The organism is Sediminicoccus sp. BL-A-41-H5 (assembly GCF_050632405.1).
Classification (GTDB): Bacteria; Pseudomonadota; Alphaproteobacteria; order Acetobacterales; family Acetobacteraceae; genus Roseococcus.
Genome location: NZ_CP192601.1, coordinates 1,212,823 through 1,654,334, shown reverse-complemented (window position 1 = coordinate 1,654,334; position 441,512 = coordinate 1,212,823). Strand labels below are relative to the sequence as shown.

Here is a 441,512-nt window from a genome sequence, read left to right as displayed (position 1 = left end):
CTGCGTCTTCGACCGCACCGGCGTCGCACTCCGCCTCGTGAAATTCGCCACCGCGCTGGTCGGCGCCGGGCGTGGCGCGCTGGCATCCGTGGCCGTGCTGGTGGCGATGATCATCGGCGGCATCTCGGGCTCCGGCCCTGCGACGTCCGCGGCCGTGGGCCAGGTGGTCACGCGCGGCATGGTGAAGGATGGCTATCCGCGGCCCTTCATCGCCTCCACCGTGGGTGCCGCCGCCGCGACGGACATCCTGATCCCGCCCTCCATCGCCTTCATCGTCTATGCGGTGATGGTGCCGGGCGTCTCGGTGCCGGCCATCTTCATGGCGGGGATGTTCCCGGGAATTCTGGCCGGTATCGCCATCATCGTGCCCATCCTCATCATCTCCTGGCTGAAGGATTTCGGGGGCAAGAATCCGGAGCGCGACGAGAACTCCGTCTGGCAGAGCTTCAAGGAGGCGATCTGGGGCCTGATGGCGCCCGTCGTGATCCTGGGCGGCATGCGCCTCGGCGCCTTCACGCCGACGGAAGCGGCGGTGATGGCGGTGTTCTACGGCCTCTTCGTGGGCTTCTTCATCTACCGCAGCATGACCATGCGCGACCTCTACGAAATGCTGGTGGAGGCGGGCGAAATCTCGGCCGTCATCCTCATCATCATCGCGCTCGCCAGCGTCTTCGCCTGGTCCACCTCCACGCTCGGCATCGTGCAGCCCATCGCGGGCTGGATCGTGGGCCTGGGGCTCGGTGAGTATGGGACCATCGCGCTCCTGATGGTGGCGCTGGTCTTCATCGGGATGTTCCTGGACGGCGTGTCCACCTTCCTCATCCTGCTGCCGGTGCTGATCCCCATCGCCCGCGCCTTCGAATGGGACCTGACCTGGTTCGGCGTGATCCTCACCATGAAGATCGCAATCGGGCAATTCACACCGCCCATGGCGGTGAACCTGATGGTCTCCTGCCGCATCGCGGGTGTGACGATGGAAAGCACCATCCCCTGGGTGGTCTGGATGATCCTGGCGATGTTCGTGGCCTTGGCCCTCGTCGTCGTCTTCCCGGGCATAGCGCTCTGGCTGCCGCGTGTGACCGGGATGATGTGAACGAAGCGGAGCGGGGGCTTGCCGAAACGCCCCGCCTGCTTCCGAATGCTGCGCAAGAACATCACAGGGAGCGAAGAACCGATGTCCAGCGTGGAAGCCCTGCGCGACCCCAAGAGCCTCACCCGCCTGCTGGCGCCGCGCAGCTTCGCCGTGGTGGGCGTCTCGGCCGAGCCCACGGGCTTCGGCGCGCGCACCGTGCAGAACATGCGGGACTTCGACGGCCCGGTCTGGTGCGTGAACCCGAAATACGCCGGCCAGGAACTGCATGGCCGCCCCTGCTTCGCCTCGGTGGCGGATCTGCCGGGCGCCCCGGATTCCACCGTCATCGCGCTGCCGCGCACGGGCGTCAGTGACGCGGTGCGGGCGCTCGCCAAGAAGGGCGGCGGCGGTGCGGTGATCTATGCCTCCGGCTATGGCGAGACGGACCTGCCCGAGCGCGCGGTGGAGGAGCAGGAGCTGCGCGAGATGGCGCGGCGCATGGGCTTCCCGCTGCTCGGCGCCAATTGCCTGGGCTTTGTGGACCATCGCCAGCGCGTCGGTGCCACCTTCATGCCGGACTACGTGAAGATGACCGCACCTGCCGGTGGTGTGGGCGTCGTCAGCCAGTCCGGCGCGCTCGGCTATGCGCTGATGCAGGCCGCCGAGCGCGGCTTCGCCATGTGCCACATGACCACGGCGGGGAATGCCACGGATCTCGATGTCTGCGACCTCGCGGCCTTCCAGCTCACCATCCCCGAATGCCGCAGCATCGCGCTCGCGGTCGAGGGGCTGCGCGATGCGCGGCGTCTCTTCCTGCTGGGCGAGATGGCGGCGAGCCTGGGCAAGACCATCGTCGTGCTCAAGCTCGGCCGTGGCGAGGTCGGCGCCAAGGCGGCTGCCTCGCACACCGGATCGCTCGCGGGCAGCAGTGCCGCCTGGTCGGCCGGCTTCAAGCGCGCGGGCATGCTCGAGGTGGGCGATTTCGACGCGCTGCTGGAAACGGCGGGCTTCTTCGCCAAGGCCGGGCCGCCCAAGGCCCGCGGCGTGGGCATCGTGACGCCCTCTGGCGGCGCGGGCATCATGGCGGCGGACCACGCGGAATTCGCGGGCCTGCCGCTGCCCCAGCCGGCACCCGAGACGGAGCGCGTGCTGCGCTCGGCGATCCCGGATTTCGGCAGCCCGCGCAACCCCTGCGACCTTACGGCGCAGGTCGCGACCAATCCGAAATCCTTCGAGGACTGCATGCTCGCGATGCTCAATGACGAGCAATACGCGACCGTCGTCTTTCCCGTCGTCTATCACAACCCGGCCCCGGCCGCGACGCCGACCCGCATGAAGACGCTGGAGCCGATGGCGGCGGCCACGGGCAAACCCATCTGCATCGCCTGGATTCCCGAGAGCCTGGAGGGCCCGGGGGCCGAGGCCGTGGATGTCAGCGCCAACCTCGTCCTCTTCCGCAGCATGCGGCGGATGATGAAGGCGCTCAGCCTCTGGTTCGAGCGCTACGACGCGAAGCCCTTGCCGGGCCAGGTGGATGCGCGCGCCAAGGCCGCGGCCGCCGCCATCCCGGCGGGTGCGGCCACGCTGATGGAGGCGGCCGCGAAATCCGCCTTCGCCACGGCCGGCTTGCCGGTGGTGGCCGAGCATCGCACGAAGGACGCCGCCGGCGCTGTCGCCGCCGCCGAGCAACTGGGTTTCCCGGTCGTGCTCAAGCTCGACAGCCCCGATGTCGCGCACAAGACCGAGGTGGGCGGTGTTGAGCTGAACCTTGGAGACGCGGCCGCCGTCACCGCCGCCTTCGGGCGCATCATGGCGGGTGCCGCAAAGCACGCGCCCCAGGCCCGGGTGGATGGCGTGCTGGTTCAGCGCATGGAGGCGCGGGGCGTGGAGCTCATCCTCGGCGCGCGACGCGATCCGCAATTCGGCGTCATGGTCCTGGTGGGGCTGGGCGGTGTGCAGGCCGAGCTCTGGAAGGATGTGGCGCTGGACGTGGCGCCCGTCTCGCCAGAGGGCGCCATGGCCATGCTCCGCAGCCTCAAGGCCTTCCCGCTGCTGGATGGCTTCCGTGGCAGCCCGAAGCTGCCGGTGGAGCAGATCGCCGTCACCATCGCGCAATTCTCGGGCTTTGCCGCCGCGATGGGCGACCGGCTGGAGGAGGCGGAGATCAACCCGCTGGTCTGCCGCCCGGATGGCTGCGTCGCGGTCGATGGTCTGATGATGCTCTCGGCCTGACAGGAAACGTTACCAAGAGCGCGATTCCAGGCGGTTGCATTCTGGTCTATGTTGCGGCGCATGAACCTCCGTCGCCGCCTCGCCTGGCTCCCGCTCGCCGCCTTCCTCGCCGGCTTCCTCCCCGCCGCCCCGAGCCTGGCCGCCGAGCCGGGCTCGGAGCATATGCTCGCGCACCGCGCCGCCTATCGCCTCAAGCTCGACAGCGTGCGGGACAATGCAAGCATCGAGCAGGCGGAGGGCATCATGCTGTTCGAGGTGATCGACGCCTGTGATGCCTGGGCCTCACGCCAGCGCTTCACGCTTCTGGTGGGCGACCGGGACGGCAATATCGTCGAGACCACCTCCGACTACGCGACATTGGAGGCGAAGGATGGCTCCTCGCTCCGCTTCTCGCTGACGCAGATGACCGGCGGCGCCGTGACCTCCCGCGTGGCGGGCGAGGCGACCATCACGGCCAATGGTGGGCGCATCCGCTACCAGGAGCCGGCCGCGACGGAGGAGGAGCTGCCGGCCGGCACCATCCTGCCGATGATTCACACCATTCGCAGCCTGGCGGCGGCGCGCGCCGGGCAGCGCATCTTCGTGGCCCCGCTGTTTGACGGCACCTCGGCCGATGGCGCACAGGACACGACGACCATCATCTCGGGCGGCTGGCTCGCGCCTCAGCCCAATGCCAATTTCCCGCTGCTGGCCACACTCTCCAGCGCACGCATGCGCATCGCCTTCTTCGATCGCAACACCACGGGCCAGGGCGGGGGCGCGGCCACGCCGGATTACGAGGTCAGCATGCGCTACTATGAGAATGGCGTGGCGGATGAGCTGAAGATGGATTTCGGCGAGTTTGTGGTGGATGGGCGGCTCGGCGAGCTGCAGCCCATCCCGTCTCCCTGCTGACTAATCCAGGCTGAAGGCGTCCTTCGGCGGCGGCGTGGGGCGGGAATAATCCATCACGCAGAAGGCGCCGCCCTGGTGGCGGCGGCCCACCGCATCAGGGTGCAGCACGCCCTCGAGCTCCGCCCGATATGCTTCGGCGCTGTCCTGCGGCGCCCAGCCGATGCGATCGCGATGATCCTTGGCCCACCAACTCGCCGGATTGGCCGAGGCGCCCCAGATCACCGCATGGCCAGTGCGTGGCGCGGCCAGGCAGGCCTGCACCAGCCGCGCGAGGTCCGGGTAGGAGAGCCAGGTCGAAAGCGCGCGCGCGTCGCGCGGTTCGGGCAGGCAGGTGCCGATGCGGAGGTTCACGTTCTCCACGCCGTGCTTGTCCCAGTAGAGGCGGCCCATCAGCTCGCCATAGGCTTTCGACAGGCCGTAGAAGCCGTCGGGCCGGAACTGGCAGTCGAGGTCGAGCCGCTCGCCCTGCTCGTGGAAGCCGATGGTGTGGTTGGAACTGGCGAAGACCACGCGCGCCTTCTCGCGCCGCGCCGCCTCGTAGATGTGGTACAGGCCGCGCAGATTGGGGCCGAGGATCTCCTCGAAGGGCTGCTCCACGCTGATGCCGCCGAAATGCAGGATCGCGCCGCAGCCCTCTGCCAGGCGGGCGATGGTCAGTCCGTCATTCAGGTCCGCGCGGGTGAAGCTGCACCCAGCCGGCACCGCGTCCGGAAAGGGTGCGATATCGGTGAGGCGCAGCGTCATCCCGGCGCTGGGCAGTTCGCGCGCCAGCATGCGGCCGAGAGCGCCTGACGCGCCGGTCAGGAGGATGGGTTTCATCATGCGCGTTGTCCTTCCATAGTCAGCCTGTCGCAAATCCAGCAGGACGGCCAGATGCCACGCCACGCCCACCCCACCATCGCCCATGCCGCGATCGCCCTTGAGAGCGGCCGCACCAGCGCGACCGCGCTCGTCGAGGAGGCGCTGGCGCGCGCGGCGGAAGGGGAGGGGCCGCGCGTCTTCACCGCGCTGCACGCCAAGGCCGCGCGGGAACAAGCCCGGGCGATGGATGCGCTGCGCCAGGCGGGTCGCGCGCCGAGCCGCTTCGCCGGCATTCCCATCACCGTGAAGGACCTCTTCGACGAGGCAGGGCAGGTGACGCGCGCGGGCTCCGTCGCGCGGGATGGCGCGAAGCCCGCCCCCGCCCCCGCGCCGGTGATCGAGCGGCTGAATCGCCAGGGCTTCATCGTCATCGGCCGCACCAACATGACCGAGTTCGCCTTCTCGGGCCTTGGCGTGAACCCGCATTACGGCACGCCCTCCAGCCCCTGGGACCGCGCGACAGGCCGTCTGCCGGGCGGCTCCTCCTCCGGTGCGGGTGTCGCCGCCGCTGACGGCATGGGCTTCGGCGGCCTGGGCACGGATACGGGTGGTTCCTGTCGCATCCCGGCCGCGCTGAACGGCGTGGTGGGCTTCAAGCCGACGGCGCGGCGCGTGCCCATCACGGGCGTGCTGCCGCTCTCGCCCTCGCTCGATTCCGTGGGGCCGCTCGCGCGTTCCGTCGGCTGCTGCCAGGTGCTGGATGCGATCATCGCCGGCGCCGAGACGCCGCCCGCGCTGGCGGAGGTGAACCTCTCCGGCCTGCGCTTCGGCGTGCTGAACAACATCGTGGAGGAGGGCATGCAGGGCGAGGTGGCGCGCGCCTATGCCCGCACCCTGGCCCGGCTGGAGGCGGCGGGCGTGAAGCTCGAGGATGTGACGCTGCCCGAGCTGGACCGCATGCCGACGATCAACGCCAAGGGCGGCCTGACGGCGTCCGAGGCCTATGCCTGGCATCGCCACCTCATCGCCAGCGACGGCCCGCGCTATGATCCGCGGATCCTGAAGCGCATCGCGCGCGGCGAGCATATGAGTGCCGCCGATTACCTCGATGTGGTGCAGGCGCGTGCCGAGGTGATCGCCGCCGTGGCGCCGCGCACCGCGCCCTATGACGCGCTGATCTGCCCGACCGTGCCGCTCATTCCGCCCGCCATCGCCGAGGTGGAGGAGGAGAGCGAGTACAACCGCATCAACCTGCTGCTGCTGCGCAACACAACCATTGCCAATTTCCTCGACCGCTGCGCCATCAGCCTGCCCTGCCATGTCCCGGGCGAGGCGCCGGTCGGCCTCATGCTGATGGGCGAGGCGATGGGCGATGCGCGCCTGCTCGCCATCAGCGCCGCCGTCGAGGCGTTGCTGGAGCAATGAGCAAGCTCGAATTCGGCTGGTACCTGCCCAGCAGCGGCGATACGACCAGCTATGCCGACGGCCCGAACGTGGTGCCCGCCGGCACCGAGATGTTCGACCGCGTGGTGCAGGCGGCCGAGGCGGCGGGCTTCGAATACCTGCTGGTCCCCGTCGCCATCCCCTGCTGGGAGGCCTGGGTGACCACGGCCTTCATGGCCGGTCGCTCCAGTTCCATCCGCATGCTGGTCGCCGCGCGGCCCGGCTACATCAACCCCGTGATGCTGGCGAAGATGGTGACGACCTTCGACCAGCTCACCGGCGGGCGCATCGCGGTGAACCTCATCGCCGGGCAATCCGAATCCGAGAATGCGGCGGATGGCATTCGCTACGGCAAGGAAGACCGCTACGCGCTGATGGCGGAGGAGGTCGCCATCATGAAGGCGCTCTGGACGGCCAAGGCGCCGCTGGATTGGGAAGGGCGCTTCCACACGCTCCGCGGCGCGCGCGTGATCCCGCCGCCGCTGCAGCAGCCGCATCCGCGCTTCTATCTCGGCGGTGGCTCACGCCAGGCCTGGGAGATCTCCGCCGCGCATGCCGATGTGCATCTCTTCTGGGGTGACCGGCCGGAGACCGTGGCCGAGCAGATGACCGAGATCCGCGCCATGGCGGCGGAACAGGGCAGGGGGCAGGCGATCGGCTTCGGCATGCGGCTGCAGATCATCTGCCGCGAGACGGAGGAGGAGGCCTGGGCCGCCGCGCATGAACTGGTGCGCGACGTGAGCGAGGAACGGAGTGCCGCGGTGCGCGCCAACATCGCCAATTCCGTCGCCAATCAGCGCGTGCAGGCGCTGCTGGCCGAGACGGGCGGGCTGATCGCGCCCAATCTCTGGGCGGGGCTGGCCCGCGCGCGGCAGGGCGCGGGTGTCGCGATCGTCGGCAACCCCGTGCAATGCGCCGATGTCATCCAGCGCTTCATCGAGATCGGCTGCCACAGCTTCTGCCTCTCTGGCTATCTGCATGACGAGGAGGCCGAGCGCTTCGGCCGCCTGGTGCGGCCGATCCTGGTGGAGCGCAACCCGGGACGCCTGCTGCCGCTCTGAGTGGAAGATCCAAGAAACTCAGTTTCTTGGTGGGAGAGCGCGAGAGGGCAAAGCCCTCTCGCAGGCCTCCTCCTAATCCAGCCGCACATTGTTCTCGCGGATGGCGTTGCCCCACTTCACGCCCTCGCTGCGGATGAAGGTGGCGAATTGCTCCGGCGTGCTGGTCAGAACCTGCGCGCCGAGGCCGCCGAGGCGTTCGCGCATCGCGGGCTGGGCCAGGATGCGATGGATCTCCTGGTTGATGCGCAGGATGATGGGCGCAGGCGTGCCGGCGGGCGCCACCAGGCCGAGCCAGGCCGCCGCATCGAAGCCCGGCATGCCACTCTGGCCCAGCGTCGGCAGATCGGGCTGGCGGTCGGAGCGGTTGGCGGTGGTCAGCGCCAGGGCGCGCACCCGGCCGGACTGGATGTGCGGCAGCGAAAAGACCTCCGTCTCGAACATGAAGTCGAGGCGGCCGGCGAGCAGGTCCGTCAGCACCTGCGGCCCGCCGCGATAGGGCACATGCGTCATGTCGAGCCCGCCGGCGGCGCGGGAGAACATCATGGTGATGAGATGCGCCGTGGTGCCGTTGCCCGGCGTGCCGAAGGTGACCTGGCCGGGGCGCGCGCGGGCCATGGCGATGAGTTCGGCCGGGCTGCGCGCGGGCGAATTGGCGTTCACCAGCAGCACGAAGGGCAGGTTCGCCACCAGCGTGATCGGCGCGAAGTCCCGCACCGGATCGTAGCCGATATTGGAATAGAGGTTGGGGTTGGTGGCGAGCGGCGCGGTGGCCGAGAGCAGCAGCGTATAGCCATCGGGTGCCGCCTGCGCCGCCGCGGCGGCGGCGAGGCTGCCGCCCTGGCCAGGCCGGTTCTCGATTACCATGGACCAGCCGGGATTTTCGCCGAGCTTCTCGGCGAGCAGGCGCGCGATGGTGTCCGTCGCCTGGCCCGGCGGAAAGCCCACCAGGATGCGGATGGGCCGCGCGGGCCAGGCCTGGGCCTGTGCCCGGCCCGCCAGCGCCAGCATGGGGGCGGCCAGCAGTGCCCGCCGGATTTGTCCGTAGCTTTCCATGAGTTTCCCCCAGATGCGGCCCTTGCCTTGAGCCATTTTCTCTCGGCAGAGTATGGGAGGGCTGGATTTGTCCTGGCAACTACGAAGTGGCCATGGACCCCCAGGGAGGACAACGCCATGATCTACGCCACCTCGGCCGCGGCCGCTTCCCCCACGCGTTTCTCGCGCGTGGCACCCGAGGGCGGGCTGCTCTGGCGGACGGATTACTTCGGCCCGCCGCCCTCGCCCAAGGGCTCGAACTCGGTGGACCCGAAGGCCATGGGCGCGCTGGACTATGTCCCGCCAGCGCCGGGCGAGACGCGGCCGCCCCAGGCCTTCCTGGTGGAGCAGGAGGTGAATGCGGTGGTGCACCCGCATTTCCACTTCGTGGACCAGTTCCAGGTGGTCGTGGAGGGCGGCGGCGCCATCGGCCGGCATGCGGTGCAGCCCATCATGGCGCATTTCGCCGGTGCCAGCACCGGCTATGGCCCGATCACACCGGGCGAGGGCGGCCTGAAATACTTCACGCTGCGCGCCAGCGCGGATGGCACGGGCGCGCAATTCCTCCCCGCGTCCAAGGCGCGCATGTCACGTGGCCCGAAGCGCTATGTCCTCGCGGACCCGGTGTTGCCCAGCACGCCGGAGGCGCTGGCCGCGCGGCGCGAGGCGGTGACGGAGATGGTGCTGGGCGAGCCGGATGGCCTCGCCATCCTCATGCTCCGCATCCCGCCGCATGGGCGGCTTGCGGCACCCGATCCGGCGCGCGGCGCGGGGCAGAGCCTCTTGGTGACGACGGGCTCGATCACGCATCGGGGAGAAGTGCTGGGCCGTCTCAGCGCGCTCTTCGTCACGCCCGACGAGGCGGCTTTCGCGGCCGAGGCCGGGCCGGAGGGGGCGGAAATCCTGCTGCTGCAATATCCGCGCGCGGCCGCCTGACGTTCAGACGGTGAACTGCTCCGCGATGATCCGCTCCGAGAGGCTGCGGTCGGGGTCGAAGAGCATGGTCATGGTGATGCTGCGGTCCTCGCGCACCTCGACGCGACGGACGTCTCGCACCTCGGTGTAGTCGGCCGTCGCCGAGACGGGGCGCTTGTCGGGCTCCAGCACTTCGAACACCACCCGCGCATTGGAGGGCAGCAGCGCGCCGCGCCAGCGCCGCGGCCGGAAGGCGGAGATCGGCGTCAGCGGCAGCAGCCGCGCATCCAGCGGCACGATCGGCCCATGCGCCGAGAGGTTGTAGGCGGTGCTGCCGGCGGGCGTGGAGATCAGGACGCCGTCGCAGATCAGCTCCGGCAGGCGTTCCTTGCCATCCACCAGGATGCGCAGCTTGGCCGCCTGGCGCTGCTCGCGCAGCAAGGAGACCTCGTTGATGGCGAGTGCCGCGTGCGTGCCGCTCGCCGAATGCGCGCGCATGCGCAAGGGGTGCAGGTGGGCCGCCTGGGCGGCGCCGATGCGCGCGGGCAGATCCTCCGCGCGGTAGGAGTTCATGAGGAAGCCGACGCTGCCGCGATTCATGCCGTAGATCGGCGGGTTGCGGCCGAGGAAGCGATGCTGCGTCTCCAGCATCAGCCCGTCGCCGCCCAGAGCCACGATCACGTCGGCTTCCTGCGGCGGGTGGTCGCCATAGAGCGCGACAAGGCGCGCGCGCGCCTCCTGCGCGGCGTCCGTGGTGGAGGACAGGAAGGAGATCTTCATGGTCTGCGCCACCGATTCACGCTTCGCGCCTCCAGCGCTCCGCGATCGGGGTGCGTGCTGCGCCACCGATTCACGCTTCGCGCCTCCAGCGTTCCGCGATCGGGGGCGGTCACGCGAGCCGCCGGTGTTCGAGCACCGGCATGTCGCGCCGCACCTTGGCCGTCACCGCCGGGTCAATCCGCGCCGTGGTCCAGCCGATGCCGTCGCTCGCCTTGGCCACCACATGGCCCCAGGGGTCGGCGACCAGCGAATGGCCATAGACCTGGCGCGTGGCGCCACGCTCCTCATAGGCGCCCCAGGAGGCGGCGGCGATGATCCAGCATTGCGTCTCGATGGCGCGCGCGCGCAGCAGCACCTCCCAATGGTCCTTGCCGGTCATCAGCGTGAAGTTGGATGGCACCAGGATCGCCTCCGCCCCCGCGCGCCTGAGCGCCAGGTATTGCTCGGGGAAGCGCATGTCGTAGCAGATGGTGCAGCCGAACTTCACGCCCCCTGCGTCGAAGGTGACGAGCGCATCGCCCGCGCCATAGAGCGCGCTTTCGCGATAGCCGGTGCCGTCGGGGCCGGTGATGTCGAAGAGATGGATCTTGCGGTAGCGCGCGATCTCGCGCCCCTCGGGGTCGAAGACCAGGGTGGTGTTGAAGAATTTCTCCGCCCCCTGCTCGATGATCGAGCCGCCATGGACGTGGATGCCAGCGTTCTTCGCGATGCCGCGCAGGAATTCATAGGCGGCGCCGCCCGTGCCGCCGGGCTCGGGCAGCACTTCCGCCGCCGCCGCCCGCGCCTCGCGCCCGCCGCCCAGGTTGGTCCAGGTCTCGGGGAGTGTGACCATGTCCGGCCTGTCCGCCGCCAGCGCGCTCTCGATCAGGCGGCGCGCCTGGTCGAGATTCGCGGCCTTGTCGCTGGTCTGGTTCATCTGGATGGCGGAGATTCGCATGGCGGGGCCTATCTTGCGGCGGGCGGGACGCGCCGTTCGTCGAGCGGGACGCCGCGGCCGACGCCCCAGCGCAGGAGTTGCGGTTCGAGCATCTCGCTCCGCTCGCCCATCGGGCGTTGGGAGACGAAGCGCACGCGGCCGGCGGTGAGGATCGCGACCTCCATGATCCCATCACGCGGACGGATGGAGAGGAAGGCCTCCTGCTCGCCCACCCCCTCCTGCCGGGCGCCGCGCAGCACCAGCGCCGTGCCGTCGAAGGCGATGGGCGCGACCAGCTGCAGGTTGCTGTTGAGCAGGCGCAGCCCGGGCTCGCCCAGCAGGGCGGCCAGCACGCGGCGCACCGCCGGATCGTTCACCACCTGCGGGGTGTTTGTGGTGCCGATCTGCGCCGAGAGATGGCCGAGCACGCCCTGCTTGTGATCCACCGGCTGGGCCAGCGCCGGAAAAGGCAGAAGCAGCGCCAGGACGCCGGCGCGACGGCCGAGCCTCAAGACTGGCGCGGCCAGGAGATGCGCGGCTCGGCCCGGCCCGTGGGCGCGGGGGGCGCATAGGGCTCGGGGATGGTCGGCGTGGCGTCCCAGGTGTCACGCCGGGGTTCGGACTGGCGCGCGAGCATCACGCGCAGTTCCGCGCGCAGGTCATCGAGCTGCGCCTCGATGGAATCCAGGCGCCCCTTCACCCCGAAGACCGAGAAGGGCATGACCAGCAGGCAGACGGCCAGCAGCAGCAGGATGAGCAGCGCCACCAGCCCGGTCCATTCCGGCAGGCCCGGCAGGGTCAGGCGGGTGACGAGGTCGTTCAGCATCAGCCGCCCGTCACACTCATGTGCCGCGCGACCGCGGGGGCGGAGCGACGGCGGTCGATCACAAAATCATGACCCTTGGGCTTGCGCGCGATGGCGTCGGCGATGGCGGCTCTGAGGCCCTCTTCGCCCAGCGCGGGGTCGCGCAGCGGGGCGCGCAGATCGGCCGCATCCTCCTGGCCCAGGCACATGTAGAGCGTGCCGGTGCAGGTCAGCCGCACGCGGTTGCAGCTCTCGCAGAAGTTATGCGTCATCGGCGTGATGAAGCCGAGGCGCGTGCCGGTCTCCGCCACGTCATAGTAGCGCGCGGGGCCGCCCGTCGTGTGGCTGCTCTCGGTCAGCGTCCAGTTCTGCTTGAGCCGGGCGCGGACGAGGGAAAGCGGCAGGAACTGGTCCGTCCGGTCCTCGCTGATCTCGCCGAGCGGCATGGTCTCGATCAGGCACAGGTCGAAGCCATGCTCGCCGCACCAGGCGAGCATGCGGTCGAACTCGTGCTCGTTCAGGCCCTTCAGCGCCACCGCGTTGATCTTCACATGCAGCCCGGCGGCCTTGGCGGCGAAGACGCCATCGAGAACCTTGTCCAGCTCGCCCCAGCGGGTCGCGGCCTTGAAGGCCGCGGCGTCCAGCGTGTCGATCGAGACGTTGATGCGGCGCACGCCGGCGGCGGCCAGCTCATCCGCGTATTTCGTGAGCTGCGTGCCATTGGTGGTCAGCGTCAGCTCATCCAGGCCGGACCCGATGCGCGAACCCAGGCCCCGCACCAGCGACATGACGTTCTTGCGCACCAGCGGCTCGCCGCCGGTCAGGCGCAGCTTGCGCACGCCGAGATCGATGAAGGTGCCGCAGAGGCGCTCTAGCTCCTCCAGCGTCAGCACCTCGGATTTGGGGAGGAAGGTCATGTCCTCCGCCATGCAATAGACGCAGCGCAGGTCGCAGCGATCCGTCACGGAGACGCGGAGGTAGCTGATATGTCGCCCGAAGGGGTCGATCATGACGGCGTGGAGTCCCGGGATGTTGGCGATTTCACCCCATTTGGGGCGGATCAACCCGCTGTTGCAAGGGTCCCCCGCGAGCCGGGGGCCTTGGCCATCCAGTTCAGCACGCTGGCCGAGAGGCCGACCAGGATCATGACCGGCCAGAAGGCGGCGTAGCTGCCGGTCCAGGCCATGAGCACCGCGCCGGAGCCGGCCCCCAGGAAGCCGCCGATCTGGTGGCTGAAGAAGCAGACGCCGTAGAGCGCGCCGAGGTCCCCCACGCCGAAGCGCCGGGCGATGGCGGCCGAGGTCAGCGGCACCGTGCCCAGCCAGACGAAGCCCATGACCGCGGCGAAGAGCATGGTGCCCCATTCGCTGGGCGGGGCCACCGCGAAGCCCGCGATGGCGAGCGTGCGGACCAGGTAGATCCAGCCCAGGCCATTCTCCGGCTTGATCCGGCTGGAGAGCCAGCCGCAGAACCAGGAGCCCGGGATGTTGAAGAGCCCGATCATCGTCATCGCCACCATGCCGAGCGCGGCGGGCTGGCCGCAGAGCGCGATGTGCGAGGGCAGGTGCGTGGTCAGGAAGGCGAGCTGGAAGCCGCAGGCGAAGAAGCCGCCGGTCAGCAGCGCGAAGTCCCGGTCGGCCAGCGAGCGTCGGGCGAGCGCTGGCAGGCCGGCGAGGCCGGCGGCCGGCGGGCCCTTGCGGGGCGCGGGCCGCCATTCGATGTTGCGCGCGAGCGGGATGATCAGCACGGCCGAGGCCGCCAGCATCATCAGCGCGCCCGCGGCGCCGAAGCCGCCGATGGCCGAGAAGGTGAGCGGCACCATGGCCGCCTGACCCAGGCTGCCGCCGGCACTGGCGATGCCGATGTACTCGCCCCGCTTCTCGGGCGGCGCGAGGCGACCGATGGCGGCCAGCGCCAGGCCCGTGCCGGCGCAGGCCACGCCGAAACCGGAGAAGACGCCGATGCCGATCATCACAGTGGCGTTGGAGGGGAACAGCGCGGGCAGGCCGCAGCCGATCAGATAGAAGACGCCGCCCATGGCCATGACGCGGCCCGAGCCGTGCTTGTCGGCCATCGCCCCGGAGACCGGCTGGCCCAGGCCCCAGGTCAGGTTGTGCAGGGCGACGGCGAGGCCGAAGGCCCAGGGCGCCACGCCGTTCTCGGCCGCCAGCGGCAGCAGCAGCAGCCCGAAGGTCTGGCGGATGCCCATGGCGAGGCTGGAAGTGGCCGCCGCCGCGATGATCGCGACCCAGAGAATGCGCTTGGCGGAATGAACGGCGTCTTGGGACATGTCCGGATGTGACCGAAGCCGCAGCCCTGCCGCAAGCACGGTTGTCGCCGGGGCCGGCATGCACGCGGCGCGGGGGTATGGCGCGGGCGTGTTGCCGCCGGCGGGCCGCTGGCGCAGTCTCTCGCGGTGAATCGAGGAAGGCCCGGCGCCGGCTGGGGAGGGAGAGACAAGATGACAACGCGATGGACCGGGGCCGCTCTGGCCGCGGCATTGGCCCTGGGGAGCGCGCCCGCGCTGGCGCAGGTGACGCCGGATAACTTCGTCGGGGGCAAGACCTCTGACCTCGCCACCCTTTGCGCGGCCGGTCCCTCTGACCCCAACGTGGTCTCCGCGGTGAATTTCTGCCACGGCTACCTGCTGGCGGTGGGCCAGTTCCATGGCGAGCTGACGCAGCGCGGCAGCAGGGTCGGCCCCTTCTTCTGCCTGCCGGATCCGCGGCCGACGGTGGCCAGCATCACGGGCGCCTTCGTCACCTGGGCGGCGGCCAATCCGCAATATGCCGGCAGTTCGGCGGCCGAGGGCGTGGTGCGCTTCGCCACCGCCACCTATCCCTGCCCGCGCCGCCCGGCGCGCCGCGCCTCCTGACGCGAAGGATGAGACAGATGCGAAAGATCCTGATCGTTCCCGTCCTCGCGCTCGCGCTGGGTGGCTGTGAGAACATGTCCGAGACGGGCCGGCTGACGGCGGGTGGCGCGGGCCTCGGTGCGGCGACGGGCGCCATCGTCGGCTCCTTCTCGGGCAATGCGGGCTGGGGCGCGCTGGCCGGTGCGGGCATCGGCGCCGCCGGCGGCTATCTGGCGGGCCGCGTCCGCGAGGCGGAGCAGCAGTCCTGGCAGCGGGGCTATCAGGCGGGCCGCGCTTCGCAATAGCGCATGAAAAAGGGCGGCGGAGCGAAGCCCCGCCGCCCTTTTGCAGGCGTGATCACCCGGCCGATCAGGCGGCGTGGCGGGCCTCCGCCGTGTCGTTGGCCGGCAGCGGGGTCGCGGTGATCGCGGCCGCCGGGATGCCGGCGCGCGTGAGGCCGATGTCAGCGAGTTCGCGGTCGTTCAGGGCGCGCAACTGCTCGATCGTCTCGCGCCGGGTCCGGATGGCGGTCAGGACGGCGCGCAGGCCGTGGAAGAAGCCGGTGATGCGCTGGGCCATGCCGCGGTCGCGCGCCTGACGGGCCTCGGCGATGATGGCGGCGATGCGCTCCGCCTCCGGATTGCGGGCCGCCCCATGGAGGGAGCTGTGGGGCATCAGCAGCGCGGCTTCGGCTGAGGTGATGCGGGTCATGATCTTCTGGTCCTGTTGTGAAGGGCGGCTTGGCCGCCCGGGTGGGGTTGATTTAGGAGATTATTGTGGACGCAGGTTACGCGAAGCTTAAGCTCCAGACATGCTCTGGAAGCATGTCATATTGTGGACACATGTCTTAAAAGCAGGGCTCCAGATGTTAACCAAACCCGATCGCCTCGCCGCCCTTCGCGCCGCACTCGCCGCCCAGGGCGTGGACGGGTTCCTGGTTCCGCGCTCCGATGAGCATCTGGGCGAATATGTGCCCCCCTCGGGCGAGCGGCTCGCCTGGCTCACCGGCTTCACCGGCAGTGCGGGCCTCGCCATCGTGCTGCCCGAACGCGCCGCGGTCTTCACCGATGGCCGCTACACCACCCAGGTCGCCGCAGAGACGGACCCCGCGCTGTGGGAGCGCCGCCACCTGATCGAGGAGCCGCCCGAGGCCTGGCTGCGCGAACATGCGGCCGACCTCAGGCTCGGCTACGACCCCTGGCTGCACAGCGAGGGCTTCCTCAAGCGGCTCGCGGGCCTGAAGCTTGTGCCGCTCACGCCCAATCCGCTGGATGCCATCTGGCACGACCGTCCCGCGCCGCCAGCCGCCGTCGTGCTGCCGCATGGGCCGGACCTGGCTGGCGAGAGCGCGGAGGCCAAGCGCGAGGCGCTGGCCGCCCGGCTGCGCGAGGCAGGCGAGCAGGCGGCGTTGCTGGCGGACGCGCACTCCGTCGCCTGGCTGCTCAACCTGCGCGGTGCCGACCTCGCCCATACGCCCATGCCGCTCGCCTTCGCGCTGGTGCAGGATGATGCCTCGGTCAGGATGTTCCTGCATGCGCCAGAGCGCGTGCCGGAGGCGACGCGCGCGCATCTGGGCAACCGCGTCGCCATTGAGCCGCGCGCCAATCTGCCGCGCGCGCTGGGTGAGTTCGCGGGCCGCGCCGTGCGACTGGATACGGATGCGACGCCCGCCTGGTTCGCCGCGACGCTGCGCGAGGCCGGCGCGCGCGTCATCGCGGGCGAGGACCCGACGCGCCTGCCGCGCGCCACCAAGAACGCGACGGAGCAGCAGGGCGCGCGCCGCGCGCATCGGCGCGACGCGGTCGCCGTCGCCAATTTCCTCGCCTGGTTCGCGGCCGAGGCGCCGCGCGGCCAGCTCACCGAGATCTCCGCCGCCCAGCATCTGCTCAACGAGCGCCGCCGCCAGCCGGGCTTCGTGGCGGAGAGCTTCCCCGCCATCTCCGGCGCGGGCGAGAACGGCGCCATCGTGCATTACCGTGTGACGGAGGCCACCAACCGCCGCATCAACGCCGATGAATGCTACCTGATCGACAGCGGCGGTCAGTATCCGGACGGCACGACCGACATCACCCGCACGCTCTGGAGCGGGCCCGGCCCCGCGCCCGCCGCGCTGCGCGCGCGCTACACCGCCGTGCTGCGCGGGCACATCGCGCTCGCCACGGTGCGCTTTCCCTCCGGCGTCGCGGGACCGCATCTCGATGCCATCGCGCGCCGCCCGCTCTGGGATGCGGGGCTCGACTACGACCATGGCACCGGCCATGGCGTGGGCAGCTTCCTCTCGGTGCATGAGGGGCCGGTCGCCTTCAGCCGGGCCGCGCGCGTGGTGCCGATCCGCCCGGGCATGATCCTGTCGGACGAGCCGGGCTATTACCTGCCGGGGCATTACGGCATCCGCATCGAGAACCTGCTGCTGGCGCGCGACGCGGCGCCGCAGCCGGACCAGACCAAGCCTTTCCTGGAGTTCGAGACGCTGACGCTGGCGCCCTATTGCCGCGCGCTGATGGATGCCGCCTTGCTGACGTCGGCCGAGCGCGACTGGGTGGATGCCTATCACGCCCGCGTGCTGGCCGAGGTCGGCCCCGCGCTGGAGCCGGCCGTCCATGAATGGCTCGCGCGGGAATGCGCGCCGCTGTGACCGCTCAGCGGTAAGGGACGGTCGCGACGGCGTTGTAGGGCGAGCCATCCACCAGCCGCGTGCTCCAGGCGAGATAGACGAGGATGCGCTGCCCCTCGTCCACGAAGCGGTGCACGCGGGTCTCCTTGAAGAAGAGGCTGGTCGAGGCCTCCCAGACGCGCTCGCCACGCTCGCCGCGCCGGACGGCGGCGGTCAGCGCGATCGGGGCGGTCGCCGTGCAGGCGAGGGCGAAGCGCGCCGGGTCTTCCGCGACACCCACCATGCCCGCGATGCCGCCGGTGCGCGCCTGGCTGACATAGCAGACCACACCCGGCACCTCGGGGTCGGTAAAGCGTTCGACGACGACGCGATGGCTGCGCGTGAGGCCGAGATTGGTCAGCGCCGTGTTTACATGGCCGATCTCGGTCGTGCCGTCGGCCCAGGCGGGGCCGGCGAGGAGAAGCAGGAGCAGGGCAGCACGCATGGGGCGGGAACGCCCGCGGGTGGCGCCCGGTTGCCTTACGAGAGTCCCGCCATCTCCCGGAACTCCGCCTCGCTCAGCACGCGCAGGCCGAGCTCGGCTGCCTTGGTGGCCTTGGAGCCGGCATCGGCACCGACCACCACGAAATCCGTCTTCTTCGAGACCGACTTGGTGACCTTGGCCCCCAATGCCTCGGCCCGCGCTTCCGCCTCCTGACGAGAGAGGGTTTCGAGCGTGCCGGTGAAGACCAGCGCCTTGCCGGCGAAGGGATTGTCGCCCGCCTCGGCCGCCCAGCTCTCCTCAGGCGCCACTTCGGCCAGCAGCGCGTCGAAGGCTTCCAAATTTTGCGGCTCCGCGAAGAACTCGACCAGCTCGGTGGCGATGGCGGGGCCGATGCCCTGGATGCTGCCCAGCTCCTCCCGCGCTTCGCTGCCGATGATGCGCGCCGCGATCATCCGTTCGCGCAGCGCGCCGATGGAGTGGTAGTGCCGCGCCAGCAGCTTCGCGTTCTGCTCGCCGATGCGGCGGATGCCGAGCGCGAAGAGGAAGCGCTCCAGCGGCGGCGCGCGCCTGGCTTCGATGGCGTCGAAGAGCTTGCGGGTGGAGAGCTTGCCCCAGCCTTCCAGCGCTTCCAGCTTCTCCGCATGGGTGTGCAGGCGGAAAAGGTCGGCCGGGCCGCGCAGCAGGCCCATGGCGTGCAGCGTGTCGATGCGTTCCTCGCCCAGCCCCTCGATGTCGAGGCAGCGGCGGGAGACGAAGTGCTTCAGCCGCTCGACCGTCTGCGCCGGGCAGATCAGGCCGCCGGTGCAGCGGCGCACCACGTCGTCATTCTCGCGCACCGCATGGCTGCCGCAGGCGGGGCAGGTGGTGGGGAAGGCGTAGGGCGCGGCGCGGCCCGGGCGGTCCGGATCCACCACGGCGACCACCTGTGGGATGACGTCGCCCGCGCGCTGCAGGGTAATGGTGTCGCCCTCGCGGATGTCCTTCCGCGCGATCTCATCCTCGTTGTGCAGCGTCGCATGGGTGACGGTGACGCCGCCGACGAAGACCGGCTCCATCACGGCGCGCGGCGTCAGCGCGCCGGTGCGGCCGACCTGGATCTCGATGCGCAGCAGCCGGGTTTGCGCCTGCTCGGCCGGGAATTTCCAGGCGATGGCCCAGCGCGGCGCGCGGCCGACGAAGCCGAGCCGCGCCTGCCAGTCCAGCCGGTCCAGCTTGTAGACGACGCCATCAATCTCATAGGCCAGCGCCGCGCGCTCGCGCGCCATGCGGGCCTGGAAGGCGGTGGGCGTTTCGGTCAGCAGGTCGGCCGCGCGCTCGGCCACGGGGGTGGAGAGTGGGTTCACCCGGAAACCCCAGCGCTCCAGCGTCTTGAGCCAACCGTGATGGGTGGTGGCCGGCGCCTCGCTGGCTTCGCCCATCGCATAGGCGAAGAGCTTCAAAGGCCGTTGCGCGGTGATGGCGGCGTCCAACTGCCGCAGGGAGCCGGCGGCGGCGTTGCGCGGATTGACCGGGATGGTGACGGCGGGACCGAGCTTTTCTCCGCGCGCCTTGCGCGCCTCGCGTTCGGCCAGCGCGGCTTCCTGCGTGGCGCGGAAGGCCAGGAAATCCGATCGGTCCATGAAGACCTCGCCGCGGATCTCGATCAGCCCCGGGCAGGGGGCAGGGAGTGCGCGTGGAAGGTCGGAGAGGGTGAGGAGGTTGGCCGTGATGTCTTCGCCCTCCGCGCCGTCGCCGCGCGTGGCGCCCTTCACGAAGCGGCCGTCCTCGTAGAGCAGGTTCACGCTCAGGCCGTCGATCTTCGGCTCGGCGATGAAGTTCAGGGCAGCGTCTTCGGGCAGACTCAGAAAGCGCCGGATGCGGGCCGCGAACTCTGAAAAATCCTCGGGCGCGAAGGCGTTGTCGAGGCTGAGCATGGGCGCGAGGTGGCGCGATTTCGCGAAACCCTCGACGGCGCGGCCCGACACCTTCTGGGTCGGGCTCTCGGCCTGCACCAGGGCGGGGTTCTCGGCCTCCAGCGCGCGCAGGCGGCGCATGAGGGCGTCGTAGTCGGCGTCGCTGATGCGCGGCGCATCCTGCTCGTAATAGAGCCGGTCATGCTCTGTGATCTCGGCGATCAGCCGTGCGATCTCGGCTTCGGCGCTCTCGCTCATGCGACCTCCGTCAGGGCCGCGAAGGCCGCGCCCTCCAGGATGAAGCTGTGGGTGCGCGCCTCTGTGGCGCCGATGCCGCGATGGAAGGCCAGCGCCAGCGCATCGCCCTCATCCGCGTCCCACCAGAGGAATTCGCCGCCCTCCGCGGCCGTTGCCTCTGCCAGCGCGGCCACCAGCCCGCGGCCCAGGCCCGAGCGGCGCGCCTCCGGGGCCACGTAGAGGTCGTTCATGATGGCGCCCCAGCGGCTTGCCCCGCTGTCGTAATAGGGGTGGGCGGAGGCGAAGCCCTGGAGCAGGCCATCCTCCTCCGCCACCAGCAGCGTGACCCGCGCATCGGCGATGAGGTCGCGCGCGACGCGCGTGGCGGTGATGCGCTCGGGGTGCAGACCCGGTTCGGTGTTCAGCGCGCGAAGCAGCGCGGCAAGCGGGGCGGCGTCACGCCCTTCGGCGCGGCGGATCAAGCGACACCGTCGAGCAGGCTGGCGGCCGCGGCGCGCGCCGCCTCGGTCACCGTCTCGCCGGCCAGCATGCGGGCGATCTCCTCGCGCCGCGCCGGCACGTCGAGCGGTGTCACGCGCGTCTCGGCCTTGCTGCCGCGCACGGCCTTGGCCACCTGCAGGTGATGCGCGCCGCGGGCGGCGACCTGCGGCGAATGCGTCACCACCAGAACCTGGAGCCGCTCCGCCACGCGGGCGAGCCGCTCACCCACGGCGGCCGCCGTCGCACCGCCGATGCCGGCATCCACCTCGTCGAAGACCAGCGTGGGCACGGGCGAACCGCGCGCCAGCACCACCTTCAGCGCGAGCATGAGGCGCGAGAGCTCGCCGCCCGAGGCGATCTTGATCAGCGCCCCGGGCGTCTGGCCAGGGTTGGTCGAGACCAGCAGCGTCACGCGGTCCATGCCATCGGCGCCCCAGGCCGTTTCCTCGCGCGGCGCGACCTCGATCACCACACGGGCGCGGTCCAGCTTCAGCGGCGGCAATTCGGCGGCGAGCGCCTTTTCCAGCTTGGTCGCGGAGGCGCGGCGGGCGGCGGTCAGAGCCTCCCCCGCCTTGGCGTAGTCGGCGCGGGCGGCGCGGCGCGCGGCCTCCAGCGCGGCGACACGGCCTGTGCCGGCATCCAGCGCGGAAAGCCGCTCGCGCAGGGCTTCCAGATGCGCAGGCAGTTCCACCACGGCCACGCCGTGCTTCCGCGCGGCCGAGCGCAGGCCGTAGAGCCGGTCCTCCAGAGCCTCCAGCCGGCGCGGATCGGGCAGGGCGTCCATGGCGAGGCGCTCGAGCAATGTCTCCGCTTCGGCCAGCGCGTCCTGGGCGGCGGTCAGCGCCGCCAGCGCTGGCTGGGCGGCCTCGTTCGGCGGCGGCAGGCGTTCCAGGGCGCGCACGGCGTTGCGGAGCGCATGGCCGGGATGGGCGGAGCGGCGGTCGCGCGGCTGGATCTCGGCCAGCGCGCTGGCGATGGCCTCGTTGCGGCGCTCGGCCTGTTGCAGCCCCTGGCGCTCCTGCGCGAGGCGCTCCTCCTCGCCCTCCTCGGGGGCGAGGGCGGTGAGTTCCTCCACCGCGTGGCGCAGCCATTCCTCGTCGCGCAGTGCCGCGGCGACGGCGGCCTCCGCCTCGGCGAGGGCCTGTTCCGTCGCCCGCCAGGACCGGTAGGCGGTGGCGACGCGGCCGCGCGCGACCTCATGCGCGCCGAAGGCGTCGAGCAGGGCGGCATGGGTGGCCGGGTCGGCCAGGCCCACCTGGTCGTGCTGGCCCTGCACCTCGACCAGTGTGGCGGCAAGCCGCTTGAGCAGGGCGACACCCACCGGCTGGTCGTTCACGAAAGCGCGGGAGCGGCCATCGGCCTGGAGCACCCGGCGCAGCACCAGGGTCTCCTCCGCCTCCATCCCCTGCTCCGCCAGCAGGGCGAAGGCGGGGTGTCCCTCAGGCGGCTGGAAGACGGCGGCGACGCTGGCCTGGGGCTGGCCCGCGCGCACCAGCCCGGCCTCGGCCCGCATGCCAAGCGCGAGGCCCAGCGAATCGAGCAGGATGGACTTGCCGGCGCCGGTCTCGCCGGTCAGCACGGAGAGGCCCGGCCCGAAATTCAGGTCGAGCCGCTCGATCAGCACAACGTCGCGGATGGAGAGGGAGGCGAGCATGCGCCCGCCCGCTAGAACACGCTGTTCCAGGCCCGCCGGAAGAGGCCGGGACGGTCCCCCGGCGCCATCTGGGCGCCTGGCGTCAGCATGGCGTAGCTGTCCTGGTACCAGGCATTGCCCGGGAAGTTATGGCCCAGCACCGAGGCCGAGCGCGCGGCTTCGTCGCGCAAGCCCAGCGCCAGATACATCTCGGTCAGCCGGTGCAGCGCCTCCGGCACGTGGTTGGTGGTCTGGTAGTCCTCGACCACGCGGCGGAAACGGCCGATGGCGGCGCTGTAGAGACCCTGGCGCATGTAGAATCGGCCGATGTTCATCTCACGGCCGGCCAGGTGGTCACGCGCCAGGTCCATCTTGAGGCGGGCGTCACGCGCATAGGCGGTGTTGGGGAAGCGGTTGGCCACGTCCTGCAGGGCCGTCAGTGCCGTCTCCGTGCCACGCTGGTCGCGCTGGCTGTCGGCGATCTGCTCGTAATAGGCGAGACTGCGGAGGTAATAGGCGTAGGCGATGTCCCGATGGGCCGGGTGCAGCTGGATGAAGCGGTCGAGCGTGCCGATGGCCTCGGTGTAGCGGTTGCGCATGTAGTCGCCATAGGCCGCCATGATCTTCGCGTTGGTGGCCCAGGTGGAATAGGGGTGCTCACGCTCCAGCGTCTCGAAGATATCGACAGCCTGCTGGTAGCGCTGCGCCTGCAGGGCCTCGATGCCGGCCGCGTAGAGCGATTCCGGCGAGCGATCCACCAGACCGGTACCGGCGGGCGGCGTGCGGAACAGGCCGGCGGCCGAGCCATCCCACTGGGTGACGCCACAGCCGGAGAGCGGCAGCGCGAAGGCAAGGAACAGGGCGGCACGAGAGAGTGGGCGCATGTGCGATGAAGGCTCCGATCGGCGGGCTCTATACCATGGGAGCCGCCGATGCGCACAAGTGGGCGGTCAGCGCCGCAAGGACCTCAGGCGGCGACGAGCTTCTCGCGCTCCGCCTCGGCCAGGGTCTGACCGCCGGTGGAACGCCAGTTGCGGCTATCCGCCAGCAGCGCGAGCAGGAGCTGGTTGTTCAGCGCGTGGCCCGAGCGATGGCCGGTGAAGCGGGCGAGCAGCGGGGCGCCGGCGAGCGCCAGATCCCCCACCACATCGAGCAGCTTGTGGCGCACGAACTCGTCCGGGCGGCGCAGGCCGCCGGGGTTGAGGATCATCGGGCCATCCACCACCACGGCATTGGCGAGGCTGCCGCCCTGGGCGAGGCCGGCGGCGCGCAGGCGGGCCACATCCTCGGCGAGGGTGAAGGTGCGGGCATCGGCCAGTTCGCGGCGGAAGCTCTCCACCGAGATGCGCATGGAAAGGGCTTGCCGGCCGATCGCGGTCTCGCCGAAGTCGATGCTGAGCGTGGCGTCGAAGGCGGGCTCGGGGTTCGGCGAGAGTTCGGCCCAGCCGCCCTGGCTATCCTCGACGCGGACGCGGCGCAGCACCTCGATGGCCGCGCGGGGGGCATAATGCTCCACCGTGCCGGCGCAATCGATCAGGAAGAGGAAAGGAGCGGCGGAGCCGTCCAGGATGGGCACCTCGGGGCCGTCCAGCTCGACGCGGGCGTCATCGATGCCGGCGGCGGCGAGTGCGGCCATCACATGCTCGATGGTGCCGACGCGCGCCTCGCGGTTGCCGGGCAGGCCGATCTGCGTGCAGAGGCGGGTCTCCACCACCAGGTCATGCCGGGCGGGGATATCCAGGCCGAGATCGGTGCGATGGAAGACGATGCCGGTGCCGAGCGGGGCGGGCTTCAGCGTCAGCGCGATCATCCGGCCCGTGTGAAGGCCGATACCGCGGCAGCCGATGCTGCTCGCCAGCCGGCGCCGGGTCAGGCCATAGGGGGCCGCGCCGAAACCTTGAGGGCCGTAGCCATGCGTCAATGGAGCGAAACCATCCATGTGTTGAAAGCCCCCGTTTGACCGGACCACGTTTGACCGCAGTGGTGCATCCCCCGCACCTCGTCCGGAGCCAGAATGTGACAGCCGCGATGACATGCCGCCAGTCAAGGGTTGTTTCTCAATATTTCGCCATAACATACTGAAAACATGTCATTTTGATGGTGAGTTTTACGCCCGAATTTCGCCATTTTCGTGCGGGTCCGTATCATCTCGCCGCAAAGCAGCATGCCAGGGCAGGCCCTCGCCGCCGGGCGCGCCCCATATGAAGCATCGTCACGAGGCCTTTCTTTGGCCGGCGTCCGGGACCACAAGAGGCGCATGAACCGACGCCCGCTTCTGGCCCTCCCCAGCCTCCTCCTGGCCGCGCCCGCCGCGGCGCAAGCGCCCGCGCGGCCCTTGCCCGCCCTGACCGAGGCCGACCGTGCCGCACTCGGCCGGATCGAGGCCTATTTCAACGGCATGACCACACTGCGCGCCCGCTTCCTGCAGATCGCACAGGGCGGGGCAGCGGCCGAGGGCACGGCCTGGATCTGGCGCCCGGGCCGCATGCGCTTCGAATACGACCCGCCCGAGCCGACGCTGCTGATCGCCGCCGATGGCCAGTTCTTCCATTACGACCGGCAACTCAAGCAGCCCACGATCGTGCCGCTTTCCTCCACCCCGCTCAGCCTCTTGCTGCGCAACCCACTGCGTCTCTCGGGCGACCTCACCGTCGCGGGCTTCGAGCGGGCGGGCGGGCTGCTGCGCGTGACCGTGCACCGCACCAACCAGGCGGCCGAGGGGCAGATCCAGCTCATCCTGGAGGAGCAGCCCATGGCGTTGCGCCAGTGGGTCGTGCTGGACCCGCAGGGGCGCAGCACGCGCGTCACGCTGACTCAGGTACAGATGGGCGAGCGCTTCGATCCCTTCCTCTTTGCCTTCAACGATCCGCGATTCCGCGAGGAACTTGAGCAACAGCGATGAAATTTCGACGCACCAGGCGTCCAAATGCCTTGAATCCGCCGCATCCGCTTGGTTTGTTGCCATGATGCGACCGATCATTGGCATCTCCTGCTGCGTGAAGGCCTTCGGGATCTTCAACACGCCCAACCACGCCGCCTCCGACAGCTATGTGCGCGTGGTGCTGGGCCCTGTGGGCGGGGTGCCCGTGCTGCTGCCGGCGGCGGGCGAGAGCCTCGCGCCGCAGATCCTACCGCGACTCGACGGCCTGATCCTCACCGGCAGCCGCAGCAATGTCTGGCCCGGGCATTATGACGGCCCCGACCATGCCGAGGGCACGCCCGAGGACCAGCAGCGCGATGCCACCACGCTGCCGCTGATCCGCGCCGCCATCGCCGAGGGCGTGCCGCTTCTGGCCATCTGCCGCGGCATGCAGGAGCTGAACGTGGCCCTTGGCGGCTCGCTCGACCAGCGCATCCAGGACCTGCCGGGCCGGATGGACCATTCCACCCCCTCCGACCAGCCGATCCCGCTGGTGCGCACCGGCAAGGCGCATGCGGTTCGGCTCGCGCCCGAAGGGTTGTTGCACGAACTCGCAGGCGCCACGGAGATGCCGGTCAACTCCCTGCACAATCAGGGCGTGCAGCGCCTCGCGCCGCGGCTCGAGGCCATGGGCTGGGCGCCGGACGGGACGGTAGAGGCGGTGCGCGTCCGCCAGGCGCCGGGCTTCGCCTGGGGCGTGCAATGGCACCCGGAGTATGACTGGGAGAAGGACGCCTTCAGCCGCCGCATCTTCGAGGCCTTCGGCGAGGCCTGCGCGCGCCGCGCCGCTCGCCCGCCGGCGCGCGTGGCGACGCTGCAGGAGGCCGCCGAATAAGGCAAAATTCCGCCCGGATCACGCTTCATTGGAGTCGATTGGGCTTGGCTTCCAACCTATGTCGCGGTATGACTCACACGCCGGCGGTGGTTCATCCGCTGGTGGACGTCCCGATTCCCCCAATCGGCTCGCCCGACCTTTCCGATCGGAAGTATGAACAGTATGGGCGCCCGACCACCCCCCTGGTCGGGCGCTTTCTGTTTGCCCCCATGGTGGAGCCCGGTTCTTTGATTCCGACCAAAACACCCTGGCATCCGCGCCGAAGCCGGGTCAAGGCGACCCGTGCCGCCCGCCGGCAGGTTTCCCACCCGGCAAAGCTGGTCTAGACCTTCCGCGCTGAGGTGACATCACCGAGGCGGTGATTCACCCATCCCGAACTTGGCCTGGCTCCGGTTTCCCGCGGCCGGGCCGCCCGGCCTTTCCGGAAGGAGCGCCCATGCCCGAATATGTCGTCCCGCCCCCCGCCATTTCCGCCGTGCCGATCAAGGGCAGCAGCGCCATGTTCCCGGTGCGCCGCATCTTCTGCGTCGGCCGCAACTACGCCGAGCATGCGATCGAGATGGGCTCGGACCCGACGCGCGAGCCGCCCTTCTATTTCACCAAGCCGGCTGACGCCCTGGTGATCAACGGCGCGGACATGCCCTATCCGAGCGTCACCAAATCCCTGCATCACGAGATGGAACTGGTGGTCGCCATCGGCACGGGCGGCAAGAACATCGCCGTGGCTGACGCGCTGAAGCATGTCTGGGGCTATTGCGCCGGTCTCGACATGACCCGCCGCGACATCCAGAACGAGGCGAAGAAGACCGGCCGCCCATGGGACATGGGCAAGGGCTTCGATCTCTCGGCCCCCATGGGCGCCCTGATCCCCGCCGCCGGCTTCGACCCCTCCCGCGGCAAGATCGAGCTGAAGGTGAACGGCAAGGTCACCCAGACCTCCGACCTCTCCAAGCTCATCTGGTCGGTGCCCGAGGTGATCGCGAACCTCTCCGAACTGGTCGAACTCGCTCCGGGTGACCTCATCATGACCGGCACGCCCGAGGGCGTGGCCGCCGTGGTGCGCGGCGACGTGCTGGAAGGCTTCGTCGAGGGCGTGGGCGAGATCAGGACGAAGATCGTCTGAGACCCGCCGGGCGGTGCGGGTCAGCCCGTGCCGCCCAGCAGCCGGGCCAGCGGGCCCGGCTCCAGCGCGGCCAGAACCGGGTGCGGGCCGAAGCTCTCCCCCGCGGCCGTTTCCAGCACATGGAGCGCGGCGGCCGTGAGCGGGACCGCCGTCTGGCTGGCCCGCGCCATGGCCTCCAGGAAGGCGAGGCCGCCGCCCGTCTCGCCGAGCGGCGGCCGTTGCGCCGGCAGCCCGCCCTGCTCGGTGACGAGCGCTGCGATGCCGGGCAGGCCGCTGCGGCCGGTCGCAGCACCCACCGCGTCGCGCTCCGCCGCCAGGCCGAGCAGCAGCCGGCCCACCGCATGCGGCACGCCCGCCGGCGCCAGAATCCGCGCCGCCTCGATCAAGGCGCCGGGCTCGGCGAGGCTCGCCGCCAGGATGTCCCTCAGCGGTTCGACCGGCAGGCCGAAGAGCCGCTCGGCGAGGATCGCCAGATCCGCCGTCGCTTCGCACGGCAGCCCGCCGAGCCAGAGGCGCGGCCGCAGCGCCGTCACCTCCACCACGCCGTTCGCCCCGCGCGCGGCCAATGCCGGCGGGACGGCGAGCGCGCCCAGGCGCGGCACGAAGCCGCGCGCCGAGGCAAGCTGATGCAACAGGGCCGGGGCCAGGCCCGAAGCGGGCACGAAGAGGATGTCAGGCTCGCCCACCAGCGCGCTGGCCAGGCGTTGCAGGATGGCGGGCTGCGCCACGGGAGGCAGGGCGATGAGGATCGCCTCCGCGGCTTCCGTCGCGCGCCAGAGGTCGGCCGCGACGCGGATGCGCCAGTTCCCCTCCAGCACGCCGCTCGTGGCGAGCTGGTTCCCCAAATGCCGCGTGCCGCCACCCCGCGGCGACCATAGCGTCACATCATGCCCGCGCCAGGCCATCAGCGCCGCCATGGCGCTCCCCGATGGCCCAGCGCCGAGCATGGCGACCCTCATGGCCTCGCTTCATCCTCCATCCGAGGGCGGCACGTTGCGCCGCCGTCCGGCCGCGCCGCAACATCTGTCACGCAGGATTCGCCATCTCGTCATTGCTCTGTGCGCCGACGCGCGATAGCGAGCGCGGCATGAGCACGGACGCGCAGATTCTGCCTAGCCCCGCCAATCCCAGCATGGTCGCCGAGGCCAAGCCGCAGGCGCGCCGCATGAAGCGCGGCCGCCCCCTGCGCTTTCAGCCCCGCCTGCCTGGCCCGCTCTGGAACGATGTGCTGGGCGAGCGGCCGGTGGGCGGGCGCCTGCGCGCGATCCGCCGGATCTCGACCGCGATCCTCTTCACCCTCTTTTGCATCCCCATCCAGGCGGTGCTGCTGAAACTGCCCGGGACGGCCAAGAACCGATTCCCGCGCTTCTATCACCGCACCCTCTGCTGGCTGATCGGCCTGAAACTGCGCGTGATCGGCACGCCCTGCCAGCGGCCGCGCACGCTCTACATCTCCAACCACTCCTCCTGGCTCGACATCCTGGTGCTGGGCGCGACGCTGGATGCGCGCTTCGTCTCCAAGGCGGAGGTGGCGGAATGGCCGCTGATCGGCTGGGTCTCCAAGCTCGGCCGCTCGGTCTTCGTCAGCCGCAACCGCGGCCGCACGGGCAGCGAGGCGCAGGAGCTGCGTTCGCGGCTGGAGGCGGGGGACAGCATCATCCTCTTCCCCGAGGGGACGACGAGCGACGGCGCCCGCGTGCTGCCCTTCCGCTCCTCCTTCTTCTCGGTGGCCGATGCGGCGGAGCGGATCCAGCCGCTCACTGTGGTCTATGACCGGCTGGGCGGGCTGCCGGTGGGGCGCAAGGACCGCCCGCTTTTCGCCTGGTATGGCGACATGGAGACGGGCAGCCATGCCTGGACCCTGCTGCGCCGCACCGGCGCGCGGGTGACGGTGGTGCTGGACGAACCCTTCGCCCCCGATGCGGCGCCCGACCGCAAGGCGCTGGCGGCCCGCCTCGGCCGCTCCATCACCGAGACGGCGGCCGTGCTGCGGCAGAACCGGGAGGTGGTGAAGGCTTGAATCCGCTTGACCAATACGGCGGCGATTTGACAGCTTCGAACCCATGAATGGTCTGCCCCCCTTGCCGGATCGGGGCCGCTCTTCTTGACCGCGCGGCTCAGGCTCCGCATCTGCTCCCGCTGGATCGCTCCAGGGTCTCACCTGTGGGCGGACAGCGAGGACCCCGTATGACCGACATTCTCCCCCCGCCTTCGGGCAAGAAGCGCCTTTTCCTGCGCTCCTGGGGTTGTCAGATGAACGTCTATGACAGCGCCCGCATGGCGGATGTGCTGGCGCCGCTCGGCTATGCGCCGGTGGATGCGCCCGAGGGCGCGGACATGATCATCCTCAACACCTGCCACATCCGCGAGAAGGCGACGGAGAAGCTGTTTTCCGAGCTCGGCCGCCTGCGCCAGTTGAAGCAGGCGCGCGAGGCGGAGGGCGGCGAGATGGTGCTGGCCGTCGCCGGCTGCGTCGCCCAGGCGGAGGGCGCCGAGATCACGGCCCGCGCGCCCTATGTGGACATCGTGCTGGGCCCGCAGAGCTACCACAAGCTGCCCGAGATGGTGGCCCGCGCCGCCCGCACCGGCCGCGCCGTGGTGGAGACGGAGTTCCCCGTCGAGGAGAAGTTCGACTTCCTGCCGGAGGTCAGCGCGCCGCAAGGCGTGACCGCCTTCCTGACCATCCAGGAGGGCTGCGACAAGTTCTGTTCCTTCTGCGTCGTCCCCTACACCCGCGGCGCCGAATACAGCCGCCCCGTCGCCGCCGTTCTGGCCGAGGCGCGCAAGCTGGTGGGGCAGGGCGCGCGGGAGATCACGCTGCTCGGCCAGAATGTGAACGCCTATCACGGCGCGGCGGAGGAGGGGGGCGAGTGGGGCCTGGCGCAGCTGCTGCGCGCGCTCGCCGAGATCCCGGGCCTCGATCGTCTGCGCTACACCACCTCCCACCCGCGGGACATGGATGATGCGCTGATCGCGGCGCACCGTGACATTCCGGCCGTCATGCCCTTCCTCCACCTGCCGGTCCAGTCGGGCAGCGACCGCGTGCTGGCGGCGATGAATCGCGGCCACACGGCGGAGGAATATCTGGCGCTGGTGGACCGGCTGCGCGAAGCCCGGCCCGATCTGGCACTCAGCACCGACATCATCGTGGGCCATCCGGGCGAGACCGAGGCGGATCATGAGGCGACCATGGCGCTGATCCGCCGGGTCAAGTTCGCCCAGGCTTTCTCCTTCAAGTATTCGCCGCGCCCGGGCACTCCGGCCGCCGGCGCGCCGCACCGGGTGGATGAGCCCACGAAGGATCGCCGCCTGCAGGAAGTGCAGGCCCTGCTGCGCGACCAGCAGGCGGAGTTCAATGCGAGCCTGACCGGCCAGACCGTGCCCGTGCTCTTCACCGGGCCGGGCCGCCAGGCGGGGCAATTGTCGGGGCGCACGCCCTGGCTGCAACCCGTGCATGTGCCGGGACCTTTATCGCTCGTCGGTGCCACCGCCCCGGTGTTCATTCGCGCCGGCAACCCCAATTCCCTCGCTGGGGAATTGGCCCAACAGGAGAAGACAGCCGCTTGAGCAACGCCCTCGCCCTGCGCAATCGCCCAGCCTCCCCGCCATCTTCCGAGAGCCGCAGCGTCACGCTGCAATTCGAGGACAACGCGCTGCTCCCCCTTCTCTATGGCGAGCATGACCGGCACCTGGCGCGGATCGAGCAGCGATGCGGGGTCCGATTGGCAAGCCGCGGCAACCGGCTGACCATCACTGGAAGTTCCGAGCGGACGGGCATGGCCGAGCAGGTGCTGCGCGGCCTCTGGCGCGGGATCGAGCGCGGCCAGGCGCCCGGCGCCTCCGAGGTCGAGGCCGCCATCCGCATGGCGGAGGGCGAGTTGGAACAGGACCCGCGCCTGCCGCTGCAGGATGTGCCGCAGATCCGCACCCGGCGCGGCGCCATCGCGCCCCGGACGCCGGCGCAATCGGCCTATATGGAAACGCTCGCCAAGCACGAGATGGTCTTCGGCATCGGCCCGGCCGGCACGGGCAAGACCTATCTGGCCGTGGCGCAGGGTGTGGCCCTGCTCCAGGCGGGCCGGGTGGACCGGATCGTGCTGAGCCGCCCTGCCGTCGAGGCCGGCGAGCGGCTGGGCTTCCTGCCGGGCGACATGAAGGAGAAGGTGGACCCCTATCTCCGCCCCCTCTACGACGCGCTGCATGACATGCTGCCGGCCGAGCAGGTGACGCGGCGCCTCGCGGCGGGCGAGATCGAGATCGCCCCGCTCGCCTTCATGCGGGGCCGGACGCTGGCCCATTGCTTCGCCATCCTGGACGAGGCGCAGAACACCACCCCGGCCCAGATGAAGATGTTCCTGACCCGCATGGGCGAGGGCACGCGCATGGCGATCACGGGCGATCCCTCCCAGGTGGACCTGCCCTATGGGCAGAAATCCGGCCTCGTCGAGGCGATTTCCATCTTGCGGGATGTCCCGGGAATTGGTTTCACCCATTTCGATGAGCGGGATGTGGTAAGGCATCCGCTCGTGGGCCGGATCGTCTCGGCCTATGGGAAGATGGAGGGCGCGCGGCCCGCTTCATCCGAAGCGCGCGGTCGTGTCGCCGGGAAGGAGTTGAATGTCACCGGGAAGTAGTCCGCCCGGCGGGGAGAGTTCCACCGCCGGGCTTGCCGAGGTCGAGGTCATTTTCGCGGCACCCGGCTGGCGTGGCGCCGTCCCCGCAGTGGAGGCCCTGGCCCGCCGCGCGGTCGAGGCAACGCTGGCCGATCAACGCGAATGCGGGCACCTCACCCTCCTCCTGACCGATGACGCCGAGATCCGCCGCCTCAATGGTGGGTTCCGCGGCAAGGAGAAGGCGACGAACGTCCTCTCCTTTCCCGCGCCCTTCGGCAGCATGACGCTGGGTGACCTCGCCGTCTCGCTCGGCGTGCTGCGGCGCGAGGCTTTGGCCGAAGGACGGACCTTGCCGGCACATTTCGCCCATCTCGTGGTCCATGGCACGCTGCACCTGCTGGGCCATGACCACCTGGCCGCGGGCGAGGCGATGCTGATGGAGCGCACCGAGGCGCGCATCCTGCACCGGCTGGGCTTCCCCAACCCCTGGCGCACGCGGTGGGCCGCCTGATGCCTTCCGATCACCAACCCCCCGCCCGCCCGCCCATGATACGCCGCCTGCGCGGCCTCTTCGCCAAGCGCGAGGAAAGCCTGCGCGATCGCGTGGAGGAACTGATCGAGGCGCCAGACGCGTTGGCCCCCGATGGCCGCACGCTCGACCCGCATGAGCGCTCGCTGCTCTCCAACGTGCTGAAGCTGCGGGGGGCCACCGCCTATGACGTGATGCTGCCGCGCGCCGACATCATCGCGCTGCCCGCCGACCTCACGCTCGACCAGGCGGTTGCGGCGATCCAGCGTGAGGGCCACAGCCGCTATCCGGTCTATGAGAACCAGCTCGATGACGTGCTGGGCATGGTCCACATCAAGGACATCATCGCGGCCGTGGGCCGCCAGGCTCCCTTCAGCCTGCGCGCCATCCTCCGCAAGCCGCTTCTGGTGGTGCCAAGCGTGCCGGTGCTGGACCTGCTGCTGCGCATGCGCGAGGCGCGGATGCACATGGCGCTCGTTGTGGATGAATATGGCGGCATTGACGGCCTGATCACCATCGAGGACCTGGTCGAGACCATCGTGGGCGACATCGCCGACGAGCATGACGAGATCGACGCGCCGCAGATCACCGAGCGGGGCGAGGGCGTGCTGGAGCTCGACGCCCGCACCGAAATCGAGAAATTCGAGGCGAAGATCGGCCCGGTCCTGACCGAGGAGGAGCGGAATGCCGACATCGACACGGTGGGCGGCCTGGTGCTGACCATGGCCGGCCGCGTGCCGGCGCGGGGCGAGATCTTCTCGCACCCGTCGGGGCTCGAATTCCGCGTGCTGGATGCCGATGCGCGGCGCATCCGGCGGCTGCGCGTCCGCCGCCCGATCGAGGGTGGGAAGGCGGCCGCCGAATAGCGGGGCTTGCCCGGCGCGGGCGGATGGCCTCCTTCTGCGCCGCATGCCCGCTTTCCTGTCGAACCGTCCCTGGCTGCTGGCCTTCCTGCTCGGCGCATTTTCCGTCCTGGCGCTGCCGCCAGTGCATGCGGTGCCCGTGCTGCTTGCGACGATTCCGGGCTTCCTCTGGCTGATCGGGCGCGCGCCGGGCTGGCGACGGGCGGCCTGGTGGGGCTTCGGCTTCGGCTTCGGGTTCCACCTGGCGGGGCTCTACTGGGTTACGCATTCGCTCTTCACCGATATCGGCCGCTGGTGGTGGCTGGTGCCGGTGGCGGCCCCCGGCATCGCGCTGCCCATGGCGCTGTTCGGCGTGATCCCGGCGTTGGCTGGCTTTCTCCTCCCCACGGGCTGGCGGCGCTGGCTCGGCTTCGGCGCGGCGTGGGTGGCCGCCGAATTGCTGCGCGGCGTGCTCTTCACCGGCTTCCCCTGGAACCTGCTGGGCACCGTCTGGGCCTTCCACCCGCTGCCGCTGCAACCGGCCGCCGTGATCGGCGTGCATGGCCTTTCGCTGCTGACGGTGCTGCTGGCGGGACTGCCCGTTCTGCGCCACCGCGCGGCCTGGGCGGGCGGCCTGGCCGTGCTGCTGCTCTGGATGGGCTTTGGCGCTTGGCGTCTCGCTGGCGATGCCCCGCGGGACCACGCGGTGCGGCTGGTGCTGGTGCAGGGCAATGTGGCGCAGGACACGAAATGGGACCCCGCGCGGCGCATGCCGATCTTCCAGCGCTACCTGGATCTCTCGGGGGAGGGGGCGCGTGCGGCGGTGGCGGCGCATCCGGGCGAGCCGGTGCTGGTCATCTGGCCGGAGACGGCGAGCCCCTTCCTGCTGGCGCAGGATGCCGAGGCGATGCGCCTCGCCGGCGCCACCCTGCCGCCCCAGGCGCTGCTGCTGGCGGGGACGGTGCGGGCCGAATGGGGCGCCGACGGCAGGCTCCAGGCCCTGTTCAACAGCCTCGTCGCCCTCGACCCCACGGGCCGGGCGGTGGGCCTCTTCGACAAGGCGCATCTCGTGCCCTTCGGCGAGTACATGCCGCTTGGCGGCATCCTGCCCATCCGCATGGTGACGGGCGGCGTGGATTTTTCGGCCGGGCCGGGGCCGGAGGTTCTGCGCCTGCCGCACGGCCTGCCCTCGCCCGGGCCGCTCATCTGCTACGAGGTGATCTTCCCCGGCCGGGTGGTGGGGGAGGAGCGGCCCGCCTGGCTGCTGAATGTGACCAATGACGCCTGGTTCGGCGTCTCGGCCGGCCCTTATCAGCATCTCGCCGCGGCCCGGCTGCGCGCCGTGGAGGAGGGGCTGCCCATGGTGCGGGTGGCGCAGACGGGTGTCACCGCCATCTTCGATGCAACCGGACGCGAGCGAGTCCGGTTGGGCTTGGGGGATTCGGGCGTGGTGACAGCCGCCCTGCCGGCGGCGCTGGCGCCGACGGTCTTCGCGCGCGGCGGGCTCTGGATTCCGCTGGCGCTCATGGCGATTTGCTTTTTGTTTTCCGGAGCTTGGCGCCGCTTATCTAACGGTGAGAATAGACGACTTTTTTAGCGCATGATTTTAATTATTGAGAATTCCCAAAAATATTGACGCTTTCTTGGCCGGGAGGTAAACACAACCCTAAGGCTGGGTTGTCGAGGGCGTTGCAATCGCACGTCCGGATCGCTGCATGTGCAAGGATTGCAGGAAAGCTCGGGCCGCCGTGCCGAGAAAGCGACAAAAGTCAGGCGGTAGCGCAACGAGGACCGAGCAGAGGCGCGTTTTGAGATGAGAGAAGCAATGTCGAGCGGCGATACGACCGAGAAGGTTGAGAAGGAACACCGGCCCAGCCCGATTGACGTGCATGTGGGCTCACGTGTGCGCCTGCGCCGCACCCTGCTCGGCATGAGCCAGGAGCGCCTGGGCGAGGCGCTCGGCCTGACCTTCCAGCAGGTCCAGAAATATGAGCGTGGCGTGAACCGCATCGGCGCGTCCCGCCTGTTTGACCTCTCGCGCGTCCTCGACGTGCCGATCAGCTTCTTCTTCGACGACCTGCCCGGCTCGGTCGGCGGCAGCCAGGGCTTCGCCAACCGCGTGGCCGGCTTCGCCGAGACGCAGGAGGGGTTCGGCGACGACACGCTGCACCGGCGCGAGACGCTGGAGCTGGTGCGCGCCTATTACCGCATCTCGGACCCCTCGGTCCGCAAGCGGGTCTTTGACCTCATCAAGGCGATGACGCCCGTCGAGTGAGCGGGCGGGGCTGCGGCCCCGTTGCCGCTTTGCTGGGCGAACGCGCGCGGCTTGCGCAACCCTCGGCGCGCGCCCCGGCTTCCGGGGAACAAACTCACCTTGGTCGGCGGCGCCGCCGGCCCTAGCCTGCCGGCGTTGCCATGGAGCGCGCCCTGATGATCAACCGCCGCCACGCCCTGCTCGCCCCCCTTGTGCTGGCCACACCGGCGCTGGCCCAGCAGGATTGGCCGGCGCGGCCGATCCGCGTGGTGCTGCCCTTCGCCGCCGGCGGCTCCTCCGACATCGCGGCCCGGCTGATCGCGCCTCGCCTCGGCGCGGTGCTGGGGCAGCAGATCCTGATCGAGAACCGCGGCGGCGGTGGCGGCAACATCGCGGCCGAGGCGGTGGCCCGTGCCGCTCCCGACGGCTACACCATCTTCCAGGGCAATATCGGCGTGCTGGCGGTGAACCCCACGCTGTATCGCAGCCTGCCCTTCGACGTGGAGCAGAGCTTCCAGCCCATCGCCCACATCAATTCGGTCGCGAACATCCTCTGCTCGCCCGCCGATCGCCCCTGGCGCAGCGTGGCCGAGTTGCGCGCCGCGATGCTGGCGGCACCCGAACGCATCCGCGCCGGCAATTCCGGCCCCGGCTCGATCGGGCATCTGGCGGTGGTGCAGTTCGATCACCTGGCCGGAACGCGCTCGGTCCATGTGCCCTATCGGGGCGGCGGGCCCATGTCCACGGACCTGATCGCGGGCCATCTGGACTACGCCTTTGCTACCGCACCCACCGTGCTCTCCGCGCTGGAATCGGGCCGGTTGCGCGCCTTGGCCATCGGCACGGCCACGCGCAGCGCGCTCCTGCCGAACCTGCCGACCGTGGCTGAGGCCGGGGTCGCCGGCTTCGAGGTCTCCAACTGGGATGCCTGGCTCTTCCCGCGCGGGGTCGCCCCTGGCATCACGGAACGGATGGCGGCGGCGCTGCGGGCGCTGCTGGCCGATCCTGAGCTGCGCACGGAATTCGCGCGGCGCGGCATGGAGACCATGCCGGCGAGCGGGCCGACGGAGCTTGCCGCCAGCATCCGCGCCGAGACGCTGCGCTGGGCGCCGATGGTGCGCGCTAGCGGTGCGACACCGGATGGCTGATCGCCTCAGTTGCGGCTGAAGCCGATCAGCACCAGGCGGTCCTCGCCGAGATCGAGCCAGGCGGTGTAGCTCCCGACACTGGTCTGGCCCGGCCCGCGGGTCACGACGCCGGTCGCGCGCAAGGGGCGGATCTCGAGCTGGTAGGTGGGGGAGAGCGCCTCGCCGGGCGCGAGCCGCGCCTGCGCCTCGGCGCGCCAGGCGCGCGCGTCGAGATGCACCCAGTTCCGCAGCGGTTCCCGCCGCAGCCAGACTTCATCCAGCGGCGTCACGCTGCCCGTCACGGGCGCGACAGGGAGGCGTATCAGCAGGCCGCGCGGCGTGGGCATCTGCTCGGGCCGCTGCGGCTCGCCATAGCCCGGCTCGGTCCAGGCGACCACCTCGCCGCGCTGCTTCACCACCATCATGCGGAAGTGCATATCGCCCGAGCCGGCGCGGGGGGCGTAATACACGCGGCCCTGGATCTCCCAGCTCAGGCCATCCGGCATGTCGCCGCGGCGCAGCACGGCGCAGCTTCGCATCGGCGTGGGGTCCCGGTAGCCGGGCGTGGGGGTGCAGCCAGCGGGCTGGGCCAGCGCTGGCGCCAGAAACGCAAAAATTAAACTCGCAGCAATGTAAATCACGAGTTGTATCGTCCGGCGAGACGCGGCGCGAAGCAAGATGTTTGGCGCGCCCTTTCGCCCGGCGGTCCAACCGCGCTATGGCTCCTGACAGGAGAGCCCCCGTGAACGCCATCACCGACGCCACCGCGCAACTTCTCGACACCGCCGCCCGCGCCGCCCGCCTGGCCGCGGGGGAATTGGCCCGCGCCGGCACCGCGCCGAAGAACGCCGCCCTGCGCGAGGCCGCCGCCGCCATCCGCGCCCAGGCGCCGGCCCTCCAGGCCGCGAACGAGACCGACCTCGCCGCCGCACCCAACCTCTCCGCCAGCTTTCGCGATCGCCTGACCCTCACCCCCGCCCGCATCGAGGCGATGGCCAAGGGCCTGGAGGAGGTGGCGGACCTGCCCGACCCCGTGGGCCGCGTCCTGGCCGAGTGGACGCGCCCCAACGGGTTGCGATTCCAGCGCGTGGCGCAGCCGCTCGGCGTCATCGGCATGATCTTCGAGAGCCGCCCCAATGTGACGGCGGATGCGGGCGCGCTCTGCCTGAAGGCGGGCTCGGCCGTGCTGCTGCGCGGCGGCAGCGAGAGCGCGCATTCCGCCCGCGCCATCGCGGATTGCCTGCGCCAGGGCCTCCGCGCCGCCGGCCTGCCCGAAGCCGCGATCCAGCTTGCCCCCACGCAGGACCGCGCCTTCGTGGGTGCGATGCTGCGCGCGGCGGGGCTGATCGACCTCATCATCCCGCGCGGCGGGAAGGGCCTCGTCACCCGCGTGATGGAGGAGGCGCGCGTACCCGTGCTCGCCCATGCCGAGGGGCTCTGCCACACCTATGTGCATGCGGCGGCCGACCCTGCGATGGCGCGCGCCGTTCTTCTCGATGCCAAGCTGCGCCGCACCGGCGTCTGCGGTTCGACCGAGACGCTGCTGATCGACGCCGCCGTCGCGCCCACGCTGCTGCCCCTGCTGGTCGGCGACCTTGCCGCCAAGGGCTGCCGCTTTCACGCCGACGCGCGCGCGCGCGCGGTCTGCCCGGAGCTGGACGCCGCGACCGACGAACACTTCGCCACCGAATGGCTCGACGCGGTGCTGAACATCGCCGTGGTGGACGGCGTCGAGGCTGCGCTCACGCATATCCGCCGCTTCGGCAGTGAGCACACCGAGGCGATCATCACCGAGGATGCGGCTGCCGCCGAGGCTTTTCTCGCCGGCATCGACTCCTCCGTCGGCCTCTGGAATGCCTCCACGCAGTTCTGCGATGGCGGCGAGTTCGGCTTCGGGGCCGAGATCGGCATCGCGACCGGCCGCATGCATGCGCGCGGCCCGGTCGGCCTCGAACAGCTCTGCACCTTCCGCTACCGGGTGACAGGTACGGGGCAGGTGCGGGGGTAAGCTTCCGCTTCCCTCGCGCGCTGGAACGGCGGGACCGTGGTCCGCGCTCGCTGGATCACGGTCCCGCCTTGTTGAGAGGATGATTCACCGCTTCGGTGATTCCACCTCAGCGGATCATGCTCTAGTCTCCCGAAAACCCCGGGAGAGACCCAGATGCGCCACCTTCTCCTCGCCGCCGCCGCGAGCCTTGCCATCGCCGGCCCCGCACTCGCCGCCTGCCCGAGCGACGAGGCGGTGGAGGCGCTGTCCCGCGCGCTGCTGACCAATACGCCCGCGCAACCGCTCACCGGCATGACGAGCCTCGCCGATGGGCAATGCGCGCAGGACAAGCTGGTCGCCATCATGGTGCGGCACTGGGGGCGCCCGATCGGCTACAAGGTGGGCCTGACCAACCCCGCCGCCCAGCAGCGCTTCGGCGTCTCCCATCCTGTGACGGGCACGATCTATGAAAGCACCGTCCGCCTGCAATCCGGCGCCGAGGTGCCGGCCCGCTTCGGTTCGGTGCCGACGGTGGAGGCCGACCTCATGGTCCGCGTGCGCGACGAAGCGATCAACCAGGCACGCACCCACATGGACGTGCTGCGCGCCATTGACGTGATCATCCCCTTCATCGAGTTGCCGGACCTCGTGCTCGCTTCGGGCATGGATGGGCCGAACCTGCTCGGCATCAACGTCGGCGCGCGGCTGGGCGTGGTGGGCGAGGCGATCCCGGTGCAGGTGAGCGAGGAATTCGCGGCGCGGCTGGCCAGCATGACCGTGGTCCTCGCCAGTGACCAGCGCGAGTTGGCGCGCGCGCCGGGCACCGCGCTGCTGGGCCACCCGCTGAACGTCATCCCCTGGCTGGCGCAGGACCTCGCCTCGCGCGGGGAGCGGCTGCGCGTGGGCGAGATGATCTCGCTCGGCGGCTTCTCGCCCGCGCTGCCGACCGAGGCGGGGCGGACCTACACCGTCACCTATGACGGGCTGCTGGCCGCGCCGGTCTCGGTGAACGTGCGGACGCGTTGAGGGAGCTTCCGGGCCGCTTCGGCGATGGCAGGCGCCAGCGGATCGGCCTGCTGGGCGGGAGCTTCAACCCTGCCCATGCCGGCCATGCCCATGTGGCGCTGGCCGCCCTGCGCGCGCTCAAGCTCGACCGGGTGTGGCTGATGGTCTCGCCGGGCAATCCGCTGAAGCCGGTGCGCGGCATGGCGCCCTTCGCGGAGCGGCTGGCGAGTGCGCGCGGCGTGGCGCGGGATCAGCGCATCCTCGCCACCGACATCGAGCGGCGGCTCGGCACGCGCTACACTCATCGCACGCTGGCGCTGCTGCGGCGCCGCTTTCCGCGCTCGCGCTTCACGCTGATCCTGGGTGCCGACAACCTCGCGCAGCTGCCGCGCTGGCGGCGCTGGCGGGAGATCGCGCGCGACACGCCCCTGGCGGTGCTGCCGCGGCCGGGCTACAGCCGGCCAGCGTTGCGCGGCCAGGCGGCCTCGGTGCTGCGGCACCGGCGGCGGCGCGCGGCGGCCCTGCACGCTTCGCGCTGGACGGCGGGCGCCCCCTGGTGCTTTGTGCCCGCGGCGGAGCGGGCGATTTCGGCGACCGCCATCCGGGCGGCCTCGGCAGGGGCCGGGCCGCCCAAAGAACCGACGAAGTGAGAGACCGAGCGCATGGCGCGGACACCTGACGAGACCAAGAAGCCGGCCCGCAAGCCCGCTGCTGCCCCGCGCGCTGCCAAGCCCGCGACTGCCAAGCCGAAGGCCGCGCCTGCCCGCGTCAAGGCGGCCGAGGCGCCCGCCCGCAAGCCGGCGGCCAAGGCCGGCGCTGCGCCTGCGCCCAAGCCCGCTGCCGCGCCGGCACGGAAGACCAGTGCCGCGCCTGCGCGCAAGCCAGCCGCTGCGCCCTCGCGCAGGCCTGCCGCTACGCCGTCACGCAAGCCGGCCGCTGCGCCATCGCGCAAATCTCCCGCTGCGCCGTCGCGCAAGGCCAGCGCCAAGCCCGCCACCCCGGCCAAGTCGCCGGCCAGCCGCGCCAAGGGCGCCGAGGCACCCGCCCCCGCCAAGGCCAAGCCCCGCGCCACCACCGCGACCGTGCGTGCCGCCCCCAAGGCCAAGCCCGCCGCAGCCCCCAAGCGCGCAGCCCCCAAGCGCGCCCGCGCGCCCAAGGTCGATCCCAACCGGCTGGAGCGCCTGGTCGAGGCCGCGCGGAAGAGCCTGGACGACGACAAGGCGGTGGACATCGTCGTGCTCGACGTCACCAACCGCGCCAGCTACGCCGACCGCCTGATCATCGCGACCGGCCTGGTCGGCCGGCAGATCGAGGCGATGGCCACGCATGTGGATGACGCCCTGGCCAAGGAGGGCATGCATCTGCGCCGCAGCGCCTTCAGCAAGAGCGAGGAATGGGTGCTGATCGACGCGGGCGACCTTGTCATCCATCTCTTCACGCCCGAGGCGCGGCTGAAGTTCGACCTCGAGAAGATGTGGGGCCCCGACAGCCCGATGGGCGAGGCCGCGCCCGGCGAGCAATCGCCGATCTGACGGGTGAAGGCCCGGCTGGTTACCATCGGCCGCTTCAAGTCGGGCGCCGAGGGCGCGCTTTTCGCGCAATACAACGCCCGGCTGCGCCCGCCGCTGGAGCTGACCGAAATCCCGGAAGCGACAGGCAGCCCGGCCGAGGCGCGGCGGCGGGAGGGCGCGGCGATCCTCGCCGCACTTCCCGCGAACTCCCTGCTGGTGGCGCTCGACCTGGGTGGGGCCGCGCCCAGCAGCGAGGCGCTGGCGCAGCTGACCGGGCGCTGGGAGGCGGCGGCGCGGCCGCTCTGCTTCGCCATTGGCGGCGCCGAGGGGCTGGACCCGGCGGTGACGCAGCGGGCGGAGCACCGGCTCTCGCTCGGGCCGCTCACCTGGCCGCATCTGCTGGTCCGCGCGCTGCTGGCCGAGCAATTGTTTCGCGCGCAATGCATCCGGGCCAATCACCCCTACCACCGCGCCTGGCGGCCGTGAGATAGATCGCGGTCGCATGGCCCTCCCGCCCAACTTCCTCGATGAGCTTCGCGCCCGCACGCCCATGCCGTCGCTGGTCGGGCGGCGCGTGCGGCTGACCAAGTCGGGGCGGAACTGGAAGGGCCTCTGCCCCTTCCACAACGAGAAGTCCCCCTCCTTCTACGTGTATGACGACAGCTTCCACTGCTTCGGCTGCGGCGCGCATGGCGATGCCTTCGCCTTCATCATGCGCGCCGAGGGCGGCGGCTTCATGGAGGCGGTCGAACGGCTCGCGGGCGAGGCGGGCCTGGAAGTCCCCAAGGCCAGCCCCGAGGCCGCCGCGCGCGAGCGCCGCGCCAAGGACCTTTATGGCGTCCTCCAGGCCGCCGAGGCCGCCTATGCCCGGCGCCTGCGCAGCCCCGAGGGGGCGGAGGGCCTGGCCTACCTCAAGCGCCGCGGGCTGACGGAGGAGACCATCGCCCGCTTCGGCCTCGGCTGGTCCGGCGCCGGGCGGGGCGCGCTGCTGGCCGAACTGCGCGAGGAGGGGATCGAACAGCGCCAGCTCATCGAGGCCGGGCTGATGCAGGAGCGGGATGAGGGAAAGGTGGTGGACCTCTTCTTCAACCGCGTCATGTTCCCGATCCGCGACCGGCGTGGCCGCACCATCAGCTTCGGCGGCCGCATCCTGGGCGATGGCCAGCCCAAATATGTCAACGGGCCGGAGACGGTGCTGTTTTCCAAGCGCCGCAACCTCTACGGCCTGGACCTGGCGCGGGAGGGGGTGTTCCGCGGCGCGCGGCTGATCGTGGCCGAGGGCTACATGGATGTGATCGCGCTGCATCAGGCGGGCTTCACCGGCGCGGTGGCGCCGCTCGGCACCGCGCTGACGGAGGAGCAGTTCCAGGCGCTCTGGCAGGTGAGCCCCGAGCCGGTGCTGTGCCTGGATGGTGATGCGGCCGGACAGCGCGCCGCCGCCCGCGCCGCCGAGGTGGCCATGCCCCTGCTGACGCCCGACCACACGCTGCGCTTCGTCACCTTGCCGACGGGTGAAGATCCCGACACGCTGATCCGTCAGAAGGGCGCGCGCGGCTTCCAGACCCTGCTGGACGCGGCACAACCCCTCTCGGAGGCGGTCTTCGGCCTGATCGTGGGCGGCAAGCTGCCCGAGGCGCCCGAGGCGCGTGCCGCGCTGCGCAACCGCCTCACCGGCATCGCCGGCAGCATCCCGGACAAGGCGCTGGCCAGCGAGTTCCGTGGCGATTTCCTCAATCGTTTCTTTGCTTTGTCTCGCGCGCCCGGTAAGCGGGCCGCCCCCCGCCACCCTCGTCCCGTGGCCGATCCGGAGGCCATCCGGGCCGAGCGGGCGCGGATCATCCTGGCGATCTGCATCCACCAGCCGGAGATCTTGCGCGATGCGGAAGAGCCTCTCGCCCTGCTTGAACTGCCCGACGGCCCCGCCCGGCAGGTGAGAGATGCGCTTTTGGCGTGGATCGGCGCCGCCGAACGCCTTGACTCGGCGGAGTTGATCGCCCACCTCGGCCAGAGCGGAATTGCAACAGCCAGTCAATGGGTGCTTCGCGCTGCCGGTCTGCCTCCCGAGGCCCGCCCCGGCGCGCAACCCAGAGAGGCGCTGGACGCTTTCTGGCAGATCTATGGTTTCCTCCGAGGGGAGGCGGAGCTGGCTGAGGACGCTCGGGCAGCTCAAAGGGCGTTCGCCGCGACCAACGACATGGCCGCGCAGAATCGCCTGATCCGCCTGACCGAGGCGCTGGACGCGCTCCGGCGCGGCGAGGCCGAGGAAGCCGACGCGGTATAGGGTAGGGGGATATTTTTCTCCCGCGATGCAAACGGAGTGACGCATGGCGACCAAGACGGCGAGTGGCAGCGATACGGCCGAGGCGCGTGAGGAAGCCGTTGACGGGGTGGTGCTCGACATCACCTCCGCCGCCGTCAAGAAGCTCATCGTGCGCGGCAAGGAGCGCGGCTACGTCACCTATGACGAGGTGAACGCCGCCATGCCGCAGGAGCAGGTGAGCAGCGAGTTCATCGAGGACACCCTCTCCTCCCTCTCGGAAGCCGGCATCAATGTCGTCGAGGCCGAGGAGTCCGAGGAGGGCGAGACCAAGGCCGCCAAGTCCGAGGATGGCGAGGAGAAGGAGGACGAGGAGGGCGGCGGCAATGTGGACGAGGAAAGCCTCGGCCGCACCGATGACCCCGTCCGGATGTACCTGCGCGAGATGGGCAGCGTCGAGCTGCTCTCGCGCGAGGGCGAGATCGCCATCGCCAAGCGCATCGAGGCCGGCCGTGACATGATGATCACGGGCCTCTGCGAGAGCCCGCTGACCTTCAAGGCCATCATCGCCTGGTATGAGGCGCTCAAGGCCGAGCCGCCGCGCATGCTGCTGCGCGACGTGATCGACCTGGAGGCCACCAACGCCGCCGACACGCCCGAGGGCGCGCCGCCCGAGCCCGAGGAGTTCGAGGAAGGCGAGGAGGGCGAGGGCATGGGCCTCTCCCTCTCCGCGCTCGAGGAAAAGCTGAAGCCCGACGTGATCGCCAATTTCGAGGCGATCCAGACCATCTTCACCAAGCTGAACAAGCTCTCCTCCAAGCGGATGGACGCCTATACCTCGGGCGAGGAGCTGGCCGGCCGGGGCGAGAAGAACTACGAGAAGCTGCGCCAGGAGCTCGTGCAGCTCGTCGAGAAGGTGCACCTCCACAACAACCGCATCGAGGAGCTGGTCGAGCAGCTCAAGGGCCTGAACCGCAAGCTGAACACGCTGGACGGCCAGGTGCTGCGCCTCGCGCTCGCGCAGAAGGTGAAGCGCGAGGAGTTCCTGGAGCATTGGATCGGCGCCGAGCTGGACCCGGGCTTCCTGGACCGCGTCTCCAAGCTCAAGGGCAAGGCCTGGCCGACCTTCGCGCTCAAGGCGCGGGACGAGCTGGAGGCCGTGCGCGTCGAGATCGGCGCGATCGCCTCCGCCACGGGCCTGCCGGTGGCCGAGTTCCGCCGCGTCTACAAGACCGTCTCCGCCGGCGAGCGGGACATGAACCAGGCGAAGAAGGAGATGATCGAGGCGAACCTGCGCCTCGTGATCTCCATCGCCAAGAAATACACCAACCGCGGCCTGCAGTTCCTGGACCTGATCCAGGAGGGCAACATCGGCCTGATGAAGGCCGTGGACAAGTTTGAATACCGCCGCGGCTACAAGTTCTCGACCTACGCGACCTGGTGGATCCGGCAGGCCATCACGCGCAGCATCGCCGATCAGGCGCGGACCATCCGCATCCCCGTCCATATGATCGAGACGATCAACAAGCTGGTCCGCACCAGCCGCCAGATGCTGCACGAGATCGGCCGCGAGCCGCAGCCCGAGGAGCTGGCCGAGAAGCTCGGCATGCCGCTCGAGAAGGTGCGCAAGGTGCTGAAGATCGCGAAGGAGCCGATCTCCCTCGAGACGCCGATCGGCGACGAGGAGGACAGCCACCTGGGCGACTTCATCGAGGACAAGAACGCGATCATCCCGCTGGATGCCGCGATCCAGTCCAACCTGCGCGAGGCCACCACGCGCGTGCTGGGTTCGCTCACCCCGCGCGAGGAGCGCGTGCTGCGCATGCGCTTCGGCATCGGCATGAACACCGACCACACGCTGGAAGAGGTCGGCCAGCAGTTCAACGTGACGCGCGAGCGCATCCGCCAGATCGAGGCCAAGGCGCTGCGCAAGCTCAAGCACCCCAGCCGCTCCCGCAAGCTGCGCAGCTTCCTGGAGACCTGAGCGGGCCATGGGGATGAGGCTGGTGGAGCCGACCACCCGCATCGCGGTGGATGTGACCTTCCTGCGCATGGACCGGCGCCCGCCCGGCCCCTTCGCCCATCTGCCCTATGGCCTGAAGGTCGAGACCTGCCTGCCGCGCTGCAGCGTGGCGCATTACCGCGAGCTCTATGCCACGGTCGGCCATGACTATGTCTGGTGGCTGCGGCGCACGCTCTCCGACGCCGAGCTGAATGCGGTGCTGGAGGATCGTGCCATCAGCATCCATGTGCTGCGCGACGCGGAAGGCGACCTGGGCTTCTACGAGCTGGACCGGCGCGGCTGGCCGGTGATCAACCTCGCCTATTTCGGCCTCTATCCGCGCGCGGTGGGGCTTGGCATCGGCATGGCCTTCCTGCAGCACGCGATCCGCGCGGCCTGGGAGGAAGCGCCCGTTGCCCTGACGGTGAACACCTGCACGGCGGACCATCCGCGGGCGCTGCCCAATTACATCAAGGCGGGCTTCACGAAGCTGCGGACGGTGCGCGAGGAATGGCCGGTGCCGGACCGCCTCGGCCTGCCCATCCCGGATCGCTTGCGCATCTGAGGCATCCCGATGCGCCCGGCAGGACTTGAACCCGCAACCAAGCCGTTATGAGCGGCCCGCTCTGACCAATTGAGCTACGGGCGCATGGGACCCTGCTTCTGCGGCGATTCACCACCCGGGATCAACCCCGATGGGTCTCCCCCGATGGATCAACCCTGGGTCCAGCGCCGCGCCTCCCAGAGCGCACGCAGTTCCGCGTCCATCGCCAGCGCCATGGCGCGGTAATCGGCGCCGAGCACCGGGCGTAGCGGCATGGCGAGGCGCTCCGCCTCGCGCAGGAAGGCCGGGTCGGCCAGCATCGCGGTGAAGGCCGCCAGCAGCCGTTCGGTGATTTCGGGCGGCAGGCCGGCGGGGCCCACGAAGCCGCGACTGGCGCTGCCCAGCACATCCACCCCCTGCTCGCGATAGGTGGGCAGGTCCGGCAGGCCCGGCCAGCGGGTCGCGGCGGCCTGGCCGAGGCCGCGCAGCCGGCCTTCCCGTACGAAGGGCAGCGCCTCGCTGACATTCATGGCAGCGAGGTCCACCTGGCCGGAGAAGACCTGCGGCAGCATCTGGCCGATGCCAGGGAAGGGCACATGCGTCAGCCGGGCCCCCGTCGCCGCCTCGAAGCGGAACATGGTCAGGTGGTCGTCCGAGCCGATGCCGGTCAGGCCATAGGTCACCACCTCCGGCCGGGCGCGCCCGGCGGCGATCACGTCGGCCAGCGTGCGATAGGGGCTCTCCGGCCGCACGAAGAGGGCGCAGGGGTCGTCCACCACATTGGCGAGATAGGTGAGGTCCGCGACCCGGTAGCGCACCGGCCGCTCGATGGGGTGGGAGACGAGGCCGGGCATGGTGGTGGCGCCCAGCGCATAGCCATCGGGCGGGGCGTTGGCCGCCGCCTCATGACCCAACTGCCCGCCGGCGCCCGGCCGGTTCACGATGACGAAGCGCGAGCCGGGCAGGAGGTTGGCGAGGAAGGGCGCAACCGCGCGCGCCATGACATCCACGCCGCCGCCGGCCGAGAAGCCCACATGGATTTCGATGGGCCGCGCCGCGGGCCATCCGGACTGGGCCATGGAGGGCCACAGGGGGGCGGAGGCGAGGGCGAGGGCGGCGCGGCGGGTGGGCATGGGGCGGTCCTTCGGGAAGGTGACGCCCCAGCCATGCAAAATTCATGCGAGGTCCGGTAAACGACCCCGCAGAGCGGTCTTACTTGGCGGCCTTGGCGCGCTCCACCGCTTCCAGGATCAGCTTGTGCGCTTCGGCCGCGTTGCCCCAGCCGATGATCTTCACCCACTTGCCGGGCTCCAGGTCCTTGTAGTGCTCGAAGAAGTGGCGGATCTGGTCGAGCGTGATCTGCGGCAGGTCGGTCACCTCGTGCACGTTCACGTAGCGCTTGGTGAGCTTGGGCGAGGGGACGGCGATGATCTTCTCGTCATGCCCGCCATCATCCTCCATCTTCAGCACGCCGACGGGGCGCACGTTGATGACCGCGCCCGGCGCGATGGGGCGGGTATTGGCCACCAGCACGTCGATCGGGTCGCCATCATCCGACAGGGTGTGGGGCACGAAGCCGTAATTGCCGGGATAGCGCATCGGCGTGTGCAGGAAGCGGTCCACGAAGAGCGTGCCGGCCTCCTTGTTCATCTCGTATTTGATGGGCTCGCCGCCGATGCCAACCTCGATGATCACGTTCAGGTCATGCGGCGGATTCTTGCCGATGGGGATCGCGTCGAGGTTCATCAGGGGCTCCAGAGGCCAGGGATTGGGAACAAGCCGCCCTCAAACCACAAAAACCGGCCGGAAGCGAGGGGTGCATCGGTTGCATACCTGATCCGACGCGGCCTAGGCTCCATTCCAATGGTGGCCGTCAAGTAGCCGCCGGAACGGGAAGAGAGGGACAAGATACGTGATCACAGTGACGTTGCTGCTGGTCATCCTGCTTGGGGGCGCCTCGCTCGCCTATGGCTGGATCACGACCAAGGAAATCATGGCCAAGCCCGCCGGCAATGCGCGCATGCAGGAAATCGCGCAGGCCATCCAGGAGGGCGCCTCGGCCTACCTCAAGCGCCAGTACATCACCATCGGCGCGGTGGGCGCCCTGCTCTTCGCCCTGGTCTGGGTGTTCCTGGGGGCCACGGTGGCGGTCGGCTTCCTGCTGGGCGCCGTGCTCTCGGGCCTGGCCGGCTTCATCGGCATGAACGTCTCGGTCCGCGCCAATGTGCGCACGGCCGAGGCGAGCCGCCAGGGCCTGGCGGCCGGCCTCGACCTCGCCTTCAAGTCGGGCGCCATCACCGGGATGCTGGTGGCGGGCCTCGCGCTGCTGGGTGTGGCCGTCTACTTCTTCATCCTCGTCATCATCATGGGCCACGCGATCAACTCGCGCATCGTGATCGACAGCCTGGTGGCGCTGGGCTTCGGCGCCTCGCTCATCTCGATCTTCGCGCGTCTCGGCGGTGGCATCTTCACCAAGGGCGCGGATGTGGGCGGCGACATGGTGGGCAAGGTGGAAGCCGGCATCCCTGAGGATGACCCCCGCAACCCCGCCACCATCGCCGACAATGTGGGCGACAACGTGGGCGACTGCGCCGGCATGGCGGCCGACCTCTTCGAGACCTATGCGGTGACCGCGGTCGCCACCATGGTGCTGGCCGCCATCAGCTTCGGCGATGTGGGCCGCACGGCGGGGATGCTCTTCCCGCTGGCGATCGGCGCGGTCTGCGTCATCACCTCCATCGTCGGCACCTATTACGTGAAGCTGCCGGCCAATCAGTCCATCATGGGGGCGATGTATCGCGGCCTGATGATGACGGGCGCGCTCAGCCTCGCCGTGCTGCTGCCGCTCTCCTTCATCTTCTTCGGCTTCGGCACCACCACCGCCGGCGGCCATACGTTCGGCGCCTTCAGCCTCTGGCTCTGCGGCGCGGTCGGCCTGGGTGTGACGGCGCTGATCGTGATGATCACCGAATACTACACCGGCACCGACTTCCGGCCGGTGAAGTCCATCGCCGAGGCCTCGCAGACCGGCCATGGCACCAACGTGATCCGCGGCCTCGCCGTCTCCATGGAGAGCACGGCGATCCCGGCGATCATCATCATCGCGGGCGTGATCTGCGCGCATGGCCTGGCGGGCCTCTACGGCATCGCCATCGCCACCACGACGATGCTGGCCTTGGCCGGCATGATCGTGGCGCTGGATGCCTTCGGCCCGGTGACGGACAATGCCGGCGGCATCGCGGAAATGGCGGGCCTGCCGCCGGAAACCCGCGTGACGACGGATGCGCTGGACGCGGTGGGCAACACCACGAAGGCGGTCACCAAGGGCTATGCGATCGGCTCGGCCGGCCTCGGCGCGCTGGTGCTCTTCGCCGCCTATACGCAGGACCTCAACTACTTCATCGCGAACCCGGCCGAGTTCCCGTATTTCGCGGGGCTGGGGACGATCGACTTCTCGCTGGCCAATCCCTACGTCGTGGTCGGGCTGCTCTTCGGCGGCCTGCTGCCCTACCTCTTCGGCGGCATGAGCATGACGGCGGTGGGCCGCGCGGCGCAGTCGGTCGTGGAAGAGGTCCGGCGGCAGTTCAAGGAGAAGCCGGGCATCATGGCGGGCACCGAGAAGCCCGACTATGCCCGCGCCGTGGACATGCTGACCAAGGCCGCGATCAAGGAGATGATCATCCCCTCGCTGCTGCCGGTGCTGAGCCCGATCCTCTGGTTCTTCCTGATCGCGGCCATCGCGGGCAAGGGCGCGGCCTTCGCGGCGCTGGGCGCCATGCTGCTCGGCGTGATCGTGACGGGCTTCTTCGTCGCCGTCTCCATGACCACCGGTGGTGGCGCCTGGGACAATGCGAAGAAGTACATCGAGGAAGGCCATTACGGCGGCAAGGGCAGCGATGCCCATAAGGCCGCCGTGACCGGCGACACCGTGGGCGACCCGTACAAGGACACCTCCGGCCCCGCGGTGAACCCGATGATCAAGATCACCAACATCGTGGCGCTGCTGCTGCTGGCGATCCTGGCGCACTAGCGTGCTCCCTGGGAAAACGCCGAAGAGGCGTTTTCCCAGGGGCCCCGGTTTGGCTCCCTTGCTTGGGAGTTTGGTTCATCCTCCGGTGGCGAAGCCAGCGGAGGGCTCCTGGGGGCGGAAGGGCCGGGGAGGGCACAAATGAAGCGGCCGGCGGGGTGATCCGCCGGCCGCTTTTTTGTGCTGGTCCTGTCGGGGCGGCTCTTCCCTCGGTGGCGGAGGCGGCCAGCGCGCACGAAAACGGCCGGCGGATCGCTCCACCGGCCGTCACGATCTGCCTCTCCAATGATCAGCCCCCCGCGGCCCTCCGGTGGCTTCGCCACCGGAGGAGGAACTCAGCGCCCATGACGAAGCGCCAAGCCGGGGCCCCCGCGAAAGCGCCGAAGGCGATTTCGCGGGGAAGGAAGCCGGGGCCCCCGCGAAGACGCCGAAGGCGGGTTCGTGGGGAGTTAGCGGAGGATGATCTCCACCCGGCGGTTCTGAGGCTCGCGGACGCCCATGGCGGTGGGCACCAGCGGGCGTTCGAAGCCGAAGCCCTGCACCGAGATCTCGTTGCGCGAGATCCCGCGCCGGACCAGCTCGCCCGCCACCGCCTCGGCACGACGCACCGAGAGACGCTGGTTGTAGGCGGCCGAGCCGGTGCGGTCGGCGTGGCCCGAGACCTCGATGCGCGTCGAGGACACCGTCCGCGCATTGGTCGCCGCGTCGCCGATGATCTGTCGCGCGCGCTCGGTCAGGTCGGCCCGATCCCAGTCGAAGAAGACCAGGTAGGTCCGGGCCGGGGCCGGCGCCGGGGCGGCGACGGGCTGCGGCGCGGGGGCCGGGCGCGGCTGGTTGAAGGCATAGCGCAGGCCGACCATCACCGAGTGGTTCGCATCGCTCGCGCGCAGCTGGCCACCGGCGAGGCCGAGGCCCGTGGGGCCGATCACCCGCGTGTTGAAGTCGCTCGGCTGGGTCGCGAAGTAGCGATACTCGGCCGTGACCGCGAGGCCGGGGACGGAGGGGATGACGAAGGCCGCGCCGCCGATCGCCTGATAGGCGAACTGGCCCTCGATGGCGCGGGAGCGGAGGGTCGCGCCGCCGGTGGTGGAGGCGCTCACCCCGTCCCATTCGCGCCAGGCATAGCCCGCGCCGCCGCCGATATAGGGGATGAACCAGGGCACGCCCGGAATGCGGAAGTCGTAGAGCAGGTTGCCCATCACGCCATAGGTGCTCTGCGTGCCCGAGGCGGTGTTGCGCAGGCTGGCGCCGGGGAAGCCGCCGATCTTGTCGAGGTCGTTCTGGCGGTAGTTGCCTTCCACCTCGACGCGGAAGCCGTTGCTGAAGCCCCAGCCGATGGAGCCCACGCCGACGAAGCCCGGCTCGAAGATGGCGCGCCCCCGGCCGCCCGCGCCCACGGCGGCGAGGCCGGCGGCGAGGCTGCTGTCGCTGCGCAGCAGGCTGTTCTCCGAGAAGTTCACGCCGGCGCCCGCTCCGATATAGAGGCCGGTCATCACCTGCTGCTGCGGCAGGCGCCAATCGTCGAAGAAGCCGCGGGACTGCGCCGCCGCCTGGGGTGTGGCGAGGAGGGGGGTGCAGGCAAGGGCTGCCCCGCTCAACAGGAGGGTCTTCAGGCGGGTCATGTCATTCTCCAGACAGGGTTGCGTCTGGAAGGGCCAACGCGGGAAGGTCGCGCCGGTTCCGGCCCCGGGCCTTGGGGACGGCGTGCGTGACATAAATGCCACATCCGCGCGCAACCCCGTCATGCACCGAAAGGCTTGCGGCGGCGCACGGGATGCCCCTTCTATCCGGCATGCTACGCGCGCTGCTTCTCCTGTTGGCCCTGGTGCTGGTCCCACTGGCGGGGCGGGCGCAGCAATCGGCGCCCGTGGCCTCGCCGCGGGCTGTGGTGACGCTGCTGGCCGATCGCAGCGCCATCGCGCCCGGCGAGCCGTTCCGGCTGATGCTGCATCAGCGCCTCGCGCCGGGCTGGCACACCTATTGGCAGAACCCGGGCGATGCCGGCGCACCGCCGGAGATCACCTTCGACTGGGCGCGGCCGGGATGGCAGGCGGGCGACCTCCAATTCCCCGCGCCGAGCCGCAAGCCGTTCGGCCCCTTGATGAATTTCGGCTATTCGGGCGAGGTCGGCTTCCTGATCGAGGTGACGCCGCCCGCTGACCTCAGGCCCGGCGACCATGCGACCATCACGGCGGATGCGACCTGGCTGGTCTGCGCCGATGTCTGCATTCCGGAGGAAGGGCGCTTCACCATCGGCCTCGATGTCGCGGCCGCAGCGGTGCCGGCGGAGATGGCGCGCTTCCGCGAGGCCGAGGCGGCGCTGCCCCGTGCCGCGCCCTTCGCCGCGCGCTTCGCCTTCGCGGGCCCGCGTGGCGCGCTGACCATCCAGGGCGCCGGCTTTTCGGCGGCTGCGATCCGCGAGGCGACCTTTTTTCCGGATGCCTCTGGCGTGATCGAGAATGCGCCCGAGCAGCGCCTGACCCGGCGCGAGGGCGAGATCACGCTGGACCTCGTGCGCGGCCCGGCCGAGCCGCCCGCGCGGCTTTCGGGCGTGCTGACGCTGACCGATGCGGCCGGGGTCCGCGGCGCCTACCTGATTGATGCCGCGCCCGGCGGACCCTTGCCGGCGAGCCCGCTGCCGCTCTGGCAGGTGCTGGCCTTCGCCGCGCTGGGCGGGTTGATCCTGAACCTCATGCCCTGCGTTTTCCCCGTGCTGGCGATGAAGGCCATGGCCATGGCGCAACTGGGCGGGGCCGCGCGCGGCGCGATCCGGCTGGAGGCGGCCGCCTATACGGCCGGTGTGGTGCTGGCCTTCCTCGCGGTGGGCGGGGCGATGCTGGGGCTGCGCGCTGCGGGCGGTGGGGCGGGCTGGGGCTTCCAGTTCACCTATCCGGCCTTCGTCGCCGGCATGGCCTGGCTGATGCTGGCCGTGGGCCTGAACCTTTCCGGCGTCTTCCAGATCGGCGGTGCGGTGGGTGCCGGGCAGGGGTTGGCCGGCCGCGGCGGGGCGACGGGCAGCTTCTTCACCGGCGTGCTGGCCGTGGTGGTCGCCACGCCCTGCACGGCCCCCTTCATGGCGACGGCGATCGGCGCCGCGCTGGTGCTGCCGGCCACCGCCACGCTCGGCGTGTTTGGCGCCATGGGCCTTGGCCTTGCCGCCCCCTATGCCCTCCTCGGTGTGTTCCCCGGTGCTGGCCGGTTCCTGCCCCGGCCGGGCGCCTGGATGGAGCGCCTCAGGCAATTCCTGGCCTTCCCCATGTATGGCGCGGCGGCCTGGCTGGTCTGGGTTCTGGCGCAGCAATCCGGGCCGGATGGCGTGCTGGCGGCGCTGGTGGGCGCGGTGCTGATCGCACTCGCCGCCTGGGCCTGGGGGGTGGCGCAGCAATCCGGCCGCACGCCGCGGCGGGTGGGCGAGGCCGTCGCCCTCGCCGCCATCCTGGGTGCGCTCGCTTTGCTGCCCCTGCTCGGCACCGCGCCGCCGGCCGCTGCGGCCGCGACGCGGGGCGAGGCCTGGTCCGCGCCGCGCCTCGCCGAGCTGCGCGCCGAGGGCAAGCCGGTCTTCGTGAACCTCACCGCCGCGTGGTGCATCTCCTGCAAGGTGAATGAGCGAGTCGCGATCCACACCGACGCCGTGCAGCGCGCCTTCGAGGCCGCGGGCGTGGTGCAGCTGACGGGCGACTGGACGCGGGGCGACGCCGCCATCACCGCGCTGCTGCGGGAACATGGCCGGGATGGCGTGCCGCTCTACCTGCTCTATCCGGCGGGGGGTGGCGCGCCGGTCATCCTGCCGCAGATCCTGACCGAGGGCATCCTGCTCGGCGCGCTGCGCGGCTGAGGCTGCCGCTGGCCGCGCAGCGCATTCCGTGGGACATGTTGCGGATGCGGCGGATCGGCTCCTGGCTCTGGCGATGGACAAGGCGGCTGGCCTATGCGCTTGTCGCCGTGGTGTTCATCATCATCGCGGTGCGCGTGGTGGACAGCCAGATGGGCCCGCCGCTCGAGCTCTGGCACACGGTGATCCCGGACGAGCCGCGGGCCGCGCAGATCCAGCACATGGACTGGGGCGCCTATCTGGCCGCCGAGCGGCGCGTCTTCGCCCAGGTGGACCGCGAGGTGACGGCCCGCCTGCCGCCCGAGGCGCGGACGCCGGAAAACCGCTTCCACGCCGGCAGCCCGATCCATGCGCCGCGCTTCGCCCATGATTGGAACCGCTCCTTCGTGCTGGAGCCCGAGGGCACCCCGCGCGGGGCGGTGGTGCTGATCCATGGCCTGACGGACGCGCCCTACAGCCTGCGCCACGTGGCGGAGCTCTACCGCGCCGAAGGCTTCGTGGCGCTGGGCCTGCGCGTGCCGGGCCACGGAACCGTGCCGGCCGGGCTGACCGAGGCGGTCTGGGAGGACTGGACCGCCGCCACCCGCATGGCGATGCGCGAGGCGCGGCGCCGTGCGGGGCCGAGCGGCACCGTCCATATGGTCGGCTATTCCAATGGCGGCGCCCTCTCGCTGAAGCACGCCATGGATGCGGTGGAGGACCCGGCCCTGGTCCGGCCGGACCGCGTCATCGTCGTCTCGCCCATGGTCGGCGTCTCCCCCTTCGCGCGTTTCGCGGGCCTCGCCGGCCTGCCCGCCATGCTGCCACGCTTCGCCAAGGCGGCCTGGCTTTCGGTCCTGCCCGAGTTCAATCCCTTCAAATACAATTCCTTTCCCGTGAACGCGGCGGTGCAGTCCTTCCGCCTGACGCAGGAGGTGCAGGGCCAGGTGCGGCGCCTCTCCCGCGCCGGGCGGCTGGACGGGCTGGCGCCGATCCTGGCCTTCCAGTCGCTGATGGACTTCACCGTCAGCACCCGCGCGCTGGTGGATGATTTCTTCGCCCTCCTTCCCGCGAACGGGAGCGAGTTGGTGATCTTCGACCGCAACCGCGGCACCAAGCTGAGCTTCCTGCTGCGCCCCGTCTTCGACCCGGAGGTGGAGCGCATGATGCCCGACCCGCCGCGCAACTTCCGCCTCACCATCCTCACCAACCGCGACGAGAACAGCCTGGAGATGGTGGCGCGCGTGACGCCGGCGGGCGCCATGGAGGAGGAGGTGATCCCGCTGCCGGGGCTCGTCTATCCGCGGGACGTCTATTCGCTCTCGCATGTTGCGCTGCCCTTCCCGGTGGACGATTCGCTCTATGGGTTGCGGCCCGAGCGGGAGGCCGAGTTCGGCATCAGCCTCGGCGCCACGGCCATCCGGGGCGAGACGGGCGTGCTGGTGATGGCGCTGGATTCGCTGGTGCGGATTTCCTGGAACCCCTTCTTCGGCCATATGGCCGGCCGCATCCGCGAGGCGCTGCCGCCGCGCTGATCCCTCCCTTTGGGACGGGCGGCGCAGGGCTGGGATGGGTGGCCGTTCCCCGGCGCACCGCGGAGTGAGAGATTTTCGCGCCCGCGCGACGGATCGTGTTTCAATCGGTCCGCGCGCGCCCAGCCGGGTCGAACCAGACAGAGGATGCCCATGCCATTGCCCCCGCCCCTCGGCCACGCCCTGCGCGCCTTGCCGTTCGCGCTGCTGGTCCTGGCCGGCTGCGATGACGCGGCCCCGCCGCCGGCGCCGGAGATCCGCCCGGTGCGGGTCATCGCCGCCGAGCGCAGCGCGGGCGGCGACGTGGTGAGCCTGACCGGCACGGTGCAGGCCGAGACCGAGGTGAACCTCGCCTTCCGCATCGATGGCCGCATGACCGAGCGCCTGGTGAATGTGGGCGACCGGGTGCGCCCCGGGCAGGTCGTGGCCCGGCTCAATCGCGACAATGAGGAGAACGGCCTGCGCGCCGCCCGCGCCAACCTGACGGCCACGCGCGGCCAGCTGCGCGAAGCCGAGAACAACTACTGGCGCCAGGGGCAATTGCTGCGCGAGGGCTTCACCACGCGCGTGCGCTACGACCAGGCGGCGCAGCAGCTCCAGACCATCCGCGCCGCCGTGGATGCGGCCGAGGCGCAGGTCAGCATCGCCGAGACGCGCCTGGGCTACACCGAGCTCGTCTCCGACGTGGCGGGCAATGTGACGCAGCGCGGCGCCGAGCCGGGCGAGGTGGTGCAGCCGGGCCGCATGATCCTGCGCATCGCCCGCAGCGAAGGGCGCGATGCGGTCTTCGACGTGCCGGCCCAGGTGAAGGATCAGGCGCCGGCCAATCCGCTGATCGAGGTGAACATCACCGGGCAGCCGCAGATCCGCGCGCAGGGCCGCGTGCGCGAGGTCTCGCCCCAGGCGGATGCGGTGACCGGCACCTTCCAGGTGCGCGTGGGCCTGGCCGAGCCGCCGCCCGAGATGCGCCTGGGCTCGACCGTGACCGGCCATCTGCGCCTGGGCAACACGCCCGGCATCGCCATCCCCGCCTCGGCGCTGACGCGGGCCGATCGCGGCCCTGCCGTCTGGGTGGTGGACCCGGCGAGCGAGACCGTCTCGCTGCGCAGCGTGGAACTGGTGCGGCATGACCCGGCGCATGTGGTGGTGGGGCAGGGGCTGCAGCCTGGGGATCTGGTAGTGACGGCGGGCGTGCAGACGCTGCGCCCGGGCCAGAAAGTGCGGCTGCTGCGATGATCGGCCCCAACCTCTCCGAATGGGCGATCAACAAGCGGTCGCTCGTCATCTACTTCATGATCGTGGCGCTGATCGCGGGCGGCTTCGCCTTCTTCAAGCTCGGCCGCAACGAGGACCCCGCCTTCACCTTCCGCACCATGATCGTCTCCGCGATCTGGCCCGGCGCCTCGATGGAGGAGACGCTGCTGCAGGTGACGGAGCGGCTGGAGCGCACGCTGCAGGAGACGCCGAACCTCGACCGGCTGCGCAGCTACAGCGTGCCCGGCCAGACGGTGATCTTCGTGGACCTGAAGGGAAGCACGCCGGCCGCCATCGTGCCCGACATGTGGTACCAGGTGCGACGGCGCATCGCCGACATCCGCCACACCTTGCCGCAGGGCGTGGCCGGTCCCTTCTTCAACGACGACTTCGGCGACACCTTCGGCATCATCTATGGCTTCACCGCCGATGGCTTCACCCAGCGCGAGCTGCGTGACTATGTGGAGGCCGCGCGTTCCCGCCTGCTGCTGGTGCCGGACGTCTCCAAGATCGAGCTGCTGGGCGCGCAGGATGAGCGGGTCTTCCTCGAATTCTCGACGGAGCGCCTCGCCGGCCTCGGGCTGAACTACGGCGCCATCCTCCAGGCCTTGCAGGCGCAGAACCTGGTCCGCCCCTCGGGCCTCATCGAGACGGGGCAGGAGCGGCTGGCGGTGCGCGTCTCCGGCTCCTTCGAGAGCGAGCAGGATCTGCTGGCGGTGAACTTCGTGATCGGCGAGCGTGTGTTCCGCCTGACCGACATCGCGACCATCCGCCGCGGCTTCGCCGACCCGCCGCAGCCCATGTTCCGCGTGAACGGCACGCCCGCCATCGGCCTTGCCATCGCCATGCGGGAGGCGGGGGACATCCTGGCGCTCGGGCAGAACATCCAGGCCGCCATCGCGGAAATCCGCGCGGGCCTGCCCATCGGCATCGAGGCGACGCTGGTGGCCGACCAGGCGGTGACGGTGGACGAGGCCATCGGCGACTTCATGGAGAGCCTCTGGCAGGCCATTGTCATCATCATGGTGGCGAGCTTCCTGGCGCTGGGCGTCCGCGCCGGGTCGGTGGTGGCGCTCTCCATCCCGCTCACGCTCGCCATCGTCTTTCCGGTGATGCTGCTGTTCGGCATTGATCTCCAGCGCATCTCGCTGGGTGCGCTCATCATCGCGCTCACCCTGCTGGTGGATGACGCGATGACGACCATTGATGCCATGATCCGGCGCCTCGCGGCGGGGGACAGCAAGCGCGATGCGGCGACCTTCGCCTACAAGGCGCTGGCTGCCCCCATGCTCATCGGCACGCTGGTGACCATCGCGGGCTTCCTGCCGATCGGCTTCGCGAAATCCTCGGCCGGCGAATACACCTTCACCATCTTCGCGGTGGTGGGGATCGCGCTCATCGTCTCCTGGTTCGTGGCGGTGCTCTTCGCGCCGCTCTTGGGCATGGCGATCCTGAAGAAGCCGGCCGCTGCGGTGGCGGCCGAGCCCGAGAAGAAGGGCGCCGTGCTGCGGGCCTATACGGCGCTGCTGACAATGGCGTTGCGCGCGCGCTGGATCACCATCGCGATCACGATGGGCGTCTTCGCCGTCTCGGTCTTCGCGATGCAGTTCGTGCCGCGGCAATTCTTCCCCTCGTCCGACCGGACGGAATTGCTGGTGGACATCACGCTCCCGCAGAACGCCTCGATCTTCGCGAGCGAGGCGGCGGCGACGCGGCTCGATGCCGCGCTGGCCAATGACCCCGATGTGGAGCGCTGGAGCACCTATATCGGTCGCGGCGCCATCCGCTTCTATTTGCCGCTCAACGTGCAGCTGGCGCTTCCCTTCTTCTCCCAGGCCGTGGTGGTGGCGAAGGACCTGCCGGCGCGGGAGCGGCTGCACCTGAAGCTCGAACGCCTGATGGCGGAGCAGTTCCCCGATGCGGTCGCGCGCGTCTATCCGCTGGAGCTCGGCCCGCCCGTGGGCTGGCCGCTGCAATACCGGGTGAGCGGCCCGGATGTGGAGAAGGTGCGCGAGATCGCGCAGGAGGTGGCGCGCATCATGGCCGAGGCGCGCGGGTCCCGCCTCACGCATTTCGACTGGATGGAGCCGGCGCGGCAATTGCGCGTGCGGGTGGACCAGGATGAGGCGCGGCGGTTGGGCCTGAGCTCGGCGCAGGTCGCCGCGGTGCTGAATGCGGCGCTGACCGGCACGACGCTGACGCAACTCCGTGACGACATCTACCTGATCAACGTCGTGGCGCGCGCGACGGCGGAGGAGCGGTTGTCGCTCACGACGCTGCGGTCCATCCAGATGCCGCTGGCAGGCGGGCGCACCGTGCCGCTCAGCCAGCTCGCCACCTTCGACTATGAGCAGGAATACCCGCTGATCTGGCGGCGGGACCGCGTACCGACGCTCACGGTGCGCGCGGATGTCACGGCCGGGACGCTGCCGGATTCCGTGGTCGCGATCATGCAGCCGAAGATCGACGCGCTGAACGCCACGCTGCCGCGCAATTACCGCGTGGATCTCGGCGGCATCGCGGAGGAGAGCGCGCTCTCCCAGGCCTCGGTGCTGGCGGTGGTGCCGGTGATGCTGGTGGTGATGCTGACGCTGCTGATGTTCCAGCTCGTCTCCTTCCGGCGGCTCTTCATGGTGCTGGCCCTGCTGCCGCTCGGCATCATCGGCGTGGTGCTGATGCTGCTGGCCTCGGGGCGGCCGCTCGGCTTCGTCGCCATCCTTGGCATCCTTGCCTTGCTGGGCATGATCGCGAAGAACGCCGTCATCCTCATCATCTCCATCGAGGATGAACGCAAGGCCGGCGCCGAGGTCTGGGATGCGGTGGTGCGCGCGGCGTCCTCGCGCCTCAGGCCCATGATGCTGACGGCCATCTCCACCGTGTTCGGCCTGATCCCGATCGCGCCCACCGTGTTCTGGGGGCCGATGGCCTTTGCCATCATGGGCGGGCTGATGGTGGCGACCTTGCTGACGCTGGTCTTCCTGCCGACGCTCTATGTCACGATCTTCGGCGGGCGCCCGCCCGCGCGGCGCTGAGCATGGAGCGTGCCGCCCGCTTCGCGCTGTTTCTCGGCCTCTGGCTGGTGCTGGCGGGCGGGTTTGCGGGGCTGGGCTTCGGGCTGCTGGCGGCGGGCCTGGCCACCTGGGCCAGCGCGATTCTGATGCCGGGGCGGATGCGGCTGGGCGATCCCCTGGCCGCGCTGCGACTGCTGGGCCGCACCGCCGCGCAGACCTTGCTCGCGGGCACCGATATCGCGCGCCGTGCCTTCGACCCGCGTTTGCCTTTGCGGCCTGGGCTGGTGACGCATGCGACAGCGCTGCCGGAAGGCACACCGCGCGACGGCTTCACCGCGCTGGCGAGCCTCGCGCCCGGCGCACTTCCGGCCGGGGTGGAGGGCGATGTGGTGATGGTGCATGCGCTCGACACGCGCCTGCCCGTGGCGCGCGATCTCGCCGCCACCGAGGCGCTCTATGCGCGGGCCGGCCATGGCTGAGGCGCTGCTGCTGGCCGCCGGGCTGATCCTCCTGGCCGTGCTGGCCGGGCTCTGGCGCGCGCTGCGTGGCCCCGGCGCCGCGGACCGCATGATGGCAGCGCAGCTGCTCTGCTCGGGCGGGATCGGTGCCTTGCTGCTGGTGGCCGCCGCCACCGACCTTGCCGGTGTGGTGGATGTGGCGCTGGTACTCGCCCTGCTTGGCGCCTTCGCCTCCGTCGCCTTCGTGCTGGCGGCGCGCGGGCTCGGCCGATGAGCACGCTGCTGACCCTTTTCAGCGGCCTTGCCATCGCGGCGGGCGTCGTCTTCTTCATCGCGGGCAGCGTGGCGCTGCTGCGCTTCCCCGACCCGCTCAGCCGCCTGCATGCGCTGACCAAGGCGGATAGCCTGGGCCTCGGCCTCATCGTGCTGGGGCTGCTGCCCTGGGCGGGGGGGTGGCTGCCTGCGCTGAAGCTCATCCTGGTCTGGGTGCTCGTGCTGCTGGCCGGCGCGACGGCGACGCAGCTCATCGCCGAGCGCCTGCGCCGCGAAGGCCCGCCGCGGTGAGCCTGATGCTGGACCTGATGCTGGCCCTCGCCGTGGTCGGCGTCGCGATCTGGACGTTGGCGGTGCGCGGGAACTTCCCGGCCGTGATCGGCTTCGTCGCCTATGGGCTGCTGCTGGCCCTCGTCTGGGTGCGCCTGGGTGCGGTGGATGTGGCGTTGACCGAGGCGGCGCTGGGGGCTGGGGCCACCGGCGTCATCCTGCTCTTCGCCGTCGTGCGGCTGCGCGGCGGGCGGGCGGAGATTGATGCGGCCACACCCGGCCCGCGCCAGCGCCTGGCCGCCGCCATCCTGTGCGGCGCGGTCGGCCTCGCGCTGGCGGTCGCCGTGCTCGGCCTGCCCGACCCCGCGCCGAGCCAGGCGGCGGCGGTCGCGCGGCATCTGCCGGAGTTGGGCGTCGCCAATCCCATCACCGGCGTGCTCATGGCGTATCGCGGGCTGGACACGCTGCTGGAGGCGGTGGTGCTGGTCTTCGCGGTGCTCGCCATCTGGAGCATGGCGCCGGACCGGCGTTGGGGCACAACACCGGGCCCCCTGTTTCCGGTCCAGTCCAGTGGACCGGTATCCTTGCTGGCGCGGGTGCTGCCGCCCATCGGCATCGTCATCGGCATCTACGTCGCCTGGGTCGGCGCCGATGCACCGGGCGGCAAGTTCCAGGGCGGCACCATCCTGGCGGCCATGGGCATCCTCGCCTGGGTGGCGGGGCTCTGGCGGCTGCCGCCGGTCGCCTCGCGCGGCCTGCGCTGGGTGGTGGTCGCCGGGCCGCTCGCCTTCATCGGCGTGGGGCTGCTGGGCTTCGTGATCGCCGATGGATTCCTCTCCTACCCGCCCACCATCGCCAAGCCGCTGATCCTGCTGATCGAGGCGGCGATGACGCTCTCCGTCGCGGCCGCGCTGGTGCTGATGGTCGCCGGCCCGCCCGAGGGGCGGCGCGCATGACCTACGGCCTCGCCGCCTCGGCGCTGGTGGCGCTCGGCCTCTACGGCCTGGTCACGCAGCCCGCGCTGCTGCGCAAGGTGCTGGCCTTCAACCTGCTGGGCGGCGGCGTCTTCCTGCTGTTCGGCGTGGTGGCGGCGCGCGGCGGCGATCCGGTGCCGCAGGCGCTGGTCATCACGGGCCTCGTCGTCGCCTTCGCGGCGACCGCGCTGGCGCTGGTGCTGGTGCTCCGCCTGTTTCAGATCACGGGTGCCGCCACCATCGCCGAAGACGAGACCAAGCCCTGATGGAGGCGACGCCCGGCGGATTTCTTCTGGTGCTGATGCTCGTGGCCCCCGTCACCGGCCTGCTCATCGGCTTCGCGCAGGGGGGGCGCGCGCCGGAGCGGATCACGCTCTGCCTCGCGCCGCTCGGCGTCACCATGGCGGCGGTGCTGCTGGCGGGCGTGCTGCACGCCCGGGCGCCCGTCGTGGCTTTCGTGGGGGGCTGGGCGCCGCCGCTCGGCCTTGCCCTGCGCGCCGATGGCCTCGCGGCCGCGATGCTGATGACGACGGCGCTGATCATCGCCGCCATCACCCTCTTCGCCCGCGCCGACTACGCGACGGCGCCGGGTGGCACGGAGGCGCGCGCGCCGCTCGCCTTCTGGTGCTTCCTTCTGGCGCTCTGGGCCGCGCTGAACGCGGCCTTCCTGGGCGGCGACCTGTTCAATCTCTTCGTGGCGCTCGAGATGCTGACCTTCGGCGCGCTGGCGCTCGCCTGCCTCGACGGCCGCGCCACGCAGTTCAAGGCGGAACTGCGCTACCTGCTCTTCGCGCTGATCGGCTCGGTGCTCTATCTGCTCGGCACGGCGCTGCTCTACGGCGCCTATGGCACGCTGGACATCCTGCTGCTCTCGCGCGCGGCGCGGGCCGATGCGCCCACCATCGTGGCGGCTTCGCTGATGACGGTGGGCCTGCTCGGCAAGATGGCGCTCTTCCCGCTGCATCTCTGGCTGCCGGCCGCGCATGCGGGCGCGCCGCCGGCGGCCAGCGCGCTGCTCTCGGGCCTGGTCGTGAAGGCCTCCTACGTCCTGCTGCTGCGGCTGTGGTTCTGGGTGATGCCGGCGGCCCTCCTGCTGGCCGTCGCACCCATCCTCGCGCTGCTGGGCGCGGCCGCGATCCTGTTCGGCAGCCTCGTGGCCCTTCGTCAGGCGCGGCTGAAGCTACTGGTGGCGTATTCGACCGTCGCGCAGATCGGCTACCTCTTCCTCATGTTCCCGCTGGTGGCGGGCAGCGCGGCCGAAGTGGCGGAGCGCGCCTGGACCGGCGGCGCGCTGCAGGCCATCAGCCACGCCTTCGCCAAGGCGGCGATGTTCCTGGCGGCCGGCGTCATCGCGCGCGGCATGGGGCATGACCGCATCGCCGAACTGCACGGCGCGGCCCGCGTCGCGCCGCTTTCGGTGCTGGCTTTCGGCCTGGCCGGCCTCTCGCTCATGGGCATCCCGCCGAGCGGCGGCTTCACCGCGAAGTGGCTGCTGCTGCAGGCGGCGCTTTATGCCGGCCAATGGTGGTGGGCGCTGGTCATCGTGGCGGGCGGGCTTCTGACCGGCGGCTATGTCTTCCGTGTGCTGAGCGCCGCCATGCGCGCACCCGCCGCCGGTTTCGCGCCGGCCGCGCCGGTGGATCCGATGCAGGAGCGCGTGGCGCTCGGCCTCGCCATCCTCTCCGTGCTGCTGGGCCTGCTGCCACTCGGCGCCTTCGGGCTGGTGCTGATCGGCCGATGACGAGCCTCGCCCATCTCCTGCTGCTGGCGACCATCCTCACGCCGCTGGCCCTGCTGGCGACGGCCGTCACCGAGCGCGGGCGCGCGCGTCTGCCGGGGCTGCTGGCTTACGCGCCGCTGCCCGGGCTGTGCGCCGCGGTGATCGCCGGCGATGCACCACCGCTGGTGATCTACGCGGATTGGCTGCGTCTCTCGCTCGGCCTCGACGCACCTGGCGCCCTGCTGCTCGGCGTGGCCGCGCTGCTCTGGTCCGCGGCCGGCGCCTATGCCAGCGCCTGCCTGCCGGGGGCCAAGCGCTTCGCCGGCTGGTGGCTGCTGACGCTGGCGGGCAGCCTTGGCGTCTTCGTCGCGGGCGACCTCGTCACCTTCTACTTCGCCTTCGCGCTGGTCAGCCTCGCCGCCTATGGCCTCGTGGTCCATGACGCGACGGCGCGCGCGCGCCGGGCGGGCGCGATCTACCTGGCGCTGGCCGTGCTGGGCGAAGTGTTTCTGCTCTTCGCCTTCGCGCTCTTGGCGGTGAGCATTCCGGGCGAGAGCCTCGCCATCGCCGATGCGGTGGCGGCGCTGCCCAACGCGCCGCTGCGCGACGTGACGATCCTGCTGCTGCTCCTGGGCTTCGGGCTGAAGGCGGGCCTCGTGCCGCTGCATGTCTGGCTGCCCCTCGCGCATCCGGCGGCACCCATGCCGGCTTCGGCGGTGCTGAGCGGCGCCATCATCAAGGCCGGCATCATCGGGCTGATCCGCTTCCTGCCCTTCGAGGGCGGCATCGCGGGCTGGGGCACGGCGCTCGGCGCGCTCGGCCTGCTCACGGCCTTCTATGGCGTGGCGCTCGGCGTCACGCAGCGCAACCCCAAGACGATCCTCGCCTATTCCAGCGTCAGCCAGATGGGCGTGGTGATGGCGGCCTTGGGCTTCGGGCTGGCGGCGGGCGATGCGGGCACGCCGCTCGATGCCGCGCGCTATGCTTCGCACCATGTGCTGGCCAAGGGCGCGCTCTTCCTCGGCGTGGGCGTGGCGCTCGCCACCGGGGCGCGGCGCGCGGCCTGGGTGATGGCGCCCGTGCTGCTGCTGGCGCTGAGCTTCGGCGGGCTGCCCTTCTCGGGCGGGGCGCTGGCAAAGGAGGCGACGAAGGCGCAACTTGGTGCGGGGGTGCTGGGCTGGCTCTCGGCGCTCTCCGCCGCGGGGACCACCATGTTGATGCTGCATTTCGCCGCCCGGCTGCGCGCGGGCTTCGCCGAGTCCAGCGAAGCGCGCGCCGGGCTCGGCCTGATCCTGCCCTTCGCCGTCATGACGGCGGCGGCGCTGCTGCTTCCCTGGTGGCTCTATGCCGCGCCGGTGAACCTATGGCCGGCGCTCTGGCCCGTGCTGCTGGGCGCGTTGGGCTTCCTCGCGCTGCGGGCCTTCGAGGCGCGCCTGCCCCGTCCGCCGGAGGGCGACCTGCTTGTCTTCGCCGAAGCCGCCGCCAGCCGGATCGCCCCCCCGCTGGCCGCCCGCGCCGCGCGGATCGAATCCCGGCTGCGCGCCTGGCCCAGCGCCGGCCTCGCGCTGCTCGGGCTCTTGCTGGCGCTGATCCTCGCCATGGCGCTCGCGGCATGAGGCGCTGGTGGCTCTGGGGCCTGGCCGGCCTGCTGCTGGCCCTGCTGGCAAGCCCCTTCGCGCTGCGCGCCGCCCTGCAGGGCGGTGCCTTCACCGCCTCGCTCGACGCCGCGCTGGAGCGCGCCACCGGGCGCGCGGTCACGCTCGGCCCCATAGCCCTGCGCCTCAGCCTGCCGCCGCAGGTCACGGTGCGGGATGTGCGCGTCGCCAATCTCCCGGGCCTCCAGGCGCCGGATTTCGCCCGCATCGACCAGTTGGCGGTCACGCTCGCCCTGCGCGCGCTGCTGGATGGCCGAGCCGAGATCCTGGACCTACGCCTCGTCGGGGCGGAGCTCTGGCTGGAGCGTGACGCCTCGGGCGCGGCCAATTGGCGCTTCGGCGGTGAGGGCGGTGGCGGCGGCACCATGCCGCCCCTGGTGCGCATCGAATCCTCCCGGCTGCATCCGCCCGATGGTCTGCCTGGGCCGCTCGGCGTGGAGAGCCTCACCATTCGTCGTCCCGCGGCCGGCGTCATCGCGTTGCAGGGGCGCGTGCGTCTGCGCGAGGAGGCGATGCAGGTGGAGGCGAGCCTGGAGGCCGACGCCACCGCCCGCGCCACGCTGGCGGGCGAGGGCTTCAGCCTGGCGGGCCAGGGCCGGGTGGCCGCGAGCTTGGCCGACCCCGCCTGGAACCTCACGCTGACGGCCGAGGTCGCCTCGCCTGCGCGGCTCATGGCGTTGCTCGGCAGTGATGCCGTGCTGCCCGCGCTTGGCCCGCTCAAGGGTTCGGCGCGGCTGGGTCCCGCGGGCAAGCTCTCCGACCTGCGCGTCGAGGCTGGCGCCTCCGAGCCATGGGCCGGCCTCAAGATCGCGCAGGCGGCGCTGACGGCGCCCAGGCTGGACCAGGCGATGACGCTCACGCTCCAGGCTGAGCGCGGCCGCGCGCCCTTGGCGGCGGAGTTCACGCTGCCACCACCGCGCATCGCCTTCACCACCAGCGCGCCCATGCCGGTGACGGCGCGCCTCAGCTTGGGCGCGGCGCGCCTCACTGCACGCGGCGCCTTCACCTGGAGCGACCCGCTGGGCGCGGCCCCCTTCGACGTGACGTTGAACGCGCCGCATCTGGCGCCGCTCGGCCCGCTGCTGGGCGCCGAGCTTCCGGCGCTGCGGCAGGTCGAGGCGCAGGGGCGGCTCTCCCGCGCGGGCCCCGCCGCGCTGCGCTGGGAGGGCGCTCGGTTGAGCGCGACCGGCCTTCAGGCGACGGGCGCCGTCACCATCGGCTGGGGTGCGCGGCCCAGCCTGCAAGGGGCTGTGCAGTTCATCACATTGGATCCGGGCGCGGCCTTTCCCGCCGGCTCGGCGCGGCCGCAGACGCCCGGCCGGGTCATCCCCGACATCGCGCTGCCGGTCGCGGCGCTGCGCGGCTTCGACGCCACGCTCGACCTCACGGCCGAGCGCGTGCAGGCGGCGGGCCTCACCTGGCGGGGCCTGCGCAGCCGCGTGACCCTCGCGGCCGGGAGACTGGAACTGGCGGATTTCGCCGTCACCTCACCGGGCGGGGCGCTGGGTGGGCGGATCGGCTGGGATGTCGCGAGCACGCCGCCGCGCGCCACTCTCGCGCTCCGTTCCGCCGGCCATGGCATCGACTTCGCCGCCATCCGGCGCGAGCTGGGAGCGGGCATCGGCGTGCAGGGCCCGGTGGAGGTGGCGCTCGACCTGCGGGGCGAGGGGATCAGCACGCGAGCCCTGGCGGCGAGCGTGAGCGGTGCGGCCGGCCTGGCCATGGTGGAGGGGCGGCTCTCGCGCGCCGGCATGTTCCAGATCGGGCCGGATCTCACGCGCATCCTGCTGATGGGCCGCGCGCCGCCCGAGGGCGTGGAGATCCGCTGCTTCGCGCTCAGCTTCGCGGCCGAGGCGGGGCTGTTGCGGAGCGAGGCGCTGCTGCTGGAAAGCTCGGCCGGGCGCATCACGGGCAGCCTCGCGGTCAATCTCCGCAACGAGACCCTGGCGGCGCAGCTCCGGCCCGATCTGCGCGTGCTGGGGGCGACCATGCGCGCGCCGGTCGGCATTGGCGGCACGCTGGGGGCACCCCGTGTGGGCGTGGAGCCGGGGCAGGCGCTGGCGCAGCTCGCGGGCGACACGATCGCCAACCGACTGTGGCGCAACAGCACGCTGGAATGGCTGCGTGGCGATTCCGGCGAGCCCGATTGCAACGCGCAGCTGCGCCAGGCGCGGCTCGGCCATGCGGGGCGTGAGGCGGCACCCGCGCCGGCCGTGATCCCCCTCGTGCCGCGCGAATTGCAGGCCCCTGTGCAGGAGGTGTTCCGCGGGCTGGGCGGCCTGCTAGGCGGGCGGCGCTGACGACGCCACCGGCCGCGACGCGAAGAGGTTGAGGCCGAGCCCCTCGGAGAGGAACTTCGTCGCCAATTGCCCGCGCACGCTGTTGCCGGCGGCGTCGAGCGGCGGCGAGAAGACGCCGAGGCCCCCCTTGCCCGGCGCGATGGTGACGATGCCCCCCGCGACGCCGCTCTTGCCCGGCAGCCCCACCGCATATAGCCAGTCGCCCGAATGCTCATAAAGACCGGCCGTCGCCATCACGGCGAGCACGCGCTGGCAGCGATCGGCATCCACCACGCGCTCGCGCGTCACGGGGTTCACGCCGCCATCGGCCAGCGTGGCACCCATCACCGCCATGTCCCGCGCCGTGACGTTCAGCGCGCATTGCCGGGTGTAGAGTTCGGTCGCCTCGTCCGGGTCGGCATAGAGGCGGCCATAGCCGTGCAGCAGCCGCGCGATGCCCTGGTTGCGCTGGTTGGTCGCGGCCTCCGAGGCGTAGACCGCCGCGTCCAGCACGAGGTCGCGCCCGGCGAAGCGTGAGAGACCGTCGCGGATGAAGGCCCATTTCGCCTCGATGCCGGTGCCCGGCACCAGGCTCGTCGTCGCGATGGCGCCGGCATTCACCATGGGGTTCATGGTGCGTTCGGCGTTCAGCTCGATCGCCATGACGGAGTTGAAGGGCAGGCCCGTGGCGTTCACGCCGACGCGCTCGCGCGCGATGCCGCCACCCAGCGCCTCGCAGACCAGCGCGAAGACGAAGGGCTTGGACATGCTCTGGATGGAGAAGGCGTGATCCGCGTCGCCGACGGCGAAGCTGCGGCCATCCACGCCCGCGATGCACAGGCCGAAGAGATTCGGGTCGGCCTGCGCCAGGGCGGGGATATAGTCGGCCAACTGGCCCTCGCGGATGGGGGCGAAGCGCTCCCATGCCTCGCGCACCAGGGCGCGGATCGTCTCGGGCGGCGGCAGGCTGCCGGTTGAGACGGGCATGGCACCCTCCGGCTCCATGCTGTGCAGGCGATGGTCCATGCGTTCCTCCTCTTGGCATGAAAGGCGGATTTCGCGGCGCGTGCCACTGTCGCCCGCGCAAGGAGGGCGCGGCCTGGGACGCAGCGCACGCCCACGGCACGAAATTCCTATTGTTGCGCCCGGGCGCCGCCCTTAGCGTCGATCACGCAAGAATTGCGCGTGATCCGGATCGCGCGCCAGGGACGGAAGGAGGAGACTGCGCCATGCCGGATGCGAAATCTTGGTGGGGAGGCCTCGCGCTGCTGGTCCTGGCCGGCAGTCCTGGCCTGGCGCAGGCGCCCGATCCGCTGCCGCAACTCAGCACCGGCGTGCTTGCGGCGCTGTGCGGCGCGAGCGGCACCGATGCGGATTCGATGACCGCGCAGGGTTACTGCCGCGGCTTCATCGTGGGCGTCGGGCAGTACCACATCGAGATCACGCGGCCGGGCGGCATCATGCCCGCCTTCTGCCTGCCGCAGCCGGCGCCGACGCTGGACTTCGTGCAGAGCTCCTTCGTCGCCTGGGTGGCCGCCAATCCCGACCAGGCGGAGACCAAGGCGGTGGATGGCCTGATGCGCTGGGCCGCCAACACCTATCCCTGCGCGGCGCCCGCCCGGCGCCGTGGCGCGCGCTGACGCGAAAGGACACGCCATGAAGACCCGTCTCCTCGCCCCCGGCCTCCTGCTCCTCGGCCTCGCCGCCTGCGACAGCACGGGGCAGATGACGCCCACCACGCAGCGCGTGGGCGGCGGCGCGGCCGTGGGCGCGCTGACCGGCCTGGCCATCGGCTCCATTTCCGGCAATGCCGGCACGGGCGCCTTGATCGGCGCCGCGGCCGGCGGCGCAGGCGGCTTCGCCTGGGACCAGCACCAGCGTGCGCAGCAGCGTGCCTTCAATCAGGGCGTCGCTGCCGGGCGCGCCTCCTCGCAATGACTTGCGCTGTCGCCCGGCCCCTGGGCGGGGCGACCATCGTGCTCCTGGCGGCGGCCCTTGGCGCGCCGCCGGCGGCGAAGGCCCAAGGGACGGCATCGGGGGCCGACGCCGCCACCATCGCGGAACTCCGCCAGCAGTTGAACGAGATGCGCCGGCGCGACGAGGAGATGCGCCGCCGGATGGAGCAGCTGGAGGCGCTGGTCGCCCGGCAGGCCCGCGCCGCCGCGCCGCCCGCGCGCGCCGCCCGCGCACCGGCCACGCCGCCCGCCGCCACCCAGGCCGATGTCCAGGCCGCGCAGGCCGCCGCGCGGGATGCGCGCGCCGCGGCCGACCAGGCGCAGACCATCCAGCAGAACCTCGCCCGCGCCGCCTTGCCGCCCGCCGGCGGCACGGCGCCCAGCGAGCGCGACGTGCCCGGCCTGCTGCCGCCCGAACCCATGGGCGACCAGACCTCGACCGGCGATGCGCTGCGTTCCGACCTGCCCGGCATCGCCTTCCGCGTCCCCGGCACCGAGACTCAAGTGCGGCTCTACGGCTTCGCCAAGCTCTCCGCCTGGACAGATGCCAATGGCCGCAACCAGACCGACGCGCCATTGCCCGGCGGCATCCCGCTGACCGGCAGCGCCGCCTCCCAGCAGGGCGGCGATTTCGGCATGACGGCGCGGTTCAGCCGCTTCGGCGTGGACACCCGCAGCCTGACCGGCTGGGGCACGCTGGAGACCCGGCTCGAGGGTGACTTCGGCGGCGGCGCGCCGACCTCCTCCAACGCCGTCTTCCGCCTGCGCCAGGCCTGGGGCGAACTGGGCGATGAGCGTTTCCGCGTGCTGGTGGGCCAGGCGAACAGCCTGTGGAACGAGGGCCTCTACGAGACGCTGATCGACGCCACCAACCTCAATCAGTCCTTCATCCGCCAGGCGCAGCTGCGCCTGACGGCGCGCCTCGCCGATGGCCTGACCGGGCAGGTCTCGCTGGAGGCGCCGGACACGCAATACACCTCGGCCGCCGGCGTCTTCACGCCCGGCAGCACGCTGGATGGTGGCGCGAGCCCGGCCTTCAACAACGCGCCCGACGTGCTGGCCCGGCTGAACTACCGCAAGGATGGCCTCGAATTCGGCCTGCGCGGCATGCTGCGGCAATTGCAGATCCGCCCCGCGGGCACCGCCGCCGCGCAGCCCTTCAGCGGGACGACGAGTGCCACGGGTGTCGGCGCCGCGGCGCATGTGCGATTCCCCATGCGCTGGATCTCCGAATCCTTCGGGCCGGATGAACTGCTCGCCCAGGCCTATGTCGGCGAAGGGATGGGGCGCTACTTCGCGGGCAGCACCAATGGGCAGGACGCGCTCTCCAACATCGGCATGCCGGGGCTGACCGGGCGCGTGAGCCTCGACCCCGTGCCGGCCTGGGGGGTGACGGCAGGCTACCGGCGCTTCTGGACGCCGCAGATCCGCAGCAACGTCACATACTCCTTCTCGCGCCAGGATTTCGCGAGCTACGCGCTGGCCTTCGCGCCGGGCTCGGCGGCGGCGACCAGCCTGAACCGTGACATCCAGCAACTCTTCGCCAACATCATCTGGAGCCCCTTCGGCCAGGTGCGGAACGGCGTCTTCGGCTCGGGCTGGCTGGATATTGGCTTCGAGTATCTCTACACCCGGCGCGACCTCTATGGCGGCGCGGCGGCGGCCGGGGCGGGGCAGGCGGGGCATGGCATCGCCAACCGCTTCCTTTTCGCGACGGTCGCCCGCTTCTGAAGTATCCCTCCAGGCGGGTGCGAAGCGTGATGGTTCAGAACTTGCGGTTCCGACCGCTGCGCCGTGCGGCGACGATCCTTCTGGCGGCGTTGCTGATGACCGGCTGCGCGAGCTACCTCCGCCTGGACCCCCCGCCCGCCGCCGAGACCGAGGACATCCCCGTCCTCGGCATCCCCAATGCGCGCTTCTGGTTCGACGCCGACCCGGCGCCGCTGATGCGCGAGGGGCGGATGATGGCCGAGCGCGAGCGGGCCGCCGCGCAGGGCCTGCCGCTCGGCCCGCAGAATTTCCTCGCCCTCTCGGGTGGCGGCGACAACGGCGCCTTCGGAGCGGGCATGATGCTGGGCTGGACGGCCGCCGGCACGCGGCCCCGGTTCAACCTGGTCACGGGCATCTCGGCCGGGGCGCTGATCGCCCCCTTCGCCTTCCTCGGCCCGGATTATGACGAAGCGCTGCGCGATGTCTTCACCGGACAGCGCCCACAGGACATCCTGCTGCTGCCGCACCAGGCCCGGGCGGCCTTCGCCCTCTTCTTCGGCGAGGCCATCGCCGACACCTCGCCGCTCAGCCGCCTCATCGCCCGCCATGCCAATGAGGCGATGCTGGCCGCGATCGCCGCCGAATACGCCAAGGGGCGGCTGCTGCTGATCGGCACCACCAATCTCGACGTGCAGCGCCCGGTGGTCTGGAACATCGGGGCCATCGCGGCGAGCGGGCATCCGGATGCGCTGAGCCTCTTCCGCCGCATCCTGCTCGCTTCCGCCTCCATTCCCGGGGCCTTCCCGCCGGTGCTGGTCGAGGTGCAGCACGAGGGCCGCGTCTTCCAGGAGATGCACGTGGATGGCGGCGCGAGCATGCAGGTCTTCCTCTACCCGCCCTCGGTGAATCCGAGCGGCCAGCGGAGCCAGCGCCCGCGCACCGCCCATGTGATCCGCAACGGGCGGGTGGATGTGGAGGCGAGCCGCACGCCGCGCGGCGTGCTCAGCATCACCCGCCGTTCCGCCGCGACGCTGCTGCACTACAGCGGCCTGGGTGACATCAGCCGCATCCACCTGACCACGCTGCGCGACGGCATCGCCTTTCGCGTGGCCTATATCGGCCGCGAGTTCGACCACCCCCGGCGCGAGCCCTTCGACCCGGCCTATATGCAAGCCCTCTTCGCCTATGGCTTCGAGCGCGGGCGGAGCGGCGACGGCTGGCGGAGCGAGCCCTCCACCGTCGGGATCATGGACACGCCCTGAGGGCTGGGACGCGCGGCCCATGGCCGGGACGCCACGCGCATCCGGCGCTGGCGCCGGCGGGGTAAACTCGGGCAGCATGCATGCGCAAGAACTCGCCCCGGGAGGCCAGATGTCCGAGCTCAACGCCGTCCTCGCCCATATTGATGCCAACATGGATGCCGCGCTGGAGCGCCTCTTCGCCGTCATCCGCATCAAGTCCATCTCGACCGACCCGGCCTACAAGGCCGAGTGCCAGGCCAACGCCGAATGGCATGTGGCGGACCTCAAGGCGATCGGCTTCGACGCCGCCGTCCGCCCCACGCCCGGCCACCCCATGGTGGTGGCGCATGACCGCAGCACGCCGGGCAAGTCCGCGCTGTTCTACGGCCATTACGACGTGCAGCCGGTGGACCCGCTGGAGCTCTGGGACCGCGACCCCTTCGAGCCGACGATCCAGACGCTGCCCTGCGGCACCAAGGTCATCACCGGCCGCGGCTCGGCCGATGACAAGGGGCAGCTCATGACCTTCATCGAGGCCTGCCGGGCCTGGAAGGCCGTCACCGGCAAGCTGCCCATCCCCGTCTCCATCCTGCTGGAGGGCGAGGAGGAATCGGGTGGCGTGAATCTGCCGGGCTTCCTGCAGGCCAATGCGGATGAGCTGCGCGCCGATATCGGCCTGATCTGCGACACCAACATGTGGGATGCCGAGACGCCGGCCATCACCACCATGCTGCGCGGCCTCTGCGGCGAGGAGGTGATCATCCACGCCGCCGACCGCGACCTGCATTCAGGCTTCTACGGCTCGGCCGCGGCCAATCCGAACCGCGTGCTGGCCCGCATCCTGGCCGACCTGCATGACGAGAACGGCCGTGTGACGCTCAAGGGCTTCTATGACGGCGTGCCGGAGCTGGACCCCGCTCTGCGCGCGCAATGGGACACGCTGGGCTTCACCGCCGAGGCCTTCCTGGGCGCGGTCGGCCTCGGCATCCCCGCCGGCGAGAAGGGCTACAGCGCCCTGGAACAGACCTGGTCCCGCCCGACCGCCGAGATCAACGGCATGGGCGGCGGCTACCAGGGCGAGGGCTTCAAGACGGTGATCCCGGCCAAGGCCTCCGCGAAGGTCTCCTTCCGCCTCGTCTTCGACCAGGACCCGCACAAGGTGCGCGCCGCCTTCCGCCAGCATGTGATGGACCGCCTGCCCGCCGACTGCCGCGCCGAGTTCATCGAGCATGGCTCGGGCCAGGCGATCCGCTTCCCGACGGATGACCCGGCCTTCCTCAAGGCGCGCGAGGCGCTGAGCGACGAATGGCCGAAGCCCGCCGTCTTCATCGGCGGCGGCGGTTCCATCCCCGTCACCCACCAGCTCAAGCAGTCGCTCGGCATGGATGTGATCCTGGCCGGCTTCGGACTGGAGGATGACCGCATCCACAGCCCGAACGAGAAATACAATCTGGTGAGCTTCCAGAAGGGCATCCACTCCTGGGCGCGGATTCTCGACGCGCTCTCCCGCTAGCTCCAGGAAGGACCGAGGCCGATGAGCGACGCGACCGCCCCCAAGAGCCGCATGCAGAAGATGCTCGACACGGTCGAGCGGGTCGGCAACCAGGTGCCGCATCCGGTGATGATCTTCATCTACCTGATCGGCATCGTGATCGCGCTCTCCACGCTGCTCGCCCTCTTCGGCGCGGAGGTCAGCTATCAGGCCTACAACCCCGCGACGGGCAATATCGAGCCCGCGACGACCGCGGCGCGGAGCCTTCTTACCATCGAGGGCATCCGCTTCATGTATACCGGCGTGGTGGGCAACTTCATGGGCTTCACCGCCGTCGGCGTCATCATCATCGCGATGGTGGGCGTGGGTGTCGCGGAGGAGGCGGGCCTGGTGAAGGTGCTGATCCGCAAGCTCGTCATCATTTCGCCACGCTGGGCGCTGACCTGGATCCTCACCTTCGTGGGCATCCTCTCCTCGGTCGCCGCCGATGCGGGGTATCTGGTGCTGATCCCGCTGGCGGCGGCGGCCTTCCTCTCGGTCGGGCGGCATCCGCTGGCGGGCCTTGCCGTCGGTTTCGCCTCGGTGGCGGCGGCGTTTCTCGTGAACATCCTGATCGTGCCGGTGGATGGCATCCTGACCGAGATCACCAATGATGCGATCCGGCTGGTGAATCCGAGCCAGACGATCGACCTCGCCTCCAACCTCTGGTTTTCCATCGGATCGGTGGCCATGCTGACGGTGCTGATCGTGCTCATCACCGAGCGCGTGATCGAACCGCGCCTCGGCGCCTATACCGGCGACTACACGGTGCCCGGCGAGAACGTGCTGAGCGACGCTGAGTACCGCGGCCTGCGTTACGCCGGCATCGCGCTGCTGTGCGTGCTGGGCTTCATCGGCCTCTTGCTCCTGCCGCCGGGCGCGCCGCTGCGCAACCCGGTCACGGGCGCGATGATCGAGGGCTCGCCCTTCATGAACAGCCTGATCGTGACGATCGCGCTGATCTTCCTCGTCACCGGCGCCGCCTATGGCAAGGGGGCGGGGACGATGAAGGGCTCGGCCGAGATCATCGCGGCGATCCAGAAGGCGATCGGCGGGCTGTCGGGGCTGATCCTCCTGCTGTTGGTGATCAGCCAGTTCATCGCCTTCTTCAACTATACGAACATGGCCACGCTGGCCGCCGTCTCCGCCGCGAAATTCCTGGAATGGCTGAGCCTGCCCTCCATCGCGCTCATCATCGGCTTCGTCATAGCGGTGATGGGCATCGACCTCATCATCACGGCGGCCATCGCCAAATGGGCGATCTTCGCGCCGGTCTTCGTGCCGCTGCTGATGCAACTCGGCGTGGAGCCGGAGGTGGTGCTGGCCGCCTATCGCGTGGGCGACAGCCCACTGAACGCCATCACGCCGCTCAACGCCTATTTCGCGATGATCGTGACCTTCGCGATCAAGTACCAGAAGGATGCCGGCATCGGCACCGTGATCGCGCTGATGCTGCCCTATGTGATCTGGATCTCAGTGATATGGACCGCCTTCCTCGCGGGCTGGTACCTGCTCGGCATCCCCTGGGGTCTGTGATGCCGTGGGCCGCGTGACGCGCGATGAGCGACATCGCCATCACCTTCGCCATCATCGGCGGCATGGTCGTGCTGTTCGTCTCGAACCGCGTGCCTGTCGCCGTGGTGGCCTTGTGCGCGGCGCTGCTGCTCTACGCCACCGGCATTCTTGACCTGCCCGAGGCGCTGGCCGGGTTCGGCGACACCACCATCCTCTTCATCGCCTCGCTCTTCGTGGTGAGTGCCAGCCTCGATGCCTCGGGCGTCACCGCCTGGGTGGGGCAGGTGCTGGTGCGCCAGGCGGGCGCCAGCCGTGAGCGGTTGCTGCTGCTGACCATGCTTCTGGCCGCTCTGCTCACGGCGATGATCGGCTCCAGCGGTGCGGCGGCGGCCTTGCTGCCGGTGCTCGTGCTGGTGGCGGTGCGGCTGCGCCAGCCGCCGGCGCAGCTGATGATGCCGCTGGCCTTCGCCTCCTATTCCGGTTCCATGCTGGTGCTGACCGGCAGCCTGGTGAACGTGCTGATCTCGGATGCGGCGGTGGAGCAGGGGATGCCCGCCTTCGGCTTCTTCGAGATGAGCCTGGTCGGCGTCGCGCTTCTGCTGGGCCACATGACCATCGTGCTGCTCTTCGGCGCCAGGCTGCTGCCCAGCCGCATGAGCCGCAGCATGCCGGAGGATCTGAGCCGCCACTCGGGCAGGCTCTCCGAGCAATACGGGCTCTTCGAGGATCTTCACCAGCTGGAGGTGGCGGCGGGCTCACCCTTCATCGGCACGCCGCGCGCGGAACTCGAATTGCGGCTGGAGGGGCGGAACCACCCCGGCCTCGGCCTCATCGCCATCCGCGGGCCGGATCGCGAGGGCCTCGCGCGCCACCGGCCGATCGCCGCAGGAGATCTTCTCATCATGCGGGGCGAAGCCGAGGTGGTGCGCGCCTTTGCGCGTGACAGCGGTCTCGCCGCGCGCCGGGCGGGACGGCCGCAACTGAACCAGGCCTTGTTCAACCACGCCACCGGCTTCATGGAGGTGGTGCTGCCGCCGCGCTCGGGCCTGATCGGCGAGACGGTGTTCCCGGGCATGATCACGCCGGGCGGGGATCTCGTCATCCTCGGCATCCAGCGGCGCGGCGAGCGGCTGGGGCCGGGCGCCGTGGCGCTCGCGGCCGGCGACACGCTGCTGCTGCAGGGAGCCTGGGAGGCGCTGGAGGAGCAGGCCGGCGACCCCAATGTGCTGGTGGTGACGGCGCCCTCCACCCTGCGCGGGCAGGCCATCCCGCTGGGCGCCGGCTCGCGCCGGGCCATCGCCATCCTGCTGCTGATGGTGGGGCTCCTGGCCACCGGCGCGGTGCCGAGCGTGGTGGCCGCGCTGATCGCGGCCTGCGCCGCGATCCTGCTCGGCGTGCTCAAGACCGAGCGCGCCTATCGCGCGATCAACTGGAACATCCTGATCATGATCGCCTCGCTGATCCCGCTCTCGACGGCGATGTACAAGACGGGGGCCGCTTATCTGATCGCGGACACGCTCGTCGCGGTGGTCGGCGAGGCCAGCCCCTATGCGCTGCTGGCGGGGCTTTTCCTGCTCACCGCCTGTCTTTGCCAGCTCATCTCCAGCACGGCGACGGCCCTGATCGTCATCCCCGTCGCCATCGCGGCCGCGGGGGCCATGCAGGTTTCGCCGCGCACGGCGCTGGTGACGGTGGCGGTGGCCGCGGCCGCCTCCTTCCTCACCCCCATCGCCTCCTCCGCCAGCCTGATGGTGCAGGGGCCGGGCGGCTATCGCTTCGGCGACTACTGGCGGCTCGGCCTCCCGCTGCTGGGCTGGTCCTTCCTGGTGGCCGTCTTCCTCGTGCCCTTCCTCTGGCCTTTCGGACGCGCCGCATGAACACCGAGCTCGCCCTGGTCCTGCTGCTGCTGGCCGCCGCCATCGTCATGTTCGTGACCAACCGTCCCCGCATGGATGCGGTGGCGCTGCTGATGATCGTCCTGATGCCCTTCACCGGCGTCCTCACCATCAACGAGGCGCTGGCCGGCTTCAGCGACCCTTCCATCATCCTCATCGCCGGCCTCTTCGTGATCGGCGAGGGGCTGGTGCGGACCGGCGTCGCGCGCCGCCTGGGCGATTGGCTGAACGCGACCGCCGGCCAGAGCGAGACGCGCATGCTGGTGCTGCTGATGCTCTGCGTCTCGGGCCTCGGCGCCTTCATGAGTTCGACGGCGGTGGTTGCGATCTTCATCCCCGTGGTGCTGCGCATCTGTCAGAACACCGGCACGGTGCCCTCGCAGCTGATGATGCCGCTGAGCGTGGCCGCGCTGGTGAGCGGCATGCTGACGCTCGTCGCCACCACGCCGAACCTCGTCGTGAACGCGGAACTGGTGCGGCAGGGGGCGGAGGGCTTCGGCTTCTTCACCTTCACGCCCTTCGGCCTCGCCTTCCTCGTGCTGGCTGTCCTCTACATGCTGTTCGCGCGCCGATTGCTGCCCGCCCAGGCCGCGCCGGAGAGCGAGCAGCGCGCCCCCAACCTGCGCGACTGGGTGCGCGAATACGGGCTGGCGGGCCGCGCCTTCCAGCTCCGCATCCGCCCTGGCTCGCCGCTGGCGGGCCAACGGCTGGAGGATCTCAGCTCCAGCATTCCGGGCATCAACCTGCTGGCCATCGAGCAGCCCGCCCGCTTCACCACGGAGGTGATCCGGCCCACGCCGCGGACCGAGCTCGCGGTGGGGCAGGTGCTGCTGCTCGATGTGGTCGCGCCCGGGGTAGACATCGTGCAGGTCGCGACAGAATACGGGCTGGAGGCGCTGCCGCTTGGCGAATGCGGATACTTCACCGACCGTTCCCAGGAATTGGGCATGGTGGAGGCGCTGGTCGCCCCGGAATCCCCCCTGATCGGACAGACGGTCCTGCAGGCGCGCATGCGCAGCGAGACGGGGCTGACTGTGCTCGGCCTCCGGCGCGGGCGCAAGGTGCTGACCGAGGGGCTGCTGGAGGAACGGCTGAGGGGCGGCGACACACTGCTGCTGACCGGCTTCTGGTCGGACATCCGCAAGCTGCGCGGCGATTTCCACGACCTCGTCCTGCTGCGTCTGCCCGTGGAGGAGCGCGAGGTGCTGCCGGCTGCCAGCCGCGCGCCGCAATCCGTCGCGGTGCTGGCGCTGACGGTGGGCATGATGGTGAGCGGCATCGTGCCCAATGTGCACGCGGTGCTGATCGGCTGCCTGCTGATGGGGCTGCTGCGCTGCGTGGATTTCAACAGCGCCTATGCCTCGATCTCCTGGAAGAGCCTCGTTCTCATCGTCGGCATGCTGCCCTTCTCGCTCGCCTTGCAGCGCACGGGCGGGGTGGACCTCGCCGCCGGCGCGGTGACCGCCTTCGCGGGCGATGCCGCGCCGCATGTCGTCCTCGGGCTGCTCTTCGTCATCACGGCCGCCCTTGGCCTCTTCATCTCCAATACGGCGACGGCGGTGCTGATGGCGCCGGTCGCCATCGCGGTGGCCACGGAACTCGGCCTCTCCCCCTATCCCTTCGCCATGATCGTGGCGATTGCGGCCTCGGCGGCCTTCATGACGCCCATCTCCTCGCCGGTGAACACGCTGGTGGTGGGGCCGGGCGGCTATGGCTTCGGCGATTTCGTGAAGGTCGGCGTGCCGTTCACGCTGATCGTGATGGCGGCCTCTCTGGTTCTTGTGCCATGGCTGCTGCCGCTTTGACCCCCAGTTCAGGAATCCGCGCGCCATGAGCGATATCTGGATCATCGCCGCGATCATCTGCGTGGCCGTCGTGCTCTTCATCTGGAACCGCCTGCCGGTGGTCGTGGTGGCCATGGGCACGGGCCTTTCGCTTTGGGCGACGGGCGTGCTCACGCTGAACGAGGCGCTCTCGGGCTATGGCGACCCGGCGGTGATCTTCATCGCCTCGCTCTTCCTGATGAGCGCGGCGCTGGAGCGCACCGGCGTCACCGCCTGGGCGGGGCAGCAGCTCATCGCAAGCGCGGGGGAGGACAGCCGCGCGCGGCTGCTCGCGCTGAACGGGTTGCTGGTCGCGCTGCTGACGGCGCTGATCAGCCTGAACGGCGCGGTGGCGGCCCTGTTGCCGGTGGTGGTGGTGATGGCGGTGCGTCTCAAGCGCGCGCCCTCGCAACTGCTGATGCCGCTGGTCTTCTCGGCCCATGCGGGCTCGATGCTGGCGCTGACCGGCACGCCGGTGAACGTGCTGGCCTCCAACGCGGCCTTCGAGGCCGGCTTCGGCCGCTTCGGCTTCTTCGAGTTCACGCTGGTGGGCGTGCCGCTCCTGCTCGGCACGCTCGCCATCATCATCCTCTTCGGCCAGTTCCTGCTGCCCACGCGCGGCGGCCCCTCCATGCCGGCCGATTTCTCCGCCCATGCGCGCACGCTGGTGGAGCAGTACGGGCTGGCGGACGGCGTGTTCCGCCTGCGCGTCCGCGAGAGCTCGCCCTATGTGGGCGCGGCCACGCCGCTCGATTTCAGCGCCTATCCGGGGCTTCAGGTCATCGCCGTGCAGGAGGGGGACACCGCGGCGCCGCTCAAGCGGGGGTACATCGCCATGGGCGACCACATCCTGGTCCGCGGCGATGCCGAGGGGGCCGCGCGCCTGGCCGCCGACCAGCATCTGGCCTTCCGCCCCGAGGCGGGCGATGCCGAGGCGGAGGAGGCGCTGTTCAACCGCCGCTCCGGCCTCGCCGAAGTGATGATCCCGCCGCGCTCGGCCATGATCGGGCGCGAGGTATTCCCGGGGATGACGACCGATAGCGGGGACCTCATCATCATCGCGGTCCAGCGTGGCGGCGCCGATGTCGGGCCTGGCGCCACGGTGCTCGAGGCGGGTGACACCATGCTGCTGCAGGGCACCTGGAAGGCGTTGGATATCCGGCTGAACGACCCGGAGGTGCTGGTGGTGAACTCGCCCGATGTGGTGCGCCGCCAGGCCGTGCCGCTTGGGCAGGGGGCGAAGCAGGCGCTGATCATCCTGGGCGCCATGGTCTTCCTGTTGGCGACCGGACTGGTCCCCGCGGCCGTGGCCGGGGTGCTGGCCGGCTTCGCCCTGATCCTTGCGGGCGTGCTGACGGTGGATCAATCCTACCGCGCGGTGGACTGGACGACGGTGATCCTGGTCGGCGCCCTGATGCCGCTCTCGGCCGCGATGGAGCAGAGCGGGGCAGCCGCGCTGCTGGCGGAGGGCCTGGTGGCGCTGGTGGGCGATGCCGGGCCTTATGCCTTGCTGGCGGGGCTCTTTGTCCTGACGGCCATCCTGGGCCAGCTCATTTCCAACACGGCGACGGCGCTGATCGTCATCCCGATCGGCGTCGCGGCGGCGATGGGGATGGGGGTCTCGCCGCTGCCGGTGCTCATGAGCATCGCGGTCGCGGCCGCAGCCTCCTTCCTGACGCCGATCGCCACGCCCACCAACCTGATGGTGATGGGCCCGGGCGGCTATGCCTTCGGCGACTACTGGAAGCTCGGCCTGCCGCTCATGATCTGGTTCTTCGTCGTCGCGGTCTTCCTGATCCCGCTGATCTGGCGGTTCTAGGTGTTTGATCCCGGGTTTTGATGGTGCAGTCTTCTCCAAGGAATGGAAGGATGCGCTATGGGTCAAATTCTCCATGGGTGCGCCACAACGACAGAGGCGGTCCGTCGCGCGATCCAGCATAGTCAAGCGAGCCTGAGAGAACTCGCCAGGCGTTACGGCGTGAACCCCAAGACCATCGCCAAGTGGCGCAAGCGCACCTCGGTCACCGATCTGCCCACCGGGCCGCGAGACGCCCGCTCCTCCACGCTGTCACCCGAGCAGGAGGCCATCGTCGTCGCCTTCCGCCGTCACACCCTGCTGCCGCTGGACGACTGCCTCTACGCCCTGCAGGCCACTATCCCGCAGCTCACCCGCTCCGCCCTGCACCGCTGCCTGCAGCGTCACGGCATCTCGCGCCTGCCCGAGGTCGAGGGCGACAAGAAGTCCAAGGCCAAGTTCAAGACTTACGCCATCGGCTTCTTCCACATCGACATCGCCGAGGTGCAGACCGAAGAAGGCAAGCTCTATCTGTTTGTGGCCATCGACCGCACCAGCAAGTTCGCCTTCGTCCAACTAGAGCTTAATCCCATCCATCTGGATCATACCCTGCTGCGGCGAACATGCGCTGACACTCGCGCGGGGTGACGCGGTCGAGAATGCGCCCGATGGCGTTCCACAGGGTGTCGATGGTCCGCGCAGCCTCGCGGCGCAGCAGCGCCTTCAGCTTGGCGAACAGGTTCTCGATTGGATTGAAGTCCGGGCTGTAGGGCGGCAGGTAGAGCAGATGCGCACCCTTGGCCTCGATGAGGGCCCGCACGGCCGGGCCTTTGTGGCTGCTGAGGTTGTCCATCACCACGATGTCGCCGGCCCGCAGTTCCGGCACGAGCGCTTGCTCCACCCAGGCTTCGAAGATGAGCCGGTTGACTGGGCTGTCGATCACGAAGGGCGCGACCACGCCGCTGCTGCGCATCCCGGCGATCAGCGTGGTGGTTTTCCAATGGCCGTGGGGGATTGCCATGCGCAGGCGCTCGCCACGCGGGCAGCGGCCATGGCGTCGGGCCATGTTGGTGCTGGCCCAGCTCTCGTCGACGAAGATCAGGCGCTCAGGATCGAGGTCGAGCTGCGCCTCGAACCAGGCTTCGCGCCGGCTCAGGACGTCGGGGCGTTGCTGCTCGGCTGCGTGCGCGGTCTTTTTTTGCGCGTGTAGCCGCGACGGTCGAAGAAGCGCCAAAGCGTGCCGTAGCCGAAGCGCAGGCCCCGTTCGGCAAGGGCTACGCGCAGTTCCAGCAGCGTCATGTCGCGCTGCGCGTGAAACACTTCGAGGATCGTCTCAGCCTCGGCCTCCACAACATGGCTGCGCCGATCACCACCAAGCGGACCGTGCATCGGCACCGCACCCTCGGCGGCAAGGGTACGCCAGCGGCTGACGCTGGCTGCGCTGACCTTGAACCGCTCGGCCGCCTGGCGGTGCGTGAGGCCTTCTTCCAACACCGCAGCCAGCGTGCGCTGCCGTAGATCCAGTGAGAGCGCCTTCGACATCCAGCCCGGCCTCCACGCTCCGGAAGACAGCGTGAATCAGAAAACAGCCGTTCCGGGAATCCCCACGATTCAGTCAGACCGGATGACGCTCTAGTCGAGAGCGCCACGCGCGTCACGGCATCCGCCTTCCTAGAGGCCCTCATCGCCGCCGTGCCCTACCGCATCCATACGGTACTCACCGACAACGGAATCCAATTCCGCTTTGCCCCGCGCTACGCCGACGGCCCGACGGCGCGCTACATGACCCACATGTTCGCCATGCGGTGCCAGGAAAACGGCATCGAGCACCGCTTCACCAAGATCAATCATCCTTGGACGAATGGTCAGGTCGAGCGGATGAACCGCACCATCAAGGACGCCACAGTCAAGCGCTTCCACTACGACAACCACGAGCAGTTGCGACGACACCTCGACGACTTCGTCGCCGCCTACAACTTCGCCCGCCGCCTTAAGCGCCTCCGCGGCCTCACACCCTACGAGTTCATCTGCAGGACGTGGGCAGAAACGCCCGAACGATTCAACAAAAATCCGCACCACCAAATGCCGGGACTAAACAACTAGACCGTGCTGCGTTCACATGCGTTCACTTCGCGCGGTCTAGCCTCTTGCTGAGAGGATGATTCAGCGTTTCGGCGATTCCGCCTCAACGCATCATGCTCTAGGCTCGAGACTCATTCAGCACCAGCAGATGATTGCGGCTGCGATGGCGACGGCCGAGGCGAAGTTGTTGGCGAGCTTGTTGTATCTGGTGTGGATGCGGCGCCAGTCCTTCAGCCGGCTAAAGGTTCGCTCGATGGCGTTTCGCGCTCGGTAGGCAGTCTTGTCGAAGGGATGGAACCGCCTGCGGGTGGGGTTGTTCGGGATGACCGGCAGGGTGCCCCGCTCGGCGAGAAACGCACGCAGGCCGTTGCTGTCATAGGCCGCGTCGGCCAGGAGCTTGGCTGACGGGGGCAGGCGGGCGAGTAGGTCGTGAGCGGGGCGCATGTCGCCCATCTGGCCGGGCGTCACGACGAAGGTGAGAACGCGGCCCGTGCCATCGGTTACGAGGTGGATCTTGGTCCCGCGACCGCCGCGGGAGCGGCCAATGGCCTGGAACTCGGCCCCCCTTTTCCGCCCGCCGCCGCGCGCTGTGCCTTGGCTGTCGTGCTGTCGATCAACTGCAGACCACCTGGCGTCGCCTGTACCAGCGCGGTCAACATCTGCGTCCAGATGCCGCGCTGCGACCAGCGGTGATAGCGATTGTAGATCGTGGTGGGCGGGCCATAGATCCGAGGGCAATCCTGCCAGCGGCCGCCATGCTTGAGCATGTGCACGATCCCGCTGAGCACACGCCGGTCGTCCACCCGACGTGCCCCGGGCTGGTTCTGCGGCAGGAGCGGCGCGATCGCTTCCCACTGCCGATCCGTCAGCCAAAACCCATGCGCCATCCGCGTCGCCCCCCTGAACGAAGGCAGCGAATCACATCGCAACGTGTCGAAGCCAGACCTGATTGGGTTTGGAGCCTAAAACAGCACGCCCACGATGATGCCGATGGCGATGTTCACCAGCACCGCCACCAGGACGACGGAGAGCGCGAAGCCCATCACGCGCTCCTTCGGGATGCGCATGACGATGGGCGTGCCGACATAGAAGAGGAACAGGCTGTAGAGCCCGCCGGCCAGCGCGGGAATCCAGCCGATCCAGGGGATGATCATGAAGGCGCCGCCCACCCAGGAGGCCGTGGGCGCGAAGGCGGCGAGCTTCATGGCGGCCACGGGGTCCGCCGGCCCGCCGAAGCGGGGCGTCAGCATGGCCACGATCTTCGCCAGCACGAAGACGCCGACGAGCGAGAGCCCCCAGCCCACCAGCGTGCTGCCGATCAGTCCGCCGAGCCCGAGGACGCCAAACCCCATCAGGGCCGAGCCCACCAGCCCGCCCACCGCCTGCAGGGCGGAGAGCGGCACGACGTAGGACTTGAAAAGATCGCCCGTCTCGGCGGGTTCGGCGGCGATGACCTGCCATTCGGCCAACGGGTTCGTCATCAGGCCCTTGGCGCGCGCAACGAGATCCATGCGTTCCATCCTTTCGCAGCGCGCCCTGGCCGGGCGCATGGAAATACTGCGCGCGCGCGATGCGCCGGGGCAAGCGTCACCTTCCGGGCCTCCGGGCGATGGGCCATGCTGCGCCTCAAGAACGAGGAGGGCGTGGCCCATGGAACTGCATCAGCTCAGCGCGCGCGAAGCGGTGGCGAGGCTCAACCGGCGCGAGGTCTCGCCCATCGAACTGGTCGAGGCGGCGGCGGCGCGCATCGCCGCGGTGGAGCCCGCGGTGAACGCCCTGCCGACCCTTTGCCTGGACCGCGCCCGGGATCATGCGAAGCGGCTGATGCGGGGCGAGGGGCGAGAGATGGAGGGCGCGCCCGGCTGGCTCGGCGGGCTGCCCGTCTCGATCAAGGACCTGACCGATGTCGCGGGGGTGCGCACCACCTATGGCTCGCCCATCTTCAAGGACCACGTGCCCGCACGCTCCCACCCGGTGGTGCAACGGATCGAGGCGCGGGGCGGCATCGTCATCGGCAAGTCGAACACGCCGGAATTCGGCGCGGGCGGCTCCACCTTCAACGAGGTGTTCGGCCGCACGCGCAATCCGTGGAACACCTCCCTCACCTGTGGCGGCAGCACGGGCGGCGGCGCCGTCTCGCTCGCGACCGGCGAGGTCTGGCTCGCTCAGGGAACGGATCACGGCGGCAGCCTGCGGCGGCCTGGCACCTATTGCAGCGTGGTGGGGCTGCGGCCTTCGCCCGGGCGCGTGACGCGGGGCACGGTGAACAACCTCTTCGCGCCGCTTTCTGTGCAGGGGCCGATGGCGCGCAACATCCCCGATCTCGCGCTCTTCCTCGACACCATGGCCGGCTGGTGCCCGGAGGACCCGCTGACCTATGACGCCCCGGCCGTGAGTTACAGCCAGGCGGTGGCCGAGGCGCGGCCGCCCCGGCGCGTCGCCTTCACCATGGACTACAACGGCGTGCTGCCGGTGGACCGCGAAACGCGCGCCATCTGCACGGCGGCGCTGAAGCATTTCGAGGCCATGGGCTGCATCGTCGAGGAATATGCGCCCGACCTCGCCGAACTGACCGACGCCTTCCTCGCGCTGCGCAGCCAGAATTTCGTGGTGGATCGCGAGTTGCAGATGCAGACGCATCGGGACCTGCTGAAGCCCGACATCATCTGGAACACGGAGCTCGGCCTGAACGCGACGCCGAGCCGCATCGCCTGGGCGGATCGCGAGCGCGCGGCCTTCTATCGCCGCATGGTGGAGCTGTTCCGCCGCTACGACATCTTCGTCACGCCCAGCGCCGGCACGCCCGCCTTCGACGTGATGCTGCGCAACCCGACCAGCATCGCCGGCCGCAAGCTGGAGAACTACATGGCGGGCTCGATGTTCAATGCGGCGATGACGCTGGCAGGTTCGCCGGCCGTCGCCGTGCCCTGCGGCTTCGACCAGTATGGAAGGCCGGTCGGCCTGCAGATCGCCGCGCCCTCGCGCCGGGACGAGGTGGCGTTGCAGGCGGCGGCGCTGTTCGAACAGGCGACGGGGCTGGACCGGAAACTGCCGATTGACCCGCGCCCCGGCGTGGTGCCGCCTGACGAGGCCTGAGGCTACTCCACGGTGGCGCCCGAGATCCGCACCAGCTCCGTCACGCGCGGCAGTTCCGCCGCCTGGAAGGCCGCGAATTCCTCGGGCGTGCTGCCCACCACCTCATAGCCCAGCTGCTCCATGCGCGCCTTCACGGTGGGTGTGGCGAGGCCCGCCGCGATCTCGCGCGAGAGGCGCAGCACCACCGGCGCGGGCGTGCCGGCGGGGGCGAAGACGCCGAGCCAGGAGTTGAAGGCATAGCCTGGCAGCGCCTCGGCGACCGCCGGGATCTCGGGCAGCTGCGGCGAGCGCGCCTGGCGCGTGATGCCCAGCGCCCGCACCTGGCCGGCGCGCACCTGCTCGATGGCTTCCACGACGGGCGTGAACATCACATCGAGCCGGCCGGAGACGAGGTCCGCCATGGCGGGCGCGCCGCCGCGATAGGCCACCTGGGTGAAGCGGATGCCCGCCTGGTGCTCGAACAGCGCGGCAGCGAAATGCTGCGAGGAGCCCGCGCCGGCGATGCCGCAATTCAGGCTGCCCGGCGCGGCCTTCGCACGGGCGATCAGCTCGGCCGTGCTCTGCACCGGCAGGTTCGCGCGCACCACCAGCAGGCAGGCGCTGAGCGCCACCAGCGAGACGGGCGCGAAGTCCCGCACCACATGGAAGGAGAGGTTGCGATAGAGCGCCTGGTTCGTGGCATGCGTGCCCATCGAGCCCATGACGAGCGTGTAGCCATCGGCCGCGCTGCGGGCCACGTGCTCATTGGCGAGGTTGCCCGCCGCCCCCGTGCGATTCTCCACCAGCACGGATTGGCCGAGGCCGGCCGTGATGGCCTGCGCCACCACGCGCGCCGTGGTGTCCGTGCTGCCGCCCGGCGCGAAGCCGACGAGGAGGCGGATCGGCCGGTCCGGCGACCAGGCCGGCTGCGCGCGCGCGGCGAAGGGCAAGGTGAGCATCAGGCCAAGGCTGCGGCGCTGCATGGGGCGTTCCTCCGAGGGCGCGTCCTTCTGTGTGGCGCGCTTCTGTGACGGGGGCAGCATGACCCAGCGGATGCGCCGGGTCCATCAGCCTCAGTATTCCCGCTCCCAGGTGAGGCCGAGGCGGTCGCCAGCCGGGCCGGTGCTCGTCTCACCCTCGAGGCGCAGGCGCGGCGTCAGTTCCACCTGCACGCCGACCCCCGGCGTGCCGCCCGCCGTGCCCTGGCGGATGCCGAGATAGACGCCGGGCGCCACATAGCCGCCCGCCTCCAGCGCCGCCCGCCCGGCGCTGTCGGAACCGACGCCGAGCCGATCCAGCCCCAGGCCGCGCCGCAGCCGGTCCACCGCGTTCAGCCCCGGTGTGGGCAGGCCGGCGAGCTGGGCCGCGGCCTGGGTGATGGTGACGATCTCGAAGGGCGAGAGGCGCCCCGTCTCGCGGTCGAAGAGCAGGCGGGCCAACGCTTCGTCCTGCGGGAGTTCGGGCTCGGCCGTCACCTGGATCTGCGGCGTCGCCGGGCTGCCGGTGATGGTGAGGTTGATGGTGTGGGTGCGGCTGCGCGCGGTGGCCAGGAAATCCAGGCTCGGCGAAAAACTCGCGGAATCGAAGCCGATCACGCCGCGGGTGAAGTCGAGCCGCCGCCCCGCGAGATCAAAGCTGCCGCGTCGCAGGCGGAAGCCACCGGAGGGGATGGGGGCGGCCACCGTGCCGTGCAGCGTGAGCTCGCCGCCCAGCTCCGCGTCCAGCCCCCGCCCGCGGATGAAGAGGGCGCGCGGGGCGGCGATGGTGACGTCCAGCGCCATGGGCAGGTTGGGCTTGGTCACCGGCGGCGGGGGCGGTGCCGGGGCCGGGCGGCCCGGCGGCATGGGGCCGATCTGCCGGACGGGGGCCAGGCTGGGCACGCTGGCGGGAAGGCTTTCGGGGATGCGGAGCTCGGCCCGGCGCAGCGTGACCCGCCCGGCGAGGCTGCCGCCCGAGAGCAGCGGGCCGTTCAGTTGCAGGTCGGCATCCACCACCGCATCGCCGAGCGATCCGCCGATGGGCCGTGCGGCCTCGGCACGGAGGCGGAATTCGGCGGGCAGGCCCTCGCCCAGCGGCTCGATCCAGCCCTGGGCCGAGAGGGTGCCGCCGCCGCCGGTGCGGCCGCTCAGGCTTTCCACCTGGATGCGCTGGCCCTGGGCGGTCAGGCGCGCCGCGATGGTCTCCACGCGGGTGCCGTAAAGGGGGTTGGCGTAGCTGCCCTCGCTCAGCGTGGCGCCGCCGGCCAGCACCGGCGCTTCGGGCGTGCCGCTGGCGCGCAGGTCGAGCGCGAGGCGGCCCGCCACGCGATCCGGCCCGCCGGCCAGGAAAGGCCGCGCGAGGGCGCCGAGGTCGAGCCGGCCGCGCAGCGCGGCCTCGAAGGGCTGGGCGGGGCCGATCCCGCGCGGCTGCTGCGCCGTGAGGTCGAGCTGGACGGCCGGGCCGGCGGTCACCCGCGCCTCGGCCCTGAGCGCCTCGCCCTGGAGGCGTGCGGTGGCGGTGAGCTGTCCGGGCGGAAGCTGTGGCGCCTGCGGCGAGCGCAAGGCCTCGGCGCGCAGCGTGGCTTCCACCTGCGGCGCGGCCAGACTGCCGGAGGCGCTTGCCTGGGCACTGGCCGTGCCGGTGACGAGGCCGTTGCTGTAGGGGGCGAGCGGCAGCGCCGACAGCTCCGCCCGGCCCTGGATCTGCCCGCCCTCGAGCCGGCCTTGCAGGCTGAGCGCGCCGCCGCGCCGGCTGGCCAGGCGGGCCGCTTCGAGGGTCACATCGCCCGCCTGGGTCACGGTGAGGCGCGTGGGGGCGGCCAGCGTCAGCGCATCCTGGCCCGTCCGCGCCTCCAGCCGGTTCAGCGCGATCCGCGCCGTCTCGCCCGCGAGCGCCAGCTCCCCCGCGAGATTCAGCCCACCCTGCGGCGCGGTGACGCCGAGGCGGAAGCCCAGCGCGTCGAGGCTACCCTCGGCCTCGGCCTGGATGTTCGCGCGGAAGGCGTGGGTGCCGAGGCCCGCGCCCTCCAGCCGGAAGCGGATGCCCTGCGCGGCCCAGCCATCCGCGCCGGGCTCCGCGGTGGCGCTGAGCTCGGCGGCGAGGCGGCCCGTCACGCCCAGCTCCAGCGCCGCGAGGTCGGGCGCGTCCAGCCGGATCTCGCCGGTGAAGGGGCCTGCCGGGAGGTTGCCCTCGGCGCGGCCCGTCAGCCTGGCTTCGGCGAAGCGCGCCTCCAGCCGCTCCAGGCGCAGCGCCTCGCCCGCGCGCCGGGCTTCGAGCTCCAGGCTGAGCGGGCGGTCCTGGAAGCGGGCCTCCGCGGTCACGCGCGCCGCGGTGAGGGAGGCTTCGACGGCGAGGCGGACCGCCTCCAGCGCCCGGCCCTCGGCCTCCAGCCGGTCGGCGTTGAGTCGCGCCTGGATGTGCGGCGCCTCGGACGTGCCGGTCACGCGCCCCTCGGCCTGGATGGCGCCGCCCAGGCCCGGCGGGTCCCGGGCGGTGAGGGCGAAGGTGACGTCGAGCGGCGCCCGGATCGGGCCCGCCACCCGCGCCTCCAGCCTTTCGCCGGTGAGGTGGGCGTCCACCCGCGCCGGGGTGATGGCGGCCTGGAGGCGGAGGGCGTCGCCCAGCCAGGCCTCGGCCCGGCCCAGCCCCTGCGGGCCCTCGGCGTGCAGCGTCACATCGAGCGCGGGCGCGGCGAGGCTGCCGGTGACGCGGCCCTCGGCGGTGAGCGCCCGCCAGCCCAGGCCCTCCGGCAGCCAGGCGGCGAAGGCGGCGGGGGGCGCGGCCGTCAGCCGGAAGCTGGCCGCGAGGCGCTCATCCGCGCCGAGCCCGGCTTCGGCGCTGACCTCGCCGGCGGGCGCGGTCACACTCAGGCGCGGCAGGGCCAGCGCCCCATCGGGCGCGCGGGTGAGGGCGGCGTCGAGCCGCAGCGTGGCGGCGAGCGGCGCGAATTCGGTGGGCAGCAGGCCGGCCGGCGTCGCGGTGCCGGCGAGGCTCAGCGCGATCTCGCCCGCGGGCGAGAGGCTGGCCTGGCCGGTGAAGCGCGCCTCCGCCTCTCCCAGCGTGGCATCGAGGCTCCAGGCGGCTCCGCTGGCCGGGCCATCCAGCGTCAGGTCGAGCCGGAAGGGCGCGGCGGGCAGGCCGGCGAGGCTTGGCACCAGCCCGCCCGGCGGCTCGCTGGCCGCGATCCGGGCGCTGAGGCGCTCGCCATCCAGCCCCAGGTCCAGCGTCACCCGGCCGGGCGCATCCAGCCGCTCCAGCGAGAGATCGGCGGAGAGACGGGCCGCCTCCAGCGCCAGATCGCCGCGCAGCGAGAGGGCGGCGGCCTGGCCCAGCACGGGCGCGCCCAGTTCGAGACGCGCCAGATCCAGCCGCTCGATGCGGATGGGCAGCGGCAGATGCGGCATCCGGGGGACGGCCAGCGGCGCCGGTTCCGCGGATTCGGAGGGCGGCAGGCGATGCAGCGCGATGCGCCGGGCCGCCACCGCCTCCAGCCGGAGGCGCCAGGAGAGAAGGTCACGCCAGGCGAGGCGCAGCTCGGCGCCCTCCACCTCCAGCCAGGTGCCGTCCGCGTCGGACATGCTCAGGCGCTCGACGGCGAGGCGCGCGGGCAATGGGCCGCTGATCCCCTCGGTGCGGAGGCCGGGCACGAAGCCGGCCACGGCTGAAAGCCCCCAGGGGGTCAGCAGCGCGCCCAGCGCCAGCACCGGCAGCAGGACGAGGGTCAGGACAAGGCGCAGCACCCAGCGCATCAGAAGGCCTGCCCGATGCCGACATAGAAGCCGAAGGAGCCGCTGCCCTGCTGCTGGATGAGCGGGATGGCGAGGTCGGCGCGGATCGGCCCGATGCCGGTGTAGTAGCGGAAGCCCAGGCCCACGCCGACGCGGATGTCGTCCATCGGCGCGAAGGATTGCGTGCCGACCGAACCCACATCCACGAAGGCGACGGCGCCATAGCTCTCGCCAAAGCGCTGCCGCCATTCGATCGAGCCCTCGACCAGGCTCGATCCACCCGCGGGCTGGCCCTGCGCCGTGCGCGGCCCGATGGACTGGTAGTCATAGCCGCGCACCGAGCCGCCGCCGCCCGAATAGAAGCGCTGGCTGGGCGGCACGTTGGGCGCGGTGGTGTTCACCAGGCTGCCGACCACGCCCCGCAGCGCGAGGATGCTGCGGCCATCGCCCGTGATGTCGAAATAGGTGGAGCCCTGCACGCGCAGCGGCAGGTAGGCGGTGCTGGCCTGGAAGGCGTAGGACGGGGTGAGGTTCGCCTGGGCGCGCAGGCCTGAGCGCGGGTCCAGCAGGCTGTCCGCATTGTCGAACCGCGCCTGGAAGGCCCAGCCGGCGAGCTGGTACGGCTTGAGGGGGTCTCCCGGCGCGGCGCTCTCGCCGATTTCGGCGATGGGCCCGGTGGTCAGCGTCCAGCGGTCGCCCAGGCGGCGTTCATAGCCAAGGTTGAAGACGAAGGCGTTGCGGTCGTAGCTCTCCAGCCGGTCCCGTACGAGGGCGGGGCCGCCCACCAGCATGCCGTCCCAGCCGAAGGGCAGGGGCTGGCGCCAGGTGAGGGCCGCGCGGGCGTTCAGAAGGTTCGGATCGGTGCCGATGCGGCTCGCCTCGAGGTCCAGGCGCAGATTCTCGGCATTGCCGAGCAGGTTGCGATGCTGCCAGGAGAAACGGACCGAGGCGCCGTAATTGGTTTCATAGGCGGCATTGGCGCTGATCACGCGGAAGGGCCGCTCGCGCACCGTCACCGTCACCGGCAGGCGGCCATTCGCATCGAGCGCGGTCCCCGTGTCGATCCGCACCGAGGCGAAGGGGCCGAGGGCGGCGACATCGGCCCGCGCGCGGGCGATGCGCTCGGGGCTGTAGCTGCGCTCGGCGAGGCGGAGGGCCGCCACGCGGCGCACCACCTCGGGGTTCACGCGCTCGGTGCCGGTCACCACCGGGTCGGCGAAATCGGCGCGGGGCCCGGGCTGGACCTGGAAGGCGAGGTCCATGGCCTGGGCCGGGTGGTCCACCGTGGCCTGCCGTTCGATCCGGGCGAGCGGGTGGCCGTCGCGGCGCAGGCGCGCCAGCAGCGCCGCCTCGGCCGCGAGCACATCCTCGGCGCGGGCGGGCTGGCCGGCGGCGAGGTCGGGCGCGGGTTCACCCTCCACGGTGATCCGGCGCAGCGTGTAGAGGGGGCCGGGCGTGACGCGGATCGCCACCTCCTCGCCCTCCTGGGTGATGGCGAAGCGGGCGGCCCAATAGCCCTCGGAATCGGTCACCGGGCGCAGGCGTTCGGGCTCGGCCGCGATGCGCGCCGCCAGGCCCTCGGCATCGGTGGGGGCCACCTCCTGCAGGGCGATCAGGTTGGAGACGGCGCGCAGCTGGCCGTCCAGCGTGTCATCGCCCGTGGGGACGATGCGGGCGCGGTAGGGCGTCACGCTTGGTTCCTCGGGCGCCGCGGTGGGCGCCGGAACCGGGAGCGGCTGGGGCATCGAAGGCGGGGCAAGCACGAGGGCGAGGGCCAGGACGCCTCCAAGCTGCTGAGTGGTTCGCCCGCGCACACGCCTCTTCCATGGCCGATCCGGCGTCCATATGCGCATGGAAGGGCGGTCTTGTCTCGCGGCCTCAACGCAGCGCGGCGTCGTCGGGTGCGGGCTTGCGCATCAGCACGATGCCGACCACCAGCGCGGGCAGGCCGCAGACGGCGAAGCCGAGGCCATGGCTCCCGGTGAGCCAGAGCAGGGCGGCATAGATCAGCGGCAGCAGCAGCCCGCCCATCTGCCCGAAGGAGAGCACGCCGCCCGTCGCACCCCCGCGCATGCCGGGGGGGGCGAGCCGCGCCGCCTCGGCCAGCAGCACGCCGTGCCAGGACATGGCGGTGGCGCTGAGCACGCAGGCGGTGAGGCCGATCAGGAAGACGGGCCAGGCGGGGCCGTAGAAGCCCATCACCAGCGTGCTCGCCGCCATGCCGAGCGCGAGGCCGCCCATCATCGCGCGCGGGGTGACCGCCGTGCTGCCGAGCCACCCCCACACGATGCGGCAGGGTACGGCCACGAACATCGCCACCGCGAAGATGAAGCCGGCCCCGCTCAGGGTGAGGCCAAGATCCACGAGATAGATGATGAAGTAGGAGGTGAAGACGGTCTGCAGCCCGTTGAAGGCGAAGCAGGCAAAGGAGAGGTTGCGCAGTTCGGCGGTGGCGAGGACCGAAGTGATGGTCGTCTTGAAGTCGGAGAGGTGGAATTGCCGGCTGGGCACGCGGTCGGCGTCGAATTCGCGTCGCGTCGGTTGCAGCAGAAGCGCGAAGAGCAGGCAGGTGAAGGCGGCGACATCGAGCGCCAGTTGCCAGCCGCCCCAATGCGTGATGGCGGGCCCCGCGATCCCGGCGAGGAGCAGGCCGGCCGGCACCGCCGTCTGCTTCACCGAGAAGACCAGCGGCGCGTATTTGGGCGGCGAGTAGCGGCCGAGCAGATGCGAACTGGCCGGCGTGGAAATGGCCGAGCCGCCGCCACCGATGATGGCCGAGAGCGCCAGCAGCACGATCCAGCCGGAGGAGGCGGCGAACAGGCCCAGCGCCAGCAGCACCAGCGCCACCTGGCTCATGCGCAGCGCGCCATGCTTGATGATGAAGCTGCCGCAGCCGAGCTGGAAGGCCAGCGCCGAGACGGCGATCAGGCTGACATAGACACCGACCCAGGCGGGATCGAGGCCGAGATCGGTGATGATGGCGGGCGCGATGACGCTGGGCAGGCTGCGGCCAAGCGAGGCGAAGCTCTGCTGCACGAACATGGCGCCCAATGCCAGCAGCAGAAGATTGGTCTCGCGCCCCCAGCGCATCCGCCTCGTCCTGTCATCGGGGGCCGCGTGATCCCCATGCGGTGGTCAGCATGGGCCGGGCGCGCCCGCGCCGGAAGGGGGCGGCGTGACGGACAGGGTGGCGCATCCCTCATGCGCGCGCCGGCAAGCGCGACGGCGGGGGGGCGAGAGGCGATCCGCCGCGCCAGTCTCCGCGCCGATTGACCCGCCCCGCCGCCACGTCAAAGTGGCGCCGACGAATCCGGGAGCCCGCCATGCCTGACGCCAATCCGCGCATTCCCTTCCAGATGGAGGGCGATGCACCCGCGCTGCCCGCCTACAAGGGCCGCCGCATCATCGTGAATGTCGCGTGCAATGTGGAGCACTGGCCCTTCGACCAGCCCATGCCGCGCGCCATCCTGCCGCCGCCGCACGGCATCCGCGCCGTGCCGGATGTGCCCAACTTCACCTGGGTGGAATACGGGCTGCGCGTGGGCATGCCGCGGCTGTTGCAGCTGTGCGCGGCGCTCGGCATCCGCGCCTCCAACCTGTCCAACGCGCAGATCTGCACGCATTACCCGCGCCTCGCGGAGGCGATGCTGAAGGCGGATTGGGAATTCGTGGGGCACGGCCTCTACCAGAAGGCGCTCGCCACCATCGAGAACGACGCGGAGGTCGTGGCGGAATCGCTTGCCATCATGCGCGGATTCTCGGGCCAGAAGGTGCGCGCCTGGCTGGGTGCCGGCCTGAGCGAGAAGGCCGATACGCCCGAGGTGCTGCGGCGGAACGGCATCGAATTCCTGCATGACTGGCTGGTGGATGATGTGCCGGTCTGGATGACGACCGAGGCGGGGCCCATGCTGTCGCTGCCCTACACGGTCGAGCTGAACGACGTGCCGATCTATGTGGTGGGGCAGCATGCCTCGGCCGCGCTGGCCGACCGCATCCGTGACAGCCTGGCCTATTTCGCGCGCGATGGCTTCGCGCGGACGCGGGTGATGACGGTGGCGCTGCACCCGCATGTCATCGGCGTGCCGCACCGGATGGAGAGCTTCACCGCCGCGATGCAGGAATTGGCCGCGCATCCGGAGGTCGCCTTCGCGACCTCCAGCGAGATCGGCGACTGGTATGCCGGGCTGGTGCCGCCGCCCGCCTAATCCAGCGTGACGTTGGCCTCGCGCGTCAGCCGGCCCACCAGCTCCTGCTGCTCGCGCACGTAAGCTGCGAAGGCGGCGCGGGGCGAGGCGACGGGGAGCATGCCGATGGCGCCCAGTCGCTCGCGCACCGCGGGCTGGGCCAGCGCCTCGCGGATCACGGTATTGAGACGATCGAGGATGGGGTCCGGCGTGCCGGCGGGGGCGAAGACGCCGCCCCATTCGGTCCATTCATAGCCGGGCATGCCGCTCTCGTTCAGCGTCGGCGTATCGGGCAATTGCGGGATTCGCTCGCGCATCGTCACCGCATAGCCCTTGAGCTGCCCGCTCTGCACCAATGCCGTGGAGGAGGCCGCTGTGCCCATGTGGAACTGCACGGTGCCCGAGAGCAGCGCCTGTACGGCCGGGCCGCCGCCCCGGAAGGGCACATGCGTCGCTTCCCATCCCGCGCGCTGCAGGAAGAGCACGGCGGCGTAATGCGCGGCCGAGCCATTGCCGGATGAGGCGTAGGTCAGCGGCTGCCCCGCCGCGGCGCGCGCGCGGCCGAGCGCCATGAACTCCGCGATGCTGTTGGCGGGCACGGAGGGATGCGCCACCAGGATGAGCGGCACGGAGGTGAGCTGCGTCACCGGCGCGAAGCCCGTGGCATAGGAGAAGTTCAGGTTGCGCACGAGATGCGGTGCGGAAGCATGCGTCGAGGCGTCAAACAGCAGGGTGTAGCCATCGGGCGCCGCACTCGCCACGGCGGCGCCCGCGATGGTGCCGGTGGCGCCGGTGCGGTTCTCAATGACGATGGGCTGGCCCAGGCTCTCGGAGAGGAAGGGGGCCAGCAGCCGCGTCGTGGTGTCGATCGCGCCGCCCGGCGGGAAGGAGACGATGGCCCGGATCGGCCGGTTGGGCCAGGCCGGTTGCGCCAGAGCGGGCAGCGGCAAGGCGGCGGCGGCCAGGAGCGTGCGGCGGGCAAGCGGCATGGGACGTCCTCGGTTTCGTGCCGTGCATGATGGGGTGTGCGCCGCGCGCGGCCAACTGAAATCGCGCGGCGCGCTTGTGTCGCGGCGCGTCCGGCGAAAGGATGCCCGGGCTGGAGGTGCCGCGAATGCCGAGGATTGTGACCCGCAACGCCGATGCGCCGCAGGGCGGCTATGATGCCGCGCTGCGCCTGCCGGACTTTGAGCAGGCGCGCGCCGGCTTCGTCGCGGACAGGGACACGCCGCGGGCTCTGCTGGAACGCGGCCTCGAGGTGATCGCCGCGCGCGAGCCGCAGGTTCGGGCCTTCGCGCATCTCGACATCGAAGGAGCGCGCCGGGCGGCGGATGCCGCGAGCGAGAGGTATCGCGCAAGGCGGCCGCTCTCGGCGCTGGATGGCTGCCCTGTCGCCATCAAGGATACGCTGGCCGTGCGGGGCATGCCGGGCGAGATGAACAGCGCGGTTTTCCGTGGCCATGTGGACGGGCTGGATGCCGCCTGCGTGATGGCGCTGCGTGCGGCGGGCGCGGTGATCCTGGGCAAGACTCAGGTGCCGGAGCTGACGATCGGCCGCGCGCCGCCGACGCGGAACCCCTTCGATGCGACGCGCACGGCCGGCGCTTCCTCCAGTGGGAGTGGCGCCTCGGTGGGGGCCGGGATGGTGCCGGTGGCCATCGGCAACCAGACCGGCGGCTCGCTGATTCGGCCTTCGTCGTTCAACGGGATCTACGGCTTCAAGCCGAGCTGGGGCGCGCTGAACGTGGCGGGAATGCATGCCATCGCGCCGAGCCAGGACCATGTCGGGCCGATGGCCGCTTCGCTGGCCGATGCCTGGCGCACCGCCTGGGAGATCTCGGCGCGGGCGGGTGGGCATGGCGGACACCCGGGCCTCACGGGCACGCCGGAGCCACCACGGGCGCTTCGGCCACGGCGCCTCGCCTGGCTGCGCACGCAGGGCTGGGCGGAACTGGACGATGCGACGCGAGAGGCTTTCTCACGCGCGCTGGCGGGGATGGAGCAACACGGCGTCGACCTCGTCGAGGCCGGCAATGACGGCACAATGGCCGAGTTGGAACGCCTGCTGCTGGCGGCGGACCGCATCTCCAACGACATCATCATGTATGAGGCGCGCTGGCCCTATGCCGCCTGGACGGCGGCGCATGGCGAGGCCGCGCTGGGCGAAGCGGTGCGCGCGCGCATCGCGCATGGCCTCACGATGACGCCTGCTGATTACCGCCGTGCACTCGCCGAGCGCGATGCGATCCGCTCGGCCATCGCCGCCATCGGGCAGGGGGTGGATGGCTTCATCACGCTCTCGTCGTCGGGCCCCGCGCCGCAGGATGGCGCGGCAGGCGATCAGGCGGGGGCGCATATGAAGACGGGGAGCCGCAGCTTCCTCTCGCCCTGGTCCATGGTGGGCGGGCCCTCGCTCAGCCTGCCCATCCTGGTCGTGGATGGCATGCCAGTGGGCGTGCAGCTGATGGGCCTTCCGGACCGCGACGCAGCGCTCTGTGCCGTCGCGGCCTGGATCGACGGGTCGTTCAGCGGATGAAGTAGGGCTTCAGGTTCGCGCGCACACGGTCGAGCACGCTGCCCTCGCCCGCGGGCAGGGCGAAGCGTTGGCCGGTGATGGTCTCATAAGCCTCGATATAGACGGCCGCCGTGCCGAGAATGAGATCCTCGGGGATTTCCGGGATCTCGTCCTTGTAGGGATCGCAGCGGGCGGCGACCCAGCTGCGGACGAAATCCTTGTCGAAGCTTTCGGGCTTCTCGCCCGCCTCGAAGCGCGCCTGGAAGCTGGCCGCGCGCCAGTAGCGGCTGCTGTCCGGCGTATGGACCTCATCGGCCAGGATGATGCGGCCCTCGGCGTCGGTGCCGAATTCGTACTTGGTGTCGGCCAGGATCAGGCCGCGCTCGGCCGCCATCTTCTGGCCGCGGGCAAAGAGGGCCAGCGCATAGGCGGAGAGCTGCTCCCACTGCGCGGGCGTGAGCAGCTTGCGCTCCAGGATCTCGGCCGGCGTCAGCGGCGCGTCGTGTCCGCCGTCGAATTCCTTGCTGGTGGGTGTGATGATGGGGGCCGGGAGGCGCTGGTTGTCGCGCATGCCGTCGGGCAGAGTCACGCCATACATGCGGCGCTGGCCGGCCTTGTAGAGCGTCAGGATGGAGGTGCCGGTGGTGCCGGCCAGGTAATCGCGCACCACGATCTCGACGGGCAGGATGTCCAGCCGCTTGCCGATGACCACGTTTGGGTCGGGATAGGCGATGACGTGGTTCGGGCAGATATCCGCCGTCTCTTCGAACCAGAAGCGCGCGGTCTGCGTCAGCACCTGGCCCTTGAAGGGGATGGCGCAGAGGATGCGGTCGAAGGCGCTCAGCCGGTCGGTCGAGATCAGGATGCGGCTGCCATCGGGCAGGTCGTAATTCTCGCGCACCTTGCCGCGGTAATGGTTTGGCAGCTCGGGGATGGCGGCGTCGGTCAGGACGCGATGGGCATGGGGGCGGAGGGCTTCGAGATCCATGCCGCCCCCCTTAGCCCATCCGCCTCACGCTGTCAGCGTGAAGCCCTCATAGCCGCGGGCCGCGACCTCGGCGCAGATCTTCGCGTAATGCGCCATCCCACCCGCATACGGCATGAAGACGCGCGGCTTGCCCGGCACATTGGCGCCCAGATACCAGGAGCTGGAGGCCTGGGGTAGCAGCGTGGCATCGGCGGCGCGGTTCACTTCCGCCACCCAGGCATCGGCCGCCGTCTCGCTCGCTTCCATCCGCGCGATACCGTGCGCGCGCAGATGCGCGATGCAATCGGCGATCCATTCGGCGTGCTGCTCGATGGCGACCGGCATGTTGCATAGCACCGAGGGGCTGCCGGGCCCTGTGATGGTGAACATGTTGGGGAAGCCCGGCACCTGCAGGCCCAGATGGCTGCGGGGGCCGGCGGCCCAGGCTTCGCGCAGGGGAAGGCCGTCGCGGCCCGCGATATTGAGGCGCAGCAGCGGGCCGGTCATCGCGTCGAAGCCAGTGGCGAAGACGATGATGTCCACCTCGTATTCGCGCCCGCCGGTGACGATGCCGCGCGAGGTGATGCGCTCGATCGGGGCGTTCCGGACATCCACCAGCGTCACATTGTCGCGGTTGAAGGCTTCGAAATAATGGCTGTCGATCGGCGGGCGCTTGGCGGCGTAGGGGTGGTCGATATCGGCCAGCAGCTCCGCCGTCGCGGGGTCCTTCACGATGCCGCGGATCTTGCGCTTGATGAATTCCGCCGCCGTCGCGTTGGCTTCCAGGCTCTGCAGGATGTCGCCGAAGGTGGCGCGGAACTGCAGGCCGCCCTTCTCCCAGGCCTTCTCGAACAGCGCCTCGCGCTCGGCCTCGCTGACCGAGAGCGCCGAACGCTCGGCGATGGTGAAGGGGTGGCCGTTGGTGTTGCTGGTCATCACCCCGCGCAGATATTCGTAGTTGTCGCGCACCCATTGGCGGAATTCGGGCGTCAGCGGCGCGTTATGGGCGGGCACGCTGTAATTGGCGGTGCGCTGGAAGACGGTGAGGTGCTTCGCCTGCGCGGCGATGACCGGCACGGCCTGGATGCCGGTGGAGCCGGTTCCGATCTGGCCCACGCGCTTGCCGGTGAAGTCCACGCCCTCATGCGGCCATTCGCCCGTGTGGTACCAGTCGCCCTCGAACGATTCGAGGCCCGGGATCTTCGGCACATTGGCAGTGGAGAGGCAGCCGACCGCGGTGATGAGGTAGGTCGCGGTGAAGCTCTCGCCGCCCGCCGTGCCCACACGCCAGAGATTGGCGGCGGCGTCGTAGCGTGCGCCCGTGACCTTGGTGCCGAAGCGGATGCTGCGCTTGAGGTCCAGCTTGTCCGCCACCCAGTTCATGTAGCGGATGATCTCGGGCTGCTGCGGATAGCGCTCGGACCATTCCCATTCCTGCTGGAGTTCCTTCGAGAACATGTAGCAGTAGGAATGGCTCTCGCTGTCACAGCGGGCGCCGGGGTAGCGGTTCCAGTACCAGGTGCCCCCCACGCCCTCGCCCATCTCCAGCACGCGGACGTTGAGGCCTAGTTTGTCCCGCAGCAGATGCAGCTGGTACATGCCGGAGAAGCCGGCACCGATGATGACGGCGTCCAGTGTTTCGGCGGGCATCATGGTGTCGGGCATGGCATGTGTCTCCTCTGGCCACATGGTTTTGCCATGGGCGCGGCGCGTCAAGTGCGTGCCACGCAGGTCAGACGCGGGCTCACAGTAGAAGTCTCTGACGCCCGCCTTCCGGCGGGCGAGGCGCCGAATGGCGCCCGCGGCCTATGCCGCGAAGCGAAGCGCGCGGAGGCGCGCGCCCGGCGCCTGAGGGGCGGATCGTCCGCGATCCACCGGCAAGGGATTCAGACCTGGAGGTAGCGCGCCTGTACCTCGGGGTCGGCGCGGAACTGCTCCACACTGCCGCGCCAGACGATGCTGCCCTTGTCGATGACCGCGACGCGCGTGGCCACCGCCAGGCAGAAGCGGCTGTTCTGCTCGGCGAGGATGATGGTGGTGCCGAGCTCGCGCAGGCGGCGGATCAGCGCGCCGATCTCCTGCACGATGAGCGGCGCCAGCCCTTCCGAGGGCTCGTCCAGCAGCAGCACGGCGGGGTTGCCCATCAGGCTGCGCGCGATGGTTAGCATCTGCTGCTCGCCGCCCGAAAGCCGGCCGGCCATGCGCCGCCAGAGCGGCTGCAGCAGGGGGAACATCTCGAAGGCGCGGGCGCGGTTCCATTCGCTGCCGCCGAGGCCGACACGCTCGGCGATCTCGAGGTTCTCCTCCACCGTGTGCTCGGGGAAGACCTGCCTGTCCTCGGGCACATAGGCGATGCCGGCGCGGGCAATGCGATAGGGCTTCTGCCCTGCCACATCCTGCCCGCGGATGACCACACGGCCCGCGCGCGGCGGCAGCAGGCCGGCGATGGCCTTGAAGGTCGTGCTCTTGCCCGCCCCGTTGCGGCCCATCAGCGCCAGCGTCTCGCCGCGCTCCACCTCCAGCTTCACGCCGAAGAGCACCTGGCTCGCGCCATAGGCGGCGTCCAGCCCGTCCACCACCAATTCGGTCATAGCGCATGCTCCGCGCCGAGATAGGCCTCGACCACGGCCGGGTTGCGGCGCACCTCCTCCGGTGTTCCCTCGGCCAGCACGGCGCCGTAGCGCAGCACGCGCACGTTCTGCGCGATCTTGAAGACGATATCCATGTCGTGCTCGATGAAGATGAGCGTGAGGCCGCGCGCGGCCCAGAGGCGCTGCACGCGCTCGATCATCCGCCAGCGCTCGTCCGGGCCCATGCCGGCGGTGGGCTCGTCCAGCAGCAGCACGCGGGGTTCGAGCGCGAGGGCCAGCGCGATGTCCAGCAGCTTCTGATCGCCATGGCTGAGGTGCCGCGCCTCGGTGCGGGCGAGGGGCGTCAGGCCGCAGAGCTCCATCACCTCCTCGGCCTTCTGCTTCACATCCGGCGGGGGGAAGGTCTGGAAGAGGCGCGCGGTGCGCCCGGCATGGGCCATGAGGCCGGCCGCCAGGCTGTCCTCCACGGTGAAGGTGGGGAAGAGGTTCGCCACCTGGAAGGCGCGGCCGATGCCACGGCGGACGATCTCGCGCCGGTCGAGCCCGGTGATCGAGACGCCGTCCAGCAGCACCTGCCCGGCCGTGACCGGCAGCTTGCCGGTGATGAGGTGGAAGAGCGTGGTCTTGCCCGCGCCATTGGGGCCGATAATGGCGGAGAGCGTGCCGGGTTCGAAGGTCAGGCTCACATCATCGGTCGCGACGACGCCGCCAAAAGCCTTGCGCAAACCGCGCAGTTCGAGATGGCCGGTCATGGCAGGTTCCCCCGCGCGGGCGGCAGCCCGCCATAGGTCGGCCAGGAGCCCGCGACCAGCCAGCCCGCATCCACCGGCAGGTTGATGCCGGTGATGCTGCGCGCGGCGTCGGAGGCGAGGAAGAGCACGGCCTCCGCGATGTCCTCGGGTGTGACCATGCGGCCTTGGGCAGAGGCGCCTTCCAGCAGGCTCGGGTCGCGCTCGCCGGCCGCGATGGCGTTGGCGAGAGCGGGGGTGAGCGTGAAGCCGGGCGAGACGGCGTTCACCCGCACGCCCGAGCGGCCCCATTCGGCGGCGAGGCAGCGCGTCATCTCGATCACCGCGGCCTTGGCCGGCGAATAGGCGTGCAGCGGCATGGAGCGCATGCCGGCGATGGAGGCGATGGTCACGATGCTGCCCTGGCCGCGCCGGGCCATCCGCGCGCCAAAGGCGACGGAGGAATTCCAGGTGCCGATCTGATCGATGCGGACCACCTCCTCCACATCGGCCTCGCTGAGCAGCTCGGCCCGGAGCGGGCGCTGCAGAACGCCGGCGGAGGTCACGAGGATGTCCACCGGGCCGAGCCGCGCCTCGATCTCGGCGGCGGCTTCGTCATTGGCGGCGCGGCTTCCCACATCCAGCGTCAGCGCCGATCCGCCGATTTCGGCCGCCAGCGCTTGCGCGCGGGCGAGGTCGCGGTCGGTCACGACCACCTTGGCTCCACGCTCGGCCAGCATGCGCGAACAGGCTGCGCCGATGCCGCTGGCGCCGCCGGTGATGACGGCGATGCGTCCCGTGAAGCTCATGGCCGCTTCTCCTTGTGGGCGCGCCATTGCTCGACGATCACGTCCAGCAGGCCCTTGCGCAGCCCGAGCACGATGACGAGCAGGATGATGCCGAGAAACAGGCCGTGATGCTCGGTCAGCGCCGTGATCCAGTCATTCAGCACCAGGAAGATGGCGGTGCCGACCAGCGGACCCAGGAAGACCGAGACGCCGCCCAGCATGATCATGAAGATCGCCTCGCCCGAGGTGGTCCAGAAGGCGAAGGTGGGGAAGGCGCCGGAGACGTAGAGGCTCATCAGCACGCCCGCGAGCCCCGCGAAGGTGCCGGCGATGACGAAGGCCGCCAGGCGATAGCGGAAGACGGAGAGGCCGACGAAGGCCGCGCGGTCCGGATTGTCACGCAGCATCCGGAGCGCGGCACCGAAGGGCGAGCGCAGCACCTGGCGCAGGATGACCGCCGAGACGACGAGGCAGAATACGCCGAAGGCGGCCAGGTGCTCCTGCTGTGCCAGGTCCACGCCGAGGAAGACGGGTTTGGGGATGCCGCCCATCAGCCCCTGGTCGCCGCCGGTCAGGCTGATCCAGGAAAGGATCACCGAATGCAGCAGCATCTGGAAGGCGAGGGTGAGGAAAGCGAAGTAGATCTCGGAGAGGCGCACGCAGAGCGCGCCGACCACGAGGGCCAGCAGCGCCGTGGCCACGAGCGCGGCGAGGATCGCGGCCGGGATGGACCATTGGCCGGTCTGCATCAGCAGGCCGAAGCTGTAGGCGCCCATGCCGAAATAGGCGGCATGGCCGAAGGAGACGAGGCCCGCCGTGCCGATCAGCAGGTTGAGCGAGAGCGCCAGCAGGCCGAAGGTGGCGAAGCGGATCATGAAATCCACGAAGCCGGCCGAGCGCAGCCCGGTGAATTCCAGCCCGATGAAGACCAGCAGCACGGCCAGCGCCAGTGCCGCGTCGCGCGCGAAGCCCATCAGCCGCGCCTCCCGCCCAGGCCGCTCGGCCGCAGGATGAGGACGAGGGCCATGATCACGAACATCGCGCCCTCGACGAAGAGCGGAAAGCCGATCGAGCCGAAGGAGCGCGTCAGCCCCAGGATGAGCGAGGCGGCGAGCGCACCGCCGATGGAGCCCATGCCGCCGATGACGGTGACGATGAAGCTCTCGATCAGGATGGAGACGCCCGCACCCGCCACCACCGAACGGATGGGTGCCGAGAGCGCGCCGGCCGCCCCCGCCAGCCCCGCGCCGATGGCGAAGACCGCGGCGTAGATGATGGTGGTGTTGATGCCGAGCGCGCCCACCATACCGGGGTTGATCGCCACCGCGCGGACGGTGCGGCCGAAGCGCGTGCGGCCCATGCCATAGGCGAGGCCCGCGGCGATCAGCGCCGTGATGCCGAAGAGGATCGCGTAGAAATAGGGCACGATGCCGCCGCCGATCAGGAAGGGCGGCTTCCGGAACTCATCGGGCACGCCCATGCTTCGGAAATCCGCGCCCCAGACGATCTTCACCACGTCATCCAGGATGAGGATGATGGCGTAGCAGACCAGGAGCTGCATCAGCACGTCCTGCCCGTAGATCCGGCTGAGCAGGAAGCGCTCGAAGAGCAGGCCGAGCAGGGCCGCGCCCAGCGTGCCGGCGAGGACGGCGATGGCGAAGCTGCCCGTCGCGCCATAGGCGGCGAGCGCGAAATAGGCCCCCATCATGTAGAGCGAGCCATGCGCGAAATTCACCAGCCCCAGCACGCCGAAGATGAGCGTGAGGCCGGAGGCGACGAGAAAGAGCAGCATGCCGATGGTCAGCCCCGCCGCCAACTGCGTCACGACGCAGGAGAGGGAGGTGACGCATTCGGCCAGTTCGGTGAGTTCCATCGGGGGCTTCCGCGCGGAAAGAGGGGGCAGGGCGGCCGCGCGGCCGCCCCCGGTTCAGGCCGGCAGGGTGGGGCTCAGCCCCAGCCCTTGGCGCGCTTCCACTCGGCTTCGAGGCGCAGGATCATCGCCCAATCGGCCTTCTGCATGTTCTCGACGAAGGGGTCCTGGCTGACGGTGGTGCCCCAGCCGATGGCGTAGCCCACCAGCGTCTGATCCTCGGCGCGCATCGTCACCGTGCGGTCGGCGGCGAAGGGGCTTTCGATGGTCATGCCCTTGAGCTTGGCCGCCACGGCGCGCGGATCGGTGCCACCCACCTGGCGCAGCGCGGTGGTCAACAGGCGCACGCCGGTCGCCGCCTGCCAGGACCAGTTGGTCGGGAAGGTGTTGAAGCGACGGTTGTATTCGGTGGCGAAGGCCAGGTTCGCCGGCACTTCGGGGAAGTTGCGCAGGTAGCGATTGCCCGAATGGACGCCGCGCGGCAGGTTCCGCACCTGCTGCAGCGTCGTGTAGTCGGCCATGTTCACCGCGAAGAACTGCGACTGCGCGAAGAGCCCGAAGATGGAGGCCTGCTCCACGAAGGTGACGAGGTCACCGGCCCAGAGGCAGGAGTAGATGGCCTGCGGGCGGCCCTGGCTGAGGCGCGTGATGTTCTCGGTGTAGTCGGGCTGGAAGAGGCGCGGCCAGGTCTCGCCAGTGACCTGGATGTCGCTGTTGAAGCTGCGCGCGAATTCCACGAACTCGGCCGTGGTGTCGCGGCCATAGGCGTAGTCGGGCGAGATGGTCATCCAACGGCGGAGATTGCGGCTCCGCGCGATCTGCGCGGCATAGTGCCCGCCCGCGATCGAATCATGCACGCCCTGCCGCGCGACGCGGAAGGCGTTCCAGAAGCGCTGGCGGGGATCCGCCGTCAGCGAGGAGGTCTCCGAATTGATGTGCAGCGTGACCGTGCCCGTCTCGCGCACCACCTCATGCACCGCGAAGCCGCCGCCCGAGGCCTCGCCATCGAGGAGGAATTCGCAGCCCTCGCTCGTGATCATCTCGCGCGCGAGGCGGGCGGCTTCGGCGGGCGTGCCGCGGCTGTCGCGCACGACGAGTTCGATCGGGCGCCCGTCCAGGCCACCTGATGCGTTGAACGCCTCAACCTCCATCTGCATCGCGTTGCGCGAGGAGATGCCGAGCTGGGCGACGCGGCCCGAGAGGATGGTGGGCACGCCGACCTTGATGGGCTGGCGCGGCTGGGTGAAGCCAAGGCGCGGAAAGCCTGTGATGGCGGCGGTGGCGCCCGCCGCGCCCAGGAGGCCACGGCGGCGGAGACCCGCCTTGGTGCTGTCGCTCATCTTCGTCTCTTCCCTTCCGTTCGCGGCACGCCGCATTGATTTTTTCGTCGCGCTGTCGCGCTGGTCTATGCCTTGGACGGAGAAACGCTAGGCGGGTGCTCGGCGTGATGTCAATTCGCACGCGAAGGCTTGGCATATGCGCTGAAAGCCCTGTTTACTGGCCGTGCTCCGCATCGCGGGAAAGGCCGTCGCATGGATTTCGCCCTGTTCAACCTGATGTCCCTCAATCACGCGGAGGAGACGCCCGGACAGGTGATGGAAACCACCACCGCCGCCGTGCAGATGGCCGAGGCGCTGGGCTTCGATTCCACCTGGTTCGCCGAGCACCATTTCACCAGCGCTTCCGTCTGCGCCTCGCCGCTCATGATGACGGCGCATTGCGCGGCATTGACGAAGCGCATCCGCCTTGGCCCTGCCGTGGTGGTGCTGCCGCTGCACCATCCGCTGCGCGTGGTGCAGGAGGTGGGGATGCTGCAGGTGTTGACCGGGGGGCGCCTGAACCTCGGCATCGGCACGGGGCACCAGCCGCATGAATTTCGCAGCTTCGGTGTGGACCTCGCGGCACGCACGGAGATCCTGACCGAGGGCTGGGACATCCTGGAACAGGGGCTTTCGACCGGCGTGGTGGACCATGCGGGCCCGCATTATCGGATCCCCGCGACGCCGATCTGCATTCCGAGTGCGATGCCGCCGCTCTATCTCGCCGGCGGCAGCCCGGAATTGCTGGCGCGCGCGGCGCGCTGCGGAGCGACGCCGCTGATCAGCCAGGGCCTGCGCGAGGCCGAGGCCGCGTTGCCGCTGAAGGCCAAGTCCGAGGCCGGCTATCGCGCGGGCGGCTTCGCCGGGCGCGACATGCCGCTCGGCATCCAGCGCTATGTCTTCGTGACGGAAGATGCGGCGGAACAGCGCCAGGCGGCGGAGGGCCTGCTCAAGTTGGCGCGCGCGACCCTCTCGCTGCGTGACGACATCCCCCCGCGTGATGGCGTGATGATGCGCTCCGTCCCCTACGAGGGTGAGCCCAGCGTGGAATGGCTGCTGGAGCGCGCGCCGATCGGCCCGGCCGAAAAGGTCGCGCGCATCCTGGCGCATGACATGCGCGTGCTGCGCCCCTCGCATATGAGCCTCTACATGGGTTTTTCGGGCCTGCCGCAAGGCAGCGTGCTGGCGGCGCTGGAGCGGCTGGGGCGCGACGTGCTCCCGCAGCTGCGCCGCGGCGAGGCCCTGGCCCTGGCGTCCTGACGGGGCCTTGCCGAGAGGCTGTTCACGCCTCTGGCGGTGCCGCCCGAGGCGATCAGGCTCTACTCCACCCGCGCGCCCACACGCTCCACGATGGCGCGCCAGGTGACGAGGTCGCGCGCGAGCCGCTCGCTCGTCGCCGGGCCATCGGCCACGGCCGGGGTGAAGCCCATGGCGACCACGCGCTCCTCGATCTCCTTCTCGCGCGCCACGCGGGTGAAGACCTCCGAAAGCCGGCGGACGATGGGGGCGGGCGTGCGGGCGGGCACCAGCAGGCTGTACCAGGTGGTGCTGTCGAAGCCCGGCAGGTCGCAGGCTTCGGCCAGCGTCGGGATCTCGGGGACGGCGGGCACGCGCGTGGCCGAGGTAACGCCGAGCAGTCGCACGCGGCCCTGGCGATAGGCCTCGATCACCGGCCCGGTCTGGTAGAAGAAGAGGTCCACATCGCCCTGATAGAGTGCCGTGATGGCGAAGGGCCCGCCGCGATAGGGCACGTGCACGAGGTCAAGCCCGAAGGCGACGGCGAATTGCGCGGCGGCGAGATGCGTGGAGGCGCCGATGCCGGTGCTGGCATAGTTCATCCGTCCCGGTGCGGCGCGCGCGGCGCGGATCACGGCCTGGCAATCGGTGAATTGCGGCCGGCGCTCCGGGCTGACGGTGAGGAAGTTCGGCGCCTCGAAGGTCGTCAGCAGGGGGATGAAGTCGGCTTGCGTGTCCACCGGCATGCGCGGGAAGACCGAGGGGCTGATGGAGAGCATGGCCGAGGTCGCGATCAGCACCGTATGGCCATCGGGCGCGGCGCGGGCCGCGTATTCCATGCCGATATTGCCCGAGGCGCCGGCCCGGATGTCGATCACCACGGGCACGCCGAGCTCCTGCTGGACGCGGGCCTGGATCAGGCGGCCATAGATGTCGGGCGCGGTGCCGGCGGGGAAGCCGGTGACGAGCATGAGCGGCCGTCCGGGCTGCGGGAATTCCTGCGCCGTCGTCGCCGCGCCAAGGCCCATCAGGGCGGCGGCGGCAAGGAGCAGTCTCTGAAGCCCATGCGTCATCGAGGAATTCCTTGTTCCGATGGAAACCAGGCCGGCGCCGTTTGCGTGGAGTGTGGAATGATTGCCGCGCCGCTTTCAAGCGCGTTGCGCGCTTTGACGGCGCGCGCGGCGGCGCGATAGCCTCGAAGGTACCAGCAGAAGGATGTCGCGGCATGATGCAGCCCAGGTGCCCCGCCCGATGAGCCGCAGCCTGATCCGCGGCCGCCACGTCATCTGCCGCGCGCTGGACCGCGACCGCGCGGAGATCGTCGAGAACGGCGCCGTGCTGCAGGAAAACGGCGTCATCCTTGAGGTCGGGCCCTATGAGGATCTGGCGCGCCGGCATCGCGTGGATGAGGTGCTGGGCTCAGAGAACCACGTGGTGATGCCGGGCTTCGTCAACGCGCATCACCATGTCGGGCTGACGCCGCTGCAGCTGGGTTCGCCCGACATGCCGCTGGAGCTCTGGTTCGGCACGCGGCTCGCGGCGCGCAGCGTGGATCTCAGGCTCGACACGCTCTACTCCGCCTTCGAGATGGTGGAGAGCGGGATCACCACGGTGCAGCACCTGCAAGGGCGCCTGCCCGTGCCCCTCGCCAACATGGTGACGGGCGCGACGGAGACGCTGCGCGCCTATCAGGACCTCGGCATGCGTGTCTCCTATGCGCACAGCATCCGCGACCAGAACCTGCTGGTGTACGAGGCGGACCAGCAATTTCTGGCGCGGCTGCCGGAGGATCTGGCGCGGGATCTGGCGCCCATGCTGGCGCGGCAACTGGCGCCGCTGGATGACCACTTCGTACTGTTCGACGAATTGCGCGCGCGTTTTGCGGATGACCCGCGCATCGCCATCCAGCTTGCCCCCGCCAATCTGCACTGGTGCAGCGATGCGGCGCTGGAGCGCGTGCGCGAGGCCTGCGAGCGCACCGGCGTGCCGCACCACATCCACCTGCTGGAGACGCAGTACCAGAAGGCCTATGCGCACAAGCGCGGCGGCGTGGGCGCTCTGGAGCAACTGGATCGCGCCGGCCTGCTCGGGCCGCACTGCACGCTGGGCCATGGCGTCTGGCTGACCGAGACGGAGGTGGAGCGCGTGGCGGAGACGGGCACGCGCATCTGCCACAACTGCTCCTCCAACCTGCGCCTGCGCAGTGGTGTCGCCTCGCTGAATCATTGGGAGAAGCACGGCGTGCGCGTCGCCATCGGCATTGACGAGGCGGGGCTGAATGATGACCGCGACATGCTGGTGGAGATGCGCATGGTGCTGCGCCAGCACCGTGTGCCGGGAATGAGCGAGGCGGATGTGCCGACCCCCGCGCAGGTGTTCCGCATGGCGACGGAGCATGGTGCGGCCACCACCGGCTTCGGGGAGAGCATCGGCCGGCTGGTGCCGGGCGCGGCGGCGGACATCGTCCTGCTCGACTGGCGGCAGGTGGCGTTCCCCTTCCTGGACGAGGACACGGATGTGCTCTCGGCCGTCGTGCAGCGCGCCAAGACCGGCGGGGTCGAATCCGTGATGGTGGCGGGCGAGGTGATCTATCGCGACCGCAAGTTCACACGCGTGGACAAGGAGGCGGCGCTGGCGGCGCTCGCCGATCTGCTGAAGCGCCCGCGCACGGAGGAGGAGGAGCGGCGGCGCCTCGTCTCGCGCCGCGTGCTGCCCTTCATGCGCGATTTCTACGCCGACTACCTGCCGAAGACGGAGGCCGCCCCCTTCTACGTGACCAGCGCGCGGCGGTGATCCGCTTCACGCCACGCTGATGCCGGCACTGCGCACCACTTCGCGCCAGCGGGCGAGATCGGCGTTGATGGTGCGCGAGAGCGTGGCCGAATCCGTCGCCTGCACGGTGAAGCCGGTGGCGGCCAGGCGCGCGGCGATCTCGGGGTTGCGCAGCGTGGTGCGCAGCGTCGCCTCCATCTGCTGCTGCAAGGGGGCCGGCAGGCCGCGCGGCGCGACCAGCCCGTGCCAGCTGCCGGTGGTGTAGTCGGCGAGGCCGGCTTCCGCGAAGGTGGGCACATCGGGCAGCAGCGGGTGGCGCTCCGCACTGCCGACCGCGATGGCGCGCAGCCGCCCGCCCTGCACATGCGGCACCACGGTCGCGATGTTCAGCAGCGAAAGCTGCAAGGTGCCCGCCAGCAGGTCCGTCGCCGCGGCGCCGCCGCCGGGATAGGGGATATGCGTGTGCTCGGTGCCGGTGCGCAGCTTGAACAGCTCCATTCCCAGATGCTCGGAGGAGCCGATGCCGGAGGAGCCGTAGGAGGCGCGGGTCGGGTTGGCCTTCAGCCAGGCGATCAGCTCCGTGAGGTTCGTCGCCGGCACGCCGGGATTGACCACCAGCAGATTGGGCGCGCTGATGGCGAGCGTGAGCGCGGTGAGGTCCTGCTCGGGATCAAAGGGCGGGCGCGCATTGAGGACGGGCGTGATGGTCATCAGGCCGCTCGCCGCGATGAAGATGGTGTGCCCATCGGCCGGCTGGCGCGTGACGTATTGGACGGCGACGACGCCGTTGGCGCCGGTGCGGTTCTCCACCAGCACGCTCTGGCCGATCGCGGCCTGGAGCGGCCCGGCGAGTGAGCGCGCCAGCAGGTCCGACGGGCCGCCGGGCACGAAGGGGACGACGATGGAGACGGGCCGCGCGGGCCAGGCCTGTGGCGCGGTTTGCGCCATCGCGCCGCCGGATGCGGCAAGCCCGGTGAGGAACGGAGCGGCGAGGGCGCGGCGGGTGAGGCGCATGGGCTGAGGATCTCCGGCGGGGCCGCGCCCCGGTGGCGCTGCCATGCCGGGCATGGCATGCAAGGGATATGCCGAGGGGGAACGCATGACCGGCGCAAAGATCCGCAATCTCGCCCTGCTGACGGGCGCGATCACGCTCGCTCCCGCCATCTGGTTCGCCGGCACGGCCGCGGTTCCCGCGCTGTTGCGCGAGGGCGCCGTGACGCGCGGCGAAGCGGGCTGGCTGGTGGCGGCGGTGCAGCTCGGTTTCGTGGCGGGGACCATCACCTCGGCGCTGCTCTCGCTGGCCGATCGCTGGCCCTCGCGCGCGCTGTTCTTCGGCGCGGCGACGGTCGCGGGGCTCGGTACCATCGCGCAGGCCTTCATCGAGCCCGCGGGGGTCGGTGCCTATGCGCTGCGCTTCGTGGCGGGGGCAGGGATGGCGGGTGTCTATCCGGTGGCGATGAAGCTGGCTTCCGGATGGGCACGTGGCGACCTCGGACTGCTCATCGGCATCGTGGTGGGGGCGCTCACCATCGGCTCGGCCGCGCCGCATGCGCTGCCGGGGCTGCTGGGCTCGCTGGATTGGCGGCACATCTATCTGGCGGCGGGGGCGTTGGCGCTGGTCGGCGGCGCTCTGATCCTGCCCTTCCGCGAGGGGCCGAACATGGCGAGGCGCCCGCCCTTCAACCCGCGCGCGGTGCTGCTGGCCTGGCGCGACCCGCGGCTGCGCCTCGCCAATGCCGGATATCTCGGCCACATGTGGGAGCTCTATGCCGTCTGGGCCTGGGTCGGGCTGTTCCTCGCGCAGCAGGGCGTGCCCGGTGACGCGGGCGTGCTGACCGCGCTGGTGGTGGGCTCGGGCGCCATCGGCTGCGTGGCGCTGGGCCTGCTGGCGGACCGCTTCAATCGCGCGCGGATGGCGGCGATGGCGATGTTCATCTCCGGCAGTTGCGCGTTGCTCATCGGCGGGACGGCGGGCTGGGCGCTGCCGCTGACGCTGGCGCTGGCGGCGATCTGGGGAGTTTCTGTCGTGGCGGATTCCGCGCAGTTCAGCGCCTGCACCTCCCTCTGCGCGCCGCCTGAGTTGGTCGGCACCATGCTGACGGTGCAGACCTGCGCGGGCTTCCTGCTGACGGTGCCGGCGATCCAGCTCATGGCCTGGGCGGTGCCGGCCCTGGGCTGGGCGTGGGCCTTCGCCATCCTGGGCATCGGGCCGCTGGTGGGGGCGGTCGCGATGCTGAAGCTGGCGCCGCTGCTGCCTCAGCCTTCTCCCAGATAGGCCGTCGCATCAATTTCGACGAGACAGTCGGGCGAGCCCAGGCCGCTCACGATGCAGGAGACGCGGTGCGGCGGGTCTTCCGCGAAATTGGCGAAGTAGACCTCGTTCATCGGCGCCCAGTTTTCGCGGTCCGTCACGTAGACGGTGCATTTCACCACATCCTTCAGCGTGCCGCCGGCGGCCTCGATCAGGGCGCGGATATTGTCGATGGTCTGCTGCGTCTGTGCCTTCACGTCACCGATGGCGAAGCGGCCCTCGCGGTCGCGGCCGGTGGAGCAGGCGAAGACGAAGCCGCCGGCCTTGCTGGCCTGGGCGAAGGGCAAGGCGGGCTTGAAGACCTTGTCGGTGGAGATGGCGGTTTTCGGCATGGGGCGTCCCTTCGGCTTTGACGATGCCCGACCAGTGTGGGAGCGTTTTCGCTCCGCTGCCAGGAGGCTTGGACATGATGCAGGTGACCCGCCGCGCTGCCCTTCTCACTCCGCTCGCCACGCCCGCCCTCGCGCAGATCATCAACCGGCCGATGCGTTGGGTGGTGCCCTTCCCGCCGGGCGGGGCCGCGGATGCGATCGCGCGCATCTGGGCGGATGCCGTCACGACACGCACGGGCCAGGCGATCGTCGTGGATAATCGCGGGGGCGCGAACGGCTTGCTGGGCGTGCAGGCGGTGCTTCAGGCGCCGCCGGATGGCAGCACGCTGGGGGTGCTCAGCATTCCATTCTTCACGGCGCTGCCGATGATGATGGAGCGACCGCCCTATGATCCGGCGCGGGACCTGGTGCCGATCATCCGGCTCGTGACCTCCACCGTGCTGTGCTGCGTCACGGCCGAGCGCGCGCGGGAGCGGGGCTGGACGGATTTCCGGGCCTTGGTGAACGGGGCAAAGCGGCCTGGGGCGCGGGTGGTGAAGGGCTCGGCGGGAAATGGCTCGGCGGCGCATCTGCTGATCGCGACGATTGCCACGCGCTCGGGGGCGAATATCGAGCATGTGGCCTATCGCGGGGGGGCGCCGGCGCTGACGGATCTGCTCTCGGGGCAGATCGACATGGTGTTCGACTTCATGCCGGCCTTGATGCCGCATGTGGCGTCGGGGCGGCTGGTGCCCTTGGCGGTGGGGAGCAACGCGCGCAGCCCCTTGCTGCCCGCGGTGCCGGGGTTGGGGGAGTTTGCCGACCTGAACCTGGGCGATCTGGACATGCAGTCCTGGAATGCGCTGACGGCGCCGCGTGGGACCCCGCCCGAGGTGCAGCGGGCGATTGCGGAGGGTGTGTTGCGGAGTGCGGATGCGCCGGGCTTGGCGGATCGCTTGCGGGCGAGCGGGCTGGTGCTGGCCACTTCGTCTGGCCCGGCGGAGACGGCCGCGCTGATCGCGGCCGACGCCCCCCGCTGGGCGGAAATGGTACGCGTTTCGGGCGCAAGGATCGAATGAACGGGGTCTGGGGCCTGAGGCCCCAGCCGCCGGAAGCCTCTTTTGTTTATCCGGCATTCTGTGGGGTGATGCCCGCGGCCCGTGCCGCCGCCCCCCATTTCTCCATCTCCGCCTGCACGAAGTCCCGGCTTTGCTCGGGGGTGGAGGTCACGACCTCGGCGCCCAGGGTGCGGTGGCGCGCCAGCACGTCCTCGCGGCGCAGCGCGCTGTGCACCTCGCTGACGAGGCGGGTCAGGATGGGCGCGGGGATATTGGCGGGGCCGATGACCATGCCCCAGGTCGAGGCCTCGAAGCCGGGCAGGAATTCGCCCAGGGTGGGGGTGTCGGGGAGTTGGGGGGCGCGAGTGGCGCCGGTGGTGGCCAGCGCCTTGAGCGTGCCGGCCTGGATGTGAGGCAGGGCGGCGGGGACCGTGTCGAACATCACATCCACGCGGCCTGCGATGAGGTCGGGGTGGGCCTGGGTGCTGCCGCGATAGGGGACATAGGTCATCTCGATGCCGGTGCGCTGGGCGAAGAGCACGGGGGCCAGGCGCACCACGCCGGCGGTGCCGGCGAAGGTGAGGCGCCCAGCGGGCTGGCTCTTCGCATGGGCGACGAATTCGACCGGCGTGCTGGGGCCGAAGCTGCGGGCCGCGCACATGACCAGGGGCGTGCGGGTGGTCATGCTGAGGAAGGTGAAGTCGCGCACCGTGTCGAAGGGCAGGCGGTAGAAGGCGGCGTTCACCGGGTGGCCGACGGAGACGAGGCCGAGGGTATGGCCGTCCGGGGCGGATTTGGCGATGACGTCGGTGCCGATCACGCCATCGGCGCCGGCCCGATTCTCGACGGGGACGGCCTGGCCGAGGGCGGCCGCCATGGGCTCGGCGATCAGGCGGGCGGTGATGTCGGAAACGCCGCCCGGGGTGTAGGGCACGATCATCCGGATCGGGCGGCTCGGGAAGGCCTGGGCGCGGGCCTGGGCGGCCAGGAGCAGGGCGGGGGCGGCCAGCAGGCTGGCGCGGCGGGTGATGGTCATGTGGCTTCCTCCGGCGGGGTTGCTCCCCGTTCCGGGGGGAGCTTGGGCCATTCCGGGGGCGGGTGGAAGCCAAACCCGGTTCCGCGCTTTGACTTATGGGGCTTTGGCCCTATCTCCCCCGCATGACCGAAACGCCGCTGAACCTGATCCGCAACTTCTCCATCGTCGCCCACATCGACCACGGGAAATCCACCCTGGCCGACCGGCTGATCCAGTCCACCGGGACGGTCGCCGCGCGCGACATGAAGGAGCAGATGCTCGACAGCATGGATATCGAGCGGGAGCGCGGCATCACCATCAAGGCGCAGACCGTCCGCATCCGGTACGAGGCGAAGGACGGCCAGACCTACACGCTGAACCTGATGGACACGCCGGGCCATGTGGACTTCGCCTATGAGGTGAGCCGGTCGCTCGCGGCCTGCGAGGGTTCGCTGCTGGTGGTGGATGCCTCCCAGGGGGTCGAGGCGCAGACGCTGGCGAATGTCTACCAGGCGCTGGACGCGAACCACGAGATCGTGCCCGTGCTGAACAAGATCGACCTGCCGGCCGCGGAGCCGGACCGGGTGAAGCAGCAGATCGAGGATGTGATCGGGCTCGACGCCGAGGATGCGGTGATGATCTCGGCCAAGACCGGGCTGAACATCGAGGGCGTGCTGGAGGCGATCGTGACGCGTCTGCCGGCGCCGACGGGGAATGCCGATGCGCCGACCAAGGCGCTGCTGGTGGACAGCTGGTATGACAGCTACCTCGGCGTGGTGGTGCTGGTGCGGGTGAAGGACGGGCACCTGCGGAAGGGCCAGAAGATCCGCATGATGTCCAATGGCGCCACGCACACCGTGGACCAGGTGGGTTACTTCACGCCGAAGATGGTGCCCTGCGAGAGCCTGGGCCCGGGCGAGATGGGCTTCCTGACGGCCGCGGTGAAGTCGGTGGCCGACACCAATGTGGGCGACACCATCACCGATGACCGCAACCCTGCCCCGGAGGCGCTGCCCGGCTTCAAGCCCAGCATTCCGGTGGTGTGGTGCGGGCTCTATCCGATCGATGCCGACGACTTCGACAAGCTGCGTGATGCGCTGGGCAAGCTGCGCCTGAACGACAGCAGCTTCCATTTCGAGCAGGAGACCTCGCTGGCGCTGGGTCTCGGCTATCGCTGCGGCTTCCTGGGGCTGCTGCACCTGGAGATCGTGCAGGAGCGGCTCTCGCGCGAGTTCGACCTGAACCTGATCGCGACCGCGCCTTCGGTGGTGTACAAGCTGCGCAAGACCGATGGCGAGGTGACGGAGCTGCACAACCCGGCCGACATGCCGGACATGATGAGCATCGCCGCCATTGAGGAGCCCTGGATCAAGGCCACCATCATGGTGCCGGATGAGCATCTGGGCTCCATTCTCACGCTCTGCAACGAGCGGCGCGGCCAGCAGGTGGAACTGACCTATGTCGGCACCCGCGCCATGGCCGTGTATCGCCTGCCACTGAACGAGGTGGTGTTCGACTTCTATGACCGGCTGAAGAGCGTGTCGCGCGGCTATGCCAGCTTCGACTATCAGATGGATGGCTATGCCGAGAGCGACCTGGTGAAGATCAGCATCCTCGTGAACAACGAGCCGGTGGATGCGCTGGCCTTCATGGCGCACCGGACGGCGGCGGATAAGCGCGGGCGCTCGATCTGCGAGAAGCTGAAGGAGCTGATCCCCCGCCAGCTCTTCAAGATCCCCATCCAGGCGGCGATCGGCGGGCGCGTGATCGCGCGCGAGACGATTTCCGCCATGTCGAAGGACGTGACCGCCAAGTGCTATGGCGGCGACATCAGCCGCAAGCGCAAGCTTCTGGACAAGCAGAAGGAAGGCAAGAAGCGCATGCGGCAATTCGGCAAGGTGGAGATCCCGCAGAGCGCCTTCATCGCCGCGCTGAAGATGGATAGCTGAGTTTCATCCGCCCTGTGGGGCGGCTTCATCTGATTGGAAACAGGTCATGGCCGAACATCGCGGCTGCGTCTTCACGGTCGGTCCCCTCAAGGGCCGGAACAATTGGCGCTGGACGACCTATGACGGCGCGACCTCGGCCGCGAAGCCCGTGAGCACGGGCGAGGTCGTGGGCCAGCATGAGCGGGTGGCGAAGCAGGAAGCCATGGCCGCGATCGACGAGTGGCGGAAGAAGAACCGCGAGTAGCCGTCAGCGGCCGAAAAGGCCGCGAAACCACGCCAGGATCAGGGACAAGAGGCCGGGTTGCGCCGCCGGCACTTCGCCGCGCGCGGCGCGCTCGAGGTTGCGCGCGAAATCGCCGGCCATGGCGGCCACAACGCCGCGCAGCAGGGCAGGGCGCGAGAATTGCGCGAGCGGGCCGGTGAGGCGCCAGCCGAGTTCCACGTCCAGCGCGGTGCCGGCGCCGCTGGGCGTGACGCGCCACTCCACCTCGCCCTCGGCGCCATTCGCACCGTCGCGCCCCTGGCCGCGCAGGCGCCCGGTGCGGGAGGCGGCGTCGAGCGTGAGCGTGCCGAAGCCCGCGAAACGCGCGGCGAAGGGGCCGAGGATGACGGAGAACTCGCCTTCCACCTCATGGCCCTCATGGCGCAGCAGCGTCATGCCGGGCACGCATCCGGCGATGCGGGTGGGGTCGGAGAGGATGGCCCAGGCGTCGTCGGGCGACAGCGCCAGCGTCTCGCTGTGGGTCAGGCGGTTGGGCAGGTCGGTGGCGGCGACGGGGGGCGGCAGCGCCAGTGGCGCCGGGGGCGGCGTCAGAGGCACCTCGCGCTTCGGCAGCGGTGTCGCGGCGGGGCGCGTGGCGGCGACCTCGGCGATGGCGCGGACGATGCCGCGATAGCCGGTGCAGCGGCAGAGATTGCCGGCGAGTTCGTCGCGGATGCGCTCTTCATCCACCGCACCCAGGCGTGTCACGATGTCGCGCGCCGTCATCATCATGCCGGGCGTGCAGTAGCCGCATTGGAGCGCGTGGTGCTTGCTGAAGGCGGCACGGAGGGCCTCGGCCACCGGGTCCTCGTCCAGGCCCTCGATGGTGGTGACCTCCATGCCCGTGGCTTCGTGGGCGTAGAGCAGGCAGGAGCGGGTGGGGACGCCATCCACCATGACGGTGCAGGCGCCGCAGACGCCCTGCTCGCAGCCGAGATGCGTGCCGGTCAGGCCGCAATGCTCGCGCAGCACATCGGCCAGATGGGTGCGGGCGGGGGCGTTGACCTCGCGGGTCTCGCCGTTCACGTTCAGCGTGATCATGCTTCCATCATCGCGAGGGCGCGCCGCACGGCGATGCCGGCGAGGCGCTGGGCTGCGGCGTCGAGCTGCGGCAGGCGGGTGGCGGTGTCCTCGGCGCGGTCGAGCAGCACGGGCGGGCCTTCCACCGCGCCGGCCAGCAGGCGGCGGGGTGTCTCGATGGCGATGCCGATGGCCTTGGCGAATTCACCGATCTTGCGGTTGATCTTGCAGTAGCCCCAGCGCGCGCCGGGTGGCAGGCGCGGGACTTCCACGGCGAGAATGATCTCGCCCGGCTGCAGGGCGGTGGTGAAGGGGGCGAGGATGAAGCGCTCGGCCGGGATGCGGCGGCTCTGGCTGGTGAGGATCGTGGCGCCGAGGGCGGCCATCACGCTCGGCCAATCGGCGGCAGGGTCGGCATGGGCCAGGCTGCCGCCCAGCGTGCCGCGGTTGCGGACGGCGCGATAGGCGATGCCATGCGCCACATGCGGCATGAGGCCGTTGGTCGGGTCCGGCACCACGCCGTCCTCGATCTCGGCATGGGTGGTGGCGGCGCCGAAGCGGATGTGCTCCGCCGTCGCCATCACGCCGCGCAGGCCGGGCAGGCGCTTGAGGTCCACCAGCGTGGCAGGGCGCACCAGACGCAGGTTCATCATGGGCGAGAGCGATTGCCCGCCGGAGAGCGGCTTGGCGCCGGGCTGGGCCAGGAGGGCCAGCGCATCGTTCAGCTCCGCGGGCGATGCGTGGTCGAAGACGGCGGGCTTCATGCGAGCGCTGCCAAAACACGCTCGGGTGTGGCGGGCAGATCCGTCACCTCGCGCCCCAGATGCGCGATGGCGTCGTTGATCGCGTTCACGATCGCGGCGGGCGGGCCGATGGCGCCGCTCTCGCCGATGCCCTTCTGGCCGAAGCGGCTGATGGGCGAGGGCGTCTCCATGTGCAGGATCTCGATATCCGGCACGTCCGACGCGCCGGGAAGCATGTAGTCGGCCAGCGTCGAGGCCAGAGGCTGGCCGCTGGTGTCGTAGGGCATTTCCTCGAAGAGCGCCGTGCCGATGCCCTGCGCCGTGCCGCCCAACACCTGGCCATCGGCGATCAACGGGTTCAGCAGCACGCCGCCATCTTCCACGATGACGTAGCGCGTGAGCGTGACGTGGCCGGTCGCGGCATCCACCTCGGCCTCCACGGCGTGGCAGGCGTAGCTGAAGGTGCCGGTGTCGCGCACCGTCTTGTGGCCCACGGTGCATTCCAGCCCTTCGGCCTGCATCGCCTCGGTCAGGTTCTGCGGCGCGCGGTGGAAGGTGCGGGCGATCTCGGCGACGGTCACGCTGGCGGCCCCCGCGCGCACGGCGCCGTCCGCGAAGACGGCGTCCTTGTCCTGCAGCAGATGCGCGCCCATCGGGATGAGGCGGCGGCGGAGCTCCATGCAGGCCTCGGCGACCGCGCCGCCGGCCATCACGGCGCAGCGGCTGCCCCAGGTGCCGGTGGAATAGGGGGTGAGGGCCGTGTCGCCGTGGATGAGCTGCACGCGCTCCACCGGCACGCCGAGAATCTCGTGCGCCACCTGGGCGAGCGTCGTCTCCATCCCCTGGCCATGACTGTGCACGCCGACGCGAAGTTCCAGGCCGCCATCGGGGGTGAGGCGCGCCTGACAGGGCTCGGCGCCGGGCACGAAGGGGATGCCCCAGCCGTGATAGACGCTGGTGCCGTGGGCGCCTTGCTCGCAGAAGACGGCGAAGCCCTGGCCGATCAGGCGGCCCTGGTCCCGCGCCACCCTCTGGCGTTCGGCGAAGCCTGGCGCGTCCACCGCCTCGGCCGCTCGGCGCAGCGCTTCGGGGTAGTCGCCGCTGTCGAAGATCTTCTTCGTGACGTTGAGATAGGGCATCTGCTCCGGCCCGGGCAGGTTCCGCAGGCGGAGTTCCACCGGGCTGATGCCGGCGGCGCGCGCCACGGCGTCGAGCGTCGTCTCCAGCGCGTAGCAGACGCCGGTCCGCGCCACGCCGCGATAGGGCAGGATGGGCGGCTTGTTGGTGGCCACACTCCAGGTCTTGCAGCGGAAGCGCGGCACGACATAGGGGCCGGGCAGGATGGAGCCGATCTGCGCCGCCTCCAGGCAGGCGGAGAAGGGGTAGGCCGAGTAGGCGCCGCTATCCACATGCGCCTCGCAATCCAGCGCCAGGATGGTGCCCTCGCGATCGGCATGGACGGTGATGTCGTAATGATGCTCGCGGCAATTGGCCTGGGCCGAGAGGCCCTCGCGCCGGTCCTCGATCCAGCGCAGCGGCACCCCGCCGAGCTTGCGGGCGAGCCAGCCGATGGCAACCTCTTCCTGGAGAAGGATGCCCTTGTAGCCGAAGCCGCCGCCCACATCGGGGCTGATGATGCGCACGGCGGATTCCGGCAGGCCCAGGCATTCGGCCAGGCCCGTCTTGGTCACATGCACCATCTGCGAGGAGGTGTGCATCTCGAGCTGGTTGAGGCGCGAATCCCAGCGGGCGACGACGCCTCGCCCTTCGAGGGGCGCCATGTGCTGGCGCGCGGTGCGCAGGCGGCGACGGATGATGATGGGGGCCTGCACATCGCTGATGTCGTCATCCACGACCGCTTGCAGCACGACATTGTCGGGCCAGCCTTCATGGATGGGCGGGCCGGCGCGATGCGCCAGCATGTCGGTGGCGGCGGGGAGTTCCTCGATGTCCAGCGTGATGGCGTCGAGGATGTCCTCGGCTTCGGCGCGGGTTGCGGCCACGACCATGGCGATGGGCTCGCCCACCTGGCGGACGCGGCCCTGTGCGAGGGGCCATTGGTCGGTGCGGCGGAAGCCGGGCAACGCCGAGGGCGCGCGGATGGGCTGCACGTCGGCGAGGTCCGCCATGGTGTAGACCTGCGCGCCCTGCGGCGCGCGCAGGCCGCGGATCAGCCCATGCGCGACGGGGCTGCGGAGGAAGGCGACCTCCCGCATGCCGGCGAGCTGGATATCCCCCACATACTTCCCGCGCCCGCGGAGGAACCGATCATCCTCCTTGCGAGTGATCGCCGCACCGACGCCTTGCTTCACGCAGCGATCGCCGCCGGCAGGATCGGCGCCGTCGCGTCGAACCTCACGCCGCCCTTGAGGCAGAAGGCTGGCTGCAACAGCCGCTCGGCGATGACTTCCGTGCCCTCATTGTCGGCCATCTTGAAGCGCCCGCGCAGGTCATCCAGCACGGAGATGTCGGCCACCGCGCCCAGGCGCAGCGTGCCGATGCCGTCATCCAGCCGCAGCATGGCGGCCGGCCCGGTGGTGACCATGGGCACCACCTTCTCAAAGGGAACGCCGAGCGCGATCAGCTCGCTCATGGCCAGCGTGAGCGAGAAGCGCGCCTTGCCGGTGAAGGGATGATCCTCCTCCGGGTCCGAATGGTTGGCGGGCGTGCCCGGCGGGGCGGGGATGCGCGTGTTGTAGCCGTGCATGTCGGCGCCAAGGGTATCGGGCATGATGCCGGCGTCGAGGCTGATGCGCGCCATCTTGAAGGAGAAGTGGGAGCCATGGCCCACATCCACCTTGAGGCCGGCGTCGAGTGCGGCCTGCACCATGCCGTGCACCTTGCCGGTGCGCCGGTCCACGAAGCCGCCGGGGTGGCGTGTGAAGGGGTGGGCCAGGATGTCGCCGGGGCGGAGCAGGGGGATGACCAGCGGCAGGATCTCGTCCGGGTCCACGCCATTGTTGCCGGTCTCGGGCGTCGGCCAGAGCTGGCCGAAATGGCAATAGACGGGAAGGTCCGCCTCGCGGCCGATCTGCGCGGCCTTTTTCAGCACTTCGAGGCCGTAGCGCGCCATGTTGCCGATCTCGGCATGGGCCTTCACGCCCTTCACCACGTCGGGGTTGGCGCGGGCGGCCTTCACGGTGGCGTCCACATCCACATGCTCGGGGCCGTAGAGCGTGGGGTAATAGTGCCCTTCCAGGCCGCCCACGACATAGGCGCTGATGAAGCTGAAGACGCGGGAATGCGCCGGCTTCACGATGAATTCGCGGAAGCCCGGGAAGGTCATGCAGGAAGCACCGCCCTGGTCCACCAGCGCGGTCACGCCGCTGTGCACGCCCGCCATGTCGGCCGGCAGGCCGAAGCGGCCGGAGACATAGGTGTAGATGTGAGCGTGGGTGTCCACCATGCCGGGCAGGACGATCTTGTCCTTCACGGAGACGACTTCGCGCGCGGAACTCGCGAGGATCTCGGGCTGGATGGCGGCGATGCGGCCTTGGGTGACGGCGATGTCCATGATGCCGTCGAGGCCGGAGGCCGGGCAGACCACGCGGCCGCCCTTGAGCAGGATGTCATGTTGCATGGGGTCTCTCCTCAACATTTCAGCCGGCGCGTGCATTCAGCCAGCAATTCGTGGCCCGGCCAAGGGGAAGCCTGGCCGGGCTGTGGTCCCTAATGCCCGTATTTGCGCAGGATCAGCTTCTCCAGCCCCGCCACCACGCCGTAGAGCACGAGTCCGACGACGCAGAGCATGCCGATCGAGGCGAGGATCAGCGCCGTCTCGGCCTGGCTCGAGGCGAAGAGGATCAGGTAGCCGAGGCCCGCCTGCGCGGTGATGAACTCGCCCACGATGACGCCGATGATGGCGAAGGTGACGGCGATCTTCAGCCCCGAGAAGATGTGCGGCAGCGCATAGGGGAAGCGCACCGAGAGGAATACCTGCCAGGAGCGCGCGGTCAGCGCCTTGCACAGCCGCAGCATGTCGGGCGGCGTGGAGTTCAGGCCGGTCAGCGTCGCGATCACCACCGGGAAGAAGGCGATGAACATCGAGAAGGCAAGGCGCGAGGAGGAGCCGATGCCAAGCCAGACGATGAAAAGCGGGGCGAGCGCGATCTTCGGGATGAGCTGGAAGAAGATCACATTGGGGTAGAGTGCCGCATAGGCCCATTTCGAATAGGCGAGGATGACGGCGAGCGTGATGCCGAGGATGGTGGCCAGCAGGAAGCCGATGGCGGCCTCGGTGCCCGTGGGCACGGCGTGCTGGACCAGGAAGGGCCAGGCCGAGACGATGCGGGCATAGATGTCGAGCGGCGAGGGCAGGATGACCTTGGGCACCTGGTAGAAATCCACCAGGAATTCCCAGAGGCCGAGGACCGTCAGCGCGAAGGCGATGGGCAGCAGGATCTGCACCGCCGGGTGCTTGGCGAGGTCGCGCTTTTCCACGTTCAGGGCCGCCGGGGTCTCGGCGATGATTTGATTGCCACCATCCATCACGCGGCATCCTTGATGCTGTGCTCGATCATGCCGCGCAGGCGGGCCACGATGGCGATGAATTCGGGGCTGTCCTGCACGCTTTCGTCACGCGGGCGGGCGAAGGGAATCGGCACATCGGCCACCACCACGGCAGGGCGCTTGGTCATCACCAGCACGCGGTCGCTCAGCAGCACCGCCTCGCGGATCGAGTGGGTGATGAAGATCCCGGTCTTGCGGTGGCGGGACCAGAGGTCGAGCAGCACCAGCGCCATCTCGTCGCGGGTGATGGCATCGAGCGCCGAGAAGGGTTCATCCATCAGCATGATGGAGGGCGTGTGGATCAGCGAGCGGCAGAGTGCCACGCGCTGGCGCATGCCGCCCGAAAGTTCGCGCGGGCGCTTGTCCATGAAGGCGCCGAGGCCCACGGAATGCAGCAGCTCCTCCGCCCGGGCCACGTATTTCTCGCGCGGCAGGCGCATCATCTTGATGGGGAAGAGGACGTTGTCGCGCGCGGAGAGCCAGGGCAGCAGCGTCGAGTCCTGGAAGACCAGGCCGGCATCGCGGCGCGGGCCGGTCATCGGCTGGCCGCCGATGGTGATGCTGCCGGCCGTAATGGATTCAAGGCCAGCCAGCATCATCAGCAGGGTGGATTTCCCGCAGCCCGAAGGCCCCAGGATGGAGACGAACTCGCCCTCGGCGATGTCCACGGAAACGCCGGCCACGGCCTCGATGGGCCCGGCCGGCGAAGCATAGGTCTTGCGGACCCCGTGAAGGGAGATCATCGGGGGCGCGATCAGCCCAGCATCGCGCCGAAGGGGGCGAGGCGGGTGCGCTGCGCGGCCCATTCGGCCTCGGTCAGCTTCACCCGGCCGGCGAAGCGGTTGGAGATGATGGCCTCCGTGCTGGGGCGCTTGGCGTCGGCCGGCGCGCCGAACTCCATGACGAGGTCGGTCATCGCGTTCCACTTGGCCATGTCGGTCCAGCCGAGGCCGTTCTGGATGGCCTCGGGGGCCAGCATCGTGGCCTGCATCAGGCCCTGGGAGAGGCGCGCATTCTCACGCCCGCCGGAGGTGATGCCGATCTCGGGCACCTGGCGGATGAACATGTCGAGCGCGCGCTCGGGCTCGCGCAGCTGCAGGGCGGCGGCTTCCAGCAGGGCGTCGGTCACGGCCTCGGCCTGGGCGGCGCGGTTCTGCAGCACCTCGGGGCGGGTGCAGATGACGTTGGCGTAGAAGTTCAGCCCGGCCGAGGAATAGGGGATGAAGCGGTGCGCGGCGTTCTGCGCCTGCATGACCGGGATGGTGGAGGAGCCGATGGCGGTGATCGCATCCACCTGGCGGTCGATCAGCGAGCGCTCCAGCACGCGGTTGTCCATCTGCTGGATGGTCACGCTTTGCAGGTTGATGCCGGCACGGCGGGCGAAGGCCGGCCAGAAGGGGAATTCCGCGCTGGTCGGCACGGCGCCGATGCGCTTGCCCTCCAGGTCCTTCGCGGTGCGGATCGGGCTGTCGGCGCGCAGCGCGATGCCCATGGTCATGTCATAGTTCACCGTCGCCATGCCGACGACCGGCAGTTCGCGCGCGGCGGCGAGGATCATGGGGCCGGCGCCGATGATGGCGTAGTCGAACTGGCCCTGGGCCAGCGCCTGGGCGGCGGCGACGGAGCCGAAGCCGCGCGTGACCTCCACGTTCAGGCCGCGGCGGGAGAAGGCGCCCATCTCGCGCGCGATGAAGGCATAGGCCGTCGAACCCTGGGCGAGCCAGGGCAGCGTCAGGCGCAGCGCGGCCTGTGCGCGGACCACATTCGGCGCGGCCAGGATGGCGGTGCCCGCGGCGAGGGCGGAACGGCGGGACAGCGTGACCATGGGCGAGGCCTCCAGGCGGGGAATGTGAACGCGGCGTCATATGCGCGCCAGCGCCGCCGGCCGCAAGCACTTCCGCGGGGCGCCCCGGCGTGCACCAGCCCGGCCATGCCTGAAATCCGGGCAGGGCGCGGAGAGGCTCGCCCGCTTTCACGCCAGCCCGCCCGGAAGCCACGCCGCCGCATGGGCCGCGCCGGCCCTGGCGCGCGGATTGCTTGGCTCGCGCCATCATCCGCTCAGGAGACCCGCCTTGATCCATCTCTCACGCCGTCGCCTTCCCATCCTTGCCGCCTCGCTGCTGGCCGCGCCGCTCGCCGCGCGCGCCCAGACCATTCCGGCCGGCACCGTGCGAATCGTCGTGCCCTTCAATCCAGGCGGCATCAGCGACATCCTGGCGCGCAGCCTGGCGCAGGGGATGACCACCACGCTCGGCCAGACGGTGGTGGTGGAGAACCGGGCGGGCGCCAATGGCAGCATCGGCGCCGGCGTCGTCGCGCGCTCGGCGCCGGATGGCCTGACGCTGCTGCTGGGCGTCACCGACACGCATGCGGTGAACCCGGCCGCGATGCGCAACATCCCCTATGACGCCAATGCCGATTTCGAGCCGATCAGCCTGCTGACGCGCGTTCCCCTGGCCCTCGCCGTGGGGCCGAGCCAGCGCGAGATCGCCGATCTGCGCGCCTTCGTCGCGGCCGCCAAGGCGCGGCCCGGTGCGCTGACCTATTCGAGCTGGGGTGTGGGCAGCACCTCGCAGATCGCCATGCTGCGCATCGGCCTCGCGGCGGGCGCGGAGATGCTGCACGTGCCCTTCACGGGTGCCGCGCCCGCGCAGCAGGCGCTGGCGGCGGGCCAGGTGGATGCGATGGTGATGCCGGCGGGTGCGGCCGAGGCGCTGGCGCGCGATGGCCGGGTGCGCGTGCTGGCCACGCTCTCGCCCCAGCGGCTGCCGCTGCTGCCGAACGTGCCGACCCTGCAGGAGCAGGGCGTGCCGCTGACGACGAGCATCATCCAGGCGATCTTCGCGCCCGGGCGCACGCCGGCCCCCGTGGTGGCCCGGCTGAACCAGGCGATGGCGGCGGCCATGGCCACGCAACCCATGATCGACGTCTTCCGCGCCCAGGCCGCGGTGCCCGAGCACACGACGCCGGCGGCCCTCGCCGCGCTGGTGCGCTCCGAGCAGGAGGCCTGGGGCAACGTGGTCCGCAGCGAGAACATCCGCCTGGACTGACGTATCCCGCTGCGAGGTCTAACCTCGCACCGCGATGAGGGAGTGGAACGCGTGACGCATCTGGAAGCCGATGTGCTGATCATCGGCGCGGGCGGGGCCGGCATGTATGCCGCGATCGAGGCGGCACGGCAGGGGGCGGAGCGCGTCCTGCTGTTGGATCGCAGCCTGATCGGGCGTGGCGGCGCGACCGTGATGGCGCAGATGACCGTGGCGGCCGCGGTGGGCGCGGGCGATCACTGGGAGCACCACCTGGCGGATACGCTGACCGCCGCGCGCGGCCTTGCGGACCCCGCGCTCGCCGCGCTGCTCTGCGAGGCGGGGGCGGAATGCATCCTCGAGATGGAGGAGTGGCGCGTGGGCTGGGCGCGCTCCGGGGATGGCTTCGCGGCCGTGCAGGCGCCGGGGCATGACCGCGCGCGCTGCGTCTATGTGGATTTCCTCAACACGGGCCCCGCCGTCTCCCGCACGCTGCGCGCGCAGGTGCAGCGCGTGGGCCCGGCGATCCGGCGCCTCGGCGAGGTGGCGGTGACCGATCTCGTCGTGCGGGAGGGCGCGGTGACGGGCGCCGTGGCCCTGCATGTGGCGAGCGGCGAGGCGCTGACCATCGCGGCACCCGCCACCATCATCGCGACCGGCGGCCTCACGCGGTTGTATGCGCGCAACAGCGCGAGCGCCAACATGTCGGGCGATGGCTATGCGCTGGCGCTGCGCGCGGGGGCCACGCTGGTGGACATGGAATTCGTGCAATTCTTCCCGATCGGGCATCTGGCGCCGCGGCTGATCGGGATGGACCCGATCATGTGGGACCCCTTCCGCTACAAGCTGGGCGGGCGGCTGCTCAACGGTGCCATGGAGGATTTCCTGGACCGCTGGGGCGGCGATGCGGAGCAGGGGCGCTACAGCACCACGCGCGACCTCGCGACCTATGCGATCACCAAGGAGAACGAGGCGGGGCGCGGCTCGCCGCATGGCGGGGCCTGGCTCAGCTTCACGCATATCCCGGAGGCGGAGCTGCGCGCGGCCTTCGGGCCGGTGGTGGACAAGCTCGCCGCCAACGGCATCGACCTGACGCGCGACTGCATCGAGGTCTCGCCCATCGCGCATTACCACATGGGCGGCGTGCGTGTGGACACGCGGATGCGGACCGATGTGCCCGGCCTGCTTGCGGCGGGCGAGGCGGTGGGCGGCGCCAATGGCGCGAACCGGCTCTCGGGCAATGCGATCACCGAGGCGCTGGCCTATGGCCGCACGGCGGGGCGGGAGGCGGCGCGGGTGGCGGCGAAGGGACCGGTGCGCGGCTTCTCGGCGGGGGATGCGCTCGATCTGCTGCGCGCGTCGGGGCGGGCCGTGAACACGGCGGCGATGGTGGCGCGGCTGCAGCGCGTGATGTCGGCCGATGTCGGGCCCTTCCGCACGGCGGCGGGGCTCGATCGCGCGGCGGCGGCCGTCGCGGAATTGCAGGCGGAGCTGGGCGAAGCACCGCCCGGCCTGCCCGGCCAGCCGCATGATCTGGCGCGGCTCGACTGGCTGGACCTGCGGCAGATGCTGCTGGTGGCGGCGGCGGTGATCCGTGCGGCGCGGGCGCGGGAGGAAAGCCGCGGGGCGCATCAGCGCGAGGATTTCCCCGAGATGCGCGAGGAATGGCGGGTGAACCAGGTGCTGCGCGGCGAAGGGCTGAGCCTCTCGCGCCAGGCGGTGCCGGCATGATGCGCGCGGCCTTGCTGATCCAGCGTGGCGGTCCTGGCGAGACGCCGCGCGAGGAGCGGTTCGAGCTGGAGTTCGAGCCGGGGGAATCGGTGCTGGATGGCTTGCGGCGGCTGCGCGTGAGTGCTGATGCGACGCTGGCCTTCCGCTATGCCTGCCTGAACGCCAATGCGTGCAAGGAGTGCATGATGCTGCTGGATGGCCGCGTCATCTATGCCTGCACGGCGCGGCTGGAGCCGCGCGAGATGCGGCTCGCGCCGCTGCCGAACAAGATGTTGCTGCGCGACCTCGCCACGGTCATCGCGCCGCCCGACGAAAGGCTGTAGCGCTCATTTCCGGGGTCTGGGGCCTCTCGGCCCCAGCCGCCGGAGGCTTACTGTTTTTGCAGCCCGAGGCTGCGCGCCACCTCACCCAGGGCGTTGTATTCCGCCACCATCGCGCGGCCCATCGCATCGCCCACCTTCAGGTCGAAGATCGCACCCTGCGCCTGCATCACCTCCTGGAAGCGCGGCGTGCGGGCGGCGTTGGTGAAGGCCTCGGTCAGCTTCGCCATGCGGTCGGCCGGGATGCCCTGCGGCGCGATCATGCCCCACCAGATGGTGATCGCCATCTCCGGCAGGCCGAGGCTGCCGACGCCCGAGCCTTCCGGCGCGGCCGGGTTGCCGCCCACCGTGGTGAGGAAGTAGCAGCGCGCCGTGCCCGCGCGCACCGCCGGCATGGCGCCGACGAGCGAACCGCCGAAGAAGGTGATGTGCCCGCCCAGGAAGGCCGGCAGCGTCTGCCCGGCACCCTGGAAGGGCACGGTCGTCATCTGCAGGTTGAGCTGGCGGAGGATGCGCTCGACGCCGAGATGCATCACGCCGCCCAGGCCCTCATTGCCCCAGGTGTAGGTGTTGGGCCGGGCGCGGATGGCCGCGATCATGCTGGTGAGGTCGGTCGCCGGGAAATCCGGCCGCGCGCAGAGCGCGAAGGGCGAGTAGCCCACCTGGAAGACCGGCGCGATGGACTGGATGGTGTAGCGGGCGCCCAGCGTGTGCGGCGCCGAGGTGATGGGCGTGTTCCAGACGAAGCCGAGCGTGTGCCCGTCGGGCCGCGCCTCGACCACCTGCTGCACGCCGATGGTGCCGCTCGCGCCCGGGCGGTTCTCGACGATGATGGGCTGGCCCAGCGAGTTGCCAATGATCTCCTGCAGCGCGCGGGCGAAGATGTCGGTGCCGCCGCCCGGATTGACGGGGACGATGATGCGGATCGGCCGGTCCGGGAAGCTTTGTGCCGCCGCCGGCAGCACGAGGCTGGGCAGCATGGCCAGGGCCAGGAACCAGCGACGCATGGGCTCTCTCCTTCACCATGAAGGCTTGAGCTTGGCACGGATGCGCGCCCACGCAAGCTACGGGATTGTCCCATGCCGTGGGAGTCGCATAGTGGCGCTCCATGATGTGGAGGACGTCCATGAAATTGATCGATCTGAGCCGCGAGCTTCACCACAAGGCGCAGCGCCTGCCCAACCATCCGACCATCGAGGTCTATCCCTTCAGCACGCATGACGAGAAGCGCGTGGTGGATGGCTATGAGTTCTCCTCCGCCACCATGGTGCTGCACATGGGCGACCATGGCGGGACGCATGTGGATGCGCCCGTGCATTTCGACGAGACGCCGGGTGCCTTGACGATCGACCAGATGCCGCTGGAGACCTTCTTCACCGAGGCGCTCTGCCTCGACCTCACCCATGTGCCGGACAAGACCGACATCACGATCGCGCATCTGGAGGCGGCGGAGAGGGCGGCGGGCGTCAGCATCAAGCCGAAGGACACGGTGCTGCTCTACACCGGCTTCTACAAGCGCGCGGCAGGCACCGAGGGCTACATCACCGACTTCCCGGGCCTGACGAAGGAAAGTGCCACCTGGCTGGGTGCCAAGGGCATCACCGCCTTCGCCGTGGAATCGGTGAGTCCCGGCCGGCCGGGGCGCAACAATTTCGAGGTGCACCATGTCTGCCGCGACATGGGCTTCACGCATTACGAGGGCGTGATCAACATGGACAAGGTGGTGGGCAAGGGCCGCTTCCGCTTCCTGGCCATGCCGCTCAAGATCCGTGGCGGCACCGGCAGCCCGGTGCGCGCCGTGGCCATCCTGGAAGAGTAGGGCGTTACGTCCCCACGCTGCGGCGGGGCAGGTTCGTCAGATCCTGCGCCGCCATCCAGGCCGGCCCGTCATGGGCGACCCACAGGCTCGCGGCCAGGGCCGCGAAGCCGCGATGGGCGATGAGGTCGGCCTCGCCGAAGCTGTTGCGCGCGGCATTGGCGCAGATCAGCACGCCGAGATATTCGCCCTGCCAGAGGATGGGCGCGAACATCGAGGAACCCGCGCGGAAGCTCTGCAGGATCTTCACGAAGCTCGCATGCAGCGCGGTGTCGCGCAGCAGCATGGGCTGGCGCGTCTTCGCCACCTCGCCCGGATGGCCGAGCTTGATGTCCACCAGCTCGTGATACTGCTCGGGCGCGAAATTCACCGGCGCCGTGATCATGTGGTGCTGCCTGTCGGCCGTGACCATGAAGGCGACGGCCGCGGCGCCGATCGCGGGCGGCGGGGATTCGCGAAAGGCGTTGGGGCGAAGCGCGGCCGAGGGGTCGCCCAGCAGCGCGGGAATGGCGCGCGTGATGGCATAGAGCGCCTCCTCCGGCCCATGCGCCGCGGCGCCCTCGGCTGCGATCCGCGCGAAGCCTGCCATCTGTTCCATGCGTACCCTGGTCCTTTTTCCGTCCGATGCGCGACCTGCCCCGAATTCGGCGGTCCGCGTCGCGGCAGGATGGCATCAGCGCCCGAAAGACCCAAGCGGGCGACCGGAGCGCCGCGTGGCGCCACTCAGCGGGCCCAGGAAACGCCCCAGAGTTCCTCGATGAAGGCGACCTTGTCGAGCGCCGCCCCCTCCACCTTGCGGCGGGTCAGATAGGCGGTCGCGCCGGTCATCTCATGCGCGGTCGCGGCCACGGGCTCCGGCTTCAGGCGGCGCAGGGCGAGGCCGTGGCTGTCCAGCAGGTCGGTCACGTCGCCGAACAGCTTCTGCTTGCGATAGAGCGGGTAGATGTTCACCCGCACCTCGACGGCGAGCACACGGTCGAGGATGTCGCCGCAGCCGCGCAGGACGTCATATTCCGCGCCGGCGGCGCCGATCCGGAGCAGGTCGGGCGGCGGAAGCTGCTGCTGGCGGCTCAGCGTGTCATAGCGCGCCAGCGGGAGCTTCGCCTCGCCGGTCACTTCGAAGCCGGCGGCGTTGGCGAAGGGCTTCAGGCGGCGCAGATCGGGATCGAAGAGGGAGCTCTTCGACGGATCGCGGGTGATGTTGAACCGGGCCGCGCCATTGCGGTTGGACAGGGTGGTGGTGAGCAGCACATGGCGGCCCGGCTCCGGCACGGCGGCCAGCGCGGCCTGTCCCGCCTCCTCCTCGGCATGGCACAGGATCAGACGCAGGCCGTCCTGATGCGGCGCCCAGGCCGGGTCCGAGGCGAGCCCGGTCTGCAGCACGACCAGCCCGTCCGCGGGGGAGGGAAGCCAGCGCCGCTCCAGCGCCTCGATGCGGAGATCGTGGAGGGCGAATTGCGGCTGGCCGGAGCCAGCGTAGCGCGTCCCCGGCTTGCCGAGGCCGAGTTGCAGGGACGGGCTGAAGTTGCGGAAGCGCAGGTCGAGGTTCAGCGCCCCGCCCGCGTCCCTCTCGCACGCGGCTTCCAGCAACTCGGGCCCGGGAGGGGCATGCAGCGTGCCATCCCGCCCGACGCGGGCGATCAGCTTGCCCCCGTCATGCGCGAGGCAGAAATCCGCCGCGGCGCCCTCGAGGGGCTGCAGGCGCACCCGCAGCCGCAGCAGCGCGCGCTGCAGTTCGGGATGCTGGAAAACGACGAACTGATGGCCCGCGCCCGCGCCCTCGGCCAGCAGGAGGGCGCCATGTTCCGCCGCTGTCAGGCTCGCCTTCTGACGCTGGACGATGGAACGCGGCTCCAGGGAGATCAGCATCTGCTTGGCCTTGCCTTTCCGCTTGCGGGCATGACGCCGCGGTCCGCAAACCGGGCGGTGGAATGCTATGCCCAAGCTGTCCGGTGATCGCAACCTGGACGAGTGTTAAGCCCTGGATAAAATCGCATGGGTTGCAAGTTTCCCACGGTCCGGATCCACGCCGATGCCGGCGCCCCTGGGGAGGCGGGCGGATCCGCGCTCGAAGGGCAGGCCCGTCTCGGTGATGTCGGCTGCGATCATGCCGTGGGTCAGGCTGAGGCCCCACTCCATCTCGGGCGCCAGCACGGACAGGTGCAGCGCGGCCGCGTTGCCGATCGCGGTCTCGGCGATCTTGCAGGCGAGCGTGGTCCGCATCCCCGCCTCGCGCGCCAGCGCATCGGCGGCGAGGGTGGGCAGCAGGCCGCCAAGCTTGATGGATTTCAGCCCGAAGCCCGCGGCGATGCCGCGATAGGCGGGGATGTCGGAGAGGTGATGCAGCCCCTCGTCAATGCAGATCGGGCAGGTGGTCCGGGCGGCGAGCTGCGTGAGGCCGGGCTTGTCGTCATCGGGCAGGGGCTGTTCGAGGTAGTCGAGCGTGCCCTCGGGCAGTTCCGCGAGGAATTCGCGGGCGGCCGACAGCGTCCAGGCCATGTTGGCATCGCCGGAGAGATGGGCCTGCGGCCCGAGGGCGGCGCGCAGGCGGCGGATCATGGCCGCATCGGCGCGGGGTTCGGGGCGCAGGCCGAGCTTCACCTTGATGTGGCGAAAGCCCTGGGCCTGGGCGGCCAGCGCCGCTTCCAGCACGGCATCATCCGTGGCGCCGCCGATCATGGCGATGCAGGGGGCCGTGTCACGCTTGCGTTGGCCGAGGAAGTCGCAGAGGGGCAGGCCGGCGCGGCGGGCGGCGAGGTCGAGCAGGGCGGCCTCGGTCGCGCATTTCGCGCCGGTGTTGGAGCGGATGGCGCGGTCGAGCCGGTGGGCGATCTCGGCGGGTGCGGCGAAGGGGGCGGAGAGAAGGGCGGGGCCGAGGTAGCGGCGCGCGACCTCGGCCATGCCGGCCAGCACCTCGCCCGTCATGGTGGGGGCGGCGGAGGCCTCGCCCCAGCCGGAGCGGCCTTCATCGTCCTGCGCCTCGATGATCAGGGTCTCGGCATGGGTGATGGTCTCGCTGGCCAGGCGGAGCGGGTGGTGCAGCGGGATGCGCAGCGGCCAGACATGGAGGGCGGCGAGCGAGAGGGGCCAGGGCGCGGTCATGGCGCGAGCCTAGCGGCGAATGCGCGGCGGCCCAATGGCGGGTCGGAAAGCCGGCTGTCACGGCATGGCTGGCGACGGGTTCGAAGGGTCCGGCCGCGGATGCGGCCGGCGCGCCCGGAGGAACCTTTTGGCCCCGCGTCACTTTCGCGGCGCGAAGCCAAGCGCGCTGAGCGCGCGCCCGGCGTCTGGGGTCCAGAAACGCAAAACCCGCCGCCATGTCTGGCGACGGGTTCGAAGGATCCGGCCGCGAATGCGGCCGGCGCGCCCAGGTGAACCGTTTGGCCTAGCGCCACCGACGCGGCGCGAAGCCAAGCGCGCGGAGCGCGCGCCCGGCGCCTGAGGGCGAATTAAACGCTGTAATACATCTCGAACTCGACCGGGTGCGGCGTGTGCTCGAAGCGATACACCTCACCCCACTTCAGCTCGATGTAGCTCTCGATCTGGTCCTTCGAGAACACGTCGCCGGCCAGCAGGAAGTCGTGGTCGGCGGCGAGCGCGCCCAGCGCCTCGCGGAGCGAGCCGCACACCGTCGGGATATCCTTCAGCTCTTCCGGCGGCAGGTCGTACAGATCCTTGTCCATCGGGTCGCCCGGGTGGATCTTGTTCTTGATGCCGTCCAGGCCCGCCATCATCATCGCGGCGAAGGCCAGGTAGGGGTTCGCACCCGGATCCGGGAAGCGGACCTCGACGCGCTTGGCCTTCGGGCTCGTCGCGTAGGGGATGCGGCAGGAGGCGGAGCGGTTGCGGGCCGAATAGGCCAGCAGCACGGGGGCCTCGAAGCCCGGGATCAGGCGCTTGTAGCTGTTGGTCAGCGGGTTGGTGAAGGCGTTCAGCGCCTTGGCGTGCTTGATGATGCCGCCGATGTAGTAGAGCGCCGTCTCGGACAGGTCGGCATAGCCATTGCCCGCGAAGACCGGCTTGCCGTCCTTCCAGATGGACTGGTGGACGTGCATGCCCGAGCCGTTGTCGCCATAGATCGGCTTCGGCATGAAGGTGGCCGACTTGCCGTAGCTGTGGGCGACGTTGTGGATCACATACTTGTAGATCTGCATGTGGTCGGCCTGCGTCACCAGCGTGCCGAACTTGGTGCCCAGCTCATGCTGCGACTGCGCCACCTCGTGGTGGTGCTTCTCGCCGGCGACGCCCATCTCGATCATGGTCGAGAGCATCTCGGCGCGGAGGTCGACTTCGCTGTCCACCGGGTTCACCGGGAAGTAGCCGCCCTTGACGCCCGGGCGATGGCCCATGTTGCCCTCGGGGAAGTCCTTCATCGAGGCGCCGGGGCCTTCGATGCTGTCGAGCGAGAAGTGGCCGAAATTGCCACCCGTGCCGAACTTCACGTTGTCGAACACGAAGAACTCGGCCTCGGGGCCGAAGAAGGCGGTGTCGCCGATGCCCGTGCTCTTCAGATACTCCTCGGCCTTCTTGGCGGTCGAGCGCGGGTCGCGGTTGTAGCGCTGGCCGGTCGAGGGCTCATAGATGTCGCAGAAGAGGATCAGCTGCGGCTTGGCCGAGAAGGGGTCCATGCAGGCCGAGGCCGCGTCCGGCATCAGGATCATGTCGGACTCGTTGATCGCCTTCCAGCCGGCGATCGAGGAGCCGTCGAACATGATCCCTTCCTCGAAGGTTTCCTCTTCGACGGTGGAGACGTGCTGAGCGGTGTGCTGCCACTTGCCGCGCGGGTCGGTGAAGCGGAAGTCCACGTACTCCACGCTGTTCTCCTTGATCATTTCCATGACCTTGGAGACTGCCTCGGGGGAATTCATCGCCATGTCGTCTCTGTCCTGTTGCCTGCGTCCCTAGGGAATTTTCCCCGCGGGCGTCTCCCGCAGGGCGCCGCATCGCCGGCCAGGGACGCCCCCAGAGCCGGTGTGCGGCGAAACCATCCCGCCCCCTTCGGATGGGGACGGTGAAACCTCAGACCGCGTCCTCGCCCCGTTCGCCGGTGCGGATGCGGATCACTTCCGCGATGTCGGACACGAAGATCTTGCCGTCGCCGATGCGCCCCGTGCGCGCCGCGGCCTGGATGGCCTCCACCGCGCGCTCCAGCATGTCATCGGCGCAGACCACCTCGATCTTCACCTTGGGCAGGAAGTCCACGACATATTCGGCGCCGCGATAGAGCTCCGTATGGCCCTTCTGCCGGCCGAAGCCCTTCGCCTCGAGCACGGTCAGGCCCTGGAGGCCGATCTCGTGCAGGGCGTCCTTCACCTCGTCGAGCTTGAAGGGCTTGATGATGGCCTCGATCTTTTTCATCGCATCCAACATGTCTGTGTCTGGGCGTAACGGGGGCCCATGACGTTTCCCGTTCAGCTCCGGGCGGTCATCCTTGCCGCCGCCCGTGAAGCCGACTGCCTTTTGCACGCGGCGGCCAGAGGGCGCAATCGTGCCCTCGGGGGGTTCGAGCCGGGGCCGACCCCGGCGCAGCCCGAATTGGAGGCAGGCTGCCGCCGATCAAGGCAGTCACCCTCGCCGATCCTTGCGTGGCCCCGGGGGTGGGGCCATGCTAAAGCGCGAGACCTTTTTCCCTCCGCATCCAGGGTTGCCGCCGATGAAGCCGATGAATGAGCTGCTCTCCGCCACGGGCACGACGATCTTCACCGTCATGTCGGCGCTGGCCGTGCAGCATGGCGCGATCAACCTGGGCCAGGGCTTCCCGGATTACGACGGCCCGCCCGACGTGCTGAAGGCCGCCGCCGATGCGCTGATGGATGGTCGCAACCAGTATCCGCCGATGACCGGCGTGCCGGAGCTGCGCCAGGCCGTCGCCGCCGCCAACAAGCGCTTCTACGGCATCGAGGTGGACCCCAATGCCGAAATCGTCGTCACCTCGGGCGCCACGGAGGCCATCACCGCGAGCCTGATGGCCGTGCTGAACCCGGGCGACGAGGTCGTGCTGATCGAGCCGCTCTATGACACCTATGTGCCGACGGTGAAGCTGCTCGGCGCCATCCCGCGCATCGTCCGCCTCAGCCCGCCCAAGTGGGAGCTGCCGCGCGCCGAACTCGCCGCCGCCTTCGGGCCCAAGACCAAGGCCATCCTGTTCAACACGCCGATGAACCCGACCGGCAAGGTCTTCACCGCCGCCGAACTCGCCTTCATCGCCGATCTCGTGACGCGGCATGATTGCTACGCCATCTGCGACGAGGTCTATGAGCACCTGACCTATGATGGCTGGAAGCACATCCCGCTGATGACGCTGCCGGGCATGCGCGAGCGGTCCTTGCGCATCGGCAGCGCGGGCAAGACCTTCAACCTGACCGGCTGGAAGGTGGGCTACGTGACCTGTGACCGGGCGCTGCAGCCCAATGTCGCGAAGGCGCACCAGAACCTCACCTTCACCACGCCGCCCAACCTGCAGCGCGCGGTGGCGGTGGGCCTCGCCAAGGACGATGCCTATTTCGCCTCGCTGGGCAGCGAACTGGCGGCGCGGCGGGACATCCTGGCAGCAGGCCTCGCGGAGCTGGGCTTCCATGTGCTGCCGGCCATGGGCAGCTATTTCGTGACGGCCGACATCCGTTCCATCGGCTTCACCGGCGATGACGTGGCGTTCTGCCGCACGCTGACCGAGGAGGCGAAGGTGACGGCGATCCCGGTCACCGCCTTCTATGCAGGCGAGAATCCGCCCAACCACTATGCCCGCTTTGCCTTCTGCAAGAATGAACGCGTGCTGCGCGAGGCGCTGGCCCGCATCCGCAGCTGGATGGAAGCCCGTCAGGGCGCGCAGCGCGTCGCCGGATGACCGCCATCGCCCCCGAGCCGCGCGGCCACGGCCAGGCGATGGAGGGCGGGCGCAACTCCGGCCCGCGGCTTCCCGCCCGGGAGGATGCGCTGCCGGGCGGCCTGGTCGGGATCGCGCCCGGGGTGGGGCGCTTGGCCAGGGCGCAGGTCCGGCTGACGGCGCGGGGCCGGGCTGTTCTGGGCGCGGGTTGACGCAAACGCCCTGCCGGGCCTATCCAGCGCGCCGTGCGGCGGTCGTAGCTCAGATGGTAGAGCGCCAGGTTGTGGTCTTGGATGTCGCGGGTTCGAGTCCCGTCGATCGCCCCATTCTCCCCGAAATCAGGTCAGCCGATCGCGCCCATGTGGCGCGAGGAGGTCCAGTTCCGGCCCCACCGGCAGGATGCCGGAAGGGTTCAGCTGCCTGTGGCTGAGATAGTCATGGCGGCGGATGTGGTCGAAAGCCACCGTCGCCGCGATCCCCGGCCATTGATAGAGCTCGCGCAGCCAGGCTGAGAGATTCGGGTGGTCCAGGATGCGGCGGCGGTCGCAGCGGAAATGCCCGACATGGACGGCATCGAAGCGGATCAGCGTGGTGAAGAGCCGCCAATCGGCCTCCGTCAGCACTGCGCCCAGTAGGTAGCGTGAGCGGGCGAGGCGCGCCTCGAGTTCGGCCAGCATGTCGAAGAGGGGGCCGATGGCGGCGTCATGGGCGGCCTGGCTGCGGGCGAAACCCGCCTGGTACACGCCGTTGTTGATGGCGCCGATTCCGTCGAAGGCGGAATTCAGCATGCGGATGATCTCGGCGGATTCGTTGCTCACGATCCGCTGCCGCGCCTTGTCCCAGAGCACGGGCACGGTGACGCGGCCGCTGTAGCCGGGCTCCGCCGCGGTGTAGATCTCATGCAGGCGGGCGGCGCCGAGGATGGGGGCGGGCACCACGCCCGGGGCTGGCGCGAAGCTCCAGCCCTGTTCGCCCATCAGCCAATGGGTGACGGAGAGGGAGATCATCTCCGTGAGCCCCTTCAGCGCGCGGAAGATCAGCGCGCGATGCGCCCAGGGGCAAGCCAGGGAGACGATGAGGTGATAGCGCCCGGCCTCGGCCCGGAAGCCGCCCTCGCCGCTGGGGCCCGGCGCGCCGTCGGGCGTGATCCAGTTCCGGAACTGCGAGTCGCGGCGGATGAAGACGCCGGCGGGCGGCGGAGCCGTGTCGTCCTGGGTCCAGCTGCCGTTCACCAGGAAGCCCATGGGGTTACGCCCTGGCCGGGGCGGGTGGCTGGAGGAACTGGCTGGCCACGATGCTGCCGATCACCACCGCCATGCCCAGCATCTGCGCCGGCGTGAGCGTCTGGCCCAGCACCATCCAGCCCAGCAGCACGGCGGAGACCGGGCTGAGCAGGCCGAGGGGGGCCACCACGCCGGGCCCGAGCCGCCCGATGCCGCGGAACCAGAGGATATAGGTGCCCGCCGCGCCGACCAGGCCAAGCCAGGCGAGGCCGAGGGCGGCGCGGGCGTCGAGCGCGGGCAGTTCCGGGTTCCACCAGAGCAGCAGCGGCAGCAGGACGATCCCGCCCGCGGTGAGCTGCCAGGCGGTGAAGGTGAGCGGCGAGACAGGCGGCTGCCACTTGCGCGTCAGCACCGTCCCGGCCGCCATCCCCACCGCGCCGGAGAGGCCGGCCGCGATGCCCCACAGGTCGAGCGCCGCACCCGGCGCCAGCACGAGCAGCGCGACACCCCCCATGCCGGCGAGCGCGGCCAGCACGGCGGCGGGGCGGATCGCGCTGCCCAGCACGGGGGCGGCCAGCAGCAGGACGAAGAGCGGCTGGATGGCGCCGACGGTGGCCGCGACACCGCCCGGCAGGCGATGCGCCGAGATGAAGAGCATCACCCAGAAGAAGGAGAAGTTCAGGATGCCGAGCACGAGCGCGCGCGCCCACCAGACGCCCCAGGGCCATTGCCGGACGAGCAGCAGCAGCAACAGCCCCGCCGGCAGGGCGCGCAGCAGGGAGAGGGCCAGCGAATCCCAGGCGCCCAGGAGCTCGGTCGTGACCAGGTAGGTGCTGCCCCAGATGGCGGGGGCGAGGGCGGTGAGGGCGAGGTCTGCACTGCGGGGCATGGGGTGGGTCCGATTATCTTGACGTCAAGATAAGAGAAACTGTCTTGAGTTCAAGATATCCCGGCGGCACAAGGCGGCATGGATCATCTCGACCTCGTCCTCGCCCAATGGAGGCGTGAGCGCCCGGATCTCGATGTCGGCCCGATGGGGTTGATCGGCCGCGTGCTGCGCCTCTCCCGTCACCTGATGCGCGAGATGGAGGCGACGCTCTCCGCCCATGGGCTGAACTTCGCGAGCTTCGACGTGCTGGCCACGCTGCGCCGGGCGGGCCCGCCCTTCGCGCTTTCGCCTCAGGCGCTGCTGGGCACGATGATGATCACCTCGGGCACCATGACGCATCGGGTGGACCAGCTGGAGAAGGCGGGGCTGGTGCGCCGCCGGCCCAATCCGGAGGATGGGCGCAGCGTGCTGATCACGCTGACGCCCCAGGGCCGCGCGCTGGTGGATGGGGTGCTGGCCCCGCATGTGGCGACCCAGGCGCGCCTGGTGGCGGGGCTGGATGCGGGACGGCGCGCGGCGTTGGCCCCGCTTCTCTCGGCCTGGCTGGCCGCGCTGGAGCCGCTTTCCCAAGACGGGTGAAACCCACTAAACCCGGGACCAAGAACCCTGGAGGAACCCATGTCCCTGCGCCGCATCCTGCTGGCCGGCCTCGCCGCCTTCGCCCTCGCCTCGCCCGCCGCCGCCCAGGCGCCGTGGCAGCCCGACCGGCCGATCCGCCTCGTCGTGCCCTTCGCCGCCGGCGGCGCCACCGATGTGGGCGCGCGCGTGCTGGCCGAGGCGATGTCGGCCCACCTGCCGCAGCCCATCGTCGTCGAAAACCGGGTCGGCGGGGCGGGCATCGTCGCCTCCGAGGTGGTGGCCCGCGCGGCCCCCGATGGCCACACGCTGCTGATCAACAACACCTCGCACTCCGTGCTGCGCCTCGTCGTGCCCAATGCGCCGATCGACGTCACGACCGCGCTCTCGGCCGTCTCCATCCTCTCCGAGATGCCGATGGTCATGCTGGTGGCCAACAACCACCCGGCGCGCGACGTGCGCGGGTTCATCTCCATGGCGCGCGCCGCGCCGGGCCGCTTCGACTATGGCAGCACGGGCGGCGGCGGCACCTTGCAGATGGCGGCCCTCCTCTTCCTCAACGCGGCCGGGCTGCAGCTGAACGAGATCCCCTATCGCGGCGGCGCGCCGGCGACGCTCGACCTCGCGGCCGGGCGCATCGCCATGGTCTTCGACGTGGCGCTGACCGGCGTGCAGACGGCGCGTGGCGGCCAGGCGCGCGCCTTCGCCGTCACCAGCGCCGGCCGCAGCCCGGCCCTGCCCGATGTGCCGAGCCTGCGCGAGGTGGGCCTGGATGCCGAGATGAATGTCTGGCAGGCGATCTTCACGGCGAGCGCCACCCCCGCCCCGGTGAAGGCCGCGCTGCAGCGCGCCATCGCCGCCGCCATGGGCACCGAGGCGATGGCCCGCCGCATGGCCGAACTGGGCGCCGACCGCATCGTCGCGAACACGCCGGAGGAGGCGCAGCGCTACGTCTCGGCCGAGGTGGCGCGGTGGGAGGCGCTGCTGCGCGACCGCATCACGCCGGCGCGCTGAGCATGGCGTGATCGCTTGGCCGGCGCCCGCCGGCTCTGGCATGCTCGGCCGGTCATGAGCACCCCGAGACCGGCCCTGAGCCTGCGCCGCCACCTGCTGCGCCTGGCCATGCTCATGTTGCTGCCCACCCTGCTGCTGGTGGGCTGGCTGACGATGGAGCTGGCGGCCCGCCTGAAGTCGGACACCGAGGCGCTGCTGGCCAGCGGTGCGCGGTCCCGCGCGCTGGCCGTGGAGCGCGAGCTGGAGGCGGCGGTGCTGCTGCTGCAGTCGCTCGCCACCTCGCCCCATCTGGATGGCGGCGAGGCGGGGCTGGCCGCCTTCCATGCCCAGGCGCGCGAGGTGACGGCGCCGCTCGGCAGCTTCGCGATCTTCGCCCGGCGGGAGGAGCCGCGCCGCCAGCTGGTGAACAGCCGCCTGCCCCTCGGCACCGCGCTGCCCGCCATGCTCGAGGATGGCGCCGCCGCGCGCGCGATGCGGACCGGCCAGCCCGCCTTCCGCGAGCCCATGGTGCTGCCCCGGATCGAGCAGAACCTGGCCAGCGTCGCGGTCCCCGTGCGCCGCGACGGGCAGGTGGTGGGCGCGCTGTCCATGCCCATCCTGCCCGCGCGCCTCGCGGCGCTGCTGCGCCAGCCGGTCGGCCAGCTCGGCTCGGCCGGCTTCCTCATCGCGCCACCGGCCGGCCTGGTGGCGAGCCTGGTCTTCGCCGATGGCGCCTCCGAGCCCTGGACCATCCCGCCCGGCTTCATGGCGAGCCTGGGCTCCGCCGCGCGTGGCGTGATCCGCGCGCCGGGTCCGGGGGGCGAGCCCATGCTGATGGCCTTCGAGCGCGTGCCGCTGAACGGCTGGATCGTCATCCTCGCCGCCACCGAGGCGGAGGAGCGCGCGGCCTGGCTGCAACCCGCGCTGAACGCGGCGGCGCTGGCGCTCGGCGTCGTGCTGCTGGTGGCGCTGCTGACCATCCGCTTCATCCGCCGCCTGATCCGCCCCCTCTCGGGCCTGAACAGCGACCGCGCGCCCAAGGGCGGCCTGCGCGTGGCGGAGTTCGAGGCGCTGGCCGTGGCCGTGGCCGAGGCGCGGCGCGCGCCGCTGCGCGAGGCCGAGGCCTCGCGCGAGCTGGTGGCGCAGACCATCGCGCTGGCGCGCGAGGTGGAGGATGACCGGCAGCTGCTGCGCTCGGTCATGGAATCCGTTCCCGACGAGATCTTCGTGAAGGATGCGCGGCTGCGCTACGTCATGGTGAACCGCGAGGTGGCGCGCGTGATGGGCCGGCCCGAGGGCTATGTCCTCAACCGCAGCGACGAGGACCTGCTGGACCCCGAGCTGGCCGCGCGCCTCACCGCGATCGACCGCGAGGTGATGCGCAACGGCGTGATCCACGAATACGAGAGCAGCATGTCCATGCCCGGGCACCCGGGCGAGGAGCGCATCTATTTCGTGGTGAAGGCGCCCTGGCGCGATTCCACCGGGCAGGTGGTGGGCCTGGTGGGCGTGGCGCGCGACGTGACCCGCCGCCGCGCGACCGAGCAGCGGCTGCGCCAGGCGGAGGATGCGATGCGCCGCATCGCCCGCGCCGACACGCTTTCGGCCATGAGCATGGGTGTGGCGCATGAGCTGAACCAGCCGTTGACGGCGGCCGGCAATTTCCTCCGCGCGGGCATGCGCATGCTGCAGGGCGAGCAGCCGGACCAGCGCCGCCTCGCCGCCGCGCGGGAGGCGATGCGCGAGGCGGCGAACCAGGCGCTGCGCGCGGGCGAGATCCTGCGCCGCCTGCGCGACTTCATCGGCCGCGGCGAGACGGAGCAGCAGCTCGTCTCGCTGGGGCCGCTGGTCGCCGATGGCGCGGCGCTGGTCCGCGCCGCGCATGGCGCGGATGCGCCGCAGATCGCGCTCGACCTCTCGGTCTCGGGCTGCGTCGTGATGGCCGACCAGGTCCAGCTCCAGCAGGTCTTCGTCAATCTGCTGCGCAACGCGATCGAGGCAACCGAGGGGCTGGCCGAACGTGGTATCGCCGTCAGCCTGCAAAGGGAGGGGGGGCGTGCCGTGCTGAGCTTCCGCGATGCGGGCCCCGGCCTGCCGGCGGAGGTGCGCGAGCGCCTGTTCCAGCCCTTCGTCAGCACGAAGGAGAACGGCATGGGCATCGGCCTTTCCATCTGCCGCGCCATCATCGAGGCGCATGGCGGACGAATCTCGGCGCCGGCGGGCGAGGGGCGCGGCACGGTGATCCGCATCGAGCTGCCGCTCAGCCAGGCGGCGCTGGCGGCATGAGCGGCGGGCTGGTCCATGTGGTGGACGATGACGAGGCGGTGCGCCGCTCGCTCGCCATGCTGCTCGATTCCATGAGCATCCGCGCCACCACCTACCCGAGTGCCGAGGCGCTGCTCGCCGTGGCGGCGGAGGGGCTGGAGGCGGGCTGCATCCTGCTGGATGTCCGGATGGAGGGGATGGACGGGCTTTCCCTCATCGAGGCGCTGCGCCGGCAGGGCGTCATGCTGCCCGTCGTGATCGTGACCGGCCATGCCGACGTGCCGCTCGCGGTCCGTGCGATGCGGGCGGGGGCGATGGATTTCGTCGAGAAGCCCTACTCGGAGGAGCGCATCCTGGAGGCGGTGGGCAGCGCGCTGACCGCGCTGCGCACCGCGGACCAGCGGCGCGCGCTGGAAATCCAGGCCGAGGCGCAGGTGGCGGCCCTCTCGCCGCGCGAGACCGAGGTGCTGGCCGGGCTCGTCGCCGGCAAGCCCAACAAGGTGATCGGCTATGAGCTCGGCATCAGCCCGCGCACGGTGGAGGTGCACCGGGCGAATCTGATGGAGAAGCTCGGCGTGCGGAGCCTGCCGGAGGCGGTGCGGATCGGCCTGGCGGCGGGGATTTCGCCGGAACGATAGAGCATGATGCGTTGAGGCGGCATCGCCGAGACGCTGAATCATCCTCTCAGCAAAGGCCGGACCGCGCGAAGTGAACGCTTGTGAACGCAGCGTGGTCCAGCTCAGGCCGCCTCGGCCAGCGTCCGCTCCTGCGCGCGGCGCAGATCCACCCGTGCCTTGAGCGGCAGGTGATCCGAGGCGAGGCGCGCGAGTGGCGAGGCATGCGCCTCCACGCCGGCCAGCATGTCCCGCGGATGGGCCAGGATGCGGTCCAGCGCGAGGAAGGGCAGGCGGGAGGGGAAGCTCGGCTCGCCCGGGTCGAGCGGGCCGAACAGGCTCTCCAGCGGCACCAGCGAGGAGGGGATGCCGGGGCGCCACTCGTTCAGGTCCCCCATCAGCAGCGTGGGCATGGGGTTGCCGCCGCGGATCGCCTCCAGCAGGGCCTCGGCCTGCATGGCGCGGTGGCGGCGCAGCAGGCCGAGATGGGCCGCGACCACGCGCACGCGCCCGGCCGGGAGCTGCAGCTCGGCCACCAGCGCGCCACGCGCCTCCGCACCCGGCAGATGCAGGCGGCGCAGGCGGACGAGGCGTGCCTGGCGGACCAGGATGGCATTGCCGTGCCAGCCATGCCCGCCCGGCGTGTCCGAGACATGCAGCATGGTGAGGCCGGTGCGGCGCTCCAGGGCCGCGGCGTTGAGCAGGCCGGTGCGCTGGCCGAAGCGGCGATCCACCTCCTGGAGTGCCAGCACATCGGCCTCCAGCTCGGCGATGACGGCGGCGATGCGGCCGGGGTCGAAGCGATTATCCACGCCCACGCATTTGTGGATGTTGTAGGAGGCGACGGTGAGGCCGCCCTCCTCGCGCGGGGCGGCGGGGCCGGCCGGCTTGCGGCCACGCAGGATCGCGCCGCCCAGCTTGCGCAGGGCGCCGTGGAGTTCGATCGGCAAGGCGGTCCGGGGCAGGCGAGGCGGCGGGCTGGGCATGCGGCTTTCTTTGCGGGAGCCCCCTCCATATGGGAGGCGCGGTGTGGAGCGAAACGTTTTCGCGGCGGTTTGCCAAGAATCCATGAAGGCCGGGTCAGCCGGATTCCAGCGGGATGATGCGGCAGGCGGCGGGTGCTACGGCCAGGCTCAGGCTGGCGCCGGGCTCGGGCAGGGGCGCGTCGGGCGGCAAGGCGAGGGCGACGGGCGCCGTGCCCTCCACCATCAGGTCGAGCAGGGTGGCCGCACCCCGGTAGCGATGGCCGGTGACGCGGGCTTGCAGGGCATTGTCGCCCTCATGCGGCGCGGCCAGGCGCAGCGCCTCGGGGCGGATGAGCAGGCCCTGCGCGGCGGCGACGCGGCGCGGCGGCGGGGTGGCGAGGAGCGTGCCGCCGCTGGTGACGAAGCCGCCCGGTTCGGCGCGGCCCCCCAGCCACAGCGCCTGGCCCAGGAATTCCGCCACGAAGCGGCAGGCGGGCTCCTCATAGACCTCGCGCGGGGTGCCGATCTGCAGGACACGCCCTTGGGACATGATGGCGATGCGGTCGGCGAGCGCCATCGCCTCCTCCTGGTCATGCGTGACGATCAGGGTGGTGGTGCCGATGCGCGTCAGGATCTGGCGCAGCTCGGCCTGGAGCGTGTGGCGCAGCTTGGCGTCGAGGTTGGAGAGGGGTTCGTCCAGCAGCAGCAGGCGCGGATTGATGGCGAGCGCGCGGGCGAGTGCCACCCGCTGCTGCTGCCCGCCCGAGAGCTGCGCGGGGCGGCGCGCGCCGAGGCCCGTGAGGCGCACGAGATCCAGCATCTCCGAAACGCGCGCCTCGCGCTCGGCGCGCGGGATGGCGCGGCGCTTGAGGCCATAGGCGATGTTGTCGGCGACGCTCATATGCGGGAACAGCGCGTAGTCCTGGAAGACGAGGCCGATGTCGCGCGCATGGGGCGGCAGGCGGGTGAGGTCGCGGCCGGCCAGGGTGATGCTGCCGGAATCGGCGCTCTCGAAGCCGGCCACGATGCGCAGCGTCGTGGTCTTGCCGCAGCCGGAGGGGCCGAGCAAGGCGACCACTTCCGCCGCGCCGGCATCCAGGCTGGCGCCGTCGAGCGCGAGGGCCTGGCCGAAGCGCCGCGTGAGGTTCTGGATGTCCAGCATCAGCCGCGCGCCCCCACATCGCCCGCCAGCCGCTCGATGCCGATGCTGCGGTCGAGCAGCAGGAGCAGCAGCAGCGTGGCCGCGAGGAAGACGGTGGAGACGGCGGCGATGGTGAGGTTGAGGTTGGCGCGCATCTCGGCGACCAGCGCGATGGGGAGCGTCTGGGTGAAGGCGTCGGAGAGGAAGAGGCTGACCGCCACCTCGTCGAAGGAGAGGACGAAGGCCATGGCCGCACCCGCCACGATGCCGCTGCGCGCGGCGGGGACGGCCACGTCCCACAGCGCGCGGGCCTCGCTGGCGCCGAGCGAGATCGCGGCCTCGATCTGGCTGCGCTTCACGCCGATCAGGCTGGCCAGCACGGCGCGCAGCGTGAAGGGCAGGGTGATGACGACATGGCCCATGACCAGGCGCGTGAACGGGTCGAAGATGCCGAGCTTCGCGGTGAAGACCAGCAGCGAGAAGCCGATGACGACGGTGGGCACGAATTTCGGCGAGAGGAAGACGGCCTCCAGCGCGTCCCGCCCCGCGAGCCGCGGATCCATCAGGGCGAGGGCGCCCAGCGTGCCCAGCGTGGTGGCGATGAGCGCGGCGACCAGGCCCAGCTGGAGCGAGATGAAGAGCCCGTCCAGATAGGTCGGGTTGCTCAGGAAGGCGCGGTACCAGCGCAGGGAGAAATCCTGCGGCGGAAAGGCGCCGAGGAAGCTGCGGTCGTCGAAGGAGAGCAGGCAGGCGACCAGCAGCGGCACCAGCAGGAAGAGCACGCCAGCGAGCACCGCGAAGCGCGCCATCAGGCGGGCGAAGAGGTCCAGCGCCCTCATCGCGGCACCAGGCGGCGGGCGAGCGCGCTCAGCCCATAGACCACGAGGAAGGCGAGGATCAGCATGGTGACGCCGATGGCCGCCCCGGACGGGTAATTCCCGATATCGGCGAAGCGCGTGTACATCAGGCTCGTCGTGAAGACGACGACGCCGCGGCCCAGCACCAGGGGGGCCACGAAATTGCTGATGCACATGGCGAGCGAGACGAGGAAGGCCGAAACGAGGCCGGGGGCGGCGAGCGGCAGCAGGATGCTGACCACCGCGTCGCTCCGCGTGGCGCCGAGCGAGGCGGCGGCTTCCTCCAGGCGCGGGCTGAGCGCGCGGAAGGTGCCGACCAGCATGAGCGCCACCACGGGCAGGGTGAAGTGCAGCAGGCCGATGCCGACCAGCACCTCGGCATAGCGCGGATGGCGGGGCGCGATGCCGAGCAGCGCGCCGAGCGGTGCCAGCGGGCCGAGGCTGCCCCAGGCCATCTCGATGGCGTAGAGGCGTGCGATCAGGCTCATCACGAGGAGGCCCACCAGCAGCGCGAGCAACGCCTTGCGCAGGCCCGCGCGCGGGCTGCGCACGGCGGCGAAGGCGAGCGGCGCGCCGAGTGCCAGGCTGAGCGCGGAGACGATCAGCCCGATGCGGAAGGTCTCCCAGACGTAGAAGAGATAGGCCGGCTGCAGAAGCTCGTGGTAATGGGCCAGGGTCCAGCCCTCGCCGGGTCGCATGCTGCCGGGGATGAAGGGCTTGAGGCTTTCCAGCGCCAGCAGCGCCACCGGCCCGCCCATCAGCAGGGCCAGCAGCAGCAGGCCCGGCGCCAGCAGCCAGATGTGAATTCCCGGCTTCAACCGCGCCGGACCAGCGGCGTGATCTCCGTCTCCCAGCGCCGCGTCCAGGCATCCACCTGGGTGGACATGTAGGCGTAGTCCGGGATGTAGGCGAAGCGCTCTAGCTCGTCCGGCTTGTAGAAGATGTCGGCGATGGCCGGCGCCGGCGTGGAGTTGATGTTGGTGGGGCCGGAGCCCAGCGGCATGTTGTAGCGCGTGTTGATCGGCGCGGTCGCGAAGTGGTTGGCGAAGCGCTTGGCGGCGGCGACGCGGTTGGCGTTCTCCCCCTTCATCACCGCGAAGCCCTCGTTGAACAGGAAGCCCTTGTTGTCGGGCAGGCGCGTCAGCAGGCGGCAGGGGAAGCGGTCCCGCACCGCCTGCCAGCCGCCGGTATTCCAGAAGGCGACGGAGAGATCGCCCGCGCTCATCGCGTTGATCATCTCGGAATTGTTGGCCACCACGCGGCCGATCTGCCCGCGCTCGGCCAGCTGCTTCAGGAATTGCCAGCCGGGTTCGATGTTGCGCTCATTCCCGCCGCGCTGCATGGCGAGGCTGACCAGCAGGAGGCCCGAGAGGTTCACCGGCACCGGCACGCAGAGCTTGCCGCGGAAGCGGGGTTCCAGAAGCTGCTCGATGCTCTCGATGGGCGGGCCGGTGACGAGGTCGGTGCGGTAGCCCCAGAAGGCGCCGGCGGTGGAAAGCGGCACCGTCATCTTCCGGCCCTGGGCGTCCTTCTTGAAGAAGGCGTCGGGGATGTCGCGGAGTGCGGGCATGTCCGTCTCGCTCACCGGCTCCATCCAGCCGGCTTCCATCATGGCGGCGAAGACCGGGTCCCAGGCGGCGATGAGGTTCTGCGGCACGCGCGGCCAGAGCGGGCGAAGCCGGCCCACCACGGCCATGGCGCCCCCGGCATGCAGCTCCCACTGGATGCGGTCGCCCGTGGCGCGCGTCCATTCCTCGCCGATGGGGCGGCAGACCTCGATCCATTGCGCGCCCCACATGACGACGAGCAGCTGCTCGCCGCGCGGCTGGGCGAAGACCGGCCCCGCGCCCGCCATCCCGGCGAGGCCCCCCAGCAGCGCGCGGCGGTTGACGGCGGGCGAGGCGATGATCCGGGCCATGATGGTCTCCGCGAGGGTTCCGCGGCACGGGGCATGCATAGGCCGTGCCAGCACACCACGTGCCAGTGACCCCGGGAGAGACCTCCATGCAGCCTGACCTCATCCTCACGGATGCGATGCTCGTCACCCATGGCGAGACGCCGATCCCGCGCGCCTTCCTGGCGATGGGCGGCGGCAAGATCCTGGATTGCGGGCCGATGGAGCGCATGCCGGCCACCGATGCGCCGAAGCTGAGCCTGCCGGGACGCCTGCTGACGCCGGGGCTGATCAACATCCACACCCATGCCGTGCTCTCGCTCATGCGCGGGATCGCCGTGGATATGGGCTTCGCGCCCGCCTATACGCCCGGCGTGCCGCATGGGCATGAGATCAACGCCGAGGAGGCGGTGGCGCTGGCGCGGCTGGGCGCCATGGAATCCCTGCTCATGGGCTCCACCGTCATGGTGGACAGCTATGTGCATGGCGAGGTGACGCTGCCCGCCATCGCCGATCTCGGCCTGCGGATCTGGGCCTGCGGGCGGCTGCATGATGTTGATTTTTCGCGCGTGCATCTCGCCGACTGGCGCCACGTCCCGGAGATCGGGGCGCAGCGTCTCGCGGAGGTGGAGGCGCTGATTGCCCAGTTCCATGGCAGCCATGGGGGCAGGGCGCATGTCATCGTGGCACCGCATGCGCCCGACACCTGCTCGGCCGCTCTCCTGCGCCGCGCGGCCGATCTCGCGCGCGATGCGAAGCTGCTGACCACCACGCATCTCTCGCAATCGCAGCTGGAAAACACGGAAATCCAGCGGCGCGACGGCTGCTCGCCCACCCAGTTGCTGGAACGCTGCGGCCTGCTGGATGACCGGCTGATCGCGGCCCATTGCATCCATATGTCACCCGATGACGTGGCGCGCTTCGGCGCCGCCGGGGCGACGGTCGCCCATGTGCCGAAGGGCAATGCGACGGGCGGGGCCATCGCCAATACGCCCGCCTTGCGCGCGGCCGGCGCGCGCATCGCGCTCGGCACCGACAATCTCACGCAGGACATGGCGGAGCAGATGCGCTGGGCGCTGGCCACCGCGCGCATCCGCGTGGGCTCGGTGGGCGAGGGCTGGCAGCCGGAGGATGCCTTCGCGATGGCGACGGTCAATGGCGCGGCCGCACTCGGCAAGTCGGGGCGGCTCGGCCAGCTGGCGCCCGGTTGCGCGGCCGATGTGGTGGCCTGGGATTTCCGCCGCGCGCACCTGACCCCGCTGCTCGATCCGCTGGGCACGCTGGTGCATGACGCCAACGGCCGCGATGTCGAGCATGTCTGGATCGCCGGGCGCCAGGTGGTGGAGGCGGGGCGGCCGACCCAGGCCGACGAGGCCGCCGTGCGCGCCGCCGCGCAGAGCGCCGCCGAGGGACTCTGGGCGCGGGCGCGTGACATGATGGCGGCATGAGCATCCCCTTCCGCCTCGTCGAGAATCTCCGCACCCCCGGCTACCTGCCCTTCTACCTCGGCCTGCATGGCGGGTTCTGGGCCAGGGAGGGGCTGGATGTGCGCATCATCACCGCACCCGCTACCGCCGAGACGCCCCGGCTTCTGCTCGCGGGACAGGCGGATGCCGCCTGGGGCGGGCCCATGCGGGTGATGATGCATCACGACGCCGATCCCGCCTGCCCGCTGGTCTGCTTCGCCCAGGCCGTCGCGCGCGATCCCTTCATGCTGGTGGGGCGCCGGCCCAATCCCGGCTTCCGCTTCGCCGACCTCGTGGGGCTTCGCGTCGGCGTCGCGACGGACGTGCCCACGCCCTGGATGACCTTCCAGGACGACCTCCGCCGCGCGAATGTCGACCCCGCCACGCTGCTTCGCGCGCCCGACCTGCCGATGGCGCAGAATGCGGCGGCCTTCGCGGCGGGCAGCATGGACGTGGTGCAGCTCTTCGAACCCTATGCCGACCAGCTGGTGCAATCGGGGGCCGGCCATGTCTGGCATCGCTTCAGCGACCGCGGCGACATCGGCTACACCACCCTGGTCGCGACGCGCGCCGGCCTCGCCGGAAACCGCCCCGCGCTGATCCGGCTGGTGCGCGGCCTCGCCGCCGCGCAGGAGGCGCTGGACAAGGCCAGCGGCGCGGAGCTGGCCGAGGCCTTGTCCGGCTTCTTCCCGGATCAGCCACGGGAGCAGCTGGAGCGGATCGCGCTGGCCTATCGCGCGGCCGGGCTCTGGGCCCGGACGCCCGACCTGCCGCCCAGCGCCTTCGTGCGGCTGAAGGGGGCCCTTCTCTCGGGCGGCCTCATCGCGCGCGATATTCCCTATGACGCGGTGGCGGATGCCGCATTATCCTCACGTCATCCCAGCTGAGGCCCGACGCCCATGAATGTCAGCCTGCCCGCGATCCCCACCATCAACCTCGGCCGCTTCCTGCGCGGCACCGCCGCCGAGCGCGCCGAGATCGCGGCGACGGTGGCCGAGACATGCCGGCGCGTCGGCTTCCTCATCATCAGCGGCCACTCGCTGGACCAGGATTTCTTCGACCGCGTGGTGCGCGAGAGCTTCGCCTTCTACGACCAGCCGCGCGCGGTGAAGGACCGCTTCCACCCGACGGGCCCGGCGAAGCAGCGCGGCTATCACGGCATGGCGACGCGCGGCCTGGGCCGCACGCTCGGCCAGGATGCGCCGCTCGACCTGCGGGAGAGCTATTTCCTGGGGCCGGTGGATGATCACCGGGCGCATTTCGCGCAGATCCCCGAGGCCGCGACCTCCTATGCGCCGAACATCCTGCCCGACAGCCCGCCCGGCTTCGACGGGACGCTGGTGCAGCTCTATCGCAGCTTCGAGCAGGTGGCGGCCGACATGTACCGCCTCTTCGCCGTCTCGCTCGGCCTGCCGGAGGGGTATTTCGACGGCATGATCCGGCGGCATTTCTCCATCCTCGCCGCGCATCATTATCCGCCGCTCGCCGAGCCGCCCGAGCCCGGGCAGCTGCGCACCGGCGCGCACACGGATTTCGGCGCCATGACCATCCTCGCCATGACCGAGGCGCAGGGCGGGCTGGAGGCGCGGCTGCCCGATGGCAGCTGGGCGCCCGTGCAGGCGAGGCGGGGCGAGCTGGTCATCAACCTGGGTGACATGATGCAGCGCTGGACCAATGACGCCTGGGCCTCGACGCTGCATCGCGTGGTGAACCCGCCGGGTCTCTCCATGGCGTCGTCGCGCCGGCTGTCCGTGGGCTTCTTCGTGCATCCGGATTACGACGCGGCGATCAGCGCGATCCCGACCTGCGTGGCCCCTGGCGAGGCCCCGAAATACCCGACCATCACCGCGGGCGAGCACATCGCGGCCAAGATCGCCCGCAGCCACAAGGGCTGAGGAGCGGGGGCTGAGGAGCGGGGGCTGAGGCGGCGCCTCAGTCGGGCCGGATATTGCCGGTGCGGATCACGCCGCCCCAGCGCGCCCGGTCCTCGGCGATGAAGGTGCCGAAGGCGGCGGGCGTCATGGGCAGCGGGTCGGCGCCCTGGGCGGCCAGGCGCTCCCGCAGGGCGGGCTGCGCCAGCACGCGGTTCACCTCGGCATTCATCCGCTCGATGATGGCGGGCGGCGTGCCGGCGGCGGCGGCCAGGCCGTACCAGCCCACCGCCTCGTAGCCAGGCACGCCCGATTCCGCGACCGTCGGCACATCGGGCAGGGAGGGGTGGCGCTGCTTCGTCGTCACGGCCACGGCCCTGAGCCGCCCCTCGCGGATATGGCCGAGCGTGGCCGGCAGGGTGTCGCAGATGAACTGCACGCGCCCGCCGATCGTGTCGGTGATGGAAGGGCCGCTGCCGCGATAGGGCACGTGCAGCGCCTCCAGCCGCGCCATCTGCAGCAGCAACTCGACGAAGAGATGTGTGGCCGATCCGGTGCCGCCCGAGGCGTAGGAGAGGCGGCCGGGCTGCGCGCGGATCAGCGCGATGAGCTCGGCGAGGTTCTGGGCGGGCACCGAGGGATGCACGCAGAAGACCGAGGCCACGCCCGCGACCATGGCGACGGGCGCGAGATCCCGCGCCGGGTCGAAATTCAGCCGCACCAGCTCGGGCGTGATGGAGAAGGGGCCGGTGCTGGCCATGAGCCATGTGTATCCATCCGGCGTGGCGCGGGCGACGAATTCGCTGCCCACCGTGCCGCCGACGCCACTGCGGTTCTCGACCGTGATGGGCTGGCCGAGGGGGGCGCGCATCTCATCAGCCATGAGCCGCGTCAGGAGGTCCGCCGCGCCGCCCGGGGGGAAGGGGGAGACGAAGCGCATGGGCCGGCTGGGCCAGTCGCCCGTCTGCGCCGCGGCCGTGGCGATGGGCAGGGCGAGCGGGGCAAGGGCGAGATGGCGGCGTCGGATCATGGGGGCATCTCCAGGCTGGAGCCGGTGACCGGGTTCATGGATCGTCCATGTGAGATGAACCGATCGGGCCGTGCCGCTTCAATCGTGATCTGCGCCGCCCGCGCCCCCTCCCGGCCGAACCTGCCTGCGCCGCGCCCAGCGCGCGCTCGCCCTGCCTGGATTTCGACCACATGGCGCCGTCGCGGAAAACGGTTGAACTCCGGCCCCCGCCTCTGCCAGCCTCCCGTCCAGAAAATGACCAGGAGGAAACTGATGCTCTTGACCCGCCGGGGCCTTGGCCTTTCCGCGGCGCTGCTTGCCGCCCCCAGCATCGTCCGCGCCCAGACGGGCGCGATCCGCGTCGTGGTCGGCTTTCCGGCCGGCGGGGGCGTGGATTCCATCGCGCGGCCCGTCGCGGCCCGTTGGCAGGAGCGGCTGGGCCAGCCCGTCGTGATCGACAACCGGCCGGGCAACAATGGCAACATCGCCATGGATTTCGTCGCCAAGGGGGTCGCCGACGGCACGCTGCTCTTCCAGGGCAATGTCGGCAACCTCGCCATGACGCATGCGCTGTTTCCGAACCTGCCCTTCGACGCGGGCCGCGATTTCCGGGGCGTGGGGCAGCTCACCCTCGGGCCGCTCGTCTTCGCCGTGCCGGCGGACAGCCCGATCCGCTCCATGGCCGAGCTGGTCGCCGCGGCCAAGGCGCGGCCGGGGGCGCTGAATTTCGGCTCGGGCGGCTCGGGCGGCGTGCCGCACCTAGCCTTCGAGGTGTGGAAGCGCGCGGCCGGCGTGGACATCGTCCATGTCCCCTATCGCGGCTCGGCCCCGGCCCTGCAGGACCTGCTGGGCGGGCGCATCCAGCTCATGGTGGATGGCTATTCGCTGATGCGCGGCGCGCATGAGGGCGGGCGCGTGCGCGTCATCGGCATCACCTCGGCCGAGCGGCATCCGCAATTGCCGGACGTGCCGACGGTGAAGGAGAGCGGCCTCGACTGGGTCTTCACCTCCTGGCAGGCCATCGTCTGCCCGGCGGCGACCCCGGCCGCCGTGCGCCAGCGCCTGGAGGACCAGCTGGCGCGCACCTTCCGCGAGAGCGACCTGCCGGCGGTGCTGACCGGGCTGGGCACCTTCCCGCGTTTCGCGCCGGGGACGGAGGTGGACCGGCTGATCCGCGAGGATCGCGCGCTCTGGACCAGCGTGGTGCGGGAGGCGAACATCAGTGCCGATTGAACATCACCTGCACCGCGCCGCGGTGGCTCGCCGCGCGGCCCTCGCGCTGCCCACGCTGCTCCTGGCGCGGCCCGCCGCCGCGCAGGAATATCCGAGCCGGCCCGTGCGCGTCGTCATCGGCTTTCCGCCCGGCGGCGGCGTGGACATCGTGGCCCGGCTCATCATGCCCCGCCTCTCCGAGGCGCTGGGGCAGCCCTTCCTGGTGGAGAACCGCGCGGGCGCCAATGGCAACATCGCCATGGACGCCGTGCATCAAAGCACCCCGGATGGCTACACGCTGTTCTACGGCAATGTCGGCAACCTCGCGGTCACCAACGCGCTCTACCGCAATCTCAGCTTCGACACGGCGCGGGACTTCGTGCCCATCGGCCAGACGATGGAGAGCTTCTCCGTCATCGCGGTGAATGCCGAGCTGCCGATCCGCACATTGCCCGAGCTGATGGCCTATGCGCGGGCCAATCCGGGCCGGCTGAACGGCGCCTCCGCCGGGGCCGGCGGGCCGACCCACCTGGCGCTGGAGCTGTTCAAGCGGCAGTTCAACCTGGACATCGTGCATGTGCCCTATCGCGGCTCCGCGCCGGCCATCGTGGATCTGGCCGGCGGGCGGGTGCAGATGATCATTGATGGCTATTCGCTGATGCGCTCGGCGGTGGAAAGCGGCCGGGTGCGCGTGCTGGCCGTGACCGCCGCCCGGCGCGAGGCGCTGCTGCCCGACATCCCGACGACGGCGGAGGCCGGCGCGCCGGGCTTCGAGGCGGGAAGCTGGCACATGCTGACCGCACCCCGCGGCACGCCCCAGGCGGCGCTGGACCGGCTGGAGGCGGCGCTGGGCCGCGCGCTGGGCGAACCCGCGCTGGTGGCCGCGATGGCGCAGCAGGGCGTCGCCGCGCGCTTCCGCAACCAGCGCGACGCGGCCGCCTTCTTCACCGCCGAGCGGGAGCGATGGACGCGCGTGATCCGCGAGGGGAACATCACGGTGGAGTGAGCCTCAGGCGCTGACCGCCACCCGCTGCAGCAGCGGCAGGGTCTCCGCCGCGATCGCGGGCAGGGCGTCGAGGTGCGGCGTCACGTCCTGGCCGGCGCGGATCGCGCGCTGGAGGCGGTCAATGCCGGTGGTGAGGCGCTCTGCACCGAGGCTGCGGGCGGGCTCCATCACCATATGCGCGGCCTGGCGCATGCGCGTCACGTCACGCGCGATGCGGGCCTCGGCCAGCACGGCGCAGCCCTCGCGGATCTCCTCCACCATGTCGTGCATGGCATGCGCGGCGAGCGCGCCGAGATCGGCGAGCGAGCGGCGCAGCGTCGCCTCGTTCACCAGGGGCGGCTCCTCGGGGCGGGGCTGCGTCATGGCGGGCAGGGCGCTGCGCCAGGAATGGCCGGCGACCAGGTCCTGCATGGCGGCGAGCAGCGCGTCGCGGTCAATGGGCTTGGCGAGGTGGCCATCCATGCCCGCCTCGTAGCAGGCCGAGATTTCCTCCGGCAGCGTGGAGGCGGTCACGCCCAGGATGGGGACGCTGCCCTTGGGGGCGGGGAGCATGCGGATGCGGCGCGTGGCCTCCAGCCCGTCCATGCCCGGCATATGGACGTCCATCAGCACGATGTCGAAGGCGTGGCCCTCGACCGCGGTGACGGCGGCCGCGCCGCTGCTGACGAACTCCACGCGATGGCCGGCGGGCGCCAGCAGCGCCTGCACGACGAGGCGGTTGGGCGCCAGGTCATCGGCCACCAGCACCAGCAGGCCCCGCATGTCGGGATGAAGCGGTGCCGGCGGCGGCATGGGCACGGGGGCGGGGCGCTCGGCGAGCGTGCGCAGCGGCAGTTCGAGCCAGAAGAGGGCGCCCGCCCCCGGCTCGCTCTCGCAGCCGATGGCGCCGCCCATGGCGGCAGCGAGACGCGCGGTGATGGCGAGGCCGAGGCCGGTGCCCAGGCCCGCGCTCTCGCCATGCGGCGAGATCTGCGTGAAGTCGCGGAAGAGGAGGTGGCGCTTGTCGGGCGGCACGCCGGGGCCGCTGTCCTGCACCTCGATCCTGAGCCCCTGCTGGCCGCGCGCGAGCGGCCGCACGCGCAGATCCACCCGGCCGCCATCGGGCGTGAACTTGATGGCGTTGGAGAGCAGGTTCAGCAGCATCTGGCGCAGGCGCATCGCATCCGCCTCCACCATCTCCGGAATGGCGGGCGAGAGGTCGAGCGCGAGGCGCAGTCGCTTGCGGTCCACATCGGGCGCCATCAGCCCCACGCAGGCCTCGAAGAGCGGATGCAGCGCCACGGGGCGCAGGTCGAGGTCGAGCTGGCCGGCCTCGATCTTCGTCAGATCCAGCAGGCGGTTCACCAGCTCGCGCAGATGGGTGCCGGCGTCGTGCAGCAGGCGCAGCTGGTCGCGCTGGGTGTGGCCGAGCTTGTTGTCGGACATCAGCGCCTGGGCGAAGCCGAGCATGGAGTTCAACGGCGTGCGCAGCTCATGCGACATGCGGGCCAGGAACATGCCCTTGGCCACGTCCTCGGCATGGGCGGCGTCGCGCGCGCGTGCCAGCTCCTCATTCGCGCGCTTGAGTTCGGTGATGTCGGTCCGGATGCCGATGGTCCCGCCATCGGGCGTCATCCGCTCGGTGATGAGGATCCAGCGGCCATCGGGCAGCAGGGATTCGAGCGGCGGGCCCTTGCTGCGGCGCCAGCGCACCATCTCGTCGATGGCGGCCTCGATGTCGCCGGTGAGCTGCGGGAACTGCCCGCGCAGCGCGCCCTCGCGCATGATGTCGCGGAAGGAGGCGCCCTCGCGGATGAAGGGCGCGGAGAGCGCATACATCTCGCGGAAGCGCTGATTGCAGATCACCAGGCGATCATCCGGGCCGAAGAGGACGAAGCCGTCGCTCATGCTGTCCAGAGCATTCGCCAAGGTGGTGCGCCAGCGGTCGCGGTCGCCCTCGCTGCGCTCGCGCTGGCGCAGCATGATGGAGAGGAGCCCAGCCAGCGTGATGATGAGCAGGCCGAAGGCGGCCGAGAAGAGGATGGCGGGCCAGCGGTCGGCGGACCATGCGGCCAGCGCGGCCTCGCGCGTCATGGTCACGCGGATGGTGAGGTTGCCGTAGAGGGTGGGGCGCCTGAGCGCGACCACGGGGGGCTCTGCCGCCGGGTCGGGGCGGGTCGCGATCACCGCCTCCTCGTGCGGCAGGGCGGCCAGCAGCAGCCCGTCATTGCGCATGAGCGTGATGCGCAGCCCCGGCGCGTCGCCGCCCGAGGCGAGCAGCTGGCTGAGATTGGCGAGCGGGATCTCGGCCATGGCGGTGGCGTTGGGCAGGCCGGAGATGTTCACCGGATGGGCGAAGAAGAGGCCCCATTCGCGGGACGCCGGGTTGCGGATCGGCCCGCCGATGCGAAGCCCGCCCTCATGCAGGCCGGATTCGTTGAAGCTCGGGCCCGTCGGGCCCGGCAGGCGGCGGCGGCGATAGACGGAGAGCGCTGTGGCGACGGCCTGGCCGGTGGAATCGAGGACCAGGATGTCGCGGTAGATGAGGTTCTGGTTGTTGAGTTCCTGCAGCACCTCGCTCGCGCGGTTGGCGTCGAAGCGGCCGTCCCGGGCGGGGCCCAGGATGACGGGCAGGCCGAAGAGCAGGGATTCCACCTGGGTGAAATGGCGGTTGATGTTGGCTTCGACCGCGCGGGCGATGCGCTCCACCGTCTGGTTCGCCTGGCCCAGGGCCTCCTGCCGGCCCCGCTCGACCATCAGCGCGGTGGCCAGCGCCTGCACGAGCAGGATGGCCACGGCGGCGCCGAGGACGGTGCGGCGGAGGGATCGGCTCAAGGGCGGGCCGGGCCGGGCTTGGGCGCCGGGGTTCCAGCGCCGTCCGGCCTCAGCCTGGGCGCGGTGCCGTGCGTCGCATCGTCACCGGGTCCGAGGCGCCAGCCCGGGGATGGGTTTGGCAGCAAAATGGAAAGCCCTGGAATTTAGGAATGTCTCTGATTTTGGTAACTTATCTGCCCCTATGTGATTTGACAAATGAAACAACCCAAAATTCAAATGTTTGGGGGCGCGTGTTGCATCAGGGACTCAGAAACCCTCGCGCGCCAGGGCATTTAGCGCCTGGCCGAAGCCGCGGGTGGAAAAGGGCAGTGCCACCTCGCCCCCCAGCGCGTCCCTGTATTCCAGTCGGCCCTGGGCTTCGCGGGCGCGCAGCCGGGTGAGCTGGGCCGCGCTGACATCGGCCTCGGCCACGCAGCCCCGCGGGCCGCAGGCGCGCAGCGTGACCGGGATGGGGGCGGCCCGGTCCGGCAGCTGGATCAGCATGGGGTGGGCCACCGTCACATTGGCCGGGATCAGGACGATGAGGCGCATGGGGTCCCCCCGCTGCGCCCGGCCGAAGGCGAATTGCGCGACCGGCAACCGGCGCTGGTCCTGGAGGGATTGCAGCACCTCGCAGCCGCGCGGGCCGGCGGGGCGGGTCTCGCAGCGCAGCACCCAGTCGCCGAAGCTGGCATTGGTGACGTTGGGGGGCGGGGTGGCTGGTGTCTGCGCCCTGGCCGGGGCGGGCGCCGCCAGGAGCCCCGCCGCCAGCATCACCATCGAAAGCCGCTTCGCTCGGTTCATGGCCGCAGTCTAGCCCGCCGGGCGCCCCGGCGCGATCCGCCCACGCGCCCCGGCGCGATCCGGCGGAATGTGACGAATGCCGACACAACATGGCCGGGGCCCCTTGGATAAGCGCGCAACGGGTGGTAAGGCCACTCGCGTCGGAGCGTAGCGCAGTCTGGTAGCGCACCAGTCTGGGGGACTGGGGGTCGTGGGTTCGAATCCCGCCGCTCCGACCATCGCGGCCTTCCCCATTGGCCCTTCCCCCGCCGAGAGAGCCCGCCTTGAGCCAGAACGCCTCTGAAGCCTTGAACACGGGCGCCGCTCATGAGGCCGCGCGCCGGCGCAGCTTCGCCATCATCGCCCACCCCGACGCCGGCAAGACCACGCTGACCGAGAAGCTGCTGCTGAAAGGCGGCGCCATCCAGCTGGCCGGCCAGGTGCGCGCCAAGGGCAATCGCCGCGCGACGCGCTCGGACTGGATGAGCATCGAGCAGGATCGCGGCATCTCGGTCGCCACCTCGGTCATGACCTTCGAGCGCGACGGGCTGATCTTCAACCTGCTGGACACGCCGGGCCACGAGGACTTTTCCGAGGATACGTATCGCACGCTGACGGCGGTGGACGCCGCCGTCATGGTGCTGGACGCGGCCAAGGGCATCGAGGCGCAGACGCTCAAGCTGTTTGAAGTCTGCCGCCTGCGCGACATCCCGATCATCACCTTCATCAACAAGATGGATCGCGAGGGCCGCGACCCGCTGGAGCTGCTCGACGAGATCGAGAAGACGCTGGCGCTCGACGTCTCGCCCGCCGCCTGGCCGGTGGGGCAGGGGCGGGACCTGCTCGGCGTCTATGACCTGCTGGACCCGGCGCTGCGCCTGCTGGACACGGCGGATGGCGGGCATATCCCGCTCTCCGGCCTGGAAGACCCGCAGCTCGACAAGCTCGTGCCCGAGGGGTTGCTGGCCGATCTGCGCGACCAGGCGGGGCTCGTCACCGGCGGCTATCCGGAATTCGACCGCGAGGCCTTCCTCCAGGGCACGCTGACGCCCGTGTTTTTCGGCAGCGCGTTGCGCGATTTCGGCGTGGGGCATCTGCTGGACGGGTTGGCGCGGCTGGCGCCCCCGCCGCGGCCGCGTGCGGCCGATGCGCGGATGGTCGCCCCCGGCGAGGGCAAGCTCACCGGCTTCGTCTTCAAGGTGCAGGCCAACATGGACCCGCAGCACCGCGACCGCGTGGCCTTCCTGCGCGTCTGCTCGGGGCGCTTGCAGAAGGGTGCCAGGCTGCTCCAGGTCCGCACCGGGAAGCAGGTGCCGGTGAATGCGCCGCTCTTCTTCTTCGCGAAGGACCGACAGGTGGCGGAGGAGGCCTGGCCCGGCGATGTGGTGGGCATCGCGAACCACGGGATTCTCCGAATCGGCGACACGCTGACCGAGGGGGAGCCGATCAATTTCCGCGGCGTCCCCTCCTTCGCGCCGGAGCATCTGCGCCGTGTGCGCCTCGATGACCCGATGCTGGCCAAGAAGCTGAACAAGGCGCTGGAGCAGCTGGCCGATGAGGGCGTGGTGCAGATCTTCCGCCCGCTGGATGGCTCGCCGCCGGTGATCGGCGTGGTTGGCCTGCTGCAGATTGACGTGCTGCAAAGCCGGCTCAAGGTGGAATACGGCGTGCCGGCGGGCTTCGAGCACACGCAGTGGGAATATCTGCGCTGGGTGACGTCCGAGGATCGCGATGCCATCGCCCGCTTCAGCCAGTTCAACCGCAGTGAATTGGCCGAGGATCATGATGGCGCGCTGGTGGCGCTGTTTGCCTCCGACTGGCGCCGCAAGCGCGCGGAGGAGGAGTGGAAGATGCTGAGCTTCCACGCGCTCCGCGAGCAGCACGCGCTGCCCGAAAAGAAATAGCGGCCCCTCAAGTAGAGGGATTGCAAAGGACGAGTCCTTTGCCGGGGTCCAGGGGCAGCGCCCCTGGCCTCACGTCACCATGCCGGCCGCGATCTTCTCCGCCGTCATCATGGTGGGGAAGTTGGTGTTGGCGCAGGGGACGACGGGGAAGATGCTCGCATCCACCACGCGCAGACCTTCGATGCCCCGCACTCGGCCCTCATTGTCCACCACGGCGCGCGGATCGTCCTCGGCCCCCATCCGGCAGGAGCAGGAGGCGTGCCAGACGCCGATCGCGGCCTTGCGGATGAAGCCCTCCAGCGCCGCGTCATCGGTCATCACCTCCTCGAAGCGGTAGCCCTCGATCACAAAGCGGTCGATGAAGCGGGAGCGGATGAAGCCCGGCCCATCCATCACCGCGCTGATCACGTTGGTCAGGAAGCGGTTCTTGGCGTTGATGACGCCGAGCTTGCGGACGCGGTCGGTGTAGCTGGCCGGGAAGTGGTCGGTCGTGACCTTCCCCAATTCGCCGCTCATCTGGATCGCGGCCATCATGCGGAAGCCGGTCATCAGGCGTTCGAGGTCGCGCGTGTCGGAGAGGAGGTTGAATTCCACCACCGGCTCGGCCTGCCAGTCGCGCGAGGCGAGGCGCACCTGGCCGCTTTCGGAATAGGTCTTGTTCACCCAGAGCAGCAGCGAGGCCACCTGCTTGCCCACCGCATGCCAGGCCGATTTGCTGACGGCGGCGGCGAACATGTCGCCGGGCGGGATGCCCTCCAGATTCGAGGAATAGCGCAGGCCCACCAGGATGTGCCGCCGCGTGCGCTCATCCACGCGCGCGCCACGCTTGAGGTAGGAGGAGAGCGAGACGGAGGGGTGGTCCATCAGCCCCTGGCCCACGCCGGGCAGGTTCTGCAGCACCTCGATCCCCATCTCGCGCAGATGGGCGGCGGGGCCGATGCCGGCGCGCATCAGGTGTGCGGGGGAATGGATGGCGCCACAGGAGAGGATGATCTCGCGCCCGCGGAATTCCTGTTCCTGGCCTTTGACCAGCGCGACGACCCCGACGCAGCGGTTGCCGTCGAAGATCAGGGACTTCACCTGCGTCTCGGTGGAGATGGTCAGGTTCTCGCGCGCGCGGGTGGAGCGGTCGAGGTAGCCCATCGCGGCCGAGGCGCGCTGTTCGCCCTCGTTCGAGATGGTCATCGGGAAATAGCCATCCTCGAAGAAGCCGTTCTGGTCGGGCAGGAACTTGAAGCCGGCGGCCTCGAAGGCCTTGGCGGCGGCCTTGGCGTGGTTGTTCCAGTCCGAGGGCGGGATGCGGCGGACCGGGATGCGGCCTTCCTTGCCATGGAAGGGGCCGTCGAAATCGAGATCGCGCTCTACCTTCTTGAAGAAGGGCAGAACGGCGTCCCAGTTCCAGCCGGCGGCCCCCCGCTGCTCCCACTCGTCATAATCGGTGGGGGCGCCGCGATTGGCGAGCTGGCCGTTGATGGAGGAGCCGCCGCCCAGCACCCGCGCCTGCTCGTATTTGCGCAGCGGCGGGCGATCCTCCGGGCGGTTATGGGGCACGATCTGCGTGTGGACCTTGAGCTCGGTCCAGTGGAAGCGCGGGTCGAAATAGGCGGTGCCGGGGTAGCTGTCCTTGATCTCGGCGGGCTCCTCGCCGGGGGGCGTGTCGGGGCCCGCCTCGCAGACCAGCACCTTGCGGTGGCTTTGCGCCGAGAGGCGATGGGCCAGGACGGAGCCGGCGGAACCGCCGCCGACGATGATCTTGTCCCAGATCATTAGGCAGGCTCTTTGTCGCGGTCGGCCATCATCTGCTTGAAGGCGGGCCGCGCGTGGCAGGCGGCGAGCCAGGCCTTCACATGGGGCGCGGCTTCGAACAGCTCCTTCGCGGGCATGGCGTAGCGGATGACTTCGGCCAGGTTGATGTCGGCCACCGTGAAGCGGCCGCCCACGATGTAGCCGGTCTTGGCCAGGGCCGCGTCCAGCACGGCGAAGGGGCCGCGCAGCGCCTCGATGGAGGCCCGAGCCAGCGCCGCGTCGCGCTCCGCCTCGGGCTTGGCGACCATGTTGTAGAGGATCTGGATGGTGTGCGGCTCGGCCTCGGTCATCGCCCAGATGGACCAGGCGGTCATCTCGCCATCCTCGCGCAGGTTGGCCGGCGCCAGCGGGCCGCCATGCTTCTTCGCCATGTAGAGGTTGATGGCGAGCGATTCGGCGAGAACGAGGCCGTCATCCTCCATGGCCGGGATGCGCGCGTTGGGGTTCACCTTGAGGAATTCGGGCGAGCGCGTGTTGATCTGGGCGCCGGGTGCCAGCGGGTCGGCCAGGCGGCCGGCCTGGATCACGGGCACGTGGCGGAAGGGCATCCCCGCCTCCAGCGCCAGCCAGACATTGCGCGAGGCGCGGGAGCGAAGGACGCCATAGATGGTGAGCATGCGGAGGTTTCCTCAGAACAGTTCCATCAGTCTCGCATGATCCGCGAAGGCCTGGGGAGGGCCCTCCTCGATGATCGCGCCCGATTTCATGACCAGCACGCGGTCCGAGATGGCGAAGGCCTCGCGCACATTCTGCTCGACCAGCAGGATGGCGAGGCCGCGGCTCTCGCGCAGCGCCGCGATGGGCGCCAGCAGGTCCTGGAAGAGCTTGGGGGCGAGGCCGATGGAGGGCTCGTCCAGCAGCAGGGCGCGCGGGCGGGTGAGGAGGGCGCGGGCGATGGAGACCATCTGCTGCTGCCCGCCGGAAAGCGTGCCGGCGCGGCGCGTGCGGAATTCGCGGATGCGGGGGAGGATGCTCAGAACCTCCTCCACGCGCTCGGCGCGCTCGGGCTTGGGCACGGCGGCGGACCACAGGGCGAGGCCGAAGATCTCCTCCACGGTGAGGTCGGGGAAGACGCCGCGCCCCTCGGGGACGAGGGCGAGGCCGACGGCGCCGAGCGCGGCGGGCGTGTGGTCGGCCAGCATCTGCCCGAAGACGCGCATCTGACCGGCTTCCGGCCGGTGCAGGCCGAAGAGCACGCGCAGCAGCGTGGATTTGCCGGCGCCGTTGTGGCCGACGAGCGTGACGATCTCGCCCGCACCCAGCGTGAGCGAGACATCCTGCAGCACGGCGCGCCCGCCATAGCCGGCGGTGAGGTTGCGGGCTTCGAGAGCCAATGCGCCGCTCATGCCGCCTCTCCGCGATCGCCGAAATAGATGGCGGCGAGCTTGGGGTCCTTCAGGATGGATTGCGGCTCGCCCTCGGCCAGCACCTGCCCCTGGTCGAGGAAGGCGATGCGGTCGGCCAGTTCCGTCACCACGTCGAGATTGTGCTCGATGAGGCAGATTGCGACACCTTGCGCCCGCGCCTCCTTCAGCAGCGCCCCGAAGCGCAGGCGGGAGGCGAGGTCGAGGCCGGAGGCGGGTTCGTCGAGCAGCCAGATCTCGGCGCGGGCGGCCAGGATGCGCGCCATGGAGAGGAATTTCCGCTCGGCATAGGCGAGGTCGATGGCGCGCGCTTCCGCGAGCTCGCTGAGACCGGTCCGGGCCAGCGCTTCCTCCGTCGCCGCCTCACGCGCGCGGCGGGCGGCCGCACCCCCGGGCTGCCAGAACCAGGCGGAGGTCTCGGTGGCGCTCCGCACATTGTCGCGCACCGACATGTGGGTGAAGAGGCGCAGATCCTGGAAGCTGCGCGCCACCCCCATCCGCGCGACCTGGTGCGGCTTGAGGCCCATGATGGAGCGGCCGCGCAGCATGGCGCTGCCGGCATCGGCGCGGAGATTGCCGGTGATGAGGTTGAAGACGGTGGTCTTGCCCGCGCCATTGGGGCCGACCAGCGCCGTCACCTGCCCGGCGGGCAGGGCGAGCGAGACGCCGGCCACCGCCTTCACGCCGCCGAAGGAGCGCGAGAGGCCCTCGCAGACCAGGACGGGCGCGCTCATGCCATGCTCTTCCCGCGGCTGAGATCACCCACCAGCCCGGCGGGGCGGAAGATCATGAGCAGCGTCATGGCGAGCCCATAGACCATCTGCTGCACGGCGCCGACCTCGGTGGCCGGGATGAAGGGCAGGAAGGCGAGGCCGGCCGGCAGCGAGAGCAGGATGACCGCACCCACCAGCGGCCCCAGCAGCGTGCCGGTGCCGCCGATGATCACCATGGCCATGATCAGCACCGACTGGTCCAGGTTGAAGGATTCCACATTCACGAACTGCATGTGCAGGGCAAACAGCGCGCCCGCGACACCCGCGCCGGCGCAGGCGAAGGCCACGGCCAGCGCCTTGGCGGCGGCGACATTCTTGCCCAGCGCCTCGGCCGCGCTCTCGGCATCGCGGATGCTCCGTAGCGTGCGGCCGAAGGCGCCGCGCATCAGGGCGGCGGTGGCCAGCAGGATCAGGCCGAGGGCGGCCAGCGCCAGCGGCAGGGTGCCGACCTCCACGCCGAACACATGGGGACGGGGGATGCCCGTCAGGCCGCCAATGCCGCCGGTGACCGACTTCCATTCGCTGAACAGCGTGGTCGCCATCATCTGCAGGCCGAGCGAGGCGGCGACGAAATACTCGCCCCGCACGCGCAGCGCGGGCAGGGCGAGGCAGAGCGAGAGCACGCCCGAGATCAGCCCCGCCACCAGCATGGCCAGCAGCGCGTCCGGCACCAGCACGAGGGCGATCTGCGCCCCGGCATAGGCGCCGAGGCCGAAGAAGACGGCATGCGCCACCGAGAAGATGCCGGCATAGCCCACCGCCACGTTCAGCGTGGAGGCAAGGATGCCGAAGATCGCGGCCAGCGCCGCGAGATTGGTGAGATAGGCGATCATCTGGCTTGCGCGATCCCGAAGATGCCGCTCGGGCGGAAGATGATGAAGGCGAAGAGCACGAGGAAGGAGACCGCCTCCGCCCACTGCGTGTCCACGAAGTTGAGCGCGACGCTTTCGGCGACACCCAGCATCAGCCCGGCGAGTGCGGCGCCGCGCAGCGAGCCCACGCCGCCCACGATGGTCGCCGCCATGGAAATCAGCATGACCTGGTGGCCGATCGCCTCGTTCATGCCCGACGTCATCGCCGTCACCATCGCGGCGGGGGCGGCGAGTGCGGAGCCCAGCGCGAAGGCCAGCAGCGAGAGGCGCGTGGAGGAGAGGCCATAGGCGCGCAGCAGATCCGGGTTCTGGTGCAGCGCGCGCAGTGCCACGCCGGCATTGTGGCGCGTCAGGAACAGGGTCAGCGCCGCGAAGAGCACCGCCGCCACGCCGATCGCCACCCAGAACACCTGGGCGAGGAAGACCTCGGGCAGCACCTCGACGGCGCGGGAGAGCGGCGTGTCCACGCTGGCGAAGCCGCGCCCCGCCGTCATGCCGATCAGGTTCTGAACCACGATGCCCACGCCGAAGGCGGCGACGAAGACGGTGAAGAAGGAGCCCTCATGCCGCTGGATCGGCCGGTAGACGAACCAGAAGACGCCGATGCCGAAGAGCGTGGCGGTGAGCGTGGCGGCCAGCCCCCCCATCCACCAGGGCCAGCCCGCCTGCATCGCGAAGATGAAGACATAGCCGGCGAGTGCGAAGGAGGAGCCATGCGCGAAGTGGAAGATGCGTGTGGCGCCAAAGATCAGCGCGAAGCCGGCCGCGGTCAGCGCGTAGATCGCGCCGACCTGCAGCCCCTGCAGCAGGAGCTGGACGAAGAGCATGGGGTCAGCCGATCTTGACCGACCGGCCGCCGCGGATCTCGTTGATCTGGAGCTCCGCGCTCATGTTCCCCTGGTCGTCGAAGCGGCCCTTGCCGCCGACCAGATCGAACTCGCGGCCGGCCAGCAGGGCGCGGCGGAGATTCTCGCCATTCACCTCGGCCCCCTCGCGCTCCAGCGCCTGTGCCAGCAGGGCGAAGAGGCGGGCGGCGTTGTAGTAGTTCACCTGGTAGGTGCCGGGGTCGCTGTTGAAGCGGGCGCGGAAATCGGTGGCGAAGCGGCGCGTGACGGCATCGCCGCCGGTGAAGTCGGTGGTCTGCGTCGTGAAGATCAGCCCCTCCGCCTCGGCCGTGGCGCGCACGCTGTCAATGTTCATCGCGGAGTAGGAGACGAGCGGCTGGGAGACGCCATTGTCGCGCAGCTGCTTGATGATCTGGCTCTGCTGCGCGCCGAAGGAGGCGATATAGACCGCGTCCGGCCGCGTCTGGCGGATGCGGGCCGCGACGGGCGCGAATTGCTGCGCCGTGCGCGGGATGCTGAACTGGCCCACCAGCTCGCCACCCGCCGCCGGCAGCGCATTGCGCAGGATGCCGAGGATGGCATCGCCCAGCGGGTCATCCACATAGACCAGCGCGATGCGCTTCAGGTTCCGCTGCCGGACCAGGAAGGGCAGCAGCGCCTGGGTCTCCAGGTGCGCCAGCGGGATCACGTTCCAGAAATAGGGCGAGAGGCCCGCGAGGTCGGGCCCCACGGCGCCGCCATTGACCATGACGGTCTTCGCGCGATCGCCCACCGGGGCCACCGCCTTGGAGACGGCGGTGAAGCCCACCATCACGTAATGGGCGCGGTCCACGTTCACGAGCTTGGTCATGCCGATGACGCCCTGCTGCGGCAGGGCCTGCGTGTCCTCGGCCTGCAGGCGCAGCGGCCGGCGCAGCATGTTGTCGGCCGCGATGTGCTGCATGGCGAGCTGGATGCCGGCGGTGAAGGCCGTGCCGTATTCGGCGTTCGGCCCGCTCATCGGGAAGAGCGTGCCGAGCACATAGGGCTGGTTGCCCTGCGCGCTGGCGTGCCGGATGAACGGTGTCGCCGCCAATCCGCCGAGCAGCGCGCGGCGCCCCGTCGTGAAGCCATGCATGGCCAATCCTCCCTCGGTGTTTTTCTGGGAGGAAGCTTCGTTCCGCCTGTGAGGCGATGTCAACCGCGCGCTGGCATCATCGCCGCCACCATGAGCGTCATATTGTGGCGCATCATGGCCTCATAGGTCGCGGCCGGGCCGTCGGGGGCGGAGAGCGCATCGGCATAGAGGCGGCCCTGGATGGCCACACCCGCTTCCTCCGCGAGGCGCCGGAGCGTGGCCGGGTTGGACATGTTCTCCATGAAGACGGCGGTGATGTTCTGCGCGCGGATCTGGCGGATCAGGTTCGCCACCTGCTGCGCCGAGGGCTCGGATTGCAGGGCCACGCCCTGCGGCGCCAGGAAACGCACGCCATAGGCCGCGCCGAAATAGGCGAAGGCGTCGTGGCTCGTGATCACGATGCGCCGGGCTTCCGGCACGCGGGCGATCTCGCTGCGGACCCAGGCGTCCAGCGCCTCCAGCCGCGCCGCCGCGGCGGCGGCACGGCTGCGGTATTCCGCCTCGCCCGCTGCATCGGCACGGATCAGCCCCCTCTCGATGTTGCGGAGATAGCCGATGGCCAGGCGCGCATCCTGCCAGGCATGCGGGTCCTGGCTGCCATGGTTGTGGCCGGGCGTGGGGGCGGCGCGGCGGAGTGCCAGGCCCTCGGTCGCCAGCACATTCACGCCGGAAAAGCCGGTGGAGGCGATCAGGCGGTTGAACCAGTTGTCGAAGCCCGCGCCGTTGCGCACCACAAGCCGCGCGCCGCGCACGGCTTCCGCATGCGAGGGGCGGGGCTGGAAGTGATGCGCGTCCACATCCGGGCCGGCGATGACGCGGATCTCCATGCGCTCGCCCGCCACCTCGCGCAGCAGGTCCCCCAGGATGGAGAAGGAGGCGACCGCCGCGGGGCGCGGCTGGGCCAGGGCAGGGGGGGTGAGCAGAAGGGCGGGGGCGGCCAGGAGGGTGCGGCGGTGCATCGGTCGAGGTCCGGAATGGGTTATGATATAACCTATCTGGGCCGAAACCGCCCTTTCTTCAACGCCCGAAGAGGCGCTTCAGCCAGCCCCGCAAACCCTCGCCGCGCTTCACGCTCTTCTGGTGCGCCACATGCGGGCGGCGCGCGGGCGGCGGCAGGGCGGTGGCGACGCTGTGCCGGCCGGTGTCCTGCGCCTCGATCAGGCGGAGTTCCAGCATGATGACCTGCTCCACCGCCTCGGGCGGGTTCTCGCGCAGCAGGGCATGGGCGGTCTCGGCCGCATCCTCCCAGGCCTCGGCGCGGCGCAGCGCATCCACCACGCGCACCCGCTGCTCGGCATCGAGTGGCGGGCCGCTGCGCCAGAGCGCCACAGCCTCCAGCCGCCAGGCGGTGGCGAGGTCGGGGCGGTTCATGTCGTCGGCGATCCAGGCGGCGTGCAGCGTGGCCTCGGCGGCGGCATGCAGCGCGCCCGTCTCCTCCAGCACCAGGGCCCAGGCGAGGAAGCGGCGGGCGAGCGGCGGGTGGGAGTCGTCGTTCAGCAGGGCGCGGAAATTGGCGGCGCCCACGGCCTGGGCGGCGGCGGGGTGCGCCTGGGTGATGTCGGGCGCGGCGTAGCCGCAATGCGGGCATTGCTGCAGCCAGCGGGCCATGGTGCCGCGGATCGGCTGGCCGGGCCGGAGGTCGAGGTCGGGTGCCTGTTCGGGCGCCGCGGGGCGGAAGATCTGCTGCCGGCTCTCCGTCCCGCAGACGCCGCAAACCGCGCCATGGGGCCCGCTGGGAGCGGGGCCGGAGGCGGAGCCGGGGGCGGGGCGGGGTTGGGCCATGGGCGTAATCTAGGCATTGCGGGGCGTTTGGCGAAGGGGGCCCGCCTTGGGGATGCTTGCAATCCGGCCCGGCTGCTTGCAAGGAGCCCGGATGCCGGCCCCATCCGCCGGGCCCGTCATGCCCCATCCAGGATGCCCATGGTCACTCCGCCCCGCGACTTGCCGACCGACCTGACCGACCGTTTCGACCTTTGGGCGGGCGGGATTCCCTATGAATTGAGCTTCTGGACCAACTGGGCGAAGACCCGCGGCGGCGGCTGGCCCGAGGAATTCTCCGCGCGCATGAACCCCGAGACGCCGCTGGTCCCCTGGCTGGCCGAGCGCGCGAAGACCGCGGGGCTCACGCATCTGCGCGTGCTCGATGTGGGGGCGGGGCCGGTCACCTCCATCGGCTATGCGCCGCCGCCGGGCATGACGATCGAGATCGTCGCCACCGATCCGCTGGCCGACGCCTATAGCCGCATCTTCGACGCGATGGGGCTCGAGCGGCCGGTGCCCACCATCTTCGCCCCGGCCGAGGAACTTTCCGCCTTCCTGGAGGAGGAATCCTTCGACATCGTCCATTGCCGCAACGCGCTGGACCATTCCTTCGACCCGATCCGTGGCCTGACCGAGATGCTGCGCGTGGTGAAGATGGGCGGGCAGGTCATGCTCTACCACAACCCCAACGAGGCGGAGGGCGAGGGGTATTCGGGCTTCCACCAGTACAATTTCGACGTGGAGGAGGAGCGCTTCATCATCTGGCGCGGCGACAAGCGCTGGGACGTGCAGGCCGAGCTGCCGATCCGCACCTGGATGCGCGCCCGCCGGCGCGGCCATGTCTCGGTGCTCATCGAGAAGCGCAAGCCCATGCCGCGGGAGCGCCAGAACCGCTTCCGCGCGCGGTTCGCCGAGAACCAGCGCGCGCTGATGAACCTGCTGATCCGCCGCAGCCTCGGCTGAGGCCACCGCGCAGGCGCGGCGCATGAAGACGGCGCGAAAGACTCTGGAGGTTGCGGGCCACATCGCCTAACCTTGCGCGCGCCAGGCCCCCGAAGAACCGGATTCGCACCCACAATGCCGCGCGGTGACCTCTTCCCCGATATCGCCCCCTTCGAGACCGGCCTGCTGCCGCTGGGCGACGGGCATGTCATGTACTGGGAGCAGGTGGGCAATCCGCGCGGGCAGCCCGTTCTCTTCCTGCATGGAGGGCCGGGGGCCGGCGCGGGCGCGGTGCATCGCCGCTTCTTCGACCCGACGCATTGGCGCCTGATCATCTTCGACCAGCGCGGCGCCGGCCGCTCCCGCCCCTTGGGCGAATTGCGCGCCAACACCACGCCGCATCTGGTGCAGGACATCGAGACGCTCCGGAACTTCCTCGGCATCGAGAAATGGCTGCTCTTCGGCGGCTCCTGGGGCTCCACGCTCGCGCTGGCCTATGCCCAGGCGCATCCGCAATGCGTCACGGGCTGCGTGCTGCGCGGCGTCTTCCTCGGCCGCGACGAGGAGGTGGACTGGTTCCTCTACGGCCTGCGCCGCATCTTCCCCGATGCCTGGGCCGCCTTCGCCGAGCACATCCCGCCCGCCGAGCGGCATGACCTGCTGACCGCCTACCTGACCCGCCTGACCGACCCCGAGCCGGCCGTCCACCTGATGGCCGCGCGCGCCTGGAGCCATTACGAGGGCAGCTGCTCCACCCTGCTGCCGAGCCCGGAGACGGTTGCGTCCTTCGCGCAGGACCGCACGGCGCTGGGCCTGGCGCGGATCGAGGCGCATTACTTCGCGCACAAGCTTTTCCTGCGGGAGGGCGGGCTGCTCGCCGGCATGCAGGACATCGCGCAGATCCCGGCCGAGATCATCCAGGGCCGCTATGACATGGTCTGCCCGGCGGAGACGGCCTTCGAACTCGCCGCGCAATGGCCGCGCGCGCGGCTGACCGTGGTGCCCGATGCCGGGCATTCGGCGCTGGAGCCCGGCATCCGCACCGCTCTGGTGAGTGCGGTGGAGCGCTTCCGCCGGCGCTGAGGCGAGGCGCGCTTCCCCGCGAATCGCGACTGCTGGCCATGCGGCTGACGCATCCGGGGCAGGGCGGAACGGCGCAGGGCGGGGCCTCCTCCGGGTTTATCCGGCCGCAGGCGGCGCGCGGCGGCCGCTGAAGCGCGCTGCCTGCGTGTTTCATGCCGCGGGCCTGATTGACAGGGTGCGCCGAAACCGCTTGAACGCGCCCGCTTCCATCGGACGTGCGGCCCCTCTTCCCGAGGCTGGTTCGCGCGCTTCTACGGAGGGGTGCCCGAGTGGCTAAAGGGGACGGACTGTAAATCCGTTGGCTTGCGCCTACGCTGGTTCGAATCCAGCCCCCTCCATATTCCCCGGTGGCAGTGGGTCTTTTCCGTGAGCGGCCTTTTGGCCGTGCGCGCGGGGGGCTCCTCGGTTATCCTCACCACCGCTTCGGCGCGGGTGTAGCTCAATGGTAGAGCACCAGCCTTCCAAGCTGGCTACGGGGGTTCGATTCCCCTCACCCGCTCCACCCCCTGGGGTGGCGGGTTGGTGCTCCCAGGCAGGCGGCCCCGTGTCCGTGCGGCTTCTGGAACGATCATTCTCGGAGCTTTACGATGGCCAAGGCGAAGTTTGAGCGGAACAAGCCGCACTGCAACATTGGGACGATCGGCCATGTGGACCATGGCAAGACGTCCCTGACGGCGGCGATCACGAAGGTGCTGGCGAAGTCCGGTGGTGCGTCCTTCACGGCGTACGACCAGATCGACAAGGCGCCTGAGGAGCGGGCGCGTGGCATCACGATCTCGACCGCCCACGTGGAATACGAGACGGCGAACCGCCACTACGCGCATGTGGATTGCCCTGGCCACGCCGACTACGTGAAGAACATGATCACGGGTGCGGCGCAGATGGACGGCGCGATCCTGGTGTGCTCGGCCGCCGACGGCCCGATGCCGCAGACGCGCGAGCACATCCTGCTGGCCCGCCAGGTGGGCGTGCCCGCGCTGGTGGTGTTCCTGAACAAGATGGACCTGGCCGACCCCGACCTGGTCGAGCTGGTTGAGATGGAGCTGCGCGAGCTGCTGTCCTCCTACCAGTTCCCGGGCGACGACATCCCCATCATCAAGGGCTCGGCCGTGGCCGCGCTTGAGGACAAGACGCCTGAGATCGGCGAGCAGGCGATCCTGAAGCTGATGGAAGCGGTGGACAGCTACATTCCGCAGCCGGAGCGCGCGATCGACCGTCCCTTCCTGATGCCGGTCGAGGACGTGTTCTCGATCTCCGGCCGCGGCACGGTGGTGACGGGCCGCGTGGAGCGCGGGATCATCAAGGTGGGCGAGGAAGTCGAGATCATCGGTCTGAAGGACACGGTGAAGACGACGGTCACCGGCGTCGAGATGTTCCGCAAGCTGCTGGACAGCGGCGAGGCGGGCGACAACATCGGTGCGCTGCTGCGTGGCACGAAGCGCGAGGATGTGGAGCGCGGCCAGGTTCTGGCCAAGCCCGGCTCGATCACGCCGCACACGCAGTTCAAGGCCGAGGCGTACATCCTGACGAAGGAAGAGGGTGGCCGCCACACGCCGTTCTTCACGAACTACCGCCCGCAGTTCTACTTCCGCACGACGGATGTGACGGGCATCGTGAAGCTGCCGGAAGGCGTTGAGATGGTGATGCCGGGCGACAATGTCTCGATGGATGTCGAGCTGATCGCGCCGATCGCGATGGATGAGGGCCTGCGCTTCGCGATCCGCGAGGGTGGCCGCACCGTCGGCGCCGGCGTCGTCGCCAGCATCGCGAAGTAACTGCGTTGACGCGGGCTTCGGCCTGCGGCAATCAGGGTTCGGGCCGGGGTGGCGGTGAATCGCTCCCCCGTCCCATGCAGGGGCGTAGCTCAATTGGCTAGAGTGCCGGTCTCCAAAACCGGAGGTTGTGGGTTCGAGACCCTCCGCCCCTGCCATTTTTCTCTTCTATCAGGCCGCCCCAGGCGGGCGCCGCGCTGCCTCCCCTGACCTCCAGAATATGGCGGCACGTTGCAAGACGGCCGCCGACATGCTTTCAGGGGGCATGCCGAGCGGCGCAAAGCAGGAAACCGGAATTTTGGCCAAGATCGATCCCGTCCAGTTCTCCCGGGAAGTGCGTCAGGAAGTCGCGAAGGTCACCTGGCCCTCGCGGCGCGAGACGCTGATCACGACCGGCCTGGTCCTGGCCCTGTCCTCGCTCGCGGCGGTGTTCTTCCTGGTGGTGGACCAGATCATTCAGTTCGCGATGAGCTGGATCTTCGGGTTCTGATCGTTCCGACGTGACCGCGCCCGCAGGCGCCGGATTTTGTGAAGCGAGGTTCTGGCCGATGGCCGATAAGCGTTGGTATGTCGTGCATGTCTATTCGGGCTTCGAGAAGAAGATCGCCGAGCAGATCCGCGCGCAGGCCGCCCAATCGGGTCTCGCCGACCGGATCGAGGACATCCTGGTCCCCACCGAGCAGGTGGTGGAGGTCCGCCGTGGCCAGAAGGTGGACACCGAGCGCAAGTTCTTCCCCGGCTATGTGCTGGTGAAGATGGAAATGACCGACGACACCTGGCACCTGGTGCGGGATACGCCCAAGGTCACGGGCTTCCTCGGCGCGCGCAACAAGCCGCAGCCCATCACCGAGGCCGAGGCGATGCGCATCGTCAACGCCATGGTCGAGGGTGCCGAGAAGCCACGCCGCCCCGCCGTGCTCTTCGAGGTGGGCGAGCAGGTGCGCGTCTCGGACGGCCCCTTCACCAGCTTCAACGGCACGGTCGAGGAAGTGGACGAGGAGAAGGGCCGCCTGAAGGTCAGCGTCTCCATCTTCGGCCGTTCCACGCCGGTCGAGCTCGAATACGGGCAGGTCGAGAAGCTCTGAGCCGCAGGGGCCCAGAGCCTCGCTTTTTCAGCCCGGTGCCAGCTCGGCCATGCCGGGACTGGCACCGGGCTTTTCATCATCCGGGTTCACGAAGGCCGGCGCCTCGCCCAGCAAGGTCAGGCTGCCGGGCTGGCCGGTGATCCGCATGCCCTCGCCGACCAGGGCGGGGCCGGGTTCCGCCTCATCCTCGCCGCCCAGCTTCGACAGGTTGAAGTAGATGTCCACCGTCCCGTCCGGCGGCACATTGCCGAAGAGCGGCACGTCGAGCTTGCCGAGGCTGTCCAGGGCACGCATGAACATCTGGGTGTGCGTCACCTCCCGCGTGTAGAGGAAGTGCAGGGCGCGCAGCGTGCCCTCGTCCGGCGCCATCTTCATCAGCGCCTCATAGGTCTGCCGCGCGCCGCCTTCGGCGCCGATATTCGCACGCAGGTCCCGAACGACATTGCCGCCTTCATTCACATAGGCCGCGGTCCAGGCACTGCCGCAGGAATCGAGCAGGTGCGGCCCCATGCCGCGCACGGCGAAGAGGGTCGAGCGCCAGGCCTGCTCCTCCACCGCGCCGGCCGAATGCTGCTGGATCAGCATGCCGACGACCTCGAGATGGCTGAACTCCTCGACGGCGATGTCCTGCAGCATGTCGCGGATGGCGGCATCCTCCACATGGAAGGACTGCACCCAGTATTGCAGGGCGGCGGTCAGTTCGCCGGTCGCGCCGCCGAACTGCTCGAGCATGAACTGCGCGAAGCGCGGATCGGGGGTGGTGACCTCGACCGGCGTCATCAGCGCTTTGGAGTGGGTGAACATGGGTTGGCGTCTCCGGGTTGAGGAGACTCAACCGCCCGCCGGCGCGCAGGTTGCCGCGTTCAGCGCCTCCGCGCCTGGCTCCAGCCGATATAGAGGCCCGCGCCCACGATGATGGCCGCCCCCACCCAGGTCATCGCATCCGGGAACTCGCTGAAGAGCAGCCAGCCGACGGCCACCGAGCCCAGCAGCTGGAAATACTGGAAGGGGGAGAGGACATTGGCCGGCGCATAGCCGAAGGCGCGGGCCACGCAGTAATGGCCGAGCGCCCCCAGCACCGCCACGCCGCAGAAGAGGCCGACATCAAGGAGCGAGGCGGGCGCGATCCAGACGAAGGGCAGTACCAGGAACATGCCGAAGCCGCCGACGAAGGCGGAATAGAGGGCCGAGGTCTCGGGCGGGTCGATGCCCGCGATGCGGCGGGTGAGGATCTGGTAGAGGCCATAGGCCGTGGCGCTGATCAGCACGAAGATCGAGGCCCAGTGGAACAGCGCCGTGCCCGGGCGGATCACCACCAGCACGCCGAGGAAGCCGATCAGCAGGGCGATGACCCGCCCGCGCGTGGTGCGCTCGCCCAGCATGGGCCAGGCCAGCAGCGCCACGATGAGCGGCGCGGCGAGGCTGATGGCGGCCGCCTTGGCCAGCGGGATGAAGCTGATCGCGTAGAAGAAATTCAGGTTCGAGGTGAACAGCATGGCCGAGCGGAAGAGCTGCAGCCCCGGCCGCCGCGTGCGGAAGAGGGAGAGCCCCATGCGCGGCATGAAGAGCGCCGAGAGGAAGAGGATGTGCCCGAAGGCGCGCGCCCAGCTGATCTGCAGCGAGGAGTAGTCCTGCCCGAGCAGCTTCGCGAAGCCGCCCATCACGGGGAAGAGCAGGCCCGCCGTCAGCATGAAAAGGATGCCGAGCAGGATTCGCGTGGGCGCGGGGGAGGACACGGCGGCAGGATGCGGCGCGGGAGCGGTGCCGTCCAGACGCGTCAAGCGGGCGTTAACCGCGCCGGGTGTTTCGTGCGGCCAACATGTCCCGCAGGAAACCGCCATGCGCCGCCGCGCCCTGATCGGCTCGCCCCTTCTGCTCGCCGCGCCGGCCGTGCGGGCGCGCGGCGTCATCGAGTTGGTGACGGCGGGCGAGCGCCCCTATGCCATGGCCGAGGGGCCCGAGCCCGGCTTCGTCCTGACCCTCGTGGCGGAGATGTTCCGCCTCGTCGGGCAGCAGGTGGTGTTTCGCTTCCTGCCCGGGCCGGAGGCTGAGGCGCGGGCGGCGGCGCTGCCGGAGGTGGCCGTGGCCCCGCTGCCGCGCACCGCCGAGCGGGAGGATCACTTCCTCTGGGCCGTGGCGCTCTTCGAAAATCCCGGCGGCTTCGCGACGCTGCGCTGCCAGCCCCCCCGCGCCCTGGCCGAGGCCCGGTTGCTGCCGCGCATCGCCGTGCTCTCGGGCAGCGTGCAGGAGGTGCATCTGCGTGCGCGCGGCTTCACCAACCTCGTCCCCTTCTCGCTCTGGCCCGACGCGCTGGCGGCCCTGCGCGCGCGGGAGGTCTCGGCCTGGTTCGGCGAATTGCCCCGGCTGCGCGCCCTCGTCGGCCCTGGCGCCGCCTTCGGCCCGCCGGTCTTCGCTTATCCCGCCTGGCTCGCGGTCAATCGCGCCAGCCGGGACATCCCCGTGCTCGCGCTGCAGGAGGCGCATGCGGCGCTGGCGGCGGATGGCAGCCTGGCCAAGCTGCTCCGGCCGCATCTGGGGTGGGCGTGATGCCGCGCTCCGGACCCAGTGCGCTGGATGCGCGCTTTGCCCTGGCGGCCGCGCTGTGCCTCGTCGCGGCCGAGGTGGTGGGCTCGCGCTTCATCTCGGAGGGGATGCTGCAGCGCGAACTGGCGCGGGCGAATGATGCGGCGATCACCCAGACCGAACTGCTGACGACGGTGGCGGCCCCCGGGCTGCGCTTCAACCGCGGCGCCACGCTGGAGGCCACGCTGCTGCCGATCGCCGCGCGCAATCCGGCGCTGATGGCCGCGCGGTTCGAGCGCAGCGACGGGCTGCTCGTGCATGAATGGGCGCGCACCGATTTCCCCGACCTGCGGGGCTGGTGGCTGGCCGAGGGCGCGCCCGAAGCCGAGCATATCCTGGTCATCTCCCGCAATGCCATGGGGGCCGACGGCGCGCTGGTGGGCCGGGTCAGCATCGCCTGGGACGGGAGGCCGATCTTCGCCGAGGCGGCCACCCAGTTCCGCACGGTGAGCGCCATCTCCGTCGCGGTCAGCCTGGCGCTGGGTGGGCTTGGCATGCTGCTCCTCCGCCGCCGCCTGCGCCGCTTCCGCCTGGCCGAGGAGGCCACGCGGAACATGGCGATGCGCGACCCGCTGACCGGCATCCGCAACCGGCGCGGGCTGACCGAGGCGCTGGAGAGCGCGGAATTCGCCGAGGCCTTCGCCGGCGGCGCGCCCATCATGCTGGCGCTCGCCGATCTCGACGGGTTCAAGCCGGTGAACGACACCTACGGCCATGCGGCGGGTGACGAGCTGCTGAAGCAGATCGCGCATCGCCTGGACTGCGAGGTGGCGCGCCAGGGCATCGCGGCGCGGCTCGGGGGCGATGAATTCGCGCTGATGCTGCTGCTCGACCCGGCCGACCCGGAGGGGGCCGCGGAGGATGCCGCGCGGCGCCTGATGGGCGTGGTGCGCGTGCCCTTCACGCTGCACCCGGATGGCACCGGCCAGGGCGGGGGGGCGGTGCAGGTGCGCGTCGGCCTCAGCCTTGGCGTGGCGCTGGCGCCTGGGGATGCGACGGATCCGGAGGAGCTGATGCGCCGCGCTGATTCCGCGCTCTACCGTGCCAAGGCGGAAGGGCGCGGCCGCTTCCGCCGCTTCACGCCTGAAATGGATCCGCGCCTGGGCAAGCGGCGGGGTGCGATGCGCCTGGAGGCCGAGCTGCGCGAGGCGCTGGCGCAGGATGCGCTGACCTGCCACTTTCAGCCGATCCGCCAGCTCGCCACTGGCAAGCTGCTGGGCTTCGAGGCGCTGGCGCGCTGGCCGCATGCGACGCGCGGCTTCGTCTCGCCCACCGAATTCATCCCGATCGCCGAGGCGGCGGGGCTGATCGTCCCGCTGACGCATCACCTGCTGCGCCTTGCCTGCCGCACGGCGGCCGGCTGGGCCGAGCCGGTGACGCTCTCCTTCAACCTCTCACCGCTGCACCTGACCGAGGCCGACCTGCCGCGCCAGGTGGCGCAGATCCTGGAGGAGACGGGGCTGGCGCCCGGGCGGCTGCAGCTCGAGCTGACCGAGGGCGCGCTGCTGGGCGACCTGCGGCAGGGGCACGCCATGCTGTCCGAGCTGAAGGCGATGGGCGTGCGCCTCGCGCTCGATGATTTCGGCACCGGGCATTCGGGGCTGCGCGAATTGCAGGCGCTGCCCTTCGACGTGATCAAGGTGGACAACGGCTTCGTGCGCGCGATGGCCTCGGATGCGGGGGCGCGGAAGATCGTGGCGGCCGTGATCGGCCTGGGCGAGAGCCTGGGGCTGCCCGTGGTGGCCGAGGGCGTCGAGGAGGAGCTAGACGTGGAGTTCCTCGTGCGGCTCGGCTGCGAGATGGGGCAGGGCTGGCTGCTCGGGCGGCCGATGCCGGCCGAGCACGCCCATGCGCTGATGCGTGGGCCGGCGCCGGTGGGCGGGCGGCTGGATGCGGCCTAGGGCGGGGCCTCCGGCGCGGCCGCCCGCCCCGCAAGCCCGGCGGCCATCTTCAACCCTTCGACAAGCTTTCCGCGCGTAGATCAAGCGCGCGTCCAACCGACCTGGAGCTGACCCCGTGACCCTGTCCCGACTTTCGATCTCCAACAAGCTGCGCCTGGGAATGGGTGCAACGATGCTGCTGGTGGCCCTGCTGGGCGCCGGGGCCCTTCTTGTGATCCGGGACATGAGCCAACGGTCGGAAGACATCCAGCGGAACTGGATGCCCTCGGTGTTGGCGGTCTCGGCGCTCAGCACCTCGCTGCTGGAAATGCGGCGTAACGAACTGGCTTTCCTCGCGCGCACCGACCCCGGCGAGCGCGCCCGGGCGGAGGAGCGCTTCGGCCAGAATCTGGCACGGGTCAACGCCAATCTGCAGGCCTACCGGCCGCTGGTGTCGCACCCCGAGGAGAAGCGCATCTTCCCCGGCGTGGAGCAGGGCCTGCAGGCCTATCTGGCCCATCACCGCCAGCTCCGCGAGGCGTTCCGGGCGAATGACGCGGTGCGCGCCAGCGCCGTCCTGGACGAGGCCCGCCCGGGGATGGACCGCCTCATCCAGGATCTCGAGGCGTTGACGCAGCTGAATGGGCGCGAGGCGACGGCGACCGCCGACGCGGCCTCGGAATCCGCGCGCCTCGGCATCTATGCCTTGTCCGCGACGCTGCTGGTGGCGCTGGGCCTGGGGCTTGTGGTGGCCATGCTGCTGAGCCGCTCGATCAGCGGTCGCCTCCTCAACCTCTCCGAGGCGCTGGGGCGGCTCGCGCGGCGGGATTATGGCTTCGTGCTCAAGGAAACCGCCGACAAGGACGAGATCGGCCAGATGGCCCGCGCGCTGGACACCTGCCGCGACGGGCTGAAGGAGGCGGACCGCCTGGCCGAGGCCGCCGCGGCGGAGGCGCGCGTCCAGACCGAGCGCGGCGCCCGGGTGGATGCGCTGGTGCGCGGCTTCGAGGCCGAGGCGGGCGAGGCGCTGGGCACCGTCTCCAGCGCGGCGACGCAGCTTTCCGCGACGGCGGTCGCGCTGTCGGAGACGGCGGGGGAGGGGACGCGGCAGGCCACCGCCCTGGCCTCGGCGGCGGGCCAGACCAGCTCCAACGTGCAGACGGTCGCCGCCTCGTCGGAGGAGCTGGCCAGCTCCATCGCCGAGGTGGCGCGCCAGGTGCGGCACACCGCCGCGATCACGGAACGCGCCAGCGAGGCGGCGCGCGAGACGGACGGCACGGTGCGCGGCCTGGCCGAGGCGGCCGCGAAGATCGGCGACGTGGTGCGCCTGATCAGCGATATCGCGGGCCAGACCAACCTGCTGGCGCTCAATGCGACGATCGAGGCGGCGCGGGCGGGCGATGCCGGCAAGGGCTTCGCCGTGGTGGCGAGCGAGGTGAAGAACCTCGCCGGCCAGACGGCGCGGGCGACCGAGCAGATCAGCCAGCAGATCGCCGCCATGCAGGCGGAGACGACGCGCACGGTGGAGGCGATTGCCGGGATCGGCCGCACCATCGAGGAGCTGAACGAGACCACGGCGCAGGTCGCCGCCGCCTCGGAAGAGCAGGCCGCGGCGACGCTGGAGATCGGCCGGGCCGTGGCCGAGGCCGCGCAGGGCGCCGAGGAGGCGTCACGCGGGGCGGCGGGCATGATGGAAGGTGCCGAGCGGACCGGCGGCTCGGCGCGGGACGTGCAAGGCGCCTCGACCGAGCTGGCGCAGCAATCCGAGCGGCTGCGCCTGCAGGTTGGCAGCTTCCTGCAGAATATCCGCGCTGCGTGAGGGCGGCCCGCGGGGCGCGCATGGCGGCCCTGCGGCTGGCCGGGCGGGGAAATCGCCCAGACGGGCTGGACAGGGCGGGCGCGCCATTCTAAAGGCCGCCCTTCCGGTGGGGGGCATGCGCCTCCCGGCCGCAGGGAAACGCGGGAGGTTGCGGGCACGACTACGCTCGCCGCCGGCAGGACCGCGGGTCTCTCCACATCGAGAGGACTGATTGTCATGGCAAAGAAGATTGCGGGCTACATCAAGCTCCAGGTGCCCGCGGGCAAGGCGAACCCCTCGCCGCCGATCGGCCCCGCGCTGGGTCAGCGCGGCCTGAATATCATGCAGTTCGTGAAGGAATTCAACGCGGCGACGCAGCAGATGGAGCCGGGCACGCCGACTCCCGTGGTCATCACCGCGTATACGGACCGCAGCTTCTCCTTCATCACGAAGACGCCGCCGAACACCTACTTCCTGAAGAAGGCCGCGAAGATCGAGAAGGGCAGCACCACCCCGGGCAAGGGCGCCATGGTGGGCCGCGTGACCAAGTCGCAGCTGGCCGAGATCGCCAAGACGAAGATGAAGGACATGAACTGCACCGACATCGAGAGCGCGGTGAGCATGCTGGCGGGCTCGGCCCGCTCCATGGGTATGACGGTGGTGGAGGGCTGAACATGAGCAAGCGCATGAAGGCCCTGGCGGCCACCGTCACCCCGAACAAGTCCTATTCGCTGGATGAGGCGATCGCGCTGGCCAAGGCCAATGCCAAGGCCAAGTTCGACGAGACCATCGAAATCTCGATGAACCTCGGCATTGATCCGCGCCATGCCGACCAGATGGTCCGCGGCGTGGTGGGCCTGCCGAACGGCACCGGCAAGACGGTCCGCGTGGGCGTCTTCGCCCGCGGCCCGAAGGCCGAGGAAGCCAAGGCCGCCGGCGCCGACGTGGTGGGCGCGGATGACCTGGCCGCCCTGGTGCAGGAAGGCAAGATCGACTTCGACCGCTGCATCGCGACGCCGGACATGATGGCCCTCGTCGGCCGCCTCGGTAAGGTGCTGGGCCCGCGTGGCCTGATGCCGAACCCGAAGCTCGGCACGGTCACGATGGACGTGAAGGGTGCCGTGACGGCCGCCAAGGCCGGCCAGGTGGAATTCCGCGCCGAGAAGGCCGGCATCATCCATGCCGGCATCGGCAAGGCGAGCTTCGGCGCGGATGCGCTGCTGGCAAATGCGCGCGCCTTCGTGGACGCCATCCAGAAGTCCCGCCCGACCGGCGCCAAGGGCACCTTCGTGAAGAAGGTCGCTGTCTCGTCCACCATGGGCGTGGGCGTTTCGGTGGATGTGACCAGCCTGAACGGCTGATGAGATTCGCTCCGGCCTAGGCCGGGGCGCGCAGGGGGTGGGCCTTCGGGCGCATCCCCGCAACCTGTCGGAGATTGCAGGCGCCCGACTTCGGTCAGGCTTAATGGGCCGAGGCCCGCCCGCATGAGACGGGGAACCGAGATTCCACCGCCCCCGGCTTTCGTCCGGGGCGGAATGGCTTGGCTTTCCGGCAACGACAGGCGGACGGGGCAGGGGGATGGTCCTCTTGCCCCCGTGTGAACCGGTCGGGGCCCCTCCATCAGGCTTCGACCACCGACGGAGACGTGACGTTGGATCGTCAGGAAAAGCGCGCCTTCGTTGACTCGATGGCCGAAGTCTTCGCGCAGACGTCGTTCGTGCTCGTGGCCCAGAACAAGGGTCTCACGGTCGCGGCGGTGGATGATCTGCGCCGGAAGATGAAGGCCGCCGGGGCGACGTACAAGGTTGCGAAGAACCGGCTGGCCAGTCGCGCCCTCGACGGCACCCGTTTCCAGGGCATTTCGCCGCTGCTGAAGGGCCCGACCGCGCTTGCGTGGTCGGCCGACCCGGTGGCCGTGGCGAAGACCGCCGTGGAGTTCGCCAAGGGGAACGACAAGTTCGTGATCCTGGGCGGGGCGCTTGGCACCCAGAACCTGAACGTCGATGGCGTGAAGGCCCTGGCCGAGCTTCCCTCGCTCGATACGCTGCGCGCATCGCTGGTGGGTCTGATCCAGACCCCGGCGACTCGCATTGCCGGGGTGGTTCAGGCCCCCGCCGGCCAGCTGGCACGGGTGCTGAAGGCGTATGCGGACAAGGAAGCCGCCTGAGGGTGATCGCCGGCGGATTTGAGGTCCGGCGGCAGCAAACCCCGGGGCGGTGGGTCCGCAGAGAGACCGATCAGCTTTCCAAACTTTTGGCCCTGCCACGATGTCGCGGTGGGGTTGTCAAGCCACAGTCAAGCCATTAGTTAGAAGGAACACGAATATGGCCGATCTTGCAAAGCTCGTTGACGAGCTGTCCGCGCTGACCGTCCTGGAGGCCGCTGAGCTCTCCAAGATGCTCGAAGAGAAGTGGGGCGTCTCCGCCGCCGCGCCGGTGGCGGTCGCCGCTGTGGCTGGCCCGGCTGCCGCCGCCGCTCCTGCCGAGGTGCAGACCGAGTTCACGGTGACGCTCGCCAATGCCGGCGACAAGAAGATCAACGTGATCAAGGAGATCCGCACCATCACCGGCCTGGGTCTGAAGGAAGCCAAGGACCTGGTCGAGGGTGCGCCGAAGGTCGTCAAGGAGAACGTCTCCAAGGACGAGGCGGACAAGATCAAGAAGGTTCTCGAAGAGAACGGCGCGACCGTCGAGGTCAAGTAAGGTCGCGTTTCACGGTTCGCGACGGTGCTTCGGCGCCGGCGCGGGCCGGATTGGTTACCAAGTCGGGATGGGCGGCAATCGGGTCCGGTTGCCGCCCGTCTCGCCGTTTCAGGGGCGGGGTGCCGCTGAGATGCTGGCCGATGGTTTTGCCGGCGCCGGAACTTCCCGGACGCCAGGATAAGGAAGCGGGACAGGCATGAACGCTATCAGCAAGTCGTTCACGGCACGCAAGCGCATTCGCAAGAGCTTCGGCAGGCTGCCCGAGGTTGCGCCCATGCCCAACCTGATCGATGTGCAGCGTGCCTCCTATGCGTTCTTCCTGCAAATGGAAACGCATCCGGACAGCCGGACCAATACCGGCCTGCAGGAGGTCTTCAAATCCGTCTTCCCGATCAATGACTTCGCGGGCCGCGGCCGGCTGGAATTCGTACAGTACGAGCTGGAGGAGCCCAAATACGACGTCGAGGAATGCATCGCGCGTGGGCTGACCTTCGCCGCGCCGCTGAAGGTGAAGCTGCGCCTGATCGTCTGGGACCTGGACGAAGACACCGGCGCCCGCTCCGTCCGCGACATCAAGGAGCAGGATGTCTACATGGGCGACATGCCGCTCATGACCGACAACGGCACCTTCATCATCAACGGCACCGAGCGCGTCATCGTCAGCCAGATGCACCGCAGCCCGGGCGTCTTCTTCGACCATGACAAGGGCAAGACGCACTCGTCCGGCAAGTATCTCTTCGCCGCGCGCGTGATCCCCTATCGCGGCTCCTGGCTCGACTTCGAGTTCGACGCCAAGGACATCTGCTATGTCCGCATCGACCGCAAGCGCAAGCTGCCGGCCAGCACGCTGCTGCTGGCGCTGGACGGCGAGGCGACCGAGGCGAAGCGCGTGGAGCGCGCCGCCCAGGGCCTGGAGATGGAGCCCTCCGAGATCCGCGGCATGGACGCCGAAGAGATCCTGGCGGCCTTCTACGGCCAGGTGGAATTCAAGCGCGGCCCCAAGGGCTGGTCGCGCGCCTTCGACCCCGAGAGCTTCCGCGGCATCAAGCTGCTTGAGCCGCTGGTGGACGCCAAGACCGGCGCCGTGGTGGCCGAGAAGGACGTGAAGATGACGCCGCGCGCGGCGCGGAAGATCGTCGAGGCCGGCACGACGGAAGTGCTGGTCGGCCGCACCGATCTGCTGGGCCGCTTCGTCGCCGTGGACCTCGTGAACATGGAGACCGGAGAGATCTGGGCCGAGGCCGGCGAGGAGCTGACCGAGGCGAAGCTCGCCGCCATCGAGGATGCCGGCATCGACGTGCTGCCGACGCTGGCCATTGACCAGACGGTCGGCGCCTGGATGCGCAACACGCTCGCGGTGGACAAGAACACCAACCGCGACGAAGCGCTGATGGACATCTACCGGGTGATGCGCCCGGGCGAGCCGCCGACGCCGGAGACGGCCGAGGCGCTGTTCAAGGGCCTGTTCTTCGACCCCGATCGCTATGACCTCTCGGCCGTGGGCCGCGTGAAGATGAATATGCGCCTCGGCTTCTCGCTGGAGGAGGCGCCCGACCATCTGCGCACGCTGCGCAAGCAGGACATCGTCGCCACCATGCGCGTGCTGATGGACCTGAAGGATGGCCGCGGCTCGATCGACGACATCGACAATCTCGGCAATCGCCGCGTGCGTTCGGTCGGCGAGCTGATGGAGAACCAGTATCGCGTCGGCCTGCTGCGCATGGACCGCGCGATCAAGGAGCGCATGGGCGCCGTCGATATCGACACCGTCATGCCGCATGACCTGATCAACGCGAAGCCGGCCGCCGCCGCCGTGCGGGAGTTCTTCGGCTCCTCGCAGCTGTCGCAGTTCATGGACCAGACCAACCCGCTCTCCGAGGTGACGCATAAGCGCCGCCTCTCGGCGCTGGGTCCGGGCGGCCTGACGCGCGAGCGCGCGGGCTTCGAGGTGCGCGACGTGCACCCGACGCATTACGGCCGCATCTGCCCGATCGAAACGCCGGAAGGCCCGAATATCGGCCTGATCAACTCGCTCGCCACCTTCGCGCGGGTGAACAAGTACGGCTTCATCGAGACGCCCTATCGCCTCGTGAAGGACGGCAAGATCACCGGCGAGCCGCGCTACCTCTCCGCCATGGAGGAGGAAAAGCTGGTGGTGGCCCAGGCCGACGCGCATGTGGACGCCTCCACGGGCGAGTTCCTGAGCGACCTCGTCTCCGTGCGCCAGGGCGGTGACTTCCGCCTGGTGAAGCCGGGCGAGGTGACGGCCATCGACGTCTCGCCGAAGCAGCTCGTCTCCGTCGCCGCGGCCCTCATTCCCTTCCTGGAGAATGACGACGCGAACCGCGCGCTGATGGGCTCCAACATGCAGCGCCAGGCCGTGCCGCTGATCCGCGCCGATGCGCCGCTCGTCGGCACCGGCATGGAGGCCGCGGTGGCGCAGGATTCGGGCGCCGCCATTTCCGCGCGCCGCGACGGTATCGTGGACAGCATCGACGGCGCGCGCATCGTGGTGCGTGCGACGAATGACGAAGGCCAGACGGCGGGCGTGGACATCTACCGCCTGCGCAAGTTCCAGCGCTCCAACCAGAGCACCTGCATCAACCAGCGCCCGCTGGTGAAGGTGGGTGACCGCGTGACGGCGGGCGAGATCATCGCCGACGGCCCCTCCACGGAGCTGGGCGAACTGGCGCTGGGCCGCAACGTGCTCTGCGCCTTCATGCCCTGGAACGGCTACAACTTCGAGGACTCCATCCTCATCAGCGAGCGCATCGCGCGCGATGACGTGTTCACCTCCATCCACATCGAGGAATTCGAGGTGATGGCGCGCGACACGAAGCTGGGCCAGGAGGAGATCAGCCGCGACATCCCGAATGTGGGTGAGGAAGCGCTGCGCAACCTCGACGAGGCGGGCATCGTCTATGTCGGCGCCGAGGTGCATCCGGGCGACATCCTCGTCGGCAAGGTGACGCCCAAGGGCGAGAGCCCGATGACGCCGGAAGAGAAGCTGCTCCGCGCCATCTTCGGCGAGAAGGCGTCCGACGTGCGCGACACCTCGCTGAAGCTGCCGCCGGGCGTCTCGGGCACCATCGTCGATGTGCGCGTCTTCTCCCGCCGCGGCGTGGACAAGGATGAGCGCGCCATGGCGATCGAGCGCGCCGAGATCGAGCGCCTCGCCAAGGACCGCGATGATGAGCGCGCGATCCAGGAGCGGTCCTTCTATGGCCGTCTGCGCGAGCGCCTGCTGAACAAGAAGGCCTCGGGCGGCTTCAAGGGCGTGAAGGCGGGCACGCCGATCACCGATGAGGTGCTGGACCAGTTCGCCAAGTCCACCTGGCGGCAGATCGCCGTCACGGATGACGCGGCGATGGTCGAGATCGAGGCGCTGAAGCGCGAATTCGACGCCGCCGTCGAGCGCCTGCAGAAGCGCTTCGAGAGCAAGGTCGAGAAGCTGCAGCGCGGCGACGAACTGCCGCCCGGCGTGATGAAGATGGTCAAGGTCTTCGTGGCCGTGAAGCGCAAGCTGCAGCCGGGCGACAAGATGGCCGGCCGCCACGGCAACAAGGGCGTGGTCTCCCGCGTCGTGCCGATCGAGGACATGCCCTTCCTGGAGGATGGCACCTCGGTGGACCTGGTGCTGAACCCGCTGGGCGTGCCGTCGCGCATGAACATCGGCCAGATCCTCGAGACGCATCTCGGCTGGGCCTGCGCCAATATCGGCCGCGAAGTGGGGCAGCTGGTGGATGATTTCCGCCGCTCCTCCGCCGTGCGGGACGAACTCCTGGAGAAGCTGAAGGACGTCTACGGTCCCGAGATCTTCGAGCGCGACATCCTGCCGATGAGCGAAGAGCAGCTGATGGAGCTGGCGGACAACCTGAAGAAGGGCATCCCGATCGCGACGCCCGTCTTCGATGGCGCACGCATCTCGGACATCGAGAACATGCTGACCAAGGCGGGGCTCGACACCTCCGGCCAGATGCAGCTGATCGATGGCCGCACGGGCGAGCTCTTCGAGCGCAAGGTAACGGTGGGCTACATCTACATGCTCAAGCTGCACCACCTCGTGGATGACAAGATCCACGCGCGTTCGATCGGCCCCTACTCGCTGGTCACGCAGCAGCCGCTGGGCGGCAAGGCGCAGTTCGGTGGCCAGCGCTTCGGCGAGATGGAGGTCTGGGCGCTCGAGGCCTATGGCGCCGCCTATACGCTGCAGGAAATGCTGACGGTGAAGTCGGACGACGTGTCCGGCCGCACCAAGGTCTATGAGGCGATCGTCCGCGATCAGGACAGCTTCGAGGCGGGCATCCCCGAGAGCTTCAACGTTCTGGTCAAGGAGCTGAAGAGCCTCGGCCTGAACGTGGATCTGGAGAATCGCGGCCCCTGATCGGGGGCTGGCGCCAAAGATACGGTGACCCCGGCGCAGGGGTCACCGCTGCGAAATTCCCCTTCAAAGCCCGGCGTGCACGCCGGGAAGAGAGCGAGGCGGTATGAACGAGCTGATGAAGATCCTGGGCCAGACGGGCCAGGCGATGACCTTCGACCAGATCAAGATCTCCATGGCGTCGCCGGAGCAGATCCGCTCCTGGTCCTATGGCGAGATCAAGAAGCCCGAGACCATCAACTACCGCACCTTCAAGCCGGAGCGGGACGGGCTGTTCTGCGCCCGCATCTTCGGCCCGATCAAGGACTACGAGTGCCTTTGCGGCAAGTACAAGCGGATGAAGTTCCGCGGCATCGTCTGCGAGAAGTGCGGCGTGGAAGTGACGCTCGCCAAGGTCCGGCGCGAGCGCATGGGCCATATCGAGCTGGCGGCCCCCGTGGCTCATATCTGGTTCCTGAAGAGCCTGCCGAGCCGCGTCGGCCTCATGGTGGACATGAGCCTGAAGGAGCTGGAGAAGGTCCTCTACTTCGAGAGCTATGTGGTGCTGGAGCCGGGCCTGACGGACCTCAAGCTGCACCAGCTGCTGAACGAGGACCAGTTCGTCGCCAAGCAGGATGAGTTCGGCGAGGACGCCTTCCGCGTCGGCATCGGCGCCGAGGCGGTCAAGGAAATCCTGCACGGGATGGACATGGGCAAGGACGCCGTGCGTCTGCGCGCCGAGCTGAAGGAGACGACCTCCGAGGCCAAGCGCAAGAAGCTGGTGAAGCGCCTGAAGCTGATCGAGGCCTTCTCGGAATCGGGCGCGCGTCCGGAGTGGATGATCCTCGACGTCGTGCCGGTCATCCCGCCCGAGCTGCGCCCGCTGGTGCCGCTGGATGGCGGCCGCTTCGCGACCTCCGACCTGAATGACCTGTACCGTCGCGTCATCAACCGCAACAACCGCCTGAAGCGCCTGATCGAGCTGCGCGCGCCGGACATCATCGTGCGCAACGAGAAGCGCATGCTGCAGGAATCGGTGGACGCGCTGTTCGACAATGGCCGCCGCGGCCGCGCCATCACGGGCGCCAACAAGCGCCCGCTGAAGTCGCTCTCGGACATGCTGAAGGGCAAGCAGGGCCGTTTCCGCCAGAACCTGCTCGGCAAGCGCGTGGACTATTCGGGCCGCTCGGTCATCGTGGTGGGTCCGGAGCTGAAGCTGCACCAGTGCGGCCTGCCGAAGAAGATGGCGCTGGAGCTGTTCAAGCCCTTCATCTACTCGAAGCTCGAGAAGTACGGCCACGCCTCCACCATCAAGCAGGCGAAGCGCATGGTGGAGAAGGAGCGTCCCGAGGTCTGGGACATCCTGGAGGAGGTGATCCGCGAGCACCCGGTGCTGCTGAACCGCGCGCCGACGCTGCACCGCCTGGGCATCCAGGCCTTCGAGCCGGTGCTGGTCGAGGGCAAGGCGATCCAGCTGCACCCGCTGGTCTGCACCGCCTTCAACGCGGATTTCGACGGCGACCAGATGGCCGTGCACGTCCCGCTGTCGCTCGAAGCGCAGCTCGAGGCGCGCGTGCTGATGATGTCCACCAACAACATCCTCAGCCCGGCCAACGGCAAGCCCATCATCGTGCCGAGCCAGGACATCGTGCTGGGTCTCTACTACCTCAGCCTCGACACGCCGGAGTTCCGCGCGGCCGATGACAACAAGGCCCCGCTGATCGGCGATATCGGCGAAATCGAGCACGCCCTCGAAGTGAAGGCGCTGACGATCCACACCAAGATCCGCACCCGCCGCGCCTCGGTGGATTCGGAGGGCAAGGCCTTCATCGAGCGCGTGGTGACGACGCCGGGCCGCATGCTGATGGGCGCGCTCCTGCCCAAGCATCCGCAGCTGCCCTTCTCGCTGATCAACCGGCTGCTGACGAAGAAGTCCATCTCGGACGTGATCGACGCCGTCTACCGTCATTGCGGCCAGAAGGAGAGCGTGATCTTCGCCGACCGGCTGATGGGCCTGGGCTTCCGCCACGCGGCCAAGGCCGGCATCTCCTTCGGCAAGAACGACATGATGATCCCCTCCGAGAAGGAGGGCCTCATCGCCACGACCAAGGCCGAGGTGAAGGAGTTCGAGCAGCAGTACCTCGATGGCCTGATCACCTCGGGCGAGCGCTACAACAAGGTGGTTGACGCCTGGTCGCGCTGCACGGACGAAGTGGCCAAGGCCATGATGGCCGAGATCCAGAAGCAGGAGATCGGCAAGCCGACCAATTCCGTCTGGATGATGTCGCACTCCGGCGCCCGTGGGTCGCCCGCGCAGATGCGCCAGCTGGCCGGTATGCGTGGCCTGATGGCGAAGCCCTCGGGCGAGATCATCGAGCAGCCGATCATCTCGAACTTCAAGGAAGGCCTCACCGTGCTGGAGTACTTCAACTCCACCCACGGCGCCCGCAAGGGCCTAGCCGACACCGCGCTGAAGACGGCGAATTCGGGCTACCTGACCCGCCGCCTCGTGGACGTGGCGCAGGACTGCATCATCATGGAGGATGATTGCGGCACCGAGCGCGGCCTCAATGTGCGCGCCATCATGGATGGCGGCGATGTTGTCTCCTCGCTGTCCGAGCGCATCCTGGGCCGCACCACGCAGGAGGATGTCCTCGATCCGGCGACGGGCGAGGTCATCGTCGGCAAGAACATGCTGGTCGAGGAAGCCGATGCCGAGCGCATCGAGAAGGCCGGCGTCGAGCAGGTGCTGATCCGCTCGGTGCTGACCTGCGACTCGCTCCAGGGCGTCTGCGGCAAGTGCTATGGCCGTGACCTGGCGCGCGGCACGCCGGTGAACATGGGCGAGGCGGTGGGCGTCATCGCCGCGCAGTCCATCGGCGAGCCGGGCACGCAGCTCACCATGCGCACCTTCCACATCGGCGGTGCGGCGCAGCGTGGCGCCGAGCAGTCGGCGGTGGAGGCGACGGTCGACTCGACGGCCAAGCTGCACAACCTCGCGCTGGTGACGAACTCCTCCGGCGCGCCGATCGTCATGAGCCGCAACTGCGAGGTCGGGCTGATCGACGCCAATGGCCGCGAGCGCGCACGCTTCCGCGTGCCCTATGGCGCGAAGATGCTGATCACCGACGGTACGAAGGTCGAGCGTGGCCAGAAGCTGGCCGAATGGGACCCCTTCACCCTGCCGATCATCACCGAGCGCGAGGGCAAGGTCGAATACCAGGACCTGATCGAGGGCGTCACGCTGGTCGAGCGGACGGACGACGTGACGGGCCTCACCTCCAAGGTGGTGGTGGACTACAAGGCCAGTGCCAAGTCGGCCGATCTGCGCCCGCGCATCGTGATGAAGGATGCCCGCGGCGAGGTGATGAAGCTGCCGAACGGCGCCGAGGCGCGCTACTTCCTCAGCCCCGACACGGTGCTGAGCGTGGACAATGGCGCGACCGTGGAGGCGGGCGACGTGGTGGCCCGCATGCCGCGCGAATCGTCGAAGACGCGTGACATCACCGGTGGTCTGCCGCGCGTGGCCGAGCTGTTCGAGGCGCGCCGTCCGAAGGATGCCGCGATCATCAGCGACATCGACGGCCGCGTGGAGTTCGGCAAGGACTACAAGGCCAAGCGCCGCATCGTCGTGAAGAGCGAGCCGATGGGCGACGAGCCGCCGATCGAGCGCGAATACCTGGTGCCGAAGGGCAAGCACGTCTCGGTGCAGGAAGGCGACTATGTGAAGGCCGGCGACCCGCTTGTGGACGGCCCGCGCGTGCCGCACGACATCCTGCGCGTGCTGGGCGTGGAGGCGCTGGCCAACTACCTGGTGAACGAGATCCAGGACGTGTACCGACTGCAGGGCGTGAAGATCAACGACAAGCACATCGAGGTGATCGTTCGCCAGATGCTGCAGAAGGTCGAGATCCTGGAGCCGGGCGACACGACCTATCTCATCGGCGAGCAGGTGGACCGTTTCGAGTTCGATGCGGAGAACGAGAAGCGCCTGAAGCTGGGCGAACGCCCGGCCCGGGCGGAGCCGGTGCTGCAGGGCATCACCAAGGCCTCGCTGCAGACGCAGAGCTTCATCTCGGCCGCCTCCTTCCAGGAGACGACGCGGGTGCTCACCGAGGCGGCAACGGCCGGCAAGGTGGACAGCCTGGGCGGCCTGAAGGAGAACGTGATCGTGGGCCGCCTGATCCCGGCGGGCACGGGTTCCGTGATGAACCGCCTGAAGGTGCTGGCCGCGCGCCGCGACAGCGGGCGCCTGCCCGCGACGCCCGCGCTGGCCGAGCCCGATACGAGCCCCGCGGCCGCCGAATAGCGGCATGCGGATTTCCCTTGGCCCGCGCGTGGCCAAGGGCACCCTGACGGGAGGGAATCGCCCTCCCGTCGCTTGACTCAGGTCAGGGGGGTGGTTAAGACGCGCATCTCGCCGGGACGTTTCGCAAGTTGCGTCCTGGTATGTTGGTTCAAACGCCTTGCTTCGGTCGCCCCTGCCGCGAATTTGGCAGGACAGGCCCGGGGTTGACGCGGTGGCCCGTTCGGAGCGCGAAAGCGCCCGTCGGGCCGTGTGTCGTTTGGTGAATGGGTCGCAAAAACGATTACGAAGGGGCGTCATGCCGACGATCAACCAGCTCATCGCGCAAGGGCGCGAGCCGCGTCGCAGCCAGAACAAGGTTCCGGCTCTCGAAGGCTGCCCGCAGAAGCGCGGCGTGTGCACGCGCGTCTATACGACCACGCCGAAGAAGCCGAACTCGGCGCTTCGTAAGGTGGCGAAGGTGCGCCTGACCAATGGCTTCGAAGTTGTGAGCTACATCCCCGGCGAGGGGCACAACCTGCAGGAGCACTCGGTGGTGCTCATCCGTGGCGGCCGCGTGAAGGACCTTCCGGGCGTGCGCTACCACATCCTGCGCGGCGTGCTCGACACGCAGGGCCTGCCGAAGCGGCGCAAGCGGCGCTCGCTCTACGGCGCCAAGCGGCCGAAGTGAGGAACTGAGAGATGTCACGTCGTCACCGCGCGGAAAAGCGCGAAGTCCTGCCGGATCCGAAGTTCGGCGATGTCGTCCTGAGCCGTTTCATGAACGTGCTGATGTACGACGGCAAGAAGTCCGCGGCCGAGGGCATCGTCTATGCCGCCATGGACACGCTGAAGCGCAAGGGTGGCGCCAATGCCGACCCGCTTCGCCTCTTCCACGAGGCGCTGGACAATGTGAAGCCGGCCGTCGAGGTGCGCTCGCGCCGCGTCGGTGGTGCGACCTACCAGGTGCCCGTCGAGGTGCGCCCCGAGCGGCGCCAGGCGCTGGCCATCCGCTGGCTGATCGACGCCGCCCGCAAGCGCGGCGAGAGCACGATGGAAGAGCGCCTCTCCGCCGAGCTGATGGATGCGGTGAACAACCGCGGGACCGCGGTGAAGAAGCGCGAGGACACGCATCGCATGGCCGAAGCCAACAAGGCCTTCAGCCACTATCGCTGGTAAGCGGTCCCACAACCCCTTTTCGGCGCCCGTGAGCGGGCGCTGACACACCCTTTTCGGATTGGATGCACGACGATGGCCAAGGCGAAGTTTGAGCGGAACAAGCCGCACTGCAACATTGGGACGATCGGCCATGTGGACCATGGCAAGACGTCCCTGACGGCGGCGATCACGAAGGTGCTGGCGAAGTCCGGTGGTGCGTCCTTCACGGCGTACGACCAGATCGACAAGGCGCCTGAGGAGCGTGCGCGCGGCATCACGATCTCGACCGCCCACGTGGAATACGAGACGGCGAACCGCCACTACGCGCATGTGGATTGCCCTGGCCACGCCGACTACGTGAAGAACATGATCACGGGTGCGGCGCAGATGGACGGCGCGATCCTGGTGTGCTCGGCGGCTGACGGCCCGATGCCGCAGACGCGCGAGCACATCCTGCTGGCCCGCCAGGTGGGCGTGCCCGCGCTGGTGGTGTTCCTGAACAAGATGGACCTGGCGGACCCCGACCTGGTCGAGCTGGTTGAGATGGAGCTGCGCGAGCTGCTGTCCTCCTACCAGTTCCCGGGCGACGACATCCCCATCATCAAGGGCTCGGCCGTGGCCGCGCTTGAGGACAAGACGCCTGAGATCGGCGAGCAGGCGATCCTGAAGCTGATGGAAGCGGTGGACAGCTACATTCCGCAGCCGGAGCGCGCGATCGACCGTCCCTTCCTGATGCCGGTCGAGGACGTGTTCTCGATCTCCGGCCGCGGCACGGTGGTGACGGGCCGCGTGGAGCGCGGGATCATCAAGGTGGGCGAGGAAGTCGAGATCATCGGTCTGAAGGACACGGTGAAGACGACGGTCACCGGCGTCGAGATGTTCCGCAAGCTGCTGGACAGCGGCGAGGCGGGCGACAACATCGGCGCGCTGCTGCGTGGCACGAAGCGCGAGGATGTGGAGCGCGGCCAGGTTCTGGCCAAGCCCGGCTCGATCACGCCGCACACGCAGTTCAAGGCCGAGGCGTACATCCTGACGAAGGAAGAGGGTGGCCGCCACACGCCGTTCTTCACGAACTACCGTCCGCAGTTCTACTTCCGCACGACGGATGTGACGGGCATCGTGAAGCTGCCGGAAGGCGTTGAGATGGTGATGCCGGGCGACAATGTCTCGATGGATGTCGAGCTGATCGCGCCGATCGCGATGGATGAGGGCCTGCGCTTCGCGATCCGCGAGGGTGGCCGCACCGTCGGCGCCGGCGTCGTCGCCAGCATCGCGAAGTAAGCGAGCGCCTCACCATGGACAGCCAAAATATCCGCATCCGCCTCAAGGCGTTCGATCACCGCGTGCTGGATGGCAGCACGCGGGAGATCGTGCAGACCGCGAAGCGGACCGGTGCGCGCGTGCGGGGTCCGATCCCGCTGCCGACGCAGATCGAGCGCTTCACGGTGAATCGCTCGCCTCACGTGGACAAGAAGAGCCGCGAGCAGTTCGAAATTCGGACGCATCGCCGGCTTCTCGACATCGTCGACCCCACCCCGCAGACCGTGGACGCGCTGATGAAGCTCGACCTCGCCTCCGGCGTGGACGTCGAGATCAAGATCTGAGGACGGAATCATGGCCACCCAGGTCCGTACCGGGTTGATCGCGCGCAAGCTCGGCATGACCCGTCTTTTCAATGATGATGGCACCACCACGCCGGTGACCGTGCTCCACCTCGACGCCGTGCGCGTCGTGGCGCAGCGCACGGCCGAGAAGGATGGCTACACCGCCCTCCAGGTCGGCATCGGCAAGGCGAAGGCCAAGAATGTCTCCAAGGCCAATCGCGGCCACTTCGCCAAGGCCGGCGTCGAGGCGCCGCTGAAGGTGACGGAGTTCCGCGTGGACCCGGCTGCGCTCGTCGAGCCCGGCACGGCGCTGACGGTCGCCCATTTCGTGGCGGGCCAGAAGGTGGACGTGACGGGCACCTCGAAGGGCAAGGGCTTCGCGGGTGCGATGAAGCGCTGGAACTTCGCGGGTCTCGAGGCGTCGCACGGCGTGTCCATCAGCCACCGCTCGCACGGCTCCACCGGCAACCGCCAGGATCCGGGCAAGACCTTCAAGAACAAGAAGATGGCGGGCCATCTCGGCGTCGAGCGCATCACCACGCAGAACCTCGTGATCGCTGGTCACGACGCGGAGCGCGGCCTGCTGCTCATCAAGGGCTCGATCCCGGGCTCGGCCGGCGGCTATGTGCTGGTGCGCGATGCGGTCAAGCGCGCGCGTCCGGCCGATGCGCCGTTCCCCACGGCGACTGTCTGAGGTCAGGTCCATGCAAGTTTCCGTCATTACTCTGGACAATGCGCCGGCCGGCCAGGCCGAGCTGCCGGACGAGATCTTCGCCGCCGCGCCGCGCGCCGACATCATGGCGCGCGTGGTTCACTGGCAGCTGGCCAAGCGCCGTGCCGGCACCCACAAGGCCAAGGGCATGGGCGAGGTGTCCGGCACCACCAAGAAGCCGTACCGCCAGAAGGGCACGGGTTCGGCCCGCCAGGGCTCGCTGCGCGCCCCGCAGTTCCGCAAGGGCGGCGTGGTGCATGGCCCGGTCGTGCGCGACCATGGCTACAGCCTGAACAAGAAGGTCCGTCGCCTGGGCCTGATCTCCGCCCTCAGCCAGAAGGCCAAGGACGGCAAGCTCGTGGTGCTCGAGGCCGCGACGGCCGACCAGGCCGCCAAGACGAGCGCCATGGCCAAGCAGGTCAAGGCGCTGGGCTGGACGAAGGCGCTGGTCATCGACGCCGAGGTGAATGATCACTTCGCGCGCGTGCTGCGCAACATCCCGGGCATGGACGCCCTGCCGACGGCGGGTGCGAATGTGTACGACATCCTCAACCATGACGTTCTCGTGGTCACCCGCGCCGGCGTCGAAGCCCTGAAGGAGCGCCTGGCATGAGTGCTTCCATCAGCAAGCCGAAGGCTGCGCCGAAGATCAGCGCCGAGCGGATGTACCAGTGCATCCTCTCGCCGCTCGTGACCGAGAAGGCCACCGTGATGAGCGAGAAGGGCCAGTACGCCTTCCGCGTCGCGATGGACGCCTCGAAGCCTGAGATCAAGCAGGCGGTCGAGGGTCTGTTCGGCGTGAGCGTCCTCGCGGTGAACACGCTGGTCATGAAGGGCAAGGCCAAGCGCTTCAAGGGCCGTCCTGGCCAGCGCTCGGATTGGAAGAAGGCGATGGTGCGCCTGGCCGATGGCCAGAGCATCGATCTGACCACGGGGCTCAGCTAAGCGATGTCGCTCAAGAACTTCAACCCGACGACGCCGAGCCTCCGCGGCACGGTTCTGATCGACCGCTCGGCCCTGTGGAAGGGCAAGCCGGTCAAGGGGCTGACGGAGGGCAAGAGCCACTCCGGCGGTCGCAACAACCATGGCCGCATCACCGTGCGGTTCCGTGGGGGTGGCCACAAGCAGTCCTACCGCATCGTGGACTTCAAGCGCCGCGCGAACTGGGGCATGCCGGCGACGGTGGAGCGGATCGAGTATGATCCGAACCGCACCGCCTTCATCGCGCTGCTGAAGTACGCGAACAACGAAGTCGCCTACATCATCGCGCCGCAGCGCCTGAAGGTGGGCGACACGGTGATCGCGGCCGACAAGGCGGACATCAAGCCCGGGAATGCCATGCCGCTGGGTGCGATCCCGGTCGGTACGGTGATCCACAATATCGAGCTGAAGCCGGGCGCCGGCGCCAAGGTGGCGCGTTCGGCCGGCACCTTCGCGCAGCTGGTCGGCAAGGATGCCGGTCTCGCGCAGATCAAGCTGATGTCGGGCGAGCTGCGCACCGTGCGCAGCGAGTGCGTCGCCAGCATCGGTGCCGTGTCCAACCCGGACAACAGCAACCAGGATCTGGGCAAGGCGGGTCGCAGCCGCTGGCTGGGTCGCAAGCCGCATAACCGCGGCGTGACCATGAACCCTGTCGACCACCCGCATGGTGGTGGTGAGGGCCGGACCTCCGGTGGTCGCCATCCGGTGACGCCGTGGGGCAAGCCGACCAAGGGTGCGAAGACGCGCAACAACAAGCGGACGGATCGCAATATCGTGCGCCGCCGCAACGCGACGAAGGGCTGATCGCGATGCCGCGCAGTGTATGGAAAGGGCCGTTCGTGGACGGCTACCTGCTCACCAAGGCGGAGGCCGCTCGCGGCTCCACCCGCAATGAGCTGATCAAGACCTGGTCGCGCCGGAGCACGATCCTGCCGCAGTTCGTGGGCCTCACCTTCGGGGTCTACAACGGCAAGAAGTTCCTGCCGGTCCAGGTGTCGGAAAACATGGTTGGCCACAAGCTCGGCGAATTCTCGCCGACGCGGACCTTCGGGGGTCACTCGGCCGACAAGAAGGCGAAGCGGGGCTAACCCATGAGCAAGCCGAAACACGCCCGCGGTCTCGCGGACACTGAGGCGCAGGCCATCACGCACAACATCCGCGTGAGCCCGCTGAAGCTCAACCTGGTGGCTGCGATGATCCGCGGCGCGAAGGCGCAGGACGCCGTTGCGACGCTGACCTTCAGCAAGCGCCGCATCGCGCAGACGGTGAAGAAGACGCTCGAGAGCGCGATCGCCAATGCGGAGAACAACCACCAGCTTGACGTGGACCGCCTGGTGGTGGCCCGCGCCGAGGTGGGCCGTTCGATCGTGATGAAGCGCTTCGCGGCCCGCGGCCGTGGCAAGTCGTCGCGCATCGAGAAGTGGTTCAGCCACCTGAAGATCGTGGTCGCGGAACAGCAGGCGCCGGCGGCGTCCAGCGAAGCGAAGGCAGCTTAACATGGGTCACAAAGTCAATCCGATCGGCCTGCGCCTGGGCATCAACCGCACCTGGGACAGCCGCTGGTATGCCGGCCGCGACTATGCGCGCCTGCTGCATGACGACCTGAAGCTGCGCGAGACGCTGAAGGACAAGCTGAAGTCCGCCGGCGTGTCGAAGGTTGTGATCGAGCGCCCGGCCAAGAAGCCGCGCGTGACCATCCATGCCGCCCGCCCCGGTGTCGTCATCGGCAAAAAGGGTGCGGACATCGACACGCTGCGCAAGGACCTGTCGGCCAAGGCGGGCGCGGAGGTTTCGCTGAACATCCTCGAGATCCGCAAGCCGGAGCTCGACAGCGTTCTGGTGGCCGAGAGCATCGCGCAGCAGCTCGAGCGCCGCGTGGCCTTCCGCCGTGCGATGAAGCGCGCCGTGCAGTCCGCCATGCGCCTGGGCGCGCTGGGCATCCGGATCAACTGCTCCGGCCGTCTGGGTGGCGCCGAGATCGCGCGCATGGAGTGGTACCGCGAGGGCCGCGTGCCCCTGCACACGCTCCGCGCCGACATCGACTATGGCGTCGCGACCGCGAAGACGACCTATGGCACCTGCGGTGTGAAGGTCTGGATCTTCAAGGGCGAGATCATGGCCCATGATCCGAGCGCGCAGGACAAGCGCGCGCACGAACAAGCGCCCCAGCGGTAACACAGGTGAACTGACATGTTGCAGCCGAAGCGAACCAAGTATCGGAAGGCCCATAAGGGCCGCATCAAGGGCGTGGCCAAGGGCGGCTTCACGCTGTCCTTCGGCGGCTATGGCCTGAAGGCGCTTGAGCCTGAGCGCGTGACGGCGCGGCAGATCGAGGCGGCCCGCCGCGCGATCACCCGCGCGATGAAGCGCCAGGGCCGCGTGTGGATCCGGATCTTCCCGGATGTGCCCGTCTCGTCCAAGCCCGCGGAAGTCCGCATGGGTTCGGGCAAGGGCGCGCCGGAATTCTGGGTGTCCCGCGTGAAGCCGGGCCGGATCATGTTCGAGATCGACGGCGTCCCCGTGGACACGGCGCGCGAGGCGCTGTCCCTCGGTGCGGCCAAGCTGCCGATCCGGACGAAGATTGTCGCGCGTCTCGGCGCGACGGAGGCCTGAGGTCATGACCAAGATCGTGGATATCCGTACCAAGACGGAAGATGAGTTGGGCGGCCTGCTGCTCGACCTTCGGAAGGAGCAGTTCAACCTGCGTTTCCAGCGTGCCACCGGGCAGCTGGAAGCGACGGGCCGCATTCAGGCGGTTCGTCGTGATATCGCCCGTGTGAAAACCGTCCTGGCCGAGCGTACGCGCGCGGCCGCCAAAGCCTGAGAGGAGACCCCGGCCATGCCGAAGCGAGTCCTCACCGGGCGGGTCGTCAGCGACAAGATGGACAAGACGATCACCGTCTTGGTCGAACGTCGCGTGATGCATCCGCTCTATAAGAAGTTCATTCGCCGCTCGAAGAAGTACGCGGCGCATGACGAAACCAACCTCTGCAAGGAGGGCGACCTCGTTTCCATCGAGGAGTGCCCGCCGATCAGCAAGCGCAAGACCTGGATGGTCGTCGCCCGCAATGGCGCGCCGGTCGGTGAAGGAGCCGCGGCATGATCTCGGTCGAATCCAACCTCGACGTCGCTGACAACAGCGGCGCGCGCCGGGTGCAGTGCATCAAGGTCCTGGGCGGCTCCAAGCGCCGCACGGCCTCGGTGGGCGACATCATCGTGGTCGCCGTGCAGGAAGCCATTCCCCGTGGCAAGGTGAAGAAGGGCTCGGTGGAGCGTGCGGTCATCGTGCGCACCTCCTATCCCGTTCGCCGCCCGGACGGCTCCGCGATCCGCTTCGACCGCAACGCGGCCGTTCTGATCAACAAGTCGAACGAGCCGATCGGCACCCGCATCTTTGGGCCGGTGGTTCGTGAGCTGCGCGCGCGCAAGTTCATGAAGATCATCTCGCTGGCGCCGGAGGTGCTGTAATCATGGCCGCCAAGATCAAGAAGGGCGACCGGGTGCACGTGCTCTCGGGCCGCGACAAGGGCAAGCGTGGCGAGGTGCTGCGCGTGATCCCGACCGAGAACCGCGCCGTGGTGCAGGGCGTGAACCTGGTCAAGAAGCACACGAAGCAGACGCGCGTGGGCGAGACCGGTGGCATCGTCTCGAAGGAGGCGACGATCGACCTGTCCAACCTGGCGCTGATTGACCCGAAGACGGACAAGCCCACCCGCGTCGGCTTCCGCGTCCTGGAGGACGGGAAGAAGGTTCGCGTGGCCAAGGGCTCTGGTGAGGTGCTCGACGCATGAGCGGGACGAAGAAGGGCAACGCGCCCGGCAACAAGAACAAGCCCGCGGCGAAGAAGCCCGAGGCCGGCGAGACCAGCAGCCGTCGCGTGGACGCCGTACCGGCCGCCGCCGGTCCGGCCGCGGCCTCCTGGTCGGAGCCGACCCGCCTGCAGGTGGTCTACACCGAGGTGGTTCGGAAGAAGCTTCAGGAGGAGTTCGGCTACGCGAACCCGATGGAAGTGCCGAAGCTCGAGAAGATCGTGATCAACATGGGCGTGGGCGAAGCCGCCGGCGACCAGAAGAAGCTCGACGCCGCGGTCGCGGACCTGACGATGATCGCCGGCCAGAAGCCGGTGCGCACGCGGGCCAAGAAGGCGATCGCGGGCTTCAAGATCCGCGAGGGCCAGGCGATCGGCTGCAAGGTCACGCTCCGCAAGGCCCGCATGTACGAGTTCCTGGACCGCCTCGTCACGATCGCGCTGCCGCGCGTGCGTGACTTCCGCGGCATCCCCGGCAATCGTGGCTTCGACGGCCGTGGCAATTATGCCCTGGGCCTGAAGGAGCAGATCGTGTTCCCCGAGATCAACTACGACAAGGTTGATCAGGTGCGCGGCATGGACATCGTGTTCGTCACGACGGCGAAGACGGACAAGGAAGCCAAGGCGCTGCTGAAGGCTTTCGATCTCCCCTTCGTCAACTGAATCATTGGAAAACCGCTGGCTTGAGGCCAGCAGGTTCCGGAGGACCACAGACCAAATGGCCAAGACCTCTTCTGTCGAGAAGAACAAGCGCCGCGAGAAGCTGACCGCGGCGCATGCCAAGAAGCGCGCCGCGCTGAAGGCGATCGTGATGAACCGCGAGACGCCCATCGAGGACCGCTTCGAGGCGACCCTGAAGCTCGCGCAGATGCCGCGCAACGGGGCGAAGAACCGCATCCGTCTGCGTTGCGAATTGACCGGGCGCCCGCGCGGCAACTACCGGAAGTTCAAGCTCAGCCGCAACCAGCTGCGGGACCTGGCCAACAAGGGCCAGCTCCCCGGTGTGGTCAAGGCGAGCTGGTAAGGAGCCTGGCCCATGTCCATGTCCGACCCGTTGGGTGACCTGCTCACCCGCATCCGCAACGCCCATGGCGCCCGCCAGACCCGTTGCGTCGCCCCGGCCTCGCGCCTCAAGACCGACGTTCTCGACGTGCTGAAGCGCGAGGGCTACATCCGCGCCTGGCGCGTGGAGGAGCTGCGCGCCGGCGTCAGCCAGATCGAGATCGAGCTGAAGTATTCCGAGGGCGAGCCCGCCATCAAGGAGATCAAGCGCGTCTCGAAGCCGGGCCGCCGCGTCTACTCCAAGATCAAGGAGCTGCCGAAGTTCTACAGCGGCCTCGGGATCTCCATTCTGTCCACGCCTCGCGGCGTGATGAGCGATGCCGAGGCCCGCGCTGCCAATGTTGGCGGCGAAGTCCTCTGCCGCGTGTTCTGATCGGGGGCCGACATGTCTCGCGTTGGTAAATATCCGGTCCCCGTGCCTGCCGGCGTCCAGCTCACGCTGGCCGGCCGCACGCTGGTGGCCAAGGGCAAGCTCGGTGAGCTGAAGCTCGATTTGACGGACGCGGTGGATCTCGACATCCGCGCGAACGAAGTGGCCGTGATGCCGCGTGGCAAGAGCGTGCGCGAGCGCACCCTCTGGGGCACGACGCGCAGCCTGGTCGAGGGCATGGTGCAGGGCGTCTCTACGGGCTTCAGCAAGTCCATGGAAATCACCGGCACCGGCTACAAGGCGGCCGTGGTCGGCAACGACCTCGTGCTGAACCTGGGCTACAGCCACGAAATCCGCTACGCGGTTCCCGCCGGCATCAAGATCAGCTGCGAGCGCCCGACCGCCATCAAGGTCGAGGGCGTGGACAAGCAGAAGGTCGGCCAGGTGGCTGCCGAGATCCGTGCCTATCGCGGCCCCGAGCCTTACAAGGGCAAGGGCGTGAAGTACGACAATGAAACCATCCTCCGGAAGGAGGGGAAGAAGAAGTAATGGCCGACAAACTCGCACTGCGGGATCGCCGTCGGGCGCGCCTGCGCTACCAGATCAAGGTGAAGGGCGGTGGCCGTCCTCGCCTGTCGGTCTTCCGCTCGGGCCGTCACATCTACGCCCAGGTGATCGACGACGCCGCTGGCCGGACCGTTGCCGCCGCCTCGACGCTGGAGAAGGATCTGCGCTCCAGCCTCAAGACCGGCGCCGACAAGGACGCCGCCGTCACGGTGGGCAAGCTGGTGGCCGAGCGTGCGCTCGCCGCCGGGGTTTCGGCGGTCGTCTTCGACCGTGGGCCCTTCCTTTATCATGGCCGCGTCAAGGCGCTGGCGGAGGCTGCCCGCGAGGGCGGCCTGTCCTTCTGAGCCGCGGGGAGATCGAATATGGCACGTGAACCGCGCAGTGGCGGCGATGGCGAGAACCGGGGGCGTGGCCGTGGCCGCGACCGCGACCAGAACCGCAACCAGCCCGAGCGGGAGCAGGGCGACGAGCTGCAGGACAAGCTGGTCACGATCAACCGCGTCGCGAAGGTGGTGAAGGGTGGCCGTCGCTTCAGCTTCGCCGCCCTCGTCGTGGTGGGTGACCAGAAGGGCCGCGTGGGCTGGGGTTCGGGCAAGGCGCGCGAAGTGCCGGAGGCGATCCGCAAGGCCACCGAGCGCGCCAAGAAGGGCATGATCCGCGTTCCGATGCGTGAGAGCCGCACGCTCCACCACGACGTGGTCGGCGTGTTCGGCGCCGGCAAGGTGGTGCTGCGTTCGGCCCCGGCCGGTACCGGCATCATCGCGGGCGGCCCGATGCGCGCCGTCTTCGAGACGCTGGGCATGGGCGACGTCGTGGCGAAGTGCACCGGCTCGACCAACCCGCACAACATGGTGAAGGCGACCTTCGCCGCCCTCTCGCTGGCGACCAGCCCGCGCAGCGTGGCGAATCGCCGTGGCAAGAAGGTCGCTGACCTGATGGGTCCGCGCAAGGATGGGGCCGCCGAGGCGGCGCCGGAGGCTGTGGCCAATGTCTGAGAAGAAGACCGTCCGGGTGACGCAGGTCGCGTCGGGCAATGGGAAGAAGCCCGGTCAGCAGGAGACGCTGATCGGCCTCGGCCTGAACAAGATCAACCGCTCGCGCGAGCTCGAGGACACGCCCGCGGTGCGCGGCATGATCCGCAAGGTGGCGCATCTCATCAAGGTGGAGGGCTGATCGCGGCAACGCGGTCATTCCTTCAAAGGACATGGTCATGAAGCTCAACGAATTGCGTGACAACGAGGGCGCGCGGCCGAAGTTCAAGCGCGTCGGTCGCGGCATCGGCTCCGGCAAGGGCAAGACCTCCGGCCGTGGCGTGAAGGGCCAGAAGGCCCGTACCGGCGTCTCGCTGAATGGCTTCGAGGGTGGTCAGCTCCCGATCTATCGGCGTCTGCCGAAGCGCGGGTTCAAGAACATCTTCCGCCTGGAATACACGGCGCTGAACATCGGCACGCTCGACAAGGCGATCGAGGCCGGCAAGCTCTCCGCCGATGCCGAGATCACCGAGGCCGCGCTGCGCGAGGCCGGCATCGTGCGCCAGGGCAAGAAGTTCGCCGGCGTGCGCCTGCTCGGCCATGGCGAGATCAAGCGCGCGGTGAAGATCTCCGTCTCCGGCGCTTCCGCGGCCGCCATCGCGGCGGTCGAGGCGGCGGGCGGCACGGTCACGCTCCCGGCGGCGGAAGCCGCGGCGGAGTGATCCGGCTGCGTATGCCCGTTGGCATGGACAGGTTTCAGGAGGTTTAGGGCATGGCGTCGGCCACGGATCAGCTCGCGAACAGCCTGAATTTCGGCGTGCTTTCGAAAGCGACCGAGCTGAAGAACCGCATCTGGTTCACGCTCGGCGCCCTCATCGTCTATCGCCTCGGCACCTATATCCCGGTGCCGGGGGTGGATGCGGCCGTCATGGGCGAGATGCTGCGCCAGCATGGCGGCGGTATCCTCGGCATGTTCGACATGTTCACGGGTGGCGCGCTCGGCCGCATGACGGTCTTCGCGCTGAACATCATGCCCTACATCTCGGCCTCCATCATCGTGCAGCTGATGACGGCGGCGATCCCCTCCTGGGAAGCGCTGAAGAAGGAAGGCGAGAGCGGGCGCAAGAAGCTCAACCAGTACACGCGCTACCTGACGCTGGTGATCGCCATCGTCCAGGCCTACGGCATTTCCGTGGGGCTTGAGGGGATTCGCGGCACGACGGGTTCCGCGGTGGCCGACCCCGGCATGGCCTTCCGCATCTCCTGCGTGATCACGCTGGTGGGCGGCACCATGTTCCTGATGTGGCTGGGCGAGCAGATCACCGCGCGCGGCGTGGGCAACGGCATCTCGCTTATCATCTTCGCGGGAATCGTGGCGAACCTGCCCTCGGCCCTCATCTCCACGCTGGAACTTGGGCGGACGGGCGCGCTCTCCACCTTCTTCATCATCTTCTTCCTGCTCGCCGCGCTGGGCACCATCGCGGTTGTCGTCTTCGTCGAGCGCGCCCAGCGGCGCATCCCGGTGCAATATCCGAAGCGCCAGGTGGGCAACCGGATGTTCGGCGGCGAGAACACCCATCTCCCGCTCAAGCTGAACACGGCGGGTGTGATTCCGCCGATCTTCGCCTCCTCGCTGCTGCTGCTGCCGGCCACCATCGCGGGCTTCAGCACGGACCGCACGGCCGAGACCTGGCTGCAGAGCATGGCGAACATGCTTGCCCATGGTCAGCCCCTCTACATGGGGCTCTATATGGCGCTGATCGTGTTCTTCGCCTTCTTCTACACGGCGGTCGTGTTCAACCCGACCGAGACGGCCGAGAACCTGAAGAAGTATGGCGGCTTCGTGCCCGGCATCCGTCCCGGGCAGCACACGGCGGACTACCTGGATCGCGTGCTGACGCGACTGACCGTGGTGGGTGCCATCTACCTCTGCATCGTCTGCATCATCCCCGAGATCCTGATCTCGAATTACGGCGTGCCCTTCTATTTCGGCGGTACGTCTCTCCTGATCATCGTCACCGTTACGATGGACACGGTGGCTCAGGTGCAGTCACATCTCTTCGCCCACCAGTATGAGGGCCTGATCAAGAAAGCCCGCTTGGGCGGACGCGGCCCGAGGCCGCGCTAGGGAGATGGCGATGAACCTGATTCTTCTGGGGCCCCCGGGCGCCGGCAAAGGCACCCAGGCGAAGATCCTGGAGCAGCGCTTCGGCCTGGTACAGGTCTCGACGGGCGACATGCTGCGGGCCGAGGTGAGATCTGGCTCGGCGATCGGGCTCGAGGCCAAGGCGATCATGGAGCGTGGCGCGCTGGTGCCCGACTCGATCATCACCGCGATGATCGCGAGCCGGGTGAAGCAGCCGGATGCCGCGAAGGGCTTCATCCTGGACGGTTTCCCGCGCACGGCGCCGCAGGCCGCCGCCCTGGACGAGATGCTGCGCGAGAACGGCATGGTGCTCGACCATGTCATCGAGCTGAAGGTGGATGACGCGGCGCTGGTGGACCGGATTTCGGGCCGCTTCACCTGCGCGAGCTGCGGCGAGGGCTACCACGACAGCTTCAAGAAGCCCAAGGTGGCCGGCGTCTGCGATGCCTGCGGCGGGACGGAGTTCACGCGGCGGGCGGATGACAAGGCGGAGACGGTGGGGGCGCGGCTTGCGGCCTATCACTCCCAGACGGCGCCGCTGCTTCCCTATTATGCCGCGCAGGGCAAGCTGCGCAGCGTGGATGGCATGGCGGACATGTCCGACGTGACCATCGCTTTGACGAGGATTCTTTCGCCGACGGCTTGACGCGGGGACAGGCTTGGTTATATGCCGCGCCTTCCACGGGCGCGGCGTGTCTCCAGGGCACTCTTCGGCCGCGTTTTGTTTTGCCTGTCCACTCTAGGGCGCGGTTTGCCCGGACAGGCGTTCGGGGTTTGAAAATTTCGCCGTAAGGCCGGGCAACCGGAACCGCGGTAACCATAAGACGGGCCCTCCCGGGGGCCACAGGAGCTAGAACGTGGCGCGTATCGCTGGCGTGAACATCCCCACCAACAAGCGCGTGGTGATTTCGCTGCGCTATATCTACGGCATCGGCCCGCAGAACGCGGTCGCGATCTGCGAGCAGGTGGGGATTCCGGCCGAGCGCCGCGTGAACCAGCTGACCGATGAAGAAATCGTGAAGCTGCGCGAGGTGATCGATCGCGACTACCGCGTGGAGGGTGACCTCCGCCGCGAAGTGGCGATGAACATCAAGCGCCTCATGGATATGGCCTGCTACCGCGGCCTGCGGCATCGCCGTGGCCTGCCGGTGCGTGGCCAGCGCACGCACACGAACGCGCGCACGCGTAAGGGCAAGGCCGTGGCCATTGCCGGCAAGAAGAAGGTGACGAAGTAATGGCTCGCAGCCCCGGCGGTTCCCGCCCGAAGAAGAAAGAGCGCAAGAACATCAGCTCCGGCGTGGCGCATGTTCTCGCGACCTTCAACAACACCATCGTGACCATCACGGACGCCCAGGGCAATTCCATCGCCTGGTCCTCCTCGGGCTCGAAGGGCTTCAAGGGCAGCCGCAAGAGCACGCCCTATGCCGCCCAGATGGCCGCCGAGGATGCTGGCATGAAGGCCCGCGAGCACGGCATGGAGACCGTCGAGGTGATGGTCTCGGGCCCCGGCTCGGGCCGCGAATCGGCGCTGCGCGCGCTGCAGTCCGTGGGTTTCCACGTGACCGCCATCCGCGACGTGACGCCCATCCCGCACAATGGCTGCCGCCCGCGCAAGCGCCGGCGCGTCTGATCGGGACGATCTGAGGCCGCGGGTGCGCCGGTGACGGCCGCACCCGCGGATTTTTGGTTTTGTGAGCATGCCGCCCGGCCCCGGCCAGGATCTGATCTGCTCTAGGAGAGACACCCTTGCTCGAACGCAACTGGCAATCCCTGATCAAGCCCGAGAAGCTCCAGGTCGAGTCGGGCAGCACCGATCTGCGTCAGGCGACCCTGGTGGCGGAGCCGCTGGAGCGTGGCTTCGGCCAGACGCTCGGCAACGCGCTGCGCCGCATCCTGCTCTCCTCCCTGCAGGGCGCCGCCGTCACGGGCGTGAAGATTGATGGCGTGCTGCATGAATTCAGCAGCCTGACCGGCGCGCGCGAGGATGTCACCGACATCATCCTGAACCTCAAGCAACTGGCCATCCGGTACAATGGCGAGGGCCCGAAGCGCCTGATGCTGACGGCGACCGGCCCCGGCGAAGTCACCGCCGCGATGATCCAGACGACGGGCGACATCGAGATCGCGAACCCGGAGCTGGTGATCTGCACGCTGGATGACGGTGCCAAGCTCTCCATGGAACTCACGGTGCAGGTCGGCCGCGGCTATGTGCCGGCGGCGATGAACCGTGCCGAGGATGCGCCGATCGGCATGATCCCGGTGGATGCGATCTACTCGCCGGTCCGCAAGGTCTCCTACAAGGTCGAGCCGACCCGCGTGGGCCAGGTGACGGACTATGACCGCCTGGTGCTCTCGCTCGAGACCAACGGCACCATCGTTCCCGAGGATGCCGTGGCGCTCGCGGCCCGCATCCTGCAGGACCAGCTGGCGCTCTTCGTCACCTTCGAGGAGCCGCGCGAGAAGATGCGCGACGAGGTGGAGGACGACCTCCCCTTCAACCGCAACCTGCTGCGCAAGGTGGACGAGCTGGAGCTTTCGGTCCGCTCGGCGAACTGCCTGAAGAACGACAACATCGTCTATATCGGCGACCTCGTGCAGAAGTCCGAGCAGGAAATGCTGCGGACGCCGAATTTCGGCCGGAAGTCGCTGAACGAGATCAAGGAAGTGCTGGCCTCGATGGGCCTCTCCCTGGGCATGCCCATCATGGGCTGGCCGCCGGAGAACATCGAGGACCTGGCGAAGCGGATCGAGGATCCGTTTTAGGCTACGCCTTCAAACGCCGGGCGGCGGCTCCGCCGCCTTGGCTTCACCGCGCCGCGGTCACGCGGGTTGGTAGGGCGGTTTGGCGGCGCCGGCCACGTTGTGGCCGGATATTCGGGGTGCGGTGCCGGTCTTCGGTCGGCACTGGTTGATTTGGTGATTTGCGGCTGCGGCCGCTGATGGAGACTTGTTATGCGTCACGGTATGGCCAATCGGAAGCTGGGCGTCACCTCGACCCATCGCGCGGCGATGTTCCGCAACATGGCGACCAGCCTGCTGAAGCACGAGCAGATCACCACCACGCTGCCGAAGGCGAAGGAGCTGCGCCCCTACACGGAGCGCCTCATCACGCTCGCCAAGCGCGGTGGCCTGCATGCCCGCCGCCAGGCGCATGCGATCGTCATGGATGACGCGGTGGTCGAGAAGCTCTTCACCACCATCGCCGAGCGCTACAAGACCCGCAATGGCGGCTATTGCCGCGTGCTGAAGGCCGGGTTCCGCTACGGCGATGCCGCCGCCATGGCCGTGATCGAGCTGGTCGACCGCGATGTCGCCGCCAAGGGCCTGGACAGCGGCCCGAAGCCGGAAGCGGCCGAGGAGCAGGAGGCGGCGTAAGCCGGCCTTCAAGGGCGTTTCCCGAACAAGGGGCGAGGGGGGAACCTCTCGCCCCTTTTTTCTTTTGCGGCCGCTGTCGAAATCCGGAAGGCTCGGGGCTCATGCGGTCGAGGGGATGATCCCTCGCGACCTCAGGAGATACGACCATGCAGTATGTGATGCTCTTCGCCGAGCCGGCCAGCGAAGTGGCCAAGCGCAACGACCCCGCGGCTGCGCCGGCCTATTGGGGCGCCTGGACCGCGTATATGCAGGCGATGGGCGAGGCCGGTGTCATGCGGGGCGGGCAGGGGCTTGAGCCTTCCAGCCTCGCCACAACCCTGCGCCTGCGCGACGGCCAGCGCCACGTGCAGGACGGGCCCTATGCGGACAGCAAGGAGCAGTTGGGCGGCTTCGTCACCATCGAGGTGCCCGATCTCGACACGGCGCTGGAATGGGCCGCGCGCAGCCCGGCGGCGGGCGTGGGCGCGGTCGAGGTGCGGCCGGTGATGGCTCCGCCGGGCCAGGGGTGAGCAGCCCGGCGGCGCAGGCGGCGGAGCGCGCGGCCCGGCTGGCCTATGGCCGCCTGGTCGCGATCCTCGCCGCCGGCACGCGGGACGTGGCGGCGGCGGAGGATGCGCTGTCCGAGGCCTTCCACACGGCGCTGCGCCGCTGGCCCGAGGCCGGCGTGCCCGACAACCCCGAGGCCTGGCTGCTGACGGCCGCGCGCCGCCAGCATGGCCATGGCCGGCGTCATGCGGCGGTTCGGCGCGGGGCCGAGCCCACGCTGCGCCTGCTGATGCAGCGGGACGGGCCCGAGGTGGCGGAGATCCCGGACCGGAGGTTGCAATTGCTCATGCTCTGCGCCCATCCGGCCATCGCGGCCGAGGCGCAGGCGCCGCTCATGCTCCAGACGGTGCTGGGTCTGGACGCGGCGCGCATCGCGGCCTGCTTCCTGACGGCGCCCGCCACCATGGCGCAGCGCCTGGTGCGGGCGAAGGCGCGGATCCGCGATGCCGGAATCCGTTTCGAGCTGCCCGGCCCGGCGGAGCTGCCGCCTCGGCTCGAGGCGGTGATGAGCGCGATCTATGCCGCCTTCGGCACGGGCTGGGCCGACCTGCTCGCCGAGGGGAAGGGCGGGCAGGGGCTGGCGGAGGAGGCGATCTGGCTGGGGCGGTTGCTGGTGGCGCTGCTGCCGGAGGCGCCGGAGCCGAAGGGGCTGCTTGCCCTCATGCTCTACGCCGAATCGCGGCGCGCGGCGCGGCGGGATGCGGCGGGGGGCTTCGTCCCGCTTTCGGCCCAGAATCCGTCGGCCTGGTCGCGCCCGCTGCTGGCCGAGGCGGAGGCGCTGCTCCGGGATGCCTCGCAGGCGGCGACGCTGGGGCGCTTCCAGATCGAGGCGGCGATCCAGTCGGTGCATGTGGAGATGCGGCTGACGGGAGCGGATCGCGGCGGCGCCCTGCTCGGACTCTATGACCTGCTGGCGCAACTCTCGCCCACGGCTGGCGTGCTGGTGGCGCGGGCGGCGGCGCGGGCCGAAGCGGGGCAGGCGCGGGCGGCGCTCGGGGAGCTGGACGGAATGGCGGAGGCGCTGGCGCTCTACCAGCCCTGGTGGGCGACGCGCGCCCATGTGCTCGACCGGCTGGGCCAGGCGGAAGCGGCGCGACAGGCGCGGCGCCGTGCGGCGGGCCTGACGGAGGACCCGGCGGTCAGGGCCTGGCTGCTGGCTCGTTGAAGCGCATCTGCGCCGCGATCTCTGGCGCGAATTCCATCAGCGCCGGGCGCAGTGCCGCGGGCCAGGGTGCCACGCGCGGCGGGATGAACAGCGACGGGCGGCCCCCATCCAGCAGGAGGATCACGACGGATTCCGTCTGGGTGTCGAAGCCGAGGAAGACGCGCGCCGCCTCGGTCGCGGCATGGCCATGGATCCAGGGGGCGCTGATGGCGAGCGGCGGGCCGGGGCCGCGCAGCGTGTCGCTCACCAGGCGCTGGCGCCCGGCGGCCATGGAGCGCAGGCGCGGGCCCACCGCCGGATGGCGGGCCAGTTCCAGCACGGGCTGGCCGGCCAGCGCCAGCACCTCGGGCGCCTCGGCGCGGGCGGCCGCCGGCAGCAGGGCCAGCGCCAGGAGGGTGCGCCTATTCAATGCGGATATTCGCCACGCGCACCAGCTCGGCCATGCTGGCGCGGCCCTGCGTCACGAAGCGGGCGAAATCCTCGGGGCTGCTGCCCACCGGCACGGCCGCGAGCTGGGCGAGGCGGGCCTGGACGGGCTGCTCGGCCAGCGTCGCCACCAGCGCCGCATGAACGGCCGCGATGGGGGCCGCCGGCGTGCCGGCCGGGGCGAAGAGCGCCGCCCATTCGCTGATCTCGATGCCCGGCGTGCCCAGCTCGGCGAAGGTCGGGATGTCGGGGCGCAGCGGCACGCGCTGCGCGGCGGAGACGGCGATGAACCGGGCGCGGCCGCTGTCCACGATCGGGCCGGCCGAGAGCATGGTGATGAAGCAGCCATCGAGCGTGCCGGCGGCCAGGTCGCGCGCCGCATCCGCGCCGCCGCGATAGGGGACGTGCGTCGTCTCGATCCCCGCCGCGCGGTTGAGCTGCGCGAGGCCGAGATGCCCGGCCGTCGCATTGCCCTGAGTGCCGATGTTGAGCGGCTGGCGGCGGGCCAGCGCGATGAACTCGGCCAGGTTGCGGGCCGGCAGGTCGGCCTTCACGGCCAGCACCTGCGGGAAGGTGCAGACCAGCGAGATGGGGGTGAAGGCCGTGGCGTAGTCGAAGGGCAGGCCGCGCAGCAGGCTCGGGTTCACGATGTGGCTGGAGGCGTCCATCAGCAGCGTCGTGCCGTCGGGCGTGCTGCGCGCCACCTCGGCGCCGCCGACCGAGCCGCCGGCGCCCGTGCGGTTCTCGACGACGATGGTGGTGTTGAGGCGCTCGCCCAGGCGGGGCGTGATGCTGCGCGTCGCGCTGTCGGCCGCGCCGCCGGCGGCGAAGGGGACGACGATGCGGATGGGCCGCGCCTGCTGGGCGCGGGCGATCGCGGGTAGGGCGAGGGCGGGCAGCGCGAGGGCGAGGCGGCGAGGCGTGGTCATGCGTGTCTCCCGGAATGTCTCGCGTCAGATCGGCCGGCCGCGCGGGGGCGTCAAGCGGCCTTCGGCTCGAAGCGCATGAGCAGAGCGTTGCGCCAGCTGGGCGGCAGCGCGCCGGTCACACGGCTCATCGCGTAGAGCGGCCAGGGATAGACCACGCGCAGCCTGCCCGCGCGGATGCCCGCCAGCGTGCGTTGCGCGGCCTCCTCCGGCTCCATCAGGCCGGGCATGGGGAAGGCGTTGCGGTCGGTGATGGCGGTGCGGATGAAGCCGGGGCAGATGGCATGCAGGCGGATGCCGCGTTGGCGCTCCGTCGCGTCGCGCGCCTCGGCCCAGCGCTGCACGGCGGATTTGCTGGCGCAATAGGCGGGCGCGGTGGGGCCGGCCACGAAGGCCGCGATCGAGGCGATGACGGCGACGCGGCCGCGCAGGCCGTCAAGTGCGGGCGCCTGCGTGGCCATGGCCTCGATGGCGGGCAGGCAGGTGTTGAGCACGCCGGTCACGTTGGTGTCGAAGATGTCGCGCACCACCTCGGGCGCTTCCATGCCCGTGCCCGTGCCGGCGCTGATGCCGGCATTGGCGATGACGAGATCGAGCCGGCCGGCGCCCGCGATCCAGGCCCGCATCCCGGCGGCGTCGCGCACGTCCACGCCCACCGGGTTCACGATGGCGCCCTTCGCCGCGCAGGCGGCGGTGGTGGCGGCGAGGCGTGACGCATCGCGCGCCGAGAGATGCAGCGTCACACCCGGGGCTGCGCATTCGCGCGCGAGTGCCGCGCCGAGGCCGGCCGAAGCGCCGGTGATGAGGATGCCCATATCCATTCCCGCCGAATTTCAGGCGGATTTGGCGGCCTCGCCCTTCCCTGTCGAGAGGCTGCGCGAGAGGATCGCGTCCTTGCTGCCGCCCATCACCTCGGCGGCGAGCGAGCCCGGGATGGCGGCGCGGCGCTCGGCCGAGACGAAGAGGCGGGCGATCAGGGTGCAGATCGTGTAGTAGATCAGCGCGACCAGGCTGTAGATCAGCAGCACGCGGAAGGTGGCGCTGGCCAGCAACTCGCCCGAGCGCATGAGCTCCAGCACCGAGATGGTGGCGACGAGCGAGGTCTCCTTCACCAGCACCGTCGCGTAGTTGCCGAGGGCCGGCAGGATGGTGCGGAAGGCCTGGGGTGCGACGACGAGCGCGAAGGATTGCAGCCGTCCGAGGCCGAGCGCCATGGCCGCCTGGCGCTGCCCGCGATCCACCGCCTGGATGCCGCCACGAAAGAGTTCGGCGAGATAGGCGCCGAAATTCAGGCTGAGGGCGAGGACGCCGGCCACGAAGGCGGGCATGACGATGCCGAGCTCGGGCAGGCCGTAATAGATGTAGAAGATCTGCAGCAGCAGCGGCGTGCCACGGATGATCGAGATGAAGCCGCGCGCCGGGGCGGAGAAGAGCGTCACACCCGACATGCGCGCGCCGCAGACCAGCAGGCCCACGCTCACGGCGCCGATGGCGGAGCAGGCGGCGAGCGCCAGCGTCCAGACCGCGCCGCGCAGCAGCGCGGGCATGTAGAGCAGGATTTCAGCCCAGAGTTCGGCCACTGGGTTACGGGATCAGCGTGTCGGGGATGTCCCAGCTGGTGAGGATGCGCAGCAGCTCGCCCTCGGCCTTCAGCGCCGCGACGGCCGTGTTCACGGCGGCGAGCAGCGTGGCATTCCCCTTGGCGACGGCCATGCCGATCTGCCAGCGATTCACCGGCGTATAGCCCTGCACGAGCTTGAGGTCGGTGAGCCGCCGCGCGCGAAGCTGATAGGCGATGCTGGGCGGGTCGATCAGCGCCACGTCGATGCGGCCGGCGCGGAGGTCCAGCAGCATGGTGGGCGCATCCGGGTAGGTCCGCACCTCGCGGATGCCGGGCACGGCGCGCAGCATCTCGAGCTGCACGGTGCCGACCTGCGCGCCGACATTCTGGCCGGAGAGCGCGTTGAGGTCCGGATAGGCGCGGTTGTTGTTGCCGCGCGTGACGAAGCCCTCGCCCCAGCCATAGATGGGGATGGAGAAATCCAGCACCTCGGCCCGGGCCGGCGTGATGAAGAGGGGCGCGGACATGAGGTCGGCGCGGCCGGAGGTGATCTCGCCGATCAGGCTGCCGAAGGGCACTTCGGAGAAGGTGGCGCGCACGCCGATGCGGCGCGCGACGGATTCACCCACCTCGAACATGATGCCGCGCAGCGTGTTCGTCGTGGGGTCGAGGAAACCATGCGGTGGCGAGGCGGAGGTGGTGACGATGCGCAGCGTGCCGCGCTGGCGGATCGCGTCCAATGACTGCGCGGAGGCGATCCCGGCGGGCAAACCCAGGCCCGCGGCGAGAAGGAGGGAACGGCGGCTCGGGGTGAAACTCACGGGCGCATCTCCTGCTGTCTGGCTTGAGATTGACCGAGCCTCCCGCGATGCACAAGACTTGTCCGGAACTTTCGCGGAGGTCCGGACCCATGGGCGATGCGCCCCTCTTCACGCCGCCTTTGACCTTCATGGGGATGCCCGCCGGCGCACCGGGCCCGGGCAATCGCGTGGCGATCCTCGGCGTGCCGTTTGACTGCGGCATCCACCCCTTCCGCATCGGCAGCCGCGAGGGGCCGGCCAGCGTGCGCGCGCAATCGGGCCTGACGCGGCGGCACCATCCCACGCTGGCCGATGTGGACATCCCCACGCTGCTGGGCGCGGTGGATGCCGGCGATGTCGCGGGCATCACGCCGGGCAAGATCGCGGACGCCCATCCGAAGATCGAGGCGGCGGCGGATGCCATCCTGAAGGCGGGGGCCGTGCCCATCGGCATCGGCGGCGATGGCTCGGTCTCGCTGCCGCTGATGCGGGCGGCGGCGCGGCATCATCCGGGGCTGGTGGCGCTGCATGTGGACAGCCACACCGATGCCTATCCGTATAATCCGGCTGATCCGTTCGATGCGTCCAACCAGTTCACGCATGCGGCGGAGGAGGGTCTGGTGGACCCGAATTCCACCTGGCATGTCGGCATTCGCGGCTTTACCGGCGTGCGCGGCGTGCTGAAGCATGCGGACAAGCTGGGTTTCCGCGTGCTGACCACGGAGGATCTGATCCGGCGCGGCACGGCGCAGGCCATGACGGAATTCCGCGAGGTGGTGGCGGACCGGCCGCTCTATCTGTGCTGGGACATGGATGTGTTCGACCCTTCGGTGGCACCCGGCGTGGCGACGCCCTCCTGGGGCGGCCTGACGGCGCGGGAGGGGATCGAGCTCATGCGGAGCCTTCACGGCCTCAACATCGTGGCGATGGATTTCAACACGGTGAGCCCGGGGCATGACGTGCAGGGGATGGCGGCCTCGCTCTGCGGGCACATGATGATGGAGGCGATGGTGCTGCTGGCCGGGCGGTGGGGGCTGCTTCCGGAAGGCTAGGCCGCCCTGGACAGGTCCGCGCGCGCGGAGGACAAGCGCACATGACCCAACGCTTGTGCAGCATGACGGGCTTCGCGCGCGAGGCCGGATTCCTGGGCGATGGCACCGCCTTCGCCTGGGAGATGAAATCGGTGAATGGGCGCGGGCTGGAGCTGCGCTTTCGCCTGCCGCCGGGCCTCGATGCGCTGGAAGGCCCGGCGCGCGAGGCGGCCGCGAAACGCTTCAAGCGCGGCAATGTGCAGATCGGGCTCACGCTCAAGCAGGAGGGGCGCGCGCCGCTCTCGCCCGACATGGCGGCACTCGACCGCATGGTGGAGCTGGCGCAGGGCCTCGCCGCGCGGCTCGGCACGGAGACGCCGCGCGCGGAGGCGCTGCTGGCGCTGCCCGGCATCTTCCGCGCCGAACAGACCGAGCCGAGCGAGGCGGAGGAGGAGGCGCGGCGCAGCGCCTTGCTCGCCGCCTTCCAGCGCGCGCTGGCGGCGCTGTGGGAGTCGCGCGCGGCGGAGGGGGCACGGCTGGCCGGGATCCTCACGGCGCTGCTGGATGAGATCGAGGCGCTCTGCGCGGCCGCGGCGACCGAGGCCGCGACGCAGCCGGCCGCGCAGCGCGCGAAGCTGATGGAAAGCCTGGACGCGCTGCTGGGCGAGGCGGGGCGCGCGCGCTTCTCCGAAGATCGCCTGGTGCAGGAGGTGGCGCTGCTCGCCGCCAAATCCGATGTGCGCGAGGAATTGGATCGGCTGGGCGCGCATCTCGCCGCCGCGCGGGCGCTGGTGGCGGAAGGCGAGGGGGCGGGGCGCAAGCTCGATTTCCTCGTGCAGGAATTCGTGCGCGAGGCGAATACGCTGTGCAGCAAATCGGCCAGTGTCGCGCTCACGCGGATCGGGCTGGAATTGAAGGCCGCCATCGAGCGGCTGCGGGAGCAGGCGGCCAATGTTGAGTGATGCCCCGTCCGATCGCGAAGCGGCGCGAAGCGTGAATCGGCCGGGCGAAATGCCACGCCGTGGAGTTTGCCTGGTGCTGGCGTCCGCGCCCGGCGGCGGCAAGACCAGCGTCTCGCGCGAATTGCTGAAGACCGAGCCGGAACTCTCGCTCTCCGTCAGCGCCACCACGCGCGCGCCGCGCCCGGGCGAGGAGGAGGGCGTGCACTACTTCTTCCGCACGCCCGAGCAATTCGCGGCCATGGTCGCGGCCGATGAGCTGCTGGAGCATGCCAGCTTCCTCGGCCGTTCCTACGGCACGCCGCGCGCGGCGGTGGAGGCCGCGCTGAGCGCGGGGCGGGATGTGCTCTTCGACATCGAATGGCAGGGGCACCGCCAGCTGCGCGCGAAGATGGCGCAGGATGTGGTGGGCATCTTCCTGCTGCCGCCCTCGATCGAGGAGTTGGAGCGCCGCCTGCGCGGCCGCAACCAGGACAGCGACGAGGAGATCGCGAAGCGCATGAAGGCCGCCCGCACCGAGCTCGCCCATTGGGACGAGTTCGACCATGTGCTGGTGAACGAGGATTTCTCGGCGACGGTCGCCGCCGTGCGCGCCATCCTGCATGCGGCGCGCACGCATCGCAGCCGCCAGCCCTGGCTGCCCGGGTTTGCCGCCACGCTGCTCGGCCCCGCGTGAGGGAGGCCTTCCTCGTCCTGATCGAGGTGGTGGCGCCGATCTTCGCCATCATCGCGGCGGGGTATTTCTGCGCGGCGCGCAACATCGTGGATGCGGCGGGCTTCAAGGGGCTGAACATCTTCGCCTTCTCGCTGGCGGCCCCCGCGCTGCTGTTTGCCAGCGGCACGGTGGGGCATCAGGGCGGGGGTGCCGCGGCACTCGCCTATTTCCTGGCGGCGGGGCTGCTTTATGCCGTGGTGCTCTGGGGGGCGCGGCGCGCGGGGATGGGGCTCGCCGCCGGCGGGATGCTGGCGCTCGATGTCAGCTACGGCAACACGGTGATGATGGGCATTCCGCTCATCCTCGCCGCCTTCGGCACGCCGGGGCTCTCCATCCTGCTGACCATCCTGGCGCTGCATTCCATGGTGCTGCTCGGCGCCGCGACCGTGGTGGCTGAGATCGGGCAGAATGAGCGTGCGGCGCCGTGGCGGCTGCTGAAGACCACGCTGCTGGGGGTGGCGCGCAATCCGGTGGTGATGGCGGTGATCCTCGCCATGCTCTGGAGCACGCTGCATCTGCCCGTGCCGGGGGCCGCGCGGCGCACGCTGGAATTGCTGGGCGCCGCCTCGCCGCCGGTCGCGCTCTTCTGCCTGGGCGGCAGCCTGCGCGGCTTCGATGCGCGGCATGCGTGGAAGCAGATGTCGGTGACGGTGTCGCTCAAGCTCGTGGCGCTGCCGCTGCTGGTCTGGGCCATCACGGCGGCGATGGGCCTTTCGGAACTGGAGATCGCGGTGGCTACGGTGACGGCCGCCCTGCCGACCGGCGCCAATGCCTTCCTGCTGGCGCGGCGCTATGCGGTGGGGACGGAGGCCTCGGGCGCCTCCGTCCTGGTCTCGACGCTGCTTTCGGTCCTCACGCTGACGGTGCTGCTGGCGGTGTTCCGGCCGTAGCCTCGGCCTTGGGCGCGGGCTTGAGCTTCGCCTTCGCCTTGCTGACGAGATCCTCCACCCAGGCCGGCGCCTGCCCCTCCTGCCGAGCGCAGGCCATGAGGAAGGCGGCGACCATCAGGTAGGCGAAGGCCAGCGCGGGCGTCACCGCGAAGCCCACCGCAGGCCCATGCATCAGGCCGAAGAAGGTCATCACCGCGCCGGCGGCGGCGAAGCCCGAGGCCTTCACATAGTCGCGCTCGATGATGAAGACGGCGATGGCGCCGAGCACGAGCCCGCCCAGGATCGCGCCCTCGCCCATCACGGCGAGGCCGGGATAGAGCACGCCCATGCCGATCAGCTTGTCCATGCCGACGGCGGCCGCATTGGTGCCGGCGGCCCCCAGCGCGCCATCGATCAGCGTCTTCGCCCAATGGGCGAGGTGTGGGGTGAGGGCCAGCACCACGGCCGGCGCGTGGCCCTTCGGCACCTCCTGGAAGGCCTGCGCGCCGATCAGCATGCCGATGTAGAGCAGGATGGGCGCGATCGCGACGACGGGCACCAGGGCCAGCAGCACGGAGGCGATGCCGAGCCAGGTGAAGACCAGCACGGCCACGCCGGTCGCGGCCGAATAGCCGATGCGCCCGCCCATGGATTTCCAGCCGGGGTGGCCGATGTAGACCGCGTTGATGAAGGGGTTGCCCATGCAGCACCCGATCAGGCTGACCACGCCATCGGCCGTCAGCACGCGCGTCGTGGGGTAGTGGTCGCCCGCGGCCTCCGCGCTCTCCACATTGTCCAGCGCCTCGACGAGGTCATAGATGCCGAAGGGAATGGCGGTGACCAGGATGAGGCCGATGAACTCGAACCCGCCGAAGACATGCCCGATCGCCGGGATGGGGATGTGCAGGCCCAATTGGCTGAAGGAGGCGCCGAGCGCGGTCAGCCCCACGCCGCCGAGGCCGAGGCCGATCGCGGCCGCGCCCCAGGCGATGATGAGGCCGAAGGCGATGGCGACGAGGCCCGCGGGGATGTTGCGCGGATAGCGGAAGCCGCCGAACCAGGCGACGAGGATCACCGCGAAGCAGATGAGGCCGAGGATCGGCGTCATGAACATCTCCAGCGCCGGGCGCATGGCGATGAAGGTGACGGAGACGCCCGCCAGCGTGCCCAGCAGCGCCGCGCGCGGCGTGATGCGGCGGATCCAGGGGGCGGCATGCGCGCCGAAGATCAGCACGAAGCTCTGGATGAAGACCCAGGTGAGTCCGGCCTCCCACCCCTTGATCGGATCGCCCGTCATCCGCGCGATGGGCATCATGATGACGAGGCAGACGACGAACATGTGCGGGACCGAGATGCCGGAAGGCAGCGCGCAGACATCCGAGCGCCCCGTCTCCTTCATCAGGCGCCAGCCGAGATAGGCATAGTAGCCGGTGGAGAGGAACATCATGAGGCCGGCGGCCGGCAGGATGCGGCCGAAGACGATCTCATCCGGCATGCCGACCACGAAGCGCAGCAGGCCCGTCAGCACCAGCAAATTCACCAGGATGTTGGTGCCGAAGCCGAAGAGGGCGTTCCAGTCGCCCGGCGTCCAGAGTTGCGTGCGCATCATGGCGTGGTCCTCAGGGCTGCGATGGCGGAATCCGATGTGGCGACCCAGCCGAAGATCCCGCCTTGGGCGTGGATCATCGCGAGCGCCGCTGCGTGGAATTCGGGGAAGTAGGAGGCGCAGGCATCGCCGATGACGGCGCAGCGGAAGCCGCGGTCATTGGCCTCGCGCACCGTCGTGCTGACGCAGACCTCGGTGGTCACACCCGCCACCAGCAGCGCCTCGATGCCGCGATGCCGGAGGATGGGTTCGAGGTCGGTCGCCCAGAAGGCGCCCTTGCCGGGCTTGTCGAGCACGATCTCGCCGGGGCGCGGCGCGAGTTCGGGGATGATGTCGTGGCCCGCCTCGCCGCGCACGAGGATCCGGCCCATGGGGCCGGGGTCGCCGATGCGCATCCCGGGCGGGCTGCGGGTGAGTTTCGCGGGCGGGCAATCCGTGAGGTCGGGGCGGTGGCCCTCGCGCGTGTGGATGACCAGCAGGCCGGCGGCGCGGCTCGCCGCCAGCATCGCGGCGCAGGGGGCGATGGCGGAATGCAGGCGCGTGACGTCATTGCCGAGTGCGGCGCCGAAGCCACCTGGCTCCAGGAAGTCGCGCTGCATGTCGATGAGGAGCGTGGCCGTGCGCGCGGGCTCGAAGGTGAAGGGGCCAGGCAGGGCCTCGAACCGACGCAGCATGCACAACCCTCCGGGTGTCGGAGGGAGTTAGCCCGGTGCGCGCGGCGCCCGATGCAATAAAATGCGCGCGAATGAGGCGAATCCGCCCGGATGCCGAGTGAAATCGCCCTGAATCACGGCGTCATGCCGCAAAATTGGTCAGGCGACTTCCAGCGATGGGTCCAGGCCGAGGGCCAGGGCCAGCACCTCCAGCCGGCGCAGCACGCTTTCGCCGGCGAAGACGCCCGCCCCCTGCTCCAGCCGCAGCACCAGCCGCCGGCCGCGGCGTTCGAGCTGCGTGGCATCGAGCAGGGAGGGCACGCCGCCCGAGAGCGTATAGGCGAGGCGCAGCGCGGCCCCCAGGATCTCCGCGCGGCGGACCGAGGCGGCGGAGAGCAGCAGCCGCGCGGGCGCGAGCCAGGGCGCCTGCGGATCGGCCTCGTAGCGGAGCGCGGCGACGAGGGCGAGGAAGGCGCGGGCGTGGTGATCCAGGCCCACGCCATGCAGGCGCAGCAGGCGGAAAAAGGCCTGTTCGGCGCGGTATTCGGGATGGTCCAGCGCGCCGCTGTCGCTGATCCAGCAGGCGGCGACGCGCAGCGCCGGTTCGGTGTCGCCCTCCTCGACCAGCGGCTCGGTCCAGCGCAGCACGGCGGGCGGCAGGCCCGAATCGCGGCCGAGGCGGAGGCCGATCTCCTGGGCGGCCGCCAGCAGCGGGTCGCGCGCGCGCTCGGCCGCGTGCAGGCGACGGCCATACCAGCCCTCACGCAGGCCGTTGGCCGAGAAGACGACGCGCGCCGCGCCGGAGCTGCGCAGCAGGCGGCGCATCACCACGGCGGCGAAGGGGAGGTCCCCCACGCGCTTGGTGGGGGCGGCGGGCATGCGCTCGAGCGATTTGCGCGGCGCGTTCATGACGACACCCGCGAGGTCGCGCGCCTCCTCACGCCGGATCGCATAGTGATGCACGATGGAGAGCGGATAGCCGGTCTGCGCGATATGGATGCGCGCGAGCGCCCGGAAGGTGCCGCCCACCAGGAACAGATCCTTCACCGGCGTCGCGCCCAGCCAGGGCACGCGCTTCAATTCGGCCTCGGCGATGCTGCGCGCGCGGGCGATGTCGCCCTCCGCGCGGTCGGCGAGGCGGATGGTGCCGAGCGGCAGCGACGCCGTCTCCATGATGCGCCCCTGCACGAGGCGCACGAGCTCCAGCGAACCGCCGCCCAGATCGCCCAGCACGCCATCGGCCTGGGGCACGCCGAGCAGCAGGCCCTCTGCCGAGAAGCGCGCCTCCTCATCGCCCGAGAGGATGGTGATGCGCGCACCCGGCATCACCTGCGCGAGGCCCGCCATGAATTCCGGGCCGTTCGTCGCATCCCGCACCGCGGCGGTGGCCAGCACCTCCACCGGATCGGCGCCCATGCCTTGCGCCAGCGCGTGGTAGCGGCCCAGCACGGTCAGCGTCTGCGCCGCGGCCTCCTCGTTCAGCCGGCCCGTGCTGTGCAGGCCGCGGCCCAGGCCGAGGACCGCCTTCTCGTTGAAGATCGCATGCGGGTTGCGCAGCAGCCCCTCATAGACGACGAGGCGCACCGAGTTGGAGCCGAGATCCACCACGCCGAAACGCGGCGGGTGCTGGGGCGAAGTCGCCATCACATTCAATCCTGATGCAGTCGGTCCGTCTTGGGGCGGCGCGCGGGCTGGCGGGGCTTGGGCGCGTGGAGCGCGCTGCCCCGGCCGGAGAGGGAGGGGTTGGTCATGAAATACTCATGCGCCGAGAACTGGCGCGGATCGGGGGTGCGGCGGCGCCAGCTGCCGTCCGGCTCCAGGTCCCAGCTCTGCGCCGCGTCGCGCAGGTTCACCACCATGATCTGGTCCAGCACCTGGGCATGCACGGTGGCATTCTCGACCGGCACCATGGTCTCCACGCGCCAGTCCATGTTGCGCGCCATCCAGTCGGCGGAGGAGATGAAGACGCGCGCGCGGCGGGACGGCAGGCGGTGGCCATTGCCGAAGCAGTAGATCCGGGAATGCTCCAGGAAGCGGCCCACGATGCTCTTCACGCGGATATTCTCGGAGAGGCCGGGCACGCCCGGGCGCAGGCAGCAGATGCCGCGCACCACGCATTCGACGCGCACCCCCGCCTGGCTCGCGCGGTAGAGCGCGTCGATCAGCTCGTTGTCCACCAGGCTGTTCATCTTGAGCCAGATGCCGCCCGGCTTGCCGCCCATGGCGAAGGCGATCTCCTGCTCGATGAGCCCCATCAGCGAGGGACGGATGGTGAGCGGCGCGAAGGCCAGGCGCTCCATCGCCTCGGGCCGGGCATAGCCGGTCATGTAGTTGAAGAGCTTCGAAGCATCGCGCGTCAGGATCGGGTCGGCCGTGAAGAAGCTGAGGTCGGTGTAGATGCGCGCGGTGATCGGGTGGTAGTTGCCCGTGCCGAAATGCGCGTAGCTGCGCAGCGTGGCCCCCTCGCGCCGGATGACGAGGCTGATCTTGGCGTGGGTCTTGAGCTCCACGAAGCCATAGACCACCTGCACGCCGGCCGCTTCCAGCTCGCGCGCGATGGAGATGTTGCGCTCCTCGTCGAAGCGGGCCTTCAGCTCCACCATGGCGGTGACGGATTTGCCGGCCTCCGCCGCCTCGATCAGGGCGCGGGCGATGGGGCTGTCGCGGCTCGTGCGGTAGAGCGTCTGCTTGATGCCGACCACATTCGGATCGCGCGCCGCCTGCCGCAGGAACTGCACCACCACGTCGAAGCTCTCATAGGGGTGGTGGACCACGATGTCCTTGGCGCGGATGGCGGCGAAGCAGTCGCCGCCGAAATCCAGGATGCGTTCGGGGAAGCGGGGCGTGTAGGGCGTAAACAGCAGGTCCGGCCGGTCATCCACGATCAGCGCCTTGAGGTCGGCCACACCCAGCAGCCCATCCACGGTGAAGACGGCCGCACGGTCGGCGTCCAGCTCCTCGGCGACGAAGTCGATCATGTCCGACGGCATGCGCGCATCCACGGCGAGGCGGATGGCGCGGCCACGGCGGCGGCGCTTGAGTGCGGTCTCGTAGCTGCGGACCAGGTCCTCAGCCTCTTCCTCGAACTCCACATCGGTGTCGCGGATCAGGCGGAACAGGCCGCGCTCGGCCGGGATGAAGCCCGGGAAGAGGTGGTGCAGGTTCAGCGCCACCACATCCTCCAGCACGAGGAAGCGGATGCCGCCATCGGCGCCGGCGGGCATGCGGATGAAGCGGTCCACCTGGGGCGGCAGGTTGATCAGCGCCCGCATGGTGCCGCCATCCTCCTCCCGCACCAGCTTCAGCACCATGCAGAGGGCGAGGTTGGAGATGAAGGGGAAGGGGTGTGCGGGGTCCACCGCGAGCGGCGTGATGAGCGGGAAGATGCGCTCGAGGAAGTAGTGCTCCAGCCAGGCGACATCCACGGGCTGCAGCTCATCGGCGTCGAGCACGGCGAAGCCCGCGGGGCGGAGCAGGTGGCGCAGCGTGCGCCAGGCCTCCTGCTGGCCCTCGATCAGCGTCGCACCGCGCGCCTGGATGGCGGCGAGCTGCTGGGTGGGCGTCAGGCCGTCTGGCGTCACCGCCTGCACGCCCTCGCGCTCCTGGCCCACCAGGCCGGCGACGCGGACGGAATAGAATTCGTCGAGATTGGAGCCGGAGATGGCGACGAAGCGCAGCCGCTCCAGCAGCGGGTGCTGGGGGTTCGCGGCCTCCTCCAGCACGCGGGTGTTGAAGTCCAGCCAGGAGAGCTCCCGGTTGAAGAAGCGGCCCGGATCGGTGAGCGGCTGGGGGATGGTCAGGGCTTCGGCGGTGGACATCCGGTGAGCCTATAGCAAGGCCGCGCCGGGGGGCACGGGTTCCGCGTCGGATGTCTCCGAACCGTCATCCATGAGCGGGGCGAGGACGGCGAGCGAGGCGGCGCGGGTGAGCCGCCGCCCGGCGGCCAGCGAGGCGCGGTCGAGCCGCGCCACGGCTTCCGCCATCACGGCGGCGCGGCGGGGCAGGCGGCGGCGGAGCGTGAGGCGCAGCACAGGGTCCAGCGTGATCTGGCGGTCGGCCAGGTGCTTGGCGAGCAGCGCGTCCAGCAGCGCATCCGTGGGCTCGTCCAGGAGGGCCACGGCGGTGGCGGCGAGGCGGGAGCGGAGGTCGGGCAGGGCCACGCGCCAGCGCGAGGGCGGGCGGGCGGCGGCCATGAGCAGGGGCAGCCGGGCCTCGGCGCAGGCGTTGATCAGGTGGAACAGGGCGGCTTCCTCGCCGGGGAGGTCGGCGTCGTCCAGGGCCACGCCGCGCTGCGGCGCCTCGGGCAGGCCGCGCAGATCCGGGCCGCGCAGCAGCGTCCAGCCCTCGGCCTGGGCGGTGGCGTGCAGCAGATGCGTCTTGCCGGTGCCGGGCGGGCCGGCGAGCAGCAGGCGGCCATCGGGCCAGCGATCCGGCGCGGAGAGCCAGCGCAGCGCCTCCTCATTGCTGGCATCGGGCACGAAATCGGCTGCGGCGTAGGAGGGGGCGGCCTCCATCGGGAGCGCGAGCTGCGTCATTTTTTGCCGCCCTCAGGCGCCGGGCGCCGGCTCCGCCGGCTGGGCTTCGCGCCGCCGCGGTTGCGCGGATGGGAGGCGCGGTCTGGGCGCGCCGGCCGCGTTGCGGCCGGATGAGCTTGTGTGTGTCCCTCAGGCGCCGGGCGCCGGCTCCGCCGGCTGGGCTTCGCGCCGCCGCGGTTGCGCGGATGGGAGGCGCGGTCTGGGCGCGCCGGCCGCGTTGCGGCCGGATGAGCTTGTGCGTGCCCCTCAGGCGCCGGTCGCCTGCTCCGCCGGCTGGGCTTCGCGCCGCCGAGGGCGCGTCGGTGGCGAACGCGGTTTGGGCGCGCCGGCCGCGTCGCGGCCGAATGAGCTTGTGCGTGCCCCTCAGGCGCCGGGCGCCGGCTCCGCCGGCTGGGCTTCGCGCCGCCGAGGGCGCGTCGGTGGCGAACGCGGTCTGGGCGCGCCGGCCGCGTTGCGGCCGGATTCTCCGAGGGCGTGGCGGGCTGCGTCACAATCCCGTCCTCGGCGGGTCGAGGTAGAGCGGGCTTTCCAGGTAGCGGCGCAGCCAGTGGCGGGCCAGCACGCCGATGGCCGCGGCGATCGGCACGGCCAGCAGCACGCCGAGGAAGCCGAAGGCGACGCCGCCGGCGAAGAGCGCGAAGATCACCCAGACGGCGTGCAGCTCCACGCGGTCCCCGATCAGGCGGGGATAGATGATGTAGGCCTCCAGCACCTGGCCCGTGACGAAGACCGCCATCACCAGCAGCACGCCGTTCCAGTCGCCCCATTGGCCGATGGCCAGCAGCACCGCCAGCGCGAAGCCGGTGAAGGAGCCGACATAGGGGATGAAGGAGAGGAAGCCTGAGATCAGCCCGATCATCAGCCCGAGCTCGAGGCCGATCAGCGATAGCGCGCTGGCATAGAAGACGCCCAGCGCCAGGCAGCAGAGCAATTGGCCGCGCAGCCAGGCGGAGAGCACGCGGTCCATGTCGCGCGCCAGTTGCCGCAGCGAGGCGGCGGAGCGGCGGGGCAGCCAGCTCTCCATCCGCGCCATGATGCCCGGCCAGTCGCGCAGCAGGTAGAAGCTGACGACGGGGGTGACGATGGCCAGCGTGAAGACGTTGAACAGCGCGAAGCCGCCGCCGATGAGCCGTGTCGCGGCGGTGCCGAGCCAGCTCACCATGGCGCCCGCCTGGCCGATGATGAGCTCGCGCAGGCGGGCATCCACCATCTCGGGGCCCGCGGCCTCTTCCAGCGAGAGCAGGAAGTCGCGCAGGCCGGCATTGATGGTGGCGACATAGCCGGGCAGCCGGGCCAGCAGGATGCCGATCTGCGCGATGATGAGCGGATAGAGCAGCAGCAGGGCCAGAAGGCAGAGCAGCAGCAGGAGGAAGACCAGCGCCATGGCGGCCACGCCGCGCGGCACGCCGATCCGCGCGAGGCGGGTGGCCAGCGGGTCGAGGAAATAGGCGATGCAGATGGCCAGCACGAAGGGCGTGAGGATCCCGGAGAAGAGCCAGAAGGCGGAGACCAGCGCCGCCAGCACGCCGAGGCTCAGCATGGCGCGCTGGCGACGCGTGGCGACCATCGGGCCGGGCCGGCCGCGGCCGGGGGCGGGGATGAGGTCGCTCATGCCGGCATGCGGCGCGCGGCCTGGATGACATAGGCGATGCCCGAGGCCGCCGTGCTGGCCGCGACCAGCCAGATCAGCAGCGTGATGGCCGTCTCCATCGGCACCGCGAAGCCATGGATGAAGAGGGCCAGCGCCGCGAGCGCGATCTGCAGCAGCGTGTTGAGCTTGGAGATCCAGAGCGGCCTGATGGGCGGGCGGTTGCCCACCATCCAGAGCAGCGTGACCCCGCCCACGATCACGAGATCGCGGAAGACGACGAGGATGGCGAGCCAGTCGGGCAGCACGCCGATGGCCGCCAGCGTCACATAGACGCTGACCAGCAGCGCCTTGTCCGCCACCGGGTCGAGCAGGGCGCCGATGGCCGAGCGCGCGTTGCGGACGCGGGCCAGCCAGCCATCCAGCGCATCCGAGATGCCGGCGGCGAGGAAGAGCAGGAAGGCATGGTCCAGCCGGTGCTGCAGGATGAGCCAGATGGTGCCCGGCACGGCGAAGAGCCGCGCGAGCGTGATCACGTTGGGCAGCGTCAGAAGGACCTGCGGTGGCGGGCTTTCGCTCATGCCGGGCGCGGGTTCAGCCGCCCGCCCCCAGCGCGACCTGCCAGTTGGCCCCATTGTTGGTGACGACGAGGCCGACACCGCTCATCGCCGTCGCGGCCTCGGCCGCCGGCTGGCGCAGGCCGAGGCGGAAGCGCGCCGCCTCCATGCTGAGCGAGATGATCTCCATGCTGGCCACGCTGCCCGAGGCGCGCAGGCGGCGGCGCAGCTCGAGCCATTCGGCGAGCGAGCTGTGCTGGCTGCTCGCCTCCATGAAGGATTGCGCGGCCATGGGGATGTTGAGCGCGAGGCCGCCGCCCGCGGGCGGCGTGAAGCTGCGCCCGGTGGTGGAGGCGACGAGCCCTGGGTTGAACTGCACGGTGAGCCGCCCGGAATAGCGGGTGGGCGTGGTGCGCTCCTCTTCCACGATGAGGGCCGCGACCATGTTCTCGAGCTGCGAGTCGGGCGGGGTGGGGCCGCCGGCCGCCCCGGTCTGCTCCAGCAGGCGTTGCCAGGCGATGCGGCGGGCGCTGGCATGGGCGCGGTCCCGCGCCAGGACGGCATTCTCGGCCGTGGCCTCGGCGGGGACGCCGCGCTGGACCAGGGGGTTGTCCTGGGCCAGGGCAGGCGTGAAGGCCGGGGCCGCGCAAAACAGGGCCAGGACGAGGGCCGCCCAAAGCTGTCGGATTGTCGCGGCGGCCCTGACCATCTATCCCATCCTCATCGCACCCTTTTTCGTGTAGCCCATCGGAGGCGACCCTGAACAGTTCCGAGAAGCCGGAGGCCCCCACGCAGGGCCTGACCTATGCCGCCGCCGGGGTGGATATCGAGGCCGGCGACGCGCTGGTGGAGCGCATCAAGCCGCTCGCCCGCAGCACCAACCGGGCCGGCAGCATGGGGGGCCTCGGCGGCTTCGGCGCGCTGTTCGACCTCAAGGCGGCGGGCTTCACCGACCCGGTGCTGATCTCCTCCACCGACGGCGTGGGCACGAAGCTGCGGCTCGCCATCGAGGCGGGCATCCATGGCAAGGTCGGCATCGACCTCGTCGCCATGTGCGTGAACGACCTGATCGTGCAGGGGGGCGAGCCGCTCTTCTTCCTGGACTATTTCGCGACCGGCAAGCTCGATGTGGCGCAGGCGGCCGAGGTGGTCTCGGGCATCGCCGAGGGCTGCCGGCAGGCGGGCTGCGCGCTGGTGGGCGGCGAGACGGCCGAGATGCCGGGCATGTATCACGGCGGCGATTATGACCTGGCCGGCTTCTCGGTGGGCGCGGCCGAGCGCGGCGCGCTGCTGCCGAAGCAGGTGGGGCCGGGCGATGTGCTGATCGGCCTCGGCTCCTCGGGCGTGCATTCCAACGGGTTTTCGCTGGTGCGGCGGGTGATCGCGGCCGCGGGGCTGGCGCTCACCGATGACGCGCCCTTCGCGCCGGGGATGAGCCTGGGCGAGGCGCTGCTGGCGCCGACGCGCATCTATGTGAAGCCGCTCCTCGCGCTGCACCGCGCGGGGCTGCTCAAGGCGGCGGCCCACATCACGGGCGGCGGCCTGCCGGGCAACCTGCCGCGCGTCCTGCCCGAGGGTGTGGGTGCGGAGGTCGTGGCCGGCTCCTGGCCGGTGCCGCCGGTGTTCTCCTGGCTGGCCAGGGCGGGCGGCGTGGCGGAGGCCGAGATGCTGCGCGTCTTCAATTGCGGGCTCGGCATGGTCTGCGTGGTGGCCGAGGCGGATGCGGAGACGGTGCTCTCGCACCTCACGGCCTCGGGCGAGGCGGCGTTCCGCGTGGGCCGGCTGGTCGCGGCGACGGGCGAGGCGGAAGTCACGATGCAAGGCTCGCTCGGGCTGTGAGCCGGCCGCGCGTCGCCATCCTCATCTCCGGCCGGGGCTCCAACATGGTGGCCCTGCTGGAGGCGGCGGCGCATCCCGACTATCCGGCGGACATCGCCCTCGTCATCTCCAACCGGGCCGATGCGGGCGGGCTGGATCGTGCGCGGGACATGGGCGCACCCGCGCTGGTGGTGCCGAGCCGGGGCCGCACGCGCGAGGATTTCGAGGCGGAACTCTCCGCCGTGCTGGCGCGGGAGGGGATCGAGATCCTGGCGCTGGCGGGCTTCATGCGCGTGCTGACCCCGGGCTTTGTCGCCGCGTGGGAGGGGCGGATGATCAACATCCACCCTTCGCTGCTGCCGAGCTTCCCGGGCCTCGACACCCATGCGCGCGCGCTGGCGGGCGGCGTCAGGCTGCATGGCTGCACGGTGCATCTGGTCAGTGCCGGCGTGGATGAGGGGCCGATCCTGGCGCAGGCCGCCGTGCCCGTGCAGATGCACGACACGGAGGAGAGCCTGGCCGCGCGCGTGCTGGAGCAGGAGCACCGGCTTTATCCGGCCGCCCTCGCCTGGCTCGCGGCGGGGCGCGTTCGGGTGAGGGACGGCCGCGCGTATGTGGCGGCGGCCGATGCGCGCGGGCGCCTGGTGAACCCCTTGCCGGCCGGCGCGGCAGTTTCTACACAAGCGCCACGAGACTGAGGAACGGGAAGCATGGCCGAACAGCCGATGAGCATCGAGATGGTCGAAGTGAAGGCCGAAGACATCATGGGCGAGCGCCGAGCGATGTATGACGGCTTCATGACCGCGTCCAAATGGGGCATCGGCGCCACGGTCGTCCTGCTGGTGGCCCTCTACCTCTTCTTCGGCTGAGGGTTTCGCGGGGCGCGCGATGAGGCGGGTGCTGCCGCGCGGCGAGAACGCGCTGCACCCGCTGCTGCTGGCGCTGGTCCTGCTGATCCTGGTGGTCCAGCCGCTGGTCGAGCTGGACTTGCTCCCCGGGTTTTCCATGGCCATCGGGCTGCAGGTCGTGATCCTCGCCGGCCTGTTCTGCCTCGATTCGGCGGCCCATCGCGGCCGGCACCTCATCATCGCCGCGCTGTTGAGCGGGGCCGGGCTGCAGGGGCTGGCGCTTGGTCCGGCCGGCGGGCAGCCCGGCCTGATCGCTGCCGCGGCGGCGGGACTGGCGCTGGGCGTGCTGATGGCGGCGATCCTCATGCAGGTCGTCGGGGCCGGGCGCATCACCATCCGCCGGATCGAGGGGGCGATCGCCGGCTATCTTCTGCTCGGCCTCATCTTCGCCTGCCTCTATGACCTGGTGCACGGGCTCGTCCCGGACGCCTTCCTCCATCACGGCGCCCCGAGCGAGGCGGGCGGGCGGGTCGCGAGCTACCTGTTCTTCAGCTTCGTCACCCTCACCACGACCGGCTATGGCGACATCGTGCCGGTGCATCCCGCCGCGCGCTCGCTGGCCATCCTGGAGGCGCTGATCGGCCAGCTCTACCTCGCCATCCTGCTGGCGCGGCTGGTCTCGCTCGAGATGGCGCATCGCCGGGACGGCGTGGAGGTAAATCGCCGGGACGGGGTGGACACTCATCGCCGGGACGGCGTGGAAGCAGATCGCCGGGACGGCGGGGAGCCAGGGCCCAAATGAAAACGGCCGGGCCTTGCGGCCCGGCCGTTCATCGGCGCGGCGTGGCGGCTGTTCAGCCGACCAGTTCGCAACCCGCGAAGAAATAGGCGATCTCGATCGCGGCATTCTCCAGGCTGTCGCTGCCATGGACGCTGTTCGCCTCGATGCTCTCGGCGAACATCTTGCGGATGGTGCCCTCGGCGGCGTTGGCGGGGTTGGTGGCGCCCATCAGGTCACGGTGGGCCTGCACGGCGTTCTCGCCTTCCAGCACCTGCACCACCACGGGGCCCGAGACCATGAAGTCCACCAGGTCATTGTAGAAGGGGCGGGCGGCATGGACTTCGTAGAACTTCTTGGCGTGCTGGCGGCTCATCCAGATGCGCTTCTGCGCGATGATGCGCAGGCCGGCCTTCTCATAGACGGCATTGATGGCGCCGGTCAGGTTGCGGCGCGTGGCGTCGGGCTTGATGATGCTGAAGGTGCGTTCGATGGCCATGAAGGGCGTCCCTTGACGTGATGTGGGGCGCAATTGCCCAAGCCCGGGCGCGGACGCAAGCCCTGTCGGGCATCATTCGCGGGTCAGGGGCCGCATATCGGGCATGTCCCGGCGCCCGGATTCTGGCTAAACCGCCGCCATGACCGTCCTCACCATCCAAGACCTGACCATCCGCATGGCCGGCCGCCCGCTGATGGAGGGCGCCTCCCTGCAAGTGGATACGGGCCGCAAGATCGGCCTGGTGGGGCGCAACGGCGCGGGGAAATCCACGCTGATCAAGGCCATCCTGGGCGAGATCCAGCCCGATGGCGGCGATATCCGCATCGCGCAGCGCGCCCGGATGGGCCATGTGGCGCAGGAGACGCCGGCGGGCGAGACGCCCCTGCTCGACATCGTGCTGGAGGCGGATACCGAGCGCGCCGCCCTGCTGGCCGAACTGGACAACCACCCTGAGCCGGTGCGCGCGGGCGAGATCCATGAGCGGCTGCTGGCGATCCAGGCCGATGCGGCGCCGGCGCGGGCGGCCACCATCCTGGCGGGCCTCGGCTTCGATGCCGAGGCGCAGCAGCGGCCGAGCTCCGAATTCTCGGGCGGCTGGCGGATGCGCGTCTCGCTCGCGCGGGCCTTGTTCCTGGAGCCGGATCTGCTGCTGCTGGACGAGCCGACCAACCACCTCGACCTCGAAGCCGCGATGTGGCTGGAGGGGTGGATCCAGCGCTTCTCGGGGGCGGCCATCATCATCAGCCATGACCGGGGGCTGCTCGAGCGCTGCGTGGATTCCATCGCGCATCTGGATCGGCAGAAGATCACGCTCTACCCGGGGAATTTCGACAATTTCGTGCGGGTGCGGACCGAGCGCGCGGCGCAGGTGGTGGCGCAGAATGCGCGGATCGCCGCGCAGCGGGCGCATATGCAGGCCTTTGTGGACCGCTTCCGCGCCAAGGCCACCAAGGCGCGCCAGGCGCAGTCCCGCCTCAAGGCGCTGGAGCGGCTGCCGGCCCTCGAGAGCGTGATCGAGGATGTGGCGACGCGCTTCGAATTCCCGCAGCCCGACCAATTGCCGCCGCCCATCCTGACCGTCAGCCGTGGCCGCGCGGGCTATGGCAATCATGTCGTGCTGCGCGACCTCGACATCCGGATCGACCAGGAGGACCGGATCGCGCTCTTGGGCGCGAACGGCAATGGCAAGTCCACGCTGGCGAAGGTGCTGGCGGGGCGGCTCGCGCCGCTTTCGGGCGAGGTGCATCGGGACCGGCGGATGCGCGTGGGCTATTTCGCGCAGCACCAGGAGGATGACCTTGACCTGGAGGGCACGCCGCTCAGCCATATGATGGACGCGCTGCCGCGCGCGACGGCGGGGCAATGCCGCTCGCAGCTCGCGCGGTTCGGGCTGGATGCCGAGCGGGCGGAGACGCCGGTGAAGGGGCTTTCGGGCGGCGAGAAGGCGCGGCTGCTGATGGCGCTGACGACGCGGGATGCGCCGCATATGCTGATCCTCGACGAGCCGACCAACCACCTCGACATTGATGCGCGCGAGGCGCTGGTGAAGGCGCTCGCCGATTACGAGGGCGCGGTGGTGCTGATCAGCCACGATCCGCATCTGGTGGAGCTGGTGGCCGACCGCCTCTGGCTGGTGGGGGGCGGGAAGGTGACGCCCTTCGATGGCGACCTGGATGATTATCGCGCGCAGCTGGGTGGGCGCACGGCCGCCGCCGCGCGGCGCGAGGAGCGCAAGGATGACCGCAAGCAGGGGCGCGTCGCGGGCGTGGAGGCGCGGGCCGCCCATGCGCCGCTGCGGGCGCGGCTGAAGGGCATCGAGGTCACGCTGGAGAAGTTGAACGACGAGGCGAAGGTCATCGAGACCGCCCTGGCCGACCCCCGCCTCTATGAGCGCAACAAGACCGACCTGATCGCCCGCGCCACGGCCCGCCGCGCCGCCATCGCCAAGGAAGTCGAGCGGCTGGAGCTGGAGTGGCTGGAGATCACCGAGAAGCTGGAGGCGGCGTGAGCACGGACCATTCCTTCCTCTGCGAGGCGATCACCGAGGCGGAGCAGGGCTTCGCCGAGGGCGGCGTGCCGATCGGCGCGGTGCTGGTCGAGGGCGGGCGCGTGGTGGCGCGCGGCCATAACCGCCGCGTCCAGCAGGGCGACCCGATCGCGCATGGCGAGATGGACTGCCTGCGCCAGGCCGGGCGGCGTGCCAGCTATCGCGGCACCACGCTCTACACCACGCTCAGCCCCTGCATGATGTGCGCGGGGACCATCGTGCAGTTCAAGATCCCGCGCGTGGTGGTGGGCGAGAACCGGAGCTTCGGCGGCAACGAGGATTTTCTTCGCGCACGCGGTGTCGAGGTTGTGGTGCTGGATGATCCGCGCTGCCTGGAGCTGATGCGGCGCTTCCAGGCCGAGAAGCCGGAAGTCTGGGCCGAGGATATCGCCGAGTAGGTCTCAGCGCGCGAGTTGCGCGAGGCCCAGCAGGCCGGGCTGTGGATGCGTGATGCGCCGCACCGGCACGCGCGCGAGCCAGGCGCGCATGCGCGGCCGGTCCTGGAAGCGGGCCAGGAAGGCCGCGCGGTCGGTCGGTGCGCGGGCGACGCCGCCGGCGAGATAGACGCCGCCGCGGGCGCCGAGCAGCAGCGCCACATCGCCGCAGAAGCCGGCGAGGCCGCGCCAGAAGACGGCCAGCGCCTCGCGCGCCACGGGGCAGCCGGCCTCGGCGGCGGCGCTGATTTCCGGGCCATCGCGGACCGGGACCGCGATGCCGCGCAACTCGGCGATTCCCGCATGCAGCGTGGCGAGGCCGAGGCCGGACAGAAGATCCTCGGCGCAGACGGCGCCCTGGCGCGCGGTGAGCCAGGCGAGGAGGGCGGCCTCGGTCGCATCACGCGGCGCGAAGCCCATATGGCCCGCCTCGGTGGCGAGCGCGCCATGGCCGGGGAGGAAGCCGGCGACGCCGAGGCCGGTGCCGGGGGCGATGATGGCCTGGGGCGCGCCGGGCACGGGCGTGCCGTCCTGCCAGGTCTCGACGTCGTCCCGGGTGAGGGCGGGGAGCGCCCAGGCCATCGCCTCCAGGTCGTTCACCAGTGTCACGGAAGCGAGGCTCAGCGCGGCGGCCAGAGCGGGCGCGTCGAAGGCCCAGTCGCCATTGGTGAGGCGCGCGCGCTCGCCCTCGATGGGGCCGGCGATGGCGAGGATCGCGGCGCGTGCGGGGCCGAGTTCGGGCAGCGCCGCGTTGATCGCGGCGAGCGGTGTCGCGTGCTCCGCCACGCGCTGCGCCACCACCCTGCCGAAGCTCCCGCCCCGGGCCAGCGCGAAACGGGCCTGGGTGCCGCCGATATCGCCGATCAGCGTGGTCAAATCGCGGCCGCTTCCTCGCTGAGCGCGATGATGCGCTCCATGCGCGGCACGAGGTCCATGGCGATGAACTCCCCATCCACCAGCGCCACCGCCTCGCCGCGCGCCGCCGCCTCGCGATAGGCGGCGACGAAGCGGCGGGCCTTTTCCACCTCCGCCGCATCGGGCGTGAAGGCGGCGTTGATCGGCGCGATCTGGTCGGGATGGAACACCACCTTGCCGCTGAACCCAAGCTCCTTCGCGGCCAGCGCATCGGCATGCGTGCCCTCGATGTCGCGCAGGCCGAGCAGATAGGGCGCATCGATCGCCTGGATGCCGACGGCGCCGCAGGCGGCGGCGATGGTGGCGCGCGGGAATTCCAGCGCGCGGGCGGTGAGCGCGCCGCCGGTCTGCAGCGTGTAGTCGCCGGGCCCGAAGAACATGCCGACGAGGTTGGGCGAGGCATCGGCGATGGCGAGCGCGTTCAGCACGCCGCGCGGGGTTTCCAGCGTGGCGATGATGCCGATCTCGCGCCCGGCCAAGGCGGCGTCGAGCTGCTGGAGCTGCGCAGCGCTCTCCACCTTGGGCACCAGAAGCGCGTCCAGGTGACCGAGCGGCAGGGCGGCGAGGTCGCGCGCGAAATCCTCGGTGCCGATGCCGTTGATGCGGACCGCGCGCTCGCGCCGGCCGAAATTCACCTCGCGCAGCACGGCGGCGATGGTGGCGCGGGCTTCTTTCTTGCGGCTGGGAGGGACGCCGTCCTCCAGGTCGAAGGCGAGGCTGTCGGCCTGGAGCGTCGCGGCCTTTTCCAGCCGCTCGCGGCGGTGGCCCGGGGTGATCATCATGGAGCGGCGCAGGCGCCAGGGTTTCGCGGTCATGCGGGGATTCCAGCGGGTGGGGTGAGGCCGAGGCGGCGGAAGCCGCTGTCCAGGATGACGCGGCGAAACTCGGCTTCCGCGCGGTCGGGGTCGCGCGCGCGCAGCGCGGCGAGGAGATGGTCGTGGTTCAGCAGCACGCCTTCGCCGCCGCCCTCGAAATCCGGGTGGCGGTGGAGGAAGAGGCGCACGCGATGCGACATGGAGAGCCAGGCGCGGAGCAGGAACTCATTGCCCGATTCCCGGCAGACCAGCTCGTGAAAATGCCAGTCGGCGTCGCGCCATTCGGCGACGCGGCCGGCGCGGGCGGCCTTGAGGATGCGCGCATGCTGCGCCTCCAGCGCCTTGAGCTGCGCGGGTGTGGCGCGCGCGGCGAGCAGGCGCGCGGCCATGCCCTCCAGCGTCGCGCGCATCACCACCATCTGCGCCGCCTGCCCGGGGGAAAGGTTCGCCACGCGGGGCGAGCGGCCGGGCTCTCGCTCGACCAGCCCTTCGCCCTCCAGCGCCTTCAGCGCCTCACGCAGCGGCCCGCGGCTGACGCCGAAGCGGGCGGCGAGGCTCGCCTCGATGATCCGCTCGCCCGGCGCCAATTCGCCCGCGCGCATCGCCTCCACCATGCGCGCGGCCAGCGTCTCCGCGAGGGAGGCGCGGGGCGGCAAGGTGGAGGCGTCGAGCACTCAGATGACCTGGAGCTTGGTCAGCCGCTCGATCTCGGCTTCGTCCAGCTTCAGCCAATCCTTGTAGACCTCGTCATTGTGCTCGCCCATGGAGGGGCCAAGCCACTTCACCTTGCCCGGTGTGTCCGTCAGGCGTGGCACGAGGTTGGGGATGGCGAGCTCGCCCACGCGCGGGTCCTGCATGCGCAGGATATTGCCGCGATGGGCGTATTGCGGGTCCTGGAAGATCTCATCCACCGAATAGACCGGGCCGCAGGGCACCTGCTCGCGCTCGCAGATCGCCATGAGTTCGTCGCGCGTGTACTGGCTGGTCCAGTTGCCGACATATTCATCCACCTCGGCGCGCGCGGCCTCGCGCTGCTTGATCTTGCCCCACTTGCCGTCATTGGCCCATTCGGGAACGCCCATGGCGTCGGCGAGGCGCGCGAAGATCTTGTCGGAGGTGCAGGCGATGGCGATCCAGCGCTTGTCCTTCGTGGGGTAATGGCTGTGCGGGACGACGTTGACGGTGCCCGGACCCATCCGCTCGCGGACATAGCCGTTGAGCTGGAAGGAGGGGGCGAGCTCATCCAGGATGCGGAAGATCGGCTCGTAGAGGCCGATATCCACCACCTGGCCGCGGCCCGTCTTCTCGCGCGCCTGGATCGCCAGCAGGGCGCCCAGCGCGCCATAGAGGCCGGCGAGATAGTCGGGGATGGTGGCGGAGCCGGGTGTGACCGGCGGGCGGTCCGGGTAGCCCGCGAGGTAGGAGAGGCCGCCGAAGGCATTGCCGATGCGGCCGAAGCCGGGGCGGCCGCTATAGGGGCCGGTCTGCCCGTAGCCGGAGATGCGGACCATGATGAGGCGGGGGTTCACCTCGCGCAGCACATCCCAGCCCAGGCCCCATTTTTCCAGCGTGCCGGGCTGGAAGTTCTCCACGAGGATGTCGGCCTCGGCGACCATGCGCTTGAGCAGGGCCGCGCCATCCGGCTTGCGGAGATCGAGGGTCGCGGAGCGCTTGTTGCGGCATTCGGAGAGCCAGGGGAGCGTCTCGCCGCATTCCGTCACCGTGCCGAATTTCCGCAGCGGGTCGCCCACGATGGGGAGTTCCAGCTTGATGACGTCGGCGCCGAATTCGGCGAGCTGCGTGGAGCAGAAGGGGCCGGCCAGGAAGCTGGAGACGTCAATGACGCGAATGCCGTCGAGCGGCAGGACCTTGGGCGTTTCGGACATGGTTTCCTCGGTTGGATTCTGTTGACAGTTTGCACTGGCCAAATTTGTCCGGTCAAGCCAGGATGGGGAAAACAAACTTCGGAGGACACGCTCATGACCCGGATCACCCGCCGCACCGCGCTGCTCGGCGCGCTGGCCACGCCCGCGCTGGCGCAAGCCTCCAACTGGCCGCAGCGGCCGGTGCGGATCATCGTCCCCTATGCGGCGGGCGGCGGCACGGACCTCACCACGCGCGCGGTGATGGAGGCGGTGGGGCAGCGGCTCAACCGGCCCGTCATCATCGAGAACCGGCCGGGGGCGGATGGCGCCATCGGCAGCGAGGTGGTGGCGCGCAGCGCGCCGGATGGCCACACGCTGACGGGGATCAACCCCACGCATCTGCTGCTGCGCCACACGGCGGCGAGCCTGCCCTATGACCCCACGGCCGATTTCACGCCGATCGCCGTCTTCGCGCTCTATTCCTTCGTGCTGCTGGCCGCCGCCGATGCGCCCTTCCGCGACGTGCCGGGGCTGATCGCCGCCGCCCGCGCGCAGCCCGGCGCGATCGCGCATGGCACGGCGGATGTGGCCTCCGGCGTCGTCGCCGCGCAATTCGCCAAGGCGGCGGGGATCGAGCTGAACGAGATCCGCTACGCGGGCGGGGGTGCTTCGACGCGGGATTTGATGGGCGGGCATCTGCCCTTGGCCTGGGTGAGCACGGCGACGGCCATGCCGCTGATGCAGAGCGACCGCATCCGCATCATCGCCGTCACCTCGCCGCGCCCCTCGCCCTTCCTGCCGGGCGTGCCGAACTTCGCCTCGCTGGGCCTGGCGTCCGCCAGCTATGAGGGGTGGTTCGGCCTCTGGGGCCCGGCGCGGATGGCGCCCGATGTGGTGGCGCGCATCAATGCCGAGGCGAATGCGGCCGCCGCCACCGAGGCCGTGCAGGCGCGCTTCCGCACCCTGGCCGTGGAGCCCGGCGCGCTGGATGTGCCGGGCGTGCAGGCGCTGATGCGCGAGGATGCGGCGCGCTGGTCGCGCGCGGCGGAGGCGGGGCTGTTGCGACGCGCTTCGTGATCGCGGTCGGGTTGCCTCATGCCGCGCCGCATGCTGGCCTGGGTGAAACAACCGCCCAGGAGCGCCCCGCATGAGCACCGAAACCGAGATCACCAACTGGCTCGCCACCCAGCAGCAGGCGATGCTGGACTCGCTCCAGGCCATGGTGAACACCGATGGCGGCAGCTACGACAAGGCCGGCGTGGATGCGGTCGGCGCCATCGTGAAGGAATTCTGCGAAGGCCACGGCCTGACGGTCGAGACGGTGCGTGGCGAGAAGTTCGGCGACTGCATCCGCGCCATTCTGCCGCATGAGGGCACGGCGCGGGCGCGCGGCAACCACGCGCAGAACATCGTGCTGATGGGCCACCGGGACACCGTCTTCCCCAAGGGCGAGCCGGAGCGCCGGCCCTTCACCATCCGCGATGGCCGCGCCTATGGCCCGGGTGTCGCCGATATGAAGGCGGGCCTGGTGATGAACATGTTCGTCCTGGCCGCCTTCAAGAAATTCGGCGGCGCGCCGGGGCCGATGGTGGGCCTCTTCACGGGCGATGAGGAGATCGGCAGCCCCGAAGGGCGCGCGGTGATCGAGGAGGAGGCGCGCGGGGCGCGCGTGGTGTTCAATTCCGAGCCGGGGCGGCCTTCCGGCGGCGTCGTCACCGGGCGCAAGGGTGGCGTGTTTTCCATCTTCGAGATCGAGGGCAAGGCGGCGCATTCGGGCGGCAATTTCACCGCCGGCATCTCGGCCATCGGCGAGCTCGCGCACAAGGTCGTCGCCATCCATGCGCTGACCGACCTGGAGCGCGGCATCACGCTGAATGTCGGCCTCGTCTCGGGCGGGCAGAGCGTGAACACGGTCGCCCCCTCAGCCGTGGGGCAGATCGACCTGCGCTATGTGAACCCGGCGGATCGCGACGAGATCGTGGCCAAGCTGCATGAGATCGTGGCGACGAGCTATGTGCCCGGCACCAAGGCCAAGCTCACCATCAAGGGCGAATTCCTGCCGCTGACGCAGGATGCCGCGGCGGCGAAGCTGTTCGACCTCTACAAGGGTGCCGCGGCCGATGCGGGTCTCGATGTGAAGGGCGAGTTCTCCGGTGGCTGTGCCGATAGCGGCTTCACCGCGGCGCAGGGCGCGCCGACGATCTGCGCCGTCGGGCCGGTTGGCGGGCTGGCGCATAGCCCGGAGGAATATCTGGAGATCGCCTCGCTCGTGCCGCGCGCGCAGGCGGTGGCGCGGGCGGTGTTCCGGCTGGAGCAGGCGGGGCTTTAGGCTCCAAACCCAATCAGGTCTGGCTTCGACACGTTGCGATGTGATTCGCTGCCTTCGTTCAGGGGGGGCGACGCGGATGGCGCATGGGTTTTGGCTGACGGATCGGCAGTGGGAAGCGATCGCGCCGCTCCTGCCGCAGAACCAGCCCGGGGCACGTCGGGTGGACGACCGGCGTGTGCTCAGCGGGATCGTGCACATGCTCAAGCATGGCGGCCGCTGGCAGGATTGCCCTCGGATCTATGGCCCGCCCACCACGATCTACAATCGCTATCACCGCTGGTCGCAGCGCGGCATCTGGACGCAGATGTTGACCGCGCTGGTACAGGCGACGCCAGGTGGTCTGCAGTTGATCGACAGCACGACAGCCAAGGCACAGCGCGCGGCGGCGGGCGGAAAAGGGGGGCCGAGTTCCAGGCCATTGGCCGCTCCCGCGGCGGTCGCGGGACCAAGATCCACCTCGTAACCGATGGCACGGGCCGCGTTCTCACCTTCGTCGTGACGCCCGGCCAGATGGGCGACATGCGCCCCGCTCACGACCTACTCGCCCGCCTGCCCCCGTCAGCCAAGCTCCTGGCCGACGCGGCCTATGACAGCAACGGCCTGCGTGCGTTTCTCGCCGAGCGGGGCACCCTGCCGGTCATCCCGAACAACCCCACCCGCAGGCGGTTCCATCCCTTCGACAAGACTGCCTACCGAGCGCGAAACGCCATCGAGCGAACCTTTAGCCGGCTGAAGGACTGGCGCCGCATCCACACCAGATACAACAAGCTCGCCAACAACTTCGCCTCGGCCGTCGCCATCGCAGCCGCAATCATCTGCTGGTGCTGAATGAGTCTCGAGCCTAGAGCATGATGCGTTGAGGCGGAATCGCCGAAACGCTGAATCATCCTCTCAGCAAAGGCTGGACCGCGCAGAGTGAACGCAGCGTGGTCTAGCGCGCCGCTGCGACCGTTGCGGCGGGGACGGCGAGGCCCGTTGCCGTCTCCACTGCCGCCCGTGATGCCACGCCGGCGACCGCCCAGCCGCCCGGCGTCGCCACCAGCAAAGGCGCGCCGCTGACGCCGCGCGTGCCGGCGCAGTCATGCAGCAGCATCCCCGCGCTGGTCACGCCCAGCATACGGCAGGCCGTGTCGGCCAGCAGCACCTCGGGCCGGTCCTGCTGATAGCCGGCCAGGATGAGCGGCGTGCGCGGGGCGGGCAGGGCCGTCAGCAGCGGCAATGTCGCCGCGCGCGGGGCGATGTCGCGCGCGAGCGTCAGGATCGCCCAGTCGGAGGCCGCCGGCACGCCGGGGCCGGGGCGATAGCCGGGGGCGGTGCGGAAGCTCACCACCTGCGCCTGCGCCGCCTGCGCGCCGCGCTCATAGCCGAGGAGCACATGCACGCTGCCCGGCTGCACCAGGTTCTCCGTGCGCCGGGCGATGAGGCAATGCGCGGCCGTCAGCACCTGATTGGGCGCGATGAGCGCGCCGGTGCAACGCCCGCCCAACCCGTGCTGCACGCGGGCCAGCGCCTGGAAGGGCATCTCGCGCGCGTCCACGGGGCGGCGCGGATCCTGCTGGCCGATGCCGGGCAGGATGTCGCGCGGGATGGGGCGCTCCTGCGCATGGGCCGTGAGCGCGCCTGGCATGAGCAGGGCGAGACAGCAGAGGCTTGCCAGGTGGCGCAAGGTTTGCATCGCGCAAAGCCTAAGCCCCGCGCGCGCCATCGTCATCCGGGCGCGTCACCCCGAGAAGGATCAGACACATGAGCCCACGCATGTCCCGCCGTCTTCTTCTCTCCACCCCCGCGCTGCTGCCGGTGGCAACCGCCGCGCAGGGCTTTCCGGATCGCCCCTTGCGGATGATCGTGCCCTTTCCGCCGGGAGGCGCGGCGGATTTCCTCGGCCGCGTGGTGGGCGAACGCATGGCGCGGGGCCTCTCGCAGCCCATCCCCATCGAGAACCGCAGCGGCGCGGGTGGGAATATCGGCACGGCGGCGGCGGCACAGGCCGAGCGCGATGGGCAGACGCTGCTGCTGAACGGCGTGCCCTTCGCGCTGAACCGCTTCCTCTTCGCCACGCTGCCCTTCGATGCGGAGCGGGACTTCACGCCGCTCGGCATGATCGCGGTGGTGCCGAACATCATGGTGGTGCCGGTCTCGCTGCCGGTGAACAGCGTGGCGGAGTTCATCGCTTTGGCGCGCACGCGGCCGATGAACTACGCCTCGATCGGCAATGGGACGTCGCTGCATCTGGCGGGCGCGCAGTTCAGCCTGGCGACGGGGCTGAACCTCACCCATGTGCCCTATCGGGAAACCAGCGCCGCGAACAACGACCTCATGGCGGGGCGTGTGGAGGTGATGTTCCAGACCATCTCGGCGGCGGCGGAGCTGGTGCGGGGCGGGCGGATGAAGGCGCTGGCGGTGACGAGCGCCGAGCGCGCGCCGGGCTTTGGCGACGTGCCGACGCTGCGCGAGGCGGGGGTGGACCTGGTCTCGGTCGGCTGGTTCGGCTTGTTCGTGCCGCGGGGTGTGGCCCCGGATCGTGTGGCGCGGCTGGAGGCTGAGTTGCTGGCCGCGGTGCGGGATGAGGCGGTGGCCGCGCGCATCACCGGCAGCGGGAGCATTCCGCGCGCGATGCCCGGCGCGGAGTTCTCGGCGTTCATCGCGGAAGAGGTGCGTCGCCTGGGTGATCTGGTCCGCGCGGCGGGAATTCGCGCGGACTAAGGTTTGGGGTCTGGGGCCTTTCGGCCCCAGCGGGTCCAGGGCGGAGCCCTGGAGCTTGTTTACCCGAGCTGCCGCTCGGCGGCGGGCGGCAGGAACCGATCCGTATAGAACCGATCCGGCGAGGGCATGTCGCCCAGGTTGAAGGCCGCCTTCACCGCCTCGATCTGGCGGGCGAAGCGCGGCGCTTCCATGACGCCGAGGCCGAGGCGGCGGACATTGGGGCTGTCCACGAGTTCCGTCATCGCCATGTCCTGGCGGACGGTCTCGATCGCGACATCGGTCAGCGGCTCCCGCGCGCGCAGCGCCTCGATGGCGGGGCCGCGGTTGCCGAAGGCCCAGCGCAGCGAGCGGATCATGCCGTGGGTGACGGCGCGCACCGCATCCGGGTTGCGCTCCATGTAGGTGCGGGTGGTGAGCAGCACCGAGCCGTAGAAGAAGTCGAGCCCATGCTCGCGGTAGCGGAAGATGCGCTGCGCGGGCAGGTCCATGCCCAGGGCGCGGAGCGAGAGGGCGGTGGAGGTGACGAAGCCCGTGATGCCGTCGGCGCGGCGCTGCACCAGCATGGGCTCGCGCAGTTCCGGCGCCACGGACATCCAGTTGATGGAGGCGAGCGGGATGTTGTTCACCGCCGCGAAGGCCGGGAAGACCTGGCGGCCGCCGTCGAATTCGGGCGCGGCCAGGGTCCGGCCGGCGAGCATGGAGATGCTGGTGATGGGCCCATCGGCGCGGACGGTGACGGCGGTGGGCGCCTGGTCCCACAGCAGGCCGACGGCGATCAGGTCATTGTTCGGGTTCTGCGACATGAAGCGCAGCGTGGGCGTCGGGTCGCACATCGCGATGTCGAAGGTGCCGGCCGCCATGTCGAGCGGGATGCGCGCGGAGCCGAAGCCGCGGCTGATGGTGATGTCCACGCCGGCCTCGCGGAAGAAGCCCTGGCGCTCGCCCGCGATGCCGAAGGCGTAGGGGCCGTTCAGGATCCAGTCGAAGGCGAAGCGCACGGTGGGGCGGGCCTGCGCGTTGGCGACATGGGGGGCGGCGAGAAGCGCGGGGGCGCCGAGCAGGAGGCGGCGGGAGGGGTGAAACGCCATGCGGAAGCTCCTTGATGCGGGGGGCGAGGCGGCCCGCCCGGATGCATGAAATCTCCGCATGTCGCGGGGGTGCGTCCAGCGCGAAGGGGGGCGCATGCGGCAGGACGGGACGGGTTCCGCCCGTGGCGCTGGCAACTGCGCCTTGGATTGCCTTTTCGTAAGGCAGCGCGGCCGAAACGATTTCGCGCGGGCGATGCGCCTGGGCTGGCTCAGTCGGGCGCGCTTCCGCATGATGCGCGCGAGCCGAGGAGTGCGCCGCATGTCAGAGCCCGCCGGATTTGTGCCCGTCATCACGCGCGAGGCGGTGACGCTGCCCGCGCGGCCCGAGCCGATCCGCCTCAACCCGGCCGAGACGGCGATGATCATCGTGGACATGCAGAACGCCTATGCCTCGCCGGGCGGGTATCTGGACATCGCGGGCTTCGACATCGCGGGCTGCGAGGCGGTGATCGCGCGCGCGGCGGTCGCGGCCGAGGCGGCGCGGCGCGCGGGCATCCAGGTGATCTATTTCCAGAACGGCTGGGACCCGGATTACAAGGAGGCCGGCACGCCCGCCTCGCCCAACTGGCACAAGTCCAACGCGCTGAAGACCATGCGCAAGCGGCCGGAGCTGGCGGGGACGCTGCTGGCCAAGGGCGGCTGGGACTACGCGCTGGTGGAGGCGCTGGCGCCGAAGCCGGGCGATCTGGTGGTGCCCAAGCCGCGCTATTCCGGCTTCTTCAACACGAATATCGACAGCCTGCTGCGCGCGCGCGGCATCCGCAACATCGTCTTCACCGGTGTCGCCACGAATGTCTGTGTGGAAAGCTCGCTGCGCGATGCCTTCCACCTGGAGTATTTCGGCATCGTGCTGGAGGATGCGACGCATGCGGCGGGGCCGGATTTCGCGCAGAAGGCCGCGCTCTACAACATCGAGACCTTCTTCGGATGGGTCTCCACCGTCGCGGATTTCTGCGGCGCGATCGGTCAATCGCCTGAGTAGGAGACAGCCATGCCCTTCAGCCCCGTGATCCCCGCCGGTTCCGGCAAGCCGCTGGCGCCCTATTCGCCCGGCGCGCTGGCGGATGGCGTGCTCTATGTCTCGGGCACGCTGCCTTTCGACAAGGACAACAATGTGATGCATCTGGGCGATGCAGCGGCGCAGACGCGGCTCGTCCTGGAGACGATCAAGGGCGTGATCGAGGCGGCGGGCGGCACCATGGCCGATGTGGTGATGAACCACATCTTCCTGACCGACTGGGCGAACTACGCCGCGCTGAACGCCGTCTATGCGGAGTATTTCCCGGGCGACAAGCCGGCGCGCTACTGCATCCAGTGTGGGCTGGTGAAGCCGGGCGCGCTGGTTGAGATCGCGACCGTGGCGCATATCGGCACGTGAAGTACGAACTGACCGGCAGCGGCGAGGAGGTCGTCATCCTCTCCGCCGGCCTGGGCGGGGCGGCCGCCTTCTGGGCGCCGCAGCGCGCCGCGCTGGAGGCACGCTTCCGCGTGCTGGCCTTCGACCAGCGCGGGACGGGGCGCAATGCGGAACCGCTGCCCGAGGGCTACACGATCGGCCACATGGCGGATGACGTGGTGGCCGTGATGGCGGCGGCCGGTGTCTCGCGCGTCCACTTCCTGGGCCATGCGCTGGGTGGGCTGGTCGGGCTCGATCTCGCGCGGCGCTTTCCGGAGCGCCTGGGCAAGCTCGTGCTGGTGAATGCCTGGGCGCGCGTGGACCGGCATTCGGAGCGCTGCTTCGACATCCGCATCGGCATCCTGCACAGCCAGGGGCCCGCGGCCTATGTCGCGGCGCAGCCCTTGTTCCTGCACACGGCGCCCTACATGTCGGCGCATTATGAGAAGATCAGCGCCGAGGTCGCGCATGGGACGGCGCATTTCCAGGGTGCCGAGAACCTGCTGAAGCGCATCGGCGCGCTGCGGGCGTTTGATGCGCGTGGGGATTTGGCGCGCATCACGGCGCCCACGCTGGTCGCGGCCTCGCGCGATGATCTGCTGGTCCCCTGGACGGCCTCGGAGGCCTTGGCGGCCGGGCTGCCCAACGCCGAGCTTTGGGTGACGCCCGAGGGCGGGCATGCCTTCAGCGTGGAGCAGCCGGAGGTGTTCAACGCGAAGCTGATGGCGTTCCTGGCTAGCTAGCGAAGGCGGCCTTCGCCTCGGGCATTTCCCAGACCTTGCGGATGGCGGCCGAGCCTTCGGCCACCACCTGCGCCTCATCCAGCAGAAGGTGCTTGCCGCCGGCCAGCACGAGCCTGCCATCCACCACCAGCGCCTCCAGCTCGGCGCGATGGCCGAGCCAGACCAGCGCGCGCACCGGATCGGCCATGGGCTGGAGATGCGGGTGGGTCAGATCCACCACCGTCAGGTCGGCCGTGGCGCCGGGCGCGATGCGGCCCAGATCGGGGCGTGCCACGGCATCGGCGGCGACATGGGTGACCGCACCCAGCAACTCCTCCGCCTTCGCCACATCGGCGCGGCCGGCTTCCAGCTTGGAGACGAGGCCGGCCGCACCCAGCTCGCCCAGCAGATCCATGTTGTAGCCATCCGTGCCGATGACGGTGCGGATGCCCTGCGCGGTGAAGCGGCCATAGGGGGCGAAGACGCCGCCGCGGGCGAAGGTGCGCGGGCAGTTCACCACCGTGGTGTTGGTGCGCGCGAGAAGGGCCAGATCCTCGGCGTCGCTGTGGATGCAATGGGCGGCGATCAGGTCGGGGCCGAGCAGGCCGACGCGTTCCAGATACTGCACCGGCGTGACGCCATGGCGCTTGAGGCTCAGCGCCACCTCATCGGCGCTTTGCGCGACATGCACGGTGATGGGCACGCCGAGCGCCCGGGCGCGCGTCACGGCCGCGCGCAGCAGCTCGGGGCCGCAGGTGTCGGTCGCATGCGGGCTCATCGCCATGCGGATGCGGCCCTCGCCCTGGCCGTCCCAGAGGTCGCGCAGGCGGTCCCATTCCAGCAGGTCGGCATTGCCGTCGTCATTGCCGACGCTCGCGTATTCCATCACGCCATCGGCCCCCATGCGCGGATCGGCGGAGGAGAAGACGTAAGGGGCGCCCCAGAAGCGCAGGCCCAGTTCGAGCGCGGCCTGGAACATCTCGGGGATGCCGTTGCGGAAGGGCTCGAGCAGCGAGGTGGCGCCGCCCTTCATCACCTGGAGCAGGCCGAGGCGCGCGGCGGCCAGGCGCTCGGCTGAGGAGAGCTGCGTGAGCGCGAGGCGCGAGAGGGGCATGAGCAGGCGGTAGACGAGGCTCGCCTCATCGCCGCTCGCGCCATCCTCGGTGCGGTTGCGCACCACCATCTCGGAGAAGCAGTGGTTGTGCAGGTTGAGCAGGCCGGGCAGCACGAAGCGGCCTGGGGCGTCCAGCACCGTCGCGGCACTCGGGCGATGCGGCGTGATGGCGGTGATGCAGCCGCCCTCGGTGAGCACCCAGTGGTCGGCCAGCACACCGGCGGGGGTCAGCACATGGCTGCCGAAGATCGCGAGGCTCATGCTTTTTCCTCTTGGGCTGCCCATGGGAAGAAGACGCGCTCCACCACCACCACCGCCTGGAAGAGCACGATGCCGAGGAAGGAGAGGATGAGCAGCGCGCCGAAGGCGAGCGAGGTGCGGAAGAAGGCGGTGGCCGACATGATCTGGTAGCCGAGCCCCTGGTCCGCCGCCACGAATTCGCCCACCACGGCGCCGACGACGGAGAAGGTCATGGCGAGCTTCAGGCCGCTGAAGACGAAGGGCACGGAATAGGGCAGCCGCACGAGGAAGAGCTGCTGGAAGCGCGAGGCGCGCAGCGAGCGGCTGAGTTCGATCAGCTCGGGCGGGGCGGCGAGCAGGCCTGTCGCGGTCGAGATCACCAGCGGGAAGAAGGCGACGAGGAAGGTGACGGTGACGCGCGATGCCTCGCCCGCGCCCAGCGCCAGCACGAGGATGGGAGCGAGCGCCACCTTCGGGATGCTCTGGATGAGGACGAGGATGGGATAGACCGCATGCGCGATGTTGGGTGAGGCCGTGACGAGGACCGCGAGCGGCAGGCTCACCACGATGGAGAGGATGAAGCCCAGCATGATGGTGGTGAGCGTGGAGAGGGTGTGGCCCAACATCACCTCGCGCGCGTCCATGGTCGCGGCGTAGATCGCGGTCGGCGCGGGCAGGATGTATTCCGGGATGCCGAAGGCTTTGACGACGAATTCCCAGACGACGAAAAGCGCGATGACGGCGAGCGTGGGCACCACCACCGGGCGCAGCGCCTGGCGGATCTGCCGGGCGCGGCGCGCGCTGCCAGGCCGCCCCTTTTCAGGCTGCGATGGGGCGGCCGAAGATATGGCTGCGGATGCGTCCGGCACAGCGCGCGAACTCCTCGGTTGAGACCTGGGTGAAGCTGCGCGGTCGCGGCAGGGCCACGTCCACGATATCGGCCACGCGGCCGGGGCGGGGGCTCATCGTCACCACCTGGTCGGCCAGGATCACCGCCTCGGTGATGGAATGGGTGACGAAGAGGATGGTGCAGGGGCGCTCGGTCCAGAGGCGGAGGAGTTCGAGGCTCATCTCCTCCCGTGTGAGCGCATCGAGCGCGCCGAAGGGCTCGTCCATCAGCAGGATGCGCGGCGCATGGACCAGGGCGCGGCAGATGGCGACGCGCTGCTGCATGCCGCCGGAGAGTTCGCGCGGCGTCTTGCGCTCGAAGCCCGAAAGGCCGGCCATGGCGAGCAGGTCGCGCGCGCGGGTGGTGGCGGCGGCATCCAGCCGGCCCAGGATGCGCAGCGGGAAGAGGACATTGGTCAGCACATCCGCCCAGGGCAACAGGGTGGGCGCCTGGAAGACGAAGCCCACATCGGGGTGCGGCGCCGTGACCTCGCGCCCATCGAGCCGCACATGCCCCTCGCTCTTGGGCACGAGGCCGGCGACGAGGCGCAGCAGCGTGGACTTGCCGCAGCCCGACTGGCCGACGAGGGCGGTGAAGCTGCCCTCGGGCACGGTCAGCGAGACGCCCGCGAGCGCCTGCACCTCATTCCCGTCAGCCGCCTCGAAGCGCTTGCCGACGGCGTCCAGCTGGATCATCGCGCGCGCCCCTCAGCGCGGCGGGGGCACGAAGCGGGTGTCCACGAACTGCGTCACATCGGCGTCGGCCGGATGGTTCTGCGAGAGGGCGACGACGCGATAGGTCTCCTGCAGGCGGGCGCGGTCCACCTGGCCGAAATTGGCCAGCGCCTGCGCGTCGGGGAACATGTATTGGAACATGATGCGCATGCTGCCCGCCGCGTCATCCGCCGCGACATCGGGGTGGCGGCGGTGATGCAGGCGCGCGGCCTCGTCCACATTGTCCTTCGCCCAGAGGTAGCTCTCATGCACGGCGGCGAGGAAGCGGCGCACGAGGTCGGGGTTGGTGCGCAGCGTCTCCTCCGTCGCGGTCCAGCAATAGGAGTAGATGCGGAAGCCGTGCTCGGCGAAGGGGATGGCGCGGATGCGCTGGCCCATGCGCTCGGCCTGCTTGTTCTGGTAGTAGAGGTGGGTGGCGAAGAGCGGCGCGCCGTCCACGCGGCGGGTGATGAGCATGGGCGCCATGGCTGCCGAATCCACCGTGATCCAGCGCACCGTGGAGGGATCGAGGTTGTTCATCCGCGCGACGAGCGGGAAGTAGATGAAGTGGCTGTTGCCCGGCGTGGTGGCGAGCGTGCGGCCGGCCAATTGCTGGATGCTGGTGATGCCGCTGCTCTCCAGCACGAAGAGCGAATGGGGCGACATGGCGTGCTGCATCATGATGCAGCGCACGGGCGCATTCTCGCGGATGCGGGCATCCATGACGGCCGAGATGTCGCCATCGCCGAAGGGCGAGGCGCCGGCGGCGATGCGGCGCACGGCATCGCCCGAGCCGCGGCCCGTGCTGTAGGTCAGCTCGATGTTCTGGCGGCGGAAGACGCCGCGCTCGAGCCCGGCGGAGATGGGCGCGTATTCGCCGGTGGGCAGCCAGGAATACTGGAAGTGCACGCGGTCCTGTGCGGCGGCGAGCCCCGGTGCCAGGGCCATGGCGACGGCGGCGAGGGAGCGGCGGAAAAGCCCGGCCATGCGGCCGGCATGCGTGGCGTGCGTCATCTTTGCCCCTTGCAGTGGCGTGATCTTTGTGAGCAGCGCTATTCCCTGGACAGGAGGCTAGGCCCGCGCGCGCGCCGTATGCAAGACTTTGTAACGAGTCTTGCCGGGCCTGCGTCTTTCGCGCCACGATGCATGGGCCGGGAACAAGAACCCAGAGGAAGAGATCCATGGGCGGTTTCCTGACCGATGACGACATCGCGGCCCTGCGCCCGGCGGAAGAGGCCATGTTCGCCTCGCCCATTCCCACGCAGGTGGTGAGCTCGGACGAGTTCTGGCCCATCCCGCAGACCGAGCGGCAGAAGGAGGTCGAGGCGCGGATCAAGGACATGGCGGACACGATCGGCCCGAAGCAGGGCATGGATCGGCGCCGCTTTCTGCAGACCAATGCCGGCATGGCGGCTGCCTTCCTCGCGATGAACGAGGTCTATGGCCCGCTCTATGCCGTCAGCCGCGCCGAGGCGCAGACGGCGGGGGCGGCCGACATGCGCACGGCGGCACTGCGGCAGCAGTTCATCATGGATGTGCACACGCATTTCCTCAGGCCCGACACGCGCATCATGACCTTCGTGAATGCGCGCCGCGCCGTGGGCCGGGCGGGCTGGAACCCGGATCTGGTGGGGCGCGAGCAGACCATCCAGGATCTGATGGAGGCCAATTGGTTCAAGGAGGTGTTTCTCGACAGCGACACCAAGGTGGCGCTGATCTCGGGCGCGCCGTCCGAGGAACCCATTGATTGGTTCCTGACCAACGACATGAAGTTCGACGCCCGCAAGCGCGTGAACGACGCGGCGGGCAACAAGCGCGTGCTGAGCCACGCCATCTTCACGCCCGGCAAGCCCGGCTGGATGGACGAGGTGGAGCGCTGCATCGAGCAGCTGAAGCCCGACAGCTGGAAGGGCTATACGATCGGCGACAACACCAACAAGCATCTCGCGATCCATCCCTGGCGGATGGATGACGAACGGGTGATGTATCCCTTCTATGAGCGCATCCTGCGCGCGGGGAACAACATCGTCTGCGTGCACAAGGGGCTGTTCCCCCCGCAGATCGAGCAGCAGTTCCCGCACCTGACGCAATACGCCAAGGTGGATGATGTGGGGAAGGCGGCGCGCGACTGGCCGCAGATCAACTTCGTCATCTACCACTCGGCCTATCGCTTCGCCGGCGGCGGGCGGGCGGAGCAGGGCTGGGCGCAGTTCCAGCAGACCGGCCGCGTGGACTGGGTGAGCGACCTTGCCGAGATTCCGGCGAAGTATGGCGTGAACAACGTCTATGGCGATCTCGGGCAGATCTTCGCGCAGAGCACGGTGGTGGAGCCCAATCTCTGCGCCGCGATGATGGGCATCCTGATCAAGGGGCTGGGCGCGGATCACGTGGTCTGGGGCACGGATGCGATCTGGACCGGCAGCCCGCAATGGCAGATCGAATCGCTCAGGCGGCTGGAGATTCCGGAGGAGATGCAGCGGCGCCATGGCTTCGCGCCGCTCGGCGCGCCGGATGGGCCGGTGAAGAACGCGATCTTCGGCGAGACCTCGGCGCGGATGTACAATTACACGCGCCGCGCCGCGCTGGAGAATGACGGTGTCGCGCGGGTGAAGGCGGATTACGCGCTGAATGGGCCGGGGCGCAGCAACCTCGCCTATGGCTACGTTGCTGCGGGCTGAGGTGCCTCAGGCCGGGAAGGGGAAGCGGTCGAGGTAGGGCTGGTATTCCGGCTCCACGTCGATCGCGAGGCTGGCCAGCGTCCGCACCACGGCGCAGTAGAAGGAGGCGGTGACCGTCAGGTCCACCATCTGCTCGTTCGAGAGCTGCGCCTGGAGTTCGCGGAAGGTCGCCTCGCTCATGCCGCCCGCATAGACCTCGCGTGCGCCCTTCAGCACGAGCTTCGCCAGCGGCTCCAGGCCGTTGGGCTTCCCGTCGGTCTCGGCGATCAGCGCCTCGATATCGGCATCCGTCACGCCGAAATCATGGCCGATCTTCACATGGTGCGACCATTCATAGGGCGAGCGCGCGAGCCAGCCGACCTGCAGGATGGCGAGCTCGCGCAGGCGCGGATCGAGCTTGGCGCCATAGCGGATGTACTGGCCCAGGCCGCCGAAGGCGCGGGCGGCGCCGGGGCTGTTCACCAGGCAGCGGTGCAACGTGATCATCCGCTTGAGCAGCGGGCGGTCTTCTTCCGCGAGATCCTCGGGGCTGAGATAGGGCAGGCGCGCCATGCGATTCCTCCTTGGTTGTGGCGGGAGGGTGGACCCAAGCGTCGTTCCTGGAAAGAATGGGGCAAAAGAACCCCGAGGAAGCCCCATGCCCATCACCACCCGCCGCGCCGTGCTGCTCGGCGCGCTTGCCGCCCCCGGCATCGCCCGCGCCGCCTTCCCCGAGCGCAGCATCCGCCTGCTGGTGCCCTATGGCGGCGGCGGGCAGACCGACATCGTCTCGCGCGTCACGGCCGAGGCGCTCTCGCAGCGGCTGGGGCAGGTGGTGCTGGCGGATAACCGGCCGGGTGGGGCGGGCAATCTGGCGGCCGAGACGCTCGCGCGGGGCCCGGCCGATGGCTACACCATCATGGTCGCCACCATGGGCACGAACAGCGGCGTGAATGCGCTGATGTACCGGGCGCTGGGCTATGACTGGGAGCGCGACTTCGCGCCGATCGGGCATTTCTGCTCCACCAGCAATGTGCTGCTGGTGCACAACTCCATCCCGGCCGCCGACTTCCCGGCGCTGATCGCCTGGATTCGCGCCAATCCCGGGCGCTTCACCTATGCCTCGGCCGGGGTGGGCGCCATCACGCATCTCATCATGGAGGATCTGGGCGCGCGGCTGGGGCTCGACATGGTGCATGTGCCCTATCGGCAGAGCACCCAGGCGATGACGGATCTGCTCTCGGGCCGCGTGCATGCGCGCTGCCTGGGGCTGCCCGAGGGCGAGACGGTGCGCGGGCAGAACAGCATCCGCGCCATCGCGGTGACGAGCGCGACGCGGCGGGAGAACTGGCCCGGCGTGCCGACCATGGGCGAGACGGTGCCGGGCTTCACCGGCTCCTCCTATTTCGGGCTGACGGCGCGCACGGGCACGCCGCCGGAGGCGATCGCCCGCATCTCGGCAGCGCTGAACGACGCGCTGCGCGATCCGCGCGTGCGCGGCGCCTATGAGCGCGTGGGCGCCGATCCAGCGCCGCAGAACACGCCGGCCGATTTCCAGCGGACCATCCGCGCCGCGCATGACCAATGGGCGCCCCTGATCCGCCGCCTCAACCTCGTCGCCGAATAGGACCGAACTGCATGGACTTCGTGATCGCCATCGAGAAGGTGCGCCAGGACTGGCTGGGCCGGGTGCGCACCATCGAGGATGACGTCTCGCCCAGCATGCTGCGCCGCATCGCCGCCATGCTGGATCTGGACCCGGACGCCTATCCACGCGGCGCGCTGCTGCCGCCGCATTGGGTGTCCCTGTTTGCGCAGGAGAGCGCGCGGCAGGGTGATATCGGCGTGGATGGGCATCCGGAGCCTGGGGTGACGCTGCCGCCCATCCCGCTGCCGCGCCGCATGGGGGCGGGGCGGCGCGTGACGCTGCCGGGGCAGCTGCGCGTGGGCGACGCGCTCACCAAGCGCGCGGAGGTCGCGGCGATCGAGCCGAAGAAGGCGCGGACGGGCACCATCTGCGTGCTGACCATGCGGCACAGCTACCTGGTGAATGGCGCGGTGATCGCGGTGGATGAGTTCGACGCGATCTACCGCGAGGCGGTGCCGCCGGGCACGCCCTCGCCGGTCAATCCCGGCACGCCCGCGCCGGAGGGGGCCGCATGGAGCCGGGAGGCGCAGGTCTCCAACGCGCTGGTATTCCGATATTCGGCCGTCACCTGGAACGCGCATCGCATCCATTACGATGCCGATTACGCGCGTGAGGCGGAGGGCTATCCGGCGCTGGTGCAGAATGGCGGGCTGACGATGCAGCTTGCTGCTGGACGCGGCGGTGGAGAACACGCCCGGCCATCGCCTGAAGGGCTACACCGCGCGGCTGACGCGGCCGATCTATGTGGGGGCCAGGATCACGCTGGCGGGCGGCGCGCTGGAAGATGGCCGCATGCGCGCCTGGGTCGCGGATGGCGAGGGGAAACTCTGTGCCGAGCTGGAGCTGGATTTCGCATGAGCGGGCCGCTGGATGGCGTGAAGGTGGTGGACCTCACCACCGTGGTGGTGGGGCCGATCGCCACACGGACCCTGGCGGACCAGGGCGCCGATGTGATCAAGGTGGAGGCGCCGGGGGGCGACATATTGCGCTTCCTCGCCGCCGGCAGCCGGACGCCCGCGATGAGCGGGAAATTCATCAACTTCAACCGCAACAAGCGCAGCATCGGGCTCGACATCAAGCAGCCCGAGGGGTTGGCGGCGATGAAGGCGCTGCTCGCGCGCGCCGATGTCTTCGTGACCAATGTGCGGCCGCAGGGGCTGGAGCGTGCGGGGCTCGACTTCGCCTCGCTGCATGCGCTGAACCCGCGGCTGATCCATTGCGGCATCGTCGCCTTCGGCAAGGGCGGGCGCTATTACAACCGCCCGGCCTATGATCCGATCATCCAGTCGCTCTCGGGCGTGGCGGGCACCTTCCACCGCGCGACGGGCGAGCCGCGCTTCGTGCCCATGGTGATGACCGACCACACGACGGGGCTGATCGCCGCGCAATCCGTGGGCTTCGCGCTGTATCGCCGCGAGAGGACCGGGGTGGGCGAGGCGATCGAGGTGCCGATGTTCGAGAACATGGCGAGCTTCGTGATGAGCGAGCATCTGGGGGCGGCCACCTTCGATCCGCCGGAGGGGCCGAGCGGGGATGCGCGGCTGCTCTCGCCCGATTACCGCCCGCTGCCGACGAAGGATGGCTACCTGACCGTCCGGCCCAACAACAACCGCCAGGCCTTCGCCTTCTTCGACGCCATCGGGAAGCCCGAGCTGAAGGAGGATCCGCGCTTCCGGACGGCGCTGACGCGCACGCAGAACGCGCCGGATTACTTCCGCGTTCAGGTGGAGGCGCTGGCGACGAAGACGACGGCGGAGTGGCTGGAGATCTTCGCCAAGGCCGATGTGCCGGCGGGGCCCTATAACGAGATTGATGACCTGCTGGAGGACCCGCATCTGGCCGAGGTCGGCTTCTGGCATTTCGACGAGCACCCGACCGAGGGCCGCATCCGCCGCACCAAGGTGCCCAACAGCTTCAGCGGCGGCATGCGGGAGGAGGTGCTGCCCGCGCCGCAATTGGGCCGCAACACGCGCGAGGTGTTGCGCGAGCTGGGGCATGACGAGGCCGCGATTGACGCGATGCTGAAGAGCGGCGCGGCGTTTGAGGGGTTGAACTGATGGCCGCACCGAATTGGCGTTCGCTGCTCTTCGTGCCGGCGAGCGCGGAGAAATTCGTGGCCCGCGCCCATACGCGGGGTGCCGATGTGATCATCCTCGACCTGGAGGACAGCATCCCGCCAGACGGCAAGGCGGCCGCGCGGGCCGCGCTGCCGGCGGCGGCGAAGCAGGTGGGGCAGGCAGGGGCGGAGGTCTGCGTGCGGATCAACCGGCCCTTGGAGATGAGCGTGCCCGACATCGCGGCGGCGGTGATGCCGGAGGTGTCCGTGCTCATGCTGCCCAAGGTGATGGGCGCGGAGCATGTGAAGCTGCTCTCCGAGGTCGTGGCGGTGCGGGAGGCGGCGCTGGGCCTGCCCCTTGGCCATACGCGCTTCATCGGCGTGGTGGAGACGCCGCAGGCCTTGCCGAACCTGGTGGCGATCGCGGGGGCTGATCCGCGGATGGCGGGGCTGGGGGTGGGGAGTGAGGATCTCTCGACCGAGCTGGAGGCGGTGCCGGGCGCGGATTCGCTTTACGTCTTCGGGATGATGTGCGTGGCGGCGGCGCGGGGGGCGGGGATCCTGCCCATGGGCTCGATCGGCGCCTTTGCCGATTTCTCGGATCTGGAGGCGTATCGGCAGTCCTTGCGGCGGTCGCGGCGCCTGGGGTTTGGCTGTGCGTCCTGCATCCATCCGGCGCAGGTGCCGATCATCAATGAGGAGTATGGGCCGGCGCCGGCGGAGGTGGATCGCGCGCGGCGGTTGATCGCGGCCTTCGAGGCGGCGCTGGCCGCGGGCCAGGGCGCGGTCGCCTTCGAGGGCGCGATGATCGACCTGCCCGTCGTCGAGCGCGCCCGCAGGCTCTTGGCGCGCGCCAGATAGCGGGGGTCTGGGGCCTTTCGGCCCCAGCCGCCGGAGGCCTGTTTTACTCGGTAATCAGCTTTTCCTTCGCCAGCGTGACCAGCTGCAGCAGCGCCGCCGCCAGTGCGAGCCTGTCGCGCGGGTCGTCGCTTTGCATCGGGTGGCTTTCGGCTTCGCGGCGCATGCGGGCGGCGAATTGGTCGAGCATGCCGGCGGGGTCGGGCGATTGGCGGGCTTCGGCGACGAGCAGGCGGGAGACCACGGCTTCCAGCGCGGCGAGGCGGATATCGGGGTCGGGCTGGTGCATGGGGATTCTCCTTGTGGTGCGTGATGGTGCCGCTGAACGTGGTTTGGCGGCAATGGTCAGCCCAGGCGTGGGTCCAGCCAGGGCCGCGCCATGGGCTGCCAGGGGGTTTCGCGCGCCGCGGCTTCGTCGAGCGCGAGGCCGAGGCCGGGGGTGGCGGGCAGGGGGGCGCAGCCATCCGAGAAGCGCTGGTCCGCGCCCCGCGTCATGGTGAAGAAGCGCTCCGTCTCGCCGAACTGGACTTCGAGCGGCAGCAGGTTGGGGAGCGTCGCGCAAAGCTGCACGGAATGGCCGTGGCAGATGGGCCCCGTCGGGTTGTGGGGCGCGATCTCGATGCCGGCGGTCTGGGCCAGGGCGGCGATGCGGGTGATCTCGCCATGCCCGCCCGCATATTTGATGTCGGGCATCAGCACGTCATAGCAGCCGGCCTCGATGATCCTGCGATAGGCGGCGAGGCCGGCGAGCGTCTCGGCGCCGGCGAGGCGCATGCCCTGCGCGTTGGCCAGGCCGCGCAGCCGGCGGATCTCGGCGTGGTTGGCCTCGGCGACGGGGCATTCCAGCCAGAAGAGGTCGAGGGGGGCGAGGTCGCGGATGAGGCCCGCCGCGCCGCCCGGCGAGAAGCGCCAATGCGCGTCCACCATCACATCCACGCCAGGGCCCACGGCGTCGCGCACGGCGGCGATGCGGGCGAGCCCTTCGGCATAGGCGGCGCGCTGGGCGGGGTTGGCGGCGTCCTCCCAGACCATGGGCTCGAAGGGAGCGAGCTTCACGGCGCGGAAGCCGCTGGCCACGGCGCGCCGGGCCGCGGCGGCGAAGCCCTCGGGCGTGCGCGGGTCGGCGCCGCGGTTGATGTTGGCGTAGAGCGGCACGGTCTCGCGCAAGGCGCCGCCCTGCAGGGCATGGATGGGGCGGCCCGCTTCCTGGCCCGCGAGATCCCACAGCGCCTGCTCCAGCGCGGAGACGAGGCTGTGGGTGACGAGGCCGCCCGGCGCATGCGGCAGCAGCCGCGCCAGGCGGTTGCGGGCCCGCGCGTCCTCGCCGATCAGGCCGGGCGCCAGGCGCGCGGCCTCGGCGGCGAGCAGCGCCTCATGGTCCGAGAGGGTGCATTCGCCGGTGCCGGTGCGGCCGCAGGTGGTGCGGAGCAGCAGGAAGCACCAATTGGTCTTGGGCGTGACATTCACGCCCAGGAACTCGACCGCGGCGATCCGCATCCTGCCCTCCCTTGTGCCGGGGCCAGCTTTGCCGGGGGCGCGCGGAGGCGCAAGCGCGGGTGGTTGAAAGCGCGCGCCGCGCCGCGCATATCGCGCCCGGCCCGATTTTCAGACTGGAGGCAGCATGAGCGAGACGGTGGAACGGCACGAATTCGGCGCGGAGGTGGGGCGGCTGCTCGACCTCGTGGTGCATGCGCTCTACTCGGAGCGCGAGATCTTTCTGCGCGAACTGGTGGCCAATGCGGCGGATGCGACGGATCGCCGCCGCTTCGAGGCGCTGACCAATGAGGCGCTGGCCCTGCCGGCGGAAGCGAAGCTCCGCATCACGCCGGACAAGGCCGCGCGCACGCTGACGATCAGCGATGCCGGCATCGGCATGGGCAAGGCCGAGCTGGCGCAGCACCTGGGCACCATCGCGCGCTCGGGCACGCGGGCCTTCGCGCAATCGCTGGCCGATGCGCCCGCCAGCGAGAAGCCGAGCCTGATCGGCCAGTTCGGCGTGGGCTTCTACTCGGCCTTCATGGTGGCCGAGCGCGTGGAAGTCACCTCGCGCCGCGCCGGCACGGAGGAGGCCTGGCTCTGGGCCTCCGAGGGCAAGGGCGACTACACGCTGGCGCCGGCCGAGCGCGCCGATGCCGGCACCGACATCGTGCTGCACATGAAGGCCGATGCGGAGGAGTTCCTGGAGCCCTTCCGCCTCAAGGCCATCATCCGCAAATGGGCGGACCACATCGCCATCCCCATCCTCGTCGTGAACGAGGGCAAGGAGGAGGCGGCCAATGAGGGCACGGCGCTCTGGCAGAAGCCCAAGGCGGAGGTGAGCGAGGAGAGCTACACCGAATTCTATCGCCACCTCGGCCACATGTTCGACAGCCCCTGGGCCACGCTGCATTGGCGGGCGGAGGGCGCGCTGGATTTCTCGGCGCTGCTCTTCATCCCCGGCATGAAGCCCTTCCAGGCGGTGGAGGAGGAGCGGGTGAGCCGCGTGCGGCTGCATGTGCGCCGCATGTTCATCACCGACGAGGCCGAGCTGCTGCCGCCCTTCCTGCGCTTCGTCCACGGCGTGGTGGACACGGAGGACCTGCCGCTCAACGTCTCGCGCGAGATGCTGCAGGCGACCCCGGTGCTGGCGCGCATCCGCCGCGCCGTCACGAACCGCGTGCTGTCCGAGCTGAAGAGCAAGGCGAAGGACGCCGAGGGCTATGCGAAATTCTGGGAGAATTTCGGCAGCGTCCTGAAGGAGGGCGTCTGGGAGCCGGGCGAGCACCAGAAGGATGTGGCGGGGCTGCTGCGCTTCCGCTCGACGGCGGTGGAGGGCTGGACCTCGCTCGCCGAGTATGTGGCGCGGATGAAGGAGGGGCAGGAGGCGATCCATATCCTGGTGGGCGACGATGCGGCCGCGCTGGCCAAGTCGCCGCAGCTGGAGGGTTATCGCGCGCGCGGGCTCGAGGTGCTGCTGCTCTCCGAGCAGATCGACGCCTTCTGGCCGGAGCGGCTCTCCGAGTTCGACGGCAAGCCGATCCGCAGCATCACCCAGGGCGCGGCGAAGCTCGCCCCCGCCGAGGACGAGGCGGCCGCGCCCGATGTCTCGGCGCTGCTGGAGCGGCTGAAGACCGCGCTCTCGGAGCATGTCTCCGAGGTGCGGGCGACGGACCGGCTGGTGGAGAGTGCCGCGGTGCTGGCGGCCGGCGAATTCGGCCCGGACCTCGCCATGCAGCGGCTGCTGCGGCGCGCGGGGCGCGGCTTCGCGGGCGGCCTGCCGGTGCTGGAGGTGAATCCGCGCCACGCGCTGATCACCAAGCTGGCCGAGGGCGGCCTGGATGACGCGGCGCTGGCCGAGCAGGCGGGGCTGATCTTCGACCTGGCGCGGCTGCAGGATGGCGATGCGCCGCGTGACCCGGCGGATTTCGCGCGCCGCGTGGCGGCGGCGCTGGCGGGGTGAGAAAAGAGGCGAGGGGGTGCTCCGCCACCCCCTCGTTCAGCCCCCTGCGTCAGGCCAGGCGTTTCGCCCTGGCGCGGCGGGCCAGGCCGAGGCCCAGCAGGCCGGCGCCGAAGAGCGCGAGCGAGGCGGGCTCGGGCACGCTCGTCGTACCGCCACGGACCAGGAAGAATTCCTCGCGGCCATCCGTCGCATTCGCCACCGAGGCGGTGAAGAAGATCGGCGTGTTGGCGGCGATGCCCGTCAGGTCGAAGCTGCGCAGCAGCGCATCCGAGAAGCCGTTGCCGTTGTTGTTCACGAAGAGCTGCTGGTTGCCCGTATACTCATAGGCGACCACGCCGCCGATGGTGGCGGTGAAGCTGACCAGGCGCTCCGTCGCCAGCGGCTGCGTCGTGGTGTTCACGTCAATGCCGACCAGGAACTGGTCGCCCACGATGGAGCGCACCTGGCCCACCGTGTAGGTCGGCGAGTCGAGCGTGTAGTTCTCTCCGCCGGCGCCGGCGGGGATGGTGGTCTGCGCGAAGCCGGGCGGGTTGTTGCAGGAGGGGTCGCCGATCACGCAGGGGCTGTTCAGTGTCTGCTGATAGACGGTGGTGCCGGGCCCATTGTCGAGGGTGAGGATGGTGGCGGCCTCGGCGCCGGGTGCGGCCCCCAGGGCCAGGCCGCCGGCGAGCAGAAGGCCGGGCAGCCAGCCCTTCCAGCTGTGTGCGAGTTTCAGTTCCATGCGTTCTCTCCAGGGGCGAAGCCGGGCGCGGGCTTGCGCCCCGGCGCCGGCCGAAAGGGCCGACAGGGCCTGGTGCGCAACTGCCGTGCCACTGAAAAATGCATTATATTTCAGTGTCTTGCTGATGATTCCCAGCATGGGGCGGCAAGTCCGCCGACAAGCGACATGGCCGCGCCGTCAGGAATCATCGCGCGGCGCCAGCGGGCGTCGTCCCTTTCGGGGCCGCAGGCCGTGGCCTGGTTCCAGCGGCGGACGGTGTGGCGGCCGCGCGGCCCCGCGCCTCAGTCGCAGCGGGCGGACATGCCGCCATCCACCACGATCTCGGTCCCCGTGATGAAGCGCGCCTCATCCGAGGCGAGGAAGAGCACGGCGGCCGCCGTGTCCCGCCCATCCCCCGCGAAGCCCAATGGGATGCGCCTGAGGCGCTGGGCCAGCAGCGCCCCCACATCACCGCCGGTGCGCTGGCCGGCGAGTCGCGCCTCGACCATGGGCGTGTGCATCTGGCCCGGGACCACCGTGTTCACGCGGACGCCGCGCGACGCGTATTCGACGGCGACGACCTTGGAGAACTGGATCACCGCCGCCTTGGAGGCCGCATAGGCCACCTGCGCCGCGCCGGTCCAGCGCGTGCCGGAGGTGGAGGCGAGGTTCACGATCGCGCCGCCCCCGGCCCCCACCATGCGCGGCAGCACATGCTTGCAGGTGAGGAACACGCTCTTCAGGTTGAGGTCGATCTGGAGATCCCAGACCTCCTCGCTCATCTCGACGGGCCCACCGCGGGCCGAGCCGCCGACATTGTTCACCAGCACGTCGATCCGCCCGTGGCGGGCGGCGACCCCCTCGACCATGGCGGCGATGGCGGCGTGGTCCGTCACGTCGCAGGTGACGGGCTCGAAGCGGCCTTGGGCCTCGGCGATGCGCTGGGCGGTCTCGGCCATGGCGGCGGGGTCCCGGTCCACGCCGATGACCGTGGCGCCCTCGGCCGCGAAGGCGACGGCGGCGGCGCGGCCATTGCCCCAGCCGGGCCCGACCGAGCCCGCGCCGGTGAGGAGGACGATCTTGTCCTGGAAGCGCATCAGCTCAGTCCTTGGGTGGTACGAAGATGTAGCCGACGCCGCGCACCGAGCGGATCGCCTCGGGCTTGGAGGGATCGGCCTCCACCTTGCGGCGCAGGCGCATGATGCGGTTGTCGATCGCGCGGTCGAAGACCTCGGCCTCGCGATGCGCCGCCGTCTCCAGCAGCCATTCGCGCGTGAGCGGGCGGTTGGGGTGCCTCACCAGCAGGGCCAGCAGGTCGAACTCGCTGGCGGAGAGCACATCCTCCGTGCCGTCGGCCAGGATCAGCACCCGGCGCTCCAGGTTGAGGCGCGCGGTGCCGACGCGCATCTCGGTCAGCAGGGCGGGGGGCGGTGGCGCCTCCGCCGCGCGGCGCAGCAGGGCCTTGATGCGGGCCAGCAGCTCGCGCGGCTCGAAGGGCTTGGTGACGTAGTCATCGGCGCCGGATTCGAGGCCCACCACACGGTCCACCGTGTCGCCGGCCGCGGTCAGCATGATGATGCCCATGCGGGAGGATCGCGCGCGGGCCCAGCGGGCGAGGGCGAAGCCGTCCTCCGCCTCGCCCAGATGGACGTCGAAGAGGGCGAGGTCGGGCAGGGATTGCGCGTGTTCGCGCCTGAATTCGGCGCCGGAGGCGAAGGTGGCCGGGCGCAGCCCGTGCTGGGCGAGGTATTCGCCGACGATCCGCCGTTGCAGCGGGTCATCCTCGACCAGGGCGAGGCGCGTCGGGCCGCTCATGGCGGCGTCTCATTCGTGGCACGAATCCCAAGCATGCGCCATTGGAGACGCATCACGGGCGGAATGACAAGCCGCCTCTATTGCTCGCCATCCGCCTCCGGGTGGCGGAGGTGCCAGAGGCGCTCATGGGCGGCCACCAGTGTCTCGATGTTGCGGCGGCGGTTGATGTCGGGGGAGATGGGGCGGCGCGTCAGCATCATTTCCAGCACGCGCAGCAGCTGCTCGGCCACCTCGAAATCGGCCTGGTCGCAGGCCTGGTGGAAGGCGACGAGGATCTTGTCGGAAAGGCGGCGCCCCTGGCGGGGGACGGCGCCAGCCCGGGCGCCCTCCTCCATTCCTTCCGTGCGGTCATCATCTTCCGCCATGCAAAACTCCTTTGGTGGCCGCTCGGGCGACCACGAACCTGGGAAGGTTATGCGCTAGATTTGGGATGCTCGCCAAGAGTCACGAACCGGGGTTTCGGGGTGCGCGCAGCTGCGCCTGGACTGCGGCGGCGATGGCCTCGGGGCTGGTTTCCGGGCGGAAAAGGGCGCGCACCTTGGCGTCGGGGCCGACCAGATAGATGAAGCTGGAATGGTCCATCAGGTAGTCCGTCATCTCCGGACGCTGCACGCGGGCGTAATAGACGCGGTAGCGGCGGGCGGCGGCGGCGATCTGCTCGGGCGTGCCGGTCAGGCCCTCCAGGCGCGGATGGAAGCGGGAGACGTAGTCCGCCAGCTGGGCCGGTGTGTCGCGTTGCGGATCAATGGTGATGAGAATCGGCGTCACCTGCTCGCCCTGGGGGCCCATCGCGTCGAGGGCGGCGGCCATGGTGCCGAGCTCGGTCGGGCAGACATCGGGGCAATAGGTGAAGCCGAAATAGACCAGCAGCCAGCGGCCGGCGTAATCGCGCTCGGTGACGGTGCGGCCGGCCTGGTTCACCAGTTCGAAGGGGCCGCCGAGCGACATGCCGGCGGGGAGCTGCATGCCGCCGCCGCCGCTCGCGGTGGGCACCACCGCCTCCTGGCCGAAGACGCCGGCGAGGCGGTTGGCGAAGGCCTCGCCCAGGCTTTCCTCGGGCGATTTGCTCACCCAGGCATAGGCCCAGATGCCGGCGACCAGCGCCAGGAGGAGGATGCTCGAAAAACGGATGATGCGCAGCATGGCGGGGAGTTAGCCGCCCCCCGCCATGTCTTCAATATTGCGCGGCGCGGGGCAGGTCAGTGCCGCGCGTCGAGCTCGATGGCGCCCTCGGGCTGGGCCGAGGTGAAGGTGCCATCGGCAAACGCCTCCTCCCACGAGCCTTCGGTGGACGCCTTGGAGTATTCCGTCGCGCGGTTCTCGAAGAAGTTCGTGTGCTCGATGGCGTTGAGCATCTCGTCCAGCCAGGGCAGCGGGTTCTTCTCGATGTGGTAGAGGGATTCGAGGCCCAGCTGCTGCAGGCGGCGGTCGGCGATGAAGCGGATGTACTTCTTCACGTCATCCGCGGTCAGGCCCTCGACGCCGCCCAGCTCGAAGGCGAGGTCGATGAAGGCGTCCTCATGGTCCACGATGGTGGCGCAGATGAGGTAGAGGTCGCGGCGCAGCTCCTCGGTCCAGATCTCCGGGTTTTCCTGCACGAAGGTGCGGAAGAGGCGGATGACGGAGAGGCAGTGCAGCGTCTCATCCCGCACGGACCAGCTGACGACCTGGCCCATGCCCTTCATCTTGTTGAAGCGCGGGAAGTTCATGAGGATGGCGAAGGAGGCGAAGAGCTGCAGGCCCTCGGTGAAGGCGCCGAAGGCGGCCAGCGTCTTGGCGATCTCGACCTTGTTGTCCACCGAGAAGGCATGCATGTAGTCGTACTTGTCCTTCATCTCCTTGTACTTGAGGAAGGCGGTGTACTCGGTCTCCGGCATGCCGATGGTGTCGAGCAGGTGGCTGTAGGCGGCGATGTGGATCGTCTCGGTGTTCGAGAAGGCGGACATCATCATCAGCACTTCGGTCGGCTTGAAGACCTGGCTGTACTGCTTCATGTAACAGTTGTTCACTTCCACATCCGCCTGGGTGAAGAAGCGGAAGATCTGCGTCAGCAGGTTCTTCTCACCGGGGGTGAGGTTCTTCTGCCAGTCCTTCACGTCATCGGCGAGCGGCACTTCCTCCGGCAGCCAATGGATGCGCTGCTGCTGCAACCAGGCCTCATAGGCCCAGGGGTAGCGGAAGGGCTTGTAGACCGGGTTGGAGGTCAGGAGGTCGAACTTCACGGGAAGCTCGTCAATGGAAATGCCGTCAGCCATGGCTTTGCCCCGGATTTGAGATGTTGATGCTTCATCAGGGGCTCCGCCCCTGAAACCCCGCCAGGAAACTCAGTTTCCTGGACCTTCGTTGCATTTAGATCGGCCTGAAAACTCGCAAGGGCCAAGAATAAAATTTAGTCGACAAAATATCGAATAAATGAAGGAGCAGGAAACTAGTTTCCTGCCGGGAGAGTATGGGAGGGCAGAGCCCTCCCATGACAGCTCACTGGCAGGCCAAACACTCTTCATAATTGGTGCTCGCCGGTGCCGGCGCCTGCAGCGGCAGCACCGCGTCGTCCTTATGGCGCGTCATGACATCGCTCTGGCCCACCACCTTTTCACTGACGGCGTCGGCGCGCTGGATGGAGAGGCTGCGGCAGTAGTAGAGCGACTTCACGCCCTTCTTCCACGCCATCATGTGGATCTGGTGCAGGTCCCGCTTGTGGACATTGGCCGGCAGGAAGAGGTTGAGCGACTGCGCCTGGCAGATGAAGGGCGTGCGGTCGGCCGCGTGTTCCACGACCCAGCGCTGGTCGAGCTCGAAGGCGGTCTTGAAGACGGCCTTTTCCTGCTCGGTCAGGAAGTCGAGGTGCTGGACGGAGCCTTTGTTGACCGTGATGGTCGTCCAGGTGTCGCTGTCATCGCGGCCGTGCTGCTCCAGCACCTTCTTCAGGTAGGGGTTGCGCACGATGTAGGAGCCGGAGAGCGTCTTGTGGTTGTAGACGTTGGCCGCGATCGGCTCGATGCCGGGCGAGGCGCCGCCGCAGATGATGGAAATGGAGGCGGTGGGCGCGATCGCCATCTTGTTCGAGAAGCGCTCCATGAAGCCGTATTCCGCGGCATCCGGGCAGGGGCCGCGCTCCTCGGCCAACAGGCGGGAGGCGTTGTCGGCCTGGGTGCGGATGTGGCGGAACATCTTCTTGTTCCAGACCTTCGCGATCACGCTCTCGAAGGGCACGCCCATGCCTTGCAGGAAGGAGTGGAAGCCCATGACGCCGAGGCCGACCGAGCGCTCGCGCATCGCGGAATAGCGGGCCTTGGCCATGCTGTCCGGCGCGGTGTCGATGAAGTTCTGGAGCACATTGTCCAGGAAGCGCATGACATCGGTGATGAAGAGCGGGTCGTCCTTCCACTCCATCCAGGTCTCGAGGTTCAGCGAGGAGAGGCAGCACACGGCCGTGCGCTGCTCGCCATGCTGGTCGATGCCGGTGGGCAGCGTGATCTCGGAGCAGAGGTTGGAGGTCTTCACCTCGAGGCCGGCGAGCTTGTGGTGCTCGGGCCGCGCGTTGTTCACGTGGTCGGAGTAGATGAAGTAGGGCTCGCCCGTTTCGATGCGGGCGGTCAGCATGCGGATCCAGAGCGAGCGGGCCGAGATGGTGCGCACGATGGCGCCATCCTTGGGCGAGGTCAGCGCCCAGGCCTCATCGGCTTCGACGGCGCGCATGAACTTGTCCGACAGCAGGATGCCGTGGTGCAGGTTCAGCGCCTTGCGGTTCGGGTCGCCGCCGGTCGGGCGGCGGATCTCGATGAATTCCTCGATCTCCGGGTGGGAGACGGGCAGGTATACGGCCGCCGAGCCGCGGCGCAGCGAGCCCTGGGAGATGGCGAGCGTCAGGCTGTCCATCACGCGGATGAAGGGCACGATGCCCGAGGTCTTGCCGTTCTGGCCGACCTTCTCGCCCAGGCTGCGGAGATTGCCCCAGTAGGAGCCGATGCCGCCGCCCTTGGAGGCGAGCCAGACATTCTCGTTCCAGAGGCCCACGATGGAATCGAGGCTGTCATTCGCCTCGTTCAGGAAGCAGGAGATGGGCAGGCCGCGCGTGGTGCCGCCATTGGACAGCACCGGCGTCGCCGGCATGAACCAGAGCTTGCTGATGTAGTCGTAGAGGCGCTGCGAATGGGCCGCGTCATCGCCATAGGCCGAGGCCACGCGGGCGAAGAGGTCCTGGTAGGACTCGCCGGGCAGGAGGTAGCGGTCATCGAGTGTCGCGCGGCCGAAATCCGTCAGCAGGGCGTCGCGGCTGCGATCCACCTGCACCTGGAAGTGGCCCTGAAGCTGAACGGCATCGAACACGGTACTTCCCCCTCAATTCCCCGGCCCCGGTGTATGCCCGAAGCCCTGGCGCTCGGCAACTAGATATAGACACCGCGGGGTTAACGGCCACCACATGCTGTGGTTGCGGTGCCCAACTTCCCCCGCGGGAAAGTCTTGTAACTCCGCCGATGTTCTGGGTTCGTTCATATCCTGTCGCGGGGGCGGCGTCCATCACGAACACCGCCCGGGTGTGTCATGGCAGCCACAGGATGTGGGGGGAAGCGGAATCCGGGCGTGATGGAAAGCATCCCCCGAATCCACAGGAAGGGCGGGGCTGTGGATGGAATCGGGGGAGGTGCCGAGGCGCGCCGCCGCTGCCCTCCAACCGACCAACTGCATCGGCGCACTCGCGTGCCGGGCCCTGCGGCCCATCGCCGAATGAACTGAGAAGAGGCCATCGCGCTGGAACTGTCAGTGCACGCTTCCGCCACATCTTTCATATGTGAAGGAAGAATATTATCTTCGCAACATCGTGGGGTGCATCACATCAGGCTGGAAGGGGGGCACGGGTTAAATGCTTATGGTATCAAGACGCTTGCCATTGGTTCTGTTGCTCGCCTTTCCCGTGATCGGCTGCCAGGATCCTGAGTGGGCCAATCGGGCGGCTCTCCAAATCGGAGCGCCTCGTTCTGATGCCGCCGAAATCCGTGCGCGCCAATCAACAAGAATCGAAAACGCTTCTGAGCAGCGGGTGCTTTCGGAAGTCACCCAAGTTCTGCAGGACCTTGGATTCACCGTGGAAGAGAGCGCCCCGCGCTACGGTGTTCTCGCTGGCAGCAAAGATCGCGATGCAACGGAAACAGGCCAAGTCGTCGGGCAGGTCGCCTTGACGATCGGATTGGCGCTCCTGGGTGTTCAATATACCCCGATCTGGGATACGGATCAGGTGATCCGCGCAACGATCACGACGCGGCCGGCGGGGCCGCGTGCCACTGATGTCCGCGTCTCCTTCGAGCGCATCATCACGACGAATCAAGGGACATCGCGCGTTGAGCTTCTGACATCCCAGGAGTTTTCTCAGGGCTTCTTCGAGGCGGTCCGCTCGGGCTTGGCGAGGAGTGCATGATGGAACGTCGCACAGTCTTGGTCTTGGCCTCTGCGCTGTCAGTGGCAGGGTGTGCCCAAGAGCGCCAGGTTGAGTTCGTGGAAAGCCGGAAGCCCGCGACGGAACTTCGCTTCATGCAGACGCGAACCGTAACTGGTGACCCCGACGACGTGATGCGTGGCGTGATCGCGACACTGCATGACCTTGGCTATCGGATCACCCGCGCTGACGCTGCGACCGGAACCGTTTCAGCGACGCGCCAGGCTGGCCTACGACTGGCAGTGGTTGTGCAGCCGCGCCCTCCAGGCCAGACCGTTGTTCGTGCCAATGCAACCCTGCTGGGCCTTGGTCAGGAAGCCCAGGTCGACAGCCCAGAGTTCTACTCGCAGAACTTCTTCACGCCCCTGGGGGATATGATGCATCGCCAACTCGCGCAGGTGGCGGAAGCGGATCAGGTGCCAGAGGCGGTTAGGCCTGTTGCAGAGAGAGCGCCCACACGCAGCGGCAACCCGACGGCGGCGCCCGCAGCATCTCAAACGCAAGGAAGCGCAAGATGATCAAGCCGATGGCCCTTGCCGGCCTTGTTCTACTGACGGGATGCGTTGCTCCGCCACCACCTGCGGCGCAGGTGCCGGACCAGCGCCTCACGTTGGGAACGGTGCAGAGAGAGATACGTCAAGGAATGAGCGGCGCCGAAGTCGCCGCCGCGCTGGGCTCTCCAAATATCGTAACCACGGATGAGCGTCGCCGCGAGACCTGGGTGTACGACAGGATTTCCACCGAGCGGGTGGCAGCGGCGACGAGTGCCTATGGCACTCTGCTCATCGCGGGTGTCGGGTCGTCAAATGCGGCGGCGAGCACCACGCAACGGACGCTCACGGTCATTATCCGGTTCGATGAGGCAAGCCGTGTTCGGGACTTCACCTATCGATCGAGTAGTTTCTAAGGATGCAAAGGAGGGTGTCTCTTTTGCTTGCAGCACTCGCCACAATCGGCCCCGGCTGTGCTCCTACACCGGAGCAGCAGGGGGCTGCGATCGCGCGCGGAGAGCCCGTGAACGTAGCGCGTGCTCGCGAAACTCGTCGCTTTGAAACCGCTAATTCAGCTCAAGTGCTCCAGGCCGCTGTAGGGGCTTTGCAGGACTCCGGGTTTACAATCGAAGAGACACAGGCGGAGGCTGGACTCGTAACCGCGTTGAAGCTCACTGGTGCTCGGATTCGTGTGCAGATATCCGTTCGCCGGTTGCCTGGCCGTGACGCCACCGTGGCACGCGCAACATTTCAGCGCGTTGTTCCTCGTCCTGGCGCGATGCTGGCCATGGGCGAAGTGCTCGACGATCCGCAGCTCTACCGTGACTTTTTCGAACGCATGTCCCAGTCGCTTTTTTTGACGGCGAACGAGATCTGAATCATGGTGCGCGCGATCCCCCTCTTGCTCATGATCTCCTTGGCGGCCTGTCAAATGGATAGCCGCCAGCAGATCCTCGCCACAAGCAATAGCCAAGCAGCACAGCGGGCGATTTCCACACGGGTTTTCGACACGGCAGACCAGCAAGCCGTATTTCGAGGTGTGATCTCCAGTCTGCAGGACCTCGGATTTGTCATCGACCGGGCAGACAATGTGCTGGGCACGGTAAGCGCAACTCGTTATGGCGCACAACTTGTGCGGCTGACGGTCTCGATTAGACCCTTGGGTCAGACACGAATACAGGTCCGCGCTTCCGGTCAGTTAAATCAGCACGAACTATCAGACCCAGCGCCTTTCCAGCGGTTCTTCGAGGCTCTGTCGCAAGCCCTCTTCCTGGATGCAAATCCAATCGACTGACCTCCTCGTTAAATGCCATGGCAGTCAGGCTCATTGCACAAGCACCATTCAGTTGACTCCGGTCGCCACCCCTCGGTTTGGACGCCATCCTCGCTGAACGGGAGGTGCACGGATCTGCGTCGCGCCATCACCAGCAAACCAGGCGGTCTGCGTCCCCGCCCTCCCTGCGATCTTGGGCATGCGGGTCGACGGCAAGGTCGAGACCTATCTGCCGGACCCCTGGCAGAGGAATGGTCCTCTGCACCCTCATCAGTCGGAAGATCCAAGAAACTCAGTTTCTTGGTGGATGAGCGCGAGAGGGCAAAGCCCTCTCGCTACTCGATCGGCTGCAATCCGCACCAGTCCGCGATGAAGCACGCCATGGCGAGCGTGGTGGTCTTCAACTGCTCCAGGTTGGTCCGCTCGTCGAAGCCGTGGTTGTTCTCGCCCTTCGGGCCGTAGCAGAGCGCCGGCATGTCGAAATACAAGCCGTAGAAGCGCGTGTCGTTCACCGCGGTGGTGATGCGCGCGCCCATCTCGGTCCCGAAGGCGCAGCGATGCGCCTCGGAGAGGATGGCCTCCGCCTCGCTGCCCGGCTCCAGCACGAAGCCATCGGCCAGGAAGCCGTGCCACTGCACCTCGGGCGGGTTGTTGGAGAGGAAGTTGTCGGTCCGCGCGGCCGCCGCCACGGCCCGCTCCACGCCGCGCTGGCACTCCGCCACATCCTGGCGGGGCAGCAGGCCGATGCGGCAATCCACCTCGCACCAGGCCGGCGTGGAACTCGCCCAGTCGCCGCCCCTGATCATCCCCGGGTTGAACTTGATGGGGTCCTGCACCTGGGCATACCAGGGGTGGGTCTTCGCCACCTCGTTCAGTTGGCGGGTGTGCTCCTGCAGCGCCTGGATCAGGTGATAGGCGCTCATGATGGCATTGCTGCCGGACTGGGCGACCGCGACATGCACGGGCACGCCGCGCACCTTGAGGCGGAACCACATCGTGCCGGTATGCGCGCGGGTGATGGTGCCGCCGGTGGGCTCGGGGATCAGGCAGGCCTCGGCGCGGTAGCCACGCAGCAGCGTGGCCAGCGCGCCATTGCCAGTGCTTTCCTCTTCCGTGACGGTCTGGAGATGGACATCGGCGGCGGGCGCGAAGCCCGCGCCGCGCAGCGCCTCCATGGCGAAGCACATGGCCGAGACGCCGGCCTTCATGTCGTTCGCGCCACGGCCGTAGAGCCAGCCATCCTTCACCGTGCCGCCATAGGGCGGGTAGCTCCACATCTCGGCCGGGCCCTCGGGCACCACGTCGATATGGCCCTGGATGATGAGGCTGCGCCCGGTGGGTGCGGCGCAGCGCCTGGAGGCCACCACCTGGAAGGAGCCGGCAGGGTCCACATCCACCATGGGGCTGGCCTTGGGGTGCTCGGCCAGCGGCACATCGGCGAGCGAGAAGCGGTCCACCGTATAGCCGCGGGCGTTGAACCAGCGGGCCATGTGGTCCTGCAGCGGCGCTTCGCGCCCGCGCAGCGAGGGGTGGCGGACGATGTCGGCCAGGAAGCGCACCTGCTCGTCGAAGCCGCGCTCCACGGCATCCGCCAGCCGGTTGCGGATGGACTTGTCGGGCATGCGTTCTACCTCGGCTCGATCACTCCGCGGGCGAGGCCAGCAAAGCGTTGGTGTACCAGATGGGGCTCGCATCGTAACGCACCCGCGCCCGCTGCGCTGCCCAGCTCACCCGGAGATAATGCACGGGAATGACACCGAGATCATCCGTCGCCGCGCGCATCGCCTGCGCGGTGAGCGCATTGCGGCGCTCCGGGTTCATGGTGCGCAGCGCCTCCGACAGCGGCGCGTCCACCGCCGGGTTGGAATAGTGCTGGCGGTTGAAGGGGCCGAAGCCGGTCACGGGATCGCGCGTCGCCACCACCTGGCGGAGCATGTTGGCCGCCGTCGAGGTCGTGAAGGTCGTCATGAACATGCCGAATTCGCGGGCCGTCGCGCGGGTGAAGAAATTGGCGGGCGGCAGGACTTCCACGCGCGTCTCGATGCCGATGCGCGTCAGCCCCTGGGCGATGGCCTGGAGGATGTCGGCATCCGACGGGATGAAGCCGTTGGGGCCATGGATGGTCATGCGGAAGCCATCCGCGAAGCCCGCTTCGGCCAGCAGCGCGCGGGCGCGGGCGAGGTCGGTCGGGATCGGCGGCAGGCCCTGCGCGCGGTCGGGCAGGGCGGGGGCGGCGAATTGCTCGGCCGCGCGGCCCTGGCCGACGAGGAGGCGGCTCACGATCGCCTCGCGCGGGATGGCGAGCGAGATGGCCTGGCGCACCCGCAGGTCGCGCAGCGGGTTGCGGGGCAGCGGGTTGCCCTGCTTGTCCGTGACGAAGGGCGCCTGGTCCCGCACCGTGTCGGGCATGAGGTAGGAGGTGGTGATGCTGTCCGCCGTGAAGACGGCCAGGCGCGGGTCTTGCGAGAGGCGCTGGACATCCTGCACGGGGACGGCGTCGATCAGGTCCACATCCCCGGCCAGCAGGGCCGCCACGCGCGCGCCGTTATTGGTCATGTAGCGGGTGATGACGCGGTCCCAGGGGACGCGGGGGCCCCAGAAATCCGGGTTGCGCGTGAGTTCGTGGCGCTCGCCCTGGGCGTAGCTGACATGGCGATAGGCGCCGGTGCCGATCAGCGCGCGGCCCTGGTTGAAATCACCCAGCGTCGCGTTCGCATGGATGCGGCGCGAGAGGATCATGATCGAGGTGATGTCGCGGTCGAAGAAGGGGGCGGGCTCGCGCGTGATCACATGGATGGTGCGCGGGTCGATGATGCGGACTTCCGCGATGGTGCGGACCATGGGGGTGAAGGGGCCCGGCGAATTGGGCACCTGCGGCACGCGCGCGAAGGAGAAGGCGATGTCCTCGGCCTCCAGCGGCGTGCCGTCATGGAAGCGCACGCCCTCGCGCAGGCGGAATTCCCAGGTGAGGTCGTCGATGTTGCGCCAGCTCTCGGCCAGCACGGGGAAGATGCGGCTTTGCGTGTCGAGGTCGAGCAGCGGGTTGAAGATCTGCCGGAGCTGCGCGTTGTTGTTGTTGGAGGAGTGGTAATGCGGATCCATCCCCGTGGGGATGCCGGCCATGCCGATGGTGAGCGTCCGCTGGGCCTCCGCCTGGATGGGGGCGGCGAGCAGGGCGGTGGCCAGCAGGGCGGCGCGCAGCAACACGGGGGCTCTCCTTCAGGATGAACGCGGATTCATCTTGAAGGGCGGGCGGTCCGCGTCAAGCAATTACCGGATGGGCCGGCGGTAGAAGGCGAGCGGGATGGCGATGGCGAGCACCACGGCGGCGGCCAGGATATAGGGGATGTTCCGGGCGCTCTCGGGCGCGCCGAACTTCTCGATGAAGATCGAGATGATCAGCGCCAGGCCGATGATGCCGAAGGCCAGGAACTTGCCGCGGCCGGAGACTTCCTTCCGGACGGCGACGCTGTTGTCCTGCATGGTGTGATCCTTCCTCGACCGCTTTGGGCGAGCCTATCGCGCGCGGGCGTGCCACGCCAAGCGAAACCGGCTCAGCCGAGCGCGCGGGCGTAGCTCTCGGCGCTGAAGCCCACCAGCCGCGTCTGGCCGAGGTCCAGCACGGGGCGCTTGATCATCGCGGGTTGCGCCAGCATCAGCGCCACGGCGCGCGCCTCGTCCAGGCCCTGCTTCTCGGCCTCGGGCAGCTTGCGGAAGGTGGTGCCGGCGCGGTTCAGCAGCGCCTCCCAGCCATGCTCGGCCACCCAGGCGCGCAGCGTCTCGGGGGCGATGCCCTGCGTCTTGTAGTCGTGGAAGGCGTGGGCGATGCCCTTCGCGTCCAGCCAGGCGCGGGCCTTCTTCATGGTGTCGCAGTTCTTGATGCCATGGATCGTGATCATGCCGCCTGTGTGGCACCGAAGGCGGCCGGCATCAAACCCGGATCAGGGTGGCGATGTCCTCGCGCAGCACGGCCCATTCGGCGGGGGGGAGGCGCGCCAGGCCGAAATGGCGCAGCAGCACCGCGCCCTCGATCGCGAGCAGGGCGAGGCGCAGCGCGCGGCCGGCCTCGCCGGCCTCGAACAGTCCCGCGAAGCGTTCGGCATACCAGGCGCGGACGGCGTGCAGCTGCTCGGGGTGCTGGAGGAGGGCGGCGAGGAGGGAGGCGCCCCGGGCCGGGCTGCCATCCGTGGCGTCGAGCGAGAGGGCCAGATGGGCGGCCATGCGGGCGGCGAGACCCCCCGGCGCCCCGTCGAGAGCCGCGGTGACGCCGGCCGCGTAATCCTGGAACCAGCGGTCGAGCATGGCGCCGATCATCGCCTCCTTCGTGCCGAAGCAGGATTGCACGCCGCCCTTGCTGATGCCGGCCGCGTGGGCGACGGCCTCGATGGTGAGTGCCGCGGCGCCGCGCTCGGCGACGATGCGTTCGGCCAGCGCCAGGACCTCGTCGCGGTTGATGCTCGGGCGGCGTCCCATGGGGCGGCTCCTTATTTCATACAGACGTATTGCAATAATAAAAATACGCGTGTATGTCAAATCCCGGATCACGAAGGGTGGCTCCCCGGCCGCCCGGACCAGGGAGATGTTGTCATGAGCTGGATCTATCTCGTCCTCGCCGGCCTCTTCGAGATCGGCTGGCCGGTCGGGCTGAAGATGGCGCAGGTGCCGGCCACGCGCGTCACGGGCATCGTCATCGCCGTCGTCTTCATGGGGATCAGCGGCCTGCTGCTCTGGCTGGCGCAGCGCACCATCCCGATGGGCACCGCCTATGCGGTCTGGACCGGCATCGGCGCGGCGGGGACCTTCCTGGTGGGCGTCCTCTTCTACGGCGACCCGACCTCCCTCCTGCGCTTCGCGGGCGTCGTGCTGATCATCGCGGGCGTGGTGACGCTGAAGCTCGCGCATTGAGGCGCCAACCGGGCGGGGGCCGGGCCGTTGAGCCGGCATGCCCTCGCCCTTCCTGCTGGCGCTGACGGGCGCCGGCCTGCTCATCGCCCTCGTCGTCTGGCTGCCGCTGCTGGTGCGGCGGCTGCCGCTCTCCATGCCCATCCTCTCCGTCGGGCTGGGCGCGCTGTTCTTCCTGCTGCCCTTCGGCACGCCGCTGGCGCTGCCGCAGGCGCATCCCCGGCTGGTGGAGCACCTGACCGAGATCGTCGTCATCATCGCGCTGATGGGCGCGGGGCTGAAGATTGATCGCCCCTTCCATTGGCGCCGCTGGGCGGTGACCTGGCGGCTGCTGGGCCTCGCCATGCCGCTCACCATCCTCGCGATCGCGGCCCTCGGCGTCTGGGGGCTCGGCCTGCCCCTGGCGCTGGCGGTGCTGCTGGGCGGTGCGCTGGCGCCGACCGATCCGGTGCTGGCGGGCGATGTGCAGGTGGGGCCGCCGCGCTCGGGCCCCGAGGATGAGGTGCGCTTCGGCCTCACCTCCGAGGCGGGGCTGAATGACGGGCTGGCCTTTCCCTTCATCCACCTCGCCATCGCGCTGGGGGCGGTGGCGGGCACGGGGGGCGCCTGGTTCGGCGAGTGGCTGGCCTGGGCCGTCCTGTGGAAGATCGGCGCGGGCGTGCTGGTCGGCTGGGGGATGGGCTTGGGGTTCGGCTGGGTGACCTTCCATGTCCCGCCCGAGAGCGCGCTGGCGCGCACGGGCGATGGGATGATCGCGCTCTCCGCCACCTTCCTCTCCTATGGCGCGGCGGAGATGGCGCAGGGCTACGGCTTCCTCGCCGTCTTCGTCACCGCGCTCGCCTACCGGCACGCGCACCGGCAGCATGATTTCCACGACGCCATGCACGCCATGACCGACCAGGTGGAGCGGTTGCTGATGACGGCGGTCCTGCTGCTGCTCGGCGGGGCGCTGACGGGCGGGCTGCTGGCGCCGCTCACCTGGGCGGATTGGGCAATGGCGCTGCTGGTGCTGCTGGTGGTGCGGCCGGTGGCCGGCTGGCTCGCGCTGCTGGGCCTCGGCGCGCCGGCGGGGGAGCGGGCGGTGCTGGCCTGCTTCGGCATCCGCGGCATCGGCAGCTTCTACTACCTGGCCTATGGGCTGAACCGGATGGAGACGGCGGAGGCCGGGCGGCTCTGGGCGCTGGTCGGGCTGATCGTGCTGCTCTCGGTGCTGCTGCACGGGTTGAGTGTCACGCCCATCCTGCGGCGGCTGGATGCATGGCGGGGGCGGCGGCGCCTCAAAGGATCGGCGCGCCGCCCGTGACCCCGAGGCATGTGCCCGAGATGTAGCTCGCCTCGTCCGAGGCCAGCAGCACGAAGGCGCCGGCCAGTTCCGCGGGCTGGCCGGGGCGGCCCAACGGCGTCTCCTTGCCGAAGGCCTCGACCTTCCCGGGCGGCATGGTGGAGGGGATGAGCGGCGTCCAGATCGGCCCCGGCGCCACGCTGTTCACGCGGATGCCGCGCTCGCCGAGCAGCTGCGCCAGGCCCGCGCTGAAATTGGCGACCGCGCCCTTGGTGGTGGCGTAGGGGAGCAGCGCCGGCGAGGATGCGGCCGGTGCGGAAGATCACCTCCGCGCGCGGTGGCGTGGTCTGGGCCTGGGCCGGGGCCTGGGTGGCGAGGACGGCGCCGGCCGCCCGGCTTGATCCCGGCGGTCAGCGCCTCGGCGATTCCCGACCGCGTGCACCAGTTGCACATCCGCGCCTTCCTCCACGTCCCGGGGCGCGCAGGCCGCCCCCTTTTCGCGCCGAGGCCAGGTCGGGGGGGGGCATTGCGGGCAAGGCAAGGTTCCGCGGGGCCCCCTCAGCGCGGGGCCGGGTAGCGCGCGTCGCCCACCACATCCACGTTCTCGCCCGCGCAGAAGTCGAAGCCGGTGTGGTGCGCCTGGGCGAAATGGCCGCGCAGGTGATGCCGGTGACGTTGCGCGCGCCGATCCCGAGCACGCCGAGGCCCGGCTTGCTGAAGGTCTCCGGCAGTTAGGGGATCCACTTGCCGTGCGAGACGCGCGCGAGGGGCGCGATCTGGCTGCGGCGCAGGCGGAAGGGGAGCGTGGCGAGCGCGCCGTAGAGGCGGGCGAGGCGGGTGCTCACTCCCACTCGATCGTCCCCGGCGGCTTGCTGGTGATGTCGTAGGTCACGCGGTTGATCCCCCGCACCTCGTTCACGATGCGGTTGGAGACGCGGCTCAGGAACTCCATCGAGAAGGGATAGACATCGGCCGTCATCCCATCCGTGCTCGTCACCGCACGCAGCGCGCAGGCCTGGTCATAGGTGCGGCCATCGCCCATGACGCCCACGGTGCGGACGGGCAGCAGCACGGCGAAGGCCTGCCAGATGGCGTCATAGAGGCCGGCGTTGCGGATCTCCTCCAGGTAGATCGTGTCCACCTTTCGCAGCAGGTCCGCCTTTTCGCGCGTCACCTCGCCGGGGATGCGGATGGCAAGCCCCGGGCCGGGGAAGGGGTGGCGGCCCACGATCTCCTCGGGGATGGACAGCTCGCGGCCCAGCGCGCGCACCTCGTCCTTGAAGAGTTCGCGCAGCGGTTCCACCAGCTTCATCCGCATGCCCTCGGGCAGGCCGCCGACATTGTGGTGGGACTTGATGGTGACGGAGGGGCCACCCGTCGCGCTCACGCTCTCGATCACGTCGGGGTAGAGCGTGCCCTGCGCCAGGAAATCGGCGCCGCCCAGCTTGTTCTGCTCCTCCTCGAAGACCTCGATGAAGAGGCGGCCGATGATCTTGCGCTTCTGCTCGGGGTCGGTGACGCCGGAGAGCTGGCCGAGGAAGAGCTCGCTCGCGTCGCGATGCACGAGCTTGATGTTGAAGCGCTCGCGGAAGGTCTTCACCACCTGCTCGCTCTCATTGGCGCGCATCAGGCCGTGATCCACATAGATGCAGGTGAGCTGCTCGCCGATCGCCTCATGGATCAGCACGGCCGCGACGGAGGAATCCACGCCGCCCGAAAGCCCGCAGATCACGCGGCCCGTGCCCACCTGGGCGCGGATCTTGGCGATGGTCTCGGCGCGATAGCCGGCCATGGTCCAGTCGCCCGTGCAGCCGCAGACGCCATGGGTGAAGTTGCGCAGCAATTGCGCGCCATGCGGCGTGTGCACCACCTCGGGGTGGAACATGGTGCCGTAGTAGCGGCGCGCGTCATCGGCGATCAGTGCGAAGGGCGCGCCCTCGCTCTCGGCCACCACGCGGAAGCCGGGGGGCAGCACGGTGATGCGGTCGCCATGCGACATCCAGACCGTCTCGCGCGCGCCCTTCGCCCAGACGCCCTGGGTGAGGGGGCAGTCGCCCGTGACGGTGACGACGGCGCGGCCGAATTCGCGCGCATGCCCGCCCTCGACCGTGCCGCCCAGCTGATGCGCCAGCGTCTGCTGGCCGTAGCAGATGCCGAGGATGGGCAGGCCGGAGGCGAAAGCGTAGTCCGGCGCGCGGGGGCTCTCGCCCTCGGTGACCGAGGCCGGGCCGCCGGAGAAGATGATGCCCTTCGGCGCGAAGGCGCGGATGCGCGCCTCCGGGGCGGCATTGTAGGGCCAGATCTCGCAATAAACCCCGCTCTCGCGCAGGCGGCGCGCGATGAGCTGCGTCACCTGGCTGCCGAAATCGAGGATGAGGATGCGGTCGTGCTGGGCGGGGGTGCTGGTCATGGCGTTGGGCAGCATGGCGCGGGGCGCGCGTCAAGCCTCCAGGGCGACGAGCAGCCTTGCGACATCGGCCAGCGCCGCGTCACGGGCGGCGGGCGATGCCGTGGACTCGGTGAGGAAACAGGCCACGATCCAAGGCGCACCCTCGGGCGGCCAGAGCAGGCCCACCACATTGCTCGTCCCATGCGCGGCGCCCCCCGTGCGGTCGCCCACGCGCCAGCTGGCCGGCACCCCCGCGCGCAGACGGGCGCCGCCCGTGGTGTTGGCCTCGAGCCAGCCGAGCCAGCGCGCGCGGGCCGGCGACGCCAGCACATCGCCCAGCGCTAGGCGCGCGAGCGTCTCCACCACCGCGCCCGGCGTCGTCGTGTCGCGCGGATCGCCGGGCCGGGCCTCGTTCAGCATGGGCTCGGTGCGGTCGAGCCGCGTCGTCGCATCGCCGATGCCGCGCAGCCAGGATGTGAGCCCGGCCGGCCCTCCCACCACCTCCAGCAGCAGGTTCGCCGCCGTGTTGTCGCTGATCGTCATGATGGCGGCGCAGAGCTCATCCAGGCTCAGGCTGCCGCCCGCATGCCGTTCCGTGACGGGCGACCAGGGCACCAGCTCGCGCGGGATCTCCAGGCGCCGGGACATGTCGGGCGCGCGCGCCAGCACGGCGGCCGAGAGCAGCGCCTTGAAGGTGCTGGCCATGGGGAAACGTTCAGCCGCGCGGTGCGCCTGCACGCGCCCACCCTGGCGCGCCATGACGCCGAGCCTTCCGCCGACCCGCGCCTCGATGGCGGAAAGCCCCTCGGCCAGGGCGGCGCGCGGGGCGAGGGCCGCCAGCAGCGGCAGGGCGCGGCGGGGCCACATGATCAGCGCGGCAGCCGGGTGGTGGCCGTCGCCGTCAGCAGGGTGTGGATCGGCTCCCAGGCATAGGCGAGCTGCGTGGTGCGCTGGCCGGCGAAGGTGAAGGCTTCCCGCGTCACCAGCTTGGCGCCGAGCCGGGCGTAGAACCAGCGCGAGGGGTTCTCCTCCAGCACCCAGGCGAAGGCGGATTCGGCGCCGAGGGAGGCCAGATGCGAGGCCATGGCCCGCATCAGCCGCCGCCCCACGCCGCGGTCGCGGAAATCATCCAGCAGGTAGAGCGTCTCCACCTCGCCCTCGGCAATCCCCGGGCGGCGGGAGAGGCCGCCGGTGATGAAGCCGACCACGCCGCCGCCCGCAACTTCCTGCCCATCGGCGATGGCGACGAAGCCGGCATGGCCGCCGCGGCGCTGCAGGATGCCGCGCTCATAGTCGAGGCTTTCGCGCTCGGCGGAGAGGGAGGTCAGGTAGCCCTCGGGCAGGATGCCGGCATAGGTGCTGCGCCAGGCGGCGAGGTGGACGCGCGCCATGGCATCGGCATCCCCCGGCCTCGCGCGGCGGATCGTGACCACGGGCCTAGGGCCGGGCGCTCACGCCGCCTTCTCCAGGACCGCGCAGAAGAAGCCATCCGTGCCATGCGCGGCCGGGGAGAGCAGCATGTGCTGCGCTCCGGTGGGCGGCGCGCCCGGCAAACCCGCCTCGACCCAGGCGGTGGCCAGCGGCACGGGGCGAAAGCCCGGATGCCTGGCCAGGAAAGCCTCAACCTGCACTTCGTCCTCCTCGGGCAGCAGTGAGCATGTCGCGTAGACAAGCCTACCCCCAGGTTTCACGAGATGGGCCGAAGTTGCAAGAATTTCATCTTGCTTGGCGAGCAGCTCCGCGAGGTCCTCGGGCCCCGTGCGGCTGCGGGCATCGGGGTTGCGGCGCCAGGTGCCGGTGCCGGTGCAGGGCGCGTCCACCAGGACGCGGTCGAAACTCCCGGCGCGGCGCTTCACCCAGCGGTCGCCGGCTTCCAGCAGATGCGTCTCGGCATTGTGGACGCCCGCGCGGCGCAGGCGTTTCGCGGCCCCTTCGAGGCGGGGGGCCGAGACATCGCAGGCCGTCACACGGCCCTGATTGGCCATGGTCGCGGCCATGGCGAGCGTCTTGCCCGCCGCGCCCGCGCAGTAATCCACGACGCGCATGCCGGGCCGCGCGGCCACCAGCGCGGCGATGAGCTGGCTGCCCTCGTCCTGCACCTCGATCAGCCCGGCCTTGTAGGCGGCGGAACCGGTGATGGGGGTGCGGTGCGGCAGGCGCAGGCCCCAGGGGGAATGGGGCGTGGTCTCGGAGATCAGGCCCTCGGCGCGGAGTGCGGCCTGCGCGGCCTCGCGCGTGGTCTTCAGCAGGTTCACGCGCAGGTCGAGCGGCGCGGTCCCCTCCATGGCGCGGGCCTCTTCCTCCAGCGTCGCGCCGAAGCGGGCGGCGAGGCCGGGCAGGGCCCATTCGGGGAGGTTCAGGCGCGGGCCGTCGGGCATGTCCTTGCCCATGAGCGGCTTGCCGACCAGTTGTTCGGCGACCCCCATTTCGCCGGCATCCAGCGGGCCCGCGCTGTAGCGGCCGCCGTCGAACAGGCGCGCCGCCTCGTTCGGCTTGCGCTTCTCGGCCAGCAGCAGGAAGGCGAGGGCCAGCAGGCGCGGTGTCACGCGCGCGCCGGTCTGCCCGATCCACCATTCCAGGCGCAGCCGCTGCCGCAGCACGCCCCAGGCGAGATCGGAGACGGCGCGGCGGTCGCCGCCGCCGATATAGCGCCGCCCGCGGAAGAAATCGGCGCTGATGGCGTCCGCCGGGCGGCGCGGCTGGTCCATCACCGCATGCAGCAGGTCGATCGCGGCGGAGAGCCGTCCCTCGGGCGTCACGGGATGAGGCCGGGCAGGGTGGTGAGGTCCGCGAGGCTCGGCACGCCCGCGGCCGCGAGCCCGTATTCATCGGGCGCGCCCGTGCGGTTCACGCGGATGGCGCGGAAGCCCGCGGCCAGCGCCGCCTGGGTGTCCCAGGGATTGGCCGAGACGAATGCCATGCGGGCGGTGGGCAGGCCGAGCCGCTGTTCGGCCAGCGCATAGACGCGCGGGTCGGGCTTGAAGATGCCGACCGCCTCGACCGAGAGCAGCATGTCCAGCAGGGTGGAGATGCCGGCCGCCTTGGTCGCATCCGCCAGCATGAGCGGCGAGCCGTTGGAGAGGATGGCGGTGCGCGTGCCCTTCGCGCGCAGCGCCTTGAGCATGGCGGGCACCTCGGCATAGGCGTCGAGCGTGCGATAGGCCTCCAGCAGGTCCTGGATCAGGGCCTGGTCGCGCACGCCATGGCGTGTGCAGACGAAGCGCAGCGCCTCCTGCGTGCAGGTCCAGAAATCCTGGTGATGCGCGGGGCCGGTGAGGCTGCGGACCCAGGAATATTCGAGCTGCTTCACCCGCCACTCGGCCGAGAAGGCCTCCGCCTGGGGGCCGAGCCGCGTGGCATGGCGCGCGACGGCGGAATGCACGTCGAGCAGAGTGCCATAGGCGTCGAAGATGACCGCCTCGATCTCCCGTTCCGGGCGGGCGGGCGGTTCCCAGCTCTCACCCATCGGAGCGGTAATTCGGCGCTTCGCGGGTGATCGCCACGTCATGCACATGGCTCTCGCGCAGGCCGGCATTGGTGATGCGGCGGAAGCGGGCGTTCTTCTGGAGATCCGCGATGGTGGCGCTGCCCGTATAGCCCATGGCGGCGCGCAACCCGCCGACCAGCTGGTGGATCACGGGGCCGACCGGGCCCTTGTAGCCGACGCGGCCTTCGACGCCTTCAGGCACCAGCTTCAGCTGGTCATTCACATCGGCCTGGAAGTAGCGGTCGGCGCTGCCCTGCGCCATGGCGCCGAGGCTGCCCATGCCGCGATAGGATTTGTAGGAGCGGCCCTGGTAGAGAAACACCTCGCCCGGCGCCTCATCCGTGCCCGCGAACATGCTGCCCATCATCACGCATTCGGCGCCGCCGGCCAGCGCCTTGGCGATGTCGCCCGAATTGCGGATGCCGCCATCGGCGATGCAGGGCACGCCGCGCTCGCGCGCCGCGGCCGTGCATTCCATCACGGCGGTGAGCTGCGGCACGCCCACGCCGGCCACGATGCGGGTCGTGCAGATGGAGCCGGGGCCGATGCCGATCTTCACCGCATCGGCACCCGCTTCGATCAGCGCCAGCGCGCCCTCGGGGGTGGCGACATTGCCCGCGATGATCTGCACCGTGTTGGAGAGGCGCTTGATGCGCTCGATCGCGGCCAGCACGCCGCCGGAATGGCCATGCGCCGTGTCCACCACGATGACATCGGCCTCGGCCGCGACGAGCGCTTCGGCGCGGCGCAGCCCGTCATCGCCCACGCCGGTTGCGGCGGCGGCGCGCAGGCGCCCCATGCCATCCTTCACCGCATTGGGATGCGCCTCGGACTTGTCCATGTCCTTGACCGTGATGAGGCCGACGCAGCGGCCCGCATCATCCACCACCAGCAGCTTTTCCAGGCGGCGCTTGTGCAGCAGGGTGCGCGCCTGCTCGGCCGTCACGTTCTGCGGCGCGGTGACCAGGTTCTCGCGCGTCATCAGCTCATAGACGCGCTGCTTGGGGTCGGTCGCGAAGCGGAGGTCGCGGTTGGTGATGATGCCGACCAGGCGGCCCGTGCCGGGCTCCACCACCGGGAAGCCCGAGATGCGGTGGCGGGCCTTCAGCTCCATCACATCGGCCAGCGTCTGCTCGGGGTTCACCATGACGGGGTTCACCACCATGCCGCTTTCGAAGCGCTTCACCTGGCGGATCTGCTCGGCCTGGTCGGCGGCGGACATGTTCTTGTGGATGACGCCGATGCCGCCCCGCTGGGCCATGGCGATGGACATGGGCGCTTCGGTCACAGTGTCCATGGCGGCGGCGACGAGGGGGATGTGCAGCGCGATCTCGCGCGTGAGCCGCGTGCGCGTGTCCACCTGGCCGGGCAGCACCGTCGAATAGGCGGGGAGCATCAGCACGTCGTCAAAAGCGTAAGCCTCTGCGATGCGGATGGGTTCGGCGAAATCGGAAGCTGCCATGGCGGGGCCTTTCGGGGGCGGTCACTCGACCTTGGCGCGCTTCCTTAAGCGCGCGCGCCGTGCGCGTAAAGGAGTGTTATTGCCCTCAAGCGCCGGGCGCAGAGGCCTTGTGCCCTCAAACGCCGGGCGCGCGCTCCGCGCGTTCGGCTTCGCGCCACGGCGCTTGCGCGTGCTGGAAGGGCGGTTTGGGCGCGCCGCGCGCCTTGCGCGCGGATGCCTCGGGGTGTTGGGGGGCACCCCCGCGCGCGGGGCTGCCCCGCGCCAGCGTCAGCCCTTGAAGCCCGTCGCCACCACATAGAGCTCGCTGCTGTCCTTGCGGCTGGCGGGCGGCTTGGCGTGGCGGACCTGGGCGAAGTGGTGGCGCAGCGTCTCCAGCATCGCCTTCTCGCTGCCGCCCTGGAAGACCTTGGCGACGAAGCCGCCGCCCGGGGCCAGCACCTTCACCGCGAAATCGAGCGCGAGGGCCGCGAGGTCCATGATGCGCAGATGGTCCGTCGCCGCATGGCCGGTGGTGTTGGGCGCCATGTCGGACAGCACGAGGTCGGCCGGGCCGCCGAGGGCCGCGCGCACCGCGGCCTCGGTCGCGTCATCCTGGAAATCGCCCTGCAGGATGGTGGCGCCGGCCAGCGTGTCCATGGGCAGGAGGTCGAGCGCCACGACATGCCCGCGCTCGCCGAGCGTGCGGAGAGCGACCTGGCTCCAGCCGCCCGGCGCGGCGCCGAGATCCACGACGCGGGTGCCGGGCTTGAGCAGCTTGAAGCGCTCATCCAGCTCGATGAGCTTGAAGGCGGCGCGGGAGCGCCAGCCCTGGGCCTGGGCGGCCTTCACATAGGGGTCGTTCAACTGCCGCAGCAGCCAGCGCTGGCTCGCATTGCTGCGGCTGCGGGCGGTCTTGACGTTGGTGTGGGTGCCGCGCGGGGCGGCGCCCCGCTTGGGCGGCGGTTTGGCCATGAGCGGGGTTTAGAGCAGTTCCGCGGCCCTTCCTATCGGCCCGGCATGCGGTCGCCCCGCATCAGGCGCATCAGCATGCCCTCGCGCAACCCGCGATCTGCCACGGTGAGTTCGCCGAGCGGCCAGAGCTGGCGGATGGCGGCATAGACGGCGCAGCCGGGCAGCACGAAATCCGCGCGCTCGGGGCCGACGCAGGGATGCGCGGCCAGGCCCTTGCGACCCATGGCGAAGAGCTGCTCGAGCGCGGCGTCCGCGGCCTCGGCGTTCAGCCGCGTGCCGTCCACCAGCTGGCGGCGGTACTTGGGCAGGGCCATGACGACGCCGGCCAGCGTGGTGACGGTGCCGGAGGTGCCGATGAGCCGCACGCCGCCCGCGCGGATCTCCTGCCCGATGCAGTGCAGACGGTCGAAATCGGCGAGGCGGGCGTGGATGTCCTCCACCACGGAGGCGAATCCGTGGGGCGAGAAGCAGTCGCCGCCCTCGCGCTCGGCCAGGGTCACGACGCCGCAGGGAATCGAGATGTAGCCGATGAGTTCGGGGCGCGGGCCGGTCCTGATCCAGGCGATCTCGGTGCTGCCGCCGCCGATGTCGAAGAGGATGGCGCGGCGGTCGCCCGGCTCCAGCAGGGGCGCGCAGCTCTCCATCGCGAGCTCTGCTTCTTCGCGCGGCGAGATGATGCGGGGGCTGAGGCCGGTCTCTCGCGCCGCGCGGGCCAGGAAGGCCGGGCCATTGGCGGCGCGGCGGCAGGCTTCGGTGGCCACGGCGGCGAGTCGGCGGACGGGGCGGCGGTGCAGGCGCTCGGCGCAGGCCGACAGCGCCGAGATGGTGCGCTCCATCGCGGCATCGGAGAGGGCGCCGGTGCCGGCCAGGCCCTCGCCCAGGCGGACGATGCGGGAGAAGCTGTCCACCACACGGAAGCCCTGGCGGGTGGGGGCGCCGATGAGGAGCCGGCAGTTGTTGGTGCCGAGGTCCAGCGCCGCGAAAAGCGCGGGGGGCGGGCCGGATGGGCCGTGGCGGTGGAGGAGGGCACTCATCGGGGGGGACGGGTCCTGCGGGGGGGCGGTGCTGTCATGATCGTGAAGCAGGGCTGTCATCGCAAGCGCTATGTGCGCTTGGCAAGTGCGAATTGCGGTGGTAGGACGCCCGCCAGCCGAGCGAAGGCCGCTTGGGGGATAGTTTAACGGTAGAACTTCCGACTCTGACTCGGACAGTCTTGGTTCGAATCCAGGTCCCCCAGCCATCGCCCGCCTGAGCCCCGGATAATCAGGGATTTCCTCCCCGCGGGGCGCCCCGCCTCAGCTTTGGCGGTGGAGCGTCCGGCCGCGCTTGATCGTCTCCACCACGCGGATGTCCTTGATGGCGTCGGGGGCCACCGTCAGCGGGTTGCGGTCCAGGATCACGAGGTCGGCCAGCTTGCCGGCGGTGATCGTGCCCTTCAGCCCCTCCTCCCGGTAGTTATAGGCCGCCTTGCTGGTGAAGCCCTGCAGCGCGGCATAGGGGGTGAGGCGCTCCTCCGGGCCCATCACGCGGCCGGTCAGCGTGGTGCGCGTCACGGCGGACCAGATCGTGGCCATGACGTTGGGCGAGGCCGAGGGGTAGTCGCAATGCAGCGTCGTGCGCACGCCCAGCGAAAGCGCCGTCGCCATCGGCGCCTCCTTGTTGGCGCGGGCGGGGCCGAGCAGGCCCGACTGCTGGTCGCCATAGATGCTGAGATGCGCCGGCATCATCGAGGCGCCGATCTCGAACTGCCGGTAGCGCGCCAGTTGATCGGGCCGGGCGAAATAGGAATGGGCGATGACGCTGCGCCGGTCGCCCGTCTTGCCCGTGGCGGCGATGGCCTTCTCGATGGCGGAGAGGCTGAGGTCGATCCCCGCATCCCCATTGCTGTAGGCGAAGAGCTGGATGTCGTTCGCATAGGCGTAGGTCACCCATTGCTCGACCATCTCGCGCGGCAGCAGCGCGCCCTTCCAGCCATCGGGGAAGCCCCGTGTATCGGCATAGGGCTCGGTGAAGGCGGCCAGGCGCAGCTGCGGCGCGGCATCGGTGACGACCTGGTAGCCCGGCACCTTCAGGCCGCGGTCGCCATGGCTGTAGCGGCCCCAGCGCCAGTCATTCAGCTGCACCATCTGCCCTGAGGCGGCATCCGAGATCGCGGGCAGGCCCATCACGTCGAGCGAGAGCACGCCCTGCGCGAAGGCGGCCGTGAGCGTCGCCATGTCGGCCGGCACCAGCTGGTAGCTCTGCACGGTGGTGTAGCCCTGGCGGGCCAGCAGCGCCTCGGCAGCGCGGAAGGTCTGGAAGGCCTGGGCCTCCGGGTAGGTGCCGAGTGCGGCGGCGCGGGCCTGGAGATAGGGGGTGAAGAGCAGGTCGCCGGTGAGGCGGCCGGTCGCGGGGTCCTTCACGATCATGCCGGGCTGGGCGGCGGGTGTGGCGGCCGTGATGCCGAGGCGCGCGAGGCCCGCGCTGTTCGCCTTGCCGGTGAGGGTGGAGAGCGTGCCGATCAGCACCGGCGTGTCGGGGAAGGCGGCGTCGAGATCGGCGAGTGTCGGCGGGCCGTCCGAGAGCAGCGCCTCGGAATAGCCATAGCCGGTGATCCAGCCGTTGAAGGCCGGTGTCGCGCGCAGCAGGCGGATCACATCGGCCTTGGTGCGGGGCGGGTCATCGGCGAAATAGGCGAGGTTCACGCCCAGCGTCTGCTGCGCGAAGAGCAGGAAGTGCCCCCAGCTATCAATGAAGCCGGGCAGCATGGTGCGGCCCTGAAGGTCCACCAGGCGGGCGCCGGGCAGGGCGGCCTCGGCCGCCGCGCGCGGGCCGGCGAAGAGGATGCGCCCATCCCGCACCGCCACGGCCGCGACCGTGGCGGGGGCGTCGCCCTCCATGGTGAGGATGGTGCCGTTCACGTAGAGCGTCCCGGGGTCGGGCGCCTGGGCCAGGGCGGCGCCGGCGGGCAGGGCGGCGGCGAGGCCGAGGCGCATGACGTCCCGGCGGTGCGGCGTCTCGGGCATCTGGGGTTCCTTGGCCGTGGGGGCGCGTTTCCGTCGAAGATCAGACCATATCAGGCGCCGGGATGCACGCCCCGGGCTTTTTCCCAGTCCGGCCGGAGGATCGCCATGATGAGCTCATCGCGGTGCAGCCCGCCGAAGAAGGCGCTGCCCCGCGCGACGCCCTCCGCCACGAAACCGACCGCTTCATAGGCGCGGCGGGCGCGGAGATTCTCGGGAAAGACGCCGAGCCAGAGCCGGTGCGCCGGCGTCTCCCGGAAGGCGGCCTCGACCACGTGCGAGAGCAGGAGGCGGCCCCAGCCCTGGCCTGGCGCCGCCACCGCGATGCGCTTGATGAGCGTGACGCGCTCCTCCGAGGCCCAGTCGCGCAGGATGGCGAAGCCGATCGGCTCCGCCCCGGCCTGGCCGAGGAGATGGGCGTGCCGGCCATCGCGCAGCGCCGCCCGGTGCCGGGCCTCGTCCCAGCGGCCGACCAGCGCGTCATAGCCCTCGCGCCGCTCCGTCGCCATGACGAAGGGGAGGTCGGCCTCGGTGGCGCGGCGGAGGGTGAGCGCGGTCATGGCCCAGCATAGCGGCGGCGAGCCTGCGGCCGAAGCGGGGCACGGCGCGCGCGGACGGACGTAAATCCTTGCATTTTGCGGGAATTAAGGACTATATTCCTTGGATGAGACAGCGCGTCCCCTTCACCGCCCTCACCGACCGCCAATGGGATGCGCTGCGCCCCTATGTCCTCGCGCAGAAGACCAACCCCTCTGGCCGCAAGGTCACGGACCTGCGCGAGCGGATGAACGCCATCCTCTTCCTGCTCTCCACCGACGCCCCTTGGCGGGAATTGCCCGAACGCTACGGCCCGCCCGGCACCGTCTCGCGCCATTTCCGGCGGCTGTGCCATGGCGGGCTCTGGGAGCATCTTCTGGAAGCCCTGCACGACCTCGGGCCGCGCCATCCCCTCCAGCAGCTCCGCCGCGTGATCTTCCGGGGGCCAGACGCGCCGCGAAACTCGTCGGATTGCGCATCATTGTGCTGGCGCGACGATTGCAGCTTCTCGAAGCCCTGCCTGGGCCGCCCTGGCTGCTGCCCGATCCGGATTTGTCCAAAACCCTGGTGGGCCTCTTCCAACGCGAATTCGAAGATCCGGACCCCAACCGTTTCCGCCGCTGGTGGCGCCGGATGGGCCGGACCTACACCAGGCTCTTCGCCGCCGCGACCGGCCGCGCCCATATCCCGCGCTGCGTCCGGCTCGCCATGCCGTGAGGCGGCGCGTCACTCCCGCTCGTAGAGCAGCCGCGCGCGGATGGTGTGGGGCAGGGCGCGCAGCTCGGCCAGGATCGCGTCGCTGTCCCGCGTGGCCCCGGCATCCACGACGACATAGCCGATCTCGCCATCCGTCTGGAGGTACTGGCCCGCGATGTTCACGCCGCGCTTGGCGAAGACCTGGTTCACATTGCCCAGCACGCCCGGCGCGTTGCGGTGCACATGCATGAAGCGCGTGCCGGTGGGCCGCGCGGGCAGCGCCACCTGCGGGAAGTTCACCGCACCCTCGGTGCTGCCCGTGTCGGAATAGTCGGCGAGCTTGCGCGCCACCTCCTCGCCGATGCGCGACTGCGCCTCCTCCGTGCTGCCGCCGATATGCGGCGAGAGGATCACATTCTCGATCCCCTGCAGCGGCGAGACGAAGGGATCGCCATTGCGCTTGGGCTCCTCGGGGAAGACGTCGAGCGCGGCCCCCGCGAGATGGCCGGAGCGGAGGGCGGCGGCCAGCGCCTCCACATCCACCAGCGTGCCGCGGGCATTGTTGATGAGATAGGCGCCGGCCTTCATCTTAGCGATCTGCTCGGCGCCCAGCATGTTCATCGTCGCCGGCGTCTCGGGCAGGTGAAGTGTGACGATGTCGGACCAGTGCAGCAGCTCATCCAGCGTGGCGCAGCGGCTGGCGTTGCCATGCGGCAGCTTGGCCGCCGTGTCGAAGTAGATGACGCGCATGCCGAAGGCCTCGGCCAGCACCGAGAGCTGGCTGCCGATATTGCCATAGCCCACGATGCCCAGCGTGCGGCCGCGCACCTCACGGTATCCGTCGGCCGACTTGTCCCACTCGCCGCGATGGGCGGCGTTGGACTTCGGGAAGATGCCGCGCAGCAGCATGACGATCTCACCCAAAGTGAGTTCGGCGACGGAGCGCGTGTTGCTGAAGGGCGCGTTGAAGACCGGGATGCCGCGCTGGCGCGCCGCTTCGAGGTCCACCTGGTTGGTGCCGATGCAGAAGCAGCCGATGCTCATCAGCCGGTCGGCGTTCGCCAGCACCTCCTCCGTGATGGTGGTGCGGCTGCGGATGCCCAGCATGTGCACGCCGCGCACGGCATCCACCAGCGCCTGGCCTTCCAGCGCCTTCTTCTCGCGGCCCACATTCGTGTAGCCCTCCTGGCCGAGCAGCTCGACGGCGGTCTCGGAGATGTTTTCCAGCAGCAGGGCGCGGATGCGCTCCTTCGGCAGGGACAGCTGGTCGCTCATGTTGGTTTCACCGATCTGGAAGGGCATGGGTCAGGCATTCGCCAGGTCGAGCAGCACCTGGGCCAGCACGCGCGCGCCGGCCGCGAGCTCGGAGGGCTCGGAATATTCGGAGGGGTGGTGGGAGACGCCGCCACGGCAGGGCACGAAGATCATGCCCGTCGGGCAGAGCGGGTGCATGAATTGCGCGTCGTGGAAGGCGCCCGAGGGCAGGCGGATGGCGCGCAGCCCCTGGGCGCGGGCGGCCGCCTCCACCGCGTCCGGCACCATCGGGTGGAACACCGTGGGTGTGGCGTGGAAGCGCTCGATCACCTTCGCCGTGCAATGGCGCATGGCGGATTGCACCACGCCCTCGATCGCATTGCCGCGCGGCTGGAGGATGCTGTTGTCCGGGTGGCGGAGATCAATGGTGAAGCGGACGGTCTGCGCGACCGAGTTGGAGGAATTGGGCAGCACCTCGATGGAGGCGACCGTAAAGCGCAGCGTGTCCGTCGGGTCATGCATCAGGGTGTTCAGCGCGTTGATGGCGCGCACCATGTCCTGCACGGCATCCTTCCGCAGGCCCACCGGCGTGGTGCCGGCATGGTCGGACTTGCCGGTGATCTCCACCAGGAACCAGCGGCTGCCCTGGATGCCGGTGACGATGCCGATATCGGCATCCTGGCTCTCCAGCGTCGGCCCCTGCTCGATATGCGCCTCGACATAGGCGAAGGGGGCGGTGCCTTCGACCACGCCGAGCGGGCGGCGGGGGATGTCGCTCTCGCTCTTCAAATGCTCGGCGAGCGCCTGGCCGAAGGGGATGCCCTCCTTGTCCAGCACCGCATCCCAGGTCTCGGGCGGGCGATAGCCGGCATAGGCCATGCTGCCCATGCAGCCCGGCGCGTAGCGGCCGCCCTCCTCATTGGTCCAGGCCACCACCTCGATGGGGCGCTTGGTGGAAACGCCCGCCTCGCGCAGGGCCTGCACGGCCTCAAGCCCCGCGATCACACCCCAGATGCCGTCGAAGCGGCCGCCGGCGGGCTGGCTGTCCATGTGGGAGCCGGTCAGCACGGGGGCGAGCGTGGGCTCCGTGCCCTCATGCCGCAGGAAGAGATTGCCGAGCTGATCAATGCTGGCGGTGAGGCCCGCCTCCTCCGCCCAGCGGATCAGCAGGCGGCGGGATTTGCGGTCATTCTCGGTGAGGCAGGCGCGGTTCACGCCCCAGTTCCCATCGGCGTCACGGAAGCCGCCAAGCTCCCCCATTTCCATCAGGCGTTGCCATTGGCGCGCCTCGCTGACGGCGGCGACGAGGTTGGGAGCGACGGTATCGGGCATGGGGGAGCGCATTACGGCCCTGGGCCCGGGGGATCAAGCGCGGCCCTCTATGGGCTGGCATGCTGGGGGGCGGCCTCTCCCCTTGATCGCGGCCGGGGCGGCGGTCAGGCTTGCCGCATGTGGACCCGTCGCCTGGCGCTTGCCGCGCCGCTTCTCGCCGCACCTGCCCTGTCGCGCGCCCAGCAGGGGCCGCGCTTCGAGCCGGTGCATCGCTTCACCACGTCCGCCGCCCGCCAGGGCGTCTGCGCCGATGGGGAGCATGTCTATGTCGTGGATGACCGGCTGATCGTGAAATTCGCGAAGCCCGGCTTCCGCGAGGTGGCGCGCTTCGAGAGCCCGCGCGAAGGGCCGATCATCCATATGAACTCCCTCTCCCTGCATGAGGGGCGGCTGCTGGCGGCCCATTCCAACTATCCGGAGGAGCCCATGCTCTCCTCCGTCGAGATCTTCGACGCGGCGACGCTGCGGCATGAGGGCAATCATTCCTTCGGGCTCATGCCGGGCAGCCTCACCACCTTCGAGTGGCAGGGCGGCGGGCCTTGGGCGGTCTGGGCCAATTACTCGCGCGTCTTCGGCCGCAACCAGCGCCCCTATGGGCACACGCATTGGACGCATCTGACGCGCCTCGCGCCCGACATGCGGCAGATGGCCGGCTGGTCCTTCCCGGCGGATATCCTGAGCCGGGCAGAGCCGATGAGCATCTCGGGCGCCTCCTGGGGGCCCGGATTGCCCGGCCATCCCGGCCCGCTGCTCTGGTGCACGGGGCATGACCACAAGGAGGTCTATGCGCTGCGCCTGCCGCGCATGGGCTCGCGGCTGGAGCGTGTGGCGACGCTGCCGATCGAGGCGGAGGGCCAGGCCATCGCCTGGGACAAGGCGGAGCCGGATCTTCTCTGGATGATCATCCGCAGCCGGCGGGAGGTGGTCGCGATGCGGCTGGTGGGCGCATGAATCCTTGCCAGGGGATGCGGCGCCGGGCAGTTTTTGCAGCGCAACACGAGGTGAGCCGATGAGCCGTCTTTCCACCCATGTCCTGGACACCGCCCATGGCAGGCCCGGTGCGGGGATGGCCTTCACCCTCTACCGGATCGAGGGCGAGGCGCGGGTGAAGCTGGCCGAGGGTGTGACCACCGCCGATGGCCGCGCGCCCGGCGAGCTGCTGCCGGAAGCCAGCTACAGGCCCGGCCGCTACCAGCTCGTCTATCAGGTCGCCGCCTATTTCCGCGCCCAGGGCGTGACCCTGCCCGAGCCGCCCTTCCTCGATGAGGTGACGCTCTCCTTCGGCCTGGCGAATGACGCGCATTACCACGTGCCGCTGCTGGTCTCGCCCTTCGGCTACACCAGCTACCGGGGCAGCTGATGGTGTTCGATGCCGCCTATCTGATGGAATGGGCCAACCTGCTGCTGCGCTGGCTGCATGTCATCACCGGCATCGCCTGGATCGGGGCGAGCTTCTACTTCATCGCCCTCGACCAGAGCCTGGAGCCGCCCAAGGACGGCAACCCGCTGGTCCGCGGCGAGCAATGGTCGCTGCATGGCGGCGGCTTCTACTACAAGCGGAAATACAAGGGCGCGCCCGAGGCGATGCCCACGACGCTGCACTGGTTCAAGTGGGAAGCCTATTGGACCTGGCTGAGCGGCTTCGCGCTCTTCGTGCTGATCTATTGGGGCCAGGCGAGCACCTACCTGATCGACCCCGCCGTGCTGGACATGGCGCCCTGGGTCGCGATCACGCTGTCCTTGGTCATGATCGTGGCCGGCTGGGTCGGCTATGACATGCTGTGCAAGCGCATCGCGGATGAGCGGAAGCTGCTGCTGGCGGGCTCGGGCCTGCTGCTCGTGCTGGTGCTGATCGCGACGCATATCTTCTCGGGGCGGGGCGCCTTCCTGCTGATCGGCGCCATCACCGGCACCATCATGGTGGCCAATGTCGCGATGGTGATCATCCCCGGCCAGAAGAAGATGGTGCGCTCCATCGAGGCGGGCGAGGCGCCGGACCCGATCCATGGCCAGCGCGGCCTGCAGCGCAGCGTGCACAACACCTACCTCACGCTGCCCGTGCTGCTGCTGATGATCAGCCCGCATTACCCGATGCTGTATCAGCACAGGTTCAACTGGCTGGTGCTGATCCTGATCGCGGTGGCGGGGGCCTTGATCCGGCAATTCTTCGTGCTGCGGCATTCGGGGCGCAGCAACTGGGCGCTGCCCGTGGGCGGCGTGGTGGCGCTGGGCCTGCTGGCGCTGCTGGTGGCCCCCCGGCCCGATCCGCGCTTCGCGAATGTCGAGGTGCCGAGCTTCGAGGAGGTGCAGACGATCATGGCGAGCCGCTGCGCCGCCTGCCACGCCGCGCGGCCGAGCTTCGAGGGGGTGGCGGCGGCACCCAAGGGCGTGCTGCTGGACAGCCCGGGGCAGATCCGCCGCTGGGCGGCGGCGATGCGCCAGCAGGTGCAGACCGAGGCGATGCCGCCGGGCAATGTCACGGAACTCACCGAGGAGGAGCGCGGGAAGATCATCGCCTGGGTCGCCGCGGGGGCGCCCGCAAGGTAAATCCTGGGCGCCCGCAAGGTGGATCCTGGGCCGCCGCGCGCCGAGGCGCGCTCAGCCCTCCGCGCGGAGCAGGCCGCGCAGCGGCGTCGCGTCGTCGCTCTCCGGGAAGGCGCGGGCGAGGGCCGCGGGGCCCAGGCCCAGATGCTGCGCGAGCAGCCCCTTGGCGATGCGCCGCTGGTCGAGCGTGGGCATGAGGTCCCGGTTCTCGAAGAGGCGGCCCTGGCCGAGGCCCGGCCAGTCGGCGATGACGCGGCCGCCGCGCACGGCGCCGCCCAGCACGAAGGCGACGCCGGCCGTGCCGTGGTCGGTGCCGGCCGTGCCGTTGATGCGGACGGTGCGGCCGAACTCGGTCAGCACCAGCACGGCGGTCTGGCTCCAGGCGGGGCCGAGTTCGGTCTGCAGCGCGGCGAGGCCCGCATCCAGCGCGCCGAGCGGCCCGGGGAGTTGCGCGGCCTGGCCCGCATGCGTGTCCCAGCCGCCGATCTCCAGAGCGGCGACGCGCGGGCCGGCCTCGGCCGCCAGCAGGCGGCCGGCGGCCCCGGCCAGGGTCACGAAGGGGTTGGTGCGCGGGGGTGGCGCCTCACGCCCCGCGAGCACGGCCGCCGAGAAGCCGCGGGCGCGCAGCCCCTCGGTGAAGGCGGGGCCGAGCACCGGGTCGGTCGCGTGCCATTCGGCGAGGCGCGCCAGGGTCTCGGGCTCGGGGCTCAGCCGGCCGGCGGGGGCATAGCTGCCGACGCGGACCGGCCCGCGCAGGATGAGGGGCAGGTTGAGGCCGACGGCCAGGCCGCGCCGGGCCGCCTGGGCGGTCTCGGGCTGGGCGGCCAGGGCGCGGTTCAGCCAGCCATCGGGCAGGCGGCGCGTGGCGCCCATCTCCATGAAGTCCTGCGCCTGGAAATGGCTGCGGCTGCGCCAGGGGCCGGCCACCGCATGCAGCATCAGCGCCTGGTCCTGCCGGTAGAGGGCGTGCAGATGGGGCAGCGCCGGGTGCAGCCCGTAGCGGCCGCCGAGGTCGAGCACGCCGCCCTCCCGCCCCGGCTCGGGCAGGGCGAGGGGGCCGCGCAGCTCGGCGAAGTCGGGGTCGCCATAGGGTTGCACGGCGGAGAGGCCGTCGAGCGCGCCGCGCAGCAGCACGACGACGAGGCGGCGTTCGCTCGCCGGCCCGGCCGCGACCGCCATGCGGGAGGTGCCGAGGGTGACGGCGCCGGCGAGGCCGAGCAGGAAGGAGCGGCGTTGCAGGATCATCGGCGTTGCGCCTCGGGACTGGCGAGGAGAAGGAGCACCGCCTCCCGCGCGGAGCCGGCGCGGCGCGCGGCGGTGACGGTCTCGGCGCGGGCGAGGGGGCCGAGGAAGCTCTCGGTGAGGGCGGGTGTGAACGCCGCGCGCGCGGCCAGCTCATTGGCCCACTCGACGCGGCGCATCAGCTGCTCGGGCACGGCCCAGCTCGCCGCGTCATCCGGCCAGCCGGTGGGCGCGGGCGGCCGCCAGAGCGGCTGGCCGAGCCGGCCCAGGACCTGCACCAGCTGCGGCGCGGCGGGCGCGCCGAGGCCGAGGCCGCGCATCACCGCGATGGCATAGTCCTGCGCCGAGCGCAGCTTGGCGAGCGGGCGCCACGCCTCGGGCTCGGCGATGACGGCGCGCGCGGCCGCGGCCAGGTCGCCGCCCGAGTTGCGCAGCGCCGCCTCGATCCGCGCGGCGGCCGCGGGCGGCGGGTCGTCCTGCACGAAATGGGCGGCGAGCTTCTGCGCCAGCGCGCGATGGGTCGCGGGGTGGTTGGCGAGCATGGTGAGCGCGGCCACGCCGCCCGCCTCGCCCTCGGGGAATTCGCGGCCCATCAGGGTCTTGGGCCCGGGCTCATGCCCGGCGGCGCGGAAGATGAAGCCGGCGGGCTCGTTGTGCTCGGCGCCGCGCCCGATCGACCAGCCCGTCAGGATGCGGGCCAGCGCCGTGACATCGGCCTGGGTATAGCCGGCGGCGGGAGTGACGCTGTGCAGTTCGAGGCACTCGCGCGCGAGGTTCTCGTTCAGGCCCCGGCTGCGCCGCTGCCCCGCGCGGCTGCCCGGCCCGATCGAGCCGGCCTGGTCGAGGTATCCCAGCATCGCCGGGTGACGATAGACGGAGAGCATCAGCGCCTCGAAGGAGCCGAAGACCAGCGGGCGTACCGCCACGCGCTGGAAATGGCCGGCCAGGAGGTTGAGGTTGATGCTGCGGCGGCTGATGGCGAAGTGGTTGCCCCAGAACTCGGCCCAGCGTTCGGCGAAGGCGGCGTCGGTCGTCAGCATGCGGGCCGCCCAGGCGGTGGTCTCGCCCTCGACCAGCGTCCGGCGCAGGCGGAGCGCGGCCTCGCGGTCATCCTCGAAGCGCGCCTTGCGGATCTCCTCGAGATCGGGTCCGTCGAGGACGGGCATCGGCCGCAGCTGGGCGAGGAGCCAGGGCCGCGGGTCGTCGGGCACGGGGGCATCGGGCTTGCCGCCGAGGCCGAACCTCACGGCGGCGTGGGCTGCTTCGGGAGTCATGCAGGCTGCATAGCAGCGCGGCACATCCCTGTCTGGCGACAAAATGTTTCGGCCGGCCCGTGCTTCCCAGGGCCGCCGCCAGAGTGACAGGATGCCGCCCGAAAGGGGGCCGCATGACCGCCATCTTCCCCACCCGCCTGCCCATGGCCGCCCCGGATGATCTCGGCGCCTTCGAGGCGATGCTGGAGGATGGGCGCCTCGACCCCGCCGGCATCGTCTCGGTCTGGTGCAAGACGCGCGGCAATGGCCTGCGGAACGATTTCACCAAGCCCTGGGTGGACCTGCTGATCCGCCGCGCCATCGGCCGGCGCCTCGGCGTGGAGGAGGAGGTCCTGGCGGAGCGCCTGCCCATCCTCGTCTCTGGCGGCGCGGAGGGCGCGGTCTCGCCGCACCTGGTCGTCTGGTCGCGCGGGCGGGCGGGGGCTTCGGGGCTGCTGGCGGCGGTGGAGCGCGCGCTGATCGCGCCCGAGGATCAGGGCGGCGTGCTGCACGCGATGGCGACGGCGGCCATGGTGCGCGCGGCGATGGCGACGCTCCGCGTGAGCGATCCGGCCGCGGTCGGCCTCGTGCTGGTGCGCGCGCCCTCCGATGCGGAGCGGCCTGGGCAGGATGCGCGGGTGCGGGTGGCCTGCGCGCAGGGCGCGGCGCTGGCGCTCGGGCAGATCGAGGCCATCGCGCTCGACGATCCGGACTGCTTCGCGCATGGCACCTTCGTCGTCGCCCGGCATGACGGGCCGGCGCAGCAGGTGCTGCTGCTGGCGAACGGGCCGGGGGGCGACCCGCGCGCGGCCATCGCGAGCGGGCTGCTGGAAGACCCGCTGGACTCGCCGGGAGCGGCGGCGATCCTCGCGCGGCTCGGCCTCACCGCCGCGCCGCAGCTTTCGGCGCGGGAGTCGGCGCGGGTGCTGGCGGTGATCTCCAAGGGGGACGCGCCGCGCGATGGGCTGATCCGCGGCCTGCCGCACGCGATGAACCTCGACAATGACGTCGCCATGCATCGCCACGCGCGCGCGGCCTATGGCGCGATGCTGGGCTCGCTGATCGGCCATGGCGCCGTGCTGGTCTCGGGCGGGGCCGAGGCGCAGGGGCCGCCGGACGGGGGCTTCGCCGCCATCATCGCCACCACGGAAGGAAAGAGCGCATGAGTGCCGTGCCCGTGATCGACCTGAGCCCGATCCGTGGCGACGACCCCGCCGCCATCGCCGCACTGGGGCGCCACCTGGACCAGGCCTGCCGGGAGATCGGCTTCCTCATCGTCGAGGGGCATGGGGTCGACCCCGCGCTGATCGCCGAGGTGCGCCGGCAGAGCTGTGCCTTCTTCGACCTGCCGGAAGAGGAGAAGCAGGCGGTGCGCCCGCCGCCCGGCACCATGCTGCGCGGCTACACCCCGCCCGAGACCAATACTCTGGCACGTTCGCGCGGCGTCGAGACGCCGCCCGACATGCGCTCGCTCTTCTCGATGGGCCGGCCCGAGGCGGATGGCACGCAATACGCCGAGATCCCCGAGGCGCGGCCCTTCTACCAGCCCAATCTCTGGCCCGTCCGGCCGCCCGGGCTGCGCCCCGCCTTCACCGCCTATTTCCGCGAGATGGAGCGGCTTTCCACCGAGATCATGCGCGCCTTCGCCGTCGGCCTCGGGCTGCCGATCGGCTTCTTCGACGACAAGATCGACAATCATTTCGCGGCACTCCACGCGCTGCACTACGGCGCGCGGACGACGCCGGCGGCCCCCGGGCAATTGCGGGCCGGCGCGCACAGCGATTTCGGCAGCCTCACCATCCTGATGCCGCCGGCCGAGGGCGGCATGGGGCTTGAGGTGCAGAAGCCCGATGGCAGCTTCGCCCCCGTCGAGCCGCCGGCGGGCGCCTATGTGATCAATATCGGCGACCTGATGCAGCAATGGACCAATGAGCGCTGGGTCAGCACGGTGCACCGCGTGGTGAATCCGGAAGGGGAGGGCTGGGCCAGGCGGCGGCTCTCGCTCGGCTTCTTCTGCCACCCGAATTACGACGCGCCGGTGGAGGCGTTGCCCGGCACGGTGCCGGCGGGCGAGGCGCCGAAGCATGAACCCGTGATGGCGGGCGTCTACATGAACCGCAAGATCTCCGCCGTGCGCCGGCCGGTGGCGGCGTCGTGAGCGGCCGGCGCGGCCTGCTTCTGGGCGGCGCATTGGCGCTGCCCGGGGCTGCGGCGCTGGCGCAGGGCGCGGGGTTGCAGCCGCATGTGCTCTACAGCTCGACGCGCGACCAGGCGGACCTCGCGACCATGCGGCGGCTGCTCGGCTGCGGCATCCAGGTCGCCGCCGAGGACAGCAATTTCTACGAGGGGCTGGCGCCGGATTTCTACGTCGTGATCTCGGACCCCTTGCCCTCGCGCGCGGCGGCGGAGGCGCAACTCGCCCGTGCCAAGGATTGCGGCGTCACGGGGCAGCTGCGGATGGCGCGGCGGCGCGTGGCGCCGCACTGAGCGCGGGGCGCAGCGGCAGGGTCAGCGTGACGATCAGGCCCTCCGGCGCATAGTCCAGCTCGGCGGAGCCTTGCAGGCTGACGGTGGCGCACATCTCGATCAGCTGCGTGCCGAAGCCGTGCTGGCGCGGCGGGCGGATGCGCGGGCCGCCGGCCTCGCGCCAGGTGAGCCGCAACAGCGGTGCGGCGCCATCGGGGAGCAATTCCCAGGCGACCCGCACCTCGCCCCGGGGCGCGGAGAGCGCGCCGTATTTGAGGCTGTTGGTCGCGAGCTCGTGCAGGATGAGGCCGAGGGGCAGCAGCTGCGTGCCGGCGAGGCGCAGGACGGGCCCCGCCTCCAGCCTGATGCGGCCATCCGCCATCGGCTCCAGCGTGCCGGTGATGAACGCCGCGAGGCCCATCTCCTCGCCGGCGGTGAGGGAGGCCTCCTGCGCGCGGGCGACGCTGCCGAGGCGGCCGAGCAGGGCGTCGCGATATTCCGCGGCACTGCGCCCGGCGACACGGGGCTGGGCGACCAGCGCGCGGATGATGCCCATGAGGTTGCGCTGGCGGTGCCGCATCTCGCCCAGGAGGAGCTCCCTGGCCGCATCGGCGCGGCCGCGCTCCGTCACATCCTCGAAGGTGAGCAGGATCTCCCGCCCGTGCCGGCCTGGCGCCTCCATGCGCCTCGCGCCGACCAGGATGGTGCGCGGCCCGATGCCAGGGAAATCATGGCTCACGCTGAAATCGAGCACCGCGGTGGCACGGGGGATGACCTCGGTGAGGAGGTGGCGGAGCTCCGGGATGTCCCACTGGCCGTTGCCGAGCGCGAAGAGGGGCTGGCCCAGCGTTTCGGCCGCCGTCACGCCGAAGACTTTGAGAAAAGCCGGATTGACGACGGTGACCTGGAAGTCGATGTCGAGGACGACGACCGGGATGGGCAGCGTGTCCATCACGCCCTGCGCCTGGACATGCCCGTCGCAGAGCATGGTGTAGAGGTCTTGTAACTCGGCCATTTCTTACTTCCTGCCTCAACAACAAGGATGCCTTACAAGAATTCGTGTAAATGTCCGGTCAATTCTAAAACGAAAACATAGAAATTAAGATTAAACTCAACGCATGCTTGATGATTTGCGATTTTTTATATTCTTTATTCATAAGGCGCAGAGGAATACTTGTTGGCGGCTTCCATGTCGAAAAGGCAATGGGAAGTTGCAGCCCTGCGCCAAAATACAGGCGCGCCGGATCGGATGCGCCCGTTCCCCGCTTTCGCTGGGGCCCGTTCAGGCCGGATGATGCGCGCCGGGTCGGACGGATGGGCGTGCGTTTTGGCACCGCGCCACGCGGCACGGCCTCGGCATGGTCGAGAGGATGAGGCGGTGCCCCGCCGCAAGCCCTATCCGGCGAAGGGCACGTGCACGCGGCCTTCCATGAGCACGCGCGCGCTGCGGCTCATGATGGCCTTGGTGACGGTCCATTGCCCGTCCACCAGCTGCGCCTTGGAGCCCACGCGCAGCGTGCCCGAGGGGTGGCCGAAGCGCACCGCCTCCCGCTCGCCCCCGCCGGCGGCGAGGTTCACCAGCGTGCCCGGCACGCAACCGGCGGTGGCGATGGCGACGGAGGCCGTGCCCATCATCGCATGATGCAGCTTGCCCATGGACATGGCGCGCACCAGCAGATCCACGTCGGCTGTTCCGATCTTCTTGCCGCTCGAGGCGGTGTAGTCCTTGGGCGACGCGACCCAGGCGATCTTGGGCGTGTGCTGCCGGCCCGCCGCCTCCTCGATGGACTTGATCAGCCCCATGCGCAGCGCCCCATGCGCGCGGATGGACTCGAGCTTCGCGAGCAGCGCGGGATCGCCATTGATGTCGTCCTGCAATTCCGTGCCGGTGAAGCCCAGCGCCTCGGCCTTGAGGAAGATGGTGGGGATGCCGGAATTGATCATCGTGGCGTCGAAGCTGCCGATGCCGGGGACGTCGAGCCTGTCCACCAGATTGCCGGTGGGGAACATGGAGCCGCCATCGGCGTCATCGGCCGGGTCCATGAATTCGAGCTGCACCTCGGCCGCCGGGAAGGTCACGCCGTCCAGCTCGAAATCGCCGGTCTCCTGCACCTCGCCCGCCGTCATCGGCACGTGGGAGATGATGGTCTTGCCGATATTGGCCTGCCAGATGCGGACCACGGCGATGCCGTCGCGCGGCACGTGGGCCGGGTCCACCAGGCCGTTGCGGATGGCGAAGGGGCCGACGGCGGCGGAGAGGTTGCCGCAATTGCCGCTCCAATCCACGAAGGGCTTGTCGATCGAGACCTGGCCGAAGAGGTAGTCCACGTCGTGATCCGGCCGCGTGCTGCGGCTCAGGATCACCGACTTGCTGGTGCTCGACGTGGCCGCGCCCATGCCGTCGGTCTGCTTGCCATAGGGGTCGGGGCTGCCGATGACGCGCAGCAGCAGCCGGTCCCGCGCCGGCCCTGGCACCTGCGCCACCTCGGGCAGGTCCTGCAGCACGAAGAAGACGCCCTTGCTGGTGCCGCCCCGCATATAGGTGGCGGGGATGCGGATCTGGGGTGCGTGGGCCATGGGTGCGTCCTGCGCGGTGTTGTCGTTGTCGTTCAGCTGGCCTGGCGCGCCGGGCCTTCGGCTTCCAGGAAATCCTGCGCGAAGCGCTGCAGCACGCCGCCCGCCTCGTAGATCGAGACCTCCTCGGCCGTGTCCAGGCGGCAGGTGACGGGGACTTCCGTGGTGCTGCCATCGCGGCGCCGGATGACCAGCGTGAGGGTGGCGCGCGGCGTGCGCGCGCCCGCCACGTCATAGGTCTCGGTGCCGTCCAGGCCGAGTGTCAGGCGGTTCGTGCCCGGCTGGAATTCCAGCGGCAGCACGCCCATGCCGATGAGGTTGGTGCGGTGGATGCGCTCGAAACCCTCGGCCACGATGGCCTCGACGCCCGCGAGGCGCACGCCCTTGGCCGCCCAGTCGCGGGACGAGCCCTGACCGTAATCGGCGCCGGCCACGATGATGAGCGGCTGGCGGCGCTCCATATAGGTCTCGATCGCCTCCCACATGCGCATCACCTGCCCCTCGGGCTCGACGCGGGCGAGGGAGCCCTTGCGGACGGTCCCGTCCTCCTTGCAGCACATCTCGTTCAGCAGCGTCGGGTTGGCGAAGGTGGCGCGCTGGGCCGTCAGGTGGTCGCCGCGATGGGTGGCGTAGGAGTTGAAGTCCTCCTCCGGCAGGCCCATCCGCGCCAGGTACTCGCCCGCCGCGCTGTCGGCCAGGATGGCGTTGGAGGGGGAGAGGTGGTCCGTCGTGATGTTGTCGCCGAGCAGCGCCAGCGGGCGCATGCCCTTCAGCGTGCGCTCGCCGGCCAAGGCGCCCTCCCAATAGGGCGGGCGGCGGATATAGGTGCTGGGCGCGCGCCAGTCGTAGAGGGGGCTCACCTTCTTGCGGGCACCCTGGTTGCCGAACATGGGCGCATAGACCTTGCGGAACATCTCCGGCTTCACCGAGGACGCGACGACGGCGTCGATCTCGGCGTCGGAGGGCCAGATGTCCTTGAGGCGGATTTCGCGGCCCTGTGCGTCCACGCCCAGCACGTCGCGCTCGATGTCGAAGCGAATGGTGCCCGCGATGGCATAGGCGACCACCAGCGGCGGCGAGGCGAGGAAGGCCTGCTTCGCGTAGGGATGGATGCGCCCATCGAAGTTGCGGTTGCCGGAGAGCACGGCGGTCGCATAGAGGTCGCGCTCGATGATCTCCTGCTGGATCCGCGGGTCGAGCGCGCCGGACATGCCGTTGCAGGTGGTGCAGGCGAAGGCGACGACGCCGAAGCCCAGCGCCTCCAGCTCCGGGGTCAGGCCCGCTTCATCAAGATAGAGCGCGACGGCGCGCGAGCCCGGCGCCAGCGAGGACTTCACCCAGGGCTTGCGCGTCAGCCCCGCGCGATTGGCGTTGCGCGCGAGCAGCCCGGCCGCGATGACGTTGCGCGGGTTGGAGGTGTTGGTGCAGCTGGTGATGGCCGCGATGATGACGGCGCCATCGGGCATCAGGCCCCGTTCGTTCTCCACGGTGCCGGCGATCCCGCGCGCGGCGAGGTCGGAGACCGGCAGGCGGCGATGCGGGTTGGAGGGGCCTGCCATGGTGCGCACCACGGTGGAGAGATCGAAGCGCAGCACGCGCTCGAACTGGACGCGGCTCAGGCTGTCGGACCAGAGGCCGGCGGTCCTCGCATAGGTCTCGACCAGCTTGACCTGCGCCTCCTCGCGCCCCGTCAGGCGCAGATAGTCGAGCGTCTGCTGGTCGATGGAGAACATGGCGGCGGTTGCGCCATATTCGGGCGCCATGTTGGAGATGGTGGCACGGTCGCCCAGCGTGAGGCTGGTGGCGCCGGGGCCGTAGAATTCCAGCCAGGCGCCGACCACACGCTCCTTGCGGAGGAATTCGGTCAGCGTCAGTACGATGTCGGTCGCGGTGATCCCGGGGCCCGCCTTGCCGGTCAGCTCCACGCCCACGATGTCCGGCAGGCGCATCCAGGAGGCGCGGCCGAGCATCACATTCTCGGCTTCCAGGCCGCCCACGCCGATGGCGATGACGCCCAGCGCATCCACATGCGGCGTGTGGCTGTCCGTGCCGACCAGCGTATCGGGGAAGGCCACGCCGTCCTTCGTGTAGATGACGGGCGACATCCGCTCCAGGTTGATCTGGTGCATGATGCCGTTGCCCGGCGGGACGATCTCCATGTTCTCGAAGGCGTGGCGCGTCCATTCGATGAAGTGGAAGCGGTCCTCGTTGCGGCGGTCCTCGATGGCGCGGTTCTTGGCGAAGGCGTCCTTCTCGAAGCCGGCATGCTCGACGGCGAGCGAATGGTCCACGATGAGCTGAACGGGCACCACCGGGTTCACCTTGGCCGGGTCGCCGCCCTTCTCCGCGATGGCGTCGCGCAGGCCGGCGAGGTCCACCAGCGCGGTCTGGCCCAGGATGTCGTGGCAGACGACTCGGGCGGGGTACCAGGGGAAATCGATGTCGCGCTTGCGGTGGATGAGCTGGCCCAGCGCCTGCGGCAGCAAGGCGGGGTCGCAGCGGCGGACGAGGTTCTCAGCCAGCACGCGGGAGACGTAGGGCAGGGTGTCATAGGCCCCGGGGGAGAGGGCCTCGACCGCGGCGCGGGCGTCGAAGAAATCCAGCTCCGTGCCGGGCAGGCGCTTGCGGTGCTGCGTGTTCATGACTTTGCTCCCTGCCGGGTTCGGCCCGGCGATCTTCCTTCGAGGTCCATGCCGCGCCAGGCGCCGCGCGGCCATTCTGCGCCACGCGGGCCAGCGCCGCCAGATGCGGGGGGCAGGCTGTGTTCAGAGGGGGAGGTCATGGCGGATGAGGTGGGATTCGAACCCACGATAGGCTTTTGACCTATACGCACTTTCCAGGCGCGCGCCTTCGACCACTCGGCCACCCATCCAGCGCGCCTCCCTTTAGGGCGGCTCGCGGCGCGGGGCAAGCGGGGTCAGAAATCGCTCACCCGGCCCTTGCGTTCCCAGTCATTGTAGCGGGTCGGTTCCGGCCCGGTCGGCCCGCCATCCTCGACCGCCGGCGGCGCGGGCGGCCGCTGCGGGCGGTTGATCTGCGTCAGGGGCGGCGCGGTGCGGGGCTTCCCGGCGGGGAAAGGCGGGGGGGTCTTTTCTTCGTCGCTCATGATGCCGATGTGGGATGGCACAGGGATTCGCGAAAGATGCTCAAGACCTTCATCCTCCTGGGCGGCCTGACCGCGCTCTTCATGGCCGTGGGCTACGCGCTGGGCGGCGAGTCGGGCGCGCTGATGGCGCTGCTCATGGCCGGCGGCATGAACCTCTTTGCCTGGTGGGGCAGCGACCGCATGGTGCTGCGCATGCACAACGCCCAGCCGGTGACCGAGGCCGAGGCGCCGCAGCTCTACCGCATGACGGCCGAGCTCGCCGCCCGCGCCGGCATGCCCATGCCCGCCCTCTACATCATCCATGAGGACCAGCCCAACGCCTTCGCCACCGGCCGCAGCCCCGAGCGCGGCGCCGTCGCCGTCAATACCGGCTTGCTCGACCTGATGAACGAGCGCGAGGTGGCGGGCGTGATCGCGCATGAGCTGGCGCACATCAAGCACCGCGACACGCTGATCATGGCGGTGACGGCCACGCTGGCCGGCGCCATCGGCTTCCTCGCGCAATTCGGCTTCATGCTGGGCCGCGGGCGGGACAACCGGCCCAACCCCATCGCCACGATCCTGATGGTGATCCTGGCCCCCATGGCCGCGATGCTGGTGCAGATGGCCATCTCCCGCGCGCGGGAATTCGAGGCCGATGCCGAAGGAGCGCGCCTCTGCGGCGACCCCTCCTGGCTCGCCAATGGCCTCGCCAAGCTCGAACGCGGCAAGATCGGCCATCTGAACCAGACGGCCGAGGCCAATCCGGGCAGCGCCCACATGTTCATCATCAACCCGCTTTCGGGCCTGCGCATGGATCGCCTCTTCGCGACCCACCCGCCGACGCAGGAGCGCATCGCCCGCCTCATGGCGATGGGCCCGATGCGGGGCACGCCCGCCATGCCCCAGGCGCCGCGCGGCGCCTCGCCCTGGTCGGCCGCACCCGCCAAGCGCAACCCTTGGGCATGATGCCACCGCGCGCGGCAGGCCGCCCGCAATCTGACAAGGACGTAATGCTTTCCCGGCTTTCGCGGCCGCCCCCGCGTGGCATGCTCGTCCCCGCATTCATGCAGGAGGCGAGATGTTCCGCAGGGGTTTGGCCGCGCTGCTCGGCGCCGGATTGATCAGCAGCGCCGCGATGGCGCAGACCGCAACCCCCGCGATTCCGGCAGGCCCGCGCATCGCCATCACGGCGGTGACGCAGCCGCTGCCCACCCAGCCGCAATACATCCTGGTGGATCAGCGCCTCATCCGCGACGGCCTGCGCGAGCGCAGCGGCGGCCGCATCGAGGTGACGCTGGCGAGCCATGCCGAGCGCAACCTGGGCGGCGCGGAAATCGTGCGCCTGGTGCGCGCCGGCCAGGCCGAGATCGGCGCCGGCACGCTCTCCACCCTTTCGGGCGACGTGCCGATCCTCGACGGTGTGGATCTCTCGGGCCTCGCCCCCGACATCGCGCTCGCCCGCCGCATCGCGGATGCGATGACGCCCGTGGCCAACCGCGACCTGGAGCGCTTCGGCACGCGCATCCTCGCCATGTATCCCTTCCCGGCGCAGGTCGTCTTCTGCCGCGCGCCCTTCACCTCGCTGGCCGATCTGCGCGGGCGGCGCATCCGCACCTTCGGCAATTCCCTCGTGGATTTCTTCAATGCGGTGGGCGCGCAGCCCACCTCCATCGGCTTCCCGGAAGTGTATTCGGCGCTGGAGCGCGGCGTGGTGGATTGCGCCATCACCGGCACCGGCTCGGGTGTGGCCGCCCGCTGGCCGGAAGTGTCCACGCATATCAGCGACCTGCCGGTGAGCTGGGCGGTCGCCGCCTATATCGTGAACGTCGCCTGGTGGAACCGCCAGGACCCCGCCGTCCGCGCCCTCCTGGAGCAGACCTTCCGCGAGGTGGCCGATGCGCAATGGGCGCTGGGGGCCGCCGCCACGCGCGATGGCATTGACTGCGCCATCGGCAACCGCGAGGCCTGCCGCATCCACACGCTGGCCACCCGCCCGATGACCGAGGTGAAGGCCACCGACGCCGACCGCGCCGAAACGCGCCGCATCTTCGAGCAGGTGGTGCTGCCCGGCTGGGTGCGCCGCTGCGGGGCCCGCTGCGGCGAGATCTACAACCAGACGGTCTCCCCGCTCACCGGCGTCCGGTTCGGCGGCTGAGCTTGCTGCGCGCGGCATCGCTGCTGCGCCGCGGGGTCGCTGGCCTCGCGGCGCTGATGGCCTGGGCGGCTGGCTGGAACTACGTGGCCTGCGCCCTCTTCATCACGGCCGACATCATCGGGCGAAACGCGCTGGGCGTCTCCTCGGCCGCGACGGTCGAGGTCACGGGCTACATGCTGGCCTGCGGCATCGCCTGGGGGCTCGCGCATACGCTCGCCTGCCGCGCGCATATCCGGGTGGATGTGCTGCTGATGCGCCTGCCCACGCGCTTCCGCGCGCCGCTGCACGTCTTCTCGCTGCTGCTGCTGACCGGCTTCGCCATCTTCGTCGCCTGGGCCGCCTGGGAGCTGGTGGATGAGAGCGCGCTGTTCGACGCGCATGACAATTCGGCGCTGCGCGTGCCCCTGGTGATCCCGCAGGGCATCTGGGCCGTCGGCCTCTCGGCCTTCGTGCTCATGTGCGGCGTGCTGCTGCTGGAATCGGTGCTGGCGTTGCTGCTGGGCGAGGGGCAGCGCCTGGACGGCCTGCTCGGCTCGCGCACCCTGGCCGATGAGACGGAGGAGGCGCTGGAAGCGGTCGCCATGGCCCGCAAATGATCGCGATCGTCTTCCTGCTGGGGCTGCTTGGCGTCCTGGTCGTGGCGGCCGCGGCCGGCGCACAGGCGCTGCCCATCGCCGAGATCCTGATGCTGATCGGCGTCTTCATCATCTTCTTCAGCTCGGGGGTCTATATCGCGGCCGTCCTCGGCGTGCTGGCCTTCCTGACCGGCTTCATGTTCAGCGACCGGCCCTGGTGGAACTTCGCGGGGCAGACGCTCTGGGGGCCGTCGTCGAACTTCGTCCTCGTCGCCGTGCCGCTGTTTCTGCTCATGGGCGAGATCCTGCTGCGCGCGGGCCTGAGCGACCGTCTCTATCGCGCGCTGAACATCTGGCTGAACCGCCTGCCGGGCGGCCTGCTGCACACCAACATCGTGAGCTGCGCCGTCTTCAGCGCCATCAGTGGATCGAGCGTGGCGACCGCCGCCACCATGGGCTCGGTGGCGCTGCCCTATTTCCAGGGCACGGGCTACAACCAGCGCTGGGTGCTGGGCTCGCTGGCCGCCGGCGGCGCGCTGGGCAACCTCATCCCGCCGGGGATCACCTTCATCATCTACGGGCTGATCACCGAGACCTCGGTCGGGCAGCTCTATATCGCGGCCCTGCTCCCCTCGATCCTCGTCACCGGCCTCTTCCTGTTGCTGATCGCGGCCCATGGGCTGCGCCACCCGATGGAGAAGCCGCCCAAGCTGCCGCTTTCCATGAAGCTCGCCGCGCTGCGCGACCTCGTGCCCACCCTGCTGCTCATCTTCCTGGTGCTGGGTTCGATCTACGCGGGCTGGGCCACGCCGACCGAGGCCGCGGCGCTGGGCGTCACGGGGGCGATGTTCTTCGCGGCGCTGGAGCGCAGGCTCTCCTTCCGGATGCTCCACGCCTCGGCCGAGGCGACGGCGCGCAACACGGCGCTGCTGGGCCTCATCATCTTCGGCGCCTATCTGCTGAACTACATCCTCACCACCATTAACGTGCCCCAGGCGCTGGCCGGCCTCATCGCGGACCTGCCGCTGCCGCCCTGGGCCATCATGCTCTGCATCATCGGGCTCTATTTCGCGCTCGGCACCTTCATGGAGGGCTTCTCCATGATCATCACGACGGTGCCGGTGGTGTTCCCGATCGTGGTCGCCCTTGGCTACGATCCCATCTGGTTCGGCGTGATCATCACCATGCTGGTCGAGATCGCGCAGATCAGCCCGCCCGATGGAACCGTGATGTATGTGCTGCAGGGCATGCGCCCCAAGCCGGGCCCGATCACCGATGTCTTCGTCGGCGTCATGCCCTTCCTGCTGGCCTATCTGGCGGCGGTCGTACTCCTGCTGATATTTCCCGAGATCGCGCTCTGGTTGCCGCGATTCCTCGCCTGACCTTTCGGAGCCCCTTCATGTTCAAGCGCATGCTTCTCCTCGCCGCCGCCCTCCTGGCGCCGGTTCCCTTCGCCCAGGCACAAGCGCCGCAGCCCGGCTTCGAGCGGCCGATCCGCATCATCATCCCCATCGCGCCCGGCGGCGGCACGGACGTGTTTGCCCGCATGCTGGCGGAGATCGTGGGCAGCTCCCTCGGCCAGCCCATCGTGGCGGAGAACCGGCCCGGCGCCTCCTCCACCATCGGCACGCAATTCGTGGCGGACCAGCGGCCGGACGGCACCACGCTGCTGTTCACCGCGAACGCGCCGATCACGGCCGCACCGCACGTCATGAACGTACGCTACACGCTGGACCAGCTCGACCCCATGTTCATCGTGGGTCACACGGGCTTCACGCTCTGCGTGCGGCAGGACAGCCCGATCCAGAACGCGCAGCAGCTCATCGCCGCCATGCGCGCCGCCCCCGGCCGCTTCACCTACGGCACGGATGGCGTGGGCGGGAACATGCACCTCGCCGCTGAGCGCGTCTTCCGCGCGCTCGGCATCGAAGGGACGATGGTGCCCTTCCAGGGGGCCGCGCAGACGCTGACGGCCTTCACCGGCGGCCATATCGATCTCTATGGCGGCTCCATCGCCGTCGCCATGCCCGCCATCCGCGACGGCCGCGCCCGCTGCCTGATCCTGACCCAGCGCGCCCAGCATCCGGAGGTGCCGACCGGCTCCGGCCTCGATGCGCTCGGCATTCCGAATGAGGAGACGCTGATCTGGTGGGGCATGCTGGCGCCCAAGGGCCTGCCCGCCGATCGCCGCGCCGCGCTGATGGCCGCCTTCGAGGCCGCCTGGCGCACGGAGCGCTTCCAGACGCAGCTCCAGCGCTCCGGCGTGACACCCGAGTTCCGGGACAGCGCCGCCTCCGCCCAGCTGATCAACAGCGAGAGCGAGGCGCTGGGCCGCGTCGCCCGCCAGGTCGGCATCGAGCGGCAGCGCTGAGATGGAGACGCGCCCGGTCCGCATCGCCGTCGATATCGGCGGGACCTTCACCGACCTGCAGATCCTCGATGCGCGGCAGGGCCGGGTCGTCGCCTGGAAAACCCCCACCACGCCGGCCGACCCCTCCGAGGGGCTGATGACCGGCGTGCGCGAGGCCGCGGAACGCTTCGGCTTCGCGCTCTCCGATGTCGGCCTGCTGCTGCACGGCACGACCATCGCGACCAATGCCGTGCTCGAGCGCAAGCTCGCGCGCGGCGTCCTGCTGACGACCGCGGGCTTCGAGGACGTGCTGGAAATCACCCGGCACTTTCGCCGCGATGTGTACGGCCTCGCCCCCGACCCGCTCCCCTGCCTGATCGAGCGCGACATGCGCCTCGGCGTGCCCGAGCGCCTGCGCGCCGATGGCAGCGTGGAGATGCCGCTGGGTGATGTCTCCGCCGTCATCGCGCGGCTGAAGGCCTTGCAGCCCGAGGCCATCGCCATCGGCCTGCTGCACGCCTATGCGAACCCCACGCATGAACAGGCGCTGCGCGCGGCGGTGCAGGCGGCGCTGCCCGATGTGCCGGTCAGCCTTTCCAGCGAGATCAGCCCCGAGATCCGCGAATACGAACGCCTCTCCACCACCGTGCTGAATGCGCTGCTCATGCCCGTGGTGCAGCGCTACCTCGCGCGGCTGGAGGCGCGGCTGGGGGAGGGCGGCTTCGCGCCGCGCATCTTCCTCGTGCAGTCCAATGGCGGCATGTGCAGCCTGAAGCGCGCCGCCGAACAGCCGGCGCGCCTGCTGCTCTCCGGCCCCTCCGGCGGGGCGCTGGCCGCCGAGCGGCTCTCGCGCCGCCTCGCGCGGCCCAACCTCGTCGCGGTGGACATGGGCGGCACCAGCTTCGATGTGAGCGTGGTGCAGGATCACCGCATCGGCCTCGTCACCCAGGGCGAGGTGGACCGGCTGCCGGTGCGCCTGCCCATGGTGGAGATGCGCACCATCGGCGCGGGCGGCGGCTCGATCGCGGCCGTGGATGCCTCGGGCCGCCTGACCGCAGGGCCACGCTCGGCCGGCGCGCGCCCGGGGCCGGTCTGCTACGGGCGCGGCGGCACGCAGCCGACCGTGACCGACGCGAACGCCGTCCTCGGCCGCTTCGACCCTGATTTCTTCCTGGGTGGCGCGATGGCGCTGGAGCTGGATGCGGCCCGCGCCGCCATGGCCGAGCATGTGGGCAAGCCCTTGAACCTTCCCGTCGAGGAAGCGGCCGAGGGCGTGATGCGCGTCACCAATGTGAACCTCGCCGCCGCCGTCCGGCTTTCCCTGTTCGAGAAGGGGCTCGACCCGCGCGATTTCGCGCTGCTCTCCTTCGGCGGCGCCGGTGGCCTGCATGCGACGGAAGTGGCGGATGAGCTGGGCATGACGGAGGTGATCTTCCCGCGGGAGCCGGGGACGCTCTCCGCCTATGGTATCCTCTTCTCCGACCTCGTGCAGGATCTGGCGCGTTCCCGCCTGCTGCCGGCGGAGCCTTCCGCGATCCCCGCCATCACCGCCGCCATCGCTGAACTGCGCACCGAGGCGCTGGCGCGGCTCGATGCCGATGGCGTGCCGGAGGAGATGCGGGCCATCGAGGTCTCGGCCGATCTCCGCTACCACGGCCAGGCCTTCGAGCTGCTGGTGCCCTGGCCGGAAGCACCGGACCTGCCCGCGCTGCTGACCCGCTTCCATGCCGAGCACCGCGCCCGCTTCTCCTACGCGGCCGAGGACGAGAAGGTGGAGATCGTCACACTCCGCATGTCCGCCATCGGCCGCCTGCCCAAGCCGGCCGAGGCCGCCCCCACGCCGCCCGCCACACGCACGCCCCCAGGCACGCGCCAGGTCTGGCAGCAGGGAGGCGCCGCCACTTGGCCCGTCTGGCGGCGCGAGGCGCTGCATGGGGAGGACGTCATCGAGGGCCCCGCCATCGTCGAGGAAGCCTTCGCCACCCATGTGATATCGCCGGGCTGGCGGGCCGGCCTCGACCCAGAGGGCGCCGTGATCGCGAGGAAAGTCTGATGACCCTGGGCCCCATCGAGATCGAGGTCATCCGCAACGCGCTGAACGCCGCGGCGGCCGAGATGGATGTCACCGTCTGGCGCACCAGCCGCAGCACCATCGTGCGCGAGCTCTTGGACTATTCCACCGCCGTCTTCGACGCCGAGGGCTGGAACCTCGCGCAATCCGCGCGCATCCCGGGCCATCTGAACTCGATGAGCCACGCGCTGCGCGAACTTCTCGCCAACCATGTGCCGCGCGACGCCTGGGGCGAGGGCGATGTCGTCATCACCAACGACCCCTATTGCGGCGGCCAGCATTTGCCGGACATCCTGGCCTTCAAGGCCGTGTTCCATGAGGGGCGGCGCATCGCCTTCGTCGGCACGCTCTGCCACCACATCGATGTGGGTGGCCTCGCCGCCGGCAGCTACGCCGCCAAGGCCACCGAGATCTTCCAGGAGGGGCTTCGCATCCCGCCGGTGAAGATCATCGCGGGCGGCGTGCGCAATGACGGCGTCTGGGCGATGATCCGCCAGAACATCCGCAAGCCCGATCTGCTGCTGGGCGACCTCTCTTCCCAGCTCGCGAGCCTCGACGTGGGTGCGGCGGCCATTCTGCGCCTCGCGCGGCGCTATGGCGCGGATGCGATGCTGGAGGCGGGCCAACGCATCCTCGCCATGAGCGAGGCCGGCATGCGCGCCGCCATCGCCCGCATGCCCGACGGCACCTATGAGTTCGAGGATTTCCTCGATGATGACGGCATCGCGCTGGGCCAGCCGATCCGGCTGCATGTGGCGGTGACGATCAAGGGCGACACGGCGAGCGTGGACCTCTCCGGCTGCGGGCCGCAGGTGGCGGGGCCGACCAATGCGACGCTCGCCAGCACCAATGCGGCGGTGATGTTCTCGCTGATGTGCTGCGCCGACCCCTCGCTGCACATGAGTGCCGGCTGCTACCGGCCGATCAGCGTCATCGCCCCCGAGGGCCTGGTGGTGAATGCGCGCCACCCGGCGCCGGTCGCCCATCGCGTCGCCGTCACGCACCGGCTGCTCAACGCCATGATGGGCGCCCTGCACCAGGCGGTGCCGGACATCATCCCCGCCGCCTATTACGGCAACAGCTATGTCACCACCTTCCAGACCGTCGCCCAGACGCGCGAAGTGCTGGTGGAGATCGAGATCGGCGGCTCGGGCGGGCATCCGGCGAAGGATGGCGTGAACGCCTATGCGAGCGGGATGCACAACAACAGCAACATCCCGATCGAGATGATCGAGGCGCAGATGCCGCTCACCATCATGCGCTACGGGTTGCGCCATGGCAGTGGCGGCGCTGGGCGCTTCCGCGGCGGCCTCGGGCTCATCCGCGAATGGCGCATCGACAGCCCGGCCTGCTTCTTCACCAGCAACATGGACCGCTTCGACCACGCGCCCTATGGCCTGGCCGGCGGTGGGCCCGCGGCCAAGGGTGCCCTGGTGCTGCGCCGCGACGGTGTGGAAAGCCCCATCCCGCCCAAGACCGACAACCTTCCCCTGCGACAGGGCGATGTGGTGCGGCTCGAGACCTCGGGCGGCGGCGGCTTCGGGCCGCCCGACCAGCGCGCGCCGGAGGCGGCCCTGCGCGATGCGCGGATGGGCTATCTGTGAGCTTCGACCCGCGCGAACACCGCATGGCGCCGCAGCGCTGGTTCGAGGATTTCACCCTGGGCGAGCAGTTCCGCCTGCCCAGCCGCACCATGACGGAGGCGATCTTCCTCGCCTTCCAGGCCGCGAGTGGCGACAACCATCCGGTGCATTACGACGTGGAGTTCTGCCGCGCGCGGGGCATGCCGCACATGCTGGCGCATGGCTTCCAGGTGCTGATCCAGACGGCGGCGGGCGCGGGGATGCTGCCCTTCCTGATCGAGGACAGCCTGAAGGGGTTTCTCGAACAGTCCAGCCGCTTCCTGCACCCGGTCTATGTGGGGGACACGCTCTACGCGGCGCTGACGGTGGATGAGCTGACGCCCGGCCGCACCACGGGCGTGCTGGGCCTGACCTCCACCGTTCATAACCAATCCGGCGTTCTCGTGATGGATGGCCGCCAGCGGTACCTTCTCCGCAAGCGGTGAGGCGAGAGGGGCTATGGCTTCCCCCACCAGGAAACTCGTGTCCTGGACCTTCACGAAGGGAGGTGCAGGAACCTAAGGTTCCTGCCGGGGGTTCGGGGGCAGCGCCCCCGAGGTCCAGAGGGAGGACACAATGCCAAAGCAACTCCGCGTCGCCGTCATCGGCGCCGGCACCATGGGCCACGCGCTCGCGCTCGTCTTCGCCATGGGCGGCCACCAGGTGCGCCTCACCGATGCGAGCGAGGCCACGCTCGCCCGCGCCCAGGTGCTGATGGAAAAGGCGCTCGCGACACTGGAGGAGGTGGGCGAGGCGCCGAAAGGCTGGGGCAGCGCGCAATTGGCGCAGGCCTGCACCCGCCACGCCACGCTGGAAGACTGCGTCGAGGGCGCGGAACTGATCGTCGAGGCGATCGTGGAAAACCCCGATGCCAAGCGCGAGATGTATGCGCGCCTCGATGCCTGCGCGCCGGCCGAGGCGATCTGGGCCAGCAATACCAGCTACCTGGATGTGTTCCCGCTGATGCCGCCGCATCGCCTGAAGCGCGCGCTGATCGCCCATTGGTACACGCCGCCCTATCTGGTGGACCTGGTGGACCTGGTGCCGCATGCCGAGACGGATGAGGCGGTGCTGCAGGAGGTGAAGGCGGTGGTGGAGGCGATGGGCAAGGTCCCCATCGTCATGCGCAAATTCATCCCCGGCTACATCGCCAACCGCATCCAGGCCGCGGTGCAGGCCGAGGTGCAGATGCTCATTGATGAGGGCTACGCCACGGCGCAGGAGGTGGATGCGGCGGTGCTGCACGGCATCGGGCTGCGCCTCAACATCATCGGCGTCATGGCCAAGGCGGATTTCACCGGCCTGCCCATGCTGCAGCACGCCTTCCGCAACAAGATGTACACCCCGCCCGAGGACAAGGGCGGCAGCGCCAGCATGGACGCGCTGGTGGCGAAGGGCATGGGCGGCGTGATGGATGGCCGCGGCTATTACGACTGGGAAGGCCGCCCGCCGGCGGAACTCTTCGAGGAGCGTGACCGCAAGCTCATCCAGCTCAAGCAGAGCCTGCGCAAGATCGGATACATGGCGGGCTTCGACGTGAAGGCGAACAAGGCATGATCACCTACGACCTCAAGGGCAAGGCGGCGCTGGTGACGGGCGGCGCGTCCGGCATCGGCCTCGCCACCGTGCGGATGCTGGCGAAGAACGGTTGCAAGGTGGCGATCAACCACCTGGCCGAGGACCCGCGCGGGATGGAGCAGGTGGCGGCCCTGACCGCCGAGGGCTTCGACGTCATCTCCGCCCCCGGCAATGTGGGCGACGCGGAGGACGGGCCGCGCATGGTGGATCAGGCGGCGCGCGACCTCGGGCGGCTCGACTACCTCGTGAACAATGCCGGCACGCCGGGCACGCGCACCACGATCAAGCCGACCGAACTGGAGCGGCTGACGGAGGAGCTCTGGGCGGCGGTGATCGAGGTGAATCTGCTCGGCGTCTTCCGCTGCTCGAAGGCGGCGGCGCCGCATCTGAAGAAGACGCGCGGCGCCATCGTCTCGGTCGCCTCCATCGCCGGCATCAATTCGCCCGGCTCCTCCATGGCCTATGGCGCGACCAAGGCGGGCGTGATCTCGCTGACCAAGAATCTCGCGCGCGGGCTGGGTCCGGAGGTGCGGGTGAACGCCATCGCGCCAGGTGCGGTCAATTCGAGCTGGACGGTGGAATGGAGCAATGAGGAGCGCGCGAGTTCCATTGACGCCGCCGTGCTCAAGCGCCGCTGCGAGCCGGAGGATCTGGCGGAGGTCATGGTCTTCCTGCTGGCTGGCGCCGCGATGGTGACGGGCCAGACCGTGGTGGTGGATGGCGGCTTGACGCTGTAGCGAGGCAAGCGCCGAGCGTCTTCGCCGCCCAGCGCAAGGCGCCCGGCTCATGCCCGGAAAAGCCCAGCATCAGCCCGGGCACGGGCGGGGCGGCGAGGTACATAGGACTCACCGCCCGCGCGATCACGCCGCGCGCGGCGGCTGCGGCCGCGAGTTCCACATCGTCCAGCCCTGGGGCAAGGCGCGCCACCAGCTTCATCCCCTGGTCCGGCGCCTCCACCTCCAGCGCGTCGCCGCATTCGCGCTGCAGCGCCTCCACCAGCGTGTCGCGCGCCGCGCGGTAGCGCTGGCGCATGCGGCGCAGATGCGGGGCGAAATGCCCCTCGGCCAGGAAATCCGTCACCACGCCCTCCTGCAAGGTGGCCGGGTGCCAATCGGCCAGCAGCCGCGCGGCGAGGACGGGTTGCAGCAGCTCCGGCGGCAGCACGGCATAGCCCAGGCGCAGCCCGGGAAAGAGCACCTTGCTGAAGGTGCCGATATAGATCACCCGCCCCGCCTCATCCACGCCCTGGAGCGAGGCCAGCGGGCGGCCGGCATAGCGGAATTCGCTGTCGTAGTCGTCCTCGATCACCCAGGCGCCGGACGCCCGCGCCCAGGCCAGCAGCTCCATCCGCCGCGCCATGGAGAGGGTGACGCCCAGCGGATATTGCGAGGAGGGCGTGACATAGGCGAGGCGCGCCCGTGGCGCGGCGCTGACACCCGCGCCCACCATCATCCCCTGCCCATCCACCGGCACCGGGATGATGCGCGCCCCCGCATCGGCCAATGCGGCGCGCACGGCCGGATAGGCCGGGTCCTCCAGCCAGGCGGCATCGCCCCGCGTCAGCAGCACGCGCAGCACGAGCCCGATGGCCTGCTGCGCGCCGGAGGTCACCACCACCTGTTCCGGCGTGCAGCGCACGGCGCGCGCGGCCCCGAGATAGGCGGCGATCGCCTCGCGCAGCGGGCGCGCCCCCTGCGGGTCGCCATAGCCCAGCATGGCGGGGTCGGGCCTCTGCACGCGCCGCACGGTGAGCTGCCGCCAGATGCGGGCCGTGCGCTCATCCCAGGCGGTGCGGCCCGTGTTGAAGGGCGCGGTGCCGGGCTGCGCCATGTGCGGGATGGGCGCCGGCAAAGGCGGCGGCGCGGGGCCGGGCCGGGGCCGCGCCTCCAGGCCTTCGGGAAGATCGCGCGAGACATAGCTGCCCGCCCCGGTGCGCCCCTCGATGAAGCCCTCGGCCAGCAGCTGGTCATAGGCCGCGACGACGGTGTTGCGCGCGACACCCAGTTGCAGCGCCAGCGCGCGCGTCGCCGGCAGCCGCGCGCCGGGCGGCAGCACGCCCGAGAGGATCGCCCGCCGCAGTTCCAGATAGAGCTGGCGCAGCAGCGGCACGCTGCCCGGGCGGTCGAGGCCCAGCAGCAGCAATTGGGCGAGGTCAGGCGGCGTGGGCATGCGGGGCAGGGGAGCGCGAATTGGACCAGCCCTGCAAGCCCGAATTGGCCCTCGCGCCGGACCAATCCGCCCGGTCTCATGCGAGCATCACACAGCCACCCAAGGGCCCCGCCATGACCGAGACCACGAGCTTCCCCGTCACCGAGCGCAACAAGCTCCGCCGCCTGCACGAGCGCGGCCGCTATGACCGCGAGAGCGTCTACGCCATCCTCGACGCCGCGATGCTCTGCCACATCGCCTACATCATCGACGGCCAGCCCTATTGCACGCCGACCGCCTTCTGGCGCGAGGGCGACAAGCTCTACTGGCACGGCTCCTCCGCCAGCCGCATGCTGCGCGTGCAGAAGCCGGGCCTGCCCGTCTGTCTCACCGTCACGCATCTCGACAGCCTGGTGCTGGCGCGTTGCGGCTTCAACCATTCGGTGGACTACCGCTCGGCCATGTGCTTCGGCCAGGCGCACATCATCGAGGATCTGGACGAGAAGGCCCGCGCGCTCGACCTGATGATCGAGCGCTTCTACCCCGGCCGGAACGCGACGCTCCGCCCCAGCACGACGCAGGAGCTGAAGGCGACGATGGTGATCGGCATGGAGATCGAGAACGCCTCGGGCAAGATCCGCAGCAAGGGCGTGGGCGATGAGGAGGAGGATTATGCGCTCCCCATCTACGCCGCGCGCTTCCCGGTGACGCAGGTGATCGGCGCCGCCGAGCCCTGCCCGCGCCTGCTGCCGGGTGTGGCCTTCCCGCCGGGCCTTGCGGGTTTCACGCCGGGCCGTAGGCTCGATGAGGTCATGACCGAGAGCTACAGGACGACCTATGGGGCAAGCGACTGATCTGGCCACCGCCTCGGCGGTCGAACTCGCGGCGCTGGTGCGGGACAGGCGCGCCTCGCCCGTGGAAATCACCGAGGCGGTGCTGGAGCGGATCGCGGGCCAGAACCCGCGCCTCAACGCCTTCGCCGCGCTGGATGAGGAAGGCGCCCGCGCCGCCGCACGCGCGGCCGAGGTCGCCGTGATGCGGGGCGAGGAACTCGGGCCGCTGCACGGCGTGCCGGCGACGATCAAGGATGTGCAATCCATCGCGGGCCTGCCCACGCGGCGTGGCTCGCGCCTCACGGACCCCACGCCGGCCGCGGCGGATTCCCCCGTCTCGGCGCGGATGCGCGCGGCGGGCGCCATCCTGCTGGGCAAGACCACCAGCACCGAGCAAGGCTGGACGGCGGTGAGCGACAGCCCGCTCACCGGCAGCACGCACAACCCGTGGATGCAGGGGCGCACCGCGGGCGGCTCCTCGTCCGGCGCGGCCGCGCTGTGCGGTGCCGGCTGCGGCCCGCTGCATCTCGGCACGGATGGCGCGGGCTCCATCCGCATCCCCGCGCATTTCTGCGGCGTGGTCGGTTTCAAGCCCAGCTATGGCCGCGTGCCCTATGTGCCCGTGCCGAACAATGGCGCGCTCTCCCATGCCGGCCCCATCACGCGCAGCGTCGAGGATGCGGCGCTGATGTTCTCCGTCATCGCCGGCCCCCATCCGCTCGACCACACCACCCTGCCGGACCGCTTCGCACCCGGCATCGAGCCCGGCGGCCTGGATGGCCTGCGAATCGCCTTTAGCCCCGATCTCGGCCATGCCCGCGTGGACCCCGACGTGGCGGCCGCCGTCGCCGAGGCGGTCCGGAAGCTGGAAGGCCTGGGCGCCATGGTCGAGCAGGTCACACCCCCCTGGGGCCCGGCCGGCCCCGCGCTGGAGCGCGACATGTGGGGCTTCGGCATGCGCCCCTTCCTGGCCAGGTCGCCGGAGGAAGCGGCGCAGATGGACCCGGGCCTGGTCGCCTGCACCGAGGATTATCGCCATTACGGCTTCATGGATGCCCATGCCGCCCAGGGCCGCCGTATCGCCTATGCGGCGCAGGTGAACGCCTGGTTCGAGGAAGCGGGTTACGACCTGCTCGTCACACCCAGCGCCTCCGTCGCCGCCTTCGAGGTGGGCCGCCAGATGCCCGCCCATTGGCCGCAGCACCCCTGGGACTGGCTGGTCTGGGCCGAATTCTCCTACCCCTTCGATCTCTCGCACGGCCCGGCCATTTCCGTGCCCTGCGGCCTGAGCCGCGAGGGGCTGCCCGTCGGCCTGCAATTCGCCGGCCCGCGGCTGGCGGATTCGCTGGTGCTGCGCGCGGGCGCCGCCTTCCTCGCCGCGCACCCCTTCGAGATCATCCCCGCCCGGGCGTGACTCCGGCGGGCGTGACCCAGCGGTCCAGCTCACGCCAATCGGGCAGGGTCGCGTCGCTGACGCGCCCGCCGCGCAGCACGATCCGATCCGCCTGCGGGCGCGCCAGCAGCTCCGTCATGTGCCGCGCGGAGAACAGCACGAGATCGGCCGGCGCGCCCACGCGGAGCCGGCCCGCCTCGATTCCCATCGCCTCCGCCGGCGCGGCCGTCACGGCGCGCGGCCAGGCGCCGAAGGGGTGGTCGAGATGCAGGATGCGCGTCGCCTCCCGATAGACCTCCATCATGTCGAGGTCGCCATAGGCATGAAACCCGTCCCGCGTGTTGTCCGAGGCGAGCGAGACGGGAATCCCCGCGGCCCGCATCTCCTGCACCAGGGTCACGCCCCGCCAGCGCGGCGTGCGGCACGGCACGCGGTCCTGCAGGTACATGTTGCACATGGGCAGGACCACGACGCGCAGGCGGGCCTCTGCCATCAGCGCCAGCGTCTCGCGCTGATGCGCCTCGGGCTGCAGGGTCAGCGCGCAGCAATGTCCCACCTGGATCCGGCCCTTGAAGCGCCGTCGCAGCGCGGTCGCCGCGATCTCGCGCAGCGCCCGCGCGCCGGTCTCGCCGCTCTCATCCACATGCAGGTCGAGGTCGAGCCCGCGCGCTTCGGCCAGCGCGAAGAAGCGGTCGAGCCGCGGCAGGAAATCAGCGGGCAGGGGGGTGGCGAAATCGCCCGTGAGGCGGGTGACCATGCCCAGCACGCCGCCCGATTCCGCCACGATATCGGCCAGTGCCTGGCCCTCCGCGCCGTCGAAGCGCTCGAGCGGCGCGATGGAGCAGAGCTGCAGCGCGATCCGCCCGGCCCAGGCGTCCCGCAGCCGGGTAAAGAGCGGCCAGCTCATCCGCGCCAGCGGCAGATAGCTGTCCAGATGCGTGCGGATGGCGGTGGTGCCATGCGCGAAGGCGGCGCGGAGCGCGAAATCGGCGCGGGCTTCCATCTCGGCCTCGGCCCAATGCGCGGCGCGGTCGGCCATGACGGAACTCACCGCGCCGGCGAAATCGCCGGTCGGGTTCGGCGCGCGCGCCCAGATTTGGCCCTTGTCCAGATGCGTGTGCGCGTCCACGAAGCCCGGCCAGAGCTGCCCGCCCTCCAGGCTCGGTGCATCTTCCGGCGCGCTGCCCAAGGGGGCCAGGGCCATGATGCGCCCGTCTTCCACGCGCAGGTCGAAGCGAAGCAGGCCCTCGCGATCCGCGGGCCCGGGCGGCGCCTCCATCAGGCAGGCGGGCGCGCGCGCATCGCGAAGCCAGAAGCCCGCGCCGGTGATGCGTGGCGCGAGGGGCCTCACCCGCCCAGCAGCCGGGCGGTCCGCGCCTGCAATTCGCGCGTGACGCGCTCGGCCCCCCCCTCGCGGATCAGCGTCGTGAACTCGGCCCGGCGGGAGGCGAGCTCGCTGATCGTCCCCGTCAGGTAGATGTCCACGATGCGCGGCGGATTGCCCCGCAACAGGTAAGAAAGCAGCACCGGCTCCTGCCCGCCCGTCCGGTTCAGCGTTGTCCGCACCAGCGCATCCCCATTGGGCTGCACCTGCGTGCCGGTGGTGGTGAAGCTCTCGCCCGAGAAGCCGTCGAAGCGCGCGGCATAGGTCGCGATGGACCAGCGGGTGAAGGCCTCGGTCAGCGCGGCCTGGTCGGCGGGCGAGAAGCCGGTCCAGGGCGGGCCGACCGCGATGCGCGTCATCGCCGCCAGGTCGAAGGCCTGGGCCATGACGGGGGCGAGGCGGTCATAGCGCCCGCGCACCCCCAGCCGCTGCGCGTCCCGCATGACGCCGAGCAGGGCGGCGTGGAAGCGCTCCACCACCTCGGCCGCGGCGGATTGCGCCAGCGCGGCCACCGGGGCGGCCAGGGGGAGGAGAGGGGAGAGCAGCAGGATTCGGCGGGCGAGCATGCGCGCCCTATACCGCTTCATGGCCACAGGCGGAATCGCCAAGGGCGCAGGGCCGCATCTGGACCGCGGGCGGCGCCTCGGCCACAAGGCCGCATGCCGCCCACCACCATCCTGCTGACCGGCGCCACGGGCTTCCTCGGCGCCTCCCTCGCCCGCGCGCTGCTGGCTCAGGGCCATGCGGTGCGCGCCCTGGTCCGGCCCCAGGCGCCGCGCAAGGGGCTGGAGGGGCTCGACATCTCCTATGCGCTCGGCACGGTGACGGACCAGAAGAGCCTGATCTACGCCATGGCCGGCGTCGGCGGCGTCATCCATGCGGCGGCCGACTACCGCATCTTCGTGCCGGACCCCGGGAAGATGCGCGAGACCAACGTCATCGGCACCGCGGCCGTGATGCAGGCCGCGCTCGAGGCCGGCGTGCCGCGCATCGTCCATGTCTCCTCGGTCGCCACGCTCCGCCCCCGGGCGGACGGCAGCCCCGCGACCGAGGAGGATGCCGCCCTGCCGGATGAGGCGATCGGCCCCTACAAGCGCAGCAAGACCGAGGCCGAACGCGTGGTGGAGGCGATGGTGGAGCGCGCGAAGCTGCCGGCCGTCATCGTGAACCCCTCCACCCCCATCGGCCCCTATGACGTGCGGCCCACGCCGACCGGCCGCGTCATCCTGGAAGCGGCGCTGGGCCGCATGCCGGCCTATGTCGAGACCGGGCTGAACCTCGTCCATGTCGCCGACTGCGCGGCGGGCGTGGTGGCGGCGCTGGACCACGGCGCCCCGGGCGAGCGGCACATCCTGGGCGGGCAGGATGTGAGCCTGGCCGAGATGCTGCGCTTCATCGCGGCCGAGCGCGGCCATCGCCCGCCCATCCGCCTGCCGCGCGCCCCCCTCTTCCCGCTCGCCTGGATGGCGGAAAGCATGGCCCGCTTCACCGGCAAGGAGCCCATGCTGACGCTGGACGGGCTGCGCATGGCCGGCCACCACATGTTCTTCTCGGCCGAGAAGGCGCGCCGCGTCCTGGGCTTTACGGCCCGCCCCTGGCAGGAGGGCGTGCGCGACGCCATCGCATGGTTCGAGCAGGCGGGGATGCTGCGGAAGTGATCTGGCTGGCGCTCGCCGCCTGCCTCGCCTGGGCCGTGCTCCTCTTCGGGCGGGGCATGTTCTGGCGCGCCCGCGAGGATGATCGCGACGCCCCCCGCCTGCCCGAGCCTGCGCGCTGGCCGGAGGTGCAGGTCATCATCCCCGCGCGCGACGAGGCTGAAACCATCGGCGCGACGGTGCGAAGCCTTGTCATGCAGGATTATCCCGGCCGCTTCTCCATCCTCGTCGTGAATGATCGCAGCCGGGACGCGACCGGCGCCCTGGCGCGCGCCGCCGGCGCCGAGGTGCTCGACGGCCAGGGCCGTGCCCCCGGCTGGTCCGGCAAGCTCTACGCGCTGCAGCAGGGCCTCCAGGCCGTGGCGGGGCGGGGGCACGAGTTCCTGCTCTTCACCGATGCCGACATCACCCACGCGCCCGACAGCCTGCGCCGCCTGGTGCAGCGGGCCGAGGCGGGCGGGCTTGACCTCGTCTCCCTCATGGCCCGCCTGCGTTGCGAGAGCGCGGCCGAGCGCTGGACCATCCCGGCCTTCGTCTTCTTCTTCCAGATGCTCTACCCCTTCCGCTGGTCCAACGACCCCCAGGCCCGCACGGCCGCCGCGGCCGGCGGCTGCGTGCTGCTGCGGCGCGAACCCTTCGAGGCGCGCGGCGGCCTCGCCCCCATCCGCGGCCGGATCATTGATGATTGCGCGCTGGCCGGGCTGATGAAGCGGGGCGGTTCCGCGATCTGGCTGGGTCTCACCGGGCGCGTGCACTCGCTCCGCGCCTATGAGGGGCTCGGCACCATCCGTGCCATGGTGGCCCGCACCGCCTATGCCCAGCTCGGCTACAACCCGGCCCTGCTGCTGGGCATGGTGCTGGCCATGGGCCTCGTCTTCCTCGCCCCGCCGCTGCTGGCGCTTTTTGCCACGGGGGTGGCGAGATGGCTCGGCCTCGCCGCCTGGTGCGCCATGGTGGTGGCCTTCGCGCCCATGCTGCGCCGTTATGACCTGGCGCCAGAGCGCGCCATCGCCCTGCCGCTGATCGCCGCCACCTACCTCCTCTTCACCCTCGATTCCGCCTGGGCCGAATGGCGGGGCCGGGGCGGGGTCTGGAAGGGCGAGGCCTTGTCGCGCGAATGAAGACGGGGCAACACACGCCAATGCACCCTTCCGGCATGGGCCCCAAATGCCCTATCGGAGGGGTCGAGAGATTCGACTCCGGAGCGGGAGCAAGGGGTATCGCCACTTGAACATCATGCCGAACCTGACAGCGGGGGCGCATCCGCACCCGCATGCGGGGCATGACGGTCAGGCGAACGACCCGCTGGACAGGGCCGTCGCCGCCGCCGCGCGCCACCTCCTCGCCCGCCAGCGCCCCGACGGACATTGGGTCTTCGAGCTGGAGGCGGATGCGACCATCCCCTCCGAATACCTCATGCTGCATCACTTCTTCGGCCATGTTCAGCCGGAGAAGGAGGCGCGGATCGGCCGCTATCTCCGCCGCATCCAGGCCGAGCAGCGGGCGAACACGGGCGGCGGCTGGCCGCTGTTTCACGGCGGCCCGCTCGACATCTCCTGCTCGGTGAAGGCCTATCTGGCGCTCCGGCTGATCGGCGACGCGCCGGATGCGCCGCACATGGCGGAAGCCCGCGAGGCCATCCTCGCCGCTGGCGGGGCCGAGCGCAGCAATGTCTTCACCCGGGCCGCGCTCGCGCTGTTCGGCGCGGTGCCCTGGCGCGCCGTGCCGATGATGCCGCCCGAGATCATGCTGCTGCCGCGCTGGTTCCCCTTCCATGTCAGCAAGATCAGCTACTGGGCGCGCACCGTCCTCGTGCCCCTGACCGTCGTCATGGCCCGCCGGCCCGCGGCGCAGAACCCGCGCGGCGTCACCATCGACGAGCTGTTCCGCACGCCGCCCGAGCAGGTGAAGGACTGGCCCGGCGGCGCCCACCAGGCCGAGCCCTGGGCCTCGCTCTTCAAGGCGCTGGACGGCGCGCTGCACCGCGCCCGCATGCTCTTCCCCCGCAACCACCGCGCGCGCGCCGAGGAGGCCTGCGAGCGCTTCGTGACCGAACGGCTGAACGGCGAGGACGGGCTGGGCGCCATCTACCCCGCCATGGCCAATGCCGTGCTGATGTATCACTGCCTGGGCGTGGCGCAGGACGATGCGCGCATGGTCACCGCCTGGGCCGCCATCGAGAAGCTGGTGGAAGAACGCCCCGGCACGGACGAGACCTATGTCCAGCCCTGCCTCTCGCCCGTCTGGGACACCGCACTCGTCAGCCACGCCCTGCTGGAAGCGGGCGGCGAGGCCGAGCGCGCGGCGGTGGGGCGCGGCCTGAACTGGCTCCTCTCCAAGGAAATCCGCGACGTGCGCGGTGACTGGGCCTGGAAGCGGCCCAACCTGCAGCCCGGCGGCTGGGCCTTCCAGTATGAGAACGCGCATTACCCGGACGTGGACGACACCGCCGTGGTGGTGCTGGCCATGGACCGCTATCGCGCCGCCGCCCCGACCGACACGGCGCTGGACGGCGCCATCCAGCGCGCCACGGACTGGACCGTCGGCATGCAGTCGCGCGGTGGCGGCTGGGGCGCCTTCGACGCCGACAACACCTTCCACTACCTGAACCACATCCCCTTCGCCGATCACGGCGCGCTGCTCGACCCGCCGACCGCCGATGTCTCGGGCCGCTGCCTCGCCATGCTGGCGCAGCTCGGCCGGGGCGAGGAGGCGGCCTCCAAGGCCGCCATCGAATACCTGCTGCGCGAGCAGGAGGCCGACGGCTCCTGGTATGGCCGCTGGGGTGTCAACTACATCTATGGCACCTGGTCGGCCGTGACCGCGCTCAACGCCGCGGGCCTGCCGCCCGAGCACGACGCGATGCGCCGCGCCGTCGCCTGGCTCGTCGCCAACCAGAACGAGGATGGCGGCTGGGGCGAGGATGGCATGAGCTACCCCGCCCGCGGCGGCACGCGCCCCGATCCGCGCCAGCCCGCGCCTTCCTCGGCGAGCCAGACGGCCTGGGGCATGCTGGCCCTCATGGCCTGCGGCGAGGCGGGGCACGAGGCGGTGAGCCGCGGCGCCGCCTGGCTCATGCAACGCCAGAAGGAAGACGGCGACTGGCCGGAGGAGGACTATACGGGCACCGGCTTCCCGCGCGTCTTCTACCTGCGCTACCACGGCTACCGGCGCATCTTCCCGCTCTGGGCGCTGGCGCGGCTGCGGAACCTGCGGGCGTCGAATACGCGGCGCGTCAGCTACGGGCTTTGAAGAACGGAGGGGCTCTGCCCCTCCACCCCGGCAAGAACCTCAGGTTCTTGCATCTCCGATCAGGAAGCCATGAACGCCTTCGACGTCGTGATCATCGGTGCGGGTGCGGCGGGGCTGATGGCCGCCATCCGCGCGGGGCAGCGCGGCCGCCGCGTGCTCCTGCTCGATCACGCCGAGGCGCCGGGCAAGAAGATCCTCATCTCCGGCGGCGGGCGCTGCAACTTCACCAACCGCGACATCCGGCCGGAACGCTTCCTCTCCGCCAACCCCGCCTTCGCCCGCTCGGCGCTCTCGCGCTACACGGCGCGCGACTTCCTGGCGCTGATCGAAAAGCACCGCATCGCCTGGCACGAGAAGACCCTCGGCCAGCTCTTCTGCGACGGCTCGGCCCGCCAGGTGGTGGCCATGCTGCTGGCCGAAGCCGAGGCCGTGGGCGTGGAACTCCGACTCGAAACCCGCGTCACCGACATCACCCGTGGCACGGACTTCACCGTCGCCACCGATCGCGGCAGCTTCACCGCGCCCTCGCTCGTGCTCGCCACCGGCGGCCTTTCCATCCCCAAGATGGGCGCGACGGGCTTCGCCTATGACGTGGCCAAGCGCTTCGGCCTGGGCCTGGTGGAGCGCCGCCCCGGCCTCGTCCCCTTCGCCTTCGGCGGCGAGGAACTGGCGCTGATGCAGCCGCTGGCCGGCGTCTCCCTGCCCATCCTGGCGCGGGCGGGTGCGGCCAAATTCCCGGAGGCGATGCTCTTCACCCATCGCGGCCTCTCCGGCCCCGCCATCCTGCAGATCAGCTCCTACTGGCACCCGGGCGAGCCCATCATGCTCGACCTGCTGCCCGGCCAGGATGCGGTTTCGCTGCTGCTGGCGGCCAAGCGCGCCCGCCCCAAGGCGGAGCCGCGCACCGCGCTGGGGGACCTGCTGCCCGCGCGCCTGGCCCAGGCGCTGGCCGAGCGGCACCTGCCCGGCCCGCGCATGGCGGATTTGCAGGACCGCGCGCTGATCGGCCTCGCCAACCTGCTGAAATCCTGGCGCCTGATCCCCGCGACGACCGAGGGCTACGCCAAGGCCGAGGTCACGCTGGGCGGCGTGGACACGGCGGCGCTGTCGCAGCAGACCATGATGGCGAAATCCGTGCCCGGCCTCTTCGTTGTGGGCGAGGCGGTGGACGTGACCGGCTGGCTCGGCGGCTACAACTTCCAATGGGCCTGGGCGAGCGGCTGGGCGGCTGGGGAGGCCGCTTAGCAAAGCTGAAATGAAGGTGGTGCGGCGCAGCCGCACCGCGCGATGGGTTGGTGGGCGGCATCGCGCGAAGCGAAGTGGTGCGGCGCAGCCGCACCGCGCGATGGGTTGGTGGGCGGCATCGCGCGGGAAAAGTGGTGCGGGCGGTCGGAATCGAACCGACACTCTGTCACCAGAACCGGATTTTGAGTCCGGCGCGTCTACCAGTTCCACCACGCCCGCGTGTCGCCAGTCCTACACGCCGGAAGGGCGCGCTTCAACACCCCCAGGGTCAGGCCGCGCGCCGCCGCGCCAGCAGTGGCCAGAGCAGCGCCCCCAGCGTCATCGCCCAAAGCACGATCGAGACGGGCGAACCCGCCAGCGCCATCACATCCCCATCCGAGAGCGACATGGCGCGGCGCAGATTATCCTCCAGCATGCGCCCCAGCACGAAGCCCAGGATGATCGGCACCAGCGGCACGTCGAGCTTGCGGAAGGCCCAGCCCATGATGCCGAAACCGATGGCCAGCAGCAGGTCGAAGGCGGAATTGCTCGCCGCATAGACGCCGGCGAAGCTCAGGGCGAGCACGCCCGGATAGAGCACCCAGGCCGGCACCGTCAGCAGCCGCGCGAAGATGCCGACCAGCGGCAGGTTCAGCAGCAGCAGCATGCAATTGCCGATATACATGGAAGCGATCAGCCCCCAGGCCACGTCCGGCTTTTGCTCGAACAGCAGCGGCCCGGGCGTGATGTTGTACATCAGCAGCGCGCCCAGCAGCACGGCGGTCGTGCCCGAGCCCGGGATGCCGAGCGAGAGCATGGGCACCAGGTTGCCGATCTGCGCGGCATTGTCCGCCGTCTCGGGTGCCGCCACGCCGCGCATGTCGCCCTGGCCGAATTTGCCATTCGTCTCGTTCAGCCGCTTCTCGGCCGTGTAGGAAAGCGCGCTGGCGACGGAGGCGCCCGCGCCGGGCAGCACGCCGATGACGAAGCCGATGCTGGTCGCGCGGAACATCGCCGGCAGGCAGAACAGGGTCTCGCCAAAGGTCAGCCGCTGGCCGTGCCCAAGCTTCGCCGCCTCGGCCCGGATCCGCGTCTCGATCAGCAGCAGGATCTCGCCGATCGCGAAAAGCCCGATGGCGAGCACGGTGAAATCCAACCCCCCCAGCAATTCCATCGAGCCCGCGGTGTAGCGCTCCACACCCGTGCCGGAATCGATGCCGACCATGGCAAGCAGGATGCCCAGGCACCCCGCCGCCCAGGCCTTGGGCGCGGAGCCACCACCCACCGCCCCCAGCAGCGAAAGCGCGAAGGCGATCAGCGCCACGTAGTCGGCCGGCGAGAAGGCGACGGCCACGCGCGCCAGCGGTACCGAAAGGAAGGTCATCAGCACCACGCTGATGGTCGCACCCACGAAGCTGCCGATGCCCGAGATGGCCAGCGCCGCCCCCCCGCGCCCCTGCTTGGCGAGCGGATGCCCATCCAGCGTCGTCAGCACCGCCGAGGGCTCGCCCGGCATGTTGAGCAGGATGGCCGTGATGCGCCCGCCATAGCCCGAGCCGTAATAGACGGCGGCGAGCAGGATCAGCGCCGATTCCGGCGGCAGCTTCAGCGCCAGGCAGAAGGGCAGCAGCAGGGCGATGGCATTCAGCGGCCCGATGCCCGGCAGCACGCCGATGGCGGTCCCGATGATGCAGCCGATAAGTGCCAGAAACAGGTTGGTGGGCTGGAGCGCGACCGCGAAGCCGCCGCCCAGCGCGGCGAAGGTCTCCATCATGCGCCGAGCAATCCCTTCGGCAGCGGCAGATCCAGCACCCGGTCGAACAGGGCCCAGAGCACCGCGCTGGTGATGAGCCCCGTGCCGATGGCGGCGAGCGGGCGCGCGCCGAACAGCAGCGCCACGCCGATGGCGAGCAGGGCGGTCGCCGCCAGGAAACCGAGCGGCACCAGCAGCAGCGCATAGCCCGCCATGACCAGCACCAGCAGCGGCGGCGCCGCCTTGCGTTCCGGCACCTCGAAGGCCGGCCCGCGCGGCACCAGCAGCAGCGCGCCGCAGAGCCCCATCAGCAGGGCCACGGTGGAGGGAAAGGCGCGCGGCCCGAGCGGATCGGCCGCGAAGGGCACCTCGAGCGACTGCGCCGACCAGATGGCCAGCGCGGCCAGGACCATCAGGGCCAGCCCGAGCGCGCGCCCGGCCGTCATTGCGTCTGCGTCACCAGCCCGACCTCGCGCGCCAGCTGCCGGAACTCGGCGGTGCGGCGCTTGGCGAGCTCGGCATATTCGGCGCCCACGAGGTTGAACTCGAAGAGCCCCTGGGCGGCGCGCGCCTCGGGCCAGGCCGGATTGGCCTGCAGGCGGCGGATGGCATCCACCCAGAAATTGTAGGCGGCATCGGGCATCTGCGGCGGGCCGTAGAAGCCGCGCACGATGGGCCAATCCACCTCCACGCCCTGCTCGCGCGCCGTCGGCACCTGGGCCAGAGCGCCGGTCAGGCGCTGCGCGGAGAGCACCGCCAGCAGCCGGATCTCGCCCGCCTCGAACTGCCCGCGCACCTCGGAGGCATCGCCCGGAAACACCTGGATATGCCCGCCCAGCAGCGCCGCCATGGATTGCCCGCCGCCCTCGAAGGGCACGTAGCGCATCCGGCGGGGGTCGGCGCCCGCGGCGCGCGCCACCAGCGCCGCCTTGTGCCAGTCCTGGCTGCCCACGGCGCCGCCGGCGCCCATCGGCACGCTGGCCGGGTCGGCGCGCAGGGCCGCCATCAGGTCGGCCAGGGTGTTGAAGCGGCTGTCCTTCCGCACCGCGATCACGCCGTAATCCGCGCCGATGGCGCCGATCCAGCGCACGTCATTCTCGCCGAAGCGGCCGAAGCGCCCCTGCGCCATGTTCACCCAGGAGCCGGTGGAGACGGCCACGATCACATTCGCATCCGCGCGGCGCTGCGCGTTGATGTGGTTGATCGCGACGGCGCCGATGCCGCCGGGCATGTTCTGCGTGCGGATGGGCTGCGCCACGATGCCCGTCTCGTTCAGCATGCGCGTGGTCAGCCGGCAGGTCAGGTCGAAGCCGCCGCCGGGTGCCGCGGGCGCGATGCATTCGGGGTTCTGGGGCGTGAAGCCTTGCGCCTGCGCTGCCATGGGCAGCAGGGCGGAGGCGGCGAGAAGCGCGCGGCGTTGCATGAGGACCTCCCCGGTGCGGCCGCGCAACGGGATGACGCGCGGCCATGCGTGATTTTCGATGTTCTCCTGCGGGATTCAGCCGGGGGGTGCAAGCGTCACGCCAGCACCCGGTCCACCCGGTCCCGCAGGCGATACCAGCCGCCGACCAGCGGCAGGAACCAGTCCGGATTGCCGTCATAGAAGGCGCGCGTCGGGAAATGCAGGCTGTCCAGCGCGAAGCCCTCATTGGCGGCGCCCGCGATCTTCAGCGCGGCGTTGTGGCCCATCCAGCTTGCCATCGCGACGCCGCTGCCCTGGCAGCCGGCCGCGTAATGCACGCCATCCTCCACGCCCAGATGGGGCAGGTAGTCGAAGGTGAAGGCGACATTGCCGGTCCAGGCATGGGTGATGCGGACGTCCTTCAGTTCCGGCAGAACCTCGACCATCATCGCATGCAGCGTGGGCGCGGCCTCCTCGGGCGTGCTGGGGCCGAAGCTCGCGCGCCCGCCCCAGAGGATGCGCTTCCCGTCCGGTGAGGGGCGGTAGTAGTTCAGCACGCGCTTGGTGTCGCTGATCATGTGGCGCCCCGGGAAGATCCGGCTGATCCGCTCCTCGCCCAGTTCCTCGGTCGCGATGATGTAGCTGCCGATGGGCATGAGGCGCTTGGTCAGCCAGGGCATGGGCCCGCCGCGGCTATAGCCGTTGGTCGCCATCAGCACGGCATCCGCCCGCATCTCGCCCCGCGTGGTGACGAGGCGGAAGCCGGCGCCTTCCTTCACCGTCTCGGTCACGCGCACCTGGTCCACCAGATGGGCGCCCAGCCGCTCGGCCGCCGCCGCCAGCGCGCGGGCATACTTGCCCGGGTGCAGGCTGCCCGTGCCGGCCGCATGCATGCCGCCGTAATAGTGGTCCGTCGCCACGAATTCCCGCACGCCCTCCTTGCCGATCATGCGCGCCACATCGCCGCTGATCTCCTCGATCCGCGCTCGGTTGCCGGCCAGCGTGGCCAGATGCTTGGGCGTATAGGCGCCGACGAAGCGGCCGCTGCGGACATAGTCGCAATCCAGCTGCTCGCGCGCGATGAGCTCCTCGATGAAGGGGAAGCTCGCCCCGCAGGCGCGCGCGATCTCGGCCGCGCGCTCCTCGCCGAAATTCTGGGTGAGCGGCCCGCGCGCCACCTTCAGCCCGCCCGAGACCATGCCGCCATTGCGCGAGGAGGCGCCCCAGCCGATGCGCTCGGCATCCAGCACCGTCACCTCATGGCCCAGGCGCCGCAGCGTGAGCGCGGCGGAGAGCCCGGTATAGCCGCCGCCCACGATGGCGACACGGCAGCGTTCCGGCAGCGCATTGTCGCGGCTCGGCGGCTCGGCCGCCTCCCACCAATAGGGTTTCGCCTGGAATCCGGGGGCGAAGATGCGGTCGCTCATGGCGCTGCCCAAGGCTTCGGCATGGATGATCCTCCTTGCTGCAATCGGAGGGTGGCACGGCGCCGCGACCCCTTGAAAGGCCCGCCGCGTGGTTGACGCGCTGGCAAGGCCGCGTGAGCATGAAAATCCCATCACGAAAGAGGGCCGGGTTGAGCGCGGATATCATCTTCACGGGCGGCAGCGTGTTTCGCGGCCTCCACTCCGGCATGGCCGAGGCGCTGGCGGTCTCCGCCGGGAAGGTGATGGCGGTCGGCGGCAAGGCCGAGATCGAGGAACTGGCCGGGCCGGACACGCGCCGCGTGGCACTCGATGGCCGGCTTGCGATTCCCGCCTTCCACGAAGCGCATATGCACCTGCTGCCCTTCGGGCTCGGCCTTTCCATGGTGAACCTCCGCGCCGAGGAGGTCCGCACGCTGGAGGAGGCGCGCCGCCGCCTGCGCGACGCGGCCGAGGCCACGCCCAAGGGCCAATGGGTGATGGGCTGGGGCTATGACCACGGCGCCCTCGACATCGGCCGCCACCCCACGGTGAGCGAGCTGGACGCGGCGGTGCCCGACCACCCGCTCCTCATCATGCGCACCTGCGGCCATATGGGGGTGGCGAACAGCGCGGCGCTGCGCGCCGCCGGCATCGGCCACAATACGCCCGACCCCGAGGGCGGCGTGATCGAGCGCCGCGGCGGCGCACTCACCGGCCTGATCCAGGAACGCGCGCTCAGCCTCATCAAGGCTGCCATGCCCGCCCCCGATGAGGCGCGGATGGTCAATGCCATCGAGGCGGCGGGGCAGCGCCTGGCTACGCTCGGCTTCGCATCCGCCACCGACATGAATGTGGGCATGAGCGGCGGCGTGGCCGAGATCGCCGCCTTCGAGCGCGCGGCGCGCGAGGGGCGCTGCCTGCAACGCATGTGGCTCGTGCTCGCCGGTAATCCCGAGGGTATCGCCGATGCCGCCCAGGAGGCCGGCCTGCGCCCCTGGAAACCGGGCGATGACCTGCACGGCACGCTGCGCTGGGGCGCGGTGAAGGTCTTCGCCGATGGCAGCGCGGGCGGGCTCACCGCCGCCTTCTTCGACCCCTATCTGAAGGAAGCGGGCGGCGGAACCGGCGTCTTCACCTTCCCGACCGAGACCATCCACGCGCTGCTGAAGAAGTTCCATGACCAGGGCTGGCAGCTCGACATCCACGCCATCGGCGATGCCGCGATCGAGCAGGTGCTGACCGGCATGGAGGAGGCGGGCGCCACGCCCGAGCGCCGCCACCGCATCGAGCATTGCGGCTTCGTGACGCGCGACCAGCGCCGGCGGATGAAGGCGCGCGGCATCCTGCCCGTGCCGCAGCCGGTCTTCATGTATGAGTTCGGCGACCTCTACCTGCGCAACCTCGGCCGCGCGCGCGCCGAGGCGGCCTATCCGATGAAGACCTGGCTCATGGAGGGCCACCACCCCTCCGCCTCCTCCGACAGCCCGGTCTCCACCGTCGAGCCCTGGCCCAACCTCTTCACCATGGTCACGCGCCAGACCAACCGCGCCACCGTGCTCGGCGCGGAGGAGCGGCTGTCCATCCAGGAGGCGCTGCATTGCTACAGCTGGTGCGGCGCCTATAGCAGCTTCGCCGAGGGTGTCCGCGGCACGCTGGAGCCCGGGATGGACGCCGACATCGCTATCCTCAGCCAGGATGTGACGACCCTGGCGCCGGAGGAATATCTCGGCGTGCAATGCGACATCACGCTGCGCGGCGGCATCGCCATCCATGACCGGCACGGGGAACTCGCCTGATGCTGCGCCATGCCCTGCACCGCATCGGCCTTGCCATTCCCGTCCTTTTCGGCGTGCTGCTCATCGGCTTCCTGCTCATGCAGGTGGTGCCGACCGACCCGGCCACCGTGCGCGCCGGCCCGCAGGCGACGGCGGAGATCGTCGCCGCCATCCGCACGGAACTCGGCCTGGATGAGCCCATCTGGGTGCAGTTCGGCATCTATCTGGGCCGCCTCGCGCAGGGCGATCTCGGTGTCTCCATCATCAACAACGTGCCGGTGACGCAGGAACTGGGCGCCACCATCGGCCCGACCATCGAGCTGATGTTCGCCTCGCTCCTCTGGTCCATCCCCACGGGCATCTTCCTCGGCACCATCGCCGCCTATTGGCGCGGCTCGCTGCTCGACAAGGCGATCATGGCGGTCAGCGTGGCCGGCGTCTCCTTGCCGGTCTTCTTCCTCGGCCTCGTCCTCATCTGGTTCGTGGGCTTCCAGTGGCAGTGGCTGCCCTTCACCGGGCGCGGCGGGCCGCTTTGGACCATGGACGGCATCCGGGCCATCATCCTGCCGGCCGTGACACTGGGCGGCGTGCTGGTCGGCCCCGTGGCGCGGATGACGCGCACCGCGGTGGTGGACACGCTCTCCGCCGACCATGTCCGCACCGCCCGCGCCAAGGGCCTCTCCGAGCGGCTCGTCGTGCTGCGCCACGCGCTCCGCAACGCGCTGATCCCGGTGGTGACGCTGATCGGGTTGCAGATCGGCTTCCTGCTCGGCGGCGCGGTGGTGACGGAGACCATCTTCTCCTGGCCCGGCGTCGGCCGGCTGGCGGTGGGCGCCATCCTCTCGGCCGATTTCCCCATGGCGCAGGGCACCATCATCGTGCTCAGCGCCGGCTTCATCCTGATCAACCTGACGGTGGACCTGCTCTACGCCGTGCTGGACCCCCGGGTGCGGCAGTCATGAGCGCCACCACCGTGACCGCCACGCCCGAAGCGCCCAGAAGGCCCACGCCCTTGCGCATGCTGATGCGCGACACGGGCGGCGCCATCAGCCTCGTCTTCGTGGTGCTGATCATCGCCGCCGCCCTGCTGGCCCCCTGGCTCGCCCCGCGCGACCCCTTCGACACCGACCTGATGGCGATCATGCAGCCGCCTTCCGCCGAATACTGGTTCGGCACGGATGGGCAGGGCAGGGACATCTTCTCCCGCATGCTCTACGGCCTGCGCATCACGCTGGGCATGGGCCTCGCCTCGCTCATCGTGGGGGGCGTGATCGGCGCGCTGATCGGCTTCCTCGCCGCCTTCTACCGGCGCGTGGACGGTCTGCTGATGCGCCTGATGGACATGCTGCTGAGCTTCCCGGCCATCCTCTTCGGCCTCGCTCTCGCCGCCATCTTCGGCCCGGGCCTCACCTCCGTCATCATCGCGCTCGCCATCGCGACCGTGCCGCTGATGGCGCGCATCGTCCGCAGCTCGGCCCTCGTCGTCATGGGCCTCGACTACATCGAGGCGGCGCGCGCCATCGGCATGAGCGATGCGCGGCTGATCCTGCGGCATCTGGCGCCCAACTGCCTCTCCGCGATCTTCGTCTTCTCCACGCTGCGCCTCGGCCAGGTGATCCTGCTGGGCTCCGCGCTCTCCTTCCTCGGCCTCGGCGCGCAGCCGCCGCTGGCCGAGCTGGGTGCGATGGCGGCGCAGGGGCGGAACTTCCTCTTCATCGCGCCGCATATCAGCGTGATCCCGTCCGTCGGGATCTTCGTGATCGTGCTCGCCTTCAACCTGCTGGGGGATGCGCTGCGCGACGCGCTCGACCCCCGGCTTCGCATCTGAACGGAGGAACAACCCATGATCCCCACTTGGAAGCGCATGGCACTGGGCGGACTTGCCGCCCTGGGCCTTGCCGTCACCGCCCAGGCCCAGACCCAGCCGCGCAACCAGATCACCATCATGCGCGAGATCGACAGCGACCGTTACGATCCGCACCGCTCCACCGCCCTCGCCGCCGGCGAGGTCATCACCATGCTGAGCGACACGCTGGTCAGCATGGATTTCGACATGCGGACCGTCCGCCCCGGCCTGGCCGAGCGCTGGGATGTCTCGCCCGATGGCCTGACCTACACCTTCCACCTCCGCACCGACGTCACCTTCTGCGACGGCAAGCCCTTCACCGCCGCCGACATGGCTTTCAGCCTGAACCGCTGGATCGGCCGCACCACGCCCCGCGTGGCCTCGCCCGTCGCCTGGCGCGCGGGCAATGTGAAGGAGATCCGCGCGACCGGCCCGCACACGCTGGTCTATGAGCTGAACGAGCCCTTCGGCGAGCTGCTCTCCCAGCTCACCCTCTTCTTCGGCTCGGCGATTGATCCCGCCACGGTCGAGCGGCTGGGCGACAATTTCGGCGTGCAGGGCTTCAACGGCACCGGCCCCTATTGCTGGGGCAACTGGACGCCGCGCAACGAGATGGTGCTGACGCGCCACCCGAACTACCGCTGGGGCCCGCCCAGCATGGAGAACCGCGGCCCGGCCCATGTCGAGCGCATCGTCTGGCGCGTGATCCCCGAGGCCGCGGCGCGCGTCGCGGCGCTGCAGGCCGGCCAGGCGGATGTGACGCAATACATCCCCGAGGCCTTCTGGGACGCGATCCGCCGTGTGCCCACCGTGACCAACTCCCAGCAGCCCAACTACTTCTGGGACTTCTTCATGGGCTTCAAGGTGGACAAGCCCGTGGTGAGCGACGTCGCCATCCGCCGCGCCGTGCATCAGGCGGTGAATCGCGAGGGCCTGGTCCGCGCCGTCTGGTCCGGCCATGCCGAGGTCGCGCGCAACATCATCAACCCGCGCGCGCCCGATTATGACGCGCAGTCCGACGCCATGGTCCCCGCCTTCGACCAGGCCGCCGCCCGCCGCACGCTGGACGAGGCCGGCTGGCGCATGGGTTCGGACGGCATCCGCGTGAAGGACGGCCAGCGCGCCACCTTCCTGCTCTATGGCATCAACACGCTGGCCAACCAGCGCTCGGGCGAGATCATCCAGCAGGCGCTGCGGCAGGTCGGCATCGAGATGCGCGTGCAGCTCTTTGACGCGACGGTCGCCTGGGGCCGGCTCGCCACGCAGGAATTCGACGCGTTCTTCCTGAGCTACCCGTACCTCTCGGCCAGCGACGCGCTGAACCTCTACTGGCACAGCCGCAACCGGCCCACGCCCAACCGCATGAACTGGAACAACCCGCAGACCGACGCCTGGCTGGAAGGGGCGCGCCGCGCCATCGACCCGGCCGAGCGCGCGCGACTGACGGCCAACATCCAGCGCCAGCTGGCCGAGGAGGCGCCCTGGCTCACGCTCGCGCGCAGCCAGATGGTGGTCTTCGCCAACCAGCGCGTCACCGGCGCGCGGGCGCATGGCATCTACGGCATCGGCATCTACAAGGGCCTGGACCTGAGGGTGCGCTGAGCCATGACCATCACCCTGATCAAGAACGCCGATCTCGTCGTCGCCTGGGATGAGGGCGAGAAGCGCCACGCCTATCTCCCCGGCGGCGACGTGGCCTTCAAGGATGGCGTGCTGCGCTTCGTGGGCCGCGGCTATGAGGGCACGGCGGATGTGGAGATCTCGGGCAGCGGCCTCATGGTCATGCCCGGGCTGGTCAATATCCACTCGCACCCGACCAGCGAGCCGATGAACAAGGGGCTGATTGATGAGATCGGCTCCCCCGGCCTCTACAACTCGTCGCTCTACGAGTTCATGCCGATCTTCCGCTCCGATGCGGAAGCCATCCCGGATTGCGTCCGCGTGGCGCTCTCCGAACTGCTGCTGAGCGGCGTGACGACGCTGGCCGACCTTTCCATGGCCCATCCCGGCTGGCTCGACCTGCTGGCCGAAGCGGGCATGCGGGTCTGCATCGCGCCCATGTTCAAGTCGGCCCGCTGGTTCACCAAGAACGGCCATGTCGTCGAATATGAATGGGACGAGGCGGCCGGCGTGAAGGCGATGGAGGAGGCCTTCGCCCTCATCCAGCGCGCCGAACAGCACCCGAGCGGGCGCCTCTTCGGCATGGCCTGCCCCGCGCAGATCGACACCTGCGCGCCCGAACTGCTGCGCGACAGCCGGGCCGAGGCCAAGGCGCGCGGCCTCTCCTGGCAGATCCACGCGGCGCAATCCGTGGTGGAGTTCCACGAGATCACCCGCCGCCACGGCTTCACCCCCATCCAGTGGCTGCACGAGATGGGCCTGCTGGATGAGCGTGCCGTGATCGGCCACGGCATCTTCCTGGACGACCACCCGAGCACGCCCTGGCACACCAAGCGCGACCTCGACATCCTGGCGGACACCGGCACCACGGTGGCGCATTGCCCGACGGTCTTCGCCCGGCGCGGCATCACGCTCAAGGATTTCGGGCGCTACAAGCGGCGCGGCGTGAATCTGGGGGTGGGCACAGACACCTATCCGCACAACATCCTGGATGAGATGCGCCTCGTCGCCTATCTCGCGCGGACCCAGGCCAATGACCCGCGCACCATGACGACGACCGACGTCTTCGACGCCGCCACCATCGGCGGCGCGCGGGCGCTGGGCCGCAACGACATCGGCCGCCTCGCGCCCGGCTGCCGCGCCGATTTCGTGCTGGTGGACGCGACGCATCCCCGCATGCAGCCCAACCACGATCCGGTCCGCGCCCTCATCTACGCGGCGGGCGATCGCGCCGTGCGCGATGTCTATGTGGACGGCATCAAGGTGGTGGGCGACGGCCAGGTGCTGACCATGGACTTCAAGCAGGCGGCGCTGAACCTCAGCGAGGCGCAGAAGCGCATCGTGGCCCGCGCGCCGCAGCAGGACTGGGCGCACCGCCCGGTGGACAAGATCGCGGCGCCGACCTTCAAATGGCTGTAGAAGAAATGGCCTCCGGCGGCTGGGGCCGAAAGGCCCCAGATCCCAAAACGAAAGGGGTCTGGGGGCCGTGCCCCCAGCCGCCGGAGGCATGAATCCCCTTCTTCAGATCGAGAACCTCCGCACCGTCTTCCGCACCTCGGGCGGCGACGTGGCGGCGGTGGATGGCGTCTCGCTCGACGTCATCCGTGGCAGGACGCTCGGCATCGTGGGCGAGAGCGGCTGCGGGAAATCCGTGCTGTCGCTGTCCATCATGCGGCTTGTCGCGCATCCCGGCCGCATCGCCTCGGGCCGCGTGCTGCTGGAGGGCAGGGACCTGGCCGGCCTCTCCAACGCCGAGATGCGCGGCGTGCGGGGCAAGGAGATCGGCATGATCTTCCAGGAGCCGATGACCTCGCTGAACCCGGTCCACACCGTGGGCTTCCAGATCACCGAGGGCATCCGCGCGCATGAACCCCATGCCAGCAAGGCCGAGCTGCGCGAGCGCGGCATCGCCGCACTCGCCCGCGTGCGCATCCCCTCGCCGGAGCGGCGCTTCGACGAATACCCGCACCAGCTCTCGGGCGGCATGCGCCAGCGCGTGATGATCGCCATGGCGCTGGCCTGCTCGCCCAAGCTGCTGATCGCGGACGAGCCCACCACGGCGCTGGACGTGACGGTCCAGGCGCAGATCCTCGACCTGCTGCGCGAGCTCCAGTCCGAGACGGGCATGGCCATCATCCTCATCACGCATGACCTCGGCGTGATCGCGGAAATGGCCGATGACGTGGCCGTGATGTATGCCGGCCGCGTGGTGGAGCGCACCAGCGCCCGCGCCCTCTTCGAGGACCCGCAGCATCCCTATACGCTCGGCCTGCTCGGCTCCATCCCGCGCCTGGATGAGGATCGGGAGCGGCTTCTCGCCATCCAGGGCGCCGTGCCGCCCCCCTTCGCCCTGCCGCCCGGCTGCCGCTTCGCGCCCCGCTGCCCCTTCGCCATCGAGGCCTGCCGCGCCGAAATCCCCGCGCTGCGCGCCGTGGGCGCCGGGCATGAGGCGGCCTGCCTGCGCGCGCCCGTCGAGGAGGCGCTGGCATGAGCGGCGTGAACCGTTCCGCCGATGGCGGCGCCCTGCTCGAGGTCGAGAACCTCGCCAAGCATTACCCGGTCCGCAGCGGGCTGATCCTGGCCAAGGAGATCGGCCGCGTGCGTGCCGTGGACGGCGTTTCCTTCACGCTGCGCCGGGGTGAGACGCTGGCGCTGGTGGGCGAAAGCGGTTGCGGCAAATCCACCACCGCACGGCTGGTGCTGCGCCTGATCGAACCCACCACGGGCTCCGTCCGCTTCGAGGGCACCGACATCACGAAGCTGGAAGGCCCGACGCTCAAGGCCTTCCGCCGCCGGGCGCAGATCGTCTTCCAGGACCCCTACGCCTCGCTCAACCCGCGCCTCACCGTGGGCCAGACCATCATGGAGCCGCTGGAGGTGCATGGCATCGGCGATGCCGCCTCGCGCCGCGCGCGGGTGGATGAGCTGCTGCGCCTGGTCGGCCTCGCCCCTTACCAGGCCGCGCGCTTCGCGCATGAGTTCAGCGGCGGCCAGCGCCAGCGCATCGGCATCGCCCGCGCGCTCTCCACAGAGCCCGACCTCGTGGTCTGCGACGAGCCGGTCAGTGCGCTCGATGTCTCGATCCAGGCGCAGGTGGTGAATCTGCTGCGCGATCTGCAGCAGCGGCTCGGCCTTTCCTACCTCTTCATCGCGCATGACCTGGCGGTGGTGAAGCATGTGGCCGACCGCATCGCCGTCATGTATCTCGGCCGCATCGTGGAGATCGCGGAGAAGCGCGAGCTCTTCGCCAATCCGCGCCACCCCTATACGCGCGCGCTGCTGGCCGCGATCCCGCATCCGGACCCCGCGCGGCGCGGCAAGGTGCAGCCGCTGGGTGGGGATTTGCCGAGCCCGCTCAACCCGCCGTCCGGCTGCCGCTTCCACACGCGCTGCCCCTTCGCCGTGGAGCGTTGCAAGGCCGAGGAACCCGCGCTGACCGATGGCGTGGCCTGCCATCGCGATGGCGAATTGCCGCCGCATGGCCTCGATTTCTCGGGCGGGCTCACCGAAAAGGCGGCGCGGCGCATGGCGCTCTACGCGCAGGGGAATGTCGGCGGCTAACCCGCCGGCAGGCGCAGCGTCACCGTCATCGCCCCCGGCGCGGTCGGCCCCAGGCTGAGCGCGCCGCCCACCTCCTCCATGATCTCCCGCGCGATGGCGAGGCCGAGGCCCGTGCCCGGCCCCGCCTCATCGAGCCGTCCGCCGCGGCGCAGCGCCTCGGCATGGGCCTCGGGCGGGATGCCTGGCCCGTCATCCGTCACCGCGACCGTGATGTCCGCACCCGCGCGCGCGATGGCCACGCGCACCTGCGCGCGGGCGAAGCGCGCCGCGTTGTCCATCACCGCCCCCAGCGCCTCGGCCAGGTCATCCTCATGGATCGCGGCCTCGGCGCCGGGCTCGCCTTCCACCGCCCAGTCCAGCCGCGCGCCCGCCTCGGTCCGCGCCAGCACCGCCACCAGCCGCCGCGCCACGCGCTGCGGCTCCCCGCGGTCGGTCCGGCCCCGCAGGGCACGGCGCGCGCGCGCGAGTTCGCGCTCCACATGGCGGCGCATCGCCTCGGTGGCCTCGCCCACTGCCGCCGCCGTCTCATGCCGCTCGGCCTCGGTCATCGGCCATTCCAGCCGTTCGGCCTCGGCCAGCAGCACCTGGATCGGCGTCTTCAGCCCATGGGCCAGGTCGCCCGCGCGGGCGCGGGCGGCGGCGACGTCACGCTCGCGCTGCGCCAAGAGCCCGTCCAGCTCCCGCGCCAGCGGCAGGATCTCGCTCGGGAAGCCCTGCTCGCCCAGCCGCGCCGCCCGGCCCGAGCCGATCGCCACCAGCCGCGCCCGCATGCGCCTGAGCGGCGCGAGGCCCACCGCCACCTGCGCCGCGAAGGCCGCCAGCAGCGCGATCGCGATGACACCGAGGAAGGGAAGAAGGTCGCGCCGGAAGCTCGCCGCCGCCTCGCGCAGCTCCGCCGCGTCGCGCGCCGCCAGCACCACCAGCCGCTCGCCGCCCAGCCGCGCCGGCATCGTCACCGGCAGCCGCAGCGCCACCAGCGCCTCGCCGCCAGGGCCGGGCAGCGGGAAGAGCGTCTCGTCCATTGGCGCGCCCGCGGGTGCGGCCAGCGTCGCATCCCAGAGCGAGCGGGATTGCAGCAGCGGCGGCCCGCCGGCCGCGCGCGAGACCTGCCAGTAGAAGCCCGAGAGCGGCCGGTCATAGCGCGCATCACCAGGCGGCGCGCCGAGCGCCCAATCGCCCCCCGCCGACCGATCGATCTGCGCCGCGATCCCCTCCGCCAGCGCGGAGAGTTCGCGCGCCAATTGCCGCTCCGCATGCCGCTCGAAGAGCAGCGAGAGGCCGGCCATGGCGGCCGAGAGCGTCAGCCCCGCCGCCACCAGCCCCGCCAGCAGCAGCCGGAGGCGGAGCGAGCGCACCCAGCTGCTCAAGCGGGCGTCGTCGCCAGCGCGTAGCCCAGGCCGCGCCGCGTCTCGATCACATCACCGCCCAGCTTGCGCCGCAGCCGCAGAACCAGCGCCTCGACGGCATTCGCATCCCGCGCGTCATCATCGCCATAGAGCTGCTCGACGATGGTGCCCACGGACACGGCTTCTCCCGGCCGATGCGCCAGCAGGCTCAGGAAGCGCCATTCCAGCGCGGAAAGCGTGACGGGAATCCCATCCAGCCGCACCTCCTTCAGCCGCGTGTCGAGGGTGAGCCGCCCGGCCTCGATCACGGGCGAACCCAGCCCCGCCGCGCGCCGCAGCAGCGCGCGCACACGCGCGAGCAATTCCTCGATGCGGAAGGGCTTGGGCAGGTAGTCATCGGCGCCGGCATCAATGCCCTCGACCCGCTCCGACCAGGCGCCGCGCGCGGTCAGGACCAGCACGGGCATGTTCCGCCCCTCGGCGCGCCAGCGCTTCAGCACGGCGAGCCCGTCCATGCGCGGCAGCCCGAGGTCGAGAACGGCGAGGGTGTAATCCTCCGTCTCGCCGCGGAACAGCGCCTCCTCGCCATCGCCCACCAGCTCCACGCGGTAGCCCGCCGCCTCCAGCGCGCGCTGGACATGGGCGGCGATGCGCGGGTCGTCCTCGGCCAGCAGGATGCGCATCAGTCATCCACCTTCAGGATGCGGCCCGTCGCGGCATCCACCTCGAATTCGCGGCGCCGCCCGCCGCGCGTCAGCACCTTGATCTCATAGACGAAGCGCCCGTCCTCCTCGTCCAGCTCCACGCCGATCACTTCGCCGCCCAATTGCGGGCGGAGCAAAGCGAGGATTTCGGAGAGCGGCAGGATGCGCCCCTCGGCGATGGCGCGGCGCACGCGCTCCTGCTCCTCGCGCTGCCGGCGGCCTTGAGCGCAGGCGGGGAGGGCGGGCAGCAGCAGCGGCAGGGCCAGAAGGGCGCGGCGAAACATCACCCGCCTGCCCTACAGCCCGCCCGCTGACGGAATGCTGACGGCGGAGCGCGGCCGCCCGTCAGGGGGGCCTCGCTACACCTCATTCCACACCCGCCGGATCGGCCGACGGGGTGAATGACGGAAAGACCCATCCCATGCGCAAGACGCTTCTCCTCGCCGCCCTCGCGGGCAGCATCGCAGCCGGCCCGCTGGCCGCGCAACCCGCCGCCACCACGACCCGTTTCGCCGAGATCGCCGCCCGCCTGGAAGGCCAGGGTTTCCAGATCCAGGAGATGGAGCGCAAGCGCGACCGCTTCGAGGTGAAGGCGATGAACGCCGAGGGCCAGCGCATCAAGCTCGACGTGGATGCCAGCACGGGCGCGATCCTTCGCCAGGAGACCCGCACCCGCGACGGTCACCGGTAAGGGGGCTGGGCGGTGCACCTCCTCCTCGATCCGACCGGCGCGCGGCTGATGGTCTTCCTGCTCGCCCTGGCCGTGGCGCCGCTGGCCCTGATGATCTGGGACCGGCGCCGCCGGGAGGGGGCGCGCGCCGCCCGCCGCAATTCCTCCTGGCGCGGCTTCGCCTGGGCCGCGCCGGGCGCCACCCTGACCGCGTGAGGCCCCCCTGTTCCAACCGGGCAGGGCGCGCTTAACCTTCGCGCCATGACCCAGAACATCTTCGCCCCACGGCACATGATCATCGGCGGGGGCAGCCTCTCCCGCCTCGGCGAACTCCTCCGCCAACTCGGCTTCTCCCGCCCCCTGGTCGTCACCGACCCCTGGATGCAGAGCAGCGGCACGGTCGAGAAATGCCTGGCCCCGCTCCGCGCCGCCGGTTTCGCGCCGGTGGTCTTCCACGAAACGGTGCCCGACCCGACGGATACGGTGATCGCGGCCGGCGTCGCCGTGCTGCAGGCGGGCGATTTCGACGTGCTGATCGGCTTCGGCGGCGGCAGCCCGATGGACACGGCCAAGGCCATGGCGATCCTGGCCGCCGCCCCCGCCGGCACGCCCATGTCGGCCTTCAAGGTTCCCGTCGCGGCGGACCACGCCGCGCTCCCCGTCATCTGCATCCCGACCACCGCCGGCACGGGCAGCGAGGCGACGCGCTTCACCGTCATCACCGACGCCGCGCGGGACGAGAAGATGCTGATCGCGGGGCTGGGCGCGCTCCCGCTCGCCGCCATCGTGGACCATGAACTCACCCGCACCGTGCCCGCCCGCACCAAGGCGGATACCGGCATCGACAGCCTGACCCACGCGCTCGAGGCCTATGTCAGCAAGCGCGCCAACAGCGTGTCCGACATGTATGCCGAGCGCGCGATGCGCCTGATCGGCCCGCATCTGCGCCGGGTCTACAAGGACCCGGCCGATGACGCGGCGCGGGAGGCGATGATGCTGGGCGCGACGCTCGCCGGCCTCGCCTTCAGCAATGCGAGTGTCGCGCTGGTGCATGGCATGTCGCGGCCCATCGGCGCGCATTTCCATGTGCCGCACGGCCTCTCCAACGCCATGCTGCTGCCGGCGGTGACGGGCTTCGGCCTGAACCACGCCCTGCCGCGCTATGCGGAAGCCGCCCGCTGCATCGGCTGCGCCGCCCCCGGCGACGCGGACCAGGTGGCGGGTGCGAAGCTGATGGAGGAATTGCGCGCCCTGAACCGCGAATTGGAAGTGCCGAGCCCCGCCGCCTATGGCATCCCGCAGGCGAAGTGGAACGCGCTGCTGCCGGTGATGGCCGAGCAGGCGCTGGCTTCCGGCAGCCCGGGCAACAACCCGCGCGTGCCCGATGCGGCGCAGATCATGGAGCTCTACGTCGAGGCCTTCGGGGCCTGAGGCTTGCGGGGGGGCGCCAGCCCCTCGGCGCTGCGCCAGCGCTGGTTCCAGGCCGGCAGGGCCGCCACCGGCAGGGGGCGGCCCATCAGGAAGCCCTGCGCGCGCGCGACACCCAGCACGCGCAGCGCCCTGAGCAGGGCAGGGGTGGAGACGCCCTCGGCCGTCATCACAAGGCCACGCCGCGCCATGCGCAGCACCTGGTTGCGCGCGCGCGCCGATCTCGGCAGTGACTGCACCAGAGAGCGATCGAGCTTGATGCCCGCGAAATCCAGCCGCAGCAGGCGCTGGCGCGGATCATCCAGCAGATAGTCATCCATCAGCACGCCATGCCCCGCGGCCTTCAGGCGGCGCAGCGTGCGCGCCATGCGCGAGAGGTCACGCACCGGCGCCGTCTCGGTCAGCTCGATCATCAGCCGCCGGCGCGGGAAGCGTGTGCGCCCGAGCTGATGGCCGAGCCAGGCCACCACATCGCGCTTGTCCAGCTCCGGCGCCGGCAGGTTCACCGAGACCGGAATGCCGAGCGAGGCGGGCAGGCGGGACATGTCGCGGGCCGCGATGCGCGTCACGGCGGCGGCGAGCGGGCGGGAGAGGCCCATCTGCTCCATGGCCGGGATGAAGTTCACCGGCGTCAGCGCCACCGGCTCGCTCCGCCAGCGCGCCAGCGCCTCGACGAGGACGAGGCGGCGGGTGCGGACATGGATGATGGGCTGGTAGCGCAGCAGCAGGCTGTTGCCCTGCAAGCCGGCCTGGAGGCGGTTGGAATTGCGGCTGGCCCGCTTCGCGTCATGCGCGAGATGCCGCGTGCCGCTGAGCAACCCGCGCAGGAAGGCGCCTTCCTCCGAGAGCGCGGCCTCGGGCGTCAGCAGGGAGATGACGGCCGAGGGCGAGGCCTCGGCCATGGCGTCCACCAGGGACTGGTCGATCGGCAGTTCGCCATCCTCGAGGATGAGATGCGCGAAGCCGCTCAGGCTGGTGACGACGGCGCGCAGCACGGCGCCTTCGGTGCTGAGCACAACCGGCGGCGCCGCGCCGAGCGATGTGGCGGCGGCGCGGGCGGCCTCGATCAGCGTTGGGTCGCAGGCGATCACCAGCACGCGGCCGGGGGGCCTTTGCGCGGAAGGGGACGCTCCGCCGGCTTGGCTTGTCTCAAAAACCGTCAAAATTTCGGCCGATCTGCTCTAAATTTGAGATTAGCCGATTCCTGGCATGAATCCAAGGGCCAGGCCGGGGGGAACGGGGCCAGCGCCCATTCCCCCGTCCGATCCGCTCAGCGGATCGCCGTCTGCCCCTTCGGGGCCACCGGCTCCAGTTCGCCCCGGCGGAGCGAGTTGCGCCCGCTGAACAGCACGATGGGGGCCGCGATGAACACCGAGGATGAGGCCGAGATGAAGATGCCGAAGACCATCACCCAGGCGAAGCCCGCCAGCGTGTCGCCGCCGAAGAGCGCCAGCGGAAGCGCCGAAAGCAGCAGCGTCACCGAGGTGCCGAGGCTGCGGTTCAGCGTCTCGTTGATCGAGAGATCCACCAGCTCCTGCAGGGGCATCGTCTTGAATTTCCGCAGGTTTTCGCGCATGCGGTCGAACACCACGACCTTGTCGTTCGCGCTGAAGCCGATGACGGTGAGGATGCCGGCGATCGTCGTCAGGTTGAACTCGATCTGGAACAGGACCATGAAGCCGATGGTCTTGGTGGTGTCGAGCAGCAGCGTGGTGATGGCGGCCACGCCGAACTGCCATTCGAAGCGCACCCAGATATAGATGAGCATGGCGATGAGGCTGAGGCCCAGCGCCATCATGCCGCCGCGGAACAGCTCATCCGAGACGCGGTTGCCCACCGCCTCCACCCGCAGGATGCGGATGCCCGGGGCCGCGGCCTCCAGCGCGCCGCGCACGGTGCTCACCACCTGCTGCGTCTGCGCCTCCTGCGCCGGCGCGGGCACGCGGATCAGCAGCGTGCTCTCATCGCCGAACTGCTGGAGGCCCACATCGCCCACGCCCAGCGTCGCCGTCGCCGCGCGCAATGCGTTGATGTTGGCCGGCCCCTGCGTCCGCACCTCCATCACGATGCCGCCCTTGAAGTCGATGCCCTTCTCGAGACCCGGGTAGAAGGCGCCGATGACCGAGGCGGTGGAGAGCACGCCCGAGATGATGAGGCCGGCCACGGCGCCGCGCATGAAGGGGATCTTCGTCACATCCGGGCAGAGGCGGAACAGCGGGCGGCTCAGGCGCTGCCAGAGGCTGAGGCCCGGCTTCTCCAGCACCGGCAGGTCCTTCGGCCGGCGCCAGCGATACCACCAGACGACCAGCAGGCGCGTCACCACCGTCGCCGTCCACATCTGCACGATGGTGCCGATGGCGACCGTCACCGCGAAGCCCTTCACCGGGCCGGAGCCGAAGCCGTAGAGGCAGGCCATGGCGATCAGGTTGGTCAGGTTGGAGTCGAGAATCGTGCCCGAGGCCTTGGTATAGCCGATCTCCAGCGCGTTGATCGGGGATCTTCCGTTCTTCACCTCTTCGCGGATGCGTTCATTGATCAGGATGTTCGCATCCAGCGCCGTGCCGAGCGTGAGCACGATGCCGGCGATGCCGGGCAGGGTGAGCGTGGCTTCCAGCAGCGAGAGGAAGGCGATCAGCAGGACGATGTTGATGGCCAGCGCCACATTGGCGAACCAGCCGAAGAGGCCGTAGGCGAAGCCCATATAGAGAAAGACGAAGGCCACACCGACCGCGAGGCTGATCATGCCCGCCCGGATGGCGTCCGCCCCCAGCTCGGGCCCGACGGTGCGTTCCTCCACCACGGTCAGTGGCGCGGGAAGCGCGCCCGCGCGCAGCAGCACGGCCAGGTCATTGGCGGAGCGGACGGTGAAATTGCCGGAGATCTGACCGCGGCCGCCGGTGATGGGCTCGCGGATATTGGGGGCCGTGATCACCTTCTCATCCAGCACGATGGCGAAGGGCCGGCCGACATTGGCGCGGGTGATCTCGCTGAAGCGGCGGGTGCCGACCGAATCGAAGGTGAAGTTCACCACCCATTCGCCGGTCCGGCTGTCCTGGCTGGCGCGGGCATCGGTCAGGTTCGCGCCATCCACCTCGACGCGGCGGCGCACGGCGTAGCGTTCGCCCGCGCGCTCGCCATTGAGGAACATGATGCCCGGCGGCGGCGTGGCCGCCTGGGTGTTCACCGCCTCGTCCAGCAGATGGAAGGTCATCCGCGCGGTGCGGCCGAGCAGGTTCTTGATGCGGTCGGGGTCGTCCACGCCGGGGAGCTGGACCAGGATGCGGTTCATCCCCTGGCGGACGATGGTGGCTTCCACCACGCCCGTCTCGTCGATGCGGCGCCGGACGATCTCGATGGACTGCTCCACCGCGTTGGTCGCCTTGGCGCGCAGCCCGGCTTCGGTGACGGTCGCGGTCAGCAGGCCCTCGGCATTGATCGCCACCTCGATGTCGGGCTGCTGCGCGCCGCCGCCGACATTCACGGGGTTGGCCAGTTCGCGCACCACGCGGAGCGCGGCATCGCGCTGGCTGGCCTCGGTGATGCGCAGCGACATCCGCCGCTGGTCAGGCTGGGCGGAGAGGCCGGTGTAGGAAATGCGGGGGTTGGCCTGCGTCAGGCCGCGCCGAGTGCCCTCCACCAGGCCCTCCAGCCGCTCGCGCAGCAGGACGGAGGTGTCCACCTCCAGCAGCAGGTAGGAACCGCCGCGCAAATCGAGGCCGAGCGCGATCTGCCGCACCGGCACCCAGTCGGGGAAGGCGGCGCGGGGCAGCAGGTTGGGCAGGCTGACCAGCGTGCCCAGCAGGCAGACGAAGATAATGGCGGCCGTCTTCCAGCGCGCGAAATACATCATGACGTAACGAGGCCCTGACCTGGATTCCGGCGGAACATGACGAGGGGGAGGGGGGGATGCAAGCCTTGGCGGGAATTGTTAGTGCAGGGCCATGAAATCCCTCAAGATCGGCGTCTTCGGCGCCGGCCATTTCGGCCGCTTTCATGCCCTCAAGCTGCGCGGCGCGGCCCGCGCCACCCTGGCCGGCCTGCATGACCCGGACCCGGCGCGCGCGGCGCTGGTGGCGGGCGAGGCCGGCTGCCAGGCCCTGACGGCCGAGGCCCTGATGGCCGCGAGCGACGCCGTGATCATCGCGACCCCCACGCTCCATCACGCGCGGATCGCCGGGCAGGCGCTGGCCGCCGGGCGGCACGTCTTCGTGGAAAAGCCCATCACGGCGACGCTGGCCGAGGCGGATGCGCTGATCGGGGCCGCGGCCGCCGGGGGCCGCGTGCTCATGGTCGGCCAGATCGAGCGCCATTCCGCCGCCATCCGCACCCTGCGCGAGAACCTGGCCGGGCGCCGCCTGATGGCGCTGGAGGCGACGCGCGTCGCCCCCTTCCGGCCGCGCAGCCTGGATGTCTCGGTCGTGCTGGACCTGATGATCCACGACCTGGACCTGATCCTCTCTCTCGTCCCGGCACCGCTGACCGAGGTGCGCGCCGTGGGCGGCGCCGTGATGACGCAGCTGCCCGACTGGGCGGTGGCGCAGTTGCGCTTCGCCAATGGCGCGCAGGCCCAGGTGACGGCGAGCCGCGTGGCCGTCGGCCTTGAGCGCAAGCTGCGCGCCCTCGGCCCCGAGGGCGAGATGCGGGTGGATTTCATGGCGCGCAGCCTGGAATACCTCGCCCCCGGCGGCGGGGATGGCGTGGAGCACATGCCGGGCTGGAGCCTGATGCGCCGCAGCTGGACCGATTACGACAGCCTGGAGGCCGAGCAGAGCGCCTTCATCGCCGCCATCCTGGATGGCACGCCGCATGAGGCGAATGGCGAGCAGGGCCGCGCGGCGCTGGATGCCGCGCTGCGTGTGGAGGCCGCGCTCGCCGGCTGAGCTACTGCCGGCGGACGATGATCCGGATCGGGCCGGGTTCGATCCCCGCCTTGCGCATCTGCCGGCGTCGCCACCAGAGCGAGATGCCGGCGATGGTGCCCGCGCCGATGACGACGGGCAGCAGCAGCCCGATGAAGAAGATGGCGACCGCGACGAGCAGCAGCCCGCCCGCCGCGAGGGCGACCAGCATGGCGATGCCGCCCATCCGCGCGAGCAGGAGGTTGAAGCCGCTGGGCTTCGGCGCTTCCCGGAACTCGCCCTCGGGCGTCATGTCCAGCACCGGCCGGTGGTGTGTCGGGTTGTCCATGACCCGCATGTTGCCCTTTGCGGGTCGCGCTTCAAGTCCCGTTTGCCGGGGCGGGCCGGTCGCCTTACATCACGCGTGATTGATGGAGATTCCCATGCCGCTTCTCGGCTGCATCGCCGACGACTTCACCGGCGCGACCGACCTCGCCAGCACGCTGGTCCGCCAGGGCATGCGCGCCGTGCAGGTGATCGGCGTCCCGTCCGGCCCCCTGCCCGAGGCGGATGCGGTGATCATCGCGCTCAAGTCCCGCACCATCCCGGTGGGCCAGGCGGTGGCGCAGTCGCTGGCCGCCTGCGAGGCGCTGCTGGCCGCCGGGGCGAAGCAGATCCTCTTCAAATACTGTTCCACCTTCGACAGCACGGATGAAGGCAATATCGGCCCGGTGGCGGAGGCGCTGCTCAAGCGCCTGGATGGCGGCTTCGCCATCGCCTGCCCCGCCTTCCCGACCAATGGCCGCACCATCTATCAGGGCCATCTCTTCGTGGGCGCGAACCTGCTGAACGAGAGCGGGATGGAGAACCACCCGCTGACGCCGATGCGCGACGCCAACCTGGTGCGCGTGCTGGGCCGCCAATGCGAGGGCGGCGTCGGCCTCCTGCCCTTCACCGTGGTGGCGCAGGGCGCGGCCGCCATCCGCTCCGAGGTGACACGGCTGCGCGATGCGAACCGCCGCTTCGCCATCGCGGACGCCATCACCGACCAGCACCTCATCGCGCTGGGCGAGGCCTGCGCGAATCACGCGCTCATCACCGGCGGATCGGGCATCGCCATGGGCCTGCCGGAGAATTTCCGCCGCGCCGGCCTGCTGCCCGCCCGCGCCGATGCGGGCGCGCTGCCGGAGGTGGGCGGGCTTTGCGCCGTGGTGGCCGGCTCCTGCTCGCGCGCCACGCTCGGGCAGATCGGCCTCGCGCGCGACCATGTGCCGACGCTGGAGCTGGATGCGCTGGCGACACCCGATGCCACCGCGCTGGTGCAGCAGGCGCGCGACTGGATGGCCGGCAAGCTCGATGCCGCGCGCCCCATCGTCATCGCCGCCTCCGGCACGCCGGAGCGCGTGGCCGCCCTGCAGGCCAAGCTCGGCCGTGACGCGGCGGGCGCCCTGGTGGAGGAGGCGATGGCCGGGATCGCGGCCGACCTCGTGGCGGCCGGCGTGCGCCGCCTCGTCGTGGCCGGCGGCGAGACCTCGGGCGCCGTCGTGCAGCGCCTCGGCGTGGAGGCGCTGCGCATCGGCGCCGAGATCGACCCCGGCGTGCCCTGGACGCATGCGACGCGCGCCACCGCGCCCGAGGGGATGCACCTTGCGCTGAAGAGCGGCAATTTCGGCGCGCGCGACTTCTTCCTGAAGGCCTTCTCGTGAGCCTGCGCGAGGAAGACCAGCGCCAGATTCTCGTCAGCCTCGGCGCCTCGCTCTTCGCGCGCGGCTTCAGCGTGGGCAGCGCCGGCAACATCAGCGTGCGGCTGCCCGACGGCTACCTGATGACGCCGACCAATTCCTCGCTTGGCCGGCTCGATGCCGCGCGCATCAGCAAGCTCGACCTCGACTGGCGGCATGTGGGCGGCGACAAGCCGACCAAGGAGGTCTTCCTCCATCGCGCCTTCCTCGACGCGCGGCCCGATGCGGGGGCGGTCGTGCATCTGCACTCGACCCACGCCACCGCTATCTCCTGCCTGGAGGAGGCGGTGATCCCGCCGCTCACACCTTATTTCGTGATGCGGGTCGGCCGGACGCTGCCCCTCATTCCCTATTACCGGCCGGGTGACGCGGCGATGGAGCCCGCCATCCACGCGGCGGCGAAGACGGCCAAGGCCGTGCTGCTCGCCAATCACGGCCCGGTGATCTGCGGCCCCACGCTGACCGATGCGGTCAATGCGGCCGAGGAGCTGGAGGAGGCCGCGCGCCTCGCCCTCATGCTCCGCACGCTCAATCCCCGCCTGCTGACACCCGCGCAGGTGGATGATCTTCTCAACACCTTCGGATAAGGATTTTCCATGGATCGTACCGCCCCCACCGAACACCCCGTGCTGCCCGCCATCGCGGCGCGCTGGAGCCCGCGCAGCTATCTCGGCACGCCGGTGAGCGATGCGCAGCTGCACTCCGTGCTCGAGGCCGGCCGCTGGGCGGCCTCCGCCTATAACGAGCAGCCCTGGCAATACCTGGTGGCGCGCAAGAACGTGGAGGCCGAGGCGTATGAGAAGCTGAAGGCCTGCCTCGTCGCCTTCAACCAGGGCTGGATCGGCGAGGTGCCGGTGCTGATGCTGGCCTGCGCGCGGCTGAACTCGGCCGGCAGCGGCAAGCCCAATCCCTGGGCGCATTATGATGCCGGCCAGGCGACCAGCGCCATGGCGATCCAGGCCGCGGCGCTGGGTTTGCAGCTGCACCAGATGGCCGGCTTCGACGCGGCCGCCGCGCGCGCCGCCTTCAACATCCCGGAAGACGTGGCGCCGATCGCGGCGATGGTGCTGGGCACGCCCGGCCCTGCCTCCGCGCTGCCCGAGCAGCTCGCCCAGCGCGAGACGGCGCCGCGCGTGCGCAAGCCGGCGGGCGAGGTCTTCTTCTTCGGCAGCTGGGGCTGAGCCAGGAGCATGATGCGCTGAGGCGGGATCGCCGCAACGCTGGATCATCCTTTTGCCAAGGCGCTGGAGCGTGAGGGGTGAACGGATGTGAAGGCGGCGCGCTCCAGCGCCGCTCAGGCCATGAAAAAAGGCGCCACCCGGTCCGGGTGGCGCCTTCCTTTTTGACCACGCGAAACGCGAGATCAGGTCGTCGGCGTCTCGGAAGGCGCGGGCGCCGGAGCAGCGGCGGCGGCCTTCTTGGCGGCGCGGGTGGCGGCAGCCTTCTTCGCGGCCTCGGCGCGCTTCGGATCCTTCGCGGGAGCGGCCTTCTTGGCGGCGGGCTTTGCGGCGGCCTTCTTGGGCGCGGCCTTCTTCGCGGGGGCGGCCTTCTTGGCAGCCGGCTTCTTTGCGGCGGCCTTCTTGGGCGCGGCCTTCTTCGCGGGGGCGGCCTTCTTGGCAGCCGGCTTCTTTGCGGCGGCCTTCTTGGGCGCGGCCTTCTTCGCGGGGGCGGCCTTCTTGGCAGCCGGCTTCTTTGCGGCGACCTTCTTGGGCGCGGCCTTCTTCGCGGGGGCGGCCTTCTTGGCAGCCGGCTTCTTTGCGGCGGCCTTCTTGGGCGCGGCCTTCTTCGCGGGCGCAGCCTTCTTGGCGGCCGGCTTCTTGGCGGCGGCGACGCGGCCGCGCGCGGTGGCGGGCTTCTTCGCCGTGCGGCGGGCGCCGGCGGCAACCGCCATGGCTTGCGCGCGTGGCGCGACGTCGGGGGTTTCGGTCGTGTCGGTCATTGCTGGTCTCCTTGCGCCGGGGCGCATCGGGTTGGGTTCACTTACTGGCCGCGGCGGCATCGCGCCGCGACGGAAGGCAGAGAGTTCGAACAGGCGAAGATCATCGTCGTGAGGATCTCTTGCGCTGATCCGCGCAGCCGCCCGGTACCTGGTTGACCACCATGATCACCCATCGCCCGACGGAGGCTTTCGCCTTCCTCCCGCAGAGGCCGGAATGTCGTTCCGGCTAACCTCATCGAGGTTTCCCCCTTCCGTCCGCCGCTCGCCCTGCTCTGCGATCGCGATGCCTGGCTCTCCGTGTTTCGCGTGATGCGCGGCGGTCGGAGCGAGGTACGAATCGCGCGTCAATGCGTGCGTGCGCAACGCTATCGGAATGCGCGAGTTGTGTGTCAAACACATTCTGCTTTTGTCGCGCGATTTTTTGAAGCGCGCGTCGCGCGCGCATCACGCTCAGCGTTGCGCGCATCACGCACCGCATCGCCTGCGCCTTGAGGAACACATCGCGCGCGTGCCATCGCGGCGATGCGAAAAGGGCCGCCCGATCTCTCGGGCGGCCCTTCGCGTTAACGCTTCGTCGCTTTCGTCAGCGCGTGGGAACCGGCCGCTGCTCCACGCCGTTATAGAGAGAGAGCGGGCGGATCAGCCGGTTGTCCGCGCCTTGCTCGAAGACATGCGCGGCCCAGCCGGTGATGCGGCTGCACACGAAGATCGGCGTGAACATCGGGATGTCGAAGCCCATCAGGTAGTAGGCGGGCCCGGCCGGGAAATCGAGGTTGGGGTGGATGTTCTTCTCCGCCAGCATGACGCGCGCCAGCACGGCCGAGGTGTTCATCCAGCGCTTGTCGCCCACCACTTCCGCCATGATCTCGGCGTATTTCTTCATCGTCGGCACGCGGCTGTCGCCGTTCTTGTAGACGCGGTGGCCGAAGCCCATCACCAGCGCCTTGTGGTCGAAGCGGTCGCGCAGCCAGGATTCCGCGGCCTCGGGCGAGGGGATCTCCTTCAGCATGTGCATCACCGCCTCATTGGCGCCGCCATGCAGCGGGCCCTTCAGCGCCGCGATGCCCGCCGTGATCGCGCCGTGCAGGTCCGCCATGGTGGAGGTGACGACACGCGCGGCGAAGGTCGAGGCGTTGAAGGTGTGCTCCGCGTAGAGGATCATCGAGACGTCGAAGGCCTTGATCACCTCGGGCTGCGGCACCTTGCCGAAGACCATGTGGAAGAAGTTCTCGCAGAAGGGCAGCGCGGGGTCGGGTGCGATGGGTGCCAAGCCCTTGCTCAGCCGGTTCGTCGCCGCCACTGCCGTCGGGATCTTCGCCAGCAGGCGGATCGCCTTGCGGCGCTGGGCGGCGTCGCTGATGTCGGCCGTCTCCGGGTCCTCCATCCCCATGAAGGAAACGGCGGTCCGGATCGCATCCATCGGATGCGCCTCCTTCGGGAATTCGGCCAGCACGCGCATCAACTCGGGCGAGAGGCTGCGCTGCAAACGCTCGGCCTCGGCGAAGGCGGCGCGCTCGGCGGCGCTGGGCAGCTCGCCGTTCCACAGCAGGTAGGCGACGTCCATGAAGTTGGAGTTCTCGCACAGGTCCTGCACGGCATAGCCGCGATAGGTCAGGCTGTTGGTCTCGGGCATCACCTTCGAGACGCTGGATTCATCGGCATAGACGCCGACCAGCCCTTTGCGGACTTCGATCTGTTCAGCCATGGCATTCCTCATGTCGTGCGCTGGTTGGTTTCTTGTGCACCGCAGCTTAAGCGCGCTTGCGCTCCTGTCCATGGGCCGGGCCGATCGCGGCCATCGGCGCGATGCGCTTTCAGGAAGCTTCCCGCCAGGGCATGCTTGCCGGGCCATTCGGAAGGATCAGCGCGTGCATCGCTCCATCCCCGCCCTCAGCCTTGCCCTCGGCCTGGTCCTGGCCTTGCCGGCGAAGGCGCAGTTCGCGCCTCCCCCGCCCGACTGCATCCGCCCTGGCTTCATCACCTTGGGCGGCTTCGAGACGCGGATCGTGGCGGGGAAGCTCGAGACGCCGTCGCTGGTCTTCGAGTATGTGGTCACACTCACCGCCGCCCGGCCGATGCGCTTCGTCAATGTCCTGTTCACCGCGCCGAACGCGCCGCTCGTCTCCCTCGCGCCCGATCTGCCCGCGGGCGTGCAGACCCGGGTGTCGCTGGGCCAACGCAACGGCCCGGCCCTCTCCGAAAGCGATTTGCGGAATGGCCTGCGGGTGACCTGCACGCCGCTCTGAGCCTGAAACGGGTTGGCGCGCGCCCCGCACCCGCCTAGCCTTGCACCGGGCCGCATCCTCTTGATCGCGGCAAGGTTGAGGAAGACGCGAGAATGGCCTTCGATCTGGTGGTGCGCGGCAGCCTGGTGCTGGCGGATGGGATTCTGGAAAACGGCTATGTCGCCGTCAGCGGCGGTGTGATCGCCGCCATCGGCCAGGGCAGCCCGCCCGCCGCGTCCGAGGTGGTGGACCATCGCGGCAAGCTGGTTTTCCCCGGCCTCGTGGATGGCCACATGCACACCAGCAGCAGCACCGGCTGGCCGGGAATCGAGGGCGCCTCCATGTCCGCCGCGGCCGGCGGTGTCACCACCTGCGTGGACATGCCCTATGACGTGCCGCGCCCGGTGACCGATGCCGGCATCCTCGCCGAGAAGATCCAGGTGGTGAACGCCACCTCCCATGTGGACATGGCGCTCTATGGCACCATCCGGAAGGATGGCGGCGTGGAGGAGATCGCGGGCCTCGCCAATGCGGGCGTCTGCTCCTTCAAGCTCTCCACCTATGAATATGACGCGGTGCGCTTCCCGCGCATCAACAACACCATGATGGTCGAGGCCTTCGCCGAGATCGCAAAGACCGGCCTCATGGTGGGCATCCACAATGAGGACCAGGAGATTGTGGAAGGCGCCATCGCCGCCGCCAAGGCCACCGGCCGCACCGACCCGATCATGCATGCCCGCACCCGCCCGCCGCTCTGCGAGACCATGGCTGACCTCGCCATCTTCGAGATGGCGCTGGAGACCGGCGCCCATGTCCATATCGCCCATTCGAGCCTGGCCCGCGGCTTCGACCTCGCCGAGATCTTCCGCAAGCAGGGTGGCAAGACCTCGGGCGAGGCCTGCATCCAGTACCTCTGCATGACGGAGGAGGACCTGGTCCGCCTCCAGGGCTTCGGCAAGTGCAACCCGCCCTTCCGCACGGCCGATGAGGTGGAGCGCATCTGGGGCAGCATCGCGGAAGGCAAGGTCGCCTATGTCTCGACCGACCACGCGCCCTGGCCGAAGAGCCGCAAGGAATACACGGGCGACATCTTCGCCTGCGGCGCGGGGCTGACCGGCCTGCAGAGCTTCGCGCCGCTCATGTTCACGCTGCTGCGCCAGCGCGGCCTGCCGCTCAGCCTGATGGCGAGTCTCTGCGCCGAGCGGCCGGCGAAGTTCCATGGCCTGTTTCCCAGGAAGGGCGCCATCCGCATCGGCTGCGACGCCGACCTCCTGGTGATGGAGGAGGGCGAGTTCACTTTCGACGCCCGCGACATCCAGGACCGCGAGGACGCCAAGTGGTCGCCCTATGACGGCATGGCGATGAAGGCGCGGGTCGCCGGCACCTTCCTGCGCGGCCATTGCATCTGGGACGGCAAGCAGGTGCTGGCCCGCCCGGGCACCGGCCGCTTCGTGCCGCGCCAGCACGGGGAGACCTTCACGGGCTAGGCGGGCGCCGGTATGGACGTGGCGTCACCATCCGGAGCGCCCGCCCATGTCCGCCAGCATCACCCCCGTCATCGGCCTGATCGGCGGTTCGGGCCTCTATGACATCGACGGCCTGCAGGACCGCGAGTGGCGGCATGTGCCCACCCCCTGGGGCTCGCCCTCGGACCAGCTGCTCTTTGGCACGCTGGCCGGGGTGCGCTGCGTCTTCCTGCCGCGCCATGGCCGCGGCCATCCCAACCCGCCCTCCGCGCTGAACTTCCGCGCCAATATCGACGCGCTGAAGCGCAGCGGCGTCACCGACGTGATCTCGCTCTCGGCGGTGGGTTCGCTGCAGCCGCAATATCCGCCGGGCCATTTCGTGATCGTGGACCAGTTCATCGACCGCACCTTCGCGCGGGAAAAATCCTTCTTCGGCCCGGGCTGCGTCGCCCATGTGAGCGTGGCGCACCCGACCTGCCCGCGCCTCTCGGACGCCATCGCCGAGGCGGGCAAGGAGCTCGACCTGCCCATGACCAAGGGCGGCACCTACCTTGTCATGGAAGGCCCGCAGTTCAGCACCAAGGCCGAGAGCCTGCTCTATCGCCAATGGGGCTGCGACGTGATCGGCATGACCAACATGCCCGAGGCCAAGCTCGCCCGCGAGGCGGAGCTTTGCTACGCCTCCGTCGCCATGGTGACGGATTTCGACTGCTGGCACCCGGACCATGACCATGTGACGGTGGACCAGGTGGTGAAGGTGCTGTTCTCGAACGCCGACAAGGCCCGCGCCCTGGTCAAGGCGCTGATCCCGCGCATCGGCGCCCCACGTGGCCCCTGCGAGGCGGGCTGCGACCGCGCCCTGGACCATGCGCTGATCACGGCGCCCGAGATGCGCGACCCGCGGATGCTGGCCAAGCTCGACGCCGTCGCCGGGCGGGTTCTCCGCCCCGCCTGACCTACTCCACCAGCGCACCGTCGCTGAAGCGGATGTGCCGGCTGTGGTATTCGGCCACGGCCGGACGATGCGCGATGGAGAAGATCATCGCCCCCGGCAGGCGTTCGGCCAGCACCTCGTAGAGCCGCCGCTCGCCGGCCGGGTCCAGGCTGGCCGTGGCCTCGTCCAGGAAGAGCCAGTCGGGCTTGAACAGCAAAGCGCGGGCCAGCGCCACGCGCTGCTGCTCGCCGCCCGAGAGGAGTTGCGACCACGCCTCCTCCAGATCGAGCTTGGGCGCGAGGTGTGACAGCCCCGCATCCTCCAGCGCCGCCAGGATTTCCGCATCGCTGAAGGCATCAGCGGCGGCGGGGTAGCAGAGCACGCGGCGCAGCGAGCCGAGCGGCAGATAGGGCCGCTGCGGCAGGAACAGCGCGCGCTCGCCCGGCGGGGTTTCCAGCCGCCCATGGCCGAAGGGCCAGATGCCGGCCAGAGCGCGGAACAGGGTGGATTTCCCGCTGCCGGACGCGCCGGTCAGCAGCACGCGCTCGCCCGCGCGGAGTTCCAGCGCGACGTCCTCCAGCAGCACGCGCCCATCGGGCAGGCGCAGCTTCAGCCCCTCCAGCCGGATGCGGCCGGGCGCGCCCGTCCCAGCGCGCAGGCCCTCGCCCTCGCGCGCGGCGAGGCGCGCGGCGTCCAGCGCGTCACGGAAGCCGGTGAGGCGCGTCACCGTCGCGCGCCACTCGGTCAGCGCCGCGTAGTTGTCCACGATCCAGGAGAGCGCGCCCTGCACCTCGCCGAAGGCCTGCGCCGTCTGGGTCAGGCCGCCCAGCGGGATGCGGCCGGCGAAGAAGGCGGGGGCCGCCACGACGAAGGGAAACACCGTCGCCACCTGGGTGTAGCCCGCGGTGAAGAAGGTGAGGCGCTTGGTCGCCACCATCAGCGCCCAGAAATTCTCCATCAGCGCGCGGAAGCGGGTGACGAGCGCGCCGCGCTCCTCCGCCTCGCCGCGATGCAGCGCCACCCCTTCCGTGCTGTCGCGGAAGCGCACCAGCGCATAGCGGAAATCCGCCTCCACCTTCTGCTGGTTGAAGTTCAGCCGCGTCAGCCGCCGCCCGATCAGATGCGCCAGCCAGGTGCCGAGCGCCGCATAGAGGATGGCGACCCAGACCATGTAGCCAGGGATGGTGATGCCCAGGATCACCGCCGGCCCCGAAAGCGCCCAGAGCACCAGCAGGAAGGAGAAGAGCGTCACCACGCTGCGCATCAGGCCCAGCCCCAGGGCGAGGGTCTCATCCACGAAGAGGCGGGCATCCTCGGAAAGCCGCTGGTCCGGGTTGTCCGTGCCGTAGCTCGTCAGCGCCATGCGGTAATAGGCGCGGTCGGTGAGCCAGCCGGCCAGCAGCGTCTCCGTCGTCCAGCGGCGCCAGCGGATCTGCAGCGCCTGGCGCAGGTAGATGGCGTAGACCGCGATGAGGATATAGGCGGTCGCGATCCAGACGAAGCCGGGCATCAGCCCGCTCTCGGTGTCCTTCCAGCTGAAGAGCAGGGCGGAGAAGGCCGCCGCGTCCCGCGCCTCCAGCGCGTTGAAGAACTCCCGGTTCCAGTAGGAGAGCAGGACCGACATCGCGACCAGCGCGAGGTTCAGTCCCACCACCACGGCGAGCAGGCCGCGCGCGGCCCAGCGTTCCTCGCTCCGCCAATAGGGCAGGGCGAGCGAGAGGGCCTCGCGGATGGCCGTCATGCGGGGGGCTCCGGAATGCGGGAGAGAAGATCGAGCGCGCCCGGATGGCCGGGCGCGATGCGGAGCGCCTGGGCCACCAGCAGCCGCGCGCTGGCCGGCTGTTCCTGACCCAGCGCAAGGCGGGCGGCGGCCAGCATCGCCTCGGCGCTGTTGGGCGGCAGGCGCGCCACCTCGCCCTCCGCCTCGGTGACGTGGGGCGCGTGCTGCCAATAGGCCTCGCGCCGCGCCTGCATGCCAGCCAGCTCGCGCTCGAGGGCCAGGCGCATGGCCGGGCGCAGCGCCTCGGGCAGGGCGGCGAGTGCGGGGCGCATCGCGCGCGCATAGCTGCGATAGAGGAAATCCGGGTCATGCGCGGCCGTCTGCGCGCCTTCCCAGATGCGGTAGCAGTAGAGGATCTCGGGCAGGCATTCGAGGTGCAGGCCGGCGAGTGCCGCCGCCTGCAGGAACTCCCAATCCTCGAAATAGGCGCGGTCGAGCGTGAAGCCGCCCATGCGGTCCCACGCCGTGCGGCGCATGAACATGTTGGCGTCGCCCATGCCGTTGCGGAACACGCCGAGCGCGGAATTGGGCCCGGTCGGGATCCAGCCGATGGGCCGCGCGCTGCGGTGGCGCGGCGGCGCGCCCGCACCCCGGAAGGACTGCATCTGGCAGGTCAGCACATCGGCGCCCGAGCGGCGGGCGGCGGTGACGAAGGTCGAGACCTCATCCGGCCAGGCGGCGTTGTCGTCATCCATGAAGAGCAGGAACTCGCCCCGCGCCGCCTCCACCGCGCGGTGGCGCGTGATGCCCTGCCAGGAATTCTCCGCGTTGCGCAGCAGCGTCCAGCCGCGCGCGGCGAAGCGGGACGCCAGCGCCTCATGGAAGCGCCGGGCGGCGGCGTCCGTGCTCGCGTCATCCACCAGGACGAGTTCGAGGTTGGGATAATCCTGCGCCTCGATCGAGGCGATGGCGTGGGCCAACGGCCCGTGCCGGTTGAAGGCCGCCATGCAGACCGAGACGAGCGGATGCCCCTGCAGCACCGGCGGTGCGGGCAGCGGCGCCAGCGCCGCATGCCAGTCGAGCCAGAGCCGCGCCGCCGCCTCGGGCACGATGGCCGCGCGGCCGGAGGCAGCACCCTCGCTCAGCGCGCGCCCCAGCGCATCCGCCAGCGCGGCCGGGTTGCGCGGATAGAGCAGCCGGGCGCGATCCTCGTCCGCCACCAGCTCGCCGATGCCGCCGACATCGGGCGCCAGGAAGGGCAGCCCCGCCGCCAGGCATTCCAGCACCACATAGGGCGCGTTCTCCATCCGCGAGGCGATGACGGCGAGCCGCCCGGGTGCGGCCAGGTATTCGCGCGCCTCATGCGGATCGAGATCGTTCACCACCGTCCAGGGCATGGGCCAGGCCCCGGCCGCGGCGCCGATCCAGGCCAGGGCGTGCACGCCCGCCATGTGCCCCACCTTGCCGAGGAAGGTGACGCGCGCCGGCGCCTGCCCGGCGCGGACCAGCCGCGTCACCGCCTCGCAGAAGAGGCCGAGGCCCTTGCGCTCCTCCAGCCGGCCGAAGAAGACCAGCTCCGTCACCGGGCGGGGCGTGAACCCGGTCGCGGCGCGGCCGAGGAAGCTCGCCGGCAGCAGATTGGGCATGACCTGCGCCTCAGGCAGCTTCCAGCCCATCTCCGCCACCTGCTCGAGGATGTAGCGGGAGGGCGCGGTGACGAAATCCGCCCCCTCCGCGCTGCGCCGCTCCATCCAGTCGGTCTCCAGCTCGCCGCTATGGGTGATGAACTGGGCGGAATGCGCGAAGTGCCAGAAGGTCGGGCTATGGATCTGGCAGATCAGGCGCGTCCGCTGGAAAGCGAGGCCGCAGCGCTTGGCCACCGTGATCCAGTAGCCGATGCCGCGCATCTCGTGGAAATGGATCGCGTCGAAGTCGCGCGTCTTCAGCCAGTGATAGGCGCCGAGCGAGAGCTCCGCCTCGCCGCCCTCCAGGAAGAGCGAGACGAAATCAATGCCACGCTTCGCATAATGCCGCCGCCAGCGCGTGACGGGTTCATTCTCCGTGTAGGCGGAGGGGTAGCAGATGGTGACGTGATGCCCGGCGGCCACCAGCGTCTCGGCCAGCGCCAGGAAGGCCGTGCCCATGCCGCCATTGCGGATGGGGCCCACGAAATCCAGCGTCAGCAGGCAGATGCGCATCAGGCCACCGCCGTGACGATCAGCGCGATGCCGTCCCGCTCGCGCGCCTGGAGGCGCCAGCCGGCCTCGGTCAGCATCTCCTCCAGCGCGGCCTCGCTGATGAACCACCACCAGGGTGCGGCGAGATGCGCGGCCTCAGCCGCCTCGCGCGTCAGCCGCCCGGGGAAGGCCGCGAATTGCGGCAGGGTGACGCCCTCTGCCCTCAGCGCCGCATCGAGCGCCGCGGCGCGCGCCGCGTCCAGCTCGCCCGCATGCCAGAGGTCGAAACCAAGTGCCGCCAGTTCCTCCGTCATGGGCACCACGCTGCCGCGCAGGATGAGCCGCGTGGCGCCCGTCGCGCGCAGGCCCATCAGGCGGCGCGGCGGGTCCCCATCGAGGCGCGCCAGATCCTCGCCGTCCAGCACCAGGTCCATATCCGGCAGGCGTTCGCGGAGATCGGGCGCGTCGAGCGAGCCGCGCATCCACCAGGCGCGCCAGGCGCCGGGGTCGGCATGCAGCGGGGGCGGCAGGGGGTCGCGCGCGGCGGCGCGGGCTTCGACCATCGCCTCGGCCTCGGCGGCCAGGCCAAGCCGCTCGCCGGCCTCCAGCAGCAGCGCATCGGCCTGGTCGGGGCGGCTCGCGCTGAACACCTGGACCGCGGCGGCGCCGGCGGCCAGCGCGCCCAGCGCGATCTCCGGCGTCTCGCGCGCGTCATTCCAGGCGAGCAGCACGCGCTGGCCCTGCGCGGCCTCCGTGGCGCGCCGGGCGAAACGGCTCGGCGGCGCGGGCGGCGGCGCGGGCGCGGGCTCGGCCGGCAGGGCGGCGAGCGCGGCGAGCCAGCGTTCGACGCGCTTGCGGTTCGCTCCGAAATCGGAATAGCCCAGCAGGCTGCGCGAATAGAGGAAAAGGCTGCTTCCCTCCGGCGTCGCCACGCATTCGGCCACGATGATGTCGGGGAAGTTCAGCGCCGAGCGCTCCACCCATTGCGCCTGCCGCCGCTCGGGCCAGGCGGCCAGCTGCCAGGTGCGCGGGAAGCCGCGGGCGAGGGTGAGCAGGCGCTCGAACACCGCCTCCGGCGTGCCCGCCAGGACCGGCGCCACCACCTGCTTCGGCCCGGGGTGCGAGGGCGGCGCGGCGAGGCAGGTGTTGGGCGAGGGCGGCGGCACAAGGGAAGCGAATTCGACCGGGCTCGGCGCCTCCAGCCCCTTCGGGCCCTGCCCCAGCAGCGCGGCGAAGCCGCTCACGCTTCGCCTTCGGCTGGCCCTTGGCCGGCTCCGCCGGCGGGGGGCCGCTTCCGGCGCAGGCGGATCACGCCGTGCATGGCCTCGGGCGGGATGGGCTTGCCCTTGCGCAGGATCTCCACCTCGCCCGCCACCGAAAGCCGCGCGGCGGCCTGGCGCACCAGGTGCATGAGCGGGCGCCAGTTCTCGGGCTCCAGCCCGCGCGCGACCTCGGAGGGGCAGATGGATTTCGCCGTCGCATCCAGGCGGCGCAGCATCTCCGCCTCGATGGCCTCGGGTCCTGGCGTGTGGCGGCTCATGGCACGAGCCAGGTGGCGCGCTCGCCGCCCGGCAGCCATTCGAGCCGCGCCCGGCGATGCCCCTCGGCGGCGAGCCAGAGCCATTCCATCGCGTGCGCGTGCAGCAGGATGGTGCCGAAATGCGCGCGGCCGCCGACCGCATCCTGCGGCGCGGGCAGGGGGGCCTGCACCACCGTGCCCGGCCCGGGTTCGATCGCGTAGCACATCCGGCTGAAGCTGCGGCTGGCCTGCCAGGCGGCTTCCGCCACCTCATCATCCACATGGAGCGAGGCGATGCCCTCGAGGCGGATCTGCACCTGCGCCACGGGGTCATAGGCGTGCAGCGCGCAGCGCGGGTCGCGCGTCAGCTCCGCGAATTTCTCGCTGCGCCGGTCGCTGTGCAGGCGCAGCGTGCGCGTGCCCGCGTCGAAGCCGCGCAGCACCAGGGTGCGGGCGCGCGGCGTGCCGTCCAGGCCGATGCTGGCGAGTGTGGGCGTATGGATCGGGCTGCGGCGGTTGGTGACGCCCTCGGCCAGCAGGGCGAAGGCGGCCTCGCGCACGGCGCCGAGGTCATCGGCATGGGCGGGGCGGGGCGCGGGCTGGGCGCGGGCACTCATGCGCCGAGCACCCGTGCGGCCAGGGCCTGCCCGCTTTCCCAGGCGGATTCCGCGCGGCCGGCGAGGCATCCATCCGAGGCATAGCCGAGGCCGAGGGAGGCATCCCAGAGGCAGGGCTGGCCCAGCGCCACCTCCAGCAGCGAATAGCGCCAGCGATGGGCCACGGCGAAAAGCGGCGGCGGCGCGGGCAGCGCCGCCAGCAGGGCGGCGATCACCTGATCGGCCGGGGCTTCGAGGAATTCGCGGCTGAATTCTGGTCCGGCCTGGATCACCCAGTTCTCCTGCGTGGCGTCGCGGCCGGGCTTGGCGCTGTCCCGCGCCGCCCAGCCGATGGGGCCGTGGTAGCGCAGCGTGTCCGGCAGATCGAGCTTGCGCGCGAAGCCGGCCATCACCGTCCAGCAGGGCGCGTATTCGACGGCGGCCAACGGCTTGGCCAGTTCGGGCGGCAGGATGGCGCGCGCCTGCTCGGCCGGGAAGGTGACGAGCACGGCGGAAAACGGGCCGGCCATGTCGGGCGGCGTGCCGGGCAGTGGCTTGCCGGGGCGGACCAGGGCCGCCTCCCAATGCGCCACCATCCAGCCCTCCTCCGTGCGATGCAGCGCGCCGGCATGTCGCCCGGTCTGGATATCGAGCCCTTCGGCCAGATGCCGCCCCAGGGCGGACATGCCGGGCACCGGCACGCGCCGCTTGGCATCGGGCCAGGGCTGCGTGCCGCCCGCCTCCAGCAGGGCCGCGAAACCCGCGTGTTCGGCCCGCAGATATTGCGCCCCGTGGTCGAAGCGGTGGCTTTGCCCCGCATGCTCGATCCGGCGCGTGGCGAGCCGCCCGCCAGCGGCGCGGCCCTTGTCGAAGAGCCGGACCGCGCGCCCCGCGGCGGTCAGGGCTTGGGCGGCGGAGAGGCCGGCAAGGCCGGCGCCGAGGACGGCGATGGGAAGCATCCCCGCATCAACGGCATTTGCCGCGTGCCGCGCAAGTGGGGGGCGTCAGGCGGAGGACCAGGCGGGGAAGGGGTCCGGCAGGCGGCCCATGGCGCCTGCGCCGGCGCGCCATTCCTCATCCGTCAGCAGCGTGGCGTCGAGCTCGGCGCGCAGCCTCGCCTCATCCATGCCGATGCCGATGAAGACGATCTCCTGCCGCCGGTCGCCCGTCGGTTCCACCCAGAGGCCGCGGATCATCTCGCGCCAGGCGGGGTCCTCGGGCCAGCGCTTCTCCTCGATCGCCGCCCACCAGAAGCCTGCCCCCTGGTGGCGGCCCATGCGGCCGGCGAGTTGCCATTCGCCCACCCATGCCGGGCGTGTCGCCAGCCAGAAGAAGCCCTTGGCGCGCACCACGCCGGGCAGGTCGCCCTCGATCAGCGCCTTGAAGCGCGCCGGATGCACCGGCCGCCGCGCGCGCCAGACGAAGCTGGTCACGCCGAATTCCTCGCTCTCCGGCAGATGCGCGCCCGACATCGCCTGCTGCCAGCCGGCCGCCGCCTGCGCGCGTTCCATATCGAAGCGGCCGGTGCCCAGCACCTTGGCGAGCGGCACCCGGCCATGCGCGGTGGAGAGGATTTCGGCCGTCGGATTGAAGGTGGCCAGCAGGGCGGCGAGGCGGCCCAGCTCCTCGGGCGTGACGAGATCGGCCTTGTTCACCACGATGGTGTCGGCGAATTCCACCTGCTCGATCAGCAGGTCCACCAGCAGGCGGTGATCCTCCTCGCCCGCGCTCTCGCCGCGGCTCCGCAGCGTGTCGGCGCTGGCGTAATCCTCCAGGAAGGCCCGGGCATCCACGACCGTCACCATGGTGTCGAGCCGCGCCACATCGCCCAGGCGGAAGCCGCTTTCCGTCGTGAAGTCGAAGGTGGCGGCGACGGGCATGGGCTCGCTGACACCTGTGCTCTCGATCAGCAGCGCGTCGAAGCGCCCCTCGGCGGCGAGCTTCGCCACCTCCTGCATCAGATCCTCCCGCAGGGTGCAGCAGATGCAGCCATTGCTCATCTCGACCAGCTTCTCCTCGGTGCGGGAGAGGGTGCCGGTGTTGGAGACGAGGTTCGCATCGATGTTCACCTCGCTCATGTCGTTCACGATGACCGCGACGCGCTGGCCTTCGCGATTGGCGAGGATGTGGTTGAGCAGCGTCGTCTTCCCCGCCCCGAGGAAGCCGGAGAGGACGGTCACGGGAAGCGGCTTCGTCATGCGCAGCACTCCGGTTCGTCAATGCAGAAGACAAGGCGCGAGCGCTGCGCCTCGGGAAGATGGGAAAGCGGCGGGGAGCGGTGCAGCGTTGTGGCCCCCTCGCGCTTGCGGCCGCGGAAAAGGGCGACGGCGCAGCGCGGCACCTCCTCGATGCCGGCGCCGGAATCCGGGTCGCCCATGCTCCATTGGGTGCCCGGGCCGGCATAGGTGACGAGCAGCCGGAAGCCCACGGAATCCACATGGAACTTGCGGCAGGCATCGCCGGTGATGCCGTCGAAGCGCAGCCGCACATGGTCGTTGCGGGTCAGCGCCGCGAACATGTGCGACAGGCGCAGCATGTCCGACAGCAGGTCGATCGGCGCGCCGGCGGGCAATTGCTCGCAGATCAGATCGAGCGCCGCTTCGGGCGTGCCCTCGGCCAGGGCGCGGAAGGGGCCGGCCTGGCGCAGCGGTTTGAGCGGGCGCGCGAAATGCGCCGGCTCCTCCCGCAGCCAGAGGGCGAGCGCCACATCGGGGCGGAGTGCGGTCAGCAGCACCGTCTCGGGCGTGCCGATCACCGCGCGAGGCGGGGCGTCGTGCTGGCTGGCCCCAGGGCCGAAGGCTTCGCAGAAGAGAGGCATACATGTGATATTATAACATACGTCTCACAGCACAAGCCCTCACCTTGCCCTTTCGCCCGGCCCGGCCTATCCGCGCGGGCATCGCAGCAGGAAGGACCGACCCATGCCCGCCATTGCCGACATCATCGCCCGCGAAGTGCTCGACAGCCGCGGCAACCCGACGGTGGAGGCGGAGGTGATCCTGGATGATGGCAGCCGCGGCCGCGCCGCCGTCCCCTCCGGCGCCTCCACCGGCGCGCATGAGGCGGTGGAGCTGCGCGACGGCGACAAGGCGCGCTATGGCGGCAAGGGCGTGCTCAAGGCCGTCGCCAATGTGGAAGGCGAGATCTTCGACGCCATTGGCGGCCTGAACGCGGCCGACCAGGTGAAGATCGACCAGATGATGATCGAGCTGGACGGGACGCCCAACAAGTCGCGCCTCGGCGCCAATGCGATGCTGGCGGTCAGCCTCGCCACCGCCAAGGCGGCGGCGCAGGCGCATGGCCTGCCGCTCTACCGCTATGTGGGCGGCGCCTATGCGCGCACGCTGCCGGTGCCGATGATGAACATCATCAATGGCGGCCAGCACGCCGACAACCCGATCGACATTCAGGAATTCATGATCATGCCGGTCGCCGCCGGCAGCATCGCGGATGCGGTGCGCGTGGGCTCCGAGATCTTCGCCGCGCTGAAGAAGCAGCTGCACGCCGCCGGCCACAACACGAACGTCGGCGACGAGGGCGGCTTCGCCCCCAATATCGGCAGCGCGGACGAGGCGCTGGCCTTCATCGCCAAGGCCTGCGAGGCCGCCGGCCACCGCGTGGGCGAGGACGTCATGTTCGCCCTCGATTGCGCCGCGACCGAATTCCACAAGGACGGCGTCTACGACATGGAGGGCGAGGGCAAGAAGCTCGATGCCGCCGGCATGGTGGCCTACCTCGAGGGCCTCTGCGCCAAGTGGCCCATCATCTCCATCGAGGACGGCATGTCCGAGGATGACTGGGCGGGCTGGAAGCTGCTGACGGACCGCCTCGGCGCCAAGGTGCAGCTGGTTGGTGACGACCTCTTCGTCACCAACCCCGAGCGCCTCGCCATGGGCATCGAGCGCGCCACGGCCAACTCGATCCTGGTGAAGGTGAACCAGATCGGCACGCTGACCGAGACGCTGGAGGCCGTGGATATGGCGCACCGCGCCAGCTACACGGCGGTGATGAGCCACCGCTCGGGCGAGACGGAGGATTTCACCATCGCCGACCTCGCCGTCGCCACCAATTGCGGGCAGATCAAGACCGGCTCGCTCAGCCGCTCGGACCGGCTGGCGAAGTACAACCAGCTGATCCGCATCGAGCAGGATCTGGGGCCGGCGGCGCGTTATGCGGGGCGGACGATCCTGAAGCGCTGAAAAAAAGCCTCCGGCGGCCGGGGCCGAGAGGCCCCGGACCCCGATCCTTGGCGCAGGCTGCGCGGATCAGCCCCCATCCTCCAGGTCTTCCAGGAGGAAGGGGCCGTAATGGTCCAGCACGCTGGCGAAGGCCGCCTCGCCATATTCCTCGTCCATCGCATCCTTGAGGTGGGCCAGCGCCGCTTCGCCCTGGAATTCCGGCAGCAGAGCCTCGCGCAGGAAGGCTTCGGGGCCGGCGATGGCGGCGCACACATCCTCCATGGCGTGGATCGCGAAGCTGCGATCCTCGGGGAAGAGGATGTGAAAGCCGTTCCGATGCGCCTCGAAGAAATTGGAGATCAGCGCTGCTTCGGCCGGGATATGCCAGACGGCCGTAGGGGAGGTGATGGTGCTCGCGCTTACAAAGGTTCCCTACAAGTCGGGGATTCCGCGGCGCTGGAGCGCCGCGGTCAGCGGTGCGAAGAACGCCAGTGGTTCGCTGTACCGGAGGTCCCGGTGCTGAAGCAGCTGGACGCGCCAATCATGCTCGCCGCGCCACGCATTGCTGAGACGTGTTCCGGGTAGGCCTGAACGCGTGTTGAAGACCTCCAGCATCTCGAAGGCTCTGTCCCGCAGCGCCAACTGTGCCGATCGGCCATCCACATGGACCATTCCGCGCATGATGTCCGTGTTGCAACGGGCTGGCAGGTCATTATTGCCAGCCTGAACCATGATGTTCCCTCCTAGTCAGCCAAGCGATGGCGAATTTTGTGAATCGTCAGCCATCGCTCGCGGCCATCAGGCAGCACAATTCGCTGCTGCACATCCATGGCGGGGAAGGGTGTGTCTCGGAATGTCGTGCTGCGCCTGACGGTGATTTGCCTGTTCTCATCCAGACGGTAGATCAGGGTGTCTCCATCGACGCGCGGTTCCCCCCGCGGATGCAAATCACGGATGTCGCGCTCGCGCAGCCTTGGTCCGCCGTCGCGGCGCCACTGGAATTCGCCCCTTGCAACAAGGGCTTCTCCGGATCGGGCGTCGTCAGCCGGTCCCGCAGCAGCCGGTCAAGGCGCTGGCCAACCTCGTCCTCCGGCGCGGCGGGCGGCGGCAGGGTTGGCCGCGGGGTGCGCCGATCCTCATTGTTCGGCCGCCGTCCTCGCCCGCCCCGGCCATCGGCCGGGCCACGCCTCAGCCGGTTCAGCAGGGATTGTCGCCAATTCGCTTACTGGATGGTCCCGGGCGGCAGGGCGCCAGGGTCGGCCCCGGTGCCACCTGGCGGCGGGCTGCGCCAATGGCCGGCGACGGGTTTGCCCTCCCGCCGATAGGGCCGCACCCAGACGGCGCCGCGGGCGGCACCATCGCGCGGACGGAGCGCGCCGAAGCCGCCGCGGACCCAGGCGGCGAAGGCGTCGCGCTCCGGGTGGCCGTTCTGCCAATAGCGTGGCTCGCGCATGGCGCTTCGCAGATCCACTTCGGTGATGCGGATGGAATTGGCCATGGGATCTCCTTTCGGAGCAGACCATATTCCTATTTTATCTAGAAAGCAATAAAATCCTATGCCTTGTGTTCCTTCGAGCCAAAGCCACGCCGGAAACCCTTGCATGCGCCGCCGGATGGTGATTCTGTCGGATTCGCGCGTCGGGGGATGCGCTCCTGGGGGCATTCATGAATTTCGGGCGGTGGTTGATCCGCATGCTGAAGCTGCTGGTGCCGCCGGTCATCCTGGCGAGCATCGCGGCCTTCTTCGTCTGGCACGCCTCGCATGGGGATCGCGGCCTGATCGCGCGCGAGCAGCGCCTGGCCGAGATCGCCGCCGCGCGCCTGGAGCGCGACCGCGCCACCGCCGAGCGTGAGGCGGCCGAGCGCCGGGTGAACGCCATGCGCGGCGACAAGCTCGATCCCGACCAGTTGGAAGAGCGGGCGCGGGCCATGCTGAATCTGACGACGCGCGAGGAGATCGTGATCCCCTATCCGCCCGGCCAGCGGCTTTTCTGAACAATCAAAGGCTTCGACCGATTGTTGCGCTGCGGCATCGCCAAGGACGTTAACCGATAATCAGTTAATCGTCGCATTGCGTTGCAATGCAACGGGATTTTGCCATCCCTTCCATGCTTGCACAGCCTCCCGGGGCGGCGTAATCAGCGATGATCACGCAGGGAGAGATCCATGGCCGCCAAAGCCCCACCCGCCAAGCGTCGCGCCAAGGGCGCGGCCGAGCAGCCCGCGATGGGGCGTGACGCGCTCCTCCAGGCCTATCGTGACATGCTGCTGATCCGCCGCTTCGAGGAGAAGGCGGGGCAGCTCTATGGCATGGGCCTGATCGGCGGCTTCTGCCATCTCTACATCGGCCAGGAAGCGGTCGTGGTCGGCATGCAGGCGGCACTCAAGCCCGGCGACCAGGTCATCACCTCCTACCGCGACCACGGCCACATGCTGGCCACCGGGATGGAGGCGCGCGGCGTGATGGCCGAGTTGACCGGGCGCATCGGCGGCTATTCGCGCGGCAAGGGCGGCTCCATGCACATGTTCAGCCGCGAGAAGGGGTTCTATGGCGGCCATGGCATCGTGGGTGCCCAGGTCTCGCTCGGCGCGGGCCTTGCGTTTGCCAACATGTATCGCGGCAATGACCATGTGGCCGTCGCCTATTTCGGCGAGGGCGCCTCCAATCAGGGCCAGGTCTATGAGAGCCTGAACCTCGCCGCGCTGTTCAAGCTGCCCTGCATCTTCGTGATCGAGAACAACAAGTACGGCATGGGCACGAGCGTGGACCGCGCCTCCGCCAGCCGCGACCTCTCCCAGAACGGCAGCCCCTGGGGCATCCCGGGCGAGCAGGTGGACGGCATGAACGTCATCACCGTGCATGAGGCGGCGCAGCGCGCGGTGGCGCATTGCCGTGCGGGCCTCGGCCCGTATCTGCTGGAGATGAAGACCTACCGCTATCGCGGCCACTCCATGTCCGACCCCGCGAAGTATCGCACGCGCGAGGAGGTGCAGAAGATGCGCGAGCAGCATGACTGCCTGGAGACCGCGCGCGCCATGCTGCTCGGCCAGGGTGTCACCGAGGCGGAACTCAAGAAGCTTGATGACGAGGTGAAGGTGATCGTCCAGGACAGCGCCGATTTCGCGCAGGAATCCCCCGAGCCGCCGGAGAGCGAACTCTGGACCGACGTTCTGCTGGAGGCCAAGTAAGATGGGTGTCGAGATCCTGATGCCGGCGCTGAGCCCCACCATGACGGAGGGCAAGCTCGCCAAGTGGCTGAAGAAGGAAGGCGATGCGGTGAAGGCCGGCGACGTGATCGCCGAGATCGAGACCGACAAGGCGACCATGGAAGTGGAAGCCGTGGATGAGGGCACGCTGACGCGCATCCTCGTGCCCGAGGGCACCGAGAATGTGGCGGTGAACGCCCCCATCGCGGAGCTGGATGGCGGTGGTGCCCCCAAGGCCGCACCTGCCCCCGTGGCCGCGCCCGCGCCGGTTGCGGCCGCCCCCGCGACGGTTCCCGCGGCGCCGCGCGCCGTGAGCGCCGAGAAGGATTGGGGCCCGACCAAGAGCATGACGGTGCGCGAGGCGCTCCGTGACGCCATGGCCGCCGAGATGCGCAGCGACCCCGATGTCTTCCTGATCGGCGAGGAGGTCGCGCAGTACCAGGGCGCCTACAAGGTCAGCCAGGGCCTGCTGGACGAGTTCGGCCCGAAGCGCGTGATGGACATGCCCATCACCGAGCACGGCTTCACCGGCATGGCGGTGGGTGCGGCCTTCACCGGCCTCAAGCCCATCGTCGAGTTCATGACGTTCAACTTCTCGATGCAGGCGATCGACCAGATCATCAACTCGGCCGCCAAGACGCTCTACATGTCGGGTGGGCAGCTGGGCTGCCCCATCGTCTTCCGCGGCGCCAATGGTGCCGCGAGCCGCGTCGCTGCCCAGCACAGCCAGTGCTACGCGAGCTGGTACGCGCATTGCCCGGGCCTGAAGGTGGTCGCACCCTGGAGTGCGGCGGACGCCAAGGGCCTGCTGCGCGCCGCCATCCGCGACCCCAACCCGGTCATCTTCCTGGAGAACGAGATCCTCTACGGGCACAGCTTCGAATGCCCGACCGACGAGGATTTCATCCTGCCCATCGGCAAGGCCAAGGTGGAGCGCGAGGGCACGGACGTCACCATCCTCGCCTTCTCCATCATGGTGGGCATGGCGATGCAGGCCGCGGAAAAGCTGGCCGAGCAGGGCATCAGCGCCGAGGTGATCAACCTGCGCAGCCTCCGCCCGCTCGACATCGACACCATCGTGGCGAGCGTGAAGAAGACCAACCGCGTGGTGACGCTGGAGGAGGGGTGGCCCTTCGCCGGCATCGGCGCCGAGCTTGCGATGCAGATCATCGAGCATTGCTTCGACGATCTGGATGCCCCGCCGGTCCGCGTGCATGGCCTCGACATCCCGATGCCCTATGCCGCGAACCTTGAGAAGCTGGCCCTGCCGCGCGTCGAACAGGTGGTGGATGCCGCCCGTTCCGTGACCTATCGCTGAGAGGAGCGCGACAGATGGCGACCAACATCCTGATGCCCGCCCTCTCGCCGACGATGACGGAGGGCACCCTTGCCAAATGGCTGAAGGCCGAGGGCGACACGATCAAGGCGGGCGACGTGATCGCCGAGATCGAGACCGACAAGGCGACCATGGAAGTGGAAGCCGTGGATGAGGGCGTGCTGGGCAAGATCCTGGTCCCCGCCGGCACCGAGGGCGTGAAGGTGAACGCGCCCATCGCCGTGCTGGTGGAGCCGGGCGAGGCCGCGCCAAGCGGCGCCGCGCCGGCCGCGCCGAAGCCGTCCGCAGCGGCGCCCGCACCCGCCGCTGCGCCGGTTGCGGCGCCCGCTGCCGCTCCCGCGGCGCATGCCGGCGAGCGCGCCATCGCCTCGCCGCTCGCCAAGCGCATGGCGGCGCAGGCGGGGCTGGACCTCGCTTCGATCAAGGGCTCGGGCCCGCAGGGTCGCATCGTGAAGGCCGATATCGAGGCGGCGATGAACCGCCCCGCTGCCGCCGCCGCGCCCGCCCCGGCCGCCGCCGCCCCGGCCCCGGCTGCCGCCCCCGCGCCGCGCCCGTCTGCCGCCCCGGCGCCGGTCATCGGCGCGACCACCGCCGTGCCCAACAGCAGCATGCGCAAGGTGATCGCCCGCCGCCTGTCGGAGAGCAAAGCCACCATCCCGCATTTCTACGTGGCGATGGACATCGAACTCGACGCGCTGATGAAGCTGCGCGCCGACCTCAACGCGCAATCGCCCAAGGACGGTCCGGGCGCCTTCAAGCTCTCGGTGAACGACCTCATCATCAAGGCCAGCGGCGTGGCGCTGCGCCGCCATCCGGGCGTGAACGCCGCCTGGACGGATGAAGCGATCCTGCAGTTCAACGAGGTGGACATCAGCGTGGCCGTCGCCATTCCCGATGGCCTCATCACGCCCATCGTGAAGGGCGCGGACCGCAAGGGCCTCGCCACCATCAGCAACGAGATGAAGGATCTCGCCTCGCGCGCCAAGGCCGGGAAGCTGAAGCCCGAGGAGTTCCAGGGCGGCGGCTTCTCCATCTCCAACATGGGGATGTATGGCGTCAGCCACTTCGCGGCCATCATCAACCCGCCCCAGGCCGGCATCCTGGCCGTGGGCGCCGGCGCGCAGCGCGCCGTGGTGAAGAATGGCGCGCTGGCCATCGCCACCGTCATGACCTGCAACCTCAGCGTGGACCATCGCGTGATCGATGGCGCGCTCGCGGCGGAATTCATGGCGACGCTGAAGGGGCTGATCGAGAACCCCCTCTCCTTGATGCTGTGACTTTCCCCACGAAGTCTTCGCCGGTTCAACGACGCCCTTGGCGTCGCCGCGCCACCGAAGCCTTCGCGGGGGGGCCGGATGGGCTCCTGGATTTTCATCGTTGTTCCTCCCGCCACGGCAAAGCCGCGGCGGGGCCCCGCAATGGGCGTGTTGGGAGGTAAGGCTTGGCCTGGCGTGACGCAGCCATTGGGGATGTGGACGAGGTCTTCCGCCTCGTGCGTGGGCTTGCCGAATACGAGAAGCACCTCGCGGAGTTCCACGCGACGCCGGATGATTTCCGGACCTGGCTCTTCGGGGAACGCCCGGCGGCCCAGGCCATGCTCGCGGAACTGGGGGGCCGCGCCGTCGGCGTCTGTGTCTGGTACCGCACCTTCGCGAGCTTCCTCGGCCGGCCCGCCATCTGGATCGAGGATGTCTTCATCGAGCCGGCGCATCGGCGGCAGGGCCTGGGCAGCGCGGTGTTCCGCCTGCTCGCCGCGCGCGCGGTGGAAGAAGGCTGCGCCGCGCTGGAATGGAATGTGCTGGACTGGAACGCCCCCGCCATCGCCGCCTATCGCGCGATGGGGGCGGTGCCGCGAGAAGAGTGGACGGATCAGCGGGTGAGCGGCCAGGCCCTCATCCGGCTTGCAGGAAAGGGCTGAACAATGGCCGAGAGTTTCGACGTGGTGGTGGTGGGCGGCGGGCCCGGCGGCTATGTCGCCGCCATCCGCGCCTCACAGCTCAAGATGAAGGTGGCGCTGGTCGAGCGCGAGAACCTGGGCGGCATCTGCCTCAACTGGGGCTGCATCCCGACCAAGGCGCTGCTGCGCGCGAGCGAGATCAACCACCTGCTGCACAGCCTGGATAGCTTTGGCTTCGCGGCGGACAATATCCGCTTCGACTTCGCCAAGGTCATCAAGCGCTCGCGCGGCGTGGCGGCCCAGCTCTCGGGCGGCGTGAAGCATCTTCTGAAGAAGAACAAGGTCACGGTCTTCGACGGCCATGGTGCCCTGGCCGGCCCCGGCAAGCTCTCCGTCACCAAGGATGGCAAGCCGGTGGCGGAACTCGCCGCCAAGCACATCCTGCTCGCGACCGGCGCGCGCGCGCGCGTCATCCCGGGCATGGAGCCGGACGGCAAGCTCATCTGGTCCTACCGCGAGGCGATGACGCCGACCGCCCTGCCGAAGAAGCTGATCGTCGTCGGCTCGGGCGCCATCGGCTCCGAATTCGCCAGCTTCTATCTCAACATGGGCGCCGAGGTGACGCTGGTCGAGGTGATGGACCGCATCCTGCCCGTCGAGGATGCCGAGATCAGCGCCTTCGTCCGCAAGGCCTTCGAGAAGCAGGGCATGAAGATCATCACCAATGCGCGCGTCCAGGGCGTGCGCAAGGGTGCCGATGACGTGACGGCCGTGATCGAGGCCGATGGCAAGGTGACGGAGCTGAAGGCCGACCGCCTGATCTCCGCCGTCGGCATCGTCGGCAACACGGAGAATCTCGGCCTCGAGGGCACGAAGGTGGTGGTGGACCGCACCCATATCGTGACCGACGCCATGGGCCGCACCGGCGAGCCGGGCGTCTATGCCTTCGGCGACATCACGGGCGCCCCCTGGCTCGCGCACAAGGCGAGCCATGAGGGGATCATCTGCGTGGAAAACATCGCGGGCCTGCACCCGCACGCGATGGACATCACGAACATCCCAGGCTGCACCTATTGCCGACCGCAGGTGGCCTCGGTGGGCCTCACGGAAGCCGCGGCCAAGGCCAAGGGGCATGAGGTGCGCGTCGGCCGCTTCCCCTTCATCGGCAATGGCAAGGCCATCGCGATGGGCGAGCCCGAGGGCTTCGTGAAGACCGTCTTCGACGCCAGGACCGGCGAGTTGCTGGGCGCCCACATGGTGGGCCCCGAGGTGACGGAGATGATCCAGGGCTACGGCATCGCCCGCACGCTGGAAACGACCGAGGCCGACCTCATGCACACCGTCTTCCCGCATCCGACGGTGAGCGAGGCGATGCATGAGAGCGTGCTCGACGCCTATGGCCGCGTAATACACATCTAACCGCCCTCAAACGCCGGGCGCGCGCTCCGCGCGCTTGGCTTCGCCGCGCCCCGGCCGCGCCAGGTCAATAGGGCGGTTGGGCGGCGCCGGCCGCGTTGCGGCCGAATTCTCGGGGCAGAGCACCCGATTTTGGTGGTTCGGCGTGGCGGGCCGGGGCTGTGATTGCAGCCCGGCGCGCTATATGGGGAGGCATCATGGCCCGCATCGAAATCGACCATCGCCAGGACAAGACCACCAAGCGGGGCGCCGAGCGCCACCCGGAAAAGGCCGCGCGCCCCGACAACCCCATCCAGCGCAAGCCCGCCTGGATCCGTGTGAAGGCGCCCACCCACCCGATCTACCACGAGACGCGCGCCCTGATGCGCGACAACAAGCTCGTCACCGTCTGCGAGGAAGCGGCCTGCCCGAATATCGGCGAGTGCTGGTCCCAGCGCCACGCCACCATGATGATCATGGGCGAGACCTGCACCCGCGCCTGCGCCTTCTGCAATGTCGCCACCGGCATGCCCAACCCGCTGGACCATGACGAGCCGCGCCGCGTGGGCGATGCCGTGGCCAAGCTCGGCCTGCGCCACGTCGTCATCACCAGCGTGGACCGCGACGACCTGGCCGATGGCGGCGCCGAGCACTTCGCTGAGACCATCCGCGCCATCCGCGCCGCCGCCCCCGAAACCACCATCGAGATCCTGACGCCCGACTTCCTCCGCAAGGAGGGCGCGCTCGAAGTCGTCGTCGCGGCGCGGCCGGATGTGTTCAACCACAACCTCGAAACCGTGCCACGCCTCTACCCCACCATCCGCCCTGGCGCGCGCTACTACCACTCGCTGCGCCTGCTGGACCGCGTGAAGCAGCTGGACCCCTCCATCTTCACCAAATCCGGCATCATGGTCGGCCTGGGCGAGGAGAAGATCGAGGTGCAGCAGGTGATGGACGATCTGCGCTCGGCGGAGGTGGATTTCCTCACCATCGGCCAATACCTGCAGCCCAGCGTGAAGCACGCCGCCGTGGCCCGCTTCGTCGAGCCCGCGGAATTCGAGGATTACGCGAGCCTCGCCCGCGCCAAGGGCTTCCTGCTGGTCTCCGCCACGCCGCTGACCCGCAGCTCCTATCACGCGGATCGCGATTTCGCCGAACTGCGCGCCGCGCGCGAGAAGATGCTGGCCGCCTGATGCCCACCCACGCCGAGAAGCGCATCCTGCGGCAATCGCCGGACCAGGTCTTCCAGATCGTGGCCGATGTGCACCGCTACCCGGAATTCCTCCCCTGGTGCGCCGCCGCCCGCGTGCTGAGCCGCGACGAGCAGCAGCTCGTGGCGGACCTCACCATCGGCTTCAAGATGTTCCGCGAGACCTTCCGCAGCGAGGTCGCGCTGGATCGCCCGGGCCTGGTCCAGGTGAAGTATCTCGACGGCCCCTTCCGCTACCTGAACAACACCTGGCGCCTCAGCCCCGTGCCGCAGGGCACGGAGGTCGATTTCTTCGTGGATTTCGAATTCCGCTCGCGCGTGCTGCAGGCCGTGATCGGCACCGTCTTCAACGAGGCGGTGCGCGTCATGGTCCGCGCCTTCGAGCGCCGGGCCATGGCGATGCATGGCCGTGTGCCGGCCGCCGGGGCGACGACGCCCGTCCGGCCTGCCTGATCAGAAGTGGATCAGGCTGGGCGCGAAGAAGCCCAGCATCATCAGCCCGAAGCCCACGGCCCCCAGCGCCCCCGCCAGCCAGACCAGCAGCACCACGCCCGTGATGATCGAGGCGGAGGCGACGACAATCGCCACCTGGAAGCCCGCGCTCGAGTATTCGAACATATGGTACTTATCCATGTTCTTGTCGCGCCGCGCCTCGGCCGTGCGGGCGCGGGCCATGAGTTCGCGCCGGCCTTCACCCGTTTCGGGCTCGCTCTCCCAGCGGGCGGCGGTGTTGGTCCAGCGCTCCCGCTGGGCGGTGGTGGCGGCGGAATTCGCCTCGGTGCGGGTCAGTTCGGCCTGCTCGGCGGCGGTGCGCACCTGGGTCTGGCGGATGGTGCGGGCCTGGAAGAAGGACCAGAGATTCGCCGCCTCGATATTGGCGTTCAGCGCCTCCGTCTGCGCCGATTTCGCCCCCACCTCGGCCAGTGCGAGGAACAGCGCCAGGATCGCGATCACCAGGGCGACGCCCTTGTTCTCGCCGCCGTGATGCGCGCCATGTCCACCAGCCATGAAAACCCTCCCCAGATGTGCGGACGGGGGGATGCCACAGTCGCGCGCGTCGCGCTACCGTGGACGCATGGTCCAAGCTCCCACCTTCGCCCGCTCCACCTCCTTCGCGCCCGCCCGCCCGCCCAAGGGCGCGCCGCCTGTGCGCATCAACCTCTATTCGGACACGCAGACGCGCCCCACGCCCGCCATGAAGGACGCGATGATGCGCGCCGAGATGGGCGACGAGCAGCATGGCGACGACCCCACCGTGCACGAGCTGTGCGACCGCATGGCCGCGCTGATGGGCAAGGAAGCCGCCATGTTCCTGCCGAGCGGGACCATGTGCAACGTGATTGCCATCCTCACCCATTGCGGCAAGGGCGATGAGGTTCTGGCGCATGAGACCAGCCACATCCTGCACAGCGAGGGCGGCACGCATGCCGCACTCACCGGCGTGCAGATCCTGCCGCTGAAGGGGGATCGCGGCCTCTTCACCGCCGATGACGTCCGCGCCGCCATCCGCCCGCGCACGCGCTACGCGCCGCCGCAGAAGCTCCTCGAGGTCGAGCAGACCGCCAATATCGGCGGCGGCGTGGTCTGGCCGCTGGAGCAACTGAAGGCCGTCACCGCCGTCGCGCGCGAGCAGGGCTGGAACACCCACATGGACGGCGCGCGGCTGATGAATGCCTGCGTCGCCGCCGGCATCGCCCCCGCGGACATGGTGGCGGATTTCGACAGCGTCTGGCTCGACTTCACCAAGGGCCTGGGTGCGCCGCTCGGCGCCGTGCTCTGCGGCTCGGCCGAGTTCATCGGCCAGGCCTGGCGCTGGAAGCAGCGCCTCGGCGGCTCCATGCGCCAGGCCGGCTTCGTCGCCGCCGGCTGCATCTATTCCCTCGACCACCACATCGAGCGCCTGGCCGAGGACCATGCCAACGCCAAGGCCCTGGCCCGCGGCCTGCGCCAGATCGAGGGCGTGGTGGTGGAGGAGCCCGACACCAACCTCGTCTTCTTCGACATCAAGGCGACGGGCGTGACGGTCGAGCAGCTGCAGCAGCGCCTGATGGCCCAGGGCATCATGGTGAGCGGCCTTGGCGGCCGGGTGCGCGCCTGCACGCATCTGGACGTGACGGCCGAGATGATCCCGGACGCCGTGACCGCGATCCGCGAGGCCCTGGCTGCCTGACTTCGCCCGTCAACGCCGCGGCGCGCGGGCCGACCGCAGCGGCCGCGACGCCGAGGCCATCGCCCGCGCCGCGCTGCTGGCCGAGGGCTGGCAGGTGCTGGCCGAGCGCCACCGCACCCCGGCCGGCGAACTGGACCTGATCGCGGAAAAGGACGGCCTGCTCGCCTTCATCGAGGTGAAGGCCCGCCCGAGCTGGCGCGAGGCCGCCTTCGCCCTCACACCCCGCCAGCAGGCCCGCCTCATGGCCGCGGCGGAGATCTGGCTGGCCCACCACCCGGGCCATGGCGGGCGCGGAATCCGCTTCGACGTGATGCTCGTCGCCGCCGATGGAAGCGTGCGGCGGATCATGGACGCGCTTCGCGAAACATGACGTTCCGGCAAGGCTCTGTGACAGCTTGTTGCGCCTGCCGCTTTCGCGTTGACCACCCCGGGGCGCAGGATCAGATTGCCCCCATGAGCCTGCGTGCAACCCTGCCCGACGCTCGGCGTCGGAGATGAACATGTTGGACCGCCCGATCCCGATCGAGGCGCCGCAGGAGGCCACCGCACCCCCATCGCCCCGCCGCCGCTGGCTCTGGCCCGTGCTTTGGGTCGTGGTCCTGGCCGCGGGCGGCGTGGCCGCCGTGATGTGGCGCCAGGCGAACCCGCCCCCGCCGCCGCCGGCCCGCTCAGTCGCCGTGCCGGCGCTGACCGTCGCCGCCGGCCCCGTGGTCACGCGCCGACTGGCCGGGACCGTGGTGGGCGATGGTTCCATCGTGGCCTGGCAGGAACTGGTGATCGGCACCGAGGTGGGCGGGCTGCGCATCGTCGAAGCCCCGCTGGACGAGGGCATGCCTGTCCGCGCCGGCGAATTGCTGGCCCGCCTGGATGACAGCGTGCTGGCCGCGCAGGCCTCGCAGGCCCAGGCCGCGATCGGCGAGGCCGAGGCCTTCCTCGATTTCGCCCGCCAGGAGGAGGCCCGCTCCGAGACGCTGGTCCGCAGCCAGACCGGCTCCCGCCAGGTGCTGGAGCAGCGCCAATCCGCGACCCGGCAGGCCGAGGCCCGCCTCGTATCCGCCCGCGCGCGCCTCGCCGAGGTCGAGACCCGCATGGCGCAGACGCGCATCCTCGCACCCACCGATGGCCTCGTCTCCCGCGTCTCGGTCCGCATCGGCGCCGTGCCGGGGCAGGGGCAGGAGCTGTTCCGCATCCTGCGTGACAACCGGCTGGAGCTGGAGGCCCGCGTGCCCGAGCTGGAGCTGGCCGATGTCCGTGCCGGGCAACGCGCCACGGTGCGCCATGGCGGGCGCGAGATCGCGGCCGAGGTGCGGCTCGTCGCCCCCGTCGTCGCCGCCGAAACCCGCCTCGGCCTGGTCCGCATCGCGCTGCCCTCCGATTCCGGCCTGCGCCCCGGCATGTTCGCCCGCGCCGAGATCCAAGGCACCTCGCGCGAGGCGTTGATGGTCCCGGCGTCGGCCATCGTCTTCCGGGAGGGCGCGCCCCAGGCCTTCGTGCTGCCCGAGGGGGCCGAGCGTGTGACCATGCGCCGCCTCGTCACCGGCGCGCGGCAGGATGGCCTGGTCGAGATCACCGAGGGGCTGCGCCCCGGTGAGCGCGTCGTCACCGCCGGCGCCGGCTTCCTGGTGAATGGCGATCTGGTGCGCGTCGCGCCGTGATCGAGGAGAAGCATCGCAACATCTCGGGCTGGGCCATCCGCAACCCGGTGGCCACCATCGTGATCTTCCTGCTGCTGACGGTGGCGGGCCTCTTCTCCTACCCCTATCTGCGCATCAACAACTCGCCCGACATTGATCTGCCCGCCGTCGTCGTCTCCGTCGTGCAGCAGGGCGCCGCGCCTTCCGAGCTGGAAACGCAGGTGACGCGCCGCGTCGAGGATGCTGTGGCGGGCCTCGGCGATGTGAAGCGCATCTCCTCCACCGTCGTGGATGGCAGCTCCACCACCGTCATCGAATTCACCCTCGGCAAGAACATTGATCGCGCGACGAATGACGTGCGCGACAAGATCGCCCAGATCCGCGCCGACCTGCCCGCCGGCATCCGTGACCCGGTGATCACGCGCGTGGAGGCCACGGGCGGCGCCATCGTGACCTTCACCATCGCCTCGCCGCGCATGACCGTCTCCGAACTGAGCTGGTTCGTGGATGATGTGGTGGCGCGCGCCATGCTCTCCGTGCCCGGTGTGGCGCAGATCAACCGCGTGGGCGGCGTGGAGCGTGAGATCCGCGTGGCGCTGCGGCCCGAGCGGCTGGTGGCTCTCGGCATCACCGCCAACCAGGTGAACGCGCAACTGCGCGACCAGAACATCAACCTGGCCGGCGGGCGCGGCAATATCGGCACGGGCGAGCAATCCATCCGCACGCTGGGGGCCGCCGTCACGGTCGCCGATCTGCGCGAACGGCGGATCATCCTCAGCAATGGCCGCTTCGCGCGCCTTGGCGACATCGCCGATGTCGAGGACGCGACGGCCGAAGTCCGGACCGCGGCCCGCCTCGATGGCCGCCCCGTCGTCGCCTTCGAGATCCTGCGCACGCGCGACAGCTCGGAGGTGCGCGTGGCCGAGGGCGTCATGGCCAAGGCGCGCGAGGTGATGGCCGAGCACCCGGAGGTGACGATCAACGTCGTCACCACCACCGTCACCTTCGTGCTGGCCGGCTTCCATGCGGCGGTGGAGGCGCTGATCATCGGCGCGCTGCTCGCCATGCTCGTGGTCTATCTCTTCCTGCGCGACTGGCGGGCGACGGTGATGGCGAGCATCGCCATGCCGCTCTCGCTCATTCCCACCTTCTTCGTCATGTATCTGCTGGGCTTCTCGCTCAACAACGTGACGCTCCTGGGCCTGACGCTGGTGGTGGGCGTGCTGGTGGATGACGCGATCGTGGAGATCGAGAACATCGTCCGCCATATCCGGCAGAACCCCGGCATCAGCGTCTATCGCGCGGCCCTGGACGCCTCCTCCGAGATCGGCCTCGCGGTCATCGCGACCACGGCGGCGATCCTCGCCGTCTTCGTCCCCGTCGCCTTCATGCCGGGAATCCCGGGCCAGTTCTTCCGGCAATTCGGGCTGACGGTGGCCGCGGCCGTCGCCTTCTCGCTCATCGTGGCGCGGCTGCTCACACCCTTGCTCGGCGCCTATTTTCTCAAGCCGCACCACGCGCCCGAGCCGCCCGACTCATGGCTCGCCAAGCGCTACTACGCGCTGCTCGCCTGGTGCCTGCGCCACCGGCTGACCACCATGGCCGGCGGGATCGGCTTCTTCGCGCTCTCCGTGGCCCTCGTGCCCTATATCCCGCAGGATTTCGTGCCCGGCGCGGATCGCGGCCGCTCCTCCATCGCGATCGAGTTGGCGCCCGGCGCCTCGCTGGCCGACACCGAGCAGGTGGTGCAGCAGGCGACGCGCATCCTGAAATCACGACCCGAGGTCGTCTCCGTCTTCGCCAGCATGGGCACCTCCAACACCGGCGTGGGCGGGCCGGGCCTCGGCAGCACCACCCGCGCGGGCGATCCGCGCACGGCAAACCTGACCGTGACCCTCCTGCCGCGCAGCGAGCGCCGCGTGACGCAGAACCAGTTCGAGGCCGCGGTGCGCCCGCTGCTGGACGTGATCCCCGGTGCCCGCGTGCGCTTCGGCGCCGATGGCCAGAGCGGCGCGCGGCTGCAGATCACGCTGGTCGGCGCCGATGGCGCGGCGCTGGCGGAGGCCGCCCGCAAGCTCGAGACCGAGATGCGTGGCCTGCCGCAATTGGCCGGCGCCCGCTCCACCGCCTCGCTCGCGCGGCCCGAGCTTCAAATCAGGCCGATTGAGGACCGCGCGGCGGAGTTGGGCGTCTCGCCCGCCAGCATCGGCGCCACGGCCCGCATCGCCACCATCGGCGATGTGGACCAGCTGCTGCCGCGCTTCACCCTGACAGACCGCCAGATCCCCATCCGCGTCATGCTGGATGAACGCGCCCGCGCCGACCCCGAGGCGCTGCGCGGCCTGCGCGTGGAAGGCCGCGCCGGCATCATGGTGCCCATCGAGAGCGTGGCCGAGATCGGCCATGGCGCGGGCCCCGCGCAGATTGACCGCCTGGGCCGCCAGCGGAAAGCCACCGTGGAGGCCGAGCTCAACGGCCTGCCCCTGGGCGAGGCGGTGAAGCTGGTCAACGCGCTGCCCATCATGCAGCGCCTGCCGGAGGGCGTGCGCGAACAGGCGACGGGCGACAAGGAAGTGATGGCTGAGCTCTTCGGCGGCTTCGCCATCGCGCTCGGCACCGGCGTGCTGCTGGTCTACCTGGTGCTGGTGCTGCTCTTCGGCGGCTTCCTGCAGCCGCTGACCATCATGAGCGCGTTGCCGCTCTCGCTCGGTGGTGCCTTGATGGCGCTGCTCATCGCGCAGAAATCCCTCGGCGTCTCGGCCGTGATCGGCGTGCTGATGCTGATGGGCATCGTCGCCAAGAACTCCATCCTGCTCGTCGAATACGCCATCATGATCCGCCAGGAAGACGGGCTGGGGCGCGAGGCCGCCATCATGGAAGCCGCGCGCAAGCGGGCGCGGCCCATCGTGATGACGACCATCGCCATGGTCGCCGGCATGGCCCATATCGCGGCCGGCATCGGCGCCGACAACGAATTCAGGGCGCCCATGGCGCTGGTGGTGATCGGCGGGCTGATCACCTCCACCTTGCTGAGCCTGATCTTCGTGCCGGTTTGCTACCTCTATGTGGACCGGTTCGAGAGCTGGATCGCACGGCGCTTCCGGCCGAAGACGGCGCCACAGCCGGCGGAGTAAAACAAAAAGGGCCTCCGGCGGCTGGGGCCGAGAGGCCCCAGACCCCAGGAATTGGTGCCCACATGACACGTCCGTTCTATCATGAGGGGATGCGGGAATGGCAGGACGCGACCGACGGGCGGCGCGTCGCGGATGCGCTCGAAGAACGCCGGCTGCACCGCGCGTTCTGGGAGGAGGATCGGGCGCTGATCACCAGCGCGCCCTTCTTCTTCATCGCCACCGGGCACGGCGAACACATGGATTGCAGCATCCGCGCGGGCGATCCGGGCTTCGTCACCATCCTGGACGAACGCACGCTGGAATGGCCCGAATATGACGGCAACTCGATGTTCCGCACCCTCGGCAACATCGCGCGCAATCCTAATGTCGGCCTGCTGTTTCTGCGCTTCGACGGGCAAAGCCGGCGCCTGAGGATCAGCGGCCGCGCCAGCATCCACGGCGTGCAAAGCCGCGTCGTGCGGGTGGAGTGCCTGGAGATCTACCCCAATTGCCCGCGCTACATCCCCGATCTCGCGACCGGTACGCCCTCGCCGCATGTGCCGCGCCCGGGCCACGAGCCGCCCGCCCCCGAATGGAAGCAGCGCGATTACATCCGGGATATATTGCCGGCGGATGATCCCTTCCGGCCGAAGTGAGAGGGATCATTTAGGTATTTTTTCTTGACTTTGGAGCAGATCCATGCCAGATGAAGCGAAGCCAAGGCACAGCCGCGTCCGCACCTGGTTCTGCGGGGTCCTTGCCGGTCTGGCGGCGGCGTATCTGTTCCATGTTGTCAGCGAGGCCTTCGACGAGGCCTTTGGGCCTCCTGAGGCCCAGTTGATCGTGACCTCCGAAGCGCCTCTGCTGGATGTTCACGTCAACTACGATGGCCGCGTGATCGCGTCACGGCCAGGGCTGCCCCGGGGAAGCGAGCCAAGTTACGCGCTGTTCCCGATGATGCGGACGCGCAAGTTCGAGCCACTCCTCCAGATTTCATGGCGAACCGCGAGCGGGCAGCGATCGCTCTCGCAGCCGATGCGGCAGTTCGATTCAGGTCGCCTGTGTCTCTACGTGCTGCGTCTCGATCAGGCGGGCGATCCCGTTCCGCCTGAACCGCCAGATTCGCATTCCCCCTTCTGGTGGACTTGCCACTCCTCCTAAGACTTGAGCGAGGGCTACTCATGGAGATTTGACGATGAGTGAATGGATGTTTTGGCGGTCGGTTGGCCGTGCTGCGGAACGCGAAGCGGAAGCCTAGCCGCTGCCCGGCTACTTCGATGGCCCCGCGGATGCTTACCGGCACATCGTTGGTACTGCGGAGCTGCGCCGGCGTTTCGGCTGGGCGATCGCTTACGGCATCGTCACGGGAAATGAGGTTTTGGGAACGCACATCTCCCGACATTCTCCTGAACTTCGCAGGATGGACGATCACAACAACGCCATCGGACTCGCCATCGGGGCGGATGCGCAAAGTTACGAGGAGATCGTCCGCCGCGCCCGCGCTGCGGTGGATGACGGAATCCGAAATGGTGGCTCGGGTGCCGGGCAAACACTGGTGTGGACGCCGCAAGAACAGTGGAGAGAGCCTCGCGACCGGCCGAAGATGGATCGGCCTTTGCCCGTCGAATGGCCGGACGCCATCCCCTCTGCGGCGGCCTATCGGTTTGGCGATGAGCGCTTCGGCGCGGATCGCGCGTTTCGCCAGGGAACGCCGCGCGAGCGGCAGGCCGCCCTTTTTGAGCGGCTGGAGGCGACGCCCACCGCGGAATGGTCCGAGGCGGATGTCCGGGGCGTCATCGCCTCTCCCACCTATCGCAACTCTGCGGCGGTGGAGCACAAGATGTGGCGCGAGCGCGTGCGCCGGTATTTCGAGCAGCGCGCGGAAGGCCAGGACCAGGCCGCCGCGGAGGATGATGCCGATGGCGTCGCCCAGGTCCGCGCCCATACCCGCATGGGCCCCTCCGGCCCCATCCAGGTGCCTGCCCACGAGCGTGCTGCGCCGGGCCCATAGTTCCGGTTTCCAAAGGCCCCCGGCCTTTGGTGGGTGGTCCGGAGGGCAAAGCCCTCCGGTGCTTCAGCCGAGCTGCTTCAGCCCCTGCTGCAGATCGGCGATCAGATCCTTCACATCCTCCAGCCCGATATGGATGCGCAGCATCTGCCCGCCGAAATCGCCGGTCCCGGCGGTGCGGGTGATGAAGCCCGTGGTGGGCAGCGCCAGGCTCTCATATCCGCCCCAGCTCGCGCCGATGCCGTAGAGCTTCAGCGCGTTGATGAAGCGGAACATGTCCTCCTGGCTGTACTTCGCGTCCAGCACCACGCCGAAGAGGCTGCAGCCGCCATTGAAGTCGCGCTTGAACAGCGCGTGCTGCGGGTGGGAGGGCAGGGCGGGGTGCATCACCTTCGCCACCTGCGGCTGGGCTTCCAGCCACTTCGCGACCTCGATGCTCGCCGCCTCCTGCGTCCTGAGCCGCACCGCCATGGTCCGCACGCCGCGCAGCGCCAGCCAGACGTCATCCGGCGAGGCATAGTGCCCGATGGTGGAGGCCGCGGCGCGGACGATCAGGTGATCCTCCTCGCTGTTCACGGTGACGCTGCCCAGCAGGATGTCCGAATGGCCGCCGACATACTTGGTCAGCGCCTGGATCGAGACGTCCACGCCGTGCTGGAAGGGCTGGAAGGTGTGGATGCCCCAGGTGTTGTCCATCAACACCTTGCAGCCCCGCGCATGGGCGGCGCGGGCGATGGCCGGAATGTCCTGGATCTCGAAGGTGTGGGAGCCCGGGCTCTCGGTATAGACCACCTTGGTGTTGTCCCGGATCAGCGCGGCCATGCCCGCCTCATCCACGCAGGGGTCGTAGAAGGTCGTCTCGATGCCCCAGTTCTTCAGCAGCGTGTTGGCGATGTTGCGCGCCGGGCCATAGACGCTGTCCGGCATCAGGCAATGATCGCCGGTCTTCAGATAGGCCATCAGCGGCAGGGTGACGGCGGCGAGGCCGGTGCCCACGATGGTGCAACGCGTGCCGCCCTCGATCTCGCAGATCACATCCTCCAGCGCGTAGTGGGTCGGCCCCCCCTGCGTGCCATAGGTCATGAACTGCTCGTAGCGCTTGGCGGCCCCGTCGCGCCGCGCTTCGGCGGTGGGGAAGAGCACGGTGGAGCCGCGATGCACGCCGGGGTTCACGAAGCCGTGGATGCGCACACCGGGCCGGCCCGCATGGCTCATGCGGGTGGAGAAGCCGTGGTCGTGGGAATCGGTCATCAGGCGGTGGCTTTCACGGTTTCGGGGCGGCTCGCCCATTCGGTCCAGGAGCCGTCATAGACGGCGGGCTCAGGCAGCCCGGCGCGGACGGCGCCGAGGGTGAGGATGCAGGCGGTGACCCCCGTGCCGCAGCTCGTCACCAGGGCGGGCGCGCCCTCGGCGCCGGCGGCGGCGAAGCGCGCGCGCAGCGCATCGGGCGGCAGCATGGTGCCGTCGGCCGCGAAGAGCTCGTTGAAGGGGATGTTGGCCGCGCCGGGCATATGGCCGGAGGGCAGGCCAGGGCGCGGCTCGGGGGCCGTGCCCTTGAAGCGCCCGGCGGCGCGGGCATCAAGGACGAGGGCCGATTTGTCCGCCAGCACGCGCTTCACATCGCCGATGCCCATGACGCGCCCTGCCACGAAATCCGCCACATAGGTGGTGGGCTTCGGCGCCGCCGGCGCGCCCGAGGCGACGGGCCGCCCCTCGCGCTGCCATTTGGGCAGGCCGCCATCCAGCACCGCCGCCTTCTCATGGCCGAAGAGGCGCATCAGCCACCAGCCGCGCGCCGAGGATTGCAGCCCCTTCTGGTCGTAGAAGACGACGCGGCTGGCGTTGGTCACGCCCATCGCGCCCATCAGCTTCTCGAAGCGGGCCGCACTCGGGATCATGTGCGGCAGCGTCGCATCCGGGTCGGCCACCACATCGACGTCGAAGAAATGCGCGCCGGGGATATGGGCTTCCACGAATTTGGTCGCGCCGTCGAAGGGCTCGTTCGGCAGGTATTTCGTGGTGTCGAAGACCAGGAGGTCGGGCGCGCCCAGATGTTCGGCAAGCCATTCCGTGCTGACGAGGTTGTCCACCTTATTCCTCCACCAATGCGATGCTGATGCGGCGATTCTGCCGCCCCTTGTTCTCGAGCTTGAGCACCTCCACGCGGCCGATCTCGCGCGTGCTCTTCACATGCGTGCCGCCACAGGGCTGCAGGTCCACCGGCGCGTCCATCGGCCCGATGCGCACCAGCCGCACGCGCCCCGCCCCGCGCGGCGGCTGCACGGAGAGCGTGCGGACCAGCCCCGGATTGGCGTCGAGCTCGGCTTCCGTGATCCACGTCTCGCTGATCGGATGGTCGGCGGCGATCAGCGCGTTGAGCTTCTCGGTGAGCGATTCCTTGGTGGGCGGCTCGGCCAGGTCGAAATCGAGGCGCGACTTGTCGGCGCCGATCTGCCCGCCCGTCACACCCGCGCCCGGGATCAGGCTGCATAGCAGGTGCATCGAGGTGTGCATCCGCATGTGCCTGTGCCGTCGCGCCCAGTCGAGCGTCAGCGTGACCTCGGCGCCGGGGATGGGGAGCGCACTGCCCTGGGCCAGCTTGTGCAGGATGGCCTCGCCCTCGCCCTTCACCGCCTCGGTGATCGCCGCCTCGCCGCCCGCCCAGCGCATCATGCCGGAATCACCGGGCTGGCCGCCGGCACGCGGGTAGAAATTGCTGCGGTCGGTGACGATGCCCGCCTCATCGGCGTGCAGCACGCGGGCGGTCGTCTCGCGCAGATAGGCATCGTCGCGGAACAGGGTCTCGGTCATGCTTGGGTCCATTCGGCGCGAAGCCGCGCGTGGTTCGCGCGCAGCCAGAAGAGGCAGAGGGCGCAGGTCGCGTTCTGGATGGCGTTGCGGTCCAGCATCGCGAAGGCCTCGGCCGCGGGGAGGATCAGCAGGCGGATATCCTCGCCCTCATGCACCAGGCCATGCGTGCCGGCGGCCTCGGGCTCCGGCAACCGTGCGCGGCCGCAATAGAGCTGCATCAGCTCGTCGCAGCCGCCCTGGAGCAGCATGTACTGGCCGATATGCTCGACCAGATCGGGCGTGACGCCGCCCTCCTCCATGGCCTCGCGCCGCGCCGCCGCCTCGGGCGGCTCGCCCGGCTCCAGCAGGCCCGCGATGCATTCCGTGTGGATGGGCGGCAGCCCGGCGGCGTGCACCGGCAGCCGGAACTGCTCGATCAGCGCGACCCGGTCCGACCAGGGGTCGAAGGGCAGCATGGCCACGCCGCCCGCACGGCGCCACAGCTCCCAGGTCAGCTCGGCCGAGCGGCTGCCGTCGAAGCGCTCATAGGTGAAGCGCACGCGCTGCAACGGGAAGCGGCCGGACCAGACGATCTCGTCGGCGCGGATCTCGAGGCCGGGATAGGGCTTGATGCGGGGGGCCTTGGCGGGCCGGTCCTCGGGGTCACTGGCGCTCATGTCGCGCCGACCGTAACTTGGCGGCCCACGCCCGTCCATGAGCCCCAGCTTGCAAATCACTCCCTCGGTCGCGACCCGCGCCAGCCGCCGTCGCGCCATCCTGTCCATCCTCGTGGCGGCCCTGCTGTTTGCCTTCGCCGCCTGCTGCGTGAAGGCGCTGGAGGGCGGCGTGCCGCTGGCGCAGGTGGTGCTGTTCCGCAGCCTCTTCGCGCTGCCGGTGCTGCTGCCGCTCTTGAGCCAGGCGGGCGGCTGGGCCGCCATCCGCACCCAGCACCCGATGGGCCATGCCTGGCGCACCCTGTTCGGCCTGATCGGCATGGCCGGCGCCTTCTACGGCTATGCCACCATGCCGCTCGCCACCGTGACCGCGCTCGGCTTCACCATGCCGCTTTTTCTCACCCTCCTGGCCGTGCCGCTGCTGGGCGAGCGGGTGGGCTGGCGGCGCGGCAGCGCGGTCATCCTGGGCTTCGCGGGCGTGCTCATCATGGTCCGCCCCACCGGCGCGGATGCGGCCGGCCTGGTGCCAAGCCTCATCGTGCTGGTGGCGGCCCTCGCCTGGGCCATGGCCATGATCACGATCCGCCGCATGGGCGAGGCGGGGGAGAGTGGTGTGACCATCGTGCTCTGGTTCGCCATCGGCTCCTCGGCCGTGGCCTTCCTGGCGAGCCTGCCCGGCTGGCTGTGGCCCACACCCTGGCAATGGCTGCTGCTGCTGGGGATCGGCGTCATCTCGGCGCTCGCGCAGCTCCTGATGACGGACGCCTATCGCGCGGGAGAGCCCACGCTGGTCGCTCCCTTCGAGTATTCCGGCATCATCTGGACCACGCTTCTGGGCGCCCTGATCTGGGCCGAGGCGCCGGATGGCTGGGACGGCCTCGGCATCCTCATCCTCGTCGCCTCCGGCCTCTACATCTGGTGGCGCGAGGTCCAGCTGGGCCTGAAACGTTGACAATGCTCCGCTTGCGGCCGGGCGGCGGCTGGGCCAAGTGGGTCTGATGTCCGCTGGTCTTCCCGCCTGGCTCCTGCGCTACCGCTGGCCCATCGCGCTGGCGCTGCTGCCGGCGCTGGTGGTGATGATCCGCTGGGCCTCCTTCCTGCCCTCGGTCATCGACTGGGATGAGAGCCTCTATCTGCTCCAGGCGCGGGAATGGCTGCGGGGCAACTGGCCCTTCTCCGGCGTGTGGGACATGCACCCGCTGGGGGCGCCGGCCATCATCGCGGTCTTCTTCCTGATCTTCGGGGAGAGCCTGGAGACGGTCCGCTTCCTGGGTGCCTTCTGCGTCACGGCCACGGGCTATGCGCTGATCGCGCTGACGCGCGTGGCGGGCGCGCCGCGGGCGCTGGGCTATGCGGCGGCCTTGCTCTACGCCGCGCATACGCTGCAGATGGGCGGCCTCGCGTCCAACACCGAGATCCTCTTCGCGCCCTTCGTCGTCTCCTCCCTCGCGCTGGCCCTCGCCCCGGGGCCGCTCTGGCCGCGGCTCATCGGCATGGGCGTGCTGATCGGCTGCGCGCTGCTGGTGAAGCAGGTGGTGACGCCGGAAGGGTGCCTCGCCTTCGCCATCTTCGCCTGGCCGTTGCTGCGAGAGCGCCGCTGGGGCCTGCTGCTCGCGACGGCGGCCGCCTATGCCGCGCTCTGCCTGACGCCGACGGCCCTGGTCGCGGTGATCTACGCGATCCGCGGCGAGTTCCACATCTGGTACGAGAGCACCATCCTGGCGCCGCTCGAATACGCCTCGGGCCGCATCCCGCTGGAGCAGATGTTCTGGCGCATCACCCTGGCCGCGCTCGCGCTGCGCTGGCTGCTGGCGCTGGGCCTGCCCGCCCTGCTCTTCGCGCCGCGCGAGCCGGTGCTGCGCCGACTGATGGGCCTCGCCCTGCTCTGGTTCGCGGTCGCCTGCCTCGCGGTGGCGGGGCCGGGCTTCTTCTTCCCGCACTACTTCCTGATCGTGGTCCCGCCGCTCGCCCTCCTGGCGGCGATCGGCGCCTATTCCTTCGCGCATTATGTGGGCGGCCTGCGGGCGCGCCTCGCTCTCGCGGCCCTGCTCGGCTTCGCGGCGGTGGACATGGTGGCAACCGACCTGGCGCCCCGCCTGACGCGCGGTTTCGCCATGGGCGCGCCCGACACGCCGCGCCGCATGGCGGCCCTGATGAATGACGAGTTGCAGCCGGGCGACACGATCTTCGTGCCCAATTACCAGCCGGTGGTCTATTTCCTCACCCAGGCGCGGCTGCCCACGCGCTTCCCCTTTCCGGTGCACCTCACGGGCGGCTTCGCCAACCTCGCCGGCGTGGACACGGATGCCGAGGTGGCGCGCATCCTCGCCTCCCGCCCGCGCTTCATCGTGCTGGACCGCACCGAATGGTTCGCCATGCGGCCCTCGGCCATGTCCATGCTGACGGAGGCGCTGGAAGAGGGCTATGAACTCGCCGCGAGCTTCGCCGAGGAGCGTGGCCCGGTCGAACTCTGGCGCCGCGTGGAGGCGGAATGATCGAGGATACGCTCTTCGCCGCCTCCAAGATCTTCTGGCTCTTCGCACGCCCGAACACCTTCGCGCTGTTCCTGGCCTGCCTGGGCGGCCTCGCGCTCGTCGCCCGGCGCCGCTGGGGCCGCTGGCCGTTGCTGCTGGGGCTCGGCTGGTTCGTCGCCGTGCTGCTCACGCCGCTGCCCGCCTGGGTCACGCTCCCGCTGGAAGACCGCTTCCCGCGCCCCGCCGAGGCCGGCCGCGTGGATGGCGTCATCATCCTCGGCGGCGCCGTCGAGCAATTGCTGACCGAGCGCCGCGGCATCCCGGCCCTGAACGGCGCGGCCGAGCGCATGACCGAGGCGGTGACGCTCTCCCGCCTGCATCCCGAGGCGCGGATCGTCTTCACCGGCGGGCAGGGGACGCTCGCCTCCGGCCAGATGACCGAGGCCGATGTGGCACGCCAGATCTGGGCCGGCATGGGCCTGGAGGGCGAGCGCGTGATCTTCGAGAGCGCGGCGCGCAACACCTGGGAAAACGCCACGCTCACCCATGCGCTGATCCAGCCCAGGGCGGGCGAGCGCTGGCTGCTCGTCACCTCCGCCAGTCACATGCCGCGCTCGGTGGGCTGCTTCCGCCGCGCCGGCTGGGAGATCACCGCCTGGCCGGTGAACTACTCCACCTCGCCGGGCGGGCAGGGCTGGTTCGATCCGCCCTTCTCCTTCCGGCTGGGCCAGGCGGAATGGGCCATCCGTGAATATGTCGGGCTGATCGCCTATCGGCTGCTCGGGCGCACCAGCGCGCTGTTTCCCGCGCCCTGAGGTCAGGGCGGCGGCTTGACCGCGCCAGGGCCCAGAGCTTCAGCTTCGGGGAGGAATTTCCAACGAGGTGACGATGCTCACGGCACCCCATCGCTTGGCCGCCGCCTGCCTTGTCATGGCCGTTTCCGCCGGCCCGGCCTTCGCGCAGTTCAGCCAGTCGAGTTTCCCGACGCCGCCGGGCACCCTCGTCACCGGGCCGGTGTTTCGCGGCAATGGCAGCTTCGTCCCGCAGATCACGAATGGCGCCGAGGCCAACGCCTATATCAACAGCACGCCGCCCACCGCGGCCTTCCTGGCGGGCGCGCCGGCCCATGTCGTCCTCACCACGCAGCCCACGCAGTATGTCCGCGTCTTCACCGAGGGCATCACCGCGCCCAACCGCGCCTTCATCGCGGGTTCCAGCACCATCCGCGGCCTGACGCCCACGCAGATCAAGGATGTGCTGGCGCTGCCCTACCTGCCGACCTCGGTGACGATCGTGCAGATCCCGGCGGGCACCTGCATCCTCACCGGCACGGGGGCGCCGGTGAACGGTAATTTCGCGGCCCAGCCGCCCGCCATTCCGGTCGCCGGCCCCTGGGGCAATGGCGGCACCTATCAGTCCTACATCGTCGGCGCCTCGCGCTCGGCCAATTGCGCGGAGCCGCAATTCCTGCCGGCCTCGGCCTATACGAACCAGCAGGGGTTGGGCGCCCTCGCCCTGGCCTATGCGCCGGCCGCCGGCGCGGGCAACACGGGCGCCCTCGCGCGGGCGCTGGACCGTGCGGTGCCGCCGCAGATGTTCAGCCCCGGCGACCGGCTCTTCAATGTGCTGGACAGCCTGAATTTCGGCGGATCGCCCGCGCTGCAACAGGCGCTGAGCCAACTGACGGGCGAAGTCTATGCCGATACCCAGACCGCGGCGTTCAGCACCGGGCGCCTGTTCCTCGACACGCTGCGGGAGCGGCAGCAGAACGCGCCGGCGGGCGAGGGATGGCGCCCCTGGTTTACCGCGATGGGCGCGGCGGGTTCGCTCTCCGGCCGGGACGGGGCGAGCAGCCTGAGCTTCGGCGCGGGCGGTGCGGCATTCGGGCTGGATGCCTTGGTGAACCCCTCGCTGCTGGTCGGCGTCGGCTTCGGCTACACGCGCGGCAGCTACGGCACCAAGAGCCTCTCGGGCAGCGGCGGCTTGGACAGCTACAGCATCGCCCCCTACCTCCGATACAGCACCGGCGCCTGGTATCTCGACGCCTCCGCCGGCTATGCCTTCAACGCGGCGCGCGTCAGCCGCGCCATCGGCTTCACCAGCGGCTATGACACGATCGCGGGCAGGGTGACCGGGTCGCCGCAGGGCAGCGGCTTCGTCTCCCGCGTCGAGGCCGGCTACCGCCTTCCGGAGCGGGCGGGCGTGGCGCTGACGCCCTTCCTCGCGCTGAACGGCCAGGTCTTTGCGCAGCGCGGCTTCACCGAGCAGGGGCTGATGCCCGCCAACCTCGCCGTCTCCGGCCAGACCACGGCCTCGCTCCAGGGCGTGCTGGGGTTGGAGGCGGGCTATCGCGTCGCGTCCTCCGGGCTCGGCGTCACCGCGCGTGTCGGCTGGGGGCACGAGTTCCAGGACACGGCGCGCAGCGTGAACGCCGCCCTCGCTGCCGTGCCGGGCTCCGGCTTCACGGCCACGGGCGCGCGGGTCCCGCGTGATGTCGCGCTGCTGGGCCTGGGTGTCAGCCTGCCGGTCGGCAGCGGGCAGGCCTTCCTGCGCTACACGGCGGAACTGGCCGGCGGCCTCACCTTGCAGGGCGGCATGCTGGGCGGCCGCTGGAGCTTCTGAGGCGCGTCGTTCAGGCGCGCAGGTCGCGCCACATGATGGTGACGGGACGGCGGCCATCTTCCGTCTCCTCCAGCACCTGCCAGCCGAGCTTGTGGTACAGCTCCTGCGCGTCATGGGTGTAGAGGAAGAGCGCCGTCTCGCCCGCCGCGCGCGCCGCCGCCTCCACCGCCGCGATCAGGCGCTGCGCGCAGCCCTGGCCGCGCGCTTCGGGCACCACATAGACGCCGGCCAGCCAGGGGCCGATGTCCTGGCGCAACTCCAGATCGGCCGAGACGAAGCTTGCCGTGCCGCAGGGCACGTCGCCCGCCATCAGCACGAAGCTCTGCGGCGTGCCGGTCTCGGCCGTGCAGGTGGCGAGGATCTCGCGCACCTCGTCCAATGGGTGCCCATTGGGCTGCCAGAAGGCGTCCCACAGCCAATGCGCGACGAGGTTGGTGAGGTCGGGCCGCTCGCGCAGGGTGAGGATGCGCCAGGGCGGCCCCCCGCCGGGGGCGTGGGTCACAGTGTCAGGATCCGTTCCGGATCGCCCTTGCCGCGCAGCAGGTCCCAGAGGCCCAGCATGTTGCCCTTGAAGCGCCCCCAGCGATCCACCTCGGGCTCCGGCCGGACGGAGCGCAGCAGGTTGATCAGGCAATGCCGCCCGGCCGAGGGCAGCGCATGGGACCAGGGAAAGCTCCCTTTCCGCGCGAGGTAGATCGGGTTCACCACCTGGGAATAGCCCAGGCGCAGCCCCGGCACGCGCCCCTGCTTCACGCCCAGATGCACGCCGCGCGCGCCCTCCAGGCGAAGAATGCTGCCATGGGGCAGGAGGCGCCGCGTGAGGTCTATGTCCTCATACCAGGCATAGAGCGGCAGGCGCTCGTCGAAGCGCAGCCCATGCTCGCGGACGGGGGCGAGGCGCAGCGCCATGTTGCAGCCATAGCCATTGAAGTGTTCGTGCCGCCCGGTGAGCTCGGCCGGCGGCGTATCGGCAGCGATCAGCGCGCGGGCTTCGTCCGGCGCGATGCCCGGCCCCTTCGCGCCATCGGCGATGACGGTGCCCGTCGCCACCACGCAACCCGGTTCGGCGCGCAGCACGGCTTCCAGCGCCGCGAGCCAATGCGGGGCCGCGATGAAGTCGTCATCGAGGAACAGCACCACGTCGCAATCGGCGATGGCGTCGAGGATGCGATTGCGCTGGCGCGGCAGCCCGGCCTGGGCGGTGAGGAATTCGACGCCCGGGAAGCGGAGCGGCAGGGCGTCCACGTCCGAGGGCGTCACATGGCAGACCAGGATGCGGTCGGGCGCGCGGGTCTGGAGATCGAGTTCGCGCAGCGTCTCGGCCAGGATGGCGGGGCGGCCGCGCGTCGCGATGCCGATCGCGATCCTCACGGCGCGGCCTGCATGAGGCCGGGCTCGGGCAGGCTGCGCGCCTCGGGTGCCAGGAAGCCCTCCAGCCGGCCCTGGAAGGTCGCGGCGTAGTAGCGCGCATGCAGCAGGCGGCCGCGCAGCAGCGAGACGCCGATGCCCCCCAGCGGCCGGTAGATCAGCGGCGCCCATGTGCCGAGCGGCGCCCGATGCCGGCGCAGCGCGAAGCCGAGGCCGAGCCCATAGCGCTTCGCCCGCGCCACCGCCTCGGGCGTCAGCCGCTTGTCCGGGTGGATGATGCGAAGGTTGAAGTCGTAGCGCGCGACATGCCCGCGGGCCATGGCGCGGCAGACGAGGTCATTCCCCTCGGCCGAGCCGAAGCGTGCCCCCGGGCCCATCGCCTCGTCGAAGCCGCCGAGGGCCAGCGCCAGGGGGCGGCGCAGCCAGAGGTTGAACTCGATGACGCTGGTCCAGACATTGGCGAGGGTGATCCCGCCGCTCTCCGGGTTCCAGCGACCCGAGCCGAGGCCGCCCTCGGGCGCGGCGGCGGGGCCGGTCAGGATGGCGAGGCGGCTATCCGCATCGAAGGCGGCGCGCACGCGGGCCAGCACGCCGGCGGGGAAGACGCAGTCATCATCCGGGAAGCCCAGGATGTCCCCCCGCGCGTGGCGCAGGCCTAGGTTGCGCCCGGCATTGGCGCCGTTGCCCGTGCCATGCTCGGCGCTGCGCAGGTGCCGCAGCATGAGGCGTGGCGCGTATTCCGCCACCAGCGCATCGAGGCGCCGGTCGGCATTCTGGTCCACCAGGATCACCTCGAAGGGCGCGCCTTGATCCGCCAGCAGGCTGTCGAAGAGCGCGCCGATCTCCGTGACGCGCCCCATGGTGGAGACGATGAGGGAGATCATGCCATCGCCCCTTCGACGATCCCGGTCAGCTTGCGCCGGAATTCGGGGATGCTGAATTGCCGCGCCTGGGCGGCGCAGGCCTCGGGCGTGAAATCCGCCTCGCGCGCGACGAAGGCGCGGACGGCATCCATGATGGCCTCTGGCGTCTGCTGCTCGAAGAAGAGGCCCGTCTCGCCCTCGCGCACGATGTCCTTGGAACCGCCCCGGCCATAGACGATGAGCGGCGTGCCGCAGGACTGCGCCTCCACCATCGCGATGCCGAAATCCTCCTCCGCGGCGAAGACGAAGGCGCGGGCGGTCTGCAACAGCGCAACCAGCACCGCCTGCGGGACACGGCCGCGGATGGTGATGTTGGGCGCCCCCGCCGCCGCCTTCGCCACCAGCGGCGCGGCGGGCCCGTCACCCACGATGGTCAGCGGCAGGTCGGGCATGCGGGCGAAGGCCTCCGCCACCAGCTCGATGCGCTTGTAGGGCACCTGGCGCGAGGCCACGAGGAAATGCGTGCGCGGCGCGGTGGACAGCGGAAAGCCGTCGAGGTCCACCGGCGGGTGCAGCACGGCGGCCTCGCGCCGCCAGACCTTGCGGATGCGCTCGGTGATGTAGCGCGAATTGCCGAGGATGACGTCAGGGCGGGAGGCGCTCATCTGGTCCCAGGCGCGCATGCGCCCCAGCAGCCAGCGCGTGTAGAGCCCCTTCAGCCCGCGCGTCAGCCCGGCCTGGCGCAGATACTGGTGCTGGAGATCCCAGGCATAGCGCATCGGGCTGTGCACATAGCTGATGTGCCGCGTGCCCGGCCCGGTGATCACGCCCTTCGCCACCGCATGGGAGGAGGAGAGCACCACATCATAGCCCTGCAGGTCGAACTGCTCGACGGCGAGCGGCATGAGCTGGAGGTAGTTGCGGAACATCCGCCGCGCGAAGGGCAGGCGCTGGATGAAGCTGGTGGTCGGCACCTTACCCTGGAGGAAGCCGCGCTGGCTCTCGGGCAGGAAGTCGCACAGCGCGAACAGATCCGCCTCGGGGAAGCAATGGAGCATCTGCTCCACCACGCGTTCCGAGCCGGCATAGCTGTCCAGCCATTCATGGATGATGGCGATCTTCATCGCGGCAGGAACCCCAACAGGCGGCGCGCCGCCTGCTCCCAGGAGAAGTGTTGCACGCGGGCGCGCCCGGCTTCCACCAGCCCGGCGCGGCGTTCGGCGTCATCGGCGAGCGACGCCACCGCTTCGCCCAGGCTTTCGGGCGCGGCGGCGTCGAACCAGAGCGCGGCGTCACCGCAGACCTCGGGCACGGCGCCGGCCTTGGAGGCGATGACCGGGCAGCCGCACCACATGGCCTCCACCGGCGGCAGGCCGAAGCCCTCATAGCGCGAGGGGAAGACGAGGCAGAGCGCGGACTCATAAAGCGCGCGCAGCTCCGCATCGCTGACGCGGCCGAGCGGCCGAACATTGGGCGCGGGCGGCGCGCCCGCCTGGCGGAACACCGCCGCATCCTGCGCGCCGGCGACCGCGAGCGTCAGCCCGCGCGCGCCCAGCGCGCCGATCGCGTGATGAAGCGCAGCCAGGTTCTTGTGCGCGGCGCCCGTGCCGATGACGAGGGCGTAGCTGCGTGCCGATAGGCCGTGGCGGGCCAGGATGCCGGGATCGGCCGCCTCGCGCAGGATGTGCTCACCGCCCTCCAGCGTCACGCCGATGCGCGCGGCCTCCAGCCCGAGATTTGCCGCGAGGCGCCCGGCCGAGAATTCCGAGACGGAGAGGATGCGCGCCTCGCGCAGCACCAGCATGCGCTGCAGCCCGCGATACCAGCTGCGGAACTTCCAGGAATAGCTCTCCGGCGTGTCGAAGACGCCGGCATCATGGATCACGACCGCCTGGTTGCGGCCCTGCGCCACCGGCGCGGTATTGCCTAGGTTCAGCACGAAATCGCCCCGCGCCGCGCGCGGCAGATCGAGCTGCTCCCAGAGTTGGCCGCCGCGCGTGCCGGTCAGGCTGGGCGCGAGCTGCGGGAAATCATCCAGCCCCTGGGCACCCGGTGGCGCGATGAGGCGCAGCGGCGGCGCCTCGCCGCGCGCCGCCAGCGCATCCAGCGCGCGCGTCATCTCGCGCGCGTAGCGCTGCACGCCCGTCAGGCCCTGCGTCAGGAATCGTCCGTTGATCGCGATCATGCGGCGCCTGATCGCAGCAGGGCGCGGGCCTGCCAAGGCCGGCGCAGCAGGGGCTTGAGCGTGGCGCGTTCCTCGGCGGTCAGGATGCGGAGCATGGCCGCCACCACGACGGTGAAGCCGCCCAGCGCCAGGCCCGCCGCCCAGCGCCAATCGGGCGCCAGCACCATGGCGGCCAGCGCCAGCGCGGAGAGACCCAGGGGCCACGCGAATTGCCGCGCGCTCATCGCCGCCGCGGGATAGAGCCGCCCGGCCAGCCAGAACTTGCCCGCGCAATCCGCCGCGGCGCGGATCGCCCAGGCCACCGCCGCGCCTTCGATCCCCCAGAGCCAGAGGAACAGCGCCGAGAGCGGCAGGAAGGTGAGGACCTGGATTCCGATGAACTTCGCCGTCGCATCCGGCCGGCCGATCGCGTCCAGCAGCGCATTGGGCGCATAGGCGAGGCAGGAGAAGAAGATCCCGGCCGCGAGGATGCGCAGCACCATGCCGCCCCCCGCCGCGAAATCCCGGCCCAGCCAGAGCGCCAGCACCCAGTCGCCCACACCCGCCAGCACCAGGCATGGCGGCAGCGTCAGCAGCAGCATGAGCAGCGCGCCGCGCCTCAGCAGCCCCGCCGTCACCTCCGGCAGCAGCCGGAACGCCGAGGCCATGGCCGGCAACAGCGCCTGCGCGATCGCGACCGGCAGGATCCACATCCGCATCACGAGATCGAGCGGTGTCGCATAATAGGCCACGGCCGCCAGCGTCAGCAGCGCGCCGATCAGGAAGCGGTCGGCATAGAGCAGCGCCTGGTTCAGCACGGAGGCGACCGTCATCCAGCCGCCGATCCGCAGCAGCGGCAGCACCATCAGCGGGCTGCCCACCGAGAGCCGCGGCAGCACCGGCCGCGCCAGCCAGAGATAGGAGAGGGTGTTGGCCAGCCGGCAGGCCACCAGCACCAGCATCACGCCGACCAGGCTCTGCCAGAAGACCAGCAGGATCACCGGGCCCACATAATACATGACGGCCACGGGGATGGTGACGAGGTTGGCGGCGGCGAATTTCTGGTGCGCCGCCAGCACGCCCCAGAGCGCCGCGTTCAGCACGATGAGCGGTGCGGCACAGGCCAGGATGCGGAAGGCGACCAGCGCCTCGGCCTGCAATTCGGCCGGCACGTTCAGCGCGCTCTGCATCAGCCAGGGCAGCATGAACCAGAGTGCGGCCGCCCCCAGGCTCGCGAAGCCGCCAAGGGCGAGCATCGCGGTGCCGACGAGCTGGCCGGCCTCGGCATCCTCGGCGCCCTGGGTCATCCGCTCGGAGAGGCCGCGTGTCAGCGCCGGGCCGATGCCGAGGTCGAAGATGCCGAAGACGCCGACCAGCGCGAGGGCGAGGGTGAAGAGCCCCCAGCGCTCCAGCCCCATCTGGCTGACGAGAAGCGGAGTGAGGGCGAGGGCCAGGAGGAGCGGCAGGCCCCGCCCCATCGCGTTCCAGAACATGCCGGAGACGAGGCGCCCGGCGCCCGCCCGGGCGGCGGCGGTATCGCTCATCTTGCGTGTCTTCGGGGGGGGGGTCTGCGGGCCTGCACGGCCCGCAGCCTAGCTCAGTGGGCGCCGCGGCGCGACAGCACCGCGACGGGCGTGCGGAGCAGGATGCGGATGTCCTGCCAGACCGAGAGGCCGGACACATAGGCCATGTCGAGCGCCACGCGCTGGGCATAGCTGGTGTCCGAGCGGCCGGAGACCTGCCACAGGCCGGTGATGCCGGGGCGCACGCTCATGTAGTGCAGGGCGGCGGCGCCGTAATAGGCGTCCAGCTCGGCCTGGATGACGGGGCGGGGGCCGACCAGGCTCATCTCGCCGCGCAGCACGTTGATGAGCTGCGGCAGCTCGTCCAGCGAGGTGGCACGCAGGAAGCGGCCGATCTTCGTCACGCGCGGGTCGTTCTTCAGCTTGCGCGTGGCCTCCCATTCGGCGCGTGCGGCGGGGTCGCTCGCCAGCAGCGCTTCCAGGCGGGCCTGGCTGTCGGTCACCATGGAGCGGAACTTGAGGCAGCCGAAGCCCTCGCCATCGCGGCCGACGCGGCGATGGGCGAAGAAGGCCGGGCCGCCATCGGCGCGCACGATGAGGGTGAGGATCAGGAAGATGGGCGAGAGGACCAGCAGCATCAGCCCCGCGCCCACCACATCCATCGCGCGCTTCAGCGCGGGCTGCAGGGCGGGCAGGCGGGCCGGCACCAGCACGGCCTCGGGGGCCGCGTAGCCGCCACCGATCCGGCTCTCGCGGATCGCGGTCTCACGTTGCAGGGACGAAAAAGCGTCCAGGCCCGGCATATTTGCCTCATTCACGGTCCATCCGGGGTCTCCGGCAGAACCGATCTGTCGTGGCGGGGAGGCGGGTCATCCGCTCCTGGCCACGGTGCAGCTATCGCCTTGATCCCTGGCGGCAATTGGACCCGGTTGGGGCAAGATTGTGGCAGCGCAACAAGCGCCGGCCTTGCGGGGTTTTTCCGGGGATGGCAGGGCAGGGGGCAGCCCAGGAGCGCGCCCTTGTCCCGTCTCGCCTATCCCGCTTCAGCCCTGCTGGGAGCCTTGCTCGCCATGCAGTTGTTCGGGCTCGATTTCGTCTTTCCGCGCGCCGGGCTGGATTGGCGGCCGGTCGGTGATGCGGCGCAACATGCGATCGCCCAGCGGCACTTCCTGGCCGATGCCTGGCGCTGGCCGCCGCTGAATGTGGGCACGCTCCAGAATGTGAACCTTGCGTTTCTGGATGGGATACCCGCCCTCGCGCTCCCGCTGAAACTGGTGGCGCCGCTGCTGCCCGAGGGCTTCCATGGGATCGGCCTCTTCTACGCGCTGGCCTGGGTGTTGCAGCCGGTGGCCGCCGTCTTCGCGCTGCGTGGCGCCGGCGTGCGCGGCCTGCTGCCGGGCGTCGCGGTGGCGGTGATGGCGAGCGCCATGCCGGCCTTCATCATGCGATTCGGCCATGCGGCGCTGTGCGGGCACTTCGTGATCCTGGTGGCGCTCGGCCTCTATTTCCGCGCGCTGGGCGATGCGCGCTGGTGGTGGCTCGCCGTGCCCTTCCAGGCGCTCGCCTTGCTGATCCATCCCTATCTCGCGCTGATGTCGCTGGCGGTGCTGGCGGCCGTGCCGCTCTCCCTCGCCCTGCGCGGCGAGGCCTTCCTCAGGGCCGGTTTCGGAGTCGCGGCCGCGGCCGGCGCCATGATCGGCACCATGGCGCTGTTCGGCTATTTCGGCGCGGCCGGCGATGGCGGCTACGGCCAATACGCGCTGAACCTGCTCTCTCCCCTCTGGCCCTTCCGCTCAGCGACGCTGGGCTGGCTCGTGGCGCGCGAGGTGGACGCGACCGGCCATGGCGGGTGGGAGGGTTATAATTGGCTCGGCCTCGGCCTCTGGGCGGCGCTGGTCGCCGGCGCCATCGTGGGGCGCGCGCGGATCGCGCCCGGCCTGCGCGCGCATCTGGGCCTGGTGCTGGCGCTGCTGGGGCTGACCGCCATCGCCATCTCCTTCCGCGTCGGACTGGGCGGCATGGTTGTGCTGGACCTCGGCCCCGCGCCCGGATTCCTGGAACAGTTCCGCGCCTCGGGCCGATTCTTCTGGCCGGTGGGCTATGCGCTGATGATCGGCGCCGCCGTGCTGCTTCAACAGCGGCCCGTGATCTTCGCCGCCTGCGCGCTGGTGCAGTTCGTGGATGCGGCGCCGATGCGGGGCGCGCTTTCCAGCTGGGCGCATGAGCGCGCGGCCTGGACCATCGAGGCGGATGCGCTGCGCCCGATTCTGCGCGAGGCGGGGCAGGTGACGCTCATCCCCTCCTGGCCCTGCATCCCGCAGGAAGACGCCGCCGCGCGCATCCTCTCGCTGGAGATCCTGCTGCTGGCGAGCGAGACGCCGCGCCCGGTCAACACCATGTATGCCGCGCGCTGGCGCACGCCGCCGCGCTGTGCCGATGCCGAAACGCTGGCCCGCCCACTCGCCCCCGGCGAGGTGCGGATCGGGCCCGGCCTCGGGGGGTCAGGCTGCGTCGCGCTGGGCGGTCTCGGCGTGTGCCGATGAGGGCATGTGCCGCTCGACGATGTAGAGCGGCCGCCCCTTCGTCTCGTTGAAGATGCGGCCGAGATACTCGCCGATGATGCCGAGCGTCATGAGCTGCACCCCACCCAGGAAAAGCACGACCGCCATCAGGCTCGGATAGCCCGGCGTCGGGTTGCCGAAGAACACCGTGCGGACCACGAGCTGGAGGATGTAGATCCCGGCGAAGAAGGCGGTGGCGAGGCCGAGGTAGCTCGCGATCTTGAGCGGCCCCACGGTGAAGCTGGTGATGCCCTCGAGGCTGAGGTTCCACAACTTCCAGTAGTTCCACTTGGTCTCGCCCGCCGCCCGCGGCGCGCGCTCATAGGGCACGGCGATGGCCGGGAAGCCCACCCAGGCGAAGAGGCCCTTCATGAAGCGGTGCTGCTCGCGCAGCTGCAAGAGCGCATCGAGTGAGCGGCGGGACATGAAGCGGAAATCGCCCGTATCCGGCGGCAGCTGCACGCGGCCTCCCAGGCGCTGCATAACGCGGTAGAAGGCGGCGGCGGTGGTCCGCTTGAGGAAGCCCTCGCCATGGCGGACGCTGCGCTGCGCATAGGCGATGTCGTAGCCCTGGCGGGCGGCGGCCAGCAGCGCCGGGATCACCTCCGGCGGGTCCTGAAGGTCGGCATCAATGACCACGACCCCCTCATGCCCCCGCGCATGGTCGAGGCCGGCGGTGAGCGCGATCTCCTTGCCGAAATTGCGCGAGAGATTGACGAGCGCCACCCTCGGATCGGCGGTGGCCAGGCTCGTCATCACGGTGAGCGTGGCATCGCGCGAGCCGTCATTCACATAGACGACCTCCCAATCCACGCCGATGCCCTCCAGCGCGGCGGCAAGCCGCTGGTGGAATTCGGGCAGGACCTCCTGCTCGTTGTAGCAGGGGACGACGACGGAGAGGGCAGGGGAGGGATAGTCGGCCATGCGCCGCCTATTCCCGGAACATCATGGCGTTTCCTGGGCGCGTTTCAGCCAATGCGCCGCAATTTCCCGTCGGGGTGCGACCCAGATGCCCGGAATCTTCGCCACATGGGCCAGGATGTCCGCCAGCGCCCGCATCCGCCCCGGCCGGCCGATGATGCGCAGGTGCAGCCCGATGGAGAGCATCTTCGCCCCCGGCTCCTCCATCAGCCAGTTGATGGCGCCGATGGCATAGCGGGAAAAATCCTCGGCCTGGACGAAGCCGCCGCCGGGCGAGAAGCGCATGTCGTTCACGTCGAAACCATAGGGCAGGATGACGTGACCGGGGCTGTGCAGGCGCGGCAGGTCGTCGTCATAGACGTCGCTGTCGTAGAGGAACCCGCCCTCCTCCAGCAGAAGCCGCCGCGTGTTCATGGACGAGGCCGAGCGCGTGTGCCAGCCGACCGGCCGCTCGCCCGTCGCGTCGCGGATGGCGGCGATGGTGGCGGCGATGACCTCGCGCTCCGTGGCCTCGGGCATGTTCGCGTGGCTCTCCCAGCGCCACCCATGGGCGCTGATCTCGTGCCCCGCTTCGTGCGGCGCCTTCGCCAGATGCGGTGCATGCGCCACCGCCCGCCCGCAGGAGGAGAAGGTGGCGCGCATCCGGTGCTTGTCGAACGCGTCCAGGATCCGCCAGATACCGACGCGCGCGCCATAGGCGTAATGCGTCTCCATGCAGGGGTCCGGCTGGCCGGTCACTTCCTCGCGGATTTCATGCACGCTCTCGTTGCGGGCATCGCCGCTGGCGAGCGAGAGCTCGGCCCCTTCCTCGACATTGACCACGAAGGAGAGGGCGAGCTTGGCGCCGCCCGGCCAGCCTGGATCGGGCGGGTTGCGCCCATAGCCGACAAGGTCGCGGTTTGTCGGCGGCATTCCCCCGGGAAGAGCCATGGTCCATCCTTCGCAGCTTGCCGGAACGGGTTTAGTTTCGTGCGGAACCGAGGAGAAGTCCCCAAATGCTCACCGCTGAAGCCGCCGGCGTCTGCGTCATCTGTCCGACCCCGTTCACGCCCGATGGCGAGCTCGACGCGCGCAGCGCCGCCAGCATGACGGAAGCCTATGTCGCGGCCGGTGCCAGCGCGCTGACCATCCTCGGCATCATGGGCGAGGCTCCCAAGCTCGATTCGGCCGAGGCGATGCGGCTGACACGCATCGTGCTGCGGCACGCTCAGGGCCGGCCCGTGATCGTGGGCGTCTCCGCCCCTGGCTATGCGCCGATGAAGGCGCTGGCCGCCCGCGCCATGGAGGCGGGTGCGGCGGGCGTGATGATCGCGCCCCCCACCGGCCTGCGCGGCGATGACGCGACGCTCGCCTGGCTGCAGGGCGCGGCCGAGGCGGTCTCGCCCGCCCCTTGGGTGCTGCAGGATTTCCCGCAGGCCAATGGCGTTCACCTCTCGCCCCGCGTGATCGCGGCGCTGGCCGCCGACCCCCGCTGCGTCATGCTGAAGGCCGAGGATTGGCCCGGCCTCGACAAGATCAGCACGCTGAAGGCGATGATGGCCAAGGGCGAGATGCGCCGCATCGCCATGTTCGGCGGCAATGGCGGCCTCTTCCTCCCGGAGGAGATCGCCCGCGGCAATGACGGTGTAATGACCGGCTATGCCTTCCCCGAACTTCTCGTCCGCGTGGTGAATCTGGTGAAGGCCGGCCAGATGGAGGCGGCGATGGACGCCTTCGAGCCGCATCTGCCGCTCATCCGCACCGAGCATCAGCCGGGCCTCGGCCTCGCCGTGCGGAAATATGTGCTGACGCGCCGCGGCATCATCGCCCACCCGACGCTCCGCGCGCCGGGGCCGAAGCTCAGCGATGCGACGCGGGCGGAGGTGGATGCGATGCTGGCGCGGCTCGCGCGGCGTGATCCGGTGGCGATGAAGATGGCGGCGGAGTGATGGATCTTTGCCTTCGAGAGGGCTCTGCCCTCTCGAGCTCTCCCGGCAGGAAATCCGTTTCCTGCACCTTCATCTTGTCGGAGATGCAAGAACCCGAGGTTCTTGCTGGGGTGCTCCAGGGGCAAAGCCCCTCGAAGGGGCCATCAACATGCGCCTGAAGAACCGCATCGCCCTGGTCACCGGCGCGCAGCAGGGCATCGGCGCCGCGATCTGCGAGGCCTTCGGGCGCGAGGGTGCGAAGGTCGCGGTGAACTGGCTGGATGACGCCGCCGCCGGCCAGCGTGTCGCCGCCGCCTGCGGCGGGGTCGCCATCCACGCCGACATCGCGACCACTGCCGGACGCGCCCATCTCCAGGCCGAGACGGAGCGGCTGCTGGGCCTGCCGGACATCCTGGTCTGCAATGCCGGCATCTTTCCGCGCGCCGATTTCCTGGAGCTGACGGAAGCCACCTGGGACGCGGTGCAGGATGTGAACATCAAGGCCACCGCCTTCCAGACGCAGCTCTTCGCCCGTGCGCTGGTGGCCGCAGGCAAGCCGGGTGTCGCCATCACCATGTCCTCCTCCGCGGTGCGGGGCGATCCGCGGGGCGCGCATTATTCGGCGAGCAAGGCCGGGCTGCTCGGCCTGACGCGCGCCATGGCGCTGGCCCTCGCCCCGCATGGCATCCGCGTGAACGCCATCGCGCCGGGCCTGACCGACACGGCCCAGCCGCGCTACGGCAACACCGAGGAAGAGCTGGCCGAGCGGGTGAAGACCATCCCCATTGCGCGCCTCGGCCAGCCCGCCGACATCGCGGAGCTGGCCTGTTTCCTGGCCTCCGATCAGTCGAGCTGGATCACCGGCCAGGTGCACCACATCAATGGCGGGTTGTGGATGCCGTGAGCGCGGCGGATGAGGATGATGACGAGGACGGCCCGCCGGGAGTCCCGCCCGGCACGCCCTTCTACATGACGCCCGCGGGCCATGCGGCGCTGCAGGCCGAGCTGCACGAGCTCTGGCATGTGGAGCGGCCCAAGGTGACGGAGATCGTCTCCTGGGCGGCGTCCTTGGGCGACCGCAGCGAGAATGCCGACTACCAATACGGCAAGCGCCGCCTCCGCCAGATCGACAGCCGCGTCCGCTTCCTCCGCCGCCGGCTGGACCGAGCCGAGGTGGTGGATGCGCGCGACCAGAAGCGGCGCGACCAGGTGTTCTTCGGCGCGACCGTGACCTACGCCCGAGAGGACGACACGGAAGTCACCGTCACCATCGTCGGCATGGAGGAGGCGGTGGCCGAGCAGGGCCGCATCTCCTGGGTCTCCCCCGTGGCGCGCGCGCTGCTGGGCAAGCGCGTGGGCGATCTTGTGAAGCTGCGCACGCCGGCCGGCGTGGAGGAGATCGAAGTGGTGAAGATTTTCTACCCGGAGCGTGAGGCATGAGCGAACAGGCCGGCATCATCGGCATGGGCCTGATGGGCTGCGATATCGCGGCGATCTTCCTCGCCGGCGGCTGGCGCGTAGCCGCGCAGGAGCCGGCGGAAGCGGCCTGGCCCGAGAAGCGGGCCCGTGTGCGCACCGCACTTGGCCAGCTCGGCGCCGATCCGGCGCTGGAGGTGGGGCTCACGCTCCACGCGACGCTGGCGGAGATGCCCTTCGCCGCCTGCGCCTGCGTGGTGGAAGCGGCGCCCGAGAACATGGCGCTGAAGCGCGCCCTCTTCGCCGAGCTGGACCGCCTCGTCCCGCCCGAGATCCCCATCGGCTCCAACGCCTCGGGCTACCGCATCACCGAGATCTCGCGCGACTGCGGCACGAAGGCGCGGATGTGCAACCTGCACTTCTTCCTGCCGGCCCATCTCGTCCCCGGCGTCGAGGTCGTGAAGGGCGAGGCGACGGAAGGCTGGGTCGTGGACCGCTTCTTCGCCATCATGGAAGGGCTCGGCCGCATGCCCATCCGCGTGGCGCGGGACGAGCCGGGCTTCCTGGCCAACCGCATCCAGCACGCACTGATGCGCGAGGCGTTTTCCTGCATCGATTCGGGCCTGGCCACCGCCGAGGATGTGGACCGCGCCGTGCGCTACTGCTTCGGCTTCCGCTACCTGGCCGCCGGCCCGATCCTGCAGAAGGAGCTGGCCGGCCTCGAGACGCAATTGGCCGCGGCCAGCACCATCTATCCGAGTCTGAACACCAGCCCCGAGCCCTCGCCGGGCCTCGCCAAGCTGGTGGCGGAGGGACGCCTCGGCCCCAAGACCGGACGGGGCTATCGCGAATGGCCGCCCGAGCGCGCGGCGGAGGAGCGGGCGCGCTACGAACGCGTGCTGGCCGCGGCACAGCCCCTGCTGCGGGACAAGACATGAGCAAGAGCTGGGTCGTCGTCCTGCTGGGCACGTCCCAGACCCTGGCCTGGGCCAGCAGCTACTACATCCCCGCCATCCTGGCAGGCGCCATGGCGCGGGAGCTGGGCCTCGAGGCGTCCACGGTCTTCGTCGCCTTCTCCTGTGCCATGCTGTTCACGGCCTTCCTGGGGCCGCGCGTGGGCCGCGCGATCGACCAATATGGCGGGCGGGTGGTGCTGCTCGCCTCCAACCTGGTCTTCATCCTGGGCCTCGCCATGCTCGCCATGGCCCATGGCCCGGTGATGCTGTTCGCCGCCTGGCTGGTGCTGGGGCTTGGCATGGCCATGGGCCTCTACGACGCCGCCTTCGCGACGCTGGCCGGGCTCTATGGCAAGGATGCGCGGAGTGCGATCACCGGCATCACGCTGATCGCGGGCTTCGCCAGCACCATCGGCTGGCCGATCAGCGGGCTGATGCTCTCCGAATTCGGCTGGCGGGGGGCCTGCTGGGGCTGGGCGCTGGTGCACCTGGCGCTCGCCATGCCGATCAACCTGATGCTGCCGCGGCCGACGCAGCGCGCCGCCCCCGCCGCCGCGAAGCCGGTCGCGCCCCCCTCCGCCGAGTCGCAGCGAGAGACGCGGCGCACCGCCATCCTGATGGCCTTCGTCTTCGCCTCGGGCGGCTTCGCGGCCGCGGCGCTGGCGGCGCATCTGCCCGCGCTGCTCGTCTCGGCCGGAGCCACGCCCGCCGCCGCCATCGCGGCCGGCGCGCTGATGGGCCCGGCCCAGGTCGCGGCCCGCGTGCTGGAATTCACCGTGTTGCGCCGCGCGCATCCGCTGCTCTCGGCCAAGATCGCGCAGGTGACGCACCCGATCGGCGCGGGCGTGCTGCTGCTGCTGGGCGCGCCCTTCGCGCCGCTCTTCGTGCTGCTGCACGGGGCGGGGAACGGCATCAACACCATCGTGCGCGGCACCCTGCCGCTCGCGGTCTTCGGTGCAGCCGGCTATGGCGCGCGGCAGGGGCTGATCGTGGCCCCCGCGCGCTTCCTGGGTGCCGTGGCGCCCGCGCTGTTCGGCTTCGTGGTCGCCGCCTTCGGCGCCCATGCCCTCTGGGTCACGGCGGGGCTGTCGCTGGCGGCCTTCGCCGCCCTCTTCATGCTGCGCGTTGCGCCAGGATCGCCAGAAGGGCCGCGTTGAAGGCCTCGGGCGCCTCATAGGCGACCCAGTGGCCGGCCTGTGGGATCACCGTCTCCAAGAGGCCCGGGTCGAGGCTGCGCAGCACGTCGAGCCGCGCCTGCACCTCGGGCCAGGCCACCGCATCGCGCTCGCCCCAGATGCCGGCGAGCGGCGCCTTCGCCTGCGCCAAAGCATCACGCAGCATGGCGGAGCTCGCGAAGCCGCGCGAGCGCAGCCGGGCATGCTGCGTGTTGTGCTCCTGGATCTCCAGCGCCACGTCGTCGATCAGCGCGCGGTCATGAAACATGAGGCGGGCGAGGTTCTCCCGATGCGCCTCGCGCCGGGCCTCGCCCGTCTTGTCGCGCACCTTGAGCAGGTCCAGCGGGGGGCGCGGCAGGCCGAGTGAGGCGGCGCCGACCGCGGTGTAGCTCCGCACATGTGTCCCCTCCATCGCGGCCAGCTGCCCACCGACATTGGCGCCGAAGGAGAAGCCCGTGAGGTGGTAGCGGCGACCGGCGCCCAGCAGCGACTCCAGCCCCTGGCGCAGGACGAGGGCGGCACCGGCCGGCGTCTCGTCCTCCGGCAGGGCGGATTCGCCGAGGCCGGGCATGTCCGGCGCCAGCAGCCGGTAGTGCCGCGACAATGCTTCGATGTTCCGCAGCCAATGCCGCCAGGAGCCCGAGCCGCCATGGAGCAGCACCAGCGGCACGCCATCTCCCCATTCGCGCCACACCACATTCCCCGCCGTGACATGGCGCTTGGCGGTGGCTTCGAGAGCGGCAATTTCGGGACTCATGCAGCAGGGCTCCGCGTGCGGCGGGCCTCGACCCGCGCGATCCAGGTGGTGGAGATGAAGATGACAAGCGCGCCCGCAAAGGTCGAGGTGGTGGGCGTCTCGGCGAAGACCAGGTAGCCCAGGCTCGCCGCCCAGATCAGGTCCAGGAACTTCACCGGCTGCGCGCTCGAGATGTCGGCCAGCTTGAAGGCGTGGGTCAGCATCCAGTGTCCGAAGCTGCCGAGCATCCCGCAGAGCAGCACCAGCCCCCATTGCCGCGCATCCGGCCATTCCCAGACCAGCAGCGCCGCCGGCAGGGTGAAGAGGGCGACGGTGATGGATTGCCAGGCGACGATCACCTCGGGGCTGTCGCGCTTCGTCAGTGCCTTGGTGATGAGGAAGGAGGCGGCGAAGAGCGGCGCCGAGGCCAGCATCAGCAGCGAGTAATGTCCGCCTTCGCCGGTCAGCTGCGGCCCCACCACCACCAGCACGCCGGTGAAGCCGAGCAATCCGGCGACCCAGCGCTGCCAGAACATCTTCTCGCGCAGGAAGACGACGGCGCCGATCATGACGAAGAGCGGACTGGTGAAGCCGATCGCCGTCAGGTCCGCGAAGGGGATGTTGGGCAGGGCCGCGAACCAGAGGTAGAGCGCCGTCGAATGCACCACGCCGCGCCAGAGCTGCCCGCCCAGGCCGCGCGGCCGATAGGCGGCGACGCCCTGCCGGAGGATCCAGGGCATCAGGACGACGAGGCCTGCGGCATAGCGCAGGAACTGCACCTGAAAGGGCGGCAACTCGGTCGCCAGGATGCGGAGCACCACGTTCAGCACGCAGAAGGTGAGGCCCGCCATCGCGGCCAGCGCCATGCCGGCGGGGGTGGGATTGAGGCGGGGCAGCACCATGGGGGCAGCCTGAGCCGACCCGGCCCCTTGCGGAAGCCCTCCCCGCGCTTACCATCCATGCAACCCCGGAGAGACCGCATGCCCGACACGAACCTGCCCTTCGATCCCACGCGCCTGAAATTCGGCGTGGGCCAGCCGGTCCCCCGCCAGGAGGACCCGAAGCTGCTGCAAGGGCAGGGGCGCTACACGGATGACCTGGCGCTGCCCGGCCAGCTCTACGCCTTCGTGGTCCGCAGCCCCTATGCGCATGCCGCGCTGAACGGCGTGGATGTGACGGCCGCCCGCGCGGCACCCGGCGTGCATGCCGTGATCACGGCGGCCGACCTCGCGGAATATGGCGACATGACCTGCGCCATGCCGCTGAAGAACGCCGATGGAAGCCCGCTGCGCACCACGCGCCGCCCGGCGCTCGCCGGCGACAAACTGCGCTTCGTGGGCGACCCCGTCGCCGTCATCGTCGCCGAGACCAAGGCCCAGGCGAAGGATGCGGGCGAGCTGGTGGAGCTCGATGTGGATGTGCTGGATGCCGTCACCGAGGCCTCCGCCGCCGCCAGCGCGCCACTTCTTTATGATGACATCGCCGAGAACTGCGTGCTGGACTTCGCCTTCGGTGATGCCGCCAAGGTATCGGCCGCCTTCGCCGCCGCCGCGCATGTGCAGAAGCTCTCCATCCGCAACAGCCGCATCGTGGTGGCGGCGATGGAGCCGCGCTCGGCCATCGGCGAATATGCGGATGGCCGCTACGTGCTGCATGTCGGCTGCCAGGGCGTCTTCGGCCTGCGCAACCAGCTGGCCGATGACGTGCTGAAGGTGCCGAAGGATCAGGTGCGCGTGCGCACCGGCAATGTCGGCGGCAGCTTCGGCATGAAGGCCAATGCCTACCCGGAATACCTGCCTTTGCTGCATGCGGCGAAGATCCTGGGCCGCCCGGTGAAATGGACGGATGAGCGCAGCGGCTCCTTCCTCTCCGACCAGCATGGCCGCGACCATGAGGTGGAGGCCGAGCTGGCGCTCGACGCCGAGGGGAAGTTCCTGGCCGTCCGCCTTACCAGCTTCGCGAACATGGGCGCCTATCTCTCGACGGTCGCGCCGCTCATGGGCACGGGCAATTTCGTCAAGAACGTCCAGTCCAACTACACCCTGCCGCTGATCGAGGTCCGCACGCGCTGCATGCTGACCAACACCACCCCCGTCTCGGCCTATCGCGGCGCCGGGCGGCCGGAAGGCAACTACTTCATGGAGCGGCTGATCGAGGAAGCGGCCCAGGCCATGGGCAAATCCTCCATCGCCATCCGCAAGCTGAACCACATCAAGCCCGACCAGTTTCCGTACGCCGCGCCCTCGGGCAGCGTCTATGACGGCGGCGATTTCTCGGCGATCCTGGATGAAGCGCTGAAAGCCTCCGATTACGCCGGCTTCGAGGCTCGCCGCGCGGAGGCCAAGGCGCGCGGCAAGCTGCGCGGCATCGGCATCGGCAATTTCCTTGAATGCACGGCGCCACCGGCCAAGGAGCAGGGCGGCATCCGCTTCGAGAAGGATGGCACCGTCACCATCATCACCGGCACGCTGGACTACGGGCAGGGCCATTGGTCGGCCTTCGCCCAGGTGCTGCACCAGTATCTCGGGGTGCCCTTCGAGAGCGTGCGCCTGCTGCAGGGCGATTCCGACGAACTGGTGGCCGGCGGCGGCACGGGCGGCTCGAAATCCCTGATGGCCTCGGGCGCCGCGATCATCGAGGCCTCGGCTCTCGTGGTCGAGAAGGGCAAGCTCGCCGCCTCCTATGTGCTGGAAAGCGCCGTCGCCGACATCGAGTTCGACGCGGGCCGCTTCACCATCGCGGGCACGGACCGCGGCATCGGCATCGTGGAACTGGCCGCCAAGCTGCGCGAAAGCCACTCGCTGCCGTCCGAGGTGCCGAGCACGCTCGATGTGCAGCATGTCTTCGACCAGGCGCCCATGGCCTATCCCAATGGCTGCCACGTCTGCGAGCTGGAGATCGAGCCGGACACCGGGCATGTGAAGATCGTGAACTATACCTCCGTCAACGATTTCGGCGTGGTCGTGAACCCGCTGCTCGTCGCCGGCCAGGCGCATGGCGGCATCGTCCAGGGCATCGGCCAGATCCTGCACGAACAGGTCGCCTATTCGGAGGACGGCCAGCTGCTGACCGGCACCTTCATGGATTACGGCCTGCCCCGTGCCGATGACCTGCCGAGTTTCTCGCTCCACAGCCACCCGGTGCCCTGCACCACCAACCCGCTCGGCGCCAAGGGCTGCGGCGAAGCGGGCTGCGCAGGCAGCCTGCCCGCCGTGATGAACGCCCTGGTGGACGCACTCCGCCCGCTCGGCGTGAACCACCTCGACATGCCGGTGACGCCCGAGAAGCTCTGGCGCGCGATTCACGCGGCGGGGTAGGGCGTGTCCAGGGGAGAGCGCTGCTCTCCCCAGACCCCTCTCGCCAAGGGCCGAGAGGCCCTTGGAACCCAGGACGGGGCTTGTTGAGGGAGGGGGCGGGAGCGCCCTGCGTCACGCGCGCGCCCTCGAGTCCCCTCCCTCAACAAGCCCAATTCTCGCGGGGGCCAGAGGGTGCCCCTGGCAGGGAGGGGCCGGGAGGGACAGCGTCCCTCCCGGGTCGGCGCACCTATCCCCGCAGCAGGGTCCGTGCGGCCAGGGCTGCGCTGCCGGCCAGTGCGATGGTGATGGCCATGGGCAGGGCGGTGCCGTTGTGCAGGGCGGAGAGGGTGGCGCCGGCCAGCGCCCCCATGCCGAATTGCAGCGTGCCGACGAGGGCGGAGGCGGTGCCGGCCATGTGGGGGAAGGGCGTGATCGTGATGATGGTGCCGAGCGGCAGCGCGATCCCGAGGAGTGAGACGTAGAGGAAGACCATCGCGTATTGCGCGGCGAAGGGGGCGTGCAGCGCGGTGAGTGCCAGGAGGGTGACGCCGCAGGCGGCGATGGCGGCGATCGCGGCGTTGAAGACGCGCTCGCGCCCGAAGCGCGTGGCGAGGCGGGCGGAGACTTGCGACAGCAGGATGAAGCCTGCGGCGGCGCCGCCGAAGAGCCAGCCGTAATGGGCAGGGTGCACGCCGTTCAGCGTGATGAAGACGAAGGGCGAGCCGGCGATATAGGCGAACATGCCCCCGATGGCGAAGCCCGAGGCGAGGGCGGCGCCCATGAAGCGCCGGTCCGTCAGCAGGCCGCCATAGCTGCGCAGCACGGCCAGCAGCGGCGCGCGGCGGCGGCGTTCCTCGGGCAGGGTTTCGTGCAGCATCGTGGCGCAGAGGAGGAGCGCGGCGAGGCCGATCGCCGCCAGCAGCCAGAAGATGGCGCGCCAGCCGAACCAGGCCGCGACATAGCCGCCGATGACCGGGGCGAGGATCGGCGCCACGCCCATGACCAGCATCAGGCGCCCCATGAGGCGCACGGGGTCCAGCCGGTCCGACACGTCGCGCACCACGGCGCGGGAGATGACCATGCCCGCGCAGCCGGCCAGCGCCTGCAGCAGGCGGAGGGCAATGAGCGCCTCCATGCTGGTGGCCAGCGCGCAGGCGATGGAGGCGATCGTATAGACGATGAGCCCGGCGAAGAGCGGTCGCCGCCGGCCAAGCCGGTCGGAGAGTGGGCCGTGCAGGAGCTGCCCCGCCGCCATGCCGATGAAATAGGCGGCGAGCGTGAGCTGCACGCCTTCCACGCCGCCGCCGAGGCTCGCCCCGATCTCGGGGAAGGCCGGCAGATACATGTCGATGGAGAGCGGGCCGAAGGCGGCGAGCAGACCGAGGAGTGCCGCCAATCGGCCCGGGGATGTCATGCGCCGCAGTTTAGATCGGATCGCATGGGGCTGGCATCACCGATTGCGTGAACCTGCCCTGCAAGGGGCTGGCGTCAGCCCGGGGGCGGCAGGAAATCCACCTCGTGCAGGGCGGAAAGGCGGATGACCTCGGCCGGGTCGGGCACGTTGTGGATGGCGCGGAACAGGTCATGCAGCTTGCGGGCAGGCGTGACCCAGAAGAAGGCGCGCGCCGGGGCGCCGCTCTCGTTGAAATAGCCGTGCATGATGCCGCGGGGCATGCGGACCAGGTCGCCGGGTTTCGCGAAGTGGGTCTGGCCGTCGAGGATGAGCTTCCACTCGCCTTCCAGCATCAGGATGTACTCATCCTGCGTCGGGTGGATATGCGGCGGCACGAAGGTGCCGGGCGGCGAGTTGGCGACGAAGGAGAAGCAATCCTCGGTGGACTGCTTGGGGTGATAGACCTGCCCCAGGATGTTCCAGCTGACGTCCTCGAAGCCGGTTCCGGCCCGGGTGATGCCTGCGATTTCGGTCATGTTGCCTTGCTCCCTCGGTGGTGGCGGACGCTTCGATGGCAGTCTGCACCAACGGAAACATGGTGCAAGCGGAAGGGGTGGGCCTGCGCAGCAGGAACAGCCTGGCCAGCACATCGATGCCAACCGGGAATCCGCCCGCAAAGCGGGCGGCGCGACGAGACCGCCCGCGACGGCCAGCGCGTCAGCGGCGGCGCGAAGCCAAGCCGCTGGAGGCGGCGCCCGGCGTCTGAGGGCGATCACACATGCAGATACTGCTCGCGCAGGTGGGGCGCCGCGGCCAGGGCCGCGCTGTCGCCGGTCCAGACGGTGCGGCCACGCTCGATGATCACATGCCGGTCGGCGAGGCGCATCACGGCGCCGAGGTTCTTGTCGATCAGCAGGATCGCCTGGCCCTCGCCCTTCAGGCGCTCCAGCACGGCCCAGATCTCCGCGCGGATGAGGGGGGCCAGGCCCTCGGTCGCCTCATCCAGGATGAGCAGGCGCGGATTGGTCATCAGCGCGCGACCGATGGCGAGCATCTGCTGCTCGCCGCCCGAAAGGTTGCGCCCCGCATTGGCGCGGCGCTCCAGCAGGCGGGGGAAGAGGGCGTAGATGGCGGAGAGATCCCAGCGGCCCGGGCGGGCGGTGGCGATCAGGTTCTCCTCGACGGTGAGCGTGGGAAACACCTGCCGCCCCTCGGGCACCAGGCCGATGCCGCGCCGCGCGATGACGTGGGAGGGCAGGCCCACCAGCTCCGCCTGGTCGAAGGCGATGCGCCCGCCGGTGACGCGTCCGCCGACGGAGCCCAGCAGCCCCATGACGGCCCGCACCGTGGTGGTCTTGCCCATGCCGTTGCGGCCGAGGAGGGTGACGACCTCGCCCGTCTCGACGGCGAGGGACACGTCCTGCAGCGCCTGGCTCTGGCCATAGGCGGCGGCGAGGCTTTCGATGAACAACATCACGCCACCTCGTCTTCGCCGAGATAGGCGTCGCGCACGGCGGGATCGGCGCGGATCACATCGGGCGTGCCATGCGCGATCACGCGCCCCTGCGCGAGGACGGAGATGCGGTCGGCCAGCGCGAAGACGGCGGGCATGTCGTGCTCGATGAGCAGGATGGCGTAGCGTGCGCGCAAGCCGCCCAGGATGCGCATCAGGCGCTCGGCTTCCTCGGCGCCGGTGCCGGCCAGTGGTTCGTCCAGCAGCAGCACGCGGGGCTTCATCGCAAGCGCGATGGCGAGTTCGAGCTGCCGCTTCTCGCCGTGGCTGAGCGCGGCGGCGGGCGTTTCGGCGCGGCGCTCCAGGCCCATTTCGGTGAGCGCGGCCATGGCTTCGTCGTTCAGCGCGCCCTCGCCATTGGCGGGGCGGAAGAAGCGGAAGGAGGAGCCGTGGCGCGCCTGGACCGCCAGCGCCGCGTTTTCGCGGGCGGTGAAGGAGGGGATGATGCTGGTGATCTGGAAGCTGCGCGCAAGGCCCATGCGGGCGCGCTTCGCCATCCGCAGATGCGTGACATCCGTCCCGGCAAAGAGGATCTGGCCGGAATCCGGCGCCAGCGTGCCGCTGACCTGATGGATCAGCGTGGTCTTGCCCGCGCCATTGGGGCCGATCAGCGCGTGGATCTCGCCGCGCTTGAGGTTGAGCGAGACGTCATCCGTCACGGTCAGCCCGCCGAAGCGCTTCCGCAGGTTCCGGAGTTCGAGGAGCACTTCATCCACGGCGCAGCAACCCCGCGATGCCGCCGCGCATGAAGAAGACGCAGAAGATCAGCAGCGGCCCGAAGATCAGCCGCCAATGCTCGGTGAGCTTGGCGAGCCATTCCTCGATCAGCACGAAGGCCAGCGCGCCCATCAGCGCGCCATGCGGCCCGGCGAGCCCGCCCAGGATCACCATGAAAAGCAAATCGCCGCTGCGCTGCCAGGCGAGATAGGCCGGCGCCACGAACTCCGCCGCATTGGCCAGCAGCACGCCCGAGAGCCCGCCGATGGCGCCCGCGATGACATAGGCCGCGAGGCGATAGGGATAGGGCTCGAACCCCACGGCGCGGGCGCGCGTCTCATTGTCGCGCGCGGCCTGGAGCACGCGCCCGAAGCGGCTGTGCAAAAGCGCGCGCACCAGCGCCCAGACGGCGATGAGCAGCCCGAGGCAGGTGAAGTGAAACACGATGCCGCGCTCCAAGGCGCGGGAGCCGAAGACCTCCAGCCGGTTGTAGAGGGTGTAGCCGTCATCCCCGCCGTAAAGCGCGAGGGAGGAGGTGGTGAAGAAGGCCATCTGCCCGAAGGCCAGCGTGATCATGATGAAATGCACGCCGGAGGTGCGGATGGCGATGGCGCCCGTCAGCAGCGCGAACAGCGCGGCTGCGGCGATGCCCACCGGCACCACCATCCAGGCCTCGGTGATGCGGGCGTGGTCCAGCACCACCACGGCATAGGCGCCCACTCCCAGCATGGCGGCGTGGCCCAGGCTCACCAGGCCCCCGCCGCCCACCAGCAGCGAGAGCGAGATGGCCGCCATGCCGAAGATCATGGCCCGGGCCAGCAGCGTGAGCGAATAGCCCTGGCCGAAGCCGATGAAGGGCGCGGCCGCGAGTGCGGCGAAGATCGCGCAGGCGATCAGGACGTCGGGCCGCTTCAACGGCGCACCGGAAAGAGGCCGGCGGGGCGGAAGGCGAGGATCGCCGCCATCACCACATAGATCAGCATGGAGGCCATCGCCGCCCCCGCCTGCCGCGCGGCCGAGGGATCCAGGAAGAGGCGCATCAGGTCGGGCATCATGCTGCGGCCGATGGTCTCGACCAGGCCCACCAGCAGGGCCGCGATGAAGGCGCCCCGCACGGAGCCGATGCCGCCGATCACGATCACCACGAAGGCGAGGATGAGCAGGTTATCGCCCATGCCGGGCTCGACCGAGAGGATGGGCGCCGCCATGGCGCCGGCGAAGCCCGCCAGCATGGCGCCGAAGCCGAAGACCAGCATGAAGAGGCGACGGATATCGACGCCGAGCGCCGAGACCATCGGCGCATTGGTGGCACCGGCCCGCACCAGCATGCCGACGCGCGTTCGCTCGACGAGGAACCAGAGCAGCCCCGCGGTGGCGAGGCCGGCCAGCAGGATGGCGATGCGATAGGTGGGGTAGAGCAGGCCATCCATGATCCGCACGCCGCCGCTGAGCAGTTCCGGCACCGGCATCTGCATGGGCGCCGTGCCGAACACCGCCTTCACGCCCTGGTTGAGGAAGAGGATGACGCCGAAGGTCGCGAGCACCTGGGAGAGGTGGTCACGTTCATAGAGGTGTCGGAAGACGAGGAATTCCAGCAGCAGCCCGAAGGCGAGCGTGGCCGGCAGCGTCAGCAGCAGCCCCCACCAGAAGCTGCCGGTGAGTGCGGCCAGCGTCGCCCCCAGATAGGCGCCCAGCATGTACTGCACGCCATGCGCCAGGTTGATGAAATCCATCACGCCGAACACGAGCGTGAGCCCGGCCGCCACCAGGAACAGCAGGATGCCGAACTGCAACCCGTTCAGCGCCTGCACCAGCAACAGCGTGGTGTTCACAGCCAGACCCCTGCGGGGCCCTCCTGTGGCTTTGCCACAGGAGGATGAGCCGTCATCTCAGGAAAAAGCGCCAATCCGGGGCCCCCGCGAAATTGCGAAGCGATTTCGTGGGGAAAGCTAGATGCGCGCCGGCATGCGGCACTCGCCCGCCCAGGGGTCCACATTGGCCTCGAGCACGCGGCGCACCGTCTCGGTCTGGAACTTGCCATCGGCGCGGCGCGCCACCTGCAGCAGCCAGAAATCCTGCACGGGGTATTGGTTCACGCCGAAGCGGAAGGGCCCGCGCACGCTCTGGAAATCGGCGGCGGCGATGGCGGCGCGCAGGGCGTTCTTGTCCGAGAGATTCCCGCCCACGCGCCGCACGGCGGCGTTCAGCATGTTGGCCGCATCGTAGCTCTGCGCCGCATAGGTCGCGGGCACGTAGTTGAAGGCGGCCTCGAACTCGGAGACGAAGCGGCGGTTCGCCGGGTTGTCCATGTTGGGCGCCCAGCTGGCCGCGCTGTAGAAGCCGAGTGCGGCCTCGCCCTGCGCGGGCAGCGTCGCCTCATCCACCGTGAAGGTCGAGAGGAAGGGGATGTTGGCGAGGCCCGCCTGGCGATACTGCCGCACCAGATTCACGCCGAGCCCGCCCGGCATGAAGGTGAAGATCGCATCCGGCCGCAGCGAGGCGATGCGCGCGAGTTCGGCCGAGAAGTCGAGCTGCGTCAGCGGCACATAGACCTCATCCACCACCGTGCCCTGGAAGCGGGACTTGAAACCCGCCATGGCGTCGCGCCCGGCCTGGTAGTTGGGCGTCATCAGGAAGACGCGACGGTAGCCGGCATCCTGCGCCGCCTGGCCCATCACGCTATGCACCTGGTCATTGTTGTAGGAGGTCGTGAAGAAATACGGGTTGCAGCCGCGGCCGGCGAAGGTGGAAGGCCCGGCATTGGTGGAGATGAGGAAGGTGCCCGCCTCCGTCACCGGCCGGATGATCGCCTGGAGGATGTTGGAGAAGACGACGCCCACGATGAAATCCACGCGGTCCCGCTCCAGGGCCGCGCGCACCTTGGTGACGGCGACATCGGGGCGGAGTTCGTCGTCAATGACGATGGTCTCGACCGGGCGGCCGCCGAGCTGGTTGTTGAGCTGGCGCATGCCGAGCATCCAGCCGTCCCGCAGCTGCGTGCCGAGTGCCGCCTGAGGGCCCGTCTGCACGGCGACGAGGCCGACCTTGATGGGCGCGCCCTGCGCCTGGAGCACGGCGGGGGCGGCGAGCAACCCGGTGCTGGTGGCGAGAAGGGTGCGGCGGCGGAACGCCGGGATCTGGAACGCCATCAGCTGCTCTCCCAATATTTTAAGCTTCAATGATCTCATAAGTGACCGCAGACCTGCCATGCAAGCCTCGCGAATCTCATCGTCAACGGATGCTGCGGGTCCGGCAATGGGTCCAGCACCGTGAAATGGTCAAGCCCGGGCAGGGCCTCGCTCGTACCGCCCCAGAGGGCGGCGAATTGGGCGCTCTGCCGCAGGAATTCGGGGCTCTCGGCGCCGCCGACGACGGCATGGATCGGCCGGCCGGGCGAGGGGAGCAGCGCGGGCGAGAGGGCGCGCGCGCTGGCGGCATCCAGCCCCAAGGCCGTGTTGATGCTGGTGGGGATCAGCGGCTCCAGCCAGAAGAGGCCCGAGATCGGAACGGCGGCGGCCACCACATCGGCCGGCAGGCGCGCCTGCAGGTGGGCGGCGAGATGTCCGCCCGCCGAATGGCCCGACACCACCATGGGGCGCCCAAGCCGCGCATGCAGCGCCAGCGCCGCCGCCTCGGCCTGCGCCGCGATGGTGGCGAGCGGCACCATGGGGCAGAGGTCGTAGGAGGGGCAGGCCACGGCCACGCCCTGCGCGAGAAGCCCCGCCGCGCAATGGCTGACGGCGGAGCGATCCAGCGCCTGCCAATAGCCGCCATGGAAGAACATCGCGACGCCACGGATCTCGGGCGGGAGGAACAGGTCCATCACCTCACGCGCGCCGGGTCCATAGGCGAGCACCTCGGGCGGATGCGCCGCGCGGAAGGCCGCGGAATCCTGGATCCACCCGGCGATGATGGCGGGGTGGCCGGGCACGCGGGCGCGGTTGTTGTATTCGGCTTCGAGGTCCATCGGATGATCATAGGCCGGAAACCGGTTTCCTGGCAGAATGACCCCATGCGGATTTATCTCGCCGGCCCCGAGGTCTTCCTGCCCGACCCCCTCGCGGCGGGCGCGGCGAAGAAGGCCATCTGCGCGAAGCATGGGATGGAGGGCGTGTTCCCGCTGGATGCGCCGGCGCCCATGCCCTCCGGCCCGCCCGACTGGCGCCGCATCCATGCGGCGAATGAGGCGCATATCCAGGGCTGCGATGTGCTGGTGGCGAACCTGACACCCTTCCGCGGCCTCGCCGCCGATCCAGGCACGGTCTTCGAACTCGGCTACATGCGCGGCCTGGGCCGTCCGGTCTTCGGCTACACCCATGTTCCGCATGATTACCGCAGCCGCGTTGCCGGCGCGCGGCATGACGGTGCCGCCTGGCGGGATGAGCATGGCCTGGAGATCGAGGATTTCGGCCTGGCCGAGAACCTGATGCTGGAGGGCGCCATCGCCGCATCCGGCGGCATGCTGCTCCGTGCGGAGGATGGGCTGGGTTGGGCCGACCTCACCTTGTTCGAGGACTGCGTGCGGGCGGTGCGGCGGAAGCTGATGGGTGAATTGTAATCCCGGGCCTGGGTAACCGGGCGCATCGCGGTGGCGAAACCCAGGCAGGCCCCCGATCCGCGGGGGCGGCCGAATGCCGAGGGTTCCCATGCCGCAAGCCCGTCACGCCAAGCTCCTGGTCAATCTGCTGGCCTGGGCCGCCGCGATCTGGATCGCCTATGAACTGCTCTACTACGAGCAGTTCAAGCTGACCGGCCCGACGCTGATCTTCGACCGCCTCTCCGACTGGTCTGGCATTCCGGAAAAGCCCTTCCGCCTCTTCGTGGCGGGCATGGAGATCATGGCCGCCATCCTGGTGCTCATCCCGCGCAGCCAGGGCTTCGGCGGGCTCTTCGCGGCCGGCATCATGGGGGGGGCCATCTTCTTCCATCTCTTCACGCCGCTCGGCGTTGATCCCTATGAGGATGGCGGCAAGCTCTTCAAGGAGGCATGCTTCACCTTCGCCATGGGCCTGCTTCTCGCCTGGCTGCGGCGCGACCAGCTGCTGGCGCTCTTGCCGCGCCGCGCGGCCGTCGCGGCCTGATTGATGCAAGCCGCCATCCCCGCCCGCCCGCCGCGCGACCTGCGCCTCGATGTGCTGCGCGGCTGGATGCAGGTCTCGATCTTCGTCTCCCATGTGGTGGGCACCTGGCTGGCCTGGGGGATTCACGCGGCCTGGGGCCTCTCGGATTCCTCCGAGATGTTCATCCTGCTCTCGGGCATGACGCTGGGTTCGGTCTTCGCGCTCAAGACGGCCAAGGCGGGGCCGTTCGCGGCACAGAAGGACCTGCTGGGCCGCGCGCTGCGCCTCTACCGCACGCATCTGCTCGTGTTCTTCATGTTCGCCGCCATGGTCCTGCTGGCGGAAATCCTCTTCCACGTGCCTGACGCGGTGGAGCGCTTCGGGTGGCATTACCTGGTGGAGAACCCCTTCCGCGCCGTCGGCCTCGCCTTCACCGGCCTGTTCCAGCCCGATTTCATGGGCACGCTGCCGGTCTTCGTCCTGGGCATGCTGCTGCTGGGGCCTTTCCTGATGCTGGTGGCGCGCTGGGGCGCCTGGGCGCTGGTGCCGAGCTTTGCCGTCTATGCCGCGGTCAATCTCGGCTGGGTCGCGACGCCGGGCCTGGGCGATACGCTGATCGCCTTCGACCCTCTGGCCTGGCAGTTCCTTTATCTGCTGGGCGGTTGGCTCGGCTGGCGCGCCCTGCATGGCATGCCGCTGCCGCGCTCGCCCGTGCTGACCGGGCTTTCCGCCGCGGTGGTGGTGCTGGGCTTCGGTGTGCGCCTTGTTCAGCATGATGTCGTGGCGGGGCCGGACTGGGTGATCATGCTCTTCGAGCACAAGGATGTGCTGGCGCCGCCGCGCCTGCTGCACGCGCTGGCCCTGGCGTGGCTGGTGGCCTGCCTGGTGCCGCGCCGGGCGGATTGGATGGAGGGGATGGCGGGCCGCGCGCTGGCCACCATCGGGCGGCACTCGCTGCGCGTCTTCTGCACGGGGCTGTTCCTGGCCTGGATCATCTCCCGCGTGATGGAGGCCGTGCCTGAGCAGGCGCAGCTCATTGGGCTGCTGCTGATCCTGCCGGGCATCGCCGCGCTCTGGACGGTGGGGCTGTTCTCCGAGCGGGCCAAGGCGGGCGCGGTGGCACGGGCCTAGGCGGGGCTTGCCTTCCGGCGCGCGCATTACGACGATGACAGGGAAACCTGCCGGAGATTTCGTGTGACCCGCCTGACCCGACGCACCGCCCTGCTCGGCGCCGCCGCGCTGCCCCTCGCCGCCGTGGCCCAGGAATCGTGGCCGACGCGGGATCTGCGCCTCATTGTGCCCTTCCCGGCCGGCGGCACCACCGATGTCATGGCCCGCCTGCTGGCGCAGGAGATGGGGCAGCGCCTCGGCCGCACGATCATCGTGGAAAACCTCGCCGGCGCGGGCGGCATGGTGGGCGCGCAGCGCTTCGTGCGCGACGGCAATGACCACACGATGTTCCTGAGCCAGATCGCCTCCAACGCCATCGTCCCCGCGCTCCAGCGCAATGCGGGCTACGACCCCGAGCGGGATTTCCGGCCCATCACGCTGCTCGTCACCGTTCCCAATGTCTGGATCGGCAATGCCACGCGCATGGGCACGCGCGACGCGCGCGACTACATGCGCCGCGTCCGCGCCGACCGCCCGGGCCGGCCCTTCGGCAGCGCGGGCAACGGCACCTCCACCCATCTGACGGGTGAGCTGATCAGCCAGCTCGCTGGCCTGCGCATGCAGCACATCCCCTTCCGGGGCGCGGCACCGGCGATGACGGCGCTGATCGCGGGCGACATTGATGTCTTCCTCGACAATTTGCCCACCGCGCTGCCCGCCATCCGCGGCGGGCTGGTCGTGCCGCTCGCCGTCACCTCGGCCGAGCGCCTGCCGGAACTGCCGGACGTGCCCACGGTGAGCGAGCTGGGGGCGGAATTCGGCCTGGCCGGCTTCGAGGCGGTGGCCTGGTTCGGCCTCTCCGCCCACCCGACGATCAGCGACGCGAACCTCGCCCGTCTCGTCGCCGCCGCCGAGGGCGCCATGGCGGACCCCAATCTGCGCCGCCAGCTGGCCGAGCGTGGCACGACGCCGGCCGGCGGCGGGCCGGAGCGCTACGCCGCGCTGATCCGCAGCGAGCGCGAGCGTTGGGCGCGCGTGGTGCGCGAGGGCAATATCCAGGCGGACTGACCCTCGCGCTTCCCTGCGCGGCTGCTTCGCGGCTTTGGTCGTTCGACCAAAGCCTGATCAGGCTCAGGGCGCCCAGCGTGGCTTGCGCTTCTCGCGAAAGGCGGTGAGGCCCTCGCGGCCCTCCGCACCCGCGCGCTGCATCCAGCTCTCATTGGCCAGCGCCGCCATCTGGTGCTCGCTCAGCATGAGGCCGTTGGATTCCAGCAGGCTCGTCTTGGTCACGGCGATGCCGGCGGGCGAGGAGAGCAGCATGGCGCCGATGATCTCCTCCAGCCGCGCCTCGATGGCCTCGGGCGCGTGGACTTCGTGCACCAGACCGATGCGCATCGCCTCCTCCGGCCCGAAGCGCTCGCCCGTGATGGCGTAGCGGCGGGCGTGGCGCAGGCCCATGGCATGGACCATGTGCGTGGAGATCGGCGTGGGGGCGACGCCGACGCGCACCTCCGATATGCCGAAACTCGCTTGCGTCGTGGCCAGCGCCACATCCACGCAGCAGGCGATGCCCGTGCCGCCGCCGAAGCAGGCGCCATGGATCACGGCGAAGCTCGGCTTCGGGAATTCGTTGAGGCGCTGCATGGCGCGCGTCGTCATCATCGAGGCGGCGAAGGCCTGCTCGGGCGGCGCGGCCGCGGCCTGGGTCAGCCAGTTGATGTCCGCACCCGCCTGGAAATGCTTGCCCGCGCCGCGGATGACCACGCCACGCACCGTGGGGTCTTCGGCGAGCTGCGGCAGGCCGTCGATCAGGGCTTCGAGCATCTCGCCATTATAGGCATTGCCCAGCGCGGGGCGGTTCAGCGTGGCGGTCACGATGCCGCGGGCATCGCGGCTCATCAGGACGGGCGGTTCGGTCATCGGCGTCTTCTCCTTGTCGGGCCCGAGCGTCCCGCCGCCGCGCGTCCGGCGCAACCCCATGCGGAATTTGGTTGTCAGGCGGGCCCGCTTCGCGCCACGAATCGGGCTTCCCGCTCTTGGAGGCATCCCCCGATGGCCATCTCCCGCCGTGGCGTCCTCGTCGCCCCCGCCGTGGTCGCGGCCATACCCGCCGCCGCACAGGAAACGCTGGACATGCTGCTGGTGCTGGCGATGGACGCCTCGGGCTCCATCGGCGAGGAGGAGTTCCGCCTGCAGCGCGAGGGCTATGCCGAGGCGCTGACCCACCCGCAGGTGGTGGCCGCCATCCGCAGCAAGCGCCGGGGTGCCATGGGCATCGCCATGATCGAATGGGGCAGCCCCGGCGGCTCCCAGACCATCGTGGACTGGATGCGCGTCAGCGACCTCGCCTCCGCCCAGGCGCTGGCCGATGCCCTGCTGGCCGCCCCGCGCACGCAACAGAGCTACAACGCCATCGGCGACGCCATCCACCACGCGAGCCACCTGCTGCGTGAGGGGCCCTTCACGGCGGATCAGCTCGTCATTGATGTCTCGGGCGATGGGCCGGACATGCGCAGCCACCGCCCCGCGCCCATCGCGCGGGACATCGTGGTGCGGCGGGGCATGGTGGTGAATGCGCTGGCCATCGCGGTCAGCGGGCAGATGACGCGCTCCGGCGAAACGCTGGAGGAGCATTACCGGCGCGACGTGATGGGCGGCCCGGGCGCCTTCGTCATCACCGCCGAGAGCCGGCGGGACCTGACGCGCGCGCTGCGCGCCAAGCTCATCCGTGAGATGGCCTGAGGCGAAAGAAAAGCCCGTCCGGGCCCGCTTCGAACTCCAGCGTGGCGAATGGGTCGAAGGCCAACAGCGCGCCGTGATGCAATTCGGACCAGGCCTGGAGCAGGGCCGGGGGCAGATCGAGGCCACGGAAGAGCGCCGCCGCCGGTTGGTGGATGACATCCCCTTCCAGCCGCGCCGCATCGCCCTGCGCCGCCGCCAGCGCCATCAGCAGGGCGGGGCCGTCCGCGGCTCCCAGGGTGCGGGCCGCGTGGTGCGCGTGCTGCATGGCGGTGAGCCGGGCGGCGAGGCCGAGCAGGGCGCCCGCCTCCGCCGCGCCCCATTGCGCGGCGGCTGCCTGCATCACGCTGCGGACATACTCCATGGCATAGCCGCGCCTGGCCTTGGCCAGGCGGTCGGCCGGCCATGTCGGCGGCAGGGCGGGCGCCTTTGCCGGGTCGAAGCGCGGCATGCGCTCGGCCTGGGTGAAGCGCAGGCGTTCCGGCTCCGTCAGGTCGTGCTCGTGCTCGAGGTAGTAGCCCTCGAGGCCGGGATATCCATCCACCGTCTGGCCCGTGCAGACGAAGCCGAGGCGCGGGCAGTTCAGCGAGACGCCGTTCTGCGCGTGCCAGCCGCGCAGCATCGCCGCATTCACCTCGGGCGGGATGCCGCAGATGGCGGTGCCCTGCCAGATCCAGCGCGGCGGCGGGTAGCGGATCCAGGCCTTCTTCGGGCTTTCCTCGTGGTATTCGACGCCCACGCCACCGATGGCGTTCGACAGGTAATGGTAGCGCGCGGCGGCGATGGCGGGCGGCAGGCCGGTGAGGCCGAGCTTCTCCTGCCCCTCCAGGAAGCGCGCCTGCTGCTGCTGGCGGAAGACGCGGAAGACCAGCTCCGCCGCCTCCGGCGCGCCGCGGCGCGAGACGGCCATGAGGATGATCCCCGTGAACCAGGCGTGATACCAGTCGCCCACCGCCTCCATCGCTTCCGTGCTGGCCGCCATCCCCGTTTCCCCTGTTCTCGCGCGGTGCCAGAATAGCTCGCGAAAGACGGGAGGCCACGCCATGCGCGATTTCGACGAGACCAGCATCACCGACGCCGTGCTGGAGCGCCTCGCTGGCACGCCCGATCCGCGCATGCGCCAGGTGGCGCAGAGCCTCGTTCGCCACCTGCACGCCTTCGTGCGCGACGTGGAGCCGAGCTTCGAGGAATGGCAGACGGCGATCGGCTTCCTCACCCGCACGGGCCAGATGTGCGACGACAAACGGCAGGAGTTCATCCTGCTCTCGGACACGCTGGGCGTCTCCATGCTCGTGGACGCGATCAACCACCGCCTGCCGGAGGGCGCGACGCCCACCACCGTGCTCGGCCCCTTCTATGTCGAGGACGCGCCGGAACTGCCGCTGGGTGCGGAAGTGGCGCAGGCGATGAAGGGCGAGCGGCTGCATGTCTCGGGCCAGGTCACGAGCGCCGGCGGCGGGCCGATCGGGGGTGCCGTCGTGGACATCTGGCATTCGGATGAGGATGGCTTCTACGACGTGCAGCGCCCGGCGGAGGAGAATGCCAGCCTGCGCGCGCGTTTCCGTACGGATGCTGAGGGGCGCTTCCACTTCTGGACGTTGCTGCCGACGTCCTATCCCGTGCCGGATGACGGCCCGGTGGGCGACCTGCTGCGCGCCACCGGCCGCCACCCGATGCGCCCCGCCCATGTGCATTTCATGATCGCGGCGCCCGGGCACGAGACGCTGGTGACGCATGTGTTCGTCGCGGGCGATGAATACCTGGACAGCGACGCCGTCTTTGGCGTGAAGCAGGAGCTGATCGCGGATTTCCCGAAGGCCCCCGAGGGCCATCGTGTGTTGCAGTACGACTTCGCCCTGAAGGCCAAGGCCTGATTTCTGGGGTCTGGGGCCTTTCGGCCCCAGCCGCCGGAGGCCCTCTTTTCTTACCGCACCAGCGCGGTGGACAGCACGGGGAAGATCGCGATGGCGATCAGCGCCAACCCCATCACGGCCACGAAGGGCAGGGCGCCAGCGAAGATCGTCTCGATACCCACCTTGGGGTCGGCCAATGTCGCCTTCACGGTGAAGACCGAGATGCCGAAGGGCGGCGTCAGCAGCCCCATCTCGACCGCGATGATGGTGACGATGCCGAAGTGGATCAGGTCGAACCCCATGGCCTGGGCGATGGGCGCGCCGATCGGCACCATGATGAGCAGGATCGAGGTGCTGTCGAGGATCATGCCCATCAGCAGGATGACGATGACGAAGGCGATCAGGAAGCCATAGGGGCCGAGGCCCAGATGCTCCACGAAGTCGCCGATGGCGTTGGGCACCCCCGCCATCGAGAGCATGCGGGAGTACAGGCCGGCCGCGATCAGCAGGAAGAGGATGGCGGCCGAGACCAGGCCCGTCTCGCGCAGCACGCGCCAGAATTTCGCGGCATCGAGGCGCCGGCGGACAAGGGCGATGATCAGCGCACCGGCGGCGCCCACGGCACCCGCCTCGGTCGGCGTGAAGAAGCCGGTGTAGAGCCCGCCCAGGATGAGCACGACGAGCGAGAAGATGGGCACGGACTTGCCCAGCATCTCGGCCGTGCCCATCACGGGCTCGTCCTTCAGCGCGGGGCTCTCCGTATGGGCCATGATGCGGTGTGGCGCGAAGGTGGCGTAGCACCAGATCATCACGACGAAGCCGATGGCGATGATGACGCCCGGGATCACGCCCGCGATGAACATGGCGCCGATGGAGACCTCGGCCAGCACGCCATAGACGATCATGAGAAGCGAGGGCGGGATCAGCATGCCCAGGATGCTGCTGCCCGCCACCGTGCCGGCGGCGAAGCGCATGGTGTAGCCGTGGCGCACCATCTCCGGCACCGCCACCTTGGTGAAGACGGCGGCGGAGGCGATGGAGACGCCGGTGACGGCGGCGAAGACGGCGTTGGCGCCCACGGTCGCGATGCCGAGGCCGCCCTTCACCCGCCGCAACAGGTTCTGCGCGACGTCGAAAGTGTCCTTGCCGACATCCGAGATGCTGACGAGCAGCCCCATCAGCACGAAGAGCGGGATGGTGGCGAAGAGGTAGTCCTGAATGCCGGAATAGGTCGCGAGTGCGGTGAAGCGAAAGGCCAGATCCGGGTTCTCGCGGATCAGCCAGACGCCGACGGCGCCGGTCGAGATCAGGGTGATGCCGATGGGCAGGCCCACCACGATCAGCGCCACCATCACGCCGATCAGCGTGAAGCCGAGGGTCACGTCATCCATGGCGGGGCAGCATCCGGCGCATTTCGGTGAGGAAGAGGACGAGATAGGCGAGGCAGCCGGCCGCTCCGCCGAGCACGATCAGCGCGCGGAAGGGCCAGGTGGGCACGGTGAAGAGGCCCTGCACGCCGAAGAACTCCCGCAGGTTCAGGGAGTTCCACATGCCCGGCCAGGCGGCCTGGGCCACGAAGAACATCACCGCCGCGCCCATCAGGTAGAACAGCGCCTCCATGGCGCGGCCAAGGCCCGGCGCCCAGCGCAGGATGCGCTCGATCAGGAAGTCGGCCCGGGTCATGCGGCGGTGGTAGATGGTGGAGCCGATCTGCAGGAACACGATGCCCACCACGGAATGCGCCGCGATCTCGGCCACGCCGGTGATGGGGGCGTTGAGGAAGGACCGGCCGATCACATCGGCGCAGATCAGCAGCATCAGGCCGAAGGTCCAGATGGTGCCGATGGCGGCGAGGCCATCCAGGATCATCCGGACCGGGTCGAAGGGTTGCGGGGCGGCGGCGGCGTCGAGCGCCGCCATGTCGATATCGTCAGCCATGGCGGCGCCCTTCGTGGCTTACGCGGTCAGTTCGCGGTCCCAGTCGCGGCCGGGCGTCTGGCCGGCCCCGCGGATCGCCGCGAAATAGGCGGTGAGCACATCGCGCGAGGCGGGGCCGGAGCTGTCCGCCCAGGTGCGGGCCAGGTTGGGCAGGCCGCGGATCCAGCGCGTGCGCTCGGCCTCGGGCAGGGTGGAAATCACGGCGCCCTGGCGCACCATCTCGGCCTCGGCGACGGCGATGCGGGCCGAGACGTCACGGATATGCGCCTGGGTGGTGGCCTTGCCGGCCTCGGTCATGGCGCGGCGGACGGGCTCGGGCCAGCGCTCGAAGCGCTGCCGGTTGGCGGCGATGCCGCCCACATACATGGCGCCCACGTCGCACTTGGTGATGAAGCGCGCGACCTCATGCACGCGGGTCGGCAGGATGCCCACGAAGAAGGAGAGCGCGCCCTCGGACACGCCGGTCTGGATGTCGGTGTAGTAGGTGGTCAGCGCGCCATCCACGGGCGTCGCACCCGTGCCGGTCAGCCAGTTGGCGCTGGTGCCCGGCGCCGAGATCTTGCGGTTGCGCAGATCATCCAGCGTGCGGATCGGGAAGTTGGACCAGATGTGGTAGGTGTCCGTGATGTAGGAGCTGAGGGGCACCATGTTCAGCCCGTTCCAGTTCGCGCGGATCGCGGGCACGCTCGCGTTCATGCCCTCAAAGGCATTGGCGATGACGCCGTGGTCGCCCGTCGCGAAGGGGGTGAAGTAGGTGACGTTCTGGAGCGGCATGGTGCTGCCCTCCCAGAGCGTGCCGACATAGCCGATGTCGGTGATGTTGTCGCGCACCGCCTCCATCGTGTCCTGGAAGCGGTAGAGCGTGCCGCCATAGGATTCGCGCCAGTTGATGCGGTGCGTGTTGCCGTTGTCGCGGAGCTGCTTGTCCACCTCCGGCTGGAAGACGTTCTTCATCATCGCCACCCAGAAATTGGCGACGGGATGGCTGGAGGCGATGGTGACGTTCAGCGCGGTCTGCGCCTTCGCATGGATGGAAAACAGCGGCAGGGCGGAGGCGCCCATGAGCAGGCTGCGGCGAGCGGTGGTCATCCTTGGAACTCCCTTCTGGTCACGCCTTGGCGGCGCTGTGTGGCGGATCTTATGCGATGGCACCGAGCGCGCGAAGGATGCGCTCGGGCGTGAAAGGTTGTTCATGCACGCGGGCGTTCAGCGGGCGCAGCGCGTCATTGATGGCGTTCATGATGGCACCGGGGGCGCCCGCCGTGCCGGCTTCGCCCGCACCCTTGGCGCCGAGCAGGCTTTCCTTCGTCGGCGTCTCGACGTGGCCGACATGCATCTCCGGCATCTCGGCCGACATGGGCACCAGGTAGTCGGCGAGCGTCGTCGTCAGCAGGTTGCCGTCCGCGTCGTACACGCAATGCTCGTAGAGCGCGCCGCCGATACCCTGGACGATGCCGCCGCGGACCTGCTCATCGACCAGCATGGGGTTCACCACGCGGCCGCAATCCTCGACGCACCAGTGTTCCAGGAGCCTCACCATGCCGGTCGCCGGATCCACCTCCACCCAGCTCGCCTGGATGCCGTTGGTGAAGGCGAAGGGATAGTCCTTGGTGATGAAGTGGCGCGTCTGCACCAGTTCGCGCTGCAAATCCTTCGGCAGCGTGTCGCCGCGGAAATAGACGATGCGGCCCAGCTCATGCAGCGTCATCCGCTCCGCACCCGTCGCCTTGTCGGTGACGTGGCCCATAGCGATGTCGAGGCTCTCCGGCGCCGCCTGCAGCATGGCGCCGGCCACCTCCAGGATCTGCTGCTTGAGCGCGATGGCCGATTGCAGCGCGGCCTCGCCGCCGATGCCGGCCCCGCGGCAGGCCCAGGTGCCGCCGCCATAGGGCGTGGTCTGCGTATCGCCCGTGATGATCTTCACGCGGTTCACTGGCACGCCCACGCCGTGGGCCACGATCTGCGCGAGGATGGCCTCCGTGCCCTGGCCCTGTTCGGTCACACCCGAGGAGGCGACGATGGAGCCATCCGGGTCCATCCGCACCGTGCAGCCATCCTGCGCCGAGATGCGCGCACCGCCGATGCCGTACATGAAGGGCGAGGGGTTGGTCAGCTCGATGAAGGCGGCGAAGCCAAGGCCGCGATAGACGCCGCGCTGGCGCGCTTCCTCCTGGTCGGCGCGGATCTCCGCGACCGGCACCATCTCCAGCAGCTTGTCGAGCGAGGCGTGGTGCGACAGCCCCTCGAAGCGCATGCCGGGGGGCGAGGTGTAGGGATAGGCGTCGTCCCGGATCAGGTTCCGCCGCCGGATCTCGATCGGGTCCATGCCCAGCGCCTCGGCGGCCAGGTCCATCAGGCCCTCGGTCACGGCGGTGGCGATGGGGTGGCCGACCGCGCGGTACTGGCAGGTGGGCGCCTTGTTCTGCAGCACCACGGTCGTCGTGCAGCGGTAGTGCTTGAAGTCGTAGGGACCGCCGCAGAGGTTCACCACCTGGTTGCCCTCGATGGCGCTGGTGCGGGGGTACACCGAATAGGGCCCGATGCCGGTCAGGTCATCCACGTCGAAGGCGAGGACCTTGCCCTCGGTATCCACGGCGAGGCGCGCCTTGATCCGGTGGTCGCGCGCATGGATGTCGCTGGCGAAGGCCTCGAAGCGGTCGGCGATGAACTTCACCGGGCGGCCCAGGATGCGGGCCATCGCGGCGACGGCGACCTCATCCGGATAGACATGCACCTTGATGCCGAAGCTGCCGCCGACATCCTTGCAGATGACGCGGACATCGCCCTCCTCCATGCGGAGGTGCTTGGCGAAGACGCCCTGCATCATGTGCGGCGCCTGGGTTGAGTGATGCACGGTCAGCGTGCCGTCGGCGCGGTTGTAGTCGGCGATGATGGAGCGCGGCTCCAGCGTCACGCCGGTGTGACGGCCGGTGACGAAGCGGGCTTCCACCACCTTGTGCGCGGCGGCGAAGGCACCCGCGACATCGCCCGTTTCGGCCGTGCGGGTGAAGACGAGGTTGTCGCCCAGCTCGGGGTGGATGACCACGGCGCCGGGTTCCAGCGCGGTCTCCATGTCGGTCTGCGCGGGCAGGGGCTCGAACTCGACGCGCAGTGCCGCCACGCCATCCTCGGCCGCGGCGCGGCTTTCGGCGACGACGGCGACGATGGGCTCGCCCTGCCAGGTCGCGCGGGTCAGCGGCAGCGGGTGCTGGGGTGCCGACTTCATCCCCTTCAGGTGGTCGAGCGTGGCCACCCAGGGGTCGCAGACTTTTGCGAGGTCAGCGCCGGTAAAGACGCGGATCACGCCGGGCACGGCCTCAGCGGCGCTGGAGTCGATCGCGCCGATGCGGGCATGGGCGTGCGGGCTGCGGAGGAAGGCCGCATGCACCATGCGCGGCAGCACCACGTCATCCGTATAGGTCGCGCGGCCCTGGACGAGCTTGGGCGCGTTCGGGCGCGGAACGGAGCGGCCGATATAGGAATTCGGCAGGTCCTCGCGCGAGAGGCCGATGGAGGCGGGGGTGATCTCGTTCATGCGTTTTCAGCCCGCGCCTTGAGGGTGTCCTCGACGGCGTCCACGATGGCCTGGTAGCCGGTGCAGCGGCAGTAATTGCCCGAGAGATGCTCGCGGATCTCGGCGCGCGTCGGCGTCCCGCCATGCGCCAGGATGTCGGCGGCCGTCATGATCATCCCCGGCGTGCAGAAGCCGCATTGCGCCGCGTTGCGCGCGACGAAATTGGCCTGGAGATCGGCCACCTCGCCACTGTCGGACAGCCCCTCGATGGTGACGACGTCCGCGCCATGCAGCGAAGCGGCCAGCACCAGGCAACCGCGGACGATCTCGCCATCCACCCGCACCGTGCAGGCGCCGCAGACGCCGTGCTCGCAGCCCGCATGGCTGCCGGTGAGGCCGAGGTCGAGGCGAAGGAAGTCGATCAGGTGGCGGCGCGGCTCGACATGGCGGGTCACGCGCTCGCCATTGACGGTGAGCGTAATCGGGGTCACGCGGCGATCTCCGAGGGGTTCAGGATGCCGTTGAGGACGCGGCCCGTCAGCACGCGGGCCAGATGGCGCTTCATCTCGGACGGGCCGTGCAGATCCTGCGGCGGGTCGAGATCCTCGCCCAAGGCGGCCTGGGCGGTGGCGATGCTGGCGGCGTCCAGCGCGCGACCCTCCAGCGCGGCACAGGCGCGGGCGGCCAGCACCGGCCCCGTGCCGACGCCGAAATAGACGAGGCGCGGCGCCACCACGCGCCCGCCCTCCAGGCGCAGCGCGGCGGCGAGGCCCGCCATGGCATAGTCGCCCGAACGGCGCGCGACCTCCTGGATGGCGCTCTGGCGCTCGGCCAGCGGGATTTCCACGGCGGCGATGATCTCGCCGGGGTTCAGCGCCGTCTGGAGCAGGTCGGTGAAGAAGTCGCGCGCGGGGATGCGGCGCTCGCCGGCGGCCGAGGCCGTCACCACCACCGCATCCAGCGCCACGATGCAGGCGGGCAGTTCCGCCGCCGGGTCGGCATAGGCGAGGCTGCCGCCGATGGTGCCGCGATTGCGGATGGCGGGATGGGCGATCAACGGCACGGCGTCGGTCAGCAGCGGCGCGTGTTGCGCCACCAGCGCATCGCGCCCGAGCTCGGCATGGCGGGTCAGCGCGCCGATCCTGAGCGCGCCGCCGGTGATGCTGATGCCGCGCAGCTCCGGGATGCGCGTGATGTCCACCAGCATGCCGGGTTCGGAGAGGCGGAAGGCGAGGGTGGCGAGCAGCGTCTGCCCGCCCGCGATGATCTGCGCCGCTGCGCCGTGCTGCGCGAGCACCGACCAGAGGTCGGGCAGGCTCGCGGCGCGGACATAGCCCATGGCCGGCCACTTCATGAACGAATTCCCCTGAATGGTCTTGTTGATCGAATGATCACTGACCCCCCTTTCCTGTCAAGCCGTCCCGGTTTCAGATGTGGACGTGCAGTGGAGGGGAGCTTGGAAGGGAGCGTGATCCGCCGCCGGCTGGAGCCGGCGGCCCGGCGCGAGGAGATCATCCGCGCCGCCACCGCCTATTTCGCCGAGGTCGGATTCGGCGGGCCGACCCGCGACCTGGCGCGGCGGGCGGGCGTGACCCAGGCGCTGCTCTACAAGTATTTTGCGAGCAAGGCCGAGCTGCGCGAGGCGGTGTTCGAGCGCGTCTATCTCGGCCGCATCGCGCCGCATTGGCTGGACGAGCTGCGCGACCGCGCGGTACCGATCCGCGCGCGCCTCTGCCGCTTCTACGCGCAATACACGCGCGCCATCTTCACCTATGAGTGGATGCGGATCTTCATGTGGGCCGGCCTCGACGGCGACGCGCTGAACCGCCGATACCTCGAGCATGTGAGCGCCTTGCTGCTGGCGCCGATGCGTGAGGAAATCACGGCCGCGGCGGAAGGCCGCTGGGCGCCGGGGATGGAGGATCTGTGGAACCTCCATGGCGGCATCGTCTATCTCGGCATCCGGCGGCACATCTACCATCTGCCGGTGCCGGAGGATGTGACGCCGGTGATCGAGGCGTCGGTGGACCGCTTCCTGGGGCCGCTTGGCGCATGATCCGCTGAGGTCGCAGACCGGAGCGGTGAATCATCCGCCCAGCTAAAGCTTCGCGTCCGGTTCCACGCCCATCGCGCGCAGCCGGCGGCGCAGCTCGTAGAGCTGATCGAGCAGGGAGAGCACGACCGGCAGCGCCTCCTCGTTCACCGCCATGTCCTCACGCAGCTCCAGGATCAGCCGCACGCGTTCCACGTCGAGCTCGGTGAAGACGAGCGTGCCGTCGTTGCGCTCGGGGCGCACATGGCCCTCGGCGATCCAGCCTTGCAGGTCTTCCACACGCAGCCGGGTGAAGCGGGCGCAGAGGATGTCGAGCGTGATCATGGCGCGGCCTCCAGCCCGGCGCGCGGATCTTCCGGGTGCTCCGGCGTCCAGTCGCGCAGGAAGGATTTCAGCGCCTCATCCGCCGGGCCGATGACGATGCGCAGCGTGAGGAACAGGTCGCCCGCCGCGCGTTCGCCATGCGCCGCCACCCCGCGCCCGCGCAGCCGGATCTGCCGCCCCGCATCGCTTCCCTCCGGCAGCGTCACGCGCAGCGGGCCGCCCGGCGTCGGCACCACCACGGGGCCGCCGAGCACCGCCTCCTTCAGCGTCACCGGCAGTTCCATGTGCAGGTCGAAGCCCTCGCGCCGATAGAACTTGTCCTCGGCCACCTCGAGTTCGATCAGCGCATCGCCGGCCGGCCCGCCATTGCGGCCGGCTCCGCCCTGGCCGCGCAGGCGCAGCACTTGGCCGGTCTCGACGCCGGGCGGGATCTTCACGCTGAGGCTGCGGCCATCAGGCAGCGTCAGCGTCTCGGTGGCGCCCTGCACGGCGTGCAGGAAGGGGACGGCGAGGCGATAGCTCTCGTCTATGCCGCGGCGGGGCGCGGATTCGGCGCGGCGGCGCTGCTCGAAGAGATCGGCGAAGAGGTCCTCGAAGACCTCCGCCTCGGGGCGCTGGCCATAGCGCGCGCCATATTTTTCCCCGGTCGGCTGCTCGGCATATTGGCGGTAGCTGCCCTGCGGGCGCTGTTCCTGCCCCTCGGCGTCAATCTCGCCGCGGTCGAAGCGGGCGCGCTTCTCCGGGTCGCTCAGCAGGTCATTGGCGGCGGAGATCGCCTTGAAGCGCGCCTCGGCCTCGGGCTTGCCGGGGTTCAGGTCCGGGTGGTGCTGGCGGGCAAGCTTGCGATAGGCCGCCTTGATCGCCTCGGGCGAGGCGTCCCGCGCGACGCCCAGCGTCTTGTAGGGGTCTTCGGCCATGGATTTCTCCTTGACGCGAGGATGCCACTACCCGTCCGCGCGGGGAACCCAGGGCAGGCGCGCGACCTCGATGCCTTCCTCGCGCAGGGCCTCGGCCTCGGCCTCGGTCGCCTCGCCATAGATGCCGCGGGGTTCGGCCTCGCCCTCATGGATGCGGCGGGCTTCCTTGGCGAAGTCCTTGCCCATGTTCTCGCAATTCGCCTCGATCTCCTGCCGCATGCGCTGCAGCAAGGCCACGACCTGCGCCGGCATGGGCCCGGCGGCGAGGCGGGGCGCCTGGTCATCCGTCGCGGGCTTGGGCGCCTCGGCGGCGGCGACGGGTGCCCGGCCCTTCACGCCCGGCGTCTTGCGGATGGCGGGCGCCATCAGCGCCTTGCTCACCTTCGTGTCGCCGCAGACCGGGCAATCCACCAGGCCGGCGGCGGCCATGCGGTCATAGGCATCGCTGTCCTTGAACCAGCTCTCGAATTCATGCGCGTTGTCGCAGCGGAGCGAGAAGCGGATCATCCCTTCATACCTTCATCGGCGCGGCCCGGGTGGCGCCGGTCACTGATCCGTCAAATGGGACGGGGCGGGGCGATTGCGAGAGGGGGCGTCTCACCCCGCGAGCAGCGCGTCCAGCTTGCCGGCGCGATCGAGCGCGACAAGGTCATCGGAGCCGCCGATGGACTGCCCGTTGATGAAGATCTGCGGGACGGTGGTGCGCCCGCCCGAGCGCGCGACCGCATCCTTGCGCGCCTGGCTGCCATGCGGCGCGTCGAATTCCTCGAAGCTCACGCCGCGCTTGGTCAGCAGCGCGCGGGCGCGGTCGCAATAGGGGCAGAAGGCGGTGGTGTAGATTTCGATCTTGGCCATGGGCCCAATAGGCCGAGGGGGCGCCCCGGCGTCAAGCTGGTCAGTCCCCGAGGATGGAGAGCATCAGCGCGGCCAGGCCCAGGGCGAGGCCCATGGCGCCGCTCAGCCCGAGGAAGAAGCCGCGCCACTCCGCGCCGTCCAGACCGAAGAGGGGGCTGTTCTGCGTGGTCGGCCGGGTGGCGGCCACGTCGAAGCGATGCTCCGGCCGGCTGGTGACGAAGCTGTCGAAGGGCGTGGCGCCCGGATTGTGGAAGTTGCGGCCATCGAAGGGCATGGCACCTGCTCCATCCTGTTACGGGGGGCAGGATGCGCGCGGTGTCCTTGATAAAGCGTTAAGGCCGGCGCAGGCACCCGCCGGTCAGGCTGCGCGCTCGATCCGCGGGTCGGGCACGCGGGCGGCGGCCAGCACCATCACCTCGGCCGCGCCGCCCGCCAGCAGCACCCGCGCGCAGGCATCGGCCGTGGCGCCGCTGGTCAGCACGTCATCCACCAGCAGGACGCGCCGACCGTGCAGCCGCGCGGCGCCGCCGGGGGCCAGGCCGAAGGCGCCCTCCAGCACCGCCTCGCGCGCGCGTGCGCCCAGCTCGCCGAGCGGCTGCGTGGCGCGGCGACGGCGCAGCAGCGTGGGAGCGTGCGGCACGCCGCTCAGCCGCGAGAGGCGGGCCGCCAGCAGCGCTGCCTGGTTGTGGCGGCGGCGGAAGAGCCTCCAGCGGTGCAGCGGCACCGGAACCAGCAGATCGGCCCGGCGCAGCAGCTCCGCGCCCGCGCGGGCCATGTGGCGGGCCAGCGGCGCGGCCAGCTCCGTCCGGTCCCGATGCTTGAAGGGCAGGATCAGCGCCTTGGCGCCCGCGTCATAGCGCAGCGCGGCGCGGGCCTGGGCGAAGGCGGGCGGCGCGGTGATGCAGGCCTGGCACCACAGCGCCTCCAGATGCGGGATACCGGCGCCTCCATGCGGGAAGGGCACGCCGCAGCGGTCGCAAAGCGGCGCGGTCACGAAGGCGAGGCCGCCGAAGCAGGCGGGGCATTGCCCGCCCTGGGCGCCCACGGGTTCCTCGCAGGTCAGGCAGGTGGGCGGCAGCAGTGCATCCAGGATGCCGCCGCCCAGGCGTTGGAGCATGATGCCCGCCCGATTCAGACCTTCGCGCCATGCGGCGCTTCGGTCATCGGGCGGGGGCGCTACCAGGCGCCGAAGCGCGCATCGCCGTCGCGCGCCACCTCATGCACGAGATCAATCTCCCAGGAGAGATAGGCGTGCATGGCCGCCTCGATGCCGGAATTCCGGTCATAGGGGCGCAGATACCAGTCCACGCAGGCCTCGTCCGGCGGGTTGGTGCGGTCGGTGGCGATCGGCAGGCCCGCCGCCTTCCAGGCCGCGACGCCACCCTCCAGCACGCGCGCGCCCGGGATCTCTGCGGCGGCGAGATGGGCGAGCCAGGGGTCGGGCGCCGTCACCACCACGGGGCCCGCGATCTGCGGCACGCGTCCGCGCACCGCCCAGACCGAGCCCGGGATGTGCCCCGCGCGGAAGTCGATGCTGCGGGCCAGGTCCACCACCGTCACGCCCGTTTCGGCGTCGAGGGCCTGCGGCGTCACGGTCGGCATCTGCGGCACCTCGGGCGCCACCGGGCGCCAGGGACCAGCGGCGAGTTCGCCGCTCAGTGCGCCCTCCACCACGAACACCTCCCAGCCGCCCATCTGGCGCAGCCAGGCGGCGGACATGCGGGCGCGGACCGTGTCGTCATCGGCGAGGATCACGCGGGCACCCCGCACCGCGACCCATTGGTCCGTCGCCTGCACGAGCTGCCCGCCCGGCGCGTGGCGGAAACCTGGGATGTGGCCGGCCGCGTACTCCTCGGCGGCGCGGACATCGAGCGCATAGGTGCTGCGGCTGTCATCGGCCAGCATGGCGAGGGCGGCGGCGCGGCTGATCAGCTTCACACCGTTCTCCGCCGCGAAGGCGCTGGCGCGCTGGAGTGCCAAGGCCGCGCTGGCCGGCGTGCCGGGGGCGTAGCTGCGGGTGACGCCGCGCTCGCATTGGAAGCCCGCCAGCTCCCACCCCATGGTGCCGTTGCGCAGCGCCACGATGCGGTTGGGCACGCCGGCGCGGCGCAGGCTCTCGGCGCCCATGATGCTGCGGGTGCGGCCCGCGCAATTCACCACGATGGTCGTCTCGGCATCCGGCACCAGGTCGCCGATGCGGTAGGCCAGTTCACCGCCCGGCACGTTCACCGCGCCGGGGATGGTCATCCGCACGAACTCATCCATCGGGCGGCTGTCCAGGATGACCATGGGCTTGCCGGAATCCTTGAGCGCCTGAAGCTCCGGCGGATCCAGGCTCTCGGTGCCGTAATGGTGCTCCACCCATTCGCCGAAGGCCTTGGAGGGCACATGCACGCCGGTGAAGACGACATAGCCGGCCGCCGCCCAGGCCGGCGTGCCGCCGTCCAGCACATGCACGTCGGTATAGCCGATGGAGGTGAGGTAGTCCGAGAGCTTGCCCGCATGCCCCTCGCCGCCATCCACGCAGACCACGCGGGTGGCGCGGCGCGGCAGCAGCGCGCGGGCGCGCAACTCCTTCTTCGAGAGCGGGCAGGGCACCGCCCAGAAGAGGTGGCCATGGCCGAACTCCCCCTCCTCGCGCGCGTCGAGGATGGCGAGTTCGGAACCGCTTGCAATCCAGGCCTTCAGCGTGGCCGGCGTGACGGTGTTCATCAGCCCTTCGCGTCCGCCGTCGGCTTCATGAAATTCTTGTTGTAGTAGGAGACGACGCCCGTCTTGTCGTCGAAGGCGCGGCGGCCATCGAGCTTTTCCAGCGCCAGCCCGTACATGTGCAGGTGGCGTGTGGGGCGCGTGCCGGTGGTGTGGATGGAGTGGATGTCCTCCGGCATCAGGCAGATGCCGCGGCCCGGCTCCACCATGATCTCCTCGCGCACGCGCATTTCGCAGCGCTCGGGGTTGGAGCCGTCATCCAGGCGGTCATAGACCTTGTTCAGCTCCTGCCCGTCCACGGCCACCACGACGGCCCAGGTGGTGTGGTCATGCGGCTTGGTCTCATTGCCCGGGTTCAGCGCGTTCAGGTAGAGCGCGAAGCGGTTGTTGTCCTCCTCGCGTAGCAGGTAGCGGTTGCTGCCCTTCTCGCCATTGGGCGGGGGCGGGAATTCGGCGCTCGGGAACAGGTGCTCCTGTGCGGCGAGGGTCATCAGCTCGGCCTTGATGGCCTCCAGCGCCTCGCGCGTCACGCCCATGCGGGCCTCGATCTCGCGCACGCGGCCCACGGCGGCGGCGACGGCGGCGGTGCGGGCCGCCTTCACATCCATGTTGTTCATCTGCGTTCTCCCTTCCTGAGGAGAGAGACGATAGTCCCGCTTGCGCGCGAGTGCCACCGGCCGCAGATGAACTCCATGGAAGCCAATCCGGACATCTTCGACCGCCGCCTGATGCGCCTCCGGCGGGAGCGCGCCGCCCCGCGCGTGGCCCAGGTGGCCCCCATCCTGGAGGCGGCGGCCGACCTCCTGCTGGACCGGCTGGACGACACGACGCGGCGCTTCACCCGCGCACTGGACCTCGGCGGCCGCGGCGTGGTCGCGCCCCGGCTGGCGGCGCGCGGCATTCCCTTCATCGTCTCCATGGACCTCGCGGAAGGCATGGCGGCCCGCGCGGGTGGCCTGCCCCTTGCCGGCGACGAGGAATGGCTGCCCTTCGCGCCGGAGAGCTTCGATCTCGTGGTCGCCAATCTCAGCCTGCATGGCGTGAACGACCTGCCGGGCGCCCTGGTCCAGCTGCGCCGGGCGCTCCGGCCCGATGGCCTCTTCCTCGCGGCGATGCCCGGCTTCGGCACGCTGCAGGGCCTGCGCGAGGCGTTGGCGGCCGCCGAGGCCGAGACGCGCGGCGGCATCTCCCCCCGCATCGCCCCCTTCGCTGATCTGCGGGACCTGGCCGGGCTCCTGCAGCGTGCGGGCTTCGCCCTCCCGGTGGCCGACCAGGACAGCCTGCCCCTGCAATACCGCACGCCCATGGGCCTGATCGCCGATCTGCGTGCCGGCGGCGAAGGCAATGCGATCCGCGCCGCCGATCGCCGGATCCCGCCGCGTGCCTTGTTTCCCTTGGCTTTTTCGGCGCTCGACCTCACCATGGAGCTGCGCCTGCTGGTCATGACCGGCTGGGCGCCGCATGAGAGCCAGCAGAAGCCGGCCCGTCCCGGCAGCGCCACTGCCCGCCTGGCCGAGGCGCTGGGCAGCCCGGAATACAAGACCGGCGATAAAGCGGGTTGAACCTTCCGCGCCCTGCGCGCATCTTAGGAAATCTTCAAAACCCGATCGGTCAGCCTATCCAGATGGAAAATTCGGGCGGCGAATCCCGCCGCATCACGCGCCATGCGCCAGAGGATTTCGAGGGCGCGCGCCGGGCCGGCGCGCTGGCCGCCGCATGCCTGGACATGATCACCCCTCATGTCCACCCGGGCGTGACAACCGGCCATCTCGATCAGCTCTGCCATGATTTCATGGTGGCCCATGGGGCGGTGCCGGCCACGCTGGGCTATCGCGGCTACACCAAATCCTCCTGCATCTCGATCAACCACGTGGTCTGTCACGGGATTCCGGGCGAGCGGACCATCGCCGAGGGCGACATCCTCAACATCGACGTGACCGCATTGCTCGATGGCTGGCATGGCGACACCAGCCGCATGTATGCGGCGGGCGAGATCAGCACCAAGGCGCGGCTGCTGATGGACGTGACCTATGAGGCGATGATGCGCGGCGTCGCCATGGCCAAGCCCGGCAACACCTTCGGCGACATCGGCCACGCCATCCAGACCTATGCCGAGAAGCATCGCTTTTCCATCGTGCGTGACTTCTGCGGCCATGGCATCGGCCGCAAGTTCCACGAGCCGCCGAACGTGCTGCATTTCGGCCGCCCGGGCGAAGGCCCGAAGCTGGCGCCGGGCATGTTCTTCACCATCGAGCCCATGGTGAATGCCGGCCGGCCGGAGGTGAAGATCCTGGATGATGGCTGGACCGCCGTGACGCGCGACCGCAGCCTCTCGGCGCAATTCGAGCACATGGTCGGCATCACCGAGACCGGTTGCGAGATCTTCACGCTCAGCCCGGGGGGTATGCACAAACCTCCTTATGTTCTGCCGGGCTGAGCGTTGATTTTTGGCGCCCTCAAACGCCGGGCGCCGGCTCCGCCGGCTTGGCTTCGCGCTGCCGCTGGTGCGCGAGATGTCCAGGCACCCTGGGCGCGCCGGCCGCTTTTCGGCCGGATTCTCGGAGGGTCCTCCTCTTTCGCGTCAGGCGGGCCGTGACCAGGCGGCGTGGGCTCTCGGAGGCGGGTGGCCTGTTTGATCCCGCGGTGGTCGCGGCCAGCGGTGCGCCGCCCGGCAGCGCCGGCCATCGCGAGCGCATGCGCAAGAAGCTCCTCGAGGGCGGCGCGGAAGGGATCCTCGACCACGAACTCATCGAGATGGTGCTCTTCCTCGCCTTGCCGCGGCGGGACACCAAGGCGATCGCGAAAGCCATGCTCGCCCGCTTCGGCAGCTTCGCCGATGCGCTCAGCGCCCCCACGCAGGAGCTGCGCCAGGTGGACGGGCTGGGCGATGCCGGGATCGCCGCGCTGCGCACCGTCCAGGTCGCGGCGCTGCGCATGGTCAGGGCGCCGCTGATCCGCCAGGACATGGTCAACAACTGGGACCGCCTGATGGACTACCTCACCGCCGCCATGGCGCGGGAGCGGGTGGAGCAGTTCCGCATCCTCTTCCTCGACGCCAAGAACCGCCTGATCGCCGACGAGGCCCAGGCGCGCGGCACGGTGAACCACACGCCGGTCTATCCGCGCGAGGTGGTGAAGCGCGCCCTGGAACTGCACGCGACCGCGCTGATCCTGGTGCACAACCACCCCTCCGGCGACCCGACGCCGAGCCGCGCCGACATCGAGATGACGGCGGAGGTGAAGCAAGCCGCCGCGGCGCTCGGTATCACGCTGCATGACCACGTGATCATCGGCCGTGAGCGGCAGCTCTCCTTTCGCCGCGAGGGTCTCCTCTAGGCCACCGGCAGGCTCGCGGCGAAGCTCCTGAGCCGTGTCGCGATCACCTCCGCCACCGCCTGCACCGCCGCATGGCGCGGGAAACGCGCGCGCCAGACGATGCGGATGACGCGCCCGGCCGGCTCCGCCAAGGGCCGCAGCGCGATGCCCGAATCCTGCGCCACCCCGGCGGCCAGCCCCGGCACCAGCGTCGTCCCGTAGCCGGCGGCCACCATGTTCAGCAGCGTGGGCAGGCTCGCCGCGCGCAGCGTGCCGCCCAGCGCCCCCCGATGGCCGCAGGCTTCCAGCGCCTGTTCGCGCAGGCAATGCCCATCGGCCAGTACCAGGATGTCGCGGGCCAGCTCGGCCTGGCTGACGCGCGCCTCGCCCGCCAGGCGATGCTCGGGCGGCAGGGCGGCCAGGAAGGGCTCCTCGAACAGCGCCTCGCTCTGCCATTCGGGGCCCTCGGGCTCGGTCGCAAGCAGGGCGGCGTCCAGCTCGTGGCGCTGCAGGCGCTCCAGCAGAAGGGCGGTCTGGTCCTCCCAGGGTTCGAGCTCGAGCCGGGGCAGCGCCTCGCGGATCGGGCCGAAGATGAGAGGCAGCAGATAGGGGGCGAGCGTCGGGATCACGCCGAGCCTGAGCCGCCCGGAGAGCGGGTCCCGCAGGCCGCGCGCGACGTTGAGGATCGCATCCGCCTCCGCCACCGCGCCGCGCACATGGCCGAGCAGCCGCTCGCAGGCCTCGGTCGGGGTGACGCCCTTGTTGCCACGCTCGAACAGGGTGACGCCCAGCTCCTCCTCCAGCTTGCGGAGCTGGACGGAGAGGGTGGGCTGGCTGATGCCGCAGGCCTCGGCGGCGAGGCCGAAATGCCCGTGCTCGGCCAGCGCCAGCAGGTAGCGGAGGTCGCGCAGGTTCATGGGTGGGGCCGCGTCATGTCGATAGTTTTCATCTATCGAAGATGTTGAATGAATTGACTGGAAGTCAATCCACTCCCGCCGCTAGGGTGCGGCCCAGCCGGGAAGGGGGCCGGGATTCCCCATCGCCCTCCCGTGCCCCTACGCAAGCAAGCTCGGAGAGAAACATGGACGGAAATGCGACGCCCAGCGGCGGCAAGTGCCCGGTGATGCACGGCACGCCCAAGCCCACGGCCTTCGCCGGCCGGTCGAACAAGGATTGGTGGCCGAACCAGCTCAACCTCAAGATCCTGCACCAGAACACGCCCGAGCTGAGCCCGATGCCCAAGGGCTTCAGCTATGCCGAGGCCTTCAAGAAGCTCGACATCGAGGCCGTGCGCCGTGACCTGCACGCGCTGATGACCGACAGCCAGGACTGGTGGCCGGCCGATTACGGGCATTACGGGCCCTTCTTCATCCGCATGGCCTGGCACAGCGCCGGCACCTACCGCATCGGTGACGGCCGTGGCGGCGCGGGCGCGGGCACGCTGCGCTTCGCCCCCCTGAACTCCTGGCCCGACAACGGCAACCTGGACAAGGCGCGCCGCCTGCTCTGGCCGATCAAGCAGAAATACGGCAACGCCCTCTCCTGGGCGGACCTCATGGTGCTCACCGGCAACGTCGCCCTCGAATCCATGGGCTTCAAGACCTT

Annotated in this window: 427 protein-coding genes, 9 tRNA genes and 6 pseudogenes (2 of these 442 only partly in view); 238 read left to right on the top strand and 204 right to left on the bottom strand. The window is 70.1% G+C overall.

What is annotated here, in order from left to right; all coding sequences use genetic code 11:
• The 3 genes from ACQ860_RS08255 to ACQ860_RS08245 form a co-directional block, all read left to right on the top strand.
• A protein-coding gene (locus ACQ860_RS08255; protein WP_431302906.1) for a TRAP transporter large permease crosses the window boundary here: on the top strand, positions 1-1,093 show its 3' portion. 194 nt of this gene lie to the left of the window's left edge; the window shows 1,093 of its 1,287 coding nt (coding positions 195-1,287); the start codon falls outside the window, past its left edge; its stop codon occupies positions 1,091-1,093.
• 81 nt (positions 1,094-1,174) lie between these two features.
• Positions 1,175-3,304, top strand: coding sequence for an acetate--CoA ligase family protein (locus ACQ860_RS08250; protein WP_431302905.1), 2,130 nt, complete (start codon positions 1,175-1,177; stop codon positions 3,302-3,304).
• A 60-nt stretch (positions 3,305-3,364) separates the two neighbouring features.
• Positions 3,365-4,198: an EipB family protein gene (locus ACQ860_RS08245; RefSeq protein ID WP_431302904.1), complete on the top strand. Its 834-nt coding sequence runs from the start codon at positions 3,365-3,367 to the stop codon at positions 4,196-4,198.
• Here the strand turns inward: ACQ860_RS08245 and ACQ860_RS08240 are convergent, their stop codons facing one another.
• The gene (locus ACQ860_RS08240) at positions 4,199-5,020 is read right to left on the bottom strand and encodes an NAD-dependent epimerase/dehydratase family protein (protein ID WP_431302903.1); all 822 of its coding nucleotides are present in this window, start codon (positions 5,018-5,020) and stop codon (positions 4,199-4,201) included. It abuts the gene before it with no gap.
• A 51-nt stretch (positions 5,021-5,071) separates the two neighbouring features.
• On the opposite strand from ACQ860_RS08240, the gene ACQ860_RS08235 reads away from it, so the two are divergent.
• Both ACQ860_RS08235 and ACQ860_RS08230 read left to right on the top strand, forming a co-directional pair.
• Positions 5,072-6,424 carry an amidase gene (locus ACQ860_RS08235; RefSeq protein ID WP_431302902.1) on the top strand — a complete coding sequence of 451 codons (1,353 nt, stop codon included), beginning with the start codon at positions 5,072-5,074 and terminating at the stop codon, positions 6,422-6,424.
• Entirely contained in the window at positions 6,421-7,503 is a 1,083-nt protein-coding gene (locus tag ACQ860_RS08230; RefSeq protein WP_431302901.1) for an LLM class flavin-dependent oxidoreductase, read from the top strand. The genes ACQ860_RS08235 and ACQ860_RS08230 overlap by 4 nt, the downstream gene beginning before the upstream one ends.
• A 72-nt stretch (positions 7,504-7,575) precedes the next feature.
• On the opposite strand, the gene ACQ860_RS08225 is transcribed toward ACQ860_RS08230, so the two are convergent.
• Positions 7,576-8,592: a Bug family tripartite tricarboxylate transporter substrate binding protein gene (locus tag ACQ860_RS08225; RefSeq protein WP_431302900.1), complete on the bottom strand. Its 1,017-nt coding sequence runs from the start codon at positions 8,590-8,592 to the stop codon at positions 7,576-7,578.
• Positions 8,593-8,673: 81 nt separating this feature from the next.
• Here ACQ860_RS08225 and ACQ860_RS08220 point away from each other — a divergent pair, with 81 nt between their 5' ends.
• Positions 8,674-9,471 carry a hypothetical protein gene (locus ACQ860_RS08220; RefSeq protein ID WP_431302899.1) on the top strand — a complete coding sequence of 266 codons (798 nt, stop codon included), beginning with the start codon at positions 8,674-8,676 and terminating at the stop codon, positions 9,469-9,471.
• Positions 9,472-9,474: 3 nt separating this feature from the next.
• Here the strand turns inward: ACQ860_RS08220 and ACQ860_RS08215 are convergent, their stop codons facing one another.
• The 6 genes from ACQ860_RS08215 to ACQ860_RS08190 all read right to left on the bottom strand — a co-directional run bounded on the left by ACQ860_RS08215 (position 9,475) and on the right by ACQ860_RS08190 (position 14,241).
• The gene (locus ACQ860_RS08215; protein WP_431302898.1) at positions 9,475-10,230 is read right to left on the bottom strand and encodes an NAD kinase; all 756 of its coding nucleotides are present in this window, start codon (positions 10,228-10,230) and stop codon (positions 9,475-9,477) included.
• A 109-nt stretch (positions 10,231-10,339) separates the two neighbouring features.
• Positions 10,340-11,167 carry a carbon-nitrogen hydrolase family protein gene (locus ACQ860_RS08210; RefSeq protein WP_431302897.1) on the bottom strand — a complete coding sequence of 276 codons (828 nt, stop codon included), beginning with the start codon at positions 11,165-11,167 and terminating at the stop codon, positions 10,340-10,342.
• Positions 11,168-11,175: 8 nt separating this feature from the next.
• Positions 11,176-11,658 (bottom strand): hypothetical protein, encoded by a 483-nt coding sequence (locus ACQ860_RS08205; protein WP_431302896.1) that lies wholly within the window; start codon positions 11,656-11,658, stop codon positions 11,176-11,178.
• Positions 11,655-11,972: a hypothetical protein gene (locus ACQ860_RS08200; RefSeq protein ID WP_431302895.1), complete on the bottom strand. Its 318-nt coding sequence runs from the start codon at positions 11,970-11,972 to the stop codon at positions 11,655-11,657. Before ACQ860_RS08200 ends, ACQ860_RS08205 begins: the two co-directional genes overlap by 4 nt.
• Positions 11,972-12,961, bottom strand: coding sequence for a GTP 3',8-cyclase MoaA (gene moaA / locus ACQ860_RS08195; RefSeq protein WP_431302894.1), 990 nt, complete (start codon positions 12,959-12,961; stop codon positions 11,972-11,974). Before moaA ends, ACQ860_RS08200 begins: the two co-directional genes overlap by 1 nt.
• A 50-nt stretch (positions 12,962-13,011) precedes the next feature.
• The gene (locus tag ACQ860_RS08190) at positions 13,012-14,241 is read right to left on the bottom strand and encodes an MFS transporter (RefSeq protein WP_431302893.1); all 1,230 of its coding nucleotides are present in this window, start codon (positions 14,239-14,241) and stop codon (positions 13,012-13,014) included.
• A gap of 171 nt (positions 14,242-14,412) precedes the next feature.
• On the opposite strand from ACQ860_RS08190, the gene ACQ860_RS08185 reads away from it, so the two are divergent.
• Together ACQ860_RS08185 and ACQ860_RS08180 are read left to right on the top strand one after the other, a co-directional pair.
• The gene (locus tag ACQ860_RS08185) at positions 14,413-14,826 is read left to right on the top strand and encodes a Rap1a/Tai family immunity protein (RefSeq protein WP_431302892.1); all 414 of its coding nucleotides are present in this window, start codon (positions 14,413-14,415) and stop codon (positions 14,824-14,826) included.
• A gap of 17 nt (positions 14,827-14,843) precedes the next feature.
• Positions 14,844-15,110, top strand: coding sequence for a glycine zipper domain-containing protein (locus tag ACQ860_RS08180; RefSeq protein WP_431302891.1), 267 nt, complete (start codon positions 14,844-14,846; stop codon positions 15,108-15,110).
• Between the two features lie 64 nt (positions 15,111-15,174).
• Here ACQ860_RS08180 and ACQ860_RS08175 read toward each other — a convergent pair whose 3' ends face one another.
• Positions 15,175-15,516: a DUF1127 domain-containing protein gene (locus ACQ860_RS08175; protein ID WP_431302890.1), complete on the bottom strand. Its 342-nt coding sequence runs from the start codon at positions 15,514-15,516 to the stop codon at positions 15,175-15,177.
• A gap of 154 nt (positions 15,517-15,670) precedes the next feature.
• On the opposite strand from ACQ860_RS08175, the gene ACQ860_RS08170 reads away from it, so the two are divergent.
• On the top strand, positions 15,671-17,440 hold the full coding sequence (locus ACQ860_RS08170; protein ID WP_431302889.1) for an aminopeptidase P family protein: 1,770 nt from the start codon (positions 15,671-15,673) through the stop codon (positions 17,438-17,440).
• Between the two features lie 4 nt (positions 17,441-17,444).
• Here ACQ860_RS08170 and ACQ860_RS08165 read toward each other — a convergent pair whose 3' ends face one another.
• From ACQ860_RS08165 to lpxC, 6 genes are all read right to left on the bottom strand, one after another.
• The gene (locus ACQ860_RS08165; RefSeq protein ID WP_431302888.1) at positions 17,445-17,903 is read right to left on the bottom strand and encodes a CreA family protein; all 459 of its coding nucleotides are present in this window, start codon (positions 17,901-17,903) and stop codon (positions 17,445-17,447) included.
• Between the two features lie 35 nt (positions 17,904-17,938).
• Positions 17,939-20,053, bottom strand: a complete 2,115-nt coding sequence (gene ligA / locus ACQ860_RS08160) for an NAD-dependent DNA ligase LigA (protein ID WP_431302887.1) — start codon at positions 20,051-20,053, stop codon at positions 17,939-17,941.
• Complete coding sequence (locus ACQ860_RS08155; RefSeq protein WP_431302886.1) at positions 20,050-20,514, bottom strand: GNAT family N-acetyltransferase; 465 nt, start codon at positions 20,512-20,514, stop codon at positions 20,050-20,052. Before ACQ860_RS08155 ends, ligA begins: the two co-directional genes overlap by 4 nt.
• Positions 20,511-22,187 carry a DNA repair protein RecN gene (gene recN, locus ACQ860_RS08150; RefSeq protein ID WP_431302885.1) on the bottom strand — a complete coding sequence of 559 codons (1,677 nt, stop codon included), beginning with the start codon at positions 22,185-22,187 and terminating at the stop codon, positions 20,511-20,513. The genes ACQ860_RS08155 and recN overlap by 4 nt, the downstream gene beginning before the upstream one ends.
• Before the next feature lie 11 nt (positions 22,188-22,198).
• Positions 22,199-23,050, bottom strand: coding sequence for an outer membrane protein assembly factor BamD (locus ACQ860_RS08145; RefSeq protein WP_431302884.1), 852 nt, complete (start codon positions 23,048-23,050; stop codon positions 22,199-22,201).
• Positions 23,051-23,133: 83 nt separating this feature from the next.
• Positions 23,134-24,105, bottom strand: coding sequence for a UDP-3-O-acyl-N-acetylglucosamine deacetylase (gene lpxC / locus ACQ860_RS08140; protein WP_431302883.1), 972 nt, complete (start codon positions 24,103-24,105; stop codon positions 23,134-23,136).
• 318 nt (positions 24,106-24,423) lie between these two features.
• On the opposite strand from lpxC, the gene ACQ860_RS08135 reads away from it, so the two are divergent.
• From ACQ860_RS08135 to ACQ860_RS08125, 3 genes are all read left to right on the top strand, one after another.
• Positions 24,424-25,068 carry a LolA family protein gene (locus ACQ860_RS08135; protein ID WP_431302882.1) on the top strand — a complete coding sequence of 215 codons (645 nt, stop codon included), beginning with the start codon at positions 24,424-24,426 and terminating at the stop codon, positions 25,066-25,068.
• Positions 25,069-25,132: 64 nt separating this feature from the next.
• Positions 25,133-25,921 (top strand): gamma-glutamyl-gamma-aminobutyrate hydrolase family protein, encoded by a 789-nt coding sequence (locus ACQ860_RS08130; protein ID WP_431302881.1) that lies wholly within the window; start codon positions 25,133-25,135, stop codon positions 25,919-25,921.
• A 436-nt stretch (positions 25,922-26,357) separates the two neighbouring features.
• Positions 26,358-27,044 (top strand): fumarylacetoacetate hydrolase family protein, encoded by a 687-nt coding sequence (locus ACQ860_RS08125; RefSeq protein WP_431302880.1) that lies wholly within the window; start codon positions 26,358-26,360, stop codon positions 27,042-27,044.
• Positions 27,045-27,064: 20 nt separating this feature from the next.
• Here ACQ860_RS08125 and ACQ860_RS08120 read toward each other — a convergent pair whose 3' ends face one another.
• On the bottom strand, positions 27,065-28,003 hold the full coding sequence (locus tag ACQ860_RS08120) for a hypothetical protein (RefSeq protein WP_431302879.1): 939 nt from the start codon (positions 28,001-28,003) through the stop codon (positions 27,065-27,067).
• 128 nt (positions 28,004-28,131) lie between these two features.
• Here ACQ860_RS08120 and ACQ860_RS08115 point away from each other — a divergent pair, with 128 nt between their 5' ends.
• The 8 genes from ACQ860_RS08115 (at position 28,132) to ACQ860_RS08080 (ending at position 36,430) form a co-directional block, all read left to right on the top strand.
• A complete protein-coding gene (locus ACQ860_RS08115; protein ID WP_431302878.1) occupies positions 28,132-29,064 on the top strand; it encodes a lysophospholipid acyltransferase family protein in 933 nt (310 codons plus the stop codon).
• A 167-nt stretch (positions 29,065-29,231) separates the two neighbouring features.
• Positions 29,232-30,611, top strand: a complete 1,380-nt coding sequence (gene miaB, locus ACQ860_RS08110) for a tRNA (N6-isopentenyl adenosine(37)-C2)-methylthiotransferase MiaB (RefSeq protein WP_431302877.1) — start codon at positions 29,232-29,234, stop codon at positions 30,609-30,611.
• Entirely contained in the window at positions 30,608-31,678 is a 1,071-nt protein-coding gene (locus ACQ860_RS08105; protein WP_431302876.1) for a PhoH family protein, read from the top strand. Before miaB ends, ACQ860_RS08105 begins: the two co-directional genes overlap by 4 nt.
• Entirely contained in the window at positions 31,662-32,168 is a 507-nt protein-coding gene (gene ybeY / locus ACQ860_RS08100) for an rRNA maturation RNase YbeY (protein WP_431302875.1), read from the top strand. The genes ACQ860_RS08105 and ybeY overlap by 17 nt, the downstream gene beginning before the upstream one ends.
• A 35-nt stretch (positions 32,169-32,203) precedes the next feature.
• The gene (locus ACQ860_RS08095) at positions 32,204-33,052 is read left to right on the top strand and encodes a hemolysin family protein (protein ID WP_431302874.1); all 849 of its coding nucleotides are present in this window, start codon (positions 32,204-32,206) and stop codon (positions 33,050-33,052) included.
• Between the two features lie 43 nt (positions 33,053-33,095).
• Entirely contained in the window at positions 33,096-34,625 is a 1,530-nt protein-coding gene (lnt, locus tag ACQ860_RS08090; protein ID WP_431302873.1) for an apolipoprotein N-acyltransferase, read from the top strand.
• A 228-nt stretch (positions 34,626-34,853) separates the two neighbouring features.
• A complete protein-coding gene (locus ACQ860_RS08085) occupies positions 34,854-35,303 on the top strand; it encodes a helix-turn-helix domain-containing protein (RefSeq protein ID WP_431302872.1) in 450 nt (149 codons plus the stop codon).
• A 155-nt stretch (positions 35,304-35,458) separates the two neighbouring features.
• Positions 35,459-36,430, top strand: a complete 972-nt coding sequence (locus ACQ860_RS08080) for a Bug family tripartite tricarboxylate transporter substrate binding protein (protein ID WP_431302871.1) — start codon at positions 35,459-35,461, stop codon at positions 36,428-36,430.
• Positions 36,431-36,435: 5 nt separating this feature from the next.
• On the opposite strand, the gene ACQ860_RS08075 is transcribed toward ACQ860_RS08080, so the two are convergent.
• Positions 36,436-36,948 carry a hypothetical protein gene (locus tag ACQ860_RS08075; protein WP_431302870.1) on the bottom strand — a complete coding sequence of 171 codons (513 nt, stop codon included), beginning with the start codon at positions 36,946-36,948 and terminating at the stop codon, positions 36,436-36,438.
• 179 nt (positions 36,949-37,127) lie between these two features.
• Here ACQ860_RS08075 and ACQ860_RS08070 point away from each other — a divergent pair, with 179 nt between their 5' ends.
• The 8 genes from ACQ860_RS08070 to ACQ860_RS08035 all read left to right on the top strand — a co-directional run bounded on the left by ACQ860_RS08070 (position 37,128) and on the right by ACQ860_RS08035 (position 45,736).
• Entirely contained in the window at positions 37,128-38,417 is a 1,290-nt protein-coding gene (locus ACQ860_RS08070) for a glutamate-5-semialdehyde dehydrogenase (protein WP_431302869.1), read from the top strand.
• Between the two features lie 153 nt (positions 38,418-38,570).
• The gene (locus tag ACQ860_RS08065) at positions 38,571-39,422 is read left to right on the top strand and encodes a 2-keto-4-pentenoate hydratase (RefSeq protein ID WP_431302868.1); all 852 of its coding nucleotides are present in this window, start codon (positions 38,571-38,573) and stop codon (positions 39,420-39,422) included.
• Positions 39,419-40,051: a nicotinate-nucleotide adenylyltransferase gene (locus ACQ860_RS08060; protein ID WP_431302867.1), complete on the top strand. Its 633-nt coding sequence runs from the start codon at positions 39,419-39,421 to the stop codon at positions 40,049-40,051. Before ACQ860_RS08065 ends, ACQ860_RS08060 begins: the two co-directional genes overlap by 4 nt.
• Positions 40,052-40,483: 432 nt before the next feature.
• Positions 40,484-40,933, top strand: coding sequence for a ribosome silencing factor (gene rsfS / locus ACQ860_RS08055; RefSeq protein WP_431302866.1), 450 nt, complete (start codon positions 40,484-40,486; stop codon positions 40,931-40,933).
• A gap of 3 nt (positions 40,934-40,936) precedes the next feature.
• Positions 40,937-41,398 (top strand): 23S rRNA (pseudouridine(1915)-N(3))-methyltransferase RlmH, encoded by a 462-nt coding sequence (locus tag ACQ860_RS08050; RefSeq protein WP_431302865.1) that lies wholly within the window; start codon positions 40,937-40,939, stop codon positions 41,396-41,398.
• A gap of 16 nt (positions 41,399-41,414) precedes the next feature.
• Complete coding sequence (gene dnaG / locus ACQ860_RS08045; RefSeq protein WP_431302864.1) at positions 41,415-43,193, top strand: DNA primase; 1,779 nt, start codon at positions 41,415-41,417, stop codon at positions 43,191-43,193.
• A gap of 43 nt (positions 43,194-43,236) precedes the next feature.
• Positions 43,237-45,153 carry an RNA polymerase sigma factor RpoD gene (gene rpoD / locus ACQ860_RS08040; RefSeq protein ID WP_431302863.1) on the top strand — a complete coding sequence of 639 codons (1,917 nt, stop codon included), beginning with the start codon at positions 43,237-43,239 and terminating at the stop codon, positions 45,151-45,153.
• Positions 45,154-45,166: 13 nt separating this feature from the next.
• Positions 45,167-45,736, top strand: a complete 570-nt coding sequence (locus ACQ860_RS08035) for a GNAT family N-acetyltransferase (protein WP_431305735.1) — start codon at positions 45,167-45,169, stop codon at positions 45,734-45,736.
• A gap of 10 nt (positions 45,737-45,746) precedes the next feature.
• On the opposite strand, the gene ACQ860_RS08030 is transcribed toward ACQ860_RS08035, so the two are convergent.
• The 3 genes from ACQ860_RS08030 to ppa all read right to left on the bottom strand — a co-directional run bounded on the left by ACQ860_RS08030 (position 45,747) and on the right by ppa (position 47,461).
• Positions 45,747-45,820: transfer RNA gene (locus ACQ860_RS08030), tRNA-Ile, on the bottom strand.
• 65 nt (positions 45,821-45,885) lie between these two features.
• Positions 45,886-46,848: a tripartite tricarboxylate transporter substrate binding protein gene (locus ACQ860_RS08025; protein WP_431302862.1), complete on the bottom strand. Its 963-nt coding sequence runs from the start codon at positions 46,846-46,848 to the stop codon at positions 45,886-45,888.
• Positions 46,849-46,927: 79 nt separating this feature from the next.
• Entirely contained in the window at positions 46,928-47,461 is a 534-nt protein-coding gene (gene ppa, locus ACQ860_RS08020; protein WP_318650644.1) for an inorganic diphosphatase, read from the bottom strand.
• A gap of 166 nt (positions 47,462-47,627) precedes the next feature.
• Here ppa and ACQ860_RS08015 point away from each other — a divergent pair, with 166 nt between their 5' ends.
• Positions 47,628-49,745 (top strand): sodium-translocating pyrophosphatase, encoded by a 2,118-nt coding sequence (locus ACQ860_RS08015; protein ID WP_431302861.1) that lies wholly within the window; start codon positions 47,628-47,630, stop codon positions 49,743-49,745.
• A 446-nt stretch (positions 49,746-50,191) separates the two neighbouring features.
• Here the strand turns inward: ACQ860_RS08015 and ACQ860_RS08010 are convergent, their stop codons facing one another.
• Positions 50,192-51,364 (bottom strand): OmpA family protein, encoded by a 1,173-nt coding sequence (locus tag ACQ860_RS08010; protein WP_431302860.1) that lies wholly within the window; start codon positions 51,362-51,364, stop codon positions 50,192-50,194.
• 170 nt (positions 51,365-51,534) lie between these two features.
• Between ACQ860_RS08010 and ACQ860_RS08005 the strand changes: the two genes are divergently transcribed.
• The 12 genes from ACQ860_RS08005 to ACQ860_RS07950 all read left to right on the top strand — a co-directional run bounded on the left by ACQ860_RS08005 (position 51,535) and on the right by ACQ860_RS07950 (position 67,000).
• Positions 51,535-53,577 carry a protein-disulfide reductase DsbD family protein gene (locus ACQ860_RS08005; RefSeq protein ID WP_431302859.1) on the top strand — a complete coding sequence of 681 codons (2,043 nt, stop codon included), beginning with the start codon at positions 51,535-51,537 and terminating at the stop codon, positions 53,575-53,577.
• A gap of 35 nt (positions 53,578-53,612) precedes the next feature.
• On the top strand, positions 53,613-55,088 hold the full coding sequence (locus ACQ860_RS08000) for an alpha/beta hydrolase (RefSeq protein ID WP_431302858.1): 1,476 nt from the start codon (positions 53,613-53,615) through the stop codon (positions 55,086-55,088).
• A gap of 150 nt (positions 55,089-55,238) precedes the next feature.
• Complete coding sequence (locus tag ACQ860_RS07995; RefSeq protein WP_431302857.1) at positions 55,239-56,321, top strand: efflux RND transporter periplasmic adaptor subunit; 1,083 nt, start codon at positions 55,239-55,241, stop codon at positions 56,319-56,321.
• A complete protein-coding gene (locus tag ACQ860_RS07990; RefSeq protein ID WP_431302856.1) occupies positions 56,318-59,371 on the top strand; it encodes an efflux RND transporter permease subunit in 3,054 nt (1,017 codons plus the stop codon). Before ACQ860_RS07995 ends, ACQ860_RS07990 begins: the two co-directional genes overlap by 4 nt.
• 2 nt (positions 59,372-59,373) lie before the next feature.
• Entirely contained in the window at positions 59,374-59,829 is a 456-nt protein-coding gene (locus ACQ860_RS07985) for a Na+/H+ antiporter subunit E (RefSeq protein ID WP_431302855.1), read from the top strand.
• Positions 59,822-60,082, top strand: coding sequence for a monovalent cation/H+ antiporter complex subunit F (locus tag ACQ860_RS07980; protein ID WP_431302854.1), 261 nt, complete (start codon positions 59,822-59,824; stop codon positions 60,080-60,082). The genes ACQ860_RS07985 and ACQ860_RS07980 overlap by 8 nt, the downstream gene beginning before the upstream one ends.
• Complete coding sequence (locus ACQ860_RS07975) at positions 60,079-60,372, top strand: monovalent cation/H(+) antiporter subunit G (protein WP_431302853.1); 294 nt, start codon at positions 60,079-60,081, stop codon at positions 60,370-60,372. Before ACQ860_RS07980 ends, ACQ860_RS07975 begins: the two co-directional genes overlap by 4 nt.
• Before the next feature lie 5 nt (positions 60,373-60,377).
• Positions 60,378-61,307, top strand: coding sequence for a hydrogenase subunit MbhD domain-containing protein (locus ACQ860_RS07970; protein ID WP_431305734.1), 930 nt, complete (start codon positions 60,378-60,380; stop codon positions 61,305-61,307).
• Positions 61,304-61,591 carry an NADH-quinone oxidoreductase subunit K gene (locus tag ACQ860_RS07965; RefSeq protein ID WP_431302852.1) on the top strand — a complete coding sequence of 96 codons (288 nt, stop codon included), beginning with the start codon at positions 61,304-61,306 and terminating at the stop codon, positions 61,589-61,591. The genes ACQ860_RS07970 and ACQ860_RS07965 overlap by 4 nt, the downstream gene beginning before the upstream one ends.
• On the top strand, positions 61,591-63,066 hold the full coding sequence (locus tag ACQ860_RS07960; RefSeq protein WP_431302851.1) for a complex I subunit 5 family protein: 1,476 nt from the start codon (positions 61,591-61,593) through the stop codon (positions 63,064-63,066). Before ACQ860_RS07965 ends, ACQ860_RS07960 begins: the two co-directional genes overlap by 1 nt.
• The gene (locus ACQ860_RS07955; protein ID WP_431302850.1) at positions 63,063-64,661 is read left to right on the top strand and encodes a proton-conducting transporter membrane subunit; all 1,599 of its coding nucleotides are present in this window, start codon (positions 63,063-63,065) and stop codon (positions 64,659-64,661) included. Before ACQ860_RS07960 ends, ACQ860_RS07955 begins: the two co-directional genes overlap by 4 nt.
• The gene (locus ACQ860_RS07950) at positions 64,658-67,000 is read left to right on the top strand and encodes an AsmA family protein (RefSeq protein ID WP_431302849.1); all 2,343 of its coding nucleotides are present in this window, start codon (positions 64,658-64,660) and stop codon (positions 66,998-67,000) included. The genes ACQ860_RS07955 and ACQ860_RS07950 overlap by 4 nt, the downstream gene beginning before the upstream one ends.
• Here ACQ860_RS07950 and glsA read toward each other — a convergent pair.
• Entirely contained in the window at positions 66,983-68,005 is a 1,023-nt protein-coding gene (glsA, locus tag ACQ860_RS07945; protein WP_431302848.1) for a glutaminase A, read from the bottom strand. The genes ACQ860_RS07950 and glsA overlap by 18 nt on opposite strands.
• Before the next feature lie 203 nt (positions 68,006-68,208).
• Between glsA and ACQ860_RS07940 the strand changes: the two genes are divergently transcribed.
• From ACQ860_RS07940 to ACQ860_RS07895, 10 genes and pseudogenes are all read left to right on the top strand, one after another.
• Positions 68,209-68,619 (top strand): Rap1a/Tai family immunity protein, encoded by a 411-nt coding sequence (locus tag ACQ860_RS07940; protein ID WP_431302847.1) that lies wholly within the window; start codon positions 68,209-68,211, stop codon positions 68,617-68,619.
• A gap of 16 nt (positions 68,620-68,635) precedes the next feature.
• Complete coding sequence (locus ACQ860_RS07935) at positions 68,636-68,917, top strand: glycine zipper domain-containing protein (protein WP_431302846.1); 282 nt, start codon at positions 68,636-68,638, stop codon at positions 68,915-68,917.
• Positions 68,914-70,665 (top strand): DcaP family trimeric outer membrane transporter, encoded by a 1,752-nt coding sequence (locus tag ACQ860_RS07930; protein ID WP_431302845.1) that lies wholly within the window; start codon positions 68,914-68,916, stop codon positions 70,663-70,665. Before ACQ860_RS07935 ends, ACQ860_RS07930 begins: the two co-directional genes overlap by 4 nt.
• 41 nt (positions 70,666-70,706) lie before the next feature.
• Positions 70,707-71,906 (top strand): patatin-like phospholipase family protein, encoded by a 1,200-nt coding sequence (locus ACQ860_RS07925; protein ID WP_431302844.1) that lies wholly within the window; start codon positions 70,707-70,709, stop codon positions 71,904-71,906.
• A 109-nt stretch (positions 71,907-72,015) separates the two neighbouring features.
• Positions 72,016-73,398: a M20/M25/M40 family metallo-hydrolase gene (locus ACQ860_RS07920; RefSeq protein ID WP_431302843.1), complete on the top strand. Its 1,383-nt coding sequence runs from the start codon at positions 72,016-72,018 to the stop codon at positions 73,396-73,398.
• A gap of 21 nt (positions 73,399-73,419) precedes the next feature.
• Entirely contained in the window at positions 73,420-74,952 is a 1,533-nt protein-coding gene (locus tag ACQ860_RS07915; RefSeq protein ID WP_431302842.1) for an AbgT family transporter, read from the top strand.
• Between the two features lie 23 nt (positions 74,953-74,975).
• Positions 74,976-76,808 carry an SLC13 family permease gene (locus tag ACQ860_RS07910; protein WP_431302841.1) on the top strand — a complete coding sequence of 611 codons (1,833 nt, stop codon included), beginning with the start codon at positions 74,976-74,978 and terminating at the stop codon, positions 76,806-76,808.
• Positions 76,805-78,631, top strand: a complete 1,827-nt coding sequence (locus ACQ860_RS07905) for an SLC13 family permease (RefSeq protein ID WP_431302840.1) — start codon at positions 76,805-76,807, stop codon at positions 78,629-78,631. The genes ACQ860_RS07910 and ACQ860_RS07905 overlap by 4 nt, the downstream gene beginning before the upstream one ends.
• Before the next feature lie 25 nt (positions 78,632-78,656).
• Positions 78,657-80,468, top strand: a complete 1,812-nt coding sequence (locus ACQ860_RS07900) for an SLC13 family permease (RefSeq protein ID WP_431302839.1) — start codon at positions 78,657-78,659, stop codon at positions 80,466-80,468.
• A 57-nt stretch (positions 80,469-80,525) separates the two neighbouring features.
• A pseudogene (locus ACQ860_RS07895) lies at positions 80,526-81,023 on the top strand (IS481 family transposase); the annotation flags it as partial.
• A 4-nt stretch (positions 81,024-81,027) separates the two neighbouring features.
• On the opposite strand, the gene ACQ860_RS07890 reads toward ACQ860_RS07895, so the two are convergent.
• Positions 81,028-81,986, bottom strand: a protein-coding gene (locus ACQ860_RS07890; protein ID WP_431302838.1) for an IS630 family transposase whose coding sequence is annotated in 2 segments (ribosomal slippage) — positions 81,028-81,635 and positions 81,635-81,986 — 960 coding nt in all. Because the reading frame shifts where the segments join, the coding sequence is not laid out codon by codon here.
• A gap of 90 nt (positions 81,987-82,076) precedes the next feature.
• Here ACQ860_RS07890 and ACQ860_RS07885 point away from each other — a divergent pair.
• A pseudogene (locus ACQ860_RS07885) lies at positions 82,077-82,547 on the top strand (integrase core domain-containing protein); the annotation flags it as partial.
• A gap of 114 nt (positions 82,548-82,661) precedes the next feature.
• Here ACQ860_RS07885 and ACQ860_RS07880 read toward each other — a convergent pair.
• The 3 genes and pseudogenes from ACQ860_RS07880 to ACQ860_RS07870 all read right to left on the bottom strand — a co-directional run bounded on the left by ACQ860_RS07880 (position 82,662) and on the right by ACQ860_RS07870 (position 84,037).
• A complete protein-coding gene (locus ACQ860_RS07880) occupies positions 82,662-83,264 on the bottom strand; it encodes an IS5 family transposase (protein WP_431302837.1) in 603 nt (200 codons plus the stop codon).
• Positions 83,243-83,413 (bottom strand): annotated as a pseudogene (locus ACQ860_RS07875) (transposase); the annotation flags it as partial. The pseudogene ACQ860_RS07875 and the gene ACQ860_RS07880, both read right to left, overlap by 22 nt.
• Positions 83,414-83,488: 75 nt before the next feature.
• Positions 83,489-84,037 (bottom strand): Yip1 family protein, encoded by a 549-nt coding sequence (locus tag ACQ860_RS07870; protein ID WP_431302836.1) that lies wholly within the window; start codon positions 84,035-84,037, stop codon positions 83,489-83,491.
• 139 nt (positions 84,038-84,176) lie between these two features.
• On the opposite strand from ACQ860_RS07870, the gene ACQ860_RS07865 reads away from it, so the two are divergent.
• Complete coding sequence (locus tag ACQ860_RS07865) at positions 84,177-85,622, top strand: amidase (protein ID WP_431302835.1); 1,446 nt, start codon at positions 84,177-84,179, stop codon at positions 85,620-85,622.
• Positions 85,623-85,624: 2 nt separating this feature from the next.
• Here ACQ860_RS07865 and ACQ860_RS07860 read toward each other — a convergent pair whose 3' ends face one another.
• From ACQ860_RS07860 to ACQ860_RS07845, 4 genes are all read right to left on the bottom strand, one after another.
• Positions 85,625-86,584: a Bug family tripartite tricarboxylate transporter substrate binding protein gene (locus ACQ860_RS07860; RefSeq protein WP_431302834.1), complete on the bottom strand. Its 960-nt coding sequence runs from the start codon at positions 86,582-86,584 to the stop codon at positions 85,625-85,627.
• Positions 86,585-86,674: 90 nt separating this feature from the next.
• Entirely contained in the window at positions 86,675-90,319 is a 3,645-nt protein-coding gene (locus tag ACQ860_RS07855) for a translocation/assembly module TamB domain-containing protein (RefSeq protein WP_431302833.1), read from the bottom strand.
• Positions 90,320-90,327: 8 nt separating this feature from the next.
• Complete coding sequence (locus ACQ860_RS07850) at positions 90,328-91,998, bottom strand: autotransporter assembly complex protein TamA (RefSeq protein WP_431302832.1); 1,671 nt, start codon at positions 91,996-91,998, stop codon at positions 90,328-90,330.
• Positions 91,999-92,185: 187 nt separating this feature from the next.
• Positions 92,186-93,397, bottom strand: a complete 1,212-nt coding sequence (locus tag ACQ860_RS07845; RefSeq protein WP_431302831.1) for an MFS transporter — start codon at positions 93,395-93,397, stop codon at positions 92,186-92,188.
• A gap of 233 nt (positions 93,398-93,630) precedes the next feature.
• Here ACQ860_RS07845 and ACQ860_RS07840 point away from each other — a divergent pair, with 233 nt between their 5' ends.
• Entirely contained in the window at positions 93,631-94,512 is an 882-nt protein-coding gene (locus ACQ860_RS07840) for a hypothetical protein (protein ID WP_431302830.1), read from the top strand.
• On the opposite strand, the gene ACQ860_RS07835 is transcribed toward ACQ860_RS07840, so the two are convergent.
• Positions 94,509-95,480 carry a Bug family tripartite tricarboxylate transporter substrate binding protein gene (locus tag ACQ860_RS07835; RefSeq protein ID WP_431302829.1) on the bottom strand — a complete coding sequence of 324 codons (972 nt, stop codon included), beginning with the start codon at positions 95,478-95,480 and terminating at the stop codon, positions 94,509-94,511. The genes ACQ860_RS07840 and ACQ860_RS07835 overlap by 4 nt on opposite strands.
• Before the next feature lie 125 nt (positions 95,481-95,605).
• On the opposite strand from ACQ860_RS07835, the gene ACQ860_RS07830 reads away from it, so the two are divergent.
• Positions 95,606-97,027, top strand: coding sequence for an amidase (locus ACQ860_RS07830; protein WP_431302828.1), 1,422 nt, complete (start codon positions 95,606-95,608; stop codon positions 97,025-97,027).
• On the opposite strand, the gene ACQ860_RS07825 is transcribed toward ACQ860_RS07830, so the two are convergent.
• From ACQ860_RS07825 to ACQ860_RS07790, 8 genes are all read right to left on the bottom strand, one after another.
• Positions 97,017-97,994, bottom strand: coding sequence for a phosphoribosylaminoimidazolesuccinocarboxamide synthase (locus tag ACQ860_RS07825; protein ID WP_431302827.1), 978 nt, complete (start codon positions 97,992-97,994; stop codon positions 97,017-97,019). The genes ACQ860_RS07830 and ACQ860_RS07825 overlap by 11 nt on opposite strands.
• 24 nt (positions 97,995-98,018) lie before the next feature.
• Complete coding sequence (locus ACQ860_RS07820) at positions 98,019-99,638, bottom strand: flavin-containing monooxygenase (RefSeq protein WP_431302826.1); 1,620 nt, start codon at positions 99,636-99,638, stop codon at positions 98,019-98,021.
• Between the two features lie 221 nt (positions 99,639-99,859).
• Complete coding sequence (locus tag ACQ860_RS07815; protein ID WP_431302825.1) at positions 99,860-100,564, bottom strand: ABC transporter ATP-binding protein; 705 nt, start codon at positions 100,562-100,564, stop codon at positions 99,860-99,862.
• Positions 100,561-101,316, bottom strand: a complete 756-nt coding sequence (locus ACQ860_RS07810; protein ID WP_431302824.1) for an ABC transporter ATP-binding protein — start codon at positions 101,314-101,316, stop codon at positions 100,561-100,563. Before ACQ860_RS07810 ends, ACQ860_RS07815 begins: the two co-directional genes overlap by 4 nt.
• Positions 101,313-102,101 carry an SDR family NAD(P)-dependent oxidoreductase gene (locus tag ACQ860_RS07805; RefSeq protein WP_431302823.1) on the bottom strand — a complete coding sequence of 263 codons (789 nt, stop codon included), beginning with the start codon at positions 102,099-102,101 and terminating at the stop codon, positions 101,313-101,315. The genes ACQ860_RS07810 and ACQ860_RS07805 overlap by 4 nt, the downstream gene beginning before the upstream one ends.
• Entirely contained in the window at positions 102,098-103,054 is a 957-nt protein-coding gene (locus tag ACQ860_RS07800) for a branched-chain amino acid ABC transporter permease (RefSeq protein ID WP_431302822.1), read from the bottom strand. The genes ACQ860_RS07805 and ACQ860_RS07800 overlap by 4 nt, the downstream gene beginning before the upstream one ends.
• The gene (locus ACQ860_RS07795) at positions 103,054-103,953 is read right to left on the bottom strand and encodes a branched-chain amino acid ABC transporter permease (protein WP_431302821.1); all 900 of its coding nucleotides are present in this window, start codon (positions 103,951-103,953) and stop codon (positions 103,054-103,056) included. The genes ACQ860_RS07800 and ACQ860_RS07795 overlap by 1 nt, the downstream gene beginning before the upstream one ends.
• 74 nt (positions 103,954-104,027) lie before the next feature.
• The gene (locus tag ACQ860_RS07790) at positions 104,028-105,290 is read right to left on the bottom strand and encodes an ABC transporter substrate-binding protein (protein ID WP_431302820.1); all 1,263 of its coding nucleotides are present in this window, start codon (positions 105,288-105,290) and stop codon (positions 104,028-104,030) included.
• Between the two features lie 192 nt (positions 105,291-105,482).
• Here ACQ860_RS07790 and ACQ860_RS07785 point away from each other — a divergent pair, with 192 nt between their 5' ends.
• Positions 105,483-106,529 carry an LLM class flavin-dependent oxidoreductase gene (locus ACQ860_RS07785; RefSeq protein WP_431302819.1) on the top strand — a complete coding sequence of 349 codons (1,047 nt, stop codon included), beginning with the start codon at positions 105,483-105,485 and terminating at the stop codon, positions 106,527-106,529.
• A 59-nt stretch (positions 106,530-106,588) separates the two neighbouring features.
• Here ACQ860_RS07785 and ACQ860_RS07780 read toward each other — a convergent pair whose 3' ends face one another.
• On the bottom strand, positions 106,589-107,578 hold the full coding sequence (locus tag ACQ860_RS07780; RefSeq protein ID WP_431302818.1) for a Bug family tripartite tricarboxylate transporter substrate binding protein: 990 nt from the start codon (positions 107,576-107,578) through the stop codon (positions 106,589-106,591).
• A gap of 178 nt (positions 107,579-107,756) precedes the next feature.
• On the opposite strand from ACQ860_RS07780, the gene ACQ860_RS07775 reads away from it, so the two are divergent.
• Positions 107,757-109,298: an amidohydrolase family protein gene (locus ACQ860_RS07775; protein ID WP_431302817.1), complete on the top strand. Its 1,542-nt coding sequence runs from the start codon at positions 107,757-107,759 to the stop codon at positions 109,296-109,298.
• A 6-nt stretch (positions 109,299-109,304) separates the two neighbouring features.
• Here the strand turns inward: ACQ860_RS07775 and ACQ860_RS07770 are convergent, their stop codons facing one another.
• Positions 109,305-110,291 (bottom strand): Bug family tripartite tricarboxylate transporter substrate binding protein, encoded by a 987-nt coding sequence (locus ACQ860_RS07770; protein WP_431302816.1) that lies wholly within the window; start codon positions 110,289-110,291, stop codon positions 109,305-109,307.
• 85 nt (positions 110,292-110,376) lie between these two features.
• Here ACQ860_RS07770 and ACQ860_RS07765 point away from each other — a divergent pair, with 85 nt between their 5' ends.
• On the top strand, positions 110,377-111,552 hold the full coding sequence (locus tag ACQ860_RS07765) for an MFS transporter (protein WP_431302815.1): 1,176 nt from the start codon (positions 110,377-110,379) through the stop codon (positions 111,550-111,552).
• Here the strand turns inward: ACQ860_RS07765 and ACQ860_RS07760 are convergent.
• Entirely contained in the window at positions 111,534-111,920 is a 387-nt protein-coding gene (locus tag ACQ860_RS07760; RefSeq protein WP_431302814.1) for a RidA family protein, read from the bottom strand. The genes ACQ860_RS07765 and ACQ860_RS07760 overlap by 19 nt on opposite strands.
• A gap of 74 nt (positions 111,921-111,994) precedes the next feature.
• On the opposite strand from ACQ860_RS07760, the gene ACQ860_RS07755 reads away from it, so the two are divergent.
• Positions 111,995-112,978, top strand: coding sequence for a Bug family tripartite tricarboxylate transporter substrate binding protein (locus ACQ860_RS07755; protein WP_431302813.1), 984 nt, complete (start codon positions 111,995-111,997; stop codon positions 112,976-112,978).
• A gap of 46 nt (positions 112,979-113,024) precedes the next feature.
• Here the strand turns inward: ACQ860_RS07755 and ACQ860_RS07750 are convergent, their stop codons facing one another.
• Positions 113,025-113,993: a tripartite tricarboxylate transporter substrate-binding protein gene (locus tag ACQ860_RS07750; RefSeq protein ID WP_431302812.1), complete on the bottom strand. Its 969-nt coding sequence runs from the start codon at positions 113,991-113,993 to the stop codon at positions 113,025-113,027.
• Between the two features lie 122 nt (positions 113,994-114,115).
• Here ACQ860_RS07750 and lepA point away from each other — a divergent pair, with 122 nt between their 5' ends.
• Together lepA and ACQ860_RS07740 are read left to right on the top strand one after the other, a co-directional pair.
• On the top strand, positions 114,116-115,921 hold the full coding sequence (lepA, locus tag ACQ860_RS07745) for a translation elongation factor 4 (protein WP_431302811.1): 1,806 nt from the start codon (positions 114,116-114,118) through the stop codon (positions 115,919-115,921).
• Between the two features lie 46 nt (positions 115,922-115,967).
• Positions 115,968-116,165 (top strand): hypothetical protein, encoded by a 198-nt coding sequence (locus ACQ860_RS07740; protein ID WP_431302810.1) that lies wholly within the window; start codon positions 115,968-115,970, stop codon positions 116,163-116,165.
• Between the two features lie 3 nt (positions 116,166-116,168).
• On the opposite strand, the gene ACQ860_RS07735 is transcribed toward ACQ860_RS07740, so the two are convergent.
• The 7 genes from ACQ860_RS07735 to ACQ860_RS07705 all read right to left on the bottom strand — a co-directional run bounded on the left by ACQ860_RS07735 (position 116,169) and on the right by ACQ860_RS07705 (position 124,280).
• On the bottom strand, positions 116,169-117,224 hold the full coding sequence (locus ACQ860_RS07735; RefSeq protein WP_431302809.1) for a 2Fe-2S iron-sulfur cluster-binding protein: 1,056 nt from the start codon (positions 117,222-117,224) through the stop codon (positions 116,169-116,171).
• A complete protein-coding gene (locus tag ACQ860_RS07730) occupies positions 117,221-117,967 on the bottom strand; it encodes an FAD binding domain-containing protein (protein WP_431302808.1) in 747 nt (248 codons plus the stop codon). Before ACQ860_RS07730 ends, ACQ860_RS07735 begins: the two co-directional genes overlap by 4 nt.
• Positions 117,964-120,258, bottom strand: coding sequence for a xanthine dehydrogenase family protein molybdopterin-binding subunit (locus tag ACQ860_RS07725; RefSeq protein WP_431302807.1), 2,295 nt, complete (start codon positions 120,256-120,258; stop codon positions 117,964-117,966). Before ACQ860_RS07725 ends, ACQ860_RS07730 begins: the two co-directional genes overlap by 4 nt.
• Positions 120,255-121,526 (bottom strand): amidohydrolase/deacetylase family metallohydrolase, encoded by a 1,272-nt coding sequence (locus tag ACQ860_RS07720; RefSeq protein ID WP_431302806.1) that lies wholly within the window; start codon positions 121,524-121,526, stop codon positions 120,255-120,257. Before ACQ860_RS07720 ends, ACQ860_RS07725 begins: the two co-directional genes overlap by 4 nt.
• A gap of 89 nt (positions 121,527-121,615) precedes the next feature.
• A complete protein-coding gene (locus ACQ860_RS07715; protein WP_431302805.1) occupies positions 121,616-122,434 on the bottom strand; it encodes an ABC transporter permease in 819 nt (272 codons plus the stop codon).
• Positions 122,434-123,198, bottom strand: coding sequence for an ABC transporter ATP-binding protein (locus ACQ860_RS07710; protein WP_431302804.1), 765 nt, complete (start codon positions 123,196-123,198; stop codon positions 122,434-122,436). Before ACQ860_RS07710 ends, ACQ860_RS07715 begins: the two co-directional genes overlap by 1 nt.
• Before the next feature lie 11 nt (positions 123,199-123,209).
• Positions 123,210-124,280: an ABC transporter substrate-binding protein gene (locus tag ACQ860_RS07705; RefSeq protein WP_431302803.1), complete on the bottom strand. Its 1,071-nt coding sequence runs from the start codon at positions 124,278-124,280 to the stop codon at positions 123,210-123,212.
• 247 nt (positions 124,281-124,527) lie between these two features.
• On the opposite strand from ACQ860_RS07705, the gene ACQ860_RS07700 reads away from it, so the two are divergent.
• From ACQ860_RS07700 to ACQ860_RS07690, 3 genes are read left to right on the top strand one after another with little or no spacing between them, the layout of a single operon-like run.
• Positions 124,528-125,505, top strand: coding sequence for a Bug family tripartite tricarboxylate transporter substrate binding protein (locus ACQ860_RS07700; RefSeq protein WP_431302802.1), 978 nt, complete (start codon positions 124,528-124,530; stop codon positions 125,503-125,505).
• 51 nt (positions 125,506-125,556) lie between these two features.
• The gene (locus ACQ860_RS07695) at positions 125,557-127,212 is read left to right on the top strand and encodes an FAD-binding protein (RefSeq protein WP_431302801.1); all 1,656 of its coding nucleotides are present in this window, start codon (positions 125,557-125,559) and stop codon (positions 127,210-127,212) included.
• Positions 127,209-127,535, top strand: coding sequence for a 2Fe-2S iron-sulfur cluster-binding protein (locus tag ACQ860_RS07690; RefSeq protein ID WP_431302800.1), 327 nt, complete (start codon positions 127,209-127,211; stop codon positions 127,533-127,535). The genes ACQ860_RS07695 and ACQ860_RS07690 overlap by 4 nt, the downstream gene beginning before the upstream one ends.
• A gap of 47 nt (positions 127,536-127,582) precedes the next feature.
• Here the strand turns inward: ACQ860_RS07690 and ACQ860_RS07685 are convergent, their stop codons facing one another.
• A complete protein-coding gene (locus ACQ860_RS07685; protein ID WP_431302799.1) occupies positions 127,583-128,539 on the bottom strand; it encodes a Bug family tripartite tricarboxylate transporter substrate binding protein in 957 nt (318 codons plus the stop codon).
• Between the two features lie 119 nt (positions 128,540-128,658).
• On the opposite strand from ACQ860_RS07685, the gene ACQ860_RS07680 reads away from it, so the two are divergent.
• Positions 128,659-129,351, top strand: a complete 693-nt coding sequence (locus ACQ860_RS07680; RefSeq protein ID WP_431302798.1) for a cyclase family protein — start codon at positions 128,659-128,661, stop codon at positions 129,349-129,351.
• Between the two features lie 4 nt (positions 129,352-129,355).
• On the opposite strand, the gene ACQ860_RS07675 is transcribed toward ACQ860_RS07680, so the two are convergent.
• The 5 genes from ACQ860_RS07675 to ACQ860_RS07655 all read right to left on the bottom strand — a co-directional run bounded on the left by ACQ860_RS07675 (position 129,356) and on the right by ACQ860_RS07655 (position 134,706).
• A complete protein-coding gene (locus tag ACQ860_RS07675) occupies positions 129,356-129,946 on the bottom strand; it encodes a GAF domain-containing protein (protein WP_431302797.1) in 591 nt (196 codons plus the stop codon).
• 125 nt (positions 129,947-130,071) lie between these two features.
• Complete coding sequence (locus ACQ860_RS07670) at positions 130,072-131,217, bottom strand: hypothetical protein (protein WP_431302796.1); 1,146 nt, start codon at positions 131,215-131,217, stop codon at positions 130,072-130,074.
• Between the two features lie 105 nt (positions 131,218-131,322).
• The gene (locus tag ACQ860_RS07665) at positions 131,323-132,450 is read right to left on the bottom strand and encodes a mandelate racemase/muconate lactonizing enzyme family protein (protein WP_431302795.1); all 1,128 of its coding nucleotides are present in this window, start codon (positions 132,448-132,450) and stop codon (positions 131,323-131,325) included.
• A gap of 347 nt (positions 132,451-132,797) precedes the next feature.
• The gene (gene glnA / locus ACQ860_RS07660; protein ID WP_213616973.1) at positions 132,798-134,222 is read right to left on the bottom strand and encodes a type I glutamate--ammonia ligase; all 1,425 of its coding nucleotides are present in this window, start codon (positions 134,220-134,222) and stop codon (positions 132,798-132,800) included.
• 145 nt (positions 134,223-134,367) lie between these two features.
• The gene (locus tag ACQ860_RS07655) at positions 134,368-134,706 is read right to left on the bottom strand and encodes a P-II family nitrogen regulator (RefSeq protein ID WP_213616975.1); all 339 of its coding nucleotides are present in this window, start codon (positions 134,704-134,706) and stop codon (positions 134,368-134,370) included.
• Positions 134,707-135,001: 295 nt separating this feature from the next.
• Between ACQ860_RS07655 and ACQ860_RS07650 the strand changes: the two genes are divergently transcribed.
• The 3 genes from ACQ860_RS07650 to ACQ860_RS07640 all read left to right on the top strand — a co-directional run bounded on the left by ACQ860_RS07650 (position 135,002) and on the right by ACQ860_RS07640 (position 136,497).
• Entirely contained in the window at positions 135,002-136,192 is a 1,191-nt protein-coding gene (locus ACQ860_RS07650) for an aminotransferase (protein ID WP_431302794.1), read from the top strand.
• Complete coding sequence (locus ACQ860_RS07645) at positions 136,189-136,383, top strand: hypothetical protein (RefSeq protein WP_431302793.1); 195 nt, start codon at positions 136,189-136,191, stop codon at positions 136,381-136,383. The genes ACQ860_RS07650 and ACQ860_RS07645 overlap by 4 nt, the downstream gene beginning before the upstream one ends.
• Before the next feature lie 38 nt (positions 136,384-136,421).
• Positions 136,422-136,497 (top strand) — tRNA-His (locus ACQ860_RS07640).
• Positions 136,498-136,509: 12 nt separating this feature from the next.
• Here ACQ860_RS07640 and ACQ860_RS07635 read toward each other — a convergent pair.
• Together ACQ860_RS07635 and ACQ860_RS07630 are read right to left on the bottom strand one after the other, a co-directional pair.
• Positions 136,510-137,415, bottom strand: coding sequence for a glutathione S-transferase family protein (locus ACQ860_RS07635; protein WP_431302792.1), 906 nt, complete (start codon positions 137,413-137,415; stop codon positions 136,510-136,512).
• Positions 137,416-137,419: 4 nt separating this feature from the next.
• Positions 137,420-138,283, bottom strand: coding sequence for an EamA family transporter (locus ACQ860_RS07630; protein ID WP_431302791.1), 864 nt, complete (start codon positions 138,281-138,283; stop codon positions 137,420-137,422).
• 78 nt (positions 138,284-138,361) lie between these two features.
• Here ACQ860_RS07630 and ACQ860_RS07625 point away from each other — a divergent pair, with 78 nt between their 5' ends.
• From ACQ860_RS07625 to ACQ860_RS07610, 4 genes are read left to right on the top strand one after another with little or no spacing between them, the layout of a single operon-like run.
• On the top strand, positions 138,362-138,862 hold the full coding sequence (locus ACQ860_RS07625) for a MarR family winged helix-turn-helix transcriptional regulator (RefSeq protein WP_431302790.1): 501 nt from the start codon (positions 138,362-138,364) through the stop codon (positions 138,860-138,862).
• Between the two features lie 39 nt (positions 138,863-138,901).
• Positions 138,902-139,873: a Bug family tripartite tricarboxylate transporter substrate binding protein gene (locus tag ACQ860_RS07620; RefSeq protein WP_431302789.1), complete on the top strand. Its 972-nt coding sequence runs from the start codon at positions 138,902-138,904 to the stop codon at positions 139,871-139,873.
• Between the two features lie 54 nt (positions 139,874-139,927).
• The gene (locus ACQ860_RS07615; protein ID WP_431302788.1) at positions 139,928-142,138 is read left to right on the top strand and encodes a sensor histidine kinase; all 2,211 of its coding nucleotides are present in this window, start codon (positions 139,928-139,930) and stop codon (positions 142,136-142,138) included.
• Complete coding sequence (locus ACQ860_RS07610) at positions 142,135-142,755, top strand: response regulator transcription factor (protein ID WP_431302787.1); 621 nt, start codon at positions 142,135-142,137, stop codon at positions 142,753-142,755. The genes ACQ860_RS07615 and ACQ860_RS07610 overlap by 4 nt, the downstream gene beginning before the upstream one ends.
• 101 nt (positions 142,756-142,856) lie before the next feature.
• Here ACQ860_RS07610 and ACQ860_RS07605 read toward each other — a convergent pair whose 3' ends face one another.
• From ACQ860_RS07605 to ACQ860_RS07585, 5 genes are all read right to left on the bottom strand, one after another.
• Positions 142,857-143,717: an endonuclease/exonuclease/phosphatase family protein gene (locus ACQ860_RS07605; RefSeq protein WP_431302786.1), complete on the bottom strand. Its 861-nt coding sequence runs from the start codon at positions 143,715-143,717 to the stop codon at positions 142,857-142,859.
• 94 nt (positions 143,718-143,811) lie between these two features.
• Positions 143,812-144,858, bottom strand: coding sequence for an ABC transporter ATP-binding protein (locus ACQ860_RS07600; protein ID WP_431302785.1), 1,047 nt, complete (start codon positions 144,856-144,858; stop codon positions 143,812-143,814).
• Positions 144,858-145,676 carry an ABC transporter permease gene (locus ACQ860_RS07595; protein WP_431302784.1) on the bottom strand — a complete coding sequence of 273 codons (819 nt, stop codon included), beginning with the start codon at positions 145,674-145,676 and terminating at the stop codon, positions 144,858-144,860. The genes ACQ860_RS07600 and ACQ860_RS07595 overlap by 1 nt, the downstream gene beginning before the upstream one ends.
• Positions 145,673-146,512: an ABC transporter permease gene (locus tag ACQ860_RS07590; RefSeq protein ID WP_431302783.1), complete on the bottom strand. Its 840-nt coding sequence runs from the start codon at positions 146,510-146,512 to the stop codon at positions 145,673-145,675. Before ACQ860_RS07590 ends, ACQ860_RS07595 begins: the two co-directional genes overlap by 4 nt.
• Positions 146,509-147,612 (bottom strand): extracellular solute-binding protein, encoded by a 1,104-nt coding sequence (locus ACQ860_RS07585; protein WP_431302782.1) that lies wholly within the window; start codon positions 147,610-147,612, stop codon positions 146,509-146,511. Before ACQ860_RS07585 ends, ACQ860_RS07590 begins: the two co-directional genes overlap by 4 nt.
• Before the next feature lie 86 nt (positions 147,613-147,698).
• Between ACQ860_RS07585 and ACQ860_RS07580 the strand changes: the two genes are divergently transcribed.
• From ACQ860_RS07580 to ACQ860_RS07570, 3 genes are read left to right on the top strand one after another with little or no spacing between them, the layout of a single operon-like run.
• Positions 147,699-149,036, top strand: a complete 1,338-nt coding sequence (locus tag ACQ860_RS07580; protein ID WP_431302781.1) for an amidohydrolase family protein — start codon at positions 147,699-147,701, stop codon at positions 149,034-149,036.
• Positions 149,033-149,941: an ABC transporter substrate-binding protein gene (locus ACQ860_RS07575; RefSeq protein WP_431302780.1), complete on the top strand. Its 909-nt coding sequence runs from the start codon at positions 149,033-149,035 to the stop codon at positions 149,939-149,941. Before ACQ860_RS07580 ends, ACQ860_RS07575 begins: the two co-directional genes overlap by 4 nt.
• Before the next feature lie 12 nt (positions 149,942-149,953).
• A complete protein-coding gene (locus tag ACQ860_RS07570; RefSeq protein WP_431302779.1) occupies positions 149,954-150,949 on the top strand; it encodes an isopenicillin N synthase family dioxygenase in 996 nt (331 codons plus the stop codon).
• A gap of 37 nt (positions 150,950-150,986) precedes the next feature.
• Here ACQ860_RS07570 and ACQ860_RS07565 read toward each other — a convergent pair whose 3' ends face one another.
• Positions 150,987-151,955, bottom strand: a complete 969-nt coding sequence (locus ACQ860_RS07565; RefSeq protein ID WP_431302778.1) for a Bug family tripartite tricarboxylate transporter substrate binding protein — start codon at positions 151,953-151,955, stop codon at positions 150,987-150,989.
• A gap of 252 nt (positions 151,956-152,207) precedes the next feature.
• Between ACQ860_RS07565 and ACQ860_RS07560 the strand changes: the two genes are divergently transcribed.
• Both ACQ860_RS07560 and ACQ860_RS07555 read left to right on the top strand, forming a co-directional pair.
• Positions 152,208-153,167 carry a Bug family tripartite tricarboxylate transporter substrate binding protein gene (locus tag ACQ860_RS07560; RefSeq protein WP_431302777.1) on the top strand — a complete coding sequence of 320 codons (960 nt, stop codon included), beginning with the start codon at positions 152,208-152,210 and terminating at the stop codon, positions 153,165-153,167.
• Entirely contained in the window at positions 153,157-154,152 is a 996-nt protein-coding gene (locus tag ACQ860_RS07555) for a Bug family tripartite tricarboxylate transporter substrate binding protein (protein ID WP_431302776.1), read from the top strand. The genes ACQ860_RS07560 and ACQ860_RS07555 overlap by 11 nt, the downstream gene beginning before the upstream one ends.
• A 3-nt stretch (positions 154,153-154,155) precedes the next feature.
• On the opposite strand, the gene ACQ860_RS07550 is transcribed toward ACQ860_RS07555, so the two are convergent.
• Together ACQ860_RS07550 and ACQ860_RS07545 are read right to left on the bottom strand one after the other, a co-directional pair.
• The gene (locus ACQ860_RS07550) at positions 154,156-156,966 is read right to left on the bottom strand and encodes an ATP-binding protein (RefSeq protein WP_431302775.1); all 2,811 of its coding nucleotides are present in this window, start codon (positions 156,964-156,966) and stop codon (positions 154,156-154,158) included.
• A 246-nt stretch (positions 156,967-157,212) separates the two neighbouring features.
• Positions 157,213-157,749 (bottom strand): invasion associated locus B family protein, encoded by a 537-nt coding sequence (locus ACQ860_RS07545; RefSeq protein ID WP_431302774.1) that lies wholly within the window; start codon positions 157,747-157,749, stop codon positions 157,213-157,215.
• 141 nt (positions 157,750-157,890) lie between these two features.
• Between ACQ860_RS07545 and ACQ860_RS07540 the strand changes: the two genes are divergently transcribed.
• Together ACQ860_RS07540 and ACQ860_RS07535 are read left to right on the top strand one after the other, a co-directional pair.
• Positions 157,891-157,967: transfer RNA gene (locus ACQ860_RS07540), tRNA-Pro, on the top strand.
• A 69-nt stretch (positions 157,968-158,036) separates the two neighbouring features.
• Positions 158,037-159,632 carry a peptide chain release factor 3 gene (locus ACQ860_RS07535; protein ID WP_431302773.1) on the top strand — a complete coding sequence of 532 codons (1,596 nt, stop codon included), beginning with the start codon at positions 158,037-158,039 and terminating at the stop codon, positions 159,630-159,632.
• 69 nt (positions 159,633-159,701) lie between these two features.
• On the opposite strand, the gene ACQ860_RS07530 is transcribed toward ACQ860_RS07535, so the two are convergent.
• Genes ACQ860_RS07530 through ACQ860_RS07490 form a run of 9 tightly spaced genes read right to left on the bottom strand, consistent with a single transcriptional unit; the run spans position 159,702 to position 168,191 of the window.
• Positions 159,702-161,399, bottom strand: a complete 1,698-nt coding sequence (locus tag ACQ860_RS07530) for a GMC family oxidoreductase (RefSeq protein WP_431302772.1) — start codon at positions 161,397-161,399, stop codon at positions 159,702-159,704.
• Complete coding sequence (locus ACQ860_RS07525; protein ID WP_431302771.1) at positions 161,399-162,055, bottom strand: glutathione S-transferase family protein; 657 nt, start codon at positions 162,053-162,055, stop codon at positions 161,399-161,401. The genes ACQ860_RS07530 and ACQ860_RS07525 overlap by 1 nt, the downstream gene beginning before the upstream one ends.
• A 12-nt stretch (positions 162,056-162,067) precedes the next feature.
• Positions 162,068-162,784 carry an ABC transporter ATP-binding protein gene (locus ACQ860_RS07520; RefSeq protein WP_431302770.1) on the bottom strand — a complete coding sequence of 239 codons (717 nt, stop codon included), beginning with the start codon at positions 162,782-162,784 and terminating at the stop codon, positions 162,068-162,070.
• Entirely contained in the window at positions 162,781-163,536 is a 756-nt protein-coding gene (locus tag ACQ860_RS07515; RefSeq protein WP_431302769.1) for an ABC transporter ATP-binding protein, read from the bottom strand. The genes ACQ860_RS07520 and ACQ860_RS07515 overlap by 4 nt, the downstream gene beginning before the upstream one ends.
• Positions 163,533-164,408, bottom strand: coding sequence for a branched-chain amino acid ABC transporter permease (locus ACQ860_RS07510; protein WP_431302768.1), 876 nt, complete (start codon positions 164,406-164,408; stop codon positions 163,533-163,535). The genes ACQ860_RS07515 and ACQ860_RS07510 overlap by 4 nt, the downstream gene beginning before the upstream one ends.
• Positions 164,405-165,274, bottom strand: a complete 870-nt coding sequence (locus tag ACQ860_RS07505; RefSeq protein WP_431302767.1) for a branched-chain amino acid ABC transporter permease — start codon at positions 165,272-165,274, stop codon at positions 164,405-164,407. Before ACQ860_RS07505 ends, ACQ860_RS07510 begins: the two co-directional genes overlap by 4 nt.
• A gap of 4 nt (positions 165,275-165,278) precedes the next feature.
• Positions 165,279-166,409 (bottom strand): ABC transporter substrate-binding protein, encoded by a 1,131-nt coding sequence (locus ACQ860_RS07500; RefSeq protein ID WP_431302766.1) that lies wholly within the window; start codon positions 166,407-166,409, stop codon positions 165,279-165,281.
• A 59-nt stretch (positions 166,410-166,468) separates the two neighbouring features.
• Positions 166,469-167,368 carry a metal ABC transporter solute-binding protein, Zn/Mn family gene (locus ACQ860_RS07495; RefSeq protein ID WP_431302765.1) on the bottom strand — a complete coding sequence of 300 codons (900 nt, stop codon included), beginning with the start codon at positions 167,366-167,368 and terminating at the stop codon, positions 166,469-166,471.
• Between the two features lie 58 nt (positions 167,369-167,426).
• Entirely contained in the window at positions 167,427-168,191 is a 765-nt protein-coding gene (locus ACQ860_RS07490; RefSeq protein ID WP_431302764.1) for a hypothetical protein, read from the bottom strand.
• Positions 168,192-168,329: 138 nt separating this feature from the next.
• On the opposite strand from ACQ860_RS07490, the gene ACQ860_RS07485 reads away from it, so the two are divergent.
• The 8 genes from ACQ860_RS07485 to nusG all read left to right on the top strand — a co-directional run bounded on the left by ACQ860_RS07485 (position 168,330) and on the right by nusG (position 173,052).
• Entirely contained in the window at positions 168,330-169,133 is an 804-nt protein-coding gene (locus ACQ860_RS07485) for a class I SAM-dependent methyltransferase (protein WP_431302763.1), read from the top strand.
• 114 nt (positions 169,134-169,247) lie between these two features.
• Positions 169,248-170,195 carry a prolyl aminopeptidase gene (gene pip / locus ACQ860_RS07480; protein WP_431302762.1) on the top strand — a complete coding sequence of 316 codons (948 nt, stop codon included), beginning with the start codon at positions 169,248-169,250 and terminating at the stop codon, positions 170,193-170,195.
• 255 nt (positions 170,196-170,450) lie between these two features.
• Positions 170,451-170,533: transfer RNA gene (locus ACQ860_RS07475), tRNA-Tyr, on the top strand.
• A 90-nt stretch (positions 170,534-170,623) separates the two neighbouring features.
• Positions 170,624-170,697 (top strand) — tRNA-Gly (locus ACQ860_RS07470).
• A gap of 85 nt (positions 170,698-170,782) precedes the next feature.
• Positions 170,783-171,970, top strand: coding sequence for an elongation factor Tu (gene tuf, locus ACQ860_RS07465; RefSeq protein WP_431302749.1), 1,188 nt, complete (start codon positions 170,783-170,785; stop codon positions 171,968-171,970).
• Positions 171,971-172,048: 78 nt separating this feature from the next.
• A tRNA-Trp gene (locus tag ACQ860_RS07460) sits at positions 172,049-172,125 on the top strand.
• 62 nt (positions 172,126-172,187) lie between these two features.
• Positions 172,188-172,457: a preprotein translocase subunit SecE gene (secE, locus tag ACQ860_RS07455; protein ID WP_431302761.1), complete on the top strand. Its 270-nt coding sequence runs from the start codon at positions 172,188-172,190 to the stop codon at positions 172,455-172,457.
• Positions 172,458-172,515: 58 nt separating this feature from the next.
• On the top strand, positions 172,516-173,052 hold the full coding sequence (nusG, locus tag ACQ860_RS07450; protein ID WP_213617385.1) for a transcription termination/antitermination protein NusG: 537 nt from the start codon (positions 172,516-172,518) through the stop codon (positions 173,050-173,052).
• Between the two features lie 27 nt (positions 173,053-173,079).
• Here nusG and ACQ860_RS07445 read toward each other — a convergent pair whose 3' ends face one another.
• Positions 173,080-173,856, bottom strand: coding sequence for a manganese catalase family protein (locus tag ACQ860_RS07445; protein ID WP_431302760.1), 777 nt, complete (start codon positions 173,854-173,856; stop codon positions 173,080-173,082).
• Positions 173,857-173,915: 59 nt separating this feature from the next.
• The gene (locus tag ACQ860_RS07440) at positions 173,916-174,788 is read right to left on the bottom strand and encodes a DMT family transporter (protein WP_431302759.1); all 873 of its coding nucleotides are present in this window, start codon (positions 174,786-174,788) and stop codon (positions 173,916-173,918) included.
• Positions 174,789-174,891: 103 nt separating this feature from the next.
• On the opposite strand from ACQ860_RS07440, the gene ACQ860_RS07435 reads away from it, so the two are divergent.
• The 41 genes from ACQ860_RS07435 (at position 174,892) to ACQ860_RS07235 (ending at position 209,125) form a co-directional block, all read left to right on the top strand.
• Positions 174,892-175,599 carry a substrate-binding periplasmic protein gene (locus ACQ860_RS07435; RefSeq protein ID WP_431302758.1) on the top strand — a complete coding sequence of 236 codons (708 nt, stop codon included), beginning with the start codon at positions 174,892-174,894 and terminating at the stop codon, positions 175,597-175,599.
• A complete protein-coding gene (locus ACQ860_RS07430; protein ID WP_431302757.1) occupies positions 175,599-177,536 on the top strand; it encodes a putative bifunctional diguanylate cyclase/phosphodiesterase in 1,938 nt (645 codons plus the stop codon). The genes ACQ860_RS07435 and ACQ860_RS07430 overlap by 1 nt, the downstream gene beginning before the upstream one ends.
• Before the next feature lie 115 nt (positions 177,537-177,651).
• Positions 177,652-179,334 carry a methyl-accepting chemotaxis protein gene (locus ACQ860_RS07425; RefSeq protein ID WP_431302756.1) on the top strand — a complete coding sequence of 561 codons (1,683 nt, stop codon included), beginning with the start codon at positions 177,652-177,654 and terminating at the stop codon, positions 179,332-179,334.
• Between the two features lie 216 nt (positions 179,335-179,550).
• Positions 179,551-179,985: a 50S ribosomal protein L11 gene (rplK, locus tag ACQ860_RS07420; RefSeq protein WP_431302755.1), complete on the top strand. Its 435-nt coding sequence runs from the start codon at positions 179,551-179,553 to the stop codon at positions 179,983-179,985.
• A gap of 2 nt (positions 179,986-179,987) precedes the next feature.
• Positions 179,988-180,674 (top strand): 50S ribosomal protein L1, encoded by a 687-nt coding sequence (gene rplA, locus ACQ860_RS07415; protein ID WP_431302754.1) that lies wholly within the window; start codon positions 179,988-179,990, stop codon positions 180,672-180,674.
• Between the two features lie 290 nt (positions 180,675-180,964).
• Positions 180,965-181,480: a 50S ribosomal protein L10 gene (rplJ, locus tag ACQ860_RS07410; protein WP_431302753.1), complete on the top strand. Its 516-nt coding sequence runs from the start codon at positions 180,965-180,967 to the stop codon at positions 181,478-181,480.
• Between the two features lie 157 nt (positions 181,481-181,637).
• Entirely contained in the window at positions 181,638-182,015 is a 378-nt protein-coding gene (gene rplL, locus ACQ860_RS07405) for a 50S ribosomal protein L7/L12 (RefSeq protein WP_431302752.1), read from the top strand.
• Between the two features lie 196 nt (positions 182,016-182,211).
• The gene (gene rpoB / locus ACQ860_RS07400; RefSeq protein WP_431302751.1) at positions 182,212-186,399 is read left to right on the top strand and encodes a DNA-directed RNA polymerase subunit beta; all 4,188 of its coding nucleotides are present in this window, start codon (positions 182,212-182,214) and stop codon (positions 186,397-186,399) included.
• 103 nt (positions 186,400-186,502) lie between these two features.
• Positions 186,503-190,684: a DNA-directed RNA polymerase subunit beta' gene (rpoC, locus tag ACQ860_RS07395; RefSeq protein ID WP_431302750.1), complete on the top strand. Its 4,182-nt coding sequence runs from the start codon at positions 186,503-186,505 to the stop codon at positions 190,682-190,684.
• A gap of 295 nt (positions 190,685-190,979) precedes the next feature.
• A complete protein-coding gene (gene rpsL / locus ACQ860_RS07390) occupies positions 190,980-191,351 on the top strand; it encodes a 30S ribosomal protein S12 (protein WP_131546751.1) in 372 nt (123 codons plus the stop codon).
• Between the two features lie 11 nt (positions 191,352-191,362).
• Complete coding sequence (gene rpsG, locus ACQ860_RS07385) at positions 191,363-191,839, top strand: 30S ribosomal protein S7 (RefSeq protein ID WP_131546750.1); 477 nt, start codon at positions 191,363-191,365, stop codon at positions 191,837-191,839.
• Between the two features lie 72 nt (positions 191,840-191,911).
• A complete protein-coding gene (gene tuf / locus ACQ860_RS07380) occupies positions 191,912-193,099 on the top strand; it encodes an elongation factor Tu (RefSeq protein WP_431302749.1) in 1,188 nt (395 codons plus the stop codon).
• A 14-nt stretch (positions 193,100-193,113) separates the two neighbouring features.
• Positions 193,114-193,422 carry a 30S ribosomal protein S10 gene (rpsJ, locus tag ACQ860_RS07375; RefSeq protein WP_131550998.1) on the top strand — a complete coding sequence of 103 codons (309 nt, stop codon included), beginning with the start codon at positions 193,114-193,116 and terminating at the stop codon, positions 193,420-193,422.
• Positions 193,423-193,432: 10 nt separating this feature from the next.
• The gene (gene rplC, locus ACQ860_RS07370) at positions 193,433-194,116 is read left to right on the top strand and encodes a 50S ribosomal protein L3 (protein WP_213612951.1); all 684 of its coding nucleotides are present in this window, start codon (positions 193,433-193,435) and stop codon (positions 194,114-194,116) included.
• A 10-nt stretch (positions 194,117-194,126) separates the two neighbouring features.
• Positions 194,127-194,747: a 50S ribosomal protein L4 gene (rplD, locus tag ACQ860_RS07365; RefSeq protein WP_431302748.1), complete on the top strand. Its 621-nt coding sequence runs from the start codon at positions 194,127-194,129 to the stop codon at positions 194,745-194,747.
• A gap of 35 nt (positions 194,748-194,782) precedes the next feature.
• Positions 194,783-195,079, top strand: coding sequence for a 50S ribosomal protein L23 (locus tag ACQ860_RS07360; RefSeq protein WP_213613154.1), 297 nt, complete (start codon positions 194,783-194,785; stop codon positions 195,077-195,079).
• A 3-nt stretch (positions 195,080-195,082) separates the two neighbouring features.
• On the top strand, positions 195,083-195,919 hold the full coding sequence (gene rplB / locus ACQ860_RS07355; protein ID WP_431302747.1) for a 50S ribosomal protein L2: 837 nt from the start codon (positions 195,083-195,085) through the stop codon (positions 195,917-195,919).
• Positions 195,920-195,924: 5 nt separating this feature from the next.
• A complete protein-coding gene (gene rpsS / locus ACQ860_RS07350; RefSeq protein ID WP_318650760.1) occupies positions 195,925-196,203 on the top strand; it encodes a 30S ribosomal protein S19 in 279 nt (92 codons plus the stop codon).
• 3 nt (positions 196,204-196,206) lie between these two features.
• Positions 196,207-196,611 carry a 50S ribosomal protein L22 gene (gene rplV / locus ACQ860_RS07345; RefSeq protein WP_213612955.1) on the top strand — a complete coding sequence of 135 codons (405 nt, stop codon included), beginning with the start codon at positions 196,207-196,209 and terminating at the stop codon, positions 196,609-196,611.
• 1 nt (position 196,612) lies between these two features.
• Positions 196,613-197,290, top strand: a complete 678-nt coding sequence (rpsC, locus tag ACQ860_RS07340) for a 30S ribosomal protein S3 (protein WP_431302746.1) — start codon at positions 196,613-196,615, stop codon at positions 197,288-197,290.
• A 15-nt stretch (positions 197,291-197,305) separates the two neighbouring features.
• A complete protein-coding gene (gene rplP / locus ACQ860_RS07335; RefSeq protein WP_213612957.1) occupies positions 197,306-197,728 on the top strand; it encodes a 50S ribosomal protein L16 in 423 nt (140 codons plus the stop codon).
• Between the two features lie 4 nt (positions 197,729-197,732).
• Complete coding sequence (gene rpmC / locus ACQ860_RS07330; protein WP_431302745.1) at positions 197,733-197,939, top strand: 50S ribosomal protein L29; 207 nt, start codon at positions 197,733-197,735, stop codon at positions 197,937-197,939.
• Between the two features lie 15 nt (positions 197,940-197,954).
• Positions 197,955-198,218, top strand: a complete 264-nt coding sequence (gene rpsQ / locus ACQ860_RS07325) for a 30S ribosomal protein S17 (protein WP_431302744.1) — start codon at positions 197,955-197,957, stop codon at positions 198,216-198,218.
• Complete coding sequence (rplN, locus tag ACQ860_RS07320; RefSeq protein WP_213612960.1) at positions 198,215-198,583, top strand: 50S ribosomal protein L14; 369 nt, start codon at positions 198,215-198,217, stop codon at positions 198,581-198,583. The genes rpsQ and rplN overlap by 4 nt, the downstream gene beginning before the upstream one ends.
• 2 nt (positions 198,584-198,585) lie before the next feature.
• Positions 198,586-198,906: a 50S ribosomal protein L24 gene (gene rplX, locus ACQ860_RS07315; RefSeq protein WP_213612961.1), complete on the top strand. Its 321-nt coding sequence runs from the start codon at positions 198,586-198,588 to the stop codon at positions 198,904-198,906.
• Positions 198,903-199,586 (top strand): 50S ribosomal protein L5, encoded by a 684-nt coding sequence (gene rplE, locus ACQ860_RS07310; protein WP_431302743.1) that lies wholly within the window; start codon positions 198,903-198,905, stop codon positions 199,584-199,586. Before rplX ends, rplE begins: the two co-directional genes overlap by 4 nt.
• 55 nt (positions 199,587-199,641) lie before the next feature.
• A complete protein-coding gene (gene rpsN / locus ACQ860_RS07305; RefSeq protein WP_213612963.1) occupies positions 199,642-199,947 on the top strand; it encodes a 30S ribosomal protein S14 in 306 nt (101 codons plus the stop codon).
• A 12-nt stretch (positions 199,948-199,959) separates the two neighbouring features.
• Complete coding sequence (rpsH, locus tag ACQ860_RS07300) at positions 199,960-200,358, top strand: 30S ribosomal protein S8 (RefSeq protein ID WP_213612964.1); 399 nt, start codon at positions 199,960-199,962, stop codon at positions 200,356-200,358.
• A gap of 12 nt (positions 200,359-200,370) precedes the next feature.
• The gene (gene rplF, locus ACQ860_RS07295; protein WP_431302742.1) at positions 200,371-200,904 is read left to right on the top strand and encodes a 50S ribosomal protein L6; all 534 of its coding nucleotides are present in this window, start codon (positions 200,371-200,373) and stop codon (positions 200,902-200,904) included.
• Positions 200,904-201,266, top strand: coding sequence for a 50S ribosomal protein L18 (gene rplR / locus ACQ860_RS07290; protein ID WP_213612966.1), 363 nt, complete (start codon positions 200,904-200,906; stop codon positions 201,264-201,266). Before rplF ends, rplR begins: the two co-directional genes overlap by 1 nt.
• 18 nt (positions 201,267-201,284) lie before the next feature.
• Positions 201,285-201,917 carry a 30S ribosomal protein S5 gene (rpsE, locus tag ACQ860_RS07285; RefSeq protein ID WP_431302741.1) on the top strand — a complete coding sequence of 211 codons (633 nt, stop codon included), beginning with the start codon at positions 201,285-201,287 and terminating at the stop codon, positions 201,915-201,917.
• Entirely contained in the window at positions 201,910-202,095 is a 186-nt protein-coding gene (rpmD, locus tag ACQ860_RS07280) for a 50S ribosomal protein L30 (RefSeq protein WP_213612968.1), read from the top strand. The genes rpsE and rpmD overlap by 8 nt, the downstream gene beginning before the upstream one ends.
• A gap of 37 nt (positions 202,096-202,132) precedes the next feature.
• Positions 202,133-202,615 (top strand): 50S ribosomal protein L15, encoded by a 483-nt coding sequence (gene rplO, locus ACQ860_RS07275; RefSeq protein WP_431302740.1) that lies wholly within the window; start codon positions 202,133-202,135, stop codon positions 202,613-202,615.
• A gap of 50 nt (positions 202,616-202,665) precedes the next feature.
• Complete coding sequence (gene secY, locus ACQ860_RS07270; protein ID WP_431302739.1) at positions 202,666-204,021, top strand: preprotein translocase subunit SecY; 1,356 nt, start codon at positions 202,666-202,668, stop codon at positions 204,019-204,021.
• Between the two features lie 10 nt (positions 204,022-204,031).
• Positions 204,032-204,685: an adenylate kinase gene (locus tag ACQ860_RS07265; RefSeq protein ID WP_431302738.1), complete on the top strand. Its 654-nt coding sequence runs from the start codon at positions 204,032-204,034 to the stop codon at positions 204,683-204,685.
• A 211-nt stretch (positions 204,686-204,896) separates the two neighbouring features.
• On the top strand, positions 204,897-205,274 hold the full coding sequence (gene rpsM / locus ACQ860_RS07260) for a 30S ribosomal protein S13 (protein WP_213612972.1): 378 nt from the start codon (positions 204,897-204,899) through the stop codon (positions 205,272-205,274).
• Positions 205,274-205,669, top strand: a complete 396-nt coding sequence (gene rpsK / locus ACQ860_RS07255) for a 30S ribosomal protein S11 (RefSeq protein WP_213612973.1) — start codon at positions 205,274-205,276, stop codon at positions 205,667-205,669. Before rpsM ends, rpsK begins: the two co-directional genes overlap by 1 nt.
• A 116-nt stretch (positions 205,670-205,785) precedes the next feature.
• Positions 205,786-206,802: a DNA-directed RNA polymerase subunit alpha gene (locus tag ACQ860_RS07250; RefSeq protein ID WP_431302737.1), complete on the top strand. Its 1,017-nt coding sequence runs from the start codon at positions 205,786-205,788 to the stop codon at positions 206,800-206,802.
• A 189-nt stretch (positions 206,803-206,991) separates the two neighbouring features.
• Positions 206,992-207,414: a 50S ribosomal protein L17 gene (gene rplQ, locus ACQ860_RS07245; RefSeq protein ID WP_431302736.1), complete on the top strand. Its 423-nt coding sequence runs from the start codon at positions 206,992-206,994 to the stop codon at positions 207,412-207,414.
• A 146-nt stretch (positions 207,415-207,560) separates the two neighbouring features.
• Entirely contained in the window at positions 207,561-207,923 is a 363-nt protein-coding gene (locus ACQ860_RS07240; protein WP_431302735.1) for a YciI family protein, read from the top strand.
• Positions 207,920-209,125, top strand: coding sequence for an RNA polymerase sigma factor (locus ACQ860_RS07235; protein WP_431302734.1), 1,206 nt, complete (start codon positions 207,920-207,922; stop codon positions 209,123-209,125). Before ACQ860_RS07240 ends, ACQ860_RS07235 begins: the two co-directional genes overlap by 4 nt.
• On the opposite strand, the gene ACQ860_RS07230 is transcribed toward ACQ860_RS07235, so the two are convergent.
• From ACQ860_RS07230 to ACQ860_RS07210, 5 genes are read right to left on the bottom strand one after another with little or no spacing between them, the layout of a single operon-like run.
• A complete protein-coding gene (locus ACQ860_RS07230; RefSeq protein ID WP_431302733.1) occupies positions 209,100-209,534 on the bottom strand; it encodes a hypothetical protein in 435 nt (144 codons plus the stop codon). The two genes, ACQ860_RS07235 and ACQ860_RS07230, sit on opposite strands and share 26 nt — an antisense overlap.
• The gene (locus tag ACQ860_RS07225) at positions 209,527-210,480 is read right to left on the bottom strand and encodes a Bug family tripartite tricarboxylate transporter substrate binding protein (protein WP_431302732.1); all 954 of its coding nucleotides are present in this window, start codon (positions 210,478-210,480) and stop codon (positions 209,527-209,529) included. The genes ACQ860_RS07230 and ACQ860_RS07225 overlap by 8 nt, the downstream gene beginning before the upstream one ends.
• Before the next feature lie 50 nt (positions 210,481-210,530).
• Positions 210,531-211,298: an SDR family NAD(P)-dependent oxidoreductase gene (locus ACQ860_RS07220; protein WP_431302731.1), complete on the bottom strand. Its 768-nt coding sequence runs from the start codon at positions 211,296-211,298 to the stop codon at positions 210,531-210,533.
• Positions 211,299-211,310: 12 nt separating this feature from the next.
• The gene (locus ACQ860_RS07215; RefSeq protein ID WP_431302730.1) at positions 211,311-212,057 is read right to left on the bottom strand and encodes an amino acid ABC transporter permease; all 747 of its coding nucleotides are present in this window, start codon (positions 212,055-212,057) and stop codon (positions 211,311-211,313) included.
• 4 nt (positions 212,058-212,061) lie between these two features.
• Positions 212,062-212,859 carry an ABC transporter substrate-binding protein gene (locus ACQ860_RS07210; protein WP_431302729.1) on the bottom strand — a complete coding sequence of 266 codons (798 nt, stop codon included), beginning with the start codon at positions 212,857-212,859 and terminating at the stop codon, positions 212,062-212,064.
• Positions 212,860-212,948: 89 nt separating this feature from the next.
• On the opposite strand from ACQ860_RS07210, the gene ACQ860_RS07205 reads away from it, so the two are divergent.
• Genes ACQ860_RS07205 through ACQ860_RS07190 form a run of 4 tightly spaced genes read left to right on the top strand, consistent with a single transcriptional unit; the run spans position 212,949 to position 216,433 of the window.
• Positions 212,949-213,890: an arginase family protein gene (locus tag ACQ860_RS07205; RefSeq protein WP_431302728.1), complete on the top strand. Its 942-nt coding sequence runs from the start codon at positions 212,949-212,951 to the stop codon at positions 213,888-213,890.
• Between the two features lie 41 nt (positions 213,891-213,931).
• Positions 213,932-214,831 carry a YicC/YloC family endoribonuclease gene (locus ACQ860_RS07200; RefSeq protein WP_431302727.1) on the top strand — a complete coding sequence of 300 codons (900 nt, stop codon included), beginning with the start codon at positions 213,932-213,934 and terminating at the stop codon, positions 214,829-214,831.
• A gap of 49 nt (positions 214,832-214,880) precedes the next feature.
• Positions 214,881-215,504, top strand: coding sequence for a guanylate kinase (gene gmk / locus ACQ860_RS07195; protein ID WP_431302726.1), 624 nt, complete (start codon positions 214,881-214,883; stop codon positions 215,502-215,504).
• Positions 215,501-216,433 carry an AEC family transporter gene (locus ACQ860_RS07190; RefSeq protein WP_431302725.1) on the top strand — a complete coding sequence of 311 codons (933 nt, stop codon included), beginning with the start codon at positions 215,501-215,503 and terminating at the stop codon, positions 216,431-216,433. The genes gmk and ACQ860_RS07190 overlap by 4 nt, the downstream gene beginning before the upstream one ends.
• On the opposite strand, the gene ACQ860_RS07185 is transcribed toward ACQ860_RS07190, so the two are convergent.
• The 8 genes from ACQ860_RS07185 to ACQ860_RS07150 form a co-directional block, all read right to left on the bottom strand.
• Positions 216,396-218,021 carry a hypothetical protein gene (locus ACQ860_RS07185; RefSeq protein WP_431302724.1) on the bottom strand — a complete coding sequence of 542 codons (1,626 nt, stop codon included), beginning with the start codon at positions 218,019-218,021 and terminating at the stop codon, positions 216,396-216,398. The genes ACQ860_RS07190 and ACQ860_RS07185 overlap by 38 nt on opposite strands.
• Entirely contained in the window at positions 218,018-218,692 is a 675-nt protein-coding gene (locus ACQ860_RS07180) for a cysteine hydrolase family protein (RefSeq protein WP_431302723.1), read from the bottom strand. Before ACQ860_RS07180 ends, ACQ860_RS07185 begins: the two co-directional genes overlap by 4 nt.
• Positions 218,693-218,830: 138 nt before the next feature.
• Positions 218,831-220,315: a Ppx/GppA family phosphatase gene (locus ACQ860_RS07175; protein WP_431302722.1), complete on the bottom strand. Its 1,485-nt coding sequence runs from the start codon at positions 220,313-220,315 to the stop codon at positions 218,831-218,833.
• A 5-nt stretch (positions 220,316-220,320) separates the two neighbouring features.
• A complete protein-coding gene (locus ACQ860_RS07170; protein WP_431302721.1) occupies positions 220,321-222,489 on the bottom strand; it encodes an RNA degradosome polyphosphate kinase in 2,169 nt (722 codons plus the stop codon).
• A gap of 9 nt (positions 222,490-222,498) precedes the next feature.
• Complete coding sequence (locus ACQ860_RS07165; protein WP_431302720.1) at positions 222,499-223,206, bottom strand: chromosomal replication initiator DnaA; 708 nt, start codon at positions 223,204-223,206, stop codon at positions 222,499-222,501.
• 487 nt (positions 223,207-223,693) lie between these two features.
• Positions 223,694-224,818, bottom strand: a complete 1,125-nt coding sequence (locus tag ACQ860_RS07160) for an AI-2E family transporter (RefSeq protein WP_431302719.1) — start codon at positions 224,816-224,818, stop codon at positions 223,694-223,696.
• The gene (locus ACQ860_RS07155) at positions 224,815-225,375 is read right to left on the bottom strand and encodes a CDP-alcohol phosphatidyltransferase family protein (RefSeq protein ID WP_431302718.1); all 561 of its coding nucleotides are present in this window, start codon (positions 225,373-225,375) and stop codon (positions 224,815-224,817) included. Before ACQ860_RS07155 ends, ACQ860_RS07160 begins: the two co-directional genes overlap by 4 nt.
• 13 nt (positions 225,376-225,388) lie before the next feature.
• Complete coding sequence (locus tag ACQ860_RS07150; RefSeq protein ID WP_431302717.1) at positions 225,389-226,060, bottom strand: hypothetical protein; 672 nt, start codon at positions 226,058-226,060, stop codon at positions 225,389-225,391.
• 50 nt (positions 226,061-226,110) lie between these two features.
• Between ACQ860_RS07150 and purM the strand changes: the two genes are divergently transcribed.
• Genes purM through ACQ860_RS07130 form a run of 4 tightly spaced genes read left to right on the top strand, consistent with a single transcriptional unit; the run spans position 226,111 to position 228,819 of the window.
• Positions 226,111-227,190, top strand: coding sequence for a phosphoribosylformylglycinamidine cyclo-ligase (gene purM / locus ACQ860_RS07145; RefSeq protein ID WP_431305733.1), 1,080 nt, complete (start codon positions 226,111-226,113; stop codon positions 227,188-227,190).
• Between the two features lie 44 nt (positions 227,191-227,234).
• Entirely contained in the window at positions 227,235-227,867 is a 633-nt protein-coding gene (gene purN, locus ACQ860_RS07140; RefSeq protein ID WP_431305732.1) for a phosphoribosylglycinamide formyltransferase, read from the top strand.
• A gap of 12 nt (positions 227,868-227,879) precedes the next feature.
• The gene (locus ACQ860_RS07135) at positions 227,880-228,038 is read left to right on the top strand and encodes an aa3-type cytochrome c oxidase subunit IV (RefSeq protein ID WP_431302716.1); all 159 of its coding nucleotides are present in this window, start codon (positions 227,880-227,882) and stop codon (positions 228,036-228,038) included.
• 19 nt (positions 228,039-228,057) lie between these two features.
• On the top strand, positions 228,058-228,819 hold the full coding sequence (locus ACQ860_RS07130; protein WP_431302715.1) for a potassium channel family protein: 762 nt from the start codon (positions 228,058-228,060) through the stop codon (positions 228,817-228,819).
• A 52-nt stretch (positions 228,820-228,871) separates the two neighbouring features.
• On the opposite strand, the gene ndk is transcribed toward ACQ860_RS07130, so the two are convergent.
• Complete coding sequence (gene ndk / locus ACQ860_RS07125) at positions 228,872-229,294, bottom strand: nucleoside-diphosphate kinase (RefSeq protein WP_213612996.1); 423 nt, start codon at positions 229,292-229,294, stop codon at positions 228,872-228,874.
• Between the two features lie 139 nt (positions 229,295-229,433).
• Between ndk and ACQ860_RS07120 the strand changes: the two genes are divergently transcribed.
• Both ACQ860_RS07120 and ACQ860_RS07115 read left to right on the top strand, forming a co-directional pair.
• Positions 229,434-231,302 (top strand): ABC-F family ATP-binding cassette domain-containing protein, encoded by a 1,869-nt coding sequence (locus ACQ860_RS07120; protein ID WP_431302714.1) that lies wholly within the window; start codon positions 229,434-229,436, stop codon positions 231,300-231,302.
• Positions 231,299-231,739 (top strand): nucleoside deaminase, encoded by a 441-nt coding sequence (locus ACQ860_RS07115; protein WP_431302713.1) that lies wholly within the window; start codon positions 231,299-231,301, stop codon positions 231,737-231,739. Before ACQ860_RS07120 ends, ACQ860_RS07115 begins: the two co-directional genes overlap by 4 nt.
• A gap of 3 nt (positions 231,740-231,742) precedes the next feature.
• Here the strand turns inward: ACQ860_RS07115 and ACQ860_RS07110 are convergent, their stop codons facing one another.
• Genes ACQ860_RS07110 through ACQ860_RS07095 form a run of 4 tightly spaced genes read right to left on the bottom strand, consistent with a single transcriptional unit; the run spans position 231,743 to position 235,391 of the window.
• Positions 231,743-232,651 carry a glucokinase gene (locus tag ACQ860_RS07110; RefSeq protein ID WP_431302712.1) on the bottom strand — a complete coding sequence of 303 codons (909 nt, stop codon included), beginning with the start codon at positions 232,649-232,651 and terminating at the stop codon, positions 231,743-231,745.
• Entirely contained in the window at positions 232,648-233,505 is an 858-nt protein-coding gene (locus ACQ860_RS07105; RefSeq protein WP_431302711.1) for an HpcH/HpaI aldolase/citrate lyase family protein, read from the bottom strand. The genes ACQ860_RS07110 and ACQ860_RS07105 overlap by 4 nt, the downstream gene beginning before the upstream one ends.
• The gene (locus ACQ860_RS07100) at positions 233,502-234,179 is read right to left on the bottom strand and encodes a GntR family transcriptional regulator (RefSeq protein WP_431302710.1); all 678 of its coding nucleotides are present in this window, start codon (positions 234,177-234,179) and stop codon (positions 233,502-233,504) included. Before ACQ860_RS07100 ends, ACQ860_RS07105 begins: the two co-directional genes overlap by 4 nt.
• Positions 234,180-235,391 (bottom strand): CaiB/BaiF CoA transferase family protein, encoded by a 1,212-nt coding sequence (locus tag ACQ860_RS07095; protein WP_431302709.1) that lies wholly within the window; start codon positions 235,389-235,391, stop codon positions 234,180-234,182. It lies immediately after the preceding gene.
• A gap of 93 nt (positions 235,392-235,484) precedes the next feature.
• Here ACQ860_RS07095 and ACQ860_RS07090 point away from each other — a divergent pair, with 93 nt between their 5' ends.
• From ACQ860_RS07090 to ACQ860_RS07075, 4 genes and pseudogenes are all read left to right on the top strand, one after another.
• Positions 235,485-236,447: a Bug family tripartite tricarboxylate transporter substrate binding protein gene (locus tag ACQ860_RS07090; protein ID WP_431302708.1), complete on the top strand. Its 963-nt coding sequence runs from the start codon at positions 235,485-235,487 to the stop codon at positions 236,445-236,447.
• Between the two features lie 70 nt (positions 236,448-236,517).
• Entirely contained in the window at positions 236,518-237,699 is a 1,182-nt protein-coding gene (locus tag ACQ860_RS07085) for a M20 family metallopeptidase (RefSeq protein WP_431302707.1), read from the top strand.
• 76 nt (positions 237,700-237,775) lie between these two features.
• Positions 237,776-237,946 (top strand): annotated as a pseudogene (locus ACQ860_RS07080) (transposase); the annotation flags it as partial.
• Positions 237,925-238,527, top strand: coding sequence for an IS5 family transposase (locus ACQ860_RS07075; protein WP_431302837.1), 603 nt, complete (start codon positions 237,925-237,927; stop codon positions 238,525-238,527). The pseudogene ACQ860_RS07080 and the gene ACQ860_RS07075, both read left to right, overlap by 22 nt.
• Before the next feature lie 103 nt (positions 238,528-238,630).
• Here ACQ860_RS07075 and ACQ860_RS07070 read toward each other — a convergent pair whose 3' ends face one another.
• Positions 238,631-239,374 (bottom strand): trypsin-like serine peptidase, encoded by a 744-nt coding sequence (locus ACQ860_RS07070; RefSeq protein WP_431302706.1) that lies wholly within the window; start codon positions 239,372-239,374, stop codon positions 238,631-238,633.
• An 80-nt stretch (positions 239,375-239,454) separates the two neighbouring features.
• Between ACQ860_RS07070 and ACQ860_RS07065 the strand changes: the two genes are divergently transcribed.
• Positions 239,455-240,402 carry a Bug family tripartite tricarboxylate transporter substrate binding protein gene (locus ACQ860_RS07065; protein WP_431302705.1) on the top strand — a complete coding sequence of 316 codons (948 nt, stop codon included), beginning with the start codon at positions 239,455-239,457 and terminating at the stop codon, positions 240,400-240,402.
• A gap of 59 nt (positions 240,403-240,461) precedes the next feature.
• Here the strand turns inward: ACQ860_RS07065 and ACQ860_RS07060 are convergent, their stop codons facing one another.
• A complete protein-coding gene (locus ACQ860_RS07060; protein ID WP_431302704.1) occupies positions 240,462-241,490 on the bottom strand; it encodes an ABC transporter substrate-binding protein in 1,029 nt (342 codons plus the stop codon).
• Positions 241,491-241,749: 259 nt separating this feature from the next.
• Between ACQ860_RS07060 and rutB the strand changes: the two genes are divergently transcribed.
• Genes rutB through rutD form a run of 3 tightly spaced genes read left to right on the top strand, consistent with a single transcriptional unit; the run spans position 241,750 to position 243,629 of the window.
• Positions 241,750-242,472, top strand: a complete 723-nt coding sequence (gene rutB, locus ACQ860_RS07055) for a pyrimidine utilization protein B (RefSeq protein WP_431302703.1) — start codon at positions 241,750-241,752, stop codon at positions 242,470-242,472.
• A gap of 9 nt (positions 242,473-242,481) precedes the next feature.
• Positions 242,482-242,868, top strand: a complete 387-nt coding sequence (rutC, locus tag ACQ860_RS07050) for a pyrimidine utilization protein C (RefSeq protein ID WP_431302702.1) — start codon at positions 242,482-242,484, stop codon at positions 242,866-242,868.
• Positions 242,865-243,629: a pyrimidine utilization protein D gene (gene rutD, locus ACQ860_RS07045; RefSeq protein ID WP_431302701.1), complete on the top strand. Its 765-nt coding sequence runs from the start codon at positions 242,865-242,867 to the stop codon at positions 243,627-243,629. Before rutC ends, rutD begins: the two co-directional genes overlap by 4 nt.
• On the opposite strand, the gene ACQ860_RS07040 is transcribed toward rutD, so the two are convergent.
• Genes ACQ860_RS07040 through ACQ860_RS07025 form a run of 4 tightly spaced genes read right to left on the bottom strand, consistent with a single transcriptional unit; the run spans position 243,622 to position 247,578 of the window.
• Positions 243,622-244,983 carry an amidohydrolase family protein gene (locus tag ACQ860_RS07040; protein ID WP_431302700.1) on the bottom strand — a complete coding sequence of 454 codons (1,362 nt, stop codon included), beginning with the start codon at positions 244,981-244,983 and terminating at the stop codon, positions 243,622-243,624. The two genes, rutD and ACQ860_RS07040, sit on opposite strands and share 8 nt — an antisense overlap.
• Positions 244,980-245,831: an ABC transporter permease gene (locus tag ACQ860_RS07035; RefSeq protein WP_431302699.1), complete on the bottom strand. Its 852-nt coding sequence runs from the start codon at positions 245,829-245,831 to the stop codon at positions 244,980-244,982. The genes ACQ860_RS07040 and ACQ860_RS07035 overlap by 4 nt, the downstream gene beginning before the upstream one ends.
• On the bottom strand, positions 245,782-246,546 hold the full coding sequence (locus ACQ860_RS07030; RefSeq protein ID WP_431302698.1) for an ABC transporter ATP-binding protein: 765 nt from the start codon (positions 246,544-246,546) through the stop codon (positions 245,782-245,784). The genes ACQ860_RS07035 and ACQ860_RS07030 overlap by 50 nt, the downstream gene beginning before the upstream one ends.
• A gap of 12 nt (positions 246,547-246,558) precedes the next feature.
• Positions 246,559-247,578, bottom strand: a complete 1,020-nt coding sequence (locus tag ACQ860_RS07025) for an ABC transporter substrate-binding protein (RefSeq protein WP_431302697.1) — start codon at positions 247,576-247,578, stop codon at positions 246,559-246,561.
• Between the two features lie 167 nt (positions 247,579-247,745).
• Between ACQ860_RS07025 and ACQ860_RS07020 the strand changes: the two genes are divergently transcribed.
• On the top strand, positions 247,746-249,242 hold the full coding sequence (locus ACQ860_RS07020; protein ID WP_431302696.1) for an amidohydrolase family protein: 1,497 nt from the start codon (positions 247,746-247,748) through the stop codon (positions 249,240-249,242).
• A gap of 6 nt (positions 249,243-249,248) precedes the next feature.
• On the opposite strand, the gene ACQ860_RS07015 is transcribed toward ACQ860_RS07020, so the two are convergent.
• Positions 249,249-249,794 carry a carboxymuconolactone decarboxylase family protein gene (locus ACQ860_RS07015; RefSeq protein ID WP_431302695.1) on the bottom strand — a complete coding sequence of 182 codons (546 nt, stop codon included), beginning with the start codon at positions 249,792-249,794 and terminating at the stop codon, positions 249,249-249,251.
• An 85-nt stretch (positions 249,795-249,879) separates the two neighbouring features.
• Between ACQ860_RS07015 and ACQ860_RS07010 the strand changes: the two genes are divergently transcribed.
• From ACQ860_RS07010 to ACQ860_RS07000, 3 genes are read left to right on the top strand one after another with little or no spacing between them, the layout of a single operon-like run.
• Positions 249,880-250,848: a Bug family tripartite tricarboxylate transporter substrate binding protein gene (locus ACQ860_RS07010; protein ID WP_431302694.1), complete on the top strand. Its 969-nt coding sequence runs from the start codon at positions 249,880-249,882 to the stop codon at positions 250,846-250,848.
• 11 nt (positions 250,849-250,859) lie between these two features.
• Positions 250,860-252,926 carry a CoA transferase gene (locus tag ACQ860_RS07005; RefSeq protein ID WP_431302693.1) on the top strand — a complete coding sequence of 689 codons (2,067 nt, stop codon included), beginning with the start codon at positions 250,860-250,862 and terminating at the stop codon, positions 252,924-252,926.
• Entirely contained in the window at positions 252,926-253,786 is an 861-nt protein-coding gene (locus ACQ860_RS07000) for an HpcH/HpaI aldolase/citrate lyase family protein (protein WP_431302692.1), read from the top strand. Before ACQ860_RS07005 ends, ACQ860_RS07000 begins: the two co-directional genes overlap by 1 nt.
• Positions 253,787-253,829: 43 nt before the next feature.
• Here ACQ860_RS07000 and ACQ860_RS06995 read toward each other — a convergent pair whose 3' ends face one another.
• Positions 253,830-254,072, bottom strand: coding sequence for a hypothetical protein (locus ACQ860_RS06995; protein WP_431302691.1), 243 nt, complete (start codon positions 254,070-254,072; stop codon positions 253,830-253,832).
• A 56-nt stretch (positions 254,073-254,128) separates the two neighbouring features.
• Positions 254,129-255,280 (bottom strand): mandelate racemase/muconate lactonizing enzyme family protein, encoded by a 1,152-nt coding sequence (locus ACQ860_RS06990; RefSeq protein WP_431302690.1) that lies wholly within the window; start codon positions 255,278-255,280, stop codon positions 254,129-254,131.
• 124 nt (positions 255,281-255,404) lie between these two features.
• Here ACQ860_RS06990 and htpG point away from each other — a divergent pair, with 124 nt between their 5' ends.
• Entirely contained in the window at positions 255,405-257,222 is a 1,818-nt protein-coding gene (gene htpG, locus ACQ860_RS06985) for a molecular chaperone HtpG (protein ID WP_431302689.1), read from the top strand.
• Positions 257,223-257,271: 49 nt separating this feature from the next.
• Here the strand turns inward: htpG and ACQ860_RS06980 are convergent, their stop codons facing one another.
• The 7 genes from ACQ860_RS06980 to ACQ860_RS06950 form a co-directional block, all read right to left on the bottom strand.
• Positions 257,272-257,943 carry a PEP-CTERM sorting domain-containing protein gene (locus ACQ860_RS06980; RefSeq protein WP_431302688.1) on the bottom strand — a complete coding sequence of 224 codons (672 nt, stop codon included), beginning with the start codon at positions 257,941-257,943 and terminating at the stop codon, positions 257,272-257,274.
• Positions 257,944-258,224: 281 nt separating this feature from the next.
• A complete protein-coding gene (locus tag ACQ860_RS06975; protein ID WP_431302687.1) occupies positions 258,225-259,019 on the bottom strand; it encodes an SDR family NAD(P)-dependent oxidoreductase in 795 nt (264 codons plus the stop codon).
• Positions 259,020-259,023: 4 nt separating this feature from the next.
• Positions 259,024-259,737, bottom strand: coding sequence for a response regulator (locus tag ACQ860_RS06970; protein WP_431302686.1), 714 nt, complete (start codon positions 259,735-259,737; stop codon positions 259,024-259,026).
• A gap of 77 nt (positions 259,738-259,814) precedes the next feature.
• On the bottom strand, positions 259,815-260,102 hold the full coding sequence (locus tag ACQ860_RS06965) for a hypothetical protein (protein WP_431302685.1): 288 nt from the start codon (positions 260,100-260,102) through the stop codon (positions 259,815-259,817).
• Between the two features lie 79 nt (positions 260,103-260,181).
• Positions 260,182-260,880 (bottom strand): SCO family protein, encoded by a 699-nt coding sequence (locus ACQ860_RS06960; RefSeq protein WP_431302684.1) that lies wholly within the window; start codon positions 260,878-260,880, stop codon positions 260,182-260,184.
• A gap of 56 nt (positions 260,881-260,936) precedes the next feature.
• Positions 260,937-261,992, bottom strand: coding sequence for a ribonucleotide-diphosphate reductase subunit beta (locus ACQ860_RS06955; protein WP_431302683.1), 1,056 nt, complete (start codon positions 261,990-261,992; stop codon positions 260,937-260,939).
• A gap of 223 nt (positions 261,993-262,215) precedes the next feature.
• The gene (locus tag ACQ860_RS06950) at positions 262,216-264,066 is read right to left on the bottom strand and encodes a ribonucleoside-diphosphate reductase subunit alpha (RefSeq protein ID WP_431302682.1); all 1,851 of its coding nucleotides are present in this window, start codon (positions 264,064-264,066) and stop codon (positions 262,216-262,218) included.
• 562 nt (positions 264,067-264,628) lie between these two features.
• Here ACQ860_RS06950 and ACQ860_RS06945 point away from each other — a divergent pair.
• The 5 genes from ACQ860_RS06945 to ACQ860_RS06925 all read left to right on the top strand — a co-directional run bounded on the left by ACQ860_RS06945 (position 264,629) and on the right by ACQ860_RS06925 (position 266,956).
• Positions 264,629-265,153, top strand: coding sequence for a hypothetical protein (locus tag ACQ860_RS06945; protein WP_431302681.1), 525 nt, complete (start codon positions 264,629-264,631; stop codon positions 265,151-265,153).
• Positions 265,153-265,689 (top strand): hypothetical protein, encoded by a 537-nt coding sequence (locus ACQ860_RS06940; RefSeq protein WP_431302680.1) that lies wholly within the window; start codon positions 265,153-265,155, stop codon positions 265,687-265,689. The genes ACQ860_RS06945 and ACQ860_RS06940 overlap by 1 nt, the downstream gene beginning before the upstream one ends.
• Positions 265,686-266,078: a hypothetical protein gene (locus ACQ860_RS06935; protein ID WP_431302679.1), complete on the top strand. Its 393-nt coding sequence runs from the start codon at positions 265,686-265,688 to the stop codon at positions 266,076-266,078. Before ACQ860_RS06940 ends, ACQ860_RS06935 begins: the two co-directional genes overlap by 4 nt.
• A gap of 107 nt (positions 266,079-266,185) precedes the next feature.
• A complete protein-coding gene (locus tag ACQ860_RS06930) occupies positions 266,186-266,539 on the top strand; it encodes a hypothetical protein (protein ID WP_431302678.1) in 354 nt (117 codons plus the stop codon).
• Between the two features lie 3 nt (positions 266,540-266,542).
• Positions 266,543-266,956, top strand: a complete 414-nt coding sequence (locus tag ACQ860_RS06925) for a hypothetical protein (protein ID WP_431302677.1) — start codon at positions 266,543-266,545, stop codon at positions 266,954-266,956.
• 314 nt (positions 266,957-267,270) lie between these two features.
• Here ACQ860_RS06925 and ACQ860_RS06920 read toward each other — a convergent pair whose 3' ends face one another.
• From ACQ860_RS06920 to ACQ860_RS06900, 5 genes are all read right to left on the bottom strand, one after another.
• Positions 267,271-268,557, bottom strand: coding sequence for an ArgE/DapE family deacylase (locus ACQ860_RS06920; protein ID WP_431302676.1), 1,287 nt, complete (start codon positions 268,555-268,557; stop codon positions 267,271-267,273).
• A 19-nt stretch (positions 268,558-268,576) separates the two neighbouring features.
• Positions 268,577-270,142, bottom strand: a complete 1,566-nt coding sequence (locus ACQ860_RS06915) for an ABC transporter substrate-binding protein (RefSeq protein WP_431302675.1) — start codon at positions 270,140-270,142, stop codon at positions 268,577-268,579.
• A 63-nt stretch (positions 270,143-270,205) separates the two neighbouring features.
• A complete protein-coding gene (locus ACQ860_RS06910) occupies positions 270,206-270,418 on the bottom strand; it encodes a hypothetical protein (RefSeq protein ID WP_431302674.1) in 213 nt (70 codons plus the stop codon).
• 71 nt (positions 270,419-270,489) lie between these two features.
• Entirely contained in the window at positions 270,490-270,834 is a 345-nt protein-coding gene (locus ACQ860_RS06905) for an ArsC family reductase (RefSeq protein ID WP_431302673.1), read from the bottom strand.
• Between the two features lie 31 nt (positions 270,835-270,865).
• Positions 270,866-271,408 carry a TetR/AcrR family transcriptional regulator gene (locus tag ACQ860_RS06900; RefSeq protein WP_431302672.1) on the bottom strand — a complete coding sequence of 181 codons (543 nt, stop codon included), beginning with the start codon at positions 271,406-271,408 and terminating at the stop codon, positions 270,866-270,868.
• Positions 271,409-271,522: 114 nt separating this feature from the next.
• Here ACQ860_RS06900 and ACQ860_RS06895 point away from each other — a divergent pair, with 114 nt between their 5' ends.
• Positions 271,523-271,840 (top strand): DMT family transporter, encoded by a 318-nt coding sequence (locus tag ACQ860_RS06895; protein ID WP_431302671.1) that lies wholly within the window; start codon positions 271,523-271,525, stop codon positions 271,838-271,840.
• Positions 271,841-271,877: 37 nt separating this feature from the next.
• Positions 271,878-273,140 carry a cation:proton antiporter gene (locus tag ACQ860_RS06890; RefSeq protein WP_431302670.1) on the top strand — a complete coding sequence of 421 codons (1,263 nt, stop codon included), beginning with the start codon at positions 271,878-271,880 and terminating at the stop codon, positions 273,138-273,140.
• Here the strand turns inward: ACQ860_RS06890 and ACQ860_RS06885 are convergent.
• The 9 genes and pseudogenes from ACQ860_RS06885 to ACQ860_RS06845 all read right to left on the bottom strand — a co-directional run.
• Positions 273,115-273,420: pseudogene (locus tag ACQ860_RS06885) on the bottom strand (SDR family oxidoreductase); the annotation flags it as partial. The gene ACQ860_RS06890 and the pseudogene ACQ860_RS06885 overlap by 26 nt on opposite strands.
• Positions 273,421-273,960: 540 nt before the next feature.
• Positions 273,961-275,529, bottom strand: coding sequence for a glutamine-hydrolyzing GMP synthase (guaA, locus tag ACQ860_RS06880; RefSeq protein ID WP_431302669.1), 1,569 nt, complete (start codon positions 275,527-275,529; stop codon positions 273,961-273,963).
• 30 nt (positions 275,530-275,559) lie between these two features.
• Positions 275,560-276,375 (bottom strand): class A beta-lactamase, encoded by an 816-nt coding sequence (gene bla / locus ACQ860_RS06875; protein ID WP_431302668.1) that lies wholly within the window; start codon positions 276,373-276,375, stop codon positions 275,560-275,562.
• A gap of 2 nt (positions 276,376-276,377) precedes the next feature.
• Entirely contained in the window at positions 276,378-276,899 is a 522-nt protein-coding gene (locus ACQ860_RS06870) for a GNAT family N-acetyltransferase (RefSeq protein WP_431302667.1), read from the bottom strand.
• A 60-nt stretch (positions 276,900-276,959) separates the two neighbouring features.
• On the bottom strand, positions 276,960-278,267 hold the full coding sequence (locus tag ACQ860_RS06865; protein ID WP_431302666.1) for an RsmB/NOP family class I SAM-dependent RNA methyltransferase: 1,308 nt from the start codon (positions 278,265-278,267) through the stop codon (positions 276,960-276,962).
• Complete coding sequence (locus ACQ860_RS06860; protein ID WP_431302665.1) at positions 278,264-278,974, bottom strand: haloacid dehalogenase type II; 711 nt, start codon at positions 278,972-278,974, stop codon at positions 278,264-278,266. Before ACQ860_RS06860 ends, ACQ860_RS06865 begins: the two co-directional genes overlap by 4 nt.
• Positions 278,967-280,457, bottom strand: a complete 1,491-nt coding sequence (gene guaB / locus ACQ860_RS06855) for an IMP dehydrogenase (protein ID WP_431302664.1) — start codon at positions 280,455-280,457, stop codon at positions 278,967-278,969. The genes ACQ860_RS06860 and guaB overlap by 8 nt, the downstream gene beginning before the upstream one ends.
• A gap of 267 nt (positions 280,458-280,724) precedes the next feature.
• Positions 280,725-281,408, bottom strand: coding sequence for an RlmE family RNA methyltransferase (locus ACQ860_RS06850; protein ID WP_431302663.1), 684 nt, complete (start codon positions 281,406-281,408; stop codon positions 280,725-280,727).
• 32 nt (positions 281,409-281,440) lie between these two features.
• Positions 281,441-282,442 carry a Ppx/GppA phosphatase family protein gene (locus ACQ860_RS06845; RefSeq protein ID WP_431302662.1) on the bottom strand — a complete coding sequence of 334 codons (1,002 nt, stop codon included), beginning with the start codon at positions 282,440-282,442 and terminating at the stop codon, positions 281,441-281,443.
• Positions 282,443-282,574: 132 nt separating this feature from the next.
• On the opposite strand from ACQ860_RS06845, the gene ACQ860_RS06840 reads away from it, so the two are divergent.
• A tRNA-Gln gene (locus ACQ860_RS06840) sits at positions 282,575-282,648 on the top strand.
• A gap of 55 nt (positions 282,649-282,703) precedes the next feature.
• Here the strand turns inward: ACQ860_RS06840 and ACQ860_RS06835 are convergent.
• Positions 282,704-284,413: an amidohydrolase gene (locus ACQ860_RS06835; protein ID WP_431302661.1), complete on the bottom strand. Its 1,710-nt coding sequence runs from the start codon at positions 284,411-284,413 to the stop codon at positions 282,704-282,706.
• A gap of 50 nt (positions 284,414-284,463) precedes the next feature.
• Positions 284,464-284,970 (bottom strand): GNAT family N-acetyltransferase, encoded by a 507-nt coding sequence (locus tag ACQ860_RS06830; protein WP_431302660.1) that lies wholly within the window; start codon positions 284,968-284,970, stop codon positions 284,464-284,466.
• A 104-nt stretch (positions 284,971-285,074) separates the two neighbouring features.
• Between ACQ860_RS06830 and ACQ860_RS06825 the strand changes: the two are divergent.
• Both ACQ860_RS06825 and ACQ860_RS06820 read left to right on the top strand, forming a co-directional pair.
• Positions 285,075-285,263 (top strand): annotated as a pseudogene (locus ACQ860_RS06825) (transposase); the annotation flags it as partial.
• Positions 285,264-285,418: 155 nt separating this feature from the next.
• On the top strand, positions 285,419-285,664 hold the full coding sequence (locus ACQ860_RS06820; protein WP_431305811.1) for a hypothetical protein: 246 nt from the start codon (positions 285,419-285,421) through the stop codon (positions 285,662-285,664).
• Positions 285,665-285,673: 9 nt separating this feature from the next.
• On the opposite strand, the gene serA is transcribed toward ACQ860_RS06820, so the two are convergent.
• The gene (serA, locus tag ACQ860_RS06815) at positions 285,674-286,918 is read right to left on the bottom strand and encodes a phosphoglycerate dehydrogenase (protein WP_431302659.1); all 1,245 of its coding nucleotides are present in this window, start codon (positions 286,916-286,918) and stop codon (positions 285,674-285,676) included.
• Positions 286,919-286,948: 30 nt separating this feature from the next.
• Positions 286,949-288,229: a Zn-dependent hydrolase gene (locus ACQ860_RS06810; protein ID WP_431302658.1), complete on the bottom strand. Its 1,281-nt coding sequence runs from the start codon at positions 288,227-288,229 to the stop codon at positions 286,949-286,951.
• Between the two features lie 117 nt (positions 288,230-288,346).
• On the opposite strand from ACQ860_RS06810, the gene ACQ860_RS06805 reads away from it, so the two are divergent.
• Genes ACQ860_RS06805 through ACQ860_RS06795 form a run of 3 tightly spaced genes read left to right on the top strand, consistent with a single transcriptional unit; the run spans position 288,347 to position 290,776 of the window.
• Entirely contained in the window at positions 288,347-289,180 is an 834-nt protein-coding gene (locus ACQ860_RS06805; RefSeq protein ID WP_431302657.1) for a hypothetical protein, read from the top strand.
• A 58-nt stretch (positions 289,181-289,238) separates the two neighbouring features.
• Positions 289,239-289,589 (top strand): hydroxyisourate hydrolase, encoded by a 351-nt coding sequence (gene uraH / locus ACQ860_RS06800; RefSeq protein ID WP_431302656.1) that lies wholly within the window; start codon positions 289,239-289,241, stop codon positions 289,587-289,589.
• A complete protein-coding gene (locus tag ACQ860_RS06795; RefSeq protein WP_431302655.1) occupies positions 289,589-290,776 on the top strand; it encodes a urate hydroxylase PuuD in 1,188 nt (395 codons plus the stop codon). The genes uraH and ACQ860_RS06795 overlap by 1 nt, the downstream gene beginning before the upstream one ends.
• 51 nt (positions 290,777-290,827) lie before the next feature.
• Here ACQ860_RS06795 and ACQ860_RS06790 read toward each other — a convergent pair whose 3' ends face one another.
• Both ACQ860_RS06790 and ACQ860_RS06785 read right to left on the bottom strand, forming a co-directional pair.
• The gene (locus ACQ860_RS06790; protein WP_431302654.1) at positions 290,828-292,018 is read right to left on the bottom strand and encodes a DUF1501 domain-containing protein; all 1,191 of its coding nucleotides are present in this window, start codon (positions 292,016-292,018) and stop codon (positions 290,828-290,830) included.
• The gene (locus tag ACQ860_RS06785; RefSeq protein WP_431302653.1) at positions 292,015-293,289 is read right to left on the bottom strand and encodes a DUF1800 domain-containing protein; all 1,275 of its coding nucleotides are present in this window, start codon (positions 293,287-293,289) and stop codon (positions 292,015-292,017) included. Before ACQ860_RS06785 ends, ACQ860_RS06790 begins: the two co-directional genes overlap by 4 nt.
• Before the next feature lie 113 nt (positions 293,290-293,402).
• Here ACQ860_RS06785 and ACQ860_RS06780 point away from each other — a divergent pair, with 113 nt between their 5' ends.
• Genes ACQ860_RS06780 through ACQ860_RS06770 form a run of 3 tightly spaced genes read left to right on the top strand, consistent with a single transcriptional unit; the run spans position 293,403 to position 295,755 of the window.
• Positions 293,403-294,434: a ring-opening amidohydrolase gene (locus ACQ860_RS06780; protein ID WP_431302652.1), complete on the top strand. Its 1,032-nt coding sequence runs from the start codon at positions 293,403-293,405 to the stop codon at positions 294,432-294,434.
• On the top strand, positions 294,431-295,426 hold the full coding sequence (locus tag ACQ860_RS06775; RefSeq protein WP_431302651.1) for an isopenicillin N synthase family dioxygenase: 996 nt from the start codon (positions 294,431-294,433) through the stop codon (positions 295,424-295,426). Before ACQ860_RS06780 ends, ACQ860_RS06775 begins: the two co-directional genes overlap by 4 nt.
• Positions 295,423-295,755: a hypothetical protein gene (locus ACQ860_RS06770; protein ID WP_431302650.1), complete on the top strand. Its 333-nt coding sequence runs from the start codon at positions 295,423-295,425 to the stop codon at positions 295,753-295,755. Before ACQ860_RS06775 ends, ACQ860_RS06770 begins: the two co-directional genes overlap by 4 nt.
• Here ACQ860_RS06770 and ACQ860_RS06765 read toward each other — a convergent pair.
• The 5 genes from ACQ860_RS06765 to ACQ860_RS06745 all read right to left on the bottom strand — a co-directional run bounded on the left by ACQ860_RS06765 (position 295,709) and on the right by ACQ860_RS06745 (position 301,414).
• Positions 295,709-296,749, bottom strand: coding sequence for a PAS domain-containing protein (locus ACQ860_RS06765; protein ID WP_431302649.1), 1,041 nt, complete (start codon positions 296,747-296,749; stop codon positions 295,709-295,711). The genes ACQ860_RS06770 and ACQ860_RS06765 overlap by 47 nt on opposite strands.
• A gap of 380 nt (positions 296,750-297,129) precedes the next feature.
• Positions 297,130-298,311, bottom strand: coding sequence for a 2-methylaconitate cis-trans isomerase PrpF (gene prpF / locus ACQ860_RS06760; protein ID WP_431302648.1), 1,182 nt, complete (start codon positions 298,309-298,311; stop codon positions 297,130-297,132).
• A gap of 32 nt (positions 298,312-298,343) precedes the next feature.
• Positions 298,344-300,950, bottom strand: coding sequence for a Fe/S-dependent 2-methylisocitrate dehydratase AcnD (gene acnD / locus ACQ860_RS06755; protein ID WP_431302647.1), 2,607 nt, complete (start codon positions 300,948-300,950; stop codon positions 298,344-298,346).
• A gap of 139 nt (positions 300,951-301,089) precedes the next feature.
• Positions 301,090-301,180, bottom strand: a tRNA-Ser gene (locus tag ACQ860_RS06750).
• Between the two features lie 45 nt (positions 301,181-301,225).
• Positions 301,226-301,414: a DUF1674 domain-containing protein gene (locus ACQ860_RS06745; protein ID WP_431302646.1), complete on the bottom strand. Its 189-nt coding sequence runs from the start codon at positions 301,412-301,414 to the stop codon at positions 301,226-301,228.
• Between the two features lie 36 nt (positions 301,415-301,450).
• On the opposite strand from ACQ860_RS06745, the gene htpX reads away from it, so the two are divergent.
• The 10 genes from htpX (at position 301,451) to ACQ860_RS06695 (ending at position 312,484) form a co-directional block, all read left to right on the top strand.
• Positions 301,451-302,362 (top strand): zinc metalloprotease HtpX, encoded by a 912-nt coding sequence (gene htpX / locus ACQ860_RS06740; protein ID WP_431302645.1) that lies wholly within the window; start codon positions 301,451-301,453, stop codon positions 302,360-302,362.
• A 112-nt stretch (positions 302,363-302,474) separates the two neighbouring features.
• On the top strand, positions 302,475-303,551 hold the full coding sequence (locus tag ACQ860_RS06735) for a TRAP transporter substrate-binding protein (RefSeq protein WP_431302644.1): 1,077 nt from the start codon (positions 302,475-302,477) through the stop codon (positions 303,549-303,551).
• Between the two features lie 2 nt (positions 303,552-303,553).
• Positions 303,554-304,147 (top strand): TRAP transporter small permease subunit, encoded by a 594-nt coding sequence (locus ACQ860_RS06730; RefSeq protein ID WP_431302643.1) that lies wholly within the window; start codon positions 303,554-303,556, stop codon positions 304,145-304,147.
• On the top strand, positions 304,144-305,508 hold the full coding sequence (locus ACQ860_RS06725) for a TRAP transporter large permease (RefSeq protein ID WP_431302642.1): 1,365 nt from the start codon (positions 304,144-304,146) through the stop codon (positions 305,506-305,508). The genes ACQ860_RS06730 and ACQ860_RS06725 overlap by 4 nt, the downstream gene beginning before the upstream one ends.
• 29 nt (positions 305,509-305,537) lie before the next feature.
• On the top strand, positions 305,538-306,497 hold the full coding sequence (locus ACQ860_RS06720) for a tripartite tricarboxylate transporter substrate binding protein (RefSeq protein WP_431302641.1): 960 nt from the start codon (positions 305,538-305,540) through the stop codon (positions 306,495-306,497).
• Between the two features lies 1 nt (position 306,498).
• A complete protein-coding gene (locus ACQ860_RS06715) occupies positions 306,499-308,529 on the top strand; it encodes a hydantoinase/oxoprolinase family protein (RefSeq protein ID WP_431302640.1) in 2,031 nt (676 codons plus the stop codon).
• Positions 308,529-310,151 carry a hydantoinase B/oxoprolinase family protein gene (locus tag ACQ860_RS06710; protein WP_431302639.1) on the top strand — a complete coding sequence of 541 codons (1,623 nt, stop codon included), beginning with the start codon at positions 308,529-308,531 and terminating at the stop codon, positions 310,149-310,151. Before ACQ860_RS06715 ends, ACQ860_RS06710 begins: the two co-directional genes overlap by 1 nt.
• The gene (locus ACQ860_RS06705) at positions 310,148-310,615 is read left to right on the top strand and encodes a MaoC family dehydratase (RefSeq protein ID WP_431302638.1); all 468 of its coding nucleotides are present in this window, start codon (positions 310,148-310,150) and stop codon (positions 310,613-310,615) included. The genes ACQ860_RS06710 and ACQ860_RS06705 overlap by 4 nt, the downstream gene beginning before the upstream one ends.
• 130 nt (positions 310,616-310,745) lie before the next feature.
• Entirely contained in the window at positions 310,746-311,726 is a 981-nt protein-coding gene (locus ACQ860_RS06700; protein WP_431302637.1) for a 3-hydroxyacyl-CoA dehydrogenase family protein, read from the top strand.
• Positions 311,723-312,484, top strand: coding sequence for an SDR family NAD(P)-dependent oxidoreductase (locus ACQ860_RS06695; RefSeq protein WP_431302636.1), 762 nt, complete (start codon positions 311,723-311,725; stop codon positions 312,482-312,484). Before ACQ860_RS06700 ends, ACQ860_RS06695 begins: the two co-directional genes overlap by 4 nt.
• Here the strand turns inward: ACQ860_RS06695 and ACQ860_RS06690 are convergent.
• Positions 312,408-313,916 (bottom strand): PLP-dependent aminotransferase family protein, encoded by a 1,509-nt coding sequence (locus tag ACQ860_RS06690; RefSeq protein WP_431302635.1) that lies wholly within the window; start codon positions 313,914-313,916, stop codon positions 312,408-312,410. The genes ACQ860_RS06695 and ACQ860_RS06690 overlap by 77 nt on opposite strands.
• A gap of 113 nt (positions 313,917-314,029) precedes the next feature.
• Between ACQ860_RS06690 and ACQ860_RS06685 the strand changes: the two genes are divergently transcribed.
• On the top strand, positions 314,030-314,749 hold the full coding sequence (locus ACQ860_RS06685) for a pyridoxamine 5'-phosphate oxidase family protein (RefSeq protein ID WP_431302634.1): 720 nt from the start codon (positions 314,030-314,032) through the stop codon (positions 314,747-314,749).
• On the top strand, positions 314,733-316,142 hold the full coding sequence (locus tag ACQ860_RS06680; RefSeq protein ID WP_431302633.1) for an amidase family protein: 1,410 nt from the start codon (positions 314,733-314,735) through the stop codon (positions 316,140-316,142). Before ACQ860_RS06685 ends, ACQ860_RS06680 begins: the two co-directional genes overlap by 17 nt.
• On the opposite strand, the gene ACQ860_RS06675 is transcribed toward ACQ860_RS06680, so the two are convergent.
• The gene (locus ACQ860_RS06675) at positions 316,123-317,472 is read right to left on the bottom strand and encodes a cytosine deaminase (protein WP_431302632.1); all 1,350 of its coding nucleotides are present in this window, start codon (positions 317,470-317,472) and stop codon (positions 316,123-316,125) included. The two genes, ACQ860_RS06680 and ACQ860_RS06675, sit on opposite strands and share 20 nt — an antisense overlap.
• Entirely contained in the window at positions 317,469-318,071 is a 603-nt protein-coding gene (locus tag ACQ860_RS06670; protein WP_431302631.1) for an ABC transporter substrate-binding protein, read from the bottom strand. Before ACQ860_RS06670 ends, ACQ860_RS06675 begins: the two co-directional genes overlap by 4 nt.
• 93 nt (positions 318,072-318,164) lie before the next feature.
• On the opposite strand from ACQ860_RS06670, the gene hpnA reads away from it, so the two are divergent.
• The 4 genes from hpnA (at position 318,165) to ACQ860_RS06650 (ending at position 323,657) form a co-directional block, all read left to right on the top strand.
• Entirely contained in the window at positions 318,165-319,163 is a 999-nt protein-coding gene (gene hpnA, locus ACQ860_RS06665) for a hopanoid-associated sugar epimerase (protein ID WP_431302630.1), read from the top strand.
• Entirely contained in the window at positions 319,160-320,281 is a 1,122-nt protein-coding gene (locus ACQ860_RS06660; RefSeq protein WP_431302629.1) for a glycosyltransferase, read from the top strand. Before hpnA ends, ACQ860_RS06660 begins: the two co-directional genes overlap by 4 nt.
• 115 nt (positions 320,282-320,396) lie before the next feature.
• Positions 320,397-322,412, top strand: coding sequence for a squalene--hopene cyclase (gene shc, locus ACQ860_RS06655; RefSeq protein ID WP_431302628.1), 2,016 nt, complete (start codon positions 320,397-320,399; stop codon positions 322,410-322,412).
• Between the two features lie 69 nt (positions 322,413-322,481).
• On the top strand, positions 322,482-323,657 hold the full coding sequence (locus ACQ860_RS06650; RefSeq protein ID WP_431302627.1) for an NAD(P)/FAD-dependent oxidoreductase: 1,176 nt from the start codon (positions 322,482-322,484) through the stop codon (positions 323,655-323,657).
• A gap of 132 nt (positions 323,658-323,789) precedes the next feature.
• Here ACQ860_RS06650 and ACQ860_RS06645 read toward each other — a convergent pair.
• The 5 genes from ACQ860_RS06645 to ACQ860_RS06625 form a co-directional block, all read right to left on the bottom strand.
• Positions 323,790-323,876: transfer RNA gene (locus ACQ860_RS06645), tRNA-Leu, on the bottom strand.
• 49 nt (positions 323,877-323,925) lie between these two features.
• Positions 323,926-325,410: a tripartite tricarboxylate transporter permease gene (locus tag ACQ860_RS06640; RefSeq protein ID WP_431302626.1), complete on the bottom strand. Its 1,485-nt coding sequence runs from the start codon at positions 325,408-325,410 to the stop codon at positions 323,926-323,928.
• On the bottom strand, positions 325,407-325,835 hold the full coding sequence (locus ACQ860_RS06635) for a tripartite tricarboxylate transporter TctB family protein (protein WP_431302625.1): 429 nt from the start codon (positions 325,833-325,835) through the stop codon (positions 325,407-325,409). Before ACQ860_RS06635 ends, ACQ860_RS06640 begins: the two co-directional genes overlap by 4 nt.
• Positions 325,832-326,812: a tripartite tricarboxylate transporter substrate binding protein gene (locus ACQ860_RS06630; protein ID WP_431302624.1), complete on the bottom strand. Its 981-nt coding sequence runs from the start codon at positions 326,810-326,812 to the stop codon at positions 325,832-325,834. The genes ACQ860_RS06635 and ACQ860_RS06630 overlap by 4 nt, the downstream gene beginning before the upstream one ends.
• Before the next feature lie 95 nt (positions 326,813-326,907).
• Positions 326,908-328,218, bottom strand: coding sequence for an NAD(P)/FAD-dependent oxidoreductase (locus tag ACQ860_RS06625; RefSeq protein WP_431302623.1), 1,311 nt, complete (start codon positions 328,216-328,218; stop codon positions 326,908-326,910).
• 149 nt (positions 328,219-328,367) lie between these two features.
• On the opposite strand from ACQ860_RS06625, the gene ACQ860_RS06620 reads away from it, so the two are divergent.
• From ACQ860_RS06620 to ACQ860_RS06590, 7 genes are all read left to right on the top strand, one after another.
• Entirely contained in the window at positions 328,368-329,993 is a 1,626-nt protein-coding gene (locus ACQ860_RS06620) for an amidohydrolase (protein WP_431302622.1), read from the top strand.
• Complete coding sequence (locus tag ACQ860_RS06615; protein ID WP_431302621.1) at positions 329,993-330,934, top strand: ABC transporter permease; 942 nt, start codon at positions 329,993-329,995, stop codon at positions 330,932-330,934. Before ACQ860_RS06620 ends, ACQ860_RS06615 begins: the two co-directional genes overlap by 1 nt.
• Positions 330,931-331,800: an ABC transporter permease gene (locus ACQ860_RS06610; RefSeq protein ID WP_431302620.1), complete on the top strand. Its 870-nt coding sequence runs from the start codon at positions 330,931-330,933 to the stop codon at positions 331,798-331,800. The genes ACQ860_RS06615 and ACQ860_RS06610 overlap by 4 nt, the downstream gene beginning before the upstream one ends.
• Positions 331,801-331,815: 15 nt before the next feature.
• Positions 331,816-333,420 carry an ABC transporter substrate-binding protein gene (locus ACQ860_RS06605; protein WP_431302619.1) on the top strand — a complete coding sequence of 535 codons (1,605 nt, stop codon included), beginning with the start codon at positions 331,816-331,818 and terminating at the stop codon, positions 333,418-333,420.
• 3 nt (positions 333,421-333,423) lie between these two features.
• Positions 333,424-334,857, top strand: coding sequence for an amidohydrolase family protein (locus ACQ860_RS06600; RefSeq protein WP_431302618.1), 1,434 nt, complete (start codon positions 333,424-333,426; stop codon positions 334,855-334,857).
• An 88-nt stretch (positions 334,858-334,945) separates the two neighbouring features.
• On the top strand, positions 334,946-335,929 hold the full coding sequence (locus tag ACQ860_RS06595) for an ABC transporter ATP-binding protein (RefSeq protein ID WP_431302617.1): 984 nt from the start codon (positions 334,946-334,948) through the stop codon (positions 335,927-335,929).
• The gene (locus ACQ860_RS06590; RefSeq protein WP_431302616.1) at positions 335,926-336,999 is read left to right on the top strand and encodes an ABC transporter ATP-binding protein; all 1,074 of its coding nucleotides are present in this window, start codon (positions 335,926-335,928) and stop codon (positions 336,997-336,999) included. Before ACQ860_RS06595 ends, ACQ860_RS06590 begins: the two co-directional genes overlap by 4 nt.
• Here ACQ860_RS06590 and ACQ860_RS06585 read toward each other — a convergent pair.
• The 3 genes from ACQ860_RS06585 to ACQ860_RS06575 are packed head-to-tail and all read right to left on the bottom strand — an operon-like array spanning position 336,996 to position 339,333.
• A complete protein-coding gene (locus tag ACQ860_RS06585) occupies positions 336,996-338,354 on the bottom strand; it encodes an ATP-binding protein (protein WP_431302615.1) in 1,359 nt (452 codons plus the stop codon). The two genes, ACQ860_RS06590 and ACQ860_RS06585, sit on opposite strands and share 4 nt — an antisense overlap.
• A gap of 8 nt (positions 338,355-338,362) precedes the next feature.
• Positions 338,363-339,028: a response regulator transcription factor gene (locus ACQ860_RS06580; RefSeq protein WP_431302614.1), complete on the bottom strand. Its 666-nt coding sequence runs from the start codon at positions 339,026-339,028 to the stop codon at positions 338,363-338,365.
• Positions 339,028-339,333 (bottom strand): PepSY domain-containing protein, encoded by a 306-nt coding sequence (locus ACQ860_RS06575; protein WP_431302613.1) that lies wholly within the window; start codon positions 339,331-339,333, stop codon positions 339,028-339,030. The genes ACQ860_RS06580 and ACQ860_RS06575 overlap by 1 nt, the downstream gene beginning before the upstream one ends.
• A gap of 137 nt (positions 339,334-339,470) precedes the next feature.
• Between ACQ860_RS06575 and ACQ860_RS06570 the strand changes: the two genes are divergently transcribed.
• The 3 genes from ACQ860_RS06570 to ACQ860_RS06560 are packed head-to-tail and all read left to right on the top strand — an operon-like array spanning position 339,471 to position 341,150.
• Entirely contained in the window at positions 339,471-339,740 is a 270-nt protein-coding gene (locus tag ACQ860_RS06570) for a PepSY domain-containing protein (protein WP_431302612.1), read from the top strand.
• A 12-nt stretch (positions 339,741-339,752) separates the two neighbouring features.
• Complete coding sequence (locus ACQ860_RS06565; RefSeq protein WP_431302611.1) at positions 339,753-339,935, top strand: hypothetical protein; 183 nt, start codon at positions 339,753-339,755, stop codon at positions 339,933-339,935.
• Positions 339,936-339,980: 45 nt separating this feature from the next.
• A complete protein-coding gene (locus ACQ860_RS06560) occupies positions 339,981-341,150 on the top strand; it encodes an iron-containing alcohol dehydrogenase (protein ID WP_431302610.1) in 1,170 nt (389 codons plus the stop codon).
• On the opposite strand, the gene ACQ860_RS06555 is transcribed toward ACQ860_RS06560, so the two are convergent.
• Together ACQ860_RS06555 and secD are read right to left on the bottom strand one after the other, a co-directional pair.
• Complete coding sequence (locus tag ACQ860_RS06555; RefSeq protein ID WP_431302609.1) at positions 341,126-342,244, bottom strand: EAL domain-containing protein; 1,119 nt, start codon at positions 342,242-342,244, stop codon at positions 341,126-341,128. The two genes, ACQ860_RS06560 and ACQ860_RS06555, sit on opposite strands and share 25 nt — an antisense overlap.
• A gap of 173 nt (positions 342,245-342,417) precedes the next feature.
• Positions 342,418-344,997: a protein translocase subunit SecD gene (gene secD, locus ACQ860_RS06550; RefSeq protein ID WP_431302608.1), complete on the bottom strand. Its 2,580-nt coding sequence runs from the start codon at positions 344,995-344,997 to the stop codon at positions 342,418-342,420.
• 91 nt (positions 344,998-345,088) lie between these two features.
• On the opposite strand from secD, the gene ACQ860_RS06545 reads away from it, so the two are divergent.
• Positions 345,089-346,027: a Gfo/Idh/MocA family protein gene (locus tag ACQ860_RS06545; protein ID WP_431302607.1), complete on the top strand. Its 939-nt coding sequence runs from the start codon at positions 345,089-345,091 to the stop codon at positions 346,025-346,027.
• A gap of 1 nt (position 346,028) precedes the next feature.
• Here the strand turns inward: ACQ860_RS06545 and ACQ860_RS06540 are convergent, their stop codons facing one another.
• On the bottom strand, positions 346,029-346,334 hold the full coding sequence (locus tag ACQ860_RS06540; protein WP_431302606.1) for a hypothetical protein: 306 nt from the start codon (positions 346,332-346,334) through the stop codon (positions 346,029-346,031).
• 94 nt (positions 346,335-346,428) lie between these two features.
• On the opposite strand from ACQ860_RS06540, the gene otnK reads away from it, so the two are divergent.
• Genes otnK through ACQ860_RS06525 form a run of 3 tightly spaced genes read left to right on the top strand, consistent with a single transcriptional unit; the run spans position 346,429 to position 348,908 of the window.
• A complete protein-coding gene (otnK, locus tag ACQ860_RS06535) occupies positions 346,429-347,691 on the top strand; it encodes a 3-oxo-tetronate kinase (RefSeq protein ID WP_431302605.1) in 1,263 nt (420 codons plus the stop codon).
• Entirely contained in the window at positions 347,688-348,314 is a 627-nt protein-coding gene (locus ACQ860_RS06530) for an aldolase (RefSeq protein ID WP_431302604.1), read from the top strand. Before otnK ends, ACQ860_RS06530 begins: the two co-directional genes overlap by 4 nt.
• Positions 348,315-348,323: 9 nt before the next feature.
• Positions 348,324-348,908: a nitroreductase family protein gene (locus tag ACQ860_RS06525; RefSeq protein WP_431302603.1), complete on the top strand. Its 585-nt coding sequence runs from the start codon at positions 348,324-348,326 to the stop codon at positions 348,906-348,908.
• 182 nt (positions 348,909-349,090) lie between these two features.
• On the opposite strand, the gene ACQ860_RS06520 is transcribed toward ACQ860_RS06525, so the two are convergent.
• Complete coding sequence (locus ACQ860_RS06520) at positions 349,091-349,666, bottom strand: hypothetical protein (protein WP_431302602.1); 576 nt, start codon at positions 349,664-349,666, stop codon at positions 349,091-349,093.
• A 583-nt stretch (positions 349,667-350,249) separates the two neighbouring features.
• Positions 350,250-351,371 carry a bifunctional 2-methylcitrate synthase/citrate synthase gene (locus tag ACQ860_RS06515; protein ID WP_431302601.1) on the bottom strand — a complete coding sequence of 374 codons (1,122 nt, stop codon included), beginning with the start codon at positions 351,369-351,371 and terminating at the stop codon, positions 350,250-350,252.
• A 163-nt stretch (positions 351,372-351,534) separates the two neighbouring features.
• On the opposite strand from ACQ860_RS06515, the gene ACQ860_RS06510 reads away from it, so the two are divergent.
• From ACQ860_RS06510 to ACQ860_RS06500, 3 genes are all read left to right on the top strand, one after another.
• Entirely contained in the window at positions 351,535-351,912 is a 378-nt protein-coding gene (locus tag ACQ860_RS06510) for a hypothetical protein (protein WP_431302600.1), read from the top strand.
• 92 nt (positions 351,913-352,004) lie between these two features.
• Positions 352,005-353,378: a dihydroorotase gene (locus ACQ860_RS06505; protein ID WP_431302599.1), complete on the top strand. Its 1,374-nt coding sequence runs from the start codon at positions 352,005-352,007 to the stop codon at positions 353,376-353,378.
• 46 nt (positions 353,379-353,424) lie between these two features.
• Positions 353,425-354,312 (top strand): S-methyl-5'-thioadenosine phosphorylase, encoded by an 888-nt coding sequence (locus tag ACQ860_RS06500; protein ID WP_431302598.1) that lies wholly within the window; start codon positions 353,425-353,427, stop codon positions 354,310-354,312.
• 1 nt (position 354,313) lies between these two features.
• Here the strand turns inward: ACQ860_RS06500 and ACQ860_RS06495 are convergent, their stop codons facing one another.
• From ACQ860_RS06495 to ACQ860_RS06460, 8 genes are read right to left on the bottom strand one after another with little or no spacing between them, the layout of a single operon-like run.
• Positions 354,314-356,032, bottom strand: coding sequence for an ABC transporter ATP-binding protein/permease (locus ACQ860_RS06495; RefSeq protein WP_431302597.1), 1,719 nt, complete (start codon positions 356,030-356,032; stop codon positions 354,314-354,316).
• Positions 356,029-358,209, bottom strand: coding sequence for a glycosyltransferase (locus tag ACQ860_RS06490; protein WP_431302596.1), 2,181 nt, complete (start codon positions 358,207-358,209; stop codon positions 356,029-356,031). Before ACQ860_RS06490 ends, ACQ860_RS06495 begins: the two co-directional genes overlap by 4 nt.
• Entirely contained in the window at positions 358,209-359,432 is a 1,224-nt protein-coding gene (locus tag ACQ860_RS06485; RefSeq protein WP_431302595.1) for a DUF1499 domain-containing protein, read from the bottom strand. Before ACQ860_RS06485 ends, ACQ860_RS06490 begins: the two co-directional genes overlap by 1 nt.
• Complete coding sequence (locus ACQ860_RS06480; protein WP_431302594.1) at positions 359,429-359,728, bottom strand: DUF3253 domain-containing protein; 300 nt, start codon at positions 359,726-359,728, stop codon at positions 359,429-359,431. The genes ACQ860_RS06485 and ACQ860_RS06480 overlap by 4 nt, the downstream gene beginning before the upstream one ends.
• Positions 359,725-360,324: a pyridoxamine 5'-phosphate oxidase family protein gene (locus ACQ860_RS06475; protein WP_431302593.1), complete on the bottom strand. Its 600-nt coding sequence runs from the start codon at positions 360,322-360,324 to the stop codon at positions 359,725-359,727. Before ACQ860_RS06475 ends, ACQ860_RS06480 begins: the two co-directional genes overlap by 4 nt.
• Positions 360,321-361,262 (bottom strand): NAD(P)/FAD-dependent oxidoreductase, encoded by a 942-nt coding sequence (locus ACQ860_RS06470; RefSeq protein WP_431302592.1) that lies wholly within the window; start codon positions 361,260-361,262, stop codon positions 360,321-360,323. Before ACQ860_RS06470 ends, ACQ860_RS06475 begins: the two co-directional genes overlap by 4 nt.
• A gap of 45 nt (positions 361,263-361,307) precedes the next feature.
• The gene (gene zigA, locus ACQ860_RS06465; protein WP_431302591.1) at positions 361,308-362,501 is read right to left on the bottom strand and encodes a zinc metallochaperone GTPase ZigA; all 1,194 of its coding nucleotides are present in this window, start codon (positions 362,499-362,501) and stop codon (positions 361,308-361,310) included.
• Positions 362,498-363,121, bottom strand: coding sequence for a DUF1826 domain-containing protein (locus tag ACQ860_RS06460; protein WP_431302590.1), 624 nt, complete (start codon positions 363,119-363,121; stop codon positions 362,498-362,500). The genes zigA and ACQ860_RS06460 overlap by 4 nt, the downstream gene beginning before the upstream one ends.
• Positions 363,122-363,224: 103 nt before the next feature.
• Here ACQ860_RS06460 and eno point away from each other — a divergent pair, with 103 nt between their 5' ends.
• Positions 363,225-364,502: a phosphopyruvate hydratase gene (gene eno, locus ACQ860_RS06455; RefSeq protein ID WP_431302589.1), complete on the top strand. Its 1,278-nt coding sequence runs from the start codon at positions 363,225-363,227 to the stop codon at positions 364,500-364,502.
• Positions 364,503-364,568: 66 nt separating this feature from the next.
• On the opposite strand, the gene ACQ860_RS06450 is transcribed toward eno, so the two are convergent.
• The 3 genes from ACQ860_RS06450 to ACQ860_RS06440 form a co-directional block, all read right to left on the bottom strand.
• Entirely contained in the window at positions 364,569-364,763 is a 195-nt protein-coding gene (locus ACQ860_RS06450) for a hypothetical protein (RefSeq protein WP_431302588.1), read from the bottom strand.
• Between the two features lie 150 nt (positions 364,764-364,913).
• Positions 364,914-365,213 (bottom strand): hypothetical protein, encoded by a 300-nt coding sequence (locus ACQ860_RS06445; protein ID WP_431302587.1) that lies wholly within the window; start codon positions 365,211-365,213, stop codon positions 364,914-364,916.
• Between the two features lie 490 nt (positions 365,214-365,703).
• Entirely contained in the window at positions 365,704-365,979 is a 276-nt protein-coding gene (locus ACQ860_RS06440; protein ID WP_431302586.1) for a hypothetical protein, read from the bottom strand.
• A gap of 194 nt (positions 365,980-366,173) precedes the next feature.
• On the opposite strand from ACQ860_RS06440, the gene ACQ860_RS06435 reads away from it, so the two are divergent.
• From ACQ860_RS06435 to ACQ860_RS06400, 8 genes are all read left to right on the top strand, one after another.
• Positions 366,174-366,476 (top strand): FtsB family cell division protein, encoded by a 303-nt coding sequence (locus ACQ860_RS06435; protein ID WP_431305731.1) that lies wholly within the window; start codon positions 366,174-366,176, stop codon positions 366,474-366,476.
• Positions 366,477-366,707: 231 nt separating this feature from the next.
• Complete coding sequence (pdhA, locus tag ACQ860_RS06430) at positions 366,708-367,670, top strand: pyruvate dehydrogenase (acetyl-transferring) E1 component subunit alpha (RefSeq protein WP_431305730.1); 963 nt, start codon at positions 366,708-366,710, stop codon at positions 367,668-367,670.
• Between the two features lies 1 nt (position 367,671).
• Positions 367,672-369,006, top strand: a complete 1,335-nt coding sequence (locus ACQ860_RS06425; protein WP_431302585.1) for a pyruvate dehydrogenase complex E1 component subunit beta — start codon at positions 367,672-367,674, stop codon at positions 369,004-369,006.
• A 14-nt stretch (positions 369,007-369,020) separates the two neighbouring features.
• Positions 369,021-370,301: a pyruvate dehydrogenase complex dihydrolipoamide acetyltransferase gene (locus ACQ860_RS06420; RefSeq protein WP_431302584.1), complete on the top strand. Its 1,281-nt coding sequence runs from the start codon at positions 369,021-369,023 to the stop codon at positions 370,299-370,301.
• A 164-nt stretch (positions 370,302-370,465) separates the two neighbouring features.
• Positions 370,466-370,942: a GNAT family N-acetyltransferase gene (locus ACQ860_RS06415; protein ID WP_431302583.1), complete on the top strand. Its 477-nt coding sequence runs from the start codon at positions 370,466-370,468 to the stop codon at positions 370,940-370,942.
• Positions 370,943-370,945: 3 nt separating this feature from the next.
• Positions 370,946-372,340 carry a dihydrolipoyl dehydrogenase gene (gene lpdA / locus ACQ860_RS06410; protein ID WP_431302582.1) on the top strand — a complete coding sequence of 465 codons (1,395 nt, stop codon included), beginning with the start codon at positions 370,946-370,948 and terminating at the stop codon, positions 372,338-372,340.
• Between the two features lie 194 nt (positions 372,341-372,534).
• The gene (gene lipA / locus ACQ860_RS06405; protein ID WP_431302581.1) at positions 372,535-373,509 is read left to right on the top strand and encodes a lipoyl synthase; all 975 of its coding nucleotides are present in this window, start codon (positions 372,535-372,537) and stop codon (positions 373,507-373,509) included.
• Positions 373,509-373,979, top strand: a complete 471-nt coding sequence (locus ACQ860_RS06400) for a type II toxin-antitoxin system RatA family toxin (RefSeq protein ID WP_431302580.1) — start codon at positions 373,509-373,511, stop codon at positions 373,977-373,979. Before lipA ends, ACQ860_RS06400 begins: the two co-directional genes overlap by 1 nt.
• Here ACQ860_RS06400 and ACQ860_RS06395 read toward each other — a convergent pair whose 3' ends face one another.
• On the bottom strand, positions 373,980-374,534 hold the full coding sequence (locus ACQ860_RS06395) for a DUF4337 domain-containing protein (RefSeq protein WP_431302579.1): 555 nt from the start codon (positions 374,532-374,534) through the stop codon (positions 373,980-373,982). It lies immediately after the preceding gene.
• 67 nt (positions 374,535-374,601) lie between these two features.
• Between ACQ860_RS06395 and ACQ860_RS06390 the strand changes: the two genes are divergently transcribed.
• The 7 genes from ACQ860_RS06390 to ACQ860_RS06360 all read left to right on the top strand — a co-directional run bounded on the left by ACQ860_RS06390 (position 374,602) and on the right by ACQ860_RS06360 (position 382,454).
• A complete protein-coding gene (locus tag ACQ860_RS06390) occupies positions 374,602-375,696 on the top strand; it encodes a threonine aldolase family protein (RefSeq protein ID WP_431302578.1) in 1,095 nt (364 codons plus the stop codon).
• Positions 375,689-376,066: a YraN family protein gene (locus tag ACQ860_RS06385; protein WP_431305729.1), complete on the top strand. Its 378-nt coding sequence runs from the start codon at positions 375,689-375,691 to the stop codon at positions 376,064-376,066. The genes ACQ860_RS06390 and ACQ860_RS06385 overlap by 8 nt, the downstream gene beginning before the upstream one ends.
• A 130-nt stretch (positions 376,067-376,196) precedes the next feature.
• Positions 376,197-377,351, top strand: a complete 1,155-nt coding sequence (locus ACQ860_RS06380) for an efflux RND transporter periplasmic adaptor subunit (RefSeq protein ID WP_431302577.1) — start codon at positions 376,197-376,199, stop codon at positions 377,349-377,351.
• Positions 377,348-380,464, top strand: a complete 3,117-nt coding sequence (locus ACQ860_RS06375; protein WP_431302576.1) for an efflux RND transporter permease subunit — start codon at positions 377,348-377,350, stop codon at positions 380,462-380,464. The genes ACQ860_RS06380 and ACQ860_RS06375 overlap by 4 nt, the downstream gene beginning before the upstream one ends.
• Before the next feature lie 62 nt (positions 380,465-380,526).
• Positions 380,527-381,099 carry a pyridoxamine 5'-phosphate oxidase family protein gene (locus ACQ860_RS06370; protein WP_431302575.1) on the top strand — a complete coding sequence of 191 codons (573 nt, stop codon included), beginning with the start codon at positions 380,527-380,529 and terminating at the stop codon, positions 381,097-381,099.
• 43 nt (positions 381,100-381,142) lie between these two features.
• Positions 381,143-381,604, top strand: a complete 462-nt coding sequence (locus ACQ860_RS06365) for a hypothetical protein (RefSeq protein WP_431302574.1) — start codon at positions 381,143-381,145, stop codon at positions 381,602-381,604.
• Positions 381,605-381,821: 217 nt separating this feature from the next.
• Positions 381,822-382,454 (top strand): hypothetical protein, encoded by a 633-nt coding sequence (locus ACQ860_RS06360; RefSeq protein WP_431302573.1) that lies wholly within the window; start codon positions 381,822-381,824, stop codon positions 382,452-382,454.
• A gap of 63 nt (positions 382,455-382,517) precedes the next feature.
• On the opposite strand, the gene metC is transcribed toward ACQ860_RS06360, so the two are convergent.
• Genes metC through ACQ860_RS06340 form a run of 4 tightly spaced genes read right to left on the bottom strand, consistent with a single transcriptional unit; the run spans position 382,518 to position 385,918 of the window.
• Entirely contained in the window at positions 382,518-383,702 is a 1,185-nt protein-coding gene (gene metC, locus ACQ860_RS06355; RefSeq protein WP_431302572.1) for a cystathionine beta-lyase, read from the bottom strand.
• Complete coding sequence (locus ACQ860_RS06350) at positions 383,702-384,541, bottom strand: sulfurtransferase (RefSeq protein ID WP_431302571.1); 840 nt, start codon at positions 384,539-384,541, stop codon at positions 383,702-383,704. The genes metC and ACQ860_RS06350 overlap by 1 nt, the downstream gene beginning before the upstream one ends.
• 1 nt (position 384,542) lies before the next feature.
• Positions 384,543-385,262 (bottom strand): alanyl-tRNA editing protein, encoded by a 720-nt coding sequence (locus ACQ860_RS06345; protein ID WP_431302570.1) that lies wholly within the window; start codon positions 385,260-385,262, stop codon positions 384,543-384,545.
• On the bottom strand, positions 385,259-385,918 hold the full coding sequence (locus ACQ860_RS06340; protein ID WP_431302569.1) for an NUDIX domain-containing protein: 660 nt from the start codon (positions 385,916-385,918) through the stop codon (positions 385,259-385,261). Before ACQ860_RS06340 ends, ACQ860_RS06345 begins: the two co-directional genes overlap by 4 nt.
• Before the next feature lie 49 nt (positions 385,919-385,967).
• Between ACQ860_RS06340 and ACQ860_RS06335 the strand changes: the two genes are divergently transcribed.
• The 4 genes from ACQ860_RS06335 to ACQ860_RS06320 all read left to right on the top strand — a co-directional run bounded on the left by ACQ860_RS06335 (position 385,968) and on the right by ACQ860_RS06320 (position 391,011).
• Positions 385,968-386,867: a DMT family transporter gene (locus ACQ860_RS06335; protein WP_431302568.1), complete on the top strand. Its 900-nt coding sequence runs from the start codon at positions 385,968-385,970 to the stop codon at positions 386,865-386,867.
• Between the two features lie 46 nt (positions 386,868-386,913).
• Entirely contained in the window at positions 386,914-388,410 is a 1,497-nt protein-coding gene (locus tag ACQ860_RS06330; RefSeq protein WP_431302567.1) for an ArnT family glycosyltransferase, read from the top strand.
• Entirely contained in the window at positions 388,407-389,204 is a 798-nt protein-coding gene (locus ACQ860_RS06325) for a YdcF family protein (protein ID WP_431302566.1), read from the top strand. Before ACQ860_RS06330 ends, ACQ860_RS06325 begins: the two co-directional genes overlap by 4 nt.
• A 73-nt stretch (positions 389,205-389,277) precedes the next feature.
• Positions 389,278-391,011 carry an autotransporter outer membrane beta-barrel domain-containing protein gene (locus ACQ860_RS06320; protein ID WP_431305728.1) on the top strand — a complete coding sequence of 578 codons (1,734 nt, stop codon included), beginning with the start codon at positions 389,278-389,280 and terminating at the stop codon, positions 391,009-391,011.
• A gap of 10 nt (positions 391,012-391,021) precedes the next feature.
• Here the strand turns inward: ACQ860_RS06320 and ACQ860_RS06315 are convergent, their stop codons facing one another.
• From ACQ860_RS06315 to ACQ860_RS06285, 7 genes are read right to left on the bottom strand one after another with little or no spacing between them, the layout of a single operon-like run.
• Positions 391,022-391,513, bottom strand: coding sequence for a GNAT family N-acetyltransferase (locus tag ACQ860_RS06315; RefSeq protein ID WP_431302565.1), 492 nt, complete (start codon positions 391,511-391,513; stop codon positions 391,022-391,024).
• Complete coding sequence (locus tag ACQ860_RS06310) at positions 391,510-392,382, bottom strand: glycosyltransferase family 2 protein (RefSeq protein ID WP_431302564.1); 873 nt, start codon at positions 392,380-392,382, stop codon at positions 391,510-391,512. The genes ACQ860_RS06315 and ACQ860_RS06310 overlap by 4 nt, the downstream gene beginning before the upstream one ends.
• A complete protein-coding gene (locus ACQ860_RS06305) occupies positions 392,379-393,263 on the bottom strand; it encodes a glycosyltransferase family 2 protein (protein WP_431302563.1) in 885 nt (294 codons plus the stop codon). The genes ACQ860_RS06310 and ACQ860_RS06305 overlap by 4 nt, the downstream gene beginning before the upstream one ends.
• Positions 393,260-394,366, bottom strand: a complete 1,107-nt coding sequence (locus ACQ860_RS06300) for a glycosyltransferase (protein ID WP_431302562.1) — start codon at positions 394,364-394,366, stop codon at positions 393,260-393,262. The genes ACQ860_RS06305 and ACQ860_RS06300 overlap by 4 nt, the downstream gene beginning before the upstream one ends.
• Positions 394,363-395,427: a glycosyltransferase family 4 protein gene (locus tag ACQ860_RS06295; protein WP_431302561.1), complete on the bottom strand. Its 1,065-nt coding sequence runs from the start codon at positions 395,425-395,427 to the stop codon at positions 394,363-394,365. The genes ACQ860_RS06300 and ACQ860_RS06295 overlap by 4 nt, the downstream gene beginning before the upstream one ends.
• Positions 395,424-396,950, bottom strand: coding sequence for an oligosaccharide flippase family protein (locus tag ACQ860_RS06290; RefSeq protein ID WP_431302560.1), 1,527 nt, complete (start codon positions 396,948-396,950; stop codon positions 395,424-395,426). The genes ACQ860_RS06295 and ACQ860_RS06290 overlap by 4 nt, the downstream gene beginning before the upstream one ends.
• A 53-nt stretch (positions 396,951-397,003) precedes the next feature.
• Complete coding sequence (locus ACQ860_RS06285) at positions 397,004-397,732, bottom strand: sugar transferase (protein ID WP_431302559.1); 729 nt, start codon at positions 397,730-397,732, stop codon at positions 397,004-397,006.
• Between the two features lie 216 nt (positions 397,733-397,948).
• Here ACQ860_RS06285 and ACQ860_RS06280 point away from each other — a divergent pair, with 216 nt between their 5' ends.
• Positions 397,949-399,472 carry a DUF6311 domain-containing protein gene (locus tag ACQ860_RS06280; protein WP_431302558.1) on the top strand — a complete coding sequence of 508 codons (1,524 nt, stop codon included), beginning with the start codon at positions 397,949-397,951 and terminating at the stop codon, positions 399,470-399,472.
• Here ACQ860_RS06280 and ACQ860_RS06275 read toward each other — a convergent pair.
• Both ACQ860_RS06275 and ACQ860_RS06270 read right to left on the bottom strand, forming a co-directional pair.
• The gene (locus tag ACQ860_RS06275) at positions 399,431-400,414 is read right to left on the bottom strand and encodes a glycosyltransferase family 2 protein (protein WP_431302557.1); all 984 of its coding nucleotides are present in this window, start codon (positions 400,412-400,414) and stop codon (positions 399,431-399,433) included. The two genes, ACQ860_RS06280 and ACQ860_RS06275, sit on opposite strands and share 42 nt — an antisense overlap.
• Before the next feature lie 21 nt (positions 400,415-400,435).
• The gene (locus ACQ860_RS06270) at positions 400,436-401,323 is read right to left on the bottom strand and encodes a polysaccharide deacetylase family protein (protein ID WP_431302556.1); all 888 of its coding nucleotides are present in this window, start codon (positions 401,321-401,323) and stop codon (positions 400,436-400,438) included.
• 83 nt (positions 401,324-401,406) lie between these two features.
• Here ACQ860_RS06270 and ACQ860_RS06265 point away from each other — a divergent pair, with 83 nt between their 5' ends.
• From ACQ860_RS06265 to ACQ860_RS06245, 5 genes are all read left to right on the top strand, one after another.
• Positions 401,407-402,339 carry a dihydrodipicolinate synthase family protein gene (locus ACQ860_RS06265; RefSeq protein WP_431302555.1) on the top strand — a complete coding sequence of 311 codons (933 nt, stop codon included), beginning with the start codon at positions 401,407-401,409 and terminating at the stop codon, positions 402,337-402,339.
• A 148-nt stretch (positions 402,340-402,487) separates the two neighbouring features.
• A complete protein-coding gene (locus tag ACQ860_RS06260; RefSeq protein WP_431302554.1) occupies positions 402,488-403,222 on the top strand; it encodes an SDR family NAD(P)-dependent oxidoreductase in 735 nt (244 codons plus the stop codon).
• A 65-nt stretch (positions 403,223-403,287) separates the two neighbouring features.
• Positions 403,288-403,758 carry a transcription elongation factor GreB gene (gene greB, locus ACQ860_RS06255; protein WP_431305727.1) on the top strand — a complete coding sequence of 157 codons (471 nt, stop codon included), beginning with the start codon at positions 403,288-403,290 and terminating at the stop codon, positions 403,756-403,758.
• Positions 403,755-404,672, top strand: a complete 918-nt coding sequence (locus tag ACQ860_RS06250) for a 3-hydroxyacyl-CoA dehydrogenase family protein (protein ID WP_431302553.1) — start codon at positions 403,755-403,757, stop codon at positions 404,670-404,672. The genes greB and ACQ860_RS06250 overlap by 4 nt, the downstream gene beginning before the upstream one ends.
• Entirely contained in the window at positions 404,669-405,847 is a 1,179-nt protein-coding gene (locus tag ACQ860_RS06245) for an MFS transporter (protein WP_431302552.1), read from the top strand. Before ACQ860_RS06250 ends, ACQ860_RS06245 begins: the two co-directional genes overlap by 4 nt.
• Here ACQ860_RS06245 and ACQ860_RS06240 read toward each other — a convergent pair.
• Positions 405,804-406,622 carry an alpha/beta fold hydrolase gene (locus ACQ860_RS06240; RefSeq protein ID WP_431302551.1) on the bottom strand — a complete coding sequence of 273 codons (819 nt, stop codon included), beginning with the start codon at positions 406,620-406,622 and terminating at the stop codon, positions 405,804-405,806. The genes ACQ860_RS06245 and ACQ860_RS06240 overlap by 44 nt on opposite strands.
• A complete protein-coding gene (locus ACQ860_RS06235; RefSeq protein ID WP_431302550.1) occupies positions 406,619-407,503 on the bottom strand; it encodes a DMT family transporter in 885 nt (294 codons plus the stop codon). The genes ACQ860_RS06240 and ACQ860_RS06235 overlap by 4 nt, the downstream gene beginning before the upstream one ends.
• Before the next feature lie 78 nt (positions 407,504-407,581).
• Between ACQ860_RS06235 and ACQ860_RS06230 the strand changes: the two genes are divergently transcribed.
• Positions 407,582-409,918, top strand: coding sequence for a xanthine dehydrogenase family protein molybdopterin-binding subunit (locus ACQ860_RS06230; RefSeq protein ID WP_431302549.1), 2,337 nt, complete (start codon positions 407,582-407,584; stop codon positions 409,916-409,918).
• A gap of 226 nt (positions 409,919-410,144) precedes the next feature.
• Here ACQ860_RS06230 and ACQ860_RS06225 read toward each other — a convergent pair whose 3' ends face one another.
• The 8 genes from ACQ860_RS06225 to ACQ860_RS06190 all read right to left on the bottom strand — a co-directional run bounded on the left by ACQ860_RS06225 (position 410,145) and on the right by ACQ860_RS06190 (position 417,487).
• Positions 410,145-411,311 carry a Bcr/CflA family multidrug efflux MFS transporter gene (locus ACQ860_RS06225; protein ID WP_431302548.1) on the bottom strand — a complete coding sequence of 389 codons (1,167 nt, stop codon included), beginning with the start codon at positions 411,309-411,311 and terminating at the stop codon, positions 410,145-410,147.
• Between the two features lie 74 nt (positions 411,312-411,385).
• Positions 411,386-411,826 (bottom strand): cupin domain-containing protein, encoded by a 441-nt coding sequence (locus tag ACQ860_RS06220; protein WP_431302547.1) that lies wholly within the window; start codon positions 411,824-411,826, stop codon positions 411,386-411,388.
• Between the two features lie 236 nt (positions 411,827-412,062).
• Complete coding sequence (locus ACQ860_RS06215) at positions 412,063-412,764, bottom strand: ABC transporter ATP-binding protein (protein ID WP_431302546.1); 702 nt, start codon at positions 412,762-412,764, stop codon at positions 412,063-412,065.
• On the bottom strand, positions 412,764-413,519 hold the full coding sequence (locus tag ACQ860_RS06210) for an ABC transporter ATP-binding protein (RefSeq protein WP_431302545.1): 756 nt from the start codon (positions 413,517-413,519) through the stop codon (positions 412,764-412,766). Before ACQ860_RS06210 ends, ACQ860_RS06215 begins: the two co-directional genes overlap by 1 nt.
• Positions 413,512-414,435 (bottom strand): branched-chain amino acid ABC transporter permease, encoded by a 924-nt coding sequence (locus ACQ860_RS06205; RefSeq protein ID WP_431302544.1) that lies wholly within the window; start codon positions 414,433-414,435, stop codon positions 413,512-413,514. Before ACQ860_RS06205 ends, ACQ860_RS06210 begins: the two co-directional genes overlap by 8 nt.
• A complete protein-coding gene (locus ACQ860_RS06200) occupies positions 414,432-415,352 on the bottom strand; it encodes a branched-chain amino acid ABC transporter permease (protein ID WP_431302543.1) in 921 nt (306 codons plus the stop codon). Before ACQ860_RS06200 ends, ACQ860_RS06205 begins: the two co-directional genes overlap by 4 nt.
• Positions 415,353-415,469: 117 nt before the next feature.
• Positions 415,470-416,669 (bottom strand): ABC transporter substrate-binding protein, encoded by a 1,200-nt coding sequence (locus ACQ860_RS06195; RefSeq protein WP_431302542.1) that lies wholly within the window; start codon positions 416,667-416,669, stop codon positions 415,470-415,472.
• A 35-nt stretch (positions 416,670-416,704) separates the two neighbouring features.
• Positions 416,705-417,487, bottom strand: coding sequence for an alpha/beta hydrolase (locus tag ACQ860_RS06190; protein ID WP_431302541.1), 783 nt, complete (start codon positions 417,485-417,487; stop codon positions 416,705-416,707).
• A gap of 45 nt (positions 417,488-417,532) precedes the next feature.
• On the opposite strand from ACQ860_RS06190, the gene ACQ860_RS06185 reads away from it, so the two are divergent.
• From ACQ860_RS06185 to ACQ860_RS06170, 4 genes are all read left to right on the top strand, one after another.
• Complete coding sequence (locus ACQ860_RS06185; RefSeq protein WP_431302540.1) at positions 417,533-418,078, top strand: nucleoside 2-deoxyribosyltransferase; 546 nt, start codon at positions 417,533-417,535, stop codon at positions 418,076-418,078.
• An 88-nt stretch (positions 418,079-418,166) separates the two neighbouring features.
• A complete protein-coding gene (locus tag ACQ860_RS06180; RefSeq protein ID WP_431302539.1) occupies positions 418,167-418,601 on the top strand; it encodes a hypothetical protein in 435 nt (144 codons plus the stop codon).
• A gap of 3 nt (positions 418,602-418,604) precedes the next feature.
• Complete coding sequence (gene opgC / locus ACQ860_RS06175) at positions 418,605-419,711, top strand: OpgC domain-containing protein (RefSeq protein WP_431302538.1); 1,107 nt, start codon at positions 418,605-418,607, stop codon at positions 419,709-419,711.
• A 63-nt stretch (positions 419,712-419,774) separates the two neighbouring features.
• On the top strand, positions 419,775-420,758 hold the full coding sequence (locus tag ACQ860_RS06170) for a Bug family tripartite tricarboxylate transporter substrate binding protein (protein ID WP_431302537.1): 984 nt from the start codon (positions 419,775-419,777) through the stop codon (positions 420,756-420,758).
• 63 nt (positions 420,759-420,821) lie between these two features.
• On the opposite strand, the gene ACQ860_RS06165 is transcribed toward ACQ860_RS06170, so the two are convergent.
• On the bottom strand, positions 420,822-421,610 hold the full coding sequence (locus ACQ860_RS06165) for an enoyl-CoA hydratase-related protein (protein ID WP_431302536.1): 789 nt from the start codon (positions 421,608-421,610) through the stop codon (positions 420,822-420,824).
• Between the two features lie 132 nt (positions 421,611-421,742).
• On the opposite strand from ACQ860_RS06165, the gene ACQ860_RS06160 reads away from it, so the two are divergent.
• Entirely contained in the window at positions 421,743-422,432 is a 690-nt protein-coding gene (locus ACQ860_RS06160) for a DUF1194 domain-containing protein (RefSeq protein WP_431302535.1), read from the top strand.
• On the opposite strand, the gene ACQ860_RS06155 is transcribed toward ACQ860_RS06160, so the two are convergent.
• The gene (locus tag ACQ860_RS06155; RefSeq protein WP_431302534.1) at positions 422,413-423,411 is read right to left on the bottom strand and encodes a hypothetical protein; all 999 of its coding nucleotides are present in this window, start codon (positions 423,409-423,411) and stop codon (positions 422,413-422,415) included. The two genes, ACQ860_RS06160 and ACQ860_RS06155, sit on opposite strands and share 20 nt — an antisense overlap.
• 61 nt (positions 423,412-423,472) lie before the next feature.
• Here ACQ860_RS06155 and ACQ860_RS06150 point away from each other — a divergent pair, with 61 nt between their 5' ends.
• The gene (locus ACQ860_RS06150; RefSeq protein ID WP_431302533.1) at positions 423,473-424,303 is read left to right on the top strand and encodes an intradiol ring-cleavage dioxygenase; all 831 of its coding nucleotides are present in this window, start codon (positions 423,473-423,475) and stop codon (positions 424,301-424,303) included.
• Positions 424,304-424,353: 50 nt separating this feature from the next.
• Here ACQ860_RS06150 and ACQ860_RS06145 read toward each other — a convergent pair whose 3' ends face one another.
• From ACQ860_RS06145 to ACQ860_RS06120, 6 genes are read right to left on the bottom strand one after another with little or no spacing between them, the layout of a single operon-like run.
• On the bottom strand, positions 424,354-425,673 hold the full coding sequence (locus ACQ860_RS06145) for a TRAP transporter large permease (RefSeq protein WP_431302532.1): 1,320 nt from the start codon (positions 425,671-425,673) through the stop codon (positions 424,354-424,356).
• Entirely contained in the window at positions 425,666-426,220 is a 555-nt protein-coding gene (locus tag ACQ860_RS06140; RefSeq protein ID WP_431302531.1) for a TRAP transporter small permease subunit, read from the bottom strand. The genes ACQ860_RS06145 and ACQ860_RS06140 overlap by 8 nt, the downstream gene beginning before the upstream one ends.
• An 18-nt stretch (positions 426,221-426,238) precedes the next feature.
• On the bottom strand, positions 426,239-427,309 hold the full coding sequence (locus ACQ860_RS06135) for a C4-dicarboxylate TRAP transporter substrate-binding protein (protein WP_431302530.1): 1,071 nt from the start codon (positions 427,307-427,309) through the stop codon (positions 426,239-426,241).
• A gap of 49 nt (positions 427,310-427,358) precedes the next feature.
• Positions 427,359-429,755: a xanthine dehydrogenase family protein molybdopterin-binding subunit gene (locus tag ACQ860_RS06130; protein WP_431302529.1), complete on the bottom strand. Its 2,397-nt coding sequence runs from the start codon at positions 429,753-429,755 to the stop codon at positions 427,359-427,361.
• Complete coding sequence (locus ACQ860_RS06125; protein ID WP_431302528.1) at positions 429,752-430,225, bottom strand: (2Fe-2S)-binding protein; 474 nt, start codon at positions 430,223-430,225, stop codon at positions 429,752-429,754. The genes ACQ860_RS06130 and ACQ860_RS06125 overlap by 4 nt, the downstream gene beginning before the upstream one ends.
• Positions 430,222-431,088, bottom strand: coding sequence for an FAD binding domain-containing protein (locus ACQ860_RS06120; RefSeq protein ID WP_431302527.1), 867 nt, complete (start codon positions 431,086-431,088; stop codon positions 430,222-430,224). Before ACQ860_RS06120 ends, ACQ860_RS06125 begins: the two co-directional genes overlap by 4 nt.
• A gap of 114 nt (positions 431,089-431,202) precedes the next feature.
• Between ACQ860_RS06120 and ACQ860_RS06115 the strand changes: the two genes are divergently transcribed.
• Positions 431,203-431,790: a TetR/AcrR family transcriptional regulator gene (locus tag ACQ860_RS06115; protein ID WP_431302526.1), complete on the top strand. Its 588-nt coding sequence runs from the start codon at positions 431,203-431,205 to the stop codon at positions 431,788-431,790.
• Positions 431,791-431,832: 42 nt separating this feature from the next.
• Here ACQ860_RS06115 and ACQ860_RS06110 read toward each other — a convergent pair whose 3' ends face one another.
• The 8 genes from ACQ860_RS06110 to ACQ860_RS06075 all read right to left on the bottom strand — a co-directional run bounded on the left by ACQ860_RS06110 (position 431,833) and on the right by ACQ860_RS06075 (position 437,209).
• Positions 431,833-432,111, bottom strand: a complete 279-nt coding sequence (locus tag ACQ860_RS06110) for a chaperone modulator CbpM (protein WP_431302525.1) — start codon at positions 432,109-432,111, stop codon at positions 431,833-431,835.
• Positions 432,108-433,028 carry a DnaJ C-terminal domain-containing protein gene (locus ACQ860_RS06105; protein ID WP_431302524.1) on the bottom strand — a complete coding sequence of 307 codons (921 nt, stop codon included), beginning with the start codon at positions 433,026-433,028 and terminating at the stop codon, positions 432,108-432,110. Before ACQ860_RS06105 ends, ACQ860_RS06110 begins: the two co-directional genes overlap by 4 nt.
• 27 nt (positions 433,029-433,055) lie before the next feature.
• Positions 433,056-433,535 carry a DUF1178 family protein gene (locus ACQ860_RS06100; RefSeq protein ID WP_431302523.1) on the bottom strand — a complete coding sequence of 160 codons (480 nt, stop codon included), beginning with the start codon at positions 433,533-433,535 and terminating at the stop codon, positions 433,056-433,058.
• A gap of 90 nt (positions 433,536-433,625) precedes the next feature.
• Entirely contained in the window at positions 433,626-433,883 is a 258-nt protein-coding gene (gene grxC, locus ACQ860_RS06095) for a glutaredoxin 3 (protein WP_431302522.1), read from the bottom strand.
• Positions 433,884-433,923: 40 nt separating this feature from the next.
• On the bottom strand, positions 433,924-434,157 hold the full coding sequence (locus ACQ860_RS06090; RefSeq protein WP_431302521.1) for a hypothetical protein: 234 nt from the start codon (positions 434,155-434,157) through the stop codon (positions 433,924-433,926).
• A gap of 84 nt (positions 434,158-434,241) precedes the next feature.
• Positions 434,242-435,000, bottom strand: a complete 759-nt coding sequence (locus ACQ860_RS06085; RefSeq protein ID WP_431302520.1) for a ComF family protein — start codon at positions 434,998-435,000, stop codon at positions 434,242-434,244.
• A gap of 59 nt (positions 435,001-435,059) precedes the next feature.
• Positions 435,060-436,595: a rhodanese-like domain-containing protein gene (locus tag ACQ860_RS06080; RefSeq protein WP_431302519.1), complete on the bottom strand. Its 1,536-nt coding sequence runs from the start codon at positions 436,593-436,595 to the stop codon at positions 435,060-435,062.
• Positions 436,595-437,209, bottom strand: a complete 615-nt coding sequence (locus tag ACQ860_RS06075; RefSeq protein WP_431302518.1) for a cysteine dioxygenase — start codon at positions 437,207-437,209, stop codon at positions 436,595-436,597. The genes ACQ860_RS06080 and ACQ860_RS06075 overlap by 1 nt, the downstream gene beginning before the upstream one ends.
• 75 nt (positions 437,210-437,284) lie before the next feature.
• Here ACQ860_RS06075 and ACQ860_RS06070 point away from each other — a divergent pair, with 75 nt between their 5' ends.
• From ACQ860_RS06070 to radC, 3 genes are all read left to right on the top strand, one after another.
• Positions 437,285-438,154: a class I SAM-dependent methyltransferase gene (locus tag ACQ860_RS06070; protein ID WP_431302517.1), complete on the top strand. Its 870-nt coding sequence runs from the start codon at positions 437,285-437,287 to the stop codon at positions 438,152-438,154.
• 62 nt (positions 438,155-438,216) lie between these two features.
• Positions 438,217-439,029 carry a type I methionyl aminopeptidase gene (gene map, locus ACQ860_RS06065; RefSeq protein WP_431302516.1) on the top strand — a complete coding sequence of 271 codons (813 nt, stop codon included), beginning with the start codon at positions 438,217-438,219 and terminating at the stop codon, positions 439,027-439,029.
• A 155-nt stretch (positions 439,030-439,184) separates the two neighbouring features.
• The gene (gene radC, locus ACQ860_RS06060) at positions 439,185-439,928 is read left to right on the top strand and encodes a RadC family protein (protein ID WP_431302515.1); all 744 of its coding nucleotides are present in this window, start codon (positions 439,185-439,187) and stop codon (positions 439,926-439,928) included.
• On the opposite strand, the gene ACQ860_RS06055 is transcribed toward radC, so the two are convergent.
• A complete protein-coding gene (locus ACQ860_RS06055) occupies positions 439,925-440,824 on the bottom strand; it encodes a LysR substrate-binding domain-containing protein (protein WP_431302514.1) in 900 nt (299 codons plus the stop codon). The genes radC and ACQ860_RS06055 overlap by 4 nt on opposite strands.
• 164 nt (positions 440,825-440,988) lie before the next feature.
• Here ACQ860_RS06055 and katG point away from each other — a divergent pair, with 164 nt between their 5' ends.
• Positions 440,989-441,512, top strand: the beginning of a protein-coding gene (gene katG, locus ACQ860_RS06050) for a catalase/peroxidase HPI (protein ID WP_431302513.1). 1,681 nt of this gene lie beyond the right edge of the window; only the first 524 of its 2,205 coding nucleotides appear in the window; its start codon is at positions 440,989-440,991; the stop codon falls past the right edge of the window.

What these genes read in the sequence shown, in the direction of transcription:
- ACQ860_RS06600 (WP_431302618.1), top strand. Translation starts at nt 333,424, where the DNA reads ATGACCATCACCCTGATCAAGAACGCCGATCTCGTCGTCGCCTGGGAT.
- lpdA (WP_431302582.1), top strand. Translation starts at nt 370,946, where the DNA reads ATGGCCGAGAGTTTCGACGTGGTGGTGGTGGGCGGCGGGCCCGGCGGC.
- uraH (WP_431302656.1), top strand. Translation starts at nt 289,239, where the DNA reads ATGAGCCGTCTTTCCACCCATGTCCTGGACACCGCCCATGGCAGGCCC.
- ACQ860_RS06860 (WP_431302665.1), bottom strand. Translation starts at nt 278,974, where the DNA reads ATGGGTGAGAGCTGGGAACCGCCCGCCCGCCCGGAACGGGAGATCGAG.
- ACQ860_RS08115 (WP_431302878.1), top strand. Translation starts at nt 28,132, where the DNA reads ATGAGCACGGACGCGCAGATTCTGCCTAGCCCCGCCAATCCCAGCATG.
- ACQ860_RS07815 (WP_431302825.1), bottom strand. Translation starts at nt 100,564, where the DNA reads ATGACCGAATTGGTGGTGGACGGGCTGGACGCCGCCTATGGCGCGAGC.
- ACQ860_RS07515 (WP_431302769.1), bottom strand. Translation starts at nt 163,536, where the DNA reads ATGAGCGCGCCCGTCCTGGTCTGCGAGGGCCTCTCGCGCTCCTTCGGC.
- ACQ860_RS06470 (WP_431302592.1), bottom strand. Translation starts at nt 361,262, where the DNA reads ATGCTTCCCATCGCCGTCCTCGGCGCCGGCCTTGCCGGCCTCTCCGCC.
- ACQ860_RS06500 (WP_431302598.1), top strand. Translation starts at nt 353,425, where the DNA reads ATGTCCGCCAGCATCACCCCCGTCATCGGCCTGATCGGCGGTTCGGGC.
- ACQ860_RS08230 (WP_431302901.1), top strand. Translation starts at nt 6,421, where the DNA reads ATGAGCAAGCTCGAATTCGGCTGGTACCTGCCCAGCAGCGGCGATACG.
- ACQ860_RS07180 (WP_431302723.1), bottom strand. Translation starts at nt 218,692, where the DNA reads ATGCTGCGTCGGTTCGAGGCCCTGCCTGGCCCCTTCACCTTCGAGCCC.
- ACQ860_RS06145 (WP_431302532.1), bottom strand. Translation starts at nt 425,673, where the DNA reads ATGGATGACGTGACCCTCGGCTTCACGCTGATCGGCGTGATGGTGGCG.
- ACQ860_RS07000 (WP_431302692.1), top strand. Translation starts at nt 252,926, where the DNA reads ATGGCCGCACCGAATTGGCGTTCGCTGCTCTTCGTGCCGGCGAGCGCG.
- metC (WP_431302572.1), bottom strand. Translation starts at nt 383,702, where the DNA reads ATGACCGATTCCCACGACCACGGCTTCTCCACCCGCATGAGCCATGCG.
- ACQ860_RS06935 (WP_431302679.1), top strand. Translation starts at nt 265,686, where the DNA reads ATGATCAAGCCGATGGCCCTTGCCGGCCTTGTTCTACTGACGGGATGC.
- rpsL (WP_131546751.1), top strand. Translation starts at nt 190,980, where the DNA reads ATGCCGACGATCAACCAGCTCATCGCGCAAGGGCGCGAGCCGCGTCGC.
- ACQ860_RS06605 (WP_431302619.1), top strand. Translation starts at nt 331,816, where the DNA reads ATGATCCCCACTTGGAAGCGCATGGCACTGGGCGGACTTGCCGCCCTG.
- ACQ860_RS06635 (WP_431302625.1), bottom strand. Translation starts at nt 325,835, where the DNA reads ATGACGGCCGGGCGCGCGCTCGGGCTGGCCCTGATGGTCCTGGCCGCG.
- moaA (WP_431302894.1), bottom strand. Translation starts at nt 12,961, where the DNA reads ATGATCGACCCCTTCGGGCGACATATCAGCTACCTCCGCGTCTCCGTG.
- ACQ860_RS07845 (WP_431302831.1), bottom strand. Translation starts at nt 93,397, where the DNA reads ATGCGCTGGGGGCGCGAGACCAATCTTCTGCTGCTGGCATTGGGCGCC.
- ACQ860_RS07490 (WP_431302764.1), bottom strand. Translation starts at nt 168,191, where the DNA reads ATGGCCCAACCCCGCCCCGCCCCCGGCTCCGCCTCCGGCCCCGCTCCC.
- rpsK (WP_213612973.1), top strand. Translation starts at nt 205,274, where the DNA reads ATGGCTCGCAGCCCCGGCGGTTCCCGCCCGAAGAAGAAAGAGCGCAAG.
- ACQ860_RS07775 (WP_431302817.1), top strand. Translation starts at nt 107,757, where the DNA reads ATGAGCCGCAGCCTGATCCGCGGCCGCCACGTCATCTGCCGCGCGCTG.
- ACQ860_RS08215 (WP_431302898.1), bottom strand. Translation starts at nt 10,230, where the DNA reads ATGAAGATCTCCTTCCTGTCCTCCACCACGGACGCCGCGCAGGAGGCG.
- ACQ860_RS06650 (WP_431302627.1), top strand. Translation starts at nt 322,482, where the DNA reads ATGAACGCCTTCGACGTCGTGATCATCGGTGCGGGTGCGGCGGGGCTG.
- ACQ860_RS07150 (WP_431302717.1), bottom strand. Translation starts at nt 226,060, where the DNA reads ATGGTCAGGGCCGCCGCGACAATCCGACAGCTTTGGGCGGCCCTCGTC.
- ACQ860_RS06870 (WP_431302667.1), bottom strand. Translation starts at nt 276,899, where the DNA reads ATGGCGCGCGTCCACCTCGCCGCCTGGCGCAGCACCTATGCCGGCATC.
- bla (WP_431302668.1), bottom strand. Translation starts at nt 276,375, where the DNA reads ATGTGGCCCCGCCGCGCCCTGCCGCTGCTGGCGGCCCTCGCCCCGCGC.
- ACQ860_RS07090 (WP_431302708.1), top strand. Translation starts at nt 235,485, where the DNA reads ATGACCCGGATCACCCGCCGCACCGCGCTGCTCGGCGCGCTGGCCACG.
- ACQ860_RS06135 (WP_431302530.1), bottom strand. Translation starts at nt 427,309, where the DNA reads ATGACCACCGCTCGCCGCAGCCTGCTCATGGGCGCCTCCGCCCTGCCG.
- ACQ860_RS07495 (WP_431302765.1), bottom strand. Translation starts at nt 167,368, where the DNA reads ATGCACCGCCGCACCCTCCTGGCCGCCCCCGCCCTTCTGCTCACCCCC.
- ACQ860_RS06080 (WP_431302519.1), bottom strand. Translation starts at nt 436,595, where the DNA reads ATGAACACCGTCACGCCGGCCACGCTGAAGGCCTGGATTGCAAGCGGT.
- ACQ860_RS06545 (WP_431302607.1), top strand. Translation starts at nt 345,089, where the DNA reads ATGAAATCCCTCAAGATCGGCGTCTTCGGCGCCGGCCATTTCGGCCGC.
- ACQ860_RS08210 (WP_431302897.1), bottom strand. Translation starts at nt 11,167, where the DNA reads ATGCGAATCTCCGCCATCCAGATGAACCAGACCAGCGACAAGGCCGCG.
- ACQ860_RS06725 (WP_431302642.1), top strand. Translation starts at nt 304,144, where the DNA reads ATGATCGCGATCGTCTTCCTGCTGGGGCTGCTTGGCGTCCTGGTCGTG.
- ACQ860_RS06495 (WP_431302597.1), bottom strand. Translation starts at nt 356,032, where the DNA reads ATGACGGCCATCCGCGAGGCCCTCTCGCTCGCCCTGCCCTATTGGCGG.
- ACQ860_RS07170 (WP_431302721.1), bottom strand. Translation starts at nt 222,489, where the DNA reads ATGTCCACCGCCGAAGCCCTGACCATCCCCCAGCCGCTCACCGATCCG.
- rutC (WP_431302702.1), top strand. Translation starts at nt 242,482, where the DNA reads ATGCCCTTCAGCCCCGTGATCCCCGCCGGTTCCGGCAAGCCGCTGGCG.
- ACQ860_RS07105 (WP_431302711.1), bottom strand. Translation starts at nt 233,505, where the DNA reads ATGACCGCGAAACCCTGGCGCCTGCGCCGCTCCATGATGATCACCCCG.
- ACQ860_RS06295 (WP_431302561.1), bottom strand. Translation starts at nt 395,427, where the DNA reads ATGATCGCGATCAACGGACGATTCCTGACGCAGGGCCTGACGGGCGTG.
- ACQ860_RS06680 (WP_431302633.1), top strand. Translation starts at nt 314,733, where the DNA reads ATGGGGCAAGCGACTGATCTGGCCACCGCCTCGGCGGTCGAACTCGCG.
- ACQ860_RS07650 (WP_431302794.1), top strand. Translation starts at nt 135,002, where the DNA reads ATGAAGCCGATGAATGAGCTGCTCTCCGCCACGGGCACGACGATCTTC.
- ACQ860_RS08180 (WP_431302891.1), top strand. Translation starts at nt 14,844, where the DNA reads ATGCGAAAGATCCTGATCGTTCCCGTCCTCGCGCTCGCGCTGGGTGGC.
- ACQ860_RS06710 (WP_431302639.1), top strand. Translation starts at nt 308,529, where the DNA reads ATGACCCTGGGCCCCATCGAGATCGAGGTCATCCGCAACGCGCTGAAC.
- ACQ860_RS06955 (WP_431302683.1), bottom strand. Translation starts at nt 261,992, where the DNA reads ATGGCTGACGGCATTTCCATTGACGAGCTTCCCGTGAAGTTCGACCTC.
- ACQ860_RS06240 (WP_431302551.1), bottom strand. Translation starts at nt 406,622, where the DNA reads ATGAGTCCCGAAATTGCCGCTCTCGAAGCCACCGCCAAGCGCCATGTC.
- rplK (WP_431302755.1), top strand. Translation starts at nt 179,551, where the DNA reads ATGGCAAAGAAGATTGCGGGCTACATCAAGCTCCAGGTGCCCGCGGGC.
- ACQ860_RS06995 (WP_431302691.1), bottom strand. Translation starts at nt 254,072, where the DNA reads ATGCACCAGCCCGACCCCGATATCCGCCTCGCCGCGCTGGAAGCCGTG.
- ACQ860_RS06975 (WP_431302687.1), bottom strand. Translation starts at nt 259,019, where the DNA reads ATGCGCTTCCAGGACAAGATCGTCCTCCTCACCGGCGCGGGCTCGGTC.
- rplB (WP_431302747.1), top strand. Translation starts at nt 195,083, where the DNA reads ATGTCGCTCAAGAACTTCAACCCGACGACGCCGAGCCTCCGCGGCACG.
- ACQ860_RS08000 (WP_431302858.1), top strand. Translation starts at nt 53,613, where the DNA reads ATGTTGCGGATGCGGCGGATCGGCTCCTGGCTCTGGCGATGGACAAGG.
- ACQ860_RS06970 (WP_431302686.1), bottom strand. Translation starts at nt 259,737, where the DNA reads ATGAGCGGCCCGACGCGCCTCGCCCTGGTCGAGGATGACCCGCTGCAA.
- guaB (WP_431302664.1), bottom strand. Translation starts at nt 280,457, where the DNA reads ATGGCAGCTTCCGATTTCGCCGAACCCATCCGCATCGCAGAGGCTTAC.
- ACQ860_RS07500 (WP_431302766.1), bottom strand. Translation starts at nt 166,409, where the DNA reads ATGCATGGCTTCACGACGGGGCGCCGCGCGCTGCTCGGCGGATTGGCG.
- ACQ860_RS06140 (WP_431302531.1), bottom strand. Translation starts at nt 426,220, where the DNA reads ATGGCTGACGATATCGACATGGCGGCGCTCGACGCCGCCGCCGCCCCG.
- purN (WP_431305732.1), top strand. Translation starts at nt 227,235, where the DNA reads ATGGTGGCCCTGCTGGAGGCGGCGGCGCATCCCGACTATCCGGCGGAC.
- ACQ860_RS06835 (WP_431302661.1), bottom strand. Translation starts at nt 284,413, where the DNA reads ATGCCCGAGACGCCGCACCGCCGGGACGTCATGCGCCTCGGCCTCGCC.
- ACQ860_RS06480 (WP_431302594.1), bottom strand. Translation starts at nt 359,728, where the DNA reads ATGAGCCGCCACACGCCAGGACCCGAGGCCATCGAGGCGGAGATGCTG.
- ACQ860_RS06275 (WP_431302557.1), bottom strand. Translation starts at nt 400,414, where the DNA reads ATGGCCGACTATCCCTCCCCTGCCCTCTCCGTCGTCGTCCCCTGCTAC.
- glnA (WP_213616973.1), bottom strand. Translation starts at nt 134,222, where the DNA reads ATGGCGATGAATTCCCCCGAGGCAGTCTCCAAGGTCATGGAAATGATC.
- ACQ860_RS06330 (WP_431302567.1), top strand. Translation starts at nt 386,914, where the DNA reads ATGTCCGCTGGTCTTCCCGCCTGGCTCCTGCGCTACCGCTGGCCCATC.
- ACQ860_RS06215 (WP_431302546.1), bottom strand. Translation starts at nt 412,764, where the DNA reads ATGTTGTTCATCGAAAGCCTCGCCGCCGCCTATGGCCAGAGCCAGGCG.
- rpmC (WP_431302745.1), top strand. Translation starts at nt 197,733, where the DNA reads ATGACCAAGATCGTGGATATCCGTACCAAGACGGAAGATGAGTTGGGC.
- ACQ860_RS06110 (WP_431302525.1), bottom strand. Translation starts at nt 432,111, where the DNA reads ATGATCACGCTCGACATCCTCTGCGCCCGCTTCACCCGGCTGCGTGTG.
- ACQ860_RS06520 (WP_431302602.1), bottom strand. Translation starts at nt 349,666, where the DNA reads ATGACCGACACGACCGAAACCCCCGACGTCGCGCCACGCGCGCAAGCC.
- ACQ860_RS07830 (WP_431302828.1), top strand. Translation starts at nt 95,606, where the DNA reads ATGCCGAGGATTGTGACCCGCAACGCCGATGCGCCGCAGGGCGGCTAT.
- rplE (WP_431302743.1), top strand. Translation starts at nt 198,903, where the DNA reads ATGAGCGGGACGAAGAAGGGCAACGCGCCCGGCAACAAGAACAAGCCC.
- ACQ860_RS06445 (WP_431302587.1), bottom strand. Translation starts at nt 365,213, where the DNA reads ATGGTTCAGGCTGGCAATAATGACCTGCCAGCCCGTTGCAACACGGAC.
- ACQ860_RS06190 (WP_431302541.1), bottom strand. Translation starts at nt 417,487, where the DNA reads ATGGACCTCGAAGCCGAATACAACAACCGCGCCCGCGTGCCCGGCCAC.
- ACQ860_RS06195 (WP_431302542.1), bottom strand. Translation starts at nt 416,669, where the DNA reads ATGGCGTTCCAGATCCCGGCGTTCCGCCGCCGCACCCTTCTCGCCACC.
- ACQ860_RS06325 (WP_431302566.1), top strand. Translation starts at nt 388,407, where the DNA reads ATGATCGAGGATACGCTCTTCGCCGCCTCCAAGATCTTCTGGCTCTTC.
- secE (WP_431302761.1), top strand. Translation starts at nt 172,188, where the DNA reads ATGGCGGCACGTTGCAAGACGGCCGCCGACATGCTTTCAGGGGGCATG.
- tuf (WP_431302749.1), top strand. Translation starts at nt 191,912, where the DNA reads ATGGCCAAGGCGAAGTTTGAGCGGAACAAGCCGCACTGCAACATTGGG.
- ACQ860_RS07975 (WP_431302853.1), top strand. Translation starts at nt 60,079, where the DNA reads ATGAGCACGCTGCTGACCCTTTTCAGCGGCCTTGCCATCGCGGCGGGC.
- otnK (WP_431302605.1), top strand. Translation starts at nt 346,429, where the DNA reads ATGCCGCTTCTCGGCTGCATCGCCGACGACTTCACCGGCGCGACCGAC.
- ACQ860_RS08235 (WP_431302902.1), top strand. Translation starts at nt 5,072, where the DNA reads ATGCCACGCCACGCCCACCCCACCATCGCCCATGCCGCGATCGCCCTT.
- ACQ860_RS07760 (WP_431302814.1), bottom strand. Translation starts at nt 111,920, where the DNA reads ATGCCGAAAACCGCCATCTCCACCGACAAGGTCTTCAAGCCCGCCTTG.
- ACQ860_RS08245 (WP_431302904.1), top strand. Translation starts at nt 3,365, where the DNA reads ATGAACCTCCGTCGCCGCCTCGCCTGGCTCCCGCTCGCCGCCTTCCTC.
- ACQ860_RS06150 (WP_431302533.1), top strand. Translation starts at nt 423,473, where the DNA reads ATGCGCGATTTCGACGAGACCAGCATCACCGACGCCGTGCTGGAGCGC.
- ACQ860_RS07580 (WP_431302781.1), top strand. Translation starts at nt 147,699, where the DNA reads ATGCAGCCTGACCTCATCCTCACGGATGCGATGCTCGTCACCCATGGC.
- ACQ860_RS07040 (WP_431302700.1), bottom strand. Translation starts at nt 244,983, where the DNA reads ATGAGCCTCGCGATCTTCGGCAGCCATGTGCTGACCCCCGCCGGTGTG.
- ACQ860_RS06250 (WP_431302553.1), top strand. Translation starts at nt 403,755, where the DNA reads ATGAGCGAACAGGCCGGCATCATCGGCATGGGCCTGATGGGCTGCGAT.
- ACQ860_RS06225 (WP_431302548.1), bottom strand. Translation starts at nt 411,311, where the DNA reads ATGACATCCCCGGGCCGATTGGCGGCACTCCTCGGTCTGCTCGCCGCC.
- ACQ860_RS07750 (WP_431302812.1), bottom strand. Translation starts at nt 113,993, where the DNA reads ATGACCATCACCCGCCGCGCCAGCCTGCTGGCCGCCCCCGCCCTGCTC.
- ACQ860_RS06765 (WP_431302649.1), bottom strand. Translation starts at nt 296,749, where the DNA reads ATGGCCGAGTTACAAGACCTCTACACCATGCTCTGCGACGGGCATGTC.
- ACQ860_RS08250 (WP_431302905.1), top strand. Translation starts at nt 1,175, where the DNA reads ATGTCCAGCGTGGAAGCCCTGCGCGACCCCAAGAGCCTCACCCGCCTG.
- rplD (WP_431302748.1), top strand. Translation starts at nt 194,127, where the DNA reads ATGCAAGTTTCCGTCATTACTCTGGACAATGCGCCGGCCGGCCAGGCC.
- ACQ860_RS06305 (WP_431302563.1), bottom strand. Translation starts at nt 393,263, where the DNA reads ATGATCTCCCTCATCGTCTCCACCATGGGGCGCGTCACGGAGATCGGC.
- rplA (WP_431302754.1), top strand. Translation starts at nt 179,988, where the DNA reads ATGAGCAAGCGCATGAAGGCCCTGGCGGCCACCGTCACCCCGAACAAG.
- ACQ860_RS06155 (WP_431302534.1), bottom strand. Translation starts at nt 423,411, where the DNA reads ATGGCGGCCAGCACGGAAGCGATGGAGGCGGTGGGCGACTGGTATCAC.
- ACQ860_RS07510 (WP_431302768.1), bottom strand. Translation starts at nt 164,408, where the DNA reads ATGATCGCCTATCTCACCAATCTCGCGGCGCTGGCCGCGATCTTCGGC.
- ACQ860_RS06640 (WP_431302626.1), bottom strand. Translation starts at nt 325,410, where the DNA reads ATGATGGAGACCTTCGCCGCGCTGGGCGGCGGCTTCGCGGTCGCGCTC.
- ACQ860_RS06265 (WP_431302555.1), top strand. Translation starts at nt 401,407, where the DNA reads ATGCTCACCGCTGAAGCCGCCGGCGTCTGCGTCATCTGTCCGACCCCG.
- ACQ860_RS08200 (WP_431302895.1), bottom strand. Translation starts at nt 11,972, where the DNA reads ATGCTGAACGACCTCGTCACCCGCCTGACCCTGCCGGGCCTGCCGGAA.
- ligA (WP_431302887.1), bottom strand. Translation starts at nt 20,053, where the DNA reads ATGAGCGAGAGCGCCGAAGCCGAGATCGCACGGCTGATCGCCGAGATC.
- ACQ860_RS06905 (WP_431302673.1), bottom strand. Translation starts at nt 270,834, where the DNA reads ATGATCACGATCCATGGCATCAAGAACTGCGACACCATGAAGAAGGCC.
- ACQ860_RS06290 (WP_431302560.1), bottom strand. Translation starts at nt 396,950, where the DNA reads ATGAGCGATACCGCCGCCGCCCGGGCGGGCGCCGGGCGCCTCGTCTCC.
- ACQ860_RS08120 (WP_431302879.1), bottom strand. Translation starts at nt 28,003, where the DNA reads ATGAGGGTCGCCATGCTCGGCGCTGGGCCATCGGGGAGCGCCATGGCG.
- ACQ860_RS07820 (WP_431302826.1), bottom strand. Translation starts at nt 99,638, where the DNA reads ATGCCCGACACCATGATGCCCGCCGAAACACTGGACGCCGTCATCATC.
- ACQ860_RS08065 (WP_431302868.1), top strand. Translation starts at nt 38,571, where the DNA reads ATGCGCCACCTTCTCCTCGCCGCCGCCGCGAGCCTTGCCATCGCCGGC.
- ACQ860_RS07585 (WP_431302782.1), bottom strand. Translation starts at nt 147,612, where the DNA reads ATGGCCCGGATCATCGCCTCGCCCGCCGTCAACCGCCGCGCGCTGCTG.
- ACQ860_RS06960 (WP_431302684.1), bottom strand. Translation starts at nt 260,880, where the DNA reads ATGCTGCGCATCATCCGTTTTTCGAGCATCCTCCTCCTGGCGCTGGTC.
- ACQ860_RS06700 (WP_431302637.1), top strand. Translation starts at nt 310,746, where the DNA reads ATGCCAAAGCAACTCCGCGTCGCCGTCATCGGCGCCGGCACCATGGGC.
- ACQ860_RS07445 (WP_431302760.1), bottom strand. Translation starts at nt 173,856, where the DNA reads ATGTTCACCCACTCCAAAGCGCTGATGACGCCGGTCGAGGTCACCACC.
- ACQ860_RS06365 (WP_431302574.1), top strand. Translation starts at nt 381,143, where the DNA reads ATGCCAGATGAAGCGAAGCCAAGGCACAGCCGCGTCCGCACCTGGTTC.
- ACQ860_RS07600 (WP_431302785.1), bottom strand. Translation starts at nt 144,858, where the DNA reads ATGCTGGACATCCAGAACCTCACGCGGCGCTTCGGCCAGGCCCTCGCG.
- ACQ860_RS07435 (WP_431302758.1), top strand. Translation starts at nt 174,892, where the DNA reads ATGCGCCGCCGCGCCCTGATCGGCTCGCCCCTTCTGCTCGCCGCGCCG.
- ACQ860_RS08010 (WP_431302860.1), bottom strand. Translation starts at nt 51,364, where the DNA reads ATGACCCGCCTGAAGACCCTCCTGTTGAGCGGGGCAGCCCTTGCCTGC.
- ACQ860_RS07030 (WP_431302698.1), bottom strand. Translation starts at nt 246,546, where the DNA reads ATGATCCAGCTGGACGCCGTCGGCAAGCGCTTCGAGGCGGCTGACGGG.
- ACQ860_RS07175 (WP_431302722.1), bottom strand. Translation starts at nt 220,315, where the DNA reads ATGGCGACTTCGCCCCAGCACCCGCCGCGTTTCGGCGTGGTGGATCTC.
- ACQ860_RS06390 (WP_431302578.1), top strand. Translation starts at nt 374,602, where the DNA reads ATGGTCCAAGCTCCCACCTTCGCCCGCTCCACCTCCTTCGCGCCCGCC.
- ACQ860_RS07765 (WP_431302815.1), top strand. Translation starts at nt 110,377, where the DNA reads ATGACCGGCGCAAAGATCCGCAATCTCGCCCTGCTGACGGGCGCGATC.
- ACQ860_RS07645 (WP_431302793.1), top strand. Translation starts at nt 136,189, where the DNA reads ATGACCGCCATCGCCCCCGAGCCGCGCGGCCACGGCCAGGCGATGGAG.
- ACQ860_RS07795 (WP_431302821.1), bottom strand. Translation starts at nt 103,953, where the DNA reads ATGGAACTCACCGAACTGGCCGAATGCGTCACCTCCCTCTCCTGCGTC.
- rpmD (WP_213612968.1), top strand. Translation starts at nt 201,910, where the DNA reads ATGTCTGAGAAGAAGACCGTCCGGGTGACGCAGGTCGCGTCGGGCAAT.
- ACQ860_RS06560 (WP_431302610.1), top strand. Translation starts at nt 339,981, where the DNA reads ATGACCCAGAACATCTTCGCCCCACGGCACATGATCATCGGCGGGGGC.
- ACQ860_RS07240 (WP_431302735.1), top strand. Translation starts at nt 207,561, where the DNA reads ATGCAGTATGTGATGCTCTTCGCCGAGCCGGCCAGCGAAGTGGCCAAG.
- ACQ860_RS07200 (WP_431302727.1), top strand. Translation starts at nt 213,932, where the DNA reads ATGACCCAACGCTTGTGCAGCATGACGGGCTTCGCGCGCGAGGCCGGA.
- ACQ860_RS07520 (WP_431302770.1), bottom strand. Translation starts at nt 162,784, where the DNA reads ATGAGCGGCGCATTGGCTCTCGAAGCCCGCAACCTCACCGCCGGCTAT.
- ACQ860_RS06120 (WP_431302527.1), bottom strand. Translation starts at nt 431,088, where the DNA reads ATGAAGTGGCCGGCCATGGGCTATGTCCGCGCCGCGAGCCTGCCCGAC.
- ACQ860_RS06475 (WP_431302593.1), bottom strand. Translation starts at nt 360,324, where the DNA reads ATGAGTGCCCGCGCCCAGCCCGCGCCCCGCCCCGCCCATGCCGATGAC.
- acnD (WP_431302647.1), bottom strand. Translation starts at nt 300,950, where the DNA reads ATGAACACGCAGCACCGCAAGCGCCTGCCCGGCACGGAGCTGGATTTC.
- lpxC (WP_431302883.1), bottom strand. Translation starts at nt 24,105, where the DNA reads ATGGATGGTTTCGCTCCATTGACGCATGGCTACGGCCCTCAAGGTTTC.
- ACQ860_RS06160 (WP_431302535.1), top strand. Translation starts at nt 421,743, where the DNA reads ATGGCCATCTCCCGCCGTGGCGTCCTCGTCGCCCCCGCCGTGGTCGCG.
- ACQ860_RS07570 (WP_431302779.1), top strand. Translation starts at nt 149,954, where the DNA reads ATGAATGTCAGCCTGCCCGCGATCCCCACCATCAACCTCGGCCGCTTC.
- ACQ860_RS06715 (WP_431302640.1), top strand. Translation starts at nt 306,499, where the DNA reads ATGGAGACGCGCCCGGTCCGCATCGCCGTCGATATCGGCGGGACCTTC.
- miaB (WP_431302877.1), top strand. Translation starts at nt 29,232, where the DNA reads ATGACCGACATTCTCCCCCCGCCTTCGGGCAAGAAGCGCCTTTTCCTG.
- rplN (WP_213612960.1), top strand. Translation starts at nt 198,215, where the DNA reads ATGATCTCGGTCGAATCCAACCTCGACGTCGCTGACAACAGCGGCGCG.
- ACQ860_RS07025 (WP_431302697.1), bottom strand. Translation starts at nt 247,578, where the DNA reads ATGACGCACGCCACGCATGCCGGCCGCATGGCCGGGCTTTTCCGCCGC.
- ACQ860_RS06525 (WP_431302603.1), top strand. Translation starts at nt 348,324, where the DNA reads ATGGATCGTACCGCCCCCACCGAACACCCCGTGCTGCCCGCCATCGCG.
- rpoB (WP_431302751.1), top strand. Translation starts at nt 182,212, where the DNA reads ATGAACGCTATCAGCAAGTCGTTCACGGCACGCAAGCGCATTCGCAAG.
- ACQ860_RS06795 (WP_431302655.1), top strand. Translation starts at nt 289,589, where the DNA reads ATGGTGTTCGATGCCGCCTATCTGATGGAATGGGCCAACCTGCTGCTG.
- ACQ860_RS06395 (WP_431302579.1), bottom strand. Translation starts at nt 374,534, where the DNA reads ATGGCTGGTGGACATGGCGCGCATCACGGCGGCGAGAACAAGGGCGTC.
- ACQ860_RS06940 (WP_431302680.1), top strand. Translation starts at nt 265,153, where the DNA reads ATGGAACGTCGCACAGTCTTGGTCTTGGCCTCTGCGCTGTCAGTGGCA.
- ACQ860_RS07565 (WP_431302778.1), bottom strand. Translation starts at nt 151,955, where the DNA reads ATGATCCGACGCCGCCATCTCGCCCTTGCCCCGCTCGCCCTGCCCATC.
- ACQ860_RS06895 (WP_431302671.1), top strand. Translation starts at nt 271,523, where the DNA reads ATGAGCTGGATCTATCTCGTCCTCGCCGGCCTCTTCGAGATCGGCTGG.
- ACQ860_RS07065 (WP_431302705.1), top strand. Translation starts at nt 239,455, where the DNA reads ATGTCCCGCCGTCTTCTTCTCTCCACCCCCGCGCTGCTGCCGGTGGCA.
- ACQ860_RS07735 (WP_431302809.1), bottom strand. Translation starts at nt 117,224, where the DNA reads ATGATCACGCTGAACGTGAACGGCGAGACCCGCGAGGTCAACGCCCCC.
- ACQ860_RS06720 (WP_431302641.1), top strand. Translation starts at nt 305,538, where the DNA reads ATGCTTCTCCTCGCCGCCGCCCTCCTGGCGCCGGTTCCCTTCGCCCAG.
- ACQ860_RS06920 (WP_431302676.1), bottom strand. Translation starts at nt 268,557, where the DNA reads ATGCCCGACAAGTCCATCCGCAACCGGCTGGCGGATGCCGTGGAGCGC.
- rplQ (WP_431302736.1), top strand. Translation starts at nt 206,992, where the DNA reads ATGCGTCACGGTATGGCCAATCGGAAGCTGGGCGTCACCTCGACCCAT.
- ACQ860_RS06690 (WP_431302635.1), bottom strand. Translation starts at nt 313,916, where the DNA reads ATGCCCACGCCGCCTGACCTCGCCCAATTGCTGCTGCTGGGCCTCGAC.
- ACQ860_RS06425 (WP_431302585.1), top strand. Translation starts at nt 367,672, where the DNA reads ATGGGTGTCGAGATCCTGATGCCGGCGCTGAGCCCCACCATGACGGAG.
- ACQ860_RS07015 (WP_431302695.1), bottom strand. Translation starts at nt 249,794, where the DNA reads ATGGCGCGCCTGCCCTATCTCAGCCCCGAGGATCTCGCGGAAGAAGAC.
- ACQ860_RS06165 (WP_431302536.1), bottom strand. Translation starts at nt 421,610, where the DNA reads ATGACCGAACCGCCCGTCCTGATGAGCCGCGATGCCCGCGGCATCGTG.
- ACQ860_RS07835 (WP_431302829.1), bottom strand. Translation starts at nt 95,480, where the DNA reads ATGCCGCTTGCCCGCCGCACGCTCCTGGCCGCCGCCGCCTTGCCGCTG.
- rplR (WP_213612966.1), top strand. Translation starts at nt 200,904, where the DNA reads ATGGCCGACAAACTCGCACTGCGGGATCGCCGTCGGGCGCGCCTGCGC.
- ACQ860_RS08190 (WP_431302893.1), bottom strand. Translation starts at nt 14,241, where the DNA reads ATGTCCCAAGACGCCGTTCATTCCGCCAAGCGCATTCTCTGGGTCGCG.
- ACQ860_RS08175 (WP_431302890.1), bottom strand. Translation starts at nt 15,516, where the DNA reads ATGACCCGCATCACCTCAGCCGAAGCCGCGCTGCTGATGCCCCACAGC.
- ACQ860_RS06965 (WP_431302685.1), bottom strand. Translation starts at nt 260,102, where the DNA reads ATGGCGGAAGATGATGACCGCACGGAAGGAATGGAGGAGGGCGCCCGG.
- ACQ860_RS07670 (WP_431302796.1), bottom strand. Translation starts at nt 131,217, where the DNA reads ATGCTGATCTCCCTGGAGCCGCGTTCCATCGTCCAGCGTCAGAAGGCG.
- ACQ860_RS07525 (WP_431302771.1), bottom strand. Translation starts at nt 162,055, where the DNA reads ATGCTCACCATCTATGGCGTCCTTCGCTCCCGCGCCTCGCGCAATGTC.
- ACQ860_RS07710 (WP_431302804.1), bottom strand. Translation starts at nt 123,198, where the DNA reads ATGATCTCCCTTCACGGGGTCCGCAAGACCTATGCTTCGCCGGCCGGG.
- secD (WP_431302608.1), bottom strand. Translation starts at nt 344,997, where the DNA reads ATGATGTATTTCGCGCGCTGGAAGACGGCCGCCATTATCTTCGTCTGC.
- ndk (WP_213612996.1), bottom strand. Translation starts at nt 229,294, where the DNA reads ATGGCCATCGAACGCACCTTCAGCATCATCAAGCCCGACGCCACGCGC.
- ACQ860_RS07685 (WP_431302799.1), bottom strand. Translation starts at nt 128,539, where the DNA reads ATGCGTCGCTGGTTCCTGGCCCTGGCCATGCTGCCCAGCCTCGTGCTG.
- ACQ860_RS07220 (WP_431302731.1), bottom strand. Translation starts at nt 211,298, where the DNA reads ATGGATATGGGCATCCTCATCACCGGCGCTTCGGCCGGCCTCGGCGCG.
- ppa (WP_318650644.1), bottom strand. Translation starts at nt 47,461, where the DNA reads ATGAACCTCGACGCGATCCCCATCGGCAAGAATCCGCCGCATGACCTG.
- ACQ860_RS07020 (WP_431302696.1), top strand. Translation starts at nt 247,746, where the DNA reads ATGGGCGGTTTCCTGACCGATGACGACATCGCGGCCCTGCGCCCGGCG.
- secY (WP_431302739.1), top strand. Translation starts at nt 202,666, where the DNA reads ATGGCGTCGGCCACGGATCAGCTCGCGAACAGCCTGAATTTCGGCGTG.
- ACQ860_RS06805 (WP_431302657.1), top strand. Translation starts at nt 288,347, where the DNA reads ATGTGGACCCGTCGCCTGGCGCTTGCCGCGCCGCTTCTCGCCGCACCT.
- ACQ860_RS06790 (WP_431302654.1), bottom strand. Translation starts at nt 292,018, where the DNA reads ATGATCCTGCAACGCCGCTCCTTCCTGCTCGGCCTCGCCGGCGCCGTC.
- ACQ860_RS07095 (WP_431302709.1), bottom strand. Translation starts at nt 235,391, where the DNA reads ATGTCCGAAACGCCCAAGGTCCTGCCGCTCGACGGCATTCGCGTCATT.
- ACQ860_RS06900 (WP_431302672.1), bottom strand. Translation starts at nt 271,408, where the DNA reads ATGGGACGCCGCCCGAGCATCAACCGCGACGAGGTCCTGGCGCTGGCC.
- ACQ860_RS07610 (WP_431302787.1), top strand. Translation starts at nt 142,135, where the DNA reads ATGAGCGGCGGGCTGGTCCATGTGGTGGACGATGACGAGGCGGTGCGC.
- ACQ860_RS06595 (WP_431302617.1), top strand. Translation starts at nt 334,946, where the DNA reads ATGAATCCCCTTCTTCAGATCGAGAACCTCCGCACCGTCTTCCGCACC.
- ACQ860_RS07720 (WP_431302806.1), bottom strand. Translation starts at nt 121,526, where the DNA reads ATGCAACATGACATCCTGCTCAAGGGCGGCCGCGTGGTCTGCCCGGCC.
- ACQ860_RS07940 (WP_431302847.1), top strand. Translation starts at nt 68,209, where the DNA reads ATGCCGGATGCGAAATCTTGGTGGGGAGGCCTCGCGCTGCTGGTCCTG.
- ACQ860_RS08220 (WP_431302899.1), top strand. Translation starts at nt 8,674, where the DNA reads ATGATCTACGCCACCTCGGCCGCGGCCGCTTCCCCCACGCGTTTCTCG.
- nusG (WP_213617385.1), top strand. Translation starts at nt 172,516, where the DNA reads ATGGCCGATAAGCGTTGGTATGTCGTGCATGTCTATTCGGGCTTCGAG.
- ACQ860_RS07690 (WP_431302800.1), top strand. Translation starts at nt 127,209, where the DNA reads ATGATGCGCGCGGCCTTGCTGATCCAGCGTGGCGGTCCTGGCGAGACG.
- ACQ860_RS06245 (WP_431302552.1), top strand. Translation starts at nt 404,669, where the DNA reads ATGAGCAAGAGCTGGGTCGTCGTCCTGCTGGGCACGTCCCAGACCCTG.
- ACQ860_RS07630 (WP_431302791.1), bottom strand. Translation starts at nt 138,283, where the DNA reads ATGCCCCGCAGTGCAGACCTCGCCCTCACCGCCCTCGCCCCCGCCATC.
- pdhA (WP_431305730.1), top strand. Translation starts at nt 366,708, where the DNA reads ATGGGGCGTGACGCGCTCCTCCAGGCCTATCGTGACATGCTGCTGATC.
- htpG (WP_431302689.1), top strand. Translation starts at nt 255,405, where the DNA reads ATGAGCGAGACGGTGGAACGGCACGAATTCGGCGCGGAGGTGGGGCGG.
- recN (WP_431302885.1), bottom strand. Translation starts at nt 22,187, where the DNA reads ATGCTCGCCTCCCTCTCCATCCGCGACGTTGTGCTGATCGAGCGGCTC.
- ACQ860_RS06570 (WP_431302612.1), top strand. Translation starts at nt 339,471, where the DNA reads ATGCGCAAGACGCTTCTCCTCGCCGCCCTCGCGGGCAGCATCGCAGCC.
- glsA (WP_431302848.1), bottom strand. Translation starts at nt 68,005, where the DNA reads ATGGACCATCGCCTGCACAGCATGGAGCCGGAGGGTGCCATGCCCGTC.
- ACQ860_RS08165 (WP_431302888.1), bottom strand. Translation starts at nt 17,903, where the DNA reads ATGCGTGCTGCCCTGCTCCTGCTTCTCCTCGCCGGCCCCGCCTGGGCC.
- dnaG (WP_431302864.1), top strand. Translation starts at nt 41,415, where the DNA reads ATGGCCCTCCCGCCCAACTTCCTCGATGAGCTTCGCGCCCGCACGCCC.
- rpsG (WP_131546750.1), top strand. Translation starts at nt 191,363, where the DNA reads ATGTCACGTCGTCACCGCGCGGAAAAGCGCGAAGTCCTGCCGGATCCG.
- ACQ860_RS07840 (WP_431302830.1), top strand. Translation starts at nt 93,631, where the DNA reads ATGCCTGACGCCAATCCGCGCATTCCCTTCCAGATGGAGGGCGATGCA.
- opgC (WP_431302538.1), top strand. Translation starts at nt 418,605, where the DNA reads ATGCAAGCCGCCATCCCCGCCCGCCCGCCGCGCGACCTGCGCCTCGAT.
- ACQ860_RS07505 (WP_431302767.1), bottom strand. Translation starts at nt 165,274, where the DNA reads ATGCTCTTCGTCCAGCTCCTGCTGCAGGGGCTGCAGGTCGGCGCGATC.
- ACQ860_RS06775 (WP_431302651.1), top strand. Translation starts at nt 294,431, where the DNA reads ATGAGTGCCGTGCCCGTGATCGACCTGAGCCCGATCCGTGGCGACGAC.
- ACQ860_RS07560 (WP_431302777.1), top strand. Translation starts at nt 152,208, where the DNA reads ATGCTCTTGACCCGCCGGGGCCTTGGCCTTTCCGCGGCGCTGCTTGCC.
- rpsN (WP_213612963.1), top strand. Translation starts at nt 199,642, where the DNA reads ATGGCCAAGACCTCTTCTGTCGAGAAGAACAAGCGCCGCGAGAAGCTG.
- ACQ860_RS06300 (WP_431302562.1), bottom strand. Translation starts at nt 394,366, where the DNA reads ATGAAGATCGCCATCATCCATGAATGGCTGGACAGCTATGCCGGCTCG.
- ACQ860_RS06575 (WP_431302613.1), bottom strand. Translation starts at nt 339,333, where the DNA reads ATGTTTCGCCGCGCCCTTCTGGCCCTGCCGCTGCTGCTGCCCGCCCTC.
- rplO (WP_431302740.1), top strand. Translation starts at nt 202,133, where the DNA reads ATGAAGCTCAACGAATTGCGTGACAACGAGGGCGCGCGGCCGAAGTTC.
- ACQ860_RS06270 (WP_431302556.1), bottom strand. Translation starts at nt 401,323, where the DNA reads ATGCCGCCGACAAACCGCGACCTTGTCGGCTATGGGCGCAACCCGCCC.
- ACQ860_RS07120 (WP_431302714.1), top strand. Translation starts at nt 229,434, where the DNA reads ATGACCGTCCTCACCATCCAAGACCTGACCATCCGCATGGCCGGCCGC.
- rutB (WP_431302703.1), top strand. Translation starts at nt 241,750, where the DNA reads ATGTCAGAGCCCGCCGGATTTGTGCCCGTCATCACGCGCGAGGCGGTG.
- ACQ860_RS07970 (WP_431305734.1), top strand. Translation starts at nt 60,378, where the DNA reads ATGCTGGACCTGATGCTGGCCCTCGCCGTGGTCGGCGTCGCGATCTGG.
- ACQ860_RS08070 (WP_431302869.1), top strand. Translation starts at nt 37,128, where the DNA reads ATGGCTCCTGACAGGAGAGCCCCCGTGAACGCCATCACCGACGCCACC.
- ACQ860_RS07135 (WP_431302716.1), top strand. Translation starts at nt 227,880, where the DNA reads ATGGCCGAACAGCCGATGAGCATCGAGATGGTCGAAGTGAAGGCCGAA.
- tuf (WP_431302749.1), top strand. Translation starts at nt 170,783, where the DNA reads ATGGCCAAGGCGAAGTTTGAGCGGAACAAGCCGCACTGCAACATTGGG.
- ACQ860_RS07810 (WP_431302824.1), bottom strand. Translation starts at nt 101,316, where the DNA reads ATGACCGGCCATCTCGAACTGCGCGGTTTGCGCAAGGCTTTTGGCGGC.
- ACQ860_RS06630 (WP_431302624.1), bottom strand. Translation starts at nt 326,812, where the DNA reads ATGCAACGCCGCGCGCTTCTCGCCGCCTCCGCCCTGCTGCCCATGGCA.
- ACQ860_RS06735 (WP_431302644.1), top strand. Translation starts at nt 302,475, where the DNA reads ATGTTCCGCAGGGGTTTGGCCGCGCTGCTCGGCGCCGGATTGATCAGC.
- guaA (WP_431302669.1), bottom strand. Translation starts at nt 275,529, where the DNA reads ATGACCAGCACCCCCGCCCAGCACGACCGCATCCTCATCCTCGATTTC.
- ACQ860_RS07930 (WP_431302845.1), top strand. Translation starts at nt 68,914, where the DNA reads ATGACTTGCGCTGTCGCCCGGCCCCTGGGCGGGGCGACCATCGTGCTC.
- ACQ860_RS08125 (WP_431302880.1), top strand. Translation starts at nt 26,358, where the DNA reads ATGCCCGAATATGTCGTCCCGCCCCCCGCCATTTCCGCCGTGCCGATC.
- ACQ860_RS08085 (WP_431302872.1), top strand. Translation starts at nt 34,854, where the DNA reads ATGTCGAGCGGCGATACGACCGAGAAGGTTGAGAAGGAACACCGGCCC.
- ACQ860_RS07010 (WP_431302694.1), top strand. Translation starts at nt 249,880, where the DNA reads ATGCCCATCACCACCCGCCGCGCCGTGCTGCTCGGCGCGCTTGCCGCC.
- ACQ860_RS07950 (WP_431302849.1), top strand. Translation starts at nt 64,658, where the DNA reads ATGAGGCGCTGGTGGCTCTGGGGCCTGGCCGGCCTGCTGCTGGCCCTG.
- ACQ860_RS07085 (WP_431302707.1), top strand. Translation starts at nt 236,518, where the DNA reads ATGAGCACCGAAACCGAGATCACCAACTGGCTCGCCACCCAGCAGCAG.
- rplV (WP_213612955.1), top strand. Translation starts at nt 196,207, where the DNA reads ATGAGCAAGCCGAAACACGCCCGCGGTCTCGCGGACACTGAGGCGCAG.
- zigA (WP_431302591.1), bottom strand. Translation starts at nt 362,501, where the DNA reads ATGACGAAGCCGCTTCCCGTGACCGTCCTCTCCGGCTTCCTCGGGGCG.
- ACQ860_RS06435 (WP_431305731.1), top strand. Translation starts at nt 366,174, where the DNA reads ATGCTGAAGCTGCTGGTGCCGCCGGTCATCCTGGCGAGCATCGCGGCC.
- ACQ860_RS07920 (WP_431302843.1), top strand. Translation starts at nt 72,016, where the DNA reads ATGTCCGAGCTCAACGCCGTCCTCGCCCATATTGATGCCAACATGGAT.
- ACQ860_RS07680 (WP_431302798.1), top strand. Translation starts at nt 128,659, where the DNA reads ATGAAATTGATCGATCTGAGCCGCGAGCTTCACCACAAGGCGCAGCGC.
- ACQ860_RS07165 (WP_431302720.1), bottom strand. Translation starts at nt 223,206, where the DNA reads ATGACGCAGCTCGCGCTCCCGATGGAGGCCGCCCCCTCCTACGCCGCA.
- ACQ860_RS07860 (WP_431302834.1), bottom strand. Translation starts at nt 86,584, where the DNA reads ATGCAGCGCCGCAGCCTTGGCCTGATGCTCACCTTGCCCTTCGCCGCG.
- ACQ860_RS06105 (WP_431302524.1), bottom strand. Translation starts at nt 433,028, where the DNA reads ATGGCCGAAGACCCCTACAAGACGCTGGGCGTCGCGCGGGACGCCTCG.
- ACQ860_RS06810 (WP_431302658.1), bottom strand. Translation starts at nt 288,229, where the DNA reads ATGCCCGATACCGTCGCTCCCAACCTCGTCGCCGCCGTCAGCGAGGCG.
- ACQ860_RS08225 (WP_431302900.1), bottom strand. Translation starts at nt 8,592, where the DNA reads ATGGCTCAAGGCAAGGGCCGCATCTGGGGGAAACTCATGGAAAGCTAC.
- rplP (WP_213612957.1), top strand. Translation starts at nt 197,306, where the DNA reads ATGTTGCAGCCGAAGCGAACCAAGTATCGGAAGGCCCATAAGGGCCGC.
- rpoC (WP_431302750.1), top strand. Translation starts at nt 186,503, where the DNA reads ATGAACGAGCTGATGAAGATCCTGGGCCAGACGGGCCAGGCGATGACC.
- map (WP_431302516.1), top strand. Translation starts at nt 438,217, where the DNA reads ATGGAAAATTCGGGCGGCGAATCCCGCCGCATCACGCGCCATGCGCCA.
- ACQ860_RS07160 (WP_431302719.1), bottom strand. Translation starts at nt 224,818, where the DNA reads ATGAGCGACCTCATCCCCGCCCCCGGCCGCGGCCGGCCCGGCCCGATG.
- ACQ860_RS06785 (WP_431302653.1), bottom strand. Translation starts at nt 293,289, where the DNA reads ATGACTCCCGAAGCAGCCCACGCCGCCGTGAGGTTCGGCCTCGGCGGC.
- rplX (WP_213612961.1), top strand. Translation starts at nt 198,586, where the DNA reads ATGGCCGCCAAGATCAAGAAGGGCGACCGGGTGCACGTGCTCTCGGGC.
- ACQ860_RS06320 (WP_431305728.1), top strand. Translation starts at nt 389,278, where the DNA reads ATGCTCACGGCACCCCATCGCTTGGCCGCCGCCTGCCTTGTCATGGCC.
- rpsQ (WP_431302744.1), top strand. Translation starts at nt 197,955, where the DNA reads ATGCCGAAGCGAGTCCTCACCGGGCGGGTCGTCAGCGACAAGATGGAC.
- ACQ860_RS08075 (WP_431302870.1), bottom strand. Translation starts at nt 36,948, where the DNA reads ATGCGAAGCTGCGCCGTGCTGCGCCGCGGCGACATGCCGGATGGCCTG.
- ACQ860_RS06505 (WP_431302599.1), top strand. Translation starts at nt 352,005, where the DNA reads ATGGCCTTCGATCTGGTGGTGCGCGGCAGCCTGGTGCTGGCGGATGGG.
- ACQ860_RS07980 (WP_431302854.1), top strand. Translation starts at nt 59,822, where the DNA reads ATGGCTGAGGCGCTGCTGCTGGCCGCCGGGCTGATCCTCCTGGCCGTG.
- ACQ860_RS07960 (WP_431302851.1), top strand. Translation starts at nt 61,591, where the DNA reads ATGGAGGCGACGCCCGGCGGATTTCTTCTGGTGCTGATGCTCGTGGCC.
- lipA (WP_431302581.1), top strand. Translation starts at nt 372,535, where the DNA reads ATGGCCCGCATCGAAATCGACCATCGCCAGGACAAGACCACCAAGCGG.
- ACQ860_RS06340 (WP_431302569.1), bottom strand. Translation starts at nt 385,918, where the DNA reads ATGAGCGCCAGTGACCCCGAGGACCGGCCCGCCAAGGCCCCCCGCATC.
- ACQ860_RS07615 (WP_431302788.1), top strand. Translation starts at nt 139,928, where the DNA reads ATGAGCACCCCGAGACCGGCCCTGAGCCTGCGCCGCCACCTGCTGCGC.
- ACQ860_RS06380 (WP_431302577.1), top strand. Translation starts at nt 376,197, where the DNA reads ATGTTGGACCGCCCGATCCCGATCGAGGCGCCGCAGGAGGCCACCGCA.
- ACQ860_RS06890 (WP_431302670.1), top strand. Translation starts at nt 271,878, where the DNA reads ATGCCCTCGCCCTTCCTGCTGGCGCTGACGGGCGCCGGCCTGCTCATC.
- ACQ860_RS06845 (WP_431302662.1), bottom strand. Translation starts at nt 282,442, where the DNA reads ATGAGTGCCCTCCTCCACCGCCACGGCCCATCCGGCCCGCCCCCCGCG.
- rplL (WP_431302752.1), top strand. Translation starts at nt 181,638, where the DNA reads ATGGCCGATCTTGCAAAGCTCGTTGACGAGCTGTCCGCGCTGACCGTC.
- ACQ860_RS06400 (WP_431302580.1), top strand. Translation starts at nt 373,509, where the DNA reads ATGCCCACCCACGCCGAGAAGCGCATCCTGCGGCAATCGCCGGACCAG.
- ACQ860_RS07780 (WP_431302818.1), bottom strand. Translation starts at nt 107,578, where the DNA reads ATGACGCATGGGCTTCAGAGACTGCTCCTTGCCGCCGCCGCCCTGATG.
- ACQ860_RS07620 (WP_431302789.1), top strand. Translation starts at nt 138,902, where the DNA reads ATGTCCCTGCGCCGCATCCTGCTGGCCGGCCTCGCCGCCTTCGCCCTC.
- ACQ860_RS07865 (WP_431302835.1), top strand. Translation starts at nt 84,177, where the DNA reads ATGGAACTGCATCAGCTCAGCGCGCGCGAAGCGGTGGCGAGGCTCAAC.
- ACQ860_RS07995 (WP_431302857.1), top strand. Translation starts at nt 55,239, where the DNA reads ATGCCATTGCCCCCGCCCCTCGGCCACGCCCTGCGCGCCTTGCCGTTC.
- ACQ860_RS07905 (WP_431302840.1), top strand. Translation starts at nt 76,805, where the DNA reads ATGAACACCGAGCTCGCCCTGGTCCTGCTGCTGCTGGCCGCCGCCATC.
- ACQ860_RS07130 (WP_431302715.1), top strand. Translation starts at nt 228,058, where the DNA reads ATGAGGCGGGTGCTGCCGCGCGGCGAGAACGCGCTGCACCCGCTGCTG.
- ACQ860_RS07870 (WP_431302836.1), bottom strand. Translation starts at nt 84,037, where the DNA reads ATGGATCTCGTTGCGCGCGCCAAGGGCCTGATGACGAACCCGTTGGCC.
- ACQ860_RS08135 (WP_431302882.1), top strand. Translation starts at nt 24,424, where the DNA reads ATGAACCGACGCCCGCTTCTGGCCCTCCCCAGCCTCCTCCTGGCCGCG.
- ACQ860_RS07705 (WP_431302803.1), bottom strand. Translation starts at nt 124,280, where the DNA reads ATGGTCACGCTGTCCCGCCGTTCCGCCCTCGCCGCGGGCACCGCCATC.
- ACQ860_RS08145 (WP_431302884.1), bottom strand. Translation starts at nt 23,050, where the DNA reads ATGCGCCCACTCTCTCGTGCCGCCCTGTTCCTTGCCTTCGCGCTGCCG.
- ACQ860_RS06450 (WP_431302588.1), bottom strand. Translation starts at nt 364,763, where the DNA reads ATGGAGGATGTGTGCGCCGCCATCGCCGGCCCCGAAGCCTTCCTGCGC.
- ACQ860_RS06745 (WP_431302646.1), bottom strand. Translation starts at nt 301,414, where the DNA reads ATGAGCGACGAAGAAAAGACCCCCCCGCCTTTCCCCGCCGGGAAGCCC.
- ACQ860_RS06440 (WP_431302586.1), bottom strand. Translation starts at nt 365,979, where the DNA reads ATGGCCAATTCCATCCGCATCACCGAAGTGGATCTGCGAAGCGCCATG.
- ACQ860_RS08025 (WP_431302862.1), bottom strand. Translation starts at nt 46,848, where the DNA reads ATGCCCACCCGCCGCGCCGCCCTCGCCCTCGCCTCCGCCCCCCTGTGG.
- ACQ860_RS07575 (WP_431302780.1), top strand. Translation starts at nt 149,033, where the DNA reads ATGAGCATCCCCTTCCGCCTCGTCGAGAATCTCCGCACCCCCGGCTAC.
- ACQ860_RS07655 (WP_213616975.1), bottom strand. Translation starts at nt 134,706, where the DNA reads ATGAAAAAGATCGAGGCCATCATCAAGCCCTTCAAGCTCGACGAGGTG.
- ACQ860_RS06345 (WP_431302570.1), bottom strand. Translation starts at nt 385,262, where the DNA reads ATGACCGAGACCCTGTTCCGCGACGATGCCTATCTGCGCGAGACGACC.
- ACQ860_RS07185 (WP_431302724.1), bottom strand. Translation starts at nt 218,021, where the DNA reads ATGATGCGCACGCAACTCTGGACGCCGGGCGACTGGAACGCCCTCTTC.
- eno (WP_431302589.1), top strand. Translation starts at nt 363,225, where the DNA reads ATGCCCGCCATTGCCGACATCATCGCCCGCGAAGTGCTCGACAGCCGC.
- ACQ860_RS06625 (WP_431302623.1), bottom strand. Translation starts at nt 328,218, where the DNA reads ATGAGCGACCGCATCTTCGCCCCCGGATTCCAGGCGAAACCCTATTGG.
- ACQ860_RS06830 (WP_431302660.1), bottom strand. Translation starts at nt 284,970, where the DNA reads ATGACCGCGCTCACCCTCCGCCGCGCCACCGAGGCCGACCTCCCCTTC.
- prpF (WP_431302648.1), bottom strand. Translation starts at nt 298,311, where the DNA reads ATGGCCCACGCACCCCAGATCCGCATCCCCGCCACCTATATGCGGGGC.
- pip (WP_431302762.1), top strand. Translation starts at nt 169,248, where the DNA reads ATGCCGCGCGGTGACCTCTTCCCCGATATCGCCCCCTTCGAGACCGGC.
- ACQ860_RS08035 (WP_431305735.1), top strand. Translation starts at nt 45,167, where the DNA reads ATGAGGCTGGTGGAGCCGACCACCCGCATCGCGGTGGATGTGACCTTC.
- grxC (WP_431302522.1), bottom strand. Translation starts at nt 433,883, where the DNA reads ATGGCCAAGATCGAAATCTACACCACCGCCTTCTGCCCCTATTGCGAC.
- ACQ860_RS06070 (WP_431302517.1), top strand. Translation starts at nt 437,285, where the DNA reads ATGGAAGCCAATCCGGACATCTTCGACCGCCGCCTGATGCGCCTCCGG.
- ACQ860_RS07985 (WP_431302855.1), top strand. Translation starts at nt 59,374, where the DNA reads ATGGAGCGTGCCGCCCGCTTCGCGCTGTTTCTCGGCCTCTGGCTGGTG.
- ACQ860_RS06420 (WP_431302584.1), top strand. Translation starts at nt 369,021, where the DNA reads ATGGCGACCAACATCCTGATGCCCGCCCTCTCGCCGACGATGACGGAG.
- ACQ860_RS07785 (WP_431302819.1), top strand. Translation starts at nt 105,483, where the DNA reads ATGGATTTCGCCCTGTTCAACCTGATGTCCCTCAATCACGCGGAGGAG.
- ACQ860_RS06130 (WP_431302529.1), bottom strand. Translation starts at nt 429,755, where the DNA reads ATGAACGAGATCACCCCCGCCTCCATCGGCCTCTCGCGCGAGGACCTG.
- ACQ860_RS06910 (WP_431302674.1), bottom strand. Translation starts at nt 270,418, where the DNA reads ATGCAGGACAACAGCGTCGCCGTCCGGAAGGAAGTCTCCGGCCGCGGC.
- ACQ860_RS06685 (WP_431302634.1), top strand. Translation starts at nt 314,030, where the DNA reads ATGACCGAGACCACGAGCTTCCCCGTCACCGAGCGCAACAAGCTCCGC.
- ACQ860_RS07740 (WP_431302810.1), top strand. Translation starts at nt 115,968, where the DNA reads ATGGCCGAACATCGCGGCTGCGTCTTCACGGTCGGTCCCCTCAAGGGC.
- ACQ860_RS08185 (WP_431302892.1), top strand. Translation starts at nt 14,413, where the DNA reads ATGACAACGCGATGGACCGGGGCCGCTCTGGCCGCGGCATTGGCCCTG.
- ACQ860_RS08240 (WP_431302903.1), bottom strand. Translation starts at nt 5,020, where the DNA reads ATGATGAAACCCATCCTCCTGACCGGCGCGTCAGGCGCTCTCGGCCGC.
- ACQ860_RS07485 (WP_431302763.1), top strand. Translation starts at nt 168,330, where the DNA reads ATGGTCACTCCGCCCCGCGACTTGCCGACCGACCTGACCGACCGTTTC.
- ACQ860_RS07915 (WP_431302842.1), top strand. Translation starts at nt 73,420, where the DNA reads ATGAGCGACGCGACCGCCCCCAAGAGCCGCATGCAGAAGATGCTCGAC.
- rpoD (WP_431302863.1), top strand. Translation starts at nt 43,237, where the DNA reads ATGGCGACCAAGACGGCGAGTGGCAGCGATACGGCCGAGGCGCGTGAG.
- ACQ860_RS07595 (WP_431302784.1), bottom strand. Translation starts at nt 145,676, where the DNA reads ATGAGGGCGCTGGACCTCTTCGCCCGCCTGATGGCGCGCTTCGCGGTG.
- ACQ860_RS08130 (WP_431302881.1), top strand. Translation starts at nt 25,133, where the DNA reads ATGCGACCGATCATTGGCATCTCCTGCTGCGTGAAGGCCTTCGGGATC.
- rpsH (WP_213612964.1), top strand. Translation starts at nt 199,960, where the DNA reads ATGTCCATGTCCGACCCGTTGGGTGACCTGCTCACCCGCATCCGCAAC.
- ACQ860_RS07665 (WP_431302795.1), bottom strand. Translation starts at nt 132,450, where the DNA reads ATGACCGCGCCCTGGCCCCTCTCGCTCGCCGCCCTCCATGTCTGGCCG.
- ACQ860_RS07635 (WP_431302792.1), bottom strand. Translation starts at nt 137,415, where the DNA reads ATGGGCTTCCTGGTGAACGGCAGCTGGACCCAGGACGACACGGCTCCG.
- ACQ860_RS07755 (WP_431302813.1), top strand. Translation starts at nt 111,995, where the DNA reads ATGATGCAGGTGACCCGCCGCGCTGCCCTTCTCACTCCGCTCGCCACG.
- ACQ860_RS07205 (WP_431302728.1), top strand. Translation starts at nt 212,949, where the DNA reads ATGGGCGATGCGCCCCTCTTCACGCCGCCTTTGACCTTCATGGGGATG.
- lnt (WP_431302873.1), top strand. Translation starts at nt 33,096, where the DNA reads ATGCCCGCTTTCCTGTCGAACCGTCCCTGGCTGCTGGCCTTCCTGCTC.
- ACQ860_RS06260 (WP_431302554.1), top strand. Translation starts at nt 402,488, where the DNA reads ATGCGCCTGAAGAACCGCATCGCCCTGGTCACCGGCGCGCAGCAGGGC.
- shc (WP_431302628.1), top strand. Translation starts at nt 320,397, where the DNA reads ATGCCGAACCTGACAGCGGGGGCGCATCCGCACCCGCATGCGGGGCAT.
- ACQ860_RS06075 (WP_431302518.1), bottom strand. Translation starts at nt 437,209, where the DNA reads ATGAACAACATGGATGTGAAGGCGGCCCGCACCGCCGCCGTCGCCGCC.
- htpX (WP_431302645.1), top strand. Translation starts at nt 301,451, where the DNA reads ATGCTCAAGACCTTCATCCTCCTGGGCGGCCTGACCGCGCTCTTCATG.
- ACQ860_RS07605 (WP_431302786.1), bottom strand. Translation starts at nt 143,717, where the DNA reads ATGCCCAGCCCGCCGCCTCGCCTGCCCCGGACCGCCTTGCCGATCGAA.
- ACQ860_RS06185 (WP_431302540.1), top strand. Translation starts at nt 417,533, where the DNA reads ATGCGGATTTATCTCGCCGGCCCCGAGGTCTTCCTGCCCGACCCCCTC.
- ACQ860_RS07225 (WP_431302732.1), bottom strand. Translation starts at nt 210,480, where the DNA reads ATGACCACGCCTCGCCGCCTCGCCCTCGCGCTGCCCGCCCTCGCCCTA.
- ACQ860_RS07730 (WP_431302808.1), bottom strand. Translation starts at nt 117,967, where the DNA reads ATGAAGCCCGCCGTCTTCGACCACGCATCGCCCGCGGAGCTGAACGAT.
- ACQ860_RS07005 (WP_431302693.1), top strand. Translation starts at nt 250,860, where the DNA reads ATGGACTTCGTGATCGCCATCGAGAAGGTGCGCCAGGACTGGCTGGGC.
- ACQ860_RS07530 (WP_431302772.1), bottom strand. Translation starts at nt 161,399, where the DNA reads ATGATCTGGGACAAGATCATCGTCGGCGGCGGTTCCGCCGGCTCCGTC.
- ACQ860_RS07935 (WP_431302846.1), top strand. Translation starts at nt 68,636, where the DNA reads ATGAAGACCCGTCTCCTCGCCCCCGGCCTCCTGCTCCTCGGCCTCGCC.
- ACQ860_RS06100 (WP_431302523.1), bottom strand. Translation starts at nt 433,535, where the DNA reads ATGATCCGCTTCTCGCTCCGCTGCGACAACGCGCATGAATTCGAGAGC.
- ACQ860_RS06580 (WP_431302614.1), bottom strand. Translation starts at nt 339,028, where the DNA reads ATGCGCATCCTGCTGGCCGAGGACGACCCGCGCATCGCCGCCCATGTC.
- ACQ860_RS06180 (WP_431302539.1), top strand. Translation starts at nt 418,167, where the DNA reads ATGCCGCAAGCCCGTCACGCCAAGCTCCTGGTCAATCTGCTGGCCTGG.
- ACQ860_RS07265 (WP_431302738.1), top strand. Translation starts at nt 204,032, where the DNA reads ATGAACCTGATTCTTCTGGGGCCCCCGGGCGCCGGCAAAGGCACCCAG.
- hpnA (WP_431302630.1), top strand. Translation starts at nt 318,165, where the DNA reads ATGCCGCCCACCACCATCCTGCTGACCGGCGCCACGGGCTTCCTCGGC.
- ACQ860_RS07675 (WP_431302797.1), bottom strand. Translation starts at nt 129,946, where the DNA reads ATGGAACAGATGGCAGGCTTCGCGCGGATCGCAGCCGAGGGCGCCGCG.
- ACQ860_RS07900 (WP_431302839.1), top strand. Translation starts at nt 78,657, where the DNA reads ATGAGCGATATCTGGATCATCGCCGCGATCATCTGCGTGGCCGTCGTG.
- ACQ860_RS08080 (WP_431302871.1), top strand. Translation starts at nt 35,459, where the DNA reads ATGATCAACCGCCGCCACGCCCTGCTCGCCCCCCTTGTGCTGGCCACA.
- ACQ860_RS06925 (WP_431302677.1), top strand. Translation starts at nt 266,543, where the DNA reads ATGGTGCGCGCGATCCCCCTCTTGCTCATGATCTCCTTGGCGGCCTGT.
- ACQ860_RS06085 (WP_431302520.1), bottom strand. Translation starts at nt 435,000, where the DNA reads ATGCTCCAACGCCTGGGCGGCGGCATCCTGGATGCACTGCTGCCGCCC.
- ACQ860_RS06490 (WP_431302596.1), bottom strand. Translation starts at nt 358,209, where the DNA reads ATGCGCATCTGCCTGCTGACGCTGGATTTCGTGGGCCCCATCCGCAAT.
- ACQ860_RS07545 (WP_431302774.1), bottom strand. Translation starts at nt 157,749, where the DNA reads ATGAACCGAGCGAAGCGGCTTTCGATGGTGATGCTGGCGGCGGGGCTC.
- ACQ860_RS07910 (WP_431302841.1), top strand. Translation starts at nt 74,976, where the DNA reads ATGAGCGACATCGCCATCACCTTCGCCATCATCGGCGGCATGGTCGTG.
- ACQ860_RS07430 (WP_431302757.1), top strand. Translation starts at nt 175,599, where the DNA reads ATGCCGCGCTCCGGACCCAGTGCGCTGGATGCGCGCTTTGCCCTGGCG.
- rpsE (WP_431302741.1), top strand. Translation starts at nt 201,285, where the DNA reads ATGGCACGTGAACCGCGCAGTGGCGGCGATGGCGAGAACCGGGGGCGT.
- ACQ860_RS08170 (WP_431302889.1), top strand. Translation starts at nt 15,671, where the DNA reads ATGTTAACCAAACCCGATCGCCTCGCCGCCCTTCGCGCCGCACTCGCC.
- ACQ860_RS06515 (WP_431302601.1), bottom strand. Translation starts at nt 351,371, where the DNA reads ATGGCTGAACAGATCGAAGTCCGCAAAGGGCTGGTCGGCGTCTATGCC.
- ACQ860_RS08005 (WP_431302859.1), top strand. Translation starts at nt 51,535, where the DNA reads ATGCTACGCGCGCTGCTTCTCCTGTTGGCCCTGGTGCTGGTCCCACTG.
- ACQ860_RS07965 (WP_431302852.1), top strand. Translation starts at nt 61,304, where the DNA reads ATGACCTACGGCCTCGCCGCCTCGGCGCTGGTGGCGCTCGGCCTCTAC.
- ACQ860_RS08095 (WP_431302874.1), top strand. Translation starts at nt 32,204, where the DNA reads ATGATACGCCGCCTGCGCGGCCTCTTCGCCAAGCGCGAGGAAAGCCTG.
- ACQ860_RS06460 (WP_431302590.1), bottom strand. Translation starts at nt 363,121, where the DNA reads ATGCCTCTCTTCTGCGAAGCCTTCGGCCCTGGGGCCAGCCAGCACGAC.
- ACQ860_RS06590 (WP_431302616.1), top strand. Translation starts at nt 335,926, where the DNA reads ATGAGCGGCGTGAACCGTTCCGCCGATGGCGGCGCCCTGCTCGAGGTC.
- ACQ860_RS06285 (WP_431302559.1), bottom strand. Translation starts at nt 397,732, where the DNA reads ATGCCGGGCCTGGACGCTTTTTCGTCCCTGCAACGTGAGACCGCGATC.
- ACQ860_RS06220 (WP_431302547.1), bottom strand. Translation starts at nt 411,826, where the DNA reads ATGACCGAAATCGCAGGCATCACCCGGGCCGGAACCGGCTTCGAGGAC.
- rpsS (WP_318650760.1), top strand. Translation starts at nt 195,925, where the DNA reads ATGCCGCGCAGTGTATGGAAAGGGCCGTTCGTGGACGGCTACCTGCTC.
- rpsJ (WP_131550998.1), top strand. Translation starts at nt 193,114, where the DNA reads ATGGACAGCCAAAATATCCGCATCCGCCTCAAGGCGTTCGATCACCGC.
- ACQ860_RS06610 (WP_431302620.1), top strand. Translation starts at nt 330,931, where the DNA reads ATGAGCGCCACCACCGTGACCGCCACGCCCGAAGCGCCCAGAAGGCCC.
- ACQ860_RS07825 (WP_431302827.1), bottom strand. Translation starts at nt 97,994, where the DNA reads ATGGATCTCGAAGCCCTCCGCCCCCATGCCCATCGCGTCCTGACCGAC.
- ACQ860_RS06850 (WP_431302663.1), bottom strand. Translation starts at nt 281,408, where the DNA reads ATGGCCAAACCGCCGCCCAAGCGGGGCGCCGCCCCGCGCGGCACCCAC.
- rplC (WP_213612951.1), top strand. Translation starts at nt 193,433, where the DNA reads ATGGCCACCCAGGTCCGTACCGGGTTGATCGCGCGCAAGCTCGGCATG.
- ACQ860_RS06090 (WP_431302521.1), bottom strand. Translation starts at nt 434,157, where the DNA reads ATGCCCTTCGATGGCCGCAACTTCCACAATCCGGGCGCCACGCCCTTC.
- ACQ860_RS07990 (WP_431302856.1), top strand. Translation starts at nt 56,318, where the DNA reads ATGATCGGCCCCAACCTCTCCGAATGGGCGATCAACAAGCGGTCGCTC.
- ACQ860_RS07715 (WP_431302805.1), bottom strand. Translation starts at nt 122,434, where the DNA reads ATGGATGGTGGCAATCAAATCATCGCCGAGACCCCGGCGGCCCTGAAC.
- ACQ860_RS07155 (WP_431302718.1), bottom strand. Translation starts at nt 225,375, where the DNA reads ATGAGCGAAAGCCCGCCACCGCAGGTCCTTCTGACGCTGCCCAACGTG.
- greB (WP_431305727.1), top strand. Translation starts at nt 403,288, where the DNA reads ATGACGCCCGCGGGCCATGCGGCGCTGCAGGCCGAGCTGCACGAGCTC.
- rplF (WP_431302742.1), top strand. Translation starts at nt 200,371, where the DNA reads ATGTCTCGCGTTGGTAAATATCCGGTCCCCGTGCCTGCCGGCGTCCAG.
- ACQ860_RS06235 (WP_431302550.1), bottom strand. Translation starts at nt 407,503, where the DNA reads ATGGTGCTGCCCCGCCTCAATCCCACCCCCGCCGGCATGGCGCTGGCC.
- lepA (WP_431302811.1), top strand. Translation starts at nt 114,116, where the DNA reads ATGACCGAAACGCCGCTGAACCTGATCCGCAACTTCTCCATCGTCGCC.
- ACQ860_RS07955 (WP_431302850.1), top strand. Translation starts at nt 63,063, where the DNA reads ATGACGAGCCTCGCCCATCTCCTGCTGCTGGCGACCATCCTCACGCCG.
- ACQ860_RS07060 (WP_431302704.1), bottom strand. Translation starts at nt 241,490, where the DNA reads ATGGCGTTTCACCCCTCCCGCCGCCTCCTGCTCGGCGCCCCCGCGCTT.
- ACQ860_RS06540 (WP_431302606.1), bottom strand. Translation starts at nt 346,334, where the DNA reads ATGGACAACCCGACACACCACCGGCCGGTGCTGGACATGACGCCCGAG.
- ACQ860_RS06230 (WP_431302549.1), top strand. Translation starts at nt 407,582, where the DNA reads ATGCCCGACACGAACCTGCCCTTCGATCCCACGCGCCTGAAATTCGGC.
- ACQ860_RS06695 (WP_431302636.1), top strand. Translation starts at nt 311,723, where the DNA reads ATGATCACCTACGACCTCAAGGGCAAGGCGGCGCTGGTGACGGGCGGC.
- ACQ860_RS07790 (WP_431302820.1), bottom strand. Translation starts at nt 105,290, where the DNA reads ATGAGCGACAGCACCAAGGCGGGTCTCCGCCGCCGTGGCCTCCTGGGC.
- ybeY (WP_431302875.1), top strand. Translation starts at nt 31,662, where the DNA reads ATGTCACCGGGAAGTAGTCCGCCCGGCGGGGAGAGTTCCACCGCCGGG.
- ACQ860_RS06370 (WP_431302575.1), top strand. Translation starts at nt 380,527, where the DNA reads ATGACACGTCCGTTCTATCATGAGGGGATGCGGGAATGGCAGGACGCG.
- ACQ860_RS07805 (WP_431302823.1), bottom strand. Translation starts at nt 102,101, where the DNA reads ATGAGCTTCACGGGACGCATCGCCGTCATCACCGGCGGCGCCAGCGGC.
- ACQ860_RS06980 (WP_431302688.1), bottom strand. Translation starts at nt 257,943, where the DNA reads ATGGAACTGAAACTCGCACACAGCTGGAAGGGCTGGCTGCCCGGCCTT.
- gmk (WP_431302726.1), top strand. Translation starts at nt 214,881, where the DNA reads ATGCCACGCCGTGGAGTTTGCCTGGTGCTGGCGTCCGCGCCCGGCGGC.
- ACQ860_RS06670 (WP_431302631.1), bottom strand. Translation starts at nt 318,071, where the DNA reads ATGCTCGCCCGCCGAATCCTGCTGCTCTCCCCTCTCCTCCCCCTGGCC.
- ACQ860_RS06055 (WP_431302514.1), bottom strand. Translation starts at nt 440,824, where the DNA reads ATGAACCTGCGCGACCTCCGCTACCTGCTGGCGCTGGCCGAGCACGGG.
- ACQ860_RS06780 (WP_431302652.1), top strand. Translation starts at nt 293,403, where the DNA reads ATGACCGCCATCTTCCCCACCCGCCTGCCCATGGCCGCCCCGGATGAT.
- ACQ860_RS06615 (WP_431302621.1), top strand. Translation starts at nt 329,993, where the DNA reads ATGCTGCGCCATGCCCTGCACCGCATCGGCCTTGCCATTCCCGTCCTT.
- serA (WP_431302659.1), bottom strand. Translation starts at nt 286,918, where the DNA reads ATGAGCGACCAGCTGTCCCTGCCGAAGGAGCGCATCCGCGCCCTGCTG.
- ACQ860_RS07770 (WP_431302816.1), bottom strand. Translation starts at nt 110,291, where the DNA reads ATGCGCCTCACCCGCCGCGCCCTCGCCGCTCCGTTCCTCACCGGGCTT.
- ACQ860_RS07070 (WP_431302706.1), bottom strand. Translation starts at nt 239,374, where the DNA reads ATGCAAACCTTGCGCCACCTGGCAAGCCTCTGCTGTCTCGCCCTGCTC.
- rpsC (WP_431302746.1), top strand. Translation starts at nt 196,613, where the DNA reads ATGGGTCACAAAGTCAATCCGATCGGCCTGCGCCTGGGCATCAACCGC.
- ACQ860_RS07800 (WP_431302822.1), bottom strand. Translation starts at nt 103,054, where the DNA reads ATGGGCTTCGCGCGCGACGCGGCACTGGCGCTGGCCGTGCTGCTGGTC.
- ACQ860_RS06990 (WP_431302690.1), bottom strand. Translation starts at nt 255,280, where the DNA reads ATGCGGATCGCCGCGGTCGAGTTCCTGGGCGTGAATGTCACGCCCAAG.
- ACQ860_RS07625 (WP_431302790.1), top strand. Translation starts at nt 138,362, where the DNA reads ATGGATCATCTCGACCTCGTCCTCGCCCAATGGAGGCGTGAGCGCCCG.